We start from the raw sequence: 461,373 nt of genomic DNA, 5'->3' as shown, positions 1-461,373 counted from the left end.
TTGGTACTTTAGATAGTCAGCAAATCAGGCAAATTGCTGCAAGTATTGCTTCTCGCTCTGATCATCCGGTGTCTAAAGCAATTACGTTAGCTGCCAACGACGATCAAATTACGCAATTCAAGGTCATTAATTTTAGCGCAATTTTAGGGCAGGGCACTCGCGGTGAAATCGAGGGCGAATTATGGTTTATGGGCAATCATCGAATGGTTAAAGAACTCGGTGTATGCAGTAACTTACTTGATCAGCAAATACAAGCCCTAGAACAACAAGGCAAAACCGTTGTTATGCTAATTGGGCCACAAGGTGTTCAGGCGCTATTTGCCGTCGCTGATACCATCAAAGAAACCAGTATTGAAGCTATCACCGAACTCAAAAAATTAGGGATTAAAACCGTAATGTTAACTGGTGATAATCGTTATACGGCAGAGGTCATTGCTAAGCAAGTTGGTATTAGCCAAGCAAAAGGTAACTTATTACCAGAAGATAAACTTGCGGTCGTTAGCGAGCTGGCGCAATCGGGGATCGTTGGCATGGTAGGTGATGGGATCAATGATGCGCCGGCACTAGCTAAGGCTGATATTGGCTTTGCGATGGGAGCGGTTGGCACTGATACCGCAATTGAAACGGCAGATGTTGCATTAATGGATGATGATTTACGTAAAATTCCCCAGTTTATTCGTTTATCAAAATCCACATTTGCGATTTTAGTGCAAAATATTACCTTTGCGTTAGCCGTAAAAATCGTCTTTTTTGCTCTCACATTTATGGGCGAAGCCAATATGTGGATGGCCGTATTTGCTGATATCGGTACCAGCTTACTTGTTGTTGCCAATGGGCTTCGATTATTAAGAAAGTAGCACAAATTATATAACGTCAATAAATTCTAATAGTATGATGCTTAAGGTAACTTAAAAAGATTAAGGAAAATAACATGAAACTAATTGTAGATAATATGAGTTGTGATCATTGCGTTAAAGCGGTAACTAAAGCCATTAACGATATCGATCCAAAAGCAAGTGTAAGCGTTGATCTTGCTAAAAAAGAAGTTACCATCGATGGGGGAACTATTTCGCAAGAAGCTGCGATCAAGGCGGTAGATGATGCCGGTTATCAATTTGTCGCCATTAGCTTTTAATTAAAATATCGCGCCAAGCTATATCGTAAACAGTATTACGATATAGCTTATTAAGGGTTAGTTAACATTAATAAATATCACACGTTATTCGATTTTTTGCAGCTTGGCGAGCTGTATAAAAATATCACAATCTTCAGATATCATTAAATTTTGTACATCCTCAAGTTTTTCTATTTGGCTTAACATCTGCGTTAGTCGTTCATCATCTTTAACAAGTAGCCAAATTCGACTGTAATTTGAATCATCTAATGGCAAACACAAAATGCCTTCAACGTTAAAGGCGCGGCGCGCAAATAAACCACAAATATGGGTCATTACTCCCGGATGATTTGCAACAGTGAGTACTAGAACGATTTGTTTAGTTAGTGATGACATATATTATTCTCCTACCATGTCAATATTTGCGCCACCAGGTGGCACCATTGGAAAGACTTTCTCATTAATATCAATATGGGCATGGATCAAGCAAGGACCATGGCTATTTAGCGCTATTTCAAGTACTTGCATTGGATCTGCAACTTGATTTAAATCACAGGTAGTTAAACCAAATCCTTGCGCTATTTTTATAAAATCGGCTTGATACGGCGATGTAGATGAAAAAATGCGTTTACCATAAAACAGCGTTTGCTGCTGATGCACAAGCCCTAATGCCTGATTATTTAGCAAAATAATCTTAATATCTAAATTATGCTCAGCCATTGTTGCAAGCTCTTGAATATTCATCATAATACTACCATCACCCGTAAAACAAATTACTTTACGGTTAGGTGCCACAAGCGCTGCGCCAATGGCGGCGGGTAATCCAAAGCCCATCGTACCAAGTCCGCCGGATGTTAGCAGTTGCCTAGGCTGACTAAATGGATAAGCCTGCGCAACCCACATTTGATGTTGGCCGACATCAGTTGTAATAATCGCATTTGAACCGATAATTTTAGCAACTTGCTTAATTAATCCATAATGCGTTAACGGATCATCACTTTGGTGATGACAGGGATATTGCTGTTGCAACTGCGTAACACGGGCAAGCCAATCAGCCCTAGGTTGCTTACTAACTTTAGTTAATAGCTGCGTAATAACATCAGCAACATCAGCATGGATCGCGATATCAGGTTGCTTAATTTTACCTAATTCAGCGCGATCAATATCAACATGAATAATTTTAGCATTTGGGCAAAATTGCTGGGTTTTACCGATAGCTCTGTCATCAAACCTTGCGCCAAGCACAATAAGCAAATCGGCTTCTTGTAAAATAAGGTTAGTGCTACGCTTCGCATGCATACCCAGCATACCTAGCGATAAAGGATGACTCGCAGGCATACAGCCAAGCGCCATCAGGGTTGTCGTTGTTGGCAAATTCGATTTTTCGGCAAGCTCTTGCGCCTTTTGATGTGCATTTGCAAACACAATACCACCACCAAGGTAAAGAACAGGCTGCTTTGCTTGATTAATTAAATTTGCCGCTTGCTCAATTTGCGTAATATTGGTTTTAGGCCGTGAATTAGGCATTAGTAATTCGGGTAGTCTATCGATATCGATTGTCGCAGTCTGAATATCTTTTGGAATATCAACCCACACCGGCCCAGGCCTACCTGATTGGGCTACTTTAAAGGCGTTTTGAAGAATAAAAGGCAACTCTTCAATGGTTCGCACCAAATAATTATGCTTAGTGATAGGTATTGATATGCCATAAGTATCGACTTCTTGAAATGCATCAGTGCCAATTGTTGATAAGGAAACTTGACCGGTAATACACACGATTGGAATTGAATCAAGTTTAGCATCGGCAATTGCGGTAAGTAAATTGGTTGCGCCAGGGCCACTTGAGGCAAGGCATACTGCTGGTTTACCCGTTACGCGGGTCATTCCTTGCGCAATAAATCCGGCAGCTTGCTCATGCCTTGTTAAAATATGCTTAATTGTTTTACTTTGGCTTAAGGCATCATATAACGGTAATATTGCTCCGCCAGGGATCCCTGCTACCTGCGTAATACCATAATTTTCTAATATTTTCACAATTAACTCAGCGCCGGTTAACTGCATAGTTGATAGGGTATTTAAAGATTGCATCGCTCTTTATCCTTATTATTAGCCGGGAAAATTAGAGCGGGAAGTCGGTAAAAAGAAACCCCGCTCGGTTTGCACCGGCGGGGTTTTGGTCAACTCGTTGATTCAATCCCGTCGCGGCGCATTGCCGACCACCACACGCACGACGACGAGCACTGAATTAATCAGTGTAGCAAGAAGCTGTGTCATAATACGTATAGTCATGGAATTAAACTCGTTTTATTGTTAATAAACTGCCTTCTATAAAAACATAATTTTTTTTGGCATGCAATTATTTTTATTTTAATTTTATCGCATTATACAAAAAATGTGAAAATGATCACGTAATGGGTTTGACGATTTGAATGAGATTTTAGTAGGTGGTTATTAATGAGTTTTGTGTTCTTTCGGTCGCTTAATGAGGTTAGTATGATCAATAAGGTTATTGCTCGCGACCGATTAAGGACGTTCCGCACGTCCTTAATAATCCTGCTCTCGACCTGTATATTGCGGTCGCAAGCGACTACTTTCGTCTATTGTGTTCGTTTTAACGCAACAGCGCGTATCGTATATCCTATACGACCGCGCTTTACCTTGCATCCTTGTCCGATTATGCTAACGACCACAATATCTTCAACGCAATACAACGGTCGAATGGGCACGGCTTTTTTTACATTAAAAACATATACTACGATAACTTTTGAACGAGATTTAAGTTAGTGGTTATTAATTGATTTGGTATTTATTCGGTTTGATTGGCCGATCATGCCCTACGCGTTCTGCGCAGGAAAACGGGGGAGGCCGAGGGGCTGCGTTCACAGCCCTTCGGTTCGCCTAGCTAGCTATTTAACCTATTTTGCTATAGCCCAAAAGGCGAAATGATTCACTGCTTTTAAAATAGTGACATACACTATTTTTTACATAAAGCCTTGCTCGGGCATAATAACCCTGTTCAGCTCTTCACCGCATCTTAATGCCCGAAAAAGCGAAACAAATTAATCCTAAATTTATATTAAAAACAGATACTACGATAACTTTTGAACGAGATTCAAGTTAGTGGTTATTAATGAGTTTTGTGTTCTTTCGGTCGCTTAATGAGGTTAGTATGATCAATAAGGTTATTGCTCGCGACCGATTAAGGACGTTCCGCACGTCCTTAATAATCCTGCTCTCGACCTGTATATTGCGGTCGCAAGCGACTACTTTCGTCTATTGTGTTCGTTTTAACGCAACAGCGCGTATCGTATATCCTATACGACCGCGCTTTACCTTGCATCCTTGTCCGATTATGCTAACGACCACAATATCTTCAACGCAATACAACGGTCGAATGGGCACGGCTTTTTTTACATTAAAAACATATACTACGATAACTTTTGAACGAGATTTAAGTTAGTGGTTATTAATTGATTTGGTATTTATTCGGTTTGATTGGCCGATCATGCCCTACGCGTTCTGCGCAGGAAAACGGGGGAGGCCGAGGGGCTGCGTTCACAGCCCTTCGGTTCGCCTAGCTAGCTATTTAACCTATTTTGCTATAGCCCAAAAGGCGAAATCATTCACTGTTATTTAAAATAGTGACATACACTATTTTTCCACATAAAGCCTTGCTCGGGCATAATAACCGTGTTCAGCGCTTCACCGCATCTTAATGCCCGAAAAAAAAGCCTCACCTTAATCCTTAGATTCTACGCCCATTGCATTCATTATAATAAAAAACAGATCCGTTTGATCCAGCAAGCCTGCTACATTCGCTGCATTTGGCCCATAACCTGCAATTCTTATTTGAGTTCCGGTATGATTTTGGCTATCTGTTTCACTTGTTGCATAATTAATTGTCATTAATGAGCCATCTTCAGTCATTAACGTTTGGTTAAGACCATAAGCTTTTGCTTTAGAGGGTATAATTTGCGTGGCATGAGCATGATCAGCCGTTACTATCACTAATGTATCATCATTTTCCTTAGCAAATTTAAGTGCGACTTGCACAGCTTCATCAAGATCAACTGTCTCACCAAATTGGCCACATGGGTTGGCGTTATGTGCTTGTTTATCAATTGATGCCCCCTCCACTTGTAAGAAAAAACCATTAGGATTATTTTTTAACAGTTCGATACCTTTTTCGGTCATCTGCGCTAATGTTGGTATGTTTTTATTGCGTTCTGAATTGATTTCACAACTAACTACAGCATCATTAATTGCGCCATGTAAGGTTGCCTGAGGGCCTTTCCAGCGAATAGGCATATTACCATTTGAAAAAAGCCCAAGAACGGGTTTTGATTGCTCAGCTAACGTTAAATTATTTAATTCATCGAGAGTTTTAACTATTTGATAACCTTTCGCAATCGCCTGTTCTTCAAGTGTCTTACCCTGCCACTTTCCAGCCTTAGGCATTTCTAAAAATGTTTTATAGCCACCTCCTAAGGTTAAATCTGCCCTCGTATTAATAAGTTGTTCGGTTATAGATCCTAATCCACCATTTTCTAATGCCATAGCGGGGCATAACTGACTTGTGGCGTTCGGCCCGTAACATTTACGATTTGGTACGTGAGAATATTGGGCTGCGGGCGTTGCATCTTGAATTTCTGCTGTTGAAATATTCCCCGTCGATTTACCCGCATTTTTAGCAAATTCAAGAAGCGTTTTATACGGTTTTTCATTTATATCAACACTAATTGCACCATTATACGATTTAATACCGGTAGCCCAGGCCGTTGCAGAAGCAGCAGAATCGGTGACATAATTTGGTTTATTGGTTTTTTTATCTAAAGAATAGTGCGTATAAGAGCCGGTGAAAGGTAAAGCATCTAACCCTTCAAAATACCCACCAGCGCCTTTTGCATAGTTCCTTGCGGCGGTGATTTCGGAATCTCCCATACCATCACCAATTAATAAAATGACATTTTTTACTTTATTTGTTTTAATTGCATCTTTTAAGGCATTACTTTGATCCGCTTTAAGCCTCGTTGCACCGCCAAGTTGTGTTAAATCTCCTGTCGCTCCTCGAATATAGAGTACATCGCTATTATTATTGGCATAACTAAGCGACATGCTTAATAACAAACTACTAGAAATTACGAATGCTAATTTATTAAAATTTTTAATCATTTTTCTAATATCCTCAGTTGTTTTAAATAAAGCACAATGAGTATAAATAAATAATGTTACAAAAATGTGACAGCGGCTTATTGTTTAGTTAATTATCTTCATCGGGAATGAATCAGCATCGTCACATTAAGCTCGCAAGATGAAGGAGAGCAGCCGCGCGGCCATTATATCCATGCGGATGCAGGGGAAGCTAAGGGGGCAAGCAAAGCTCCCTTGCTCGGGCATAATAAGCAGATTCAATTCTTCGCAGCATTTTTAATGCTCGAAAAACCTAAACCAACTAATCCTAATTTTATATTAAAAACAGATACTACGATAACTTTTGAACGAAATTCTACTCAGTGATTATTGATTGATTTGGTATTTATTCGGTTTGATTGGTCTATCACGTCCTACGCATTTTGCGCAGGAAAACGGGGCAGGCCGAGGGGCTGCGTTCACAGCCCTTCGGTTCGCCTAGCGGGCTAATTAACCTATTTTGCTATAGCCCAAAAGGCGAAATTATTCTCATCATCTTAAAATAGCGATATGAGCCTATTGTTAAAAATACATCAAAACCTATATCACCCTTTCCCAAACCAACACTTAAACTTTGATTGAAAAGGCATATTAACAGGGCGAAAGTTAACATCGTTATAAACTCACCATGATGAGTTAGCTTTTTAACTTACATTTTCTGGCCTTTTTATGATTAAAAAACCATGTTAAACTTGATGCGGTTTAGCGTATGTAAAATAACAATAATAATAGGAACCGCATCGCAATGTACTTTTACCAATTGGTGTTAAATAAAGAGTGGCAAGCACTTCAAGAAGATTACTATCAAACTCGGCAAAATACCAACAGGTACATTGCCAAGCCCAAACGGATTAAACATTATTATGACTGCGGCTACGATGATATCGTTAAGCACTTAGTTGCAAGCCCCGATAGTTGTAAAAATTTCTATCCTTTACTGCAACAAGTTGGTTTACCTTACCAAAGCTATTATCAAAAGTGCACCGAAAAAGTGGCAAACGTCTTAAAAACGGCGCTCTTTAGTGAGCAACTGGTATTAATTGAATTGCCACCGCGTGATGGCTATGTTAACGCCTCTGCCTTAGCAAATGAAACTATCACCGCTTTACCTGTAATAAAAGAGCCGATGTATGAGCCTGATGATAGTTGGATTATCGTTGATTTAGTTAACCACAAGCCTGAGCAAATCGAGGTTCGTAATGCCGGCAATAGCTATGAGCATATCACTTTTGCTAAAACCAGCAGCGATGAAATTTTTTTAAAACACGGTGATATTTTTTCAGTAACGCCAGTTCTACCCAAAGTGCATATTCTACTGGGCGGCAAACAAGGTCATTATGATTTAAGCCTACGCGGCGAACCGCCCCTTCGGGTTAAAAAACTCGCTCAAGCTTGGCTTGATGAACTAAGCGAACAACTTCGCACCGGTAATTCACCGTTTAGCATTGAGCAAGATGAGGCCATGGCCAGCGTGATTAACCATGGCTTTTCAGCGCAGCATAATCCTAATATTAAAGTGTTTGATGAATCGAAATGCTTTCGGCCTGACGAGCTAATTGGTGCACTATTTTATCAGCTATTGCTAACTCTCAATCAAACGCATTTTATTACCGCCAAGCAGCGCATGGGTGACCTTGCTTATGATGATAGCGAAGGCGCAATTACCGATTTCGATAAGCTCAAACAGGCGGTTAAATCACTCGCGAACTTACGCCACAGCGAGGGGTATGATAAAGATGACTATGCCTATCATAATAGCGACTTGGCTAAAATCGCCAAAGAGTACCTTAATCAGCCCTTAATCCATGATGGCACCAAGAGTGATAAAGATTATCAAAGCAAACTTAAAGCGCAAATAAAACACGATACGCAAGTTGATGGCCTAACCGATATTGAAAGCCTCTACTTTACTGCCGTCAAACTGCTTAAACAGCTACGTGAGCCCGGCATTATTAAGCATGTAGAAACGCGGCGAGAATATCAATTAAAAACCACTAAGTTAAATTATAAGCCTATCGAGTTAAAAGCCCTCGATTTTATTGCTTTAACCCTACACCGCAATTACCGCTATCAAATTAGCGCTGCCGATAACTCGGCTCAGTTTATTGGCCGTTTTAGCCTTGATGATAAACTCAAGATTAAAATCCCCGCTAAATATGCCCATATTACCGAGTGGAACTTAACCGCTACGCCCGTTGAAAATGACTTTGTTGATGAATTCTTCCCGACCTTAAAAAACCAATACCAAAGCATGCTATCAATGCCGGGCTTTACCCTTGGTGAAAGTGATGTGGGAATTATGTACGCAAATACCATGATTGGCAGCGATAAATCGTTAAGTAATTTAACTGCTTCAGCGCAAGTGGCCGGCGGCGCGGTCAGTTTATACTTGGCAGCGGCAATTGGCGCAACCGGCGTTGGCACCCCACTGGCCGGCACTATCGGATTTATTGGGCTTGATAACTTACAAGCGGGCACTCGAAGTTTATTATCACAAGATACAACAACCACTTACGGCGCCCAGTTTTTAGAGTGGGCTGGCGTGCCAAAAGGTTATGGTGAACTTGTTTATGGCCTATTTGATATCAGCGCTATCACCAAAGCCGGCTATGCATTAAAAGCCACCAATCAAGTCTATAATGTGGTTAAAGTAAAACCGATTGCGACAGCAAAACCACAACAGTTAATAAAAGCCGACGAAGTTGCGATTTCAGTTGAAAATATCACTAAAAACCAGCAACATGTGGTTGAGTTGAAAGGGTTTAAATTAGACGAATTAACGCCTAAAAAAATAAGTGATCTTTCACTAGATGAGCTAAAAAATAGTTTACCAGATGGTTGGACGTTTTTTGAAAATAACGGTAGAGTTCATATTAAGGATATCGGTAAAAATTTTCGTATTCGAATAGATCCTCCTGACAATGTTACTCATTATGAACATATTCATATTTTTGATATGAATAAAAATCCATTAGATATTAATGGAAAAATTGTCCCTTATAACAGCCTTGATGGGCATATTCCGTGGTCTAATAAATAAAGAGAGTTATTTAATGAATATAAAATTATTAATAAATCAAATAAATGAAACTAAATATTGGGATATGCCTATATTAGATCTCCAATCTAAATATTTTGGAGATGAAATATATTTATTTATTGAGAAGAATAATAAAGTTTGTTGGAAGATTAGTTTTATTTCTTGTTACAAGGTTAGCTATGAAACGGATGCAAACTGGCGCGGTGATTTCCAAGTAAAAAATATGACGAATGGGCAGTTAGGTTATTATGGCCAAGATATATCATTAAGCGAGTGTGATGACAATAAGGATTTTATCTCAGCATCACTTGATCTATCAATTATGACAATGAAAATTGTATGTAAAACTATCTTAGTTGAGGAAATTGAAATGCAATATGAAACTTTATTTTATAGAGAATAAGTATCAATTAATTAATACACCTAAAGTACAAATAAGTGCGATTTATTATGGATTACTTCATCTAAAAAATGATGAATCTGATGATGCTTTCAATGAGTTTGGGTTTTTTGTGTTAGCTAGAGGAAAAATAAGAAAAGAAAAAGACCCATTTCTATCGCCTTGTATTCCGACTATTGAAGATGGTGAATAATTAGATGAATGGGTTAAAGGTCCGTCAAGAACAGCTGGACAGGAATTTGAATGGGACGTTCAATTATCAAAATTAGGCGAAAAGCATTTAGGTTGGGCATCCCGAGATGGTAAACATCTGAATGTCTCTTTAGATGGAAAGATAACTCACAAATAAAAAATGCGATATGATTATGAATAGCAGATTAAGTTTTTTCTCAGAGGTTGAGATTTTAGCGGCTACAGCACAAAAACAACTTATTCATCAGAAAGGTGTAATTATAGGTATTAGTGAAGAAGATGGAGTTATATATGGATATGGTGTTTTAATTCATGGAAGAGAGGGGTTAGACTTCTTTGAAGCAAAAGATTTAAAACCAACAGGGAAACAATTTAAGCGTGAAGATTTTTATTAATACTTATTTAATTGATTTCACTTTTAATATTTTAACTTGGTTTTTTACATGTATATATCATTAGTTAGGGATAATTGAATGTTGAAAATTTTTAGTTTTAATACATCAAATATAATAGAAAAAATAAACCGATTTGAAGAGCAAAATAATATAAAGCTCCCCTCTTTGTATGCTGATTTTTTGAAAAAATATAATGGCGGTTATACACCCAAAACAAGCTTTGAAATAGATGAAATTTCTTCAGACATAAGAGGTTTTTATGGTTTTGAAGAGAATGATGAAAATTATAATTTTTTACTTTTAACTAGATGTGATGATTTTATCGACTGTATGAATAATAGTTTTTTACCAATCGCAATGGATAGCATAGGGAACTTTATAGTAATTGGTATTGGAGAACATAATAATGGGGAAGTTTATTTTTTAGACACTGAAATGAATCGGTATAATTATTTATCTTCAAACTTTAAAAATTTTATATCTCAAATCAATAGCCAGAAGTTTATTATTCGTTCTATAGACGAAAGACTGCAAGGAATGAAAAAAATTAACAGTAATGTTAAAGTCGATGATGAATTATTAAAACTTTGGCAAACTGAAATAGATAAGTACTCTAAACTGAAACAGCAGATTGTTATTATATAAGCTTTGTTACAATCAAAGTGAAATGGCAGTATTGATATCTGGTCACAAGAGTAGTTGGATATTTATGATTTAGTTTTGGATAAACAAGTAATGAATATTAAAAATGGATTTGGAAAATTAACAGTAGCTCAAATAGAGTATATTGAGCATAATTTAAACATTAATTTACCTAAAGACTATAAACAGTTTTTAATTGACTTTAATGGTGGGCTGCCTCAAAGTAATTATTTAACTTTGATGTTAAATAATTTAAATGAAACGCTGACACTGGGTGTTTTATTAGGTATTAATGACAATCCTAACTATAATTTAATTAGTTGGAATATAGAGTATAAATCTGATATGCCGATGTCCGCAATAATAATAGGAACTGATTATAATTCTGGATTATATATAATGATAACGGATAAAGAGCAGGCTGGTATATATTATTGGGATAATTCATACAATCTAGAAAGTTCTGATGATAATGAGAATGTATATTTTATTACATCAACATTTACTGAGTTTATGGAATTATGGGTGTTTGAAAAATAGGCAGTGTAAAGTTAAGTTTAAAATTATAGCTTAAAATTAACCAAGTATTATCTCTGTTTTGCTAAGGACTAAATTAATAAAGTGATAGTACTAAATAAGATAGGGGCAGCGTCTAAAATAAGTATCGAGCGCTTAGAAAAAAAATACAATCTAAGGTTGCCAAGTGATTATCAAGCATTTTTATTAAATACAAATGGTGGTTCAGTAAATATAAATGAGTATAATCAATTACCAGTTAATGGCCTTACTGAAAAAGTAGTCGTTGATGTATTATATGGAATTGATACTGGGCATGAAGCCGCTAATATTGATTTTTGGACTGATAAATTACAAAGTGACCTTCCTGCAAAGACAATAATTATTGGTGATAGTATTATGCACGGCTTGTTTATCATGATTTGTCGTGACGAAATGCAAGGCATATATTATTGGGATGACAGTTATCATTTTGAAACTTCTACTGATGAGAATAATACCTATTGGATAGCTGATAGTTTTAGTGACTTTATGGATTTATTCGAAGAGCATAAATAAATCGATATAGCGAAAATTGTTCTCTAAAATATATAAGGTTAATTTTAATTGTTAACTCAAGGGATTAGTCACCATTATGAAAAAGATATGTTTGACGACATAAGTTGGAACGATTTATTCAAATAATTATTTATTATATTAATAACCAGTCGGTCTGATGGCTTTTGAGAGCAAGTAAATATAAAAAATAAAATAAAGGTAACAACGTTGGCTGGATATTTATGTTAAAGAAGTACAGAAGATACTTAAAAATAAAACGGTTAACGCTAAAAAATAATTGAATTTTATATGTGATTTTTTCCCCAAAGTATTAAATATAGGTTCATTAATGTTTAATAAATCAAAAAAATAGGTTAAATATTGAATAATACACATGAATTAAAATCTATTAATGTAAATCATTTTTTGAAACATATACTACAAACTGATATCACTACGTTAATAAAATTTTTAAACGTAACCGTGTTAACAGAGTGTGAAAGTTCAGTCTATTACTGTTTTATCAATAAATCAGAGGTAAAGTCAGCTCTGGAAGCATTTTATATTTTATTTACTAGATTAATCTTTTTTTGGGAAGGTTGGGATTATTATAGAAACGATAAGCCTCCCATATTCATAGACGAACAATATCTTACTAAAATAATTAACGATTACTTCTATATTAAAGATAATCTCATTCAATTTAACGCGTTATCTACTAATAAAACAGCAAATGAATTTGCTAATTCTTTATACTATATGAATCTTGATAAAAATTTAACTTTCAATAACGATATAATGAATAAGTTCCCCATGATATCCTTATTTGAGCTTGTCAATTTTCCGAATAACTTTATGGAAGATCTAAATTATTTTATAGAGACAGAGTTTCACTATATCTGTGTTTCAAGTTTTTGTTCTGGTTAAAATAGACATTCAAACAAAGTAAAGTTTTTACTCTATCTTTAATCAAAAGATGTTAGGTATATAATTTGTTAATTGAATAAAAATAGCGCTCATAGAGTGTACTTTATCGCGTAAGTCTTCTTGGTTACGTTGTTGAATTGAGAAATGACGACAAACGTCAATTATCCAGAAATCATTCAATCCAGTCTGACCAAAAAGGGATAATAAAGATACTAGATAAATCGATATCTTTATAAGGTTTAACATTAAATTCAACAGCAAAATAATCCCACAAATTTTTACCATAATAAATAATATCGGTTTGATAAATTGATAATACCGGAGATAACTGATCACTATTCGTGTTTGCCAGATAACGGTGAGAATAGATTGGTACTAGTTTAGGCATTTGTTTAATATTCTTCTCCGCGATAGTTAAACGCTCTATCATCGCTTTGGGTTCTGTTCCCCATTGCTTAGATAACCAAAATCCATTATGTTCAACATCAAATAGCATACCTTCTAATGGCCAATTCAAAGCATTTTTTATATAGGTTTTATTTGTTTGTGAACTATCAATCCAGTCATAAAAAGGCGCTGAGACAGGTAACACAGCCATTAATAAGCTCTTTAACTCTAAAGGAAATTCGATCTGATACTGGTGTTGTGCTTGTTTAATTTGCGTTTCCGTCATTCCTTGTTTTAAACGAATATTATTATTTTTTAAAATATTAATAACATACTCGATCTGTGATTTGAACATATTATTTTTTCTCGAATACTTATATTAACAATAGCTTATAATAATTCATAAACTTTTTATATTAGAAAAATTATTAATAAATATTTAAACTCTGCCTAATAAAACGTTTCTATTGATGATATTGCTATAATTATGGGAATTACACCAAAAGCCTTTGAACATATTCTTAATAATAAAAAAACTAATAGCTAATAATTGAATATTTTTTTAAGTTAATTTTTCACTCAACAAAAAGAAGATATTGGAATGTATAAAAAATTTTACTACTATTAATTTTATTATCATTATCAAGCTTTGCGGGTAGCAGGAATAAAGAAAACGTTGGCGAGGAACATTTGGAACTGCTTACGGTGATGGAATGCCATCATGTGATGGCGGAACAATTCCCGATAAAGATCGTAAGTTTTATTTATCTGGAATTAAAATAGAATGCAATCCAAGCCAAAACGATTTAGATAAGGCAAATAAAAATAAAGATATTAAACAAAAAAAACTAGCTATACGCCTTGCGCGTAGCAAAACGGGGGAGGCCGAGGGGCTGCGTTCACAGCTCTTCGGTTCGCCTGAGCAAATAAACTAAAAGATCGCATCATAGCTATAGAGGCGAAACAATTCCCCACAATCTAAAAATAACGCCGTTTGAAATCCCCACACAAAAACACCTAGTTTGACACTGAATTAACAAACATGCCGTCGCATAACCAATCCCATTAACTACAAATCTTCACTATTCCACTCAGCCTCAAACTGTTTAACAAAGCTTAATAAAAACTGATGTCGCTCAAGGGCGAGTTTTTTACCTTCTTCTGTATTCATTTGATCTTTAAGCAGTAATAGTTTTTCGTAAAAATGGTTTATCACGGTAGACGGTTTTTTATAATCATCTAAGCTCATATTTATACGCGGCGCAATCGTTGGGTCATACATGGTATGTTTCTTATTGGCGCCATAATAAAAGGTTCTACCAATGCCAATTGCACCAATTGCATCAATGCGATCAGCATCTTGCACAATTTCGCCTTCTTTACTTAATGGCTGCTTGCTAGTTAAGTTTTTACGAAATGACATATTATCAATAATATCAAGAATCGCTTGCTGGCTAGATTGTTCAATTTGCTGCTGCTGCATAAACGCGATCAGCTCTTGCCGGCCTTTTTCTACATTTTCAATCACCTTATCATCGATCACATCATGTAAATAGGCCGTGATAGTTACAATAAACAGATCAGCCTCTGGCTCGGTTTTTTGAATATGCTGAGCAAGCTTAACAACTCGGTTAATATGAGCAATATCATGGCCTGAAAAGTCATGAGAAAGTTTTTGTTTGGCATAGTGATAAGTATTGGTAATGACTTGCTGTTGATGCTCAGTTAGCATGTTGAATTTATATCCAGCGAAATAAAACAATGTAGCAATTATACATAATAATCGTGTATCTTGTGAGTGAAAATCCAGAAAGTGCGTAAAAGAGGTTAATAAATGAAGCTCGTTGTTTTGGTTGATAACAATACTTTCATCGATCGTTATTATTATGGCGAGCCTGCGGTATGTTATTACCTTGAAGATGGTAAAGATAACGTTTTATTAGATGTTGGGTATTCTGATATTTTTATTAAAAATGCACAGCTGCTTGATATTGATTTAAGTGCGGTTACAACCATTGCGATTTCACATGGTCATAATGATCATACTCGAGGGTTACAATATTTAAGTCAATCAATTAATTTTGCTCAGACTAAAATCGTTGCTCACCCAGATGCCTTTAAACCGCGCTTTTATGATAATCAACCGGTCGGGGCGCCGTTTAATGAGCAAGCGTTAAGCCGCATGTGTTTATTAAAGCTTTCTAAAAAGCCAGTTAAAATTACTGAAAAAATCACCTTTTTAGGGGAAATTCCCTCATCAAACCAATTTGAAATGAGGCAAAATTTAGGCAATATTATTGATGAGCAGACAAAGCAGTCTCAAATTGATTATGTCATGGATGATACGGCGCTAGTTTATCAAGGTAAAGCGGGGCTATTTATCATTACCGGCTGTTCCCATAGCGGCATTTGTAATATTGTTGAATATGCTAAGCAAGTTTGCGGTGATGATCGCGTTGTCGGAATTATTGGCGGTTTTCATCTTATGGACATCTCGCCACAACTCAGTGATACGATAGCTTATTTTAAAGCGCATAACATTACGATGCTTTATCCGTGTCACTGCGTCTCTTTTGCAGCAAAGGTAGAAATTAATAAGGCGATCCCTATTTTCGACGTGGGGGTTGGTTTAACTATCGAAATTGACTAAGTTTGTGTGACTTTATTTTATAAAATACAAATCGATTTAAGCCGTGATTTTATTAATTAAACATAATAGAATAAATAACGCTTAATACAATTATTTAGTGAAGGAGTTTGACATGAAAGATCGTTTGAAATGGATTGATGAATTTGGTTTTATTGGCGAAACAGCAAGTGGTCACACGTTAGTTATGGATGGCGGCGTTGAACATGGTGGACGTAACCGCGGTGCTCGCCCGATGGAACTGTTACTTCATGGCGCAGCAGGCTGCATGGCGTATGATATTACCGCGATATTAAAAACGGCTAAAGAAGATGTCCGCGATATGTGGATTGATATCGAAAAAACACAAGCTGATACGTCACCCAAAGTTTACACGTCAATTAATTTTCATATTGTTTTAACGGGTAATTCAATCTCTAATGAATCGGTTGAACGCGCAATCAAGCTTGCTTCCGAAAAATATTGTAGTGCCTCGATTATGCTAGGTAAAACCGCCAAAATGAGCTATACCTACGAAATAAGAGAACAACAATAATCTTGCTTTACATGCTAACAATTCCCGCGCTTGCGGGATTTTTTACCTCACATAAATCGTATCTGCAATAAATACGCTTTACAATCAATGCCAACTATAGCCTTAAGCATATAACCGATCGGAATAACATAATAGCGTTTTATTCTTAGCATATTTATACAATCTCACTAAGATAGTGACAGTTAAAAATCAAATTATTGAGATTAGGTTATGCAACAATTAAAGAAAAGCATGCGTTTTAGGGATTTGGTGATCCTTGGATTACTCTTTATTGGCCCCGCAGCGCCCGTTGGATTATTTGGTGTGCTTGATGCAATTAGTGATGGCGCCATTGCACTGGTTTATCTTGTTGCAACTTTCATCATGGCATTTACGGCATTTTCTTACGCTAGAATGTCATCTGTGCTACCTAATGCTGGCTCGGTTTATGCCTATTGCTCGGCGGGTATTCACCCGAATGCGGGTTTTTTAGTGGGCTGGTTATTACTACTTGATTACATGTTTATTCCCGCAGTTGCTTACTTATTTAGTGGGATCTCATTAAATGCGCTGATCCCAGAGGTGCCAATTTGGGTTTGGACATGTATTGCTGTTGTTATAACAACCACCTTAAATCTTATTGGTATTAAAAAATCGGCTAAAATCACACTAATCATTTTAATGCTCGAAATCATTGTACTTGTTGCCGTTTTATCAGTTGGGATCTGGGTTTTACTGCAAAGCGGCGCAAAGCGAGAGTGGTTAGCGCCTTTTATTGGCGGTGAATTATTTAGTTGGAACAGTTTATTTACAGCGGTTTCAATTGCAGTCCTTTCTTATTTAGGCTTTGATGCTATTGCAACCTTTGCCGAAGAAAATGGCGGTAAACGCAGCTTAGTGAGCAAAGCGATTATTGGTTGCTTAATTTTAGCTGGCGCACTATTTATTATACAAACCTATATCGGTGCGTTACTTAGCCCTTATTCACCAGAATATTTGCGGGCAAATCCTGGGCTACAAGGCAAAGCTTATTACCAAATTGTAAATCAAGAATTATCATTATGGCTTGGCTGGTCTTTAGGATTGATGAAAGCAATTGGCGCGGCGTTTGCCGCCATGGTTGGGCAAGCTGCCGCAAGCCGTTTATTATTTAGTATGGGACGTGATAAACGCTTACCGTCAATATTATCAAAGGTCGGTAAAAAAAGTGGTATTCCAACTACGGCGGTATTATTTGCCGCAATATTTAATCTTTGCTTAGCCGCCATTGCCGCTAACTATGCCAAAGGATTACCAACATTAGTTTCCTTTGTTGATGTTGGTGCATTAACGGCATTTATAATGCTACATGTTGCGGTTATTGGTTACTTCAAATTTAAGCAAAAACGCCGTGGTACATCATCATTTTTTATTGATATTTTAATCCCGATTATGGGGATATTGGTGCTATTACCCGTACTAATAAATATTGATAATGACGCTAAAATAGTGGGCATTATTTGGTTAATAATTGGCGTAATGGTACTATTTTTTAATAAAGGAAAAGCTAATTTAGCATGGCTTGAGTCATCAAAGTCAAATTTAATAACGAAGCCAAAATCCTAATTTAAAATAACATGGGTAGATAAATAATTTATAGTATAAGTATTATCTACCAATTACTTTTTATACTAAAAATAGCTATCACGATAAGTTTTGAACGAAATTAAAATAACCTAATCAACTAAAATCGCAATCAGTAGGCGGTATTTAACTGCGCGTTATATCATTTGTGTGTTAAGCCAAAAAAACCGTGCGACAAAACGTATTTTTTACTGCATTTTCCATGATAGATGTTGTATATTGTTTTCCTTAGACGCATGTTTTTAGTTATTAAATACAAATAAATGAGGTAAATTGAAATGGTTAAAATTATCAATTCCGATAAAGCGCCAGCAGCGATTGGCCCTTATGTACAAGCGGTTGATTTAGGTAATTTGATGTTTGTTTCGGGGCAAATTCCACTTGATCCAGCAACGGGCACGATGCCTGAGGATGTAAGTGCGCAAACCAAGCAGAGCTTAGCGAACGTAAAAGCAATTTTAGCTGCCGCAAATTGTAAACCTGCCAATATTGTCAAAACGACCATTTTTTTAGCTGATATGAATGATTTTGCTGCGGTGAATGCTGTTTATGAGCAATTTTTTAAAGAAAATGATGCATCATTTCCTGCTCGCTCTTGTGTACAAGTTGCTCGAATACCTAAAGATGCTAAAGTTGAAATTGAAGTTATTGTTGCTAAATAATCAAACGAAAACGCCTCGGTGAAAATCCTCACTGAGGATAAATATCTTATAATCTAATACCTTAGTGAGTTATTGTCTTGCATTATCACATTACAATGATCTTAATATGTGTTAATTGGTGACATAATAAGGACAACCGCCGTGCGCAAATTTATATTTAAAATGATTATCATGGTTTTTTCTTTAATATTAATGAATTCTGCTTTTGCAGCGTTAGTTGAAAATAAAGATTATGTCATGCTAGAAAAACCAATTGAGGCCTCGCCAACTAAAGAAGCGCCGATAGAGGTTGTTGAGTTTTTCTCTTATGGTTGTCCATATTGTTATATGTTAGAGCCGCAAATTAATTCATGGTTAGCACAAAAACCGGATAATGTTATTTTTACGCGAATTGCGATCCCTCGTAAAGGCAAATGGGTTGAGTATGCGCGTTTATTTTATGCCCTTGGCATGATATCTAAGCAAGAGCAAGAGCGCATTACGCCACTAACCTACAACGCGATCCATGAGCAAAGATTGAATTTCAATGATGCTGATGAAATTTTTGATTGGGCGGAAAGTAATAATATTGACAAAGCGCTGCTTAAACAATTTTATAATTCAAAAGACGTGACTGAAAAGTTAGAACAATCCGTTATATTGGCTCATTCTTATCATCTAAAATACGTTCCCTCTATCTATATCAATGGTAAATATCAATTACTGATTCATAGCTCAAATCAGTATCAAGATGTGAAAGACAAGTTAAACCAGCTAAAACAGCTCATTGAGATCGAGGAAAAATAAGATGAAAACAGCATTTATCGGCATTGATTACATTATTGATATCATGCATCACGACGGCAAAATTGCAAGCAGTGCACCGCTTGCAAAAAAGCGACATATTATTGAAAAAGCGAATCAAATATTAGACATTGCAAGTAGCAAGGGGTGGCTAAAATTACTGGTAAAAGTCGGTTTTAGTGCTAATTACATTGAGCAGCCAAAAAACTCACCTGTATTTGCCAAAGCAAACCAACTTGGCGCTTTAATGCTTGGCCAAAAAGGCACCGATTTTCACCCGGAGCTTGATGCAGATAAAGCCGATATGGTTATTATTAAACCTCGAGTAAGCGCTTTTTATTGCACTGAACTTGAAGCGGTATTACGGGCAAATAAAATTGAGCGATTAATTATTGCAGGTGTTAGTACAGCAATGACGGTACAAAGCACAGCAAGGGAAGCGCATGATCGTGATTACGAAGTCGTCATTATTGAAGATGCCTGCGCGGCACCGAGCGAAGAGATGCATATAAGCTCGATTGAATTTTTAAAAAGCATTGCAACGGTTATAGATACCGAACAATTAAAAACTCAATTTTAAGTACAATAACTTTTGAACGAAGTTTTAACAAGTATTAATTCAGTGTTTGTCTAGTTTTATAAATTATCACGCCCTACGCATTTTGCGTAAGAAAACGGGGGAGGCCGAGGGGCTGCGTTCACAGCCCCTCGGTTCGCCTAGCTAGCAAAGTTAACATATTTTGCCATAGCCTAAAAAAGCGAAACAATTCACCATTCTCAAAATAGCGATATAACGCTATTTTCATCAGATAAAGCCAGCAGTTGCTACTCAATTAACGAACTTACTATTTATCCACTCGCTAGTGAATATCGCGCTTATTTTTATATTAAAAACAACCACTACGATAACTTTTTAACGAAGTTTTAGTCGGTGATTATTAATGAGTTTAGTATTTTTTCAGTTTGATTGACTTATTATGCCCTACGCATTCTGCGTAAGAAAACGGGGGAGGCCGAGGGGCTGCGTTCACAGCCCCTCGGTTCGCCTAGCTAGCAAAGTTAACATATTTTGCCATAGCCTAAAAAGGCGAAATAATTCACCATTCTTAAAATAGCGATATAACGCTATTTTCATCAGATAAAGCCAGCAGTTGCTACTCAATTAACGAACTTACTATTTATCCACTCGCTAGTGAATATCGCGCGTATTTTTATATTAAAAACCATCCCTACGATAACTTTTGAATGAAGTTTTAGTCGGTGATTATTAATGAGTTTAGTATTTTTTCAGTTTGATTGACTTATTATGCCCTACGCATTCTGCGTAAGAAAACGGGGGAGGCCGAGGGGCTGCGTTCACAGCCCCTCGGTTCGCCTAGCTAGCAAAGTTAACATATTTTGCCATAGCCTAAAAAGGCGAAACAATTCACCGCTCTTAAAATAGTTGTATAATGCTATTTTCATCAGATAAAGCCAGCAGTTGCTACTCAATTAACGTACTTACTATTTATTCACTCGCTAGTGAATATCGCGCGTATTTTTATATTAAAAACAACCACTACGATAACTTTTGAACGAAGTTTTAACGAGTATTAATTCAGTGTTTGCTAGGTCAAGTTGTTGAACTTAGCTTTTCCGCATTTGTATGATGTCGACGACTGATTGTAAGCCGTGCATTTGTCATGGATGACAAATGAGGCGCAGCTTCATCGGGAATGAATCTGCGTCGACACGTTAAGCTTGCAAGAAGAAGGAGTGTAGCCGCATGCGGCCATCATACCCATGCGGATGCGGGGGAAGCTAAGGGGGCCGCAAAGCCCCCTTGCTCGGGCATGATAACTGTTGCCTAACTATTCACCGCATTTTTAATGCCCGAAAAAGCTAAACAAACTAACCCTCATTTATAATAAAAACACCTACTACGATAACTTTTGAACGAAATTAAAAAAACTTAAACCTTACAAAAATATCGTGTATAAAAGAATAATCAATGCTCTTTAACGGATCTTAGACAACGGATAAAAAAATTAAGGTAAATTGCAATAACTAGCATTAAATAAAATTAAACAATAACTTAATATTTATTTATTAATTTTTTATTAATTTTTATTTTTATTTTAAGAATTAATTATTCCTAATTATATAAAAATGAGAGCAGCGTCACAGCATAATATTAAAAAAGAACTTATTATGCTAAAAAAAATAAGTTAGCTAATTGAATATAAGGATTTGCAATGAAAAAATTACTCCTCCTATTAATGGCATTATCAAGCGCTTCCTACGCTGCGGTTATCAGCAATGACGAATTAAAACAATATCAGCAGTCACCCGAAATATCAGCAAAACAGATCGTCAGTGAGATGAGTTTTGAAGAAAAGATTGGCCAAATGTTAATGTTTGATTTTCGTAAGTGGGACGTTGATGAGCTACAAAATAAAAAATTGGTTATCGACCCTAATCCCGAAATTAATAATATTATCAAGCAGTACCATCTTGGCTCGGTAATTTTATTTCGGGAAAACTTAGTTAATGTTGAGCAAATGGTCAAGTTGATTGCCAGCTTACAGCAAGCGCGTACTAACTTACCGCTTTTTATTAGTACCGATCAAGAGGGCGGATATGTTACTCGGTTACAGCAAGGAACCGAAATGCCCGGTAACATGGCTTTAGGTGCAACGCGCTCTCCGACTTTAGCCAGTATCTCGGCAATGGTGCATGGTTATGAATTATCTAATTTAGGGTTTAATTTTAATTTTGGGCCTGTTGTTGATATTAATAATAATCAAAATAATCCGGTTATTGGTGTGCGCTCTTATTCAGATAATCCGCAATTAGTTACCGACCTCGCTCGCAGTTATATTAGCGGCATCCATCAATATGGCATTATGACCTCGTTAAAACATTTTCCTGGCCATGGCAACGTCGCAACCGATACTCATTTTGCTTTACCAACAATCAATATTGATGAGCAAACATGGCGAAATTTTGAATTATCGCCTTTTGTTGCATTGATGGATGATGCTGACGCGATTATGACGGCGCACGTGGTTGTACCTGCTTTAGACAATAATATGTTAACGACAAAAGATAATAGCATGATGGGCACACCAGCAACATTATCGCGCAAGATCTTAACAGATATTTTACGTGATGAATTAAGTTATCAAGGATTGATTATTACTGATGCGATGGATATGGGGGCAATTGCCAGTAATTTTGATAAAAATTGGTCAATTAAACAAGCGATCCTTGCGGGTAATGACATCATTTTAATGCCGTTAGCGATTGAAAATAAAGACGATATACAAAAAATCGATAGTTTGTATCAATACTTAAAACAAGAAGCGGCAAATGATCCCCTCTTAATGAAGCATATTAATGATTCAACAACGCGCATTGTGAAAACCAAATTAGCAAAAAAATTGCAGGTGAATGAGATTGATATCATGGTGGCGAAAAATGTTGTTGCCTCACCATTAAATAAAGATATTGAAAATCAAATTGCTGAAGCATCGATTACTTTAATCAAAAATAATGCGATCTTACCGTATCAGTTAAAGGCAGATAATCGCGTGGTGATTTTTTCTGACGAATTACCGCGTAATGAGCTTATCCGTAAGCAGTTGCAAGAAATCAGTGATATTTATTCGGTTAATATCGATATTACGGATCATGTGGTTAAAATGATGGCCAATACCATTGATAAATCGGCGTTAACCAAGCAAATAGCGGGTCAAGATTTAGTGCTGCTCACAACTTATAACTTAACAAATAATCCATATAATGCCCAAGCAATTATTGACGTTGCAAAAGAGCAAAATGTACCACTTGTCGTTATTTCAAGTCGCAACCCATACGATATTGCTTATTTAGATCATGTTGATGCAAATATTGCGATTTATGGCATTACGGGTTTTGATGTAACTAATAATGTGAGAAATAGCCTAGAAACTAACATCCGTAGTGGTATTCGAACACTGTTTGAATCATCAGGGCATATTTTAAATTATCCTCATGGCAAGCTACCTGTTGATATTAAATCAGCTGATTTACAGCAAATTATTTACCCTTATGGGCATGGGTTAACCTATTAATAACAATAATAAGGATTAAAATAAGATGAAAAAATATATTTCCTTAGCGTTAGTATCATTAATCTCTTTTAATATCTCGGTAGCTTATGCAGATGAAAGTAGCGATGAAAGTATCTCTGCATCTTATGAAGCGGAAATTATCAAACTAAATCAAAAAATTAGTGAATTACAAAAAAAGCCTGACTCTAAATGGCATGTCGATACTTATATCGGTTCAGAGCAAGAACGCGATCATTATAATAATTGGGACTTGCAGTTGGGTAGCATTAATACTTCTCCTTACGCTGGTGCCTTTATTTATCAAGATAATTCGTCGTGGTTATATGATCTTCAATTTTTAAAAACCTATGTCGACCGTAATCATGCCTACGATCGAACTCGATTTCAGTTTGGTGTTACCCGTTCATTTCCATTTAAGCTGGCCGATAAAGATGCTGCGTTTAAACTGCGTTTAGGTTACCGTAATGATAATTGGTTTTATGCTCGAAAAATTTCAGCGACAGAATTGACTCGTAACGCTGAAGAGCGTCATGAGTATTGGGTTAAACCGTCATTTTCGTATAAATATTCTGATAATCTCAGTTTTCTAGCGAGCTTTTCATTTCGTTTTCTTGATCGCAGACTTGCTTACGAACAACAAAATAAACCTAATGTATCTAAAAGCGATTGGGGGCATATTAATGAGCACTTTGCTGGTGGTACTTATCGATTTAATGCCAAGAATGCCTTAACGGTTTACTATTTAAATATTAATGAAAAGCTAGTAAACACGTTATACAATAAAGAGCATTTTTTATGGGCAATGTATAACTATAAATTTGATAATGGTTTTAGGGTGATACCGTATACTCGTTATTCATTAAAACATGGTGAACAAAGCTTCCGCAATACTAATAATATTCAAACAAAATTTAAAGAAAAAGATCGTAGCCGCTATGGATTCCAAACTATTTATCCATTTACCAAACAAACTTCACTATTTACTGATTTTTATTATCGACCGGAACAAACATGGGAAACAGGTCAAAAAAAGGTAAAAAACCACTTCACTTTTATGGCATTAGAACTTCGACATAATTTTTAGTAGGGAGAATATTAATGAGGTATTCACTAATAAAATGGATCACATTAATTGCTATTTTTATCACTTGCTCATTTACGTCAGTGGCGGCAACACCTAACTTTAAGCTAGGTGTTGATCGCGATGATGTGTATGGCCCATTATTAAAAGGTAAGCGCATTGCCTTAATGGTTAACCAAAGTTCCCTTACGTCTGATGGCGTGCATACGATTGATAAGCTACTTGCGCAGCAAGAAAAATACGGCTTCAAGGTTGTTAAGCTCTTTTCGGTTGAGCACGGCTTAAGAGGGAAAGAAGAGGCTGGATTTGGTGACAATAATAGTATTGATGCAAAAACTGGATTAACCGTTATTTCACTTTATGGCCGCGATAGTGATGGCCGAGAGCGCGCTAATCCGACCGCGCAGCAGTTAGACGATATTGATTTAGTGATCTACGATTTACAAGATGTCGGCGTACGTTATTTTACCTACACTGTATCTATGCATTATTTATTAGAAAGTCTACAAAAATATCAAAAACAGTTTATGGTTTTTGATAGGCCAAATCCTGTTGGCCAATATGTGTATGGGCCGATATTAAAAGAGCCTTATATGTCAGGAATTGGTATTGATCCCGTGCCGATGGTACATGGCTTAACGTCGGGCGAATTTGCTAACATGATGGTTCAAGAGGGATGGTTGACTAATTTTGATCACCGAAGCTGGAGCGCTCATCATCAGCAAAAATATCAATTTCCGATTGATAATTTATTTATCATTCCAATGGCTAACTATCAACATGATATGCCATATTCATTGCCAGTGCCGCCGTCGCCAAGTTTAAAAACAGACTTATCGGTTGCGCTATATCCCTCTTTAGGTTTTTTTGAAGCAACCAGTGTTAATACTGGGCGCGGTAGCGATCATCCTTTTGAACAAATAGGTTTTAGTGATAAACGGTTTTATATGAATACGCATTATAACGTGAGTGATGCGATAGCTAAAGGCGGCTGGCCGCAAGCGGGAAAAACCGTATATGGCGAACGGATTTTACAGCCGGTTAAGCCAACGGTTGGCTATTTAGTTGATTGGTGGTTTAAGTTTAAACAAAATGGTTACCAACTTGCCGCAAGCGAGGGGGAAGAAAAGGATTACCTTTTAAACCAACAACGTTATTTTGTCAGCCGTCCTCTTTGGTTAGCTAAAGTTGCTGGTGATAACCAACTATTACAGCAGCTATTGTTGGCAACTAAACAAGGTTTAAATAAAGAGCAAACCATTGAAATGATAGAGCAAAGCTGGCAAGCTGAGCTTAATAATTATCATCAACTACGTGAAAAATACCGTTTATACCCATAATCTGCATTCGCCTTATTAAATAATTAACTTAATAAGGCGCTTTATTACTTATCTTGCAGCTGCTTAATCATATTGGCACTGTTTTTAATGCTTTTTTCGGCGTCTTCACCAATTAATTTTATTACTCCCATAAAAATAAGATCGCTAATGGTATTTTGTGCCGTTCGAGATGAAATTGATGAGCTACGGCTATGCACTTCATCGGCGACGGTATCAAGAATATGATCAGCAATTTTACGCAGTGGGCTTTGTTGTAATGAGGTTATGGCATAAACTGGCACACCATTATTTTTGGCAGTTTGCGCTGATAAACAAATCTCTTTATGTTTGCCGGTATAAGATATTGCAATTAGTAAATCACTTTTTTTAAGCGATTGCACAATTGCAAGTTGAATATGGGTATCAGCCTCGGCGGTAACGGCTAAGCCGAGTTTTTGTAATTTATAAGCCAAATCTTTTGCGGTAAGGGCTGAATTGCCAATACCGATTATTTGTATCCGCTGTGCTTTAACCATTTTATGGATAAGCTTATTTAGCACCTGAAAATTAACACTTGCGGTGGTTTGTATTAAAGCTTGTTGTTTTTCAAGTAGCAATTTTTCAGCTACGACTTCATAGGAGTCAGATCGCTCTATTTGGTTATGTAAAAGTCGCTCTTGCGTGTCATTGATGGTAATACGAGCTCTATCTGATGCGAGTTGTAACTTAAATTGTGTGAAACCATCAAAGCCTAAAGATTGAATAAACTTAATTATGCTTGATTGGCTTACGCCAATTTTTTGCGCTAAAATTTGTGACGATAACTCGGTGATCATCTCTTTATGCAGCAAAATATACTGGGCAATTTTTTTTTGGCCAGTTGAAAAATTTTCGATATTTATTTTTAAGTTTTCAATAATATTCACACTACACTCCATATATTGATGCTTACTGACTCTTTTATGCAGCAACAACAAACGCTTAACATGTATATTGCATAACAAGTCAAAAATCATACCTGACATTAAAACGACTGACAACCGATCATTCCATGATTGTATTGGTGATTATTATTGTGGCGCACGTAATAATTTGATCAACTTCACATAATAATAGATAAATTATTTCTTTTTATAAAAATAAAAGGAATAATATATTCCTTAATTTTGACTAAAAAGTGAGATAACATGAAAAATCATATTGATTTAACTACCATGGTAACCGAAAGCCGTAATCCTTATAGTGAGCAGATTGATAATTTATCTACCTTTGATATGTTAAAAGTGATTAATGATGAAGATAAAAAAGTTGCTGTTGCGGTAGAAAATGAACTTGCACATATTGCGCTCGCGGTAGATGCAATAAGTCAGGCATTTATGCAAGGCGGCCGATTAATTTATAGCGGGGCTGGCACATCAGGGCGTTTAGGTATATTAGATGCAAGTGAATGCCCGCCAACTTATGGCACTAAAGCCGAAATGGTTGTAGGCCTTATTGCAGGTGGGCATACGGCCATTTTCAAAGCGGTTGAAAACGCTGAAGATAATGTGCAACTGGGCATTGATGATTTAAAAGCGATCGAATTTAATCAGCGTGATATTTTAGTTGGTATTGCCGCAAGTGGTAGAACGCCCTACGTTATTGGCGGGCTCGACTACGCCAATCAACTTGGCGCAACCACCGTATCAGTGAGTTGTAATCCAAATAGCCCAATTGCTAAATTAGCCAAAATAGCAATCACCCCAATTGTTGGGCCTGAAGTGGTGACGGGATCATCGCGAATGAAAGCGGGCACTGCTCAAAAACTGGTATTAAATATGCTAACAACCGGTTCGATGATAAAAATTGGTAAAGTCTATGGCAACTTGATGGTTGATGTTGAAGCCACCAACAAAAAATTGATTGAACGACAAGTTAATATTGTGATGCAAGCGACAAGCTGTTCACGAGAGCAAGCTGAGCAGGCTTTATCCCAGTGTAATAGGCACTGTAAAACCGCAATTGTTATGATTTTGGCTGATCTTAATGCTAATGATGCCAAATCGTTATTAGCCCAAAATAATGGCTTTATTCGGTTAGCGATTAATTCATAACGCGTTTATACGGAGTCAATATGTCAAAAATCAACCAAGAAATGATTAATAAGATTATCGTTGCTGTTGGCGGCAGTAACAATATTGCGCGTAATGGTAACTGTATGACGCGTTTACGGCTAGGATTACATGATCGCCACTTAGCCGATCATAGTAAACTTAAGCAAATTGATGGTGTGATGGGTGTGATTGATGGTGATGATCAGCTGCAAATTATTTTAGGGCCAGGTAAAGCGCAAAAAGCGCAAGAGCTCATGGCAATAGCGCTACAAACTAATGATGGTTTAGTCGATGAGCAATCACCACAATCTTTAGATGAGGTAGCTAAAGCGCAAAAAAGCCAATTAAAATCGAAACAAAATAGCCTCATCCAAGGTTTTTTTGCTAAGTTTGCAACGATCTTCACGCCGCTCATTCCCGGTTTTATTGCCGCTGGCTTATTGCTGGGCATTGCAACGGTACTTGAGCAAAATTTTGTTATCGGTGTTAAAGAACATAGCAGTTTTTTAGTTGATAGTATTAATTATACTAAAGTTTTTAGTAAGGGATTATTTACTTTTTTAGGTATTTTAGTTGGCTATAATGCGCAGCAAGCTTTTGGGGGTACCGGGGTTAATGGCGCTATTTTAGCCTCACTTTTTGTATTGACTTACAATAGCACGGGCACTGTTGGTTATTATTCTGGCATGCACGACTTTTTCGGTTTTGCAATTGATGCTCGCGGTAATATTATTGGTATATTAATTGCGACGATTTTAGGGGCCAAAGTTGAGCGGTTTATTCGCCGCTTTGTGCCTGACAACTTCGATATGTTACTTACTTCAACTATCACTTTATTAATTATGGGGGCGGTAACGTATTTAGCCATTATGCCAATGGGCGCTTATTTATTTGATGGGATGTCATTTTTATTTAAGCACTTAAATAGCAATCCAATTGGCGCTGCGATCTTAGCTGGTTTATTTTTAATTGCCGTTATGTTTGGTATTCATCAAGGCTTTGTCCCTGTTTATATCGCGTTAGTTGCCGATCAAGGATTTAACTCATTATTCCCAATCCTTGCCATGGCGGGCGGCGGTCAAGTTGGCGCAGCAATAGCACTGTTTATTCGTTCACCAAAGGGCAGTTTATTACGTAAACAAATTAGTGGCGCGATTATACCCGGCTTTTTAGGTATTGGTGAGCCGCTAATTTATGGCGTAACGTTACCGCGCATTAAGCCATTTATTACCGCTTGTATTGGCGGCGCGGCAGGGGGCTTTTTTATTGGGTTAGTTGCGATGCTAGGATTACCGATGGGATTAAATTCCGTTTTTGGTCCATCGGGTGTGATTGCGATCCCTTTTATGACCTCTCATGATGGCGCTTTACCTGCTATGTTAGTTTACTTGGTTGGTTTGGCTATTACCTATGTTGCAGGCTTTATTATTACTTACTTTTTTGGTAGTAAAAACGTTGATCTAAGGTAGTTTTTCTCTCATTTTTTCATCTTTATTTGGCACCATATGAAAGTAAATATGGTGCCGTTTTTTATCGGTTTTTTTCGCTAATTGAATAATGACAATATTAAAAATTTATTTTTAATTATTAGGTGAATCGTGATTTTGACGCTATCAATAAAAATATCTAGTGATAAATATTGATTGGTTAAAAGGTTGGTGTAATAATCAGATGACAGTTTTAATTCTTTCTCTAATTATAAAAAAGGCACCATTATGTTTGAAAAAGTCGAACCCTATGCAGGCGATCCCATCTTATCTTTAGTCGCTGATTTTAATAATGACAATCGAGACAAGAAAGTTAATTTAAGTATTGGTTATTATTATGATGAGCAAGGCATCGTTCCTAAATTAAATAGCGTAAAACAGGCAACGGATCACCTTTATAAAACTAATCAAAGTGCATCACTTTATTTGCCTATGAGTGGATTACCTTCTTATTGCTCGGCTATTCAAACGCTACTTTTTGGCGCAGATAATTCATCGGTTACCGCGGGTCGAATTACTACGATCCAAACTTTAGGTGGCTCTGGCGCATTGAAAGTGGGCGCTGATTTTTTATTTCGTTATTTTCCTAGCTCACAAGTTTGGGTAAGCGATCCAACTTGGGATAACCATGTTGCGATATTTAATGGTGCTGGTTTTAAGGTAAATCGTTACCCTTACTTTGATGCAAAAACCGGCGGCGTTAACTTTGATGGCATGATGCAAACGATTAGCCAATTACCGGCAAAAAGTATTGTACTTTTACACCCTTGCTGTCACAACCCAACGGGCGCAGATTTAACTAATGCCCAGTGGGATAAAGTGATTAGCGTATTAAAAGAAAAAGATCTTATTCCATTTATGGATATTGCCTATCAAGGATTTGGCAAAAGTATTGATGATGATGCTTATGCAATTAGGGCACTCGCCGCTTCTGGGTTATGCGGCCTTGTTGGTAACTCTTTTTCTAAAACATTTTCGCTATATGGTGAACGTGTTGGCGGTTTATCAGTGCTTTGTGAAGATAAGCAAGCGGCAGCAAGAGTGCTGGGTCAATTACAATTTACCGTAAGACGTAATTACTCAAGCCCTGCTAATACTGGCGCTCAAATTGTTTCTTATGTGCTAAACCAACCCGAACTAAAGGCGCTTTGGGTTAGCGAAGTTAATGCGATGCGAGATCGTATTAAGCAGATGAGATCAACTCTCTTCAATACATTGAAAGAGTCAGTGCCCGATCGTGATTTTAGTTTTTTAACCGAGCAACAAGGTATGTTTAGCTATACCGGTTTTAGTAAAGAACAAGTTGAAAGGCTAAAAACAGAGTTCGGAGTTTATCTTATTGGCAGTGGTCGGATGTGCGTTGCCGGGCTAAGTAATAATAATGTTTACCAAGTTGCTAAGGCTTTCGCTGCATTATAAATTTTTAGCGGTAGTTAATAAACGATAATTAAACCATAGCGAGGGTTTTAGCAATAACGTGCTTGCTTACGTTTATGCAATTATATTTTATGATAGGCGGATTGTTCTGACATGAAAAAAAATCTCTTATTATTAACGCTACTATTAATGTTGTTAAATGGGTGTCATTCACTTAATTTTCAGGATAAGCCTAAAATTATACAAGATTGTAATTATCAGTTAATGTACGGTATCGAGTTTGTATTTGCGCCACTAACTGATAATCAATTGAAGAAAGGATATGTTGATGTTTATGTGGCTCAAAGTAAAGATAGTGCAACATTGCCAGCTAATTATCAAGGCGTAAAAGGAAAGTTAACAAGCCTTATTATTGAGCGTAACTATCCTAAAAATGCGATTAAAGGGGACCGATTAAACCCACTAAAAGATGGCTTACTCAATGATAGTTATAATGATTTTTATCTAAGTAAAGAGCAGCGCGAAATACGTGAGCGTAGCGCTAAGTTTATTTTTCAACAAGCGGTTTTAGAGAACTGCCAAGTTGTTTATATTGCAGTTGATTCATTAGCACAAAATCCTAATGATCCCTTTCTAATCGAGGATAGCGCTTTAAAAATTGTGCGCTAAAGTGTCAGCAAGGTAGTATCACTATTGTGATAAAATCAACTATAATAAGCGAATTATTTTATATTATAAAAAGGATTAATGATGTTCTCAAATTTTGAACCCTCAGTAAAAGGTAAAGTGACTAAAGCCGTTATTCCCGTTGCAGGGCTTGGTACTCGAATGTTACCAGCCACTAAGGCTATTCCTAAAGAGATGCTGCCGGTTGTTGATAAGCCGCTAATTCAATATGTGGTAAAAGAGTGCATTGCAGCTGGGATCACTGAAATTATTTTTGTTACTCATTCATCAAAAAATTCAATTGAAAATCATTTTGATACAAGCTTTGAATTAGAGGCAATGTTAGAAGCGCGTGTAAAGCGTCAATTGTTGCTAGAAGTACAATCTATTTTACCTAAACACGTTACGATAACAAGCGTAAGACAAGGGCTTGCAAAGGGGCTAGGGCACGCGGTGCTATGTGCTTACCCGTTAGTTGGTAATGAACCTTTTGCCGTTGTACTACCTGATGTGATTATTGATGAATATGAAAGCGACTTAGCAAAAGATAACCTTAAAGCGATGATCGATAATTATCATGAAACTAAGCGTAGTCAAATTATGGTTGAGCCAGTGCCACAAGAACTTGTTTCATCATATGGTATTGTCGATTGTCACGGTGAAGCATTACTTGCAGGTAATACTGTGCAGATGTATGGCGTTGTCGAAAAACCTTCACAAGAAGATACACCGTCTAATCAATCTATTGTCGGACGTTATGTTTTATCAGAAAATATTTGGCCGCTACTTGCTAAAACGCCAGCCGGAGCCGGTGATGAGATTCAATTAACGGATGCAATTGGTATGTTACTTGAAAATGAGCCGATTGATGCCTATTGTATCAAAGGCTGTAGTCATGACTGTGGTAATAAATTTGGTTATGTGCAAACTTTTGTAAAATATGCTATGCGACATAAATCGCTTGGCCAAGATGTGACTAAATGGTTAAAAGGCCTAAAATTCTAATTTGTTGGTCTAACTTATGAATTTATCTGCCTATCAATCACTGCTTGATCCAATTGAAGCATTTTTGCAATGTCAAACGCCTTTAGCATGGATAAATGAAGCGAAAAAAACGGAAAATTTATCCATCTTATTAATTGATCATATGATATGCGAACTAAAAGCGGCGCAAACTGCCGCTTGGCTAGTTCGCAAGTATGCGGTTGATAAGGCGAGCGGCGATGCTCTATTGGGGTGGTTACAACCTTATGAAAATTTAATCTACCGCCAAGAAGGAAATTTAGATCAATTAGTTGACAGTCATCATGATATTTCTAAAAAACTCGTACTGCGTTCAAATTGTGCTTATGGTGAAGAGTTAGTTGATAAAATGATCATGCTAATTAAAGAAGAACTACATCATTTTTACCAAGTATTAGATATTATGAATCAACGTTATATTGACTATAAAAATATGACAGCAGGTCGTTATGCAAAGACGTTAATGCAGCAAGTAAGAACCCATGAACCGGCTACATTAGTTGATAAATTAATATGTGGCGCCTATATTGAGGCAAGATCGTGCGAGCGATTTGCTAAATTAGCCCCTTATGTTGATGATGAGCTAGCCCGTTTTTATGTCTCTTTATTACGCTCTGAGGCAAGGCATTATCAAGATTATCTTAAATTAGCACAGCAAATTAGTCATCATGATATTGATGATAGAGTGAAATTGATTGGTCAAGTGGAAGCGGCATTAATTTGCCAAGAAGATAGTGAGTTTCGTTTTCATAGCGGTGTGCCATTAATGTAAAAAAACCCGCAATGCGGGCTTTTTATTATGCTATTTTTTAATGCTATTAACTAACATTTTAGGCGATCAGGCCAATCATTTGATGTCAGTGTAATAAAATCTTTAACAACTTTAGGGCTACCTGCAACCACGTTGCCTGATACCATATAGTTATTACCACCAGCAAAATCAGTTACAATTCCGCCTGCTTCACGTAAAATTAGCTCACCTGCCGCGATATCCCAAGGTTTTAAACCAATTTCAAAAAAGCCATCAAATCGACCTGCCGCAATATAAGCTAAATCTAAAGCAGCCGAGCCAGTACGGCGAAAATCAGCGCACTTAGTAAATAGTTTTTGTAGCACACTAAAATAACAATCACTGTATTGTTTTTGTTTATAAGGCAAGGCAACCGCTAAGATAGTACTTTCTAAATCTTTAACATTATTTACCCGAATACGGTAGCCATTAAGCTGGGCGCCTTGGCCTCGACTTGCGGTAAATAACTCATTTGCCATTGGATTGTAAACGACAGCAGCTTCTGTTTTACCTTTGATACGTACAGCAATTGAAACGCTGCAGTGAGGAATACCTTTAATAAAGTTGGTAGTACCATCAATTGGATCAATTATCCATTGTACGTCGTTATCTCGCCCTTTAGTTAGGCCACTTTCTTCGGCAATAATCGTATGATCTGGGTAGACTTTTTTTATCGTTTCAATAATCAGCGACTCAGCTGCTCTATCTACATTAGTTGCAAAATCATTTTCGCCTTTGGCGTCAATGTTTACTGAAGCAGGGTTTTCATAAGATTTAATAATGACATTGCCAGCCTTACGGGCAGCACGAATAGCAATATTTAGCATCGGATGCATAATGTTTTTTCCAATTGATGTTAAAGAACAGAAAACGAATACTCGATTAAATCGGGTAATATTTTGCGGCACAGTATAACAGTATTTTAGGCTTTTTCTAGTTTATGTTAGAATGTCGACAAAATTTTTTACTGGATATAGCAAATGTCTTTACTTGATAACATTAAAATTGTGTTAATTGAAACCTCCCATACGGGTAACATGGGATCGGCTGCAAGGGCCATGAAAACGATGGGGTTATCTAAGCTATGCTTAGTAAATCCGATTGTAAAACCCGATTCACAATCGATTTCATTGGCAGCGGGCGCAAGTGATATTGTTAAGCAAGCTCAAATTGTTAACTCAATGCAAGAAGCGATTGCTGATTGCCAATTAGTTATTGGTACAAGTGCTAGGTCACGTCATTTACAATGGCCTCATTTAGAGTCTTTTCAAAGTGGAGATAAAATCATTGCTGAGGCTTTGTTGGGGCACAAAATTGCCTTAGTTTTTGGCCGTGAACGCGTAGGGCTTACAAATGAAGAGCTACAAAAGTGCCATTATCATGTTTCGATCCCCGCTAATGAAAAATATAGTTCGCTTAATTTAGCGATGTCGGTGCAGGTGCTTTGTTATGAAATTAGAATGGCAATGCTAAGGCTTAATGAACAACCACCGGTAGAAAATGAATCAATCGATTATCCTAAGGATCAAGATCTTGAGCGTTTTTATCATCATTTAGAGCAAACTTTGTTACAAACTGGTTTTATCAATCCAAATCATCCAGGCCAAATTATGGGGCGATTAAGACGCTTATTTACTAGGGCGCGCGTTGAGCAGCAAGAGCTTAATATATTACGTGGCGTATTGACCTCAATTGAAAAAAAATAAGATGATGAGCTAACAAACAGTAAGTTATTATCTTAATATCTCGTTAAATGTGTCTGCTTTTATATCAGACTATTTTAAATAAAATCAACATAGCGAAAATTCGAATCTGTGCTAAAATTACCGCATTATTAAAGGGCTAAGCAAAATCTAGCTAGATTCAAAGGAACTATTATGCAAACTATCGAAGGCCAAGTCGCAGCACCTAAAGCCAAAGTTGCCATTATTGTGGCACGTTTTAACCATTTTATTAATGACAGCTTAGTTGAAGGTGCTATTGATGCCTTAAAACGCGTTGGTCAAGTTGATGATAAAAATATCACCGTTATTAAAGTCCCAGGTGCTTATGAAATTCCTTTGGCGGCTAAAGTTGCAGCGCAAAGCAAAAAATATGATGCAATTGTTGCATTAGGTACTGTCATTCGTGGTAGTACTGCTCATTTTGATTATGTGGCTGGTGAATCAAGTTCTGGTTTATTATCTGTCTCTTTAGAGCATTCAATTCCGGTTGGTTTTGGTATTTTAACCACTGAAAATATTGAACAAGCAATTGAGCGAGCAGGTACTAAGGCTGGAAACAAAGGTGCGGAAGCAGCTTTAACTGTGCTTGAGATGTTAAACACCTTAAAAACAATTAAGGGGTAAGCTGTGAGCTCAACGATAAATCCAAGACGCCGAGCTCGAGAGTGTGCCGTACAAGCTATTTACTCTTGGCAAGTTTCAAAAAACGATCTTTCTGATGTCGAAGTCAGTTTTATGGCAGAACAAGATATGAAAGGTGTTGATAAAAAATATTTCCGTGAGCTATTAAACGGTGTTGCACTTAACACTGTCGAAATAGATAGTAAAATGGAACCCTATTTAAATGAACGCTCTTTAGAAGAACTTGGTCAAATTGAAAGGGCAATTTTGCGTATTGCCGTTTATGAATTATTAAAACGCGAAGATGTACCTTATAAAGTTGTGATAAATGAAGCAATTGATTTGACAAAAACGTTTGGTGCAGAAGATAGCCACAAATTTATTAATGGTGTACTTGATAAAGTCGCACCAACAATCCGAACCCGCTAAATAGTGAGATCCCAATGAGTGATAATGCGTCATCAGATAATAAAGCCAAGCCAACGATTTTTTATGCACAAAAATCGCAGGAAGAAAAACCAAAACGGACGTATGGAAAACGCGATACGGATAAACCAAGATCAAATGATCGTGGAAATTATGGCAAGTTTTCATCAGATAAACCGCGTTCAGACCGAACTCGTACTGATAGCCGCCGCGTAGACGACGGCCGCGCTGAAACGTCTGGCCGTAGCAGTTATGGTAAGCCTTCATCTGATAAACCACGCTCAGACCGACCTCGCACCGACAGCCGCAGAGCAGATGATAGCCGCGTTGAAACGTTTAGTCGTAGCAGCTATGGTAAGCCTGCATCTGATAAACCGCGCTCTGACAGGCCTCGCACCGACAGCCGCAGAGCAGATGATAGCCGCGGTGAAACGTTTAGTCGTAGCAGTTATGGTAAGCCTGCATCTGATAAACCGCGCTCTGACAGGCCTCGCACCGACAGCCGCAGAGCCGATGATAGCCGCGTTGAAACATTTAGTCGCAGTAGTTACGGTAAGCCTGCATCTGATAAACCGCGCTCTGATAGGCCTCGCGCCGATAGCCGCAGAGCCGATGATAGCCGCGTTGAAACGTTTAGTCGTAGCAGTTATGGCAAACCTTCATCTGATAGACCTCGCTCAGACAGACCTCGCTATCAAAACGAGGAAGTTGAGGAAGGTGGATCACCGTGGAAAAACCGTTTTCAAAGCACAGAGCAGTTACCAACCTTTGATACAGAAAGTAAATCAACTGTTGACAACGAACAAATAAAACGCCAACGCAAAGAAGAAACCTTTGTGTATAGTGAAAATAGCTGTAAAGCGGTATTTGATAATCGTCCCGATATGATTGTTAAAGCTTTCTTATTGCAAGAAAAAACCTATGAATTTAAAGCGTTAATTGCCTATTTAGTTGAACATCGATTAGGTTATGATGTGATAACTGATGAGCAAATGACAAAAATAGCTCAAACCCCTCATCATGGTGGTATTTGCTTAATTGTTAAAAAGCGTCAACCACAGCTTACTTTAGATTACTTATCAAAATCAGCACAACTAGAACAAGATTGTGTGCTTGCTATCGATGATATCAATAATCCTCATAATTTAGGGGGCATTGTTAGAACTGCCGCATTTTTTGGGGTAAATGGTTTATTATTACGCCAACTTGATCTATTAGAAAATGGCGCTGCTTTGCGCGTATCAGAAGGCGGGGCTGAAACTATAACTCCGATTAAGGCAGATGATTTATCGGTATCAATCGATCAATTTAAACAACAAGGTTATCAAATTGTTGCTTTATTACCTTGTAAAGTGAATTCAATTAAAGCTGAAACTTTTGCCAAAGCGAAACTAAATGCTAAAGTGGTATTTATCGTTTTCCAACAAATAAATACTCACTTAGCAAATCTTGCCGATAAAATTATTTATTTACCTGGCAGTGAATCGATGTCAGCACTTAATATTTCGGTGCTAACCGGTATTATGTTAGCTAAATGGCAAGAAAAAACGAGTAAAATTTAACCTTTCATTTCGCCCATTAAGAGAGATCATCGAAAATGGGCGAAATAATTAAATCACGATGAATTAAATAGCATCTTTTGAATAGAAAGAAATTACATTTTGGTTACAGTGTATAATCACCAACCACAATAATTTCGATATCCTATGAATATTCACTCAACGAATAAACGTCAAGTTGGCTTAATCTTTGGTAAATTTTATCCACTTCATTGCGGACACATTTATCTCATTGAGAAAGCAGTAAGCCAAGTTGATGAGTTGCATGTTTTTTTAGGCTGTGAACAAGCTCGAGATTTAAGTTTGTTTGAAAATAGTCATATGCCAAGGCAACCACAAGTTAAAGATCGTCTTTATTGGTTACAAGAAACATTTAAAAATCGCCGTAATATTCATATTCATGTTTTAGATGAAGAGAATATCGCCTACTATCCTAATGGTTGGCAAGATTGGAGTGACCGAGTGAACGCCATTTTGCAAAAACACCAAGTCACGCCAACGGTTGTTTTTACCAGTGAATCTCAAGATGCAAAAAATCATCAACTTTACTTTAATTGTGAGGTTAAATTGGTTGATGCAGATAGGCAATTTATAAACATTAGCGCCACGAAAATTCGTAGTGAGCCCTATCAAAATTGGCAATTTATTGCTAAGGCTGCCAAGCCGTTTTTTATTAAACGTATTGCAATTATTGGTGATAAACAATTTGATAAGTTACCAAAACAGCTCGCTAATATTTATAATACGCAGTATGTTTCTAATGGTTATATTAACTATATTCAGCATCAACATTTGCATAATAATAAATTAGTTTTAAATGAATCTGATTATATTCGTATTGCTCTATTACATGCACAGCGACTTGATGAGGCGATGCCGTTAGCAAATCAAATCATATTCACTTCTCTCGATTTTCAAACCTTACATGATTTTTATCGCAAAGCGTTTGAGAAAAGCAGTAAAATTTTACAAAAATTAGAAGATAATTACTATTTCGACCAAGTTATTGATGCGAGCTGTTTTAAGCAAAGTGATTCATCACTCACTGTTTTTGAAAAGGCGGTTGATATGATTAATAAACAGCTAAGCTAATTATCTACACTAAAAATAGTACAGTGCTAGACTCTGTGATAAAATAGCTGAAATTTTGTTATGGTATAGATCATTATGTCAAAAACTCCAGATGGGAAAAACGCTAATAACAATCAAGAAACCATTGATTTTGGTTATGAGCAAGTTCCAACACAAGATAAAGAAAAACGTGTTGCAGATGTATTTAATTCTGTTGCTGATAAATACGATGTCATGAATGATTTAATGTCATTTGGCATTCATCGTATTTGGAAGAAAATAACCATTGAATATAGCGGTGTTAGGCAAGGCCAAACGGTATTAGATTTAGCCGGCGGAACAGGGGATTTAACAGCTAAGTTCTCTAAACTTGTTGGCGATGATGGCTTAGTTGTTCTTGCTGATATAAATCAAGCCATGCTTCGAGTAGGGCGTGATAAATTACGCGATAAAGGGCTATTTAAAAATATTGAATATGTTCAAGCAAACGCTGAAGCACTGCCGTTTGCCGATAATACATTTGATTGTATTACCATCTCATTTGGTTTACGTAATGTGACCAATAAAGATAAAGCGCTGGCTTCTATGTGGCGGGTATTAAAACCAGGTGGACGTCTACTTATTTTAGAATTTTCTAAACCAGAATATAAGTTATTAAGTAAAGCTTATGATCTTTATTCTTTTACTATGTTACCTTTAATTGGCAAATTAGTTGCTAACGATTCTGATAGTTATCGTTATTTGGCTGAGTCAATTCGAATGCATCCTGATCAAATTAAACTTAAACAGATGATGAATGATGTCGGCTTTAGAGACGTTCAATACCATAATATGACGGGCGGCATTGTTGCTTTACATGTTGGCTTTAAATTTTAAATTGTATGATGAAATTTCTAAGACTATATAAAATTCTTGTAACGTTTAAAGCTTATCAATTAGCTGAATTATTACCTAAATCAGTTTATTCCACTAAATTTAAATCATTATTAGGTTTACTTTTTTGGGTAAGAAAACGAGCCAAGAATAAAGCGAGCGGCGAGCGATTAAAGCTAGCTTTACAAGAGCTGGGTCCTATTTGGATCAAGTTTGGCCAAATGTTATCTACTCGCCGTGATCTGCTGCCTGATGACGTTGCTTGCGAACTGGCGATGTTACAAGATCAAGTGCCTGCTTTTGATGGACTTGTTGCCAAAAAAATTATCGAACAAGCCTTAGATTGCCCAATTGAACAGCATTTTGCTGACTTTGATCCTATTGCATTAGCTTCAGCCTCAATAGCGCAGGTGCACTGTGCGACACTAAAACAAAGCGGTGCAAAGATTGTAATAAAAGTCCTTCGCCCAAATTTGATGCCAATTATTAACGCGGATATTGCGGTAATGTATTGGTTAGCGCAGCAGAGTGAAAAATATTTGCCTGACGGTAAAAGATTACGAGCAGCAGAAGTTGTTAGTGATTATGAGATCACCATCTTAAAAGAATTAAACTTACTGCAAGAAGCTGAAAATACAAGGCGTTTACGTAATAATTTTATCAATAGCGACATGCTTTATATTCCTTATGTTTATCCTGAACTCTGCCGTAAAAATATATTGGTAGAAGAGCGCATTATGGGGATCCCAATTGCAGATATCGCGCAGCTTAAAGCCAATAATGTTAATCTCAAGTTACTTGCTGAGCGCGGCGTTAATGTGTTTTTTACCCAAGTATTTCGAGATAACTTTTTTCATGCCGATATGCATCCGGGTAATATTTTTATCGATGCAAAAGTGCCAGTTGACCCGCGCTATATTGGCATTGATTGTGCGATTGTTGGTGAACTCAGCCGTGAAGATCAGCGCTTTTTAGCGCAAAATTTTATCGCCTTTTTTAATCGTGATTATCAAACCATTGCTCAGCTTTATATTTCATCAAGTTGGGTGCCTGAAAACACCGATGCATTAGCTTTAGAAGCAGCTATGCGCACAGTTTGTGAACCTATTTTTGCCAAGCCACTGGGTGAAATTTCATTTGCACAAGTGCTATTTAACCTCTTTAAAGTTGCAAGGCAGTTTGAGATGGTGATTCAGCCGCAGTTGGTATTGCTTGAAAAAACATTATTTTATATTGAAGGCCTTGGTCGTCAGCTTTATCCTCAATTAGATCTTTGGTCTACTGCTAAGCCATTTTTAGAATCATGGTATCAAGAGCAGATAAGTGTTAAGCATATAACGAAACAATTTATTGATACGTTACCACAGTGGCAAGAAGTTTTGCCCGACTTACCAAATAAAATCAAACAATATCAAAAGGATAATCAGCAGCTTATGTTACAAGTTGCGAAACTTAATAAGCAATTAGCAACAACGACAAGAAAACAGACTCGGTTATGGCAATTAACTATTGGGCTGGTTGTTATTGTTACAATATTGAGTTTTTTATTACATTAATATTGATTTAAATGTTTAGTACAATTTATTTACTGTACTCATTTTGCCTAATTAGCAGGCAAAAATAAAAAATAAAGTAAAAAAGTCTCAAAAGAATACCAAATAATCGTTCTTATTTTGCATATGGTTTGATTAGCAGTATATAATCACAAAACTAAGCATCATACACTTTGCCTAAAATTAGGTGTATGATGTGCTATATATTTTATCAATTAATGGAGTGCTAACTATGATGATAAGTTGGACAAAGTTACTTATCGTACTTGCTGTCGTGGTATTAATTTTTGGAACTAAAAGACTTCGCACTATTGGTTCTGACTTAGGTGCCGCAATTAAAGGGCTAAAAAAAGAGATGAGTGATGATGATGAGAAAAAAGACAGCCGCAATGATGCTGATTTTCCATCTGATAAAAAATCTGAAGGTTTAGAAAGCAATCAAAACAACGACAAAAAAGAGTAAGTTGTGTTTGATCTTAGCTTGGGTAAATTAATTCTTGTTTTGATTATTGCATTGGTTGTTTTAGGGCCAGCAAGGTTACCTAAAGCAATCAAAACCGTTGCAAGCTGGGTTAAAGCGCTTAGGCGCCTTTCCGCGACTGTGCAATTGGAGCTTAATAAAGAACTAAGATTACAAGAATTGCAAGATAGCTTGAAACAAGCTGAAAAAAGCGGCTTGGATAATATCACACCAGAAATAAAAGCATCAATTGATGAGCTAAAACGCGTTGCTAAGTCAATTCAAAAAGATTTTTACGATACCGCCGACCAAGTTAAGTCTTCTGTCAATGACGTTACTCATAGCGTTGAGCAATTAGATCCATCTAAGCGTAATGTCACTAATCAAGCAGGTGCTATAGGACAATCTTCTGTCAGTATAGGGAAAGACGATAATGTCAGATGATAATGCTCAGCCACTAATTGGTCACCTTATTGAACTGCGTACCCGTTTATTACGCTGTATAATTTGTGTTATGGCTATATTTTTAGCCTTACTCTACTTTTCTAATGAGATATACTCGATTGTTGCAAATCCCCTTGTCAGGCAATTGCCAAAAGGCAGCGTGATGATCGCAACAGATATCGCCGCGCCTTTTTTTACGCCAATTAAGTTAACGGCAATTGTAGCCTTATTTGTTTCTATCCCTTATTTACTTTTTCAAGTTTGGGGATTTGTTGCGCCCGCCCTCTATCAAAAAGAGCGCCGCTTAATATTGCCATTAGTTATTTCAAGCACCACATTATTTTATATAGGCCTTGCTTTTGCCTATTTTATTGTTTTTCCGCTGGCATTTTACTTTTTTATAAATACCGCACCTGCCGATATTGCAATTAATACCGATATTACTAAATACCTTGATTTTGTGATGACATTATTTGTGGTATTTGGTTTTGCTTTTGAAGTGCCGGTAGCCATTATTTTATTATGTTGGTCGGGTGTTACGTCGCCAAAAAGTTTAAAAAAGAAACGCCCGTATATTATTGTTGGTGTTTTTATTGTGGCGATGTTTTTAACCCCCCCTGATATTTTTTCGCAAACATTACTTGCGATCCCAATGTGTTTACTGTTTGAAATTGGGTTATTTTTTGCTAAATTTTATAAACCTCGACAAGAGGCTGATGATAAACAAGAACTTGATGAGTAGGATTTGATAATGAAAAGCAGTTTGCCTGATTTTAGTGTTGCAAATGTATTAGTTGTTGGCGATATTATGCTTGATCGTTATTGGTATGGCGCGACGAGTCGCATTTCACCCGAAGCCCCAGTACCGGTTGTAAAAATCGATGCATTAGAAGAGCGCCCTGGCGGCGCGGCTAACGTGGCGATGAATATCACGGCACTTGGCGGCGAGGCTCGGCTAATTGGGTTAACGGGCATTGATGAGGCCGCTAGGATCCTTGACGAGCAGCTGGTTAAACAGCATGTTACCTGTGATTTTGTTGCGCTTTCTTCTCATCCAACAATAACAAAACTACGTGTATTGTCTCGTAATCAGCAACTCATTCGCCTCGATTTTGAAGAGGGTTTTGGTAAAGTTGATCCAACCGAGCTACTTGAACGAATTAAAAAAGCCTTACCGCAGTCAAAAGTAATGATCCTATCTGATTATGCTAAAGGAGTGTTAAGCTCAGTGCAAACGATGATTAAACTGGCTAATCAGGCAAATATTCCGGTTTTGGTTGATCCTAAAGGGACTGATTTTGAACGTTATCGTGGCGCAACCTTATTAACGCCAAATATGTCTGAATTTGAAGCGGTTGTTGGGCTTTGTGAAACCGATGATGATATTGTTGAAAAAGGCTATCAGTTAATTGAAGATTATCAGCTAAAAGCATTACTCATTACGCGTAGTGAAAAGGGCATGACCTTATTACAAATAGGTAAACCTATTTATCATTTACCTACCCAAGCCAAAGAAGTTTTTGACGTAACTGGCGCTGGCGATACGGTTATCGCATCTTTAGCTGCGGCTTTATCAACGGGCTGCACACTTGAAGAAAGCTGCTTTTTAGCTAATGCAGCAGCAGGGGTTGTTGTCGGTAAATTAGGTACCTCTACCGTGTCACAAGTTGAACTTGAAGACGCTATTCGCGCTAGAGCGGACAATGGTTTTGGCGTTATGAGTGAAGATGAACTCAAAGATGCGGTCGCTAAAGCGCGTAAACGCGGTGAGCGCATTGTGATGACAAATGGCTGCTTTGATATTTTGCACGCTGGGCACGTCTCTTATTTGGCAAATGCACGTAAATTAGGTGATCGCTTAATTGTTGCCGTTAATAGTGATAGCTCAGTTAAAAAATTGAAAGGTCAATCAAGGCCGATTAATCCATTAATGCAGCGCATGATTGTGCTTGGCGCTCTTGACTCAGTCGATTGGGTTGTACCGTTTGAAGAAGAGACGCCACAACGTTTAATCGCCAATATCTTGCCTGATATCTTAGTTAAAGGCGGCGATTATATGCCTGATCAAATCGCGGGTGGTAAAGAAGTTATTGCTGCGGGCGGCGAAGTTAAAGTGCTCAATTTTGAAGATGGCTGCTCAACAACCAATATTATTAATGCGATAAAAAATCAGCACTAATTTAACTAGCAGCGAAAATAATCGCTGTTTTTTTAGTTGATAGTAAAAGAGCGAACTGCTCGGTAACAATAATAAATAATAAGCAATGAACGAGCTAAAAAAAGAACTGAGTTTACTACAAGGAATTGGTTTACTTGCCACCTCGTTGCTTGGCACTGGCGTATTTGCCGTGCCGGCGATTGTTGCACAAATTGCTGGTCAAGATGGTTTATGGGCATGGTCAATACTGTTAATTCTGGTTTTTCCAATTGCAATTATCTTTGCTGAGTTAGGTAAACATTACCCAAATGCTGGTGGCGTTGCTTACTTTATCTCTAAAGCATTTAATCCCCATTTAGGCCGAGTAACCAGTTGGTCATTTTTATCGGTGATCCCATTTGGTTTGCCTGCGTCGCTTTATATTGCAACAGGGTTTTTCAGTTCGCTTTTGGAATTATCGCCAGTAGCTGAACTGCTTATTCAAATTGTAACGTTATTATTGATTTGGGTGATCGGCTTATTTGGCGCTGGTGCGAGTGGCTGGATCCAATCGATTATTACGCTGTTAATTATTGCTTTAGTGTTGGCAATCTGTTTTTCTTCATCGCCCTCAGTTTTGACAGTTGAATGGCCAAATATTACTGATGTTAAAATAATGCCTATCATTAGCGCGTTAGCGGTTATGTTTTGGTGTTTTGTCGGCCTTGAAGCCTTTGTTCATTTATCAACTGAGTTTAAGCGACCTGAAAAAGATTTTGCTAAGGCATTAATTTTAGGCCTTATTTTAGCTGGTTTTGTTTACTGGGCATGCACTGCTGCAGTGATCTTTTTGGCGCCTAATTCCACGATTGCAACCGCGGCATTACCGCAAATTATCGAAACATTATTTGGCAAACAAGCTTTGTGGATATTTTGTCTTATTGGCTATTTAGCCTGCTTTGCCTCGATTAATATCTACTGTCAAAGCTTTGCAAGGCTTGTTTGGGCACAAGCTGAAATCGATTACCCTAGTAGCCCTTTTGCTAAGCTATCACGCCGTTATACTCCTGTTAATGCTTTAAGCTTAGTGGTTTTATTAAGCCTCTTTTTTCTATTATTAATTTATTTTTTTACCATTCCACTTAATAGTATGCTGGAATACGCTAACGGCGTTTTTGTTTTGATTTATCTTTTAGCCATGATCTCGGCAATTAAATTACTTCAAGCTAAACTGCGCATACTGGCAATCGTATGTACATTAATTTGTATTGGCTTACTTTTTGTCATTGGCTATAAAAGCCTTTACGCAATTGGCATTTTTATCTTATTTTGGCTAGTTGCAAAAAAAGTGATACCCAATAAATAGCTATCGGATTTAGACTTTAATTTAGCGGCCTTGAATTCAAGTACCAAGTACAAATTTTGATTGAAAAGGTATCTTAACAGGGCGAAAGTTAACAAAATATTCAGGTTTAACAATGTCTATATCGCATTTTATAACAGTAGAAAAATCACCAATATTTAATATTATCAAAATAATCATTAAACTTTATGAAGTTTTCCATTTACAATGGTTAGCGCTATCGACTAAAAAATCAATTAAAGCTACCAACAAAAATAGATAATAGATAATAGAAAATGCAACATGATAAAAGGGGAGAGGCGATGATTGACAGTTTAGATAATAAGTTACCTATATTTGCTCGCAAATTTGGTTTTATTCACCACAACCGACATGCGCTTACAATACCATAATCATAGCCTCACTTAAGGTAGTTGGTATTTTTAGTCATTAGATCAGAATAAGGCTATTTGCTAACTAAGCCTTAGCTGAACTGAAAGCACAAAACTACGCATTGTAAAAATGAGGCTAGAACCCAAAATAGTTAAACAATAATGAATATCGATAATAAGGAACTGGATATACTATTACAGAAATTAGTCTCATTTGACTCAATAAACTTTTCTCAGTAGTGACGAAGGGATATCGCAACCATGACAATCAAAAAAATAACGAATTTTGTGTTTCCTGTTGGTAATAAAGAATTAAGTCAAAATGCCTATTATCGTGCGCTATCTGATGCCAAAAGTGGTTTTTATCCTTTTGGGGAAAATGGATTATGGCATGGTGGTATTCATATTGACGATGGCGTATTTAAAACCGTCAATCGTAATGACAACAAAATTCGCTGCATGGCAAATGGTGAGGTTATCGCTTATCGGGTTAACTCGGTTTACCCAAAAGTGACCTATAATGAAAACCCAGCTGTTTCCGCGCCGTTAAGGCATGATAGAGAAAGCGTGGCCTATTTCTCAACCGGTTTTACCTTAGTGCGTCATTATTTTGTGATGCCAAAAGTCGCGGGTGAAACAGATTCACCGCCTAGTATTACCCTTTATAGCTTATATATGCACCAGCTTGATTGGTATGGTTATCAGCAACTAGCGAAAGAAAACCAAGTCGTACATCCCAATTACTGGCACTTAACGTCAGGCCGGGTGAGCAACCAGAGCAAAGACCGAATTAAAGGCACTATTGTCCGCCAAAATGGTCCAAAAACCACCGGCGTCGCATTATTACTTAAAGGCAGTAAAATCAAGCTTGGCGACCAAATTGGTAAGACAGGATGGTATAAATTAGAATCGATTGTTGAAGGTGGCTTAGTAAACAATAATGGGACGTTTCACTCAGATTTAGTGTTGATAACAGGTTATGTTTTTGGCAAAGAAATCGGCACCATTGAGTCTGAACCACAAGCTCATAAAAATACGGTTTATACGGTAAATAAAGAAAATAACGATAAAATTGGTTCACCAGAAGCAACCGTCGCTGGTATTGCGGTCTATGCCAATCAAGATGGTAAAGAAGTATTAGCTTATTTACCCAAAGCCACGCTTTTTGTGTTTGATGGGCAAGAAAACGGCTATGCTAAGATTAAAAAAATTGAAGGGAATTATGTGCCTTCAGCCTTAAAAGTCGAAAGTAGTGAAAGGACTGAATCACCTCACAAGGGTTGGGTTAAAATATCAAACTTAATATCACTCGACTACCAACCAAAAGAGTTTGATAAGGTGGTCGTGCTCGATACGCCTGCCGCCATCAGTGGCGGCGATTTTATCGGTTATTTAGGTCATAATGTGAGCCGTAATGGTCAGTTTTTACAACCGAAAACACCTGCGCTGGCTACGCAAAAGCGTCCTTCTGATGAACGGTTAATCAGGCAAGGGCATTTTGAGCTATTTACTGGCGATGATTTACCGTCGTTCATCACAAAAACACGAGCATTGGCAGATAAATTACCCGAGAGTGAGAAAACGCTAATATTAGTCGAGAAAGGCGCTCAGTTAATTAATGAAAGTGCGTCAGATGAGCTAATTCAAAGTGGTAGATGGATTAACGTGATGGGCTCGGTAAGTCAAAGCTGTTATGTAAAGGCCTTCATCTATTATAAACTGAGCTTAAATCGCTATCAATGTACTCCTGATAACGTGATTACGCCCACATCACTCAAAACAGGTGAGTTGGATACTATCGGTATTAGTCAGCCTGTTCATTACCGTTTAACGGCGGATGATAAGGCAGCGTTAATTCGCTATTATCAAATTCAATATCCAGAGTTAACGGTTGCTAACATCCCTGATACGGTCGAACTTATTGGTTATACCACTGATTCTCCTTTTGAAAATAATGGTCAGTTATTTACGTTAGATAGGGAAACGAGTTATCTTGATAACGTTGAAATCCGTTTTAATTTAGTCGGTGATAAACCGCGTTGGGTTAAATCACTCGATGTCATACATTTAGGGCGTGACGGTCAACTAAATCAATCAATAATAAGTTGGAGCGAGTTTCCGTTAACCTTAGCAAACTTACCAACGGCAAATGATTCAAATACCGTTTATTACCCTCTTACATTACCGCTCGCATCAATTAAGGCTGAAAATCATATCGCCATTGATGATAACGCCACTAACTGGGCCTATATTACCACGGGGAATTTGCACGGTGAGCCAATTAAAGGTTGGGTGAATATCAGTAAAGGCGAGAGTGAATATTTACAGCCACATATTAAACGCGTCAGCCCTTGGGCATGGACAGATTTTGACACAGTTAAAGAAACAGCAAGTATTGCTAACATGGTTGAAAAGCTGCAAACGAATCGCAAAATGACATTAGATTTAAATGATTACAGCGAGTCAATGATAGCCCTGCATTATATTTTAACCGATACACCATTAAATAAAAATCTACCTTACGTTTTACCGCCCTTTACCCATAAACAGTTACAAATGGGATTACAAACCCCTTGGACGGCTGAAATGATAGGTCGATTAGCTATCAATTATGAAAGCGAATGGTACGCCGACGACAGCTTAAGCAAATGGAATGAAATTGATACTTTCTATCAAAAACAGACTGAGCAAAAACGGCAATCAATTATTGATGAGTTAACCAAAGCAGGCATAACCCAACCAGCAGCACATCAACATGCGTGTAAAATACTGGATGAAAAATCGGAATATCAACTGAGCGAATGGCAACTCGAAAAACAGCAACGCATCAAACCATCACTCTGGTGGAGTGAGGTTGCTAAAGCGCAAGCGGTGCAAGTCGCCTCAAACACGACAACAAATACAGCATCCACTAATCAACCTGTACTATCTAGCCTACCAGCAAGCGGTAAAGTATGGTATTTGCATCCGGTGGGGATGAGGGAGTTTGTTATTAGCGACTTATTGATAACAATGGAAATGTTATTAGCTGCTCATCCTAGTGGCTCGAAAGCCTATTATAATGAAATATTGCCTTCTCTTAATCAGTATGCTGTAGTGTACAAATTGACTGAAGCTAAAGAAATAGCTCATTTTCTATCACAAATTGCTCATGAAAGTGGATTTAGGATTATAAATGAAGACTTAGGTTATACAGCTCATAGAATGAAATTGAAGCTTGGTTGTAAGAAAGGAGAAACTCACTATAATGAAAAGACTGATAGTTGCGATTTAGGACAGCTTAGACCCAAATTGTGGACAAATACCGCCTATTATGAAAAAAATCCAGAACACTTAGGTAATTACGTTTATGCCAATAGAATGGGTAATGGCGATGAATCATCTGGAGATGGCTATCGCTATAGAGGGCGAGGAGTTATTCAATTAACGGGAAAGGATGCCTATCGCAATTTTACTAGAGTTCATAATCGAAATAATCCAGATGATATTCAAGATTTTGTAGCTAACCCAGATTTACTTATAAGTTCAATGCAATATGGTATTGAATCAGCGTTTGTATTTTGGTTTACTAAAACAGGAAAACCCAATCCCACAGTAAATACATTCGTGAACCTACGTGATTTAGCTAAATCAGGAACCGTTCAAGAAGTAACTCAACTAGTTAATGGTGGGCAAAATGGTTATATTGACAGAAAACAGCGATTTAATCGAATTGCTAGATTATTTGGTTTAAGAGAAGAGGAATAGGCATATGTTAAAAGCACTTCATATTTTATGCGTTGTTTTATGTTTAGTATTTTCATCCTTCGTTTTTAGTCAGCAAAACGATACTATTATTCATGGGCCATTTAATATATCTTGGTGTGATAATGGAAAATTTTATTTTCAAGATACCTCGGATTTAGAGTACCCGATAAATTTTATATTGGAATGTGGTAGTGACAAAAAAATAATAGATAAATACTATGTTGATGGCGCAAATTTTGTCATTTTATCAAATGGACAGAAGCCAGACATGAGCATAGAATCCGTTTTTCTTCAAAAAATTGGTTCAAAAAAAAATTTGTTTGTTATTGTTAAAAGAAATATAACGCATCGAGCTTTAGGTATAAACGGTGACGATTATCGTGTGTATGCTTATGAGAATGCCAGCAAAAATATTATCCAATTAGACACGCATCTTATGACAGATAGTAATTTATGGGGCTTTGAAGGTGAATCAGATGGAAAGGAATCTCACTTTAAATATAAAACAGCCGCTGAGGTAAAAAAATATATTAATGAGACATATAATAAAAAATAAACATATTGCTCAGACAAAATAAAACTGACACTGATATTATAGTGCATAGCCTATTACTAGCTCCGATAAAAGCTGAAAATCATATCGCCATTGACGATAACGCCAATAACTGGGTCTATATTACCGCGGGGAATTTGCACGGTGAGCCAATTAAAGGTTGGGTGAATATCAGTAAAGGCGAGAGCGAATATTTACAGCCACATATTAAACGCGTTAGCCCTTGGGCATGGACAGATTTTGACACAGTTAAAGAAACCGCAAATATCGCGAACATGGTTGAAAAGCTGCAAACGAATCGCAAAATGACATTAGATTTAAATGATTACAGCGAGTCAATGATAGCCCTGAATTATATTTTAACCGATACACCATTAAATAAAAATCAGCCTTACGTTTTACCGCCCTTTACACATAAACAGCTACAAATGGGATTACAAACCCCTTGGACGGCAGAAATGATAGGTCGATTAGCTATCAATTATGAAAGTGAATGGTACGCCGACGACAGTTTAAGCAAATGGAATGAGATTGATACGTTTTATCAAAAACAGACCGAGCAAAAACGCCAAGCGATCACAAATGAACTCACTAAAGCAGGCATAACCCAACCAGTGGCGCATTAAACCATCACTCTGGTGGAGTGAGGTTGCTCAAGCGCAAGCGCTGCAAGCTGCCGCAAACACGACAACAGAGACAGCATCCACTAATCAACCCGCCCTATCTAGCCTACCAGCAAGCGGTAAAGTATGGTATTTGCACCCGGTGGGGATGAGGGAGTTTTTGATCCCATTTGGTATTACAGTTTAGATGTTGAAAAAAATTTTTACATCTGTACCTAAAAGTAGACAAGATTTATTACAATTCATGGCTGATGATATAAATGCTCATATGGATGAATATAAACTTAATACACCGCTAAGATTAAGTCATTTTTTTGCACAAGTTAGACAAGAAGTTGGCACTAACCTTACTGTTGAAGAGGTTTTTATTTATAGCATAAAAGCATTGAAAAATTTTAGTTATTTTGCAAAGCACCCAACAGAAGCCGAATCTTTAGGATATAGCAATAGTAGTAATAAATTTGTGTCGACAGAAAAACAAATTGAAATAGCTAATAAAATATATGCAAATCGTCTACTAAATGGTGATATAAAGAGTGGCGATGGTTTTAAATATCGAGGTAGAGGATTAAAACAATTAACTGGTAGACTGAATTATACTAGCTTTAATAATGAATACCCGTCTATTTGGAGTGATGAATTAGTTGATTCTGTTAGTGACCCCAACTTATTACATACTAACTATAAATATATTGTTCGTTCAGGGGTATTTTTTTGGATAAAAAATAAATTATATAATTTAGCAGATAAAGGAAGCTTACCAGATAACGTTGATCTAATAACAGAAATAATCAATAAAAATACTAAAAGCTATCAAGATAGACAAAACAATTTCAAGGAAATATATCATGAGAAAAAAATTTTTGAAGGTATTTAGTTTCATTTTGGCGATGGTTATATTTTCTAATACCGATGCTGTAACTAGAATAAATCAACTTAAATTATCGACTATTGATGTTGATTATTCTTCTTCTGGTATAGACTCAAGTGGTGAGGAAATTAAATATCCTAATTTTTATGATAAACATGTAATGCTTCATCCCCCAATTTTGGTTGAATACAATAATAAAAAGTCTATTCTATTTTTTCTTCCACCAGTTGAGAGTGGAAGTGGACAGCAAGGATTAATTCTCAATTATAATTTAGGAAATAATAAAATGAATGTTGTTGGATTTGTGCATGGAATAAATGAGCAAATACAATCCGTTTTTGGTTATAAGTACAACAATGATGATGCAACAATATTAGTATTAACTAAGAATACTAGTGATAACCAAATTACTTATTCAACCTTTACAAATTCTATTCTGGAAGAAAATGGTGGTCTTTATATTAAACAATTCCTAGATGACGAAATAAATATATCTCCTTTGAGTAATTGTATTGACGGTGGCACTGATCATTTAGGAAATAAGCAAGTTTGTAAATACAAAGATGCAGCTTCTATTAAAAAATTTTTTGATGATATGAATAGGTAAAATAAGTAGAGTGATTATTTTAATCTTAATATCTAATTAATAAAAATAAGTCTTACTAAATTTAGTATAAAGGCAAGATATCACCAGATTAATGTGAAAACAGTACTACCAAAATAGCGCATTTATATAGGTAAGTACTGTCTAATACTTTGGCGAGGATTACTATATTGAATTTTAAAATAAATATAATGTGTGTAACTTCATCTAGAAAATAGATTACAGGAGCTACGTAAATACGCTTGTTCTACTCATTTTTTTACTTATTTAGAGATAGACAAAGTGAAAGGTTATTTAGTTTAATATGTTATATCTAATAGCTAAAATTTGGTTGTATACCAAACTCTATCGTTCGTTTGATAATGCTGAATAATTATCAATTACCGCTACTGAGAATTTTTATGATGATTAGACAGTTTTTTTTGTGTGTGTTTTTAAGTTATAGTTTTATTTGTTACGCAACAGATGATTGTTTAAATAAAAAACCTAATGAGCATCATGTTTTTTATCAAAACAATAAAAGCTATAATTTTAGCTCTTATGATTGTGATTATGATAAGCAAGGATTTTTAAGTCCAACTATTCTAAAAGTTGAAAGTAATGATTTTAATATTACACTAAAAAATATCATTGGGCATAAAGGGATGACTGATAGTGGTGTTTTAGATTGGAATAACAAACCATCGTTATATTTTTATAGCGGTTCATCAACGAGAACTGAAGCATATATGACATTGTCTATTGAAAATAAGGCTATTTTTATTGATTGTATTTATGTCAGTAGTAGATTAAAAAATCTTATTAATACACAATATTCATTTTGTGGCCAACATCGATTAGTTGTTGATGAATTAGATCTTGAAGACTTGATTCCTGATTTTTATCTAGACCCGTTATTTGAAACTACAGATTATTCAGTAGTTGATCAATATTCATTAAACCAACCTTTTGATATATTTATTGGTAAAATAGATGATTTGAGTATTTATCGACGGTATTTGTCTCAAAATGATTACATGTCAGAAAAATATGACATTATCGTTTCTTCAAAAGATAAACAGTATCAATTTAAAAATTCGAAGGTCTATCAAAGAATGACAAATAAGTCTGATTTTATAGGGCTAGATGTTATCACTGAAAATCATGATATTGTTTTTTATGATAAAAAATCATTATTAAAATTATTAAATACATCAACGGATAAAAGGCAATGCCTTTAACAATTTTTAGACGATAGCTTATATCATTAGTAAAAAATCTTTGATATCCGTTGAGAAAGATGCCTGTAGTTCACCCGATATGACTGCACATTAATAGGCGAGATTAATTTAAAAAACAATATTCTCAATATTAAAAATAACTATAAACTCCCTCAGGAATGGCTAAATAGAGTTGATGGCTGTTTAAAGGTGAAAATAGATGATTAATTATATAAAAGTAATACTTTTTGTATTATTTAGTATTAACATAGCAAACGCCAATCAACTTTTATTAGAAGGTGATTGGAATAATGAAGTATATTTAGCTAAAGATGGATTACCTTATTCAGTATTCACTATTAATTTAAAAATAGATAAAGATAATAAAGTTATTGGTGAATTATGCTCTATCTCTCACTACAGTAAAAAAATAGATTGTCCTATCAATTTTTCATCTAGGCTTATAGAAAATAAAATTTTATTTAATTTCAATAGCAATTTCGGTGGTTTAAATGGACAGGCTTTAATTCAATTTTCTAATTGTGATCTTAATTGGGAGCTAATTCGTTCGCCTGATGGAGAATCTTATTTTCCTAAAAAAACGTTATTATTCCCAGATAAAATAATTATTAATAATTTGATTAATGGTTGTTCAAAGGATAGCAATAACCATGTGATTTTATATAAATCTTATTTATTTAATATGCCAAGTGAATCTGATAAAACAAAAATGTATCTAATTAAAGGTGATAAAGTTAAATTATTACAATATAGCAATAGTTTTTATCAAATTGAATACATAACCAATAAAAATAAAACCATTCATAAATGGCTGCACTGTTCGGCAATCGATGCTTGTTAGTATGTAACAATAGTCTTATTACTGTGAACAAATAAAGAGATAGAACGATCATTCCCTACAAAATGAAGCAGGATAAGTAGCTATATTATTTTTTATTTATTTATTCAATCGAGAATATACAGAAATATGAAATTTATTTTGATTATTGCATTTTTATTATCTTTTAAAAGCTTAGCTAATGATTGTTCTTATGATATTAAGTATGACTCTTTAGAATATAATATATTAGTTACGTATTGTTGTGAGGAAGGAAACTTAGATTGTGATAAAGTTTATTATAAAGGTGTGAATAAAAAAGACCAATCATCTATTTACTTGAAAGGTAGAACAATTAATAACGCTTTATCTCATCGTTTTTTAGGTTATCAATTTGAGAATAATGGATATACATACATTATTCAAAATAATTTATTGAGTATTTATAAAGGTGAAAAATTGTTACAAAATAATACATTATATGAAATTGAATGAGAATAAAAATACCAAATAAATCAAAGAAACTGAGATTTAATCGAATCGCAAGGCTGCTTGGCTTGAGAGAAGAGGAATAGGCGTATGTTAAAAGCACTTCATATTTTATGCGTTGTTTTATGTTTAGTATTTTCATCCTTCGTTTTTAGTCAGCAAAACGATACTATTATACATGGACCATTTGAAACTAATTTATATAATGATGGTGAGTTTTATTTTGAACAGACATCAAATTTTGAATATCCTATAAATTTTGTTTTAAAATATCAATGTGATAGAGAAATTAAAAAATATATTATTGATAGATATTCTCACAATGGTGGTGTACCAGAAATAGAATCTTTATTCTTCTACAAAATAAATAAAGTTCCTTATGTTTTCACTATAGTTTTATGGAATATAAATCATCGTGGTATTGGTACATATGGTCAATATTACCAAGTATATGGATATAAAAAAAATAATGAAAATATTTTAATTAAAGATGAAATTATTGAATATGATAATAACTTATCAGGTATAGAAGGAAGTGATAATGGAGAAGAATCTCACTTTAAATATAAAACAGCTGCTGAAGTAAAAAAATACATTGACGAAAAATATAATAAAAAATAAGTATATTGCCATTGATGATAACGCCACTAACTGGGCCTATATTACCGTGGGGAATTTGCACGGTGAGCCAATTAAAGGTTGGGTGAATATCAGTAAAGGCGAGAGTGAATATTTACAGCCGCATATTAAACGCGTTAGCCCTTGGGCATGGACAGATTTTGACACAGTTAAAGAAACCGCAAATATCGCGAACATGGTTGAAAAGCTGCAAACGAATCGCAAAATGACATTAGATTTAAATGATTACAGCGAGTCAATGATAGCCCTGAATTATATTTTAACCGATACACCATTAAATAAAAATCAGCCTTACGTTTTACCGCCCTTTACACATAAACAGCTACAAATGGGATTACAAACCCCTTGGACGGCAGAAATGATAGGTCGATTAGCTATCAATTATGAAAGTGAATGGTATGGGAATTGGTTCTCACAAAAAAAAGAATATTGGCAATAAACCAATATCCTTATATTTAAACACTGCTCTAAATATTCTTTTTACGCCAAATGGTGCCGCTTGGGCCATCTTCTAATACAATATTCATTGCATTTAATTCATCGCGAGCTTTGTCAGCCAGTAGCCAATCTTTACTTGCACGTGCATCATTACGCTGCTTAATTAAGGCTTCAATTTTTGCAACATCAATGCCACTTTGATTATCACTTTGTAAAAACTCAATAGGATCTTGTTCAAGTAAGCCAAGCACAGCAGCTAAGTAGCGTAATTCGGCAGCTAACTCATTTGCCATTAGCATATCGTTATCGGCTTTTGCTTTATTGATTTCACGCGCTAAATCAAATAAGACAGAATACGCTTCTGGTGTATTAAAATCATCATTCATCGCTTCGCAAAAACGGCGATAATAATCGCTATCGGGCGTTGTGTGCGGGGTTGCTTTGTCGGTATCACGCAGCGCGGTGTATAAACGTTCTAATGCCATGCGCGCTTGTTTTAGGTTATCTTCACTGTAATTGAGTTGGCTACGATAATGGCCAGATAATAAAAAGTAACGCACTGTTTGTGCGTCATAATGTTTTAAAACATCACGAATGGTAAAAAAGTTACCAAGTGATTTTGACATTTTTTCTTGATCAACCATCACCATGCCAGAATGCATCCAATAGTTAACATATTGCCCATCATGCGCGCAAGTTGATTGGGCAATTTCATTTTCATGGTGAGGGAACATTAAATCTGAACCGCCGCCGTGGATATCAAAATGTTGACCCAATTCATGGCAGTTCATTGCCGAACATTCAATATGCCAACCCGGGCGACCTTGTCCCCAAGGTGAATCCCAACAAGGCTCATTCGGTTTTGACATTTTCCATAAGACAAAGTCCATTGGATTTCGTTTAACATCAACAACATCAACTCTGGCGCCAGCTTGTAGCTGCTCTAAATTTTGTCGCGATAATATTCCATAGCTTTTATCACTATCAACAGCAAACATAACATCGCCATTATCAGCAATATAAGCATGATTTTTGGCAAGTAATTTGCCTACAAGTTCGATAATTTGTGGCATATGGCGCGTTGCACGGGGCTCTCTATCAGGGCGCTTAATATTTAATGCATCAAAATCGGCATACATTTCATTTAACATACGCTGCGTTAATTCATCACCGCTTTCACCATTTTCAATTGCACGTTTAATAATTTTGTCATCGACATCGGTAATATTGCGGACATAAGTGAGTTCATAACCTAAAAAACGTAGGTAACGCGTTATTACATCAAATGCGACAAAAGTTCGCCCATGACCAATATGACACAAATCATAAATGGTAATACCACAGACATACATACCCACTTTATTATTATCAATGGGTTTAAAGAGTTCTTTTTCACGCGTTAATGTATTGAAGATTTTTAGCATCGTTATCTACTTATTATATTTGGTTCGAATTGCCCATTAATATAACAAAAATTTGTGCGAGGTGAAATTACTATAGAGTAATGAACGTTAAAATAATGAAGTTAAATTGAGATCATGTTATTAAATGTTGTTGAATTATTTTAGGTAGGCTTTAATATTTGTACTGCTTAGTTTAATGAATTTATTGGTTAGGTGCTAAGGCAAAAAGCAGCTAGATAAAAAAAGATATTATTGGTGGTGATTTCCACCAATAATAGAAGAACCATGTTTATTTTCTTAATAATCGATAAGCATAGATCAATATAATCGCACCGACTACAGCGATAATTAAACTTGGTAAATTGAAGCCCGTAACGCTGCCCCAACCGAAAAATGTACTGATATAACCACCAATAAGTGCACCAGCAATACCTAAAATAATTGTTTTAATAATTCCAACGCCACCAATTGGCATAACAAATTTCGCTAACAATCCAGCGATAAGCCCAAGAATCACCCAACTTAAAATACCCATAATTTTTTCCTCATTACTATTAATTGGATTTGTAGTATATTGATATAAAAGAAAAAATTCAATTATTGTTCACGGTTTGTTCGATAGGTAAAATCAATTAATCAATGGGGTTTCCCCCATTGACAGGCTTTGAATGAATTATTCAAAAATCACTTGATGAAGTATTTTCACAATATTTTCGGCATCATTACCTTTAACTAAAAAGCAGATATTGTGGGTACTGGCACCAAAACAGGCAAGGCGAACACTGAACTGATCCAGTTGGTCAAAAACTTGTTTAGCCATTCCCTTTGTTGTCGTCAAGTTATTACCAATAAGCGCAACAAGCGCTAAATCTTCTTGTATTTCAGCGCAGCATACCATCGATAGTTCATCAATAAGCTCTTTAGTTAATAAACTGCTACCATCAGTATTTGTTCCAGCGGTATCAATAGTTACCGCAACACTAACTTCTGAGGTGGTTACTAAATCAACCGAAATATTATGTTTAGCAAGGATTGCAAATACATTGGCTAAAAATCCTTGGGCATGAAGCATATTTAGGCTATGTAGGGTTAATAAAGTTTGTTTTCGGCGTAAAGTCACCGCCCTAAATAACGGCAGGTTAGAAGTGATGTTATGCCCATTATAGACAATTGTGCCACCGTCATTTGGTGCTTTACTTGAGCCGACAAAAACAGGGATATTACTTCTTACAGCAGGAACTAATGTTGCTGGGTGTAATACTTTTGCGCCAAATGTTGCCATTTCAGCCGCTTCTGCAAAGGTGATTTCATCAATACGTTTGGCATTAGGGGCGATTCTTGGGTCGGTTGTGTAAATACCTGCAACATCTGTCCAAATATCAATTTGCGCAGCGTTTAGTGCCTCACCAAGAAGCGCTGCGGTATAATCACTACCACCACGACCAAGTGTTGTTGTTTTACCAGAGCTTTCACTACCAATAAAACCTTGTGTCACGATAATTTGATCACTATTTAATGATTTTAAGTGAGCACAGCAAAGCTGCTTAATTTCTTCTACTTTTGGTGATGCTTTACCAAATTTGCTGTCGGTGCGCATCACTTTACGCACATCAAACCATATTGCATTTTTTTGTTGTTCTTTTAATACCTCAACAAATAATCGTGATGACATTAACTCACCATGGCAAACGAGCTCATCAGTTAATGCGGCTGAATTGGCTAAGCTCGCCGCCTCGGCAAGTGCTGCAATATTGCTGATGATTTGATCTATCGTTTCACGAAGTACAGGGTTTTCAGGTAACTGCTCAAGTATGTTGTATTGAATAGCTTGAATTTTTGCGATATGTTGCTTGCGAATTTCAAGTTCACGGCCTTCAGCTAATGCGACTAATAAATTAGTAATTCCGGCTGATGCAGATAATACGACAACTTTGACATTAGGATTTGATATGACAATATTGGCACTATTACGCATTGCTTGATAATCGGCAACACTGGTGCCACCAAATTTTGCGATAACACATTGTTGATTCGAGCTGCTCATCTTTTCCCCATTATTGTTGCTAGCAAAATGCTGTTATAAAATCGATAATTGATTCATTGTACAAGCTTTAGTTAGCTAAAGTAGACAGTTATTAAAAAATATTATGTTGTAATAATTTTAAAAAAATAACATGATATCTTTTTACTTCTCATCATTGCTCCTATTAACCATTGCACTTCCTCTAAAAAAGAGTATAATTTTGGGGCTTTTATTTCTATTTTGCTTAGAGGGAATATACTATTAAGCAATAGCTGAAATAAGTTAAGCAAAAAAACAATTTAATTTTAAGAGGAAGTTATGGTAACTATTCGTTTAGCTCGTGGCGGTTCTAAAAAACGTCCATTTTATCAAGTCGTTGTGACTGATAGCCGTAACCCACGTGATGGTCGTTTTATTGAGCGTGTTGGTTTTTTCAACCCAATTGCACAAGGTAAAGCAGAAGAATTACGTTTAGATCTTGATCGCGTAAATCACTGGGTTGGTTTAGGTGCTACTGTATCTGATCGTGTTAACACACTGATCAAACAAGCACAAAAAGCTGCTTAATCTTTTTGACTAACAGCTATAGAGTGATATGTAGATGAATTCTAAAAACTTAATCATAGTCGGCAAACTTGGCTCAAGTTACGGCATTCGTGGTTGGCTAAGAGTGTTTTCATTTACAGAGCAGCCAAATAGTCTTTTTGACTATAAACCTTGGTATATTTTAAAAGCAGGGGAATGGCAAGAAGTTGTAGTTGAAAGCTTTAAGCCGCATAACCAAGATATCGTTGTGAAAATCAAAGGTATTGATGATAGAGACGATGCCAATACATTAACAAATTTTGAAATTTATGTTGATGCAACCAAATTACCGAGTCTTAATGATGGTGATTTTTATTGGAAGGATCTTATCGGCTGTAAAGTTGTTACAGTTAATGGTTATGATTTAGGTCAGGTAACTGATTTAATGGAAACTGGTTCTAATGATGTGCTTGTGGTTAAAGCAAATTTAAAAGATGCATTTGGTGCAAAAGAGCGTTTGATCCCGTTTGTTGAAGATCAATTTATTAAACAAGTTGATTTATCGGCGAAACAGATCACGATAGATTGGGATCCTGCTTTCTAGTTTTTTTGGTAATACAAAAAAGCAAGTAGGTATCATAAAAGTATTGAGGAGCAAAAATTGAAAATTGGCATAATTAGCCTATTTCCTGAAATGTTCCAAGCAATTACTCATTATGGTGTTACGAGTAGAGCAGTTAAGAACAATCTATTAGACGTTAAGTATTGGAGTCCACGCGACTTTGCTTATGATAAGCATAAAACGGTTGATGATAGGCCGTACGGTGGGGGACCAGGCATGTTAATGATGGTGCAACCCTTACGTGATGCGATTCATGCCGCGAAGAGTGAGCTTGGCGATGATACAAAAGTAATTTACCTGTCTCCACAAGGGCGTAAACTCGATCAAAAAGGTGTTTACGAGTTATCTAAGCATGATAAGGTTATTCTTGTCTGCGGCCGATATGAGGGAATAGATGAACGGATAATCCAAACTGAGATTGATGAAGAATGGTCAATCGGGGATTATGTGTTAAGTGGCGGAGAATTGCCAGCGATGGTAATTGTTGATGCAATCGCAAGGTTTATACCTGGTGTATTACATCATGCAGCTTCAGCAGAAGAAGATTCTTTTGCTAACGGCTTGCTCGATTGTCCACACTATACCCGGCCTGAAGTGTTAGATGCAATGGCGGTGCCTGATATATTAATGTCCGGTCACCATGAAGAAATTCGTCTCTGGCGGTTAAAACAATCACTAGGACGGACTTGGCTTAGAAGAGAAGATCTTCTAAATAATCTAGCTCTGACTGACGAAGAACAGCGTTTACTTACTGAGTTCAAACGTGAATACAGTGATAAACAATGTAACTAGGATTTCAGTGTACCTAGGAAGAGAATTAATATGAAAAATGCAATTATTCAGCAAATAGAACAAGAACAAATGAAAAAAGACATTCCTGCTTTTCGTCCGGGTGATACCGTTGAAGTAAAAGTATGGGTTGTTGAAGGTAATAAGAAACGTCTTCAGGCTTACGAAGGTGTTGTTATCGCTATTCGTAACCGTGGTTTACACTCTGCATTCACTGTTCGTAAAATTTCTAACAATGAAGGTGTTGAACGTGTATTCCAAACTCACTCACCAGTTATTGATTCAATCAGCGTGAAACGTCGTGGTGAAGTGCGTCAAGCTAAACTATACTACTTACGTGAACTTCGTGGTAAAGCGGCTCGTATCAAAGAGCGTCTTAACTAAGTTAAGTTGTAAGCTCAAAAACTTCTCAAATCAGCGACATTTTGTCGCTGATTTACTTTTTAATCTTTCATTTCCACCGCGCAAGCATAAGCGCTACTCCAAGCCCATTGAAAATTATACCCACCTAGCCAGCCTGTAACATCCATTACTTCGCCAATAACATAGAGATTCGGCACCGATTTAACTTCCATCGTTTTAGATGAGAGTGCATCTGTTGCTATTCCACCTAATGTCACTTCGGCGGTGCGATAACCTTCGGTACCATTTGGTATGATCTGCCAATTTGTTAGGTGCTCGATTAATATTTGTTGCTGCCGAGCACTTAACTGTTTTAATACAACATCAGGAATAATTTGTAACTCAATAAGGCTTTCTATTAGCCGTTTAGGTAATAGCTTAGCTAAAATCGTTTTAAGTAGTTGGTTACTTGCTTGCTCGCGCTGGGTTGTAAAAAATAGTGCAAGATCTTCATTCGGTAGCAAGTTGATGCTAATTGCTTCACCTTGTTGCCAATAGCTTGATATTTGTAATATAGCAGGGCCAGATAAGCCACGATGAGTAAAGAGAATATTACCATTAAAGCTACTTTTTACTGTCGAGACATTAGCAAAAACAGAGATCCCCGCAAGCGGCGATAATATATCAAGTAACGATTGTTGCAAGGTAAATGGTACAAGTCCTGCTCGAACAGGCACAACAGGTAAGTTAAACTTTTCTGCAATTTTATAACCAATTGGTGTGGTACCCAGTTTTGGCATTGACAGCCCACCAGTTGCAATAATCACTTTGTCTGCGGTAATTTGACCTTGGTTTGTATCAAGCACAAATTTATTGTCAGTTTGATTAATATCGTATAACTCTGTTTGTAATTTAAATTTAACCTTACCTTTTTGACATTCATTGATTAATACGTTAACAATATCTTGCGCGCTATTATCACAAAAAAGCTGACCTTGTTCTTTCTCATGATAAGCGAGATTATATTGGCTGACTAAATGAATAAAGTCCCATTGGCTAAAGCGTTTTAAAGCAGATTTACAAAAGTGATTATTTTGTGAAAGGTAATGATTTGCATCAACATTAAGATTGGTGAAATTGCAGTAACCGCCCCCAGACATTAAAATTTTACGGCCAACTTTTTTGCCATTATCAATGACAGTAACATCAAAGCCTCGCAGGCCAAGTCGGCTTGCACAAAATAGGCCGGCAGCGCCAGCGCCAATAATGACAATTTTAGATAGCATAAGTTTATGGATCATAGATAAAAAAGCCATTATAACCAAGTTAGTGAAAAATAGCCGAGTATTATTTTATAAAGGATCTAAAGGCATCGATTTAAGATGCCAATAAAATAGAAATAGGAGTTTGAATGATAATAATACTACTAGTCCAATTTGGGGCTAGTAAGTGCATTATTTTGGCAGCTAATATGCAATATATTTGGGTAAATATTAAAATACATTGTCATGCGCATACGCATTCCATAAGAAATAACTTCACATTGGGTTAAGCCAGTCGGCACACTTGCGCCAATGCTATCGGGTAAGAATATATTGCCATGATGTATCATATTCCACATATGATGAAAAACAGATGGTTTTATTCTAAAATAAATAGATGATTCACTATCACAATGATCCGAATAGCATCCTCTAACACCCCAAATATTTTCAGCAGGGTAGAGCTCTTCAGAGTGGTTAAGGTAAATCACTTCTTTTTTATAGGTAGCAAAGTAATAGCCAGTGAGTAAAACAAAATAGATAGCTATTGGTATTAATAGCGTTACAATTAGCATTGCAACGCCTCGTTTATATACAAATTCATCGTATTTATTATAAGTAAATTTTACCCACCATTTTTTATACCAGCCTAAAATGATATAAACCTTTCCCCATAACCATTTAACCAAATTAATAATCAAGCTCGCTTTGCTGGTTATAAATTCAACTTTAGACATGAGTTGTTGCAAAAAATTGCGTGGTTCGCTCATTCACGTTATTCCTTGTTAATTTGGGCTGAAAGTAATCTCAAATTTATGTGAATCTTTATTATATAAGGCATTAAATCTACCAGTATCATTAGGGTGATGCAAAATATGATTCACGATAATTGGCCGGATATTAGTCTTGATATAACCTGGCAATCCTCTTGCGCCCCGAATTAAATCATAATGGTCATAACAAAATGCACTAATGCACGAATCGTTCATCTCAATTGATAATCCTCTCGCTTGATATGACTGATTGAGTTTGGTTATTTCACGGCGAATAATGCGTTCAATGACGGTTAGTGGTAAGCGTTTAAAGTGCAGAATATTTTCACGACCATTAAAGCGGTTAAGTAACTCGGAACGATAAGTATTATTTAATTCACTTGATGCGAGTTCTTTAGCATTATCATCTGATAATTCAGTATTTAAATAATATTGCTGGCCGATATTTGACGTCATAATAATCATGATGTCTGAAAAATCTACTGTTCTACCAACATTATCAGTTAGCCTACCATCAGATAAGATTTGTAAGAAGATATTGAATACGTCAGGATGCGCTTTTTCTATCTCATCAAATAGGTAAACGCCAACGGGTCTTTTTCTTACTGAATTTGTTAAAATACCACCAGCTTCAAAGCCTTCATAACCTGGTGGGGCACCGATTAATTTTGCAACAGCATGTTTTTCCATATACTCTGACATATCAAAGCGAACTAATGATTTTTCATCACCATATACATATTGCGCTAATGCTTTTGCCATTTCAGTTTTACCCACACCAGATGGGCCTAAGAATAGATAAGAGATAGCAGGGCCAGCTTCATCAATCGTATCGACTTTAGACACTTTGACAGCATTTGCCACATGTTTAACGATGCTATCTTGTCCATAAATTCGTGTTAACAAGTTCTTTTCTAGATTGATAAGGTTTTCAACTTCATTTTCATCGAGTTTATTTGCTGCTATGCCTGATATTTGACTAAATTCGGAAATAACGTTTTGACGCATTAAGCGTAAGTCTTTGTTTGCTAACATAACTAATTGATTGTGTCGCTCATTATTTTGGCTAATTTCACTATCAATTTGACGGATTTTTTCTTTGAGTTCAGTGATTGCCGGTGAATCAAATCCTCCTGCGGTAAGCTGCGCAAAGGTTTTAATAGACGAAGACTCTGCGGTTTGATTATTTTTCTCTTCTTCTTGTAATGCTGTAATTTCATCTTGTAGTTTAAATCGCAGCGATTCGGCGTCGCGTTGGTATTGGTAAGTTTTACTTATTTCGGCTTTAAGCTCTTGCCAATCTTGTTGCCATTGTTTTAGCTGGTGTTGTAATTCTAAGCGCGCTGTCTCATCTGTTGTTTTCGCAATTAAAGCGGTAAGCTCAGCTATTTTAGGATGCTGTTTATGCGTGAATTGACGATAACTCGCTAATGCTCTATCAAGTAATGAAATAGCTCGTTGTGGCTGTGCACCACCTAGTCCTAAACTATCACGATATTTGCTGGTTAAATGAATTGCTTCATCAATTGCTGATATATCAATATTAATTTTATGATACATCGCAAGTTGTTTTGATACATTGGTAACAATTGCATTTAAATTATCACCTGTCGGCTCTTTTACGTCATAAAGAGTGTAGAGCTCAGACATATTGGTGCTTGCTTTTAATACGCTACTTAATTTTTCATCACGAACTTCAAGAATAACCTGAAAATTATCTAATTTATCTGCATTATTCAACGCATTAATAAAATGGGCATTTCCAGTATTATTCGCTGCCTCTAAAAAATTAGCCGTATCACTAATAATTAATACCGACTCCGATGTTTGGGTTAATTTTTTTAGAATATTTTGAAATTCATTATTAATTTTTGCACTATCACCACTAGAAAAAAGGGCATCGGTATTTAACCAAAATAGTTTTTTAACAATTAGGTCAAATGGCGTATCAATATTCGCTTTTGCTGCTTGTAAACCTAATGTTAGCCAAGACGTTCCAACGCCGTTTGGGCCACTTAGTAATAGAGAATTAGATGAGCGCCGAATCAAGATAGATGATATTCGCTCGAGATCATTTTCCCTACCGACTAAGCTATAATTGGGATGTTTAGCCAGATATTCACGTCCTCTGATTAAATACATGATTAATTCCTTTTATATCATAGTTTAAATGGTGAAGTAGTGCTTGACTCAGGTTTCTTAGTTTCAGTTTTTTCTGATATGACATCACTTGTTACCGCGATAAAATCACGTGTATCTGTTTGCACATCTTTCGCCATTTTTTCAATTTCATCTAAATTTGCACGCATTGTTTCGAGTGCAGATCGGGTAATTTCAGTCGCTTCTCGCTGTGTATCGCCAAATTCAGCTAAATTTTGCAGCATAATTTCTAAATCAGCATTGATATCATCACGACCAGTTGCAATACGAATAGCTTCATTTTTAGCGATATCGTTTGTTACTCGAGCCATTTCAGCTAGGGTATTGCCTGCCATTGATTGGGCTTCGTTAATTGCAGCTGAATTGACTGCTGTTACAACCACGCTTAGTTGTGAGGCAACAGAGGCGATCCCTCTCGAGTGCATTGCTCTTGCGCTTTCAACTTGCTTTTTAGTTGCGGTTTGCATATTACGAATTTTAATTGCTTCAGTTGTTAATTCGCCATAGGTTTGCATAGTGTCTATCGTTGCTGTTGACACCGTATCAATGTGTTCATCGAGGTTACGGCAAGTTTCATCAATTTTCATTGATTCAAGTAAGTTATCACCAGTATTTTTACTTTCTATCTCTTTTCTTTCTTCCCGGTGAACTTTTTCAACTTTCTTTGTTGCTTCATTCATAATGGCATAAATTTGGATCATATTGCCGTTATTGTCACCAAGCCCTTCAATTTGCTTAACCATTTTTTCTAAATGACCACGGATCGCGCCAAATCGTTCTTTTCCTTGATTAACAAATTTTAATGCCGATTCAACCATTTCTGATTGACGTAAAGTATGTTCTTCTGATGTTAAATTAAGTAACTCTTTTAGTTTTTCAACTTCAACTGATTTAGATCGATCAGCTTGATGAGCTTTAATTTCATTTTCAAGAGCGTTTAATTTAGCGTTTTTACTCTCAATATTTTGTTTAGATTTTTCAATTTTATCTTCATTAGCGAGAATTTTTGCCTTTGATGCTGCTTTTATTTGGCCTAAACCAAAAAAGCCTTTATCTTGTTGTAATAAATAAATTTCTTGTTGTAGCTGCTCTATTTGTGTCTCTAAACTGGCAAGCTCATTTTTAAGCTGAACTTTTTCTTCATTTTTAAGCTGATCCCACTCTTGGTCTGCTTTTATTTGTGCAAGCGCATTGCGCGTTTCGCCATTTTGGCGCAAATTATACAAGGCGTCAGTAATTTCTGTTAATGGTTTTATTTTGTCGATAAAATCATTTAGATCGTTATTAAAATCAGAATACACAGTTTGAAGTTCAGCAAATACTTCAGTATCTGTCATTTTTATACGTTGTTTGGACATCTCTTCTGAGATAGATTGCAAATACTCTTTAAAAGTATCAAACTCTTGAATTTTTGCCCGATCTAACTCTTTATTATTGGTAAATTCTAAAATTTTAGTTACATTTTCAACTTTTTCCTCTAATGAGAGACTGTCTGAAAAAATAACTTTAAAAAAAGAATTATCTTTAATATCAGCAAGTGGAGTTTCAGTTTTGGCTGCTTTAGCTCGCTGTCTTATTGAAGAATCACTACGTTCGGAACTGGCTAATTTCTGACTTGAAGAACCACTCATATCCTTTTTCCTATTTTATTTTAAATGTAATAAATTGTTAAATGAAACACATAAACAAAGTCATAGATTTCTTGTCTGTGTTTTTATTTTAATCTTAAAAAATCAGCGGGTATTATGTAATTACCATGCTATTTTGGCAAGCTAAAGCTGATTTTATGAGCGATTTTGCATCAATTATTTTGATATATAGCTGATTAACGAATTAATATAAATTTTACCATTACGGTTATGCCAATAATGTGCTACTCAATAACTAAATTATTTGTAATAATTAATCGAACTATATTGCTATCGATTGAATAATTATCATCTATTTACTCATCATAATAGTGATAACGACTTAGCAAATAAATACAGATAATTGAGATCAAAGCTAAAACACAATAAAACAGTGCTAAGGGATACCAAAAAGTACCATATTGATAAATAAGATAACCACCAATTAGCGGAATGATACTGCCAAAAATAGCAGCGCATCCTTGGTAACTAATTGAAAGGGCGGTATAGCGAATTCGCACTGGGAATATTCGGCTTAAATAACCGGCAATAACCCCATAAAATCCACTATAACAAATCACGGTTAACGAGATACCAATGATGAAACTTGGCTTAGTGCCGATATTGACTATTGGGAACAGTAAAAAAACGGATAGCAGAGCTAATAGCGCCGAGATCATTAAAAAGTAGGATGCCTTCATTCGCTCAGCAAGATAAGCGGTAAAAGGCTGGCAGATGAAGTGCACAATAGCTACCCAAAATAGGGCATCTAAAATAAGGTGTTTTTCTGTCTGTAAGGCGAGGGTAGTATAGCCAATCATCAGAGTATTTGAAAATATGCCACTAAATGATAATGCATTGGCGCCGATTGCAAGCATGATAAGAGGTAATGCATTTTTAAATACACTAACGAGCGGGGCGGATTCTTTTTGTTTGATCATCTGTTGTTTTTTATTTGATTCAATAAAAACAGGTGATTCAGTTAGGGTAATGCGGGCAATAAGGCCGATGATTAATAAAATAAAACTCACCAAGAATGGTAATCGCCAGTAGCTACTGTCAAATAATTCTGTTTTAGGTAGGCTAATAATATAAGAAAATACTAGAAGGGCTAATACATTGCCAGCTGGGCTACCCCACTGTGCAAATGATGAAAAGAAGTTTTTTAACCCTTTAGGAGCATGCTCTCCTGCCATTAATACTGCGCCGCCCCATTCGCCGCCAACGGCAATACCCTGTACTATCCTTAATAATACTAATAAAATTGGCGCAATGATCCCTGCTGTTTCATAAGTCGGTAATAATCCGACGCAAGTTGTCGCAATACCCATCAATATTAAGGTCATAATCAGTGATTTTTTACGACCTAGCCGATCACCGATATGACCAAAAATAATAGCGCCAAGTGGACGAGCTAGAAAACCAACCGCAAATGTTCCGAAAGATCCTAAAATGCTAATAAATTGATTATCAGAAGGGAAAAAAAGCTGACCAAAAATAAGGACTGAAGCTAAGGCGTAGATATAAAAATCGTACCATTCAATTGTCGTTCCGATAAACGCAGCAAAAGCTACTTTTTTGGCTGAAGAACCTACCATATAAGCCTCTAAGGATGATGAATTGGAATAAATATTTTATTCAATTATGGGCGTATTTAATTTTGCCTATTTTAGCGAGTAACGCAGGGAAATGCCAATATTACCTTTTGCGCAGTATGATCATATTATTTATTCAAACATTATGGGCTAAGCTTAGATTGCGGATATAAAAATGCCCCACTATTTTAATAGTAAGGCATTTTGTTAAAATCATAATAACTAAGCACGACTTATATCAATCACCTACCAGATTGTATCAATTTGGTAGGTGGATTAATTTTAGTGAGACATTGATGTTTTCACACCACCTTCAGGTACAGGTACATAAGCTGTCTCTTTATCTGAACGTTCTTTATTATTACGAACTTTAAGTGCGGTTTTAATACCGTAGAAAATAATACTATAAACAACGATTAGGAATAAAATACTTAATCCTGCATTGGTATAGTTATTAATAACGATATGAGTCATATTACTAATTTGTTCTGCTGTTAAACTTGGATCTTCAACAATTTTACGGTTATAGTCTTTAGCTAAATATAAGAAACCTTCTAATTGAGGATTATCACTAAATAGTTTTAGACCAATCGCCCAAGTAGTACAAATTAATAACCAAATGGCTGGAATAATCGTTACCCAGATATATTTCGCACGTTTCATTTTGATTAATACGATTGTTGCAAGGACTAATGCAACCGCTGCTAACATTTGGTTTGATATACCAAATAGTGGCCATAGGCTCTTAACGCCGCCAAGTGGATCAACCACGCCTTGATATAGTAAATAACCCCATAAACCAACGCATCCAGCAGTACCAATAACGCCAGCAACCATTGAATCGGTTTTCTTTAAGAACGGCACAAAGTTACCAAGTAGATCTTGTAACATAAAGCGACCAGAGCGAGTACCAGCATCTAAAGCAGTTAAAATAAACAATGCTTCAAATAAGATACCAAAATGGTACCAAAAGCCCATATCAGCGCCAGGTAAAATTTTATGGAATACATGAGCAATACCGACAGCAAGTGTTGGTGCACCGCCTGCGCGATTTAGTACAGATGGCTCGCCGATATCTTTCGCTGTCTGTAAAATTTCTTCAGGTGAAATAATAAAGCCCCAAGAACTTACCGTTGCAGCGGCGTGAGCCGTAACCTCTTTTAACTGTGCCATGATAAGTGGCGCAGCGTTTGGATCGCTAAGGTTATGCAAGTTAGGCATAGTAATACCTAAGCCCGCTGGCGGCGTATTCATCGCAAAATAGAGGCCAGGTTCAATTATTGATGCGGCAACTAACGCCATGATAGCAACGAATGACTCCATTAACATTGCGCCATAACCAATAAAGCGTGCATCTTTTTCGTTAGCAAGAAGTTTTGGCGTTGTACCTGATGCGATCAAGGCATGGAACCCTGATACTGCGCCACAAGCAATAGTAATAAATAAGAATGGGAATAACGCACCTTTCCAAACTGGGCCCGTACCATCAATATACTGTGTTATTGCTGGCATTTTTAATTCAGGGTTTATGATGACGATACCGACGGCTAAACCAACGATTACGCCAATTTTTAGGAAGGTTGCTAAATAATCACGAGGAGCAAGAATCAACCATACCGGTAATAATGCTGAAATAAATGCATAACCAACTAAAACAAAAGTAATTGTAGTATCTTTAAATGTTAACGCAGGTCCCCAGTATGGGTCGTGAGCAATAACGCCACCAAACCAAATTGATAACACTAATAGCACAATACCGATAACCGATATTTCTAAAACTCTACCAGGGCGAATGAATCGCATATAAATCCCCATAAATAGGGCAATTGGCACGGTAGAACAAACGGTGAATACACCCCAAGGGCTTTCAGCTAATGCTTTTACTACGATTAATGCTAGCACTGCTAAAATGATTAACATAATTAAGAAACAGCCAAATAATGCGATAGTACCTGGTACTCGCCCCATTTCTTGTTTAATCATTTCGCCAAGTGAAGCACCATTACGGCGAGTTGATAGGAAAAGTACCATAAAATCTTGTACTGCGCCCGCAACAACAACACCAGCTAGTAGCCAAAGTGTACCGGGTAAATAACCAACTTGCGCAGCAAGAACAGGCCCGACTAATGGCCCTGCGCCAGCAATAGCGGCAAAGTGGTGACCAAATAGGACATATTTGTTAGTAGGGACATAATTTAAACCATCATTATTAATGACAGCAGGTGTTGCCCTCGTTGGATCGAGTTTCATTACCTTATTGGCAATATATAAACTGTAGTAACGATAAGCGACTAAATAAACTGAGATTGCAGCGGCTATAATCCATAAAGCGCTGATATGTTCACCGCGCCTTAATGCGACAACGGCTAGGCAACATGCTCCAAAAAGTGCGACTAACACCCATGGAATATGCTTAAGATACTTATTATTCATTTTATTTTCCTTTGTGATAAGCACAATTAATTTTTTAAAATTAACCAACGATATATTAAATAAACTGGGTTTTAAAATATATCGTGATTTAGCTAACTGGTTAAATTACAAAGGTGAGTGGTTAAAAACGACTAATTAATGGTTTTTTCATTATAATATAGCCTTACAACAATATTTTAACGAAAATGGTCTATAAGCTATAAAAATGAAAAAGATATTAAGTCAGTATCTTGATATAAATTAATGATTAACTGAGTCCTAGTTGCTCTTTTAGTGTTTTTAAATAACGCCGACTAACTGGGATCGATACATTATTAGTTAATATAATTTCAGTACGGCCATCTTGGTCGAAACGTATTTCTTTGAGCTGTTTAATGTTAATAAGATATTGTCGATGACAATAAACGAGTTGGGTTTTTTCTGCTAATGTTCGCAGAGTTAACTCGGTAAAATATTCGGTATGTTCTTGATTAAATACATAGACGCCACTTGCTCTTGAACTCACATAGTAAACATCTTCAGGATTGAGTAGATAGATTTTACTATGACCAATGCATGGAATATATTTTAAATGATGACTGATATTTAATTGGCTAACATCTTGCCGATCACTCTCATTAGATAAACTGTTTGATAAACGCTGTAGTGTTTTGTTCAAGCGATTAGATTCAATCGGTTTAAGTAAATAATCGAATGCTTCCGCTTCAAAGGCTTTTATTGCATATTCCTCATAAGCGGTTAAGAAAACGATATGAGGCATTTTTTGTGGATCAAGCATGCTTAGCATTTCAAGCCCACTAATTTTAGGCATTTGAATATCTAAAAAAACCACATCAGGATCAAGAGTATGGATAGCTTTTATTGCTTCAAAAGCATTACTGCATTCAGCAATAATATTAATATGCTCATGTTGTTTTAATAAACAATAAAGGTTTTCACGAGCGAGCGGCTCATCATCGACAATTATCACATTTAACATCAATTAAGCCCCTTTTCAATTGGCAATGCAATTACCACTCGGGTGTAAATATCTGCTTTGCACTCAATTTTCATGCCATATTGCTTTCCATATCTAACTTGGATTCGCTTATGCACTAAATTAAGCCCAAGCCCTTGATTATCTTTTAATTCCTCTCTGTAATTACCCGCATTATCTTCTACTTCAAGCATTAAAATATCTTGCTGTTGATAGGCTTTTATCGTAACACAGCCTTGGCCAATCATTTGTGATATGCCATGTTTAATCGCATTTTCAACTATCGGTTGCAACGAAAATGCAGGTAAGCGAGCATTTTCCAGCGTTGTTGGAACATCAATAATAATATCGAGTTTATCCATAAACCGCATCTTTTCAATTTCAAGGTAGGCAGTTATATGATCGAGCTCATCTCTTAATGATACGATTTCTTCAGGGCGTTTTAAATTTTTTCGAAAGAAAGTTGAAAGATTTTGCACTAACTGCGATGCCTGTTGCTTATCTCTACGTATTACTGCTAATAAGGTATTTAAGGCATTAAATAAGAAATGGGGATTAACTTGTGCATGCAGCAATTTTATCTCGGTTCCTGATAGCAGTTTTTTATAATGCTCATTTTGCCCCGTTAAAATTTGTGCGGATAATAGACTTGCGATCCCTTCGCCTAACGTGCGGTTCATTGAACTAAATAGTGTATTTTTTGCTTCATAAAGTTTAATTGTACCAACAACTTTATTGTTTTCTCCTCGAAGAGGGATAACTAATGTTGAGCCGAGTCGACAGTTTTTACTTATTGAGCATTGATAAGGTTCGTGTACGCCATCAAGGTATTTAACCTCATCGTCTTCGATTGATTGCAGTGTTGATTTTGAAGCAATTGTAGTGCCGGGTAAGTGATGATCACTGCCCACGCCAATAAAAGCAAGAATTTTCTCTCTATCGGTAATTGAAACAGCGCCAACGCCTAATTCCTGATAAATAATATGGGCAACTTTAGTGCTATTTTCTTGGTTAAAACCGTCACTGAGTAAACCTTCCGTACTTGCTGCAATGGTAAGCGCTTTAGCTGAAAATGCAGAGGTGTATTTTTCAAACATTGCTCTGCGATCAAGTAATATTCGCATAAACATCGCAGCGCCAAAACTATTGGCAATAATCATCGGCGCTGCAATATTTTGCACGGTATGAAGGATCACATTAAAAGGCTTTGTAAAAATAAGGATCATGATCATTTCTAATGATTCCATTAAAATTGCTAAAATCGCAATAACTAATGGATTGTAAATAAGATCAACACGGCCTTTTTTCATTAAAATATGATGAACAATGCCGCTAATAAGCCCAGTTAAAATGGTTGAAATCATACATATTTCAGCAGTTATACCGCCTAAGGTATAGCGATGAACGCCGCCAGTAATACCAACTAATAATCCGACATAAGGCCCACCAAGCAGCCCCCCTAAAATCGCACCAATAGCTCGGGTATTGGCTAATGTATCTTCAATTTTAAGACTGAAATAGGTTCCCATAATACAGAAAAAAGAGAACACCAGATAACACAGCAATTTATGTGGTAAATGAACAGTTACCTGAGTAACTGGAATAAACAGTTTAGTTTTACTTAGCATATAAGCAATAACCAAGTAAACGCACATCTGCTGTAAAAGCTGTAAAATTAAATTAAATTCAAACATATTTGTCTTTTATTATTCGGCTAAATGCTAGCGACAGATTCTAACTTACGTTAAACTATTAAGCTAATTTATTGTATAGCAAGATGATAGTATGGATCAAAAAAACAATATGATGACCTCTCAATTTATGGAAGATGGGCGTCCACTGCGTCAAATTCGCAGTTTTGTATTAAGGCAAGGGCGATTAACGAAAGGGCAAGAGCAAGCACTGCTAACTTTATGGTCAACCTTAGGGATTGATTATCAATCAGACACAAAACTTGATTTTAGCCAAGTCTTTGCTAATAACAATAAAGTTACTTTAGAGATTGGCTTTGGTATGGGAGCATCATTTGTTGAGATGGCAAAAAATGCACCGACTGAAAACTTTATAGGTATAGAAGTTCACCAGCCAGGTGTTGGTGCGTGTTTGATGGCAGCGGAGCAAGCTGAGCTTAGTAATATTCGGGTCATGTGCCATGATGCAGTTGAAGTTCTTAATAATATGATTGCCGACAGCTCATTGGCGAAAGTACAAATATTTTTCCCAGATCCTTGGCATAAAGCAAAACATAATAAACGGCGAATTATACAACCTGATTTTGTGCAATTATTGAAACAAAAATTGGCAATAGGTGGTGTTTTACATTTAGCAACTGATTGGCAACATTATGCTGAGCATATGTTAGAGGTATTAATAGCGGCCCCTGGTTTTATTAATTTATCATCTGATAATAGCTATATTCCAAGGCCTGGATCACGGCCAATGACTAAATTTGAAAAGCGTGGCTTAAATTTGGGGCATGGTGTTTGGGATTTACAATTTAAACGTGTTGAATAATAAAAACTATTAATGATTTTTATGTATAATCAACATGTTGTAAGCATTTTTAAGTTGTACTATTGGTTTAATTTTAAGATGATAATTAAAGACTAATTATCGATATAACAAATAGATAATTTAGGCATAAGTGTTTATGCTAGCGTAATATTTATAAAATGACATAAAACGATTTATCGTTATATTGATGCAACTACAATATAACGATAAAATTTATTTTAGGAAATAAGATATTATGACTAATTCAACCATTGATTTACTTTGTCAGCACCGCTCAATTCGCGCTTATTTATCAACCGCTATTTCATCTGAGCAGCGTGATATTATTTTTAATGCTGCGCATGCCGCATCAAGTTCAAGTTTTTTGCAATGCTCAAGTGTTATTCGTATCACTGATCACGATAATCGTAAAAAACTCGCGCATTATGCGGGTGATCAAAATTATGTGATCCAAGCACCTGAATTCTGGATCTTTTGTGCTGATTTTAATCGTCATCATCAAATTGATCCAACAATTAATTTAGGTAAAGCCGAGCAGCTACTTTTAGGTTGTGTTGATACTGCAATTATGGCTCAAAATGCGGTGATTGCCGCTGAATCCTTAGGCCTTGGCTGCGTGTATATTGGTGGGATCCGTAATAATATTAAACACGTTACTGAACTACTCGCGCTCCCTAAATTTGTTTTACCGCTCTTTGGTCTATGTATTGGTTATCCTGATCAAAATCCTGAAATAAAACCTCGCTTACCAAAAGATTTAGTGTTTTTTACTGATAAATATGAGGCATTAGATGTAGCGCTGCTTAAGCAATATGATCAGCAAATAGCTCAATATTATGCAGATCGCTCAAGTAATCATAAATTAGGGGGATGGAGTGATAAAATTGCGCAAACTATCAACAAAGAAGAGCGCGATTTTATGCTTGATTATTTACATCAACAAGGGTGGATTATTAAATAATGACATCTTTAGAATTAGAGCAAGTTATTGTTTTAAGTCGTCATGGCATCAGAACGCCGCTTCCAAATACGCTTGATTGTTTAACCGCCGTGACACCTAAAAATTGGCCTCAATGGCAATTTTCGCCAGGCTATCTAACGACTCGAGGTGGCACTCTTGAAAGTTATTTTGGCCATTACTTGGTTAATTATTTAGCCAATTTAGATTTTACATTAACTTCCGACGATGTTTTTATTTACGCCAATAGTTTACAGCGGACGGTTGCAACGGCGCAGTATTTTAATGTAGGCGCTTTTGCTGGGCTTGATATTCCAGTTAGGCATCGATATCCGATTGAGCGAATGGACGCCGTTTTTAACCCCATTATTCGTGATAGCTCATCAACATTTAAAAATAGGGTTCTTGATGATCTTAAGCGCCATACCGGATCGTCGCAGTTAATTGATAAGCTTAATCAAAACTTAGCGTCAACTTATGATTTATTATCTGATATTTTAGACTATAAGCACTCTGCGCTTTATCAGCAATATCGATGCGAATTTTCGCAGTTACCTACTCAAATCGATATTATAAAAGATGAAGAGCCTATTTTAATCGGGCCACTTGCTTTAGGAACCGCAATTGCTGATGCCTTTACGTTGCAATACTATTGTGCCTTTGCAAAGCAAGATATTGCTTGGGGCGAAATTAGCACCTCTTTACAGTGGCAAATGATCACGAAAGTTAAAAATCAGTATCTTAATTTATTATTTCAATCACAACAGTTAGCCGCTCACCTTGCCTTGCCATTAGTTGAATTTATAACCATGTTATTTACTGAACAAAAGCATAAATTTAATCTACTCGTTGGTCATGATAGCAATATTGCTTCATTATTAAGTGCACTTGGCTTTCAAAGTTATCAATTACCCGAACAATATGAAAAGGCACCGATCGGCGGTAAGGTGGTATTTTATCGTTACTATGATAAACAAGATCAGCAGCACTATTTTAAAGCAGAATATATTTATCAAACCTTTGAGCAAATCCACTTAGCACAGCCACTAACGTCAATGACGCCGCCCAAACATTTCACACTAAACTTTACTGATCTTAACCCAAACAGCCAAGGATTATATTTATGGCAAGAGGTGAGTAATAAACTGCATGATTTTTTAGTTAACGCATAGAATTAGAGAGGACATAAGCAGATGAGATTATTACGTTATGGTATAAAAGGGCAAGAAAAACCCGCAATACTTGATGAAAAAGACCAAGTTCGGGATTTAAGTTCTATTATTTCTGACATTGATTCAACCACGCTAAATTTTGCACTTATTAATAAATTGCAGCAGCTTGATTTATCAACATTACCTATCGTACAAAATCCACACCCAATCGCTGCGTGTATTGGAAAAGTTGGAAAATTTATCTGTATTGGGCTCAACTACAAAGAGCATGCTAAAGAGACTGGCGCTAAAATTCCTCAAGAGCCGATTATTTTTAATAAGTGGACGAGCGCTATTAGTGGGGCTAATGATGATGTTTTATTACCAAGGGGATCGACTCATACCGATTGGGAGGTTGAGTTAGGGGTAGTTATTGGTAAAGCTGGAAAATATATTGCGCAAGATGAGGCGCTATCTTATGTTGCGGGATATTGCGTTGTGAATGATATATCAGAACGTGAATATCAAAGCCATCGAGGCGGTACTTGGGATAAAGGTAAAGGTTGTGATACCTTTGGCCCCATAGGTCCTTGGCTTGTTACCTACGATGAAATTGCTGACCCACAAAAGCTTGAGTTATGGCTGGAAGTTGACGGTAAACGCTATCAACATGGTAATACTGATGATATGATTTTTAGTGTTAAGCAGCTAATTAGTTATGTTAGTCAATTTATGAGTTTACAGTCTGGTGATATTATTTCAACAGGAACGCCATCTGGAGTAGGGCTTGGTATTAAACCAGACCCTATCTTTTTAAAGGCTGGGCAAATTATGCGCTTAGGAATAGAAAAATTAGGTATTCAGCAGCAACGCGTTATTAGTGAAGATTAAGTTAATATCGCATGCTTTAGTTCCATGTTAATCACATAAAATGCAAGTTTTTAGGCCAAATTTTATGTATAATAGCTCAAAATATTGATAACTAATGTAATTTGGGCTATATATTGTGCCGCTCCATGTTTTAGATGATTCGTTAACATTTCCTGATCCCTATGATGGATTAATCGATCCAAATGGCCTACTTGCAGTAGGAGGGGATTTATCACCTAGGCGGTTACTTACTGCTTACAAGCAGGGTATATTTCCTTGGTTTAGTGATGGTGAACCCATTTTATGGTGGTCTCCTGATCCAAGGGCTGTACTTGATCCTTTGCAGTTTCATTGCAGCCGTTCATTTAAAAAATTTTTAAATCACAATGATTATCGCGTGAGTATCAACACTAATTTTATCGCCGTGATAGAAGGCTGTGAAAATAACCATGATGAAACGTGGATTACGAGTGATATGATTGAGGCCTATATTAAATTACATCAATTAGGCTTTGCCCATTCGGTTGAAGTTTGGCAAAATAATAATCTCATCGGCGGATTATATGGCGTTGCGCAAGGAGCATTGTTTTGTGGCGAGTCAATGTTTAGTACCCAAACCAACGCTTCTAAAATTGGTTTATATGCCTTTTGCCAGCACTTTGTTCGCCATGGTGGTAAACTTATCGATTGCCAAGTGCTTAACGATCATACGGCTTCGTTAGGCGCTTACGAATTATCGCGAGATATTTACCTTACTAATATTAAACAATTACAAGCAGGTTCAATTGCTGAGCACTGTTATAACCAACAATTTATTGAATATCATTGATGGTGAGGGGAAAGATGTTTAATTATTTAACAATAATATCAAAGTCATTGATGCTATTGGGTTTATTAGCAGGTTTATACCAGCCATTTGCGATGGCTAACGAAGCCGAATTAGTTGATAATAATCAACCATTGGTAATAAAGACTGAGCCAATTATTGATGACTCTATCGTCGATGAAGCTCAAAGCGATGAGCCAGCGATAAATAGCACGGTTGAGATCCCTCAAGCCCCAACCACTTCTAGCGAAAAAATTATTACCAGTAAGACCTTTGCGTTAATTGGGGAACCAAAGTATCCAGCTGATTTTACGCATTTTGATTATGTCAATCCGAGTGCCCCTAAAGGTGGCATTTTAAAACGTGCTGAAATTGGTACCTATGACAATTTAAATCGCTATGCTAGTCGCGGTGCTCCTGAGCGGTCATCAACCGGTATTTATGAGTCGTTATTTACCCAGTCAGAAGATGAGCTAAGTAGTTACTATCCCTTACTGGCAAGCTCGATCACTTATTCAGATAAATACCAATGGGCAGAGGTGACATTAAATCCAGCTGCACACTTTAGTGATGGTGTACCATTAACGGCGGCGGATGTTGAATTTACCTTTTATAAAATGATGACTGAAGGGGCATCACAATACCGAATCTATTATCAGGGTGTTATCGTAAAAGCGCTTGATAAATACAAAGTAAGATTTGAATTACCGAAAGCCAACCGTGAACAACTGCTAACTTTTGTTGGTAATTTCAGCGTATTTCCCCAGCATTTTTGGCAAGATAAAAACTTGGCTGAGCCATTAACTACGCCGCCAATTGGTAGCGCACCTTATACTGTTGGTGATTATAAGCTTGGGCAGTTTGTTATTTATCAGCGCGATAACCGTTATTGGGGTAAAGATTTACCCGTTAATCAAGGGCGTAATAATTTTGATGCGCAAAAAATTGATTATTTTTTAGATGATAGTATCGCTTTAGAGGCATTTAAGGCCGGTGAATATGATTTTAGAACTGAGAGTCAACCAAAAAATTGGTTTACTCAATATCAAGGTAAGTCATTTGATAAAAATTTTATTATTAAAAAACAAGGTGATATAAATACCGCTATCGATACTCGTTGGTTAGCCTTTAATATTGAACGACCAATTTTTAGCGATCTTCGAGTGAGAAAAGCCTTAACGCTGGCCTTTGATTTCGCTTGGCTTAATCAGGCATTTTATTATGATAGCTATAAACAGCCTACGAGCTTTTTTGAAAACACCCCTTATGCGGCAAAAGGTGAGCCAAGTGAACTTGAACTCAAATGGTTACAGCCTTTCTCGGCAATTATTCCTAAAGCAGTTTTTGGGCCGGCTTATCATATTCCACTAAGCGATGGTCATGGCTTTAATCGGCAAAATTTAATCTCAGCAAAAGCGCTATTAGCACAGGCTGGTTGGGTTATTAAAGATAACCAATTAGTTAATCAACAAACGGGTGAACCTTTTGAGTTTGAGCTACTTGCGTATATGGGTTCGGATCTAAAATATGCGATCCCCTATCAACAAAATCTGGCTAAATTGGGTATAAAAATGACCATCACGACCGCCGATTATGCACAGACCCTTCGGCGGTTACGTAAACGTGATTATGATATGATCCCAAAGCTTTATAGCGCACACGCCTATCCATCATCATCATTAATCGTCGAATGGGGCAGTGCTTATCTTGACTCTTCGTGGAATTCTTCGCGTTTACATAACCCTGCGATTGATTTTTTAATTGAGCAAATTCCAAACTACATCGATGATGAAGCCAATTTACAAGCATTAGGGCGGGCATTAGATCGCGTTTTAACCCAAGAATACCCGATGATCCCAATGTGGTATCCGCGTTATACATACTATGCTTATTGGGATAAATTTGCTCAGCCAGCCATTAAGCCGCTTTATACTATTGGTTTAAATAATTGGTGGTATGATAGCGATAATGCCGCTAAATTACCTAACCACAATGAGTAACAAGGACACGTTATTATGCTAGGTTATTTTATTCGCCGATTATTACTCATTATTCCAACATTATTAGTTATTTTAACGATTAATTTTTTTATCGTACAAATCGCGCCAGGTGGCCCAGTTGATCAGGCTATTGCGAATATCGAAAACGGTCGTCAAGTCGGGCAAACTATACTGCCAGGCGGTGAGGCTGAGTTAGCGATAAATAATAAACAAATTTACCGCGGGGCGAGAGGGCTTGATCCACAAATTATTGCTGAAATAGAAAAACAATACGGCTTTGATAAGCCTGTTTGGCAACGCTATATCGAAACGATTAAAAATTTTATCTGTTTTGATTTTGGTAATAGTTTTTTTAAAAGTGAATCAGTGATTGGCTTAATTATTAAGAGCTTACCGGTTTCCATTTCACTTGGCCTTTGGAGCACTCTGCTGGTTTATTTTATCTCAATACCTTTAGGTATTCGTAAAGCAGTTAAAGACGGCTCTAAATTCGATTTTTGGTCAAGTATGGTCATTATTATTGGTTATGCCATTCCCGCATTTTTACTCGCAGTATTATTAATTGTGGTCTTTGCTGGTGGTAGCTATTTTAGCATCTTCCCTTTACGTGGGCTCATATCGACTAACTTTGATCAGCTTAGTATGTGGGGCAAAATTTGTGACTATTTTTGGCATATTTGTTTACCAACGATTGCTATTGTCGTGAGTGGCTTTGCCTCTCTGACGATGTTAACTAAAAACTCCTTTTTAGATGAAGTGCGCAAACAATATGTGGTAACGGCGAGGGCTAAAGGCCTGAATGAAAAACAGATTTTATACCGCCATGTTTTTCGTAATGCAACGCTACTCATTATATCGGGATTTCCTGCGGCCTTCGTCGGCATTTTATTTACAGGTGCATTACTTATTGAGATCATCTTTTCACTCAATGGCCTTGGTTTAGTCGGCTATGAGGCAATTATTCAACGTGATTATCCGGTGATTTTCGGTTCACTCTACATTTTTACCTTAATTGGGTTAATAACAAAATTGCTTAGTGATTTAACCTATATGTTAATTGACCCGCGTATTGATTTTGAGGCGCGCTAATATGACGATAACAATAATAAATCAGGCCGCTAAGCCATTATCCATCAATCAACTACGCATCAAGCGCTTTAAACAAAATAGACGAGGCTATATCTCGTTATGGATCTTTATTGTCTGTTTTGTATTTAGTTTATTTGCTGAGGTGATTATTAATAATAAACCAATTATGATTCAATACCATGGTGAGCTTTATTTTCCAATTATTAAGAATTATCCAGAAACGGATTTTGGCGGTGAGTTTAATACCACCACCAATTATTTAGATCCGATGATTAATCGAAAAATACGCCAAGATGGTTTTATTATTTGGCCGCCATTTCGTTATAGTTATAATACACTTATTTATAATACTGCAAGCACGTTCCCAACGCCGCCATCATCTGAGCATTGGCTTGGTACCACCGATGCTGGTTTTGATGTCCTTGCCAATATTGTTTATGGTTTTCGAATTTCGATGTTTTTTGCTATTTTGTTAACGCTAATCACTTCTATTATCGGTATTTTTATTGGTGCACTGCAAGGCTATTACGGCGGTAACGTTGATTTATTCGGTCAGCGCTTTATTGAAATTTGGAGTGGATTGCCCGTTTTATTTGTTATCATTTTATTATCGAGCATTATGCCACTTAATTTTTGGTGGCTGCTTGCCATTACCGTTATATTCGGTTGGATGGGGTTAGTTAGTGTTGTTAGAGCAGAATTTTTACGAACTCGTAATTTTGATTATGTTCGCGCAGCGAGAGCATTAGGCGTTAGTGACAGTAAAATTATGTTTAAACATATACTGCCTAATGCGATGGTGGCAACATTGACCTTTTTACCATTTATTCTTTGTGGGTCAATTACCACACTAACGTCACTCGATTTTTTAGGCTTTGGTTTGCCACTCGATGCGCCGTCGCTAGGACGCCTTTTGCTGCAAGGTAAAAATAATCTCCAAGCACCTTGGCTTGGCATTACGGCATTTATCGTTATTGCAACGCTACTATCGTTATTGATCTTTATTGGTGAAGCCGTTCGAGATGCCTTTGATCCAAATAAAGGGGGATTAAGATGAGTACACCTTTATTATCAGTTAATGATTTAAGTATCGTCTTTAAGCAATCGCAAGGCTTTAGTCAAGCTGTTGAACATATTAGTTTTGATATTAACGAAATGGAAACACTTGCATTAGTGGGGGAATCTGGAAGTGGTAAATCAGTTACCGCCTTGTCAATTCTAGGTTTACTTTCACCATCGCAAGTGCAATACCCAAGTGGTGAAATATGGTTTGATAACCAAGATTTACTTAAAGCCGATGAAAAATCATTAAGGCAGATTCGTGGTAATCAAATTAGTATGATCTTTCAAGAGCCGATGGTATCGCTTAACCCTTTGCATACGATTGAAAAACAGCTTTATGAAGTATTGTCTTTACATCGAGGCATGCGTCAACATCAAGCCCGATCTGAAATTATTGAATATTTAACAAGGGTTGGCATTAAAGATGCCAAGCAGCGATTAAATAGTTATCCTCATCAATTATCAGGCGGTGAACGACAACGCGTGATGATTGCGATGGCTATTTTGACACAGCCTAAACTATTGATTGCCGATGAACCAACAACCGCACTCGATGTTTCTGTGCAGGCACAAATTATTACGCTGCTTAAAGAGCTAAAAAATGAATTAAAGATGAGTATGTTATTTATTACGCATAATCTCAGCATTGTAAAAAAAGTTGCGGATAAAGTTGCAGTGATGAATCAAGGGCAAATTGTTGAATTAAATAGTCGTCAGCGGATCTTTTTACGCCCAGAGCATGGCTATACACAATTATTGCTTAATTCTGAGCCTCAAGGCGAACCCGTGCCATTACCTGATGAGCCCGGTATTTTACTTAATGTAAATCATCTCAATGTTAATGTTATTAGCCAAAAGAAACTGTTTAGAAATAAAAAAAGAGCGATTGTCAACGAGGTTGGTTTTGCTATTCATCAAGGTGAAGCAGTTGGCTTGGTTGGTGAATCTGGATCAGGTAAGAGTACGACTGCACTGGCCATTTTACGGTTGATTAAAGCGCAAGGCGATATTGTATTTAATGGTCAGCAATTAATTAAGCTTAGCCAAAAGAAACTATTGCCGTTTCGTAGCAAAATCCAAGTGGTATTTCAAGATCCTTTCTCATCGCTTAACCCTCGTTTCAATGTTGAACAAATTATTAGTGAAGGATTAGTTACCCATAAAAAGTTGTCTCGATCTGAGGTTGTGCAGCGCGTGATTGAAATTATGCAAGAAGTGGGGCTTGATCCTGACAGCCGGCATCGTTATCCGTTAGAGTTTTCTGGCGGGCAAAGGCAGCGTATTGCTATTGCTCGGGCGCTGATTTTACAGCCAGAATTATTAATTTTAGATGAACCAACATCATCACTCGATCGCACGGTGCAACTGCAAATTATTACGCTATTAAAATCATTACAACAAAAACATCAATTAAGTTACTTATTTATTAGTCACGATTTATCGGTGATCCACTCATTATGTCATCAAGTTGTGGTTATGAAAGAAGGGCAAATTATTGAGCAAGGTAAACGCGATACTATCTTTAATCAGCCACAGCAAGATTATACCAAAATGCTATTGTCATTTTTAGATCGGCCAATAAAAGTAAAACCAAAGCTTAATCCAAATTTTAACCCTAATATGGCAGTACCTAAACGTAAAAAAGAGCCAAATAAAGAGAGTTGGAGCGATGCACTATTAATGAGGCGCGATTAAGCGGTAGTTGGCATGTTATTAGGTTTGGTTTTTTCACTATAATGATATGTTACAACAACTTTTTAACGATTTTTATATAAAAAAAGGCTAGAAAATTCTAGCCTTTTATCGTTATAGAACAGTAAAAATTTGCTCATTGGGTAAACGCGATTTTGGCCTATGTGCATTACCATCATTGACATCACGGTAGCCAAGAGAGACGACGACCACGCTTTTAAGTCCTTTTTCTTTTAAACCTAAAATCTCGTCCATCTTGAGAGCGTCATATCCTTCAATCGCGGTTGAGTCAATTCCAATTGCCGCTGCGGCAAATAGTAGCTGGCCTAAGGCAATGTAAAGTTGTTTACTTTCCCAGCAAAGCTGACTTTCTGCTGTTTTGCTATTTTGCTCAACAAAAAAACGACGACCTTTGTCTTGACCCTCTTTAAGGTCAGCGCTAGGAAAGCGGCCGTCTTTATCTTCTTGCTTTAATAAATTTTGTAAATGTGCTTCATCTATTGGTGCTTTAACACAAAATACGATCGAATGTGATGAGTCAGCAACTCTTGGATGGTTAAAATCAAGGATAGCCGGTAAAATTTTTGCTTTAGCCGCTTCATTATCGGCAATAAAAAAGTGCCATGGCTGCGAGTTTACTGAAGAAGGGCTATTTTTTAGCACGGTTAACAGCTGCTCAATATGCTCAGCCGAGATTTTTTTACTTTTATCATAATGTTTGGTGGTATAGCGTTTATTTGAAATATCAACAATATTCATATTATTACTCCTCGTAATATTACACTGCATTATTATAGGATATTTAAACATAATTTAAATAATTAATTCATCAAAGCTGCGCTAGAAAATTTTAACTTGTTGGTTTTAAACGTTAAAAAGTAATTTTATATCAGTAATTTATCAAATAGGCAATAATAATATAAATAGGTATTCACTAATTTTTATACCTAAAAAAGCTAATCGATATTAATCTAAAAAATTAGATAAACGTTATATTAATAAGGCTGTTATTAATTTAATTAATAAAAAAATAGGATTTTTACGCTTATAATATCTAAAATTTGAGACAAAAAAGAGGGCCTTTGTAATAAACCATTATTGCAAACAGTCCTGCTAGTAATGAGCATAGTATGAATTCTAAAACAGATATTGATAAACATAATGCGGACGATTCTTCTCCCGCTATTCTAACTAAAACTGATCCACAACATGCTGAGTCTTATTGCTATCAAATCAAAAGCGTTGCCACTTCTATTACCGGTTACATGGTTGAAGGTTTTGATTTATTGATGATCGGATTTTTAATTGCCGCGATCACCACATCCTTATCGATTAGCGATACCGCTGCTGCAGCCTTAGTTACTTGGACATTGATTGGGACCGTAGCAGGTGGAATCTTTTTTGGAATATTTAGTGACCGCTTTGGCCGAGTAAAAGCATTAAAGTGGGGAATAGGCTTATATATTATTGCAACCACGTTATGTTTTTTATCGGTTGGTTACTATGATTTACTTATCTACCGCTTTTTAGTCGGCTTTTCGTTAGGGGGTGAATATGGTATCGGGATGACGCTAGTTGCTGAAGCTTGGCCAAGTAAAAAGCGAGGGCGAGTTGCGTCTTACGTTGGTTTAGGTTGGCAAAGTGGCGTACTTTTAGCCGCGATTTTACCGCCAATTTTAATTCCCTTAATTGGTTGGAAAGGGATGTTTTTAGTCGGTATTTTACCTGCGTTAGTGGCATTTTTACTCAGAAACAGTTTTCATGAACCTAAAATTTTTCAGCAACAAAAATCGGTTAAAAAAGATCAGCTTTCAATAAAATTATTATTTCGTGATGCTAAAACAACTAAAAACTCAATAGGCATTATTATTCTCACCTCGGTGCAAAATCTTGGCTATTACGGTTTAATGATTTGGTTACCTACATATATGGCAAAACGGTTTAATTTTTCACTCACTAAATCAAGTTTGTGGACAGCGGTTACAATTATTGGCATGGGTGTGGGGATTTGGTTATTTGGGCGAATGGCCGATAAATTAGGCCGTAAACCAACATTTTTAATTTATCAGGTTGGTGCTTTTATTATGGTTCTCCTATATTCGCAGCTTGCATCTCCTGAATTGTTATTAATTGCAGGCGCGTTTATGGGATTATTTGTTAATGGCATGTTAGCGGGTTACGGCGTTGTTATTTCTGAATCCTACCCAACTGAAATAAGGGCTACGGCACAAAATGTACTCTTTAATGTTGGGCGCGGCATTGGTGCTTTAGGGCCTATATTGGTTGCTCACCTCGCGACGCAATACTCGTTTTCATTAGCCATTGCATTCCTTGCCTCTATCTATATTTTTGATATTGCAGCGACGCTATTTTTAATTAGTGAAAGTAAAAATAATCAATTGCACTGAGCTTTGTAAATATATGATGTTTAAAAACATCATTAAAATTTTATATTAATTGTCGCATTAGGTCAGAATTGTTTTATCGCATTCCTGCACTTTATCGCGTTTTATTTTGAAAGGTAGATTTTAATGTCTGAAGTACAAAAAATAATAATCAAAAAACCTGATGATTGGCATTTACATTTACGCGATGAAGAGATGCTTAAAGGGGTACTACCTTATTCAAGCAAAGATTATGCTCGCGCGATTATTATGCCAAATTTAATGCCACCATTAAAAAAATTAGCCGATATTATTGAATATAAAAAACGATTATTATCCGCTATTCCAAGTAACGATAATTTTACGCCTTTAATGACAATTTACTTATCTGATGATACCGATGTTAACGATATTATTCATGGTTATCAAAATGGCGTTTTAAAAGCGGTAAAATTATATCCAGCCCATGCTACAACCAATTCCGCTCATGGTGTCAGCTCAATTAATAATGTATTACCTGTGCTTGAGGCGATGCAAAAACAAGGTATACCTTTATTAATACATGGTGAAGTTACCGACAAGGCTGTTGATGTATTTGATCGCGAGGCAAAATTTATTGATAACACGCTAATACCATTGATGAAAAAGTTACCGGAATTAAAAATAGTTCTTGAACATGCAACAACAAAGGAAGCCGCAGAATTTGTCATGGAAGGCCCAGCAAACTTAGCTGCGACCGTGACACCTCAGCATATATTATTAAACCGTAATGCGTTATTTCAAGGTGGATTAAAGCCGCATAATTACTGCTTACCGATCTTAAAAAGAGATGTTCATCGCGTCAAATTAATGCAGGCGGTAACCTCGGGGTGTGATCGCTTCTTTTTAGGTACGGACTCCGCGCCACATGAAAAAAATCGTAAAGAGGCCGCTTGTGGATGCGCCGGCACATTTAACGCGCCAGTTGCATTATCTGTCTATGCGCATGTTTTTGAACAGGCAAATGCATTAGACAAGCTAGAGGCATTTACCTCAATTAATGGTGCTAAATTTTACCAACTCCCCATCAATCAAGATACTGTCACCCTCGTTAAGAAAAAGTACAAAGTCGAAGAGGTGATTTATATTCCAGGTGTTGGCGATATTGTCCCATTTTTAGCCGGTGAAGAGCTTAATTGGTCGGTTGAATAAGGATATTAAAGGCGCCTTGCTTACAATAGCTGCATTTATTATAAGCGTATTATATCGGTTATTAGCCAAATTTAATCAAACGTTATTGATAACTATTGATTGTCTTATTAAGCTATTGCCCCTAAAATAGTGCCAAAACACTAGGTGGTACATCATGGAACAGATCATTAATCAATTACATACTATTCAAGATTTTATTCGTTGGGCGGCATCAATGTTCAACCGCTCTGATATTTATTATGGTCATGGTAGTGATAATGCTATTGATGAGGCAAAGCAGTTAGTATTACCAAGTCTTAATTTGCCATTAACGATCCCCGCTGAGTTTTATGCTGCTAACTTAACCCTAGATGAAAAACGTACGATTATTGATAATGTCACAGCGAGAATAGAACAACATATTCCAACGCCTTATTTAACTAATATGGCTTGGTTTTGTGGTCATCAGTTTTATGTTGATGAGCGCGTTCTGATCCCTCGTTCACCAATTGGTGAACTGATTCAAAATCATTTAGCTGGTATTATCGATTTTGAACCTCGTAACATTCTTGACCTATGTACCGGAAGTGGATGCATTGGCATTGCATGTGCTTATGAGTACCAAGATGCTCAAGTTGATGTCGCTGACATTTCTATCGATGCACTTGAAGTTGCACAAATTAATATTGAATCTCATCAGCTTTCACATCGTGTGTTGCCAATATTATCTGATTTATTTAATGATCTTCCAAATGTTCAATATGATGTGATTATTTCTAATCCACCTTATGTTGATGAGGAAGATATGGATGATTTACCTTCGGAATTTAAAATTGAACCAGAGCTAGCACTTATAGCTGGCTATGATGGGCTTGATATTGTTAAACGTATATTAAAACAATCAGCCGATCACTTATCAAAATTTGGTGTTTTAATTTGCGAAGTGGGTAATAGTAGTGTTGCATTGCAAGAACAATACCCTCAAATTCCTTTTAAATGGCTTAGCTTTAAACAAGGCGGTGATGGCGTGTTTATGCTAACCAAAAAGCAACTTGTTGAATTTAATGACATTATATAATTATAACAATATCACTAACACGAAATAAAGAGAAAGGTTAATTATGGCTGGTAACTCAATTGGCACACTTTTTAAAGTCACAACATTTGGTGAATCGCATGGGCTTGCACTGGGTTGCATTGTTGATGGCGTACCTCCTGGGCTTGAATTATGTGAAGATGATCTGCAAAAAGACTTAGATCGCCGTAAACCTGGCTCATCGCGCTATACAACTCAGCGCCGCGAGGCTGATGAGGTGAAAATTTTATCGGGTGTATTTGAAGGTAAAACAACCGGTAGCAGTATTGGTTTATTAATTGAAAATACCGATCAGCGCTCACAAGACTATAGCCGAATTAAAGATATTTTTCGTCCAAGCCATGCTGATTATACCTATCAACAAAAATATGGGATCCGCGATTATCGTGGAGGCGGTAGGGCTTCAGCTCGTGAAACCGCTATGCGAGTTGCCGCCGGCAGTATTGCTAAAAAATACCTACAAGAAAAACTTGGCATTACTATTCGTGGTTATTTAGCCCAAATGGGTGATATTAAGTGTGAGTTAGTCGATTGGCAACAAGTTACGCAAAATCCATTTTTTTGTGGTGATGAAGCGAAATTAAATGATCTTGATGAACTACTACGTAATTTGAAGAAAAACGGTGATTCGATTGGCGCTAAGGTAACCATTGTTGCTGAAAATGTTCCAGTTGGGCTAGGTGAGCCTGTTTTTGATCGCTTAGATGCTGATCTAGCGCATGCATTAATGAGTATAAATGCTGTTAAAGGCGTTGAAATTGGTGATGGTTTTGCGGCAATTAATAAACGTGGCAGTGAAAACCGAGATGAAATAACCTCGAACGGCTTTAAATCAAATCATGCCGGCGGCATTTTGGGGGGCATTAGCTCTGGACAAACAATTCAAGCAAATATTGCATTAAAAGCAACCCCAAGTATTGAAATCGCAGGCCAATCGATTGATATTCACGGTAATACCGTTGAGGTATCGACCCATGGTAGGCACGATCCTTGTGTTGGTATTCGCGCCGTGCCGATTGCGGAAGCAATGATGGCTATCATAATCATGGATCATTATTTGCGTCATCGTGCTCAGTGTGGTGATGTTAAGCCCGTCGCGTACTTTTAATCGATTATTATGACTGATGATAAAATTAGTGGACTACTCTTAGCTATCCCCATAGTCATTATTGGCTATATATTGGTTATGCTCGATAAGCACTATTTTAATAGTCGCATGGCAAATTTATTTAAGCGACCTAAATTTAGGTTGTTTTTTATGGCATTAATTTTTATTACCGTGATGCTTTCAAGTATTTATTGGCGAACTTATGTTGGACTTTAGGTAATTAAAATGGATATTACAGTCAGTTTATTGTTAATCTTGTTTGCAGTTGCACTTATTGCTGGATTTATCGATTCGATTGCTGGCGGCGGTGGTTTATTGACAGTGCCGGCGCTACTTGCGGTTGGTATTCCACCCCAAGCGGCTTTGGCCACAAATAAATTACAAAGTTGTGGCGGTTCATTTTCAGCAAGTCTTTATTTTATTCGTCAGCGCATGGTTAATTTGCGCGAAATGAGGCTATCAATATTATTAGCCTTTGTTGGATCAGCATTAGGTACCTTGCTCGTTTTGCATATAAAAGCTGACTTTCTACGTATTTTATTACCGATTTTAACTATTAGTGTTGGCCTTTATTTTTTACTCTGCCCTAAAATTGGTGAACAAGATCGGAAAAGGCGATTATCTGAAACGCAATTTGCTATCATTGCAGCTATGGTAGTTGGCTTTTATGATGGTTTTTTTGGCCCTGGGGCGGGATCATTTTATGCGGTAGCTTATGTCACTTTAGCCGGTTTTAACCTAACAAAAGCAACTGCGCACACTAAGGTGCTTAATTTCACCTCTAATCTTGCTGGTTTACTATTTTTTATCTTTAGCGGGCAAGTGATTTGGGTAATTGGGCTTACGATGTTAGTTGGTCAAATTATTGGTGCAAGATTGGGGGCAAGAATGGTGATATCTAAAGGTAAAAAATTGATCCGTCCAATGCTTATAATTGTATCAACGGTTGTCAGTATTAAATTAATCTGGGAAAACTTCTTTTTATAAAAATACCAAGTGCTCAAGTAAATCATTTTTTTCACAATGATAAGATATTTCGTAAATTACCGGATTTAGGCTATTACATATTATGAATGTATGGATTACAAACCTAAGATTATTTTTCTTCGGCTTTAATCCATAATTTCTTATTTTTAAAATCAATTTTTACTACGTTTTTACTAAAAAAATCAAAACCTAACAATCCATCTGACTGGAATTCGGTGGGAAAAGAATCGAAAATAATTGCCTCAATTTTATCAGTAGGTATATTACTTATTTCAATAGCAATAAACTGATAACCGCTATCATCATTAATTCTAGCCGTTTGCGATGAAATAGATTGTTCTTTGATGATCGAAGTGCTGGCTCCACTATCTAAAATCATTTTATAGTTTTTTACACCATCCGACATATCGATAACAATACCCTCCCCATTAAGTTGGAAAGGAATTGCAATCCACTTTTTATTTAAGTCAGCAGATATATCCGTTTCATCAGATATTATTATTTTGCTTTCTGGAAAATTTATGGTTAGTATATAATCATTGAATAAATTTAACCCAATAACAGGGATATCAATATTTTCATTTTCTGTATTATCACCAGAAATACTCATTCCCCAATTTTTATACTCAATCACCTCTATTTTTTCAAAAAGAAACGAATTTAATGTTAGATTGTTAATAGTAAACGATCTAGTTTCAGTGATATTACCCGATAAATCCATACTTTTTCTTGTTTGATCTTGTTCAGTTTTATTCGGAATCTTATCAATTAAGTCTATCGGTAGATATAAGGCTCCTTTTGCACCAGTGTCGAGTATTAAAATAATATTTTCACCTTCAATATTTAATGTAATAAATGGTAAATTAAATTTATAGTCAAAGGTTAAATCCCAAATAACCTCGTTACTTTGAGCAAGGTTACTTATAAATAATAGGAGTAAAGAAACTAATTTTTTATACATACCAGACCTTATTGTATCTTCACGATTAAAGTAAAAATTGCAAAATTTAATTTTTTTGAACAGGTTCATTTAATGAATCTTAAATGATTAAACTATCATCTAATAGTACCACTCGATCCGTCATGTTAATAGTTTCTGGTCTATGAGCAATAAAAAGTTTAGTAAAAAAATAGCTCAACATTGAGCTATTTACAGCAATTTCATTAGATATATCTAAATAAGTAGTCGCCTCATCTAATACTCGAATTTTAGGTTCTCTATAAAGAGCTGTAGCTAATAAAACTCGTTGTTTCTATCCTCCGATCAATTCTGTTCGAATATTGCCAATCAAAACTTGACCTTCGACCGGTTTTAAAAGCACCAAAATTATTTTCAATAGTGTGGTTTTTCCGCAACCTAATACACCAGTTATTGCGATACATTGCTCCATTGGTATAGTCAAGTTTAAATTTTTTAAAATAAAAAGGTTCATTTTGAGAGTAACGAAAAATATATTTTTTAGTTCAATTAAATTATTCCGATAATCATGATTATTTATTTTTTATGAATTTATTTTTTTGATATTTATTAGTGCTATATCTATTTGACGATAATTAATAGTGTAGCTCCAAAAACCAGGCTAAAATATTAAACAGCGCTCACTTCTATGAACCTGATTCTTATTTAGAAATTAAAATTACGTTGTTTTACATACACTAATAAGCCACATGTCCTATTTATTAAGTAATATACAAATATATTTTAATAGATTGATTTAGCTTATTGACTTAACCTCTTATTATTGTAAATATTAAGTTATCTTTTGAATATGTATCGAATATCAATAATTATATCGATTTTTATTAACCAAAGTTGTGAGGAGTCAAGATGTTTACTAAAAAAATGACAATAGCTGACTATGACAAAGATTTATGGAATGCAATTCAAGGTGAAAATAAACGTCAAGAAGAACATATCGAATTAATTGCCTCGGAAAACTATACTAGCCCAAGGGTTATGCAAGCACAGGGTTCGCAGCTTACTAATAAATATGCCGAAGGTTATCCTGGTAAACGTTATTATGGCGGGTGTGAGTATGTTGATATTGTCGAGCAACTTGCAATAGATCGTGCTAAAGCGCTATTTGGTGCGGATTATGCTAATGTTCAACCTCATTCTGGTTCGCAGGCTAATTTTGCTGTTTATACAACGCTATTAAATCCTGGCGATACCGTTCTTGGTATGAATTTATCTGAAGGAGGCCATTTAACGCATGGCTCGCCTGTTAATTTCTCGGGTAAATTATATAATATTGTCGCTTATGGCGTCGATGAAAACGGCCGTATCGATTATGATCAGGTAGCTAAAATAGCAAAAGAGACCAAGCCAAAAATGATTATCGGTGGGTTCTCCGCTTATTCTGGTATTGTTGATTGGAAAAAAATGCGTGAAATTGCTGACAGTGTTGGCGCTTATTTATTTGTTGATATGGCGCATGTGGCAGGTTTAATTGCGGCAGGTGTTTATCCAAGTCCATTACCTTATGCGCATGTAGTTACAACAACGACACATAAAACATTGGGTGGGCCACGCGGCGGCATAATCTTAGTAAAAGGCGGTAGCGAAGAGTTATATAAAAAACTTAATTCTGCCGTTTTTCCTGGCGCGCAAGGCGGCCCTTTAATGCATGTTATTGCAGCTAAAGCTGTTGCATTAAAAGAAGCGATGGAGCCTGGTTATAAAGAGTATCAACAACAAGTCGTCAAAAATGCTAAGGCGATGGTTGAAGTGGTTATCAAGCGCGGCTATAAAGTCGTTGCTGGTGAGACACAAAATCATTTATTTTTAATTGATTTGGTTGATAAAAATATTACCGGTAAAGCTGCCGATGCAGCATTAGGTAAAGCAAATATTACCGTTAATAAGAACAGTGTTCCCAAAGATCCGCAAAGCCCATTTGTAACATCGGGAATTCGATTAGGTACACCTGCAATAACAAGGCGCGGCTTTAAAGAGCAAGAAGCAAAACAGCTCGCTAATTGGATTTGTGATGTACTTGATAATATCGATGATGAAGATGTAATTAAACAAGTACAAAAACAAGTATTGGATATTTGTGAACGTTTACCTGTCTATCAGGAATAAGCTTTACTGATGTTTTATAACAAAAATGCGCTAAATATAGTGCATTTTTATTATATGCGTTGTCTATAAAAATACATTACTATATACCATCTATTTTTGTGCAAAATACTATCGTTATTATAACAATAAAAGGGTATATAAATGAGTGAAGAAATTGAACTAAAATTTGAGATTGAGTCGTCATCAATTAAGCAATTATCTACTTTTTTACAAACTCAACGTATTGATGAAGAACATAGCTTACATTTAACCAACAGTTACTACGATAGTCTTGACAATATTTTGCGGCGCCACCATGCAAGTATCCGAATTCGGGGTATTGAAGAAAATGCAAAACAAGATGAATACGAGATCACGTTAAAGTCGTCTGGTGGTGGGCAGTCAATCGCCGGTTTACATTCAAGGCTAGAATTTAATGCGCCATTACCTAATAAGCAGTTAAATTTGTCGGTGCTTCCTGCTACAGCTTTCCCTTCTGGATTGAATGCAGATAATTTATCAAAGCAACTAACTCTCTTATTTACAACAGACTTTCATCGTAAAACATGGCTGATTTATTTTAATCAAAGCCAAATTGAAGTTGCCTTAGATCAAGGCGAAATATCCGCGTCTGGATTAAATTTACCTATTTTGGAAATTGAATTAGAATTAAAGCTTGGCGCTAGAGTAGACTTATTACTTTTTGCTCAAAAATTAAGCCAGTTTAATATTCATCTTTTTTCACAAAGTAAAGCAGCTAGAGGTTATCGTTTAGTTGAGGGCAATGACATTAAAAAAATCCCTCAATTAATAACCACCAATTTGCCATCATCATCAGTACTACCAGCTATTTTAGAGTTTTGGCAAACCAATGAAGAATATGCTTTAGCGCATAATGATTTAAATCTTTATATAAAAACATTGCAGCAAGTCGATGTTAATCTAACGCCAATACTACCTTCCCCACAAAATGAATATTCTACAGAATTAAATCAGATATATCGTAAGTGGTTTGGTCAAATAAGATCAATTACAAATATAAAAAGCTTTGCATTTAGCCCAATTAACACGCAATTTAAGCTCTATTTGATGCTATTAATATTTTAATGTTTAATTAAACGGTAACGTATGACTTTACTCATGACCCAGCAAAAAAACGTAATAGCTCAATTGGATAATTGCGATCAAACACTCGTTAAGCAGTATATTAATGTGCTAATTAGCAGTGATTTTTTAGTTGATTCATTTTATCGTTTTCCAAGTTGGTTAATTGAAATTAGTGATAATGCGCCCAATAACTGTGAATATGTCAATTATCAGCATTGGCTAAATGATGTTATTGCTACTATCAATAATGAAGAACAGTTGATGGCTGCTTTAAGGCAGTTTAGACGAAAAATGTTAGTTAGAATTAATTGGTCGCAAATCACCAACACCAGTACAACTGAGCAGACATTAATACAGTTAAGTGTATTGGCCGAAGTACTCATTATCGCAGCCAAAGATTGGCTATATCAGTTAAGCTGCAAAGAATGGGGAACACCTACCGATTGTAAAGGTAATACGCAGCCTTTAATAATATTAGGTATGGGAAAATTAGGCGGGATGGAACTTAATTTTTCGTCTGATATCGATCTTATTTTCACATATCCAGAACATGGTATTACAAAGGGTGGACGGCGAGAGTTAGATAATTCTATTTTTTTTACTCGATTAGGACAGCGATTAATAAAAGCCCTCGATCAAATAACACAAGATGGCTTTGTCTATCGGGTTGATATGAGGCTTAGGCCACTTGGCGATGGCGGACCTTTAGTACTAAGCTTTGCGGCTATGGAAGATTACTATCAAGAGCAAGGTCGAGACTGGGAACGCTACGCCATGGTTAAAGCAAGGATACTTGGTGATCAAAGTGATCCTTATGCTAAAACGCTCTACACAATGTTAAAACCGTTTGTTTATCGGCGCTATATTGATTTTAGCGTATTACAATCATTACGTAATATGAAAGGGATGATTGAGCGTGAAGTGCGGCGGCGTAAACTTGATAATAATATTAAATTAGGGGCAGGCGGGATCAGAGAAGTTGAATTTATTGTACAGGTTTTTCAACTAATTAGAGGTGGGCGATTACCTGCTTTACAAACACGTTCGCTGCTTGAAGCATTAAGTATTATTGAACAAGATAAGTTACTTATGACGGAAGAAACCGATACACTTCGGCATAATTATCTTTTTTTACGACGCTGCGAAAATATTTTACAAGGTATTAATGATGAGCAAACACAAACCTTACCTGATGATGAGCTTGATAAGCAAAGGCTAGCACTTGCAATGGGTTTTGATTGCTGGCTTGATTTTAAACATCAATTAACAACCAATATGCATGCAAACCGTATGATTTTTAATGGACTTATTGGCCAAGATGATGAACAAAGTGTGCAAGCAAATTATAATCAACAATATGATGAGCTTTGGTCAAATGATTTAGAATTTGATGACATTAAACAAGTTTTACCTTTATTAAGTGATGATGATTCGCGGCAACTTTATCAACTCATCGCACAGTTTCGTGAAAATATTGGCAAGCGCACCATTGGTGTAAGGGGCCGTGATATTCTTGATCAGCTGATGCCTCGAATTTTTGCCTTTGCATGTGAAGATGAAGCCCGTTTGACTATTTTATCTCGAATATTACAATTACTGGTTAATATTGTTAGCCGAACTACCTATTTAGAATTATTAGTCGAGTATCCAAATGCCTTAAAACAATTAATTCGTTTATGTGCAGCATCGCCAATGGTAAGCGATCAACTGATGCGCTACCCATTATTATTAGATGAATTAATTGATTTTAACGCATTGTATAAAACGGTGCCAATTGATGGTTATAAAAGCGAATTGTATCAGTATTTATTACGAATAGAGTCGAATGACGAAGAGCAGCAGATTGAAGCATTAAGACAATTTAAGCAAATGCAATTATTACATATTGCAGCAAGTGATATTGCGCATATTCTACCAACAATGAAAGTGAGTGATCATTTAACCTATCTTGCTGAAGCAATGCTAGATTTTGTGGTACAAATTGCTTGGAACCAGATGGTTTTACGTTATGGCAAACCCGACTATTTAGTTGATGATACGCAAAAAGGTATTATTGTTGTTGCTTATGGAAAATTAGGCGGATTAGAACTAGGTTATAGTTCTGATTTAGATCTGGTTTTTTTACATGATTGCCCAGCTAATAGTATGACAACAGGTGATAAGATTATTGATAGTCGCCAATTTTATTTACGCTTAGTCCAACGTATCATTCATCTATTTAATATTAGAACCAATTCAGGTATTTTATATGAAGTTGATGTTCGCCTTAGGCCGCAAGGTGATGCTGGATTACTAGCTTGTACGCTCGATTCATTTGAAGATTATCAAATAAATGACGCTTGGACATGGGAACATCAAGCACTTGTTAGGGCGCGGGTTGTCTATGGTGAACCGATGCTACAATCACGATTTAATCAGATCCGTCACCGGATTTTAAGTAAACAACGTGATGAACAATTATTACGACAAGATGTAAGAGAGATGCGCGAAAAAATGCGTAGTCATTTAGGTAATCATGATAAACAACATTTTAATATTAAAGTTGATGCAGGTGGGATCGGCGATATTGAATTTATCTCTCAATATTTAGTGCTTAATTATGCAAATCAACAACCTAAAATGACGTTATGGAGTGACAATGTTCGAATTTTGGAGCTAGCTGCAAAATACGATATTATGCCTACTGATGAAGCTGAAATACTGACGCAAATTTACATCAATATGCGTAATGAAATCCATCTACTTTCTTTACAGCTATTATCTAGTCAAGTTGATGGACAATTATTTCAATCAGAGCGAGAGTTTGTTAATAAAAGCTGGCAGAAATGGTTAACAAAGTAATTGTGTGTATTATAGCCAAGTGAAATCAAGATGCTTGATTTTTTAGTTTTAACTTTAAGGTTGTTATAAGTAGGGTGATTAGAGGTTTCGTCTCTCGCTCCGTTTTAAAAGGGTTCAAGACGAAGTCCTGACATCCCCCAGCTTCTGATTTTCAGCGCTATTTTTGAGAATCTTTATTGGTCACGAGTATAAATAGCAATAATAAGTAAGTTTAAATGAGTATTAACTGTAATAAAAATATAACCCATAGATAATATAAAGGATAATTATGCGGGCGCTATTCGTTATTTTTTTGATTTTTATACTAGCTGCGTGTTCATCTAGACGCACAGCTGAAGATGCTTACAAAGAGGGGAAATATCTAGAAAGTATTGAGCTTATTGCGCTAGATATGGAAGAAAAGGGCCAAGCTAAGCTTGATGCTGATGATTTAGCCCGTTTTAGTCAGATGGTAAGTAATGTGATGGCTTTTTATGAAAATCAGTTATTAAGTGCTGATAGAACTGATTATGCAACTCGTATAACAAGTTATGAATCATTACTGCAAATGAAAACCCGCTTAAGCGATCGTTTTTACAGTCAACAAGTCTACTTCTTTAACAATAAATATGATATTAAGCAGTTAAGACAATTAATTGCCGAAGAGTATTATTTGTACGGAAATTCAATTAATGCAACCGATGGGCAAAGTTATTACCGTAAAGCGACTTTATATCGTAAAGGTATGGAACAATATAAATATAAAGATATTGAAGTATTATATAAAAAAACGAACACTAAATATATGCAAGTTGCCGCGCAAGAGAACTATCAACAAGGTAAAGCACTTGCTGAAATTAAATCATATAAAGAAGCCAGTGAGCATTTTACTAACGCAGCAGATATTTATGAACCTTTAGGTAAATATAAAGATAGTCGTGAGCTGGCAACTGTTTATGATAAAAAGTACCGTTTAATTGAGGCTCAAAATTTTTATCAACAAGCTAGTGATATGAAAAAGTATGCAAATACCTATTATGAATATCGAGAAATTGCTAATTTGTATGATAACGCGGCTAAGATTTACCGCCCTTATGGTGAATATAAAGAGTCGAGTAAGTTAGCTAGGCAATATCAAGAAAAGGGTATAATAAAGATTTATTGCCCACCAGGTAGTTATTTTAAGCTAATAGAAAAATCAATTAGTGAAAATTATATTCGCCTGGTAACTAATCAAAGTATTGCCAACATCACAATTAAAATAACGGATAAAAATCGCTATAAAAATCTTAATGAAAAGCCAATTATGCAAGCGATGAGTGAAAATATTGTGGTTAAAACAGTTCAGCAAACTAATGCTGATGGTAGTGTTGAATCAAAAGACATTTATAAAACTTACTATTTTAATTTACAAACATCTGTGCAAGCAAATATGCTAGAACTTAGTACCTCTTTTAATGTTAGTGGTGATTATCTTTACAATAAAACCGACACTATTACTAAAAGGTCAAGTATTACTAAGTATGTCTATAGTGGCGATGTACCAAGTAAATATAAAAATCGTACTTCGGGTCGCTACTCATCAGAGCAAGCACTATTAGATTCTGCTAAGGATGAGCAAAGCCAATTTATTAAAGATGAGCTGTCAGAGTTAATGTCAGTTTTGGAGCGATTATAGTTAATAATAATGTGCTTATTTCAATGGCATTGATTATTTACTATTTTTTGTCAGATGCCACTAAAAGCTTAGATTTTTTACCGTTGGTAATTCACATCCTGTCTTATTTGTAATAAGATTGAGAATAATTCGTATTATTGATATTACGCTCAACTTGCCGTTGAGACAGGATGTAACAAATGAATATTCCCGTATTAACGCTAGATCGCCTGCCATTTGGCAAAGAGGCGGTTATCGCAAAACTATTACCTGAGTCACTACCATTTCGTCGAAAACTATTGGCTATGGGGATAACTCCCGGTTGCCAGGTATCAGTAATTAGGGGCGCTCCTCTTGGTGATCCATTAGAAATTAAAATGAGAGGTTTTACGCTTTGCTTAAGGCGTAAAGAGGCCGCATCAATTGCCGTTGTTGAGGTGGCAAAATGAGTATTGCATTAATTGGTAATCCAAATTGTGGTAAAACCACGCTATTTAATATTTTAACCGGATCTCATCAGCGCGTAGGTAATTGGCCTGGCGTTACTGTTGAGCGTAAAACGGGTATTTTTGAATACAAGAAAAAACAATATGAAATTGTTGATTTACCCGGTACTTATGCCATAGAAAGTAATAGTAATACAACCTCTCAAGATGAAATGATTGCTCGTGATTACGTTTTATCGGAATCTGGCAATGTTATTGTCAATATTATTGATGCAACAAATTTGCAACGTAGCTTATATCTAACATTCCAATTAATTGATTTAAATCTACCGGTTATTGTCGTTTTAAATATGATTGATGCAGTTAATGAAATGGGTGAGCGAATCGATGTTGAAAAGCTATCAACGTTATTAGGTTGCCCTGCCGTTGCAATTTCATCGACGAAAAGAAAAGGTTTAGATAAGCTTTACACTCAAATTGAGGAATTAGCCGTTGGCATGTCAAAAGCAAGCCCTACGATCCCAACTTTAGCGGTTAATCAAAATCAAATTATCGAAAAATATTTAGCAACATTGCCAAGCGATAGTTATATCAATAAGCTTAATCGTTGGCAGTTTATTGAAGCGTTGATAGATCACAACCATTTTTCTTTTAATGAGCAAGAGTTGGCATTGATTGTTAGCTGTCGACAAGATCTTGCTTCATGGTGTGATAATGAAGTAGATATTGCTATCGCAAGTAGCCGCTATGAAGCGATTGATGAAATTTGTAAAGAGGTGATTGAAAAGCCAAGAGAAGCAAGTAATTCACTTTCAGATAGACTTGATAAGATCACGCTTGGGCGAATTACCGGGATCCCATTCTTTTTAATTGCAATGTATTTAATGTTCATTGTCGCAGTTAAGTTTGGTTCGGTATTTATTGATTTCTTCGATGTTTTGTTTGCAACTATTTTTGTTGAAGGCTTAACTTATGTACTTAATTTGATTAATGCGCCTGATTGGTTAACGGTGATTTTAGCTGATGGTATTGGTACCGGAGTTCAAACCGTTGCAACTTTTATTCCCGTAATTGCGGCGATGTTTTTTTGTTTATCATTTCTTGAAGATTCAGGGTACTTAGCGCGGGCGGCGATGGTAGTTGATCGCGCGATGCGAGCGATTGGTTTACCCGGTAAAGCATTTGTGCCAATGTTAGTTGGTTTTGGATGTGGTGTACCTGCGATTATGGGGACTCGGACACTTGATAGTACTCGTGATCGTATCATGTCAATTTGTATGATCCCCTTTATGTCTTGTGGCGCTCGCTTACCCGTTTACGCGCTGCTGGCCGTAATATTTTTTCCACATAGTGCCTCAACCGTGGTATTTATTCTTTATTTGCTCGGTATTGCTGTTGCTATCGTAACTGGTTTTGTACTTAAATTTACGCTGCTTAAAGGCGAATTAACGCCATTTATTATGGAAATGCCTGTTTATCGTATCCCGACGTTACGCAGCATGCTGAGTTTAACTTGGCAACGTCTAAAAAGCTTTATATTTAAAGCGGGTAAAGCAATAGTTATAATGGTCACTGTACTTAGTTTACTAAATTCATTAGGAACCGATGGTTCATTTGGTCATCAAGATTCCGATAACTCAGTTTTATCAGTTGCAAGTCAAAAAATTACGCCAGTATTTGAACCAATGGGGATAACGGAGGGTAACTGGCCTGCGACAGTTGGGATATTTACCGGAATATTTGCCAAAGAAGCGGTTATTGCAACACTTAACTCCCTTTATTCGATGGCTGATGATAATGAACAAGAACCAGATGAGTATAGTTTATTCGGTGGCATTAAAGATGCTTTTGCCACAATTCCTGAGAATATTTCAGGCCTCGCTGATTCATTCCTTGATCCACTTGGTTTATCAACTGTCGATGAAGATATTGACTCATTACAAAATGATCTTGAAGTTAATGCAAGTGCGGTGAGTAAAATTGAGTCATCATTTGGTACATCGGCTGCAGCAATGGCTTACCTTATCTTTATTTTATTATATACACCGTGCGCAGCTGCATTAGGTGCCGTGTATCGAGAGGCGGGATCTAAGTGGACAGCATTTGTTGCAATTTGGACTTTTGTGATTGGTTGGATCTGCGCAACGGCTTATTATCAAATGACGTTATTAAGCACGTCTTCAGATGCGGCGATATGGTTAATTAGTTTAGTTGTTATTTTTGCATTAATTGTTGCAATATTAAGAATAATTGGTAAATATTCATCATTATCTCAAACCTCATCGATAAATAAACCTAAAAAATGTGGTAAATCAAACTGTTGTTGCTAGAAGAGTGGTATAGCATAAGATTATGCTATACCATTACATAATTAGATTATTTAAATTAGGTTAATCATTATGTTAATGACGGATATTGCTTCATACCTTGAGTTAAATGGTCGGGCTTCTTTATTAGATTTATCAAGGCACTTTCGTATTGAAGAAAGTGCCATGCAACAAATGCTCTCTTTTTGGGTTAAAAAAGGGAAAATCAAACTTGTTGATGCATCACAATCTAATTGCACAACGGGGCACAAGTGTAGTGATTGTTTTGAATGTGATGATAGTGCCCATCAGGTTTATATTTGGGCTCATACTACTTAGCAAACAAAGGATTACCAGTAGCGTAGACAGAGTGCTCAATACCGACGATTAATATCAGTCCCATTAAGATAAATACAAGTCCGCCAACTAATCCAATAAACTGTATTATTATCGCAAATATTTGATATGAAGAACTTGATTGTTGCCTTAATAAGTATTCAGCAAATTTGCGGGCATAATGAACTAATAATGCAAAAAATGAGGTGGTAATGCTTGTGCCAATTGCCATCGCTAATGTAGCCATAATGCCCCAATAGTAGCTTCCCATCGTAAATGAAAAAATTAATACTAACAATGCGCCCGAACATGGCCTAACACCTACCGCTAAAATTATCGCTAAATCATCAAGCCAGTTTGTAGAACGAGTTATTTTATTTTGCCCACTAAGAACATGATAATTACAACATGCACATGAATTATGTTGTGCCGTTAAGGTATTTGAGGCGTCAGTTAACCGCGTTATTTTTTGTATTTTTAAATTTTGTTTATAAGCAAATTTGGTTAAATTAAGTAACTTTTTTGCGGCTTTATAGCATAAAAACAAGCCAACTAAGATGATTAATATGTAACTTGTTAACATCAACCAATACTCACTTATTTTTAGGTATTTAGTCGATAACTTGAGTACTATTAACATTAAGCTAATTACTACAATTGCAACGAGTGCTTGCATTAACGATGATAATATCGTGAGTTGTAAACTTTTCTTTAATTGTTTAGGCTGAGTTGCTAGATAGGTAGTAATGATAAATTTTCCGTGCCCAGGCCCTGCAGAGTGCAAAATGCCATACAAAAAACTAAACGACATTAACAATAATCCTGTCTGTAGTCCATCTGTTTTCGTTTTAATTAATAGCGCTATTAATTGTTTATGAAAGTAACGTTGCCAGCTTTGAGCGGCTATAACTAACTCTGTCCAATAGCTGTAAATTAATAGCCCGCCAAGCGTAATAAGTATGGCAAATAAACTTAGCTTAAGCGATATATGAGCAATGTTTTTTACTTGCATGACAAGATCACTTTTTGAGCAAATAGTTTACCTAGCACAAAATCGTCGGATTCCACTGGTGTATCTTCATTATCGAGTGATTGTGCATAGTCTAGAGTTTTATCATCAGGTGTTGGCTTTTCGATGATAATATTGCAGTTAGCATTGTTAACGGTAATATCATTGTCCTTTGCATAATACATATCAACATAAAACGTTTTTTCATATGTGATTAGTTCAAATTGATTATCGATGATTGATATTGGATTTTTTAATTTTACCCAAAAATTGACTACCGCTTTGTTATCATCAAAATCAAGCGTTGCATCTTTTTCTTGCGGCATTAGGATAATGGCTTTATTTTTTTCGATCGATTTTAGCCAAAATTCTGAGAAAAAATGATTTTCAAAAATATTAATCATTAAGTCATCAAAAACAACCTTTGGATCTTGTTCATATTCTAATTTGAGATAACTTGATGTTAGTTCATCCATTTGCCAAGTAAAGTGAAGCTTGGTTAACTGATTATCTTCAATATAAAATTCTGTGTTTAGGGTAATAAAACTATGAGGATGACTATAAACCATTAATGGAATTATAAGGATTAAACCTAAAAAATACTTTACGCTAGTAGGTCGTTTCATATCATTATATTCGTAGGTTATTTTGTTATACTATAACATAATGAATTTATAATTCTAATAGTATGATTAATTTAGTGTTGATATAAATAAGTTGGATTATAAAAAAATTAAGGGCGAAGATTCGCCCTTAAAGTATCGTTAAATTAACGGTTAGCTTAGTAATGCTTTGGCCTGCGCCATAACATTATCGATAGTGAAGCCAAACTCTTTAAATAGTAGCTCTGCTGGCGCTGACTCACCAAATGATGTCATACCAATCACTTTACCGTTTAAGCCAGTATATTTATACCAGTAATCAGCAATACCTGCTTCAATGGCAATACGTTTACTTACTGACGATGGTAATACAGACTCTTTATAAGCGGCATCTTGTTTATCAAAAGCATCCGTTGCAGGCATTGATACCACACGAACTTTTTTGCCGTCTTGGGTTAGTTTTTCATAAGCTTCAACAGCAAGTTCAACTTCAGATCCGGTTGCAATAAAGATAAGCTCAGGCGTTCCTGCGCAATCTTTAAGGATATAGCCACCACGATAAACATTAGCAAGTTGCTCAGCTGTGCGATCTTGCTGTTTAAGGTTTTGTCTTGAGAATATTAATGCTGTTGGCCCATCTTTACGTTCGATAGCATATTGCCAAGCAATTGCTGACTCAACTTGGTCACATGGTCTCCATGTACTCATATTTGGCGTTAAGCGTAAGCTTGCGATTTGTTCAACGGGTTGATGAGTCGGGCCATCTTCGCCGAGTCCGATTGAATCATGGGTATAAACAAAAATATTACGAATTTTCATTAATGCAGCCATACGCACCGCATTACGAGCATACTCCATAAACATTAAGAATGTCGCGCCGTAAGGAATGAATCCGCTATGTAGCGTAATACCATTCATTATTGCTGACATACCAAACTCACGTACACCATAGTGGATATAGTTACCATTTGGATTTGCTAGAATTTCTTTTGAGCCAGACCACATTGTTAAGTTACTTGGCGCAAGATCTGCACTACCGCCTAAAAATTCGGGTAAGATTTTAGCAAATTCTTCAATCGCATTTTGTGATGCTTTACGAGTAGCAATAGTTGCTGGATTTGCTTGCAGCTTTTCAACAAAGGCCTTAGCGTCGTGATGCCAGTTTTTAGGTAATTCATTATTGGTACGGCGCTTAAATTCGACTGCAAGCTCTGGATAAGCTTTTTCGTAAGCGGCAAATCGGTTATTCCAATTTGCTTCAAGTTCTTTACCTTTAGCTTTTGCATCCCAAGCTTCATAGTATTGCGCTGGAATTTCAAATGGCGCGTAGTTCCAACCAAGCTCTTTACGAGTTGCTTCAATTTCAGCATCACCAAGTGGTGCACCATGGCAATCATGGCTTCCTGCTTTATTAGGTGAACCAAAACCAATGACTGTTTTACACATTAATAATGATGGTTTATCCGTAACCGCTTGAGCTTGTTCAATCGCCACTTTTACCGCATTTGCATCATGGCCATCAATGCCGCGAATAACATGCCAGCCATAAGCTTCAAAGCGTTTAGCGGTATCATCAGTAAACCAACCTTCAATATGACCATCAATGGAAATACCATTATCATCATATAGTGCGATTAATTTGCCTAATTTTAAGGTACCAGCGAGTGAACATGCTTCATGAGAAATTCCTTCCATTAAGCAGCCATCACCTAAAAATGTATAGGTATAGTGATCAACAATATCATGGCCTGGTTTATTAAACTGCGCTGCCAATGTTTTTTCGGCAATTGCCATGCCAATTGCGTTAGCTATACCTTGGCCAAGTGGTCCGGTTGTTGTTTCAATTCCAGGTGCGTAACCATATTCTGGGTGACCAGGTGTTTTTGAATGTAGTTGACGGAAGTTTTTTAAATCATCAATAGATAGCGCATAACCAGTTAAATGTAATAGGCTATAGATCAACATTGAACCATGTCCATTTGATAATACAAATCGGTCGCGATCAACCCAATTTGGATTGGTTGGATTATGTTTTAAAAATCCTCGCCATAATGTTTCAGCTATATCCGCCATTCCCATTGGTGCTCCTGGGTGACCTGATTTTGCTTTTTGTACTCCATCCATACTCAGTGCACGAATCGCATTTGCCAACTCGCGGTGAGATAATGTACTTGCATTCATGTTGTCTTATCTCCAATAAAATTAAATTTATAAACGGTTAATACTGCCCGAAAAAAGGAGCAGTATTATTTAAATTTGGGCAATTATAATTGCTTTATCAACATATCTTCGAGTTTACCTTGGTCGACTGCAAACGCTCTGATCCCTTCTGCTAGTTTTTCAATAGCCATCGCGTCAGAATTATGTTGCCATCTAAATTCAGCTTCGGTCATTGGGGCAGGGCGACTAACTTTAGATTGGTTTGGTTCAAGTTTACGAACCACAGTTGCATTTGAGTTTTGCATTTCTGTTAATAAATTTGGTGAGATAGTTAAGCGATCACAACCTGCTAAAGCAAGAATTTGTTCAACCTTTCTAAAACTTGCACCCATAACAACTGTTTTGTAATCATGTTGCTTATAATAATTATAAATATTACGTACAGAAACAACGCCTGGGTCTTCATCTGGAACATAATTCGGGGTTGGCTGTTTTGCTTGGTACCAATCGTAAATTCTGCCAACAAAAGGAGAAATTAAAAAGGCACCGACTTCAGCACAAGCACGAGCCTGTGCGAAAGAGAATAGTAACGTTAAATTACAATTGATCCCTTCTTTTTCAAGAACTTCAGCTGCTTTTATGCCTTCCCAAGTTGAGGCGATTTTAATTAGGATACGAGACTTATCAATCCCTTTTTCTTGATACAGTGCAATAATTTTACGTGCTTTATCAACACAGCCTTGCTTGTCAAATGATAAGCGAGCATCGACTTCAGTTGAGATCCGACCGGGAACATATTTTAAAATTTCAGCGCCAATATTTACGGCTACTTGATCACTGGCATTTGTTAACTGCTCTTCTTTTGAGCCACCTAATTTTTTAGCTGTTTCAATCGCTGAATCAATTAAATATTTATATTGTGGTAATTGTGCTGCTTTTAATACTAACGATGGGTTAGTTGTTGCATCTTCTGGAGAGAATTGCTTGATTGAATCGATATCACCTGTATCGGCAACGACAACTGTATACTTCTTAAACTCATCTAATTGACTCATGGATATATCCTCAAAAAGAAAACATGTTTGATAAATAATAAACTCAATTATTATAGTAGAGTTATTGTGTTAATAACATAATAATTATACTCAATCACGTTTCACTCTAAGTTTGCGTGATCATAATTGGTTCTCTCTACTTCCGTTATTGGCTATTAAATTTAATACTTAGATTCTTCAATAATGACTTAGCAGATCTTATGAATTAAATTAAATACCTTTAATGTGTTCAAAAGTTCATTGCTGTAACTTTTGTTAGTATATAATATAAATATAAAACGGTACGTGATCAAGATCGTAATTTAATATTTTATGAGTAAATTATTACTAATAGCATTTATATATGCCAAGAATGATAAAATTAGACACTATACCAATAGTAAATGGCGTAATGATGTTGAACCTAGCATTATTTATGCTGTTGCAGATTTAGCACCGTACGAGCATTTGAGGCACTCGTTGCAATAATATCAATAACACCTGATTTTAATGCACCTAATATAGCCATTGCCTTCGTGTTTTCAGAAGCAATCGCTATCACACAAGGGATATTTTTTAGCTCTTCAATACTTAGCCCAATAACACGATCATTCATAACCGTATCAACGGGTCTACCTTGAATATCAAAAAATCCATAGCCCGCAATTTCACCTATCGCGCCTTGATTGATACTAGCATTGATGATTTCTTGAGGTGTAAACCAACCCAATTGCACCATATAACTATTATCGTTCATATCACCAAGGCCAACTAAGGCAATATCAGCTTTCCTCGCTCGTTCTAAAGTTTCTTTAATTACTCGGTTTTGTAAAAATGCTTTTTTTAATTCTCTATTTTCAACATAAGCCGGTGCATAAAGTGTTTCACTTGTTGCATTAAATTTTCGAGCTAAATTACGACTAATATGGTCAGCATCAATAAATTCGCCATCTCGAAGCGTTCCGCCAATACCACAGATAAATTTACACTGTTTTTCAGGAAAGACACCAATATGACTTGCAATGGCTGCAACATTCCGGCCTTGACCAACCGCGATTGACATGCCATTTTTTAGTACACTTGAAAGATAATTAGTGACGAGCGAAGCAACTTGTCTACGTTGTTCTTCTTCATCTTGGTGGTCAATGGCAATTAGCGCTCTTTTGATGCCAAATGCGTTAACAAACTGCTGTTCAATCTTTGAGCTAAAAATAGGGTGATATTTAACATTAATTTCAACAATACCTTCAGTTCGAGCTTTCTTTAATAAACGACCGACTTTGATACGTGAGATCCCAAATCGTTTAGCAATCTCTTCTTGAGTTTGCGCATTCTCATAATAAGCAACAGCAATCTCGGTTAGTAGTTCATTCTCTTGGTCTCGATCAAATATATCCATAATGTTGGCCTTAATAATCAATTATCTTGATTTATCTAAAAAGTATATTACAGAATCTTTTTACCCGTTTGCGAAAAGTCATTAATAACTCAATCAAGAAATATCAGCTTTTATTGCTGGTATCTCTTGATTTTATGAGTTCAAGTTAATTACACCAAAAGCCAACGACCTTTACTTTATCTTGCTGTAAAATAGCACGAATAGGCATATTAACAATATCTTTTCCATCTAAAGCTTGCGCTAAAACTGTTTTTTTACTATTACCAACTAAATGCAAATAAATGTTTTGGCTATTTAAAATGGCAGGTAATGTCAATGTGATGCGATCAAGTGGCGCTGTTAAGGGCGTCATGCCGACAACAACTTTGTTTGAATGCATGTCTAAGCCTGATGATAAATTTTCAGCATGAGGAAATAGTGACGCCGTGTGGCCATCTTCACCCATACCAAGAATGACAACATCAAATGGCATCGGTATTTCAGCGAGTTTTTCTTGCGTTGCAAGTTCGCCCTTAAAAGGCGTCGGTGCATTATTTTTTAAGCCGATAAAATTAGCTAGTGTTGCTTCATTTTGTAATAGATGAGTTATCACCAGTTTTTCATTACTCGCATCATCAGTACTATCAACCCAACGATCATCAACCAAGGTGATATAGATTTTACTCCATGGTAGTTGCTGTTTGCTTAATAGGTTAAATAATGGAATAGGTGTTTTACCGCCCGATACTGCAATTGAAGCAACGCCGCGTTTGTTTACGGCGCTTTTTAATTCAGTCACAATATTATTGACCATATCTTGTGTTAACTGCTCTGACGAACTATATTCATTTAATATAAACATAATGTTACCTTATTAAAATTCATTCCATGAACGGCCATCTTTAGTGATTAGTGCAACAGAGGCAACTGGGCCCCAAGTGCCTGCTTGATACGCTTTAGGTGCTTCTTTATCATCAGCCCATGCATTTAGTATTGAGTCTGCCCATTTCCATGCAGCTTCAACTTCATCACGGTGGACAAATAGTGCTTGGCGTCCACGCATAACTTCAAGTAATAAGCGCTCATAAGCATCAGCAATATGCTGGTGAAATGTTTCATCAAAACTCAAGTCTAGCTTAGTGGTCTGTAATGTTGTATTACTCTCAAGCCCAGGGACTTTATTTAAGATCTCAATATCAACACCTTCATCGGGTTGTAAACGGATCGTTAATTTATTTTGTGGTAACTGTGGATAGGAGTCACTAAATAGATTAAGTGGTTGATTTTTAAAGTAAATAACAACTTCTGAACATTTACTTGGCAAACGTTTACCTGTCCTTAAGTAGAAAGGTACGCCAGCCCAGCGCCAGTTATCAATATCAACGCGTATTGAGATAAATGTTTCAGTATTACTGGTTTTATTCGCACCATCTTCTTCTAAATAACCTGGTACGTTAACGCCATTAACAAATCCTGCTGTATATTGGCCTCGAACTGCTTTTTCTCGAATATTATGTTTTGTGATTGGTCTTAGCGCTTTTAATACCGTTATTTTTTCTTGGCGGATGCTGTTATCTTCTAAGTTTGCTGGAGGTGACATGGCTATCATTGTTAAAATTTGTAATAAATGATTTTGTACCATATCACGCATTTGGCCTGCTTTATCAAAATAGCTCCAACGTCCTTCAATACCCACTTGTTCGGCAACCGTAATTTGAACATGATCAATTGAGTTTCTATCCCATAAAGTCGAAAAAATAGGATTTGCAAAACGAAGTGCAAGAAGATTAAGCACTGTTTCTTTACCGAGATAATGGTCAATTCGATAAACTTGAGACTCTTCAAAATATTTAGCGACGGCATCATTAATATCACAAGAAGACTGTAAATCAGTTCCTAGTGGTTTTTCCATCACAATACGATTTTGACTCTGATTTAACCCCGCTTGAGCAAGGCCCTGACAAATAGTACCAAAGGTACCTGGATGCATAGCAAAATAAAAAATAGCTGGTTTATTTGAATTTAATTGATTTTTAAGGCCTTCAAAAGCAGCAAGATCATTTACATCAAGTTTATGAAAATCAAGCCTTGCACAAAAACGTTGCCAAATCTCATCTTCAATTGGATCACTCATAAAAGTAGATAATGCATCTTTAGCGATTTCTGCATAAGCGGTTTTATCCCAATCAGCTCTACCAACACCGAGTATTTTTGTTTCTTTAGGTAGGTGGCCATACTTTTCTAGCTGATACAAAGATGGGAGGAGTTTTCGCCTAGTTAAGTCACCTTTAGCGCCAAAAATTACCAGATCACATGCTGGTATATCCAAGTTATCAAAAGACATCACGTCTCTCCTAAATTTACTCATTAAGATTAATCTCTTTATATTATCATATCTATTTATGATTTATATATGCAGTCGATCAGTTTAGTGGTTCTTTAACCACATATACAATAATAATTAAGATACCGTTTTAATTATTATCATTTTTTCGGAATAATAATCTAGTTATTTCTGATTATTAGATTGATAGGTTGTGATTCTTTTTAGTTTTTCGCTTTGAGGAATAAGTTAAAAAGAATAATTGAATTAAGTTATATATTAGCGAAGATAATAGGGGACATTTAGGTTATTAAAAAGGCTGCAAATGCAGCCTAATATCAATTATATATACTATGCTCTAACAAAATCCATATGTAATAATTTTGGTTTGAAAGGATGGCGTTGTACAGCTTGAATTTTAACTTTAATTTCTTTGCCATCTACTGAAATTGTTAAAACTTCAGAATAAAATTCAGGTTTAGCTTGCATATTAAATACTTGGTTATGATCAAGTATGATTGATACAGCAGCTTCTGAACCACCGTAAATAATTGCTGGGAATTTACCCGCAAGACGCAGGCGGCGGCTCGCACTCTTTCCCTGCTCTTTTTTTGTTTCAGCATCTAATGTAAACATAATATCTCTCTTATTTATTAATAAACCAATTACAGGCGACCCAGCAATTGGCAAAATTTGATTGCTATATAAAGCGCGTGGATTATAGCTTTTTATTGTAATGACCGCAACTTAAATTAGTATTAAGCGTTAATAATCTCAGGTAGTTGAACATCCCAAGGTTGATTTGGGATATAGCTAATTTTTTGGCAGGTAAATGCAAGGCCAATTGGGTAGATGTCGGTTTGCTGATAACCCGTGAGTAATCGGTCATAATAGCCACGACCCATGCCAATACGATAGTTTCGCTCGTCAAAAGCGACAAGTGGCGTAAAAATAATATCTAATTTTTTATAAGGAATGATATTTCTAACATCCAATTTGGGTTGTAATATACCAAATCGATTACGCGTTAATTCTGTTTGTTTATCATAGCGAAGAAAAAGCATATGGTCATTATTAAAAGGGTGAATAATCGGGATGAAAATAGATTTTTTTTGTTGCCAGAAATACTCAATGATGGGTTTCGTATTTAATTCGCCATCAAAAGAAAGAAAAATGGCAATATGTTTTGCACTTGATACTTTAGGATGCTTTTTAATTTGTTGGTAAATACCATGCTCAGCTATCAAACGCTGTTCTTGTGGTAATTCGCGTCTAATATTACGAACTTTTGAGCGAATTTCTTTTGTAACTGATGATTGTGTTTGCATAATTTATTTCAAATTAAATTATTTAAGGTCTCCAAGATGTCGTTACAGGTTGTAACCCTTGAACCCGAAGTTCAAGGTGAGCACCACGTTTGATCTTTAGGTTTCCTTAACGAGAAGGCATACACACCAATCAATATTCATAGTAGCTCTATAAGTAAAGATTATCGGCTCAGGGGACTGACCCGTTCGCGAACATCTCAGAGATATCTATCATAATACAAATTTCTACAAATGGGCAAAAATTTTTTGACTATTTCGACTATAAAGATGACTGATTGCTAAAATTTAACGCATTTTCTAGTAATTTTTGTAGTGTTTTTAGACGATCATTAAATTCACTATCTAATTGGCCATTTTTAAGTTTTTCTTTAGTCAGCTCGTACGATATGTTAAGCGCAGCAGTAATAATAAGCTGATCGCTATTCATGAGTTGTGTTTTACGACGTAATTCATTAAGCCTATCATCGAGATCTTTTGCCGCTAAATTGAGCGCATCAATTTCATTGATCGGGCAAGATAACTTTAATGTCCGACCAAAAATATGAATATTAACAACTTGTGTATCCATGATTAACCTATTAATTTATAAATGATTTTATTTTTTCTGTTAGCTTATCAGCAGTTAAGCCGAGGCTATCTCTTATTTCTGCTTGTGAGCCTTGAGGTATAAACTTATCAGGTAAACCCAAATTTAACATATCACATTTAAGTTTTTTCGCCAGAATAAATTCATTTACAGCACTACCAGCGCCACCTTGAATAACATTCTCTTCTAAAGTGACTAGCGTTGAATGAGTTTGTGCCGCTTGTAAAATTGCAGATTCATCTAGTGGCTTAATAAATCGCATATCAATTACCGTTGCATCAAGCATTTGTGCTGATTTAAGTGCTTCAGGTAGTAATGAACCAAAGTTGAGAATAGCAATGTTACGCCCTTGACGGATAAGTTTACTTTTACCTATTTCTATTTTTTGTGGTGATGATGGCTCGTAATTATTTACATCACCTCTAGGATAGCGAACGACCGCCGGGCCTGAGCAATGGTAACCGGTATCAAGCATATTAAGACACTCAGTGCCATCACTTGGCGCCATAATAATTAGGTTTGGAATACAGCGTAGAAAGCTAATGTCAAATGCGCCTTGATGAGTAGGGCCATCTGGGCCAACAATTCCTGCACGATCAATTGCAAATAATACTGGTAAGTTTTGAATTGCAATATCATGAATAACTTGATCATAAGCGCGTTGTAAAAAAGTAGAGTAGATTGCAACGACTGGTTTTTTGCCATTAATTGCAAGCCCGGCTGCAAAGGTTACTGCGTGCTGCTCTGCAATTGCGACATCAAAAAACTGGTTTGGATAAAGTTCAGCAAATTTTTTCATGCCAGAACCTTCTCCCATAGCTGGCGTTATTGCCACTAACTTTTTATCTTGCTTTGCAACTTCACAAAGCCAATCACCAAATATTTGTGAGTAAGTTGGCACATGATTTGTTGTTTGGTCAATAATTCCTTCAGAAGGGTTAAATTTTGGTACACCATGCCAAAGTACGGGATTTTTTTCAGCAGGTGCATAGCCTTTGCCCTTTTGAGTTATAACATGTAATAGCTGTGGGCCTTTTAATTGACGAACTTTGGTTAGTGTACTTATTAAACTTTCTAAATCATGACCATCAACGGGGCCAATATAGTTAAAGCCAAGTTCTTCAAATAATATTGCTGGTGTCACTAAGCCTTTTAAATGTTCCTCTGTTTTCTTTAAAAATTCTTTGACTGGCGGAATATTTGAAAAAACCTTTTTACTGCCTTCACGCAGTGAAGCGTAAGTTCTGCTTGATAGGATCTGCGCTAGATGCTGATTTAGTGCGCCAACATTTTCTGAAATTGACATATCATTATCATTAACAATGACGAGCATGTCCGGCTTTAAATGGCCTGCGTGGTTCATAGCTTCAAACGCCATGCCAGCTGTTAATGCACCATCACCAATAACACAAGCGACTTTACGGCCCGTTTTTTCTTGCTGCTCAGCGATTGCAATTCCTAACGCGGCACTAATCGATGTTGAAGAGTGGCCAGTGCTTAAAACATCATATTCACTCTCTTCGCGCCAAGGGAAAGGATGCAGTCCATCTTTTTGCCTGATAGTTAACATCCGATCGCGCCTACCCGTTAATATTTTATGGGGATAAGCTTGATGACCGACATCCCAAATTAGCTGGTCAAAGGGTGTATTATAAACATAGTGTAACGCAATAGTGAGCTCAATGACTCCCAACCCTGAAGCTAAATGACCGCTTGAACGGCTGACACAGTTCAATAAAAATCGTCTTAATTCATCACTAATTTCAGGCAGTTGGTTAACAAGATAACGCCTTAAATCTTTTGGTGAATTAATCTCTTTAAGTAATGGATAATTATCAAGGTTCATTTTACTATTTTAACTTCTCTATTTAATGACAAAGTAAATTAACTATTTCGGGTAATAATAAAATCAGCTAATTGACGCAATGCCTTGCTATTATAAGGTATTTTATCTAATGCCTCGATAGCTTGCCGATAAAGATGCTGACAAGTTTGTATCGATTTTTCAAGGCCAATTAATGAGGTATACGTATTTTTAGCCAGTTGTTTATCCATACCTTGATTTTTACCCATTATATTTTTATTGCCAATAACATCTAAAATATCATCTTGAATTTGGAACGCAAGCCCGATGCAATGCGCATAATTATCGAGTGCTGATTGATATTGCATTGCTTTATCACCTACAGCAAACATACCAAAGCGCACGGCGGCTTTAATTAATGCGCCAGTTTTATATATATGAATTTGATCAAGCTCATCAATGGTAATGATATTATGCTCTGCTTGCAGGTCAAGTGATTGCCCTAAACACATTCCAGATATGCCACTTGCAGCAGAAAGCTCTTGCAGCATTAAGATTTTATTACTATCTGGCAAATAAGGATCTTGAGCGATTAATGAATATCCAAAAGATTGTAAGGCATCACCAGCTAAAATTGCCGTAGCTTCGCCATATTTGATATGACATGTCGGCATGCCTCGTCTTAATTCATCGTTATCCATGGCTGGTAAATCATCATGAATTAGCGAATAGGTATGGATAGCTTCTATAGCCATAGCTGAGGAATCAAGCTTTTCAAGCATACAATCAAACATTTGCCCAGTTGCATAAACTAAAAAAGGACGAATGCGCTTGCCACCTGCAAGTAAGCTGTATTGCATTGCCTCTTTTAACAAAGAAGCGTCAATATTTTCCATGCAATTAGCCAATAATTGATTTACTCTTTGGCTATATTGTTCATGTAACTTAATAAATGAATTATCCATAATCACAATTTAGTATTAATTGGCAGAATCAACAAAGTCAGTTAACTGTGCATCACTGCTCTCGGTAAGTAATATTTGAATTCTTTGCTCGGCATTTTGTAACTGAACTTGGCCTTGCTTCGATAATTTGACGCCTTTTTCAAATTCATTTAAGGCTTCATCTAAAGGCAAATTACCCAGCTCTAATTTGCTAACAACATTTTCTAATTCTTTAAGTATTTCTTCAAAAGAGGGTACTTTCTCACGCGCTTTAGCCATATTCTATCTCCTACTTTTACTGGCGGTTAGTATATACTCAATTCCATCGAAGTTATAGATTTTGTCAAATAATTATTCCGCAATTTAAATAAAAAAGTGTGTAAAGTTAATCTAACGCAATTTTTATTATATATTTTATGTTTTTGAAAAATATTAAATTGTTTTAATTTTTAGTTAATTAACCGTCATGATTGATTTAAAATTTAAAGAAGTGAAGATTATTTTGTCAGTTGTTATAACTTTACTATGATTTATAAGTAAATATTGATAGAATTTGTCGCGTTTATATACGAGATTGGTCTAAAGATGAAAAAACATAGTGTTGAAGTGATGATATCTGAACAAGATATTAAAAAAAGAGTACAAGCGTTAGGGCAGCAAATTAATAATGATTATAAAGATAGTAACAATGAATTAGTCTTGATTGGATTATTACGAGGCTCATTTATTTTTATGGCGGATTTAAGCCGTGCCATTACTGTAGGTCATGAGGTGGACTTTATGACTGCTTCAAGTTATGGCAGCGCGATGAATAGCAACCGTGATGTCAAAATTTTGAAAGATCTTGATGAAGATATTCGTGGTAAAGATGTATTAATTGTAGAAGATATTATTGATACCGGTAATACGTTAAGTAAAGTTAAAGAACTGCTTGAACTACGTGGACCAAGAAGTTTAAATATTTGTACATTATTAGATAAACCGTCTCGTCGTGAAGTTCCGGTGCCAGTTAAGTACATTGGATTTTCAATTCCAGATGAATTTGTTGTTGGTTATGGTATTGATTATGCTCAGCATTATCGCCACCTTCCTTATATTGGCCATGTTGTACTAGAAGAATAATTTAGTTTGAAATGAACTTTTTGACTAAAAGATAGGTCAAAGAACTCATAATTATTGGTAATAAGTTTAAGTTGTATTTTTAATGCTAAATCATTTTAGTTAGGCATTATGGAGTGAATGTGCGAAGAATTATTCTTTCGATTATTTTATCGTTTATTATGATAGCGGCTGTATCAGCTAAGCTCAAACTTGATGTTAAGGGCTTGTCAGGCGCGTTGGAAGATAATGTCGATGCACGTTTATCTATGATCGATGATGAGCGAATTACCGATACCCCTTATTTTAAACGTTATTTAGAAAGTGAAATAGAGAAAAGTCTACGTGCGTTAGGTTATTATAATCCAACATTTAGCTACAATGAACCCGATGAGAATCGGTTAGTTGTGACTGTTGATCCTGGGCAACCTGTTTTAATTGAAGGCGTTGACGTTGATATTACGGGCGAAGGCGCAAAAGATAAAGATTATCTCTATTTATTAGATCATGATTTGCCTAAAAAAGGCAGCATATTGAATCATGGTGAATATGATAGTTTTAAAAAACGCTTACAAAGCATAGCATTACGTAAAGGTTATTTTGATGCTGATATGACTAAACATCAGCTCGCGGTTAGCGATCCTTTGCATGAAGCTTTTTGGCAAATAGACTTTAACACCGGAAAAAGGTACGAATTTGGTCATGTTACTTTTAGTAAATCAGATATTCGTGAGTCTTACCTAAGTAAAATTGTGCCGTTTAAAGACGGTGAACCTTATACAGCAGATCAACTTTCACTACTTAGTCGGCGCCTATCTTCAACCAATTGGTTTAGTTCTGTTACTGTCGTTCCTCTATTTAAAGATGCAGATAAAGATAAAATATTACCGATACATGTAATAACAACACCTCGAAAAAAAAACATTGTTGATGCTGGGATTGGTTTTTCCACTGATAATGGTGCAAGAGGAAAGCTGAGTTGGAATAAGCCTTGGCTTAATAGCCGTGGCCATAGTTTTCAAAGTGATCTTGTTTTATCATCGCCAGAACAATCGATCACCGGTGTTTATAAGATCCCGCTATACGAGTCACCATTAGAAGATTATTACACACTACAAGGTGGCTATAAAAAAATTAATAATAATGATACCTATTCGAATTCTTATACCTTTGGTGTTTTGCGCAATTGGGACAGCTTCGAGGGCTGGCAAAAATCGATTGGCTTAAATACCATGTATGATAACTTCACCCAAGCCAGTGATAGCTATAAAACCTTTTTATTTTACCCATCATTTAGTTTTTCCCGAGCGAGAAGTGATGGTAAATTATTCCCGATGTGGGGTGATTCACAGCGCTACTCTTTAGAGGTTGCGGCGGAAGATCTGGGCTCTGATATTAATTTTGTTCGTTTCCAATTACAACAAGTTTGGATCCGTTCACTTGGCGATGATAATCGCTTTATTGCTAGAGGTAATTTTGGCTTTATCCAGGCAAGTGATTTTGACCGTGTACCACCTTCATTCCGATTCTTTGCTGGGGGGGATAGAAGCATCCGCGGTTATAGTTATCAATCAATATCGCCAGAAGATAAAGCTGGTAAATTAAAAGGGGCATCAAAATTAATTACAGGCTCCCTTGAGTACCAATATAACTTTACTGGCGCATGGTGGGGAGCGACATTTGTTGATAGCGGCGAGGCCATTGATAAATTTGACCAAACCAATTTTCATACCGGTGTCGGTGTTGGTATCCGCTGGTCATCACCAATTGGCCCAATTAAATTTGATATTGCAACGCCAATCAATGATTCGAAAACATCGGTCCATTTTTATATTGGTTTAGGCTCGGAGCTATAAAGTATGGCGAATCATAAAAGATTGAAAAAAGTTAAGCGAATCAAACGTATTCGTAAATGGAAAAAAAGTAGTTTAATTGTCCTGTGTACTTTTAGTGTGCTAATTTGCTTTTTATTAATTTTAATTTATACCAGTTTAGGTATTAAAATCATCACCACTGTACTTGAAAAAGTGATGCCTGAAATCAAAATAGAACATGCAACAGGCGCGCTTAATGATTTAAATATCGAAGGCTTCTCTATGGAGCTTGATGGGGTTGATGTCAAAGTTGGAAAAGCGGCATTATCGTTATCAGGTTTATGCTTAATAGAGGGCAAAATTTGCATTAAAAATCTGGATGCAAAAGATATTACCGTCAATATCCACACAGATGCCTTTCCTGCTGATGATAGTGAGGCTTTAGAGCCAGTGCAAACCGCACGCTCGGTTATTAATATGCCATTGCCTATGGAACTACGAAAAGCGTCTTTGACTAATGTATCAGTAAACGTTGATGATATGCATTTTGATTTATCCTCATTTAACGGTCGTGCGACTTGGGTAAATGAGAAAATTTATGTTTTTCCTGCTACGGCAATGGATGTTAAAGCCATTTTCCCTGATACACCTACTGATGTCGAACCGGTTAAAACAGATGCAAATAATGATAATTTATCAATTAGTGAAACAATCAATCAAATTTTTAATAAACCTTTAATTAGTGCATTACCAACGGTTAATATTCCGTTAGATATCTATGTTAATAGCCTTAAAGGTGATAATTGGTTATTACATATTGGTGGTCAAGATTACCAGTTTAATAATGTCACTATTCAAGCGAGTACTGAAAATAATTATATTAATGCAAGGCTTGTTCAAGCAACAGCCAAAACGCCTTATGCTAATGGTGATGTAAAAGTTTCAGGTAACATCACACTCGGCGATAAATGGCCGGTATCAGCTAATATTGATGTTAAAACAAAGCAGCAAGATGAGCTGGGTGAAACTGAAATTAGCGGTAAAATAACGGGGCAATTGTTAGGGAAATTATCAGCTAAAACTCAAATTAAGGGGCTTAATCAAGCGGATATCGATGCGCAAATTGATTTCGTTGAGACTTATATGCCAGTAACCGCAAAAATTAGTGGTAAGGCCATTCAATGGCCGATATTTGGTAAAGCAGAGTATCAGTTAAAAAATTTCGATCTTGATTTGTCTGGCTCTGTCAAAAATTACCATTTCAATAGTAAAGGTGACTTTTATGGCACCGGATTACCATCAGTATTATTTGATATGAAAAGTGATGGTACCAATGAATCCTTTAATATTAAATCTATTTCAGCAACCTTACCGCAAGGTGAATTTGACTTATCGGCTAAAGTTGGCTGGCGCCAAGCACTAAAATGGGATGCGAGCATTGATTTTAATAAGATAGATTTAAGCCGTGAAATACCTGATTATTTAATTAAATTAGACGGTAAATTAAAAACTAACGGCTCTATTGACGGTAAATCTTGGATAGTTAATCTAAATCAGATGCAATTAGATGGTAATATTAATAAGGCTCCTTTACATGCAAGTGGTAATATTGCGATTAATTCAAGTAAATTTATTTCTGCCGATAAGTTTAACCTCTCATTGGGTAATAATCACATCGATTTAAATGGTTCGACAACAAAAAGTAATTTAATTGCTGATTTAAAACTGACTGATCTTAAAGTTATTGATCCAGACCTAAAAGGTAATATAACAGGGCAGGTGATAGTCAATGGTTCAATCGACAAGCCGATCATTAAAAGTAATTTAGTAATTGATAATTTTGTTTGGCAAGATATTAAGTTACATCAAGGTTCTTTGACCGGAGATATAAAATATAGTGATATATTAGCGGGTAATATCAAGATACAGGCTAACCAATTTGATATGCCAAATGTAACGGTTGATAATGCAGAAATTTTACTCTCCGGTAATGAACAAAATCATCATCTACTGATTAATGTCAAAGGAAAACCTGTTTCAAGTGCGATTAACTTAAACGGCCAACTAAATAAACAAAGAACCGAGTGGCAGGGATCCATTGCAGACGCTAATCTCACATTTAGTCCTAAAAATAGCTGGCAAATTAATAAGCCGATTAATCTTAAATATAATCTAGATACGAATCAAGCAAGCATCAGTGCTCATTGCTGGGTAGACAACGAATCACACATCTGCTTAGACAAAAATGTTATTATTGCCGATCGTGGTGAAGCAAATATTATTTTATCTAATATTGATTTGACTTTATTTGAATCAATCAATCAAGGCGAGACCAAATTAGCCGGAACGATATATGGTAAGGCGAATATAAAATGGGATCCTGCTCATAAAATACCGACCATCGTTGCCAGCATAAATAGTAATGACGTTTACATTCGTCAACAAATAGCCTCACAAACGTTACCGATCCCATTTGATCTATTTGCTATTAACGTCAATATTAATGATAAACAAGCAAAACTTGATTGGAAGTTTAGCACGAAAGAGTTTGGCCGATTTGACGGTAATATAGTTGTTGATGATCCAACGGATAATAAACGGTTAAGTGGGCAAGTGATTATTGACCAATTATCGCTCTCAATTATTAATCCATTACTCAATGACAATGAGCATGCTAATGGTGCTATTAATGCCAATTTGAAATTTTCAGGGACACTGTTAGACCCTTACATTACGGGTAAATTTGCGCTATCGCATAGTGATATTAAAGTGTCTCAATTACCAGCTGATATTCAATCTATAGTAATTGATATTGATTTTAAAGGTAAATCTTCAGAGCTTAAAGGGCTGATGCAAACCAAATCGGGTAACGTTAATATTAATGGTAAGGCAGACTGGCAAAATATCAATAATTGGCAAGCTTTTTTAACCGTTAAGGGTGCGGCGATTGAAGTCACCATCCCTCCGATGATAACCATGTCAATTGTGCCCGATATTCGTATTGATGCTAATCAAAATGAGCTCAACTTGGTTGGTAAAGTGACAATTCCTAAGGCAAATATTAAAGTTGAGTCACTTCCACCTTCAACTGTTGATGTGTCATCGGATGAAGTGATGCTTGATAGTAATTTGCAAGAGATTGCCCCACAAGACTTAGGGATAAAAATTAATAGCCGCGTGTTGGTATCTTTAGGTGATAAAGTTAATGTTGATGCTTTTGGCTTAGTTGCAAGGCTAACGGGCGGTGTTTATGTGACACAAACAAACAAAGGCTTAACGGTAAATGGGCAAATATTTGTTCCAGATGGCCGTTTCCACGCTTATGGGCAAGATCTGATCGTTCGTAAAGGTGAGATCGTTTTTGCTGGGCTTGCCGACCAACCAAGACTTAACATTGAAGCGATTCGAAATCCTGAATCTATTGAAAATAACGTTATTGCCGGTATTCGCGTTACAGGGCTTGCTGATGACCCTAAAGTTGAAATATTTTCAGAGCCAGCAATGTCACAGCAAGAGGCATTATCATACCTACTTAGAGGGCAAGGGCTGGATAGTGGTGATCAGAGTGAAAATGATATGATGACAGCTTTACTCATTGGTTTAGGCACCGCCCAAGGTGGCCAAATTATTGGTGATATCGGCAATACATTTGGCATTAAAAATTTAAGTTTAGATACTCAAGGTGTGGGAGATAGTCAAAAAGTTGTTGTTAGTGGTTACATTTTACCTAATTTACAATTAAAATATGGGATCGGTATTTTTGACTCGCTGGCAACATTCACATTACGTTATCGATTATTGCCTCGCTTATATTTAGAAGCGGTATCAGGCGTCGATCAGACTGTTGATTTAATTTATCAATTTGAGTTTTAAATTTACCAAGATAGTTTTATTACTGCCCCTATTTTCAAGGGGCAATTTTGATTATATTTTAATTAACAAATAAGTTAATGATCACAAATTTTACTACTATCAACGGTAAATTTTGCTAATTGAGTTGGTTTAAACTTCCCTTTTCTTTTTAATAACTCAATAAGCTCAATAGCGCACATATCTTGTTTGGAGCAGGTATGAAACTTAGCATTTAAACCAAATTTTTCATTAATTTGCTTAAGTAATGAGTCCTCGTTATAGTTATTCCCTTCCATCATATTTAATACTTCATGACCATGAATTGAACTCATATTGACTCCTGTTGTATATTTAATCAGCGTATTCACTATGTCTGATAAATTATAATTTATTGAATTTATTTACTATTGTATTTTTTTAGCTAACTTTTATTAACATTTTCACTCTAAATGTACAGAATTAGGATGTACAATCTCAAAATTAGCAGTATGATAGCGACTTCTCGTTTTACTAAAATGATTCTATCAAATGAACGAAATAATTAGAATAACGTTTGTCATATCAAATCGATGTTTTCAATTCTCATGTAATGGCGTGTAATTTTCTTATTAACAACCTAATTACTCTTTAACTTAACTAATGTAAATTATTATGAATAACTCAAATCATAGAATTCCGGTCGGAATGCTTGGTATTATCAGTGCTATAGGTATTGTATATGGCGATATCGGGACATCTCCACTTTATGTTTTAAAGTCAATTATTTCTGGACTACCTGAAAACCAGTGGTCAAATTCCTTTTATATATTAGGTGCGGTGTCTTGCGTGATATGGACGCTAACGCTACAGACAACGCTAAAATACGTTATCATAACCTTAAAAGCAGATAATAAAGGTGAGGGGGGGATTTTATCGCTCTATGCACTTATTAGGCGGCGTTATCGCTGGGCGTATATTATTGCAATTGTTGGCGCAGCAGCATTACTTGCTGATGGCGCGATTACGCCAGCAATTACCATTATTACTGCGGTAGAAGGATTGAATTCACTTTATTCGAGTATTCCTATTATTCCTGTAACACTCCTTATTATTGCAGTGCTATTTTTGATTCAACCGTTAGGAACAGCATCGTTAGGCAGGTATTTTGGTGTTGGTATGACGATCTGGTTTACAACGCTTGCAATATTAGGGCTTAATCGACTTTTACCTAATTTAGATGTTCTTGCTGCCTTTAATCCTATGTACGCAATTGAATTTATTATTCAAGCGCCTGATGCGATTATTATATTAGGTGCTATTTTCATGTGTACAACCGGCGCAGAGGCGCTGTATTCCGATCTTGGGCACTGTGGGCTTAAAAATATTCGTATTTCATGGGGCTTTGTTAAAGTCTGTTTGATTCTTAATTATTTAGGGCAGGCAGCATGGATTATTCATAATCCAGACATGGTTGACCCAAGTATTAACCCATTTTATATGATGATGCCAGAATGGTTTAGACTAATTGGTATTATTATGTCAACCGTCGCTGCATTTATTGCTTGTCAGGCTTTAATTAGTGGGGCATTTACTATTATTAGTGAAGCGGTTTCGTTAGAGCTATGGCCTAATGTTCATATCAGGTACCCAACTTTAATTAAAGGGCAAATGTATATACCATCGGTTAACTACATATTATTTATACTATGTGCGCTTATGGTATTAGGTTTTGGTTCATCCGTAAATTTAGAGGCGGCTTACGGACTTGCCATCACACTTAGTATGTTGATGACGACAATTTTGCTATTTTTCTATTTTATGAAAAACAATAAACCACTATGGTATAGCGTGCCGTTAACACTTTTCTTTTTAACTATTGAGAGTGGTTTCTTTGTTGCTAACATTCAAAAATTCTTCCATGGTGGTTATGCCTCAATCTTGATTGCAGGTTTTATTTTCGTCATCATGTATGCATGGAACAGCGGTAGACGATTAAAACGTGATTATAATACTTTTGATCGCCTAGATAGCGACTACTTAGCCAAAATCGTATCGGTTAGTCATGATAAAACGGTTGAAAAAATTGCGACCCATTTATTCTATTTAACAAGGGCACAAAGTCCGCACTCGATTGAAAGCAAAATCAGTTATTCTTTATTTGAAAAAAAACCTAAACGCGCAGATACATATTGGTTTGTTGCCATTAATCGTATGGATGAACCCTATCGATTCGATTATGAAATAGAAATTTTAGTTCCTTATAAAGTCTTTAGAATTAATATTAACTTAGGCTTTAAAGTTGATATGCATGCTGAGCAATATATGCAATTAATTGCAACTAAAATGGAACAACAAAAGCTAGTTTGTTTATCATCAAGGTATTCATCACTTAAAGATAAACGAGGCGATAGCTTATATGTGATTGTGGAGCGAACCTTACGCAATGTTGATATCTACTTTATTCAAAAACCACTTATCGTGCTCTATACATGGATTAAACGTAAATTCACATCTGATACCGAGATGTTTGATTTAGATCCAACTTCAACGTTAATTGAATATGTGCCACTGGTGGTAAATGAATATGAAAATGATAGCGAAACATTAAAACAACTCATCGAACAATCGCAAATGAGTATTACGGGAAATATACATTTACTTGATGACGAATCAACGCCTACAACACCATAATGGTGAGTGTGCTAGATTCAAAAATAAAGATGTAAAATAGCTATCAAGCTATGATTTTGTTATACTAATTTTATACTAGCTTGATAACTATATTTAACCACGAATGTTATGGGGGATATATGACAAATTCTGTAAATAAATGCAAGGCTAATGAAACGCCAGCATGTTGTTGTACTGATGTTGGTACGATTATTGATAATGAAGATTGTACTGCTGAATATGAAAATGTTTTTGCATCTGACGTCTTAGCTCAAGAAAAATTACAATCACTCACGAAGGCAGCTCAAGATGTTGAGTCAGAGCCTTGCCAAATTGTAAGTCAAATCGATAAAGTTGAAAATGGTTATAAACTTACGGCAAAATTTCATTTTTGCTGTGGCGCTGAATGCCTAATTTTTCAATTAAAGTTACGTTAATCGCATAATACTAACGTAAATCTAAAATGTAACGTATTAAAAGGTTTAAATTGATACGTTACCCTTTTTATAGGTGAGTAAGTGAATGATAAAAGTTTATGTGATGCGACATGGTGAGGCGGGTTATAGTGCAACATCAGATTCAAGTCGCGCTTTAACGCCTTTTGGCCATCAGCAATGTGTTTCTGCTGCAACTTGGTTTAATGAACAGAAAATAACTTTTGATTTTGCCTTAGTCAGCCCTTATCTGAGAGCTGAGCAAACCTTCTCAATTATAGCTAATTTTGTAACAGTAAAACAAAGTGAAACCAATGATTTTCTAAAGCCTAATGGCTGCGCTGCGCATATTGTTGATAATATCAGCATGCTACCATTAACCGGCATCGGATCGGTACTCATCGTATCGCACTTACCTTTGGTTGGTTATTTGGTTAACGAATTATGCCCACAAGTTGCACCGCCGATGTTTTCAACTGCAGATATTGCTTGTATTTCGTTACCTCAAACAGGTGAAGGTATATTGGAATGGTTTCACCATCAAGTTTAAAGCACTTTGATGAGCTTAACCTCTTTTCATTACCCTTAACGGGGCGATCATTAATTGAGGCCTCTGCTGGTACCGGTAAAACCTATTCTTTGGCATTTATTTATTTACGTTTATTGTTAGGTGTTGGTAAAAATAATTATCAGCGCCCATTATCGATTGAAGAAATTCTCGTTGTTACCTTTACTAAAGCAGCTACCGAAGAGCTGCGTTACCGTATTCGACAAAATATCCACCAATTACGTGTTGCCTGCATTATTGGAACGCATTGTGATCCAGATTATCAAACATTAATTGAGCTTATAGACGATAAACCCCTTGCTCTAAAACGCCTGCTTTATGCTGAGCAAAATATGGATGAGGCGGCTATTTTTACTATCCATAGTTTTTGTCAGCGCATGCTAACGACTTATGCCTTTGAATCAGGTGTTTTATTTAATCAAACATTAGTTAAAGATCAAACGGATCTTTACTTACAAGTTGTAAATGATATTTGGCGTGATAACTTTACCCCAATGCCAAAAGACATTGCTTATACTATCTGGCAAAATTGGGCCGATCCTAAAGCGCTATTAGCTGATATTTCGCCTTATCTTAATCAAGCAATACCAACTAATGTTATCTTATCAACCCAGCCATTAGCTCCAACAATTAAGCATTTTCATGCTGAAAATATTGCTAAAATTGAATTGATAAAAATACGATGGCAAGCCGCAATAATCGATGCAACGGCAGATATTTTAAAATCTGATGTCAATAAGCGCTCATATAGTAAAACTCATTTACCCAGATGGATTGAAACCATTTCGACATGGGCTAATTCGCCGACTTGTGATTATAGCGTGCCTAATGAATTGGTTAAATTTAGCCAAGCAGAGCTATGTAATAAAACTGATAGTGATAAAATTGCACCTAACCATCCCTTATTTACTGAAATAGAGCAATTTTTAACCTGCTCATTTAGTCTGCGTGATTTTATTTTATTTGATATCATTGCACTGGTGCGCCAGCGAGTAAAAGATGAAAAAACACAGCTTGCACAGATGGGATTTGACGATTTACTTAATAATTTACACCAAGCACTACAAGGCGAAAATCGTGATGTGTTGACTGCTCAAATTTTGCAGCAATATCCGGTTGCCATGATCGACGAATTTCAAGATACTGACCCAGTACAATATCAAATTTTTGATACTATATATCATAATCGCAAACAATCGGGTTTATTACTTATTGGCGATCCTAAGCAGGCGATTTATGGTTTTCGTGGCGCAGATATTTTTACTTATATTGAAGCTAAAAAATCGGTCGATCATCAATTTACGATGATGACCAATTGGCGTTCAAGTGCTAGCATGGTTAGCGGCGTTAATAGCTTATATCGTCGTAAAGAGCAGCCATTTATTTTTGATGCAATTCCATTTATTGCCATGAATAGTGCAGCTAAAAATAATCAAAAAAACTTTTATGTTGATGGACAAAAAATCAGCGCGATCCACAGTTATTTATTGCCTGAATCAGTGACATCAAATAGTGATTATTTAGACTATTCTGCCGAATATTGCGCTAAGCAAATTATGACGTGGCTTGCGAGTGATGCTTATTTTTATGATAATGAGGTGGAAAAAGAGAAAATTAAATCCTCAGATATCGCCATTTTAGTTAGAACTGGCCGAGAAGCTGAAATTATTCAACAAAAGCTCAATCAACGTAATATTAAAAGCGTTTATGTATCAAATCATAAAAGTGTCTTTACATCATTAGAGGCCCGTGAAATATTGCGGATCTTGCAAGCAGTATTAATGCCAACCAATGAAAATTATTTACGTAGTGCGCTTGCAACGCAGTTAATTGGTATGTCAATGAGTGACATTGATATTCTTTCTAATGATACAAGTAAGTTAGAATTAATTATTGATGAATTTAGGGAATATCAAGCACTTTGGCTGCGCTATGGTGTGCTAGTTATGCTACGCCGGTTAATGAATCATCGTCAACTCATTGAAAATTTACTTAGCTTACCTGATGGCGAACGCATAATTACTAATTTCATGCATTTAGGTGAACTATTACAAGACGTTGCCCAAGAGCTCGATACGCCTCATGCACTTATTCGATGGTTAACCAAACAAATTAATGAACCAGATCGTAACCTTGAAAATCACGAGCAGCGACTTGAAAGTGACGAAAATTTAATTAATATCATTACTATTCATAAATCAAAAGGGCTGGAATATCCTATCGTGTTTCTGCCTTTTATTGCTTTACACCGCGAATCTGATAGTTTAATTTTTCATGAACGAAAAAATTATAAAATCAATTATGCTTATCATTTATCGCCTGAGATTAAACGCTTAATTGAACAAGAAAGGCTTGCTGAAGATCTCCGTTTACTTTATGTTGCCTTAACGCGTTCAATTTATCATTGTAGCTTTTCAATAGCAGGGTTGAAAAAAGGCCGAGCAAATCAATTAACGATACAACATTCAGCAATAGGTCATCTATTATTAGATCCCACGCAAAATAATTATACTGATCTTGAAAATAGTCTACATCAACTCGAAAGTACCACTGTTATTAACGTTGAATTGCCGATTGCAAAGGGCACATTGGCGGCGGCTCAGCCGGCCTCAACAGCGCACCTTGCTGCAAATATATTCAGGCGTAAACTTGATTACAGCTGGCGGGTAACGAGTTATTCAGGATTGGTGCAATCTAGCCATTATAGCGATAACAAATCGGCGGCATTATTAGGTGATATTTTACCTTCATTTGATATTGAGGTATTAGCTGATAATCAAGTTGAAGATAATGTGATGATTAACACTCAAGATAATATTCTCATCTATGACATCCACCATTTCCCTAAAGGCGCGATAGTGGGTACATTGATGCATGAATGTTTTGAAAATAGTGATTTTAGCCGCCCTGACAGTCAAAATATTGCTGAACATTTAGTGACTAAATTAAATTTACCACAAGTTTGGCTCATGCCGATAAGTGAATGGTTTTTAGGTGTTTTAAAGGCGCCATTATCAGCGCAATTATCTTTATCTGACTTATCATCTAGTCAGCGTTTAAACGAGTTACAATTTTATTTACCTATTCGCCAAGATATTTCAGCAGCTAAGCTTGATGCGCTATGTAAGCATTATGATCCTTTATCTAAACAGTGTGATGAACTTGATTTTTCAACAGTGCAAGGCATGTTAAAAGGCTTTATTGACATGGTTTTTGAGTGGCAGGGAAAATATTATATTGTGGATTATAAATCTAATTATTTAGGTCAATCGGTTAATGATTATAATCATGAGTCAATTACACTTGCAATGCGTGAACATCGTTATGAATTACAATATCAGCTTTACTCATTAGCACTTCATCGTTACTTAAAAAGCCGTATCCCTCATTATCAATATCAAGCGCATTTTGGCGGCGTCTATTATCTGTTTATCCGAGGCATGGTTCCTGATGATGCCGAGCACGGTATTTTTTATACTAAACCTGATCTAGCCTTTATCGAGGCACTCGATAAATTATTTGGTTAACGCGCTTAATATTACTCGCTTTTGATCACTTATCATATTTCACACTATTGCAATAACTTCGACTACTTTCGTTAAATTTTTGTTGTAAGGTATCAATATAGTGAAAAAAATACCATTGCATTAATAATATAAATAACAACTTAAAAATTAAAAAATGAGAGATCACTAAATTGGCGCTGTATCACAGTATTATCCAACCATTTTTATTAAAATGCTTATCAAGCAATGTTACAAACAACATAATTTTAATAAGAGTCATTACACGTTATCAAACGCACCTTTTTGTTTATAAACCCGTTTATCTTAGCTAATTTATTTAAATGAAATATATAATATGAGGAAGTATGATGAAAAAAATAATTTTTCCTTTATCAATATTAATCAGCTTAATGCTCGTTTCAAATAGCGCTTTTACCCAAAAACTCTCACATAATAAATATACAATCGAAGAAAAAAAAGTCGGTAATATCACCTTAATACTCGTGCATAATCCTAATAATGGCGCGGTGCTTGGCATGACAAAAGAGGGCGGTATAAATCTCATTGAAGTTCAAGCTAAAGATGGGTCAATTTATGCATTTAAAGATATGAACGGTAATGGTCAACTTGATCCGTGGGAAGACTGGCGATTAAGTGCCGATGATCGCGCCACTGATTTGGCTAATGCATTAAGTAAAGATGAAATTGCGGGTTTAATGTTATTTAGCGATCATGAGCGAAACCCAGAATATGGCTTAACAGACGAGCAAAAAAAATATTTGCAAAATGATAACTTACGTAATGTATTAAATGAGGGAAAAAATGATGTAAAAGCCACCGTACTTTGGAACAATGAGATGCAGGCTTATGTTGAAAGCTTTGTTAAAGAGGGTAAAAAAGTTATTCCAGTTAACTTCAGCTCCGATCCGCGTCATATTGCCGGATCTGATGCACAATATAATGCTAAAGGCGATGATATATCAAGGTGGCCATCGACACTTGGTATAGCTGCAACGTTTGATCCTAATGTGATGTCACAATTTGCCAACATCATGTCACAAGAGTTTCGTGCACTGGGCATTAGCACCTCACTTGCTCCGCAAATCGATTTAGCAACCGATCCTCGTTGGTTGCGAACGGATGGCACAATGGGGGAAAGTGCGCAGCTAACGGTTGATATGACAAGCGCTTATATTGATGCAGCGCAATCCACTTTCATTGATGGTAATGATACCGGGTGGGGAAAAGAATCGATTATTACCATGGTAAAACATTTTCCGGGTGAAGGGATGGGCGAAAGCGGCCGAGAATCACATATGGAAAGTGGTAAATACGCTGTTTACCCAGGCAATAATTTCAATGGTCATTTGACATCTTTTGTTGATGGCGCCTTTCATCTAAAAGGTAAAACAAAAGAGGCTGCATCGGTAATGACATCTTACTCAATAGCAATTGGCGCTGATGGTAAGCCGCTGTTTGAAGATGCTGTTGGAACCTCTTATGATAAAGGTCGGCTCGATTTATTGCGTCAAAAATTAGGTTATGACGGCGTTATTAGTACTGACTGGTCGGTTACCAAAGTGAGTAGCGATCCAGATAATAAATTAAAGTTGGGCATGGCGTGGGGCGCTGAAGATAAAACGGTTGATGAACGGCATTATGCTATTTTACAAAATGGCACCGACATGTTCGGTGGTAACAATGATAAAAAACCGGTATTAGCAGCTTACGATTTATGGCAACGCGATTATGAAGCTGGTAAAAATGCGATTTCAGCTGATGAACGATTTAAGCAAAGTGGTAAGCGAATTTCTAAACTCATGTTTGAAACAGGGCTTTTTGAAAATCCTTATTTAGTGTTATCTGAATCTGAAAAAATTGTTGCTAGCCCTGATAAAGTAAAAGCTGGCTACGATGCACAATTAAAATCGATCGTGATGCTTAAAAATCGCAATAACACCATTAAAGCGGTAGATAACGAGGCTAGCTATAAAAATAAAACGGTTTATATACCAAGTTCAATTCATAATCAATTTAAAACTGTTTTTGGTGAAGCCTATACAACTAGCGATCCAACCATGGATATTGATAGAGCAAAGGCTTATTTTAAAACCGTGTTAACTGATAAAGCGATTTTAAATGATAAAGGTGAAGTGACTGGATTTGAAACGCCGGATCTAAGCAATGTTGATTTGATTATTATTGGTATGAATAGCCCTGATAGCGGAGGGAATTTCAATCATGCCGGGCAAAGAGAAGATGGCTCATTTTATCCAATATCATTACAATACCGTCCTTATATTGCAAATGGTGAGTCGGTTCGCAAAGCATCGATTAGTGGTAATATCAACCAAGACGGAACCAAAGAAAACCGATCTTATTTTGGGCAAACATCTGACATTAGTAATGAATATGATTTAACGGCATTTGAAAACGCCCATCAAAAAGCCAATGAGATAAAAAAAGCAACAGGTAAAACGATCCCAGTGGTCGTTGCCTTAAAGGCTAAAAATCCAGTGATTGTTGCGGAATTTGAAGGCAATAGCGATGCTATTTTGACTGGTTTTTCTGTCGATGATAAAGCCTATTTTGATATTATTGTCGGTAATTATGAACCAAGTGGCTTATTGCCATTACAATATCCTCTTAATATGGATACCGTTGAAGCGCAGTTAGAAGATGTGGCTCGAGATCTTAAGCCTTATGTTGATGAAGCGGGTAATCTATATGATTTTGCTTACGGCTTAAATTATCAAGGCGTGATTAATGATTCGCGGACTCAAAAATACAGATAATCAATTAATCGTTTATTAAAATTATCATTAATATGTTAAGTTTACCGCATAATAACGTGGGTAAACTTAACGGACTTATTGCTGCTGATAAGGTTTAATAATAAATACACAAGCTGCTGCAACTAACAGCGGCAGGGCCAAAATAAAAAAGTAATGGCCACGAGGTAGTTCAGCTGCAATCAACAATCCAGCTACATAAGGACCAAGCGTTGCGCCAAGGCGGGCAAGCCCTAACACAAGGCCAGTGCCTGTTGCCCTAATTTGAGGGGGAAATATTGCCGGCGCAGTTGCATATAATCCGGCCATGGCGCCAAAAATGGTAAAACCAATAAAAGCGATTAAGACAAATAGTAACGGTAAATAATTGTTACTAAAACCAAATGTGATAACCACAATAAAGGCCGCGATTAACATAAGTGAAGTCACTTTTTGAACCGAGTATTTTTTTGACAACCAGCCTAGTAATAAGCCGCCAATAATACCAAAAATATTCATAATCAGTGAACCGCTGATACTTAAGTCCGTTGAATAGCCCAAACTGACCAAAATTTTTGGAGTCCAGTTCGCTAAAAAGTAGAACGAACACATCAACATAAAGTTACTAATGCATAGTAAAATGGTTGCTTTAAGCATTTTGGCGCTCAGCAGTAGGCTTAAATTGCTCGCTTTTTTAGGGGCAGCCTGATCTAATTTTGGGAAATCAGCACAATGAGTTAAGCCTAATTTAGTCAGTAGCTGATTAAGTTTAGCAAGTCGATTATGGCTTTTTTGAGTTAAAATAAAATCGAGGGATTCAGGCAATTGATAAAATACGACTGGGATCAACAACGCAGAAAATAAGCCACCCAAAAAAAACACATACTGCCAACCAAAATAGTTTATTACATATATGGCGATCATACCGCCGATCAGTGCGCCAACAGTATAACCTGCGGCCATGATACTAATCGCTAGTGATCGATAACGATTAGATGAATACTCAGCGACAACGGTATTAATACCGGGTAATATCGCGCCCATCCCAAGGCCAGTAAAAATACGTGCAATCACTAATTGTGAATGATTATTTGCAAAACCAGCTGAAAACATACCAACAGTTAAGATAACTAAGCAGCATAAAATAATAAAGCGCCGGCCAAATTTATCGGCAAAAGGCGATATGATAAGCGCACCTACCACCATACCAGCAAGCCCTGCGCTAAATAAAATACCCAATTGTTCAGCGCTAAGTTGCCACTGCGCTGAGATAACTGGGCCAACAAAGGCAATAGTTAATACATCAAAACCATCAATTAAGCTAATAAGTACACAAACTGCTACCGCAAAGATCTGAAAATTAGTCATTTTATTGTGGTAAATAATCTGCTTTATTTCGCTGGTATTCATCGTTAAATCTCTTTTTTAAAGTGGCAAAAATATATTATTAATAATTAGCGCTTAGTTAATCTCAGTTGAGCCCCAAACATCCTTGGCTATATCAACGGTTAGCTTTAATTTAGCGCGCTGATCATCAAGCGTGATATTGTTACCATGTACTGTACTACTAAAGCCACATTGCGGTGACAGTGCTAATTGCTCAAGTGGCGCAAATTTTGCTGCTTCATCAATACGGCGCTTAATATCATCCGGGTTTTCTAACTGGGCAAATTTACTTGAAATAAGACCTAAAATAGCAATTTTACCTTTGGGTAAATATTTGAGAGGTTCAAAGCCGCCGCTTCTTTCATCATCGTACTCTAAAAAATAACCATCTAATTTCATTTCACTAAGCAGTGCCTGCGCAACTGGCCCATAGTTACCACTAGCTGCAAAGGTGCTTTTAAAATTACCGCGGCATAGGTGAATTGATAGAATTAATCCTTTTGGTTTTAAATCAACCACTTTATTAATGAACTCTGCATATTTAAACGGTAATTGGTTTGGATCATCGCCCCGTTTGCGAGCCGCATCACGCATTTTTTCATCACAAAGGTAGGCAAGATTAGTATCATCCATTTGTACATGACGACAACCTGCGTTATAGAGTGATTCAAGTTCAAGTGCATAGGCTTTAGCCACATCGTTATAAAATTCAGGTTCAAGAACGGGATAGGCTTTTTCATCAATACCAGCGCGTCCACCGCGAAAATGCAGCATAGTTGGTGAGGGAATGGTTACTTTTGGTACAGATAGTGTATTTGCTTGACTCTTTAGGTAATTAAAATCAGCAAGCTGAATATCATTAATATGTTTAACTTTACCCGTTACGCGGATATTGGGTGGTAATAATTTTTCTTTACCATCGCTATCAATTAAGGTTCCTGGTGCATCAGTTGTAACGCCGCCAAGTTGTTGTAAAAAATCTAAGTGAAAATAAGTACGTCGAAATTCCCCATCAGTCACGCTACGAATACCGACATCTTCTTGAAATTTTACAATTTCAGCAATCGCTTTGTCTTCAATTGCCCGTAATTGTTCAAATGAAATTTGTTTAATCGCAAATTGTTCACGTGCATCAAGCAGATATTTTGGGCGTAGAAAGCTACCAACATGGTCTGCACGAAAAATAGGGTATGTACTCATGGAATATTCCTTTTCAAATTCAGTAATTGACAAATTTAGCCGTCTAGATGAGATTAATTATAAAGGCTAGGGCATTATTATCAAATTGATAATAATTATACTTTGATATAGAAAAAAACTATATCAAAGTGTTTAGTTGAAAAAATAGATTAGGCGAACGAGGTTACTAACCTATTATGCTAATAAATTTGCAGGATTTGTGGTACATAATGCGTTGGTCATTGATGGTAAAATCCCCCTGTTTTCTAATAGAGATAAAAATACATTAGGGACAAAAGCCCAGCCATTACCGCCATTTTTTGCCCACATTTGCTTTAAAAAAAGATCATGACTTAATAATAGTTGGTTTTGATATCCTGACGTTATCAAGTTATATACAGCCTCAAGAGTTTGATTAACGGTTGGTGAAACCCCTTCTTTTGGAAAGGTGATATCCAAGCCAATCATATCAAATTCTAACCAGACACCGCGATCGAGCAGTGATTTTTGATAATCATAATCACTACCCGATGGATCGCAGTGAGCAAGCGATATTTTTTGTGGATTAACGCCAACATCTTTAATTAGAATATCAAGTACTTGGTGGGCAACCCTTAACCAACCGGGTAAATGAACATTAATTGCGATGTGTTGATTATTAAGCTGAGCAAGGCCTGCTGCAATTAGGCTGTTTTTTTCATTTAAAGTAAAATTTGGTGAAATGCCGATTTCGCCAATTAATCCTGCTTTAATATGACTGCCTTCGATACCAACCCTCAAATCGTTATCAATTTCTTTAGCAATCATTTCAATGGGGCGAGTTATCCTCTCTTGCTCAAATTTTTCTAGATATAGTCCGGTTGATGCAACGATATTAATGCCCGTTTTTTCGGCGACGATTTTCATACTTTCAATATCGCGGCCAATTGATGCTGAGCCAGTAGCATCAACAATTGTTTTACCACCAAATTTTTTAAAGTTATCAACTTCATCAATCACATTCGCAATCTCTTTTTTAGCCATATTATCCGAGCAACAATAGGGATCTTGTTTTAACGCCCACTGAATACTTGGTGAGACGGCTTGAGCACAAATTTCATTGGAAAAACGGTGAAAAGGCTCATCGACAACCGATGATAAATCGTTAAATAAATGTTCGTGAGGTAAGATTATCCCTAACTCAGATTTTGCAACTGGCCCTAAAATTGTTTGTACATATTGAGTCATTATTTTTTCCTTATCAAATGTCCAACACTAGTTTTGTTTTTTATCTGGGATTGAGGTTATTATGGCACCGAATAAAGCGACTAAAGTACCAATGATTGTGACGGTATATACCGCATTGCCAAGTGCTGGAATTAATAGATCAATCAATACAGAGCCAACTAATTGGCCTGCTGTTGACGCAACGCCAAGTAATAACAAACCTAAGCCTCTTACAAGAATGGCCATCAATGCAATTGACATAAGGCCAAGTGGGCCGCCTAAATACATCCACCAAATATCAGGTAAAACTAAGCTTGCCTTACCGAGTAAAATGCGAATACACAACATAATTGTTAAGGCGGTAAAGCCAACGATAAAATTCCACGTAATTGAAACTATCGTTGAGCCTGTTGTTTCAGCAATGGTTGCATTACCTGCGGGTTGCCAGCCTGCGAGTAAACCGGCTAAAAAAGGTAAAATTGCAAGTAACAACATATGGGGAGTATTCCATTGTGGGGAAACAACGAGTAACGTTGCAATTAATGCAAAAATGGCACCAGAGATCCGCAGCAAAGTAAATGGCCTTTTTTCTGGTACGCCAATCCCAAAGCGATCACAAAGTAAGCCCGACAGTAACATGGCACAAATTAATGAAGTTTGGAATGTTGCAATGCCTAAATAACTTGCACTAGCACCTTCTGAAAATACCACCATTGCCCCACACAGGCCGGCAAACCAGTTCCATAAAGGCACTTTTCTCTTTTTTATTAAAGAAGGGATAGAGGAGATCTGTTTGCGGTAGGTTTTATTACTTATGATAATTGCAAACATGACAACTAATCCACTAGCAAATGAGATGACGGCACATAAATTACCATCTTGAACGTATTCTCCAAGCTTACCATTAACCGCTGATTGCATTGGCGAGAGCATTCCTGCCCCAATTGTCGCAAGCATTAAAAAAGGTATTGTTAAGGTGTTTTTCTTTTTCATTTTGGCCCCTAATCGTACATTTAATTTGTTTTACTAATAGCTTGTAAAATATTTAGCCATAGCTTGGTATAACTTTCCCATTGTAAAAATTGGGGGCTTCCCCAATGAGGTGCACAATCACTTGTAAAACAAGCGACTTTACCTTGTTGATAGTTACCAAGGACAATCAAAGGGTCGCCATTGATATCAACAACGGTTTCGGTATTTTCTTTGGCCATAACTTTGTTATAACCTAAAAATACGGGCCAATCATTGTTAATGCCGGCTAACAAAGAGTGATTGCTTAATAGTGCCTTCGGCGTAACGCCTTCAGGGCACTCAATACGATCATCATAAGCTAACATTTCAACCGGTAACGCCTCAGCAAGCTGAGAATTACGCCAGTTACCTTTCCCTTCAATGCCCATAAACGTAAGGTAACCGCCGATCATTAATAGCCCGCCGCCATTTTGAACATAGGCTTTAATAAGATTGAGGGCGTTAGGTGTTTTTTCTAAGCCATAAAACGTTTTATTGGGTAGCAAAAAGGTATTACTACCTATATCGCTTATCACAATAGAATCAAATTGATTTAACTCTTGTAATGTTGTTGGAAACTCGATTAACACTTGATGAGCCGGCATATACGTGATATCAACGCTTGCTTTTTTTAAACAATCTAATAAAAACGTAGCACCTTCTTCATACCGACTAGAGGTAAAACTGTCGTAGCCTTTGGTATGGATCATATGAATGTGCCATGATTCGCCAATAAATAAAATTTTCATGTTTTACTCCTTACTTTAAATAAAGGTTTTAGGGATAATTTTGTTTATGTTTTGGTTAATTCGATCTAATACCATTTGATGATTAGGCATGCTAGATGCGCAGTCTGTTTCAACTGATAATGAAGCAAAAGCCGATGCATACTGTAATGAATAAAGTAAAGCTTTACCTTGAGCTAAAGAAGAGGCAAACGCGCCATTAAAAGCATCGCCAGCTCCAGAGGTATTTTTAACAATAGCTGGGTACGCCGGTGATAAAATAAATTGCTCACCATCAAAACATAACGCACCTTTAGAACCTAATGTAATAATGACAACGTTTACCCCCATTGCGTAAATTTTTTTCGCTGCTCTTTTTGCGCTTTCTAAATCGTTGATCGAAACGTTTGAAATCAATGTGGCTTCTGTTTCATTTGGTGTGATGATATCGATATCAGAAAGCAAATTAAGTAACGAATCATTATAAGGTGCAGGGTTTAGAACAACTTTTACATCATTCTTCTTGGCAATATCAATTGCGCGTTTTATTGCGCTAGTATTTGTTTCAAGTTGTAATAAAATTACACTTGCATTTTTTATTTCATCTTCAAGGTAGTCAACTTCACTATTCGTAATTTCCATGTTTGCACCTGGCGATATAGCGATACAATTTTCGCCTGACTCATTAGATACCAATATAACGGCGCAGCCAGTTTTACTTTTTGTTGATTCAAATAATTTGTAATTACTAATTTTTGAATTTTCAAAATACCGTTTGGCATAATGATTAAACTCATCTTGGCCTATTTTAGTTACAAAATAGACATCTGCTTGTGAGCAACTCGCCGCTAATGCTTGATTAGCACCTTTACCACCCGGTGAAAAAGAGGAGTGCGATGCGAGTATTGACTCCCCGGGAGCGGGAAGATGTGGCACAACATTGGTAATATCAACATTAAATGAGCCCAAAATAAAAACGTGATTATGCATATTCTTTAGCCTTTCAGTATTAATAGATTGTTCGTTTAATTGAGGGTAATTAATTAAATCTTGTAATGACATTGAATCAAAAATTTGAGAATTGAGTATTGCGCCGCCATGATGCCTTTTGACGTAACCTTCATTTTCTAATTCGGATAAATCATTGCGAATTGTTTCTTTCGTCACGTTTAATTGTTCTGATAATTTTTTAACCTGAACAATTTTTTGTTTTTTAAGAAAATTCAGTATGTTAGTTTTTCTTTCTATTTTTAACATATTCTTACCCTTTTTATTTAGCTTAATCATAAATTGATTTATTAGCGTGGGGTGTGATGAAAATCATTGTTTAGCCTGCAAAGCAAAAGCAAAACAAAAAATAACAAAAAATAACAAAAATCATGATTAAAATAGCGATTAAATTTTTTACTTTTTTGAGACGTACGATGACGTTTTTGACCTGTTATTTCTCATAACCAGAAATAATGTGTATTTATCGACATATAAAAAAACGTTATGCTTATTATTATTTTCTATAAAAATGATGCCTATAATGATAAAGTTTCGCCTTATTTCATCTATTAGGAAAATATCATGCCGCATCGTCAACACCCAATAATTCGCTTCTATTTTAAAATTGGGCTCATTCCCCAAATTTTATTAGGGTTAATATTAGGAATAACGCTTGCGATGGTATCGAAAGATGCGGCAATGAGTGTTGGAGTACTTGGGCAGCTTTTTATTAATGCATTAAAATCAGTAGCGCCATTACTGGTATTAGTCCTTGTTGTCTCGTCAATTGCTAATCATCAACATGGTAAAAAATCAAACATTAATATATTGATGATCTTATATTTTGTCGGCATGATGTCAGCGGCACTTTTAGCAACGTTTGCGAGTTTTTTATTCCCATCGAAAATAACGCTTGCTGAAAATATCCAAGAAATAGGGTTAAGCCCACCTAGTGGCGTACAAGAAATCTTAACCACCTTATTAAGCCGAATGATTGATAATCCAGTGAATGCACTTGTGCAAGCAAACTATATTGGATTAATTATTTGGGGGGTTGGAATTGGCTTAGCATTGCGCCATGCAAGTAGCAGTACCAAAATTATGATGGCTGATTTATCGTATGCTATTTCGTTTATTGTTAGAATTATTATTCGCTTTGCCCCTTTAGGTATTTTAGGCCTTGTTGCATCAACACTTGCTGAAACAGGCTTTGGTGAATTAGCTAATTATGCACACCTATTATTAGTATTAGTCAGCTGTATGTTAATTGTTGCTTTAGTCATTAATCCATTACTCGCATTTTTAGTCATGCGTAAAAATCCTTATCCTTTAGTTTTCATTTCGTTAAAAGATAGCGCTATTCCAGCCTTCTTCACGCGTAGCTCAGCGGCTAATATTCCGGTTAATATGGAAATTTGTAAAAAATTAAAAATGCATGAAGACACTTATTCCGTAGCAGTGCCACTGGGCGCGGCGATTAATATGTCTGGCGCAGCGGTTACGATAACGGTATTAACACTTGCAACGGTTTATTCAATGGGGATTTCTGTTGATATTTATTCAGCGGTATTGCTGTGCATTGTCTCATCAGTGTGTGCCTGTGGCGCATCGGGTATTGCTGGTGGCTCCCTATTACTTATCCCCGTTGCTTGTAGCATGTTTGGTATTCCAAATGAAATTTCGATCAAAGTTATCGCAATTGGCTTAACGCTTGGTGTGATCCAAGATTCGGTCGAAACAGCACTTAATTCATCGAGTGATGTTGTTTTTATTGGCGCCATATCTTCAGCCATCAAGCATAAAGATGGCGCAAAAGCTTAAGATTTTATGCCCTATTTGATTAATAGGGCGCCTGCTGGCATCACAATTTTATAAAAATACTGGTTTTTCCAATTTAACTGTATATAATCACATAATCTGTATAAAAAAACAGGAAAATAAAAGATGAAACCACTTACAGAGCGGCAACAACAGATTTATGATTTAATTCGGTCCCATATTCAGGCAACGGGAATGCCACCTACTCGAGCGGAAATCGCAGCACAATTAGGCTTTCGCTCAGCTAATGCCGCAGAAGAACACCTTAAAGCTTTAGCGCGTAAAGGTGCAATTGAAATGATTGCTGGATCGTCTAGGGGCATTCGTTTACTGCTTGAAGATGAAGCTGAAGACGGTTTACCGCTTATTGGCAGGGTTGCTGCTGGTTCGCCGATTTTAGCGCAAGAACATATTGAAGGCCGCTATCAAGTTGATCCTAGCTTATTTAAACCAAATGCTGATTTTTTATTACGCGTTAATGGTATGTCAATGAAGGATATCGGTATTTTAGATGGTGATTTACTTGCGGTACATAAAACACAAGATGCAACTAATGGTCAAGTCGTGGTTGCTCGAATTGGTGAAGAAGTAACGGTAAAACGCTTAGAAAAGAAAGGCACAAAAGTTCGGCTAATTGCTGAAAATGCTGAGTTTTCACCGATTGATGTCGATCTACAAATACAAGATTTTTCTATTGAAGGATTAGCCGTTGGTGTTATTCGTAATGGAACATGGATGTAATTATTGATAACTTGAGCTAGAATAGCTTAAATTTGTTAAAGCGAGGAGCTTGAAAATGTGGTTATTTTGGCTTTATGAAGTATTAGGTTTTCTAGCTGTTGTCATTGCAATTGTTGTATATTGTCACGTACGTAAGGTCGGTTTTTGGTCCTTTATTTGGCGTCAATTAAAGTGGGTTTCATTAGCAATTGTTTGTGTATGGTTGCTAATTATTATCCTATGTTGGACGCATTTATATCATGCAACACAATGTTATTTTAGAGGTGTGAGTATGAAAGCAAATACCAAATACTCTATTTACCTTAGTGAATGCCAGATAGAAACGCCTAGAGGATCATATATTCCTATCGATAGAACGCGCTCATTACCTGATGGCAGTAAACCAGGTGATGATGGTAGCGACCAGTATTTTGGTGATTAAACGTGAAAAAAAAAGCGACATAAACGTCGCTTTTTTTATGATTAAAGTTGCCATCTTAGCCAAGTAAATAAAATATTACCGGTGTTTCTTTTCACGCCAGGGACATAAGCGCTTTGTACTGATAAACGATCATATTCGACAGAAAATAACGGTAATGGTGCAGGAAAAGGGATCCAATTATAATCTTTACGTGCCGTAATGCTTAGCGTATAACCAATACCAATTCGCCATTTATCACTGTTACCCGGCCGCCAATAAGTTTGGTAAGCATAACCGCCAATAGGCTCTATAACATTATGTGAGTCTTGAAACTCCATAATATAAAGCGCATGCCAATCACCATCTTGGTCAAAACGATAAACACCCGCGCCAATGCCCCATGGCCTTTCATTATACCCATCGATTTTATCTTTATCGTAAGTGGCGCGATTATGCCAAGTGTTAACCGGAACATAGAGCTCATAAGTATTAGAGTTCCATGTATCAGACAATGAATTTTTTATGCCTTGCCACCAACTTGTATCATTGTCGTTAGCAAATGCTGATAGAGGAGATAAAAATAAAAAAATGAATAGGTATTTTTTTAGCATATAAAATCTTTTTAGTATAATAGTTATATTTTGTGGTGCATATTTTAATGAGAATATCTATTTTGTGAAGTGAAATTATCATAAAAAGGCGCCTTTTTATTGACGCCACAACCGCTGTTAATGCTTAAGTGCGCTACCTAATTTACCGATATCATAGCCAGTTGGCGTTTGATGAATACGTAGGCCAAATTCTGAAATAATAGCAAAAATATGATCAAAAATATCGGCTTGAATATTTTCATAAACAGCCCACTGAGTGGTATTTGTAAAGGCATAAATTTCGAGAGGTAAGCCATTTGAGGTTGGTGATAATTGACGCACCATCAAGGTCATCTCTTTATTGATTTGTGGATTATTACGAATGAAGGCTTCTAAATATGCGCGAAAAGTCCCTAAATTGGTTAAACGCCTTGCATTGATTTCATCATCAACATTTATATGATTACTATCATTATAACGCGTTATTTCGGCAAGTTTATCTTCAATATAAGGGGCAATCAGCTGTGATTTTTTCAGTTTTTCGCAGGCTTTAGCATTTAAAAAATGAACGCTAGTTGTGTCAATATAAATGCTTCTTTTTATGCGGCGACTTCCAGAATCTGTCATACCTTGCCAGTTTTTAAATGAATCTGAAATCAATGCATAAGTTGGGATTGTCGTAATTGTTTTATCCCAGTTTTGTACTTTAACGGTGGTCAAGTTAATATCGATTACATCACCATCAGCGCCATATTTAGGCATTTCAAGCCAGTCACCAACATTAAGCATTTTATTTGCTGAAAGTTGGATCCCAGCAACGAGTCCTAATAAAGGATCTTTAAATATTAACATTAACACTGCCGTCATTGCTCCAAGTCCACTAAGCAGTAATAACGGTGAGCGATCGATTAATAATGAAATGGTTAAAATAGTCATTAAAATCGACATGATAATTTTAATACTTTGGATCACGCCGCGGATCGGCAGTCTTTTTACTAATCCATTACGCTGTGAAATACTAAGGCCAGTATCTAAAAATGAAAATAGCGATAAAGTAATTGAAATTAATATCCAAATTTGTGAAGCAACAATGAGTATTTCTTGTAATAACTCATCATCATTTAACCAGAGCCTTGCTTGCATATAGACTAATAAACCTTGTAGTACATACGCAAGGCGGTTAAATACTTTATGCTCAATAAAATACCGTCCCCAGTTTTTACCTGTATGATTATGGCTAAAATTTTTGAGCAATATCCGGTGGACAACGAGATGCACAATAACGGCAATAAAAATAATTAAGCACAGAATTAAACCTAGTGCAATATATTGAGAAAACTGCACATTGTATTGATTGAGTAACTTGATAAGATAATTTTGCATGACTTATCTTCTCCTTATCATTGGTGGATAAAACCATTATTTATGAATCTACATTTTATATCCTACCATTATAGTTATATATTATATAAATAAAACAATGAATTAATTACATAGATAAAAAATTATTGACAAACACTTGAAATTTAATTAAGTGAACATATCTAATTATCAATGCAAAGGTTTAACTATTTGAAATAATTAAACCAAATTATTGCCAAGGAGAGATTAAATATGCGGTTAGATAAATTAACTAACAAGTTTCAACAAGCATTGGCTGATGCTCAGTCAATGGCTTTAGGTAAAGATAATCAATATATCGAGCCAGTCCATGTACTTGCTGCGATGCTAAATCAGGAAAGTAGTAGCGTTAAGCCACTACTTGCCTCTGCTGGTGCGAACCTCAACTTATTATCACGTGAATTAACGCAAGCAATCGATAAATTGCCACAAGTGCAAGGTATTGGCGGTGAAGTTTTACCATCACAAGATTTTGTTCGGGTGCTTAATTTATGCGATAAATTAGCCCAAAAAGGTGGAGATAGTTATATTTCATCTGAATTATTTATTTTAGCAGCCTTAGATGATAAGGGCATGATTGCTGATATTTTGAAAAAATCAGGAATTACTAAAGATAAATTTACTCATGCAGTTAACCAAGTAAGAGGAAGTGATAACGTGAATGATGCCGGTGCCGAAGATCAGCGAGATGCGCTAAAAAAATATACCATTGATTTAACAGAAAGAGCAGAGCAAGGTAAGCTTGATCCGGTGATTGGCCGTGATGAAGAAATTCGTCGTACAATTCAAGTATTACAGCGTAGAACTAAAAATAATCCCGTATTAATTGGTGAGCCAGGCGTTGGTAAAACCGCCATTGTTGAAGGCCTCGCGCAGCGTATTGTAAACCATGAAGTGCCAGAAGGATTACGTAATAAACGTGTAATGTCACTTGATATGGGCGCATTAATTGCCGGCGCAAAATACCGAGGTGAATTTGAAGAGCGCTTAAAAGCGGTATTAAAAGATATTTCAAAAGAAGAAGGCAATATTATTCTTTTTATTGATGAAATCCATACCATGGTTGGCGCCGGTAAAAGTGACGGCGCGATGGATGCGGGTAATATGTTAAAACCTGCGCTTGCGCGCGGTGAGCTTCACTGCGTTGGGGCAACAACGTTAGATGAATATCGTCAATATATTGAAAAAGATCCTGCGTTAGAACGCCGTTTCCAAAAAGTGTATGTTGCTGAGCCAACTGTTGAAGACACTATTGCTATTTTGCGTGGATTAAAAGAGCGTTATGAGCTACATCACCATGTACAAATAACCGATCCGGCAATTGTTGCTGCAGCGACGTTATCGCATCGTTATATTTCAGATAGAATGTTACCGGATAAAGCGATTGATTTAATCGATGAAGCGGCGTCAAGTATTCGGATGCAAATGGACTCAAAACCTGAGTCATTAGATAGATTAGACAGACGAATTATTCAGTTAAAACTCGAGCAACAAGCGCTCAAGAAGGAGACCGATGATGCGAGCAAAAAGCGTCTTGAGATGCTCAATGAGGAGCTCTTTGAGAAAGAAAAGGAATATGCTTCACTTGAGGAAGAATGGAAGTCAGAGAAGGCTGCTGTTTCTGGCACTCAAACAATTAAAGCAGAATTGGAAAAAGCGCGAACTGAGTTAGAGCAAGCGCGCCGTGCTGGTGATTTAAATAAAATGTCTGAACTGCAATACGGTAAAATTCCAGAGCTAGAGAAAAAACTCGCTCAAGCAACGCAGCTTGAAGGTAAAACCATGAAGTTACTGCGCAATAAAGTGACTGATCATGAAATTGCTGAAGTACTTGCAAAAGCTACAGGTATTCCCGTTTCAAGAATGTTAGAGAGTGAAAAAGACAAATTATTGCATATGGAAGAGGCATTACACAAACGAGTCATTGGCCAAAATGAAGCGGTTGTTGCGGTTGCTAATGCGATCCGACGTAGTCGGGCTGGGCTTTCTGATCCAAACAAACCGATTGGTTCGTTCCTATTTTTAGGACCAACAGGAGTTGGTAAGACCGAGCTTTGTAAATCACTGGCTAACTTTATGTTTGATAGTGAAGATGCGATGGTACGTATTGATATGTCTGAATTTATGGAAAAACACTCAGTAGCACGTTTAATTGGTGCACCTCCTGGTTATGTTGGTTATGAAGAAGGTGGCTACTTAACGGAAGCGGTAAGACGTAGACCATATTCAGTGATTTTACTTGATGAAGTTGAAAAAGCGCATCCAGATGTATTTAATATTTTATTGCAAGTGTTAGATGATGGGCGCTTAACTGATGGTCAAGGTAGAACGGTTGATTTTCGTAATACCGTCATTATCATGACATCAAATTTAGGTTCTGATTTGGTTCAAGGCCAAGTTGAGCTAACTTATGATGAAATGAAAGCGTTAGTGATGACCGTTGTGACTAAACATTTTAGGCCTGAATTTATCAACCGTATCGATGAAACGGTGGTATTTCATCCGCTAGGCCAAGAAAATATCAAAGCGATTGCGAAGATTCAATTGGCAAGAGTTGATAAACGCCTTGAAGAGCGAGGTTATGAAATGGAAATTTCAGATAATGCACTTGAGCATATCGCCAAAGCAGGTTTTGATCCACTGTACGGCGCAAGGCCATTAAAACGTGCAATACAGCAAGAGATTGAAAATCCACTTGCTCAGCAAATATTATCAGGGCAGCTTATTCCGGGTAAAAAGATCTACCTTGATTTTGTTAATGATAATATTGTTGCTAAGCAGTAATGACTATTAGCATGATTAAACCGACCTAATGGTCGGTTTTTTTATGTCTTGCATTTAAAATATATTTACTTCATTATAATAGGTAGGTCGGTCTATATAAATATGGTTTGAATATGAGTAATAAATCGGTAAAGAAAAAAATTTTAAATTCTGCAGCTGAATTATTTTATAACGATGGGATCGCAAACACTGGGATCAACGCAATTACTGAAAAAGCAGGTGTTGCTAAAATGTCGTTGTATAATAATTTTTCGACAAAGTCTGAACTTATAACGTCGTATATTTATCAGCGACATCAAGAATGGTTAGGATTATACAACAAGAGATATATTAAAACTAACACACCGATAGATGCGATCTTAGCTGTTTTTGATGCATATCAAGATCATGCTGAATTTGCTTATGAAAAAGGTTTTAGAGGATGCGGATTACTTAATGCGGCGGCAGAATTTTCTGCAAATAGCCCTGAACGATTAGCGGTTAAAATGCACAAGGATGAAGTTGAAGAGATCATTGCAACTCACTTATCAAAAATAATTACAAACCAAAACAAGATAAAAGAGTTAGCATTAATGCTCTCTTTTCTACTCGAAGGCGCGATAGTAAGAGCCGGATTGGAAGGTTCTAGTCATAAAATTCTATTAGCAAAAAACATCACCTTAAATATCCTTGAACAAGACATTAACCAATGAAATTATCAATCAAAATGGATTCCGCTTATGGTTTTATTGCGGTTCTGATGGCTGCTTTTCTGTGGGGAACAACTGGCACTGCGGCCTCATTCGCACCTGATTTAAGTCCTCTTACTATTGGCGCTGTTGCTATGGGCGGAGGCGGGTTATTACAAGCATTACTGGCAAGAAAAAATATAATTCACCATTTTAGTGGCATAAAAAATCATTATTTATATCTTGTAATTGGAGTACTTTCTGTTGCTATTTATCCGTTAGCGTTTTATTCATCTATGCATTTAGCTGGGATCACAATTGGAACCGTTGTTTCTATTGGAACCGCGCCGTTATTCACTGCATTATTGGAAAAATTTTTTGATAAAAAGCATCTTTCAATAATGTGGTTTATCTGCTTTATTTTAGGTGTAACAGGCGTTATTTTACTCTCAATGGGCGGTACACATTCTCGTATGTTAGACGATCCTCAAGATCACTTAAAAATTATTGGTATTGTTTTAGGTATTATTGCTGGATTAACTTATTCCCTATACTCATGGGCAGCTAAAAAATTAATTGATCAAGGTATTGACGCTAAAGCATCAATGGGGCTTATTTTTGGCTTTGGTGCACTATTTTTATTACCAACACTTTTTTACACTGGAACAAATATATTTGATACAGCCATAAATATCTATGTGTTAGGTTATATGATGTTAATTCCTATGTTTTTAGGCTATGTTCTATTTGGCTATGGACTTAAAACGATTTCTGCAAGTAAAGCAATCACTTTGACACTATTTGAGCCATTAGTTGCAGCGGCTTTTGCTATTTTTCTTGTCGGGGAAAAATTAGATTATATCGGCTGGCTCGGGATGGCATTAATCTTTATTTGCCTAATAATGCTATCTCGAGTCGATAGTTAATCTTTATTTTGATTGAAAAGGCATATTAACAGGGCGAAAGTTAATAAATTATTCCTTAGTAATTAAATTATCAGTTTCACTAAACAGCCTCAGTGCTAAAAGTCCATGCCCCATTGTAGCTCCTGCCCTTACTGCTGCTGCAATTGAAATCAATTCTGCTAATTCCTCCTTTTGGGCTCCTGCATGCTTTGCTGCTTTAGTGTGAACTTCGATGCAATAAGCACATTGCGTTGTTAATGCAACCGCTAATGCAATAAATTCACGTGTTTTTTCTGGAATATTGCCATCTTTTCGTTTTATTGCATGATCAAAATCGATAAATGCTTTTGTCTCTTGTGGGGCTAAATTTAACAACGATGGGATATATTGAAAATCACTCGGTGATTGATAATGGCTCATTTTGACCTCTTTGAATGTTAATGTTAAAAATATTTATGGATTAATTTTTTATCAAACTTATCAACAAACAAATAAAACTACACTTAATCGTTTATTACGCCGATAAGTAAGATTCGATTAATAATAGGGGGCATTATTAATAAACTAGTATAATTGTGACTAAACTTTACTCGAATAAAGTAATAGAAACCTGACAATGTATTAATACTGGGTAGTTATTTAAATACTCCTAGCGTCTAATTCTTCTTTTATGATAATCCTCGCACGATGAAGCCTACTTTTTACCGCTTCAATACTAATACCAAGTTTTTTAGCGACTTCTGGCGCTGTAAATTCTTCAATATCCCGCATGATTAATATCTGGCGATATATCGGAGGTAACCTAATAATTAAATTTATTAAATCAATACGTAGATCTATATCTATTATTGGCGAGTGGATATCATCCAAATTTACATCATCATCTGTTTTTGTCGTGTGTCTGGCTTTGAACAGACGATAACATTCGCGCTCTATAATTCTAAACAGCCAACTTGCAAAGGTCGCTATGGTTTTAAGTGTTCCTATTTTTCTATGTAGCTGCCATAGTGCAATTTGAACGGCATCTTCGACATCTTCGCTTGTTGAGCACGTCCGTCTGGCAAATCTTTTAATATCCGTTTGGCATACAATAAGTAATTCGGATAATGCCTGCTTATCACCAGAACGAGCAGCTTGAATAAGGTGTTCAGTATTTTTAATCATTTCAATTTATCCATTTTGATTCGATTGATTATTGTCCTCATCGGACAAAATCCGATTAAAGCAGTACTTGCAAATATCAATACGATAATAAATATCGTAATTTTTAAAATAATTGAATATATAAAATAAGTTGTAATTAAGCCTATAATAATAGATAAAATCAAACGAAAAAAACGTTGCCTATTTTGTAAATTTCGCTTTAGGTTTAACATAAATGAGCTCTCCTTTTTAAATGTTATTTACTTCTATATAGAGGATTCAAAATTGAAAAAGGATTCATTTTATTTATTTTGATTGAAAAGGCATATTAACAGGGTGAAAGTTAACAAACTTATCGATTAATAATAATCGCTTACTTATCTAACTAAAATACGCCAGATCCTAGTGGAGTGATAAATTGAAATAGGTCGAAAATTCAACTACGGTTGAACTGGAAACAATACCTATTAGATAATATTTAACAACATCCCGTCTATTTTACGAAAAAACCGATTCTTCTACTTACGTGAAGTTTGTTTTTCCATTGCTGAGTTATGGAAGGCATCCTTAAATCTAGCCCCTGCATCTTGCTATGAAACAGCGTATACTATTATGACAACCTTCTTAGTTTTTCCCTTTATGAAAAATACACATTATGAAAGAAATAACTATTGTCATTAGCACTGCTTTTCAAGATGCTGGCGATGCCACCCGCGCAATTGAAATCGCAAAAGCGGTTAAAAAATATCAACCCGCTGGGATTAATGCTCGCATTGTATTTATCTCACATGGAAGTCGTTTTGAACAAAATGTTCGTGCGTTGAACTTTGACATCTATCATGCCACGCCGAAATTGCCTGGTGAAGGCTTATATCAAGATTTAGGTATGACGATAAGCAATCTGATTGGCACAGAAGACTTAGCCAAAGAATTATTATTTGGTGAGATTGCGGCATATAACGATATAAAACCTGATATTGTGTTGTATGGGTTTTGGCCTATTGCAGGATTAGCTCGTCGAATGACAAAGCGAGAGATACCTGGGATTTGTTTTGCACCTTTGCCATTGGTTCCTGATTTTTTTGATGTACTGCCGGATATTCCTGAACAAATTAAAATATTTTCTCTATTACCAAAATGGTTACGATTATTTATTTTTCGGAAAATCCCTAAATTTGTAAAAAATAGAGTTCCGATATTGCGTCAAAACAATATAAGGCACGCTGCTTATAGCATAGGTTGGGACAAAGATAAATTGGTGAATGTTTTTGATTTACTGAAGGCTAATTTAATAATTGTAAATGATTTACCTGATTACTACATGCTTGATAAGTTTCCATCTAATGTCAAATTTACAGGGCCCTTATTTGCCATCCCCAATGATACAAGAGCCATTGAACCCGGTATTTTAGATGTTTTTAGTTCAAATGTTAGTCACCCAAAAATATTTTGTACATTAAGTAGTTCTGGTTCCGAAGAAATGTTAAAACCACTTTTGCAAGCATTTACATATGGCCCAGGTTTAAGCTGGAATGTAGTTATTCTTTCCCCCCACTTTTCTGTGGAAAAAGCCCGTAAAATTTTAAACGGTAGAAACGGAGTTTATATTACAGACACATTCATTCCAGCATTGAGAGTCAATACAATGGCGGATATAACTTTATGTCATGGTGGACAAGGAACATTGCAAACAGCACTTTGTGCAGGTACACCTATTGTCGGCGTCGCTATGCAGCAGGAACAATTCATTAACTTATCTAATATAGAAGCTCACGGTGTTGGCATTCGCATCCCTCGCAGGAAATGGAGTTCTCAGCATATTCAGCTCGCTATTCTACATGTTTTAGAAAATAAAAAATTTAAAGAAACCGCTTTGCTTTTTCAAAAAAAGATACAATCCGCTGATGGCGCACAAAATGCCGCAGACGCCATATGGAAAGAAATGTTAAATAAAATATGAAAAAATGTATAAAAAGAAAATTTATAATATGAGACTTTTCAACCTAGAGGGATATATCAAAATTTTAACTTTGATTGAAAAGGTATATTAACAGAGCGAAAGTTAACACCGTTATAAACTCACTCATGATGAGTTAGCTTTTTAACTTACATTTTCTGGCCTTTTTATGATTAAAAAATCATGTTAAACTTGATGCGGTTTAGCGTATGTAAAATAACAATAATAATAGGAACCGCATCGCAATGTACTTTTACCAATTGGTGTTAAATAAAGAGTGGCAAGCACTTCAAGAAGATTACTATCAAACTCGGCAAAATACTAACAGGTACATTACCAAGCCCAAACGGATTAAGCATTATTATGACTGTGGCTACGATGATATCGTTAAGCACTTAGTTGCAAGCCCCGATAGCTGTAAAAATTTCTATCCTTTACTGCAACAAGTTGGTTTACCCTACCAAAGCTATTATCAAAAGTGCGCCGAAAAAGTGGCAGACGTCTTAAAAACTGCGCTCTTTAGTGAGCAACTGGTATTAATTGAATTGCCACCGCGTGATGGCTATGTTAACGCCTCCGCCTTAGCAAATGAAGCTATCACCGCTTTACCTGTAATAAAAGAGCCGATATATGAGCCTGATGATAGCTGGATTATCGTTGATTTAGTTAACCACAAGCCTGAGCAAATCGATATTCGTAATGCCGGCAATAGCCATCAGCATATCACTTTTGCTAAAACCAGCAGCGATGAGATTTTTTTAAAACACGGTGATATTTTTTCAGTAACGCCAGTTCTGCCCAAAGTGCATATTCTACTGGGCGGCAAACAAGGTCATTATGATTTAAGCCTACGCGGCGAACAGCCCCTTCGGGTTAAAAAACTCGCTCAAGCTTGGCTTGATGAACTAAGCGAACAACTTCGCACCGGTAATTCACCGTTTAGTATTGAGCAAGATGAGGCCATGGCCAGCGTGATTAACCATGGCTTTTCAGCGCAGCATAATCCTAATATTAAAGTGCTTGATGAATCGAAATGCTTTCGGCCTGACGAGCTAATTGGTGCACTATTTTATCAGCTATTGCTAACTCTCAATCAAACACATTTTATTACCGCCAAGCAGCGCATGGGTGACCTTGCTTATGATGATAGCGAGGGGGCAATTACCGATTTTGATAAGCTCAAGCAAGCGGTTAAATCACTCGCGAACTTACGCCACAGTGAGGGGGATGATAAAGCTAACTATGCCTATCATAATAGCGACTTGGCTAAAATCGCCAAAGAGTACCTTAATCAGCCTTTAATCCATGATGGCACCAAGAGTGATAAAGATTATCAAAGTAAACTTCAAGCGCAAATAAAACACGATACGCAAGTTGATGGCCTAACCGATATTGAAAGCCTCTATTTTACTGCCATCAAACTGCTAAAACTATTACGTGAACCGGGTATCATTAAGCATCTAGAAACGCGGCGAGAATATCAACTTAAAACCACTAAGCTAAATTATAAGCCTATCGAGTTAAAAGCCCTCGATTTTATCGCTTTAACCCTACACCGGAATTACCGTTATCAAATCAGCGCTACTGATAACTCGGCTCAGTTTATTGGCCGCTTTAGCCTTGATGATAAACTCAAGATTAAAATTCCAACTAAGTATGCCCATATTACCGAGTGGAACTTAATCGCTACGCCCGTTGAAAATGACTTTGTTGATGAATTCTTCCCGACCTTAAAAAACCAATACCAAAGCATGCTATCAATGCCGGGCTTTACCCTTGGTGAAAGTGATGTGGGAATTATGTACGCAAATACCATGATTGGCGGCGATAAATCGTTAAGTAATCTAACTGCTTCAGCGCAAGTGGCTGGCGGCGCGGTCAGTTTATACTTGGCTGCGGCAATTGGTGCAACCGGCGTTGGCACCCCACTGGCCGGCACTATCGGATTTATTGGCCTTGATAATTTACAAGCAGGCACTCGAAGCTTATTATCACAAGATACAACAACCACTTACGGCGCCCAGTTTTTAGAATGGGCTGGCGTGCCAAAAGGTTATGGTGAACTTGTTTATGGCCTATTTGATATCAGCGTTATCACCAAAGCGGGTTATGCATTAAAAGCAACCAATCAAGTCTATAATGTGGTTAAAGTAAAACCGATTGCGACAGCAAAACCACAACAGTTAATAAAAGCCGACGAAGTTGCGATTTCGGTTGAAAATATCACTAAAAACCAGCAACATGTGGTGGAGTTTAAAGAGTTAAAAATAAATAAAGGACAACAAAATAAACATATTGTTGGAACGAATGAGAATAAGACAGCTAATGGAAGCGCCCAAATGCCAAGAAGTCCTATTAATTCAGATGTTAATCTTCAGACGTTAATCAATGAACATGCGGGAACGGGGCGCTATATAGAAAATGGAACACCTTTGGGTAAACCAGGTTCAAAAGAAGTAATCTCAACAAATAAGGTAATAGGACAATATTTTGATCCTGCATTAGATTCATTTGTTCCAACAAATAATTTTACCATTCATTATTCGAAAACAGGCGTACATATTGTACCAGCGAGACCTTAACTATGAATACTATAACAAAAGAACAATTACTTGAAAAAACAAATAGAGTTAGGCTATATACAATGTATAGCTTACTCGATCGTGCAACAAAAAAAATGCGAGGAATTACAGCGAATTGGGACGGAACAGATTTATTGATAGAAATGTTTTTCGATTGTGAGCTAACCGAAGATGAAGAGGAAGAAATGCAAATTGCTAATACAGAGGTTGTTTCTGATCTGTATCAAGAGTTTAAAGGTATGTATTTAAATTTAACTGTTATTAAACCTTCGGTTTCTTTATATGATAAGAAAGGCAATCTAGGTTGGTTCTATCTACGTAAAGAATATGCAGAGTAAAATAAACAAGAAATCTTTATTTCGATCTTTCTCAGTTCTGCGATTTTTATCGCAGAACTGACCTAATTATCTTTCAGTTATGTGATATACCTCGCAAGTTTAACAATTAACTTACCTTTTTTAGCGATATAAATAACCGATTTTAAAGTAATAAGCATGAATTAATCTTCTAACTCGATTCTTTGATTGAAAAAGCTAGTTAATAGCGTGAAAATTGACAAAAACATATTAATAAAGCAATTACTATTAGCTTTCGTTATATTGAAAATTGCTCCTTGCCAACAGCTAATATTGAAGATCCAACCAATAGCAATGTAAGCCGTAATAAGGTTGTGCTGGTTGAACCAAACACGCCGTTACCCAATAATAGTATTTATACTATCAACAAAGACGTTGATAAAAACTACCTGATTGAAACTAGCTCACGCTTTACCAATAAAAAGAGTGGTTAAGCTCCGATTATATGCTTAAGCAGTTAAAAGCCGAACCGAACACTATCCAGAAACGCTTGGGTGATGGTTACTATTTAGTAGCAATTAATTAAAGAGCAAGTTGCGGTATTAACAGGGAAACGTTATTTGGGGGATTATGCAGATGATATTACGCAAAATAAAGCCTTAATGAACGCCAGCGCCGTTTATCAATTGGGGATGGTCCCGACCGTCGATCAGATGAATGCCTTAACCAGTAATATCTTTTGGATGGTGACAAAAACCGTAAATGTTGTATTGAGCAAGATAGGCCATGTCCAGCGAGATTAACCATGGCTTTTCAGCGCAACATAATCCCAATGTCAAAGTACTTGATGAATCGAAATGCTTTCGGCCAGATGAAAAAACTGGCAGGCACTATCGGGTTTATTGGGCTTGATAACTTACAAGCAGGCACTCGAAGTTTATTATCACAAGATACAACAACCACTTACGGCGCCCAGTTTTTAGAGTGTGCTGGCGAGCCTAAAGGTTATAGTGAACTTGTTTATGGGCTATTTGATATCAGCGTTATCACCAAAGCCGGCTATGCATTAAAAGCCACCAATCAAGTCTATAATGTGGTTAAAGTAAAACCGATTGCGACAGCAAAACCACGACAGTTAATAAAAGCCGACGACGTCTCGATTTCAGTTGAAAATATCACTAAAAACCAGCAACATGTGGTTGAGTTAAAGAATGCGGATGATTTTGTTGAAATAGCAAAAGTTACAAGTAAATATTCTGGTGGTTTAATTAAAGTTAATAAACCAGACTCTGCAGCAGATATGCTTGCGCTCAAAATCGATGGTAAATCAAGAGTAAGATTTGCTAATGATATAAGAGAATTTGATGTGATTTCTGATTTATATATAGCTCAAACAAAACCAGCGTTAAAACAATTGAATATAACAGTTAGGAAGCAAATGAAAGCAACTTTTGACGCGGCTCTAGAGACAAATAGATCTGTGTATTACCATTTTGAGGGTACTCCTGCAAAAGTCGTTACCGATAAGCTTTATGAATATAGTAATCGTTATGGTGTGAAGGTTATCATAGATACCATGCCCTTAAAATAAATAGAGAGGAAATATAATGATTGAATATTATGGTTGGATATCAATAAGTGATTCAACATATGAGAGTGATGATAATGAGATGGATTCAATTTTAAATAATATCAATACATTTATCTTGAAGCGTCAAATAGATAAGGATAGTGGTTTTATCAAGATTCATGGCGTTAATGGTTCTTACCAATTACTTGTTAGCGGTAACACGAATCATTACTCACAAGATGTGAGAGATATTCGTGAATTATACCAATATATAGCAAGTATTGCCAAAGGCTCTTATGGATTACTTTATCTAAGAAATGATGAATCTGATGATGCTTTCAATGAGTTTGAGGTTTTTGTGTTATCCAGAGGAAAAATAAGAAAAGAAAAAGATCCATTTTTATCGCCTTGTATTCCTACTATTGAAGATGAAGAGTAATTGGGTGGGTCATTAGATATTCATCTAATATAGTTTAAGTAATTTTTTAACATGTTAAAGGAAGTATATTCATGCTAAATTTTGAGGAAATAATTAATTCTTGTGATAAAGATCAACAATTATCGTTAATACTTGGAAATGGTTTTTCACAAGCTTGGAATGCTGAGATCTTTAACTATTTGAACTTATTTGAAAAAGCAGATTTTGGTTTACGAAATGAAACGATTCGCGCTCTTTTTGATAGCTTGAAAACATATGATTTTGAGGTGGTCTCTAGACATTTGTGCGCAACTGAGACAATTTTGAAGGTATATGATCCTACAAGTGAATTAATTCAATCTATTAGTTCTGATATTCAGTTACTTAAAAATTCTCTTATAACAGCAATATCTAATACTCATCCTGATAAACCATCAGAAATTACGGATGAGCAATATGTTTCTGTAAGGACATTTTTATCTCAATTCAATAATATATTTTCAATTAACTACGATTTATTATTTTATTGGGCAAGAAATAAAAAAGATTTAGATCCAAAAGATTATAAAACTGACGATGGGTTTAGAAGTGAATTACGTTGGGAAGGATATGGAACAGATCAAAATATATATTTTTTACATGGTGGACTCCATATATATGATGCGGATTTAGCTATAAAAAAACATGCATTCAAATGTGATGGTACTACTATTATTGATCAGGTACGGAATAATCTGAATGATGGAAAATTTCCTTTATTTGTATCTGAACCAACTTGGGAAAAGAAGAAAAAGAGAATAGCACATAATCCCTATCTAAACTATTGTTATAGGGCTTTAGGAGAGTTGACAGGGATTTTATTTATACATGGTCACTCAATGGATGAAAATGATAAGCATATATTCAAACAAATAAAGTCTAGCCGCGTTTCTAAAATTTTTATCAGTATTTTTGGTAATGAGGATACTGATGCGAATATAAAAACAAAAGCGAATGCAAGAGAATTTTTAGCGAAAAAAGGAATTAAGGTTAAATTTTATCAAGCTGAATCTGCACCAGTTTGGTATCGTTAGTTTAAAATGTGCTAGCTCAAATTTTATCTGACTGTCAACTGTTTTTTAACTGTGACCGTCAGATAAAATATACTTTAGATTTTTCTTTTTCTAGGCTTATTTTGGGTTAAGTAATGTTTTCATTAGTATTCGACCTCAGCACTTTTTCCCCTGACGAGTTTGTTCATTATTGTAAATGGTAAATCATTCTTGTGTTTTAACTCACTTATTACAAGTTTCTAACAATATAAATTTTATTAGTAAAATTATTAAATAGTAAACGCAATCTATAATACAACGGCTAGTATCCACAACCCATTCCTTGATTGAAAAGGCATATTAACAGGGCGAAAGTTAACAAAATAGACTTCTTTTTTTGAATTGTATGAAACTACGTATCTTCTTAATACCAATAGTTAAATAAAAATTCAATAAAAGTGAATAAAAATTCATTTTAATGTTGAATTCTGCTTTTAAATCTATTATTCTATTCCTCAATTTATGCGGTTAAATAATAGGATCTGTTATGCTAAAAGCGTTAATTGTTGGAGCAAGTGGTTATGCAGGCGCGCAGCTTGCTTATTATTTAAATCGACATCCGCACATTGAAATAGCGGGTTTAACCGTATCAGAAAAAAGCCTTGATGCCGGTAAATTAATTTCTGATTTTGATTTGCATCCACAGTTAAAGGGCTTAGTTGACTTTCCTTTACTTGCAACATCTGACTATTCCTCAATAATCAAAGACATCGATATCGTATTTTTAGCAACCGAGCACTCAGTTAGTCATGATATTGCGCCCTATTTTTTAGAACGCGGCTGCACGGTATTTGATTTATCTGGTGCATTTCGAGTTAATTCAGCTAGCTTTTATACTGAGTTTTATGGCTTTGTGCATCAACATCAAACTTGGCTTGATAACGCCGTTTATGGCCTTGCTGAGTGGAATGATAAACAAATTAAAACCGCGCAATTAATTGCAGTGCCAGGCTGTTATCCCACTGCTTCGCAGCTACCATTAAAACCACTTTTGGTTGACAAATTACTTGATACTACGCAGTGGCCAGTGATTAATGCCGTAAGTGGGGTAAGTGGCGCCGGTCGTAAAGCCTCGTTAAAAAATCATTTTTGCGAAGTGAGCTTGCATGCTTATGGGCTTTTTACGCATCGCCATCAACCCGAAATTGCCAGTCACTTAGCTCAAGAGGTTATTTTTACCCCTCATTTAGGCAGTTTTAAGCAAGGGATCCATGCAACTATCACTTGCCGAGTGAATGAAGGCGTAACGTCAGAACAGATTTTAGCGACATTAAATAAATACTATGCAAGTAAGCCGTTAGTTCGCATTTATCAAAAAGATTGGCCAGCGTTAAAATCGGTTATTGGCTTACCCTATTGTGATATCGGCTTTGTACTAAAAGGCCGGCATCTTATTTTAATCTCGGTTGAAGATAATTTATTAAAGGGCGCAGCAGCTCAAGCAGTGCAATGCATGAATATTCGCTTTGGTTTTGATGAAACCACATCGTTACTTTAAGGTTAGGGGATAATATGAATCCGTTAGTGATCAAGTTAGGTGGCGTATTACTCGACACCAAAGAGGCACTCGAAAAATTATTTACCGTTATAAAGGATTATCAAAATCAGTATTCACGGCCTTTAGTTATTGTTCATGGTGGTGGCTGCGTTGTTGATGAGTTAATGACCAAATTAGCCTTGCCCGTTGTGCGTCGTAACGGTTTACGCGTAACGCCAAGCGATCAAATCGATATTATTGTTGGGGCATTATCGGGTAGCGCCAATAAGACGCTACTTGCCCAAGCTAAAAAGCATCAGCTACTAGCCGTTGGTTTATCATTAGCCGATGGTAATAGTGCGATTGTTAAACAAATTTCAGCCGATTTAGGCTGCGTAGGTAGTGCGTCACCAGGCGATAATACATTACTTAATATGCTATTAACTCATCACTATTTACCGATTATTAGCTCTATCGGTATTACACAAGGTGGCCACTTAATGAATGTTAATGCTGATCATGCCGCAGTTGCAATAGCCAAAACAATTAATGCCGATTTAGTGTTGTTGTCTGATGTTGCAGGTGTATTAGATCAAAATAAACAGCGCATTGCATCATTAACGGGGCAAGCGGCCGAGCAATTGATTGAGCAGGGCGTTATTACTGATGGCATGATTGTTAAAGTGCGATCAGCATTTGAAGCAGCAAAAATATTAGGGCGAGCAATTGATATCGCAAGTTGGAAAAACAGCGAGCAATTAATTGATCTATTTAATGGCGCACCAACAGGCACAAGAATCATTGCCTAATGATTAGCTAACAAGTATATTAAAGACGGTTTGCGGGGAATTTATTGGCAAACATAGTGTTAATTCGGTGAGTACTTTAATTTAAAGTGTATAAATTCATAAAGGGTATAACATGAAACAAAGTGGAATCAAAAAGGTTGTTTTAGCCTATTCAGGTGGTTTGGATACATCAGCAATTATTCCTTGGCTAAAGGAGAATTATAAGGGCTGTGAAGTTTATGCGTTTGTTGCTAATGTAGGGCAAGATCCACAAGAACTCGTAGATGTTGAAAAGAAAGCGAAGGCTTCGGGTGCCGCTGCTTGCCGTGTTGTTGATTTACGTGAAGAATTTGTTAAAGATTATGTTTATCCGGTCCTAAAAACGGGCGCTCTTTATGAAGGAACCTATTATTTAGGCACCTCAATGGCTCGGCCAATTATTGCCAAAGCTCAAGTCGAATATGCTTTAGAAGTCGGCGCTGATGCGCTTTGCCACGGCGCAACAGGTAAAGGTAATGATCAGGTGCGTTTTGAAACGACCTATACCGCGCTAGCGCCACAATTAAAAGTTATTGCGCCTTGGCGTGAATGGGATCTTCGTTCTCGCGAGGCGTTAATTGATTATCTTAAAAAACGCAAAATACCAACGACAGCAACCATTGAAAAAATTTATAGCCGTGATGAAAATGCATGGCATATTTCAACCGAAGGTGGGGTGCTTGAAAGTACTTGGAATGAATCTAATGCCGATTGTTGGGCTTGGACAGTATCACCAGAAGATGCACCAAATAAAGCTGAACTAGTCACAATTGGCATTGAAAAAGGTGAAGTTGTTGCCGTTAATGGTAAAAAATTATCGCCTTATAACTGCGTTGCAACCCTCAATAAAATCGGCGCGAAACATGGTATTGGCCGGGTTGATATTATTGAAAATCGCCTCGTTGGTATTAAATCACGAGGTTGTTATGAAACGCCGGGTGGCACGATAATGATGACAGCATTGCGTGGCCTTGAGCAGCTAGTACTTGACCGTGATTGCTTTAAATGGCGTGAACAACTCGGGCTAGAAATGGCTTATGTAGTTTATGATGGACGTTGGTTTGCCCCTTATCGTCGTTCACTACAAGCATCTGCCGAAGTCTTGGCTGAAGATGTTAATGGTGAAGTTGTTGTTAAGCTTTATAAAGGTAATGCAACAGCAATCCAGAAAAAATCACCAAACAGTTTATATAATGAAGAATTTGCAACTTTTGGCGAAGATGACGTTTACGATCATAGTCACGCAGGTGGATTTATTCGTCTGTTCTCATTATCATCGCGTATTCGTGCATTAAATAGTGATGCAAGTAATAAAGTCGTTAAAGCTAAAAAAGAGCCTGTAGTAAAAGCTGCAGCTAAAGCAAAACCAGCGGCTAAAACCAAGTCAGTAGCTAAGGCCACAGCAAAAACGACAAAGAAAAAGTAGTCTAGGTTTTATTACCGCTTTTTTAAACTACAAAATAAGGCGATGTAAAAGTCGCCTTTGGTTTTCTTGCGATAATCAAATAATCTTGATTATTAGTCTATGATCAAATATTTTGCTTATAAATCGAGTTTGTATATTAACTGCAATTAGAGATAGAAGATCGTCGAATCGGTTCGACACTTAAAATAAAATTGAATAAATATTATTGAGGTAATTATGGCATTATGGGGTGGGCGTTTTAGCCAAGCTGCAGATCAGCGTTTTAAGCATTTTAATGATTCATTACGTTTTGATTATCGTTTAGCTGAACAAGATATTATTGGCTCTATTGCTTGGTCAAAATCATTAGTTACCGTCAATATACTGTCAATTGATGAGCAAAAACGCTTAGAGCAAGCCCTAAATGAACTCCTTATTTCAGTACAACAAGATGCTGCGCAAATTTTACAAAGCGATGCTGAAGATATTCATAGTTGGGTTGAGCAAAAGTTAATTGAAAAAGTCGGTGATCTTGGTAAAAAATTACATACTGGCCGCAGCCGTAATGATCAAGTGGCAACGGATCTTAAGTTATGGTGTAAAGCTGAAATCACTGATTTAATAAAAGCAATTAGCCATCTACAATTACAACTTGTTAATACTGCCGAGCAATATCAAGATGCAATAATGCCAGGTTATACGCATTTACAGCGAGCTCAGCCGGTAACGTTTGCTCACTGGTGCCTTGCGTATTTTGAAATGTTAGTAAGGGATAAGAGCCGTATGCAAAGTACGTTAGCGCGCCTTGATGTTAGTCCGCTCGGCTCTGGTGCATTAGCCGGCACAGCTTACCCAATCGATCGTGAATTACTTGCGCAAAATCTAGGCTTTGCCACAGCAACCAATAATAGTTTAGATTCTGTTTCTGATAGAGATCATGTGATGGAGCTTTTATCAAATGCGTCGATCGGTATGAATCATTTATCCCGCTTTGCAGAAGATTTGATTATTTTTAATAGTGGCGAAGCTAATTTTGTTGAGTTATCTGATCGCGTTACATCTGGCTCATCATTGATGCCACAAAAGAAAAATCCTGATGCATTAGAATTAATTCGTGGTAAATCAGGTCGCGTATTTGGTGCATTATCGGCGGCAATGATGACCTTTAAAGGCTTGCCTTTAGCCTATAATAAAGATATGCAAGAAGATAAAGAGGGCTTATTTGATGCGCTAGATACTTGGCATGAATGCTTAGTGATGGCAGCGTTAGTTTTAGATGGACTTAACATAAATCATCAAGTATGCCTTAATGCCGCCAAGCAGGGCTATTCAAATGCAACAGAACTTGCCGATTATCTTGTTGCTAAAGGGATCCCATTTCGTGAAGCTCATCATATTGTAGGTGAAGCCGTTGTTGGCGCAATAGCTAAGAAAAAAGCGCTTGAAGAGCTAACAATAGACGAATTTAAGTTATTTAGTCCGGTAATTGAGCAAGATGTCTATGCTATTTTATCAATCGAATCTTGTTTAAATAAACGCAATGCTAAAGGCGGCGTTGCCCCAATACAAATTTCGACTGCAATCAAAAAAGCTAAAAATAGCTTAAATGATTCAGTAAGTTAATAAAAAAGTATAAAATTGTCATTAATTTTTTCTTTAAGATATTAATAATTAACGCTTAATTTGTGGTGCGTAATCGTATAGAATGAATCTAATTATGGTAATAAAGTAATAATTATTGTTATGCTTTATTGCCATGTTTTTCTTTTCATTTTATAAAAAACAACGCCGTCGGGGGCAGTCATGAATATTCGTGATTTAGAATATTTTGTAGCGTTAGCTGAATATCGTCATTTTCGTAAAGCAGCAGATTCGTGTAATGTAAGTCAACCAACATTAAGTGGACAGATTCGTAAATTAGAAGATGAGCTTGGTGTAATGCTACTTGAAAGAACGAGCCGAAAAGTATTATTTACCCAAACAGGATTAATGCTTGTTGATCAAGCGCGAGAAGTCTTGCGTAATGTACAAATCTTTCGAGAGATGGCAAGTAAACAAGGCGAAGATATGTCTGGGCCGATGCATATTGGTCTGATCCCAACACTTGCACCTTATTTGCTTCCTCATATCATTAGCCTATTACATGATGCTTATCCGTCGTTAGAGCTATATTTACATGAAGCGCAAACACATGTCCTCGTGTCACAATTAGAACAAGGTAAGCTTGATTGCGTTATCTTAGCGCAAGTTAAAGAAACAAATCCATTTATTGAGTTACAATTATTTGATGAACCGATGTTCTTAGCTGTTCCTGCTAGCAATCCATTAGCCAAACAAAAAACGGTTAATTTATCTGCGCTTCGTGGCGAAAAATTCTTAATGCTAGAAGATGGTCACTGTCTTCGTGATCATGCGATGGGTTACTGCTTCCAATCGGGCATTGAAGAAGATAAACGTTTTAGGGCAACGAGCCTTGAAACATTACGCAGTATGATTTCAGCCGGTCGTGGAATTACCTTGTTCCCTGAACTTGCTGCGCCAAATGAACGAATACGTGATAATATTTGTTATATTCCTTGTGTTGATCCTATTCCATCGCGGGTGATTGAATTGATTTATCGACCCGGTTCGCCACTACGCTCTCGGTATGAGCAAGTTGCTAAAAAAATTCGTTCTCGCATGCCAGAAGTCCTTGCTGAGAAAGAGTTACTTTTGAAAAAAGGTTAATATTTACAGGTTATGAAAAGTACTAAATGCCCTCAATCCTCAGGGGTTAGGGCAATACAAAAAGAGCGGACGCGGCGATCTTTAATTGATGCTGCATTTAATCAGTTAAATGCTGAGCAAGGTTTTGCCAGCTTAAGTTTACGAGAAGTCGCACGTGAAGCTGGCATTGCGCCCACATCATTTTATCGCCATTTTCGCGATATGGATGAACTGGGCCTTGCTATGGTTGATGAAAGCGGTTTGACATTACGACAACTGATGCGCCAAGCACGTAAACGAATTGAAAAAGGCGGCAGTGTTATTCAAACATCAGTAACCACGTTTATTGAGTTTATTGATAACAATTCCAAAGTGTTTTTTTTATTATTACGTGAGAGAGCAGGGACTTCTGCCGCATTTCGATCGGCAATCGCCAGAGAGATCCAGCATTTTATTCTTGAGCTTACTGATTATCTTGATAATGCGAACAGCATGCCACGTCGTTATAATGTCGCTCAAGCAGAGGCGATGGTAACAATTGTATTTAACTCTGGGGCTGATGCGATCGATTTTGAGCCAGAACAAAAACAAAAATTAATTGATAATCTTATTTTTCAGTTACGTATGTTATCACGGGGTGCTTTTTACTTATATCATCGTGAGTTATTGAAAAAACAGAATATTGACGATATCACTTAGTTGATTTGAATAAAATAAAAAGCGAATTTTTAATGGTATTAGACAAATTGTCTACGATTAAAAACTCGCTTTTTTAACTTTAAAGAATAAAACTATTTTTTAGCTCGTTCAAATGATTCGATGATCTCTTTACGCGCAGCTTCAGCGTTTTCCCAACCATCAACTTTAACCCATTTACCCGCTTCAAGGTCTTTATAGTGTTCAAAGAAATGTTTGATTTGTGCTTTTAATAGCTCAGGTAAATCACCCACATCTTTAATGTGATCATATTCTTTAGATAATTTAGTATGAGGCACCGCAACTAACTTGGCATCTTCACCTGATTCATCAGTCATTTTTAACACGCCAACAGGGCGGCATCGAATAACAGCGCCTGGTTGTAATGGATAAGGTGTTGGTACTAATACATCAACTGGATCGCCATCAAGTGAAAGCGTATGGTTAATATAACCATAGTTACATGGATAAAACATGGCAGTTGACATAAAACGATCGACAAAAACAGCGCCTGACTCTTTATCTACTTCATATTTGATTGGGTCAGCATTTGCTGGAATTTCAATTACAACATAAATATCATCAGGTAATGATTTGCCTGCTGGTACATTTAATAGTCCCATTTATTCGTCCTCTAATTTAGCTCTAATTTTGTTTAAAAAGTACGTCTATTATAAAGATTATTCTACTTCACTCAATTGTTTTAGGTACTGAAAAATTTGTTTTGATGATTTAGCCGGTTTATTTTCTTCTTGCTCTTTCTTGGCAAGTCTTGCTAAATTTCGTAATTGTTGTCTATCGGCTGCTGGATAAATTTTTAAAATCGTTTCAGCATCGCCCGTTTCAATTAATTGGTCGCGTAGTTTTTCAATTTTATGAACTTGAGCAATTTGCTGATTATGACGATTCTTTAATTTATCAAGTGCTTGCGTTATAGGTTCAATATCACGACTGCGCAGTAATTTACCAATGTATTGGATTTGGCGACGATGGCCTTCTTTTTTTATTTTTTGAGCCAGTTCAACCGCATAAGATAAACTGTCGTCTAGCGGGATCCTTTCTAGCTCATGTTTACTTAGTTCGACAAGCTCTACCCCAAGTTTTTTTAATACTTCAGCATCACGCTTTATTTCACTTTTACTGACATAGATGATCTCTTCATCATCGTTCAGTTCGTTCTTATCTTCATTTTCAAATGGTGTCATACGTTATCTTTAAATAAATATTATTAAATTGATGTAAATGATAAATACTAATTGTATTATTATAACGTATCATTACCACAAAGACAGAAATTAAATAAAAATTGCGAATATATTATTCTTTTTTTGTTTAAATCAGGTCAAATAATAATATTATTGTCATATAAACGTGTTGATGCACAATATTCGGATAACATGAATGAATATCTTACAAATAAAAAATCAGTCTTATCAAGAACAACAACAGCTAGAGTCGGTAATAGCAAATGCGATTGAGATCGCAAAAAAGAAAGTCGATTCAGTTGAAGTTGCAATCAATAAATCAACGGGCATTAATGTTAGTACACGTTTAGGTGAAACAGAAAATATCGAGTTTAATAGCGATGGTGTACTCGCCATTACCGTATACCAAGATCAGAAAAAAGGTAATGCATCAACCAATGATCTCTCGCCACATGCAATAGAGCAATCGATTAATATGGCGATAGAGATAATGAAATATACCTCAGCTGATCCTTATTCAGGTTTGGGCGATAGATCACAAATGGCATTTGAATGTCCTGATTTAGATCTATTTTATCCGAGCTCACTTAATGTCGATGAAGCGATAAAACAAGCCGCAAGAGCAGAAACTGCGGCATTGGGTTTTGCTGAAATTACGAAAAGTGATGGCGGGCATTTTAATAGTAGCTATGGCATTCATGTTTATGGTAATAGCGAGGGCATGTTACAAGGTTATCGTGCTAGCTCGCATTCATTATCATGTTCGGTCATTGGCGAGCGCGGTGGCCTGATGGAGCGTGATTATGCTTATACGTCATCACGAGATATTAATTTATTAGAATCGCCTGAACTCGTTGGTGAGAAGGCAGCTAAAAGAACAATTGCTAATTTAGGTGCTCAGCAAATTGATACGATGCAAGTACCGGTAATATTTAGTGCGGAAATTGCAACTGGCTTAATTGGACACCTTGCCTCAGCAATTAGTGGCGGCGCTATTTATAAAAAATCTTCTTTTTTACTTGATAAAATAGATCAAGAAATCCTACCTAATTGGCTTACAATCAAAGAGCTACCTCATTTATTAAAAGAAGTGGGTTCTGCGCCTTTTGATAGTGATGGCATTCGAACTTTCGATAAAGATATTATAGCCAGTGGGGTTTTACAAACTTATTTACTTAGCAGCTACTCAGCTAGAAAGTTATCAACTAAAGAGAAAACATTTAAAAGCACGGGTAATGCTGGCGGTATTCATAATTGGCGCTTGCAAAGTACTAACTTAATGCCAACGTTTGCTGAGTTAGTAAAAATGATGGATCGCGGCATTATTGTTACCTCGTTAATGGGTCAAGGTGTTAACTTAGTCACCGGTGATTATTCGCGCGGCGCAAGTGGCTTTTGGGTTGAAAATGGTCAAATCCAATATCCTGTCAATGAATTCACAATTGCCGGTAATTTAGCTGAAATGTATCAACGTATTGTTGCAATTGGTAGCGATGTAGAGGCAAGAACTAACATTCAATGTGGTTCAATACTTATTGAACAAATGAGCATTGCCGGAAAATAAGTGATTTAATATGGCAAAACTTAGTGATCGGTTATTGTTTCAAAAAATATTCAAGTGGATCCCAGGGCTTGCTATTTTATTTAATTATCGTCGAGAGTATTTAAGCTATGATATTAGGGCAGGATTATCCGTTGCCGCTGTATCATTACCTGTTTCAATAGCCTACGCTGATTTAACTGGTGTTGGCGCAATCGCTGGGCTTTATTCAACCATTTTGCCACTAGTTGCTTATGCATTATTTGGTTCTTCAAGGCAGTTAATTGTCGGGCCAGATACGGCAACTTGCGCAGTTGTTGCAGCGGTTGTTATTCCTTTAGCGGCTAATGACCCAATTTTAAGATGGCAACTTGTTATCGTTATGACCATCATGATTGGTATTTGGTGCCTAATTGCCGGTAAATTCCACCTTGGTGCGTTAGCCGATCTTTTAAGTCGGCCAATTTTAATCGGTTTACTTAATGGGATCTCAATTACCATCATTGTTGATCAATTTGCTAAAGTCTGTGGTTTTAGCTATGACGCCGGTAATTTCTTTGCTAGATTATTTTATTTGCCATTAAAAGTGCCCGATATGCATTTTATTACGGTATTAATTTCACTATCGACTTTGCTACTGTTGATTGGCATAAAAAAATTTCGTCCACGTTGGTCTGCCCCACTGATCGTTGTGGTTATTATGACCTTTGCCTCATGGGCAATTGGTTTTGATCAATATGGCGTTAAAATTATTGGTCAATTTAGTAATCAAATGCTCTCTTTGGCATCATGGGGGGATTTTGATATCGGCCTAATGCGTGAGTTGGTTGTGCCATCAGTGAATATTGCCGTTATTTGTTTTATTAGCATGATGATAACGGTGCGTAGTTTTGCCGCTAAAAATAATTATGATACTGACGCTGATACCGAATTTAGGGCGCTGGGTATAGCAAATATTGTTGCTGGATTATCGAATGGCTTTGTCGTTAGCGGCACTTCATCACGAACAGCGGTCAATGATGTTAATGGTGGTAAAACACAATTAGTATCAATTGTTGCAGCGCTGGTTATAGCACTTGTTGTTTTCTTTTTATTATCGCCATTAGAATATATTCCAACCGCTGTATTAGCGATTATTCTAATCTATTCATCGTGGTCATTAATTGATATTAAAAGCATTATTCGCTTTTTTAAACTTAATCGTGACGCATTTTATTTAAGCTTAGCAACGCTTATTGCGGTATTATTAATTGGTATTATTCCTGGCATGGCATTAGCCGTTTTACTCGGTTTATTTATGTTTTTAAGGCGAGTATTTAGGCCAACTGATCAGCTTCTTGGCGTTGATGCTGATGGGCGAATTCACTCCCTAAGTCAGCATGTCACGCCAATTGACAATGCGATTATGTATCGTTTTAACTCGCCACTAACCTATTTTAATATTGCTTATTTTAAAAAACGTATTATTAATTTAGTTGATGAATCCCCCGAAAAAGTTGGGTATGTCATTGTTGATACGATCCCTTGTTTTACCTACCAAGATGTCAGTGTATTACTTGGCATTGAAGAGCTTGTTCGAGCATTAAAAGCACGGAATATTGTCTTTATTTTGGCTGGGCGACGAAAAACGCTAAAACGTTGGTTTAAAGATATGAATATCAATATGGATAAAGCGTATATTGAGTTCGCTTATGATCTCTATTTCTCGGTAAAAATGGTGCAGAGTAAAGAGCACATGGCTGATATTGAGGACCAAGATGAATAATGCCCTAAAAATTGAAATGTTAAGTACTGGTGATGAAGTTTTATATGGACAAATCACCGATACCAATGCGTCATGGTTATCTGATTTTCTATTTCAACATGGTTTTACAATGACCTCTCGCTTTACTGTTGGCGACAATCTTAATCAATTAATTGATACATTAATCAAGCGTAGTAAAGAAAATGATATCTTAATTATTAATGGTGGCCTTGGTCCTACTAGCGATGATTTAAGCGCTCAAGCAGCAGCGCAAGCAAATAATGAAGCGTTAGTACTTCATCAAGAGTGGCTAACCGTATTAGAGCAATATTTTGCAAGTCGTGCTAGAAAAATGCCTCCCGCTAACATTAAACAAGCAATGTTGCCTAAAAGTGCATCAATAATTGATAATCCGGTTGGCACGGCATGTGGCTTTAAAATGGTTATCAATAACTGTACCCTATTTTTTACGCCAGGTGTACCGTCTGAATTTAAAGTGATGGTTGAAAATCAAATTCTACCTGATCTTAAAAAATTACAACCTAATATCATAAAGCCGTTATGTTATCGTCTTACCACAATGGGGCGAACAGAAAGTGACTTAGCGGATGAAATTGAAAAAAAATTATCTGTTCCAGCAGGTATTGACGTTGGCTATCGCTCCGCCTCGCCGATTATAGAGCTTAAATTGACAGGTAAAATGTCTGACCAACCAATAATCGATAATTTATGGGAGCAGCTAAAGCATTTAGTTAGTGATAATCTATTATATGAAGGAACAATAGGACTTGCAGGTATTGTAAGTAAAGAGCTTCGCGATAAGTCACAACAATTAGTCGTACTTGAAGAGCAAACGGCAGGATTAATTGCTTATCAACTTTATGGCGAAAATGCCCCATTAATAAAATCTGAAACGTCAACCAATATCACCCATCGTATTACAGAATTAACTGCGCAATTTCCGCATGCCTTAATTTTATATTTAGGCCAATTTAGTGACGATAATAGCCAATTTACCCTTCAACTTGTTACACCAAAGCAAACATATCGCTATCGTCTTAAGTACCGTAGCCGGCGCTATAATAGGCAAACTGAACAACAGATTTTTTCGGCCATTGCACTTGATGCTCTAAGGCGCTACTTAACTAACCAACCGTTAATTGGCCCCAATACTTGGCTAGATGTGATTGAAAATAATGTGCCCAATCAATAATTTTTATTATTTTAATCAAACATATTTTAGTCAAATCAAAAAAAATAGTTTTTTGACCTTTTTCAAGCTTAAAGGGAAGCACAATACTTCCCTTCTTTCGGTTATATTACTTTGTTAATCACGTTGATATAAAGCTTCAATAGTACTTGATGCGATTGCATTGGCATTTAGCATAAATCCAACTAAAGCAGCAGAGCTATCTTTTGCCATATCCAATTTTTCAGGTAAGGCATATACAGTAAATTGATAATGATGTTTGGTATCACCAATTGGTGGGCAAGCGCCGCCAAAACCATAAATACCATAATCATTTCTCATTTGCATGGCGCCATTGGGAATTTTAGTTTGATCTGAATTACCTGTACCTCGGGCAAAATATAAAATATTTTTAGGTATATTTATCACTTGCCAATGCCACCAACCACTGCCAGATGGTGCATCTGGATCATAGAGGGTAATTGCAAAATATTTAGTCCCTTCTGGAATATTTTTCCAGGCTAACATAGGAGAAATATTATCACCATTACAACCAAAGCCATTAAATTCGAATACGTTTGAAAGATCTTCGCCTTGTTTTATATCACTACTAGTTAGCTCAAATGAATAGGCTGATATCGATACCATTAATATTATAGATGCGATAAGTATTTTATAAATTTTCATATAACTACTCTTTAGTAAAATAGGAGATGTATTATATTGATTTGTGATATGTCATACTGTCCGAAAACAATCATTTATTAACGATATTCGGTCAATAATTAATATGATTAATTACTTTATTCACAGAACCAAGCAAGCTTTACTAAACAGTAAATCGTTACCTTTCTACCTCTATAGCGCTAGCAGTGAACAGAATTTACAAAATATCGCATTTACAAAACCGATACTTATTTTTATCGTAAATGGAACCAAAGAGATTTGTTCAACTGAAACAATTTTATGTCGTAGCAGTGAATTTATTTTTTTATCTGATCACAAATTGTTAACAGTAAGAAATATTCCCCAACAAAATGAGTATATGGCATTTATTCTTGAATTTGAATGTGAAGATTTTATTGGGATCCCAGCTGCACAGCAAAGTGATATTACCTATATTCAAGGGAAGGTTGGAATAGAGCTACAAGAAGAATTGGACCAATTTGTGACAATATCTGCTTGGGCTTCTAAGTCTATTTTAGCTCATAGACGACATGAAATTTTGAGGCTGCTTTATGAGCTTGGCTACAAAAATATCGCAAGATTAGGTACACAATCATTTTTAGGTAATAAGATTCATGATTTTTTTATTCAAAGTCAATTTCAAAATATAACATCAAAAAAAATTTGTGACTTACTTTTTATGAGTGAATCTACACTACGACGAAAATTACGACAAGAAAAGCAATCGATCAAAGAAATTAAAGCTAATGCACAATTAGGACATGGGCTCCATTTATTACAAACAACTGAGTTTTCCATTCAAAATATTGCTGAACAATGTGGCTATCAAACCCATTCTAGATTTACTGAAAACTTTAAAAATCGTTTTGGGCTAACACCCAAAAAATTAAGGAAAACTAAAAATATTGTTTAATAGTGACTTTCCCAAAAATACCTTATATACTGTTTTTATATACAGTTAATTAAGCTTAAGATTATGAAAGATAGTACAATTAAAAAGCTAGAGATTTTGGCAGAATCAGCTAAATACGATGTTTCGTGTGCTTCAAGTGGCACTACGCGTAAAAATCAAAATGGTGGTATTGGTAGTGCTAGAGGCTGGGGAATTTGTCATAGTTATACGGCGGATGGCCGCTGCGTTTCATTGCTCAAAATCATGTTGACTAATTTTTGCCTTTATGACTGCGCTTATTGTGTCAATCGTCGTAGTAATGATATTGAACGTGCTGCTTTTTCGCCCAAAGAATTAGCCGAATTAACCATTGAGTTTTATCGCCGAAACTATATCGAAGGGCTATTTTTAAGCTCAGGTATTATCAAAAATGCCGATCATACGATGGAAAGAATGATTAGAGTGATTAAAGATTTGCGCACTGTTCATCGTTTCAATGGCTATATTCATATGAAAACGATCCCTGGTGCGAGCAGTGAACTTGTTTATCAAGCTGGGCTTTATGCAGATAGGCTAAGTGTTAATCTTGAGATTGCGACAGAACCAAACTTAAAGCACCTTGCACCTGATAAGGATCACCAAAGTATCTATTTACCGATGCGTCATATTCAACAGCATATGATTGAGAATAAAGAAGAACGACAAAAATTTCGTCATGCACCTAAATTTGCCGCAGCAGGGCAAAGCACTCAAATTATTGTTGGGGCTACGGATGAAACTGATCAGCAAATTTTACAACTTACCTCAAAATTATATAAAAGGCCGAGTATGAAACGAGTCTATTATTCAGGCTTTGTTCCAGTAAATAGCTATGACAAGCGGTTACCAGTGGTTAAAGATGTACCTAGAATTCGTGAAAATAGGCTCTATCAGGCGGATTGGCTACTTAGGTTTTACCACTTTAATGTTGATGAAATTGTGAATGATGACCACCAAGAACTAGATCTTGATATGGATCCTAAACTCAGTTGGGCGATTCGTAATCCAAGCTATTTTCCAATTGATATTAACCGTGCCAGTTATGAGAAAATACTGCGAGTACCAGGAATAGGCGTTAAGTCAGCGCGGTTAATTGTTTCTGCTCGTCGACACGGACGCCTTAACCTTGACGCTTTAAAACGCATAGGGGTTGTGCTTAAACGAGCACAATTTTTTATTATCTGCCATGAAATGCACTCTTTTAAGCTACAAGAAGCATCGGCTGACTATATCCGTTTATCTTTAAAAGAGCCATCAGGGCTTGAACAGGCACAGGCAAAACAAGCGCCTAAACAGCTAGTAATGACATTGTAATAGGGCATAGTATGATTGTTTTTCGATACGACAATAGCTTTGAAGGACTACTTTCTGCTATTTTTGATGCGTTTTCATTGAAAAAATGGCCGCAACTGATCCTCGCGCCAGATGAGGTTTTGCCATTATTAACATCAGAAGAGTACTACGTACAAACGACAGAGGGAAAATATAGCCGCGTCAGTTTGGCAATGAAAAAACGTTTATCAAAGACTGCGTTGATGCAGCTAACTTATGTTTGGTATTCTGAATTACCTGAGCGCAGCTTACTGATTTTTAATTATTTAGCTAAAATATTTAAAGCTACACACGATATCAGTCATAATTTTGCTGATCTTGATATTTTGGCAATCAAAAAGTTAGCAAAAAAAGTGTCTCATGAACGGCACTATTTAATGATGTTTATACGTTTTAATGCCATTGATAATCAAGGTGATAAAGTCTATTTTGCAACCGTTTCACCCCGCTATAATAGCTTGCCGTTAACGATTGATTTTTTTCAAGATCGCTTTGCCGATCAAAAATGGGCAATTTTTGACACCAAAAGGCAATATGGGTATTTCTATGATTTAGCACAAACAGAAATAATTACTTTAAATGAGCAAGATAACTTTCTTGTCAATGGCAGTATTAATGATGATTTTCTTTCGCCAAGCGAGAAACAATTTCAACATATGTGGTATCGTTACTGCCAATCAATTACGATTAAAGAGCGAATTAACCCAAAATTACAACGGCAATTTATGCCAACGCGTTTTTGGCAGCACTTACCTGAAACTTGGCACGATTTGGATAATATCTAGCGTAAAATAAGATTACACTGAGCGCGTTATTATAACATTATAATAATCCGTTTATTATCGGCATTATAGCCGATTACTATAATTAAAGTGTTACGCTAAATATAGTAAATATTTGTAAGAAAAAATTGAAGTGAGGAATAAAATGAAAATCTATCCAGTTGCAATATTAGCATTAAGCTCTTTGTTAGTTTTATCTGGCTGCTCGACCGATCCTTATACTGGTGAGCAAAAAGTTGCTAATACCACTAAAGGTGCACTGCTTGGCAGCGCTGTTGGCGCAGGTATTGGTGTACTATCATCATCTAAGCACGATCGTGGAAAAGGTGCATTAATTGGTGCCGCGTCCGGCGCAGTACTTGGTGGTGGCGTTGGTGGCTACATGGATATTCAAGAATCTAAATTACGTGATAAATTGCGTAATACTGGCGTTAGCGTAACAAGATCAGGTGATAATATCATTCTTAATATGCCAAACAGTGTGACTTTTGATACGAGTAGTTCTACACTTAAGCCGCTAGGAACAGAAACGTTGACCAGTGTCGCATTGATATTAAAAGAGTACCCAAAAACTGCTATTAATATTGTAGGGCATACCGATTCTACGGGTAGTAATGCAACCAACCAAAAATTGTCATTAGAACGCGCAAATAGCGTGGCTAATCTATTAATTCAGCAAGGAACATCCGCTGCTCGAATGTCAGTTTATGGCGCCGGTGCATCACAGCCTATCGCATCAAATACAAGTGAAACAGGCCGAGCTCAAAATCGCCGCGTTGAAATTACGTTATCACCATTACAATAATGTTTATTACAAGGCGCTATTTAAACCGCGCCTTGTTTTACTTACGCGTTAATATATTTGCTTCTATCAGGTAGCCAGCTATCAACAATTGTAACGGCGGCTGTAAAATCATGTGTAAGTAAATAAGCAGATACACTTTGTATCGTATTTATCATATGTTGGTCACGAATTAAATCAACGACTCTAAAATCAGCAATACCAACTTGCCTTGTTCCTAATATCTCACCGCCGCCGCGGATCTCTAGATCTTTTTGTGCAATAACAAAGCCATCATTACTATCACGCATTACATTTAATCTTTCTTTGGTGACTCGGCTTAGCGGTGTTTGATACATCAGCACGCAGTGAGATGCCTCGCTTCCTCGCCCAACGCGGCCACGTAATTGATGCAATTGTGATAAGCCAAGTCGCTCAGCATTTTCAATAACCATTAAACTGGCATTTGGTACGTCAACGCCGACTTCAATAACCGTTGTGGCAATTAATAGTTGTATATTGCCTTGTTTAAAAGCCTGCATGACTTCCTGCTTTTGTATCGGTTTCATTTTGCCGTGAATAAGGCCAACAGTGATCCCTGGTAATAACTCTTGTAGCTCAGCAAATACAACTTCAGCTGCTTGTGCTTCAAGGACTTCAGATTCCTCAACTAGCGTACAAACCCAATAAGCTTGTTTACCTTCAAGGCAGGCTTGTTTAATTCTTTCAATAACGTCATTACGGCGAGTGTTTGATAATACAACGGTTGTTATTGGCGTTCTACCCGGCGGCAGTTCATCAATAGTTGAAACGTCAAGATCGGCATAAACTGTCATGGCAAGCGTACGTGGAATAGGGGTTGCCGTCATAATAAGTTGATGAGGATAGATATTATCTTTCACCCCTTTTTGCCACAATGATAGTCGCTGAGCAACGCCAAAACGGTGTTGTTCATCAATAATAACAAAACCTAAATTGGCAAATTTAACTTGCTCAACAAATACAGCATGTGTACCAATTAGTATATCGGTTTGCCCTGATTCTAGGCTTGCATAGCATTCACGCTTATTTTTAGCTGTTAATTTACCTGACAATAAGCTAACCGTTAGTCCTAACGGTTCAAACCAACGGCAAAAATTGAGATAATGCTGCTCGACTAAAATTTCTGTCGGCGCCATTAAGACGACCTGTTGATTATTTTCAAGTGCATTAAGCGCTGCAAGTGCGGCAACTAATGTTTTCCCTGAGCCAACATCACCTTGTACTAAACGCATCATCGGCACATTTTTTGCCATATCTCGATAAATTTCACTGACAACTCGATTTTGCGCATTAGTTGGCGAAAAAGGTAATGAATGCAAGAATGGCGTAATATATTGGTTCGTCACTTTGAGCGGCATTGCATGCTGATTTTGATTATGTGATTTAGTCATTTGCATACTGAGGTGATAGGCCAGTAACTCTTCAAATATTAATCGTTTTTTAGCTGGGTGACTGCCATCTTCAAGCCCTGCAATATTAATATCTAATGGTGGCTCATGAATAATTTGTAGTGCCTGCTCAATGCTTGGAAAACCAGTTAAAAATTTACTTGGAATTAGTTCTGGTGTGGGATTACGCATTAGGAGCAGTAAAGCTAAATGAATAAATTTACGCAACATGGTTTGTGTTAAGCCATAAGTTGCAGGATAAATTGGTGTATATCGCTCGGTTTCAATATCATCGAGCGCGTGTTCGTTATCGCGGATCTGTATTTGTGGGTGGATCATCTCAAGGTAGACTTTACCTTGTTTTACTTCACCATAAGCTTTTAACCATCGACCAACGGCCATATTTTGTTTTTGACCTGGATAAAAGTTCATAAATCGAAGATTAATTATGCCCGTTTCGTCTTTAACCGTGCAAATTAACATACGTTTTTTAGCAATAATCACTTCACTTTTAATGATTTGACCTTGAATAGTCGTGTGTTCACCAATTGATAACGTGGCAATTGTGCTTGAACTTGAGCGATCTTCATAACGCATAGGTAAATGCAATAATAGATCGCCAACAGTGTAAATAGCTAATGAGTTAAATTTTTTTTCTAGTGCATCGCCAAGCCCAGGCAAATGACTAATGTTTAGGTGATTGAGTAATCGTTTATCAGCCATAATTTAATTAATATTACGGTTAATATTGACCACGTCTTGCTGATAACTTATTTTACGGATAATTTCATTGAGCTGAATTGAATTTTTGACTTCAATATGCAAAATAACAGTATAAATTTTTGAGTCTTTTTCTTCGGTATTTAGCCATTGTACATTTGCTGATTCGGCATTAATTACTGAGATAATATTGGCAAGTGCCATCGCTGCATTATTGGTAATATCAATCCAAATTTCAGCAATAAACCAGGGTTCTGCTGCCGGCGCCCATTCAAGCGGAACATATTTATCGGGATGATTTTGGTAACCGATAATATTACGGCATGATTCATGATGGATTGATAAACCTTTTTCTGGGTTAATTCTACCAATGATTGGGTCATCAGGAATCGGATGGCAACATTTAGCAAATGAGACTAATAATCCTTCAGTGCCGGTTATTATCAGCCTTTTATTTGATCCATAACGATTAAGGTCAACTTTATCGCTATGTTCAATACTTTTTACTACAAACTGGCTCATGATATTACCAAGGCCAATCTCGGCAAGTAGATCATCAAACGAGTTTAATTTAGTAATAGTTGTTATTTTATCTATTTTAGCCTTTGGAATAGCTTTAACGCCGCCTTGTCCAACTAACGAATAATCTAATAAGCGCTTACCTAGCGCGATTGCATCATCTCGCTTAAGGCTTTTTAGTGCTTGGCGAATACGCGAGCGTGCCTTTGAGCTAACAACAAAATTTAACCAACCAGCACTTGGTCTACTATCGTTAGACGTTAAAATTTCAACTGTCTGGCCATTTTTTAATGGCTGCGAAAGCGGAGAGGGCTTGCGATCAACAATAGCGCCAATACATTGATGGCCAATATCGGTATGAACGGCGTAAGCTAAATCGACAGGGGTTGCGCCTTCGGGTAATTCAACAATACGGCCTTTTGGCGTAAAAACATAAATCTCTTTAGGAAATAAATCAGATTTTACATTTTCGATAAATTCAAAAGAGTTAACAACACTTTGTTGAAGTTCAAGTAAATTTTGCATCCAGCGCTGAGCTTTAATTTGGGCAGTAGTATTATTTGATTCATCGTTTTTATCATACACCCAGTGCGCAGCAACGCCCATTTCAGCCATCTGATCCATATCAATAGTGCGAATTTGTATTTCAACTGGCGTGCCATGAGGACCGATTAAAGATGAATGAAGAGACTGATAGCCATTCACTTTTGGAATGGCGATATAATCTTTGAAGCGGTTTAGGCGCGGTTTATATAAATTGTGCACCAAGCCTAATACGCGATAACAACTATCAATGTCTTTGACAATAATACGGAAAATGTAGATATCCATAATTGACAGAAAGTTTTGCTCGCGCAACTGCATTTTTTGGTAAATAGCATAGATATTTTTTTCAATACCTTCCACTTTCGCCTTAATTTTTGCGCTACTTAATCGTTGTTCAATTTCAGATAAAATCTGTTTAATTAATTCTTTACGGGTTTTTCTTGCTGATGAAATGACTTTTTCAATCACTTTGGCTCGATTTGGATGCATCGCGGTAAAACTGAGCACTTCAAGTTCAGTTTTAATATGATGGATCCCTAAGCGATAGGCTAAAGGTGCATATATTTCAAGTGTTTCTTTCGCAATGCGTCGACGCTTATCAGGCCTTAATGAACCTAATGTGCGCATATTGTGCGTACGATCAGCAAGCTTGATTAAGATAACCCTAACATCTTTAACCATCGCGAGCACCATTTTGCGAAAATTTTCGGCTTGTGCTTCTTGACGGTTACGAAATTTAAGCTTATCGAGCTTAGAAACCCCTTCAACTAACTCAGCTACGTCCTCGCCAAATCGGTCAACAACTTGTTCATACGTAACAGGTGTGTCTTCAATTGTATCATGCAGTAATGCAGCGGTGATTGCCTCAAAGTCCAGTTGCATATCTGCAAGAATGCAAGCAACGGCAACAGGATGAGTAATATAAGGTTCACCACTTGATCGAAACTGACCATTGTGAGCATCATAAGCAAAGATATACGCTTCCCGAATTTGCTTGATTTGCTTACTAGGAAGATAACTTTTGATTCGTTTCTCTAATGAAGCAAAATATTGCATATCAGCTGTCATTTTATGATGCTTTACTTATTGTCTTAGTCGTATGATGGTGTGTTTTCGAAAAGAATTGTTTCGTGTAGTATAGAACGAGTTTCTGCTTCTTCTTCTTGACGAGCTTGGAAATCAGCAGTATCAAGGATCTTTTTATTGACTAAACCTTCTTCAATCTCACGCAATGCGATAACGGTTTCTTTATCGTTTTCTTCTGCGACTAGTGGTGTTTTACCTTCAGATTGAATTTGATGTGCGCGTCTTGCTGCAACTAATACTAAATCAAATCGATTACCAATTTTATCAACAGCGTCTTGAACGGTTACACGGGCCATACTTACCTCATAATCAATAGTGGGATTTTTGCAAAATAATCGTCAATTTTACTTAAATTTACGGTAGATTGCTATGCTTATTTAAGTTTATATGCAAAAAGTTAAATTTAATTTGATAAATATCATAAAAATTGGCATTATTTTTCAATAAACTATTGCGCTAATTCATCCTTAGCGCAAGGCTTTAAAGCGATTACTCGATAAGATTGCCAATGACGTCTTGATAAAGCAAAAATTGTTTATCTGTACGTAAATTTTCTGCTTTAATAATGATATTTAGTGCATCTAATGCACAATTAAAGTCATCATTGATGATTAAATAATCATATTCAGAGTAATGCGACATTTCAGATTTGGCTTTTTGCATTCTTTTGGCAATCGTTTCAGCTGAATCTTGCTCCCGTTTAATGAGTCTTTTTTCTAGCTCAGTTAAAGAGGGCGGCAAAATAAAAATACTTTTAGCATTGGGCATTTTTTCCCTAACTTGCCTTGCTCCTTGCCAGTCAATATCTAAAAATATATTAATCCCTTGCTTTAATTTACCATCAATTGCTGCTTTTGATGTGCCGTAGTAGTTTTCAAAGACCTTGGCGTATTCAACAAAAGCATCTTGCTCAATTAAGCTTTCAAATTCATGATGATCAACAAAGTAGTAATGTTCACCATGGTTTTCTCCTGGTCTTGGCTGGCGAGTTGTATGCGAGATTGATACGTTAGCCTGTTGCTGACTATTTTGTTTAAGGTAAGCATTAATTAAGCTTGATTTTCCTGCGCCACTTGGCGCTGAAACGATAAAAAGTGTTCCTGTATACATAATTTTTTTATTCATTGATTTGAATTGGCACTATTATTGTTGAAATTGAAAAAAAATAAAAGAGTTAGGTTTACCTAACCCACAAAAACATTAATCGGATTTTATTATAATTAATTATCGATTAATCAGGTACTAATTTTTATGCCATAATGATACCTTACAACAATAAAATAACGAAAATTATACAGTATTATTTTTGGCGATAGATAATTGACCATTTTCCATTAGGTAGATGCGATCAAACCAACTATGCTGGGTTAATCTATGAGTAACCATAATGAGTGTTTTATCTGTATAGCATTTTGTTATAATGGCTAAAATTTGTTGTTCAGTCTGGCTATCTAAGCTTTCAGTCGGCTCGTCCATTAAAATAAATGGCGCATTATGTAATAGCGCTCTTGCAATACCAATACGGCGTTTTTCACCACCGGATAATGCTCTGCCGCCTTCACCTAACCAAAGATCAAGCCCAGCCTCACTATTGGTGAGCTTATCAAGTTCGACGCTAGCAAGTACCTCTATTAATTTTTTATCGGGCAAACGAGGATTTGCTATTAACAAATTGTTACGTAATGTGTCGCTAAAAATACTAATAGTTTGTGGAATAACTGCCATTAAGTTACGCAGTGTTGATTCATCAAATTGTGTAATATCTTGCTGGTTTAATAAAATTTGACCCTTTTCAATTGGCCAAGCACGTGTAATTAAGCTTAGTAAGGTAGATTTACCACAGCCTGTTTTACCAATTAATGCAATATGTTCGCCATTTTTGATAGTAAAGTTCACTTTTTCAAATACACTCAACGGCTGATTTGGGTAAGTAAATGAGACATCATTAAAGCTAATTTCACCACAATTAAAATCAGCTTTTACCCCAATTTTGGGAAAACTAATATCGGGTTTTTGCTGCATTAAATCATTCATGCGATCAGCCGAGGTTAATACTTGGCCTAAAAATAGAAATGCGCCAGGAATAGGTGCTAATATTTCAGTGCACGATAAGCCAACAAAAATAAATAAGGCAATGATCGGCTGCTGATAATTGGCAATCCCGTCTGCTGCTAGAAAGATAATTAATAGTGTCATTGCGCCAATAATAAGTAGAATTAATGCACTTGATATACTTAATAAGGTAGATTGTTTTTGTTGGTTGGTTAACCACTGCTGTTCAATCTCGTCAAGCTCAGTGCGATATCGATTAGTTGCATTAAATAAAATGAGTTCGGCTTGCCCTTGCAAATAGCTAACTAATTTTTGTCGATATTCACTTTTTTGCTCGGCAATTTTTGCACCAATAACTTTACCGGCTTGGTAAAAGATGATTGGCACAACTAAAATGGTCATTAATAATATTATTGCGATGCAACTAGCAATTGTTTGATCAAAATAACTGACAGCAAAATAAATGAGTATTGTCATTAGTAGGCCACTTACAATTGGCATAAATAACCTAAGATAAAGGTGGTCTAGATGATCAATATCAGCAATAAAGCGATTGAGTAAATCGGCTTTTTGGTAGTATTGCATTTGCCTTGTGCTAAAAGGTAATATTCGCTTAAAGGCGTCAGTTCTTAAATACGATAATATTTTAAATGTTGTATTATGATTGACTAATCTTTCCGCGTAGCGGGCCGCGGTTCTGATTATTGCAGCGCCCCGAACACCAGCGGCAGGTAGCATATAGTTAAAGGTATATAAACCCGCTACGCCAACAAATGCCGTTGCCGATAAAAACCAGCCTGAAAGTGAGAGTAAAAAAATACTCGCGCCAAGTGCGACTAATACTAAAATAATACCGAATACCACCATAATAAAATAGTGGCGATAAAGCTTAATGTAAGGAAAAAGTTTTTTCAGCATGACATGTTCCTATTTATCAATATGGATCTGCTGATCACTAAGTTGCCAAATTTGATCAAATGACATGACTTCGCTGATATGGTGAATGACGGTTATGATATTACAAGTATGGTAATTTTTTGCCAAAATAGCTTCAATTTCCCTCGCGGTTTGTTTATCTAAACTGGCTGTTGGTTCATCGAGTAATAATAATTTGCAGGGCTTTAACAGCGCCCTTGCAATGGCGATTCGTTGTGCTTGGCCAACCGATAATCTAACGGCATCTTCGCCTATTTGAGTATCAATGCCATTAGGTAATTGCTTAATAAAATCAGTTAATTGAGCATTATTTATGGCATCATTTAGATTATCTTCACTGGCATTTTGATTGGCAAGTAGAATATTATTGCGAATTGAATCATTAAGTAGATATGGATTTTGACCCAACCAACTAAGTTGCTCTCGCCACGCAGTAAGATCAAGGGTATTAAATTCTACCTGATTAATTTTAAGTGAACCGGTATAAGGTAAAAAGCCAAGTAATAGGTTTAATAGTGAGCTTTTTCCTTCGCCACTCGCTCCCATTAAGGCAATGTTAAAAGGTGCTGTAAGGCTGAAGTTTAAAGGGCCAACAATGGCTTGATTATCTGGCGATAAGATAACTAAGTCTTGAGCAATTATCGTGTCAATTTTATCAATTTTTACTGTATCAATCTGTGGCTGCTTAATCACATCGGTAGTTAGTTTTGCTAAAAATGTTTCGATATTGTCAGCCGCGGCAATTGCTTGAGCTTTTGCGTGATAATAAGTTCCTAAATCTCTTAACGGCTGAAAAAACTCTGGGGCTAAAATGAGCGCAAAAAAACCAGCAAATAGCGTTACCGTGCCACTATAAGATCCAAAATGAATTTCACCTAAATAAGAAAAACCAAAATATACTGCAACGACCGCAATCGAAATGGAGGTAAAAAACTCTAATACCGCTGATGATAAAAATGCCATTTTTAGCACACTCATCGTCTTAATGCGAAAATCTTCAGCAGCATGATGAATAGCATTAGTCTGATTTTTTCCCTGATTAAATAGTCGGATGGTTGATAACCCTTTAATTCTATCGAGAAAGTGACCACTCAAATACGCCAATGCTTTAAAATTTTTACGGTTTACGTCGGCAGCGCCCATGCCGACTAAAATCATAAAAATTGGAATTAATGGCGCGGTACAAAATAAAATTAATGCAGCAGCCCAGTTAAAAGGCAATACCACGATTAAAACAAGTACTGGGATCATTGTTGCCAAGCGCATTTGAGGCAAGTAGCGAGCGTAAAAATCTTGCAGATCTTCGATTTGCTCAATTAATAGTGTACTTAAGCCTCCACTTGTATATTGGCTAATAGCGGGTGGGCCGACTTGTTCAATTTTATCGATAAGCTGCCTGCGAATGCTTTGTCGTAAAGATTTACCCAACACAAAATTAATTTTTTCACGTAAGTATGTGAGTAAGGCTCGCATAACAAATACGGCCATTAATCCGATAAAATAGGAGATAACAGCAATAAAATCACTTTTAACAATGATTAAATTTTGCAGTATTAAGGCCAGTAATACTGCCTGGGCAACAATACAAATAGCTGACATAAAACCCATTAAAACAGAACTGCGTAATATTTTTTTATGTTGCTTGGTTTGTACTTTTAACCAACTTAATAATTGTTTTTGACGCTGTTTATCTAACGATGATGACATAATATTTTTTACATTATTTTAAATTATTAATACGGGACATTATCAAGGTAATGTTCTGCATCAAGCGCAGCCATGCAGCCTGTTCCTGCTGATGTAATTGCTTGACGGTAATTGTGATCCATTACATCACCTGCGGCAAAAATCCCTTCAATACTGGTTTGTGTGGCATTACCTTGTAAGCCTGATTTTACTTTAATATAGCCATTATCAAGTTCAAGTTGGTCGCCAAAAATAGCCGTATTAGGCTTATGACCTATTGCAATAAACACGCCCATGACGTCGATTTGCTGTGTTTTTTGCTGATCTTGTGTGCTACGTAAGCGAACACCGTTTACACCCATTTGATCACCTAATACTTCATCAAGAATTTGATGAGTATGTAAAATGATTTTGCCTTCCGCAACTTTGTCCATCAGGCGTTTTATAAGAATTTTTTCAGCTCTAAATTCATCACGGCGATGAATTAAGTGAACTTGGCTGGCAATATTAGCTAAATATAACGCTTCTTCAACAGCAGTATTACCTCCACCAACAACCGCAACTTTTTGGTTGCGATAAAAAAATCCATCGCAAGTTGCACAAGCCGACACACCTTTACCTTTAAACGCATCTTCTGAGGGTAAGCCTAAATACTGCGCGCTAGCGCCAGTTGCAATAATTAGCGCATCGCAAGTATAAAGTGTTTCACCACCATAAAGCTTAAATGGTTTTTGGCTAAAATCGACACGTTCAATTTGATCAAAAATCATTTCTGTTTCAAAACGCTCTGCATGCTCGCGCATTTTAACCATTAATTCAGGGCCAGTAAGTTCTATTGTTGCCGATGGCCAGTTTTCAATTTCAGTTGTGGTCGTTAATTGACCGCCTTCTTGCATACCCGTAATTAATACTGGGTTTAAATTAGCTCTAGCTGCATAAATTGCAGCGGTATAGCCTGCTGGCCCAGATCCTAAAATCATTAAACGTGCATGTTTACTATTCATTATCAACTCCTACTATTTAGCTTATGGCCTGATAGATATAAATTTGTTGGTCAGTCTAACACGATTAGACATTGTTGCTAGTTATTGTATTACATTAGTTAATTTTTTCTATTAACTTTGTTGATTATATTAATAGGTTATTTATTAAAATCTTGTGCTATTTTAGCTATATTTTTCATTTACTTAATTATTCATTATTGCTAATCATTGACGTAAGTTAATAAAATTTTATTTTAGCTAATATAAATGCTATGAAATTAACCCAATAACACATAAAATAATGCCTCCTATTCACGACTAAAATAATTAAGAGAATTAATATGTCTATATTTTTTATTGTTATTATAGTTTTAGTGTTACTAGCATTAATTACTGTATTTAAAGCGATTACAGTTGTTCCTCAAGGCTTTCAATATACCATTGAGCGCTTTGGTAAATATACCCATACATTAGAGCCGGGCTTAAATATTATTATCCCTTATATGGATAGTATCGGGCGTAAAATTAATATGATGGAACAAGTATTAGATATTCCATCACAAGAAGTGATTTCGAAAGATAATGCCAATGTGCAAATTGATGCGGTTTGCTTTATCCAAGTTCAAGACGCGGCAAGAGCTGCTTACCAAGTTAATCAACTTGAGCGTGCGGTTTTAAATCTAATGATGACAAATATTCGTACCGTTTTAGGGGCGATGGAACTTGATGAGATGTTATCACAACGTGATCACATTAATACTCGCTTATTAGGTATTGTTGATGAAGCAACAAGCCCATGGGGCGTTAAGATAACGCGTATTGAAATTCGTGATGTTCGTCCACCAACCGAGCTTATTGCTGCCATGAACGCACAGATGAAAGCTGAGCGTAACAAACGAGCTGAAGTTTTAGAAGCTGAGGGTGTGCGTCAAGCGGCAATTCTTCGCTCTGAAGGTGAAAAGCAATCAGAAATCTTAAAAGCTGAAGGTGAGAGACAAGCGGCGTTCTTACAAGCAGAAGCGCGCGAACGTGCCGCTGAAGCGGAAGCTAAAGCTACTCAGATGGTATCTGATGCGATAGCTGCAGGTAATATTAATGCCATTAATTATTTTGTTGCACAAAAATATACTGATGCACTGAAACAAATTGGCTCTGCTGAAAATAGTAAAGTTATTATGATGCCTCTTGATGCAACGAGCTTAATGGGCAGTATTGGTGGTATTACCGAATTAATTAATAATACTAAAAAATAATTGAGTAAATTAGAGGATCGTGATGACTGAATTTTTATCAGTAATACATTCCAATCCCCACTGGATTTTTATCGCTCTGGGCGGGATTTTGCTTATTATTGAATTACTTGGCACTGCTGGTTATTCTTTATGGAGTGGGATCTCAGCTTTTATCGTTGGCGTGATTGCATGGATAATTCCACTGTCATGGCCAATTTTATGGCTTTTGTTTGCTATATTTACCTTGGCCACCGCTTACATTTGGTGGTTATGGCTAAAAAAACAGGGTAGTGATAAAGCTGGAAAAGGTACCTTAAATCAGCCACAAAAAGAGCTGATTGGTATTAAAACCGTGGTTGTTGAGCCTATTAAAAATGGTTATGGGCGCGTCAAAATTAAAGATGGTACATGGTCGGCTAATTGTGACGAAGATCTTGCTATTGGTCAGCAAGTTGAAGTGATTGCAGCAGATGGCTTGATGCTAACGGTTATAAAAACTAATTAATATTATAAGGGTAACTAAGTGTTACCCTTTTTCTAAAATCTATCTATATTTTATAGTTGTGATTCGATGGGTAAGTAACTCGCTAGTGTAGCGATTGTTCTTTGCCACCATTTGCTTTGCGGATCATTACTCCATGTGATAGGTTCGTTTTGCTCATTCTCATCAAGCCAACGCAACTTATCATCTATTAAGACAACTTGATAGCTAAAATCATGACTGATTTTCATATTAAACTCATTTTGTAGTGCTTTAACAATTGATGGCTCTATAAAAATAATCCCCATTTCAGTATTAAGATTTGCTGATCTCGGATCAAAATTAAATGAGCCAACAAAGCCGATGGTATTATCGACTAAAAAAGCCTTTGTATGTAAACTTGCATCACTTGAACCAATTAAACTACGTTCTGTTTTACCAAATGGTTTTAATTCATAAAGTTTGATACCATTTTGCAGTAGTTCTTTGCGGTAGGGGGCATAACCACTATGCGCCATAATTACGTCATTTGCAGCAAGTGAATTGGTTAAAATATCAATATCGATTCCTTGTCGATGCAGCATTGAGAATTTATTAACGCCAGCTTTACCAGGTACAAAATAAGGCGAAATAAGGCTTATCTTTGCCGATGCATTTTCAAGTACAGGCTTTATATGATGAAAAAGCCACTTATCTTGATCGTTGCCAAAAGCTTTGGTTGCAGGATCTGAATAAACATGTACTTGGTTTGTCCAATGAACTTGCCAACCTTGCTCATTTAATTCACCTTTAAATAATGATTTAACATTAGGGGCATCTTGTAATTTTTTAAGGTAAGGAAGGGCTGCGATATTTTGACGTTTTAATTGAATTTTTTGGCGTAACTCATTTAATGAGTTAGCCTTGGCTGTTACTAATGCTTCAATTGGAATAACGGCATCACTATTCCAAAAATCATCAAAAATGGTTTCAGTCTCTTTTACTGCCTCGCCGCCAATAAGTAAATCGGCATCAAAAAAATTTCGATTATCAGCCGCGCCAAAATATTCATTACCAATGTTACGACCGCCAACAATAGCCATTCTACCATCCGCGATCCACGATTTATTATGCATTCGCCTATTAATACTAAATATTCGCAGTATCATTTCAATACCCCGAATTAAGCTATTATTACGTGCTCTTGTTGGATTGAACATTCGGATACTGATATTAGGATGTAAACCTAGTGTTGCAAGTAAACTACTACGACTATAAGCATTCATATCATCTAAAATAATTCTAACCCTAACGCCACGATCAGCGGCATCAAGTAGCTCTAGCCCAAGTAATTGGCCGGTTAAATCATCATGCCAAATATAGTATTGTAGATCCAAACTTCGGCCCGCATCACGCGCACTTATTGCTCGAATTGCAAATGCATCTAAGTTACTAGGAATTAAAAGTAGGCTACTTTGATTTGGATGCAATGCTGATTGATAACCAAGGATCCGATCTAATTTTGTTTGATCTTTTTGTATTTTTAAAGCGTAGCTTGCATCGCCTTTGGCTTGCCGGGCAAAGTGACCGAAACTATAGACTGCAATTAATGATGCTAAAATAAAGAGTATAATTATTATGATAAACATACGCAGCTTCCTAATACGTTTCATGGTATATCCAGCTCTTAATGGCAGAAAATTGATTATGCTATGAATAATTATAACTGATTAATAAAAAAGGCCACAGCAATAACTAACGTATGCCATGACCATTTTTTGAAACGATTAAATATACGTGTTAATCACGAAAATTATTAAACTGAAAAGGTTGTTCTAGATCAGCACCTTTTACTAATGCAATAGTTGCTTGTAAATCATCGCGCGCTTTAGCTGTAACACGAACTTGCTCGCCTTGCACTTGCGCTTGTACTTTTAATTTACTGTCTTTGATTAGCTTAATTAGTTTTTTAGCTAGCTCTTTATCAATCCCTTGTTTGAGTTTTACTGTCGTCGAATAGGTTTTACCACTATGATCTAACTCTTCTGGAATTTCTAATGCGCCGCCATCAATGCCGCGTTTAGCTAATTTATCGCGTAAAATATCAAGTAATTGTTGGACTTGAAAGTCTGATTCGCTTGATACTTTAATGGTTTCATTTTTTTCGTTTAGTTCAAATGAAGCCGGCACATTACGAAAATCCCAACGTGTCGTTAATTCTCTCGTTGCATTTTCGACACCATTACGAACTTCAGGTATATCAATTTCTGATACAATATCAAAAGAAGGCATATGATTTTTTCCTGTTAAATAATTATCGCCATATAGTATGGCGATAAGAGCAAGATTAATCAATAGTACGAAGTAGTTCGTTAATACCAACTTTACCACGAGTTTTGGCATCGACTTTTTTAACAATAACGGCGCAATATAAGCTATATGAACCATCTTTAGATGGTAAATTTCCCGATACAACAACTGAGCCAGCAGGAACACGACCATAAAATACTTCGCCAGTTGCTCTGTCATAAATTTTAGTACTTTGACCGATAAAAACGCCCATTGAAATAACAGAGCCTTCTTCAACTATAACGCCTTCGACAATTTCACTGCGTGCGCCAATAAAACAGTTATCTTCAATGATGGTTGGATTTGCTTGTAATGGCTCAAGTACGCCGCCAATTCCAACACCGCCTGACAAGTGAACATTTTTACCAATTTGAGCACATGAACCAACCGTTACCCAAGTATCGACCATTGTGCCTTCATCAACGTAGGCGCCGATATTTACGTATGATGGCATCAACACCGTATTACGCGCGACATAAGCGCCTTTACGAGCAATAGCTGATGGCACAACACGAAATCCTTCTTCTTTAAACCGTGCTTCATCATAATCAGCAAATTTTAGTGGTACTTTGTCATAATAGTTGGTTTCACCACCATCAATTAACTGATTTTCATTGATACGAAATGATAATAGCACTGCTTTTTTTAACCACTGATGTGTTACCCAGTCGCCGTTAATTTTTTCTGCAACACGCATTTTTCCACAATCTAACAAATTTATTGATTGATTGATTGCATCACGAGTTACTGTGTCAACGTTAGTTGGCGTAATTTCAGCTCGACGCTCAAATGCAGCCTCGATGATTGTTTGTAATTGTTGCATAATATTTATCCTTTGCTGTACAAAAAGTTTCAACTTATTAAATCGCGGTAGTGAGACAGTATAATATAAAATGAGTCACTTTTTAATGCTCAAGATTTTTTCTTATAATTGAGCCTAAATCATAATATAAAATAATCATAGATAGCTTATTTTAGCTAAAATTAAATCATCTATTAATTGAGTCTATTCTTTTGGTATCGCAGCTTATAGTTCGTGTGATTAATAATAAAAAATAGCCCAAATGAATTTGTAAAACATTTAAGGGTGGTGATAACTGAAATATAACTATTCGCTTTTTAGCTCATTTTGCCATCAAACGTAATTTAGTGATTGATATGACGCATTTTATGCAAAGCCTTGAAGTGATTAAATCTTATATGATAAACAAATATCCGTTTTATCGCTAAGTACTCAAAATTGAGTCAGTGTATGAAAGGTCACTTTTGTGATATAGCTTGCCTGCAATTTTCGTTAAATCAAATATTTATCGTAAATACAGCTATTGCGCCAGTGATGCGTTATAATCTAGCTAGCCGGTAGTGGCACCGAGCAGCCAGAACTGATCTAGACAATGGTATTTGGTGATGTACATGAGTAGTTTTTAATAGATGAGTAATTAAATGAAGATAAATCAATCCGATAAATCATATCGTAAGCCGAATTTGACTGATATGCCAAATAATTGCTGGCTAAGATCACGTTATTATTTATGTTATATTGCACGTGCATCAACATCATTTTTTATGTTATGGATTAGTATTGTGCTTATGTATGGCGTTATTTGCGCCCATACAAATGAAATGGGACGAGATGAATTTTATCGTTTTATTTTCTTTCTACAACATCCCGTCGTAATTGTTCTTAATGTACTTGCGTTGATGGCGGCATTACGCCATTCAATTATATGGTTTAATATTGTGCCAAAAGCTACCAATACCCGGTTATCAGGAAAAAAATTGCCGGCACTATTGATTACTAGTGGATTGTGGTTACTGACCATTGTTGTATCAACGGCATTATTATTGCTTGTTTTTGGTTATTTTAAATAGAGGCTGAAAGTGGAAAACAAACAAAAACAACTAAAGCGGTCAAATGAGCGTTTATTTTTGGGATTATTTAACGTTGGTGGAATGTGGGCTGCAATTTTTGCACCAGCTATTATCATTATTACTGCTTTTATTATTCCTTTTGGTGACGCTGCAACGCGAAGTTATATTTTAAAATTGATGACAATGTTTACGGGTAAATTATTCTTATTTTTTATGATTAGTTTACCTATTTGGTATGGCTTACATCGTATTTTACATATGTTACATGATTTTAATATTCACCCTAGGCGAGGCAAATTATTAACCTATGGATTAGCTTTAGCTTGGACAATCCATACTGCTTATATCTTATTTGTACGTTAATAAAACCGATTTTTTCTAAGCTATTTTCTTGTTTATTTGTGTATTTTAGCGTTTAAATAATTTGCTAATATTTCAGTTTTTTGAAACTAAAAAAATGACAATCTTGTCATTTTTTTGTCATTTTAAACCCATCTAATAGGTGTTAGTATGAGTTGATTTTATTTTTCATCATTATTATTACTTTCCCAGCTTCGGCTGGTTTTTTTTTATTTATTAAACGCCCTTGCAAGTTTACCTAAGCCTTGATAGGTAAATGAACCCGCACAATAAGCAATAAATACCGATTCACCTGCTTTTATCGTAAAACGCTCTGTCACTGTCGATAGTGTTATTTCGCCTTCAATACAAAAAATAATTTCAGCGCTCTGTGTTTTTTCAGTTTGTAACTGCTCATTACTATTAAGAATTTCAAAAGCAAAATCATTAATTGGTACAGGGAAGTCAATCTTATTATTTTGAATAACTGGTGGCGTGCGTAATTGCTCGATAGCAATACTATGAAAGATGGTATTATCAAGTAATTCATTTATATCAATATATTTTGATGTTAGGCCTGCTCGTAATACATTGTCTGAACTTGCCATAATTTCAAGTCCAGTACCTTTTAAGTAAGCATGTGGTGTTTGCGCTTTTAAGAACATTGCTTCGCCGGGTTGTAGTTCAATAACATTTAAAATTAATGCTGAAAATAGGCCAATATCATCGGGGAAACTTTTTGCTATCTCTTTAATAATATTAAAAGGGAGGTGATTTAGGGATTCAATTTTTGACTTAAATTCTAATAGTGCTTGTTTTTTTCTAGTGCTATCAAGTGTTAGTAAATCGGCAAAGAACGTTCTTAAACCATCATCTGTTTGGTTATTTGTTAATGCATTTACCTCTGGTTTTATCGTTTTTATATCAAGTGAGGTAAATAGCGATATAATTTCAGTTATAGGCCGAAAACCATTCATTGCCCAATAAGGCGTTAAAGCATAGACTAGCTCAGGTTTATGGTTAGGATCTTTATAATTTCGTTTAGGTGAATCAAGCGCAATGCCAAGTTGATTCTCTTTCTCATAACCTTGCTTTGCTTTGGATAGTTCAGGGTGAACTTGAATAGATAAAGGCTCTTGTGCCGATAATACTTTAAATAAATAAGGGAGAGTGTGGTACGCGTTATTGGTTTTTTCACCAAGAATTTGAACTGGATTTTTTGCGATAAGTTGATCTAATTTTATCTGCTTTCCTTGTGCGTCAATCGCGGTTGATATACCTGATGGATGAACACCCATCCAGATCTCTGCTTGAGGCTTATTATTTGTATTGGCAATATTAAATAATTCAAATAGTGCTGTTTTAGTACCCCAATCATAATCTTTTATAACGTTAGCTAATTTCCACATCGTGTTATTCATATTATTTCCTTATTCATAATTATTAAAAAGTTAGAATAAATTTCAGCTATGCCTTAGGCTTTTTTCTTCTGAAAGCGCGCTTAATCACATCAAAAAAACCAAGCGATTTTACCATTTTTTTGCCGTCAATATAGACTCTAATTGCGCGTAACACTTTTTTGGGTTCTTTCGATGCAAAAGTAAATGTGCCGTTACGTTTGGTTTGAATTGAATAACGAGGGATCCATCTACCGTTAAATAATACCGAGGCTATAACATAATCGACTTCATCCCATGGAATTTGAATATATTTACGATGATCTTGTGTATGATAAAATTCAAATGCTTTATCACCAATCATAATTTCACCATATTCAGATAGTCCCATAAAGGCTGTACCTTTGATAGTTAGATCAATTTTTGTATTTAATGATTGCACCATAACTAACGATTCTCTCTTTTATGTATTACTTTTAAGTATATACTCGTGACCAATGAAGATGCTCGAAAATAGCGCTGAAAATCAGAAACTGTGGGTTCTCAGGACTCCGTTTAAAACGGAAGTGAGACACGAAGCCTCTAATCACGCTGCTTTATAACAACGCTAAAGTTAAAACTAAAAAATCAAGCTTCTTGATTTCACTTGGATATATCAATAACGTACTTTATTTGAAATAATAAAGCCTAGATAAACTAGGCTTTGTGCAACAATCTCAATTGTTATAATAGACCGATTAAGTGCCCAGCAATACCGACAACAAATAAGCCAATAATAATCGCAATTGGTGATACTTTTTTACGTAGTAACCACATACAAAAGAAAGTCAATAATAACGGAACTAGGCCCGGAATAAGCTGATCTAAGTTATTTTGTAGTGAGGTGATTTTTTCTTGCGTTAAAGATAATCCACTTTGTGCTTGGATTAACGCTTGTTTTATTCCTTCACTTCCAAGCGGTAATGAACTCCAGTCAATAAAGGCGCCTTTATCTAAATTTACCGTTGATACGATGGGTTTGAAATTAATCGATACCCACCTTTGTACCAAAGCTGCAAGCACAAACATACCTAGAATAGATGCACCTTTAGTAATTTTTTGTAGCAACCCACCCGATAAATTATCGGTAATTTTAGAACCTGTACGGTAGCCAAATTCTTGGGTATACCACATAAAGCTCCAACGAATAATATTCCATAATACAAAGAATAAGATTGGCCCCATAATATTACCACTTATTGCAAGTGATGCTCCGAGTGCACCAAGCATTGGTCTTACTGTGAACCAAAATACTGGATCGCCAACACCGGCAAGTGGGCCCATCATACCGACTTTTACCCCTTGAATTGCAACATCATCTACTGGTGCACCATTAGCACGTTCTTCTTCTAGTGCTAAGGTTACACCTAGTACAGGTGAGGCTATGTAAGGATGGGTATTAAAAAACTCTAAGTGGCGCTTTAACGCTGCTGCGCGATCTTCTTGAGTTTGATATAATTTTTTGATAGCTGGGATCATTGAATAGACCCAACCCCCATTTTGCATTCGTTCATAGTTCCAAGAACCTTGTAGAAAGGTTGAACGCCAAGCGACAGATAGACGATCTTTTTTAGTTAATTGAATTCTCTTTTCCATTTTATTTTCCCTGTCCTTAGTAATCGTTTAAAATATCATCAAGTGAATCACCAGTATTGCTGCCACCAGATGAGTTACCACGTTCAGAAAGATTTAAATAAATTAAGGCAAGTGCGATACCTAAAGCACCAAGTGCAATAAGTGTTAGCTGTGAAATTGCAGCAACGACAAAACCAATGATAAAAAATGGCCATACTTCTTTATTCGCCATCATATTAATAACCATTGCATAACCAACTGCAACAACCATACCACCGCCGATAGCCATGCCCGTTGTTAACCATTCAGGCATTGCGTTTAATGCACTTTGTACAACGTTTGCAGGGATAAAGATTAATGCTGTGGCTGGAATAGCAATACGTAATCCTTGCATGCAAATAGCAAGTATTTGTAATACTTCGATCTGTTTAATATTGCCTTTTTCAGCAGCTGAATCCATCATATGTACAATTGGTACTGCAAGCGTACGCACTATCATCGTTAAGAATAATCCAGCGACCGCAAGTGGGATCGCAACAGCAATTGCAGTTGGTACACCCGCTATGCCTTGACCGCCTAAAACAAGGATAATTGCCGAAGCAACAGATGCAAGGGCTGCATCGGGTGCGACTGCTGCGCCTATATTTGCCCAGCCAAGTGCTATCATCTGTAACGTTCCGCCAAGTACAACACCCGCTTCAAGGTTGCCAGTAACTAAGCCAATTAGAGAACAAGCAACTAGGGGTTGATGAAATTGGAATTGATCCAAAATGCCTTCCATACCCGCAAGAAAAGCAACAAATATGACCAATACAATTGATAAAATAGATAAGTCCATGATAAAACCTCTTTAATTTAATACTAATTTTTTTGTTCGGCTAATTCTTCTTTCGCTTTTTTCAAAAGCTCATCCATATTGCTACTTGAATCATTAGGAACTTTACGAACGTTAAATTTCACGTTCTTTTGTTTTAGCTGTTCAAATACCGCAACATCATCTGCATTCATCGATAATACTTTATTTACCATAACTTTACCGACGGAATGAGCCATTGAACCGACATTTAGATCATTAATTTCAACGCCGCCCTCTATTGCTCGTAATACATCTTGTGGGTTTTCAAATAACAATAAAGCTTTGGTATTGCCAAAACGGGGATCTTTAGATACTTCAATGATTTTGCTGATTGGTACAACATTTGCTTTAACTCCCGGAGGGGCCGCTTGCTCAATCAGTTTTTTACGTAATTCATCTTTTGCAACTGAGTCTGAAACAACAATAATGCGAGTAGGGCTCGTTGCTTGTGTCCAAGCTGTTGCAACTTGACCATGAAGTAAACGAGAATCAACTCTAGCAAGTACGATTTTAAGTTTACCATCACCTAGCACAGTGCCAGGGGCGATAGCTTTTTCTACGGGTGCCGCTTTGTTTTTACTTTTAACATCGGCGGTTGATACATTGCTTTTAATTCCCTCTTGAGCCGGCTCAATAATTGCAGTTGCAATTTCTTTAGCTGATTCCATCGATAATCTTGATGCATAGGCTTCAATTAGCATCGGTAGATTAAGGCCAGATACGATAACCCATTTATCTTCATGACCATCACATAGGCCATTTGCTTGATTAAATGGTGTTCCACCCCATAAATCGACTAAAAATAGAATTTCTTCACTGTTATCGAAAGACGCAATGGCTTCTTTCATTCGATCTTTTAAACTTTCAGGACTATCACTTGGGTGCAAAGTAACGGCTTTAACGTTTTCTTGCTCACCAAAAATCATCGATCCTGATTGTAGAATACCTTCGGCAAAGTCACCGTGACTTGCCAGGATAATTCCTACCATCTTTTACCTCCTGCTTTATACTTTAATGGCTATAGTATAAAAAATTTTCAATTATATCAAAGAGAAAACTAAACTATGACATAGTTTATGTCACATACAAAATATCTTTTGCTGGTGACGATTAAGTTTTCGATTATTTAAACTTAAAATAACACTTATGTATGTCTTATTACCTAAAATAGTTAATGACTAAGAAAACTATTTCGTTGTAATGATGATACGAACTAAAACACTTGTTTTGAACAATAAAAATTAAAAAATATAGCTAAACTTAATAACAAAGGCCACCTGATATAATACGCTGTTAATCAGATGGCCCATTTTAGTGATAAAAATTACATATAATTGCTTGTAACTTATACTTTTTCTTTTGGCTTCATAATGACATCTTTATCATTAAAGAAGATCCAAAAACCAATAGTTACAACCGCTGCAACGACTGCTGGATAAATCCAAAACTCTTGCCATTGAGTTGATGCTTGTGGTAGGGCTTTTTCTGTTACGACGCGGTTATTAATAAAACCACACACCGAGGCTGCCATAAATACACCAAAGCCGTTAGACACAATAAAACGTAAACCCTGTGCTTGTGCTTTTATTTCTGGTTTGGCTTTTTTATCAACGTAAATGTCGCCAGCGGTAAAGAAGAAATCCCAACATAAACCTTGCAGTAATAGGGCGCCAATAATATACAATAAATAATCGTCAGAAACGGCTGCATGCGATAGCATTAAGCTACGAATAATCCAACTAATTGAGCCGAATAAAATAACCTTTTTAAAACCAAAGCGACCCAATAAGAAAGATAAAAATACCATAAATATGACTTCAGTTGCTGTCGCAATTTGCATCATTGAGGCGGGATCTAAACTTAGGACGGGTAAATAAACGGGTAAGAAAGCACTATAGGCTGTTTTTGCTATCATCAAAATAAATGTTGAAAACATAAAAATAGAAAAATATTTATCTTTAAATAAAGATAAAGCATCTAAACATAATATTTCACGCAGAGAGATTTTTTTATTTTTAGCAAGCGGAGGGGTGCTTGGAAGTGTGAAACAATATAAACCGTAAAGTACAGATGCGCCCGCAGCAAGTAAGAAAGAATTTGTTGACTTCGAAATATCAAGAAATGTACTACCCATGGTAAAACCAACAACCATAAAGCCAATTGTGCCAAAAACGCGAACGATTGGGAACCATCTGACACCATCGATATGCCTAAAACTGACGCTATTTGCCAGCGCAGTGGTTGGGTAAAATAGCAGACCAACAACAAACATCATCGCTAAAAAACCGATTTCATTATGGCTTTGAATAAAACTTGGTATTAAAAATAATACGATCGCATTTAGTAAATGTAAAACCCCCATCACTTTTTGCGAAGAAAAAAAACGGTCAGCAATCATACCAATAAACAGCGGTGAGATGATTGTTGCAACACCTAAAATAGAATAAGTTGAGCCGACAATTTCTTTTAAACCATAAGCAGCAAGTACAGCGCCAATTACCATATTCCATGCACCTTGCACAAAATATTGTAAAAACATCATCACGAGCAAACGAGGTAGCTTAAACATAGATAATTCCTTAACGATTAGATTGTTTTAATTAAGCCGTCATAGGCAACTTCAATATTATAGGGTTTAAATATATCGATTAGTTCATCATGCATAAAACCACTGCTGTGAGAATGATGTGAAGTTAATAATTGCGTTTTATCATGAAATATTCCATCATTAATCATACGTTTTTGACATGATAATACGGTTTCAATACTCATATGATTATTGGTTCTATCATTTTGCTTATAGCCATAAGAACATTCAAAAATAGCAAGATCAATTTTTTTACCGCTATTTTTTAACCATTGCCAAGTTAGTTCTGGAAAATACCCAGAATCGTGGCCATATAACATGGTTTTACCGTCTTTTTCAATTAAGTAAATATAACAAAATTCCCATCTAGCATGATTTGACAGTAAAGGCGTAACTTGATAGCCACTCGATGATGTTACTGTTTGAAATGGAATGGCTAAATTAAATACAAAGCGCTCTTTACTATAACCCGGTAAAACAGCCAAACAACCATTAATGGCAATATCGTTACCGTAAATATAAAGCGGATGAGTAATGTTAAATCCATAATCCACCATACGGCTAAATAGATCGCCAACATTGAAATGGTCAGGATGAGTATGAGTGAACAGTAGATCTTTGATTTTTGTAACATCGACGTTTTCACGCATGACCTGATAACTAAATTCAGGTGCAAAATCGATTTGCATAACATCATCAATTAACAGCGCACTACGCGTTCTTATGTTTTTACCTTTTAATACTCGAGCTTTTTCACAAATCTCACACTTACAAAATGGATTAGGAATACCTTCTGACGCTGCGGTTCCAAGAAATTGGAGTTTCACATTATTCTCCCGAATTATTTATTCTTATCAATGATAAAATTGAAGCGGATTATAGGTTGGTTAATTTTAAATTGGAACGTTTCAATTTTGCTGGCAAGAATAATATAAATTAGCTGAAATGAAAAATAAATTTTTATATTTCGTGAGCATGATCAACAAAGGCATATCGATAAAATACCTTGTGGGCTTTTTAGCAAAGGCTTTGGTACTTTATTTGTAAATCTAATTTCTTTACACTAAAATAGCATGTTACAACAAAAAAATAACGAAAATAGTTATATTTACTCAGTTTATCCATTCTATAAAATGCGCGACTGGCATTTTTATCAACTAAAATTGAACTTTATTTGTACAAGTTAAGCCAATTGAGTATATTAACTATCAAATATGATTACTCAAGGTTTTTATATGTATTTAGTCCAAGTAGATATTCAAGGATATAAAGGAATTAACCATTTAGTACTCAACTTAAATAAAGATAATAATATATTAATTGGTGAGAACCGTTGGGGACGTTCAAGTTTAATTAGTGCTTTAATGTTATTATCGTTAGATAATTTATTTTATCAATTTAGTGAAAGTGATTTTTTTTGCGATGAACATCATCAGCTTGATAGCGCAAATATCCGCTTCACATTTAGTGAAAACAGAGAAAATGAACTAAAACTTGAATACTACTTTCCATTAAATACTGTTTGTTATCAAGATCCTAATTTAATGAAAAAAGTGATTTGTTATCAAATCAAAGCCAAACAGCAAAATAATGAAATCACGACTGAACACTATTTTACCGATGCTGATGGCGATAGAATTGAGATTAACAATAACGAGCAGTTGATTAAGTTGCTTATTATGCTTAACCCGATGATGAGTTTAAAAAATCCAGTTAATGGAAATACTCTCCCTATCGATAATCAGCCCTTATCAAGTTACTATATTGAACAACTATCATCACAACTTACCAAACATTCTCAGCAGTTTTCACCGCAAGACTTAGCGCAAGGATTAGTTGCCGTTAGGGCACTTATCGAATATTACTTAGTCGATAAAAACGAGCGTTATCATTATAAAAATATCGCTAAAAAAGCAACCCCAACTAATGATGAGTGGAATTCTTTAGAACGTATTAATGATTTGCTCGATGAGTTAGATAACGATTATATTCGAGTTATTTTAATGGGCGTATTTAGTGCCATCATTATTGCTAAAGGCAATAACCAGCTATTACCTCACGCCGTTCCGCTACTGATTTTAGAAGAGCCAGAAAGCCAATTACACCCTATTATTTTATCAATTGGATTTCGATTATTTAAAAATTTCCCAACACAAAAAATTATCACAACTAATTCAAGTGATTTAGTCTCATTATTTTCACTAGAACATATCTATCATTTAATTCGTGGGCCATTAGGCATTATCGCTATGCACATTGGCGAAAAGGGGATGAGTGTTGCCGATAAAAGGCGCATTTTGTTTCATATTTTATATCGGCGAGCATCGGCAATTTTTGCCAGATGTTGGTTATTAGTAGAAGGTGAAACGGAGGTTTGGTTACTGCGTGAACTTGCTGAGCAAAGTGGTTTCCATCTTGGCTCAGAAGGCATTGAGTTAATTGAGTTTGCTCAGTGCGGATTAAAACCCTTAATTAATTATGCCAACAACATGGGAATTAAATGGTATGTTATAACTGATGGCGATATGGCTGGTAAAAAATATAGTGATACGGTTCAGTCACTTTGCCCGAAAGGGTGTGATGTCAATCATTTTTTGACCGTTTTACCTGCGCGCGATATTGAAAACTTTTTATTTAAGCATGGATTTAGTCATGTTTATAAACTAGCAGGTTTTGGTTCTACGGCTCATATCGATTTACCGATTAATCGAATTATTCATAAAGCGATACAACGAAGTTCTAAGCCAGATTTAGCTATTGCGGTGTGTGATGATGCTAAAAAACGTGGGGCAGATGCAATCCCTAGCTTATTAAAACAGACGTTTTATAATGCGTTAAAGTTGGCAAAAGCATCAAATCAAAACATTTTACCAACGTAAATTATTCATTGTGACATAGATCGGATTCTGCTAGACTAGTATCCCGTCTGATTAACAGTAATATTGTATTTATTGTAGTCAAAATTGTTCTACTTTAAAGATAATATTCATCAAAAAAAATGGTCTTAATTTAATGGTCACGAATTATATTTTTGTTACAGGCGGCGTTGTTTCTTCTTTAGGTAAGGGGATCGCTGCAGCATCATTGGCGGCAATTCTTGAAGCACGAGGTCTAAAAGTGACCATGCTCAAGCTTGACCCTTATATCAATGTCGATCCAGGGACGATGAGTCCAATCCAGCATGGTGAAGTATTTGTCACGGAAGATGGCGCTGAAACTGATCTTGATCTCGGTCATTATGAACGATTTATTCGTACAAAAATGACGCGAAGAAATAATTTTACCACAGGTAGAATTTACTCTGATGTATTACGTAAAGAGCGTCGTGGTGATTATTTAGGGGCAACTGTACAAGTTATTCCGCATATTACTAATGCAATTAAAGAGCGCGTTGTTGAAGGCGCAAAAGGTTTTGACGTTGCAATCGTTGAAGTTGGTGGCACGGTTGGCGATATTGAGTCTCTGCCGTTTTTAGAAGCAATTAGGCAACTTGCAGTTGATGTTGGGCGTGAACATACGCTATTTATGCATTTAACCTTAGTTCCTTATTTAGCCTCATCAGGTGAAGTGAAAACTAAACCCACACAGCACTCAGTAAAAGAACTTTTATCAATTGGTATTCAACCTGATATTTTAATTTGCCGTTCAGATAGAACAGTACCAGCGAATGAACGTGCAAAAATAGCCCTATTTTGTAATGTACCGGATAAAGCCGTAATTTCATTAAAAGATGTGGATTCTATTTACAAAATTCCTTCTTTATTAAAATCACAAGGCTTAGATAGTTACGTTTGTAACCGCTTCCATTTAGCATGCCCAGAAGCTGATTTATCGCAGTGGGAACAAGTTATTTATGAAGAAGCAAACCCAGTAGGCGAAGTGACTATTGGAATGGTTGGTAAATATATTGAATTACCTGATGCTTATAAATCAGTCAATGAAGCACTAAAACATGGCGGCTTAAAAAATCGTTTAACCGTACATATTCGTTATATTGATTCAGAAGATCTTGAGTCAAAAGGAACCGATATGTTAAAAGGGTTAGATGGGATCTTAATTCCTGGTGGTTTTGGTTATCGCGGCGTTGAAGGTAAAATTATTGCGGCTCGTTATGCAAGAGAACATAAAATTCCTTATTTAGGTATTTGCCTTGGTTTACAAGTTGCATTAATTGAATTTGCGCGTAATGTTGCTGGGATCAAAGATGCTAACTCAACTGAATTTGTTAAAGATACGGCAAGTCCAGTTGTTGCGCTAATTACTGAATGGAGCGATGAATCAGGTGAAGTTGTGCAGCGTAATGAAAATAGTGATCTTGGTGGCACAATGCGACTTGGTGCGCAAGTATGCCATTTAGAGCCAAATTCTTTAGTACATAACATGTATAATAAAGATTCGATTGTTGAACGTCATCGTCATCGTTATGAAGTGAATAATAACTTATTACCTGCTATTGTTAATGCAGGACTTAAGGTGACAGGACTGTCTACTGATAGAAAGCTTGTTGAAATTATTGAAAACCCAGATCATCCATGGTTTGTTGCATGTCAATTCCATCCTGAATTTACATCAACTCCGCGTGATGGTCATCCGTTATTTAGTAGTTTTGTTCGTGCCGCAAGCGAGTATCAGCAGCGCTAAATTTTTTATTTTAATATTGTTTTTAATATGTCATATAGAGGAAAAGAAAATGGCAAAGATCGTTAAAGTTCATGGTCGTGAAGTTATCGATTCACGTGGTAATCCAACAGTTGAAGCTGAAGTTCATTTAGAAGGTGGTTTCGTTGGTCTTGCAATTGTCCCATCAGGTGCATCAACAGGTTCTCGTGAAGCATTAGAACTTCGTGATGGCGACAAATCTCGTTTCTTAGGTAAAGGTGTATTAAAAGCTGTTGCTAATGTTAATGGTCCAATTGCTGAAGCGCTAATTGGTAAAGATGCGTTAGACCAAGCTGCGATTGACCAAGTTATGTTAGATTTAGATGGAACTGATTTTAAATCAAACCTAGGTGCAAACTCAATTCTTGCAGTATCGCTAGCGAATGCTAAAGCAGCAGCAGCGGCGAAAGGTGTTCCTTTATTTGCTCATATCGCTGATTTAAACGGCACTCCAGGTAAATATTCAATGCCACTTCCAATGATGAACATCATCAACGGTGGTGAACATGCCGATAATAATATCGATTTACAAGAGTTTATGATCCAACCTGTTGGTGCTAAAAGTGTTCGTGAAGCGATTCGTATCGGTTCTGAAGTATTCCATACTCTAGCAAAAGTATTACATGCTAAAGGTATGAATACAGCAGTAGGTGATGAAGGTGGTTTTGCGCCTAACTTAGCGTCAAATGCTGATGCATTAGCTTGTATCAAAGAAGCAGTTGAAAAAGCAGGTTACGTATTAGGTAAAGATATCACTTTAGCGATGGACTGCGCAGCATCTGAGTTTTACAACAAAGAAACTGGCAAATATGTATTAAAAGGTGAAGGCGGTAAAGAGTTTACTTCTGAAGAGTTCACTCATTATTTAGAAGGTTTAACAGCTGATTATCCGATCGTATCTATTGAAGATGGTTTAGATGAAAGCGATTGGGATGGCTGGGCTTACCAAACTAAAGCATTAGGTCATAAAATCCAATTAGTGGGTGATGATCTATTTGTAACTAATACTAAGATCTTCAAAGAAGGTATTGATAAAGGTATTGCTAACTCAATTCTAGTTAAAGTTAACCAAATCGGTACATTAACAGAGTCTATTGCTGCAGTTAAAATGGCAAAAGATGCAGGTTATACAGCAGTAATTTCACATCGTAGTGGTGAATCTGAAGATTCAACTATTGCTGATTTAGCTGTTGGTTTAGCGGCAGGCCAAATCAAAACTGGTTCTATGAGCCGTTCTGACCGTATTGCTAAATACAACCAATTAATTCGTATTGAAGAAGCATTAGGTAACAAAGCCCCATTTCATGGCTTAAAAGAAGTTAAAGGTCAATAATCGTTATTTGACTCTTAACCATAAACCCTCATTGACACTCAATGAGGGTTTTTTATTCACTAAAAATTCCTCTAAAAATTCCCTTATTAATTTCTACTTTTCTGATTTTTAATAATTAATTGACATTATTAATGACTTTTGTTTATTTTTATAATAAATAAACACAAAGAAAACGTATTTTTTTTACAAATCTTATTCTCAATTTGCTAAAATAGACCAACTTAGTATAAAAATCTATAAATTTGGAGTTATCATGGCAGTAGCTGTTAATAAACGTTCTGTAATGACTTTATTTTGTGACACAACAGACATCTATGGTCATCAGATACGTTTTGTTTTAGCGGAAAAAGGCGTGACCGCCGAGATCGAGTTTGTTCAGGCAAATAATTTGCCACAAGAGTTATTAGATCTAAATCCTTATGGCTCAATCCCGACACTTATTGATCGTGATTTAACCCTATATGAACCGCATATTGCTTTAGAGTATCTTGATGAGCGTTTCCCACATCCCCCTTTAATGCCAGTATATCCAATTGCTAGAGCTAATTCTCGTTTAGCGATGTATCGTATGCGAAAAGAGTGGTATAGCGCATATCATACTATTATGAATGCACCTAAGTCTGAAGAAGCTAAAGAAGCAAGAAAAACGCTACAAGATGATTTAACAGCCGTTTCAATTATGTTTAAAGAAAAACCTTTCTTTATGAGTGATGATTTCACATTATGTGATTGCTATTTTGCCCCATTACTATGGCGTTTGCCTCTGCTTGATATTACGCTACCTAAAACGGCGGAAAAGCATTATCTTGGTTATATGAGCCGTGTTTTTGAACGCCCAGGCTTTCTTGAGCTATTAACTGATGACGAAAAGAAAATGAGAGCATAATTTTATTATGGATATGTCGACAATGACGGCTCGTCGTCCCTATTTATTTAGGGCGATGTATGATTGGATTTTAGATAATGAACTAACACCATATGTTGTTGTTAATACAACGGTATATGGCGTTTTAGTACCAACTGAATATATTCAAGATAACCAAATTGTACTCAATATTGCACCCCAGTCAGTGGGGCAATACTTGATTAACAATGAACAACTTGAATTTAATGCAAGATTTGGTGGTAATCCTCATCATATTGTTGTGCCGATGGCTGCAATTGAAGCGATCTACGCACGTGAAAATGGTGCAGGACTTGGATTTGAAGCAGAAGCACAATATGAAAACCACGCTGAAGAACCCAAAAAACCGACTAATCCGTTTAAAGTAATAAAATAGTCACTATCAATTAGAGTTACAGACTCTTACAATCACAATCAAATTGGCACAATAATGTGCCATTGATTGCTGCCTAACTGAAAAATTATTGTTTGATTAATGCGTTATTTTACCAATAATCGTTAAATTCTCAGCTTTAATTTCATTAATTGTGACGGCTATCGTATCGAGTAACTGATATTTTAGCTCATCTTTAATTTTTATTTGGCCATCTTCGGGTAATAGTGTTAACTCCGTGCGAACAGCATGAATTAATGATGCAGGAATAAAGACAACGGCGCCATTATCGGTCAAACGCGCTTTTATCCCACCACGATTAAGGTTAATAATTTGAGCCTCAAACGATTGACCTATTTTATCAGACAAAAACTGACAATATAATTTATTATTAACTTCACGCTCGGCAAGCTTAATGGCTTTACGTCGTTCATTCATTATTGATAAAATCTGTTCATCAGGCTTTGTATGGGTTTGCTTCGTTAGCATTGCCTTAATTAAGCGGTGATTAAATAAATCACCATATTTTCGAATAGGTGATGTCCAAGTTGCGTAAGCATCAAACCCTAAGGCAAAGTGCGCGTTTGGCTCGATTGAAAAATCGGTTTGAGACTGAAAACGCCTAAGGCGATACTCAAGTAATTCATTATTTTCAATTAAGTGGCGCAAGTCTTTATATCCATCAAAAGAAGAGAGTCTCTCTTTATCAAAGCCTTCGATTTTATTTTCTGCCAATAACTTAATTACCGAGTCATAGTACTTAGAATCAAAGCCTAAATGGATATTAAAAATACCAAATCCTAAGTTCGTTTTTAACTGATGGCTAAAAACTTGATTGGCAACAACCATTGCCTCTTCAACCATTTTATGTGCAGTTTGTTTGAGTTCTTTATTAACCGCAATGAGTTGTTTGTTATCATCAAAAATAAAGCGATATTCATGATTATTCTTAAATAGTAAAGCATGGTCATTACGCCAATTGGTTCGGCTATTTGCAAGTTCAGACAACCAATGTAACTGTTGTGAAAGCTGACCATCATTGCTTAAAAGAGGCTCATTATTATCAATAAAATCTGAAACATCATCATAACTGAGTTTAGCTTTAGATATAATCCAGGCTAACTGAAATTGCACTGAATCATAAACAATATCGCCTTGTTGGCTGATAGTCACTTTACAAATTAACGCGGGCCTTTTTTGATTCTCTTTTAGGGAACAAAGTTCATTGGCAAATGAGGTTGGTAGCATCGGCACAGTAAAGCCCGGCAAATAAGTAGAAAAGCTACGTTGACAAGCTATATTATCTAATTTGCTATCTTCATCTATGTAGCAACTCGGATCTGCAATCGCAACGGTTAAATGGTAATTGCCTTGCTCATCTTTATCGATTGATAACGCATCATCCATATCATGTGTATCTTTACCATCAATGGTAAAAAAGAAAGTATTAGTCAAATCAAGGCGGCTTAAATGAGTATCATCTTGTAAGTTAGCATCAATATCTGCTGGGGCTAATGAATCAAGATTATACCTAGCAAGCGCTAAAAGCCAGATCAAATCAATCGCATGATGCTCGCTAATAAAGTGTGTAATTTCAGCAAAGAAAGGATTATTGTCCTTAAGCGGATGCGAGGTTAATCGTGCTTTTACCCAATCGCCGTCTTTAAGCTGCTGTTTAACATCATGGCTTACTTTACACTTAATCGAAAGCTTTGCTGCATTTTCAGGGGTAATTTCCATTATTTGATTATTAAAATGCACCTGCCCTAAAAAAATTTCGAATGCAGATTCAAGTAATGTTTCTGGCTCAAAAGCCGTTTTATCACCATTTTGTACTAAAATTCCCGAAACTTTGTCACCTTCTATCACTTTTTTCATTTTATTGGCTGCAATAAAATAGCTTTTTTTATTATCGGTTTCTAAAAAACCATAGCCTTTTTCATGTGCTTTAACAACGCCCTCTGCGCGAGGTGTTTGTGAATGAAATTTTTGCTTAAGTTGTGCAAGTAATGGATTATCTTGTAGCATAATATTATCAGAAGTAGGGGTGATTGGCATAATTGTAGCAGAATTTGCACTAGCTATCTGCTAATATTTGCAGATCATCCTTAACAATAAATAATATTGGCAATTGGTAAATAAATACATTAATCAGCTAAAGAGAACATATCAATAAACATCAAAATTCGTTATATTGGTCATTAATAAAGATTAAACTCGATTTGGCTAAATGGAACTTCACTATAAAATGGCTGGCAATGGTCAACCAATCATCTTTTTACATGGCTTATTTGGTAGTTTAGATAATTTAGCAGGCCTTGCGCGCGAATTTGCAAATAACTATCAAACAATCCAAATTGATTTACGTAACCATGGTTTATCACCATGGTCGGACGCACATAATTATCAATTAATGGCTGATGATATTTCAAAATTAATTAATCAACTTGGGTTAAACGATGTTATTTTAATTGGTCATTCAATGGGCGGTAAAGTTGCGATGCAATTGACCGAGTGTGTAGCGCATTTAATTGCGCAAGTCATTATTTTAGATATCGCTCCGGTTAATTACTTGCACGACTCCCATACAAATGTATTTAACGCGATTAATGCCGGGCTCGAAGCAGAAGTAGAAAATAAGAACCAACTGCATACAATTATGGGCAAGTATTTAGATGAGGCGACGATTCAGTTCTTATTAAAATCATATAAGTCTGATCATTGGTTATTTAATTTCAAAGCCATTACTGAGCACTACGCTGATATACGTGCTTGGCATGAAATCTCACCTTACCGGCAACCCATCTTATTTATTAAAGGTGCACAATCAAATTATATTATCGATGATTATTATGGAGATATTTTAACTCAGTTCCCTTATGCAACTATCGAAATAGTCGACGGGGCGGGGCACAATGTTCATTATGATAAACCAAAGCAGGTTATTGCTTTAATCAAAAATTGGCTGGATTAAAATAGACGCAATTGCGTCTATTTATGTAGATAAGCGGCAATAAAAATAGGTAAGTAAGTTTAGTTATACCAACCATATTTTCGTAAATCAATTTTATCCTTTTGATTAAATTCAATTCCTTCGGATATTAATTTAAGTTTATATTTTAAATACGAATCACCCGTCACAGATAAACGACCTTGACCATTAATAATACGGTGGCAAGGTAATTTACTGCCTTTGGGAAGATGACGAAGAACAAAACAGACTTGACGAATATAGGTAGGCATTCCAGCCATCTTTGCAATTTGACCATAGGTAATGACTTTACCTATAGGTATAGCTGCAATAATTGCATACACTTGATTTGCGAAGGTTTGTCTATCGTCTTGAGTCATATTTTTAACGTCAATTGATTTATTTTACATCGATACTCTCATCAATTGATGAAAGTATCGATGGGTCATATTATTTTTTTAGGGCTGATAACGCGCGGCGCACAAACGCTACACAAATAACAACAAATACCAGTAGGCCAAGTAACTGCTGCACAAGATCTAAATCACCGCCAAATAGACTACCAAGCCAAGGCGCTAACGACATAGGTGCATCACTCCCACCACTTGAAACGCTAATGACAATAACGACTGCCATAATTACACCAACTAGGCTTTCACCAACAATTAAACCCGATGCGATCAGTGCTGCTTTACGATCAACGCGGCGATAGTTTTCACTGTCTGGTGAATGACCATTAGACTTAGTTACGCGTCGACGAATAAACCATGAAATAAGGGCGCCAATAAAAATTGGGGTAGTAATAACAGGTGGTAAGTAAATTCCCATACCAACAGCAAGCGCTGGTAAACGGAACTTACAATTATTTTTGCCAAGTACTAAGTCAATAATAATAATGACAGCGCCAAGTGCTAGGCCAATTATTATCATCGTCCATTCCATTTTATCGGCAAAAATACCTTTAGCAATCGTGGTCATTAACGTTGCTTGTGGGGCTGCTAATACTTGCGATGGATCCATATCGGCCCTAGGCATTGCGCCAGTAAAGCCATACGCGTTATATAAAATATCTAATACCGGCGCAATAACAACAGCACCAACCACGCAGCCCACTAATAATGCAACTTGCTGACGCCATGGGGTTGCTTTGACTAAATAACCGGTTTTTAAATCCTGTAAATTATCATTTGAAATTGTAGCGATAGCAAGTATTGCACTCGTTGTAAATAACGCTAGTGCCGTGGCAAAATTTGAACCCTCAACCGTATCTAACAAGCCGTTTGCTTTACCTAATGCCAATAGCAGCAGTGAAATGACGGTAACGGCAACAATACCAATACCTGATATCGGGCTTGCCGAAGAACCAACTAAACCTGCCATATAACCACAAGCAGCGGCAACTAAAAAGCCGATAATGAAGGCAAACAGTACCGAGCAAAAAACTAAAGACCAAGCAACACCTGTCGATACGCCGCTATCAGACACAAAAGAGTAAAAAGTACCTAATAAAATAACTAACATTGCCACCATAATCATTACAATTGTTTTAGGTGATAAATCTTGTTCTGTGCGCGGCACTTTAGTATTACTATTTTCGGACTTGAATGAACCAAATGATATTTTTAAACCTTCAATCACGGGTTTAATTAATGTTAATAATGTCCACATCGCTGCAATTGCAAGGGTACCTGCGCCAATAAAGCGCACATCATGTGCCCAAATGCCCATTGCTGTTTGTGCTAAAGAGGCATTTGGATCGTAATCCATGGTTGAACTTAAAATAGGAATGGCAAAGCCCCAAGCGATAATATTACCAATTAGAATTGAAATACCAGAAATAATACCGACTAAATAACCAGCACTAAGTAATGCCAATGAAAAACCAAGTGGAATTTGGAAAATAGATTTACCTTGTGTAAACCAATACGCAGTGCCATCGCTGATGACACGAAATCCATTAGTCAAGATGCTCACACATGAAGCAATAACGCCGCCAAAGATAATATCTTTTAAACCATCGTGATTTGCTTTTGATTCTTGTGTGTCATCGGATTCACAGCCTGCTTTTAAAATTTCCGCAGCCGCAACGCCTTCAGGATAAGGCAGTGAGCTTCTAACCACCATAACTTGACGAAGTGGGATAGAAAATAACACACCTAACATCCCTCCCGATGCACAAACTGCAAGGGTTAACCAAAATGGAAAACTTTGCCAGTAACCAATCATCAATAAACCCGGTAATACAAAAATAATTGATGATAATGTGCCGGCAGCTGAAGCTTGGGTTTGCACCATATTATTTTCAAGAATGGTCGTACCTGAAAAGAAACGTAAAACAGCCATCGAAATAACGGCGGCGGGGATGGCCGATGAAAAAGTTAAACCAACTTTTAAGCCCAAATAAACATTAGATGCGGTAAAAATAACAGTAATAAAAGCCCCTAAAATAATTCCTCTAAGGGTAAGTTCGCGTAAATTATCCATAATTAAATATTCAATATCAGTGAGTCATCGAGTCAGTATACTATAAAACTGATGGACAGAAAAATAATTGAATTAATCTTGGCTAAATGTGCTGAAATATAAAATTATGCGTATAATGGCGATATACGATCAAAATTAAGCGAGGAAATGTTTTGCAATCAATCGAACAATTGCTAACGGTGGTAAAGCAGCTACGTGATCCGCTGACTGGCTGCGAATGGGATCGAGTGCAAACCTTTGATTCAATTAAAGGTAATACACTTGAAGAAAGCTATGAAGTATTACAGGCTATCGAACAAAAAAATTTTCCTGAATTGAAAACAGAATTAGGTGATCTACTATTTCAAATTCTTTTATATGCGCAGATGGCTGAAGAACAGCAGCATTTTAGTTTTGACGATATCTGCAATACCCTCAAACAAAAATTAATTAGCCGTCATCCCCACATCTTTGGTGAACAAAAAACAGCTAAAATTAATTGGGAAGTATTGAAACAAAAAGAGCGCGATCAGAAACAACAATATTCTATTTTAGATGATATTCCTCAAGCCTTGCCAGCTTTAATGCGTGCTGAAAAAATCCAAAAACGCTGCGCATCAGTTGGCTTTGATTGGCAAACTTTACCGCCAGTTATTGATAAAGTTAAAGAAGAAATTGATGAAGTTTTAGCTGAAATTAATTGTGATAAACAAGTTACTGAAAAAATCGAAGAAGAAGTTGGTGATCTATTATTTTCCGTTGTTAATCTAACACGCCATTTAGGTTTTAACGCAGAACTAACGTTAAATAAAGCGAGCCAAAAATTTGAGCGGCGCTTTCGGCAAGTAGAAAACATTATCAGCAAGCAAGGTCATAAGTTAAACGAAGTAACGCTTGATGAGATGGAGCAAGCTTGGCAACAAGTAAAACGCAATGAACCATAAATAATGAGTACAAGGACATAACGATTATGGCAACAGATAAAAATGAGCTTTACGAAGAAGTTCAAGCATGGGCTCAAAATGCAATTTTTAATAGTCCAACTTGGAGTATTAATCAACTGGATTATAGCGAAAAAAGTATCAGCGTTGTTGAAATGGTACTTAGCGAAATGGCTGAACAAAGCTTAATGTTATCTGAAGAGCAAATTGCAATGACCACCCAAGAATATGGCTGCTACTTGTTATTAACAGCCTACAAACTTTATGGTGGAACATTTTTTTGGAACAGTGAATATGAGCAGCCAATGCTGATTGTGGGTGAACCTGATGCCTGTATTGTGCTATTGACATGGAATAAAGTTAAGGGCCGTTTAATTGGTGATAAAGCTGATCATATTGCCTACTTCATTGAGCAATTTGCCAATGATGCACAAAATCCTGAACTAGGTAAACGGGTAATTTACTGCTAGACTCGCTCAAGCTAAGTACATAATATCAAAAAACTTACTTGGTCATAGATTAATCTGATGGCCGAACTTATCAAAGTCATCGAAATTATTAAGGTAAATAACGCGTTATATTCAAGTAAAATCAAGATACTTGATTTTTTAGTTTAAACTTTAGCGTTGTTATAAGCAGGGTGATTAGAGGCTTCGCCTCCGTTTTAAAAGGGTTCAGGACGACGTCCTGATATACCCCAGCTTCTGATTTCAGCGCTATTTTCGAGCATCGTCAATGGTCATAAATATATATTAATTATTTAAGTCAGTTTTGAGTTTATCTATCAACTGCTTTAATGCTTGACCGCGATGAGAAATTTGGCTTTTATGCTCTTTAGTTAGCTCAGCTGCGCTTGCGTTTAATTCCGGGATAAAAAATAACGGGTCATAGCCAAAGCCGCCTTCACCTTGCGCTTGTTCTAAAATCATACCACGCCATTTACCCAAGCAAACGATCGGCGTCGGATCGCTGGCACTACGCATATAAACTAAGGCGCAATAAAAGTAAGCTGTTCGTTTTTGTGGTGGAACATCTTGCAATGCGGCTAACAATTTTTGATTATTTTTTTGATCTGTCGCCCCTTCACCAAAATAACGGGCAGAATAGATCCCCGGTGCGCCGCCTAATGCATCAACTGCTAATCCAGAATCATCGGCAATCGATGGTGATCCCGTTAACTGTGCGCAGTGCCGCGCTTTAATAATCGCATTTTCAATAAATGTTAAACCTATTTCATCGGCATCAGCAATGTGATATTCACTTTGCGCTACAACATTAAAGCCTGCATCAGCAAGTAAGCTTTGTAGTTCTTTGACTTTACCTTGATTATTGGTGGCTAAAACACATTTTTTCATTAAATACTCCTATAAGATCGCAATAACGATAGCGATTAAAAATCAGGATCACAGCTAAACATCATACTTTCGCCCGATAAAGGGTGATTAATTGTTAACATTTGGGCATGCAGTAATAATCGACTTGCCATCGCAAACGCCTCGGGCCCAGCATAAAACTTATCACCCAAAATCGGATGGCCAATTGCTTGCATATGCACACGAAGTTGATGTGAACGGCCAGTATGAGGTAAAAGCTCTACATCGGTGGTGTTATTTTCATTACGTGATATAACGTTATAGTGGGTTAGCGCCTGTTTACCATTTTCATAGTCAACCATTTGCTTTGGTCTGTTTGGCCAATCACAAATTAGCGGAACATCAACCTTACCATGATCATGCGCTAGGTGACCAAAAACCCTAGCAATATAACGTTTTTTAGGAATGCGCTCGCGAAACTGTTTTTTTATTTCACGATCAGCAAGTTTAGATAACGCCGCAACCATAATACCGCTCGTTGCCATATCAAGGCGATGGACAGACTCAACATAACTGTATTTTTGCTGTAAGCGATGAATAATACTATCTTGATATTCAGGTTTATTGCCAGATACAGACAATAGACCTGATTGCTTGTTAACGACCACAATATGATTATCTTGGTATAAAATTGTTAACCATGGGTCAACAGGGGGATGGTATTCGAACAACATTATCTATCAACTTTTTACTAAAATTGTCGCCATTCTAGCAAAAATAAAATCAAAAATCGCGTTTATTTATTACCGTTACGGTGAACTGCTTATTTGGATAACATAAGTTCGCAAAAAGTACCAAAATACCAAGAACCATATAACAGCTAAAAATAATAACCATCCACTGCGACATCTCAATGGTTAAAAATGACCATAATTTATCAGCGCAAGAACCGTAAGCATTAAACACATTAGGAAACCAATGATTAAGTGGTAGCCAATTAGGGAATTGAACGTTAATTGAACAGCTATCGGTAAATGAGGGCGCAAATTGCAATCGCGCTTGTTGAAAAGCCAAATTAAATCCACAATACGCACTGTATAACCAAATAAAGATCCCAACCACCCTTGCAATAATATTTTTGGGCGAAAAAAGCGCGATTAAGCTGGCAAAAGCAATACCGAGGATCGCAACTCGCTGATAGATACATAATGTACAAGGTGGTAGGCCTTGATAATGTTGAAAAAATAAAGCGATTGATTCAAATACAATTGCTGATAACAACAGTAAAAACCACGCAGTGCGGTTTTTTGAATACTGGCTAAGTAATTTTAGCATACTGTTTTATTCCTTTATTTTCCTATATAATCGTTGCATTAACGGAACAAAATTAAATAAATTGCACCGAACGTGTAGTTGATTCTATCGCAAAGTAAATTTTTTTTATAGTGGATTAACAAAATATATGACATCTCCTGCGTCCCAAAAACAGCTTCAAGTTCAATTAGTTACCATATCAAGTAATAATGAGGGACAGCGTATTGATAATTTCTTAATTACTCAATTAAAAGGTGTTCCCAAAAGTATGATCTACCGCATTTTACGTAAAGGTGAAGTTCGGGTGAACAAAAAACGGGTAAAACCTGAGTATAAAGTGAATGTTGGTGATGAAGTGCGGATCCCACCAGTTAGAGTCGCTGAAAAAGTTGAGACCTTTTTATCGCCAAAGCTCGATAAAATAGCGATGTTAGAACATACGATTATTTATGAAGATGACTGCATTTTAGCCATAAATAAACCCTCGGGTATTGCGGTGCACGGCGGTAGTGGTTTAAGTTTTGGTGTTATTGAAGGTCTTAGAGTATTAAGGCCTGAGGCTAAATTTTTAGAACTTGTTCATCGCATAGATAGAGAAACCTCAGGCATATTACTCATTGCTAAAAAACGCTCGGCGTTAAGGGCGCTACATGAACAGTTACGATTAAAACAGATGACTAAAGATTACTTAGCATTAGTTAAAGGTGATTGGTCATCTGCTTGTAAAGTGGTACAAGCACCGCTATTAAAAAATGTATTAAAAAGTGGTGAGCGCATTGTTCGCGTTGACCAAGAAGGTAAACCGTCAGAAACACGTTTCAAAGTTGAAGCGCGTTTTGGCTTTGCAACCTTAATTAAAGCAAGCCCAATAACTGGCCGAACCCATCAAATCCGCGTACACACCCAATATGCAGGTCATCCAATAGCGTTTGATGATCGTTATGGTGATAAAAGCTTTGATGCAGCGCTGATTGGTACTAAACTCAATCGACTATTTTTACATGCAGCGCATGTACAATTCACTCATCCCAAAACAGAACAAATAATGCAGTTACAAGCACCATTAGATCCTATTTTACAACATTGCTTGGCAGCTTTGCGACAAAACTAATTTAAGTACTATATCGAAAGGATAACCAATGAAAGATTTGAATTTATATTTAATTAGACATGGGCAAACAGAGTGGAATATCAAAGATCAAATGCAAGGTTCAAAAAATTCCCCACTAACGGCTGATGGGGTATTAGGTGCAAAAATTACTGGTCAACACCTGAAAGATATCCCCTTTGTCGCGGCCTATTCAAGCCCACAGCAACGAGCGGTTGAAACAAGGGATTATATATTATCTGAGCGTGATGACAGCGTTGCAGTACACACCTTAGATGGGCTTTGCGAAATGGATTTTGGTTTATGGGAAGGTCAGCATGTGCCTGAACTATTAAAATTACCTGAATTCAATCTTTACATGCATGAGCCAGAAAAGTTTGATGCCAGCACTAACCAAGGCGAAATCTATCACGATGTTCTTGTACGCATGCAAAAGAGTTTAGATGAAATCGTTAAAAATGCCCCTGATAAAGGTAATATTTTAATCGTTTCACATGGCACGGCATTACGTTTACTTATTTGTGTATTAAACGGCGGTGATTGGCGTAAACACCGTGATGAAAACTATTTTCCACGGATATTAAATACCAGCATCAGCAAGGTTAATTATCAAGGTGATGGTAATAGTGGTCATTACAAGGTTGACTATTTTAATGATGTTGAGCATATCAAAAAATAACCTTAGATTCAAAAATCAAATACGCTATAAAAATATAGGCGGTAAACAAGTCGTTATTCACAGTGATAACGGCTTTAAAGTCTTAAAGATAAAATCTTAATTATGGACGAAAAATCATTAAATATTTTTTATCGTAAGTGATCTCATGGGTATTTAGCTTAGCTAAAACCACAACCGCTAATTTTTATTAATATTCATCATAAAAAAATAACCATCAGTTCAATATTTGTTTTATAATTGCCTTTGTTCAATCCAAATAATAGATAATTTATAAAAATTAATTAGTTAACTTACTAATTGTAATAATAAAAAAATAATGAAAGGATAACTTCGTCTAATGCAAGCGATAACGCAACAATTATGCATGGAACTGGATAACGAAATAAATCACAAAAAATACCGTTACCTATTCGTTGATAGCTTAGCTATCGTCAGTGAACTTGATTTTCTACATATCGACAATCTTACTCTATTACTTGGGAGTGATGCGATTGCAACGCTTGCCCGGCCCGATCTATCTCATTCACCTGAAATTTGTCCCAAACTTATTACGATTGCAAAGCCACATCAAAATTTAGATGAAGCGCTAATCAATTTTAGTGTGGTACAAGCAGCCCAAGAATTAAATCGTACCAAACGTTATATCTGTAGTTGGATAGTCAGTGATCACCCGGCAAAAATTATAACGGAACAGTTTATTAAAATAGGGCTAGCGATTGAGTCGCGCCGTAAGTCAGACTTTATCCCTATTTTTGAACCTTTTCGCTTTCAACTTTTACATGAGTCTAATCAAGAGAGTCAGTTTGGCTTATCGTCAATCTCAAATTTTTGCGATTATTATTATCTCAATCTCAATTCAACGCTTCAAGTGGTTTATCAAAACACGTCGTTACCAACAATGAATGATATATTGATAACGAAAACGGCATCATTTTATCAACAAAATAGCCGAGAAATTTTTCAACTTTATGCTTCATGGCAACGCTATTGTCAAGAAACCCAGCAAATAGTTATGCCTGACACATTAATGAACGTCGCACAGGTATTTTATCGGGCACATAACGCAGGATTAACCGATAGTGCGGACCATGCTATTTTTAGCTTGATGACACTACGTTATGGCAATTTATTGACTGAAAACAAGTTACAGCAGGCAATTAATAATGCGATAAAAAAACCAGGAACACTGGCTGCTGAATTTAAATTAATAGATAGGCAGATTTTTTTAGACTTATCATATAATGCGAAAGGATGAGGAGCAAGGAATGGCATATTCACCAATAAAATCACATGATCACACTGTTGATGATGATTTTGACAATAAAATTATTTATAACGAAGCCGAAAAAAGCTCTGCGATTGCAAAAAATGAATGTGGAGTATGTAAAAGAAAAGGCTTCCCGCTGTTTTTAGTTCGGAAAGCGATTGTACCTAAAAATTACCGTAATATTGATTGGTCAGTCGGTATGATTAGTTTAGGTCGTAATGAAAAATCACTCTCTGATGTTTATCAATATGCGTACCGTACTTTGCGAACTGGCTACGTGTATATTTTGGTTAAAGAGTTAGATGGTGTATATCGTTATATGGCATATGAAGTAACCCCATCTGGGGTATTTCGGCATAAGTCTATTGAGGATGTGGTTGAGCACAATGTTCGAGAACTTCCCAAACAATGTACAGCAAAACACGATCACATTCCTGGTGTCTTTATCAATATCGATCGTACGCGTTATTCAGGCGCTGCTTATGTTGGGTATTCAAGGCGAGCATGGTCAAAATCAGCGCTTGATACTTATCGACTCGCAGCTAATAGTAACAACGTTGATGAACTAAAGCGTTTTACAACCATCAATCTAGGTGAGTATGGTTCAAGCGCACCATCACCACAAGTGCTTGGAACTGTCGCAAATAACTCACCTTCACGCTGCTTTGCATTTAATAATTTTAACCCACAACCTAACTTACTCAATTTAGCTGCGCCAGCATTCAATGCCAACAATGGAGAATTATCAAACTCGCAGGCTAAATTGATGGAAGTTGAGTTAGCATCGCCACATATGATTTATTACTCTAATAACAATAACTTAAAGCAAACATTAGATACGCATCAGTTTGAACGAGATAGTTTTATAACGGCGCATCAATTTAATAGCTTTAAAGGTGGCAATTTAGGGTCGACATTATTATATGCAAATCATATTAATTTAGTCGCCAAGCTATTTACTCACGCTGAGTCATTAGGTGAAAAACTTGGCACTCAAGTTAGTGCTGTAGTGCTTGATGATCCTTTCGCAATTGCCGAAGAGCTCAGCTTACAGAGACAATTATTTATTGATCCTATTATGGATCTGATCGAAAACGGTGAAGTCGATTTTAATGAAAGTACCGCAGAGGTATTTAAAGATAGGTTAAATAGTCAGCGTGATATTGATAAATTTGACGAACTCATTAAACAATCCATCGCTATTTATTACCAAACTAATCCTCAAGATGCTCAAACAATGTATGGTAATGAAGATGATGTGGTTGGTGATGTTAAAGTCGATAGGAATAATTTACCTAAATTAAGTCGCGTATCTTATTTCGATCATTTATACCAGAATATGTCATCGTTATATTTAAAGCCTTATGAGGCAGATAAAGCGTATTTTTCTGAAAAATCGCTGCATCAGCGTAAAATTATTGGAATGATTAATAATTATAAAGTTCATTTAAAAGATTATTTTGATAATTGTGAGGAGTTTAAATATCACCGAGCATTTAGTTATTCAAGAACAGTAAATACAAGTTCAAGTCAAGGTAGCTTTGTAAACTTTATTGATGAAAGTAAAGCATTTTTAGCTCAACCTGATTTATATCAGGAAGTTGTCATTAGTGAAGAAGAGCGTCAGCGTTTAATTGCCAGTGCGCAGCAGGAAGTCGGATCTTACGAAGTCAATTACGATGGAGTTAGAGTTTTTAAATCACAATCTGAAATATCACGCGATGGTAAAGTGCAATACGATAAAGAGCTAAAAAAGGTTCAAGATCACATTGTTCAAAAAGAGCTTGATACGTTTATAACGAAAAACAACACACACTTTACCAATATAGCCAAAACAGTTGAAAAATATTCGACTGATTATTTTAACTATTTAGGCTGGTTATTTGGCAGTGAAGCAAAAGCATCACCTTATTTAGCCAATTTAAAAAGTTATAACCAGATCCCTTTCTGGTTAATAGAGAGTGACCAAAATTGTTCAAACAACCATCTCGGTTATTTACAAGATTTTATCAAAATGACCGATTTTAATGTGCTAGGTGGCGTTGTATTAAGTGAACAATATGGGGTATGGGATACCTTACTTCGGGATAATCAAACCTTATATTATCGATTATTTAATACCGATAGCGAAAAGAGTTTTTGGCATTTAATGATAGATGCGCGTTTAAAACAAGATTCTGATCAGACGTTAAAAGAGAGTGGCAAAAATTTAACCAATGCGATTAGGTCGGTAAAAGCCAAGCACAGTAACGTATTAGATAGCCAATTTTGTGATAATAAAGGAAAAATTATTATTGATCTATATCAGCTGATTATTCAAAAGTCGATATCTGGCGCCGCGCAGCGCAGCACGCTCAATCATGATAAATCAGCGGGTCAATTAGAAAGCGTAATGGACAGAGATTACTTTAAAACCCATTTATGCCAAGCGATGATGGTGTTTAATAAAACCTATGCGCGGTTAGTTAAAGTGAATGTGCCATTAAATGAAACGGATGATTTTTTTCAATATTGGTCGTTAAAGCATGGTGTTTTCCTCGAGCAAAATGATGATGAAACCTTAGCCTTAATTAATCAAATAAGCCCGTATCAAACAGTGGGCAATGGCAGCTACGCAGCAGAAACAAAAGATAGCAAGCAGTGGGGCTTTACATTTTTAGACTTGTCAAACTCGGTATATAGTGAGCTAGGTAATAAAGCGGCTATTTCGGTCAATATTGGCATGACTAAATTAACCAAGGCATATCGAGATGAGTGGCAAAGCTTATTAAAAGACCCGACTAAAAAAGGATATGGGGCGGAGCAAGCGCGAGGTGCATTTTTAAATAGCATTTCGTTATACCTAACGTTTGAAGGGTTAAATAACGATTTAGCCGAATTAGAGCAAGCGAAAGATGAACAATACGGGCAGCACTATAAAGATAGGCTGATTGACAGTATACAAAAAGCGCAAGTGACGTTTGCGGCGCAGACGATATTAGCACTTAATTCGGGGCTTAATTTACTGACCAAAGGCTCAAGAATAGTCGCTTATTTAGCTCAAGGCAAAAGCGGCTTACAAATGATCAATCAAATACTAAAAGGTGGGGTAGCAAGCTCTTCCGCGGCACTATCATTAGCAGCAAGTGGTGTATTAGGTGTGATGTCAATTTTAGAAAGTATTGAAACCTTTAAATCGGCAAAACAGCTGATTGATGACGGCGAATATTGGACGGGGAAATTACTGCAAGTTGGTGCAGTAGTGCAAGGTCTTATTGGGGTCATTTTATTGCTACAAACATTTAAGATCATTCCACTTACCGGGCTGTGGGCGATAGGATTTATGTTAGGGGCGGCGCTAATTGCCTTATTGGTGTATATTTTTCGAGATAAAACCCAAGATTGGATCCCCATTGAAGTTTGGGCAAATCGGATCTTATTTGGTAATAATGAAAAGCCAAAGAAATGGCCGACCTATCCACCAACCGTATTGGGAACAGGGATTGCAACTAATGATTATTTGGCAGCAGTGCAGGGGTTAAATTGTAATATTGAGTTTGGGCAACAACATGAATCAGCATATATAAATCGGCTGGCGGCGCTATCTGATAACCAGGCAGAGCTTGATAGGGAGTACAATAAATTCTATACAAGTATGGAAAGTACGACGGATTATCAAACACGATCGAGATTAGAAGATGACTGGTATCGTTATTTAGAAAATAAACTTAATTTAGAGCGCTCATACCTTGAAGGTATTCATAAAGCAGCATGGTTAAATTCAGGACTGCGTGGTGATGAATCAAATCAGTATCTAACCTTAGCACAAAATAGAGCAAAAGCAGAGGCACAGGAGCGAGAACGCTCAATCCTTAAAAGCAAACTTAAAGCCGATGCCTTTTATCACACGCAGGGGCTGTATATTCAGATGACCTTACCGAAGTATGATCCAAAGGTTAGTAAATTAGAGGCATTTTTGCATATTAGTCAAGGTGATAAAACGATGATTTTGTCGATCACTAATAGTGATGAGTTTCCTGAAATTACCGTGTTATCGGGTGAGTTGCCAAGCGTGGTATTGCGCGATGAAAATAGAAAGCCAATTAGGAATATTGATGAAAATAATCCTGAACAAGTAACTAAAGAAGAATACTATGATTTGATTAAGCGACCAAAGACCAAGCTTGAAACAGGATTGCCAATTTTAGTGATTAATCCCGATATTGGGCAGCCTGTTCCAATTTTAGAAGATACAGATACGCAAAAAATCACCTATAAAGTGGCAGAAATTTATGGTGCCCATTATATTTATTTAAACGTTAACTACTGGCAAGAGGGTAAAACTAAAATCATTAAAAGCCAAACAGGTGAACAAAAATCGATTAGCCTAGCACCGTTAGTGCAAGTGTATAATTATCAAAAGGATTAAAAATGATGAAATTGTTTAATATTAAAATGATATTAATTTTGCCTTTGCTACTATTACTAACTAGTTGTCAAGATTATAGTAGTATGAAGCAGCGCTTAGTTAACGGTTATAATGGTCTTGATGCTTATTGTTTATATGTTGGTCGAATGGAGGGCTTTCCTTATTTAGCGCAGCCATTAGATCTGTTTCCGGAAGAAAGCAAAAATATATCTCATACTGCCCGAGTTAATGCGCGTTTATCTGCTTTTGAGCAAGCGGGTTTATTAACCTCAGTTCAAGCCAAAGGCCGTGATGGTAAGCTTTACCCCCTATATAGCCTAACTGAGGAAGGAAAGCGTTATTATAAATCACCAAAAACGGCGGGCTTTAAAGGGGAAAATTTAAAAGATGCACAGTTCTGCTTTGGTCGTCGTGAAATATTAGAGGTTATCGATATTACCGATAGGGAGACTGATTTTTACGGCGGTCGAACTACAGAAACAACGGTGAAATTTACTTATAATTTAAATAATGTACCTTCGTGGGTTAATCATCCCGCGATAAAGGCATTAGATGCTTATAATGTCGATTTTTCAGGGGATAACAAAAATAGAAAAAGTCGCGTCTATTTAACTAAAAAAGGTGGCACTTATTATAACTATAGTACAAGCACAACCATTGAAACCGTAAGATTAGGTTATTACCTTTAATTCTACTCAGTAACAAGGATGTTATCTATGTGTTTTGTGATGGTTCGGTCACTTAATGGTGGTTGTGATATTAATGGCAACGCTGTTAGTGACCGGTTAGGGGAATACCGCCTTCCCCTAACAACCCCGCTCTCGACCTGCCAATAACGGTAATAATGTTGCGAGTTTATTCTGTTATAGTGGTGTTACCGTTATCTAAACGGTCGAAATTAAAGAACAAGGTCAATATCAAGGTAAACAAATGGGTTGACCTTTTTTCGACCGTTAAATGATGTTGAGGATGGCGTGCACGCTAGCCTATCGGGCAGGGATGACCGATAAAGCGAGGTCGCACAGGAAGTGCGCTCTGCGCAGTGGCGCAAAATGTCATCGATAAAAAAGCTAAAATACGCGACCGAACAAACACGATACTAATATGAAATACCCAAACTCAAGGGATTAAACAACGATGAAATTAGCTTATTTAAAATCGCTATTATTACTGCCGTTACTTTTATTGTTAATCGGTTGCCAAGATTACGGCAAAATGAAACAGCACCTGGCTGATGGTTATAAAGAGCTTGATGCTTATTGTTTATATGTTGGTCGAGTGGAGGGTTTCCCTTATTTAGCCCAACCGCTTAATATTTGGCGAGAGGAGAGCAAGAATATCTCCCATACCGCTCGTATTAATGCGCGTTTAGATGCCTTTCAGCAAGCAGGCTTGTTAACGTTAACTCAGGCGATAGGGAAGGATGGTAAAACCTATCCATTATATAATTTAACAGCGGAAGGTAAACGTTATTATAAATCACCGCGAACGGCGGGCTTTAAAAATATTAAAAACTTAAATGATGCGCAGTTTTGCTATGGTCGTCGTGAAATATTAGAGGTTACCGATATTACCGATAGGGAGACAGATTTTTACGGCGGTCGAACTACTGAAACGATTGTAGATTTTACCTATAACCTTAATGATGTACCAGATTGGGTCCATCACCCTGCGATAGATGCATTAGATGCTTATAATATTGATTTTTCAGCCAATCCTAAAAATAAAAAAGGTCAAGTCTATTTAACCAAAAAAGGCAATACCTACTATAATTATGGTACGAGTGTATCCATTGAAACCATTTTGTCTGGTTATTATCTCTAGATGCTATAAGTAATAAAGGCGTTATCTATGTGTTTTGTGATGGTTCGGTCACTTAATGGTGGTTGTGATATAAACGGCAACGCTGTTAGTGACCGGTTAGGCGGATCCCGCCTTCCCCTAACAACCCCGCTCTCGACCTGCCAATAACGGTAATAATGTTGCGAGTTTATTCTGTTATAGTGGTTTTACCGTTATCTAGACGGTCGAAATTAAAGAACAAGGTCAATATCAAGGTAATAAATGGGTTGACCTTTTTATTATTAAACAACTTGATGTATTCTTGAAAGAAATAGTAAGTAACTTTCCCATATTGGTCGTTAAAGCATGGTATTTTCCTCGAGCAAAATGATGATGAAACCTTAGCCTTAATTAATCAAATAAGCCCTTATCAAACGGTGGGCAATGGCAGCTACGCAGCAGAAACAAAAGATAGCAAGCAGTGGGGCTTTACATTTTTAGACTTGTCAAACTCGGTATATAGTGAGCTAGGTAATAAAGCGGCTATTTCGGTCAATATTGGCATGACTAAATTAACCAAGGCATATCGAGATGAGTGGCAAAGCTTATTAAAAGACCCGACTAAAAAAGGATATGGGGCGGAGCAAGCGCGAGGTGCATTTTTAAATAGCATTTCGTTATACCTAACGTTTGAAGGGTTAAATAACGATTTAGCCGAATTAGAGCAAGCGAAAGATGAACAATACGGGCAGCACTATAAAGATAGGCTGATTGACAGTATACAAAAAGCGCAAGTGACGTTTGCGGCGCAGACGATATTAGCACTTAATTCGGGGCTTAATTTACTGACCAAAGGCTCAAGAATAGTCGCTTATTTAGCTCAAGGCAAAAGCGGCTTACAAATGATCAATCAAATACTAAAAGGTGGGGTAGCAAGCTCTTCCGCGGCACTATCATTAGCAGCAAGTGGTGTATTAGGTGTGATGTCAATTTTAGAAAGTATTGAAACCTTTAAATCGGCAAAACAGCTGATTGATGACGGCGAATATTGGACGGGGAAATTACTGCAAGTTGGTGCGGTCGTGCAAGGTGTTATTGGGGTCATTTTATTGCTACAAACATTTAAGATCATTCCACTTAGCGGGCTGTGGGCGATAGGATTTATGTTAGGGGCGGCACTAATTGCCTTATTGGTATATATTTTTCGAGATAAAACCCAAGATTGGATCCCAATTGAAGTTTGGGCAAATCGGATCTTATTTGGTAATAATGAAAAGCCAAAGAAATGGCCGACCTATCCACCAACCGTATTAGGAACAGGGATTGCAACTAATGATTATTTGGCAGCAGTGCAGGGGTTAAATTGTAATATTGAGTTTGGGCAACAACATGAATCAGCATATATAAATCGGCTGGGGGCGCTATCTGATAACCAGGCAGAGCTTGATAGGGAGTACAATAAATTCTATACAAGTATGGAAAGTACGATGGATTATCAAACACGATCGAGATTAGAAGATGACTGGTATCGTTATTTAGAAAATAAACTTAATTTAGAGCGCTCATACCTTGAAGGTATTCATAAAGCAGCATGGTTAAATTCAGGACTGCGTGGTGATGAATCAAATCAGTATCTAACCTTAGCACAAAATAGAGCAAAAGCAGAGGCACAGGAGCGAGAACGCTCAATCCTTAAAAGCAAACTTAAAGCCGATGCTTTTTATCACACGCAGGGGCTGTATATTCAGATGACCTTACCGAAGTATGATCAAAAGATCAGTCGGTTAGAGGCATTTTTGCATATTAGTCAAGGCGATAAAACAATGATCTTATCGATAGTTAATGGAAAAGATTATCCTGAAATTAACGTGCTTTCGGGTGAGCTGTCTAGTGTAGTATTGCGGGTAGAGTATAAAAAACCTGTTATTAATAGAAAAGAAAGTAACTCAGTTGGTGTGACTAAAGATGAATCTTATGATGTGATTAAGCGACCAAAGACCAAACTTGAAACAGGATTGCCAATGTTAGTGATTAATCCAGATTCTGGGCAGCCTGTCCCAATTTTGGAGGATACGGATACCTATAAAATCACTTATAAAGTGGCAGAAATTTATGGTGCCCATAATATTTATTTAAACGTTAACTACTGGCAAGACGGTAAAACTAAAATAATTAAAAGCCAAACCGGTGAACAAAAATCAATTAGCCTTGCACCATTAGTGCAAGTGTATAACTACCAAAAGGATTAAAAAGAATGAAATTAGCTCATTTAAAATTGCTATTATTGCTGCCGTTACTATTATTGTTAATCGGTTGCCAAGACTATGGAAAAATGAAACAGCATCTGGTTGTTGGTTATAAAGGTCTTGATGCTTACTGTCTATATGTTGGTCGGATCACGGGTTTTCCTTATTTAGCCGAACCTATTACCGATGGTAATACTCAAGAAGATAATGACTTCTATACAAATAGGTTGAATAATGAGCGGCTTCCTGCTTTTGAACAAGCGGGTTTATTAACCTCGGATCAGGCAGTAGGGAAAGATGGTAAAAGCTACCCATTATACCGTTTAACTGATGAAGGTAAGCAATATTACAAATCCCCGAAGGCAGCAGCAGTTCGCCATCGTGATGATTTAAAAGATGCGCAGTTCTGCTTTGGTCGTCGTGAAATATTAGAGGTTACCGATATTAGAGATAGGGAGACTGATTTTTACGGCGGTCGAACCACTGAAACGATTGTGGATTTTACTTATAATCTTAACGATGTACCAGCTTGGGTTAACCACCCTGCAATAACCGCGTTAGATGCTTATGGTATTGATTTTTCTCGTGATCCCAAAAATAAAGAAGGTGAGGTTTATTTAACTAAAAAAGGTGGCACTTATTATAACTACGGCACAGGTCGAACAATAGAAACCTTAAGATTAGGTTATTACCTTTAATGATTCTTAGTAATAATGGCATTATATATTGGTTTTACGGTCGTTCGGTCACTTAATGGTGGCTGTGATATAAACGGCAACGCTGCTAGTGACCGGTTAGGGGGATCCCGCCTTCCCCTAACAACCCTGCTCTCGGCCTGCCAATAACGGTAATATTGTCGCGATTTTATTCTGTTATAGTGGTTTTACCGTTATCTAGACGGTCGAAATTAAAAGGCAAGGTCAATATCAAGGTAATAAATGGGTTGACCTTTTTTCGACCGTTAAATAATGTTGAGGATGGCGTGCACGTTAGCCTATCGGGCAGGGATGACCGATAAAGCGAGGTCGCGACACAAAATGTCATCGATAAAAAAGCTAAAATACGCGACCGAACAAACACGATACTAATATGAAATACCCAAACTCAAGGGATTAAATAACGATGAAATTAGCTTATTTAAAATCACTATTATTACTGCCGTTACTATTATTGTTAATCGGTTGCCAAGACTATGGCAAAATGAAACAGCATCTGGTTGATGGATATAAAGGGCTTGATGCTTATTGTTTATATGTTGGGCGAATTACAGAGTTTCCCTATTTAGCTGAGCCTACTCATTATGGTCCTGATGAAAAAAAAAATCTATCTCATTATATTCAAGTTAGTCAGCGTTTAACTGCCTTTGAACAAGCGGGTTTATTAACCTCGACTCAAGCGATAGGAAAAGATGGTAAAAGCTACCCATTATACCGTTTAACTGATGAAGGTAAGCAATATTACAAATCCCCGAAGGCAGCAGCAGTTCGCCATCGTGATGATTTAAAAGATGCACAGTTCTGCTTTGGACAGCGTGAAATATTAGATGTTACTGATATTACCGATAGGGAGACTGATTTTTACGGTGGTCGAACCACTGAAACGATTGTTAAATTTACTTATAATCTTAACGATGTACCAGATTGGGTTAACCATCCAGCAATAAAGGCAATTAGGCAGTATAATGAAAATTTTTCAGACGATAATTACAATTTAAAAGGCCAAGTTTATTTAACTAAAAAAGGCAATACTTATTATAATTATGGTACCAGTCGCTCTATCGAAACCGTTCGGTTAGGTTTTTATTTTTAATTATCCCTAGTAATAAAGGGGTATATATTAGTTTTGCGGTCGTTCGGTCACTTAATGGAGGTTGTGATATAAACGGCAACGCTGTTAGTGACCGGTTAGGGGAATACCGCCTTCCCCTAACAACCCCGCTCTCGACCTGCCAATAACGGTAATAATGTTGCGAGTTTATTCTGTTATAGTGGTTTTACCGTTATCTAGACGGTCGAAATTAAAAGGCAAGGTCAATATCAAACTAATATGAAATATCCAAACTCAAGGGATTAAACAACGATGAAATTAGCTTATTTAAAATCGCTATTATTACTGCCGTTACTATTATTGTTAATCGGTTGCCAAGACTATGGAAAAATGAAACAGCATCTGGTTGATGGATTTAAAGGGCTTGATGCTTATTGTTTATATGTTGGGCGTATCACAGGCTTTCCATATTTGGCAGAGCCAATTGATATGTGGGATGAAGAAGATAGAAATATAGAAACAACAAAATTACTCGAACAACGATTACCAGCTTTTGAACAAGCCGGTTTATTAACCTCGGTTCAATCGGTAGGGAAGGATGGTAAAAGCTATCCATTATATAATCTAACAACGGAAGGTAAGCGTTATTATAAACAAGTAAAAGCTGCTGGTATTTATCATCGCGATGATTTAAAGGATGCGCAGTTCTGCTTTGGTAGTCGTGAAATATTAAAGGTTACTGATATTAGAGATAGGGAAACCGATTTTTATGGTGGTCGAACTACTGAAACGATTGTAGATTTTACCTATAACCTTAATGATGTGCCAGATTGGGCTAAGCACCCCGCAATAACCGCGTTAGATGCTTATGGTATTGATTTTTCTCGTGATCCCAAAAATAAAGAAGGTGAGGTTTATTTAACTAAAAAAGGTGGCACTTATTATAACTACGGCACAGGTAGATCTATAGAAACCTTAAGATTAGGTTATTACCTTTAATGATTCTTAGTAATAATGGCATTATATATTGGTTTTGTAATGGTTCGGTCACTTAATGGTGGTTGTGATATAAACGGCAACGCTGCTAGTGACCGGTTAGGGGAATACCGCCTTCCCCTAACAACCTCGCTCTCGACCTGCCAATAACGGTAATATTGAGGCGAGTCTATTCAGTGATATCGACGTAACTGTTATCTAAACGGTCGAAATTAAAGAACAAGGTCAATATCAAGGTAAACAACAAATGGGGTGAGATCTTTTCGACCGTTAAATGATGTTGAGGATGGCGTGCACGTTAGCCTATCGGGCAGGGATGACCGATAAAGCGAGGTCGCACAGGAAGTGCGCTCTGCGCAGTGGCGCAAAATGTCATAGATAAAAAAGCTAAAATACGCGACCGAACAAACACGATACTAATATGAAATACCCAAACTCAAGGGATTAAACAACGATGAAATTAGCTTATTTAAAATCGCTATTATTACTGCCGTTACTTTTATTGTTAATCGGTTGCCAAGACTATGGAAAAATGAAACAGCATCTGGTTGATGGTTATAACGGTCTTGATGCTTACTGTTTATATGTTGGTCGAATGGAGGGCTTTCCTTATTTAGCGCAGCCATTAGATCTGTTTCCTGAAGAAAGCAAAAATATATCTCATACTGCCCGAGTTAATGCGCGTTTATCTGCATTTGAGCAAGCTGGCTTATTAACCTCAGTTCAAGCCAAAGGGCGTGATGGTAAGCTTTACCCTCTATATAGCCTAACTGAGGAAGGTAAGCATTATTATAAATCACCAAAAACGGCGGGCTTTAAAGGGGAAAATTTAAAAGATACACAGTTCTGTTTTGGTCGTCGTGAAATATTAGAGGTTACCGATATTAGAGATAGAGAGACTGATTTTTATGGTGGTCGAACTACTGAAACGATTGTGGATTTTACCTATAATCTTAATGATGTACCAGATTGGGCTAAGCATCCAGCAATAAAAGCAATAAAGCAATATAATATTGACTTTTCTCGTGATCCTAAAAATAAAAAAGGTCAAGTTTACTTAACTAAAAAAGGCGGCACTTATTATAATTACGGCACCAGTCGCTCTATCGAAACTGTTCGGCTAGGTTATTATCTTTAATGATTCTTAGTAATAAAAGGGGTATATATTGGTTTTACGGTCGTTCGGTCACTTAATGGTGGTTGTGATATAAACGGCAACGCTGCTAGTGACCAGTTAGGGGGATCCCGCCTTCCCCTAACAACCCGGCTCTCGACCTGCCAATAACGGTAATAATGTTGCGAGTTTATTCAGTGATATCGACGTAACCGTTATCTAGACGGTCGAAATTAAAGAAAGGTCAATATCAAGGTAAACAAATGTGTTGACTTTTTTCGACCGTTAAATAATGTTGAGGATGGCGTGCACGTTAGCCTATCGGGCAGGGATGACCGAAAAAGCGAGGTCGCACAGGAAGTGCGCTCTGCGCAGTGGCGCAAAATGTCATAGATAAAAAAACTAAAATACGCGACCGAACAAACACGATACTAATATGAAATACCCAAACTCAAGGGATTAAACGACGATGAAATTAACTCATTTAAAATCGCTATTATTACTGCCGTTGCTATTATTGTTAATCGGTTGCCAAGACTATGGCAAAATGAAACAGCATCTGGTTGATGGTTATAAAGGTCTTGATGCTTATTGTTTATATGTTGGGCGAATTACAGATCTTCCCTATTTAGCTGAGCCTACTCATTATGGTCCTGATGAAAAAAAAAATCTATCTCATTATATTCAAGTTAGTCAGCGTTTAACTGCCTTTGAACAAGCGGGTTTATTAACCTCGACTCAAGCGATAGGAAAAGGTGGTAAAAGCTACCCATTATACCGTTTAACTGATGAAGGTAAGCAATATTACAAATTCCCGAAGGCTGCAGCAGTTCGCCATCGTGATGATTTAAAAGATGCACAGTTCTGCTTTGGACAGCGTGAAATATTAGAGGTTACCGATATTAGAGATAGAGAGACTGATTTTTACGGCGGTCGAACCACTGAAACGATTGTGGATTTTACCTATAACCTTAATGATGTGCCAGATTGGGTTAACCATCCAGCAATAAAAGCAATTAGACAGTATAATATCGATTTTTCAGGCGATAATAAAAATGAAGAGGGGCAAGTGTATTTAACTAAAAAAGGCAATACTTACTATAATTATGGTACGAGTATATCCATTGAAACTATTCAGTTAGGTTTTTATTTTTAATTATCCCTAGTAATAAGGGCATTATATATTGGTTTTGTAGTGGTTCGGTCACTTAATGGTGGTTGTGATATAAACGGCAACGCTGTTAGTGACCGGTTAGGCGGATCCCGCCTTCCCCTAACAACCCCGCTCTCGGCCTGCCAATAACGGTAATATTATAGCGAGTTTATTCTGTAATAGCGGGGTAACCGTTATCTAAACGGTCGAAATTAAAGAACAAGGTCAATATCAAGGTAATAAATGGGTTGACCTTTTTTCGACCGTTAAATAATGTTGAGGATGGCGTGCACGTTAGCCTATCGGGCAGGGATGACCGATAAAGCGAGGTCGCACAGGAAGTGCGCTCCCTTTGGCGGTCGCGACGTTAAATGTCATAGATGAAAAAGCTAAAATACGCGACCGAACAAACACGATACTAATATGAAATATCCAAACTCAAGGGATTAAATAACGATGAAATTAGCTTATTTAAAATCGCTATTATTACTGCCGTTGCTATTATTGTTAATCGGTTGCCAAGACTATGTCAAAATGAAACAGCATCTGGTTGATGGATATAAAGGTCTTGATGCTTATTGTTTATATGTTGGGCGAATTACAGATCTTCCCTATTTAGCTGAGCCTACTCATTATGGTCCTGATGAAAAAAAAATCTATCTCATTATATTCAAGTTAGTCAGCGTTTAACTGCCTTTGAACAAGCGGGTTTATTAAGCTCGACACAAGCGGTAGGAAAAGATGGTAAAAGCTATCCATTATATAATCTAACAACGGAAGGTAAGCGATATTACAAATCCCCTAAAGCAGCAGCTGTTCGCCATCGTGATGATTTAAAAGATGCGCAGTTTTGTTTTGGTCGTCGTGAAATTTTAGAGGTTACTGATATTAGAGATAGGGAGACTGATTTTTACGGCGGTCGCACTACTGAAACAATTGTTGATTTTACTTATAATCTTAACGATGTACCAGATTGGGTTAACCATAAGTGGTTACATTCTTCGTTAGGCTATTTGCCTCTCGTTAAATTTAGCAAACAAGTACCCCTTAATTTTTTTGTATGAAAAGGTGTGGACATTCCAGATTCTTTTAGATGGGGTTTGAGGTCCAATGATGTAAAAAACCATGATAAGAAGATAACTTGCTGTTTTTTTTATATTAATTAGAAGAACCTTTTTGTTATTAATTTTTTCAACTCTTCTCCTTGAAAAATAAAAGATTACCCCCATTATCATGTTTTAGTAAATAACTAATTTGTGTGGGTTTAGGGGCCGCATGGAAAAGGGAAGATAAGGTTTTTTTTAGCCAGAAAGGTGTCAGTAACTACCTAAAAAAAACTGTTACACCTTTTTTCGTACAGTTGGCCCTCCCCCCTAATTGAAAAAGAATAGGTGATGTGATTGAGTAAAAAAAACCAAAGTTTGTTGTGCTTTGTGGTTATGGGCTTCGGAAAAAAAACTGATTTCCGGTCTGGTAAGCTCTTAAACCTGGATGCAACGTACAATGAGATAATTAAACCGGCAGCAGAGGAGCTAAGGATAAAGTGTGTCAGGGCTGACGAAATAATGCAGTCTGGGATTATTGATGTGGAGATGTATAAGTTGCTACTTTCTGCAGACATTGTTGTTGCTGACATATCGACAAGCAACGCAAATGCGATATATGAACTAGGGGTAAGGCATGCACTAAAAAAAGGCACGACCATCATCATGTCTGAAAAGTCAGCCGTGCTACACTTCGACTTAAATCACATTGCAACCATACAATATGAACATCTTGGTGATGACATTGGTTGCTCTGAAGCTAGAAGAATAAAAGAGCAGCTAAAATCGTTAATGGAGGCAGCCTTAAATGAAACTCGTACTGATAGCCCTGTGTACACTTACTTGCCAGATTTAAATACCCCAACGCTAACAGCAAAAGAAATAAAAGAAATCGTGCAGGATTCAGATGAGGCAGAAAAGGAATGGGGGGACATATTCAATAGTGCAGAAGAAAAACTCAAGCTGGGTGATTTCTCAGAAGCAAAGGAGCTTTATCAGAAAGCTTTAGGGATAAGGCCTAGAGATGAATATTTAATTCAAAGATTAACACTCTGTACATACAAAGAAAAAACAGAATCAAAAAGCAGAGTGATGTGTTGCATGGATGCCATGGTTATTTTAGCTACTTTATTTCCTGATACCAGTAATGACCCAGAAACCACAGGGATGGCAGGCGCCATAAATAAATACATATGGATGGACACAAAAGACATTACATTCCTAAATAAAGCAATTTTATTCTATAACCGTGGGTATGCTATAAAAAAAGATTATTTCAACGGTGAAAATTTAGCTCTTTGCCATTTTGAAAAGGCTAAACAATTAAGGAGTACAGAAAATGTAAATAATAAAGATATCGTATTTAATGAGGTTAGTGCCGAAAAAATATTTAGCTCTGTACTTGAAATCACAGAAGGGATCATAGAATCAACTAACTTCGATGAAAGAAGCGATGTGAAATGGGTTTACGCAACAGCGGCCAAGGCAGCATCATATCTAGAGTTAAAAGAAAAAGAGGATTTATACAGTGGTAAATTTAAATTACTCTGTGACAACTCATGGGATTTTGATACATTTGAAGAAAACAAAATAAAAAGGATTTGATTTAATGAGTAAAACATACCGCGTTTTTATTAGCCATTGCTGGGATTACAATGATTCACTTATAAAGTTAAAAGATTTATTAAACAAAGAGGATGGACTTATTGCATCTTATGAAGAGGTAACTGTAGATGCACCTATAAACTCAGAGGATGAAAAATACATCAAGCGAGTGTTAAAAGCTAAAATAGAAGCATCAGACGTATTTATTGTTGTGGCAGGGATGTATACAGCACATAGTGATTGGATGAAATGGGAAATTGAAACAGCTGTAGCTAATAACGTACCAGTTATTGGAATTAGGCCGCATGGTTCCCATAGAATACCTCTGACTGTCACAAATAATGCGAAGGTTATTGTTGGATGGTACACGCCATCAATAATATCAGCAATCAAAGACTGCTAACTAAAAAAACGCAATGTTGACACAGCTTCGTTATACTATAACGATGCTGGTTTGCTTTTAGGATATCGATTTTCGTCCCATTATCAGTGCAAAACTAATAAACAGAAATCGGTGGTCTATTATGCCGATAAAATTTTAACTATTTTTAAAAATAGTTACCGCGCATATGGGACTCGGCGAATTCGCCTTGCCTTGCAGGACGAAGGCATTCATGTTTCTCGTCGTTATATTGCTAGGGTAATGAAATCGTTATTACTGACATCAAAGTATACCATTAAACGGTATAAAACTCACAATGAAGAGGTGAATGGGGCAATCATTTACAACGTGAATTTTATGTGGGTGATAAAAGACAGCTAATTGTTGCTGATTTGACCTATATTCGGGTTAATCAAAGCTAGAATTATTTATGTGTTTTATTGAATTTATCTAATAGAAAAACTGCTGGCTACAGCGTTGGTAAGCATAAAACAGCAGGCTTAGTGATGTCAGCATTAAGTCAAATTAAACAGCCATTATCAAGCCTAAATTAATTCCATTCAGACCGAGGGAAAGAATTTGACAATCAGCTACCCGATGATTGTTTTAAGACGTTTAATATTCAACGTTCATTAAGTAAAAAAGGCTGTCCTTACGATAATGCCGTTGCGGAAGCCACATTTAAGACGATTAAAACGGAGTTTGTAAAAGATGAAGAATTCATGACAACAACAATGCTACAACAAGCATTTACTGCATATGGTTATTAGTATAACCATATGCGGTTACATTCTTCGTTAGGCTATTTGCCTCCCGTTAAATTTAGCAAACAAGTACCCTTTAATTTTTTGTATGAAAAGGTGTGGATATTCCAGCAACGCTACTAGTGACCGGTTAGGGGAATACCGCCTTCCCCTAACAACCTCGCTCTCGATCTGCCAATAACGGTAATATTGAGGCGAGTCTATTCAGTGATATCGACGTAACTGTTATCTAAACGGTCGAAATTAAAGAACAAGGTCAATATCAAGGTAATAAATGGGTTGACCTTTTTTCGACCGTTAAATAATGTTGAGGATGGCGTGCACGTTAGCCTATCGGGCAGGGATGACCGATAAAGCGAGGTCGCACAGGAAGTGCGCTCCGCGCAGTGGCGCAAAATGTCATAGATAAAAACGCTAAAATACGCGACCGAACAAACACGATACTAATATGGCATAGCCTAAAAAAACGAAATAATTCGGCAATTAATTTTTGCCTAGCCAATTAAAATAACGTAATCCAAAAAGCTGAAATTGGCATAACGATTAATAGCGAAAATAGCATATTGGCAACCGGGAACGATTTAATACCACAAATTCTAAAACCCGTTGCTAACATAATCATACCGCCACAAGCTGAAAAATCGGCGAACATATTTGCTGAAATCAGCGGCTGAATAATAATTGCAAGAAAAAACAATATGGTTTGAATGATAAACTGTGGAATAGCAATTAGTGACACCGCATAACCTAGCGTAATGGCAAAAATTGTAGCAGTAAATAGATCTAAAAATGCTTTAGCAATCAATAGTGAGGGATCGCCAGAAATTCCCTCGGTTAATGATCCAAAAATACCCATGCCACTGGCACAAAATAGCACAACTAATGCCACATATTTTTCAACAAAGTCTTCTCTAGAGGCTATCAACACTTGATCCGGTTTGGGTTTGTCGACAAATTTACGCAATTTTAAAGCCAGTTTTTCAATGCCTCGTTCAAGCTGACAAAGTTCGCCAATTAGTGAGCCAAGCAGCATTGAAAGTACCACCGCAGGGATTGAGTTTACTTTCATAATAAGTGCAATACCAATGCCCATTGACGCGCAGCCAAATGTCATCGGTAATGCTTCACGTACTCTTGCTGGAATATATCTACCTAATACTGCGCCTAAAATACCGCCAATAGCGATGGCGGCGCCATTTATAATTGGTCCTACTAACATTTTTACCTCAATTAACCTAACTGACGCTTATAAGGGGCGTAACGCGTTTGTAATTGCTCAAGTTCATTAATGCGCGCATCAATTCGAGCCAGTGTAAATTGATTATCTTGCGCTTGTTTCTTGGCATTTTTTAATAGCGTTATCGCTTGTGGAAATTGACCTTGTAGTGCCAATATTTCGGCTCTGGCCGTCATTTCTTGAGCGCGCTGTCTTTGCTGCTGATAAACTGACATTAATAAATCCCAGCCATTGATATCATCACTATATTGATGAGTATAACGATGCAATAAGCTTATCGCTTTTTGATAATCTTTGTTCTCAATATACGCACTTGCTAGATTGATTTGTAATGCACTACTACTTGGATTAACTTTTATTGCGGCTAAAAGGCGATTAATTGCTTCTTTTTTCTGATTAAGTTCTAAATCAATATCTGTCATTAAATCAATAAACCAAATATTATTAGGATCTTTATCAAGTAAAGGCTGCAATTTAGTTTTAGCGCCGACATAATTTTTACCACGATAGTCAACTAACGCACTCGCATAGCCTAGCGCAATATTTGCCCTAGGATTATTTAGCTTTTGATAATCTTGTAATAAAATCTGCGCAGCGTTTTTGTTATTGCCAACCAAAATAACTAATCTCGCTTTCGCTAAATAATAATTTAACGATGAGGGAACTGTTTTTTTAGCATATTGATTACTGCGATTACGAATATCAGATAAACGGCTATCGGGTAATGGGTGAGTTAATAACATTTCTGGTGGTTTAGACATAAAACGTGTTTCGTCGGCTAATTTTTGTAAAAAATCTGCCGAGGCATAAGGATCAAACCCTGCTTTAGTTAGCGTTCTTAGCCCCACTCGGTCGGCTTCTTGCTCATTACTTTGGGTGAAACTAATTTGGCTTTGAGCAGAGCCCGCCATCGTGCCTGAAATTGCCGCCATTCCAGCTTCCGGGCTTGCTAAGGCAAGCAGTAGCGATCCTAATGTTGCCCCCCAAATATAAGGGCTGTTTTTATTACGCGATTCCATGGCTCTAGCCAAGTGCCTTTGGGTAACATGGCCGATTTCATGTGCCATAACCGAAGCAAGCTGGCTTTCGGTATCGGTATCTACTATCAAACGAGAATGTACAACAATATTACCGCCAAAATAAGCAAAAGCATTGAGTACATCGCTTTGTAAAACATAGAAGTGAAAAGGGGTATGTACCGAATCGGCATTAGCAACTAATTTACTACCCAATGAGTTTATATACTCATTTAACATTGGATCATTAATTATCGGGGCACTTGCTCGAAGTAGGCGAGTATAATAATCGCCCATCTCAATTTCTTGACCGATACTAAGGGTTGTTACCGCCGCTGTACCAATATCCGGTAGAGTTGTATTATTATTGGCAATTACTGGTACAAATATCTGCGGGATCAGCATTAGCGCAGATAAAAAAACAACGGTAAATTTTTTCATAGTTGCAATATTCCAGAAACAAATTATCACTAATTTTATACTAAAATTACCTAAATAGCGAAGCGATCTATGTTGCTAGCCGTGCTATTATTCTATTGGCTGATCTAATGCCTGATATTCCAAAATATCACCAGGTTGGCAATTAAGGTATTGGCAAATAGCTTCAAGCGTTGCAAGCCGAAATCCTTTTACTTTACCCTGTTTTAGTAGTGATAGATTTTGCTCTGTAATGCCAATGCTCGCCGCTAAATCTTTTGATTTTACTTTCCTTTTAGCAAGCATCACATCTAAATTAATAATAATGGGCATATTTGTCTTCCTTATACAAATTGTTTATTTTCTTCTGCAAGTTCGGTTGCTTTTTTAAGAATCTGACCAATAAGCATAATACTCATTGCCGGGAACAAGGTAAGAATATCTTCACTGGTTAACGAAACAGAAATATAACGCCCTTCAGTTAGGTTATAGCTTAAAATGAGTGATTGTAATGGCTCAAATAACATACCTAAAATAACCCACGATACTAAAAATAGGCCAAAATAATAACAGTGTTTAGCGGCTTGTAACGAAAAATAATCAGCGTTGCTGTAACAGATAAAAAGTTGTCGTAGCTGATAAAATGCATATGCTAAAGCTATAATAGGTAACGTATCAAGGATCGTTGCTAAAGTTGCCTGCCATATCTTTAGTGTCGTTGGGTCAACATCGACAACTGTTTCGATAAAGAGCGAATAACCACCTGACTCAAGGCCAATATTTGTTGTATTAAAAAAATAGAATAATACTGGCGAAAGGCAAGCGGCTATAACGCAAATGAGTGGTATTAAGGTTAATGAAGCCATAAAGTAGCTATAGCGATTAAGACGTGTGCGGGTGTTCATATTAATTCCTTATGATTGATAAAATGAAAAATAAGCAGTGACGATAGATTATACTAACTTTAATCTTAGTCAATAAAAAATTAAAATAAAACGATAATAAATCACATTTTAATCATCAAAAAAAATCCAAGCTATTGTGATTAATAGCTTGGATAATTGTAAATGCCAACAGTAATAACACCATTTTTTACACTAAATTACGATGTTACAACAAAAAAATAACGAAGGTTTATTTCACTTCTTTACCTTGTGCCTGTAAATCAGCATGATATGACGAGCGAACAAATGGGCCACATGCCGCATGCGTAAAGCCCATATCTAAGGCAATTTGCTTAAGTTCATTAAACTCGTCAGGCGATACATAGCGCTCAACTGGCAAATGGAACTTACTTGGCTGTAAATATTGACCTAACGTTAACATAGTAACGCCATTAGCCCTTAAATCTTTAAGTACTTGAATCAGCTCTTCATTGGTTTCGCCAAGGCCGACCATCAAGCCTGATTTAGTTGGAATAGTTGGGTGCGCAGCTTTAAATTTAGCCAGTAACTCAAGTGAGCCTTGGTAACTTGCACCAGGCCTAATTTTTTTATATAAACGCGGAATATTCTCAAGATTATGATTAAAGACATCAGGTGGATTATCTTTAAGAATTGCCACCGCATCATCAATACAGCCACGAAAATCAGGTGTTAATGTTTCGACCTTAATATTGGGGCTTAAGGCTCTAATTTCACGTGTACAATCAGCAAAATGACTCGCGCCACCATCTTTTAAATCATCCCTATCAACGGATGTGATAACCACATAACGTAATCGCATCTCTTGGATTGTTTTAGCTAGTTTTTCAGGCTCTTGTTGATCAGGCGGTAGTGGGCGGCCATGAGCAACGTCACAAAATGGGCAGCGGCGAGTACAAATATCACCTAAAATCATAAATGTTGCCGTGCCATGATTAAAACATTCTGCAAGGTTTGGGCAAGAAGCTTCTTCACACACTGAATGTAAACCATGTTTACGCATGGTATTTTTGATATGTGCAATATTTTCAGTTTGCGCAGAGAGTTTTATCCTCATCCAATCAGGTTTTTTTAATACTGAATTATCATCAACCGTAACTAAAGGAATTAGCCTTGTTTTATCTGCATCACGATATTTTGAACTTCTAACATTATGGGGCTCAACATTGGTATTGGTCATATTTGGCATAGTCTCTTATTTGGTGCCTGATGTAAGTTGTGTGATAAATTCATTTACCATGAAATTTGCAATTTCATGTTGATTAATTTGACCGATATAATCTTTCATCTGCGTCATTTCTAACCCGGCGTAACCACAAGGATTAATATTATTAAAAGGTGTTAAGTCCATATCAATATTTAACGCAAGGCCATGTAATGTGCAGCCGCGTGTAATATGTAGGCCTAACGAACAAATTTTTTTACCATTAACATACACCCCAGGGGCGTTTTCTTTGGTCATAGCAACGATATTATAGTTAGCTAATGTTGCAATAACGCTATTTTCTAAATAACCAACGGTATCACGAATTCCAATATTTAAGCGTTTTAGATCTAACAAAATATACATAATTTGTTGGCCGGGCGCATGATAAGTAATTTGCCCACCACGATCGGTTTGAATAATTGGGATCGTTGTTGTATGCAATAAATGCTCGGCTTTACCTACTTTCCCTTGAGTAAAAACGGGTGGGTGCTCGACTAACCAAATTTCATCGGGTGTTTGGCTGTTGCGCGTTTGGCTAAATTGATGCATGCGCTCATAAGTTTGCAAATAGGGTTTCAATCCTAAATTTTTGACAATGGGTTTATCCATATCACGACCTATTTATCCTGCATAATTGAGTGGTATTATCAATAATAAAACATTTATCTCATCGATGATGAAAATCGTTGTTACTCGCAAACATAAATTACTGCTAAGAAGTCATCAACTATTTATAATGTCGCCAATATTAGTCTATTTATACTCATAACCAATTAAAATACTCGAAAATAGCGCTGGAAATCAAAAGTAACGGGATTTCAGGACACGGAAGCAAGAGGCGAAACCTCTAGTTACGCTGCTTATAACAACGCTAAAGTTCAAACTAAAAAATCAAGCATCTTGATTTCAGTTGTGTATATATTATGGTTTTGTTGCCGAATATAACAAAAACGAATAGCGATTGACAATATAAAGCGCATAAGGCAATAAGGGGCTTAAATATAAATTTATATTTGAATTTTTAAAAATTCAAATATATCATATAGATAAAAGTATCGAATTCATATATATTGGAATAGTTGATTAATTTGATAGGAATTAACATTCCTTTCATTGGGTGGGTAAGCTTTACCTTTAGCAAGGTAAGTGGCAGACTGTCAAAAATAATTTATGTTTATAAACACACGTAATGCAAAATGCGCAAATTGCGCTGCATTTTTTATAACAAAAAAGAGGTTTAAATATGTCGGACATGCAAATGAATGATATCGATCCTATCGAAACACAAGATTGGCTCAAGAGTATTGAGTCAGTAATTCGAGAGGAAGGCACTGAAAGAGCACAATATATTATTGAACAAATCGTTAATCAAGCTCGCCAAGGCGGCGTGCCATTATTATTTGGTTCTTCAACGAGTAATTATGTCAATACCATCTCTGTAGAAGATGAGCCAGCTTATCCAGGTGATTGGGAACTTGAAAGACGAATTCGTTCTATCGTTCGTTGGAATGCAATGATGATAGTGCTACGTGCATCTAAAAAAGATCTCGATTTGGGTGGCCATATGGCATCATTCCAGTCAGCAGCGACATTTTATGAAGTCTGTTTTAACCACTTTTTCCGTGCTCGCAATGATAAAGATGGCGGCGATTTGGTTTATTTCCAAGGTCATATTGCACCAGGCGTTTATTCGCGTGCATTTATTGAAGGCCGTTTAAGTGAAGACCAACTTGACAACTTCCGTCAAGAAGTTCACGGCAAAGGTTTACCGTCTTATCCGCACCCTAAATTAATGCCAGAATTTTGGCAGTTCCCAACAGTATCAATGGGCCTTGGTCCAATTAGTGCAATTTATCAAGCGCGTTTCTTAAAATATTTAAACCATCGTGGACTTAAAGATACGACTGAACAACGTGTATATGCATTCTTAGGTGATGGTGAGATGGATGAGCCAGAATCAAAAGGTGCAATCACCGTTGCAACGCGTGAAAAACTTGATAACCTAACATTTGTTATCAACTGTAATTTACAACGCCTAGATGGCCCTGTTACTGGTAATGGTAAAATTATCAATGAACTTGAAGGGATTTTTGCTGGTGCTGGATGGAACGTTGTCAAAGTTATCTGGGGTAATCGTTGGGATAAATTACTACAAAAAGACAAATCAGGTAAACTTATTCGTTTAATGAATGAAACCCTTGATGGTGATTATCAAACGTTTAAATCAAGAGATGGTGCTTATATTCGTGAGCATTTCTTTGGTAAATATCCAGAAACGGCTGAACTTGTTAAAGATATGTCTGATGATGAAATCTTCCGTTTAAATCGTGGTGGTCAAGATCCTGCGAAAATGTTTGCGGCTTTCCAAAAAGCAAAAGACACGAAAGGTCGTCCAACAGTTATTTTAGCGCATACTATCAAAGGTTATGGTATGGGTGATGCTGCTGAAGCTAAAAATATTGCGCATCAGGTTAAAAAAATGAATATGGATGGCGTGCGTCATGTGCGTGACTTCTTTAATATTCCCGTTACTGATGATGCGATTGAAAAACTACCATATATTAAATTTGAAGAACACACCCCTGAATATAAATATATTCACGAACGTCGTGCGGCGTTAAAAGGTTATGTTCCTTCACGTTTACCTAACTTTACTGAAAAAGTTTCTATTCCAGCATTAAGCGAATTTAGCTCATTACTTGAAGCTCAAAATAAAGAAATTTCAACCACTATCGCGTTCGTGCGTGTACTTAACATCATGCTAAAAGACAAAGATTTAGCACCACGTTTAGTGCCAATCTTAGCGGATGAAGCACGTACATTTGGTATGGAAGGACTATTTCGTCAAATCGGTATTTACAGCCCTAACGGCCAACAATATACCCCACAAGATAAAGAGCAAGTTGCTTACTATCGTGAAGATGAAAAAGGTCAAATCTTACAAGAAGGGATCAATGAAATGGGGGCAGGCGCTTCATGGCTTGCAGCTGCAACATCATACAGCACTAATGACTGCCCGATGATCCCATTTTATATTTATTACTCGATGTTTGGTTTCCAACGTATTGGCGATCTATTATGGGCAGCTGGCGATCAGCAAGCACGTGGATTCTTAATCGGTGGTACATCTGGTCGTACAACGTTAAATGGTGAAGGTTTACAACATGAAGATGGTCATAGCCATATTCAATCACTAACTATTCCTAACTGTATCTCTTACGACCCTTCATACGCTTATGAAGTTGCGGTTATTATGCAAGATGGTTTACGTCGTATGTATGGCGAACAAGAAAATGTTTACTACTACATCACAACGCTAAATGAAAACTACGAACAACCTGCAATGCCTAAAGACGCTGAAGAAGGTATTCGTCGTGGGATCTATAAACTTGACAGTATTGCAGCTAAAAATGGCCAGCCAACCGTTCAGTTATTAGGTTCTGGTGCAATTTTACGTCATGTACGTTTAGCGGCTGATATTCTTGCGAATGATTACGGTATTGGTAGTGATGTATATAGTGTTACCTCATTTACTGAAGTGGCTCGTGAAGGTCAAGATTGTGAGCGTTGGAACATGTTACACCCAACTGACAAACAACGTGTCCCTTACATTACTCAAATAATGAATGATGCGCCAGCCGTTGTATCAACTGATTATATGAAACTATTTGCAGAACAAGTTCGTGCTTATGTTCCAGCTGAGTCTTACAAAGTTCTTGGTACTGATGGTTTTGGTCGAAGTGATAGCCGAGCTAATTTACGTCATCACTTTGAAATTGATGCAAATTATGTGGTCGTTGCAGCATTAGGCGAGCTTGCAAAACGAGGTGATATCGAAAAATCAGTTGTTGAACAAGCAATTAAAAAATTCGATATTAACGCAGAAAAAGCTAATCCACGTATTGCATAAGAGGTGATAACAATGAGTATTGAAATTAAATTACCTGATATTGGTGGTGATGAAGTTGAAGTAACCGAAATTTTAGTTAATGTCGGTGACAAAGTAGATGCAGATCAATCAATTATGACGGTTGAAGGTGATAAAGCATCGATGGAAATTCCTGCGCCACAAGCCGGAATTGTAAAATCAATTAGCGTTAAAGTGGGTGATAAAGTGACCACTGGCGTTGATGTAATGGTATTTGACAGTGCAGATGGGAGTACAAGTTCTGCTGAGCCTGCTAAAGCCCCGGTTAGCGCAGCTACGCCTGCTGCAACTAGTGCAAGCCAAGTTGTTGATGTTAACGTGCCTGATATCGGCGGTGATGAAGTTGAAGTAACCGAAATTTTAGTCAAAGTTGGCGATAAAGTTGCAATAGATGATTCACTGATTACTGTTGAAGGTGATAAAGCCTCAATGGAAGTACCTGCTTCAATTGCCGGCACAGTTAAAGCCATTTTAATTAATGTTGGCGACAAAGTGAAAACTGGCGCTAGCATGATGCAATTTGAAACAGCAGCGACAGCTGTGAGTGTAAGTGCGGCGCCTGCGCCAGCTGCTAGCGAAAAAGCATCAGCACCCGCTAGCGAAGCGCCAGTTAGCAAAGCACCTGCGCCAGCTGCAAGCAGCGGCTTTGTTGATAATGAAGCTTATGCACATGCAACGCCATCGATTCGCCGCCTTGCGCGCGAATTTGGTGTAAACCTTGCTAAAGTTTCTGCAACAGGACCTAAAAAACGTATTTTACGTGAAGATATTCAGTCTTACGTTAAAAACGCGGTTAAACAAGTTGAAAGTGGTAATACGGGTGGTTCATTCCCAGGATTATTACCATGGCCAAAAGTTGATTTTAGTAAATTTGGTGAGATTGAAGAGTTACCATTAACGAAAATTCAAAAAATATCGGGCGCTAACTTGCACCGTAACTGGGTTATGATCCCGCATGTTACTGAATTTGATGAAGCTGATATTTCAGATCTTGAAGCATTTCGTAAACAGCAAAATCTTGAAGCTGAAAAACGTAAAAAAGATCTAAAAATAACACCATTAGTCTTCATTATGAAAGCGGTTGCAAGCGCATTAGAAGCATATCCACGCTTTAACAGCTCATTATCTGAAGATGTACAAACGCTAATTGTTAAAAAATATATTAATATCGGCGTTGCCGTTGACACGCCAAATGGGTTAGTTGTACCCGTATTTAAAGATGTTAATAAAAAAGGTATTGTTGAGTTATCTAACGAACTTGCTGCAATCTCGAAAAAAGCGCGTGATGGTAAATTAACGGGTGGCGATATGCAAGGTGGATGCTTTACAATTTCAAGCCTTGGCGGTATTGGTACGACCTCATTTACTCCAATTGTTAATGCACCTGAAGTCGGTATTTTAGGGGTTTCTCGCTCAAGCATGAAACCAGTTTGGAATGGTAAAGAGTTTACGCCTCGCTTAATGTTACCTTTATCATTATCATTTGATCACCGCGTGATTGATGGTGCTGATGGAGCAAGATTCTTAAGCCATATCGTTAACGTATTATCCGACCTACGTCGTTTAGTGATGTAATAAGGGGATAGTGATGACAAAACAAGTAAAAACACAGGTTTTAGTGTTAGGAGCAGGGCCTGCCGGTTATTCGGCAGCCTTTAGAGCCGCTGATTTAGGTCTTGATGTTACGCTAGTTGAGCGTCATGCAACACTTGGTGGCGTATGCTTAAACGTTGGTTGTATTCCATCTAAAGCATTACTGCACGTTGCAAAAGTCATTGATGAAGCTAAATCATTAACTTCGCACGGCATCGAGTTTGGTACACCAAAACTTGATTTAGATAAAGTTCGTGGCTGGAAAGAAAAAGTGATCACCCAATTAACAGGCGGACTTGCTGGTATGGCAAAAATGCGTAAAGTTAATGTGGTACAAGGTGAAGCAAAATTCACGGGTAGTCACAGTATGGATGTTAAAACGGCTGAGGGAATAACCACGGTAAATTTCGATAATGCAATTATCGCAGCGGGTTCAAGACCAATTGAATTGCCTTTTATTCCACATGAAGATCCTCGTATTTGGAATTCAACTGATGCACTAAAATTAACGACAATTCCAAAACGCTTACTATTAATGGGCGGTGGTATTATTGGGTTAGAAATGGGTACGGTTTACCATACACTTGGCTCTGAAGTCCACGTTGTTGAGATGCTTGATCAAGTTATTCCTGCTGCAGATAAAGATATTATCAAAGTCTTTACCAAACAGATCGAGAAAAAATTCACTTTAATGCTTGAAACTAAAGTGACTAAGGTTGAAGCGAAAGAGGATGCCATTTACGTCTCAATGGAGAAAAAAGATGGTAGCGTTGAAACCCATCCTTATGACGCCGTATTAGTTGCCATTGGTCGTACACCAAACGGAAAATTAATTGATGCAGAAAAAGCGGGGATCACGGTGACTGATCGTGGTTTTATCGAAGTTGATAAACAAATGCATACAAACGTACCGCATATTTATGCAATTGGTGATATTGTTGGGCAGCCAATGCTTGCGCACAAAGGTGTACATGAAGGTCATGTTGCGGCAGAAGTTATTGCCGGTAAGAACCACTTCTTTGATCCAAAAACAATCCCATCGATTGCTTATACTGAGCCAGAAGTTGCCTGGGTTGGCTTAACTGAAAAAGAAGCCAAAGCTAAAGGAATCAACTACGAAGTTGCGATGTTCCCGTGGGCGGCATCAGGGCGCGCTATCGCGTCAGATTGTTCTGATGGTATGACCAAATTAATTTTTGACAAAGTAACCAACCGTCTACTTGGTGGCGCCGTTGTTGGTGTTAATGGCGGTGAACTACTTGGTGAAATTGGTTTAGCTGTTGAAATGGGCTGTGATGCTGAAGATATGGCATTAACCATTCACGCGCATCCAACACTTTATGAGTCAATTGGGCTTGCCGCTGAAGTATTTGAAGGTTCAATTACTGATTTACCAAATGCTAAAGCAAAAAAAAAGTAATTAATTAACGTCATCTACCTTAAAAAGCCGACTTAACCGTCGGCTTTTTTTTGAACAAAAACGCGATTAACGTTAGCAACTTAGCAAATTAGGTAATAGTCAAAAAAAATTATCGTGTTAAAATGCACCAAATAAAAATAAATAATCTTAAAATAAATAACATAAGATGTTATCTGGATGAAGGGAGTATTCCATGGCCACAGAGCTGAGTCATGCCTTAAATACATTCGCCAGTGAGTTAATCGGCGGACGTAATAATCGTTATAGCTTAAGTATTACCGATATGCTATCACCGATATCCGTGTTATCAATCCAAGGTCATGAGCAGCTTAATCAGCCATGGCATTATGCCATCACCTTCACCAGCCGTGATAAACAAATTCGTATTAGCTCGGCGCTCAGCCAATCTGCGTCACTGGCTTTTTTAGCCCCCAATTTTACCCCGCAAGTTACGCAAATCAGCTCCCTTGATAAACCGGCAACAAACCGCACCTTATATGGCGTTGTTACCGAGTTTAGTCAGTTATCGGTTAATAAAGACGAAGCCCATTATCGGGTAGTCTTGCAGCCACGGCTGGCACTGTTTGCAAACGACCATTACAGCGCGATTTACCAAAACCAAAGCGTGGTTAGCGTGGTTGAAGAGGTGCTGCGCCGGCATGGTTTTACCGGCGTTGATTACCGCCTAGAGCTTAAAGACAGCTACCCAGCGCGCGAGTTTATTACCCAGTGGCAAGAAAGTGACCTTGCGTTTATTCAGCGGTTACTTGCCGATGTTGGCATATGGTTTCGCTTTGAAAGCCATAGCGAGCATCACTGCGATGTGCTGGTACTCAGTGATTACGAGCAAGGCTTTGACGATGCGGGGAGCATTGCTTACACCTTACCAAGTAGCATGGTTGATAAAGCCCGTGATAGTGTGTGGGATTTACAGTTTCAAAGTCACAGTGTGCCACGTCAAGTGATGGTGCAAGACGATAACTACCGTCAGGCACAAACTGATATGTACTCGCTGGTTAACAGCCAGCCAAAAGTGACCACCACCTCAGGCACTGATTACCACTATGGTGAGCACTTTAAAAGCAAAGGTGATATCAGTATTATTGAAAGCGGCAGTTGGTATGCCGCTATCCGCCATCAGCAGCACATTAGTGACCAAATTATTATCAGCGGTAAATGTAATGACTACCACTTAACTCCTGGGCAACGCATCATTGTCACCGGTAGCCCGATGAATGGCATTAGTGAAGGGATTGTTATCTTATCGACTGAGTCCTACGGTGACCGCAGTGAGTCGTATCAAATACAATTTACTGCTATTCCCTACAACGTATTAAAGCCGTATCGCCCACAGCCCCTGCCTTGGCCACAAGTGAGTGGCACACTACCTGCACGGGTAACGAGCCCTGATAATGACACCTATGGTTATATTGACACCCAAGGCCGTTACCGGGTTAAATTTGATTTTGACTTAAAAACCTGGCGCAGCGGTGAAGAAAGTTTATGGGTACGACTTGCTAAGCCCTATGCGGGGGATACTTACGGTTTCCACTTTCCATTAATCGATGGTACTGGCGTTGCTATTGCGTTCACGGGGGGCAATCCCGATAGGCCGTATATTGCCCACAGCTTACATGACAGTAACCACCCTGACCACGTCACCACCGCCAACAAACACCGCAATGTGCTTAGAACGCCGGCCAATAATAAACTGCGTATGGATGATAAGCGCGGCCAAGAGCATATTAAACTTGCAACCGAATACGGTAAAACTCAGCTCAATATCGGGCACTTAGTTAACCAAAATAAAGAGCAGCGCGGTGAAGGCTTTGAGCTACGCACCGATGAATGGGGCGCAATTAGCGCGAACAAAGGCTTATACCTAACCGCGCAAAGCGAACCGAAAGCCCAAGGCCAGCAGCTTGATATGCAAGGCGCTATCACCCAGCTTGAAAATGCGTTATCTATCGCTAAAGCGCTACAAAATGCGGCAAGCACCGCACAGGCGCACCAAGCGGATACGAGCAGCCAAGCCGAGCTACAAAGCGCACTCAAACAGCTAACGCAGGCGGGCATTATTGCCTATGCGCCAGCCGGCATTGCCTTAACCAGTGATGAAAATATTCAGTTATCAAGTAGTAACAGCCTTAGCTTAACCAGTGAGCAGCAAACTGATATTAGCGCACTAAAAAACATCACCTTAGCGTCATCAGAGGCGGTTGGTATATTCGCCCATAAAGCGGGCATAAAGCTATTTGCCAATCAAGGCAAAGTTGAAGTGCAAGCGCAAAACGACGCGATGGATATTGCGGCTAAGCAAGATATTAAAATTGATAGTGTTGATGGCAATATTACCATCACAGCAAGTAAAGAGATTTTGCTAGTTAGTGGTGGCACTTATATTAAAGTTGAACCGTCAGGTATCGAGCTTGGTACTAGCTCTAATGTAACGATTAAAGCGGCTGCGATGCAAAAAATGGGGCCGGCGACAGCCGAGTCAGAACATATTGAATTAAAACTAAGTGAGCTTTCAGTTAAACGCTGCGCAGAGATGAGTTAATATGCTAAATAGAGTAAATAACCATACTCATTTTTTTCAATATCGCTATTTACTAGTTGATAATTTGGCGGCTTTAGCAGATGAAAGTCCACTTTCAAGTCCCTCATTAGTTAAAACCTTTGGTGATAAAAATATCACCAAAGTGTTACGCAGTGATTTATCTTATGACACAAAGGTATGCCCAACATTAATTACCCTTGCTGAGCCTGCTGTGTATCTTGAAAATGAAATCGTCACCGATATTATTAGCCAAGCGTCGCTAGAGTGTTTATGGCCAAAGCGCTATATTTGTGCGGTTATTATTAGTGACCTTGCGCCGCAGGCGCTGGCTGATAAAATTATTGCCATCGGCGATAATATCGCTGGCAAAATGCAACAACTTTTTTACCCGTTTTTTGAACCCTTTCGAATGGAGTTTTTACAGCAGGTTGCAACTAACCCAGATCAAAATAATTTATCAGCGCAATTATCTGGAATTGAGGGGTATTATTATCCTTCTATTCATCATGGTCGCTTAACGCCTTACTCAGTTACGGTTAAAGATGAGGCGACGAATACAAACTGGAGCAGTGCGTTGGTTGATTCATTAACGCATTTAAAGCTGACTCAAACACTGGTTATTGCCTGGGCAAATAGTCGCACTAAACGAGAAAGCGAACAAGGTTTACCGCTTGCTCATAATATTGTTCGCCAATGTCACAATTTGGTTGAACAAGCGATAATGCTGGGTTTAACTAATAGTAATGATATTTTATTTTGGGGCTTAAATAGCCTTAGTTTTAACGTCGATTTTGCAAAATATGAAGATTCACTCACGCTGATAAAAAAGGCTAAACAATCGCCCGGCACGTTATCACAAGGGTTTATTGATACACAAAAATCGGTATGGAATAACATTCTTTTTAGTGAAAAATCGCAGTAGATAGGTTATAGGGAAATAGGATGAAACAAAATCAAGCCACGGCCAATCAAAGTGCCGCTGACGCAGAAGCAAAGTGCGCTGCATGTCAGCGTCATGGACTTAAAGTTTTTTTACTACGCCAAGCAATAATCGCTAAAAATAAAACAGATAGCTCACCAAATGGTGATCCAGTTTACCTTGAACTGGCGCAATATACCGAAAAGCTCAATTTTAAAGATAGAATGCCTGATGAAGCACTAAGCGATTACCAGTATATTTTAAGAACCATTCGTGATGGTTACGTCTATGTGATGCAGCAAAATGGCACGGATAGTGCTAGTCGCATAGTTGAGGCTTATGAATCGATCGATGGGGCGTTACGTAGAAAAGATGCTTACAGTTTACCCGGTAGCAAGCCAAGGCCATTACCTAAAGCATGTCGTAATTTGCATCATTCAGTGCCCGCTTCATTTATCCACCTTGATGAGCAAAAATATACTCAGGCATGGATTGGCTATAGCCAACGGCCGTGGTCAAAAGAGACCATTGACGGCTACCTTGGCGAGCAAGACTTAACGGCTTTATCACGGTTTAGTTACGCCGACTTAAGCCAGTTCAAACAAGATCAATCGATTGCAACGCATAATCGAGCAGTGCCTTTTGCCGATGTTTTTGGTTATTTAGGCGATAATAACGTTAACCCACCAAGTAAAGTGCTCGAATTTCGTTTTGCAAAAGATTCATTACCGTATTTTGACTCGGTTGAAACATTTAACAGCCGCCTTGCCGATCGCAAACTCTACGCCAATCATGTTAATGATTTATATAAAGATGATAATAGTGTCAGCTCGTCAGCGATTGTTTTAGAAGATCCGTTTGCCATTGCTGAGGAGTTAAATGGGCAGCGAATAAAATTTTGTGACTACTATTTTAATGCGCCAGAGCCAACTATTGTTAATGAACCCTATGAGCCACTCTCCGCAATGGGACGATTTAATAAAAATTCACAAGATAAATACTTTGAAGCTCGGGCTAAGAACATCCTTAAAACAGTTAATCCGGAGCTAAAAAAACTTGCTTATTTTAGTGATAATATTTTTAAAAAGCGTCTGATTAAACTCTATACCGATAAATATATTAATGGCATGAGGCAATCCTATGATAGCCAAATAATTAAAGAGCAGCGAATAATCGATATTGAACGAACTAGATTAATTGCTGACTATAATAACCAAGATAATTATCAATCTGCTGCAAGAAGAGTCAACCTATCTCAAGCTTATATTCAAGCATCTGACAAAAAAACGTATTTAGAAAAACAAAAAAAAGAGAAAGTAGGTGCATTAACTGATCGTATTAATCAGCAACGGGTAGACGAGTTTGAAAAAGAGCTACAGCCTCATTATGAAAAGCTACTTGAGTATTACAAAAAATATGCAGTAGATTACTATACTTATACACGCTGGTTATTTGGTCAAGCAACCAACAAATTATTAGCAAATAAAAAAAATATTTCAATCTTTGCAACAACACAGCCAAGCTCTTTTGAGCTAACTCAGTTTTGGCGCCGTGAGTTTAATTTTGACTTAATTGGTGATAAAAATTTTAATTTGACCCTCATTTATAAAATACTCTATTCAGGTACTCAGCTTAGCTATTTAGATGAACATTATGCTCTTTGGGACGAGTTACAAAGTAACCCTGAAAGTATTTTATATGTGGTGTTATATCAAGATAAATCAGGTTTTGATTTACTCAATAGAAACTTTAAAAATATTGGTACCGATGAAGATGTAAGTGTTAGCGACATTGTGACTAATTTGATTTCAAATATTGGTTCTTTAGTGATAGTCATTGATGCAGAAAAATTGAAACCCTATGAAAATGAGATTGCCATACGAGAACAACAACTTGAAGAACTCAATGGTGAAAAAAGTTCATTGCAAGAGAGCGTAGTTTTACAACAAGAAGAGCTTAAAAAGCTCAAAGAAGAATATCGACAGTTAAATAGGCAAGCTCTTTCTGAACTAGAAGTGAATAGATTGAGTAGTAAAATTAATGAATTACGAGAGAGTTTAGCATTAAATAAGATTTATTTAGAACGTATTAATGAGGGTATGATTCAAGTTCAAGAGGCCATTAAATCGACGAAGATGGATATGGAAACAACAAAATCGAGAAATCAATCATTAATAAATGAACGTACTCGATTAACACAATTTGAAGAGGTACATACCAGGCTGACAACCTTAATGACTGAAGAAGCTGCTCAGATACTAAAAATTAATGAAAAACAGATGATTAGTTCTAGATTGATGCCGCTGCATAGTATGCAATATTTAGCGAGTAAAGGCGTGTTTAATATTGAGTTTCAAGCGAAAGCAAGAATCGGTACGATTGATGTATTATCATTAAAATTAGCCGAAATGCAGATGATGCAATTTCGTGATGTCAGTAAATTATCTACTGCGGAACGTTTGGTATGGCAAAAATCTATGCCAATATCTTATCAAGAACTGAGCGCTGAAGGTAAAATGGGTAATTTTAAATTTGCTCTTAGTTTCAATAACCTCGAAATTTATCAACTTTTTATTACGTTCTTAAATGAACAAGGGATCGCTAACGGTAATGTGTTAAATCCGCATCAATTAAATAAATTTATTACTGAGAAATTACCTGCTAAATTACAAAAACACTTTGCTAATCAATTGAATTCGGTTAATCAAGGTATCACCAAATCAGCCGAGACAATTAATGAACTAAATACTGAAACAGAGAAACTGACCGCTGATTTAGCAAAATTAGAGCAAGAGCAGATTAAAGTAACTGAGACCACTGAAGGACTAAAACAAGATGCTAACATTAAAGATGAAATCTATAAACAACAGACAGATCTTCATCAAGAGCGGCATTTAAAGGAGCTTGCGTATAGTGTAACTAAAGGTAAGCTATATCAAGATTTAGAAAAGTTGCGACAACAAACGACAGCAAATGTGCAGCACCTACAACGATCACTCATGATTAATGGTGCAATTAATGGTTTTGTCGGTTATTTAACGATAAATAGTATTATCGACAATATTAAGCAACTTAGCAAAATGCAACCTGCCGAAAAAGAGTATCTTAATGAGAAGGCACTACTGACTAATATAACTTCGCTAACGATGACCACCATTGATATGTTCGCTCAGTCAGGGATCCTCTACTTAAATAGTCGGCTTTTAACCCAAATAGAGGCAAAATCTGTTAATTTATTAGCGAAAACCACCGCAAAAATCGCGATTATGGACGGAATTAGTTTTGGGGTTAACCGTATTTTTGCCGGGATAACGATTTATAATGCGTTGGCTGAAATTGGTAGTAGTTTTTCAATGAGGGATATTGATAATGAATATTATCGAAATGCTAGAATTGGTGGCGGAATATTAGAAATTTTTGGTGCTATTTTTCTTCTATCTACTAATCCATGGCTCATTATAGCAGGAATAATAAGTATTTTTTTAGGAAATTATTATATAGATAAAAGTTATGTACTTGATAAATGGACACCGATAGAGCATTGGTTAAATCGGCTTCAATTTGGTCAACAAGCCGAATTTGCCTATTTTAAGTATGATGCTTACGGTGAAGATACTTCGTTAGCAAAGTTTGGTTACGCTTTGAACGATTATTTTTTAGCTATTGCAGGCATTGATGGCTTAATATCATCAAAACCGACGCTTGCTAGGTTTGACCAACTCGGTGCAGCAATGAGTGCGGGTGACGTTGATGTTGAGCTTTATCTAGCCATTCCTAATTTTGCTTTTCATAAACCACACGACTATATTGTTTGTGAAGTGGTGTTTGCCAAAGACTCACATAGCCTAATTACACTCTATTATTTTATTGATCAATCAACTGTGCGCCAGTTACCAACCGTAACGCTATATCCTAAAACATCTAATTTTGATATCGGTACCTCGTTTAGTTATAATCAGCTAGAGCCAACTGAAACAATACCAACTCAAATTTATACAATCAGGGAGCTTGAGCTGGAGGCTGATGTTGTTAGTCTAAATCAGCTACAATTGCAACTCATGCCAAATAAAGAAGAGGCAATAGAACAAAATCGCCAAGTGGGTGAAGAGGGGACATTATTAGTCGTGAAAAAACCGATAGCTAAAGCGAATCAATTAAGTCAAGTAGAGTATGGATTAACGATACTTTATTATCAACCAGATAGTGATGAGTTACCTGTAGTGATAAAGAAAACTGGCAAACTATAATATAGCTAATAATTAAGGAGAGATTGAATGTCATCAAAATACCAACCCCAGTTGTTTGGCTGGTTTGCCGATTTAGATAAAGGGGCTTGTTACCGATCTGAGCTCGATGAAGAACTGATTTATACTAATAACACATTTTGTATGATTAAGCGCTTATCTGCCGAGAATAGATTATTTTCTGGCATTTTATTTTCCTTAGCTTTTATATTAAGCATACCTCTTTTTTATATTATGCTATTCTCCTTTACATTACCTTTATTTTTTTCTTATTCAGATATCCCATCTGATTTTATAGAATTATCATTTTTATCCATAATCGCGTTAATACTTTGTATTGTTGCTGATTACTGCTTTGTTATCCCAGAACTTTTTAAAACTTTTTTCTCGCCCAAAGATAGCCCGATTGTTTTTAATCGTAAAACCAATAAAGTTTATATTAATGAAAGTGAATTTTTTAGCTTTAAACCCAGATTCCACCCTAAGTATTTGCTGCAAGCGCGCAAAAAAAATATTAAAGAGTATGATTGGGCTGATTTACATGGCGTTGCGATTTCAAACTATTCAAAAGTGTCAAAAAATACCATTATGTTAATGGCATGTAAACCCGGAACCTATGATGTTGAACGGCATATTATTTTAGATCATGGACGCTCAGGGTTATTAAATTTATCTCGTTGGGGTTGGATTAATAATTATCTGGTGGATTATGACCTGTATGATGAACAAGGCGAAGGAAAATTACTTAACTTAGCCTATTACGAACAACAGACAGCCGATGCCGACCTAACCGTTTATGGCTGGCCAGAATGGATGTTAGACGCGTTTAATGCCAGTTCACTTGATGAGCTTGCGCAAATAAAACAAAAGTATGGTATTAAGGAATAACCATGGATAGGGCAGCTTAGTTATGTCATCAAAATATCAACCGCAGCAATTTGGTTGGATTGGCGATCTAGAAAAAGGACTAAGCCCTCGTTCAGAATTAGATGATGAATTGATTTATGTTAATAATACTTTTTGTATGCTTGGTCGATTTAGACAAGCACAACGATTATTAAATGGTATTCTAATGTCAATCGCCTTTATTCTTGGTATGGGGTTATGCATCGGTATAATAGTTTTTGCTATTCCTAGTGAATTATTAGATTCATCCTCGAGAGATTTTAGTGTGATTTTTGTATATATTGCTAGTTGTGTTTTGATAATCGTCGCAATTTATTGTTTTCTTATCCCAGAACTCTTTAAAACTTTTTTCTCCCCGAAAGATAGCCCGATTGTTTTTAATCGTAAAACTAATAAAGTCTATATTAACGAGAGTGAATTTTTTAGCTTAAAGCCAAGGTTTAATCCGCTATATTTACTTCAAGCGCGCAAAAAAAATATTAAAGAGTACGATTGGGCTGATTTACATGGTGTTGCGATTTCAAACTATTCAAAGTTTTCAAAAAATACCGTTATGTTTATGGCATGTAAACCTGGAACCGATGATGTCATAACTCAGATTATTTTCGACCTTGGTCGTCCGGGCTTATTAGATTTACCGCGCTGGGGCTGGGTGAATAATTATATGATTGATTTTGACGTAAAAGATGACCAAGGCAATAGCGTATTATTACACCTAGCCGATTATACTGAGCAAACGGCCGATGCGGATTTAACGCTTTATGGCTGGCCAGAGTGGATGTTAGATGCGTTTAAAGCCAGTTCACTTGATGAGCTTGCGCAAATAAAACAAAAGTATGGTATTAAGGAATAAAAATGGATAGGGCCGCTTAGTTATGTCATCAAAGTATCAACCGCAGCAATTTGGTTGGATTGGCGATCTAGAAAAAGGACTAAGCCCTCGTTCAGAGTTAGATGATGAGCTGATTTATGTTAATAATACTTTTTGTATGATCGGTCGATTTAGGCAAGCACAACGCTTATCAAATGGCATTCTAATGTCAATCGCCTTTATTCTTGGCATGGTATTATTAGTACTTATTATTTTTTTTGCTTTACCAAGTAAATCCTTATATTCATCTTCGAGTAATTCGGGGGTCATCTTTGCATATATTGTTGGTTTTGTTTTGACAATCTTCGCAAATTATTCTTTTCTTATTCCTGAACTCTTTAAAACTTTTTTCTCGCCGAAAGATAGTCCGATTGTTTTTAATCGTAAAACCAATAAAGTCTATATCAATGAAAGTGAATTTTTTAGCTTTAAACCAAGGTTTAATCCGTTATATCTACTGCAAGCGCGCAAAAAAAATATTAAAGAGTATGATTGGGCGGATTTGCATGGTGTTGCGATTTCAAATTATTCAAAAGTGTCAAAAAATACCATTATGCTAATGGCATGTAAACCCGGAACCTATGATGTTGAAAGGTCGATTATTTTCGACCTTGGCCGGCCGGGCTTATTAGCGCTACCTCGTTGGGGCTGGGTGAATAATTATATGATTGATTTTGACTTAAAAGATGACCAAGGCAATAGCGTATTATTACACCTAGCGGATTATACTGAGCAAACGGCCGATGCTGACTTAACCGTTTATGGCTGGCCGGAGTGGATGTTAGACGCGTTTAATGCTAGTTCACTTGATGAGCTTGCGCAAATAAAACAAAAGCATGGCGTTAAGGAATAACCATGGATAGGGCCGCTTAGTTATGTCATCAAAATATCAACCGCAGCAATTTGGTTGGATTGGCGATCTAGAAAAAGGACTAAGCCCTCGTTCAGAGTTAGATGATGAACTGATTTATGTTAATAATACTTTTTGTATGATAAAACGATTTGGTAGTGAACAACGCAATTGGAATGGCGTTATTTTTTTACTAGTTTTTATATTAATGATCCCGTTTATTTTTATTGGTATTAATAATTTTATTTTTCCTTTATTTTTAAATCACACAGAAATAGATTCTAATTTTATTAAAATATCTTTAATTTTTTTTATTATGATTATACTTTGTTTATTTGCAAATTATTGTTTTGTGATCCCAGAACTTTTTAAAACTTTTTTCTCGCCCAAAGATAGCCCAATTGTTTTTAATCGTAAAACCAATAAAGTCTATATTAATGAAAGTGAATTTTTTAGCTTTAAACCCAGATTGCACCATAAGTATTTGCTGCATCCGCGTAAAACAAATATTAAAGAGTATGACTGGGATGATTTACATGGCGTTGCGATTTCAAACTATTCAAAAGTGTCAAAAAATACCATTATGCTAATGGCATGTAAACCCGGAACCTATGATGTTGAACGGCATATTATTTTAGATCATGGACGATCAGGGTTATTAAATTTATCTCGTTGGGGTTGGATTAATAATTATCTGGTGGATTATGACCTGTATGATGAACAAGGCGAAGGAAAATTACTTAACTTAGCCTATTACGAACAACAGACAGCCGATGCTGACTTAACCGTTTATGGCTGGCCAGAGTGGATGTTAGATGCGTTTAAAGCCAGTTCACTTGATGAGCTTGCACAAATAAAACAAAAGTATGGTATTAAGGAATAACCATGAATAGGGCTGCTTAGTTATGTCATCAAAATACCAACCCCAGTTATTTGGCTGGTTTGCTGATTTAGATAAAGGGGCTTGTTACCGCTCTGAACTCGATGAAGAACTGATTTATGCTAATAATACTTTTTGTATGATTGGGCGCTTATCTGTCGAGAATAGATTATTTTCTGGAATTTCATTCTCAATTATTGCATTTCTGACAATAACTTCTTTTTTTATATTTTTATATTCGTTATTCTTTGGAAATTGATGGTGATTTTATTCTCATGCTTTCAATGAATAGCTTTCTTTTTATTGCAAATTATTGTTTTGTTATTCCTGAACTATTTAGAGCTTTTTTCTCACCCAAAGATAGTCCGATTGTTTTTAATCGTAAAACCAATAAAGTTTATATCAATGAAAGTGAATTTTTTAGCTTTAAACCCAGATTGCACCCTAAGTATTTGCTACATCCGCGTAAAACAAATATTAAAGAGTACGACTGGGCGGATTTACATGGTGTTGCGATTACAAATTATTCAAAGTTTTCAAAAAATACCATTATGCTAATGGCATGCAAGCCGGGGACTTATGATGTTGAAAGGCCGATTATTTTCGACCTTGGCCGGCCGGGCTTATTAGCGCTACCTCGTTGGGGCTGGGTGAATAATTATATGATTGATTTTGACGTAAAAGATGACCAAGGCAATAGCGTATTATTACACCTAGCGGATTATACTGAGCAAACGGCCGATGCTGACTTAACCGTTTATGGCTGGCCAGAGTGGATGTTAGACGCGTTTAATGCCGGTTCACTCGATAAGCTTAATGAGATTAAACGACGCTATTGTGTTGGTGCTTAGCAGATAGTTAAAGGCTAATATTTTCTTAATCAGTCATCTGATTTAGTGTAAATAGCGATCAGGTGCTTATCTTATAAATTTTGATTGAAAGGGCTACTTAACAGGGCGAAAGTTAACAAAGTGTGCCGTGTTTACTTAGCCTTATTGTAAGTAGTATGTCTCTTTAGCATTAAGGCGCGATATCCATTTTTATCGTATTCATTTCTTAACATTGTGCTTAAAAAATAACATTAAACTCTGTGTATCTATTTAATCAATAAAACTGATGTCTGCTCCTTTTCATTACGATTATCGCTACTGCCAAATAATACTGTTATTTATCTCATAGCATGTTCATTTTTAATTTTAAATTCAAACTTAAATACTCGGCTTACTTTTAGATGCTCTATTTTATTTAATTGATAATTATACGATTTTTTACAAAACTAATAGCAATTACCATTCAAGCTATCTCTTTATTAAGGGAATTTTATTATGCTATACTGCGTATGTTTTGGCTCGGAAATAATTACAATAATATGGATCCACATCACTTATATATTCTTGTCAATTACGGCTAAGTAAAATGCGATAAACGATTATCGGTATTGTTTATCAAACATTATGATGCGGTTATCCGGAAAATCCAAGCGTATCGAACATTTTTAAAATAGCGATTACTTAAAAAAGTAACAGTAACATAATAAATAAAATGGACAAATAATGTATAAGAGAACTCTTTTTTTAGCTATTTCAGCAATCCTTACCTCCCATAATGCCTTTGCAGTATGCTCTGATGAAAATTACAGTCAAATAAGACATTCTTACGATGGGATCTCGGTTTGGAGTAATGGTGGCGCCGTTGGTGTTGGTGATAATTATGGTGACTGCGTTAAAATAACCACTTATTTACCTCGCATTAAAGACGATAATAGTTGGGGCGGCGAAACAAATAATACCAATGGTATTTATTTTGCTTGGGTTGCAAATCCACACGGTGACATGATCTTTGGTGATGGCTTATGGGTAACAACAAAAGGCAATTACTCCGATGTGGTTAAAACCAATAGCGCTAATTCTGCGTTTGGTGGCCATTCAATTATTATTGGTAATGGCGCGCTACTTGAGAGCGAAGGTTTAAATGCGAGTATCATTAATGTTGCGCAGTCGCCAAATGGTGGAACAGGCTATGGCCGAGTGATTATTGGCGATGATAGTCAATTAATTGTAAGAGGAAGTGGAACTGGCGTTAGAGTTAATCTAACCTCGAGCGAAGATAAATATAATTTGGCATATATTGGTAATAATTCAATTATTACCGGTAATGGTGATAGCATTAATTCCAACGATAGTATCGGTTATGGCGTGTTTGCTGGAAATAGGGATACGCTAACTCATAATAATTTATTTAATGGCTACGCAAAAGGAACCAATGCGGTTGCTATTATTAACTCGGGCGCGGTTATCTCAACAACGGGTCAAAAATCCCATGCAATATATGCCAATAAAGGCGGCGTTATACAGCTATATGGCGCGGATATTACGGCTTCCGGCACTGGCGCTGACGCGATTTTTGCCGAAAAAAAAATGACTGCTGATAATAATAATAGTGAATTAGGCGGCATAGTAAATATTGCAGGAGATCTCTCTATTATTAAAGCTGATGACGGTTATGCAATGCACACAATGGGTGATAATACCAAGATTTCGTCAAGTGTGACTAACTATTACTGGGGCGCTGAAGATAAATTATATGATGGTATCGGCTCGGTATTAAATGACAATGCCAAAATAACCAGCGATACTACGGGCGTTTATCGTATACAAGGCAACTTGTTTGCAGAGTCTGGCTTAATTGATTTAAGAATGACAGAAAACGCGAGTGATGGGAGTCAGTTTATTGGTTATACCAAGCTTGGTACCAATCTCAATTCTCTTGAAAAAGGAAATATAAACTTAGCAATTAGTGGTGAAAAAAGTTATTGGAAAATGACAAATAATTCCGAACTTACCCAATTAAGCCTTACTAACTCAGCAAGGCTAGAGGTGAGTGATAATAATTTTACATTAATTGGGCAGTTAATGAATCCATCTGGAATAATTAATTTATCAGGAACATCTAATCAGCCAAGCCGTTTAACTGTTGATGGTGATTATGCAGGAGGAACTCTGCAACCAACTATCAATAATCAGTTTCCGCAGGGCAATGGCACAATCGTTGTCAACACCGTTTGGAATGAAGGCTCAAATACCGGTAATACTCGCTCAATCAATAGTTATACTGATTCGGTCTATATTAAAGGCACCGCTTTGGGTTATACCGAAGTAAAAACTAAAAATGGCATTATTGGTGATATTGCTTCTGATAGTGTAAATTCAAGCGATAAATATTCACCAATCGTTATAACGGTTGATAACCACGCTTTAGGCGCGAATAGTTTTTATGGCTTTGCTAACACAACAGGTCAAGAGCAAGCGATCTTGGTGCAAACCGATAATAATAATTATGCATGGAAACTCTTTGGTTCACAATCACCGCCAATAAACCCGGTTAATCCCATCAATCCTAAAGTCCCTGAAGCTATTTTAATGCCCAAAGCTAACTTAAATGCTGGTTACTCAATACTTGCAACATTACATGAGCGATTAAGTGAGCGACAAACAATTGCTTGGGATGATTGCGGGGCTTGTCAAATCGAACATATTGACGGCTTAGTGTGGGGGCGCATTATCGGTAATTATAATAAAACTGAGGGAAAAACTCGATTTGATTACCGATCTAAACTGTGGGGAATGCAATTTGGTTACGACTTTAATATTAATGATAACAAGGACAATAATATTCGAAGTCACTCCAGCATCATGGTGACTTATGCAAAAGATAATTTAGCATTTTATAACTCAAAAAATATTTATTTTGATACAACAAGTGGCAGCTATGGCCAAAATAATATCAAAACCGCACATGGGCAATCAGATATCTACAGTTTAGCGCTATCACATGCTTATTATGATAGTAATGGCAGCTATTTGGATTTTGTGGGTATGCTAAATTATATTCAAAATAAATATACAACAAACACTGCCTCAAATGACAAAAATCATGCTTACGGTGTGATATTCTCTGCTGAAGCTGGAAGGCCTTTTGCAATAACTCATCATGGCTTAAGTCAAGGTGATTGGTTTATCGAGCCTCAAGCGCAATTAATCTATCAATATCTAAACTATAACAGTTATCGCACAACTGATAATATCAAGGTCGATCAAAATAATCAGCAGGGATTAAGAGGGCGAATTGGGGCTAGGTTTGCTTATAACCAAGGCACTGAAAAATTAAAAACACAATCTCTTTATTTTACGGGCAATATTATCCATGATTTTTTAAATCAAAAAAATATTGATTTTGGCACCAGCAAAGTAAGTGAGAAAAACGCTAAAACGGCGGCTGAATTAGGTATTGGTATTCAATTACCTTTAACAAATACCTCTTATATCTATTTTGATACCCGTTATTACCATTCTTTAACCAACTCTGATGGTAAAACAAAAGAATTTAGCGGCACACTCGGCCTTAAATACTTTTGGTAATTATTGGTAGGCGCTTCTACGTATGAATGGTGAAATATTTTGGATTTTAGCTGCATATTAAACCCGATCACTGAGCTAATCTTAGTTTTACTTTAGCCTAAGTGTTTTATACTTCATTGGTATCGCACTTGGGTTTATTATTTAAAATTGCCGATTGCGCGATTTTTTGATTGAAAAGGATGCTTAACAGGGCGAAAGTTAACAAAATATTATGATATGATTAAGTAGTTTTCTCATCTGCTATTTGAAACATAAGGAATACCATGATATTAGCAATCGATGTTTATTATATTGATGATAAGGCAAAAAGTGTCGGAATATTGTTTAACGGCTGGCAAGATGAAACGCCTTTCGGCATTATTGCTGATTATCGTGATAATGTTACGCCTTATCAATCAGGTGAATTCTATTTGCGCGAACTTCCCTGTATTATGCCGCTGCTCGAAAAGATAGATTTATCAAAAGTTGATATAATTGTTGTTGATGGTCATGTTTATTTAGATGATGGCAAAATCGGTTTAGGTGGTCATCTTTACCAAGCATTAAATCAATCAATACCTATTATTGGTGTTGCCAAGAACCCTTTTTTTACTAATAACAATCAGGTTAAAGAGGTATTTAGGGGCAACAGTAAACATCCACTTTATATCACATCGGTAGGCATTGATGCCGAGCTCGCAGCAAGCAATGTTCGTGCGATGGCTGGCAAGCATAGAATGCCAACGTTGCTTAGTTTTTTAGATCAGCAAACTAAACTTTTTAAAAATGAATGTCGCTCTTAGTTTTGATTGAAAAGGATACTTAACAGGGCGAAAGTTAACAAATAACTTTTTATCTATTTAATTAATATTAATAATTAACTGTGATGTAATATATGAAACACTTGAAATTAATATCATCTTTACTGTTATGTTTTTCTGCTTTTGCTTGGTCTAAAATGGATGCTACTCCTAAATCTGTGCCACAGACATTAATCGAAACTTATGATATTAATGGTAATTCCTTTGAATTTTATAAAAAATTGAGTAAAGCTTTGAATCATGATGTCGCTTATCGACTTTATTTTATTTCAGGTGATAGTCGCAAAGAGATATTTGATTGGGAACGTTCTGATCAAGAGTTTTATAATGAGCATGAATACAAAGGGATCGATATTTCTTTTGAGCCTGACTTAGGTGATATGTCTCCCGATAGGAAGTTTATTAAAATTTTTATTCAAGACTATATAGGTACATTTATTCCAATAGAGAGTGATGAAGAAAGTGATTATTCAATAGGACACTCCGATACCTATAAATGCTATGTTATTTCAACCGAAACGGGTGAGCAAGTTTATTCTGGAGATGGGTTTGAATGTCTATTTGAATGGGATTTTATGTATAGTGGTTTGCTACGATTTAACGATTTTGATGATTTAAATGATGAAGGGAAATCTATCGATAAATATCATTATAAGCTAGTTGATTTAAACTCAGATAAATCATCTGATATAAGAATAAAATATGATGATTTATCAACCGTACTAAGTCAAGTTGAACAATTGTATAAAGCGAATGATTATCCACAAATCAGGACTATTGCTAAACAGATAGTAATTAACTTAGTTGCAATACAATCAAAAGATTTAATCGCACTAAATAGCCTTGGTGACTATTATACGAAAGCCGGAGCAGATGCTGAAGCAATTCAAATTTTATCTGCAGTCAATAATCAATATTTTCTTCAAGAAATGGCGACTTTAAATTTGGCTGATATATTTTATAAAATGAAAAACAACGAGCGTGCGAAATTTTATTATCATAAATATATTTCAGATATGCACCATCTTGGTAAATATGAGCAAATTCCAAAGAGAGTTTTTGTTGTATTTGGTTTTCGCTCATAAATTTTTTGCTATTTAGCTATTTGAAATCCTATATTTTCTCTCAATTTTATGTAAAAACTCATGGTTATTAAATAAGATTTTATAAGATAATTTTGTTTTGCATATTGAACAATTGTATTTTTTAATTTATATTGTGTTTAATATATAAAACAAAAAGGTGACTTATGTCGAGTTTCAGTTATTTAAAATCAGCAATTAAACGCAAAAATATATCACTACAAGTGGTTGCCGATGCAACTGGCATGACCAAAGGCTATTTAAGCCAATTGATTAATGATAAAGTCAAAATGCCCAGCGCACAAAAGTTAGAAGCGTTACATCAATATTTAAATCTAGACTATCCTCTTAAACATAAAAGAACCGGTGTTATTTTTGGTAAATTCTATCCGTTACATACGGGTCATATCTATTTAATTCAGCGCGCGATAAGCCAACTTGATGAGCTTTATATTATTCTTTGTTCAGATACTAAGCGTGATGAAGCGCTATTTAATGATAGTGCGATGTCTCGGCAACCGACCATTAACGACAGAATGCGTTGGCTTTTGCAAACATTTAAGTATCAAAAAAATATCCATATTGAAATCTTAGAAGAAGATGGTATTCCTGCTTATCCAAATGGATGGGATGAATGGAGTTCGCGGGTTAAGTCGCTGTTTAACGATAAAGGTATTGAACCCGATTGTATCTACTCAAGCGAGCCGCAAGATGCAAAAATGTATGATAAATTGTTCGATTTAAATACCGTGCTTATCGATCCTGATCGTAGTTTTATGAAAGTAAGCTCTACGCAAATTCGCCAAGCACCACTTAAAAATTGGCAATATATTCCAACTGAAGTCAGGCCTTTTTTTGTTAGAACCGTTGCGATTTTAGGCGGTGAATCAAGCGGTAAATCAACTTTAACCAATAAACTTGCCAATGTATTTAATTCAACGAGTGCGTGGGAATTTGGCCGTGAATATGTTTTTTCTAACTTGGGCGGTGATGAGAGGGCATTGCAATTTTCCGATTACGATAAAATTGCGTTAGGTCAGGCTCAATATATTGATTTTGCCATTAAATATGCCAATAAAGTCGCGTTTATTGATACTGATTTTGTCACTACGCAGGCATTTTGTAAAAAATACGAAGGTAAAGAACACCCTTTTGTGCAGGCAATGATTAATAATTATCGATTTGATCTCGTTATTTTATTAGAAAACAATACACCATGGGTCGCTGATGGAATGCGCAAATTGGGGAATCCAAATCAGCGCAAAGATTTTCAGCAGTCAATTAAAACGATGTTAACTAAAAATAATATTAAATTCGTCACTATTGAGTCTGCCGATTATGACGAGCGTTATTTACAATGTATTGATTTGGTATCTAAACTTATCAATCATAGCAATGCATAAAGAGGTATACCATGATTAATTTTATTTTAACTATTGGCCGTAATCGATTTTATCCCTATGTTTGTGTATTACTTGTGATCCTAGCCTTTTTTTATACCGATCCTTTTACGTCATTTAATCTTCGTTACGCTATCTCCTTTTTTGGCGCGATATGTGGGCTGTTATGCGTTATTTTATTAGCCAAAAGGCGTAATAGCGGTAATGTTTTAGGGATGTTTGCCGCCTTTGGTGAGTCTAGCGCAAATATTCTAGGCGGCAACATCGGCGCGAGTTTACCGTCATTTTATTATTTTGGTGCCCATATTTATGGCCTGGTTACTTGGCATAAAAATAAAACGAGTGACCAAACCGTTAAAGTGCGATCGTTAAATGAACGCTACTTTTTAATAACCTTAATATTTTTAATTGCCGCGGTGTTTTTTAATATTTATTTAACGGGCATATTTGATGTTGAGAATTCAGTTTATCAACTTGTCACTAACTGTTTTATTTTTGGCCTCGGCATCGTTGCTCAGTTACTATTGATGATGCGTTTTTCATTTAATTGGTATTTATGGATTATTTTAAATGTACTGGTTGTTGGCCTAAATATTTATACCGATAACCCGATTATTGCTACGCAATACTTAATCTATTTATTTAATGCGATTTATGGCGTGTGTGAGTGGAAACGCTCTGAGTTAAAACCAACATCATAAATCGTATAAACGCTTTTATTATTTATGCAATAAATCACAGAATTAAAAAACCGACTTTGATGTCGGTTTTTTTAATAGTATGATAGGTTAATGTTTTTATTAAATTGGAGAGCGATAATGTTTGGTCTGTTTAAAAAGAAGAAAAAATCAGTCGAGTTATTTGCCGTATGTAATGGCACCTTTAAATCAATTGAAAAGGTTAATGATACCGTTTTTGCAGATAAAATTATGGGTGATGGCTTTGCCGTTAGTCCAACGACTGGCAAAGTTGATGTGTATTCACCGATAAAAGGTAAAGTGCTAAGTATTTTCCCAACTAAACATGCCATTACCTTTGAGACAGAGGAAGGCATTGAAGGATTAGTGCATATGGGGATCGATACGGTTGCGTTAAAAGGTGATGGATTTGTTGTTGATGTGAAAGAAGGGCAAAAAATCGATCAAAATACTCGTTTGGCGCAAATGGATGTTGATTTTATTACGACGCAAGATAAAGATTGTGACATTATTGTAGTATTTACCAATTTAGATAATAAAAAAGTGGCAATAAACCAAATGGGTGATGTTAAAAAATCACAACCAATCGGCAGTATTGAGCTGTAATTTGCCCTGTTAGTATTAACCTTAAGTAACTGTATTTACGATGAAAGGCCTAATGAACGTATTGTTTATTAGGCTTTTTTATTTGCTAGTGTTAAGGATAGTTGTTAATTATTAGTTATATAACAGCCCATCAAATTAATTTTTTTAATCGATTTTACCGATATTGTCCATTGACAATATCGATGCAAAAGATAATCTATAATGGTTCTTCTCTTTTTATATCAAAATATAGAATTGCATATTTAAGCAGTTTTATTGCATATTTATTTTTCCACGTTATCATGTTAAAAGCAGTTATTAAAAATATCATATAAAAACAATGAGCAATGAGGGGTTACCATGATTTTTGATCTTGAACTAATTAAACACGTTTATACCCATTATCAAGACACCGTTAATCATATTCGGCAAGTGATCGGTCGACCGTTAACATTAACCGAAAAAATCCTTTATGCCCATTTAGCCCAAGGTGAACAATTAAAAGATTATAAACGAGGCGTTGATTATGTTAACTTCGCCCCAGATCGGGTTGCGATGCAAGATGCAACAGCTCAAATGGCATTGTTACAATTAATGAATTCAGGCCGCGATCGCGTTGCCGTGCCATCGACAGTGCATTGTGATCATTTAATTCAGGCTTATAAAAATGCTTATGATGATTTGATTATTGCTGAAAGTAATAATCAAGAGGTATATCAATTTTTACGCGATGTGTCGAATAAGTATGGTATTGGTTTTTGGAAACCCAATGCCGGCATTATTCACCAAGTGGTTTTAGAAAATTACGCTTTCCCTGGCGGTATGATGATTGGGACTGATTCACATACCCCAAATGCTGGCGGCTTATCGATGATTGCTATTGGTGTTGGTGGCGCCGATGCGGTTGATGTGATGGCCGGCATGGCTTTTGAACTTAAAATGCCGCGTTTAATTGGCGTTAAATTAATCGGCAAGTTATCAGGCTGGGCCTCTGCAAAAGATGTGATTTTAAAATTAGCAGGCATTTTAACCGTTAAAGGTGGGACAAATTCAATTATTGAGTATTTTGGTGAAGGAACAAAATCGTTATCGGCAACCGGTAAAGCGACGATTTGTAATATGGGCGCTGAAGTTGGGGCGACAACCTCGATATTTCCTTATGATCAAAAATCAGCTGATTATTTAGCGATAACTGGCCGCCAAGATATTGTTGATTTAGCAACGAAGCTAGTTGATTGCTTTAATCCTGATTTAGCTGTTCTTAATGAGCCAAATAAATACTACGATCAGGTTATTGAAATTAATTTATCCGAGCTTGAACCTTATGTTAACGGGCCTTTTACGCCAGATTTAGCTTACCCTATTTCACAATTAGCAAGCGCAGTTAAGCAGCATAACTACCCAAATAATATGGAAGTTGGCTTGATTGGGTCTTGTACTAATTCTTCTTATGAAGATATGAGTAGGGCTGCGTCAGTTATTGATAATGCAACTAAATTGGGCTTAAGTGTAAAAGCCAAATTGATTATAAATCCCGGCTCTGAGCAAGTAAAATATACCGCTTTACGTGATGGCTTATTAGATACATTTGAACAAGCAGGCGCGGTTGTTATGGCTAATGCATGTGGCCCTTGTATTGGTCAATGGCGACGTGATGAGGTTAGTGATGAACATTACAACTCAATTGTTACCTCATTTAACCGTAATTTTGCTAAGCGTAATGATGGCAATGCTAATACCAATGCTTTCGTTTGTTCACCAGAAATTGTCGCGGCATTATCAATTGCCGGAACGCTAACATTTAACCCATTAACCGATACGTTAACCAACAGTAAAGGGGAAAAAGTTAAGTTACCTGAGCCAGTTGGTGATGAATTACCAACTAATGGCTTTGCTGTTGATGACGCAGGGTACATCGAGCCAATCGCTGATGGTAGTCAAGTTGCCGTGAATATTGCGCAAAGTTCTGAGCGGCTACAAGCACTATCGCCATTTTTACCTTGGGATGGTAAAGATATTGTAGCGCAACCGTTATTAATTAAAGCGCTGGGTAAATGCACAACTGACCATATTTCAATGGCGGGTAAGTGGTTAAAATATCGTGGCCATTTAGATAATATTTCAAATAATATGTTAATTGGTGCAGTTAATGCGTTTAATGAGCAAACTAATTTTGTACTTGATGCGCAAACAAATTCCTATTTGGCGGTGCCAGAACTGGCTAGAAAATTTAAAGCCGAAGGATTAGGCTCTATCGTAGTGGCGGAAGAAAACTACGGTGAAGGCTCTTCTCGTGAACATGCTGCGATGGAACCTCGATTTTTAAATGTCAAAGCCATTGTCGTTAAATCGTTTGCTCGAATTCATGAAACGAATTTAAAAAAACAGGGTATGTTGGCATTAACTTTTGTAAATAAAGAAGATTACGACAAGGTACAAGAGGACGATAAAATTAGCATTCTCGGTTTGACTGACTTTACGCCGGGTAAAAATTTAACAATGGTGCTAAATCATCGTGATGGTAATGTCGAGGCTTTCCCAGTCGCTCATACTTATAATGAGGCTCAAATTTCATGGTTTAAAGCAGGTAGTGCGCTTAATAAATTAAGCGCAGAATTTAAAAATAGTTAAAAAGGATATGATATGAATAATAAAATAACGATCACCGGTGGCAAACTGAATGTTCCTAATAATCCGATTATTCCTTTTATTGAGGGCGATGGCGTTGGTCCCGAAATTTGGCGTTCTGCTAAGGCTATTTTTGATAGTGCGATAGCGAAAGCTTATCAAGGTGCTCGTAAAGTTGAATGGCAAGAAGTGCTTGCTGGTGAAAAATCTTTTAATCATAGCGGTTCTTGGTTACCCGATGACACAATGAACGCGTTTAGAGAGTATTTAATTGGTATTAAGGGGCCGTTAACCACGCCAGTTGGTGGGGGAATTCGTTCACTCAATGTGGCATTAAGGCAAGAGTTAGATCTTTATGTTTGTTTGAGGCCAGTGAGATGGTTTAACGGCGTTGAGTCACCAATTAAACACCCTGAAAAAGTTAATATGACCATTTTTCGTGAAAATACTGAAGATATTTATGCCGGGATCGAATGGCTTCAAGGAACGCCAGAAGCGGAAAAATTTTATCAATTTTTATCTCAGCAAATGGGCGTAAAAAAAGTTAGATTTCCCCAAACATCATCTTTTGGTGTCAAGCCCGTTTCTGTTGATGGTAGTGAGCGATTAATTCGAGCGGCCATTAACTATGCCTTAGATAATAAGTTACCGTCTGTAACGTTGGTACATAAAGGTAATATTATGAAGTTTACCGAAGGCGGCTTTAAACAGTGGGGATATGAACTTGCCGAGCGAGAATTTGCAAGTAGCGTATTTACTATGCAGCAATTTGATAAGCTAAAAACACAGCAAGGCTTCGCTGCGGCGAATGCTGCGCTTACCGCAGCGAAGTCAGCGGGTAAATTAATTATTAAAGATGTAATTTGTGACGCCTTTTTACAAAATACCTTACTTAAACCTGAAGAGTACAGCGTTATTGCAACGTTAAATCTTAATGGTGATTATGTATCCGATCAATTAGCAGCAATGGTTGGCGGCATTGGCATCGCGCCAGGCGCAAATATTAATTATTTAACTGGTCACGCTATTTTTGAAGCAACGCATGGCACGGCGCCAGATATTGCAGGCCAAGATATGGCAAATCCATCTTCTTTATTATTATCGGGGGTGATGTTATTTGATTATTTGGGCTGGTATGAAGTCGGTCAGTTAATTAATTCTGCGATGGAACAGCTATTCCAACAAGGTCAAGCTACCGTCGATTTAGCTCGCTTTATGTCAAATGGCAATATTTTGACAACAAGCCAATTCACTCAAGCTGTAATTAATCATTTATAGGTTTTATTCGAAATCAATAAGGATAACGTTTTTACCTTTATCCTTATCCTCTTTTTGCCTTATGTGCATAGGCTATCGTTTATGAAAGGTGATGTTTATGAAAGATAAATTTATGATTTATAAATTGTCAGAAGCCGTTAAGTTAACTTGCAAGATTGATAATGAATTATTTGAAAAATTTAATGTTAAACGTGGACTGCGTAATGCTGATCATACAGGTGTGTTAGTTGGACTAACAAATATTGGTGATGTAGTTGGTTATGACCGTTTAGATGATGGTTCGTTAAAACCTATACCGGGTAAATTGCTTTATCGAGGTATTGATATTGATGATCTGGTCCATTGTGCTCAAAAGGAAAAGCGCACAGGCTTTGAAGAAGTAATTTATTTATTGTTATCTGGTGCTTTGCCCGATAAAGAAGAGTTAGATCTTTTTTCTCATATGCTATGCGAGTCAATGGCATTAGAAAAACAAACTAAAATTGCCATTATTGATCTTGAAGGTCAAGATATTATGAATATTTTGGCAAGAACGGTGCTTGAAATGTATAACTATGATCCTGAGCCTGATGATACATGCCGCGATAATTTGATGCGCCAATCTGTCGATTTAATCGCAAAATTTCCAGCTATTATTGCTTATGCTTATAATATTTTACGCCATAGCGCTAAAGGCCAATCGTTACATATTCGTCACCCTAATGAAGATGTTTCGATCGCAGAAAATTTTTTATATATGATAAAAGGTACGAAAGGCTATACCGAGCTTGATGTTAGAGTGCTTGATTTAGCCATGATTTTACATGCCGAGCATGGTGGTGGTAATAACTCAACATTTACGGTTAGAGTAACAAGTTCAACAGGCACCGATACTTATTCCTCGATTGCAGCCGGTATTGGTTCGTTAAAAGGCCCATTACATGGCGGCGCTAATTTACAAGTCGGTAAAATGATCAATCATTTGAAAGAGGTGATAACCAATTGGACTGATGAGCAGCAAATTGATGACTATTTTAAAAAGATGCTTAGTAAAGAGGTGTATGACCAAAAAGGGCTGATTTATGGTATTGGCCATGCGGTATATACCGTTTCTGATCCACGGGCAGTGCTGCTAAAAGAGATGGCTAAAGAGCTTGCTAAGGAAAAGGGCCGAGAAGCTGAATTCGCATTTATGAACTTACTTGAAGAGCGCGCTATTTATGCCATTACCCATCGTAAAAATGCCAAAACCAAGAAACAAGTTTGTGCAAATGTTGATTTTTATTCAGGCTTTGTTTATGACATGATTGGTTTACCAAAAGAAGTCTATACGCCGTTATTTGCGATGTCGCGTATTGTTGGTTGGTGCGCACATCGCATTGAAGAACTGAATTTTGATGATAGGCGCATTATTCGCCCTGCTTATAAAAATGTGAGTGAAGCAGTTGAATTTACGCCCCTTACTCAGCGTTAACTTTTTGATATTAATTCGCCAAGGCATGGTAATAACATGCCTTTATTTTGTTAATATTATACACGGTTTTGTTTGTTTTTTCGTAAGTTCAAACCTAAAATAAGCTTGAAGTTACTTTATGTTCCATTGGTGTGATTGGCACTTTCTCAGCAAGTCAAATAAATATGACAAGCTTTCAATTTCATGTATAATTGATCCGTTTTGCATTAAGATCATTGTTTCATGTTTCGTACGGCTAATGAGAGCTTTATTAGCAGCGCTATTTTTGTTGTTTCTCGCCATGTATTTAGTACATAAATAGAAAGCATTTAATAAATCTGTCATTAGTCGTAACAATGAAGATGGTCGAGTTATTTATTATTTTTAATGAGGAAATCGAATTGTTTAATCCAACTATACAAGAATTTAAATATGGTCGCCATACCGTTAAGTTAGAAACCGGCGTTATTGCACGTCAAGCGACCGCAGCTGTTATGGTCAATATGGATGATACGGCTGTATTTGTTAGTGTTGTTGCTAAACCAAAAGCGAAAGAAGGGCAAGATTTTTTCCCTTTGACCGTTAATTATCAAGAAAGAACCTATGCCGCAGGTCGTATTCCTGGTGGCTTTTTTAAACGTGAAGGCCGCCCAAGTGAAGGCGAAACATTAACGGCACGTTTAATCGACCGTCCATTACGTCCATTATTCCCTGAAGGATTTGTTAATGAAATCCAAATTATTGCAACTGTCGTGTCGGTTAATCCACAAGTTAGTCCTGATCTCGTTGCAATGATTGGTGCATCAGCGGCATTATGTTTATCTGGCGTTCCTTTCCATGGCCCTATTGGCGCTGCGCGCGTTGGTTTAATTGACGGTGAATTTGTATTAAATCCATCGGTTACTGAATTAGCAAATAGCCGCTTAGATTTAGTTGTTGCAGGTACTAGTGGCGCGGTATTAATGGTTGAGTCAGAAGCTGATATCTTAACTGAAGATCAAATGCTTGCAGCAGTGGTATTTGGTCATGATGCACAGCAAGTTGTTATCGATAATATCAATGACTTTGTTGCTAAAGCAGGTCATGCTAAATGGGATTGGACTGCGCCAGTTAAAGATGAAGCGCTTTATAACGCAGTTAGCGAAATTGCTAAAGATCGCATTGGTGAAGCTTACCGCATTACTGAAAAACAAGCGCGTTACGCACAAATTGATGCGATTAAAGATGATGTTTTAGCCGCGTTAAAAGCGCAAAATGAAGCATTAGATGATACAACCATCCTTAATATTGTTACTGAAATAGAAAGTCAAACCGTGCGTCAACGCGTTATTGCAGGCGAACCACGTATTGATGGACGTGAAAAAGATACTATCCGCGCACTTGATATCCGCACTAATGTTTTACCAAGAGCACATGGTAGCGCACTATTTACACGCGGTGAAACTCAAGCATTAGTTGTTGCAACACTTGGTACTGAGCGTGATGCGCAAATTATTGATGAGTTAACTGGCGAAAAAACAGATAAATTCTTATTCCATTATAATTTCCCTCCGTATTCTGTTGGTGAAACGGGTATGGTTGGATCGCCTAAACGCCGTGAAATTGGTCATGGTAGACTTGCTAAACGTGGCGTTGCAGCGGTAATGCCTAAAAATGGTGAGTTTCCTTATACGGTGCGCGTTGTTTCTGAAATTACTGAATCAAATGGTTCATCATCAATGGCGTCAGTATGTGGTGCATCACTGGCATTAATGGATGCGGGTGTGCCAATTAAAGCATCGGTTGCTGGTATTGCAATGGGCCTAGTTAAAGAAGGCGATGACTTTGTTGTATTATCCGATATTTTAGGTGATGAAGACCACCTTGGTGATATGGACTTTAAAGTTGCAGGAACACGTGATGGTGTGAGTGCGCTTCAAATGGATATCAAAATTGAAGGGATCACTAAAGAAATCATGCAAGTTGCTTTAAATCAAGCAAAAGGTGCACGTTTACATATTTTAGGTGTAATGGAACAAGCCATTAATCGTCCTCGTAGTGACATTTCTGAATTTGCGCCACGTATCTATACAATGAAAATTAATCCTGAAAAGATTCGTGATATCATCGGTAAAGGTGGCTCAACAATTCGTGCGTTAACCGAAGAAACGGGTACAACGATTGAAATTGAAGATGATGGTACCGTTAAAATTGCAGCATCTGATGGCGATAAAGCACAAGCGGCTATTAAGCGTATTAACGAGATAACAGCGGAAGTTGAAGTTGGCCAAGTTTACGCAGGTAAAGTGGTTCGTATCGTTGATTTTGGTGCGTTTGTTTCAATTATTGGTGGCAAAGAAGGCCTTGTTCATGTGTCACAAATTGCTGATCACCGCGTAGAAAAAGTGACAGATGTGCTTAGCGCAGGTCAAGAAGTTCAAGTTAAAGTACTTGAAGTTGATCGTCAAGGACGTATCCGTTTAAGTATGAAAGATGCGATTGCAACTGAGCAATCTGTAGACAACGCAGCAGAGTAATATATGTTAATATGCTGGTTGTTTTAACAATTAGCATATTTTTGTATACTTGTAATAAGGGGTTTTTAATGAAAAGATATAACTTGAGGGTAATAGGTTTACTATTAACCATTTTTTTATCAAGTTATATTTCAGGATGTAGTACTAAAACTCCGTTACTTGCGGTACCTTTGCAGGTATCTTACGATGATGAAATCAAACTAGCGCAGATAAGTCAGCAACTATATAATAAAAACCTTAGCGAAAAGGCGAGAATGCAATTGCTTTTTCAAAGAGGGTCTTTGTATGACTCTTTAGGGTTTAGAGCGTTTGCTCAAACTGATTTTAATCAGTTATTAAGTTATAATGTTGCGATCCCCGATGTATATAACTACTTAGCGATTAATGCAATGCATGATGGTGATTATGATACCGCATTTATGGCATTAAATACCGCACTGGAGTTAGCACCGGATTATCAATTTGCTTATATTAATCGAGCGATAGCATTATATCGTAATGAAAGATATGAAGCGGCGTCAGTTGATGCGTTAAAATTTTATCAATATGCTCCTAATGATCCAATGCGTATGCTTTGGCTTTATTTAGTTGAAGAAAAACTAGATAAAAACAAAGCGAATGAAGGGATCCTTAGACGGTATAATGAAATGGCAGATAAAACTGTCTGGGGAAGTGATATTGTTGCGTTTTACCTTGGTAAAATTAGCGAAGATCACTTGATGATTAATTTACAGCAAGGTGTTGAAACTAACAATGAGTTAGCTCAGCGTCTTTGTGAAACCTACTTTTACTTAGGTAAGTATTATCAAAGTAAAGGTGACAATAAACGTGCCGAAATGTTATTTAAGTATTCATTAGCTAATAATGTCTATAATTATTTAGAACATCAGCAGGCACTTTTCGAAATAACTCAACTTAATAAAAAGTAAGTTGTATTGGGTCATGCCAGTTTAGATGTGAATATAAGTAGTTATAGCAGCGTTCTTTATTTAACCATTTAATGAAATTATTGTCGTTATTCATATTATTGAATGAATATAATAGTCATTATTAAATGTCTTGTTATTTTTGGGTGGGTTGTAATATTCATTGCGTGGACTGGCATTATAAATGTTTTTAACAACTGTATCAAAGCAGTTATAAGCGAGTTTACATGACAAAAGAAATTTCTTTTATTGACCTTGGTTTATCCGAGGAAATCCTTAACGCATTAAATGATCTTGGCTTTATCAAGCCATCGCCAATTCAATCTGAGTGTATTCCATTACTATTAAATGGACACGATGTACTTGGAATGGCACAAACCGGTAGCGGTAAAACTGCTGCATTTTCAATTCCATTTTTAATGAAATTGGATCCTAATTTAAAAGCCCCACAAGTATTAGTTTTAGCGCCAACGCGCGAACTTGCTATTCAAGTTGCTGATGCATGTAGCGAATATGCTAAACATATGAAGGGTGTTAAAGTATTAGCCCTTTATGGTGGACAACGTTACGATGTGCAATTACGTGCATTAAAACAAGGACCACAAATTGTTGTTGGTACGCCAGGTCGTCTACTTGACCATTTAAATCGCAAAACATTAGATTTATCGAATTTAAAAGGTTTAGTACTTGATGAAGCTGATGAAATGTTACGTATGGGCTTTATTGATGATGTTGAAAGCATTATGGCTGCGATCCCTGATGATCACCAAACTGCATTATTTTCAGCAACCATGCCTGCACCAATTCGTCGAATCACTAAACGATTTATGCAAAATCCACAAGAGATCCAAATTAAGTCAACTAATCAAACAGCGCCTGATATTGATCAAAGCTATTGGTTAGTTCGTGGCTTACGTAAGAATGAAGCATTAGTTCGTTTCCTTGAAGCTGAAGACTTTGATGCGGCAATTATCTTTGTTAGAACCAAGTCTGCAACCTTAGATGTAGCCGATGTGCTTGAGCAACATGGTTATAATGCGGCGGCACTTAATGGTGATATGACTCAGCAATTACGTGAGCAGACACTTGATCGTTTACGTAATGGTCGTCTAGATATTCTTATTGCAACTGATGTCGCAGCTCGTGGGCTCGATGTTGAGCGCATTAGCTTAGTAATTAACTATGATATTACTTTAGATTCAGAGTCTTATGTGCATCGTATTGGTCGTACCGGACGAGCTGGGCGAGCTGGGCGCGCACTGTTATTTGTTGATAGTCGTGAACGTCGTTTATTGAAAAATATCGAACAAACAATCAAAAAGGCAATTCCAGAAGTTCAACTTCCAGGAAAAGAGTCTTTAGAATCACGTCGATTAACTAAATTTGCAGACAAAGTTGCCAAAGAAATCACCGCTAATGATTTAGATAATTATCGTAGTATTTTACCTAAATTGTTAAAAGATGATCAAACTGATATGGAAACGTTAGCCGCTGCGCTATTAAAATTAGCCCAAGGTGAACGACCATTAATTTTACCACCAGATCCTGTATTTAAACCTGCTCGTAATGATCGTGATAGACCAGAACGAGGTGAGCGCAGTGATCGTGGCGATCGTCGCTTGAAAGGTGATAGCCGTGAAGCACCAAAACGTCGTGAGCGCCGTGATGTCGGTGAGATGGATCTTTATCGTATCGAAGTTGGTAAAGAAAACGGTGTCGATGTACGTAATATTGTCGGTGCAATTGCCAATGAAGGTGATATTAGCAGCCGCTATATTGGTAATATCAAATTATACGAAAAATATTCGACGGTAGAATTACCGAAAGATATGCCAAAAGATTTATTAAAACATTTCGAAGGCGTTCGTGTGATGAATATACCAATGAACATGCGATTAGCCGTTGAGGGTGGTGATAAGCCAGCACCAAGACGTAGTCGTAGTAAACAAGATGATTCTTTTGCTGATCAACCTAAACGTCGTAGCCGTTCGGTGTCAGGTAGCAAAGATGGTGCTAAAGAAGGCGCGCCAAAACGCCGAGCGCCAAGAAAGCCAACATCTTTTAACGATTAGTCGTTGCTAATAAAAAAGCCGAATCATATTGATTCGGCTTTTTTTTATTCATATAAATTTTATATCACAACCTGATCTGCATTAATTTTGATTGATTAAAATTATAGCCATGGCTATTATATCGGTTTTCCCTGCATCAATTTTAAACAGTGTCAATCCTAAATCGTTTTTGAATTTATTAAGAAGGCGGATCGAAATATGACAAAACTTGTTGGTGGAACGATTACTCGAATTAGCTTAGCGAGTTTGATTTTTTTTATTATTATATTAGTGTGCAATATTTATTTTCATTCTGAAAACGGGATATTAAAACCCATTATTCAATCATTAATTGCAACATTAATTTATACCGTTTTTTTTGTTGTTTTGAAGAAAATTGAGAAGTAACTCAATTCTTCAATCAAGTTTATAAAGATAAATGGCTCTATTATCTTTAAACAATAAATGCAATGATACCTATTTTTATTGAATTAAAATAGCGCTGTAACCGTTTGATAACGAGTTAGATAATGTTTATAGATCCTTTAGCGATGATGAGTAAGTGATCGTTTAAAGTGATGTGATTGAGCTAACAAATATGATTAGAATAAGTCGTTACTAATTTAGAGCTTAGATTTAATAATGTACGGCATATCACTATGCCGTACATTAGCTTATTATTTAACTAATAATTTATTCATACGTTGAATAAACTGGCTTGGATCAACTAATGAGCCTTTTTCAGCAAGTAATGCTTGGTCAAGTAGTAACTCAGCCCAGTCAGCAAATTCGCCTTCATCAGTTGTACTTGCAGCAAGTTTAACTAGCTGATGATCTGGATTAAGTTCAAATGTATATTTGACTTCTGGCGCTTTTTGTCCCGCCGCTGCAAATAATTTTGCCATCTGAGTTGTCATTTCATCAGCCGCTGTCGTGACTATTGCCGGCGTGCTAGTTAAACGATGGGTTAATTTTACTTCTTTAACCTTATCACCTAATACAGTCTTAACTCGCTCAATAAATGGCTCTAGCTCTTTTTCTGCTTGTTTTTGCTCTTCAGTCTCTTGATCTGCTAATTTTTCAATTGATTCATCTGATTTACTGATCGATTGGAATGATTTACCCGCAAATTCAGTTAAGTTGCTCATCATCCATTCATCAATACGATCAGAAAGTAATAAGACTTCAATTCCTTTTTTGCGGAACAGCTCAAGGTGAGGGCTATTTTTAGCCGCATTATAACTATCAGCAGTAATATAATAGATCTTATCTTGACCTTCTTGCATACGTTCAATGTATTGGTCTAACGAGATTGATTGTGCATCACTATCAGTGTGAGTTGAAGCAAAACGTAATAATTTGGCAATTGATTCACGATTAGCTATATCTTCGCCAGTACCTTCTTTTAGTACTAAGCCAAATTCACTCCAGAATTGTAGATATTTTTCGTGATCATCTTTAGCCAGTTTTTCTAGCATTTGTAGTACGCGTTTCGTGCAGGCATTGCGTAAATTTTGTGTTACTTTGCTATCTTGTAAAATTTCACGCGATACATTAAGTGGTAAATCGTTAGAATCAATTAAGCCTTTTACAAAACGTAAGTAATTCGGCATAAATTGCTCTGCATCATCCATAATGAAAACACGCTGTACATAAAGCTTTAAACCGTGTTTATGATCGCGATTCCACATATCCCAAGGTGCTTTAGCCGGAATATAAAGTAAACTAGTATATTCTTGTTTACCTTCAACTCGGTTGTGGCTCCAGCTAAGTGGATCGGTAAAATCATGTGAGATATGTTTATAAAACTCTTTATATTCATCATCATTAATTTCACTACGGCTGCGTGTCCAAAGCGCTTGTGCTTTATTCACTTTTTCCCATTTAGCTTCTTTAGTTTCTTCATCGATCGTTTGAATTTCAACCGGTAGGGAAATATGATCAGCATATTTACTGACAATTGAACGAACTTTCCAATCATCTAAAAATTCTTTATCATCATCTTTTAAATGTAAGATAATTTCAGTGCCGCGCGTCTCTTTATTATCATCAGCGATAGTGTATTCACCTTCACCAGTTGATTCCCACAAAATGGCTTCATCTGATTTTGCAGTAGCAGCTCGAGTTCTAACCGTTACTTTGTCTGCAACAATAAAAGAGGAGTAGAAACCAACCCCAAATTGACCAATAAGCTGGCTATCTTTAGCTTGCTCACTACCAATTGATTGTAAAAAGGCTTTGGTACCTGATTTTGCAATTGTACCTAAGTTATCAATCACTTCATCGCGAGTCATACCAATACCATTATCTGCAATAGTTAATGTACCCGCTTCTTTATCAACAGAGATTTTAACGCCTAGCTCAGCATCACCAGCATAGAGATCTGGATTTTCTAATGCTTTAAAACGTAATTTATCAGCAGCATCAGATGCATTGGATATTAATTCTCGTAAAAATATTTCTTTATTGGAATAAAGTGAGTGAATCATTAAATGAAGAAGTTGTTTAACTTCTGATTGAAATCCACGCGTTTCAGTTGCTTGTTTACTCATTAAATAATACCTCAAAGTTTACTAATTAAATTAAACATAGTTAGATATATAAGAATAAAAAGCGAGTTTTCAAGTATAGCGTAATAACATATCGTGAAATTTGTATCATTCAATTACGTTAATATGAGTTAATTAATTGATATTATTGATGTAATTTTTATTGATAATTAATAAAAAAGCGACGGTTTAAGTCGCTTTTTTAACAAAGATTGCGTTAATTTATAGGAATGAACGGTAAGGTAGCTCTGGCTCATCGGTAAAGATATCTTTAAAGCCTCGAAAATGTTGATAATGCATTTTATGTGTATCAGTTGGATAGGTATATTTACCACCAACTTGCCAGAAAAATGGGCTAAAGCCATATTCTAAGCGATCTTTTTTCATTTCCCATAGTACTTCTATTTCACGAGGATCACTTTGGAAATTTGCCCAAATATCATGATGGAATGGAATAACAACTTTTGTATTAAGAGATTCTGCTGCTCGTAAAATATCAGCAGATGTCATTTTATCAGTAACGCCACGAGGATTTTCACCATAAGATAGTAGCGCAACATCAATTTTATGGTCATTGCCATGCTTTGCATAGTAGTTAGAATAATGTGAGTCGCCAGAGTGATAAAGCGATCCTCCCGTTGTTTCAAATAAGTAGTTTACGGCTCTATCATCCATTCCATCTAAAATGCTTTTATCCGTTGATGAGGTACCTTTTGGTAAGGTTACGAGTGATGTTCTATCAAAAGAGTCGAGTACTTTAATTTTTATATCGCCAACTTCAATTGTTTCACCTACTTTGGCAACAATACAACGATTTGCAGGAACTCCCCAGCTTTGCCATAGATCTACGCAAGCTTTTGGGCCAATAAATTTAACTTTTTCACTGCAATTTTGTATAACTGCTGCTGCAACGTTAACATCAATATGATCGGCATGATCGTGAGTTGCCATAATGGCATCTACGTCTTTAATGGCAAAGGGATCTAGTACAAAAGGGCTGGTTCTTAAATTAGGCTGTAATGCTCTTACGCCGCCCATGCGCATCATTTGATGTTGCTTGTTCATTAACGGATTGGCATGGGTTTTTTTTCCAGTACCACACCAAAAATCGACCGAAATATTGGTATTGCCTGCTGATTTTAACCAGATCCCAGTACATCCTAACCACCACATACTAAAAGTATTTGGTTTAACTTCTGTTGCCTCTATTTCTTCATTTAGCCATGTGCCCCATTCTGGGAAAGTACTTAAAATCCATGATTCACGGGTAATTTCATTTACTTTACTCATTATCGTATCCCTTTTATTGTTTATTAAACTAAGATAACTTCAACACCTTGCTCTTTAATGGCGGCAATAACATCTTTATTCGCCTGTTTACCTGTAATTAAAATATCGATTTTGCTTGCCCGGCAAAACAGCATGCCTGAATCAACTTTGGTACTAATTTTAGAACTATCAACGACTACTACTAGTTTTTCAATTTTTTCCAAAATTTGTTGTTCTGAAACGGCGGTCAATATTTCAGTTTTATATAAACCCGCAGGAGTAAGGGCTTTTCCACTGGTAAACATCCATTTACCAGCATAAGAATTGCTCATATCAATGATGGGATTAAGGATGATATTTTGTGTTTTATTGTAGAGTCCACCCATAATAATGACATTCTCATGATCGTTTTCGATTAAATAACTCGCTAACGGAAAATAATTAGTGATGATCGATAAATCTTTACCACATAATTCTCTACCTAATAAAAATGCGGTGGACCCACAGTTAATAACGACACTTTCACCATCATTACATATTTTGGCTGCGCGTAAGGCAATTCTCGCTTTTTCATGGTAATTATCGGTATTGGTTGTATCAAGCGGCTCCCAAGCTACTTTTTTTTCTTCGATTTTAACAATACCGTTACGTACTTTTTTGACCCGTCCCTCTTGATCAAGCTTTGTGATATCTCGCCTTGCTGTCGCTGGTGAAATGTCAAAAAGTTCAATAAGTTCTGTAACTTTAACCATGCCTTTAGCTTTCACTAGGGCAACAATTTCATTATGGCGCGTTATTTCGTTCATGATGATTCCTTTATGATAAAAATCATATTTAATCATTACGTGATTTTTTATGATTCTAATTTTCATTTTAATTATTGTCAATAGATTGTTATTTAATAATGTTAACCAATTAATTAAAAACAATATTTTTATTTATTTCCACATTTAAATTGATAACTTGTAATATTTTATAGAGTTACGAATCGTTATAAAAAGAATAGTGATCAACTTCAAATAAATCATAAATAATCATTGAGTGATTTTTTATGATTAGTGCATACTGGATAAGTCAAATTCAGCTAGATAAAAATAAATGTCAACTTAGTCAGTTTACTAGATTGATTATTAATTGAATATTTTAATAACAGCGTTGAGGGCACTATGGAAAGCAATTTTTTTATACAATTATTGAATAAACCGCCTTTTCTTTTGGGTATTGTTACGCTATTAGGATATTGTTTATTAAGGAAAGATTTCACAACAGTCCTTAAAGGTACTATCAAAACGATCGTCGGTTTTATGTTACTGCAAGTGGGCTCTAGTGTTTTGGTCTCTACATTTAAGCCTGTGATTGAAAAATTATCTCAATATCATGGTATCAACGGTTCAATTATCGATACTTATGCATCAATGGTCGCCGTTGAAAATGCAATGAAAGACAGCTATTCGTGGGTTGGCTACGCGGTTCTGTTAGCGCTTGCAATCAATATTCTATTAGTTATTTTTCGGCGATTTACTGGTATTAGAACCATCATGCTTACTGGCCATATTATGTTTCAACAGGTCGGGCTGATCGCATTATTCTATTTTATGTTCGGTTTTAGTATGTGGGAAACCATCATCTACTCTGCAATAATTATCGCGTTATATTGGAGTATTTTCTGCAATATGATGTTTAAACCAACAGAAGCCGTTACCGGTGGCGCTGGTTTTTCGATTGGTCATCAGCAGCAACTTGCATCATGGATTGCTTATAAAGTCGCACCCAAATTGGGTAAAAAAGAGGACTCAGTTGATTCATTAAAATTACCCAAATGGCTACATATTTTTAACGATAGTATTGCAGCTACCGCAATTATCATGACGATATTCTTTGGAATTATTTTACTCTCTTTTGGTATTGATAATGTGCAAGCGATGGCAGGCCCAAATACTCATTGGAGTTTATACATCTTTGAAACCGGATTAAAATTTGCGGTGGCAATTCAAATTATTATTGTTGGGGTAAGAATGTTTGTTGCCGAGCTTTCAGAAGCGTTTAAAGGGATCTCTGAAAAACTTATTCCTAATGCTGTATTAGCAATTGATTGTGCGGCTATTTATGCTTTTTCACCTAATGCGGTTGTCTTTGGCTTTATGTGGGGTGCTTTAGGACAGTTTGTTGCAATAGCACTGTTACTGCTATTTAAATTTCCAATCATGATTATTCCTGGTTTTGTGCCGATGTTCTTTTCTAACGCAACTATTGGCGTATTTGCCAATCACTTTGGCGGTTGGAAAGCAGTGATGAAAATCTGTTTTGTTATGGGCATAATTGAAGTATTTGGCTCAGCTTGGGCACTTTATATATTTTTACAAAATGGTACGCCAATTGATGCTTGGATGGGTATGGCTGACTGGGCAATTTTATTCCCGCCAATTTTACAAGGCTTATCTTTCTCTCATTTATTTATCTATGTCTTAATCGCCTTAGCGATGGTTTATATGTTCTTTGCCGCTAAAAAACTTCGATTAGAAGAAGCGGCTCAAAAGCTTACAACCAATAGCTCAGAGCGCAATTTATCTGACGAAGATAGTGATCCTTTGATCGTTAAAAATCTACAAGAAGCACAAATAGTAAGTGAAGATCGAAGACCGGTTAGGATCTTAGCTGTATGTGGCAGTGGTCAAGGCTCATCAATGATGATGAAAATGAAAATAGCCTCTTACCTTGATAAGAAAGGGATCAAAAATGTAATGGATTCATGTGCTGTCACTGATTATAAATCAAAGCTGCCAAGTATCGATATTATTGTTTGCTCTAAGCACTTAATTCATGAAATCACAGTAGGTGAGGGGCAATACGCTTTAGGTGTACAAAATATGCTTAATCCGGCAACGTTTGGTGATGAACTAATTGATTTAATAAATAAAATTCAAGATTAAGCTTATCAATAATTTAAATCTATAAAGGTGAAAGATTATGGCATTAAAACAATCATTAATTGAAAACAGATCAATAAAACTACAAGCCGAAGCAAACGATTGGCGCGCCGCAATTAAGATTGGTACCGATATGTTGATCGCATCGGGCGCGGTTAATTCTAATTATTATGATGCAATTATTAGCGGCGTTGAGAAATATGGACCGTATATTCTTATTGCTCCTAATTTTGCTATGCCTCATGCAAGGCCAGAAGATGGGGTTCATCGAACGGCATTTGCGCTTGTTACCTTGAAAAAACCAATCTATTTTGATGGGGAAGAAGAGCCTGTTGATGTATTAGTGACGTTAGCTGGTAGCACTTCAGATGAACATATGGCTGGTTTAACAGAAGTAATACAAATTCTAGAGGATGAAAATTGCGAGAGTGGCATTAATTTAGAGCCATTAAGGCAATGTCGCACCGATGATGATGTTTATAAAGCGATTGATAATGCATTAAATTAATGAGGAGTCATTATGTATCAAAAGTTGAAACAGATTGTCTTGCAAGCAAATTTAGCATTACCTAAATATGGTTTAGTTACGTTTACATGGGGGAATGTTTCTCAAATAGATCGGCAGTTAGGTGTGATAGCCATTAAGCCATCTGGCGTTGATTATGATGTGATGTGTGAAGATGATATCGTCGTATTAGATTTAGATGGCAATATTGTTGAAGGAAAACTTAATCCTTCAAGTGATACACCTACTCATATTGAGTTATATAAAGCGTTTACTAATATTGGTGGCATTGTACATACCCATTCGCGTTATGCAACAATTTGGGCACAAGCTCAAATGGATATTCCTGCTTTAGGGACTACCCATGCGGATTATTTCTACGGCGATATTCCGTGTACTCGCAGATTAACTGAACAAGAAATTAGCACTGACTATGAAAAAAATACGGGCTTAGTTGTGGTCAGTGAATTTACTCAGCGTCACCTTGATCCAATTGCGATGCCTGGTGCGATAATTGCTGGGCATGCGCCTTTTTGTTGGGGGAAAAACGCGCTAGATGCGGTGCATAATGCCGTTGTGTTAGAGGAGATCTCGATGATGGCACTTGAAACGCGGCAGCTTAACCATTCGATTAAAATTCAACAAACATTATCTGATAAGCATTACTTTCGTAAACATGGCGAGAATGCTTATTATGGCCAAAATAAAATATTATAGGAGAGTAAAATGACAAAACCTAAATTACAAATCGCACTAGATCAAACTGCGTTACCTAGCGCTTTAGATGTTGCCAATAATGTTGCTGGGTATGTTGATATTATCGAAGTTGGAACAATTCTCGCTTTTGGTGCTGGTATTGAGGGGGTAAAAGTACTTCGTCAGCGTCATCCAAGTCATATTTTAGTTTGTGATTTAAAAACTACCGATGGGGGCGCGATACTGGCTAAGATGGCTTTTTCTGCTGGCGCCAATTGGTTAACTGTTTCAGCCGCGGCTCATATCGCGACTATTGAGGCATGTAAAAAAATAGCTGATGAATATAACGGTGAGATCCAAATCGAATTATATGGTCACTGGACGCTAGATGATGCTAAAGCTTGGCGCAAGCTAGGTATTAAACAAGCTATTTATCATCGCTCTCGTGATGCTGAATTAGCCGGGATCGGTTGGGGAGATGATGATTTAGTTAAAATGCGCCAACTTTCTGATTTAGGTCTTGAACTATCAATCACCGGTGGGATCGTTCCAGAAGATATTCACCTCTTTGCTGGCATTAAAACGAAAGCATTTATTGCCGGACGTGCACTTGCTAATGAAAATGGCCAAGCAACCGCTAAAGCGCTGCGCGATCAAATTGCCAAATACTGGTAATGTTTAAATACAGCAGCCGATTTTTCCTCGGCTGCATTTTTTCATCCTCAATAATAATTAGGCTTTGATATGTATCAGATAAAACAGCAAAACCGTATTGGACTTTATGAGAAAGCGTTACCCAATGAGCTATCGTGGCAAGAAAAATTACGTGAGGCATCTGAGCTAAAATTCGATTTTATTGAGATTTCAATTGATGAATCAGAGCAGCGCAGAGCAAGACTTGATTGGTCGGATAATGAAATTTATGCACTAAGACGCTTGTGTGAAGAGTCTCAAGTTCCTTTACATTCAATGTGTTTAAGTGCTCACCGTAAATATCCATTTGGTTCTGCTGATGCAAATATCCGTCAGCAGGCACAAATTATTATGAATAAAGCCATCACGCTCGCTTATAAATTGGGTGTTAGGGTTATTCAATTAGCGGGGTATGATGTCTATTATGAAACGGCAAATTTGCAAACTCATGAGCGCTTTATTCAAGGAATGCAGTGGGCAGCTAAGCAAGCTGAAAAAGCCGGCGTTATGCTTGCGGTTGAAATTATGGATACACCTTATCTTAATGCATTAAGTAAATTTGAAATTTTAAAAAGGGAAGTAAGTTCACCTTATTTTATGGCATATCCTGACGTTGGTAATATAACTGCTTGGAATTACGATACTTGTACGGAATTAATGTTAAGTCGTGATCATATCGTACAAATTCATTTAAAAGATACCTATAAAGTTAAGGCGAATTATGCCGGTCAATTTAGAGATTTGGTTATCGGAGAGGGTGAAGTTGATTTTTCTGCTATTTTTCAAACCCTTAAAATGATGGATTATACGGCGCCGTTAGTCATTGAAATGTGGGCGAAAGATAATAACTGGAAAGATGATATTAGAACGGCAAAAAGATATTTACAGCAGATAAGTGTTGCCGCAGGGTTACCGTTATTTACTGAATAAAATTAATAGTATACCTATTTTTAAATAAAAAAAGCGGCTAAAATAGCCGCTTTTATATTGAGAGTTAAATCAATTATTTTTTAGATACACAAGCAACTAAATCAAGAACTTTGTTTGAATAACCAACTTCGTTATCATACCAAGCAACTAATTTAACGAAAGTATCGCTTAATTGGATCCCTGCTTTAGCATCAAATACTGATGTGCAAACTTCACCTAAGAAGTCAGTTGAAACAACGTCATCTTCAGTATAACCAAGAACGCCTTTCATTGGGCCTTCAGAAGCTGCTTTAATTGCTTTACAGATATCTTCATATTTAGCAGGTTTTGCTAAACGAGCCGTTAAGTCAACAACAGAAACATCTGGAGTTGGAACACGGAAAGACATACCCGTTAATTTGCCGTTTAATTCAGGGATAACTTTACCAACTGCTTTAGCTGCGCCAGTTGATGATGGAATGATGTTTTGAGCCGCACCACGACCGCCACGCCAATCTTTATGCGATGGACCATCAACTGTTTTTTGAGTTGCAGTTGTTGCGTGAACAGTTGTCATTAGACCTTCAACAATACCGAAGTTATCATTGATAACTTTAGCTAAAGGCGCTAAACAGTTAGTTGTACATGAAGCATTTGATACGATATCTTGACCAGCATAATCTTTATCATTAACGCCCATAACAAACATTGGAGTGTTATCTTTTGAAGGACCAGTTAATACAACTTTTTTAGCGCCAGCTTCGATATGTTTACGAGCTGTTGCATCATCAAGGAATAGGCCGGTTGCTTCAGCTACAACATCAACACCAACTTCATTCCATTTTAAGTTAGCAGGATCTCTTTCAGCTGTAACGCGGATTGTTTTACCATTAACGATTAATTTGCCATCTTTAACTTCAACTGTGCCATCAAAACGACCGTGAGTTGAATCATATTTAAGCATGTAAGCCATATAATCAACATCTAATAAATCATTGATTGCAACGATTTCAATATCAGAACGTTTTTGTGCAGCACGGAAAACAATACGACCAATACGGCCAAAGCCATTAATACCTACTTTAATTGTCATAACAATTACCTTCTTTTTTTTGTGTTAAATGAGAAAAATTGCTAGTGAATAAACTACCAAATTTCAGTGATTTATTCAAGACCATTATCAATAATAGGCACGAAATGTGATTGGTGGATAATGTGAGGTGAAGGCTCACAAATTAAAGGTTTTTAACTAAAAAAAGAAGCACATATTAAATATATTTAATATGTTAAGTGTAATTATCGTATTTATTAATTTGAGCCATTTAATAATTAGATATAGCTATTAATTTTACACTATAATCATATGTTACAACAAAAAAATAACGAAAATAATCATTACATGAATGATTAGTGGAGAAAGATAACATAATAACGCAATGTTAGTTTTTTTGGGGCTATTTTAGTATACTAGAGAGAATTTAATTAATTTGGTTTTATTTGTGCGTTTAAATTCAAGTCAACAACAAGCTGTCGAATATGTATCAGGTCCTTGCTTAGTTTTAGCTGGTGCGGGGTCGGGTAAAACTCGCGTTATTATCAATAAAATTGCCTATCTTATTCAAGTGAAAGGTTATCAGCCTAAGCATATTTTTGCGGTAACTTTCACCAACAAAGCAGCACGTGAAATGAAGGAGCGTATCTCACAAACACTTGGTCGAAAAGAAACGCGGGGATTAAAAATTTCCACTTTTCATACCCTTGGTTTGGATATTATCCGCAAAGAATATAAGCAATTAGGAATAAAAAGTAATTTTTCATTATTCGATGATCAAGATCAGTTTTCTTTATTAAAAGAGTTAACCGAGCAGTGGTTTGATGGTGATAAAGATTTGATAAACCAGTTACGTAGTAAGATCTCTAATTGGAAAAATGACCTTGTTGATGCAACCATTGCGATGGCAAAAGCTCAAGGTAAAAAAGAACAATTATTTGCTCATTGTTATCAGCTATATGAAGAGCAACAAAAAGCCTGTGGTATTTTAGATTTTGATGATCTTATTTTGTTGCCAACGCTGTTATTACAGCGCAATGAAGAAGTGCGAGATAAATGGCAAAATCGAGTTCGTTATTTGTTAGTCGATGAGTATCAAGATACGAATACAAGTCAATACGAACTGATTAAATTATTAGTAGGGTATAAGGCTAAATTTACCGTTGTTGGTGATGATGATCAATCTATTTATTCTTGGCGAGGGGCGAGGCCTCAAAATTTGGTTTTACTCAGTGAGGATTTTCAAAATCTTAATGTGATAAAGCTAGAGCAAAATTACCGCTCATCTGGGCGAATTTTGAAAGCTGCTAATATTTTAATTGAAAATAATCCGCATATTTTTACTAAAACACTTCATTCCGAGTTAGGTTATGGTGAATATTTAAATGTTATATCTGCCAATAATGAAGAAGATGAAGCTGAAAAAGTAATTAATGATTTAATTGGTCATCGCTTTGCTAATAATAGCCGTTATGGTGATTATGCGATTTTGTACCGCGGTAATCATCAATCTCGATTATTCGAGAAAATGTTAATGCAAAATCGGGTACCTTATAAAATTTCGGGTAGTACTTCATTTTTCTCCCGTATTGAAATTAAGGATATTATGGCTTATTTGCGATTATTGGTTAATCTTGACGATGATAATGCCTTTATTCGTATTATTAATACCCCAAAACGAGAAATTGGCCCTGCGACATTGCAAAAATTGGGGCAATTAGCCGAGAAGAAATCATTGAGCTTATTTAAAGCGGCATTTGATGCTGAGTTAACTGAAATTTTACCGCCTAAACGATTTGAGTCATTACAAAAATTTATTTATTGGTTTAAGCAACTATTTGATGATGCTGAAAAAGAACCCATGGCAGCGGTTTACGAATTACTCCATGGCATTGATTATCAAAGTTGGTTATATGAAACATCGCCATCGCCAACTGCTGCGCAAATGAGAATGAAAAATGTTGAGCAGTTAATGAACTGGCTTGATGAAATGATGAAAGGTGATGATATCGATGAGGCCGTTACCTTAGAACAAGCTGTTATGCGCTTTACCTTACGAGATATGCTTGAGCGCAATGAAAGTGAAGATGAGCAAGATGAAGTACAGTTAATGACGTTACACGCTTCAAAAGGACTTGAGTTTCCTTATGTTTATCTCATTGGCATGGCTGAGGGGCTATTACCTCATCAAGCAAGTATTGATGAAGATAATATTGAAGAAGAAAGGCGACTTGCTTATGTTGGTATTACTCGAGCTCAGCAGCAACTAACATTTTCTTACAGTACTGAGCGTAAGCAATATGGTGATGTTAGCTATTTAGAGCCAAGTCGATTTTTATTTGAATTACCGCAAGATGATCTTAATTGGCATGTTAAAAAGCAGCAGACGTCAGAGCAGCGATTAGAGCAGGGTAAAAATCGTTTAGCAATGATCAAAGCGCAGCTGGCAAAAGCAAAAGGAGAGTGAGCATAATTTTACTTAAAAAATTATCTTATTAATTTGATATGCTTTAAGTGGTCGTGATGACATTGTTCTAACCGTATAGAATAAAAAAGCGCCTACTTGAAGTAGGCGCTTTTTTTATTGATTAGTCATTCTCTTTTTTAGGTTTGGGTGAACAAGGCAGTACGACTTTATTCTTATGTTTTGTAAATAATTTAGTCACAAAGACAAAGAATAATGGTACATAGAAAATTGCTAAGAATGTTGCTGTTAACATTCCGCCAATTACCCCAGTACCTACCGCATTTTGGCTTGCAGAACCAGCACCACTATTAATTGCAAGTGGTAATACCCCTAATATAAAGGCAAATGATGTCATTAAAATTGGACGTAAACGTAAACGACACGCTTCAAGTGTTGCATCAATTAACGATTTACCCTCTTTTTCAAGTGCATCTTTAGCAAACTCAACGATTAGGATCGCATTTTTAGCAGCAAGCCCCATTGTTGTTAATAGTCCAACGATAAAGTAAACATCGTTAGATAAACCACGGAACATGGTCGCATAGACGGTTCCTACTATCCCTATTGGTATAATAAATAAAATAGAGATTGGTACAGTCCAACTTTCATATAATGCAGCTAACGATAAGAATACAACAATAATCGAAATCATATAAAGTGTTGTAGTTTGTGAACCCGTTTGCTGTTCTTGGTAAGAAACACCAGTCCACTCATACGTAAAGCCTTTAGGAAGATTTTTCGATAATTTCGCCATTTCAGCCATTGCTTGACCCGAACTTTGACCCGGTGCACCAGAACCACTAATCCCCATCGCAGCAGAACCATTATAACGGACTAATGAAGGTGAACCATAAGTTTTTGAGGTTGTTGCAAATGAGTCGAATGGTACCATTTCACCATTACTATTTTGTACATGCCAGTAACTAAAATCATTTGGTAACATACGATAAGGCGCAGCACCTTGCACATAGACTTTTTTAACTCTATTGTTATAGATAAAGTCATCAATGTATGAAGATCCTAGGCTCGTTGATAACACCGTATTAATTGACGATATCGATGTACCTAGCGCTTGTGCTTTTTCAAAGTCAACATTGATTTTATATTGTGGTACATCTAACATGCCAGCCGGTCTTATTTGCGCTAAATTAGGATTTTGCGCAGCAGCACCTAGCATTTGATAAAATGCCGCCATTAACGCATCATGACCAGCGGCACCACTATCTTTTAGCATATAAGAGAAGCCATTAGCCATGCCTAAAGCGGGAACTGCTGGAATATTTAATGCAAAGCTACGCGCCTGAGTAATTGTTGCTAAGAACTGGTTAGCATTACTAACAAGGTAATCTACTGACTGATCTTTATCTTTACGTAAACTCCAATCTTTCAGTTTAATAAAGCCAAGCCCCATGTTTTGTCCACGGCCCATCATACTAAATCCTGCGACGGTAAATACTTCTTCAACCGATTTTGCATGTTGGGTTTTAAAGTAAACTTCAGCTTTATCGAGTACTGCTTGTGTTTCTGATAATGTTGCGCCAGGCGGTAGTTCAGTCATCATGATGATAACACCTTGGTCTTCATCAGGTAAGAATGCAGTTGGTAATTTATTAAAGCCAAATAATAAGGCAAGAATTACTAATCCATAAGTAACAAAACTGAATAATGGATATTTGATAACCTTAATTACACCTTTTTCATACAAATGAAGGCTACGAGAAAATACTGCATCAAAACCAGCAAAGAATTTTGCTAATAACCAACTAAACCAACAAAAAGGTGGTAACTTAGCTATTCGCTGCGTGAAGGTTGCTTTTTTGTTTTTGAATTTTGAAGGCGCTTTTAAGATCTGCACACATAATGCAGGGGTTAATACAATTGCCATTAATACTGATAATGCCATTGATGTTACAATGGTAATGGAGAACTGTTTATAAATTCCACCCGCAGCGCCGCCATAAAATGCCATTGGTACAAATACGGCTGATAATACTACCGCGATCCCAACTAAAGCTGAGGTAATTTGTTCCATCGATTTTACGGTTGCATCATAAGGGGATAATCCTTCATCTTCCATGATACGTTCTACGTTTTCGATAACGACGATAGCATCATCCACCAGCAAACCGATGGCGAGTACTAATGCAAACATAGAAAGGGTATTGATAGTAAAACCTAAAATATATAATACTGCAAACGTACCAAGTAACACAACGGGTACTGTAATTGTTGGAATTAATGTCGATCTAAAGTTTTGTAAGAAAACAAACATTACAATAACAACTAATATAATCGCTTCAATTAATGTATCAACTACGTTCTCAATTGATAATTCAACAAATTTAGTCGTATCGTAAGGATATTTATAGTGAATATCTTCAGGAAAAATTGATGATAATTCTTCAAGTTTAGCATCAACGGCATTTGAGGTTTCAAGTTGGTTTGCACCTGTTGCTAAATAGATAGCTAAACCAGCAGAAGGGAGTCCATCGTAGCGAGATTGGAAGTTATAATCAGCAGATCCTAATTCAATATCGGCAATTTCACTTAATAATATTTTTGAACCATCAGTATTGACTCGCACCAAAATATTTTTAAACTGATCAACCGTTTTTAATCGCGATTGAGCTGTGATGGTTGCATTAAGTTCTTGCCCTTTAGTTGCTGGTAGTGAACCTAACTGCCCAGCGGTCACTTGCGCATTTTGTGCTTGAATTGCCGCACTAACTTCATCAGTTGAAAGTTTGAAGTAAGTCATTTTATTTGGATCAAGCCAAATACGCATAGCGTATTCAGAGCCAAATAAAGTTGTATCACCGACACCTTGAACACGTCGAATCGGATCTTGCACTGTTGAATAAACAAAGTCGGCAATGTCCGTTTGGGTTTTATCAGGGTTTGTTGAGTAAAAACCAATAACTTTTAAGAAGTTGGTATTGTTTTTCGCAACACTAACCCCATTTTTTTGCACACTTTCAGGTAATCGTGCTTTTACACTCTCGACTTTATTTAATACCTGTACTTGCGCAAAGTCTGGGTCGGTACCTGGTGCAAATGTTAAGGTTGTTTGTACAATCCCTTGTGAACTACTAGTAGATTGCATATAAATTAAATTATCAATACCCGTTAAATTCTGCTCAATTAACTGAGTTACGGTATTATTAATCGTTTCCGCATCAGCACCAGGGTATGATGCGGTTACTGTTACCGCGGGTGGCGCGATATCAGGATATTGTTCAACTGCAAGTAGTTTAATACCAAGCAAACCGCCTAGCATCATCATTATTGCAATTACCCAAGCAAAGACTGGGCGATCTATAAAAAACTTAGCCATTATTTAAGAACTCCAATTCCTACTTAACGTTATTCTCAATCATTTCATCTAGTTGTGTTTGAGACAATGACGTCGGCTCGGCAACAAGATTAGCGAATATTTTTGCATCAGTACTGCCTGGTTGTACGCTAGTTAAATTAAGTAGTCCACTAACAACGACTTTCTCGCCAGCATTTATTCCTTTGGTTACAATCCAATAGCCTGAAATACCTGAGTAGACTTCAATATCATCTCGTTTTTCAAAGTAGTAAAAAGTCTTATCTTTTTTGTCACTATCTTTTTGTGCTTTGATAATTTTTTGAGCTTCGATAACTGCTTTATCTTGTGCATCTTTTTTAGCTTGCGCATTATTTTTATCGTATGGAATTAATTCGTGAGCAAGTATTGCCTCACTAATTACATCGACTTCTTTATCTGCCGCAATAGGCACAGCAACAATCGTTGTATAATTACCAGCCTGATCACTTGTGATCCCTTTTTGAGGTACTAAAATTGCTTCTTTAATATTACCTAAGGTTAAAAGAGGTTTTAAGAACATACCCGGTAATAGTTGGGCATTAGGATTACTAAATGCAGCGCGTAGTACGACGGTACCAGTTGTTTCATTTACATTTTTATCTGAGAATATAATTTTGCCATCAGATGAGTATTTTGAGCCATCATTGAAAAATATTTCAACTTTTTCATCTGGAGTGTAAACTTTATTGCGCTCGTTTTCATTTTTCTCAAAAACTGATACAGCTTGGGTCATATCAACGTAAATTGGATCAATTTTTTGCACAATTGCCATTGCAGTAGATTGACCAGCGGCTACTAATGCACCTTCAGTTACGTTTGATTTACCAATATAACCGTCAATTGGCGAGTATACTTTAGTATAGTCTAAATTGACTTTTGCAGTGTTCAAATTGGCTTTAGCAACTAATACCGCAGCGTTTGCTTGCTGCGCATCAGCCGCCGCTTTATCGTAGTCTTGTTGACTGATAGATTTATTGGTTAATAGATTTTTATAACGATTAAGTGTTAATTGAGAAAGCTTCGCACTCGCCTCTGCACTTGCAACGCTTGCTAATGCACTATCATAATTAGCTTGATAAAGAGCGGGATCGATTTGATAAAGTGATTGACCTTCAGTTACATCACTACTTTCGTCAAATTCTCTTTTTAAAATAATACCATTAACTTGTGGCCTAATTTCAGCTATTTGAGATGCAACAACTCGAGCAGGTAATGCGACTTTTATTGTATAGTCCAAAGGCTGCGTCTCAAAGACGGTGACATTTACCGATGGGAGTTTAACTAATTCTTCATTAGAATTTTGGTTATCACAAGCCGTTAATAGTAAACTACTACCCAAAGCTAATGCTAACGTGATAGGGAATAATGCTTTTTTCAATTTCATATAAAAATAACCTCGGTAAAATCAATAACGCCTATATCTACTTATTGGTTAATTCAATAAATAAATTTTTTTTCAAATAGGGTAGAATTCTACAGAAATTTAACTTTTAATGTAAGTGACAATTACAACGATAGCACAGAGTACTAAAAATAAACATGACATTGGTAATGGTATTATTGATAATACGTTATCCTTAATAAGGAAATTATCTATTTATAGTAAAATTTACGCATTTTTAGGTCGATAGAGCAATACATTGCTCGAAAATTATAATTATGGATTCAAGTTACTTGAGTATTTATGTTTAAATACAGTAATATAGTAACATTAAATTAATACAGAGATTGGTATTATGGATAACTTACGTATTGTGCTAATTATTATTGCTTCTTTGGTAATAATTGCACTATTAATTCATGGCTTTTGGATTAATAAAAAAGAGCGTTCATCTATTTTTGATGCATCAAAAAGTAAAAAAAATAATAAAAGTAGTTTTAGTCACTCTGATCACCAGCTTGACGATGGTTTTTTAGATGGTGTTAGTGATGTTAGAGTTATTTCAACTAAACAAAATACCAACACAGAAATAAACATTGAGTTATTTGATGATTCAAATGCTGATTTAAAACCTGTTCAGCAAGATTTTTTTGTTGATGAGGGATCTGCCTATAAACCGAAAGAAAGTATCGTTGATCCTATCATTGCTGATAATAAAACTAATTATATCGATCCGAATATAAACCATGATAAGTCGATAAAAATAGACGAGTATTCGCCTGCTATTAAACCTGCCAATGTTACATCGCCAGAAACTAAAAAAACAGATGTGCTTATTTTACATATTGTTGGTCTTAATGATGAGAATATTCGAGGAGACTTATTATTAAGTAGTATTGTTCAATCTGGATTTCAATTCGGTGAAATGCAAATTTTCCATCGCCACTTAGATCCCGCGGGTAATGGTCCTGTATTATTTAGTTTGGCTAATATGGTGAAGCCAGGAACTCTAGATCCAGAAACAATGCATGAATTTACAACGCCGGGTATTTCAATTTTTATGATGGTTCCATCTTACGGTAATACTGCACAAAACTTTAAGTTAATGTTGCAATCAGCGCAGCGCATCGCTGATGACGTTAATGGCGTGGTACTTGATGATAATCGCCATATGCTTACCCCACAAAAAATAGATAGTTATAAGAGTCGAATTAAAGCTGTTACTCAAGAATAATCTGGTTAATTAACCAGATGTTTAAATCAGCCATAATATGATCACATGAGTGTTAGATGAATACGAAACAAAGCCCAACCGAGATAGAAAATCAAATAGCCCAGTTACGCCAAATTATTAGGCAACATGAGTATCAGTATTATGTATTAGATGATCCTAAAATTCCTGATGCTGAGTACGATAAGTTAATCGCTAACCTTACCACACTCGAACAACATTATCCTGAGTTTATCACGCCAGAATCCCCCACCCAACGTGTTGGCGGCATTGCATTAAGTCAATTTAAAACCATCAAACATGAAATGCCGATGTTATCATTAGACAATGTCTTTGACCAAGATAGTTTTATGGCATTTGATAAAAGGGTGCGTGAACGTGCTAATTTAGGTGATAGCGATGTTGAGTATTGCTGTGAGCTTAAACTTGATGGTTTAGCGGTGAGTTTATTATATGAAAAGGGTAAATTTATTCGCGCAGCAACGCGTGGTGATGGCACTGTTGGTGAGGATATTAGTGAAAATATCAAAACTATTCGAGCCATACCTCTCGCATTAACGGGTGATGATATTCCGGCAAGGTTAGAAGTACGCGGCGAAGTATTTATGACTCATCAAGGCTTTGATAAATTAAATCAAGATGCGCAAAAACGCGGTGAGAAAATTTTTGCCAATCCTCGTAATGCAGCCGCTGGTTCATTAAGGCAACTTGATCCAAAAGTAACCGCTAAACGATCGTTAGCCTTTTATTGCTATGGTATGGGCATTTTTGAAGGAAAATCACTACCCGATACCCATTATGGTCGTTTAATGCAGTTTAAAAAGTGGGGCTTTCCAGTCAGTGATAAGGTTATCATCAAACATGGCTGCGATGAAGCAATTAACTATTTTAATGATATTGAACAACAAAGAATGGCATTGGGATTTGATATTGATGGCGTGGTTATTAAGGTCAATTCAATTAGCTTGCAAGAACAGTTAGGGTTTGTTGCTAGAGCCCCCCGGTGGGCAACTGCCTTTAAATTTCCAGCACAAGAACAAGTTACCCAATTACGTAAAGTTGATTTTCAAGTTGGGCGAACAGGGGCAATTACGCCTGTTGCAAGGTTAGAGCCAGTACAAGTAGCTGGCGTTATCGTGAGTAATGCAACACTACATAATAGTGATGAGATTGAAAGGTTAGGTCTTCGCGAAGGTGATTATGTTACTATTCGACGTGCAGGTGATGTTATTCCAAAAGTGGTTGCAGTGATCTTCGATAAAAGGCCTAAAGAAACCAAAGAAATCGAATTCCCAACCCATTGCCCTATCTGTGGTTCGATAATTGTTCGTGATGAAGGTGAGGCTATTTCTCGTTGTTCTGGTGGGCTTTTTTGCCCAGCACAGCGTAAAGAAGCATTAAAACACTTTGTATCAAGAAAGGCACTCGATATTACGGGCTTGGGGGATCGAATTATTGAACAACTTGTTGATAAGGATTATGTTAAAAATCCAGTAGATCTTTATTCTTTAACTCTACCGATGCTTTGTTCATTAGATAAAGTTGGTGAAAAGCTTGCAACAAATCTACTTAATTCTTTGCAAGCAACGAAAGAAACTACCTTAGCTCGTTTTATTTATGCACTAGGTATTCCTCATGTAGGGGAAGTGACTGCCGAAAACTTAGCTAATGAACTCGGTAGCATTGAGAATATTCGTCAGAGTAATGCTGAGCAGCTACAAAATGTCAGTGATGTTGGTGAAGTTATCGCGCTAAGTATTGTTAATTTTTTTAAAGAAGAACATAACCGATATATTATTGATGAGCTTATCAGTGAAAAAATTGCTATCCATTGGCCGCAAAATATTGTAAAAACGTTAGTCACTGATAGTATTTTTAAAGATAAAGTCATCGTTTTAACGGGTTCATTATCTTCTATGAGCCGTGATGAGGCAAAAGATAAGCTTAAACAATTAGGTGCCAAAATTACTGGCAGCGTATCAAAAAATACCGATATCGTAATTGCTGGTGAAGCGGCGGGTTCTAAACTGGCCAAAGCAGAACAATTAAATATCCAAGTTATCGGTGAACAAGAAATGTTAGACTATTTTGCTCAGACTACAATTTGATGAGGAGAGGGGATGCCATTACTAGATAGTTTTAAAGTTGATCACACCAAAATGCAAGCACCTTTTGTTCGCGTTGCAAAAATTATGCAAACCCCTAAAGGTGATGTAATTACGGTATTTGACCTGCGTTTTACCAAGCCCAATAAAGAGCAATTACCTGAAAAGGGTATTCATACACTTGAACACTTATTTGCAGGTTTTATGCGAGATCATTTAAATGCAAGTGATGTTGAAATTATTGATATTTCCCCAATGGGATGCCGTACTGGGTTTTATATGAGCTTAATTGGTCAACCTAATGAATCACGCGTCGCCGATAGCTGGTTATCTGCCATGCATGATATTAATTTGGTACAAACACAAAATGATATTCCAGAACTAAATCAATATCAGTGTGGTTCATATAAAATGCACTCACTTGTAGAGGCAAAAACCATTGCTGATGCAATTATTAAATCTGGTATTAGTGTGTGTTATAACAGTGATATAACCTTAACTGATGAGCAGATGGCCGATATTAATCGCCTTACGCTTTAATTTACGATGAAATAAGGAAAATAAAATGCCAAATGTTGTAATTGATTTTTTAGCAGGAAGAAGTATTGAACAAAAAAGAGAAATGGCTAAACGAGTAACTCAGGCAATCGTTGAAACACTTAATTGTCCGCCTGAAGCAGTACAAATTGTTATGCATGAAATATCAACAGATCAAATTGCCAATGGTGGCGTTTTACGTTGTGATAATAGCAAGTAAACTGTAATAATAGGGCAATATAGCCCTATTATTAAACAAAATTAAAAGTCTAACTCATCCCACCAGATATCAATAAGTTGACCTACTTTTACATTTTGCACGCTATGGCTGTTTAACCAATCTTCTACAATTTTACGGTGCTCTTGTGTACAGTTACCTAATTTTTGTGTACATACAATACCTTGCCAGTTCAAATAACCACTGCCTTCATAAGCTAAACCATTAGGTACGATTGCTTCACGAATGAACTGATCAACAACTTTATCTAGGTTTGCTTCATCAGTTGCTTTATCAAAAGACCAACTAACAGTAAAACCTAGTTCTTTAAACTCTTCAATATGTAATTTTTTTCTTAAACGTCGACTACGATTAGCCATAGCATTATCCTTTTTAAACTTGATTCAATGATAGTTAGTTATTTTATCACTTTTTGTTTGATCGTTGGGTTATTTTTTGTTTTGGTGCTGCTTTTATATGTGGATTTACGGTAAACCCATCGGTTTTCATTTCAGGAATTGATGTCTTTATTAATTTTTCTATTGCTTTTAATTGCGGTAATTCATCAATACAAACAAGTGAAACGGCTTGACCACTATTTTGAGCTCTTCCTGTTCGACCGATACGATGAACATAGTCCTCAGCAACTTGTGGTAAGTCATAATTAACAACATAAGGTAATAGCTCGATATCGAGTCCGCGCGCAGCTATATCTGTTGCAACTAGGGCTTTTATTTGTCCAGTTTTAAAATCAGCTAAGGCCTTTGTCCTTGCTCCTTGACTTTTATTGCCATGAATTGCTGATGTTTTAATACCATCTTTAGTCAGTTGCTCAGCTAAATGGTTGGCACCATATTTAGTCCGAGTGAAAATTAACACTTGCTGCCATTGATTCTTACCAATTAAATAAGATAATAGTTCGCGTTTACGGCTTTTATCAACATGATGAACATATTGCTTAATTTGCTCAGAAGTACTATTTTCTTTTGCGACGGCAATTGTTTCTGGTTCATGCAAAATTGTTTGCGATAGTCCTTTTATCTCATTAGAAAAGGTAGCTGAAAACATCAAATTTTGTCGCTTTTTCGGTAATTTAGCAATTACACGCCGAATATCATGAATAAATCCCATGTCTAACATGCGATCTGCTTCATCTAATACCAATACTTTAACGGTAGATAAATCAACAGCATTTTTTTGTACTAAATCTAATAATCGACCAGGTGTTGCAATTAGTATATCAACGCCACCTCGTAGTTTCATCATTTGTGGATTAATACTAACGCCACCAAATACAACTAATGAGCGAATACTTAAATAACGACTGTAATCACGAATATTATCCCCGATTTGAGCAGCAAGTTCACGAGTCGGTGCTAAGATTAGGGCATGTAAAGGTCTTTTGCTTTTTCTGCTATCATCATTCTTGCTAGTGTTAATTTGTAATTCTGTTAATTTTTGTAAAATCGGCAAAGCAAATCCAGCTGTTTTCCCCGTTCCTGTCTGTGCACTGGCGATTAAATCTTTACCTGAAAGTACAATCGGAATAGCTTGTTTTTGAATTGGCGTTGGAGTTGTAAAATTTTGTTCTTGAAGTGCTTTTAAAATCTCGGTAGTTAAACCAAGTGAATCAAATGACATTAAATTATTCCTGTTAGAGCTAAAAATATTAAGGCTTTGAGCTGATTATAAATCAATTCAACAATATTTACCTGAGTATTTAACTATTTTAGCGATAAATAGTCGAAGATTACTTTTTAATAGGCTTTTTTGCGATATATTACAACATGCATTTGTTTGCTTAACGTTAAGCTGAAAATTCGTTATGATATCTACCAACAATTATTTTATGCAAAGTTAGTTATGAGTTTAACATTTAGAAATGGTGTAATTGACTGTATTCCAACCTTACTTGGTTATATCGGTATTGGTATCGCTGCCGGCGTTATTGGTAAAGCATCTAATTTAAGTATATTAGAAGTTACATTGCTTGCCATTATTGTCTATGCTGGAGCTGCGCAATTTATTATTGCAGGTTTGATGCTAATTAGTACGCCGATTTCTGCCATTATTTTTACTGTTTTTCTAATTAATTCACGTCATTTTTTGATGAGTATGGCAACCGCGCCTTATTTTAAAAAATTTTCATTATGGAATAATATTGGGATAGGAAGCTTGTTAACCGATGAGACTTTTGCAGTAGCAATGACGACAATTAGCAAGAAAGTCGCTATCAATTCAAAATGGATGCACGGATTAAACCTGACGGCATATATTGTTTGGATTTTATCTTGTTTACTTGGCGGCATGATTGGTAACTTTTTGCCAGACCCTCGGCTCCTAGGTTTAGATTATGCGCTTGTCGCTATGTTTATTGGCCTTCTTTATTTACAATTAATTAGTGATAAGAATAAAAGTAAAAAAAATATGCTTTTAGTTATGTTAACAGTATCTGTTTTATTAGTATTTTTAATGAAATTTATCTCGGCAGAACTAGCACTACTGATTGCAACCTTACTGGGTTGCTGTTTAGGGGTACTCATCGAAAAATGCAAATGACACTCTATAGTTTATTAATCATATTAGGTTGCGGCTTAGTAACTTGGTTACCGCGAGTTATTCCTTTTATTTTAGTGCGGAAAATTCGTATACCAGAAGTTGTGCTACGCTTTTTATCCTACGTCCCTTTATGTATATTAACCGCGCTGTTTGTACAAAATCTTTTAGTCGTAAGAGAAGGGCAGTTACCTGCCATCAATACGGCATATTTGTACGCAACAGTGCCAACAGTATTTGCCGCTGTGATTACTAAAAACTTGATGTGGATTGTTATTGTTGGTGTTGTATCTATGTCATTGATACGGTATTTTTTAGTTTAGCTACCTTTATATAAGATATTGCGCCATTATGATGCTTAAGTGGTTTTTGATTCTATTTCGATAACTATTTTTGTTAACGACTTATCTATTATTAAAACTTATTATTTTTTTGTGAATTATTTTAGTGCTATATTTGCACTAAATCAGTTCGAGTTATTTTTAAATAATAAGGATAAATTATGAGTCATTATACGTCAGTCGATCAATTCATTACCTCTCTACAAAAACGCGATCCAAATCAACCTGAATTCTTACAAGCAGTTAGAGAAGTTTTAACCTCTTTATGGCCATTTTTAGAAAAAAATCCACAATATACCGCGCATGGGTTATTAGAGCGGATCACTGAGCCTGAGCGAGCGATCCAATTTCGTGTAACTTGGGTTGATGATAAAGGCCAAGTGCAAGTTAACCGAGCATGGCGTGTGCAGTTTAATTCAGCCATTGGTCCATTTAAGGGCGGTATGCGTTTTCATCCTTCAGTTAATTTATCTATTTTAAAATTTCTTGGTTTTGAGCAAACATTCAAAAATGCTTTAACTACATTACCTATGGGTGGCGGTAAAGGTGGTAGTGATTTTGATCCAAAAGGTAAAAGTAATGGTGAAGTAATGCGTTTTTGCCAAGCACTCGTTACTGAGTTATATCGTCATATTGGTTCTGATACTGATGTTCCAGCTGGTGATATTGGTGTTGGTGGTCGAGAGGTCGGTTTTATGGCTGGCATGATGAAAAAATTAACCAACAATGCATCTTGCGTATTTACCGGTAAAGGATTGTCTTTTGGCGGAAGTTTAATTCGGCCAGAAGCAACGGGCTATGGACTTGTATATTTTGTTGAAGCAATGCTTAAGCAACATGGTAAAAGTTTTAATGGTTTAAACGTTGCAGTATCAGGCTCTGGTAATGTAGCTCAATATGCAATTGAAAAATGTATGCAATTGGGCGCAAAAGTAATTACTTTATCGGATTCAGCAGGCACTGTTGTTGATGAGGCCGGTTTCACTCAAGAAAAATTAGCACGTTTGATGCAAATTAAGAATATCGAATATGGCCGCGTTGAACAATATGCTAAAGAGTTTGGTTTAACATACCATAAGGGTCAAAAACCTTGGGGAATTAAGGCTGATGTGGCACTACCTTGCGCAACTCAAAATGAATTAACTATCGAAGATGCTAAAATGCTTATTAATAATGGCGTTATTGCCGTTGGTGAGGGCGCAAATATGCCAACAACGATTGAAGCAACTGAAGCATTTATTGCCGCAAATGTACTTTTTGCACCAGGTAAAGCGGCTAATGCTGGCGGCGTTGCAACATCAGGACTGGAAATGGCACAAAACTCAGCAAGAATGTCATGGACTGCCGAAGAAGTTGATCGCCAGTTACATAATATTATGCTCGCTATTCACTCATCATGTGTCAAGTATGGTGATCATGGTGGTAAAGTTATTAATTATGTTGATGGCGCCAATATTGCCGGCTTTGTTAAAGTTGCTGATGCGATGTTAGGGCAAGGTATTTTGTAATTGTTGCTTCTATTATAATTAAAAAGCCACCGACCCTGGTGGCTTTTTTTATATAATACAAATAAAAAATAGCTATTTTGATAATAAATTATCTTGGTAAACTTTAATTGTATCTTGATAAATTGTATTTTGCTTAATAGCCTTTGGCTGTGATTGCCACCATTTAAGCATATTACCAATACCTTCATGTTCTGCTAATTGTTTTATTCTACCTATGTATGCAGTATTTTTGAATTGATCAAGCTGTGTTTCAGTAAACGCTTCAGCCTTATACATTGCAGGTAAAATATTAATAATCGATTGGTAATCTTGTTGGTGGTAGTAAAGTTCATCCGCTAGCCGTAGTACTTCTGGATTACGCGGTTTTTCTTCCAGTAAATGTTCTATCGTTATTTTTGCCTCATGATATTGATGAGTTTTAATTTGTAGGCGAAGCTGTACCAGTTTAAATGCGAATTTTTCTTTGTCCTTACAAATTTTTGCAGCATTATCAAGATGTTCTCTTGCTATATTAAATTGTTTGCTATCAATTTCAGCTTGCGCAGTTTGTAAATAAATGAGCGCTGGGTTTGTCGCTGATTTTGCACTTTTAGCTAATAATCGTCCTGCTTTTTTATAATCTCCCTCAAGCAAAAATAGCTGAGCTAGTTCGATATTTTTTGCTGATTTTTTGGGAGATAATGAACGTAACCAACCGCCTAAAGCTGTTTTAGAGTAAAATATTTTAATAAACACAAAATAAAAGATATAAAGCAATAATAGAAAAAAGAACTCAACAAAAATAAACGTGAGTAAACTCATTTTTATTCGGTAGCCTGAAAATTGAAACAATACCATGCCTTGATGATCAGCTAGCATTGGGCCAACAATAATACCCGCGATAAGAACTAAGAAAATAATTAGAATTCGTAACATTATTTGCTCCTAGTTTACTAACATCGCACGGACGCGAGTTTGCATTAGTGTATCGAGTTCTTTCTGACTAGCTAATTGTTTAGGTACATTTTTATTGCTAATCGATTGTTGCTGTAAATTATTGAGTTCATCTAAAAATACTTTTACACTTGGGCTATTACCATCAAAATAGGCATTAACCCAAATAGCTACATCATCGAGTGCGCGTTGATAAATAAGCTGTTGATGCCGAGGAACCGCCTGCGCGGCAATGAGTAATCGTAATTTGATGTTTTCTCTTAAATAGAGCGCTTGTTCGGGCATAATAATTGCGGTATGAACCTGACATTTTTTTAACAATTCGGGGTTTTGGCCAGCATCGACAATACATTTATTAAAACTATCATATTTTTCAACTTGAATAAATTTAGCAAAAAAAGATTCACTACCTTTTATCAAATTATCATACCAATCACCTATTGAAGATGATATACCATTAGTCTGTGTCGATGATGAACTTGGTGCAGACGCTAAGTCATTATTTTCAGTATCTGACTCTTGGTTTGAAATTGTATCATCATACTGCGTCATACCTAAATCAATTTGTTGATAGTTATCTGCTAATGGCAGCTCGGTAACTGAATCAACTAATTCCATTAGCGTCATCACAATACCATCAAAGTCAGTAAAACTAATCGCTGCGAGTGCAGAAATATCTTTATTAATTGCTTGTCTAGCCGGTAATAAGCTAGGGTCGCTCGCTTGTGCAAGGCTTGCATCTGCATTTTTTAATAATAATCTAGCCGTTGTGTAGTCTTGATCATTCCAAATTTTACGCCCAGCTAAATTGACTAAATAATTAGCTTGCGATATTAACCAACTCTTATTATCTGTGCTCGACATAGCCGATAGTCGTTCATTAAAATGAATAATATTTTGTTCAGATACTTTTATTGCGTCATCAACTTTATTAATAAATTCTTGCTGCGTTTGTATTTGCTCGCTTAACTGATTTTTCACATTTTGCGTTAATAGTGTGAATTGTTTATTTTGGTTATCAACAGCTTGCGATACGTTCGCTTGGATATCACGGGTGATCGATTGTTGTAAGGTATCTTTTAATGTCGAAATTTCGGCCTGTAACTGGTCAATTTCAGCTTTTTGCACCATTGCTTGTTCATGAGCATGATAATAAATAAAACCACCTAAACAAATTGTTAAACCAATTGCGATAATCGATAGTTTTGATACCGGAATTTTAGTGATTGGTTTCTTCAGTTCTTGGCTATTTTTTTTATCTTGCGACGGCAGTGGCGTGTTTTCAGTATTTTTTTTCATATCTTGTTTCACTTGTTGAGGTTGTATTTGATTACCAATAGGTGAAGATTTAGATAAACTTGATTGTAATAAATTTTGGCTATCTGGGTTTTTAGATGCGGTAACACTAATATTAGACAGTGTAGCATTTGCACTAAAAAATCGCGAGTTACTGGAAATTAAGTTGTTTTGCGACATGGTGGCGATTGTACCCAATAAATTTATATTGATGTCGCATTATGACATAGAGTCGCTATTGTTTTAAATAAATTTTGATTATTTGCATTATCGGCTAAGTAGATATGCCGCCAATGATGTAATTTTGCAGCAGTCATTATCCTCGTACTACTAACAATCAAACAACAATTGTGCTTATGCATGTCGCTACAATATAACTCTAATTGTAATAGATGTTCAATACTCGTTATAACGAAACAATATTTTTCTTGTTTAAAAAAAAGCGTGCTTGGGTAATCAATTTTCTTGCGGTGGTAGCACTTAATGTTTTTAATTAATGCACCTTGAGCATGTAGGCTTTCTTGTATGAAAGTTCGTCCTATATCTCCGCATAATACTAAGACTTGCCGGCCTATAACACAAAGATCAATCGATTGAAAATACTCAACTAATCCTTCACTATTTTCATGTTGAGGTGGATATGCAACTAATTGGTTTGATAGCATTTGAAATTGCTTAGCTGTTTGCTGCCCAACTGCAAAGTATTGGACAAAATCAGGAAATTTAATTTTAGTTTGCAAAGCACCGATCATTAAATTAACTTGCGGTGATACGATAATCACAACATCACCTTGTTGTAAGCTATCAAGGTGATGTTGTAAATTATCTAAGTCGTGACCCTTTACGATATTAAAAAAAGGTAAGTATTTTGCAGCTAATTTAGCTTGATGACATAATTGAACAAGTTCTTCCCCATAAGGTGATGGACGAGTCACAATAATCATAAAGTTTACCTATTTATAATGGGATTAATATTGTTAAATTTGACTTAAAATTTTATCCGCACCTTGGGCGATTAACTGCTTAGCAAGCATGATACCTAATTCTGTTGCCTGCTGTTTATTTCCAATAACTGTTTCGGTAATAATTTGTTGTCCATCTAAGCTACCAACTAAGCCTTGCAAGGTTAAAGTATCTTGCTCTAGTTTTGAGTAACAAGCAATTGGCACCTGACAACCACCTTGGAGATGATTATTCATCGCCCGTTCAGCTATAACACAATAACGCGTGTTTTGATCATCGAGAGGGGCCAGTAATTGGTGAATTCTATCATCATTTTGACGGGTCTCAATACCAACAGCACCTTGGCCAACAGCTGGTAGCATAATATCTACAGGAATAAATTGTTTAATGCGCTCATCTAATTCTAATCGTTTCAACCCCGCTGCGGCTAAGATAATTGCATCATATTCATTATTATCTAATTTTTGCAGGCGTGATCCTATATTTCCGCGTAAATCTTTAATCGTTAAAGTTGGATAATGCGCTTTTAGCTGGCATTGACGCCGTAAACTTGATGTACCAACGATAGCATTTTTAGGTAGCTCGCTAAGGTTATTGTATTTATTAGAAATAAATGCATCACGCACATCATCACGAACACAGATAGTTGTTAACTCTAAACCATTAGGAAACTGGGCCGGAATATCTTTAAGCGAATGAACTGCAATATCAGCCTCATCATTTAAAAGTGCAAGCTCGAGTTGTTTTACAAATAACCCTTTACCACCAATTTTAGATAACGGGCTATCAAGCAATACGTCCCCTTGGGTTACCATTGGTACAAGCTCAACGGTTAATTCTGGATGACAAGATATTAGCCTATTTTTAACGTAATTAGCTTGCCACAATGCTAAAGGGCTTTTTCGTGTTGCTATTTTTATTACCTGAACTTGCACAATTTATCCTTAAATTATATTTTTTTTACTAATTCGACTGCATAACCAATATAATTAGCAGGAGTGAGCTGTTTTAAGCGTGCTTTTTCACTATCAGGTAAATCGAGGCTATCAATAAATTGCTGCATGCCTTGCTGATCAACGCGTTTACCTCGAGTTAATTCTTTTAATTTTTCGTATGGTTTTTCAATGCCATAACGACGCATAACCGTTTGGATCGGTTCAGCAAGGACTTCCCAGTTATGATTTAGTTCGTCAAGAATGTGTGCTTGATTTACTTCTAATTTATTTAGCCCTTTCAAAGTTGATTGATAAGCTATTAACGCATAACCTAAACCAACACCTAAATTTCGTAGCACGGTAGAGTCTGTTAGATCTCGTTGCCATCTTGAAATAGGAAGCTTATTGGCTAAGTGCTGCATCATCGCATTAGCGAGTCCTAAATTGCCCTCAGAGTTTTCAAAATCTATTGGGTTAACTTTATGTGGCATGGTTGATGAACCAATTTCACCTGCAATCGTTTTTTGTTTAAAATGATTTAATGCAATATAACCCCAAATATCACGGTCAAGATCGATAATAATCGTATTGAATCTAATGACACAGTCAAAAAATTCAGCAATATAATCATGTGGCTCAATTTGTGTTGTATATGGGTTCCAAGTTAAACCTAATGAATTAACAAATTCTTGGCTAAATTGGTTCCAATCAACCTCTGGGTAAGCAACGATGTGTGCATTATAATTACCTGTGGCACCATTTATTTTACCCAGTATTTCAACAACTTTAAGTTGTTTTAATTGACGTTCTAAACGGTAAATAACGTTAGCTAGTTCTTTACCAATTGTTGATGGCGTCGCAGGTTGACCATGAGTTCGAGATAGCAATGGAATATCTTGGTAAAGTTTTGCTTTTACTTTTAGCTCATCAATTAATTTAAGCCAGTAAGGAATGACCACGTCTTCTCTGGCTGTTTTTAGCATTAATGAGTAAGATAGATTGTTTATGTCTTCTGATGTACAAGCAAAATGAATAAATTCAGAAACAGCTTCAAGCGCCTTATTACCCGCGATTTTTTCTTTCAAAAAATATTCGACAGCTTTAACGTCATGGTTAGTGGTTTTTTCAATATCTTTGATACGCAGAGCATCTTGCTCACTAAAATTCAAAATAATATTATTAAGAAATTCATTGGTCGGGCGGTCAAATTCAGCAACTTCAGTGATTTGTTTGCAGTTAGATAACTTTTGTAACCATTTGATTTCAACTTCTACTCGGTATTTTAATAAACCATATTCACTAAATATTGATCTCAATTCTTTTGTTTTATCGCCATAACGACCATCAACCGGCGATAGGGCAGTAAGTGCAGATAATTCCATCATTCTACTCCATATTTTTCGTGACGTTTTGTAACATCAATGATTTAACTGTTAACCATTATTTTGCATTTGTTGCAAAATATTATCGGCAGCATTAATTATACTTTTACGAGAGAAGAGTAATTGCAAACGATTCCCTCCAACTTGATACCATAAAATGGCCGATCTAACGCTTGCAAATAGCGCCGAACGCACTCTTGCTTGAATTAAGGTATTTTGTAAATACTCAACTTTCCCTGTTACCCTAATTTTTGACGTAAGTGGACTAATGATGTCAGAGTAAATTCCAGCTAGGGAGTAAGAAATCTCATCGCGGTGATTGCTTAATGTCTCATTATTAATGATACCGTAAAGCGACTGGATTCGCTCTAGCCGGTTAGATATTTTAGCTAGGGCCGATTCGTTTTTAATTAATTTACTTGTCACACCGAGCGTACCTAATATGTAACGCATCACTTCAACTTTTTCTTGGCTATTATTCAATAGTTGTGTCAAAAATTGTAAGCCATTTTTAATATTTTCCGTACCGTCAAAAACATCTTCAGTTGATTGTGGCGAGATATTAAAGATACTTTTTAACGAAATATCATATAAAGGTAGATCACATTGCCCAGTATTAGCTAAACTTGGGACTAATATTGCACTTTGGCAAACACCACCTAACGCTATAGCAATATGATTATATTTATTGTCCATATTCATTCTCTTTATTAGCTTATAGATGGTTATCAAATTGGCGAAGTATTCTTTCTTCTATAATACCGCCGCCAAGGCAAACTTCTTGTTGATAAAACACGGCTGATTGGCCTGGCGTAACAGCTGACACTGGATGCTCAAAAATAACTTCGACTTTATCATCACCAACAGGATTTAACACACAAGCAATATCTTGTTGGCGGTACCGAGTTTTTACTGTGCATTTTAACGATTGAGTAAGTGCTTTGTTATCTACCCAGTGAAGTTGGCCTGCAATTAGTCCACCAGAATACAACGCTGGGTGTTCATGTCCTTGCGCAACAATAAGTTCATTTTCTAAAACGTTCTTATCAACTACGTACCAAGGCGTTTCATCGGCATTTTTAAGTCCGCCAATACCAAGCCCTTTACGTTGACCTAGAGTATGGTACATTAATCCTTGGTGTTCACCGATTACATCTCCATCAACGGTTCTAATTAATCCTGATTGAGCAGGGAGGTAACGAGCTAAAAAATCACGGAATTTTCGTTCACCAATAAAGCAGATCCCTGTCGAATCCTTTTTACTTGCTGTCGCTAAGCCTAATTTTTGTGCGATTTCCCTAACTTGAGGTTTTTCTAATTCACCGACAGGAAAAAGGCTCTTACTTATTTGTTGTTCATTTAAGGTATAAAGGAAATAACTTTGGTCTTTATTATTATCAATGCCACGTAACAACTCAACTTTACCATTTTGCTCTCTTCTGCGAACATAATGGCCTGTTGCAATATAGTCGGCACCTAAATCTTCAGCTGCATAATCTAAAAAAGCCTTAAATTTAATCTCTTTATTACATAATATATCTGGATTAGGTGTTCTGCCGGCTTGGTATTCTGATAAAAAATGTTCAAATACATTGTCCCAGTATTCGGCTGCAAAATTAATTGTGAGTAGCTTTATACCTAATTTATCACATACTGCTTTTGCATCATTGAGATCGGTCGTTGCTGAACAATACTCTTCATTGTCATCTTCTTCCCAATTCTTCATAAATAGTCCAACAACATCATATCCCTGTTGTTGTAATAAATAAGCCGATACCGATGAATCAACTCCACCAGACATACCGACGACAACCTTTATATTTGCGTTATTCATTTTTTTCTGCGACATATTAAATTTAAATCATAGATAAGTAGCTCTTATCTGCGATTTTATCACAAATGATAAGAGAGCAATAATTTTTTGCAGAAAAGAATGAAATAACCATTTATCTATACCGTCAATAAATGGTATTCAATCGTTGATTAAGACAGATCTTTTATAATACAAATTATTCTACCTATAACCTGGAAATCATTTTCTATATTTAGCTTATCTATCTGGATTGACGGATATTTTTCATTATCAGATAACAATAAAAGGTATTTACCATGATTTTGAATTCGCTTTATGCCCAGTGTATCGCCATATTTGATAAGGTAGATATAGCCATCAAATGGCATTATATTAGATGCGTTAAAAATTAATGTATCGTTATCTGATATAGTTGGTGACATTGAATCACCTTTTGCCCAATAGAAAAAAAGATCATCAACATAAAAATCATGAGATTTAAGACAATTTAAATCAAACGGTAATAAATTCGTTATACGATTTTTTACGCCTTTAATCTCGTCTAATAAGTCAGTCTCTGTATTTGGTTGATAGATAGGAATATTAACTATTGTATTAACTACATTATTTGGTAATAAACGACATTCTCCTTGACCGGTTGCTAGCCATTCAATTGGTACATCACATTTTTTAGCAATAATGGCTAAGCGGTTCAACGATGGATAAGTTTTTCCCGATAGATAGTCTCTAATAACAGCTTCTGACATCTCTACTTTTTTGGCAAAAGCATTTCCTGACATTCCTTCTTGGGCGAGTAATAATCTCTTATTAAAATCAATAACACCAGTACTTTCAAGTAGTTTTTTCTTTTCAAGATCTTTCATTGTCACCTTCGTATTTTTACACATTTAAAGTCAATGTAAGCAGATTTATATATTTTTTTGGAAAAAAATGCACTTTTTTGTTTGAATTCGTTTTTTTGTGTGGTATTCTTTCACCACAATTTAATGCTAAACAGCGTTAAAGTGGTATTATACCGATAATCTTAACTATATCTATATAAGAGGATCTCATAATGAGAGTACAAGATCAAGACTGGTTACCTTCGAGAGTTGTGGGGGAGATCAAAATTCGAGGGGGTAGTCTGCGTGAATTGTCCCGTTCAAACGGCTTACAGGCTGATACATTAAGAAATGCACTTTACCGTCATTGCCCTAAATATGAGAAAATTATTTCTGAATATTTAAACGTTCCGGTAGAAAAAATTTGGCCAACTCGATACAAAAAATAGTACTCATTATTCTATATAATTTGTAATTATTGCGAAAATCTTAAAGTGTTCTATTTGTTACTTTTGTGAGTTAAAGCGTACTATTTTGAATAAATTTTAAATGACTTACTATTTTATCGTTATTATAGTAAGTCATTTTTTTTTGATTACTTCTTAGCTTGAGCTGCTGCTTTGACAATTACCGCAAAAGCATCTGCTTTTAGTGACGCACCACCAACTAATGCACCATCAATATCAGGTTGGGTAAATAATTCTGCTGCATTTTTATCATTAACAGAACCACCGTACTGAATAATAACTTGTTTAGCCACATCACCATCAAGTTTTGCAATATGATCACGAATAAATTTGTGAATAGCTTGTGCTTGTGCTGGAGTTGCTGATTTGCCTGTACCAATAGCCCAAATTGGTTCATAAGCAATAACTGCATTATTAAATGCTTTAACGCCTAATAAATCAATTACTGCATCAATTTGTTTTGCACAAACAGCTTGGGTTTGACCTGCTTCATTTTCTGCTTCAGTTTCACCAATACATAAAACGGGTGTTAAACCATTTTCCTTTAATATGGCAAATTTCTGTGCAATAAATTTATCACATTCTTTATGATAAGTACGGCGCTCTGAATGGCCGATAATAATGTGAGTTGCTCCAACTTCTTTAAGCATTTGAGCTGAAATATCACCCGTATATGCACCCGATAGATGAGTATCGACATTTTGTGCACCTAAGATAATATTAGAATCGGCTAAAAGCTTTTGTACATAGTCAAGATATACAACTGGCGGGGCAATTGCGACATCACAACCATCAACACCAGTAAGCTCTTTTTTTAAGCCTGTTACTAAATCTAAAGCCATTGCTTTACTGCCGTTTAGCTTCCAATTTCCCATCACGAGAGGTTTGCGCATAATTTTCTCCAATAATTACGTTTAAATTGAGTGTAGATTTGATTTGAATTCGTTATAATGCTCAGCATTATACACAAATAATTGCTATTGAGGATCAATATGTCTTTAGAAATACTTAACCAGTTAGAAACTAAAATTCAACAAACAGTAAATACTATTCAACTATTACAACAAGAAATCAACACGTTACAACAAAAGAATCAAGAGCTAGAACTTTTAATTAGCGAAGAATCTGATGAAGTACAAAATTTGCGTAAGCAAAATGATGAGTTGAAACAAGAACAATCTGCATGGCAAGAACGTATTACATCGTTGCTAAATAAGATTGGTGGGCTTTCTCAATAGAGTTAATCACAATAACTGATCATTAAAAAGGGCTATAAAAGCCCTTTTTTAGTTTATCTCCTTAAAAAATAAAGTTATTATTAGTTATAGTTAAAATAAATGGCTTAGATGCACTGCTATAATATGTATCATTTTTTATATAATACTTATAACGAAATATAAAAAATTGATAGCGTTAATTGTTGTTAATAAAAGAGAAGCAATGAATCAATACTTAAAATCATTATGGTTAACCGAGACAGTCCGTTTAATCGAAAAGGATAGTGGACGTTTTCATGATGACGATGCAAACCGTCAGGCTCGAGCAATTAAAGCAAGCGTGTCAGAGCGTATTATGACACGAGCAGAAATTCTTAGTGAACAACATGGATTAAAACGAAGCCAACAAGAATGGTTAAATTCAGCCAAGTTATCATTATTTATTTTATTTATTATTGCACTATTTACTGGTGCGGGTCTTGCATTTAGCGCTTTAGCTCAAAATCCGGTCAATTTATATTGGGCATTATTGTGCCTACTCGGCCTCCACCTAGTTACCCTGTGCTTATGGCTAATATCTTGTATCTTTTTACCTAATGAAAGTGGTAGCTTTTTAATTCATATCTGGCTATGGATCGCAAAAAAACTATCAAAAAAGACAACTGTCAGCCAAGTATTACCTGCATTTATCAGCCTGTTTAATAAACAATTGCGGTGGTTAGTTGGTTTAGTTGTTAATTTATTATGGACTGTTATTTTATTTTCAGCATTTATTATACTGCTGACACTATTATCAACCAAACATTATAGTTTTGAATGGCAAACCACTTTACTAAGTGCTGACTCGGTTATTACCGTTACCCATGTTTTAGGTCAGCTACCAGCAATATTAGGTTTTTCATTACCAAATAATGATATGATCCGTGCTAGTGAGCAGGCAATGAGTAATGGCGAAATTAGGTCGGCTTGGGCTATCTGGTTGCTAGGTATTTTTATTGTATATGGCATTGCCGTTCGGTTAGTGCTGCTGATTTTTTGTTGGTTGAAATGGCGAATAGGCTGTCAAAGTATTACCTTAAATCTTCAATATCCACAGTATCAATTATTAGTTAATGATTTAGACGTTGTTGCAATAAAACACATTGTCGATAAAGAACATCATCATAATTCGGTTTTACATGCTGAAAATAAGCAAATCTACAGTACTGCAACAAATAAAATGCTGGTTGCGATTGAAATTGAAACAAATTGGTTACCGCCAGCTGAAATTGAATTTTTAGGCTTTTTAAATAGTCATAATGAACGAAAAGCCATGCTTGATTTTTTACAGCAGCATCCCGCTGAAAAATTGCTTATTGCTATTGATACCAACCGTTCACCTGATCGCGGTATAATAAATTTAATTCAATCATTGGCAACAAAATCAGTGCATTGCCGATTATGGTTTATTAACCAAGGACGACAATTTAGTAACTGGCAAGAGAGCTTAAGTAAGTTAAAAATGCATCAAACAGACACCGCATGGTTACTTAAAGAGGATGATAATGCTAAGCGAAATTAATTTGGCCATTGTCGGTCATGCTAATGTAGGTAAAACGTCACTTTTGCGAACATTAACGCAAGATAGTCGGCTTGGCACTATTTCCGATAAACCAGGTAGTACAAGGCATGTTGAGGCAATAACATTTTCGTTAGACAATAATTATAAAATTATTTTTTATGATACTCCCGGCCTTGAAGATAGTATTGCTTTATATGACTACATCAACCGCTTAGATGGGTATCAATCTAAAGCTGATGGTATTGATAAACTAAACTTATTTTTATCTAGCCCCGAGTCAGAACATAAATTTGAGCAAGAGGCGAAAGTGATTCGCCAGCTACTAAAAAGTGATGCGGCAATTTACGTTGTAGATGTAAGAGAACCAATTCTAGATAAATACCATGATGAATTAGCTACATTAGCGTATAGCGACAAACCTATTTTAGCGGTTTTTAATTATACCGCGTCATCTTCACCTTATGAAGCTGAGTGGAAAAAATTATTGTCGCGCATCGGCATTCATGCTCTTGTTAGTTTCGATGCCGTATTTCCTTCTATTGAAGGTGAGCAGCGCCTTTATCAAAGTTTATTATTACTAATTGAACCCGCAAAAAACATTCTTAATCAATGGCAAGAAAAAATTAAACAACAGCGCATTGATAGAAATCATCGCGCTAAGTTAGTCATAGCTGAAACCCTTGTTGATGTTGCAGCCTATAACGAAATTGCTAACGATAATATCGAAGAAATGATTAAAACGATGCAAAATAATGTGCGCCAAAGAGAGCAAAAAGCAATTAATGATTTATTATCGCTCTATCAATTTTCTATCTCTCAACAAAGTAGTGAAAATATTCCTGTTTTACAAGGTCGTTTCGCTAGCGATTTATTTAATAAAGAAGCCCTCAAATTAATGGGTATTCATTTAAGTAAAGGCGTGCTTTCGGGTGCTGCAATTGGGGCTGGTGTTGATTTAGCTGTTGGCGGTATAACACTAGGCTCAGCGGCATTAATTGGCGCCGCAATTGGTGGGCTTGCTCAGACGGCAAAACATTACGGTAACCGAATCAAAAATAAATTGTCAGGTAGAGCTAAAATGACAATTGATGATGCGATTATCTGTTTTTTATCATTACGCTTACTGCAATTAAAAGAGAGCCTAAATTTACGCGGGCATGCGAATAGTATGCCAATTATTTTAGCTAAATTAGATGAAAGTGCATGGAAAAAAGGCAAATTGCCTAAATCGCTACAAATAGCGCGAGCTCATGCTAATTGGTCTACAATTGGTCGTCATAAGCTAAAAAAAGAGGATGCACAGCGTCAAGAGGTATTATCAAATGTTGCTAACGAATTGGAATAAAAAATTGAAAATTTTTATAATGTCTATAATCATTATGTTATTTAGTGGCTGCAGTTCGCAAGCGTCATTACAATATGCAGATGATAAATCTGATTTTTTAATTATTCAAAAAATCGAGCAACAATATCAAGTGTGGAATAAGACACCTTATCGCTATGGTGGGAATTCTTTAAAAGGTATTGATTGTTCGGGATTTGTTAATAATTTTTATAATCAAAAACTTAATATGTTAATTCCTCGAGTGACAACGGACCAGCTTAAAGTCGGCGAGTCAGTTTCTCAATTAAAAGCAGGTGATTTAGTTTTTTTCAAAACGGGTCGGGGCACAACAGGCATGCATGTAGGTATTTATTACAAAAATGGTAATTTTCTCCATGTATCAACCTCTAAAGGTGTCAAATTTTCTAATTTGAACGAAAAGTATTGGAAAGAACGTTATATAGAAGCAAAACGTATTGTTAGCTAAAGTAGCCTTGAGCAAAAGTTACCTTAGCAAGTAAACAATTTAATGGTGTAGCATCTCGCTAATAATGTCGTTTTTATTTTGTGATAAGGGGTAATAAGTAGGCCAATTATCCATTTCAGTTAATAGTTTTTCATGAGACTCATTACCCATATAAATATGGAAATGGGCTGATGGCGTAGCTTCGATTATATGATCACTCAATTGAACATATTTTGGCGCATTAGATCCTTTTTCTTGGCAAGAAAAGAGATAACGAACCCCTTTATTGCCGGCGGTATAATGTAAAATTTTATAACCATCATAGTGGTACTTACATGATACTTCGCTCTCTTTTTTATGGAAATCTATTTGCTCCCCCTCAATACCAATAAATAATACATCAGTTGCATAACCTTTTTGATAATACTGTTTATAATTAGCAAAATTTTTAGTTGGGTCTTTCTTAGCTTTAGCAAGTATAACAAGATCCAAATCACCCGCTATCAAATAGTCATTAAGCGATTGCCAAGTACCTTGCCAATCAGATAATGGGCGATCTTTTACTTCATTATCGTCAAATATGCCTTCGCTTATACGTAATGTTTTTTCTGATATAACATGGTTATGTGTATGAGCCTGAACCGCGCTGGTTAATAATATTAAGCTTGTAATGGTTAATTTAATGTAAGTGAAGTTAATCAATTTATTAATCCTATGTTATGTTATAATGTAACATTATAAAATAGTTTAATTATAATACAATCAATCTTTATCTATAATCAATTTGGCGACAAAGAGTACCTTAAAAAAGCGTTCTAGCCTATAATTGATAAATACTTATCTTTATTTAAACAAAATATTTATGTCACTCTCTATAATTATGGTCTATTTGATAGCTACCGTATCATTATCAATTATCCCTGGACCAAATATGTTATTAGCGCTTAGCAACGGTACGAGTAAAAATAATCTTGTGATCTTAATGGGCATTATTGGCGCTGATATTGGTAATCTTATTTTAATTACGGCAGTTTCACTTGGGCTTGGTGCTATGATGCAAGCATCTTCGACGCTATTTAATTTAGTAAAATGGTTAGGCACACTCTATTTAATCTGGCTGACTATTGAGCTTTGGCGGCATAAACCTGATATAAAAAAACTACAGCTCAATACCAATAAAACGATCTATAAAGCAATGATTCGTGCCTTTGTTGTCGCTATTTCTAATCCTAAAGCGTTACTTTTTTTTACTGCTTTTTTGCCGCAATTTATCGATCAAGGAAAACCGCAATTTTTCCAGTACAGTCTGTTAGCTATCATAACCATTTTTGTGGATACAATTGTGATGGTTATTTATGCTTGCGGTGGTAATCACGCTGCTCGTTATTTAACAGACATCGGGTTAAGACGCTTAAATCGTTGCTGTGCGTTTATCATGTTTAGTTTAGCTGTATTACTTGCTTTTTATAAAAAAATTAACTAAAAGAGGAAATAATTTCTTGTTTAAATTTATGTTATAATGGCAAAGAATTCGATATTTTATAACCTGTGGTGATAGTCAAATATGAGTTATCAAGTTTTAGCAAGAAAATGGCGTCCTAAATCTTTTTCGGATGTTGTTGGTCAGCAACATGTTTTAACCGTATTAGCCAATGCGCTTTCTTTAGGGCGAGTCCATCATGCTTATTTGTTTTCAGGCACGCGGGGTGTGGGCAAAACATCGATTGCTCGTTTACTGGCAAAAGGTCTTAATTGTGAGCAAGGAATAACGGCTACACCATGTGGTGAATGTGAAAATTGTAAAGATATTGAACAAGGGCGATTTATTGATTTATTAGAAATCGATGCCGCCTCGCGCACGAAGGTCGAAGATACCCGAGAAATTCTTGATAATATTCAGTATTTCCCAACAAAAGGGCGATTTAAAGTTTATCTTATCGATGAAGTACATATGCTGTCACGTAGCAGTTTTAATGCCTTACTAAAGACATTAGAAGAGCCGCCAGAACATGTTAAATTCTTACTGGCAACAACCGATCCACAAAAATTACCGGTCACAATTTTATCACGTTGTTTACACCTGCATTTAAGCGCACTTGATGATAGCTTAATTAAACAGCAGTTGATTAAAATCCTAAAAGCAGAACACATTAATAGTGACGATAGGGCTATTCAATTATTAGCCAAAGCAGCCGATGGTAGTATGCGTGATGCGTTAAGTTTGACCGATCAAGCAATCGCATTAGGTAATGGGCAAATTGATGAGCAATCAGTTAGTGTTATGCTTGGCACACTTGATAAAGCGGTACCTTTTGTGCTTATTGAGTCATTGTATCAGGGTGAGGGTAATCAATTAATGCAGCGCATTGATGAGGCTGCTAAACAAGGTGTTGATTGGGATAATTTATTGACTGAAACATTAACTTTATTGCATCAAATTTCATTATTACAAATCGTACCGACTGCGTTAGGTGATTATAGTGATTATGAAGATCGCATTCGGTATTTAGCTCAACATGTTTCGCCTAATGATATTCAGCTTTTTTATCAAATGCTATTGATGGGACGAAAAGAGCTTACTTTTGCACCAGATAAAAAAATAGGTGTCGAAATGAGTTTTTTACGTGCACTCGCTTTTATACCTAAAGTATTAGCACCTTCATCAATTGAGCCTAAAGAGGCGAGTTCAGCTGCACACACCACAGCGAACGTTGAAAGTCGAACTGCCGGGCCAAAGTCTCTACAAAAAAAATCACCAGCGTTAGAACAACAAAATGAATCAGTTGCGCCATCAAGTGTGCCCGAAATTAATGTTGATGATAATGTTTCTGATGTGACGAAAAGTATTCTTGCGGCAAGACAACAAGTCATTGAGAGTGAGAAAACAAAAAAAAAGTCTGAACAGGTTGAAAGGAGTCAACCTGAAATAATCAGCAACAGCCCACGCTTAACTAAGGCGTCATTATCAGCGCAGCAACAGCAGCCTAATGATATAACAAAAGATATGGCTGATGAGGTAGTGCAATCAGCGCTAACGGCTGAAACATATCAATGGCAGTTTAGTGAGCATTTTACGCCCAATAATGATGATAGTCTTTTAGCTGCTAAAACCGTTAAACAAGCATTTGAACATGAAAAATCAGCTGAGTTGATCCAAAAACTTATTGTTCAATCAGCAGAAATCGATCCATGGAGTGCGGAAATTGAGCAGTTAATGTTACCGCCATTGATTAAACAAATTGCAATTAACGCTTTCTTAGAGCAAGAAAGTGATACAAAATTAATACTGCATTTACGTTCAGCTTTAGCGCACCTTATACGCGGTGATAATAATATCAAACGATTAGCTCAAGTGATATCGTCTTATCGCGGGCATTCATGTGAAGTCACGGCAATTATAGATGATGATACTTCACATTTAACACCTTTAGAGGTTCGCGAAAAAATCTATCAAATGAAATTAGCACAAGCGAAGCAGCGAATTGGACAAGACAATAAAATTGCAATGATTTGTCAAATTTTTGAAGCACGAATTGATGAACAAAGCATTAGTCCTGTATAATGGCTCGATAAAAACAGATCAAAACATAATGACAATATAAAGAGGAATTAATCATGTTTTCTGGTGGTAAAGGCGGTTTAGGTAATTTAATGAAACAAGCACAGCAAATGCAAACCCGTATGCAGCAAGTGCAAGAAGATATCGCAAAATTGGAAGTGACCGGCGAATCAGGGGCTGGTATGGTTAAAATAACGGTTAATGGCGCTCATAGTTGCCGCCGAGTTGAGATCGATCCCTCATTATTAACTGATGATGATAAAGAGATGTTAGAAGACCTTATTGCCGCTGCATATAATGATGCAAGTCGTCGCTTAGAAGAAACCCAAAAAGAAAAAATGGCACAAGTCACTGGCGGTATGCAATTACCACCTGGCTTCAAGATGCCGTTTTAAGTCATAGAATGTTCTATCGCTTACCGGTTTTATTTTCCGCGAGTTATTACTTTGTCGTATTGCTCGCGCATATCACTTTTTTAGTGTTTGACCCTACGTTTAAAAATGAACCTGATCACATGTTTTATTCAGTTAGCCGAATAGCATTGAATGATTTGACCTCTTTTTTCTTTATTTTAATCTTAAGCTGTCTGTTCTTTTATCAAAATAAACTTTATTTTTATATTCCTAAAAATAAACAGCGCGTCATTATATTAGGGATAATTTTTGCGCTTATTTATGTCGCGACAGCTTATTTATTAAATCGTTTAGTTATTAGGTTATTTTTACCTTATTTTATAAACACCAGCATTACTGATAACAGCTATGACGATCGTAACTATTATCAAATGGTTTCGCCAATGTTTGATATTATCGCTTATGTATGGACATATGTAGCTGCTATTATTATTTTATATTGCAGCGTAAAACTTAGTCGGAAATTTTTTAGCATCCCATTAATCGATAGCATTACACAATCCTCTTCAAGGCAGCTTATTGTTCCTACAAATCAGTTAAATAGTAATCAAAGTGTTCAAGATTATCGTAAATTGTATGCGGTTATTTTTGCTTCTATTTTTTGCTGTGTTGCCAACGGCGTAGTGTGGAATATCTATTTCAATCTATTCTTTGCGGTCGATGAAATTAACAATATGCTCACTGATTATTACCAACAAATTTTTTATTTCGTATTAGCATCGGTATTTGTTAATTACTTATTTTTATATAAGATTAGCCAAAAATTCATTATCAAAACTTACAGTTGGTTACCCATTGCCAATCTATTAACAGCAAGTACAATTACGTTAGTCTTATTTGGTGTTTGTGCGTCAATAATCACAGGTATTGTGCTACCCTTTTTATTTAAATCGATCATATTTTTACTTGCGTGGTTGGTTGTTTGTTATATTACACTCTATTATTCTACGCGTTTTTCATTAAGGCGTTACTTTGCATAATAGTTTATGTCATAATTTACAAAAATTAGTATAATGTTTATTCGATTAACCGCTGATAACTAGATGCGGTTAATTTTAAATTATTTAATAACATAGCAACATTGGTCGTGAGATGCAAATTAGCCCTTTATTACAATCTTTAGTCGACGCACTACGCTGTTTACCTGGCGTAGGGCCTAAATCAGCACAGCGGATGGCATTTCATCTTTTACAACGCAATCGTAAAGGTGGGATTGAGCTGGCACATATTCTTCATGAAGCGATGATTAACATTGGTCATTGCCAAGATTGCCGCACATTTACAGAGCAAGAACAATGTGCGATATGTGCAAATGTTCGTAGGCAACAAAGTGGTCAGCTATGTGTTGTTGAGACTCCTTCAGATATTGTTGCGATAGAGCAAACGGGTCAATATAATGGGCGCTATTTCGTGTTATTAGGTCATCTTTCACCATTAGATGGCATTGGTCCAAACGATATAGGCTTAGATAAACTTAAATTGCGCCTACAACACGAAGCAATTAGCGAGGTTATCTTAGCTACCAATCCAACAATAGAAGGTGAGGCAACCGCTAATTATATTGCACAAATATGCAGTCAATTTGATATTGTTGCAACGCGCATTGCACATGGTGTCCCCGTTGGTGGTGAGCTTGAAACGGTTGATGGAACGACCTTATCTCATTCATTTTTGGGACGTCAAAAAATCGATATTTACCCTTAAATCTACACTCTATGACGAGTGTTTAACCTTTTTTAAAATTATGAGGATATTATAATGTATAAGGCCGTTGCTTTTGATATGGATGGAACATTATTAAACAATCAAAGACAAATTCTACCTGAAACGATTGCGGCTATTGAAAAGATTAAACAAAAAGGGATTAAAGTTATCTTAGTAACAGGCCGTCATCACAGTGCTATCTATCCTTATTATCATCAGCTACAGCTTGATACTCCAGCTATATGCTGTAACGGGACATACCTTTATGACTTTGCTAAACAAACTTATTTTGATGCGCAGCCGTTATCTAAAAGCCAGTCTAAATTATTACTTAATCTAGTAAATCAATATAATGTACATACCTTGCTTTATACTGATCAATATATGACTTATGAAGTATTAGATGACCATCTTACTGGCTTATTTAAATGGGTTGAATCATTACCCGAATTTTTACGCCCTAAAATTGTTAAAGTCGATAGTTTTATTGATGTGATTGAGCAAAGTAAAGAGGTGTTTAAATTTGCTACCAGCTCGCACGATATTCCTGCGTTACAAGCATTTTCAAAAGCAGTTGAAGAGCAAGGAGAGTTTGAGTGTGAATGGTCTTGGGTAAATCGTGCCGATGTTGCCTTAAAAGGTAATAGTAAAGGAAATGGACTTACTAACTGGGCAAAATTTGAAAATATCTCTTTAGATGAGATTGTTGCATTTGGTGATAGCTATAACGATTTAAGTATGCTTAAAAATTCAGGCCTTGGCATTGCAATGGGTAATGCAGATGATGTTATAAAAGCGCAAGCAGATCGCGTTATTGGTGATAACAATGGTCCTAATATTGCAAACGAGTTAACTCGTTTATTTTTATCATAACGACTATGTTTGAAATTTTATATCAAGATCAATACCTCATTGCGATCAATAAGCCATCTGGTTGGCTTGTACATCGCAGTTGGCTCGACAAAAATGAAAAAGTAGTTGTGATGCAAACATTGCGTGATCAAATTGGCCAACATGTGTTTCCTGTGCATCGTTTAGATAGACCAACATCAGGTGTGTTGCTATTTGCCTTATCAAGTGAAATTGCCAATCTTTTATCAACCCAGTTTGCAGCGCGCCAACCACAAAAAACCTACCATGCTATTGTTAGGGGAATAATTGCTAAGTCAGGGCATATTGACTATCCATTGGTGGAAGAGCTTGATAAAATTGCGGATAAATTTGCTAATAAAGATAAACCTGCGCAAGATGCGGTTACTGATTATACGCCAATTAGTTCAATTGAAATTCCTGTTGCAGTCGGTAAACACCCAACTGCGCGCTATAGTTTTATTGAGCTAAAACCTCATACTGGGCGTAAGCATCAACTTAGGCGCCATATGAGCCATATCTTTCATCCTATTATCGGTGATAGTCGTCATGGCGATTTACATCAAAATCGAGCGTTTGCAAAGTACTTTAATATTAAACGGCTGATGTTACATGCGAGCACGTTAGAATTTTTGCATCCAATAAGTCAGCAAAATATCGTTATTGACGCTAAAATGGATGACGAATGGTTAGCTATATTAACCCATTTCACCACATAAATTCTGTATCATGATAGTCTTTAATGACAAATAAATTGAGCTATTATTATTCAAATAATCGTTAAATACCCGATCGTTATAACAGACTAGTTTATGTCATAAATCTAGTCTGTTATCTTAATTTAAATTATTTTATCGAATCAAAAATAGCCTTTATTTGAGCTCTGGCCAATAATCTTTATTGGCAATGATGAGATCATCTAAAATGGCTTTTGCAACACTCGCACTAGGTACTGTTTTTGATAATGTGATTGCTTGCCATAATTTTTGATAAGATTTTTCAATCCATGCCTCCACAACAAGTTTTTCTACCGCAACTTGTTGTTCCATTAATCCTTTTTGGAATAATGGAATTGGTCCCATAACCAATGGCTCAGGCCCACTTGAACCAACAATACATGGAATTTCAACCATCGCATCACTACTGAAATTTTCTAATGAGCCATTATTTGGTACAATTAAAAGCATTCTTTCTTGTGTATTAAATGCAATAGCCGAAGCCAAATCAACAATATAAGAGGCATGCTCATCAATTTCTAAGTGACCTGCTGATGAATTTTTCTGCTCTGTTATGGCTCTACATGAGCCAAATACTGTTTTTTCTCGATTATCCATTACCTCATTAGCCCTTGTATAATCTGGGTTTGAATGTTTAACGACATAGTCAGGGAAGAGGTAATATTTAAGATAAGTGTTTGGTAGCGTCGTTGAATCGAGCGCACTGACATCTTTTGCTTTGGCAAATGTATCATTCCAACTCGCTTCGACGTGCGCTGTATCAGAAAGGGGAATATAACCATATTTTTTAACATGATCTATAATTTTAGGCATTAAATCATTACCTTGTAAATCTTCAATTCGGCTCCACCAACCAAAATGATTTAAACCATAGTAACGAACGCGCATCTCTTTTCTTGATTTTAAGCCTGCTATTTGTGCCATTCGACTTTCGATACCAATTGGCATATCACAAATATTAAGGATTTTTGCATCCGGTTTTATTCGCCTAGTTGCCTCGGCGACAATAGCGGCTGGATTAGAATAATTTAACATCCAAGCATTAGGTGAATACGTTTCCATATAATTTAGAATTTCAAGCACGCCTCCAATTGAACGCATACCATAAGCAATCCCGCCAGGGCCGCAAGTTTCTTGGCCAAGCACGCCATGTTTTAACGGTATTTTTTCATCTTGTTCGCGCATTTTATATTTACCAACACGAATATGTGCCATAACAAAATCAACATCGCTAAACATCTCTTTTGGATCTGTTGAGTATGAAAACTTAATATCAGGCGCTTTTTCTTGCAAAATAATGGCACATGCATCGGCAATTATTTTTTGGCGGGCGCCATCATTATCATAAAATTTAATTTCTCGAAGTGGAAAACGTTTTATATTTTCTAAAAGCATTAATACAATTCCTGGTGTAAAAGTACTACCACCACCTGCAACGACGATTGAAAACTTTTTCATATTGATTTCCTTGTTAACAAATAGTTATAAAATGTGAAATAAATTGTTCTAAATACCCGGTAAACTTATGATTGAATCGATACGATCTCTAACTTTTCCTACATGTAGCCCAATTATAATTTGTAGCGATGAACCTTTTCTAACTACGCCATGAGCACCAATTTGAGTAAAAAATTGATCAGCTTCAACTTTGTTGACATCCACCACTTCAACTCTTAGCCTTGTTGCGCAGTTATTAAGTGTTTTTATATTATCTTTACCACCAAGCCCATTGATAATGGTATGTTCCAAACTAAGTTCACCATCTGAGTTATCTGTATCCTTTTTTGTTGTTTTTCTTTCTACGTCTTCTTTAGTATATAACTTGACATTATTTGCGTTATCACCGCGGCCCGGTGTATTTAAATTCCATTTAATAATGATAAATTTGAAAACAAAAAACCAAATGAAGGTAAAGATCACACCAATGATAATATGAGTGATAACCATCATTGTGTGATTATGGAACATCGGTCCCCAATTAAGTGGGATCATCGTATCAAGTAAGCCACCGCCCATATTCCCGACAATGCCAAATGAGTATAGGGTTGACGCTAACGTTGCCGATAAAAATGCGTGAACAGCAAAAAGAACTGGCGCAATAAACAGAAATGTAAACTCTAATGGTTCGGTGATCCCAACAAAAACGGCGGTTAATGTTGCTGGAATTAATAGACCTGCCAATTTTGCACGATTTTCAGGCCTTGCTGTTGAGTAAAGCGCAAATGCAATTCCGACAGAACCAAATATTTTGCTATTTCCATGCAGCGCAAATCCGCCAGCAGGAAAGAGTTCTTTAAGTGATTGGGTGGTTTGACTAAATGCTTGGATTTGTAGTGTCCAATCAACTTGAATTCCATTTTCAGTAACCGCTGGGCCAAAAATAAACGGGCCATATATAAAGTGATGTAACCCTGTTGGAATTAAAATGCGTTCAAGAAACGTGTATAACCAAACACCAATGCTGCCTGAAGAAATCATAAATGACTGCATTGATTTTATACCAATTTGAACAACTGGCCAGGTAAGTAATGTTATCCATGCGAGCACAAGCATGGCAAAGAAACTAACAATTACAATAAATGACGTTCCTTGAAAGATCCCTAAAAATGCCGGTAATGGTTTTTCATAATAGGTATTATGAATTTTTGTCACTATCCCTGAAATAATAATCGCCCCAATGATACTAGTATCAAATGTTTTTATACCAGCGATTAATGTTAGCCCAGTATCAAGGCCGACTTCTTGGGTAAAATCGACGCCAAATGATGATCCCCATATGGTGCCCATCGCAAAAATGAAATAATTCCATGTTAAAAAACTAACTAACGAAGCAAGGCACGCCCTAGCTGGAGCCATTTTAGCAAGGCCAATGGGTAATCCAACACAAAAAATAAGCGGCATATTACGAAAAACAGTCCATGCACCTTCTTGTAATACAAACATCAGTTTATAAAAAAAACCATTAGCGTTGGCAACGCTATCACCAACAAATAACGGATTTTGTAATAAAATGGTGATCCCAACGACAATGCCAGCAAATGGAAAAAGAAGCACTGGCGTGAACATTGCACCACCAAAACGCTGAATACCACTTAGCATAGGTATAGCTCCGATTTAATCAAAATGTATAAAAATATTAATAATAAATGGCGCGTAAATTTAAATTATTGTTTGATAATGTGATTGGAATCAAAAAATTAAAATAACAAAGAGATCTATAATAAAAGCTGATAAATAGATCTATTTCATTTCTTCATACAATAATTACTATAATAAGGTCTAAAAGTGATCTATAAAAAAATTGCTCATCAATTAAGAAAAGAGATTAATTCGCGAAAATATGCCATTGGCGATCAAATTCCGAATGAAAAGGAGTTAACTGCCTTATTTAAGGTTTCTAGAATGACGATTAGAAAAGCGATAGATGAGTTAATCAATTTTCAGCTTCTTTCAAGAGAGTGGGGAAGAGGGACATTTATCATCGCTAAAGATGTGAGTTTTGGCATCAATCATTTAAAAAGTTTTTCGGAAATAATGAACGAAGCCCACAAAGGCTATACCAATAAAGTTATTGAATTTAGCGTTACCTCAAATATTAATCCAGTTGTAAGCAATAAGCTCAAATTGACCGAGAAAGATAAGGTTTTTTATGTGCGGCGCATAAGATATATCAATAATAACCCGGTTATGGTTGAAGACAGTTACATGCCATATGATCTATTTAAAGGCTTAACGGTCAGTGATATGGAGAATTCTAAGTTTAATTATATTGAAAACATTTGTGGTATCAAAATAGAAGGAAGTTATGAAACATCATATGCCATCATGCCAGATAAAGAGATCCGCGAGCTATTACATTTAAATCTAGGAAAACCGATATTGATGGCGACAACTTACTCTTATGATAGCTATAACCGAATTATCAATTACGCAATTATCTATCGAAATTCACAAGAGCATATTTATGAATTTCATTTAAAGCGATAGCGCTTGAATGATTGGTTGAATTTTCACTATAATGATACCTTACAACAAAAAAATAACGAAACTAAGCTTAATTAAAAAAACTAACCTATTGCTAATAGATAATATAATGCCGTTTGCTCGGTATTATTACTAACTAAGAACAGTGAATAAATCACCATCGCTATTATTATTCCCCCCATTCCACCGAGTAAACTAAGAATCAACATTAAGGTTTTGTTTTGCATTGTTTACTTTTCCTTTATTCGTCCGTTATTCAAATCATTAAACTAGTTTAAAATCCTGATTATGATAAATCTCAAAAGCGTGTTCATATCGAGGATCTATTTACTAATTTTAGTCAATAATTACTGATAATACGAGGATTTTATTGTTCTTATTTTTTTGCTTCTAAATGTTATTTAAATCAAATTATCTATTAGATATAATCGCGAGCCTAATTAATATAATGGAATAATATTATGAGAAAGCTATGGCTTTCACTGCTTTTAGTATCTTTTTTTTCTTTTGCTCAGGAAGATGCAGCAAGAAAAATAACATTTTGGTTAATTGAAGCTAATGCTGATGCTTTTTTACAAGATGGGCCTGCAAATTTAACCGCGCAAATTCCTAAAATCAGTGCAGAACAGTTAATACAGGAATATCGAAATAACCCATTACAGTATGACGAAATTTATGATGGTAAGTTAGTTAGAATTGCAGAAGCAATTTCGGCCATTAAAGCAACGACCAACCATCAAATTTACCTTACTGTCGATGGCAAAGATAAATTTGAGTTTATTTCGCTTTATGTTGATAGAAAAGACGAGAATATTTTATCGTTAAGAAAAGGCGACATCGTTGATAAGATCTGTAAGGTTACAAACTATAATAACATCCGACCTCGGCTTGTTGACTGTCAAGATACGATAACTTATATCCAAGAAGTGGTTGAGATAAATAAAGCCTATATCGATAATATTGCTGGTAGACCAATAAACGCCGATCATTTAATTGGTGTTTATTACCAAGCACTTTATGTATTATCAAAAACTGATAGTCAGTTTACCCACATTCTTAGCCTCAAAAGTCCAGATGACTTTTATCGAAGTTTTGATTATCGCAAGCTATTAAGCCGTATTTATAATCAAATTAATATACTCTACTCAAGTCAAAAAACCCAAAATATGAATTGGTATATTTTACCCGAGCTAAAATAATTAAATAATCGGCTGGTTAATGGATCACTAATTTTTTCATTAAAATGCAACCTTACAACAATATTTTAACGAGTTGAGCATGAAATATAACAGAGGGATTAGATAAAATATCGATCCCTCTGTTTTTTTTAATTAAAAATTTTGGCTATGCATTAGGTTAAGTCTTCACCATTAGATGAAATCACTTTTTTATACCAATCGAATGATTTCTTTTTCGTGCGTTTTAAGCTGCCATTACCCTCATTGTCACGATCGACATAAATAAAGCCATAGCGTTTTTTCATCTCACCGGTGCCCGCTGAAACAAGGTCAATACAACCCCACGTTGTATATCCCATAATATCAACACCATCTTCGTTAACTGCATCTTTCATTGCTTGAATATGTGATCGTAAATAATCAATTCGGTAATCATCGGCAACATAACCATTTTTATCAGGTGTATCGATAGCTCCAAGGCCATTTTCAACCACAAATAACGGTTTATTATAACGGTCATAGATTTGGTTAATTGTGATCCTAAAACCCAGTGGATCGATTTGCCAACCCCATTCCGTCACCTCTAAATATGGATTTTTAACCGACGCAAATACGTTACCATCGGTTTTTTCAGCGGCGTCTTTTTCACCGGTTGCAACCCGTGATGAGTAATAAGAAAATGAGACAAAATCAACGGTATTAGCTTTAAGCAATTCAACATCACCATCGGCAATATCGAGCTTAATATTATTATTTTTAAGCTCTTGTAACGCGTAGTAAGGATACTCACCTTTGGCTTGTACATCAATAAAGAAATAATTCTCGTGGTTTGATTTAATCGCAGCCCATACATCCTCTGGATTACAAGTATTAGGATAGTAATCACCGCCTGCTAGCATACAGCCAATTTGATTATCTGGATTAATTTCATGGCCAATTTTGGTCGCTAATGCGCTAGCAACGAGCTGATGATGCGCCGCTTGATACTTGATTGCTAGTTCGTTTTCACCTGGCTCAAAATAGAGACCTGATGACATAAATGAGCCATGAAATAACATATTAATTTCATTAAACGTCAGCCAATATTTGACTTGCTTTTTATAGCGGGTAAATAATACTCGGCACAAACGTTCATAAAAGCCCACCATTTTACGATTTCGCCAGCCATTATATTTTTTAATTAAATACATAGGGCAGTCAAAATGGGTGATTGTCACTAATGGTTCAATGCCATATTTATGGCATTCGTTAAACAGATTTTCATAAAATAATAAGCCTTTCTCATTTGGCTCAAGCTCATCACCATTTGGAAAAATGCGTGTCCAAGCAATTGATAACCGATAAACTTTAAAGCCCATTTCGGCAAACAGTGCAATATCTTTTTTATACTCATGGTACATATCAATAGCTTGCTTTGCTGGGTAAAAATAGTTGTCTTCAAAATCGAGCATTTTATGGTGCCCGGTCATGATAGCAAGTCTTTCTGGACCTACTGGCATTACATCAACGTTGGCAAGCCCGCGACCATCAGCGTCGAAGCCGCCTTCACATTGATTTGCAGCAGTTGCGCCGCCCCAGAGGAAATTTGATTTAAATGACATGCTAAACTCCTTAATTTATTGATAAATCGTTAATAGGCGATCGCCTAACTTGGCGTCGGTTTTATCCGTTGCTTGAATTAAATTGTAATCAAGACTATTGATAATAATAATTGGTGTAATTAGTGGGCAATTAGCTTGACGAATTCTATCCATATCAAAGGTCATTAATAGATCGCCTTGATTAACACTTTGTTCAAGCTTGACATGGTATTCAAATGCCGGTGGGTTGGTGATTTTAACGGTATCAAGCCCAACATGAATTAATATTTCAACACCATCATCAGAAATAATCCCTATTGCATGTTTCGATTCATTAAAAAGCGTTAAAATTTTACCCGAACAAGGGGCATATACATGATTATCTTTTGGCTCAATGGCAATTCCTTCACCCATTAATTTATTGGCAAATACTTCATCAGGCACTTCGGATAATGGTTTAATTTCACCAATAATTGGGGCATTTAAATAGATAATTTTCTTTTTATCATCAGCAAGTTCCTGCTGTTTATCTTCCTCTTCCTTTGCTAACATCAGGGCATCTTTTTTCTCGCCAGTACCAAAAAATAGCATCAAGATAAAAGGAATAATAAACGACACGATACTACCAATTGCAATACCGATAATTGAGGTTGGAAAATTAATATTATAGCCATTAACAATGGTTAAAGGCCCGACAAGGCCTGCATAAGCAAAATAATAAGGGGTAAAAAAGCTCGCGATAAAGCCGCCCACAATACCTGCGCAACAGCCATATAAAAAGGGTTTTTTAAAACGTAAATTAATTCCATAAATAATCGGCTCTGTGATCCCAAAGATCCCAGTTAAAAAAGCTGAAAAAGAGACTTTTTTCAACTCTTTATTTTTAGTAAAAAAGAAAAACGCCAATACTGATGCAATTTGACCGATAACGGCAAAGGTAATATAAGCTTGGAACGAGTCACGCCCAAAATGCTCAAAATTCGCCAAAAATACTGGCGCAAACCCCCAATGTACGCCAAAAATAACCAGTACTTGCCATAAACCGCCAACTAATGTTCCTGCAAGCCAAGGCATTGTTTCAGCTAGCCAGTTATAGCTACTGGCAACAAAAAATGCGGTACCTGATGTAAGCGGCCCAATAATAACTAACGCAGCTGGGACTAAAATTAACAAGCAAAGCATCGGGCACAAAACGGGCTTAACAACATCATTTAAACACCGATTTAAAAAGCGCTCTAAATAAGAGAGGATCCAAACTAGAAAGAGCGGAGGTAAAACCGAGGAGGTATACACAGTTTGTGAAAGTGGAATACCAAAAAAGGTCACTGAGCCGCCAGCTTTTATCAGCGCAGCCATTGCCGCCCAATCAGGTGAGACGAGTGCTACGCAGCAAGCAACAGCAATAAAGGTGTTAGTCCTAAAAAACTTAGACGCGGTGATTGCAATAAATACTGGTAAAAAAACAAAGGGAGCCCATGATATAAAATTAAAAATTTTAAACGTATCGGTTTGTTCTAAATAAGGAAACACCCATTTAACTAAAATTAAGCCACCTTGTATTAAGCCCGCCGCAGCTAAAATATATACAAACGGTGCAAATACCGCTGACATAGAGGCGATAATACGGTTAAGAATCGATTGCTCACTGCCGCCTGTTGGCAGCGTATCTAAATTAACCAGTTTTACAAAGGCATCATAGACTTTATCAACATTAGTGCCAATAACGATTTGGAGTTGACCGCCTTTATCGACAACTGTAATAACGCCCGTTAACGAACTTATGCTTTCTTTTACATTCTCGGGTCGATGTTTAGTTACAACCCTTAGCCTTGTCGCACACCTTGTAACATTCTCAATATTAGACTCACCACCTAGTTTATCAAGTATCTGACTTGCCAGTTGATCGTAGTCTCGAATGATTGAAGCCATATAGCGTTCCTCGTATGATTAATTATAAATAGTGATATTCCTTATTGCATAAAGCTTTAATCTTGATATTTTTGCAAAAGTTGCTACTTGCAATAATGCTCGATATTTTAATGATAATGCTATTGATATTTGTTTAGATAAAACCAGACATGGTTTAAAACGATTACCTTTGATTATAGACAATTTTCAGTAAGACAAACATGATCCGCCTCACAGAACGAAAGGTGTAATGCGCTGAAATATAGATAAATTACGGGTTAGTTAGTGAATGATTAACTTTTCTATTTGATCTTATTTAGTCGATGACTAATTTTGTAGCGAGCATGGGCGCTAATTGTGGTTATAAATTGTTCAAGTTTGTCAGGTTCAAAGCAAGCCTTAATAAAGTAGCAACCATCACCAGTAATTTTATCCATGGTAAGGACTTCTTGATAATTGCAAACTCGCTTTTCAAATAAACTGAATTGATTGCTATTCATATAAATTGTTATAAATTGCAAATTTTTGTGACGAATTTGAATGGTAAATTTTTCGATGATATTTGCATCAAGAAGCTGCTCAACTCGGCTACCAACCGCTTGCCCAGATAGGTAGACTTTATCACCGATTGTTTTCCATGACCGTCGGCTATTTTGACTGAGTAAGGCTAGAATTTGTTGATCTTTTTTATCCATTTTCCATCACTTTTTCAATATGAAAATAAATTAAGCAAAATTGATTCATTTAACAATGTCATTAGTTTAACGCATCTTACATACTATGTTAACTTTTGTTAAATAAGGCCTATTATGAAACAAGCACTATTGATTATCGATATCCAAAATGATTATTTTAACGATGGCAAAATGCCTTTAGTTAACCCCGATATTGCCTTAGCTAATGTGATTAAATTACAGCATATTTTTCGTCAGCAAAATAAACCGATTTTTTATATTCAGCATATTAAAGCAGATCCCAGCGCGGACTTTTTTGCCGTAGGGAGCAAGGGCGCACAGATCCATGATGCATTATTACCGATTAATACCGTTAATGAACACGTTATTATTAAGCATTATCCAAATAGTTTTAAACATACCTTGTTACAATCTGAATTAGAAAAAATGGCTATTGAGCAGTTAATTATCTGCGGCATGATGACGCATATGTGCATCGATTCAACTACACGTCAAGCCTCTGAACTTGGTTATAAACCGATTTTAATTGCTGATGCCTGCGCAACTGGTAATTTAGTTTTTGATGCAAAAACGGTTAAAGCGCGTGATGTTCACAATGCTTTTTTAGCTGCGTTAAGCCATTTTAGCCAAGTTATCGATACTAATCAGTACCTATTACCTTAATAAATAACTATATGGCTAACTCATTGTAAAAATGAAGAGTTATCTCTTCATTTTTATATAACTTAAAAGCTGCCTCTTGCACCGCCACCGCCAGAACTACCTCCACCACGAGAACCTCCGCCTCCTCCGCCTCCGCTACCACCATGAGAACCGCTGCTACTCGATGAACTACTTTTTCGTTTGCGCGGGAGCACCTTAGTATCTACTGATTCTTCCAGGCATTTAATACAATGATAATATTGCGTAAGTAAGCCTGATTGCTGATAAGTTGGTTCAATAATCGTGCTTTTTATAAGTTTTTTAGTCGGTAATTTACAATGGGGGCATATAGTCCAACCATCATTAACCTTGGATCCTTTAAATATTGCTTTGCAAGGTTCCTCATCACAGTGAAATAAACGGTATTTTACTGCGCCAATCGCCATCAAATATTGCTCATTTTCAGTCAATTCTATTTTCTTATTACGCGTAATTTCAATGATTGAACGATGACGGCAAGTGGGACAGATTAATTTTTTTTGCGATTCTTTGTTGTTTTTCTTTTTGAAAATAGAGAAAAAAATACTGATGACTATCGACAAGGCTATCGACCAAACTGATAGGAAAATCATGACTGAATAATAAATAGGATTGATATTAAAAAAGAAGGTCATCACAACCATAATAACCCAGATCAATAATAAAGACTTTTTAAATCGACCAAATGGTGTGACATATTTTGCAGTAGACCAATCTTTAATCATAAAAATCCTGTCACCCCAGAAGCTGTAGATTAGGACTAAAGCAGCGACTGCGATGGCAATATAAAATCCCATACCTAAATAACTGATAAAATCTAGGTTTAGAAATAATGTGAAAAATGATGGATTGCTACCAATTGAGTAAAGTGTTCCATCAGCATACTGTTGTTCTAAATATGTTGCGACACCATCAATCCCCTCAGACATACCTTGACTAAATTGATTCTGTTTAAATAGTGGCAACATATACTGATCCATGAGGCGATAGCTTTTAGCATCGGTTAAATTACCTTCAAGGCCATAGCCAACTTCAAATACCACTTGGCGCTGATCAATTACCAATAGAATTAATAAACCATTATCTTGACCTTTTTTACCGATTTTCCAATGATTAAATAGTTTATTGGCAAACTCTCTGGTATCAACTTGACCAATTGAAGGCAGGGCAACGACAGCGGTTTCAATGTTTGTATTTTGTTCTAACTCTTCTAGCCGTTGATTTATCGTATCAGTATCTTCCTTGGTCAAAACATTATCTGGATCAACGACATAAATAATCTCGCTTTGTTGATATGGATTAGGAACAGAATTGATGGCATAGGAATTGGCTAGAGCTAAATTAACCGTAGTAAGAAGCAGTAATAAAACACCGGTTATCGCGTATTTAATAGCATTCATTTGAGTAATGGATTGTTGTTATTATTTTGAACGATTTTAATGGAAAGCCTTAAAAAAGGCTAGTGTAATTATGTAAAATTAGCTTTGATACCGATTAGTTATAATGTTAATTTTATATATTCAATTAATCCTTATGTGATAAGGAACAAATAATTTAATTTATAAAAAAATAAAGTGCCAGGGCAAAGCCCTGAACCTGTTTTATTGCAATGGCATAACGGATTGTACTATTCGGTTGATGTTGAGTTTACGTTTTTTATTATGATTTTCTAACCATAGTTTATGTTGTGGTTGACATTTAGGGCCAAGGTAAATTTTATCAAGATAAGTAGAAATATCACCGTACTCTAAGTAAATTTGCTGGCATAAGTCAAATTGTTCGCCTATTTTAACTTTATCGTCACCAATATCAGTCACGTAAAAAATACGGCACTCATTTTCATCTTCAAAGGCTGCATGTTTAACTAAGCTGGCTATTGGCATAGTGGCGAGGGCAATAAGCTGATTAATATCTTTTAAGGTAATTTGCCACTCATTTTTATCAATTAACTCCCTCAATTTTTTGATTTCAGTTTGAACCTTATCCAATTGTTCTCGAATATCTGTTAATTTCTGTTCTTCTTCCAATGACGTTAAATAGCCTTGCCATTTTTTATCTATTTCATCGGGTTTCTCCGATTTATATTCTAGGTAAAACGATTGTTTACTGCGTTTGGCTAAAGCAAGATAATTGGTATTAGGATCGAAATAGATGCAGCGGTATAACGGCAGTGGAAAAATAGTTAGATTACGATTTGATTGTTGGTCACTTACAGTATCAGAGTTCATTAATTTTTGTGGCGATTTAGTGATTGCCTGAAGATCAATACTTTTATCTAACTCATCACAAAAAAAATCTTTTTTAAAGGTAAGGCTAACCCCTGAACCAGGCTGGTTACCCTCTAACCCATAGAGCCTAAACTGATTTAGTGAATTATGGTTAAATGAAAAGCTCGCGACAAAATTTTTAATATCAGGATTTGTTTGTGAAGGATCAATATTGAGCCAATTGAGCAGTACTTTATTTTCGCTTGGGTCATTCATAAAATCGACTAAATTAAGTCGAAATAAGCTTGCTTGTTTAAGTAGTAAAAATAACACGTTGGGATTGGTGTAATGGGCAATTGTTTGTTCGTAGTGATTATTTTTGTCGAAACGGACTAATGATTGATTTCGTATTTTTCCACAAAATTGATAAATATTATTAATGCTCTTAGTTGCTTGTCCTATTTCCCCTAATTTAATCGGCTTATCAGTTTTATTAGATAGAAAAAATAACGCAATTTGAGCCTCAGTATAGAGGTTAAAGCCATTTTTTATATAACTTACGTTATTATAATGTTTTTTAGCTTCTTCATTATTTTCTTTTTCTAAATAAATCCGCCCTAAACAATATTGAGCTAGTACATAACACTCAAAATCATCTTTCTGGATGGCTTTTTTATAATAGCCGATAGCAGTATCTAGTTCTTTTTTCTTAATTTCAAAAATGAGGCCTAAACGGATTTGAGCGCGTGCAAAACCTTCTTCACTATCTTCTTGACGGACGTTTTGATAGTAGTGGATAGCTGTATCGAGTTCTTTTTTCTTAAGTTCAAAAATGATGCCTAAGCGAAATTGAGCTTTTGCAAAATATTCCGCGTTATCTTCTTTACGGACGTTTTGATAATAGTTGATAGCGGTATCGAATTCTTTTTTAGTAAGTTCAGAAACGATGCCTAAGCGAAATTGAGATTCCGCATAGTCACTATCACCGGGTTTTATACTACTTAGTCTAGCAATTTTTTGTTCTATAGTTTCTTCCGTCATCATGATAATCCTTTAATATTATTATTGGCAGAATTATATGCTAATTAGATAATTATTTATGTGATTATTAGCAAAAGAATCTTATTAACTCGGCCAAATATTATTTTTAACTATGTTTTTCACTATAATGATACCTTACAACAAAAAAATAACGAATTAGCGGTTATTTAATCACTAATTCGCTATTTTGTTATATTACTTATGGCGGGATTTTAAAATCGCAATCACATCACTTAGGTTAAGATTTTGATCTTGCAGTAATACTAGCAAGTGGTAGATCAGGTCGGCAGATTCATTTTTTAGCTCTTCGCGGTCATTAACAGTTGCAGCAAGTGCAGTTTCAACGCCTTCTTCCCCCACTTTTTGGGCAATGCGCTTAGTGCCATCATGATACAGCTTCGCGGTATATGATGAGTTAGGATCGGCATTTTTGCGTGAGGCAAGTAACTGTTCTAACTCAAATAAAAATCCAAAGTCGGACTGGGCAGGGCTAAAGCAGCTATTACTGCCTGTATGGCAAGTTGCGCCAACTGGGTTTACGAGTATAAGTAAGCTATCATTATCGCAATCGGCGCTGATATTCACCAGATTTAAAAAATTGCCTGAAGTTTCGCCTTTCGTCCAGAGGCGGCTTTTGGTTCGAGAATAGAATGTGACTTTACTTGATTCGATAGTTTTTGTTAATGCCTCTTTATTCATATAACCAAGCATTAACACTTCGCCTGAAATGGCATGTTGAATAATTGCTGGCATTAAATTATCGACTTTTTGCCAGTCAAGCTGATCGATTTGTTGTAATGTTAACATAAGCGTATTTCGACTCCGTTATCAAATAAATACTGTTTTAATTCACCAATATTAATAATTTGTTTATGAAAGACTGATGCAGCTAAAGCTCCATCTATATTTGTTTGGTTAAATGCATCAAGAAAATGTTGCATTGTACCTGCGCCGCCAGATGCAATTAATGGCACATGACAGACTTCGCGCACGGCTTTTAGCTGGCTTAAATCATAACCGTTTTTAACGCCATCTTGGTTCATCATATTAAGGACGATTTCACCTGCGCCGCGCTGCTGCACTTCTTTAACCCAATCGAGGGTATTCCACGTTGTTGCAACAGTGCGTTTTTCATCACCAGTAAATTGATAGACATGGTAATCATTGGTTTTTTCATCATGCCAAGTATCAATGCCAACAACAATGCACTGCACTCCAAAGCGATCAGCTAAGCGAGTTATCAAACTTGGATCGGCAAGCGCAGGGGAGTTGATCGAAATTTTATCGGCACCAAATGATAAAATGCGGCTTGCATCATCAATGGTTTTAATACCACCTGCTACGCAAAACGGGATATCTATCACTTCTGCAACTTTAGCAACCCAGCTTTTATCAACCACGCGGCCATCAGATGACGCGGTAATATCATAAAATACCAGTTCATCGGCGCCTTCTTGCGCATAGCGCTTTGCCAGTGGCACAATATCGCCAATAATTTCATGATTACGAAATTGAACGCCTTTAACCACTTGTCCATCTTTAACATCAAGGCAAGGGATTATCCGTTTTGCCAGCATGCGATTGCCTCCTGTAACGTAAATTTACCTTCAAGCAGTGCTCGGCCAACAATGATGCCGTCTACGCCGCTATTTTCGAGTGCTTTAACATCCGCTAAACTACCAATTCCCCCTGATGCTTGTAGCGCAATCGTTGGGTATTTTTGGCTTATTTCTTGATAAAGCTTAACGTTTGAACCTGTAAGGGTGCCATCTTTTGATATATCAGTACAAAGCACATGTTTTAGGCCAAAAGGCAAAAAATCGTCAATGACTGACTCTAATGTTTGATTAGATGACTCTTGCCAGCCATGGATTGCAATATGTTTTTGACCCGCCTCATTAATATTAACATCAAGGGCGAGCACCAAACACTCGGCGCCGTAAGTTGTAAACCACTGTTTAACGAGTTCGGGTGATTTGATGGCAGTTGAGCCAATAACTACCCGAGCAGCGCCAGCTGATAATAAAGCCTCTACATCTGCTTGACTGCGGATCCCACCACCAATTTGCACGGGAATAGAAACCCCTGCAATCAGTTTTGTTATTAATGGAATTTGCCTTGCAGTTGGATCTTTAGCGCCAGTTAAATCAACGAGGTGCAAAATAGTCGCGCCTTGTGCCTCATAGCCTTGTAACCTTGCTAACGGCTCGCTGCCATAGTCACGTTTTTGCTGATAGTCGCCTTGATGTAAACGCACTACGTTGCCGTCAATGAGATCTAGCGCAGCAATAATTGTTGGATTTGACATAGCGGTTACATCTCCAAAAAGTTTTTCAGCAGTTTTGCACCGGCCGTGCCAGAACGCTCGGGATGAAATTGCACACCGAAGTAATTGTCTTTTTGTACGGCTGCCGTAAAGCTTTCGCCGTAGCTGGTTTCTGCTATAGTTGTTGAACATAATGGTAATGCATATCCATGTACGAAGTAAAAATAAGCGTCTGCTGGAATATCGCGAAACAAGTGTTCGCCGGCTTTAGGATAGACTTTATTCCAGCCCATGTGGGGCAGAGGTAAACCATGATCAGGAATTTTGATAATGGTTTCATCAATAAAACCTAATGTATCAATATCGCCTTCCATACTATGTTTTGCCATTAACTGCATACCCAAACATATGCCTAATATTGGCTGAGTGCATACTTTGATGAGTTCAATTAAGTTACGTTCTTTAAGCTGCGCCATTGCAGCACTTGCGGTACCAACGCCTGGCATAAAAAGTTTATCTGATTGTAAAACAAGCTCGGGCTCAGCCGTAATTATTGGCTGATAACCCAAGCGCTCAATTGCATATTTTACTGATGATAAATTAGCGCAGCCAGTATCAAGAATAACCACATTCATTACAGCACTCCTTTTGAACTTGGTAGATGATCGCCATCAATTTTAATTGCTTGTTTTAATGTGCGGGCAAAGGCTTTAAAGAGACTTTCAACCTTATGATGATCATTATCACCGGCGGTTTCAATATGCAGCGTAACTGCCATAGCATAGCTAATTGAATAGAAGAAATGTTCAACCATTTGGGTGCTCATATCGCCCACTTTTTGATGGCTAAATTGCGCTGAAAATTGTAGGTAAGGGCGGCCCGAAATATCGATAGTACATTTAGCAAGGCACTCATCCATCGGGATCACTGATGCGTAGCGAGTAATGCCGCGTTTATCACCTAAGGCAACTTTTAATGCTTCACCAAGTGCAAGCCCCGTATCTTCAATGGTGTGGTGGTCATCAACGTGTAAATCGCCATCGACTTGAATATTAAGTTTGATGCCGCCATGGGTGGCAATTTGGTCAAGCATATGATCAAAAAAACCTATCCCAGTGTCGATACTGCTATTACCTTGGCGGTCAAGCCACACTTCAACTAAAATTTTTGTCTCTTTGGTTTTACGCTCGACTTTAGCGTAACGATCTGGCGTTGTTAACCTTTGTGTTATCTCACGCCAATCTAAAGTGACAGGGCTATACCGTAAGCCTGTTATCCCCATATTTTCGGCTAATTTGATATCAGTTTCACGATCGCCAATGACATAGCTATTTTGTTTATCTAGTGCACCGTCAAGCAAATAGGGTAACACCAATTTAATTTTAGGCTTACGACAATCGCAATTATCAGTTGAAAAATGTGGGCAAATTAATACATCCTCAAATTTTACGCCTTGTGATTCAAAAATTTGCATCATTAAATTATGAGGGCCATCAAAGTCGGCCTGCGGATAACTATTTGTCCCTAGGCCATCTTGGTTAGTTACCATAACTAATTTAAAGCCAGCTGCTTGCAGCTTTAATAGTGCGGGAATGACATTAGGTTCAAATGCCAGTTTTTCAAACTTATCAACTTGATAATCGATCGGCGGCTCGGTTATTAATGTGCCATCACGATCAATAAAAAGATATTTCTGCGTCATCTAGTTATCTCCTTGACGTTTGAAATTGATTAAAGCATTTATTACCGCATCACATTGTGCTTGTGTGCCAATTGTGATGCGGATCATGTTAGTTAAGCCAGGTTGTTTATTTTGGTCTCGTAAAATAATACCCTGATCCCAGCAGTACTTAAATACCTGTGGATCATTAAATTTGACCAAAATATAATTAGCTGAGCTTGGATAAACACATTCAACCACATCAAGCTTATTTAGTTCACTTGTAAAACGCGCTTTTTGGCTATTAAGGTTTACGACATGTAATTTCATTACCGCTAAGTTTTCATGGCTTAATGCTGTCGCTGCAATATCTGCAACAGGTGAAGCTAGTGGGTAAGGGGCAATCACTTTTTGTAATGCATCAATCACGGGTTTATTTGCAATAGTAAAGCCGCAGCGTAATCCAGCTAAAGCAAAAGCTTTCGATAGAGTCCTTAAAATCACTAAGTGTGGATAGGTTGCCAGCCAGCTAACTAGTGAATTTTCTAACGAAAATTCAATATAGGCTTCATCGACAATCACTAAAGCTTTACCTACAGTCATTGCAAGTAGCGCTTTTATATCATCAGGATTTAATAAGTTACCGGTTGGGTTATTTGGTGAGCACACATAAACTAATTTAACCGAATCGAGGTTTTGTTTAATTGCCGTTAAATCTAACTGCCAATCGGGTGTTTGTGCAATGGCTTTGTAATTAATGCCTAACGTCTGGGCACTAACTAAATACATTCCATACGTTGGAGGACAATAAATAATACTATCTTGACCCGGCTCACAAAAGGCACGCATTAAAAGCTCAATTGCCTCATCTGCGCCGCGACTAACAATCAGCTGCTCGGCTTCTACGCCAGCATAATCGGCATAACGATTAATCACTTGCTCGGGCTGTGCTTGTGGGTAGCGATTGAGACATTGCTCGGTAAGCTCAAAATTTGGCGCAGTTGGGAATTCATTAGCATTTAACCAGACATCGCCTTTACCGCCTATGCGGCGCGCTGATTGGTAAGGCGTTAGCGCTTGTACATTTTTACGCACTAATTGGTTTATATCATTAAAATTATTCATCATATTGTCCTTTACTTAATGCATCAAGTCGTAACGTTACCGCTTGCTTATGCGCGGTTAATTGCTCAGCTTGTGCCATTAACTCAACAGTTTTACCAATAGCTGCTAATCCTTCCGGCGATAACTCCTGCACCGTCATCCTTTTTTGGAAATCAGCAAGCCCAAGGCTTGAGTATGTGGCCGTATAACCGTAAGTAGGGAGTACATGATTGGTGCCAGATGCATAATCACCGACTGATTCCGGTGACCAGTCACCTAAGAAAATAGAACCAGCACTTGTTATTTTATCAACTAAATTTGCTGCATTGCGAGTTTGAATAATCAAATGTTCAGGCCCATAGCGGTTACTAATTTCAATACATTGATTGATATCTTTGGTAATAATTAAGCGGCTTTCTTTTAATGCCTGTTGGGCAATATCTTTACGCGATAATTGCGATAATTGTTTGGTAATTTCAATAGCGACTGAGCTTGCAAGGTTTTCATCGGGCGTTAGTAAAATAACTTGTGAATCAGGGCCATGTTCCGCTTGTGATAATAAGTCTGCTGCAATAAATACTGGATTTGCACCGCTATCAGCAATAACTAATACTTCTGATGGGCCAGCTGGCATATCAATTGCTGCGCCATCGTTTAGTTGGCTTACTTGGCGCTTTGCTTCGGTAACATAAGCATTACCAGGACCAAAAATTTTATCAACACTTGCAATCGTTTTTGTGCCAAATGCCATAGCCGCAATTGCTTGGGCGCCGCCGAGTTGATAAATTTCACTCACGCCACAAAGTTCTGCTGCATATAAAATTTCATCTGCAATTGGCGGCGGCGAGCAGAGCATAATTTTATTACAGCCCGCAATTTTAGCTGGGATCGCAAGCATTAAAACGGTAGATAATAATGGCGCTGAGCCGCCAGGAATATATAAACCGACTGAATTAATTGGCCGCGTCATTTGCTGACATTTGATGCCTGGTAAAGTCTCAACGGTGATAGTTTCTCGAATTTGCGCTTTATGAAAACAGGCAATATTTTTTGCCGCTAGCTGCATCGCCTCTTTTAATTCAGCGCTTACGCGACTCGTTGCTAGTTTAATCTCGCTTTCATTTAGTTTTAATTCGTTAAGCGTGACGTTATCAAATTGTTTGCTTAGCGTTTTTAGTGCCGCGTCACCCTCATTTTTAACTTGGGTAAGAATTTTTGCAACAGACTGACTAATGGTATTTGATTGACTTAATGCCGGCCTTGTTAGTAATGTTTGTTGCTCAGCTGTAGAACACGTTTGCCAATACGTTAATTTCATCTTGTTACTCCATCATTTTTTCAATCGGTAGAACTAAAATTGAGCTGGCCCCTAATGCTTTTAATTTTTCCATAGTTTCCCAAAATAATGACTCGGTACTAACCATGTGCAGAGCAACCCGGTTTTTCTCATTTGCTAATGGTAAAATGGTTGGATCTTCAGCGCCAGGTAACAGCGCTACAATTTTTTCAAGTGCATCAGTTGGCGCGTGTAACATAATATATTTCGATTCGCGTGCTTGGATCACACCTTGTATACGAGTAAGGAGTTTATCAACCAGTGCTTGTTTATCAGATGAAAGCTCACCGCTGCGCTGAATTAAACACGCTTTAGATTGATAAATGACTTCAATCTCTTTCAAACCGTTGGCTTCAAGCGTTGCACCACTTGATACTAAATCACAAATTACATCGGCAAGCCCAGCCCTTGGTGCTACTTCGACTGAGCCATTAAGTAGGCAGGTATTAAATGTGACATTATACTCGGCTAAGTAGCGTTTTAGTAAGTGAGGGTAGGTGGTCGCAATGCGTAAATCTTGTAAACATTTTGGCCCTTGGTAGTCAAAATCTCTAGGCGCTGCAATTGATAAGCGGCAAGCACCAAAATCTAATCGCCTTAGCTGTTTGAATTGTGGATTTTGTCCCTCAGCTTTGCGATCAAGCACTTCTTCTTCAAGTACATTTTCACCAACAATGCCAATATCCACAACACCGTCAATAACAAGGCCCGGAATATCGTCATCACGCACGCGTAAAATATCAATTGGCATGTTTTCAGCAAAAGCAATAAGGCGTTGTTCTTGTAGGTTAATTTTAATGCCGCATTGTGCCAATAGTTTTTTTGATTCGTCGCTAAGGCGACCTGATTTTTGCATGGCAATACGTAAACGTGAATTATCTAACATCTTTCTCTCCAATTGTATAATAGTTAATAATCTTGAAAAGCCTGTGAATAAAACCATAAAAAAAGCCCTCGGAAGTTGATCTTCCGAGGGCTCTTTCTAAAACTTTCTTTGCGCTCATCTGGAAGATCAAATGTCTTCCAGCACCAAACGCCCGAAGACTATTGCGGGAAATGGTGATGATGATGGTTGTTGTTCAAACAGACGAAAAGTAAGTTCATAATATATTTAATGCTCCAAATAAAGTGTTATTAACATATAACACTTTATTTGGCTTAGCAAGTTATTTTTGGCTGAGTTTTTTTAAAAAAGAGTTAAATCGTTCGATATCATCAAGGGTTGTTGCCCATGATGTACAAAAACGTAAACAAGTATGTTCACTATCCGGCTGACCAAAAGCGTAAACACTATAATTTTGCATAATATTATCAACCAAACGATTGGGAATATTGACAAATAGTTGATTAGTTTGTGGCCTGATGTTAAATGTAAAACCGTGCTCACTAAAAATAGTTTGTAACGCTTTTGCCATTTTATTACTATGATCGCCCAATTGTAGATAAAGATCATCTTGCATTAAGGTTAAAAACTGTAACCCTAAAATCCAACTTTTGGCCATCATTGCGCCTTTTTGTTTCATAGTAAAGCGAAAATCTTGATTTAGCGTTAGATTATTAATAATTAATGCTTCACCAGCAAACGCCCCAACTTTAGTGCCACCAATATAAAATGCATCGGTCAATTGCGCCAAATCTTGAAACGTTAAATCATTATCTTCAGCAGTTAGTGCCATTGCAAGCCTTGCGCCATCGAGGTAGAGATATAAGTTATGTTGCTGGCAAAATTGATATAAACGTTGTAATTCTTGTTTACTATAAATAGTGCCCATCTCTGTGGTATTTGAAATATAAACTAATTTAGGTTGAACCATGTGCTCATCACAGTGTTCGTCAAGAATAGGTTTAATTAATTCAGGTGTTAACTTCGCATCAATGCCTTGCGCTGTGATAACTTTATGGCCAGTCGCTTCAATCGCGCCAGTTTCATGTACGGCAATATGGCCTGTGTTTGCAGCGATAACCGCTTGGTAAGGGCGAAGTACATGGCTAATAAAGGTGAGATTGGTCATTGTGCCACCAGGCAAAAAATGTACTGCTGATTTTGGCGAACCGATTACCTGACGTATTTGTTCACTGGCAAGTTGGCAGTAGTCATCTAAACCATAACCACTGTTTTTTTGCTTGGCTTTGGTTAATAATGACTCTAATAATTTGGGATGAGCCGTTTCATTATAATCATTGGTAAAACTATACATAATTCTATCCTTTATTAATATTATATATCGCTAAATTATACAGACAAATAAAGTCAATTTATATTGGCTTTATTTGTTATATTCACACTAAAGTGTAATTAACGCGTTATGATGATTTAAACCGCTTGATGTCGATTGATTATTAGCAGTAGAATAACCCGCTGTAATTAATCGTATTTTATTGTAGCTAAAATCTATTAGCTAATTCCTCGTTGTTAACAACGATCATTAATCGCTTTTATTACAAGTAATACCTTATTTTATCACTTTTTGGACGTTTGGTTTTGCAATGGATCGTTTACATAATGCATCAATTTTTATTTGCGATATTTTTGATCAGTTTCGCAAAAAAAATATCACTTTAATTCGTTTTATCGATGAGCTTGAAGTTATCAGCTCGGTATTTCTCGCAATCATTTTTGCTCATTTACTTAATGCTCAAAATATTGGCTGGGCAGCCTTTACTGGCTATATGATTATGCGCTCTCATGTTATTGATACATTAATTCGTGGTTCGCTGCGGTTTTTAGGCACTATCATTGGAGCGTTATTAGCTTATTATGTCAGTTATTTATTAGGTCATAATCTTATCTTCATTGCATTAGGTATTGCATGTGTGGGCGGTATTACGCTTTATTTCGCCGTTACTAGCAAGTATAGTTATGCTTGGTTTTTTTTCGGTATTACCTATATTATGATAGGTGTCGATGCGCTGGGTAATCCATTTAGTCAAGTGCAAGCATTTGCAATTACCCGCGTTATTGAAGTGTTGGCGGGTATTTCAGCTTCAATGGCTGTGAGCATTACCTCTAACTTAATAAAACCAAAACTGAGGATTAAACCATGTAAAATAGGTTTAGCTGAGGTTGTTAAATTTCCTTGTTATGCAAAATATACCGCAATCCACTCTTTACGAGTCATGTTTGCACTCGCAACGCTGCCATTTTTAGAGCATTTTTTTGATCTTCGTTATTTAGGCCAAACGGCAATTACGATTTTTGTGGTATTAACCGTTCCATTATCGACCATTAGTAATGCTAAAATTGTTTCTAAACGAAATTTTCATCGTTTTTTAGGCTGCACATCGGGTGGTTTGCTTGCCATCGTTTGTTTACCATTTTATCAAATCAATCTGGCAATTACCGCACTAATATTAGGCTTAGGTATTTTTATTGGTCGTCATATTGAAAATAGTTGCCAATCATTTTCCTATATTGGCACTCAATTTGTGCTTGTTTATCTAGTTGTCATGGTGCCCGATTCATTAGTCTATACATCGGCAGACCCTGGTATTTCAAGATTGTGTGGGGTTATAATTGGTATCATTTTAGTTGAATTGTCAAAATTAGTTGTCTTACCAATAAAAAATTATTGGAAACTTTAACGGCTACTTTAGTGATTAATTTTACCGAGTCGCTAATAATGTGAAACGCTGATAATAGGAAGATTAATTGTGACTATTTCTCGTTAAAATATTAGTAATGCATTTAATTTTAATATAAAATAGCCGCACAATAAATTATAAGAGGCAAGCAAAATGTACTCTAATTTTGTGCCAATAAAATTACATAATAATGCAGATGCGTTGGTTGCTGATTTAAGCGCCTTAAGTGAAAAACCTACGGTTTGCCCCTATTGCCAACATCATCAACTTTATGCCGTCAATTCTTCATCAGGTTATTATCGCTGCAAATCGTGTAAGCGTGGTTTTAATCGTAGCTTAAATACCCCTTTTTACCGCTTAGCACCACTCGAATGGCTACCAATTATTGCACAGCGACGGTTATGTGGGCAAAGTTATACCAGCATTCGCCGTGAACTTAATTGCAGCGCTTGGGTCATTAAAAACCGCATTGACGTTATTGATGAGTATATGCAAACTTATTATCCTGAGCTTTATCAGTGGTATCAAGATTTTGTCAATGATGTGAAAATTGATGAGCCTAAAATCGTACAACAACAAGTCGAACAGCTTAAAGCTTGGGTAAGCGGTATTTTGCAAGTCGCTGATGCCAGTTGTCCACACTGTAGCTCAACAAAAGTACAAAAAGTGGGTGAGGCGAGGGCGCAGTTTCGCTGTAAAAGTTGTTGGCGCTATTTTAGTAACCTCAAGGGCACAGGGCTTGATCATTTAGGCCGTTGTGAAAATTGGTTTACAATGATCGATTTATTAGTCGAAGGTAAAACAAATCGCGAGATTGAAAATACCTTAAAAATTAGTTCTGGCACGATGATTAAAGCCAAAAAGCAGTGGTTTGATATTATGCAACAACACAATTTATTAATATTAAGGGAGTGGATCACAAATAGAAGAGGGTAACATTTATTGTTTTTACTCTATCTTTTTCACTCACTAAATAATATTTAAACCGCTGTGACTTGGCTTGCAGCGGTTCAATTTATCCCCTCATTATTACCATGCATCTATCTAGTTATTTTATCGATTAATAATATTAAAGCATATTAGTTGCTAGCTCAATTAGTGCCCAATTTTACAGATATTAATAAATATGCAACCAATCAATCGTTCATATATTGTTCATTTGTGATGCCTCTCACAGAATAAAAAATCATCATTTTCATAATTTGATCGCGATCACGAATCTGTACGGATTCGTGTGCAAAAAAAAATGATCGATTAATACTAGTTATGCTTAGTTAATTAAATATGGAGAAAATAATGAAGTTAGTTAAAAAAATAAGTTTATTAGCAACCACTATTTTGGCTATAACTGATCTATCTTACGCCGCTGTGCCCGAAACGGAGTATGAGCTTAAACAAGTTGTGATAGTAAGCCGTCATGGATTAAGAGCACCATTAACAGAGGGCGCTGATTTGTTGATTAATGCAACTCCCTATAAATGGCCAAAATGGGATACTACCGGCGGATTTTTAACGGCAAAAGGTGGGGCGTTAGAAACGTATATGGGGCATTATTTTAATGATTGGTTTGCTCAACATAATTTAGTACAAAAAAACACCTGCCCAACAGATGAACAGTACTATATTTATACTAATATTGTGCCAAGAACGATTGCCACTGGACAATTTTTTACCGTCGGCGCATTTCCTGGCTGTGATAAAATAAAATATCACCATTTAGCAGATTTAGCGGGGCAAGATCCAATTTTTTTCCAAGCAATCAATGATAATAGTAAGGAGTATGTAACAAAAGCTGTTGCAGAAATTGAATCTTTTATCAATGATCAAAATCTAGCCTCTTCTTACGCTAAATTAGAAGAAGTTATTGATTATAAAAATTCTCATGATTGCAAAGTCGACAAACAATGTAGCCTTGCAAAGCTGCCTAATAAAGTCAACCTTATTTATGGTGAAGAGTCATCAATCGATGGTCCTATCCACACGGCTTTTTGGATGATTGATGCCTTTATGCTGCAAGACTATGAAGGGTTTCCTACTTCCCAAGTTGCTTGGGGTAAAATAAAATTTGATAAAGACTGGATCACCCTTGCAAAAATAAGGAATGCTTATATCGATGCGGCTTATTTACAGCCAATGGTAGTTAATCAAACGATTAAACCGATGTTATCACATCTAAATACTCTTATGCCGCTACAACAATCACCCGATCAAGCTAAAATCACTGTGCTAGTCGGTCATGATACGACAGTTGGGCCGATTATTCGTGCGATGGGCTTTGAGGATTACAATTTACCTGGTCAGTATGAGAAAACACCAATTGGCGGTAAAATTGTATTTCAGCGTTGGAACGATAAAACAACGGGTCAAGATTTGCTCAAAGTTGAATATGTTTATCAGTCGACTAAACAGCTACGCAACCTTGAAAAATTAACCCTTAATAATCCACCTCAAAGAGTAACTTTATCATTAAATGGTTGTCAGATTGATGCCAATGGTTTTTGTCCTTGGGTTGATTTCAAAAAAGTGTTAAATAATCTCGTCAAATAATTAACAAATAATATTTTATTCGTTCATACAGCCCGAATAGTAGGGCTGTTTTGTTTATTAATCATAAAATGGTGCTTATTTCCATCATATTTTGATGGATTTGTGCTAAAAAAAATTACCATAATGTTACTCACATCAAAATATCATTTTTTACTGATTAAAATTTAATAAGTTAAGTTTTTGCTGATAATGTTACTCTTTAAATTTACTTTTTTTTATTTGCATTGTTAGGTTGTTTGCATTACCTTATTAAGTAATCTAAACCGCGTATAAAAGTGTGATATTTAGGATATGAGTAACGTTTATTTTTTATTTATAATTATATTATTTCTAAAAGAAATTTTGTATACGATTAAATCATTAGCTATCAAATCTCTTTTTATTCAAAACACATTAATCAATGACACTATTTCATCTGATTATTACACGCTACGACTAAATCATGGTTTTATGCCATTTTTAGCTCAGCGTGCCTACTTAAGCTATTTTCGCCATTTAATCGGTTGTTCTTTTTCTTTCAAGGTCAATTGGCCTCCCACTAATAGTTAATTAATTAAGCCTTGCTTAACGACTATTTAAGAAATTTATATCAAAACTATCAATAAACTAAGCCAAAATTATGAGCTACTGAATCAATGTATAGGTAACTAATTTTTGCACAGCTAAATAATTTTTTAATAGTGATTTCATATTAAATTTATTTCGCAACAGAAAAAAGTTAAACATGGAGTGAGCCTTTATTGCACCGGCAGTTAAGTTCTAATTTTAACAATAATTTAAACTTATAATTAAAGGGTACCAAGATGAAAAATATTAAGCTAACGCCTTATCAACTAATGTTCTATTACGAATGGCGAGTTAATCCTTTACGTACTGATTATAATCTTGTTGCCGACAATACCCTTAACGGCAATATTGATGAACAGCGATTTATGGATTGTTTTAAAAAGGTGTTTAATGAGCACTTTATTTTTCGTCATAATATTATCGATAAATCCCCTGATATTTGCTGGACATTAAGGCCGCCAGCCTTGGCAAGTGACATAATAACTTATTATGATCATCCGTTAAGTGATGAAGAAATGCGTAATTTAACCTTGCAGCCTTTTGATTTAGAAAAGGATCTATTAGGACGAGTGTACCTGTTTAAATTGGCTGAAAATCAATATCGTTTTATCCTTATTTTTCATCACATTGCGGTAGACGGCATAAGCGTTGAAGAGTTTTGGTCAAAAATTAGATCTTATTATAATGGTGAAAATTATTACTTACAAAGTTTCGATTCCCAAATTGTTAGTCATCAAAAACTTAATACGAATTTTGAACAACTATTAACCGAGCAAAAACCCACTATGGTTGCTTTTTGGCAAGATCATTTAAGGGATACGAAAAATATTGATTTAACTTTTTTAAAGTCGCAACAAGGCACTCAGCCCGAAAGCAAACGGGTAATAACAGAATATTTATTTAGTTATGATGAACAAGTAGTACAACAAGTTAAATCGCTACGCCGGCAATATAAAATTACCACTTATTTATTTGGTCAATTGGTAATGGGATTACTACTGCACAAAATGGTAAACCAGAGCGATATCCCACTCGCTTATCCGGTCGCTATTTTAGAGGGCAAAGAGCTTATCTATGGCGCACATGTTAATGTATTACCTATCAATTATCATTTTGATGATAAAACGACATTACAATCGACGATTGATCATATATTAGCTTATCATCGCGGTGTTAAAAAAACGAATGCCAAATACCTGCCAATTTATGACATTATTTCAACGCTTAATAACCCCAATATTTTAGATGTTGCTTTTGTTCAAACCTTTTTAAGGGATCACACATCACATTTTAATGGCTTATATGACGAGAAAACCAATCACGATTTACAAGTTGATCTAAGTAATATTTTGGTTGTCGAGCAAGAGGAACATAATAATCATATTAACTATCGAATTAAGTTTAATGAAACTGTGTTAGATAAACATTTAGTCAAACAGTTTATCGTATTATATCAAAAATTATTTATGACAACGCTTGATTATTTACTCGATGGTAAGGCTGATATTTTAACTAAAAATATTAATATTCTTGATGACAATGCTAAGCAAGAATTGATTATGGCTAAAAATCAAACTCATGTGCCTTATGCGAAAAATCAGACAGTTATTGAACTATTTGAACAGCAAGTATTAAATACTCCACAAAATATAGCGGTAATTTTTGAACAAACTACGTTGACTTATCAAGAGCTTAACTTGCGGGTAAATCAGCTGGCACATTATTTAAGGCAACATTTGCAAATTAAGGCTAATGATTTTATCGGCTTATACCTTGATAGATCACAGCTCTCAATTATGAGTATCTTAGCTATTTTAAAAACTGGCGCAGCTTATGTTCCAATGGATCCTGATGCACCAGATGAGCGTAATGCTTATATTATGCAAGATGCTAAAGTTAAGGCAGTAATTTGCCAAGCTCATTATAGCGAAAAATTAGCTAAATTAACCACTGATGTGCCACTTTTTGCTGTTGATTGCAAAGATTTAATCGCAAGCTTAGATGATTATTCTAACGAGAATTTAATTAGCCTAACAACGGCTAATGATCTTGCCTACAGCATTTATACCAGCGGCACGACAGGTAAGCCTAAAGGCACCTTAATTGAACTACATAATATCAATCGTTTAGTGATTAATACTAACTTTGTTACCATAACACCAGAAGATCGATTACTGAGTATCTCCGGTTATCATTTTGATGCTTCAACATATGATATTTTTGGCTCGTTATTAAATGGCGCTGCAGTGGTTATTGCAACCAAAGATAAATTTTTAAATCTTAGCTATTTTAATCAGTTAATTGCCGATAATCAGGTCTCTAACTTTTTTGTGACTACTGCTTTTTTCAATAGTTTAGTTGATGCCGATTTACCCAATTTAGGTAAGTTAAAATATATCCTAACCGGAGGCGAATCGTTATCGGCAGTGCATGTTAATAAATTTTTAACTAACTATCCGCAAGTTAAATTACTTAATGTATATGGCCCAACTGAAACTACCACATTTGCAACTGCTTTTTTAACTAACCAAGTAGATCAGCCATTTGCCCATAATGTGCCAATTGGTAAGCCAATAAATAATACCTCACTTTATATTTTAGATCAGCGGCAGCAGTTAGTACCAAAAGGGGTAATTGGTGAGCTTTATATTGGTGGGGCAGGTGTTGGGCGCGGTTATTTAAATAATCGAGAACTAACAAATAAAACATTTATTAATAATCCATTTCAAACTGATGTTGAAAAAGCTGAAGGCTATAATGATAGACTTTATAAAACAGGTGATTTAGTCCGTTATTTAGCTGATGATAATATTGAATATATCGGGCGTAATGATTTTCAAATCAAAATACGTGGCTTTAGGGTTGAATTGACCGAAATTGAAAACCGTTTAATTTTGCATCCGGATATTAAGCAAGCTATTGTGATTGCGGTAGAACATAGCCCAAATAATAAATTTTTAGCCGCGTATTATGTCGCAGATACCGCTATCGCCTCACAGGTTATTATTGATTACTTGCAGCAATTTCTACCTGATTACATGTTACCGTCAGCATTAGTTCATTTAACGGTTTTTCCACTTAATATTAATGGCAAAGTTGATCGTAAAGCGCTACCCGTTGCAACCTTAAATCATCAAGGTGAATATATCGCGCCAAGTACGCAAACCGAATCGTTATTAGTTGATGTTTATGCCGAATTTTTACTTTATCCTGCTGATAAAATAAGTGTTACCGATGATTTCTTTAAGTTAGGTGGAAATAGTATTTTAGCTATTAAGCTTGCAAGTAAGTTAGCTAAATTACTGAATAAAAAAATTCATGTGGCCGATATTTTAGCTAAACGAACGGTACAAAAGCTCGCACAGTTTATCGATAATAATTTAGAGCAAGTCTTAGTTATTACCGCGCCGAAAGTGAATCACTGTGAAGAACAATTATTATCTTACGCACAAGAGCGGCTGTGGTTTATTCATTGTTATGAAGGCGAAAGTAGTGCGTATAACGTTCCCTTAGTTTTTAAAATTACCGATGGCATAAAATTAAATGGCTTAGAGCTCGCACTACAACGCATCATTTCACGCCATGAAATATTACATTCTATTATTAAAACTAATGAAGATGGCCTAGGTTATCAGCAAGTTATCGATTTAGGCAAATCGCCTATCGTGATTGAGCATGTTATTTGCAAGTCAAAGCAGCAACTCAACAATTACTTGTATAAGCATACTCATTATCTATTTAAATTAGATAAAGAGCCGGCTATTTCAATTAAGTGCTATCAACTTGGCGAGCAGCATTATATTAGTATTATTATTCATCATATTGCGTTTGATGGCTGGTCAACTGATTTATTTATTAAAGAACTTCTCCATTATTATTGGCAATATCACCAAGTACTTGCTGGTGAAATTAATGAAATTGAAGAGCTGTTTGCTGTTGATGTGCAGTATAAAGACTTTGCATTATGGCAGCGCCAATACCTACAAAGCGATGTACTAGATGAGCAGCTTAGTTATTGGCAACAACTATTAGCAAATTATACTATCTTAAATTTACCAACCGATTATACTCGCCCATCACAAATTGATTATCAAGGCCATGATATTCAATTCCAACTAAATGAATCACTTAGCTTAGCGCTGCGCCAATTAGCGACCGAGTTAAATGTTAGTTTATATACGGTATTATTGAGTGGTTATTATTTACTATTAAATAGCTTTAGTCATCAAAATGATATTGTTGTTGGTACTCCAACAGCAGGAAGACATTACCCTGGGATTGAAAATACCATGGGCTTTTTTGTCAATAATTTAGTGTTAAGACGGCAACTTGATCATAAAACGCCACTCGCTGATTTTATTAAGCAAACTGGCGAGCTAGTTGCTAATGCACAAAAATATCAAGATATTCCCTTTGAAAAGCTTGTCGAAGCGGTTCAAATCGATAAAGATACCTCAAGGCACCCAATTTTTCAGGTAATGTTTGGCGTACAATCATTTGCTAACGTTGACGATCACGAATTAAACCGCCTAATTACCTTATATGAAACCGAACAAACCCATTATGAGGCCGCAAAGTTTGATATCACAACATTACTTGATGATTCTCAAAAAACAATAAAAGGTTCATTTAACTATGCGACAAGCTTATTTAACGAAAATACTATCAAGCAATATATTAACGTTTATCTTAATATTCTAGGTCAGTTTGTTGATATTTGTCAGCAGCAAAAATCGTTAGCGCACGTTGCATTTTTAAATTCAGATGCGGTAAAAACGCTGATCTATGATAAAAATCAGACTTATGTGCCTTATGCAAAAGATCGCACCGTAACCGAACTATTTGAACAGCAAGTTTCAACAACACCAAATAATACCGCGGTAATTTTTGAGCAAACCGAGCTGAGCTATTTCGAGCTTAATCACCGAGTAAATCAGTTAGCGCATTATTTAAGGCAACATGCCCAAATTAATGCTAATGATTTTATCGCCCTATACCTTGATCGATCTGAATTATCAATTATTAGTATTTTAGCAATTTTAAAAGCCGGTGCCGCTTATGTGCCAATGGATCCTGATGCACCCCAAGAGCGTAATACCTATATTATGCAAGATGCAAATGTTAAAACGGTTATAACCCAAGCGCATTATTTAGAAAAATTAACACAATTAGCGATAAATGCCCCAATTATTGCGGTTGATAGCAGTGATTTAACCCGCTCACTTAGTGATTATTCGAGCGATAATTTAGTCAGTCAAACCACACCAGATGATTTAGCTTATTGTATTTACACCAGTGGCACGACAGGCAAACCTAAAGGCACCTTAATTGAGCTACATAATATTAATCGCTTAATTATTAATACTCACTTCGTTAAAATTACGCCAGAAGATCGATTGCTCAGCATTTCAGGTTACCATTTTGATGCCTCAATCTATGATATTTTTGGTTCGTTATTAAATGGTGCCGCAATTGTTATCGCAACCAAAGACAAGTTTTTAAATCTGGAATATTTCAATCAGTTGATTGCTGATAAGCAAATAACTAACTTTTTTGCGACCACTGCATTTTTCAATACCTTAGTTGATGCAAGGTTACCTAACTTAGATTTATTAAAATATATTATTGCCGGTGGCGAAGCGCTTTCTGCCGTGCACGTTAATCAATTTTTACAACATTATCCGCAAGTTAAATTTCTTAATGCTTATGGCCCAACAGAAACCACGACATTTGCTACAACCTTTTTAGCCAATCAAGCTTCTCAGCCTTTTGAACATAGTGTGCCAATCGGCCGGCCTATTAGTAATACTTCGCTTTATGTTTTAGATGATTTACAAAGGCCGGTTCCTTTTGGCGCTATTGGTGAACTTTATATTGGCGGGGCTGGCGTTGGGCGCGGTTATTTAAATAATCGCGAACTAACGGCGAAAGTATTTATTAATAATCCTTTTCAAACAGAGGCTGAAAAAGCGCAAGGTTATAATGATAGGCTTTATAAAACAGGGGATTTAGTCCGTTATCTCGCTGATGATAATATTGAATATATTGGCCGTAATGATCTGCAAATTAAAATCCGTGGTTTTAGGGTCGAGCTAAGCGAAATTGAAAATCGTTTAATTTTACACCCACAAATTAAGCAAGCGACAGTAGTTGCACTTGATCATGGCACAAATAATAAATTTTTAGCTGCTTATTACGTTGCAGATAACGCACTTTTATCACAAGATATTCTCGATTATTTACAGCAGTTTTTACCCGATTACATGCTGCCATCGGCTTTGGTACATTTAACGGCGTTACCACTTAATATTAATGGTAAAGTTGATCGTAGGGCATTACCGCTACCACAGCTTAATCATAGTACTATATACGTTGCGCCAACTAATGATACTGAGCAGCTGTTTTGCCAAACTTTTGCCAGTATATTACGTTTAGATGCTAGTGAGATTAGTATTGACGATGACTTCTTTAAGCTGGGCGGTGATAGTATTAGCAGTATTCAATTAGCTAATCGAATTAGGCAAACGCTTAATTACTACTTATCGATTAAAGATATTTTCAACTATCGAACCATTAAAGCCTTAAGTGATTATGTGATTAATAACCAAAAAGCATCACAAATTTCTATTAAGACGGAGCAAGGTATTTTAGATGGGAGTATTGAGCTGGCGCCGATTCAGCAATGGTTTTTTAGTAACGTTGCAAGCGGAAAATTACCTGACTATGGGCACTGGAACCAAGCCTTTTTAATTAAAGTGCCGCCACTTAATATTGCACTATTAAAACTAAGCTTAGCGAAATTAGTTGAGCAACATGACATGCTACGTGCCTGCTATCCAAGCTTATCAAAAGGTTATTATTCATCACCAACTGACGTTGCCTTTGACCATTGCAATATTAACAATTGGAGTGAGAGTGACATCAGTTCACACTTAACGACCTGGCAAAATCGTTTTGATATTAATAATTGCCCGCTATATCATTTTGGTTATTTAGAGGGCTATCAAGATAATAGTGCCCGAATTCATGTTGCGGTTCACCATTTAAATATTGATGCTGTAAGCTGGCGTATTATTATGCAAGACTTACAAACGATTTATCAGTTTTTCTTACAGCAAGATAATTTAGATCCTAGTGTTGGTGTCGCTAAAATTCTTGGTAATAAAGTGACTAGCTATCGTCAATGGGTAGAAAATGGGCAAAATTATCCAGTAGTAAATCAACAAACCGGTATTGATGAAAGGGAATACTGGCATCAAGTTTTAACTGATTTTACTGGTTATCAGCAGCATATTAACCAATGCCGTAGTAAGGCGCTAGCAAATACGCAGATGCAGCTATCTAAAGCACATACTGATTTATTATTACGCAAAGTGAATGATGTCTATCATACTGATATTAATGATATTTTATTAACCGCTTTAGCGCATAGCTTAAGTCTTATGTTTAAGCAATCTGAGCATTATATTTTATTAGAAGGGCATGGACGAGAAGCCTTATTTAACGATATTGATATTAACAATACGGTTGGCTGGTTTACCTGTATGTACCCGGTTAAACTTGTAGCCAATTTACCGAGCAAATTAAATAATCTTGTTTGCATTAAAGATAATCTACGGGCGATCCCAAATAATGGGATGGGGTATGGCCAGTTAATGGGCTATATTAAGCATCCTTTACCGGCAATTAGTTTTAACTATTTAGGTCAATTCAATAGCGAGCAGCAAGCTTTATGGTCATTTAGTCATGAAAATGCGGGGATTGCGATGTCGGCTAACAATAATAACACTGACTTTTTATCGTTAAATGGCGGCGTGATTGATGAACAATTGCAATTTACTATTGCAGGTTATTTATTGCCTGAGCAATTGGCTGTATTTTCAACCCTTTATACTCAGCAACTTGAAGCGCTAATTGATGAACTAAGTAAAACTGAACGTAGCTACTTAACGAGTAGTGATATTAATTACCTTATTTCACCGAGTTTACTTAGTAAGTTACAAGCAAATGATGAAATCGAAGCCATTTGCCCAACTAACAGTTTACAACAAGGGTTTATCTACCATGCGGTTGCGCAAGGTGACCTTGATAGCGCATATCGTGTACAGATGATTTGGGAATACCATAATCCGCTGCAAGTTGATTTATTACGTCAAGCATGGCAAATCACTCAAGCACAACTGCCATCATTGCGCTTACGCTTCAATTGGGATGAGGAATTAGTTCAAATTATTGATAAAAAAGGTGATTTTCCATGGCAGTTTATTGATCTTAGCAACGATTCGAAAGATCAACAATTAACGAAAATAGACCAAATTAGCCAGCAAGATCAGCAAATAAGCTATGATTTGGCGAAAGGTCAGTTGTTTAGGCTCTACTTAGTTAAACTTAATCAAACCCATTATCAATGTATTTTTAGTAATCATCATGCGATTTTAGATGGTTGGAGCGTACCAGTTTTATTAAAAGCGGTGCATCAAAATTATTTATCGCTAGCTAATAGTGAGCCGTTAGTTACATTTGATGATAATTGCTACTTAAATGCTCAGCATTTTTTACAGCAAAATTTGAAAGCAACAGCGGATTTCTGGCAAAGTTACTTACCGAACGACATTGAGCCTGAAAACTTAACAAGTTTAGTTAAACCAGCCATGCGTCATGTTAATTTAGCTGATCATCGTTACGTTTCAGATCCGCAAGAATTAATTCTTTGCTTTGATACTCAAAGTGCTACGCAGTTAAAAGAATTGTGCAAAGCAAATGATTTTACTATTAACGCATTAATGCAGTACTGCTGGCATCAACAATTAAATCTATATGGTAACAGTGATACAACTGTTATTGGTATGACAGTATCGGGCCGAAACTTACCGATTGATGGTATTGAAACATCGGTCGGGCTATATATTAATACCTTACCTGTGATTTTAAATCACACCGATGATAGCGTGATTAATAAAGTCAAAGAGTTACAATCGCATATTAATAACGTTAATAATCATGCTAATGCTAGTTTAATTAAATTGCAAAATACGGGTGTTAGGTTATTTAATTCATTATTTGTTTTTGAAAACTACCCAACTTCAGCACTTGATACAAACGAGTTAAAATTTGTCTTTAAAGAGGGTAAAGAAAAATTAGATTACCCACTTGGCTTAGTCGCTTTTGAAAATTCAGAACAAATAGAATTAAAACTAAAATATGCCGGTGAGCTGTTTGAAGCACAAACAATTTCCCGTTTATTAACCGGTATTAAGTTAACGATTGAACAGTTAATTTGCGATCCAACTATTTTAGTGAAAGAGGTAAAATTATTAACTGATGTTGAGTATCAGCAGCGAGTAATTGCGCAATCTGAGCAGACGCTCCCTTTTGCTAACGACAAACTACTTACGCAAATATTTGAAGAGCAAGTCCAGCGCACACCAAATACCGTTGCCGCGGTTTATCGTGATGTAGCGCTCACTTATCAAGCTTTAAATAATCAAGCTAACCAATTAGCTTACTATTTAAGCGCTAATCTTGATTTACAACCTGATGATTTTATTGCTTTATATTTAGATAAATCTGAGCACATGTTAATTAGTATGTTAGCAACGCTGAAAGCAGGCGCTGCTTATGTACCTATAAGCCCACAAGTGCCGATAGAAAGAACCGAGTTGATGGTTAAAGATAGTCAGGCAAAAGCGATCTTATGCCATCGCCATTATCAAGCATCTTTAAATGCGTTATTCGCAGGTCATGTGCAAGTTATCGCCATTGATGATAATTCGCTGTTAGCGACGGTTGCCGAATTTGACCAACATAATCTTGTCACATCAACAAAAGCTAATAACTTAGCCTATATTATTTATACCAGCGGCACGACAGGGAAACCAAAAGGGGCAATGATTGAGCATCATAGCTTAGTTAATATTGCCATTAATCAGCTTGAAACACTATCTCTACCTATTTGCTATAATAGCCATGACGCAAAGCGTGTATTATGGTATGCCAACTACGCTTTTGATGCACATGTATTAGAAGTTTACTGCGCTTTATTAAATGGTCATACAGTCTATATTTTGCCAGAAGAACAACGTTTTGATTTTGGCTTCTTAGCATCTTATATAAAAGATCAGCATATCGATTTTACTTTTATGACGCCGGCATTATTAGATAAAAATGATCTATTACCGCTACCGATTTTAGGTATTGGCGGCGAGGCTGCCAATAATGAATTAGTTAATCGATATTTCGAGCAAGGAACGCGGTTAATCAATATTTATGGGCCGACTGAAACCACCGTTTGGGCAACTGCGCATATTTATCAAAAAAATGATATGAGCACCAATTTAGGTCATGCACTTAATAATTATAGCCTTTATGTACTTGATAACTATTTACGCCCAGTACCAACAGGTGTAATTGGTGAGCTTTATATTGGTGGTGAAGGTGTTGGGCGTGGTTATCTCAATAATGCCGAATTAACGAGTAAGGTGTTTATTACTAATCCGTTCCAAACGACAGCTGAACAGGCTAAAAATTACAATGCACGCTTATATAAAACTGGCGATTTAGTGCGTTATCTAGAAAACGGTGACCTTGAATATATCAGTCGTAATGATTCCCAAGTTAAGATCCGCGGCTTTAGGATTGAACTCGGTGAAATAGAGTCTCGTTTAGTTGCTTACCCAAGTATCAGTCAAGCATTAGTCCTTGCGCTAAATAATAGCGCTGGCAATAAATACTTAGCTGCTTATTATGTGGCCGATAAACCTACGGCACATGAACAAATAGTTAGTTACTTAGCGCAGTTTTTACCTGAGTACATGGTGCCTGCAACCTTTATTCATTTAACGGCTTTACCCGTTAATATTAACGGTAAAGTGGATCGTAAATTATTACCCGCGCCAACTCTCTTAATCGAAAACGATTACATTGCACCAAGTAATGATATTGAGCAATTTATTGTTGCGGCATTTGCAGATTTATTATCGATGGATGTTACCGATGTTAGCATAAAAAATGACTTTTTCCGCCTAGGTGGCAATAGTATTTTAGCGATTAAATTGTCAAACAAGATTGTTAAACAGTTTAATAAAAAAATTCATGTTAGCGATATTTTTGCAAAACGAACTGCTAAGGCGATTGCCCAGTTAATTGAAGCCAGCGGTGAAACCCAGCAACATTTTGTGATCCCAAAAATTGAGAGTCCTGAGCAGCAGTTATTATCATTTGCACAAGAGCGATTGTGGTTTATTGATAGCTACGAGGGCGGAAGTAATGCGTACAATATTCCGTTGGTATTTAAACTTGCCTCGCAAATCGATATTCATCGTTTTATTGATGCCTTAAAACAAATTATTACTCGCCATGAAATACTGCGTACGGTCATCAAAACTAATCGTGATGGTATTGGCTACCAGCAAGTCGTTAATATCGATGAGTACCCATTACCAATTGAGCAGATTGTTTGTAGCGATAAATCAGCATTAGATAGCCATATTTATCGCCATGTTCATAAGATATTTTTGTTAGACAAAGAGTTACCTATCTCAATTAATATTTATCAACTCGCTGATAATCATTATATCAGCATGGTTATTCACCATATTGCTTTTGATGGTTGGTCGACTGATTTGCTAATCAAAGAGATGGTTTACGCTTGCGAAAATATGATGATAAGCAGCCCTGCGCCGTTACCGGAGATTACTTTACAATATAAAGACTTTGCTTTATGGCAACGGCATTACTTGCAAGATGAGGTGTTATCAGCGCAATTGCAATATTGGCTAAACCAGTTAGAGCATTACGAGCCGCTCAATTTACCGAGCGATTATGTTAGGCCAGTACAAACTGATTATATTGGCGCTGATATTAATTTTGAACTGGGTAAAGAACTAAGTGCAAATTTACGTAGCCTTGCAAACGAACTCGGGGTAAGTTTATATTCCGTTTTGTTGAGTGGTTATTACCTAGCATTACATGCATTTAGTCAGCAAAATGATATTGTAATTGGAACGCCGATCGCAGGTCGGCACTATGCTGGCGTCGAAAATACGATGGGCTTTTTTGTTAATATGCTCGCGATTCGAAAACTGATCAAGGGAGATGAGACACTAACCCAGTTTATAGAGCAAACGAGTGAGAGCATTTTTCAGGCGCAAAAATACCAAGACTTACCATTTGAAAAACTGGTCGATGCAATGCGCATAGAAAAAGATCACTCACGCCATCCGATATTCCAAGTTATGTTTGGCGTGCAATCATTTGGCTCAGCGATTGGGTTAAGCGATAAAACCTATTTTACGCCATATCAAACACAAGATACTCAATATAAAATTGCTAAGTTTGATATTACAACGCTACTCAATGATTCAGCTGATTCGATTCATGGCTCATTTAACTATGCAACCAGTTTATTTAGTGAACAGACGATTAATCACTATATTCAAGTGTATCGTTATATTTTGTCACAATTTACTGATCTTTATCATCAGCAACAAACTATTGCTAATTTGGCGTTCTTAGATGAAAGCACGTATCAAAAAATTGTCTATCAATGGAATAAAACGCGTTGTGATTATCCAAAAAACACTACAATCCATGCATTATTTGAGGAGCAAGTTACAAGAACGCCAAATAACTTAGCGCTTATTTATGAAAATGAACGCTTAACATACCAAGCGCTTAATGAAAAGGCCAATCAACTTGCGCATTATTTGAGAGATAACTTTGCCATCAAACCCGATGATTTGGTAGCGCTATGTTTAGATAGATCGCAATATATGCTAATTAGTATTTTAGCCATTATTAAAGCGGGCGGCGCTTATGTGCCAATGGATCCACAGGCACCTAGTGATCGTATTGGCTATATGATTGGTGACACCAAAGCTAAAGCGATTTTAACAACAAGCAGTAGCTACAATAAAGTTAGCACGCTTGCTAGTGAGCAGCAAGTGGTCGTCAACTTACAAGCAGATAATATGGTAAGTCTTTTAAATCGTTACCCTAAAACTAATCCGGTGCCACTTGCCAAGCCAAATAACCTTGCTTATGTGATCTATACCAGTGGCACGACGGGTAATCCAAAAGGGGTAATGCTCGAGCACCAAGGCGCAGTTAACCGTATTATTTGGATGCATAACGAATACCCAATTACTCAGCAAGACCATATTTTACAAAAAACCAACTACACTTTTGATGTGTCGGTATGGGAACTATTTTGGGCAAATTGGTATGGTGCATGTATTGTCTTTGCGCATTCAGAGCGCTATAAAGATAATGTTTATTTAGCCGAGCTAATTGAGGCTGAGCAAATCACCGTACTACACTTTGTACCATCAATGTTGGTTGCTTTTGTTGAAACCTTACAAGCACAGCCGATGCTACAAAGCAAAGTAGAAAAATTGAAGTATTTATTTTGTAGTGGTGAAGCACTGAACTTATATGAAGTTCAGCAGTGCCAAAAATTAATGCCAAATTGTCAGATCCATAATCTTTATGGGCCAACAGAGGCGACGGTTGACGTATTATATTATGATTGTAATAACCCTAATATTAAGCAAGTGTTAATCGGTAAGCCAATTGCTAACACCTCAGCTTATGTATTAAATGAGCGGTTACAGCCGGTGCCAATTGGCGGACTCGGCGAGCTTTATATTGGCGGTGATAACGTCGGGCGCGGTTATTTAAATAACCCAGTGTTATCGGCTGAAAAATTTATTACTAACCCATTCCAAAGCGAGCAAGAAAAACAGCAAAACTATAACGGACGAATTTACAAAACGGGCGATGTGGTGCGTTACCTTGGTGATGGTAATATTCAATATTTAGGGCGTAATGATTTCCAAGTTAAAATTCGCGGTTTTCGTATTGAACTGGGCGAAATTGATGCTAGATTAACGCTTTACCCTGATATTAATCACAGCGTTGTTATTGCTTATGAGCAGGCAACAGGGAGTAAATATTTAGTTGCTTATTACGTTGCGCAGCAGCCAATTGATAGCCATCTTTTACATAACCATTTAAAAGAGACGTTACCAAGCTATATGATCCCAACGGCCTTTATCTACTTAACTGATTTACCTATCACGTCAAATGGTAAGCTTAATCGCAAAGTACTACCTAAGCCAGAACTAACTGATAACGTTGAATATATTGCAGCTTCAAATCCGATTGAAGTGACATTATGCGATATTTTTGCTGCTACCTTAAAAATTACAGCAAGTAATATCAGTATGATGGATAACTTTTTTAAATTAGGCGGCAATAGTATTTTAGCTATGATGCTTAATAACCGCATTAATGAAGCTTTCCAAATCAAATTGCGTTTAGTTGATGTGTTAAGTAGTGAGACGATAAAGGCGCTAGCAACGAAAATTGCCGATCAAAAACAGTCGTTTAATCCAATTGTGCCGCTGAATAAAGCGGTTAATAAGCCGCAGATGTTTATGATCCATCCTGGTATTGGCGGCTGTGATGTATATGCATCGTTAGCCAATAAATTAAGTGAGCGTTATCACTGTTATGGCGTTGACTCTTATAACTTCTATCATGATGATAAAATCGCTAATTTGGCTCAATTAACTAAGTATTATCTTAATTATGTTGAGCAAGTAAGGGTAAAAGATCAGCCGATTAGTTTACTCGGTTGGTCGTTAGGTGGGCATATTGCGCTTGAAATGGCCGGTTACTTAGAGGCGCAAGGCTATAACAATATTACCGTCTACTTACTTGATACATGGTTACTTAATCAAGCTGATTTAGCCGCGAACATTCACCTTATCGACCTTAATCATGCGATGAAAGAGCTGAATATTCCAGCAAGTTTACAGCGGCAAGTTGAAGATATTGTCGCGGTGGATAATCTACTCACTGTACAACCACTTTCCTCCGTTTTAAACGCAACTAAAGTCACATTGTTTAAAGCAATTAAAGCGCAGCAAAGTATATCGGAGCAGTATATTAAATATCCATGTAACAATATCGACAGTTACCTTGCCGCAAAAGTGCAGCTCACCGTTATCGAAATTGATTGTGACCATTATCAAATTATTAAACACGAGCGTGAATTGATTCGTTGTATTGTTTAATTAGTCAGTAAGTAATAGCCCCGTTTGGCGTCTTTCAAATGGGGCAATTTTATAGGTTAAATACAGCACTTTTTTTGATTAAAAAGGCATGTTAACAGGTCGAAAGTTAACAAGTGATCATATCATCAAGATCAGTTATACCCTTTGGGATTAACGTTAAGTGATCGTCATACTACACGCTTAGTAATATTGTAAGTGGATTTATTTGTCTAATAGTAAGGCAAATATAATGATGCGATATAACTATGATTACTTAACCAACTGCTAATAATTAAATTCAATACACTTACCGTTATCATATTTCATGTTGCTGGCAAATATTGGGTTGTTATTATCTTTTCACATCTAATAATTTTTATTTATCATGATTAAGATCGTAATTAAATTGTTTGTAATATTTTTAATTTAAATAAAAATCGGATTAAAATTAAACATAGTCTTTATTTTATTTTTTTTAAGCGTTAAGTGCGCTTTAAAGTGTTAAGTTTGTGAAAAAAAGTGCTGCTTTACTTGCCATAGTACATAAAACAATCATATAGTGCACCATTTTTAACGCATGTGAGTGAGCAATGGGTGTGGGTAAAATGGGTCTAATAGTAAAACTTGTATTAGTAATGCAAATTTTGTTGCCATTATTTGTTAGTGCTAATTCGGTAGCTTCAGCGATTAATTTAAATTCTGAAGATATTAAAAATAAGCAACGCTTATCAAATATTAAAAATAACTTACCGGAACTAAGTAGTTCATCAGACGGATCGACTGATTCGGCCGAGAGCTCCATCGCCGCAGGGCTATCACAAACCGGTACACTTATCTCAAGTGATAATACCAGTGATGCGACTAAAGACTGGCTTGAGAATTCAGCTTATGGCTACTTAAGCAATGAAATGCAAACTTGGTTAAATCAGTATGGTAATAGCCGTATTCAAATTAATTCTAATGGCAATTATAGCGCTGAACTCCTGATCCCATGGTTTGAAAACAAAAATAATTTATTCTTCTCGCAATCGAGAATTAGCCGTGAAGATGAGAATAAAAGCACCCTAAACCTAGGATTAGGTTATCGTAATTATCTTGATAATTGGATGTGGGGCGTCAACAGCTTTTATGACCGAGATTTAAAAAATAATAATGCAAGACTTGGTGCCGGTTTTGAACTTGGCGCCAACTATCTCAAATTATCCACCAATGGTTATTTTCGTTTAACCGACTGGCGCCAGTCAAAACTCGATGAATTTAACGATTATGATGAGCGTCCAGCAAATGGTTTTGACATCCGAGCAGAAGGCTATTTACCCAGTTACCCTAACCTTGGCGGCAATCTTTTGTATGAAAAATATTTTGGTGAAAATGTTAACCTTAAAGGCTCAAGTTCACTGAGTAATCTAAAAGATGATCCGGAGGCTTATACCGTTGGCTTATCTTATACGCCGGTTCCCTTGTTTTCGTTTAAAGTAAATCAAACAATGGGCGATGTGACGGAAACCAAAGGGATATTTGAACTCAATTACCGCATGGGTGTTCCTTTAGCTCAACAATTAAATGAAAAATTTGTGGCTGAAATGAGAACACTACAAGGCTCTCGTTATGATTTTGTTGATAGAAACAATGCCATCGTCATGCAATATAAGAAGCAAGTTCTATTAAGGATTGCATTACCGAAAACATTATCAATCATTGCCACTAAACCGGAAATATTAATACCGACGATCACTAAGAATAAATATAAAATCGATCGAATTGAATGGTCATCGCCTGCATTAACGGCGAAAGGCGGCACGATAATTCCGAGCTCATCTTATCCTTATTCGGCCACAATCCTGATGCCGTTTTATGACTATGTCTCGACATTAGCGGGCAATAGTTATGATATTACGGCGGTCGCAGTGGATGTAAATGGTAATCGCTCAAATATTGCAACCACCAATATTTTGGTCTCACCAAAACCGATAAATGAAGTGTTTTCAACGTTTACCATTTCACCTAATACCAATGTTGTTGGTGATGGCGAGGCGCAAGGACTGGTTACGGTGGTGGTGAAAGACAGCAATACTGGCGACTTACTCGCCGATGTTGCGGTTAATTTTACCCTTGTTGACAGCCAAGGCGCCGTTGTAGACGGCATTAAGCTTGATGGCAATAGCGTATCAAGCCTAAGTCGTATGACTGATAGTAATGGGGCAATCACTTTCCCTATAACCAGTATCAAATCGGGTGAATTTACATTAAATGCCATAATTAATGATCGGGAGTCAAGTAATGAGAAAATTTCATTTATCGCCGATGAAAGCACGGCCCAAATTAATACGGGTGATGTAACCGTCATTGGTGGTGGGGCGTTAGTTGGTAGTGATAGTGTAACGAAAATCAAAGTAAAAGTGACCGATCAAAATGGTAACCCCGTACCCAATCAAGATGTGACATTTACGGCGGATAATGGCGCCACAATCACGCCAACAGGTCGAACTGATGAAAATGGTATGGTTGAAGTTATTGTCAGTAATAAAACGGCGGGCAGAACAAACATCTCGGTTAAAGTTGGTTTACAAGAAATATTAACCGGCGTTGATTTTATTGCCGATATTACCAGTGCCCAAATTAGCTTTGAAAGCAGGGGGAGTTATCTAGCGGGTCGTAATAGCGAGACGTTTGTTAAAGCTATCGTCACCGATAAAAACGATAATATTATATCGAATCGAGAGATTGCTTTTACGGCAAATAATGAGGCAACCTTTGGCGAAAATGAATCGACGACATTTGTTGGAAAAACGAATGATGACGGTGTGATTGAAATTGCATTAAATAGTAAAAAAGCGACGGAAATTACCGTAACTGCCACGGTAACGGCCGTTAATATCTCTTCAGATACGGCAGTAAGCTTTGTTGCTGATGATAGTAATGTCCAATTTGAATTTGGTGATAATGGCGTTGTTGATGATGCGGTAGCGGGCACTGATACCCCGGTTAAAGTGATTGTTAAAGATGCTAATGGCAATCCGGTGATTGATAAAGATATCACGTTTACAACGAAAAATGAGGCCGGCGAGACGGTTACCTCAACGGGTAAAACCAATGATAAGGGTGAAGTTGAGGTTATCATCAAAGATAACACCGCGGGCAGTTCAACTATCACAGCTGAACTGGGGAATAGCAAAGGCAGCACTGAAATTACGGTAGTGCCAGACAGTCGCTCCGCTAAAATAAACGCGATGGATGTCGTAAAAAAAGAAGCAGTCGCTAATGGTGAGGACGTAATAACGGCTATTGTTACAGTAACGGATAAATACAATAACGTATTAAAAGGCCAAAAAATCACCTTCACAGCGAGTAATGACGTTAATGTTGCAGAATTTGGTGAAACGGATGCTGAGGGTAAAGTAACGATTAATTTAACCCACACCAAAGCTGGAGATAGTGCAATTGAAGCCGTTATTGTTAATGCACAAAGTGAGCCTAGCAGTATAAAAGATAATATTAAATTTGTTGCTGATGATACTAGCGCACAATTTGAATTTGATGTGATAGGTGATCCTGTTGCGGGCGCTGATACCACTGTTAAAGTTAAAGTGACGGATAAAAATGGTAATCCAATTATCGGTAAAGATGTGTCATTTACCGCTGATAATGGCGCAACGATTACACCAACGGGTAAAACTGATGAAAACGGTATGGTTGAAGTTATCATCAGTAATAATACTGCCGGTAACACAAACGTTACCGCTAAAGTAGGTGATATAGAAGGCAATGTTGTGGTTGATTTTGCACCTGATGAGTCGACCGCGCAAATAGCCACGATGGAAACGGCGATAAAAGAAGCGGTTGCAAACGCTAAAGATACCATTAGTGTGATTGTCACGGTAACTGATGCTAATAACAACGTATTAAAAGGTCAAAAAATTGCCTTCACGGCAAGTAACAATGCAAGTGTTGCAGGCTTTGGCGATACTGACGATAAAGGCCAAGTGACCATCACCTTAAGCAGTATTAAAGCCGGTGTGAGTGATATTAAAGCCTCATTAACCAATGCTAAAGGTCAGCAAAGCGCTAAAGAAGATCAAGTTAGTTTTGTAGCCGATGATAGCAACGTAAAATTTGAATTTGGTAACAACGGCGTTGTTGATGATGCGGTAGCGGGCACCGATACCCCGGTTAAAGTAATTGTCAAAGATGTTAATGGCAATCCGGTCATTGATAAAGATATTACATTTACAACGAAAAATGAAGCGGGTGAAACAGTTACCTCAACGGGTAAAACCAATGATAAGGGTGAAGTTGAAGTTATCATCAAAGATAACACCGCAGGCAGTTCAACTATTACGGCAGAACTAGGCAATAGCAAAGGCAGCGCTGATGTTAAAGTGGTTGCCGATAAAACCACTGCGCAAATTACCACGATGGAAACGGCGATAAAAGAGGCGGTTGCTAATGGTAAAGACACCATTAGTGTGATTGTCACGGTAACTGATGCCAATAATAACGTGTTAAACGGCCAAAAAATTGCGTTCACGGCAAGTAACAATGCCAACGTCGCAGAGTTTGGTGAAACCGATGATAACGGTCAAGTGACTATCACCTTAACCAGCATTAAAGCGGGCGTGAGTGATATTAAAGCCTCATTAACCAATGCTAAAGGTCAGCAAAGCGCTAAAGAAGATCAAGTTAGCTTTGTTGCCGATGATAGTAACGTAAAATTTGAATTTGGTAACAACGGCGTTGTCGATGATGCGGTAGCCGGCACCGATACCCCGGTTAAAGTGATTGTTAAAGATGCTAATGGCAATCCGGTCATTGATAAAGATATTACATTTACAACGAAAAATGAGGCGGGCGAGACGGTTACCTCAACGGGTAAAACCAATGATAAGGGTGAAGTTGAGGTTATCATCAAAGATAACACCGCGGGCAGTTCAACTATTACCGCTGAACTCGGTGAGAGCAAAGGCCGCACGGATGTTAAAGTGGTTGCCGATAAAACCACCGCGCAAATTACCGCAATGGAAACGGCGATAAAAGAGGCGGTTGCAAACGGTAAAGACACCATTAGTGTGATTGTCACGGTAAAAGATGCCAATAATAACGTGTTAAACGGCCAAAAAATTACATTCACGGCAAGTAACAATGCCAATGTGGCTGAGTTTGGTGAAACCGATGATAACGGTCAAGTGACTATCACCTTAACCAGCATTAAAGCGGGCGTGAGTGATATTAAATCGTCATTAACCAATGCTAAAGGTCAGCAAAGCGCTAAAGAAGACCAAATTAGCTTTGTTGCCGATGATAGTAACGTAAAATTTGAATTTGGTAACAACGGCGTTGTCGATGATGCAGTAGCAGGCACCGATACCCCGGTTAAAGTGATTGTTAAAGATGCTAATGGTAATCCTGTCATTGGCAAAGATGTCACTATTACGACGAAAAATGAAGCGGGTGAAACGGTAACCTCAACGGGTAAAACCAATGATAAGGGTGAAGTTGAAGTTGTGATCAGTGATAACACTGCAGGTAACTCAACGATTACAGCTGAACTCGGTGATAACAAAGGTAGCACAGATGTTAAAGTGGTTGCCGATAAAACCACTGCGCAAATTACCACAATGGAAACCGCGATAAAAGAGGCGGTTGCAAACGGTAAAGACACCATTAGTGTTATCGTCACGGTAAAAGATGCCAATAATAACGTGTTAAACGGCCAAAAAGTTACATTCACGGCAAGTAACAATGCCAATGTGGCTGAGTTTGGTGAAACCGATGATAACGGTCAAGTGACTATCACCTTAACCAGCATTAAAGCGGGCGTGAGTGATATTAAAGCGTCATTAACCAATGCTAAAGGTCAGCAAAGCGTTAAAGAAGATAAAGTTAACTTTATTGCCGATGAAACTAGCGCTCAATTTGAATTTGATGTGATAGGAGAGCCTATTGCAGGTAACGATTCAACTGTTAAAGTTAAAGTGACTGATGCAAATGGTAATCCAATTATCGGTAAAGATGTCTCATTTACAGCCGATAATGGTACAACTATCACGCCAACAGGGAAAACCGATGAAAATGGCATGGTTGAAGTTATCATTAGTAATAATACGGTCGGTAACACAACTATTACCGCTAAAGTGGGTGATAGAGACGGCAGTACCTTAGTTTATTTTTCGGGAGATAAGACAACAGCACAAATCGTGACGATGGAAGCCGCTAAAAAAGAGGCTGTCGCAGATGGTAAAGATCTAATTAGTGTTATTGTTACGGTAAAAGATGCCAATAATAATGTATTAAAAGGTCAAAAAATTACATTCACGGCAAGTAACAATGTGAACATCGCAGACTTTGCAGAAACCGATGATAAAGGTCAAGTGACTATTGCTTTAAGCAGTATCAAATCAGGCGAGAGTGATCTTAAAGCTTCATTAACCAATGCTAAGGGTCAGCTAAGCGTTAAAGAGGACAAAGTTAACTTCATTGCTGATGATTCTACGGCAAAATATGAATTTGATGTTGGCGATGACGCAGTAGCAGGTAGCGATAAAACGGTAACCGTTAAAGTGACCGATGCAAATGGTAATCCAATTATTGGCAAAGATGTCGAATTTGTTGCTGATAATGGCGCAACTATCACGCCAACGGGTAAAACCAATGAAAATGGCGAGATTGAAGTTGTCATTAATAATAATACTGCTGGTAAAACAACCGTAACGGCACAAGACGGTGGTAAAGTCGTTGGTGGCGTGGATGTTAATGTTGTTGCTGATATCAGCTCAGCTAAAATCAATTCGATTAGTTCAGCGGGTAGCAAGGTAGCTGGCCGAGCTGATGCGACTACAGTTATCGTCCAAGTGACCGATAAATACGGCAATATTTTGATTAACCAAAACGTTAGCTTTGTGGCCAATAATGACGCAACGATTGCATCTACGGGTACAACTAATGATAAGGGACTGATTGAAGTTCCGTTAAATAGCAAAAAAGCAATTAATGTTACCGTTCAAGCAAAACTTGGCGAAAATGAACCATCGTCAATTGAGGTTCAATTTATTGCCGATAATGTTGGTGCGACAATACTTGATGGTAACTTAACTGTTGAAGGTGGCGCTGAGCACATTGCTGGCCGCGAGGTGCTCGTAACAGCCCTTGTGACTGATGCAAATGGTAACATTATAGCTAACCAAGAAGTGACCTTTACAACGGATAGAGCGAGTGCAACGTTTAAAGCAACGTCATCGGGCACAGCCTCAGGGACGTTGACGGGGATCACCGATAAAGACGGTAAAGTGAACGTTATTTTAGTTAACCCTAAAGCGGTCCTAACAACCATTACCGCTGCGGTAAATGGCAATAAAGCGACGACAAAAGTGAACTTTATTGCTGATGATTCTACGGCAAAATATGAATTTGATGTTGGCGATGACGCAGTAGCGGGCAGCGATAAAACGGTAACCGTTAAAGTGACCGATGCTAATGGTAATCCAATTATTGGCAAAGACGTCGACTTTGTCGCTGATAATGGCGCAACTATCACGCCAACGGGTAAAACCAATGAAAACGGTGAGATTGAAGTTGTCATCAATAATAATACCGCCGGTAAAACAACCGTAACGGCAAAAGACGGCGGTAAAGTTGTTGGCGGCGTTGATGTTAATGTTGTCGCTGATATCAGCTCAGCTAAAATCAATGCAATTAGTTCAGCGGGTAGCAAGGTAGCGGGCCAAGTTGACGCAACAACAGTTATCGTCCAAGTGACCGATAAATACGGCAATGTTATCGCTAACCAAAACGTTAGTTTGGTAGCCGATAATGACGCAACGATTGCATCTACGGGTACAACTAATGTTCAGGGACTGATTAACGTTCCGCTAAACAGCAAAAAAGCAATTAACGTTACTGTTCAAGCAAAACTTGGCGAAAATGAACCTTCGACAATTGAGGTTCAATTTATCGCTGATATTGCCTCTGCGCAAATTCTTGATGGTAACTTAACTGTTGAAGGTGGCGCTGAGCACATTGCTGGCCGTGAGGTGATTGTAACGGCCCTTGTAACTGATGCAAATGGTAACATTATAGCGAACCAAGAAGTGACCTTTACAACGGATAAAGCGAGCGCAACGTTTAAAGCAACGTCATCGAGCGCAGCTTCAGGGACGTTGACGGGGATCACCGATAAAGACGGTAAAGTGAACGTTATTTTGGTTAATCCGAAAGCGAGCCTAACAACCATTACCGCCGCGGTAAATGCCAATAAAGCGACGACAAAAGTGAACTTTATTGCCGATGATAGCAATGTTAATTTTGAGTTTGGTGATAACGGCGTTGTCGGTGATGCGATAGCGGGCGTTGATAAAACCATTAAAGTCAAAGTGACCGATAAAAATGGTAATCCTGTCATTGGTAAAGATGTGACATTTACGACCACCGATGACTTAGGTAATACGACCACTCAAACCGGTAAAACGGATGAAAATGGTCTGGTTGACGTGGTAATTACTGATAACACGACGGGGAGCAAAGAGGTAACGGCAAACCTTGGTAATAGTCAAGGAAGCACCAATATTAATATTATTGGGAACAGTGACATGGCGCAAATTGTTATCTTTAAAGATAACGGAAGCAAAGTCGCAGGCCGTGATGGCGAGACAACAGTGCAAGTCAAAGTGACGGATTCATACGGTAATATTTTACCGAATCAAAATGTCACGTTTACCGCGAACAATGAGGCAACGATTTTATCGACAGCGACAACCAATGCTGAGGGGCTGATTGACCTCCCACTAAACAGCAAAAAAGCGGTGTTGGTGACGGTTACGGCAACCACTGGTAAAGCCGAGCCTAAAGAGATTGGCGTGCAATTTATTGCGGATGTTAAAACCGCTAAAATTGTGGCAGGTAATGTGACGGTTGAAGATGACCGGGCGCTAATTGGCGGTGAAAAAACAAATAGCGTTAAAGTAAAAGTTATTGATGCTAACAGTAATAATGTCCCAGGCTTAACGGTGGTATTGACTGCCGATAATGGGGCAATTGTTGGTAAGATTGCGGAAACAAACGCTGATGGTGAAGTGCTTGTGACGTTAACGAGTAATACCACCGGTGAAAGTAACGTGATTGCCTCAATAAAAGAGGGTGCTCAGCAAGAGGCGTATCCAGCCGTTAAGGTGATGTTTATTGCTCAAATTCTGGATAAAGATTTTATGCCAGGAAGCAATAGCGCCGCCGCTAACAATGTTGCACTAAACAGTGTTTATGCGAAAGTGACGGATTCGAAAGGGAAAGGCGTTGCAAACCAAAAAGTGACCTTTACGGTTGAAAATACAGAGAGTAATCATCCGACATTCTCAAATAATGACACGACGATAACGGTGACTACCGATGAAAATGGTGCGGCGACCACCACCCTTAAAAATACCAAAGCGGGCCCGACAACGGTCACCGCAGCGCTATTTGATTCGAGCCCAACAACCGTGGTTGATTTTGTTGGTGATACCGCGACAAGGCGCATTGTTGTGGGTAACTTAACGGTTGAAACTAACAATGCCATTGCCGATGGACAAGCAACTAACAGTGTTAAAGTTAAAATTACTGATGAAAACGATAATCCGTTACCGGGCGAGTTAGTCAATTTAACGGCTGAAATATACAATGGCACCGTGAACGTTGGCAACATTGCTAAAACAGATGCAAATGGTGAAGTGGTTGTGACATTAACCAGTACTACGGCGGGACTGTCTGATGTGACGGCGTCGATAACCAATGATCAGAACATCACCAGTAACCAAGTTAAAACGGTTAAATTTGTTGCAAACACTAGCACCAAACATTTGACGATTTCAACAACGGGGAATAATGCGAGTGCAAATGGCTCGGAGACGAATGTTGTTGAAGTGAATGTTGTTGATGCCAACAACAATCCATTTGCCAATGAAAACGTCGAGATTACGGTTCCCGCAGGTGTGACCATTAGCACGGTTAATGGCGCGGCTTATAGCGCTGCAACTGGGTTTGTGTCTGACAGTGAGGGGAAAGTTGTGCTCACCTTGATATCTCACACCGCCAATACGTATGCGATAACGAGTCGCCTAAGCTCAGCTGACGCGTCGACAACTATCACCTTTATTGCCGATAGTAACACGGCGACATTAAACCGTCTTGAGGTGATAACGGTAGACGGCGTGCTTGCCAATGGCCAACAAATGAATAGCGTGCTAGTTAATGTAACCGATGCAAACGGCAATGCATTATCGGGTCAACAAGTGACGTTCACGGCGAGTGGCAGTGCTAACGTGGTTGATTTTGGCAAAACGGATATTAACGGTAACGTGACAATTTACTTAACCGATACCGTCGCGGAAGAGAGCGACGTTGAAGCCTCAATCACCAATGCAAAAGGTGAAGTAAGCCGTAAAAATGGCAGCGTTAAGTTTGTGGCAGATAGTGATAACCCGATAATAAATAGCCTTGAGGTGATGACACCAGCGGGAGTCGTTGCTGACGGTGTACATATTAATATTGTTTCAGCGAGTGTGACCGATGCGATGGGTAACCCATTAGCCGGTAAAAAAATCAACTTCACCGCAAGTGGTGATAATGTCAAAGTGCCTGAATTTGGCGTAACAGATGCTGATGGTAACGTAATTATTTACTTAACCGATACCGTTGCTGAAGAGGTTGATATTGTTGCCTCAATTGCCAATGCGAAAGGTGAGATGAGCCATAAAAACGGCAATGTGACGTTTATTGCTGATACTAATACGGCGAAAATAACCGGGTTTACGGCAAATGGTACCAAGGTTGCGGGTGGTGAAGGTGAGACAACGGTGCAAGTTAAAGTGACGGATAAATACGGTAATATTTTACCAAATCAAGTCGTCACGTTTACGGCCAACAATGACGCCGCGATCTCATCGACAGCGACAACCAATGCAGAGGGAATGATTGTTCTGCCGCTAAACAGCAAAAAAGCGGTGTTGGTGACGGTTACGGCAACCGTTGGTAACGCGGAGCCTAAAGAGATTGGCGTGCAATTTATTGCGGATGTTAAAACGGCTAAAATTGTGGCGGGCAATGTGACGGTTGAAGATGACCGGGCACTCATTGGCGGTGAAAAAACAAATAGTGTCAGAGTTAAAGTTATTGATGCCAACAATAATAATGTCCCTGGTTTAACGGTGGTATCAACTGCCAATAATGGCGCAAGCGTGGGTAAGATTGCTGAAACAAACGCTGATGGTGAAGTACTCATTACGTTAACGAGTAACACAACGGGGGCAAGTAAGGTGACGGCCTCATTGACAAATAGCGCGGCACAAGAGTCTAGCGAAGATGTGACGGTGATGTTTATTGCTCAAATTCTGGATAAAGATTTTATGCCAGGAAGCAATAGCGCCGCTGCGAACAATAAAGCACTAAATAGTGTTTACGCGAAAGTGACGGATTCAAAAGGGAAAGGGGTTGCAAACCAACAGGTGACCTTTACGGTTGAAAATACAGAGGATAACAATCCGACGTTCTCAAATGATGGCACCACCATCACGGTAACAACCGATGAAAATGGCGCGGCGACAACAACGCTTAAAAATACTAAAGCGGGCCCGACAACGGTCACCGCAACGTTATTTGATTCGAGCCCAACGGCGACCGTCGATTTTGTCGGTGATACCGCGACAAGGCGCATTGTCGTTGGTAACTTAACGGTTGAAACTGACAATGCCATTGCCGATGGACAAGCAACTAACAGTGTTAAAGTTAAAATCACCGATGAAAATGATAATCCGTTGCCGGGCGAGTTAGTTACTTTAACCGCTAAAATATACAATGGCACCGTGAACGTTGGTAATGTGGCTAAAACAGATACGAATGGTGAAGTGATTGTGACATTAACCAGTACCACAGCGGGACTGTCTGATGTGACGGCGTCAATAACCAATGACCAAAATATTACCAGTAATCAAGTTAAAACGGTGAAATTTATTCCAAATATTAACTCGATAACGTTTACACTGGCAACCACCCAAAATAATGCCGGTGCAAATGGCCTGGATAGTAATACTGTTGAGGTCAATGTATTTGATGCAAATAACAATGCTATTGCAAATCAAAAGGTCGCTATCACCATTCCATCGGGAGTGACCGTAACGCAGGTTAATGGCGCGGCTTATAGCTCTGCAGCTGGATTTGTGACAGACAGTGAGGGGCAAATTGTGATTAAAATGACCTCAAATACCGTTGGCAGCGCTAAGGTAACCGGTCAGTTAAATTCCGTTGAGTTAGCAACGGATATCACATTCGTTCCATCTATGGGTAGTGATACGACAGCCGTATTAAGTGCCAGTCGCATTCTCAATAACGACAACGCATCAGGCTCGACGGGTGGGCTTTCAACATTAACGCTTAAACTGGTTGATGATAAAGGTAAAATTGTCACCGGGATGGCAAATAATATTGTCTTAACGCCAGATCAAGCAGGATTAAATATTGGTAAGTTGACGGAAACGGCAACGAAAGGAACGTATACGGCGACAGTGACTAGCTTAACGGCGAATAACTATAATATTGTGCTTTCGTTTAATAATGGCATTGCTTATACCACAACGCTTCCATTACTGGTCTACACTTATAATTTTGCGCTAAATGTTCAAGACAAAAAAATAGGTGAGCAGATGATATACCAGTATTCTTTGACTGCAGTTGAATCGGATACTTATGCGACGGTGTCTGTCAATAATGTAACGGCCACATGGTCATCGTCAAATACAAGTGCTGCAACCATTGTCGGCGCTGGCTCGGGTGCTACCGTAACAGGGGTTAAAGCTGGGCAAACTATTATTTCAGCCGATGATATTGTGCTTAATGGCGTTAAGGGATCAACTAGTGCCGCAGCTAAGTTAATTGTTTCAATACTGAATTTTAGTCCTAAATATGGAGATTATACGACAAACCCAACAGGAATACAGTCCTTAATCCAGCCACCTAATTATTCCTTCAAAGGGAGTACAGGGAATATTGTTGACTCCATAGGTAATAGTGGTGGTACTGGTGGGGGCGCTGGAGAGGTGACAAACACTGATTTAGTGACTTCAATTGATATTACAGCGTGTACTTTTAATGGTGTAAGAGTAATTGGACAACTAGTCTTTCATTATAGTGATAATCGTACACCAATGAATTTTGGTGCGGCAAAGGGGTGTAAAGCACCAATAACAACGGATACTTACACTATACCGGCGAATCAACAATTTGTTGGACTTGTGGCTTTTAATAGTGCCAAATATAGAACTAGTGTATATGTAGGGGGGATTCAATTTATTACTACTGAAATTTAATCCATCTCTAATTTTGGGCGCATTAGCGCCCTTTTTTATTATAAAAATTTAATTATTAATCGATATCACTTCGAGCCTATTTTTAATTGCTATTTCTATATAACAAACCGTTATAAGCATGTTCATTTATATTATTAACCACTTCTATTAACTATTGATAGACTTAAATTGTCTTACAAGTGGAGAGTAAAAATGATATCCAAATTAAAAAAGATAACCCCGTTATTTCTATTTATTGCCTCATTAGTGATGGTAAATACAGCTTATGCTGATCGCTTAGATGATATTGAAAAAAGCGGCGAGATTAAAATTGCGGTATTTGATAGTAATCCCCCTTTTGGTTATATTGATGAAGCAACTCGGCAAATTGTTGGCTTAGATGTAGATTATGCAAATGCCATAGGTAAGGCATTAAATGTTGATGTGAAATTAATTCCAACTAACCCCGCTAACCGTATTCCATTACTAAATTCACAAAAGGCAGATTTAATTGTTGCTAATTTTACGGTAACAAAAGAACGAGGTAAAGCGGTTGATTTTAGCGTGCCTTATTTTGCTACAGGGCAAAAATTTATCGCTAAAAAAGGGCTATTAAAGACGCCTGATGATCTGAAAAAATTACGTATTGGCGCTGATAAAGGCACTGTGATGGAAATCACATTACGTGAGCAATATCCAACCGCCAGAGTGATTTCATATGATGATACTCCCTTTGCCTTTAGTGCACTGCGAAGCGGCGTGGTACAGGCAATAACGCAAGATGATGCTAAGTTAATTGGTTTACTTGCTAATGTGCCCGCTAAGCAGCGTGAGGAGTTTGAAATATCGCCCTTTAGTATCACCAAAGAGTATCAAGCTGTTGGCATTGCCAAAGGTGAAACTCGCTTAAAAGAAAAAGTCGATGCGGCATTATTTAAGCTAGAACAAAATGGTGAAGCCGTTACTATTTATAACCGCTGGTTTGGCCAACTAACGACATCTGCTATGCCAAGAGGCGATTTTAAAATTGGTGATGGTGCATTAGAGTAACATGCGTCAATGATTATTATTTGTTAGCTAGATCCGCACTATGCGGCAATTTTATTTAGGGCACTTTGATGGTTTTACAACAATTATCAGACCAGCTACTTGCACCACGTTATTTATGGTGGTTATGGGATGGGTTTATGGTAACGATATATATATCGTTACTGGCAATCATCTTATCAACTCTTATTGGTTTTTTGCTAGCGATTGTTGGGCAAAGCCGAACGCTAATTATACGAGTATTAGTTAATAGCTATATTGCGCTTTTTCGTAACTCACCGTTATTGCCACAGTTATTTTTTTGGTATTTTGGCGTCGGTAATATTCTACCATTAGATATTAAATTATGGCTATTTGATGAACCACAGTTGGAGCTTGGTTTTTGGGTTCTTAAAATGCCTTCATTTGAATTTATTATGGGCTTAATTGCTTTAACTTTTTATTCCTCAGCTTTTATTGCACAAGAATTTTGGGCGGGGATCTTAGGTGTTAAACGAGGCCAGCTTGACGCATCACTTGCATTAGGATTAAGCCGTTGGCAAGGATTGTGCTTAATTATTTTACCACAAGCATTGCGCATCGCTTTTCCGCCTTTAGTTGGGCAATACATGAATATTATTAAAAATTCATCCCTCACCATGGCAATTGGTGTGCTTGAGCTTTCTTATGTTTCGCGGCAAATTGAAACCGAAACATTAAAAACCTTTCAAGATTTTGCTTTAGCAACGCTGCTCTATATTATTGCAGTCATTGTTGTTGGTATGATCGGTAATTTTTATTATCATAAAATTCTGATCAAAGGAGCAAGATAATGGATTTTAGTCATATTTTTAAAGGGCTTACCATTATTTGGCAAAATTTAGATTATTTGGCTTGGGGCAATTACCCTAATGGGCCGGTAACAGGCATTATGTTGACGCTATTAATAAGCCTTGCTGCTATTTTATTATCGACAGTACTCGGCGTGGTTGCAGGGATTGGGTTAACGGTGTTAAAAGGTTGGACTCGCGCTATATTAGTTTGCGCACTTGGCTTTTTAAGAGCGATCCCCGTTATTATGTTAATATTTTGGGCATATTTTTTATTACCTGTACTATTTAATGTTGATGTACCAGCAATTACCACTGTAATTATGGCACTAGCCTTGATTGGTGGTGCATATATTGCCTACGCAGTTTATGCCGGTATGATTGCAATATCGACTGACCAATGGCAAGCCGCTTATTCGCTCGGATTAAATAATAGACAAACAATTTTTTATATTATTTTACCGCAAGCAATTAAGATGATGATGCCATCGTTTATTAATCAATGGGTATCTTTAATTAAAGATAGTTCATTGGCATACATTGTTGGTGTGGCTGAATTTACTTTTTTAGCCGCTCAAGTTAATAACCGTAGTATGATTTATCCAACCGAAATATTTTTATTTGTGATTATGGTTTATTTTATTATTTGTTTTGGGCTTGATATGTTAATGATGCAGTTTATTAAAAGGCATTATGGTTAATTTCAAGCTATTATAAATCTTGCTAGAGGTAGGTAAGTATATTTTTTATATAATGCGTAGGGGACTACCGCCTACCCATCATATAAACTCATTAATTTGTCTCGTCACAATTGATCTTATGATCACGGTAAATAACTTTATTGTAACCGTATTCTAAATCACGTTGTTCAACCACTTTGCCATTACGGATAAAAAACCAGTATTTTTTAAATGGCTTGTAATAACCCTCTGATTTGACACCACCAATATTTGCACAGACAGAATAACCGAAAATAGCTTGTTGTTTTTCTGAATCTTCAACGAGGTATTCTTCACGGGGTGAGCTCATCGATACGTAGCTAACTGCTTTTGCATCATCAAAATGATTATCGCCCCATTTTTTGATAAGTTCAGGATAATTGGTCGGATATTTACCAAAATTAGCATTAGTCATGTCTGGCCGCCAGTTTGGGTCAGTTGGCGTTGATGAACATGCGGCAAGTAGCCATACCAAACTTACTATGCCAAGCGCTTTTTTCATTGTATCTTCCTTTTTCAAGCTTATTTAATCTGAATAATGTAATGAAAAACTTATAACATTGCTAGTGGTTTTTTTATCGTAGGCGCTGGAAAGATACTATCTAACTGTATAAAATCTTGTTTGCTAAGTGTAAGATTAAAAGCGTTAATATTATCTAATATATGCTTCGTTGATGACGCTTTTGGAATTGCGATAATATCATCGTAGCGTAAAAGCCAAGCTAAAGCGATTTGGGCTGGTGAAACTTGATGCTCATTGGCTAGTTTAATAAGCGATTCATTTTTTAAAATTCGCCCTTGTTCAATGGGGGAATAAGCCATTGTTGGTAATTTTTTTTGCCTACTCCAGGGTAATAAATCAAACTCAATACCGCGCCGGCTTAAGTTATAAAGCACTTGATTAGTCGCGATTTTATTAGCATCAATTAAGGGTTCTAATTCAAGTAAATCCATAACATCAAAATTACTAACGCCCCAACGTTTAATTTTGCCTTGTTTAATTAATGCTTCCATTGCCTCAATAGTTTGCGATACTGGAATTGAGCCCGGCCAGTGCAATAAGTAAAGATCAAGATAGTCGGTATTTAAACGTTTTAAACTGTTATTACAAGCGTCAATTGTGCCGTGATAAGAGGCGTGATAAGGTAACACTTTACTCACTAAGAATAGTTTATCACGAACGCCTTTAATTGCTTTTCCAACAATAATTTCAGCGCCGCCATCTCCATACATTTCAGCTGTATCAATTAAGGTAAGCCCTTGTTCGATCCCAAATTTTAAAGCGGTTATTTCTTGCTGAGTATTTGCGGGTGATTCACCCATAAACCATGTTCCTTGGCCTAAAGCAGGGACTATCGTTCCATCGGATAACGAGACATATTTTAGTGTTGTCATAATCATTCCTTGTGTTATTTACATCTTAATATGAAGATAAATAGTTAATAGGTACGACCTTAATTTTGACTATATTTGTAGAAATCTGTTTACTAAAGCATTAGCAGATTATACGATTAATGTTATATTATCATAGAGTGATACTTGAACTATCTTGCAATAGTTGTGAGGCGGGATTTTTATTTTTCCCCTATTTTCTGTTATATTAATTTAAAAGCGATAGCAGTTTTGAGCTATCCCACATAAATTCACTTTTAGTCTGCTATATACCAGTTAAAGTTCTCAATCAATAATAGTCTTCAATTGATGTTAAATTGTCTATTTTTGTGAGTATCTTCTGTGATTTTCTATAAAAATAAGTATGAGGAAAATATTTATGACAACCAAAATTTTGCCCGAAATTAGCAATATTCAAAATGAGATGATTGCAATTAGACATAAGCTTCATCAGCATCCTGAAATCGGTTTTGAAGAGTTTAAAACAAGTGAGCTAGTTGCAAATCTTTTAACTGAGTGGGGCTATCAAGTAACAAGGGGCATAGGTGGCACGGGTGTTGTTGCTCAACTTAAAAATGGTAATGGCCCAGCAATTGGGATCCGCGCAGATATGGATGCTTTACCCATTGATGAAGCAACTGAGCTATCTCATGCAAGCCAAGTAAAAGGTAAAATGCATGCATGTGGTCATGATGGGCATACTGCAACACTACTAACAACTGCGCGTTATTTTGCTTTGCATCGTAATTTTAATGGTACACTTAATTTAATTTTTCAACCTGCAGAAGAAGGGCTTAGTGGTGGGCTTGCAATGGTTGAAGATGGGCTATTTGATAAATTCCCGTGTGATTATATTTTTGCTTTTCATAATATGCCTAAAGTTGAAGCGGGGAAAATGGCTTTTCTTGACGGGCCAGCAATGGCATCTTCTGATAGTGTAATAATTAAGGTCAAAGGACGTGGTGGCCATGGCGCGATGCCGCATCTTTCTATTGATCCAGTTGTCGTTGCATCATCAATTGTAATGGCTTTACAAACTATCGTTTCTCGAAATGCCAATCCATTAGAAACAGCAATTATCACTGTTGGTTCTTTCCAAGCGGGTGAAGCGAATAATGTGATCCCCGATGAAGCAATATTAAAATTAACGATTCGAGCACTTAACCCCGACATGCAAGATCTTATTGAAAAACGTGTAAAAGCGCTCGTTACTGCGCAAGCCGCGAGTTATGGAGCTGAAGTCGAAATTGACTATAAACGTCTTTATCCGATGGTTATTAATGATTTGCAAGCAACTGAATTTGCAAGAAATGTGGCTATTTCATGCTTTGGTGAAGAACAAATTATTCCTAATTTTCCTAAAATGACAGGTAGTGAAGATTTTTCATTTATGTTGCAACAATGTAAAGGTTCATATATTTTTGTCGGTAATGGAACTGATGGCGCTAATGGCTGCTCATTACATAATCCTAAGTATGATTTTAATGATGCTATTTTACCAGTTGTCGCATCTTATTGGGTTAAATTGATTGAAAGTTATTTAAAGTAATAAAGTAAGGATAATTATGGCATTTAATATTTCTAAAAATGATGGAAAACTAAGAAAAGCAAGAAATATAGCGGGCATTACCATGGGTAATGCGATTGAATTTTATGACTTTGCTATTTATGGAACCTATGCGGTCCTTCTTGGCCAACTTTTTTTCCCTGGAACGAGTGACTTTGAAAAACTAATGCTATCATTTGCAACATTAGGCGTTGGTTTTATTACTCGGCCTTTAGGCGCAATTTTAATTGGTTTATATGCTGATAAATTTGGTCGCCGTCCAGCACTACTCTTTACACTGTGGTTAATGTCAATTGGTACGCTATTATTTGTAGTCACACCGACTTATCAGCAAATTGGTATTTGGGCAACCGTGATTATTATGCTAGCTCGCTTAATGCAAGGCTTTGCTTTAGGTGGTGAGTTTGGTGCATCAACAACGATGCTCATGGAGTATGCAGATAATTCTAACCGAGGTTTTTACAGTAGTTGGCAATTATTTGGTCAAGGCTTAAATACCTTATTGGCTTCACTTGTTGGGATTTCGATTGGTTTTTGGTTAAAAGACGATATCGCATCTTTACATAGTTGGGGATGGCGACTCGCTTTTGCAATAGGCCTGTTAATTGTACCAATGGCGCTTTATATCCGTAAAACATTACCTGAAACTAAACATAAGAAAACAGATGAATCAACTGGCACATTACTTAAGTTAGTTTTTAAAAAATACCCGAAACAATTAATTACCGGTATATTGCTAACTTTAGGCTCTACAGTGCCAGTTTATATTACGCTCTTTTATCTTGCTAACTTTGCTATTTCTGAATTGCAATTTGAAATGCGATCAAGTATTGTTGCTTCATGTATTGCCGCATCAGTTCAAATTGTATTAGTGCCATTTATAGGCATGCTTTCTGATAAAGTCGGTCGTAAACCTTTAATTTTATGGTCACGCATTTTAACGATTTTAGCTATCTATCCGGTATTTATGTTGTTAACTTCATACCCATCGCTAATAACGCTTTATTCGTGCGTTTTTGTGCTAGCGATTTTAATTGCGGTAAATTCTGTACCAAGCCTAATAGTGTGTGCTGAAATCTTTCCTAGTAAGATTAGAGCAACAGGATTATCGGTAGTTTATAGTCTGTCTGTAGCGATTTTTGGTGGCTTTGCCCAAATGATTGTAACAGGGCTTATTCATTGGATGCATGATTTAAAGGCGCCAGCATATTATGTGATAGCAACGATGGCAATTAGTATTATTGGGGTATTTATGTTTAAAGAAACCGCTGGTAAAGAACTAGAGTAGTTATGTTAGGGGGAGCGAGCAATTCGTTATCCACTCAATGATTAACTAAAAAAGGCAACGTTTTAATAAAGCGTTGCCTTTTTTATTAATATATACGCTAGATATAGCGTTTTGAGTTAGGTAGCCAAATGAGCAAAAATAGTGTTCTAGCTAGGCTAAATAAAATATAAGATAACCATAAGCCATTATTCCCCCACATAGGCACAAACCAATACTGGGCAATTAGCCAAACAATCAATGCTAAAATCATGGAGTCACGAATGGATGATGTATAGCTAATGCCGGAAAAGACGCCATAATAAATTAAGCCACCAGCAACGACAACAGGGAAGATAATTAGCCAATATTGATATTTGATGCAAAGGTCAATAATCACTTGTTGATTGGTTAATAGTTTTATAATTGCTGTATCAAAGCCAAACCAAATTGTAATAAGAATAACAGGGCAGATAATACACGCCCATAATGACCAACGCAGGGTTAGATTATAAAGTCGAATATCTTTAGTCCCTTTGGCTTTACCACTAAATACGCTTGATGCATTGGCAAAGCCATCAAATAAATAGGCCATTAAATAGTGAATTTGAAATAATACGGCATTTGCTGCTAACGTCTCGGTATTAAAGCTTGAACCAATCGAGATAAAGTGATTAGTGACAATTAATAGGCAGATTGTTCTTATCATTAAATTGGTATTAACCAAAATAACACTTTTTAATGATTGCCAAGATAACATCGCCTTTAAGTCTGGCTTATTGAGCGTTTTAGGTAGGTAAATATAGATAAACCAAACGCCCAATAAGGTACAAATAATCTGGGCACTTAGGCTCGCTAATGCCACGCCCTTGACATCCCAATGACATCCCCATACAAAAATTATCGCTAGTATGATATTAAGAAAATTAATTAATACTTGTAAAAATAGTACAGCTTTAATCTTGGTCATGCCCATTAACCATCCAACAAAAACATAATTAACCAATACAAAAGGTGCACCCCAAATAAGAATCGTAAAGTAATTATCTGCATGATGTTGTACTTGTGCATTGGGTTTAATGAGCAGCATTGCGCCATTAAAAATCGGTTTTTGTAAAAGAATAAATATCACACCCAGCGCGATAGCAATAAATATTGGGCGAATGAGCGATGCGCGTAGTTGTAATGGGTCATCTAATGCTTGTGCGGCAAAGCCGGTAGTACTAACGCGTAAGAAACCAAACAACCAATAAAGGGTATTAAAAATCACCGCCCCCACCGCAATTCCTGCAATAAAAGCCGGATTTGGTAAGTGACCAACAAGCGCTGTATCAACAATACCAAGCAATGGCGTGGTAATGGTTGAAATAATAAAGGGTAATACTAAAGCAAGGTAATTTTTAAAGGTATATTGCTTAGGTATGGGTTTTGGATTTTTTGTCATAGTTTAAAAACCTAAAACGGATTGTAAAAGTTGTTTAGAATAAGCGTGTTTAACATTACTTAAATTGCTTATTGGATTTATGTGTTCAATAATCCTACCTTGGTAAAAAAACATAACACGATCACATAGATAAGTCACGGTGGTTAGATCGTGAGTAATAAAAATACTGGTCAGGTTTAGCTGCTGTTGTAACTGTGCAAGTAGTGATAATATTTGTGCTTGTACCGATATATCTAACGAGCTTACCGCCTCATCAAATAAGATAAATTTAGGAGCACAAGCAATCGCTCTAGCAATGCATACTCTTTGCAATTGACCGCCACTCATTTTATGTGGATAGCGATGATAAAATGAACTATTCAGTCCTACTTGCTCAAGTAGTTGGTGAATTCGTTCTTTTTTCATTGCAGAAGATAATTTTTCATAAATATCGATCGGTTCAGCAATAATTTGTTCGACAGTAAAATAAGGATTTACTGAAGCATGATAATCTTGAAATACAGCGCTTATATTTTTACGAACCGTTAAATGGCGGCCTTGTCTTTGATGGATATCTATATTGTCGAATAGTACTTTGCCACTATCTGGTTTTTCAAGTCCTAAAATTAATTTCCCTAAAGTGCTTTTACCACTACCACTTTCACCAACAATACCTAAGCATTCGCCTTGGTAGAGCGAAAATGAAACATCTCGAATAATATGATTTTGTTTACGGCCAAATAGCTTCTGATTTGGCTGTAAAAACGATTTTTTAACCTGATCAACGTGCAATAGTGGTTGCATCACTATTTTCCTTTACGGTAAGTTTATTGTTATTTAGTGTGGCATTAAATTTAGCTAATAGCTGCTTGCGAGTATCAATCAAGTAGCGGGTATATTGGTTAGTTGCATGGTGAAAAATTTGATTTTTGTTGCCTTGTTCGACAATTTGTCCTTGATTCATGACTATAATATCATCTGCAATTTGATGAATAATGCCTAAATCATGGGAGATAAATATCATGGCGGTTTTTGACTGTTGTTTTATTTTTTCAAGGGCTTTTATTATTTGAAATTGAGTGATCGAGTCTAAAGCGGTTGTCGGCTCATCAGCAATAATAAGTGCGGGTTTAAGTATTAATGCCATGCCAATCATGACACGTTGTAACATGCCACCACTTAATTGGTGTGGATATTTATTAATAATCTGTTTTGGTTTTTCAAGTCCCAACTCTGTCATCATCGCCAATGTTTGTAACATCGCCTCTTTTTTGGTTATAAACAGATGTGCTTGTAGCGTTTCTATCACTTGGCAGCCTATTTTATATAGGGGATCAAAAGCACTCATTGGATGTTGTAAAATGATCGCAATGGCCTTACCGCGAATATTCTGTAATGTTTTTTGACTTTGTTTTAATAAATCAAAATTAGAAGCAGAGCCTTGTGCTGATGAAGTCGGTGTAAATAAAATTTGTCCTTGGACCGAAAAATAAGGCTCTAATAAGCCGATAATTGCTTTGCATGTTAAGCTTTTTCCGCTACCGCTTTCACCGACAATGCCTAAGCATTGGTTTCGATTGACGATAAATGAGATATCCTTTAGCAATTGCTTACCGCTACTTAGGGTTAAGGTAAGATTTTTTACTTCAAGTAGTTTGAGTTTATCACTCATATTGGTTACCTTTGGGATCTAAAATATCGCGTAAGGCATCGCCTAACATATTAAATGTTGCTACAACAATTAAGATAGCAAGTCCTGGATATACCATCTGCATTGGGTGCTGAGTCATTACATTTCTTGCCTCACTTAACATCACGCCCCATTCGGCCGTCGGCGCCTGTATACCTAAGCCAATAAAAGAGAGCGCTGAAATATTTAAGATCACCCAGCCGGTGTCAAGACTTGCCAATACGACAATTTCAGACATAACATTTGGTAGTAAATGACGACGAAGAATAAATGTGCTTGGCGCGCCAATCGTTCGTGAAAAAAGAATATAATTTTTACGGCTATATTTAATTACTGAGCTGCGGATCATACGACTATACCAAGCCCATTTAACAACGATATTGGCAATAATGACATTCTCAATACCAACCCCAAGTACCCCTACAATTGCTAAAATCATCACTTGGCTTGGGAAGGACAGCATAATATCGCAAGTGCGCATAATAAGCTCATCAATCCAGCCACGTTTATAACCTGAAATTAATCCAATAATAGCACCAATTAAGATGGTAATTACCATCGTTAATAAGGCAAGAAATAATGTCGTTCGAATGCCATACAATAATCTTGATAGAATATCTCGACCTAGGTGATCACAGCCAAGAAGATGCTGAGCAGAGACTGGCGCATATTTACGAATAATACGAACTTTATTTGGATCAAATGGCGCAATGTATGGTGCCAATATTCCTAAAGCAATCACCAACACAATGATGATTATACAAAATAGGGCAATTTTGTTTTTAATTAGTTGTCTAATTATACCCATTAGGAGCCGCTCCTTTCTCGCATACGAGGATCGATTATTTGATGAATAATATCGACGATAAAATTACAGCTAACAAAGAGTAAAGCCATAATTAAGATATAAGCTTGAATAATTGGGTAATCGCGGTTCATAATCGAGGTAATACAGAGCCTGCCAAGTCCCGGCCATGAAAAGATATATTCGACAACAAATGAACCAGCGATAAGCTGAGGTATACTCATGCCTAATGCGGTGATGGTCGTATGAAGCGAATTAACTAAAACATGTTTTAAAATTATCGTGTGACCTTTTAAACCGCGGCAGCGGGCATAAAAAATAGCGTAATCTTGCATGTTTTCTATCATGTTGTTACGAATAAAGCGTATGTAGGTTGCGATATAAACAAAAGATAACGTTAGGGTTGGAAGTATTAAGTTTTGCCATGTACCATAACCATTTGTTGGTAGTAAGTCCAAATAGCCAGCAAAAAACCAGATCAATAATAAAGCTAGCCAGTAGCTAGGCATAGCCGTCCCCACAAAAACAATAATGCGTATCATGTAATCAAAAAGTGAATTAGCAAAAATAGCGCATAAAATGCCGACGATTAAACTGATTAGTAGTATAAAAATAAAAGATGATAATGCTAAGATTAAAGTCGGCCCTAAACTTCGGGTAATTTCATCCCAGACTAAGCGATCTCGGTGAATAAATGATTTACCAAAATCGAGCTGAAACGCGTTATAAAGCCAGCAAATATAGCGATAAAAAAAAGGCTGATCAAGGCCAAGCTCTTGTCGCATGCTGATAATCGCGTCAGGAGTTGGCATAATCTCATTCACTCGTAACGCAACTTCAGCAGGATCTGACGGCGCTAAGTTAATAAGAATAAAAGCAATGAATGAGATCCCAAGTAAAATTGGGATCATCATAATCAAGCGCTTTATAATATAATTAAGCATGGTGCATTAATTTATTCAAAGTACATTTTATCAAATGGGATATCGAATTGTGATGGTGCAAATTCAATACCTTGCAATGATTTTATGGCAATAGCGCGGTTACGTTCGTAAGTTAGCGGGATATAAACGGCTTGATTATGTAATGTTTCAAGCACGTAGCGATAAAGCGCTTGTCTTTCATTTTCATCTGTTGAAATTAGTGCTTTAGTTATACTTGTATCAATTTTAATTTTTTCACTAAGCCCTTGCTGTGCCATATAGTCACCATATACAGGTAATTTCATGCCCGACAAAAAGGACTGTGGATCATAGGGCATTCCCCATGAAATATCAAAAACCATATCAAAATTACCAGCTTTTTGGCGATCACGATAACCTTGTTCTTCTTCACCGTGGATATTCAGTTTTAAACCAACTTGCGCGAACTCATCTTGCATGTATTGGGCAATTGTTTTTTGCGATGCGGTATTACTATCATAATAAAGTGTTATTTCAAAGGGTTTGCCATCTTTTTGTCGATACTCTTGACCTTTTACAATCAGCCAGCCTGCTTGTTCAAGTAGCGTTACCGCCATTTTAGGATCATATTGATAGGGTTTTAGTTTAAGATCGGCATAAGGTATATTATTTGCCATTAAGCTATCAGCTGGGGCTTCACTGCCATTAAAGATCCCTTGTGAAATATCGTCTTTACTAATTATATGTTCAATTGCTCGGCGCACGTTTACGTCATTAAGTCCCGGTTTTGTGGTGTTCATTAGCACAATTCGACTTGATACTGGCTTAGACATTAATGCTTGAAACTTAGTCAGCGCTGAAAATCGCTCAAATGAATCTGCATCAACCATATTTTTACCGTAAATTAAATCTATTTCACCTTTTTCAAGAGCCATCAAACGGCTTTGGTTATCGGCAATAACTTGCATGGTAATTTTGTCTATTTTAGGTTTTGTGCCCCAATAGTTGGGATTAGCAGTAAATATAGCATACTGATCTTTTTTATGTTCAGCTAAAATATAAGGGCCGGTGCCGATGTAAGATTTTACGCCACTTTTAGTTCCACCATCGATCATTGAATTGGGCGAAATAAAACGCATAGGCCTTGTGACTGCAATTTCAATTAGAAAAGGGTAGTAAGGTTCGGCTAACTCAATTTGCAAGGTATAGTCATCTATAACATTAATTGCGGTAATAAGTCTAACCATTTCAAGCCAAGTATGACGGACTTTATTAGCTAATATGGCGTCCCAGTTTAATTTGGCACTATGGGCATCAAATTTAGTGCCATCACTAAAACTGACATCTTTTCGTAATTTAAATGTGTAAGTTTTTCCATTATTCGTTATTGCCCAACTTTCTGCCAGCCAAGGGGTAAAACTACCATCATCATTATAATGAACTAATGACTCATATAAGATATTTTGTGCCCACATTTCACCTGAATACAAATGCGGGTTTAAATCTCGAATATCACGAAAGTTAGCAAAAGTGATATCACTTTTTGCGTAGCTGAAAAAAGAAGAGCAACAAAGGGGGAGTATAATAAAGATGAGTTTAAGAAAAGTTGAGTGCAGATGCATATTTTATCCATTATAGTCAGCATAGCAAGGATAAGAATGCTATCATCATTGATAATGATAATCAATATTATTTAGGTTTTTTGTGTCTATTAATTAACCATAAAGGCATTACATATTGTAATGCCTTTTATTGCGTAATAACGATATTTAGTGGCAACATAATTGTGCGAGGTTAGTGCTGATATTGCTTATATCATGGGGTGTTGTACGACAACAGCCACCAATTAATTTTGCGCCATTTTTTTGCCAGTCAGCCAGTTGATTAGTTAATGTATATTGATGATTAGATGCCATCCAAGTTTTGCTTTTGACATCATATTGTTCACCAGAATTAGGATAGACAATCAATGGTTTATTGGTCAATTTATTTAAGGTAATTAGTGCATCTGTTACTTTTTCTATCGCAATACAGTTGATACCAACCATGGTGACTTGTTCAATTGAGTTTAAAAATTCAATGACATCTTTGAGCTGTGTACCATCACTTAAATGTTGGCTATCTCTTAAGGTAAAAGTAAACCAACAGGCGGTATTTTTTAATTGTTTGATGATATTTGCTAATACTTTTATTTCAGCAAATGAGGGCATTGTTTCGAATGCCAAAATATCGACGCCTGATTCAACTAATGCATAAATACGATCATAATGGAAATCGAGCATTTGGTTATCTGTTAGATGATAGTTACCCGTATATTCAGAACCATCAGCGAGATAAGCGCCGTAAGGTCCAACTGAACCTGCAATAATTAAAGGTCTATTATTTCCGGTTATTTGTTGATATTTTGTTTTGGCTTGTATTGCTACATCGACACTTTTTTTTATTAGCGCAAGTGATTGTGTTTTTGATAAGCCGCGTTTGGCAAAGCCTAATGATGTTGCTTGATAGCTTGCTGTAATTGCGCAATCAGCGCCAGCAATAAAATAATCATAATGTACATCGGTAATAAGTTGTGGCTGATCTATTAAAATCTTTGCTGACCATAAGGGATCGTTAAGATCACAACCGCGGTTTTGTAATTCGGTAGCTAATGCACCATCAATAATAACGTACCCTTTTTCATTTAATATTGCTTCAAATGGGTTAATGATGGCCATTATGTTTACCTCGTTTTTTGTTATAAATTTGTGTTAAATAATAAGCAATAAAGCATACAATAACAAAAGGGATCCCACAATAAAGGGCAATACGTTGCTCAGGGTCAAATGCTAGGCCAATACAAGCAATTAAACACATAATAAAACCTAAAATTGGCACATAAGGGTAGAGTGGTGCTTTGTATTTTAATGCTGACAAAGGCTTTCCTGAGCGAAGATAATCTCGCCTAAAAAAATAGTGTGATGCACAGATACTTAGCCAAACAGCAACCACTGCAAAGCCTGATATTGCTGTTAATGCTACAAAAATTGTATCTGGCGCAATGATACTCGTTAATAAAGCAAGTACTCCACCAAACATGCTAATTGTTAGCGCAATAACTGGCACACCTCGTTTAGATAACTTAGCAAAGCAGCGTGGTAGCGTTCCTTGGTTTGATAGTGACCAAAGCATTCTTCCTGAGGCATAAAGCCCTGAATTAGCAGCAGATAAGATCGCAGTTAATATAATAAAATTAAAAAAATCGGCAGCATAAGGGACGCCAATATTTTTGAAAACTTGTACAAAAGGGCTTTCAAGTACACCAGCTTCTTGCATAGGCAATAGCGCGGATAATACAATAACGGTACCAACGAAAAAAATGACTAAACGAGCAATGGTTGTTTTAATTGCAAGGGGAATACTCTTTTCAGGATTGACAGTTTCGCCTGCAGCAATACCAATTAGCTCAGTGCCAGAAAATGCAAAATTTACGGCAACCATTGTCATAATAATTGGTGTTACGCCATTAGGCAGCCAGCCAGAAGACGTGATATTTGATAAAAAGGGTGCTGGTGTTCCATCTTTCATCGGGATAAAACCAAACATGGCGGCAGTACCCGCCACAATAAAAAGAATAATTGTTAGCACTTTAATTAGTGAAAACCAAAATTCGCTTTCAGCAAAAAATCGCGTCGTAATAATATTTAAGCTAAAAATAATGCAGCAAAAAATTAAGCACCATATCCAAACAGCGATATGTGGGAACCATTGCTGCATACACAGTCCTGCTGCTGTTAAGCTTGAGCCTAATGCAACGGTCCAAGTTAGCCAATAAAGCCAGGCAACAGTATAACCGGTAGCGGGATTAATAAAGCGAGCGGCATAGGTATGAAATGCGCCAGTTTCGGGCATAGCAACAGCAAGTTCGCCAAGGCATAACATAACAAGATAAACAACAATTGCGCCAATAAGGTAGGCGAGGATTGCACCAGCAGGGCCCGCATTTGCAATGATATAGCCAGTATTGAAAAATAGCCCTGTACCAATGACTCCGCCAAGCGATAGCATCACTAAATGGCGCGTTTTCATTGTTCGCTCAAATTGATTGATATGATTATTATTTTGTCGATTATCCATATAGACGTCTATACCGCTAAAAACAAATATTGTATCAATTTAATATCATATTACCAAGAAAATATTTACCTAATTATAAAATAGCGACTGCTAGCAATTTTTATTAAGAGCTTCAAAATTAGAATTATTATTTTATTTTTAACACTTTTTAACATAAAAATGAGATAAGTAATTTGATTCTTTAACTTATTTGACTTTATTTGTTAGCTCTGATATTTGTATGGGATATAGAGAGATAAAATATAAAGAAGGATGTATGTCAAATAGCAGTATTCGCGATAAATTAGTTATTAAACCTGTTACTCTTGAGCATTTAGATCAATTTGATGAATTATTACGTTATGTTTTTCAAGTCACAAGCAAAGATATAGAAAAATCAGGTTATGAAAAAGATGATGAGTTGCTACGGGAAAAAAGACCTGTATTGCAAAATACTGACGTAATTGGTTGGTTTAATAAAGATAAATTAGTTTCACAGTTATGTATTTATCCCTGCAAAGTCAATATTCATAATACTATTTTTGAAATGGCTGGATTAACTGGTGTTGGTACTTATCCTGAATATGCTAACTTGGGTCTTATGAATGATTTGATTAAAACCGCATTAACTAAAATGCGTGATAATCAGCAATGGATCTCATACCTTTATCCTTATTCTGTGCCTTTTTATCGTAAAAAAGGTTGGGAAATATTTAGTGAGCGAATTACGTTTAATATTAAAGATTCGCAGATCCCTTATTATGAAAAACAACCTGGTTTTGTTGAGCGACTTGATGTTGATGAAGAGGTTGTAGTCGATGTTTATAATCGTTTTTCAGCCTCAAATCATGGTGCTCTCATTCGTAATAAACTATCATGGAATGAATATTGGCGCTGGGAGAATGAACAAGATCGTACTGCGGCGCTTTATTATAATCAAAGCGGTGAACCAATGGGCGCCATGTTTTATTGGATAGATAAAGATGTCTTTTATATTAAAGATATGATCTATCTAAACCAAGAAGCACGTAAGGGGCTATGGAACTTTGTTTATGCTCATTACTCGATGATAGATAAAGTAAAAGGGCGTATTTATCGCCATGACCCAATCGCATTTCAATTATCAGATAGCCATATTAATGAAACAATTGAAGCTTATTATATGGCTAGAATTGTTGATGTAGCTGAGTTTTTAAAGGCTTATCCGTTTGCTATTTTACCTAAAGAGCCGTTTCATTTTATTGTTACTGATCCGGTTGCTGAATGGAATAACGGCATTTTTAGTCTCTATACCGATAGCAATGGGCTACTTTGTATCGACGATCAGCCAAGAGGGAAAGCTGTGACACTATCAATCCAAACTTTATCATCAATGATGATGAATTTTCGGCGTCCACAATTTTTCTATGAATATGAGCGGTTAAAAACAGATAAACAGATGGTTGATATATTAGAGAGTATGATCCCACCAAAGCAGCCCTATTTTTCGGATTATTTTTAATTTATTTTGATTGTTTGACTCTACATGGATTGCCCATCGCAATACTATTGTCAGCAATTGATTTCGTTACAATACTGCCTGCTGCAATTACACAATTATTGCCAATTGTGATGCCAGGTAGTACAACAACATTACCGCCAAACCAAACATTATCGCCAACCGTAATTGGGTAGGCATACTCAATACCGCAATTACGCTGATTTATATCTAATGGGTGACCTGAGGTGTAAAAACTACAATTAGGGCCAATAAAAACATTATTACCAAATTTAATCGGCGCAGCATCTAACATAATGCAATTAAAATTAGCAAAAAAATGATCACCAATTGTAATGTTATAACCATAATCACACCAAAAACCAGGCATAATAGTTGATTGCTGACCAAATTTATTTAAAAGTTGTTTTAAAATATCTAAGCGCAATTGTGCTTGAAAAGGTGGAATTTGATTGAACTTAAAACAGTTTTCTTGAGCAAATCGGCGTTCATCATCAAGTTCTTGTGTTGATGGGTTATAAAGCTGGGCACTTAACATCTTTTCTTTTTCTGTTTGCATAACACTTTCCTAACGATATCTAATAATGCTAATTATTGGTTAAAGGCTTATGATTTGAACATGAAATTTTCATGTTCAAATCAGTGTTTAAGGAGTGAATCAATAGTGATGATGTTATTGATTTTCGATTTTTTTATTACTTAGCGTAAATGATCCGATAACAAGTGAAACAATAACGACGCATGAAATAATAAAGAAAATAGTATGATAACCCACTTTGTCAAACAGCATGCCAATTGGTATTGATAAGATAATAATGCCAACGGATGTTGCAATTTGGAAGCCGACTAGAAATAGTGTTGAAGATAAACGTTTATCAAAATTAGCCGCATTATATTTAAAGATCGAAATAACAAAGAGGGGCACTTCAATTGCATGTAGCATTTTTATGAATGAAATAATATAGATATCATCAAAAATTGCAGCACCAAGAATACGGCAAGTCATGATAACGCCACCAAGTAATAATGATGATTTAGGCCCAATTCGGTTAATTAATAAAGGTATACAGGCCATTCCAATACCTTCAAGAATAACTTGTACTGAGTTTAGTTGTCCATAAACGCTCGCACCAATTTTAGGATCACTAAATAAATTAGCATAAAACACCGGGAATAATTGTTGGTCATAAATATTATAAAATGACCAAGTTCCTAAGGTAAAAACAACTAATCCCCAAAATTTGGTATTCTTAAAAATAATAGTAAAATCATTTAACGTAATGGAGTTATAATTATCTGTTTTTTGTTGGATCTCTTTACGCTTAAGTGATTTTGTCGGCTGGTAACAAACATTAGTGATAAAAAATAGCACACCAACAACAGATACCGCCCAGAAATTTAAATGCGGATTTATACTAAAAAAGAGCCCACCAATTGCCGCAGAAACCGCATAACCGATACATCCCCATGCGCGAGCTTGACCATATTCAAAGCCAAATTTTCGACTGATTTTCTCAACATAGCTATCTATTAAACCACAAGCAGACAAGTATCCAAGAGAAAATAAAATAGATCCTAAAATAACGCCAAGCATAAAATTACTGGCTAATAAGGGTTCATAAACATAAATTAAAAATGGACCTGTCGCAATTAAGATCACACTAATAATCCACATTAGGTGCTTACGAATACCAAGTTTATCTTGAATAACGCCGTATAAAATCATAAAAGTGATGCTGGTAAACTGGTTAATCGAATAAATTGTTCCAAGGTCAGAGCCCGTGACACCAATATTATTTTTTAACCAGATGGCATAAAACGACCACCATAATGACCACGCAGCAAAAAAGAAAAAAAGGTATGAAGAAGAGAACAGGTAGTTTTTGTTACTAAACGGTAGCGATATTTTCATATTATAATCCATTTCTTGAATAGACAAATGTTAACGTTACCAATTAACAATATATGATAATTTAAATAAAATCCGTGATATTGATAGCATAATTAAAAAAATATATTGAAAATATCTAAATAGCGATATTTTCAAAACTATTGAGAGATTAATTCGGATGATAAAAAAGTAGTTGCTATTGCAGCTTTGTCATACGAAAATATTTATACTTATTTTTTTATTATAATCATATGTTACAACAAAAAAATAACGAAAATATACAAGTTTAACCGACCTAATTATGAAATAGCTAAAGAGGTGATATGTTTGATATTATTGGTGATATACATGGTCAAGCGGCAAAACTAAAACGTTTATTAGTTAAATTAGGGTATAAAAAGACCTCATCAGGTTTTGCACATCACAAATATAAAGCAATCTTTGTCGGTGACTTAGTTGATCGTGGGCCGTATCAACTTGAAACACTTACCATTGTCAAAGAGATGGTCGATAATCAAAATGCATACATTGTGATGGGTAATCATGAATTTAATGCCATTGGTTGGCAAACTGAAAATGAATGCCAAGCGGGCACATTTCTAAGAAAACACAATCATATTCATCATAAACAGCATAAAGTATTTTTAACACAAATTGGTGAAAACTCACAGCAGCATCAATATTGGATTAATTGGTTTAAATCTCTGCCATTATTTTTAGATTTAGAAAAAATTCGAATTATTCATGCATGTTGGGATAGCGATATTATTCAGCAAGTTTTACCTTATCTTGATGATAATTACTGTTTAAAAGAGCAATATATTCAGCAAGCATTTAGTCCTGCTTCAGCGTTATTTAATTATTGTGAAACTTTATTAAAAGGCAAAGAAATTGTATTGCCCGATGGTATTTATTATCATGATAAGGAAGGAACTCAGCGACATAAATCAAGAATCAAATGGTGGCTTAAACAAGCACATACTTTTAATGAACTCTGCTTAATCCCTGATGATGAAAAAATTCCTGCTCTTGAGCAGCAAGTAAATCTTCATCTAGAGACATATCAAGAACAAAAACCTGTATTTTTTGGCCATTATTGGTTAACAGGTAAGCCAAAAATTCAAACTCGTAAAATTGCCTGTGTAGACTATTCGGCAGCAATCGAGTCTGGCAAACTCGTTGCCTACCGCTGGCAAGGTGAAGCGATATTAACTAATGAGCATTTTATTTACTAATGTGATTTATTTAAAATAACTCTATTATTCAATTAATTAAAGGTTAATCTCTTTTTTGAGAATAACCGTTTTTTATTTGTTTTATATCCTTTATTACTTTGGCTGATAACCGATGTTAAATAATTGTTAAATAAAAAACTATTACGTATACTCGTTAAATCATACTGACAAAATTATCCATCGTACTCGCATTTTACGCACCTTGCGTATTATGACATGAATAGATTATTGATAAGAGGTTATATGAAAGAGATCCGTAGTATTTTAGTTGCTAACCGTAGTGAAATTGCTATCCGTATTTTTCGTGCCGCTTATGAATTAGGTATTCGTACTGTAGGGATTTTTTCGATAGAAGATCGCTTAGCCTTACACCGATTAAAAGCCGATGAATCCTACCTTGTCGGTAAAGGTAAAAAACCAATTGAAGCTTATCTTGATATCGATGATATTATTCGTATTGCTAAAGAAGCCAGTGTTGATGCCATTCATCCTGGTTATGGCTTTTTATCTGAAAATCCTGATTTTGCTGATGCATGTGCTAAAGCAGGAATTGCCTTTATTGGCCCTAATGGTGATGTTATGCGTGATTTGGGTAACAAAATCGCCGCACGTCATATGGCCGAGGTTGCGCACGTTCCTGTTGTTCCTGCGACACAAGCCTTACCTTATAATATTGGTCAAGTCAAAACCATGGCAAATGCAATCGGCTATCCATTCATGCTTAAAGCCAGTTGGGGTGGCGGTGGTCGTGGCATGCGAATTGTCGAAAATGAAACAGAGCTTGAACCTGCTATTAACGAAGCTCGGCGTGAAGCTAAAGCCGCATTTGGTAATGATGAAGTATTTTTAGAAAAACTTATTCGTCGAGCTCGTCATGTTGAGGTGCAAATTCTTGCTGATAAACATGGTAATTTTGTTCATCTATTTGAGCGCGATTGTACTGTTCAGCGCCGTAATCAAAAAGTGGTGGAACGTGCACCAGCGCCATATTTTAACGCTCAGCAACGAGAAGAGTTAAGCCAAGCTGCGTTACGTTTAGTTAAAATGGCTAATTATACTCATGCAGGAACAGTAGAATTTTTGTACGACGTTGATGAGGGTAAATTCTATTTTATTGAAGTCAATCCTCGCATTCAAGTGGAGCATACCGTTACCGAAGAAGTCACCGGTATTGATATTGTAAAGGCGCAAATTCGTATTACTGAGGGCTATCAAATTGGTGATAAAAAAAGCTTTGTGCCACAGCAAGATGACATTCATTTATTAGGGCACGCACTGCAATGCCGAGTCACAACTGAAAATCCCGAAAATCATTTTACGCCAGATTATGGACGAATTTCGGTATATCGTAGCGCATCGGGTAATGGTATTAGGCTTGATGCGGGTACCGCTTATACTGGCGCGATCATTTCCCCTTATTATGATTCACTATTAGTTAAAGTGACGGCCAAAGGCAAAAGCGTTGAAGAAGCAACATCGACAATGGCTAGAGCTCTTCGCGAATTTAGAATTAGAGGGTTATCGTGCAATTTATTATTTTTGCAAAATGTCATCTTGCACCCATGTTTTAATCTAGGTGAATATACGACTCGTTTTATTGATAATACGCCAGAGCTATTTAAGTTTGATAAACCACAAGATCGGGCGTCAAAATTGCTCGACTTTTTCGCTGAAGTTGCCGTAAATGGTAATTCGGAAATGAAAGGGCGCGAAATTCCCAAGTTACCGTTGAGTATTCCCACTTTACCCGATATTAAATTAAGTACCCCGATTGCGGAAGGTTCAAAAGATCGTTTACAAAAATTAGGTATTGATGGCTTTATTGCTTGGATGAAAAATAGTCAACAAGCCTTAATTACCGATACATCAATGCGTGATGCCCACCAATCATTATTTGCAACGCGTATGCGCAGTTATGATATGTTAGCCATCGCTCCTTATTATGCTCGCATGTTACCACAGCTTTTCTCTATAGAGTGCTGGGGCGGGGCAACATTTGATACTGCGATGCGTTTTTTGAAGGAAGATCCTTTTGAACGATTAATTCAATTACGTAAAGCTGTGCCTAATATTTTACTGCAAATGTTATTACGTTCCTCAAATGCGGTTGGTTATACCAATTACGCTGATAATGTGGTGACATTTTTTGTAAAACAAGCAGCTAAAAATGGCGTTGATCTCTTTCGTGTATTTGATTCATTAAATTGGGTTGAAAATATGCGAGTTGCCATTGATGCTGTACTTGATTCAGGTAAGTTATGTGAAGGAACAATTTGTTATACCGGTGATCTATTTGATACCAAACGCACTAAATATAATCTTCATTATTACGTTAAATTAGCGAAACAATTGCAAAAAACGGGCGTTCATATTCTTGCGATCAAAGATATGTCTGGCGTATGCCGGCCACAAGCTGCTAAAGCATTAGTTAAAGCATTGAAAGATGAAGTTGGTATGCCAATTCATTTTCATACTCATGACACGAGCGGCATTGCTGGCGCATCGGTACTATCAGCGCTTGATGCCGGATGCGACGCTGTTGACGCGGCTATGGATGCTTTAAGTGGCATGACTTCACAGCCTAATCTTGGTTCAATTGTTGCAGCTTTAGAGCATACACCACGCGAGCCGGGCTTAAATCGAGGCGCTTTATTACAAATTTCTAATTATTGGGAAGGTGTTCGTGCACAATATAAACCATTTGATGTAAATATTGCTGGCACTTCTGACGTTTATAATCATGAAATGCCTGGTGGACAATATACTAATTTACGCGAACAAGCCAGGGCATTAGGACTTGCCGAACGCTGGCCTGAAGTATCAAAGGCATATTGCGATGTAAATACATTATTTGGCGATATTGTTAAGGTTACGCCAACTTCTAAAGTTGTTGGTGATTTAGCTGTGTACATGGTGGTAAATAATTTGACCATTGATGATGTCGCAAATCCTGATTATGAAATTGATTTTCCTGCCTCAGTTGTATCGATGATGAGAGGAGAACTCGGTTTTCCACCTGATGGATTTCCAGCAGCTATCCAAAGTCGTATCTTAAAAGGAAAGCAACCGATCGATGGCCGAGTTGGTGATTTTTTACCGCCTATTGATTTAGAAAAAACGCGGTTCGATGTTGCTAAATTACTAAATAAAGAGGTGAATGAAGTCGATGATAAAGCCCTTGCATCTTATTTAATGTATCCAAAAGTTTTTTTAGATTATAAAGCGTATATTGAAAAATATAGTGATGTATCAAAGATCCCAACAGCTAACTTCTTCTATGGCTTACAAAATCAAGAAGAGATCAATATTGAAATTGAAAGAGGAAAAGTGATTGTCATTAGTCGAAGCGGCAGATCTGAGCGTGATGATAGCGGCAGCGCTAAAATATTCTTTGAAATGAATGGGCAACCACGAACGGTAACTATTGTAGAAGCCGGTAAAGAACATAAATCATCTTTAAAAGCAAAAGCTGAATTAGGTAATCCACATCATGTAGCAGCGCCGATGCCGGGTATGATTGCACTTTTATCTGTAAAATCAGGACAAAAAGTGATTAAAGGTGATGCGCTATTATCAATTGAAGCAATGAAGATGGAAACAACCATTACCGCTGAATGTGATGGTGTAGTGAAATATGTCCATATTAAGCCTGGAAGTGTTATTGAAACTAATGATTTACTTATTGAATTAGCTTGATTCTTTGACCACTCATAAAACCGCGCTTAATTGGCGGTTTTTTTATTTTATATTCGTCCTTAATTATTGAGTTCTCAAACGGCTATTTCTAGTCATATTACTGATGACAACATAATAATCATATTTGTATCACATATTTGATATTTTTCAATTTCAAAAACCGTCAATTAATTCTAGTATAAATTATCGTATTAGTTTGATTTTCAATTTTGAGGGGCTTGCAACTTAGCCGCATTTAACTATATTAAAAAATAGGGGAATTGTTAATGAGAAAAGCATTTATTTCACCAGCAAAATATGTTCAAGGTGAGGACGAATTATTAAATCTAGGATATTTTATCAATACCTTTGGAAATAAGGCGTTACTTATTGGCAATGCTCAAGATATCGAGCGCGTAAAAGTACAACTCAACAAAACAGCAGAAAAATATCGATGTGAATTTATTATGGCTGATTTTAAAGGCGAATGTTCAAAAGTTGAAGTCGCTCGCTTAAAAAAATTAGCGATTGAAAAAAACTGTGATTGTACGGTTGCATTAGGTGGTGGGAAGGCAATTGATGCTGCTAAATGTGTTGCACAAGGTGAGGCATTAATAATTGTGCCAACTATTGCGGCAACCGATGCGCCAACTAGCCACTCAGCTGTGCTTTATACCGAAGATGGGGCATTTGATGATTACGCTTATTTTAAGCAAAACCCTAGCGTTGTATTAGTGGATACTAAAATTATAGCTAATGCACCCGTTCGTTTTTTAGTGTCAGGAATGGGAGATGCCTTATCAACCTATTTTGAAGCAAGAGCAAACTACCATTCCTATGCAGCGGTTAATGCTGGATTACCCTGCGGTAGCCAAGAAGAATCAATTGCACCTGCAAGGCAAACGATGGCAGCATTTGCATTAGCAACACTTTGCTATCAGACATTACTCAATGATGGTATTAAAGCAAAGCAGTCTTGTCATAATAAGGTCGTTACCACTGCGCTTGAAAATATTATTGAAGCAAATATATTGCTATCAGGGCTCGGCTTTGAAAGTGGCGGCTTAGCTGGTGCGCACGCGATCCATGATGGATTAACTCTTTTAGAAGAAACTCACCATTATTATCATGGCGAAAAAGTCGCTTTTGGTACTTTAGCGCAATTAATATTAGAAAACTCACCAAGTGAAGAGATCGAAGAAGTGCTTGATTTTTGTTTAGCTGTTGGCTTACCAGTTTGTTTAGCTGATTTGGGGGTTAAATCTATAAATGATGCGCAATTAACTGCGATTGCAGAAAAAGCGACCATTAGTGATGAGTCGATCCATGCAATGCCATTTCCTGTAACTGTTGATGCTGTTAAGGCAGCGATTATTGTCGCTGATAAAATAGGTCAAGATTATAAGCAATATGGCACGTTCACTAAATAACAAGGGTGTTTAGATATGAAAAAATTAATTAATAATCCTGCTCATATTATCGATGAAATGATCAATGGATTAACAAAAAGTTATGCTCATTTAGTGAAACGAATAGAAAATACGACCATTGTTATCAGCATTGAAAACGCAGCTAAAGTTGGCTTAATTAGTGGCGGAGGAAGTGGGCATGAGCCTGCGCATGCGGGGTTTGTTGGCCAAGGAATGTTAACGGCTGCAGTTTGTGGGCAAGTCTTTACCTCGCCAACACCTGATCAAATTCTTATCGCAATTCGAGCTGCGAATAAAGGCCATGGGGTATTTATGGTCGTTAAAAATTATTCGGGCGATATCATGAATTTTGAGATGGCAAAAGATTTAGCAGAAATGGACGGTATTGATGTTGAATACTGCATTGTGGCTGATGATATTGCGGTTGAAAATAGTACTTATACCCAAGGCCGTAGGGGCGTTGCAGGCACAGTTTTAGTTCATAAAATTTTAGGCGCAGCAATTGATCAAGGTGCAACACTTGCCGAGGTGAAATCGCTATCTGATGCAATCTTACCCCATATTAAAACCATCGGTGTTGCGTTTTCTGGTGCAACCGTGCCGGAAGTTGGCAAACCTGGATTTGTACTCGCAGATGATGAAATTGAATATGGTGTTGGTATTCATGGTGAACCGGGTTATCGGCGGGAAAAGCTACAATCAAGTGCCGACTTAGCAAAAGAGCTAGTTAATAAACTAAACAATGAATTTAACTTTCAATCAGGTGATAACTATGCCTTACTCATTAATGGTTTAGGCTCAACGCCATTGATGGAGCAATATGTTTTTGCAAATGATGTATTCAAATTACTCACTAATGTAGGCATCAATATTCATTTTAGTAAAATTGGTAATTATATGACGGCGATTGATATGGCCGGCGTATCATTAACATTAATGAAGCTTGATAACCAGAAATGGACTGAATATTTAAACTACGGCGTTAAAACAGTCGCTTGGTAATATTACCTTTAGAATATTCGTTTGAAAATAGGAGAGCGCAATTTATGAATGTACAAGAAGTGCTAAATTGGTTAAATGATTTTGCTACACTTATTACTGATAATAAAGATTATTTAAGTGATCTTGATACGTCAATTGGTGATGGTGATCATGGTAATAATATGCTTCGAGGTGTGATCGCAATGCAGCAGCAGTTAACAGAAAAGCAGCCTACAACGATTGGTGATATTTTTAAGGTTACGGCAATGGCGTTAATGAGTAATGTTGGTGGTGCTTCAGGGCCTTTATATGGCAGTGCATTTATGGCTATGTCGAAAAAAGCTAATGAAAGTGAAGTATTAGCTGATTTAATTCTTGCTGGGGCAAATGGCATTCAAGCGCGAGGTAAAGCTGAACTCAATGAAAAAACCATGATCGATATTTGGTTTGCCGTAGCAAATGCCCTACAAGTAAAACAATTAACGCAGCGTGTGATTGATGACGCTATTGCAGCAACTAAAAATTTACAAGCAACTAAAGGACGGGCATCTTATTTAGGCGAGCGTTCAATTGGGCATTTAGATCCTGGCACGGTTTCAAGCGGGTATTTGTTTACGGCTATGATGAATAATTTGCAAGGAGAACTTGCATGATAAGCTTAATTTTAGTCTCTCATAGCAAAATGATAACCGATGGTTTAAAGCAGATGATCGACGGTATGGCAAATAATAGCAATGTAAATGCTATTTCAGCTGGTGGAATTGCGAATGGTGATTTTGGCACTAATCCTATTACTATCTACGATGCGATTATGACTGAATTACAAAGTGAAAAGATTCTTATTTTTACCGATATTGGTAGCGCGGTACTTAGCGCAGAAACGGCAATTGATATGTTAGAAAGTGAGTTACAAAATAAGGTTCATTTAGTCGATGCGCCATTAGTTGAAGGGGCATTTATTACGGCAGTACAAATTACTGATTTAAGTTGTTTAAATGATGTAATTGCTGAAGTTGAAGCGATCTAAGTTATTGACTTAATTGTGTAAAAATAAAAGCCCTGATTTAACTCAGGGCTTTATTCTTTATACTTCAGGCGGTGTTTCGGCTTCATTATAGGTTGATAACAGTTGTAAGAACCTATATTTAGCATTCACCGCTTTATTTGCTTGTAAGTGAAGCTTATCGGCAGTAATTGGTTCAAGTGTTTCAAGCCGTTTAAAACGCTGCTCTTTAAGTAGGGTATCACTTAACATATCACTACTTGGTGGCCTTGAATCAAGACTGAGTGCTGATTTACCTTCAAGTGCGCGCCTTGGATCATAACGATATAGCGACCAGAAACCTGATTTAACTAAGTCTTTCATCTGCTCATGAGATTTAGCTAAGTCATAACCGTGTTCTTCACAAGGGCTATAGGCAATGATAATTGATGGGCCATCGTAGCTCTCCGCTTCTTGTAGTGCTTTAATTGTTTGATTAAGCTGTGCTCCAAGGGCAATTTGTGCCACATAAACATGACCATACATCATCATGCTAACACCTAAATCTTTACGCGCTTTTTGTTTGCCTAAATCAGCAAACTTTGATACCGCGCCCATTGGCGTTGCTTTAGATTGTTGTCCGCCGGTATTGGAATAACATTGGGTATCAAGGACTAAAATATTGACGTTTTCAGTTAAGCTCATGACATGATCAAGTCCACCAAAACCGATATCATAGGCCCATCCATCACCACCAATTGCCCAAACTGATTTATCAATTAAATAATCAGCATGAACTTGCAGCTCTTTAGCCGCAGGTGACATTAAACTACTTAGTTGCCTTTGTAGTGCTTCAACTAATTGGCGCTTTTCCATTAATGGTGTTTCGGCTGATTTTATGCCGACCACTAAATCGGGAGGTACTTCAGCTGCAACTTCATCAAGTAAGCGCAGTGCACGGTTTTTATGTTGAACATAAGTTAAGCGATAACCGAGTGCAAATTCAGCATTATCTTCAAACAGTGAATTAGCCCATGCGGGGCCACGGCCATTTCTATCAGTTGTGTATGGCGTTGACGGTAAATTGCCGCCATAAATTGATGAACAGCCAGTTGCATTAGCAATCGCTAAGTGATCACCATAAAGTTGGGTAAGTAGTTTAATATAAGGTGTTTCACCACAACCTGCACATGCACCTGAATATTCAAATAATGGTGTTAGTAGCTGCGATGTTCGTATATCAATGCGCTCAATCGTATTAGGATCGCGATCTGGTAGATTAATAAAGTAGTCATAATTTTGTTTTTGCACCGCAAGATTGTCAATGCGTGATGCCATATTAATCGATTTAATATCAAAATCATTACGATCACGAGAAGGGCACACTTCGACACATAAATTACAGCCGGTACAATCTTCAGGCGCAACTTGTAATACGTAGCGTTGGCCTTTCATATCCCGCGCTTTAACTTCTAACGAGCTCAAGGATACTGGCGCATTTTCCATCTCTTGTGGGGCGACAACTTTAGCACGTATTGCAGCGTGAGGGCAAGCAACAACGCAGTGATTACATTGAGTACACAGCTCTGGTTTCCAAATAGGGATCTCTTCAGCAATATTGCGTTTTTCCCATTTAGTTGTGCCAACTGGCCAAGTACCATCTGGCGGAAAAGCAGAGACAGGTAGGCTATCACCAATACCTGCTAACATAGCGGCGGTTACTGTTTTAACAAAGTCTGGAGCGTTGTCAGGCACAATTGGTGGCATCGATTTACTATTTTGATCCACACAAGTTAGTGGAATATTTTCAAGTGAACTCACTGCCATATCAATCGCCTTCCAGTTGCGTTCAACTAGATCTTGACCTTTACTGCTGTATGCCTTAGCTACCACGTCTTTGAGTTTTTCAGTGGTGAAATCTTTTTTGAATATTTCAGCCAAATAAAAGAATGCTGCTTGCATAACGGTATTAATTCGCGCACCCAGCCCACATTCACGAGCTATTTTTGCTGCATTGACAATATATAAATGAGCGCGTTTTTTAATTAATTCAGCTTGAACTTCTTTTGGTAAACGGTGCCATATTTCATCTTTGCTATAAGGTGTATTGAGTAAAAAAATACCGTCTTCTTTTAAGTGCTGAACAATTTGGTATTTGTCAATAAACTGATCTTGATGACAGCCGATAAAGTGAGCACTATCAATAAGATAAGATGATTCTATTGGATCAAGGCTTACACGTAAATGTGAAACAGTTAAGCCGCCTGCTTTTTTAGAGTCATACACAAAATAACCCTGTACATGAAATGGCGAGCTATTGCCAATAATCTTAATATTATTTTTTGTTGCAGATACCGTACCATCACTACCTAGACCATAAAATAGTGCTTCGAGTGCTGATTTTTGGATAATTGACTCATTTGGTAATGGCAATGATAAACCAGTAATATCATCAAATATACCAACGCTAAAGCGGGGACGAGGATTATCTAAATTAAGTTCATTAAAGATGGCAAGTACGCAGCGAGGATCAAATTCTTTTGATGATAAGCCATATCTGCCACCAATAATTAACGGTAACGATTTACGCTCTCCTCGTGAGAATGCTTCAGCAAAAGCTGTCATTACGTCAAGATAAAGTGGCTCAGCTAGTGCTCCTGGCTCTTTGGTTCTATCAAGTACTGCAATTTTCTGTACTGATGTTGGGATAATATCGAGTAGATGTTTAGCGGAAAAAGGTCTAAATAGCCTTACAACCACAACCCCAACTTTTTCACCTTTATTAATCAAATGGTCGATAACTTCTTTTGCTGTGCCAATAGCTGAGCCCATTAAAATAATGATTTGCTTGGCATCTTTTGAACCATAATATTCAAATGGTTGATATTTTCGCCCTGTTTGTTCCTCAAATGCGGCCATAGCATCAGTAACATATTGATAAGTTTTGTCATAATAACTATTGATTGCTTCACGACATTGGAAATAAGTATCAGGGTTAGCTGAGGTGCCTCGAACAACTGGTGCATCAGGCGTTAATGCGCGTGAACGATGCTCTGCAATTGCATCATGGGGTAATAAGTTTTTGATTATCTCATCACTAATTGGGGTAATTTTATTAATTTCATGTGATGTTCTAAAACCATCAAAAAAATGAATAAACGGAATTCGGCTATTAAATGAGGCAATTTGAGAAATCAGTGCAAAATCTTGAGCCTCTTGTACCGAACTTGCACAAAGCATTGCACAGCCAGTTTGGCGCACAGCCATCACATCTGAATGATCACCAAAAATCGAAAGAGCATGGGTTGCAACGGTTCTAGCTGCAACGTGAAGAACAAAGGGAGTTAATTCGCCCGCAATTTTATAGAGCGAGGGGATCATTAATAATAAACCTTGCGATGAGGTAAATGTCGTCGCAAGTGCTCCCGTCATTAATGCACCATGTACCGTTGAAATTGCTCCTGCCTCTGATTGCATTTCAATGACACGAGGAATATCGCCAAATACATTTTGTTTATTAAATTCCGACCAAGTACTTGCTTGCTCGGCCATTGTTGAACTCGGTGTAATAGGATATATCGCAATGACTTCGTTAGCGCGATAAGCAACGGAAGACACCGCGCTATTTGCATCTGTTGTAATCATTAAAAAACCTTTTATTTATAGAATAATGACATTGCTACTTGTTTTATAACTGCATATTGTAGCAGAAACTCGCAAAACTTTGAGCGATTAATGAATTAAAAGTTTTACGAAAAGAAACCTTATAGATTGTATTGATAAAATAATATATGGTTTAGCTATCGATTGAAATAACAAGTTATTGGCTTTTAGCGTAATTATCATTATCATTGTAGCTTAACGCAAGATAATCTACTTAACTAGGTCAATTTATGCATCGTGACAAACAACAAAAAAAGGTACTCGCAGTGCATGATATTTCATGTATTGGTCGATGTTCACTAACAGTTGCATTACCTATTTTATCGGTCGCAAGTATTGAAACTGCAATTATACCTACCTCAATATTATCGACTCATACGGGGGGATTTAGTGGGTTTACTTTTCGTGATTTAACGGATGATATATTACCGGTCATCGATCATTGGCAGTCGTTATCACTTGAATTTGACAGTATTTATACTGGTTATTTAGGTTCAATAAAACAGCTAGATATAATTTCGACACTATTTAGCCGACTAAAACAAGCTGATACGTTAATTTTTGTTGATCCTGTCATGGGCGATCACGGTAAATTATATACCAACTTTTCGGCTGATTTTCCAAGCAAGATGGCCAAGCTTTGTAAGCATGCTGACATCATAAAACCCAATATGACAGAAGCATTTCTAATGCTTGATGAACCTTATATTGAAGGCCCTTATACTAAAGATTATATTGAGTCGATAGTTAAACGCTTGGCGCAATTAGGTCCTAAATTGGTGATTTTGACTGGAGTTTATCTTACAGGAAATGAAAATCAAATTGGCGTTGCCGCTTACCAGCAGCAATCAGATAATATTATTTATCGCTTTGCCGATAAAATTGATGGTGTTTATCATGGGACTGGCGATATTTTTGCTAGCACATTATTAGCAGCATTACTCAATAATCAACCATTAGGTGAGGCAATTTCAATAGCCATAGCGTTTACCGTTAATAGTATTAAACGAACTAAAGCTGCTCAAACGGATGTTCGTTATGGTGTTAATTTTGAAGCCGGTCTTGCTGAACTCGGTTTGTTGCTTCAAACAAAAGATTGATATTTTTTATATTGTTTTACTTAATCTAATTTAGTTGTTTAATGTTTAAATAAGCGACATAACATTAACAAGTGATTAAAATATCAGCTAAATTAAGTGCGGTTATTCACTCTTATACTCTTTTCGCCTAATTATTAGTTTATTTTATAACAAAATACCTAATACTTACTGGATAAATCGAGTGACATAAGATAGCATTATCGCGCAGGTTTTTAATATAGGTTTGCTATTATTTATTTTGAGGAATTTTATGCGTAAATATTTTTATTTATGGATTATGGCATTTTGTGCAGTTTTTTTGTTAAGCGCATGTGATAACCAACAAAAACAAGATGGCGCAAATTCAGCGTCAAACACAAACGTTCAAACAATTGTTATTGGTTTAGATGATAATTTCCCCCCAATGGGATTTCGTGATGAATCAAATAATCTAGTCGGTTTTGATATCGATTTAGCGCGTGAAGCCTCGAAAAGAGCAAATTTAAGCGTCGAGTTTAAGCCGATTGATTGGTCAGCTAAAGAAGCTGAACTTAACAGTGGCCGCGTTGATGCGTTATGGAATGGTTTAACTATTACCGATGCTCGTCAAAATAATGTTTTATTTTCAAAGCCTTATATGATAAATCATCAAATAATTGTGGTTGCACCAGATAGTAATATAAAAAGCAAAGCTGATTTATCTGGTAAGATTATTGGTTTACAAAATGGCAGTAGCGCACTAAATGCTGTTAATGCTGATCCTATTCACACATCATTTTCAGCATTAAACCAATATGCTGATAATGTGACCGCATTACTCGACTTAAGTAATCAACGTCTTGATGCCGTGGTGGTTGATGAAGTTGTTGGTCGTTATTATGTCGCTAAAAAGCCAGACCAGTACCGAGTGCTTGACGATAATTTTGGTCAAGAGCAATATGGCATCGGTTTTAAGAAAGATAATACTGAATTACAACAAAAAATTCAAAATTCGTTAGATAGTATGCAAGCTGATGGTACTACGGCTAAGATCTCACAAAAATGGTTTGGTAAAGATGTTACAAAATAGTATTTAACAATACTATTTTTTTTAACGCAGCCCGCTATTGGACTGCGTTGTTGTTTTTATAGGAACATAGATGGATTATTTACTGCAAATCGGCCCACAATTATGGGTTGGTGCAAAACTGACATTAGGTTTATTTTTTATTACGTTACTGCTTTCAATTCCGTTTGGATTGTTACTTGCATTAATGCGTTTATCTAAAATAAAAGTTTTGGAATATTTAGTTAATGCTTATATCTGGTTGATGCGTGGTACGCCATTAATGCTGCAGATATTTTTTATCTATTTTGCCTTGCCGATGTTAAAGATCCGCTTTGATAGTTTTTCAACAGCGGCGCTTGCCTTTGCATTAAATTATGCAGCTTATTTCGCCGAAATTTTCCGTTCAGGTATTCAAGGTGTTAATAAAGGGCAATATGAAGCGGCTAAAACGCTTGGCATGAGTTATAGCCAAACAATGTGGCGCGTTGTATTGCCACAAATGGTGAAGAAAATTCTGCCACCACTAAGCAATGAAACCATTACGTTAGTTAAAGATACCTCACTTGTGTACGTTATCGCTTTACAGGACTTGATGCGAGTTGCCTATCAGCTAGTTCAACGCGATTTTGATTTATCACCTTTTTTTATTGCGGCGGTATTTTATCTGTTAATGACGCTTATTTTGACTTGGCTATATCAAAAACTGGAGAAATATTATGCCCGCTACGATGACTAATTCGATGATTTATGCACAAGAAATTTATAAATCATTTGGTAACTTAGCTGTGTTAAAAGGCGTTAATTTGACTGTCGCTAAATCTGAAGTGGTAGCAATTATTGGCTCATCTGGATCAGGAAAATCAACACTATTACGTTGCTTAAATCATTTAGAGCAGATCGATTGCGGAAACATTATGATTGAAAATGAGTGGATGGTTAAAAATAATAATATAAATCAAGCCGTTTACCAACCAGAGCGTGAAATTAAACGAATTTGTACTAAAATGGGCATGGTTTTCCAGCATTTTAATCTTTTCCCTCATATGACAGTATTACAAAATATTATTGAAGCCCCAATGATTGTCAAGAAGATGAAACGCGACGAGATCGTGCCTTTGGCTAGAGAGCTATTAAGTAAAGTTGGCTTACTTAATAAAGAAGACGTTTATCCGTCACAATTATCGGGTGGCCAAAAACAGCGCGTAGCGATTGCTAGGGCACTTGCGATGCAGCCTGATATTATGTTATTTGATGAACCCACATCGGCATTAGATCCGGAATTAACGGGTGAAGTGTTAAAAACGATGCAGCAGCTAGCCGAAGATAAAATGACGATGGTAATTGTGACCCATGAGATGGGATTTGCTCGTGAAGTTGCTGATACAGTACTTTTTATGGATAAAGGCATTATTGTTGAGTCAGGGCCTGCTAAATCACTATTTGATAATCCACAAAACCAGCGTACGCAAGAGTTTTTAAGCTCAATGTTTAAGTAAATTAATCGACTCATCATAAAAATGGCGCACTAAGCGCCATTTTTATTTTTTACTTAATACATAATTCAATTGGTTTATAAGCTTTCACATCGAATAAACCAGTTGAAGTTAGTTTTAGTTCAGGAATAACGGGTAGCGTCATAAAAACAAGCGTCATTAATGGATGCGCTTTTGGGTTAATACCAAAAGACTCTTTAGCGACTTTGATCATAGTATGCAAATCATCGGCAACTTCTTGAGCTGGTTTATCTGACATTAATCCGGCAACTGGTAGCGCTAAATGAGCGAGTATTTTGCCGTTTTGACATAATGAGAATCCGCCTCCCATTGCTTCAACGTCTTTAACCGCAGCTAACATATCTGCATCATTATCACCAACGACGACAAGGTTATGTGAGTCGTGGGCAACTGTTACAGCTATCGCGCCATTTTTTAATCCATAATTAGCTAAAATGCCCATGCCAATATTACCCGTTGCATGATGGCGTTCAATCACAGCAAGTTTATTTAATCCTGGATTTTGTTTAGCATCAAAATTGCCGTAGCTATCTTTTTTTACATCTATTTGTAGGTGGGTTGTGAGTACACTACCTGGCTTTATCCCAATTGCATTCACTTTTTCAGTCAATAATGGCAAAATAAAGCTTTGCTCAGTAAGCTTTGGTAACCGGACGGTATTAAGTACACTATCAGATAGATAATCAGGCCACTCTACTAATAATTTACCATCACGAGCGATTTCTTCACCCGCAATGAATACGTGTTTAGGCGTAAAGTCTTTTAGATTATCAACGATTAATAGATCTGCATCAAAATTCGGTGCGATGGCACCTTTATCTTTCAGGCGGAAGCATTCCGCTGCATTAAGTGTTGCAAGTGTAATTGCGATTAATGGGTCTAAACCATGCTCAACAGCGAGTTTTAAGCTCTTATTAATATGGCCAGTTTCTAAAATATCTGACGGCTCTCTATCATCAGTGCATAAAACACAGCGACGCGCGTTAGCTGGCGTAATTGCAGGGAGTAAGTTGAGTAGGTCTTTACAAGTTGATCCTTCACGTAATAGCACATATTGACCTAAACGTATACGCTCAAGCATCTCTTGCAAAGTACTACACTCATGATCTGTCATAATACCGCCCATGACATAAGCAGTAAGATTTTTACCGGTTACACCTGGGCTATGGCCATCAATCACGCGATCATGATCTTTTGCCATCCAAAGTTTATTCATCATTTTTTCATCATGATTAATCACACTCGGATAGTCCATGACTTCACCTAAGCCTTTAACTCCGGGTTCATTGATTAATTTGACTAAATCTTCAGCTTCAAGTACCGCGCCAGCCTGCTCATATGGCGTTGCAGGAACACAAGATGGTAACATTATTTGCACATTAAGAGGGGTTTTTCGTGATGCCTCTAACATATAACGAATACCATCTAGCCCACAAACATTACCAATTTCATGAGGATCGGCAATAATTGTTGTCGTGCCAAAAGGTAAAATACAACGCGCAAATTGTGGTGGAGTTAATGACGATGATTCAATATGGACATGACCATCAATTAACCCAGGCATTATATAACCACCTTTTGCATCAAGTGTTTTTTTCGCTTTATAATCTGCACCATAGCCAACAATTTTACCGTGGCCAATGGCTAGGGGACCATCAACAATAAGCTGATTGTAAACATCAATCACTTTACAGTTAGTAATTAAAAGATCGGCATCTTTTCTGCCTGCCGCCATATCAATAAGATCATTTAATTGTTGTCTTTTTGTCACTGGAACCTCGTCTATTTGGTCATACTTGCAAAATCGTAAGTAAAAATAGCCAACTTTTATTCGCTATTTCTACTTAATATTACTTACCTAATTAGTGGTGGCATTTTGGGTGTAACTTACCGTGTGTACAACCACATTTGAACACTGGATCCATAACCGCTTGATCATGGAAATCAATCACACCTAGATCGGTGATAGCAAAATCAGGGATAGCGGTAATTTGTAAACAGCACATATAAAATAGCGGATCAGGTAGATCACAACCTAGTTTTCGAGCTAGTTGTAACAGTTTTTCTTCCTCGGCAGCCATTGTATGTGGATCAAGATCAGATACAATTCCACAAATCGGTAGTGATAAAAATCCGATAACTTTTCCGCCATCAACTATCACTTGACCACCACCATTTTCAGCTAGGTAATTAATTGCAATTGCCATATCTTCAGAGTTAGTCCCAATACAAACCACATTATTATCATCGGGTGCACATGAGCTTGCCATTGCGCCTGATGTTAATTTCCAACCAGAGCAAAAACCAACTTTTGGTTTGCAATCTGTTTTACCAAAACGTTCAATAACTGTTGCATATAGAACATCATTTTTGATATCAGGTAGCACTATGCCATCTTTGACATTGAGTTCGACTTGGCGACCACGACGAACAAATGGAATATCAAAATCAACATCTAATGATAGCGCTTGAACTTTAGCCTCTGTTGACTCAGTTTTTACTTTCATATCATCAGCAGTTACTGATTTTAATTTCATGCTTTGCAACAAGGTATTACTACGTTTAGGTGCAATAAAATCGTAAACAGTTTGGTTATTTTCAACCACTAATTGCCCTTTAGCAATCACGGTATCAATCTCAAATTTGACGAGATCTTCAACCAATAAAATATCGGCAAAGCGGCCTGGGGAAATAGATCCGACTAAGTGATCAATGCGGTAAGCTTCAGCAGAGTTAATTGAGCCCATTTGGATCGCAGTTAATGGATCAACGCCATTTGCAATTGCCATACGAATTAATTTATCCATATGACCATTATTAACAATGTCGGATGCAATAACATCATCAGTACAAAAACTAACGCGGCGTGAAAGACGTGGATTTAAATGGGTGATCACTTTAACATTTTCTTCAAGGAAGTGTGAAATTGATGATTCACGAATAATTACGTTCATTCCTTTACGAATTTTTTCCATCATTTCGGTATGATCATAGCTTTCATGATCAAGGCGAACGCCGGCACAAAGAATCGAGTTTAATTTATGACCGCGCGTCATTGGCGCACAGCCAAAAATAGGTAAACGGTTAATTCGCGCATACTCAATTGCTTTCATTACATCACTATGTTGATTTTCAATAAATTCGCTTACCGTTTCCCAAACACCAAATACTTCTGGCCATTTTTGCACTTCAGCATGAGTTTTCGCGGTAACATTAAAACCAACGTTACTTTGAGGTAGGGTGTAAGGGGTTAAAAAAGGGAGTCCCCAAAATACTTTAAGCGGAGTGCCATCAATTTCTTGTAAGATTTCTTGAATGCCATCAAGGCCGGCTGTTACGATATATTGATCTAAACCTGAAATAATACTTGTCGTGCCATGCGGTAGTACCGCTTTAGCAAAGCTAGTCATCGATAATTTGCTGCACTCAATATGTAAGTGACCATCGATTAAACCCGGGACGATATACTTGCCATTAGCATTAATCGTTTTAGTATTGTTACCAACATATCCTGATACATCACCAGTTGCAACAATACGCGATTTATAAATAGCGACATCAGCTTGGTAAATTTCTGCTGAGTTTACGTTAACTAATTGGCCATTAGTAATGATTAAGTCCGCGGGAATTTTTGCCGCACCAGCATCAATCATTTCACAGATATCTTCTTTATACATTGAAGTCATAATAGTATTCCTGTCATTTTTAAATTAAATAGTCATAAAGTTAAAGTAAAATATAGCGAGCTAAAAATAAGATAGCCATCACTACTGAGCACACGGTTAAATCTTTAAATCTGCCCGTAAAGACCTTCATAAATACGAATGTAATAAAGCCCGTTGCAATACCTTCAGTAATAGTAAAGCTAAATGGCATCATAATGGTTGCAACAAATGCAGGTACTGATTCTGTTAAATCACTCCATTTAACCCGTGCCAAATCAGATGCCATCAATACTCCAATGTAAATTAATGCGCCGGTTGTTGCATAAAGTGGAACCATACGCTCAAGTGGTGATAAGAAGATTGCACATAAAAATAATATTCCAACACCAACTGCCATCATGCCTGTGCGGCCACCAACGGCAACACCTGATGCACTTTCAACGTAAGCTGTGACTGCTGATGTTCCCATTGCAGCGCCAAGTGCCGAGCTTGCACTATCAATATAAAGTGATCGCTGTTGATTTGGGTAGCGGCCATTTTCGTCAGCAAGTCCTGCTTTATCGGTAACAGCAATAAACGTTCCTGACGATTCAAATAAGTTAATTAACATTACAGAAATTATGATACCGACTAATGAAATTTCAAAAATATTTTGAAACTTTAATTGTCCTATCACGCCTGTAATATCAGGGGGCATGCTTATAATGCCATGATATATTACCTCTGGGTCGATAGCCCAACCAATTAACGTAACGACAACAAATGAAATTAAAATTGATGAATTCCAACCACGCTGTGCAAATACCGCAACAAGTAGAAAGCTTAAGCTGCCGAGCACGAAAGGAATTGATGTTGGATCACCAAGCTTAACCATTGTATCGGGATCTGCAACGATAATATTGGCATTATGTAAACCTATCAACGTAATAAGTAGCCCACAGCCACTACTAACACCGATGCGGATTGAAAAAGGGATATTGGCAATCATCCAATAGCGTAGACGAAAAATCGATAACAAAAATAATCCAGCAGCACCAAGAAAAATAAGTGTCATACCTGTTTGCCAACTTAATCCCATTGAACCAACAAGTACATAAGCAAAATAAGCATTGATCCCCATGCCAGGAGCTAATGCAATCGGCAATTTAGCAATAATACCCATTGCCATACAAGCAACACCTGTAATTAACGCAGTAGTCACAAATACTGCTTGTGAATCCATACCTGCATCACCTAAAATTTTAGGGTTAACAAAGATGATATAAACCATGGTAATAAAGGTAGTAAAGCTTGCAACTAGTTCAGTTTTTAAAGATGTTTTATTTTCCTGAAATTTAAAATAGCGATCTAAAAACGATCGATTTTTGCTCGACGTCGAGTTAGTTGTGTTCACGGAAAGACTCCAGGTGATTGGATTAGAAATAAGTGTTGATAACTGTAAAGAGGTTTACAAATCATTTAATCTAATTGAGGTAGCATATAGATACTTTGGCGCGGCGTACGCTAATAATAGTTTCTATAGCGAGGCGAATTATAACAATAGATCTGAAATATATTCAACCGCAATTATAAAAAATAAATTAATTTTTTATAATTGCAAGTAAGATAAAGATGGTTAATGTTTGTTTTATCAATGAGTTAGCTAGCTTACTAAGTATTGACAATAATGATAGAGATCTTTTAATAATGTCAGTTTTTTTGGTTGCTGCTGATATTGTAATGCTAAATTTTCAAGCATGAGCAAATAATCATGAATAACTTCATTGCTTAGTTTATCTAGACAATAATCTTGCCATTGAATTTTTTCATTATCGCTTAATTGTTCAGGGTAATTGCGTGCTTTATACCTAAAAAAGAGAGATTTTAAACGATGATCATGTGGCGTAATTTGTAATGAACTTAGATCCTTAAGATCCGTTTCTCGGATCTGATCGCCAAGGGATTTATCATGTTGGTCAAAAAAGCCTTGATAGATTTGTCCATCAACATCTTTGTCTGTTTGATAAGTAATTTGCTCAGAAAATACAAGCTCAACTTTTTGTTGAATTAGCTCTCTAGCTGCAATTATTTTACTTAGTGCCAGCTCGCAATTCGCTAAATCTATCGATAAACGGTTAGCATTTTCGACTGATAATGTTTTTGCTGGTGCAACAATAGGACATTTATTAATATGAACTAATTTTAGCGGAATTCGCGATTCATCATCAGCTAAATCTTCACTTTTTGTATATAATCTGTCTTTTATTTGTTCTGCTGATAATTTTAGCAGTAAATCGATATCACCTGCTAGATCACAAACTATTACGGCATTATTTTGGGTTGGATGCCATAAAATTGGCACAATTAATGTTGTATTACCGCGGTGAGCGCCAAGCATACCAGAGACATGAACTAATGGCGTTAGGTTAATGATATCAATTAAATTTGAAACCTTATTTTTATTGCGTAGTTGGAAAAAATATTCAAATAATTTCGGCTGCTGTTTTTTTATAAGTTTAGCCATCTCAATAGTTGCATAAACATCAGACATCGCATCATGGGCTTGTTGATGACTAATGTTATTGGCCGCGGTTAAATGTTCTAAACGAAAACTAGTATGACCTTGCTCATTAATTGGCCAGTTAATGCCTTCCGGACGCAGGGCATAGCAGGCTCTAACTATATCTAATAGATCCCATCTTGAATTGCCATTTTTCCAACTATAAGCATAGGGATCATAAAAATTACGATAAAAAATATTACGCGAAACTTCATCATCAAAGCGAATATTGTTGTAGCCAATAATACAAGTATTAGGTTGACTAAAAGCGGCATGAATTTTTTTTGTAAATTCAGCTTCACATATTCCTTTTAATATTGTTTCTTGTGGTGTGATCCCCGTAATTAAGACTGCTTCAGGATTTGGTAAATAATCTTTTGCCTGCTGGCAATAAATGATAAGTGGTTCTTCTGTAATATTGAGATCATGATCAGTTCTAACTCCTGCAAACTGAGCAGGGCGATCAAAAGCTGGGTTGATACCAAATGTTTCATAGTCATGAAAGTAAAAACTGGGTTGTTCAAAGTCGCTCATAAGTATCTTTAATTGTGTTTGTTTTTTTGTATAAGCCTTGATCCATAAGGTTTATTTTGCTTTGGTTTGTTTTAAGTTGTTTTTTTATTTTTAGTTTGTTCATTTGCTATTTTGTACACATTGAGCACGTAATTAACTTTTAGCTTGTGCACAGATTATAATATGGCTCTCAGAGATACTAAATTAAGAACGATATCAAATAAACCATACCCAGGATCGCCAGAAATAACAGACGGCGTGGATTAAGCGTAGAATAACACAAAAAGGAACTATTGCGTTTCAATTTCGTTACCGCCGGTAAAATAAACCAATTAGATTAACGCTTGGGCGATATCCTGCTTTATCTTTAAAAGATGCAAGAATTATGACAGGCGAGCTTCGGTTGCTTTACGATAAAGGTATTAACCCAAAAACTCATTTTACATGTATAAGCAATTCTGAGTTAACATTAAATTATTGTTTAGACTATTGGATGGAGCGCTATGTATCTAGATTAAGAGAGAAAACAGCAGCATTATATAACGCTGTTGTGTACAAAAGTTTATTCAACCAATTTAATGAGATTTCAGTGCAAGAAATACCGGTTAGAGATTGGGTTAAATATTTTGATGAACAAGAGAGATTAAACCCTAAAAAAGCAAGAGTTATTTTTGTACAAGCAAAATCAGCTATTAACTGGTGTATTGGTAGACAGGTAATCGAATCGTGTGAGTTAATGAAGATAAACCCAAAAACATTGGGGTTAAAAAAGAGGTGGGTGATCGTGTTATTACTTATAAAGAATTAGCTAAAATATGGTTGGCTATCGAAAGAAGTAGGGCTGGAACGCCAACAAAAATATTACATCAAATGTTAATGCTTTTTGGCGCAAGAAATTCAGAACTTCGATTATCTAGCGTTAATGATTTTAATATGAGCGAACTGATTTGGACAGTGCCAAAAGAGCATAGTAAAATGGGTAATGTGATAAGGCGGCCTATCTCTGAACAAGTTAAGCCAATGATTGAAAGACTACAACATTTATTTGATGATAAAATGTTTCCAGCAGCAAATTTGCACAAACCAATGACTATATCAGCAGCAAATAGATACGTTAGGCGATTGAGAGATAGTTTAGATATGCCTGAGTGGAGTGCACACGATTTTAGGCGCGCATTGTCCACTCGATTATCAGAAGACGGAATTATGCCTCATGTGACCGAAAAAATGCTAGGAGATGAGCTTGGTGGTGTTATGTCGGTTTACAATAAACATGATTGGATTGAAGAACAGAAAAAAGCTTACGAATTGTATGCTGATAAAATATTTTGGCACATTAAGAATTTTGATTAACCCCACCATCTTCAAGCCATTTAGATACGGCGCTTTTGCTGTATCTGGATGGGTATTTTAGTACCGGATTAGGAAATCCTTTCTTTGTTCTAAGAGTCCATAAAGATGATCTACTTTTATCATTTAACTCTTTCATCAAGTATTTTTCTTCAATTAATTCTGTCACTCTAAACCTCTCTTTTTGTTTAAACCTTCAAAATCCTTTAAACAATCACTATTGCAAAACGGATAACCATCTGGTGTTGGCTCTTTGCAATATCTACATACTTGATAGTAAGCTGGCTTTTCAACTACTCTATCTTTAAGTATACTTTCAATTTCTAATTGACTTATGTCATTAGCGCTATCTGCGATATCAGCCATTTTTCATTTATCTAATTTTTTATGACAACAAGGGCAAAACGTTGAATAAACGTGTTTGTTGGGGTATTCTTCTTTTAAATATAAAATAGAACTGTATAATCCAGAAATCGCTCTCTCTATTCGCTCTGGAATTCAGTTTTCTGTAAGTTTAAACATGACAAACTGAACTACATGATATTCAGTATCGTTTAGAAGTTTTGATATATGATACCCATTTGCCGCGGTCAACGCTCTTATTCGCCAGTCTTTAGAGTTTACTAAATCATCAAAATCCCATTTAGCAAATTTTGTATTCATGACCGCATCAATAATCTTCTGTGAGTGATTGGGCCACATCCTTAGTGCCTCGGAATAATGACGCACTACAAAACCATCACCCTGATCTCGTTGTCCCAAAAAGTCACCAACAAGCAAAATATCATACATATCAAAATGATGATTTTTCCAAACCCTACCGCATTTCGCAATAGTTCCATTTTCTTTTTGCGTAATTTAAGAAGCCGTTTAATCATTATATTTATCCGCATCGTTCATGAGTAAGTAGCATTCCGCTATAGCCCGGCATGGGTTTTCGTTAAATGCGCAAATAACTAATGGTTGGATATCGCCAGAACAATATGAAAAGCTGTATTATCTAAATATCTCATTTATAGAGGCGAACACTGTCTAATATTTTGGCGAGGATCACTCACCTATATGATTTTGTTGGGCTGAAGTTTGCTAATGGCGACTAAATAACGGTTGAGAATATTTTTATATAGATAAATGTGTCTATATAGGTATTGTTAACAGTTTGATTCTTTTTATTATTCTTAATAAATTCACAATATCTAATAAATAATTTATCATTACGCTATATTTTATAACTATATAAAATCCTACCACTTATGGATAAAGGTCAAATAAAGGAATTTTTAGTGACAAAATGCTTAAATTGCAATGAAGAGATCCATTTAGGTCGCTTTCGAACTCAATGTCCCTTTTGTTATTATCCACAGCCAACTTGGCAGACTAAAACTTTAATTATATGTTGGTTCAATTATGCAATTACAATTTTATTTTTGGCGGTGTTTTTTTCATGGCTATTTTTCGTTTTATTTTTTTTGATCTTATATCTCTATTATTCAATATTGAGAGATCGCAAAAATATAAGGTTAACAACGAAAAGAATCTCACCAGATTTTGCTTCCAAAACAACGAGGATTTATGGCGATTCAAATATTGATGATTATACGTATTATGATCAAACTCATTTTTCCAATAGAAATGAATTAGAATTTAATGACTTTGATAATCATTTATTAGCTATATGGGATAAAGAGAGATATTTGATTGCTTTTGAATATATTAATTATCAAGGAAATTCTTGTAAAAGAGGTTTCTCACTTGATAAAGTATTAATCAATTCAAGCAATGAAGTTTATTTTTCAGGGTATTTTTTTGATAGCAATGAGGATCGCATTTTTAAAGCAGAAAAATTTATTTTTCCAATTGAATATCTTGGCCAAAAATATAACATTAACCAATTTCTTACACAGGTTTTAGGGTTAGCTAAAGACTATGTTAAGGTATTGAATTTTTGATATAATAATATTATATTAAATAAAAAGAACATCGATTAATTTTGCTAAATTGTAGTTTGCCATCTTTATCTATAGTGTGTAAAATTTTAGCTTATTATTTAGATAGCACATAATTTAATTATGGAATTATCAACTATATTTGCTGATATGAATAAAAAGATAAAAATTTATTGGCAAACTAATGTTAAAAAAATTTAAATAGTCGTATCAATGTTAACGATAAAGTCGGTCTTTAATCAATATTGCTTAGCAAACATGAGTCGTAATTATTCAGCAAAATAGGAGCGAGAAATGAAAAGATTAATCTTAATAGCAACTTTAGCCGTGTTAGCAGCCGCATGTGCTAAAAAAAATACTATTAGCATGGCTAATCCTGCGTCGGAGTACTGTGAAAATATAGGTGGAACGGTACAACTAGTTAATGATCCTAAAAGTGCGTATGGGCTTTGCCATTTACCTGATGGTCAAGTTGTTGATGAATGGGATCTTTATAACGCTAATAATAAATAACCGCTTAGGCGGTTTTTTATTAATAAAAAACGATATTTTCGTTATTTTTTTGTTGTAAGATATCATTATAGTGAAAAATTTATTAAATAGGCCTCGCCATTAAATATTAAATCTAATTTATTTTTTGCCAATATTGGTAATATTAGTTATCACATTAAGGTAAACAATAGCCATATAGTAAAATGCAATTAACGGTTATATTTAACAGGAGCTACTTATAATGAAAGCTATGGTCAATTTAGCTGCCAATACACATCTTGCTTTTTTTTGTTTACTGGCTTTTATTGGCGGCTTTGTTGATGCAAGTTCTTTTGTTATTTATGGCGTCTTTACTGGTCACCTTACCGGTAACAGCGTATTAAGTATGGTTTTTCTTGCACAAATGAATTGGGCAATGTTGATAATATCGCTGATCTCAATTTCAGGATTTTTAGTAGGTACATTGTTGGGCGCTTGGGTTAGAATGAAATATTCATTACCGTTGCTACATCTTTATATTATTTGTGCTGAGTTTTTGTTATTTGCAGCCGTTTTTATGCTGTATTTTTTGGCGCCATTATTTTATGTCAGCAATTTAGCTATCATTATGATCAGCTTGGCAATGGGGATACAAAATGGTTATTTTAATAAATCAGGAACTATTAATACCCATTCAACTTATATTACTGGAATGGTAACAACTTGCGTTGCGGCATTTCTAAATAACGCGAAAGGTGATGTTAGTAAAAAAGTATTACTTTGCTGTGTACTGTCATTTATTGGCGGGGCACTTGTTGGTGGCTCGCTATCAGTTAATTATCATTTGTTGGGATTTGCAGGGGTGCTAGTTTTATTATTTTTTGCAATTATCTATAGCGCTATATTGGCTAACCGCTGGAAACAGTAATACCAAATGATTACTATGATTTTTTAGTCTATTAATCAATAGGTTGACAACTCACCTTTAGCGAGTTGTTAAATATCCCTGATATATTCATCGCTACATTGATCTAAAATCAAAATATTAATTAAGTTACTTAATTTTCATTGTCAATTTATCATCGAATTTAAGCCGCTTATGGCGGCTTTTTTTCTATCTAACTGCAGTTTTAGCTTATTGCTATTTTTTATTGCTGGCTTTTAATTGAGCGAACTCATTTTTGGCTTTTTGTAATTGTTGTGCAAACTGCGAGTTAGAATGTAGTGTCGCAACGATGGCAGAGCCGACAATTCTTGCTGCATCAACGTCACTTTGCCAATGATAGCCACAAATGACTCGGCTTTGGCCTAAATCGTAACCTCTTTTAAGGATCTTATCTTGATTATCAGGATTAATTTCGGCTAATACTAAAGCTGATGCCCAACCGGTTGATGTATGACCTGACGGGTAAGAGCCATTAGTTGACAGCGTTTTTTGTTCTTTGGTATTACAAGTCGGCACACCATAAAAAGCAAATGGCCTAATACGCATATAATGAATTTTGGCAGAGCGCGTTGCAAGGTCGCCAGCATCTTCCATCATATTAGTAAGGAGCTTATAGATTTCAGGTGCATTTTTTGGGGTTATTTGATAGCCAAAAGCTTGAGAAAATGCATTCGCAATACCACCATCTGATAAATCTGCATCAGCAGCGGCTTGTTTTCCTCGCTCTGTATTACGCAATAATCGGCCTTTTTCATACATCGCTTCATCATTTAAAAATAAAATACTACCAGGCTCTGGCGGTGGTGGTAGTAATGCAAGGCTATCTATTGCCTGAGCATTCGTTAAATAAAAAAGATGGGGTTTGGTTGTTACATCAGGGCCTGAAGGAATTGCGGCAAAACTACTAATTGGCACAAAAAGAGTTAATAACATTGTAGCAAGTAAATTTTTTTTCATCTAAAACTCCGTTTTAATTATATGAGGTAACTTAAGATCATATAATATATTTTTTGCTATTTCTTAGAGTTTGATCACAAATTGACGTTGGTTGAATTGCATATAGATTTATTGCTTTTTTAACCATAGCAACAGTAGTCGTTGTCGCTATGGTTATTTTGTATCAAGAATTAATTTTAGGTTAGTGTGAGGCCTTTTAACTAATTACTGCTATCAGAAGCCTTATCTTTAGCATTATTGTAAGCATCAGTTGCTTCTTTTTTTGCCTTATCATAGTATTCACTGCTTTGTTTTTTCGCTTTATCTAATGTATCTGCGCTTTTTTGTTTTGCACTATCATAGCTATCATTGGCACTTTTTTTCGCTGATTGATAAGACTCATTTAACTTTTCTTTAGATGTGTCATAACTATCTGTTGTTGCCTGTTTAATATCTTTTGCAGCTTGTTGAGTACTTTGTTCTGCTTTTTCAATAGATTGGCTGGTTTTTGCATCTTGACTATTATCACAAGCGACAATAGCAAAAGCAGATAGTGCTAAAATAAGTAATTTCTTCATATCAAAACTCCTATTTGGTTATCAAAAGGTTAAATGAATCACTAATTTACTCTCTTTATCGCCATCATAGCGATGATTGATACTATCATTCACTTTGTTTTTTTTGAAGTTTTTATTGATTTTTAGGCAAAAATTTACACTATAACAATTTGATTATTTAAAGTTATATGCGCTTAGGCATTGATAGTATTACTTAAGTTGGCTGCTACTTAATTACCTTGATATTTTATTACGCGTATTTCGGGATCTTTATTGATTAATGGTGTTGCGTTAATTCATATTGTAATATCATATATTTATATTATCAGTCTTTATAACTGGAGTTATGTATGTTGGGTTCAATAGAAGCCGGTGGAACAAAGTTCGTTTGTGCAGTTTCAGATCTTAATTTAAATCTAATAGATAAAGTAACGATAGAGACAACGACGCCAAGTAAAACACTTCAACAAGTATTTCAATTTTTTACTAAGTACTCTATTCGTTCATTGGGTATTGGCTGTTTTGGTCCGATTGATCTTGATATTTATTCCCGCACTTATGGTTATATTACTGCGACCCCAAAGTTAGCATGGCAAAACTTTAATTTTGTACAAACAATAAAAGAGCAATTTAATATTCCTATTGCTTTTAACACTGATGTGAATGTAGCTGCTTATGGTGAGTTTAAACTTGGCGCTGCTCAAACTAAAAATAGTTGTGTTTATGTCACTGTTGGCACCGGGATTGGTGGTGGCGTGGTTTTAAATAATAAAATATTATCAGGTAAACATCATCCTGAAATGGGACATATCTTTGTTAAGCGAGATGCACAAGATGACTTTATCGGTAATTGCCCATTTCATAAAGACTGCCTAGAAGGCATGGCCTGCGGTCCTGCTATTGAAAAACGTTGGAACATGAAACCAATTAATATTACCGATGACCATAAAGCTTGGGATTTTGAAGCGTTCTATTTGGCGCAAGCAGTAGTTAACTACACTTTAACATTAGCACCAGATATGATTATTTTAGGTGGCGGCATTATGCATAAAGCCAATCTTTTAGATCGAATTAAAGCCACTTCTTTGGCGTTATTAAATGGTTATTTCGAATTAGGCAAAATTGATGATTATTTATGTTCACCAAAATTAGGTGATAATGCAGGAATTATTGGTGGTTTACTACTGGCGAAAGAGGAATTAAATCAAGCCTGATAATGGCGGACTTATCACAAGCAGTCTATAATTAAAATACCTTAATTAATGATTAATTTAATTTTAATTATAGACTGTGTATCATGTCATTAATGACTTTTTTTGCCAGCCTCAATAAAGTTAGCTAAATTTTCTAGGCCTAATCGAACAAATTTTGGCATTGACTCCAAATCAATTGAGTCCATCAAATTTTTAACACATAATCCTAACTCTGTATCACCTTCAACAATTAATTTGCGTTGAAAAAATAACGTATCAGGATCTTGTCGACGCGTTGCAATTAGTACAAGATCGTTGGTATTACCACTGAAACTGACATCAGCAATTTCAGATCGGCTAACAATTAGTTTATTATTCACATTGCTAATAAACCAGACTAATTGTAAATCACGTACTTCTATTTTCAGCCAGCGATTATCTAAAAAATCGAGATCGCCATCCGCTAAAGAACGTTCAAACTGTGCTTGTAACAGTTGCTCAATAATTTTTTGTTTTAGTGAAAAAGGCACCATCTGTAGTGGCTTACTTAGCACGTCTGGTGTTTTTTCTACTAACAATGAATGTACTTTATGTAACATGTCGATTCCTAACTTAATGAGTCGTAAATTATTTTTCTGAAATCATTGCTTCGTATAAATCAAGATCAAGATTTAATCGGTCGAAGGTTTCATCAGAAATCTCATTTTTAATTTTTAGTTGATATAAAGCCGAACGCTCTGAACCTATTGCGACAAGTCGCATACGTCTTTCTAAGTTTTCAGCTTCTAAAGCTTTTTGTTCAAGATCTTTTAGGCCTGTTCGTCGTCTTAGTGAACCGATAACTCGTGAGCCAACTTCATTGACAATTTCATTATCTATACCATCTGAACTATCGAGTAAAAGGCTATTTTGCATTTTTTCTAAGCTACCAATTGCTTCTTCAGCCATATAACCTTTTGCATAAAGTAGTTCATTGTCCATTTGACTATTACCCAAAATAACTTTACCGCGTAATAAAATAGGTAAAATAACAGAGGCAACAACTAATGATATTAATATCACCCCAGCTGCAATAAATACTAATTCGTAACGCTCAGGTATCTTAGATGAAATCGGGATAGATAGCACACCCGCTAAGGTGATTGCTCCACGTACACCAGCAAATGTTGATATAAACAGATCGCGTATCGTGTAATTTTTAAAAGCTAATGTGCGTTTATTACCAAAAGGTAAAGATGGCAGGTGCTTCATTATCCAAAGCCATAGAAAACGCGTTGCCATTAACACGACAAAAACAAATAATACAACACAGATTAATTGCCAAAACTCAATCGATGTGTCAGCTTGGTTTGTTAGATAAGTTTCAGTAATGATACTTGGTAATTGTAAACCTAATAAAGTAAATATCACGCCGTTAAATACAAACGTTAACATAGACCAAGTACTTTCTGATTGTAACCGTGTTGCTAATGGTGCGTTTCGCATAATACCTGATTGTTTTACTGTCATACCAGCACTAACCGCCGCTAAAATACCCGAAGCATGTAAAAAATGCTCAGCAAAAAGGTATACAGCAAATGGTAGTAAGAACAGAAGTACAATTTGAATGGCTGAATCATTATTCGTCAATTTATTGATTTTACGCAGAACAATAATATAAACCCAAGTAACTAATGCACCAACAGCAAGTCCACCAAGCGCTGAAACGAAAAAGGCGACCGATACATGTAAAATATTAAATTCCATCGCGCCTATGGCAATAGCAATGGCAAATTTTAAGCTCACAAGGCCAGAAGCATCATTCATTAATGCTTCCCCTTCGATGATTTCCATTTTACTTTTTTCGATACGACCTTTACCAACGATACCACTTAATGCAACGGCATCGGTTGGAGATAGTACGGCGGCAAGGGCCATAGCAGCAGGTAATGACATATTAGGTAGTAGCCAATGTAAAAGGTAACCTAGCGCGACAATTGTTATAATGACGAGCACTAAGGCTAGGCCAACGATTTCTCGCACATTATGGACAAAATCTTTAATGGCAGTTTTTCTTCCGTCATCAAATAACAATGGTGGGATGAAAAGCAATAAAAATAATTGCGGATCAAATTGTTCTTCATAAACATGAAAAGCTGCTAAAATACACCCTAATAGAATTTGCATTAGAGGCAAAGGGATCTGGACAGGAAAGAGTTTAACAAAGATCCCAGAGATAGAAACGAGTAAAATTAAAATTAGAATGGTGGAAAATAGCGCCATGATTTTTTACTTCAAGTTTTCAGATTAATAGGCGTTATTATAGCTTAATTTTTTATTAAATTCAGTGAAAAAAGTGCGCGTTTTATGTATTTTTTTTAAAATTTACGTTATTTTGATATAGTAAATAAATACACCATACAATTGATAAGATAAATATGAAAGAATGGCAAAGAGCATTTGTTTTGCATAATAGACCTTATAGCGAAAGCAGTTTGCTAGTCGATTTATTTGTTGAATCAAAAGGACGTATCACGGTAATAGCTAAAGGTGCAAGGCGCAAAAGTTCAGCTTTAAAAGGAATTTTACAACCGTTCACGCCACTAATTGTTCAATATGGTGGTAATGGTGAGGTTAAAACCTTAAGACAGGTTGAGGCAATTTCTCTTTCATTGCCACTTTTTCATTACGCATTGTATAGTGGTTTTTATCTCAATGAGTTGGTGCATCGAGTCATTGTCTCAGAATCAGACTCAACACCATTATTCCAAGCTTATTTAGATGGCTTACAGCAGTTAGCAAAGGGCATTGAACCTGAAAAAGTTTTACGTAAATTTGAACTTACTTTGCTTGAATATCTTGGCTATCACATCGATTTTATGCATTGTTTTGCAACAGGAGAGGAAATTATTGATGATATGTATTATCAATATCATCCTGAGCAGGGCTTTATTAGTAGCATGATGCAAAACAGCAATAGCTACAATGGGCGAGAACTTCGGGCATTTGCTGATAGAAATTTTGACAATGTAGCTTGTTTAAAAGCCGCTAAGCGATTTACCCGATTAGCACTAAAACCTTATGTAGGCGTTAAGCCATTTAAAAGTCGAGAGCTATTTATAAAACTAACCTAAGTGGCTTTGGCAAGCATAAGTACAGCTTTGTTACTGCACTTATGCTAATTGATTATTGTGCATCAATATCATCTAAATAATCACTGATTGCTGCTTCTCGTTGCTGCTGCCTATTTTCATCAACTTCACCGCCAGAGGCTAAAAAGTCATTACGTTGGAAATAAGCGTTACGCATAAAGTTATATGGGTCATCACTCTTATTTAGCAATTCCTCATAATCGATCGCAACGGCTCTAGCTTCAATACCATCAAATGCCCAACGCGCGACATTCCATTCAAAAGTTAACCAATGTAATGGTGGATAGAGATAATCAACCATTTTACCACCATCTTCACGTAATGTTACTGAGCCATAAAATGGTAAAACAGCATATGGGCCATATGGCACATCATAATGACCTAACACTGAACCAAATGTTTGCTGATTACCTTTTTGTAACTGAGGATCTGCCATACTTGCAACATCAATTAAGCCACCAAAACCAAAAATGGTATTTAGCATAAATCTTGCTAAGTGCACTCCAGCTTGATGGATATTACCTTCTAATAAGCTATTGACTGTTGAGGCTGGCTCACTAAGGTTAGATGACACGCCACTAATACTACTACGAATAGGTGATGGGACATAATCTTTCCATGCAACTGCAACAGGCCTTAATAAATAAGGGTCAAGGACATAATAGTTAAAATCAAACATCTTACGGTTAAAGCCCGATAATGGATCGCTGTAAGTATTTGTTTGTGTGTCATATGTTGCACATCCACTAAGGGCTGTGATAGAGAAGATTATACAGATTATTCTTTTACTTATATTCATGACTATTTTGTATTCTCTAGAGAGTAATTATTGGTCGTCATTATATCATTTGTTTTAAATTTACCGAAAAATATTTATTATAAAACAGATAAAGCGCACTAAACATACAAATACGCTAGAGTCAAAACAACATAAAGTATTGCTGGTAAAAATTTTAAAATACATTAGAATAATGCGCCTACGACTCCATAGTTAAACGGATATAACAAGCCCCTCCTAAGGGCTAGTTGCAGGTTCGATTCCTGCTGGGGTCAATACTATTTAGCTAAATTCAAACTTTTATGTTATAGATTTCTATCAATTCAAATGTAACCCTTTCTATTTGAAACCGAGTCAAGACTTTTAACCAGCCATTATATTCCCGAATTTCAGCTGACTAATGTAGCGAATAAAAATCGTGAAATGTACCGCAAATGGATTAGTTAAGGCTGGATAAGGGTTACTAAAGGCGATTGTATTGACTATGACCAGATACGCGATGACATTTCAAAAGATAGCGAGGAGTTTAATATCAAGCTAATTGGCTTTGATGTATGGAACGCGACTCAGTTGAGAACTCAACTACAAAATATCGGCTTAGACGTTGAGCCATTTCCGCAAACTTACGCACGCTATAGCCCGACTTCAAAAACTGCCGAGGTATTTATCAGCCGTAAACGAATTAAACACAATGGCGATCCTGTTTTGGCTTGGGCGGTCGGTAACGTGGTTATGGAAACCGATGCTAATGCAAATATTAAGCCTAATAAAAAGAAAGCAGCTAACAAGATAGATCCTGCTGTTGCTTTCCTTATGTCATTTGGTACTTACTTGCTTGAATATGGCGAGGTTGATATCAACCTATCAGAAGACCAAAAACAAGCCTTAAATGAATTTAAAGGGATAGAATTATAAAATATTTTTATTCTTAGCGAGTTTTTCTAAAAAAGTATCCAACTCATCGTTTATATAGTTTAGATCACCTGTAAAATCGTTTGAGATTTTGTCTAATATAATGATTAACTCTTCTCTTTCTTTAATTTCATTATATTGTTCATCAAAATTTTGATTTTTGTAAAATTCAAATACAGCTTCTATTAATCTCTTATGAATATTATCCACTCGAACATGTTGCTCTGAATTCATTATCTTATATAGATTTTTTTTGAAATCAGATAACCACCAATTATAGTTAAAAAATATGAATTTTTTTTCTTGGCAGTTGCGTTTTCTATAATCTTCAAGGTGAGTGTGTAACACTGTAAATAATGGATTATATTTTTTAAAGTCATCATCACTTATCTCTGATAATAAAGGATAATTATGTATAATTTTATTACATTCATATTGAAGTCTTGCATGTGTCGAATAAAATTGACCAAGATATTGATTCAAATCCTTTTGTAAACTAAATAAAATATCTTTATTTTTAGCTATGCTAGTTTGTTTACCAATAAATTTAAAACCAATAATAGTACAAATTAATAAGCCGATTGAAGCTATTGCTGATAAACCACTAAAGATTAAAGCCCAAATCTCCATTTTACTAATCCTATTCTTTATTATTTAATGTCATTTTACTATGTTATTAACAACATACAACTCTATAATAACATGCATTTAACTGTTGATTATTAATAATAAATTTTGTTATTGTTGTATAATTGCAAAAAAGAAGTTTTCCTTTCAATTTTTTAACTTTTCAACCTGTAATGTAGGATTGATTCTTTAATCAAGAATCGAATATAGAAATATCAATATTGCTTGATGTTATACGATAAATTATAATAAAATTATATCATTTTTATAATTCAATGAATTACTTAATTTTTTAGATTCCTGCTGGGGTCAATACTTCACACTTTCGTAGTTACAATAGATATTAACTACTCCAATTAATATAATCATATAGTTTTATTTATTATCCAATTTTATTCAAAATCACATTTTTATAGCAAATATAGTAAATGTGCTCATCGGCAACTATTACTTAACTATTATCGTAGCAACGCAGCTTGCTCAATTTATAAGCTAAATCTTTAGCACTGTTATGCAGATAAGTTAGACATTTCATACTTATTGACAATTTCGGTTGTATATTTATCTTGACCTGATTGATCTTGCTATTCACGCGTTTGTAGTTGGCCCTCAATATAAACCGGTGAACCTTTTATTAAATATTCACCAGCAATTTCAGATAATTTGCTAAAAATAACGACGTGATTCTATTCAGTACGATCCTTTTTCATAATAAATGAAATAATCATCTAACCATCATTGATAACTTTCTTGTGCTACGCGTTGCTGTATTGTCTTACCCGTAACCATCTTCATCAAGAAACCCTTTATCTCATAATTCATTTATTAGCTCACTAAGTGCGTACTGAGTGTATTCAATAGAATTTTAATGTGATTTGATTTTTTTTTAGAATTGATTGATATTGCAATTTCCATTGTTCATACGTCATATTCATTCACCTGTAAAAAAGCCCCAAACTTCAGGGCAGTTGAGGATTAACGTAATAATCCATAAAAACACTCGTAAATGGGTTTGTGAATGGTACGTTTTTGAGTATATAATTCACCAAATTAATTTTTGAGGTTTATATGGGTGTATTAAAAAAACTTGCTAAAGGTGAGTTTAGCTTAGCAGTTACATTTTGGGTGTTTGGGTGGTTAATTAATGGGCTGCTTTTAAATTCTTTACTTAGACTTTTATTATTTAGTGCCCATGGACCTACTAAATTAACAGCTTCTGTGTTACTGGTTATTATTGTTATCAAAGTATTCTTAGCAATAATGATTTGTATGGGAATTTATTCCATAATAAAAAACAAAGGTAAGACATTTTGGAGTGTTGTAGCCTTAGTTTTGCAAATTTTAACCGTCTTAGTTGCATTATTTTTTTCTGTAAAACTTGTACCTTCAATGTTAAAAGTGTTAATTTTTTTATAAATTATAATAGGTGGTGTAATCAAAACCACCTCACTTGTTATCAAATTAGATCGTTCTCATTGAAAGCTATCGGATTTGAATACTAACTTATCGCGTTAACAGGTTTAGCTGTAACATGTAGAACAAACTATCTTATCTAAACCTACTACGCTATATCTAACCTTTACGAGTTTTTCCAGTTAGTAGGGAACTTTTTGTTATTTAGATAATTCTCGTTTATCCCTGTTACAGTTCTAATTTTTAATCGATTTATTTTTTGAAGTGAATTTTAGGCGTGAAAAAAGCGACTGAAGTCGCTAAATAATTGATGATCTGATATTGTTAATTTAAATCTAATGCGTTTGCTCTAAATAAAGCCAAGATAACATCCATTTGGTTGTTATGCTGAATTGCGCCATCTTTATTTCTTGAGCTAGTGCTTTTCAATTCAAGGTATTTCCATAATGTTGAGGGGGCAATATTCGTAACATCGTTCCGCTGTACATAATCTAGGGCAAGATCAACACATATACTATTATTACTTTTTTCTTGTTTATCTGTTAATTTGAAGCCACTAAATCCTTTCAAATATCCTTTTGCAACGACGTAATAAAATGTTGATCTAGGGCAGCCTTTTATATATTTTTTCTGTCTCGCGATATTATCAAATTCTTTTTTAATTTGATTACTATTGATATGCTCTTTTTTCATTTTGGATAGTATTTCTAATGCCACATCACCAAAAGTATAATTAGGTTTTTTCATGTAAACTCCAATATAAATAAGAATTAATGATTCGGTATCACACTATTTTGCATAAAAAAGCGAATAACGCCAACTAGTGGCGTCGTGAGTAACTATTGGAGAGTTAAACACAAGAGTACTTTAAATGACATAAATACTAAAAGTCAATGCGAAAAAGTACTGGCAGGATTACAAGCTGATAAACGCATAACACAATTAAATACTTCTAGCAGATATGGGTCATTTGGGCTAGGCGCACATGTTTATGATCTTAAACAATTGGGTTATCCAATAGATAAAGTGAACATCAAAAATGAGCAAAATGACAAACATTATGCTCAAAATTTCATGAGGGTTAATTGATGAGTAATTTTATTGTCAATTCTTTCCAAGTTACTAGCTTGATAGTTGATGAATTAATGTCTACTGTTTCGGCTAATGCTTTTTCTAGCCGATGTGGTTATAAAAATATTAGCTTAATGTTTAGTGTGTTATATCCTAAGTGTGACAAAATAGTCATAGAAAATTAAATTGAGTTTATAGAGAGTTGCTTATTAAAACTAAAAAATTCACACAATAAAAAGGGAAAAGTGCAATATAAAATAGCCGAGCATTTGAATATGCCGAAATCAACAGTATTTGATAGAGTTAAATCTATTGAGAGTCATATTGTGCAGAAATGTCACGTTGCAATATAAGTAATTCCATATAACCCTTGGCGTTTTCGGGCAGGTATGATATAAATGTCTTAGTAAGTAAAAATTCGAGCCTTAGAGAAATCTAGGGCTTTTTGTTGTAATAATTATATGATATTCAAATATGAAAAAGTACTTTATAATCGCTTCTATTCTGCTACCCGTGTGTCTGCTGGCTATTTATTATTGGCCGAACAATGAATCTAGGGCAATTAGCGCCCTAAAAAAAAGAGCAACAGAAAAACTAATTGATTTCGAAAACTTAAAAACTTACAAACATGACAAATATGAAAACAATAAGTTAGCTTTTCAGGCGGTGACTATTTGTGGTCAAGTTAAGGTAAAGACAGATGTTGCTGATAGTTTTATGTATCTAAAAAGAAACTTTCTTGTTAATGTTTTGACCATCAATGATGGTAAAGATCTAGATGAAGATTCAATGCATTTTAGTGATTTTCAAATAGAATATAGAGAAGATAATTTCTCTTCTTATGTTTATGAAACAATGTATAAAGCGTATTGCACAAAATAATTTTAAAATTTCCAAAAGCCTGATTTAACCGTCGGGCTTTTTTATTTATAAACCCCTCAATTAAGAGGGTTTGTTAGCAAGGTAGAATTTTACAGCATCAACAATTAATTGAGACTGCGGGATATTTAAATCTTTACTAGATTGCTCAATCAATGTGATGTCATCAACGTGTAGTTTAAATCCTTTAACTTTAATTCCTTTTTTGTCATCGCCTCTTTGATTTAATCATGTTGGAAATACAGTTCAAACTAGATGGTTTAATAGGTATGCTCTTGCTTTTTCTAAAAAAGAACCTAGAATAGGGCATAAATTCTCAGTTGTTCCATAAATAATGATTAATTCAAAATTTACAAAATGTTATAAATATTTATCAGGTGTATCATCTGTATGTATTGTAATGTTATCTGTTTTTGGGGTCATAAATAGCTTTGATGTGTCAAGTGAGTGGTTGAAGGATCATCCGTTTTTTTTAAAATTCATTAGGTTAGTTATTGAGTATAGCATTCCATCTTATTTACTATTAATTGTTATATGGGTACTAAGTAAAATATTAAGTTGTTTTTTTTCAAATAAAAAATGGTCCCTTATCAAATCAATTTTGGATTACACTCAAAAGTCATTTTTTTCTTATTTAGATGAGCCTGAAGATTATCATAGAGTAACTTTATTTCAATTAAAGAAAAGTTATAAATGTTCTCCATGGTTTGAAAATGATAATTTTTTAAAGCGTTTATGTAATAGAGATAAATACTTAATCCCTATATTAAGATCTGGTGAGTTGTCACAAAAAACTAATGTGAAATTTAAAGTTTGTGATTCTAGCGATAAGAGTGAAGGAATAGCTGGGCGAGCTTTAGCTTCAAGAAAAACTATTTCTGTATCAAATCTTCCTTGTATTGGTGAAAAGACTACAATAAATGACATAAAAAAATATGCTAAGGATACTTTCTCTGATAAAAATATGATAGAGTATTACAGGAAAGCCAAAAAAACAATGCCAAGATCCATTGTGGCGATACCTATAGAAGTTAAAGGTAACCTTTGGGGGGTTTTAGTTTTTGATAGTCGATCTCCTGAGGCTATTTTTAATGAAGGTGAGAATATTAGTGGCGTGCATTCAATTCTTTTGCCATTATCTATTGCTGCTATATTGGAGGAGAAATCATGAAAAAACTTATATTAGATGAATGGATCAACATTCCTTATTCCGAAATTAAAAAAGTTAGAACTCATCAAAATACGGAATATTCATTAATGCCATCAGATGTTCCCTCTGGTGTTAGATTTGATGTTGAGAAAGTTAATAATGAAGTCTTTTTTTTAATTTATTTTTCATATTTTATCAATAAAGAGGATCTTGAGTTGAAAAAATTAGACGAATCGCTATTTATAAAAGTAGGTAAGTCTAGTCGTAAGCTCTATCAGATTAAATACCAAGTTGATGATATAGCAAAAGCAGAAATGCTTTTGAAGCTAAAAGAACAACAGTCAGTTAGTCGAACACACAAAGATCAATTTAATGACTTATTAAAACTATATAAAAATAATGATAAATTTCTTAAGGATAATATAACCAATTACTCTATGTTTAAAAATTTTCAGAAGATGTTTTCGAATATGACTCTTTCTAACAATCAGAAAAATCAGCATCAATGTAGTTAAACTTAGTTTATTAAATATATTTTTATAGCCTCAGTAAATACTGGGGCTTTTTTATTTCCAAAATTTGAGTAAGTCGGTAACTTTTTAAGGTTATATATAGATATTTTTTTAACTCGGCTTACTCAATTCAAATGTGGCGGACAGACTCAATTTCAAAATATTAACTTATACACAAGAACTGTTAGCGCCCACCCTATCAACTCACCGCTTCCAATAGGAGGCAATCATGAAGACTTTCATTATGGATAGATATTCATCGCCTGTCTCTTATTTTTGGGGAGCTATATGTACTTTAATTGGTGCTTTTAGCTTAAATGAGATAGCTATTATCATCGGTATTATTTTATCAGTTGCCACGTTCTTTATTAACTGGGCATATAGGCGTCGAGACTTTCAGCATAAAAAGAAGCTAAGAGAAGAATATTATGCCAAATATAAAAAGGATAACGACGACAGCGATTTGTAGTGTATCGGTCATTATTGGTATTGTTTTCGGTGATTATTCAGATGAAATCAGAACAAGTAAGGCAGGATTGGAAATAATCGGCAATGCAGAAGCTTGTCGAAATGAGCCATATTATTGTCCGGCCAACATTTTAACTGTTGGTATCGGCTCAACTACTGGCGAAATCGAACAACGCAAATACTCAGATGATGAAATAGCGCGGCGCTGGGTTGGTGATATCAAAAGTGCTGAACAATGCGTTAACCGGTTCGCCAATGGCTTTCATCTTCCGCAATCGGTTTTCGATGCGACCGTATCAATTACTTTTAATGTCGGCTGCTCAAAGATGAAAAGCTCAACAATGTATCGATATCTCAATTCGGGTAACTATCAAGCAGCTTGTAATGAGTTACCGCGCTGGAATAAAGCAAACGGTAAAGTATTAAAAGGCTTGGATATTAGGCGAGAAAAGGAGATGGCATTATGTCCACGCGATTTAAATCTATCGCAATAATTGCTGATATAGCCGCATTTGGGGTTTTAATAGCGATTTTTATCGATATTAATAACACATATACAAAGCTTGGGGTTATCGAAGTTGAGTTATCACAAGTTAAAGACGAATTTAAGCAGTACCAAAAATTAGTTATAAAAGTTAACGAGATAGATAGTAAATTTACTCATGAGCTTACTCATGCAAAAGCTGAAAACAATAAGCTTTATAACAATGTTATCAATGGGCTTGGTCGGTTGCAGCTCAACATCGATAAAACAACAAACCCACCTCCGCCAACTGGGATGATGCAAAAAACTGCGAACTCTCTGGAGAAGCTAGACAAAATTATTATTTACTCCTAGACGACATCATAACCAAAGACAATATGATTGTAGGATTAAAACATTACATTAAAGAGGTTTGTTTAGTAGATTAAAAATAGCGGTATGAGAATTCCCATACCGACTACCTTAGTCAATTAGTAATGTGGCGTGCTGCTGGCTATTTGTAATATAATTAATTATTATGTCTGAGAGGTTTATTATGAGAAAAAAAATATATTGTGTGCTGTTAAGCTTTTTTGGCTTTAGCGCTTACGGGGAGCTGCATCAAGTTACTGCTGATATGTTAGTAGGAAATTGGCGTTGTGTAAAAAGCGCATCAAAAATTATAAATTATAATGAAAAAGGCGATGCGATTAGCTATGAAACACAAGATTTAGGAAAGATATCATTAGCAACCTATAAAAAAGGTTCTAATGGAATGACGATAGTTTTGAATAATAAAGTACCCAATCCACCATATGGTTTTAAGATAAAAGATGAAGGGCAGTACACTCCACTTTTCCATGATGGTAGTAATGAGCAAGGAAACGATGTTAGATTAAGTTACGAGTATAGCTATATTTCTAATGACGAATATAAGCTAATAAATAATATTTTTTTTCGTGGTTCTAAATCAAAGCAAATAATTAGAGAGAATCACTCTGTATGGGAGTGTGCAAGAACTACAAAATAAAGAATTGACCATGTCTAGCCGTGAGATTGTTGTTTTTTGTATTTAAAACAAAGGTCGAATTTCAAATGTAACCCCACCAAGCCGACGAAAGTCGGTTTTTTTATGTCCGATTTTTATCCATTGAACTCGGTCAACTGCTCAAATTTTCAAAATAGATCATACTGCCAATCACACGGCAAATCATCAACCAAGAGCTTTACAGGATGAGTCTAGGAGAATAACCGCTAATGTCGAACTCTTAAGGCTGTCAATTCTGTGTGACTTAGGCTCATTCTATTGAGAGACATAATATGAACATTATTCAATTCAATTTTAACGAAATGGTTACTTTAAGCTGTAATCAAGTAATGACGACATCTTTAAAAGTGGCTAAGTATTTTGGTAAGCGTCATAAAGATGTTTTAAAGAAAAATTAGACATACGATTAATGATTGTGAAAACAACGAATACACACAGCGCAATTTTTCGCTATTTGATTTTATTGATAAAAATGGTGAAATTCAGCCTGCTTACAATTTAACAAGAAATGGATTTATGTTATTGGTTATGAGCTTAACAGGTAAAGCAGCCTTGCGCAAATTAAGGTTAAGTATATGTAGGCTTTTGACTGGATGGCTTAACAACTTCATAAAATGCAAAACAGCTAAATGAAGCAGTACAACGATTTAATGCTTGAGTATATGAAAGAAAAAGATGTGGCCAGTATGTCAGGTCGATTACTGCGTCGTTTGGGGAGAGAATAGAAACCATATCTTTCAGAAAAAATGAAGCAACTCGAATCACAATCGCAAATCAAACTATTAATTTAACTATTCAATTAATTAGTTTAATAGGAAAGCACTATACAATGTTGTTATAAAGTCTGTATTGCACACACAAGCTATTCAAATCTTAGGCTTGCAGGAATATGTGAGGAAAGTTTGTTTAGATAATTAAAAACCCACGTTAGTGGGTTTATGGTAAATCAAGATGAAGGACAGCCATTAAAAGCCCAGCCCTTAAAATCCTTTCTATAGTAACCCACAACTACTCCATTTGAAGATTTTTCATAATAACAATAAACTGTAGTCCAATCAGGGAAAGCTCCAATAAGTCTTATTTCAATTCCTGATGCACCAGGGGCTCCTTCATTTTTGGAATTACCTTGTGCATAAGAAGATGACGAAATGGCAAGTAAGCTTAGTACTACACTAATGACTAAAAATATTTTTCTCATAATAACCTCGTTTAAGTTATCCAAACAGCATGTAAATAGTATTATTTTTTTATTATTAATGCAATAGTTTAAATTTTATAATTATTTGATATATATCAATATTGTATCAATTTTGGTTTAATGATCTTCAAGATAATAAGACGCTGAATTGAAGTGACCCCATAAAGTTGGACACTTTGGTTAAGTAGCTCGTAAGGCTTGGTTTGGAATAATTCCCGGTGTGACTAAAACTCATTTCTAAAGGAAAAAATAATGAACTTAACTAAATTAGATTTTAACGAAATGGTTACTTTAAGTGGTAATCAAGTAATAACGACATCTTTGAAAGTGGCGACTTATTTTGCTAAGCGGCACTTGGATGTATTTAGAACAATTAAAAGACTTGATTGCTCAGGTGAATTCACAGAACGCAATTTTTCGCTTTACCATAAAATCGCCAGCTTACAGAATAATAAACCTCAACCATTCTACAATATGGCAAAGGACGAAAAGAAAAAAGTAGGCCGCCAGCAAGTATAAATCTGAGTTTGCGCAGCAAGCTAGAAAGCTCTGCTTACTTGACGCAACGGATAAGGGGTTAGCAGATTTTCTTGAAGTATCTAAATCAACAATAAACGAATGGAAACTTAGTGAAATAACGTTCTTGGACTCGACAAAAAAGGGGAAGATACATGCTGATTCTAAAATCGCTGATAAATGATATTATCGAGCTTCTGGTTATGAACATGAAGATTTTATACACGTTAAAATCATAGTTAATTCAGTTGATACCAGGATAAGTTAGATATTTCATATTTATTTAAGATACAAAAGCGCACAATGATTGATCAGTGCGATAAGATTAGCTTAATTAGTGGGTTAACAGAGTTACTAAAGTAGTTATCAACAGATTTTGGGGATTAAAAAAAGCATTTGGCCCTTAGACTTTAATTTTACAATCTTACTTAGTGCTATTATCACCTATCATTTTTATGTGACTTAAAATGCACCGTATTATATATACATTCAGTAAAATGCATAAACTAATATCTAATCGGATTTTTATCAGCAGGTATGGTTTACGCTGATCATGAATTTATCTTTATTTTTCATATTGATACCCATAACAAAGCCTACTATTTAATTCGTTTTCGATATTTTGTAACGCTATACATTTATTGAAATTTTGATACAATTAGTTGATTGTTAATTAACCACTCAAGGGTTCTATTCATGCCAAAAATTGGTAAAAAGGTTTTTTGGGGCGTTATTGCTTTAATACTGGTAATTTTAATTATTGTTGATTCATCGATTGATTTTATATATTAACGAGATCACATATTCATCAAACGGCATAACTCATCTTATTTGATACTGAGTAATTCTTAGCGCATATATTTGGCTAATGATAAAAAAGCTACTTACCGCTAAGCTTTTATAATGTTTGAATTCTGTTATTTTTTGTTATTATCGATTTTGCTATTATTTGCGGCTTAAAAAAATACTGTAAATAATATTAATGAAAAAATCACTTATCACACTAATCTTAATTCCATTTCTAGCCACTTCAGCGCAGCAAAATTTTAATTATGCTAAAGTGCAATTAATCAAAATTTATCAATCTAACCCAGCACAGAAAGAATTTTATTGTGGCTGTGATTTTAATTTTACCGGTAAAAAAGGGGTTGTTGATCTAGATAGTTGTGGCTATCAAGCTAGGAAAAATCAAAATAGAGCAGAGCGCATTGAATGGGAACATGTAATGCCTGCCGAAAATTTTGGTCGTCAATTACAGTGCTGGAAACAGGGCGGACGTAAAAACTGTAAAAAAGATACCGCCTTTAATAAAATTGAAGGCGATATGCACAATCTACAGCCTTCAATTGGCGAAGTAAATGGTGATCGTTCTAATTATTCCTACTCCTTATTCACAAAAATATTTAATCAATATGGACAATGCCAATCAGCTGTTGATTTTAAATACCGCCAGTTTCAACCTCGAGATGAGATCAGAGGCATGATTGCCCGTACTTATTTTTATATGTCAAATAAATATAACATTAGCTTATCAAAACAAAGTAAGCAATTAATGATGGCTTGGGATAAAATGTATCCACCTAATCGTTGGGAATGTGAACGAAATAAGTTAATTAAGCAAATACAAGGTAACGATAATCAATTTATTACCGAGCAGTGCCAACGTTTCAATTAATTAATAATAAAATTATCACCGATTAATATTTGCTTAATATTTCTTTGATTAAATACTAAGCCTAAAGAGCGAAACGATAGTTAATAAATGAAAGGGGATAAATATGAAAAAATTAATGCCATTAGTACTAATTGCAACATTAGGTGTTTCTGGGGCAGCTTTAGCTAAGCATGATAATCAAGGCGGCTTTATTAATGCTGAAAATATGACACAAGTGGCACCAGGTGGATTTGCGGGTGGATTAGTTTCAGCAACAACTGTTGAACAAGCAAAGCAATTGCCTGATGATTCATGGGTTATATTACAAGGACATATCACTCAGCAAACCGGTAAAAAAGATTATATTTTTAAAGATAGTACCGGCGAAGTAAAAGTAGAAATTGATCATCGACGTTGGATGGGACAAACCATTTCTCCGACAGATCTCGTTGAAATAGCTGGAGAAGTCGATAAAGATTGGAATTCATTTGAAATCGATGTCAAAAGTATTAAAGTAGTTAATCAAGCTAAATAAGCCCATCTTAATAATTTAAACCGCCTCGTTGCGGTTTTTTTATTACCTCGATAAAATAATTGCAGTTCGCTAAAGTATAAAGACATCGCTAATAAAAATAGTGTATTATAGGCAAAATTTTGAATCTAAATCAAAGCCTTATAATTAATAAGGTTATTTATATTTTACCTCTCCTTTATTAGAAATTGAAAATATGTTTATTAATGCAAATAATGTTCTTAACACCTTAAATCCTCATAATAAAATTAATTATGATGCCATTTTACAAACAATGATTGAATCATGGAAACTAGAAACTAAAAAACCTAAATTACTTATTCATAGTTGCTGTGCGCCTTGTAGTACGTATGTCCTTGAGTATTTAGCTCAATATGCAGATATTACCATCTACTTTGCCAATTCAAATATTCATCCCAGAATTGAATATGAGCGACGTAGCCTAGTCCAACAAAAATTTATTGCAGATTTCAATCAAAAAACGGGTAATCAGGTGCAATTTTTAGAGGCACCTTATCAACCTGCTGAATTTATGAAACAAGTTGGCCATTTACGAGATGAGCCAGAAGGTGGAGCGCGTTGCCATCTTTGCTACAAGATGCGCCTTGATCTTGCTGCGATCCAAGCTCAAGAATCTGGTTTTGATTATTTTGCGAGCGCCTTGACGTTAAGTCCGAAAAAAAATAGCCAAAAAATCAATGAACTTGGTTTTGAAATCCAAGAAATTTTTACTGTTAAATACTTACCATCAGATTTCAAAAAAAATAATGGTTATAAAAGGTCAGTCGAAATTTGTAAAGAATATGATGTTTATCGTCAGTGCTATTGTGGATGTATTTTTGCCGCTAAAGAACAAGGTATTGATTTCAAAATTGTGATTGAAAATGCCAAAAAATCGCTTGAATCTTTATAATTCGACTAAACTATTAGCCCTTTCTTGATTTCCATTTAGGTAAATAAATACTATTTACCTTTTCTTATTCTTATTCAATTAATTTAAATCTTAATCCGATTTTTTATATTTTATGATTGTTTTTATTGATAAAAAAATTATGCAAATATTTTTTTCTTAAGATAAATCTATCTGTATTAATTTTATTTATACAGCCTTTTTAAGGTTCTAATCATCATTTCCTCAATTTATTTTATGATATCATACCGATAACCAAAACGGAGTATAAAATTAATAATGAAATAAGGATGAGTATGAACAAGATTTATAAAATAATGAAAAATAATTCGACAGGTTGTATGGTAGTTGTTTCAGAGTTAGCAAAAGGAGGAAAAAAAGGTAATAAATTAAAGTTAGCATCATGTCTTTTATTAGCAACACTATCTTATCAATCAGAAGCAACCGAAATAATCTCACAAGACTTTAATGCTAAAGACAATAGTCACAAAGCGGGAGAAATTATTATTTCTAACACTGTAGATAATATTGATTTAGGATTAGGAAAGGGTTTTAGCGGTATTCAAAAGGGAGAAGAAGTAAAACAACATACTATTACGACTCAAGAGACAATATCTTCTTTATATAAAATAAAATACACAGATGTAAATAATGCTGTAAATCATTTAACTCAAATAACGAATAATTTTAATAATGGCATAGCTACACAGGCGGATTTAGATAGTGCCAAGAATATGCTACAACAAGCACAAGATAAAGCCTCAGCAATTAGCGATAGTAAATTTATGGTTAATGACCCAAATAATTTAATTGGTAATAATAGCGAAGGCACTGAAATATCTGAAAAGCAACTCAAATATAAAGATCCGGTTAGTGATAAGACTTTTGAAATTACTGTAAAAGATAATTTAGTTAAAACAGGGGGGCGTAACGATATTCATGGTTTGGGAGTATCTGTCAATTTTTATGAAAAAACGGACAATGATGTGCAATATGACGAGATGGAATTAATAAAAGTTGTCGGTAATGGAACGGATATAACTGTTGAGAACAGCATTAATAATACTTTAAATAATCAAATTACTGCTATCTCCAAAAATGGCTCTGCAGTCATTCGCATTGAAGATGGTGCAAACCTAACCTTTGATACAAATATTTCATATTATACTGGCGGCGGCCGGTCGACATCTCAAGAATTTATTGAACAAAATCAATATCAATCAAAATTATCAACATCACTTTATAAAGTAAACTATAAAGGCGATGTTAACACCATATTAGGTGTAAGAAGTATTAATTCAGAAAGTGATTTTAACCTCTTTAATCAAGAGCTAATTAGCTATATTCAAAATAATGAACAACTCCGCCTTGATTATCCCAGCCAAGAAAAAATGCAATCGTTTTATGATGCACAAATTGCAGGATTATATACAGTTAGCTCGGTAGGCTCTTACGAAGTTAAATATGTGCTCACCAAGGAGGAATTAGCTGAGCTAGCTAAAGAGCAAGGCCTTGAAGATGCATTTAATAATAAAGTAACTTTAGCTGATTCGAAAACTGATGTTGGGCTAAAAACAACACATAATAACCATTTTGTTGGAATTGATAGTAGTGGTTCTATTATTACAGTTAATGAAAATTCAACGATAGATAATTATATTGCGGGTCAAGGGATCAGTGATGGCTCTGTTATTCGAGCTGATTTTTCAAATTCTGGTATAAATGGTAATAATATTATTAACGTTGATGGCGTAATAAATGCTCATGGTTTGGATGTAATAAGGGCTAATAATGCGGAAGTTTATGTCTCTGATACCGGAATAATTAATGGTAATATTAACGTGTATGGCCCAGGTAATTTTGGGGTAAGTAGCGGTAATATTATAAAAAATGCTGGGAATATAACAGGAAAAATAATTACTGAAAATAGCCATATTTCTAATTTAACCGGCGCTATTATCGGTTCGATTGAAAGCCTTGATGAAGTGCATATTATAAATAGTTTGGGCGCAAAAATAGCGGGTAAGGTGACAATTGGTAACAATGGTTCGATTGACAATATTGGTTCAATCAATGACTCAATTACGACCGGTAGTGACAGCAATATTACTAATCAATCAGGAGGGATAATTAATGGTAGTATTATTACTAAAACAAGTTCTCATGTTACCAATGATAATAATGCAAATATTAGTGGCTCGGTAGTTATTACCGGAAATAGTTCGACTTTTGATAATAATGGCGTTGTTGGTGGATCATCTTCTACTGATGGCGCAATAAGTACCAATAATAATTTAATTATTGGTAACAATGTTGTAAATTTAAAAACTAATTCAACATTAACTAACAATGGCGATATATATGTTGGTTACACTTATAATAACTCAACAAATACAAAAGCAATTGCTAGCAATAATAACGATGCTTATTCCGCAATAGATATAACGGATCTTAATACCCAACTAATCAATAATAAAACGATTCATGTTTCAAGTAGCCAACACGATATTAACGTTATCTCGATTAAAAATGGTAGTGAGTATGTCGATACGGTTAATTCGAATATAGTTTTAAATGAAGAAAATAGTATTATCCAAAATGTCGATAAGGATAAGGGAAATAATAATACGATAATCTATGTTGCAGGCAATAATACGGCAACCGATATAAAAGGAACACTTACCTTAAATGATGCTGGTAGTTCGGCTTTATTGGTTAAAGATCAGGGTAAAATCACGTTAAGTGGAACAGTAAATCTTAATAGCAAAAATATTTATGATTCGAATACAAATCAAAGCAGCCAAGTCAGAAGTTTTGGTGCTTGGATCGAAGGCGATGGTGCTAGATTTACGATGAAAGATAATGCTCAAATTCATTTAAATGCTGATAGAGCCATTGGTGTTCACATTCGAGATGGCGCAACGGCAGAAATTGATGATCATGCGGGTATTGTTTTTAGTGACAAACAAAATCAGATAGGTTTTTTAATTTCAGGTATAACCCAGCCAGCTTCTCTTATCTATAACAGTGATAAAAAATTATTGCTTAGCGGTGAGGGATCGGTATTGTTTAGAATTGAACGAGGCTCTATTTTCAATTCAAATACAATTGCATCACAAACGCCATCTTTATCCGTGTTAGATTCGAATAATACTAAAAATTCAACATTAATGAAAATAACGAATGGCGCCACATCAACGGGAACAAGTAATCAAACTATCGCCAATTTAAGTGGTTTTACACTCAATATTAATGGTGAAAATGCGAAAGGTATCAGTGTTGAAGGGGGCGCTCAAGTAAAAATAACCGATGATACTAAAATTTTATTAACTGGTGATAATTCGATTTTAGCGCAGATTGATGGTAATTATTATGATATTAATGGTGTTAATATCGCAACTTCTAATGGTAATTCCTACGTAGAAAGCTCAGCTAACTTAACCACCGATATTACTGCCGCAACAAATCAAATGGTTTCTGGTAAAAATTCCATTGGTTACTATATTACTAATAGTGGAAGGCTTGCTCATAAAGGCAGTGTTGATTTTAAAGAACCGAGCCAAAATAATATTGGCGTAAAAATTGATAGTGGAGGCACTTTAACGAGTCAATCGGGTTCATATATTAAAGTTATTGGCACGGCAGTTGAAATAAGTGGTAGCTCATCACTAGCAACAATTATTAATGCAGAGAATGGTAGTAACCCTGTTATTTGGGCTATTGGTAGCCAAACGTCAAATAGTGACGCCGCTTATCATGTTAAAGATCAAGCGAGATTAAAATTAACCGGGGATGGCATAACAAAAGCTGAAGGAACCGCCCACGGTATTTTAGTCGATGGTGCAAGCAAAATTATTTTAGATAATACTAAAATAGCGTTGTATAACAATGATGGCATAAGTTCAAGTTCTGGTAATGGCATTGAAAATCGCTCATCTTTAAATAATATTCAATTTGTTAATGGTGCTGTCATTGACGTTAATGATGGTTATGGTATTCACTCAAGTGTTGGATTTCTACAAACAGTGAGTGATAAAACATCGGGTATTATTAACGTTTATGGTCAGGGTACTGGCATTCGTTTTGAACAAATTGATTCCCTAACGGGTAATGTACTTGGGACTACCGATAATAGTATTAATAATACTGGTTATGAAAAAGTTATTATTAATGTTTTACAAAATACTGGCCATGGTATTTATGTCGACTCCAATAAAAGTGTCAATACTTCAGCTAGTGTGAATATTATTAGTAATATCGGCCGCTCGGCATTAGAAATTAAAGGTTCGACTAATACAGCTTCTCAATCAGGAAATTTACATACGGCAAATAATGACTCGGTTATTGTCGATTTAAATAATGGCTTTGTCGATACATTCACAAATGATGGTGAATTATTATTTGGTGATTTTAGTCAAAATAACTTAAATGAGTATCAATTTACTGCACAAGATAAAAGCGTTGCAAAAAATAGCTATGCAATTAAAACTCAAACTAATGAAAATGCCCTTTCTTTTACTAATGGCAGTAACGGTAAAATAAATGGAACTGTTGAGTTACTTGGTTATGGCAACTCTTTAGATCCTAACGATACCAGCAAAGGTAATACGTTTGTTTTACAAGGTGAGGGAAATATATTTAGGGCTGGTATTGGTGATGATCAATTTATTATTCATAGTGGATCTGGTGATGATTCAGGGGGCGAAAATCAACTTAAACAATTTACAAGTATTGATGGTGGTCAAGGTAATAATCAAATTACGTTTACGAGCGGTGCTAATTTTACGATCACTAAAGATGAAACGATCAAAAATATTCAGTATCTAGGACTAAATAATGCGAGTAATATCTCATTTAGAAACCTCAACACCAGCGATGGTTTAAACTCTGGTATTGAAACGTATGATATTGTCGATAAAGCAAGTAAATTAACCTATCAGTGGGCAAATAGTAATACGCTGTTTGATCGCACGTTAAAAGGAGAAGGAACATTTATTGTTGACCTTCAGCCAATGAGTCGCATGAATAGCTCTCTCAATGAATTCGCTTTTAATAATTCAGCGAATGTTGGTGACTTTACCGGAACATTGAATCTATCGAACCTTAAATTTACATTATTAGATACTGCTGAGCATCTTAATACCTCTGCACTAGCTAATGCAACGCTTAACGCCTCAAATAATAGTTATGTGATAATTGGTGCGGGTGAGCAAAATATTAAAGGATTAACGATTAGTGGCGGCACGCTCAATTTTGGCAATATTGACCTAAGAGATAATACTTCAGCCAATCATGTGTCTGTTAATGATCTAATATTAGAACAAGGTAATATTGAAATAGATGTGACTGGCTCAATTTACAATCCGACGATCCCATCGTCTTTACCAATACTTGAACAAGATGATGGCATTATCTTTACTAAATTGGTTTCGGCAAACAATATTTCAGGTAGTGCAATAAATCTCGATATTGATCGTAGTAAAATTAAATTAATTGATAATGATGGCAATGAAATTACCGAGGAAGCGGTAAGTCATTTAATTCAAAATTCACAAGTTGTTGCAAGAGCAACCTACGATTCAAGGATAACAAAGGGTAGCAATAATGACGGCTTATATGTGGGTTACGGCTTAACAAAAGTTGAATTAAATGCTAAAAATGATCTTAATGGTAATGCGTTTATTTTGGATGCCACTAATAGTAATCAAGCGAAAGCAGGAAGTCAGGAGCTCGATGCAATTATTACAGATTATGTAAATAGTGATGGAACATTGACTTATGGGGATCTGCAAATTAGAGGTGACAAATCGGTAACATTAAGCAGTACAAATACCTATCATGGTTCGACCTTTATAAAAGATAGCAGTACGTTAATTTCAGGAGCTAATAATTCACTTGGCTTAACAAGACTACTAAAACTTGATAGTAATACCAAGTACACGCTTAATGGTTGGGATCAAACGTTAGGTAGCATATACACTAGCAATAATTCACTTGTTGACATCAACAATGGGCAATTGATGATTAATGGTATTGATGGCACTGATTCAACAGCCGCATTAAGCTCTTATCTTTCCGCTGGCTCATTAATTGGCGCTGGGCAATTGATTGTAGGTGATCCAAGTTCGATTAGAACAACGTCGCCAACAGCAAATATTACGATTGTTGGTGATAATCTTGGCTTAACCGCTAATGTTACTAACAGCGTTAATGGTAGCATCAATATGGATTCACAAGGTGGATTAGGTTTAAGCTCTTTAATTAATGACGGCGAATTAAACCTTTATATGGCTAATGATAGTGTTATGAGTAATAGTACTATTAGCGGTAATGGCACCTTAAATAAATACAATTTAGCATCATTAACATTCACATTACCTCAAGCTAAAAACTACACAGGAACGACTAGTATTAAAGGTGGTTCCCTTATTTTTAAAGGTAATAATAGCGCTACGACTGACAGTTATGCAACTCACTTAGTCGATATTGAGCGTAATGGTACATTAGTTGGGCTTGATAATGCTATTTTTCAAGGAAATATTAATAATAGCGGTCGATTTTATATTGGTGAATCACCCAATAGTAATCGCGTTAGTCAACACAATGTGACGGTTAATAACTATGTGGGCACGGCCGAAAGTCGTTTGATTTTCAATGGTAAATTATCTGATGATAATTCACCAATAAGTAAGCTAATCATTAATGGCGATTCATCAGGGACAAGCTATGTATTGGTAAATAACATTGCTGGTTTGGGCGCAAAAACAATGAATGGTATTGAAATTATTGATGTAAATGGCCAGTCTAATGCGGAATTTATCCAGTCAGAGCGCATTATTGCTGGAGCATATGATTATATCTTACAGCGTAGTACGACAAATAATAATAACTGGGTTTTACAAAGTCAGTTAGCCGTTAGGCCTGAAATTGGTGGGTATATTGGTAATATGTTTGCTGCTAATAACTTATTTAACTCTCGATTATACGATCGCTTAGGCGAAACTCAATATACTGATTTACTTACTGGTGAACAAAAAGTGACAAGTATGTGGTTACGTTATCAATATGGGTACAACAAATTTGAGGCAGCTGATGGTGATTTATCGATTAAAAATAATTGGAATTTGACTCAAATTGGCGGTGATATCGCTGGCTGGAGCACTAATGGTCTTAATCGTCTGCATATTGGTGTGATGGCAGGTCAAGGTCGAAGTAAAAATGATTCAAAATCTAATCGAGATAATACTAAATCAGACGCTAAAATTGATGGCTATAGCGTTGGTCTTTATGCAACATGGTATAACAATAATGAAGATAAAACCGGTCTTTATATTGATTCATGGGCGTTATGGAATCATTTCAATGCAACCGTTTCTGGTGATAACTTTTCTGAAAAATATCACTTAAAAGGCATGACGGCATCGATAGAGTCTGGCTACTCTTTAGCAACAGGCACATTAGGTCATTATGACGTTTGGTTACAACCGAAAGCACAAATGATTTGGGGCGGCGTTAAAGCTAATGATTTTACCGAAAGTAACGGTACTCGTATTAGTTCTAATGATGGTAATTTACAAACCCGTTTAGGTCTTAGAGCATCATTAATTAGTAAGCTAGATATGCAAGAAATGACAAATCAATCAGCTCAGCTATTTATAGAGGCGAACTGGCTACATAATACGAAACTTTTTGATGTTACACTCGATAACGATATGACCGTCAGCCAAGATAGCGCTCGCAATATTGGCGAACTTAAAGTCGGGGTAGAGGGGAATATCCATAAAAATACCAATATTTGGTTTAATTTAGCCGGGCAAAGAGGTGATCATAATTATGAAAATGCATCAATTATGTTAGGCCTTAAATATAGTTTTTAATCCGTTAATAAAAAACAAAGCCGGCATTAAGCCGGTTTTTTTATTACAAAAAGGTGAATTTTTAGTAATTTAGTATTATAGTGTATCGGTCAGCATTGCTGATAATTCTCAGGGCGGGGTGTAAGTCCCCACCGGTGGTTATAGCCCACGAGCGCTTAATTATTTTTATTAAAGAATTAAGGTCTAGCAGATTTGGTGAAATTCCAAGGCCGACAGTTAGAGTCTGGATAAAAGAGAGTTGCTTATAAGCCTTTCAAATAATTATCATTGCAGGTATGCATGATATTGCTAATGGTCAAGCACTTGCCCTGATTCTGGTATTTAATTAATAAATAAGGAATATTTTACCATGAATCAGAAAACAGAAAATAGTATTAAAATTGTACATAATACCTTTAGTCTCGCCGAATTTGGATCCCCCATTGAACGTGTTAAAAATGCTTTAGCTGCTTTAAAAGCAGGCAAAGGTGTGCTTGTTCTTGACGATGAAGATCGTGAAAATGAGGGCGATGTTATTTGGGCGGCTGAAAATATTACATCAGAGCAAATGGCTTTAACTATTCGTTATGGCAGCGGCATTGTTTGCCTATGCATGCCTAAAGCTTATTGCGATAAACTTGCGCTACCGATGATGGTGCCACATAATACCAGCAAAAATAAGACTGCCTTTACCATTAGTATTGAAGCTGCTAACGGCGTATCAACGGGTGTATCGGCAAGTGATAGAGTCACAACGGTAAGGGCGGCGGTTGCCGATAACGCAAAGCCTACTGATTTAAATCATCCAGGGCATGTTTTTCCTCTTGTTTCGCAAGATGATGGCGTTTTTGCTCGTAGGGGGCACACTGAAGCTTCAGTTGACTTAGTTAAGTTAGCCGGTTTTAAGCCCGCCGCGGTGATCTGTGAATTAACCAATGATGATGGCTCAATGTCAAGAGCTCCCGAGGTCGTTGCTTTCGCTAAAAAATTCGGTTTACCGGTTGTAACAATTGAAGATATTGTCGAATATCGTCGAGCAAATTCTTAAGCATCTCAAGATAAAAAGGGCGTTATTGCGCCCTTTATCATTCATGATTTTTACACTGTAATTAGGTGCTACAACAATATTTTAACGAAATTAGCATTTCATTTGGTAAATTGTTATATTGCGTGATTTTCAAACCAGCTTTCTAAAATAATGACGGCAGAGCTAGCATCAACTTTACCTTTATCAAGTGCACGATAACCACCCGAAGCAAAAAGATGTGATTTAGCTTCAACAGTTGATAGCCGTTCATCTTGTAACTGAACTTGATTACCAAATCGCCCATGTAAGCGATTGGCAAACTTTCTAGCCCTAAGCGTTAATTCTTGCTCACTACCATCCATATTCAAAGGAAGACCAACAACTAAATAATCGGGTTGCCACTCTTTCAATACTTTCTCGATATCACCCCAATTAGGTTTTCCATCACGCGCTTTAAAAGCACAAAGAGGTCTTGCTGTTTTAGTAATGTCTTGGCCAATAGCGCAGCCAATACTGCTAGTACCAAAATCAAATGCAATAACGGTTGCCATAGTCTTTATGCTTTACCCATTTGAGTTGAAATAAGGTCAATGTTAACACCTATTGATTGGGCTGCAAGGTGCCAACGATCATCAATTGGACTTTCAAAAATTATCTCAGCTTTTACATCGGCAACAAGCCAATCATTTTGAACAATTTCGGTTTCTAGTTGCATATTTCCCCAACTGGCATAACCAAGTGAAAGCAATAAATTATTCGGTTGCTCAGGTGAGCCAATCGATTTTAATACATCTAAAGATGTGGTTATCATCACATCATCAGATATCGCAATACTTGAAGAAAATCCTGCTTGCGGGGTATGTAAAATAAATCCTTGTTCATCCGCTAATGGGCCACCAATAAAAACCGGCTGTTCTAGCTCAGCGCACGATTTGTAAGGCGTAATATCCAATTTTGATAATACCGTTTGAACAGACAGATCATGAATCGGCTTATTAATAATAATCCCCATGGCGCCTTCACGATTATGTTCACAAATATAGACTACCGAGCGATTAAATAACGTATCATTTAATGCCGGCATTGCAATAATAAAGCGGTTTTTTAAATTCATAATTTACGTATTACCAAAATATCGTCCATTTGACTGTTATAAAGCACATTTACCAATTTTGACATGGTGCTCTAGATGGCAGCTCATCAAATATTCGATCTCATTGGTTTCATCATTAATTGATTCAGATATTACTTCAAATCCTTGGGATAAATAAAACGCAACCGCTTTATCATTTTTTTGATAGACATGGACAGAAAGATCATTATGCTTTTGTTTCGCTTTTTGAATCAGTGCGGTTCCAATTCCCTGATGGTGAAAATTAGAATCAACGAAAAGACCTGCAATATAATTGTCAGTTATACCAATAAATCCCTTAATACCATTTAAATCTTGCACATAAACAGTCGACATTGGAATTAAGGATTTAACGAGCTCAAAGTTATTAATAAAAAAATCAGCATCGATAAAATTGTGAGCCCGTTCATTTTCAGTCAACCAAATTGACATTATTTTATCTAAATCGCCTGATTGATATTGTCTAATCATTGTAACTCCTCAATTATTGTAAACGTTTTTCTATCGCATCCATTAACATGCCAGTAATTGATAAATCATTAACATGACCTTCAATCTCACGAACACAAGTTGGGCTTGTCACATTAATCTCAGTAAGCTTATCACCGATAATATCTAAACCAACAAACAATAAACCTTTCTCTTTTAATGATGGACCAATTGCATTAGCAATTTTCCAGTCACTTTCTGATAACGCTCTAACTTCACCAGAACCGCCAGCAGCAAGGTTACCTCGTGTTTCCCCTTTTTGTGGAATACGTGCAAGGCAATATGGCACAGGTACACCATCGACAACAAGTACTCGCTTATCACCCTCTTTAATAGCTGGTAGATAGGTTTGTGCCATGCAGTATTGGCTATTGTTATGGGTTAATGTTTCAATAATGACTGAGACATTGGGATCACCTTGCTTAATTCTAAAAATTGAGGCGCCACCCATACCATCTAACGGTTTTAAAATGATATCTTGATGGGTCTGATAAAAGTTTTTTATTAAGGCTGTTTGCCTAGTTACTAAAGTTTGCGGGGTAAACTGCGCAAACCAAGCGGTATATAATTTTTCATTACAATCACGCAAGCTCTGTGGTTTATTGACAACTAATACACCCGCATTTTCAGCGCGTTCTAAAATATAAGTGGCATAAATAAATTCAGTATCAAATGGCGGATCTTTGCGCATTAAAATAACGTCGAGTTCACTTAATGCAATAGTTTGTTCATTTGCAAAATCAAACCAATGTTGTTTATCGTTGCAAATCGTTAAAGTCCGAGTTGTTGCATACGCTTCACCGCCATTTAAAAAAAGGTCGCTCATTTCCATATAATAAATCTGATAACCTCGTTTTTGTGCCTCTTGCAACATAGCAAAACTGGTATCTTTTTTTATATTAATCTGACTAATGGGATCCATAACGATGCCAAGCTTTATCATGACAACTCCTTAATTACTATTTATCATTTTATGCTATTTTGATTAGTATATACTGAAATTTAATGAATAGAAGCCTTTTTGCGACTTATCTAAACAACTATTTCGATAGTTATAAGCTATCATTATTTATTGAAACATGAACGATCGCCATTAGATAAAAATATTAATAAAAAGCGTTTTAATATTACGTTAATGAGCGCTTTGATAAGCATCGTTATTGTTTTGTTGAATATGAATGATATTTAGCCCAGATCACCAAATTTAACTTGTAAAGCGGTAATTGCCGTTAGTGCGACAGTTTCAGTTCGTAAGATCCTAGGGCCAAGTAAAATTTCAATGAACTGCTGCTCGGTAGTCATATTTATTTCAGTTTCAGTTAATCCGCCCTCTGGGCCAATGAGTAAAGCGATATTTGAATTAATCAAGCTTAGCTGGTTTATGCCGTGTTGGGCTCTTGGATGTAGTGTTAATTTAGTATAATTATCAAGAGTTGCACACCATTGCTCGAGTTTTTGGATCGGATTTATCGTCGGAACGATATTTCGTCCACATTGTTCACAAGCTGATTGGGCTATTTTTTGCCATTGTTGCACTTTTTTATCCAATCTATCCCCATCTAGCTTAACTCCGCAGCGATTTGATAAAAGTGGGGTAATGGTATTGACCCCTAATTCAACTGATTTTTGGATCGTAAATTCCATTTTTTCACCTCGTGACAACACTTGGCCTAAATGAATATTCAAGGGCGATTCTCGATCATCAATCGTACTGTCTAAGGTGTTAACAATTAAGTTTTTTTTATTAATTTGACTAATTGTGGCCTCGGTTATTTTATTACTGCCATCAAATAGTGTAATTGATTCACCTTGCTTCATTCTAAGCACTCTAACAATATGATTAAATGCATTATCATCGAGTTCAATAACACTATTGGGTAAAATAGCTTTTGGTTGGAAAATTCGTACCATAAATATAACTTTTAAATTTATTAAAAAAATTTTAAATAAATTATAGCGTAATTTATATAGATTGGGTAATCTCTTATTGAATAGATAAAGAGGATATTTTTATATGATAAAAGATAGCGTTTTAATTGAAGGTTTAACTATTATTACAACCATTGGCGTGTATGATTGGGAAAAGACCATTAAGCAAAAATTGGTACTTGATCTCGAAATGCAGTGGGATAATAAACCAGCAGGGCTAAATGATGATGTGACGTTTTGTCTAGATTATGCCAAAGTAACGAGTGCCATAGAAAACTACGTTAAAAATCGCCAATTTGGTTTAATTGAGCGCGTCGCTGAAGACGTTGCCCAATTAATTATCAATGATTTTTTTGTGCCTCGCGTTAAAATTAAAGTTAGCAAACCAAGTGCTATTCCAAGTGCTAAAAATGTTGCAGTTATCATAGAGCGCCAGCGTTAATAAGGTTTTATTATGAATTATAAAAACCCATATTATGACATAACTAAAAAACATCATACTGTACGTGGATTTTGTAATTTATTATCAGGAGATTCGATCCCTGTTTTTAGTATTAAAAATAGGTGACTATACCAAAATGAGTAATTAATGATTATTTATTAAACCACAATTAATATATAATCAATTTAAGATAGAGCAGCTCAAAATGAGGATATAAAATATGAAAAGAATAATCGTATTGTTAAGTTTTTCAGTAATGTGTTTCGGGCTTGTTGCATGTGGTGGGCAAAAACAACAAACTGAAGATAGCCGATGGTCAAAACCGCAAAGAGTTATAGAAGGGTGTGATGGGGTAATGAGCAATTCTCAGCAATGCCAAAAAAATCCAAATACCCAGCAAATGATGATCCAAATAGATAGAAATTAATATTATGAGTGCTTGGTTAATTTATGCATTACTATCGGCAATAACAGCCTCTGCAGTAGCTATTTTAGGTAAGATTGGTCTACAGCATTTAGATGCCAATACGGCAACGGCAATTCGTGCCGTTGTTATGGCCATTTTTTTGGTTGGAGTTGTAATAGTTCAAGGCAAATTACAATTAGTTCAAACCTTTATGGCTGATAAAAAAGCATTGCTTGTGATTGTATTAAGTGGCATTGCAGGAGCATTATCATGGCTATTTTATTTTATGGCAATTAAAGTCGGTAATGTTTCACAAGTTGCTCCTATTGATAAACTCAGCGTTGTTTTTGCTGTTGTGTTTGCGGTGATTTTATTTGGTGAAAAAATTTCATTATGGGGCGGTGTGGGCGTTGCTATGATTGCAATTGGTGCAATTTTAGTTGCACTTAATTAAATAGCGTGATTTCACTGATAATCGATTAAATGTAGCGACTATCGCTCGCTATTTTTTAATCGAATATATCCTAACCGGGCGCCCAACAGATAAATGGGTCAAGTAACTTTCTAATTCACCAATTTCTTCTAAATAATCGATGTATTTCTTTAAAGATATTCGAGATAGTGTACTTGATGACACCAAATCGCTCATCGCAAAATCGTTAGTATAGTTAATTAACATATCACGGATATTTTTGAGTGTATCAGCTTCAATACCTTTTGGTAATTGTTCAGACTTTTCAATATTCTTAGCAAAAATTCGGTTGTCGAGCTGTTTTTGATCTAATATTTCACTCGAACTTAGTAACCTAATTCGTTCTAGGTAAGTAATTAATGCCGTTCTAAAGCGTTTAAATGTGAATGGCTTAACAATGTAATCAATTACGCCTAATCGTAGTGCAGCCTGAATATTCTCACTATCACAAGCCGCCGTAACCATTATAATATCAATATTTGGATAGCTAATGCGGATATGTTGTAATAATTGTAAGCCATCTAATTTTGGCATAAACATATCTAATAAAATGAGTGAAACAGGATTGTCGTGAATAAAATGTAATGCTGTTTCACCATCCTTTGCTTGCCCAACTAACTTAAATCCCGGTATCATCTGTAAATATTTCTTATTTAATTCTGCTACCATCGGATCATCTTCAACAATTAAAACATTAATCATCTCATTTTCCCTGATAAATTTCGTGCAATGGTAGTAATACCTTAAAACATGCACCTGCCGTTACATCCGATTCACATAATTCTATGTGACCATTTAATTCGTCAACACTTGCTAGGACTAAATACAAACCGAAGCCTCGATTATCGCCCTTGGTTGAATAGCCTTTGCTAAATATCTGTTTAGAGTGCTCTTTAGTAATACCTTGGCCATTATCTTTGACTTCTATAATAAAGCAATCATCATCAATTTTTAGATTGATCGTAATTTGTTTATCATCTAAAAACTGCACCGCATCTAAACCATTATCAATTAAATTACCTAATATTGTCACTAACTTATGCGCGATAGAACTATTGGTAAGCCCTTTTAGTTGTCCTGAGATATGAAAATGTAATGTGACGCCGAGCTCTCTTGCCCGGCTAAATTTACTATTTAAAAATCCAGAGATAATTGGATCGTGTATTGACTGTGATATTTGTCCGTACTCTTTTTCCTGACTTCCCATTAAGTCTTCTAAATATTCAATTAGCTCATGATTATTGTCATTAAATGCTAAGCCATAAATAACATGCAATTTATTGTTAAACTCATGAGATTGAGAACGTAGCGCATCTGCGTAACGATTAACGCCAGTTAGGTTTTCGGCGAGCTCACGAATTTCAGTCATATCACGAAATGACGCAATTGCACCGGTTAGTTTACCATTGACAAAAAGCGGTATTCGATTGGTTAAAATAACAATACCGTTAATATTTTGTTCACAATCATATTCTGATTTACCTGTTAACATAACCTCATCTAAGCGAGTATTAGCAATGATTTTCTTAACATGACCACCAATGATTTTATTTTTATTTTCGGTAATACGTAATATCCGTATTGCTTCATCGTTAATTTGAGTAATGATCCCATCTCGATTAATAACTAAAATACCTTCTTTTACTGTTCGAATAATTGCATCTCGCTCTTCAAAAAGTCTAACCATTTCATAGGGTTCTAAGCCTAATAAAATATTTTTAATACTCTTTGAAAACCATAATGCTAAAGATACGGCAATAATGAGGGAAATAATTAATGTAAGTAAAATAGGCTGCCTTGTTCGTGACGCTAAGTACTCAATGTTATTAACTGTTTGGCCAACCATTAACGCGCCGATTTGCGTTTTGTCACTTGAATATATTGGCCTAAATGCCCGAATTGATAGCCCTAATGTGCCTTTAGCTGTTGATAGGTATGATTCACCTCTTAAGGCAGCTTCGCCATCGCCACCAACAATTCTTTTTCCTATTTTATCTTTATCGGGATGTGAAAAACGGATCCCTTGCATATCAAAAATAGTAATAAATTCGACCTGAGATATTTGCCTCGTATTTTCGGCATATTTTTGAATGGAATCTAAATTTTCAGGCGTTGGATTGGTGATATCATTTATGATATCAGGCGAGGTAGCGATGATATTTGCTATTTCCTCTACGTGCTGACTTGCATCGTCATAATATTGATTATTAACGATTTTAATAATATAGGTATTTTCAGCGATGACAGCCAAGATAAAAACAAAGCAAATAAGAATGATTAGTTTGGTTTTTAATTTTAAATTATTGAATAATTTTCGCACCCGATTCCCTAAATTGCATTTCTTATCGTTACTTGTAAAGTTTGTTTTTGTTATGTATAAAAAAAGCTGCTGTTTAAACAACTTAAACAGCAGCTATGTTATCGCGATAAATTAAATAATGATATTATTTTTTCACAGCAGCGCGAACACTTTCTGCAACAACTTTAGATACATTTGGTTCAAATGCATTAGGTAAAATATAATCAGGGCCTAGCTTATCGTCAGTAACAATGCTTGCAAGCCCTCTTGCCGCAGCTAATTGCATTTCAAGTGTAATATCTTTCGCTCTAGCATCAAGTGCGCCGCGGAAAATACCAGGAAAAGCAAGTACGTTGTTAATTTGATTAGGATAATCACTTCGACCAGTACCAACAATATAAGCGCCAGCCTCTTTGGCTTCCTCTGGGAAAATTTCTGGAGTAGGGTTGG

General features: G+C 36.3%; 381 protein-coding genes, 1 tRNA gene, 1 other RNA gene, 2 pseudogenes, 1 riboswitch and 1 other annotated feature (2 of these 387 running past the window's edge). Of the genes and pseudogenes, 237 read left to right on the top strand and 148 right to left on the bottom strand.

The genetic code is table 11. The features are described from left to right. A protein-coding gene (locus tag RHO14_10720; GenBank protein WVD70827.1) for a heavy metal translocating P-type ATPase crosses the window boundary here: on the top strand, nucleotides 1-857 show its 3' end. It extends 1,405 nt beyond the left edge of the window; only the last 857 of its 2,262 coding nucleotides appear in the window; the start codon falls outside the window, past its left edge; it ends in the stop codon at nucleotides 855-857. 74 nt (nucleotides 858-931) lie between these two features. Continuing rightward, nucleotides 932-1,135 (top strand): heavy-metal-associated domain-containing protein, encoded by a 204-nt coding sequence (locus RHO14_10715; protein ID WVD70826.1) that lies wholly within the window; start codon nucleotides 932-934, stop codon nucleotides 1,133-1,135. Nucleotides 1,136-1,219: 84 nt separating this feature from the next. Here the strand turns inward: RHO14_10715 and ilvN are convergent, their stop codons facing one another. The 3 genes from ilvN to phoA all read right to left on the bottom strand — a co-directional run bounded on the left by ilvN (nucleotide 1,220) and on the right by phoA (nucleotide 6,286). After that, entirely contained in the window at nucleotides 1,220-1,510 is a 291-nt protein-coding gene (gene ilvN, locus RHO14_10710) for an acetolactate synthase small subunit (GenBank protein WVD70825.1), read from the bottom strand. 3 nt (nucleotides 1,511-1,513) lie between these two features. Continuing rightward, a complete protein-coding gene (gene ilvB / locus RHO14_10705) occupies nucleotides 1,514-3,202 on the bottom strand; it encodes an acetolactate synthase large subunit (GenBank protein ID WVD70824.1) in 1,689 nt (562 codons plus the stop codon). Between the two features lie 1,650 nt (nucleotides 3,203-4,852). Then, complete coding sequence (gene phoA / locus RHO14_10700) at nucleotides 4,853-6,286, bottom strand: alkaline phosphatase (protein WVD70823.1); 1,434 nt, start codon at nucleotides 6,284-6,286, stop codon at nucleotides 4,853-4,855. A gap of 763 nt (nucleotides 6,287-7,049) precedes the next feature. On the opposite strand from phoA, the gene RHO14_10695 reads away from it, so the two are divergent. The 7 genes from RHO14_10695 to RHO14_10665 all read left to right on the top strand — a co-directional run bounded on the left by RHO14_10695 (nucleotide 7,050) and on the right by RHO14_10665 (nucleotide 12,047). Continuing rightward, nucleotides 7,050-9,344, top strand: coding sequence for a hypothetical protein (locus RHO14_10695; GenBank protein WVD70822.1), 2,295 nt, complete (start codon nucleotides 7,050-7,052; stop codon nucleotides 9,342-9,344). 13 nt (nucleotides 9,345-9,357) lie between these two features. After that, on the top strand, nucleotides 9,358-9,747 hold the full coding sequence (locus RHO14_10690; GenBank protein WVD70821.1) for a hypothetical protein: 390 nt from the start codon (nucleotides 9,358-9,360) through the stop codon (nucleotides 9,745-9,747). After that, nucleotides 9,722-9,937 carry an Imm7 family immunity protein gene (locus RHO14_10685; GenBank protein ID WVD70820.1) on the top strand — a complete coding sequence of 72 codons (216 nt, stop codon included), beginning with the start codon at nucleotides 9,722-9,724 and terminating at the stop codon, nucleotides 9,935-9,937. Before RHO14_10690 ends, RHO14_10685 begins: the two co-directional genes overlap by 26 nt. Before the next feature lie 172 nt (nucleotides 9,938-10,109). After that, entirely contained in the window at nucleotides 10,110-10,331 is a 222-nt protein-coding gene (gene imm31, locus RHO14_10680; GenBank protein WVD70819.1) for an Imm31 family immunity protein, read from the top strand. Between the two features lie 78 nt (nucleotides 10,332-10,409). Beyond that, the gene (locus RHO14_10675; GenBank protein ID WVD70818.1) at nucleotides 10,410-10,976 is read left to right on the top strand and encodes an SMI1/KNR4 family protein; all 567 of its coding nucleotides are present in this window, start codon (nucleotides 10,410-10,412) and stop codon (nucleotides 10,974-10,976) included. Between the two features lie 90 nt (nucleotides 10,977-11,066). Next, nucleotides 11,067-11,513 (top strand): SMI1/KNR4 family protein, encoded by a 447-nt coding sequence (locus RHO14_10670; protein ID WVD70817.1) that lies wholly within the window; start codon nucleotides 11,067-11,069, stop codon nucleotides 11,511-11,513. An 81-nt stretch (nucleotides 11,514-11,594) separates the two neighbouring features. Further along, nucleotides 11,595-12,047, top strand: coding sequence for an SMI1/KNR4 family protein (locus tag RHO14_10665; protein WVD70816.1), 453 nt, complete (start codon nucleotides 11,595-11,597; stop codon nucleotides 12,045-12,047). A gap of 1,078 nt (nucleotides 12,048-13,125) precedes the next feature. Here the strand turns inward: RHO14_10665 and RHO14_10660 are convergent. After that, nucleotides 13,126-13,695, bottom strand: coding sequence for a hypothetical protein (locus tag RHO14_10660; protein WVD70815.1), 570 nt, complete (start codon nucleotides 13,693-13,695; stop codon nucleotides 13,126-13,128). A gap of 358 nt (nucleotides 13,696-14,053) precedes the next feature. On the opposite strand from RHO14_10660, the gene RHO14_10655 reads away from it, so the two are divergent. After that, nucleotides 14,054-14,275, top strand: coding sequence for a hypothetical protein (locus RHO14_10655; GenBank protein ID WVD70814.1), 222 nt, complete (start codon nucleotides 14,054-14,056; stop codon nucleotides 14,273-14,275). Between the two features lie 134 nt (nucleotides 14,276-14,409). On the opposite strand, the gene RHO14_10650 is transcribed toward RHO14_10655, so the two are convergent. Beyond that, on the bottom strand, nucleotides 14,410-15,072 hold the full coding sequence (locus tag RHO14_10650; GenBank protein WVD70813.1) for an HD domain-containing protein: 663 nt from the start codon (nucleotides 15,070-15,072) through the stop codon (nucleotides 14,410-14,412). Between the two features lie 102 nt (nucleotides 15,073-15,174). Here RHO14_10650 and RHO14_10645 point away from each other — a divergent pair, with 102 nt between their 5' ends. The 9 genes from RHO14_10645 to RHO14_10605 all read left to right on the top strand — a co-directional run bounded on the left by RHO14_10645 (nucleotide 15,175) and on the right by RHO14_10605 (nucleotide 26,084). Continuing rightward, nucleotides 15,175-15,990, top strand: coding sequence for an MBL fold metallo-hydrolase (locus tag RHO14_10645; protein WVD70812.1), 816 nt, complete (start codon nucleotides 15,175-15,177; stop codon nucleotides 15,988-15,990). A gap of 112 nt (nucleotides 15,991-16,102) precedes the next feature. Next, nucleotides 16,103-16,522 (top strand): OsmC family protein, encoded by a 420-nt coding sequence (locus RHO14_10640; GenBank protein ID WVD70811.1) that lies wholly within the window; start codon nucleotides 16,103-16,105, stop codon nucleotides 16,520-16,522. Nucleotides 16,523-16,732: 210 nt separating this feature from the next. Continuing rightward, nucleotides 16,733-18,106, top strand: coding sequence for an APC family permease (locus RHO14_10635; GenBank protein ID WVD70810.1), 1,374 nt, complete (start codon nucleotides 16,733-16,735; stop codon nucleotides 18,104-18,106). A gap of 296 nt (nucleotides 18,107-18,402) precedes the next feature. Continuing rightward, complete coding sequence (locus tag RHO14_10630; protein ID WVD70809.1) at nucleotides 18,403-18,786, top strand: RidA family protein; 384 nt, start codon at nucleotides 18,403-18,405, stop codon at nucleotides 18,784-18,786. Between the two features lie 171 nt (nucleotides 18,787-18,957). After that, nucleotides 18,958-19,572 carry a thiol:disulfide interchange protein DsbA/DsbL gene (locus RHO14_10625; GenBank protein ID WVD70808.1) on the top strand — a complete coding sequence of 205 codons (615 nt, stop codon included), beginning with the start codon at nucleotides 18,958-18,960 and terminating at the stop codon, nucleotides 19,570-19,572. 1 nt (nucleotide 19,573) lies between these two features. Further along, on the top strand, nucleotides 19,574-20,149 hold the full coding sequence (locus RHO14_10620; protein ID WVD70807.1) for an isochorismatase family cysteine hydrolase: 576 nt from the start codon (nucleotides 19,574-19,576) through the stop codon (nucleotides 20,147-20,149). Between the two features lie 1,654 nt (nucleotides 20,150-21,803). Further along, nucleotides 21,804-23,663 (top strand): glycoside hydrolase family 3 protein, encoded by a 1,860-nt coding sequence (locus RHO14_10615; GenBank protein ID WVD70806.1) that lies wholly within the window; start codon nucleotides 21,804-21,806, stop codon nucleotides 23,661-23,663. Between the two features lie 25 nt (nucleotides 23,664-23,688). Beyond that, nucleotides 23,689-24,747, top strand: a complete 1,059-nt coding sequence (locus RHO14_10610) for a hypothetical protein (GenBank protein ID WVD70805.1) — start codon at nucleotides 23,689-23,691, stop codon at nucleotides 24,745-24,747. A gap of 14 nt (nucleotides 24,748-24,761) precedes the next feature. After that, entirely contained in the window at nucleotides 24,762-26,084 is a 1,323-nt protein-coding gene (locus RHO14_10605) for a DUF1343 domain-containing protein (GenBank protein ID WVD70804.1), read from the top strand. A gap of 44 nt (nucleotides 26,085-26,128) precedes the next feature. Here the strand turns inward: RHO14_10605 and RHO14_10600 are convergent, their stop codons facing one another. Continuing rightward, nucleotides 26,129-26,989 (bottom strand): MurR/RpiR family transcriptional regulator, encoded by an 861-nt coding sequence (locus RHO14_10600; protein WVD70803.1) that lies wholly within the window; start codon nucleotides 26,987-26,989, stop codon nucleotides 26,129-26,131. 261 nt (nucleotides 26,990-27,250) lie between these two features. Here RHO14_10600 and murQ point away from each other — a divergent pair, with 261 nt between their 5' ends. From murQ to miaE, 6 genes are all read left to right on the top strand, one after another. Beyond that, on the top strand, nucleotides 27,251-28,156 hold the full coding sequence (gene murQ, locus RHO14_10595; protein WVD70802.1) for an N-acetylmuramic acid 6-phosphate etherase: 906 nt from the start codon (nucleotides 27,251-27,253) through the stop codon (nucleotides 28,154-28,156). A 20-nt stretch (nucleotides 28,157-28,176) separates the two neighbouring features. After that, nucleotides 28,177-29,625 carry a PTS N-acetylmuramic acid transporter subunit IIBC gene (gene murP, locus RHO14_10590; GenBank protein ID WVD70801.1) on the top strand — a complete coding sequence of 483 codons (1,449 nt, stop codon included), beginning with the start codon at nucleotides 28,177-28,179 and terminating at the stop codon, nucleotides 29,623-29,625. A 246-nt stretch (nucleotides 29,626-29,871) separates the two neighbouring features. Further along, the gene (locus RHO14_10585) at nucleotides 29,872-31,062 is read left to right on the top strand and encodes an amino acid aminotransferase (GenBank protein WVD70800.1); all 1,191 of its coding nucleotides are present in this window, start codon (nucleotides 29,872-29,874) and stop codon (nucleotides 31,060-31,062) included. Between the two features lie 111 nt (nucleotides 31,063-31,173). Then, the gene (locus tag RHO14_10580; GenBank protein WVD70799.1) at nucleotides 31,174-31,689 is read left to right on the top strand and encodes a hypothetical protein; all 516 of its coding nucleotides are present in this window, start codon (nucleotides 31,174-31,176) and stop codon (nucleotides 31,687-31,689) included. 81 nt (nucleotides 31,690-31,770) lie between these two features. Next, complete coding sequence (galU, locus tag RHO14_10575) at nucleotides 31,771-32,691, top strand: UTP--glucose-1-phosphate uridylyltransferase GalU (GenBank protein WVD70798.1); 921 nt, start codon at nucleotides 31,771-31,773, stop codon at nucleotides 32,689-32,691. A gap of 16 nt (nucleotides 32,692-32,707) precedes the next feature. Continuing rightward, nucleotides 32,708-33,481 carry a tRNA isopentenyl-2-thiomethyl-A-37 hydroxylase MiaE gene (gene miaE / locus RHO14_10570; protein ID WVD70797.1) on the top strand — a complete coding sequence of 258 codons (774 nt, stop codon included), beginning with the start codon at nucleotides 32,708-32,710 and terminating at the stop codon, nucleotides 33,479-33,481. Between the two features lie 50 nt (nucleotides 33,482-33,531). On the opposite strand, the gene suhB is transcribed toward miaE, so the two are convergent. Then, entirely contained in the window at nucleotides 33,532-34,335 is an 804-nt protein-coding gene (gene suhB, locus RHO14_10565; protein WVD70796.1) for an inositol-1-monophosphatase, read from the bottom strand. Between the two features lie 144 nt (nucleotides 34,336-34,479). Here suhB and trmJ point away from each other — a divergent pair, with 144 nt between their 5' ends. From trmJ to RHO14_10455, 22 genes are all read left to right on the top strand, one after another. Next, nucleotides 34,480-35,205, top strand: a complete 726-nt coding sequence (trmJ, locus tag RHO14_10560; GenBank protein WVD70795.1) for a tRNA (cytosine(32)/uridine(32)-2'-O)-methyltransferase TrmJ — start codon at nucleotides 34,480-34,482, stop codon at nucleotides 35,203-35,205. A gap of 171 nt (nucleotides 35,206-35,376) precedes the next feature. After that, nucleotides 35,377-35,847 carry a 6,7-dimethyl-8-ribityllumazine synthase gene (gene ribE, locus RHO14_10555; GenBank protein ID WVD70794.1) on the top strand — a complete coding sequence of 157 codons (471 nt, stop codon included), beginning with the start codon at nucleotides 35,377-35,379 and terminating at the stop codon, nucleotides 35,845-35,847. A 3-nt stretch (nucleotides 35,848-35,850) separates the two neighbouring features. Then, nucleotides 35,851-36,273, top strand: coding sequence for a transcription antitermination factor NusB (nusB, locus tag RHO14_10550; protein ID WVD70793.1), 423 nt, complete (start codon nucleotides 35,851-35,853; stop codon nucleotides 36,271-36,273). Nucleotides 36,274-36,287: 14 nt separating this feature from the next. Continuing rightward, complete coding sequence (locus RHO14_10545) at nucleotides 36,288-37,832, top strand: TrmH family RNA methyltransferase (GenBank protein ID WVD70792.1); 1,545 nt, start codon at nucleotides 36,288-36,290, stop codon at nucleotides 37,830-37,832. Between the two features lie 144 nt (nucleotides 37,833-37,976). Continuing rightward, a complete protein-coding gene (gene nadR, locus RHO14_10540) occupies nucleotides 37,977-38,921 on the top strand; it encodes a multifunctional transcriptional regulator/nicotinamide-nucleotide adenylyltransferase/ribosylnicotinamide kinase NadR (GenBank protein ID WVD70791.1) in 945 nt (314 codons plus the stop codon). Nucleotides 38,922-38,996: 75 nt separating this feature from the next. After that, nucleotides 38,997-39,776: a bifunctional demethylmenaquinone methyltransferase/2-methoxy-6-polyprenyl-1,4-benzoquinol methylase UbiE gene (gene ubiE, locus RHO14_10535; protein WVD70790.1), complete on the top strand. Its 780-nt coding sequence runs from the start codon at nucleotides 38,997-38,999 to the stop codon at nucleotides 39,774-39,776. Nucleotides 39,777-39,781: 5 nt separating this feature from the next. Continuing rightward, entirely contained in the window at nucleotides 39,782-41,329 is a 1,548-nt protein-coding gene (gene ubiB / locus RHO14_10530) for a ubiquinone biosynthesis regulatory protein kinase UbiB (GenBank protein WVD70789.1), read from the top strand. 229 nt (nucleotides 41,330-41,558) lie between these two features. Beyond that, complete coding sequence (gene tatA, locus RHO14_10525; GenBank protein ID WVD70788.1) at nucleotides 41,559-41,789, top strand: twin-arginine translocase TatA/TatE family subunit; 231 nt, start codon at nucleotides 41,559-41,561, stop codon at nucleotides 41,787-41,789. A 3-nt stretch (nucleotides 41,790-41,792) separates the two neighbouring features. Then, on the top strand, nucleotides 41,793-42,230 hold the full coding sequence (gene tatB / locus RHO14_10520; GenBank protein ID WVD70787.1) for a Sec-independent protein translocase protein TatB: 438 nt from the start codon (nucleotides 41,793-41,795) through the stop codon (nucleotides 42,228-42,230). Further along, nucleotides 42,220-42,972, top strand: a complete 753-nt coding sequence (gene tatC / locus RHO14_10515) for a twin-arginine translocase subunit TatC (protein WVD70786.1) — start codon at nucleotides 42,220-42,222, stop codon at nucleotides 42,970-42,972. Before tatB ends, tatC begins: the two co-directional genes overlap by 11 nt. 9 nt (nucleotides 42,973-42,981) lie before the next feature. Beyond that, on the top strand, nucleotides 42,982-44,409 hold the full coding sequence (gene hldE, locus RHO14_10510; GenBank protein ID WVD70785.1) for a bifunctional D-glycero-beta-D-manno-heptose-7-phosphate kinase/D-glycero-beta-D-manno-heptose 1-phosphate adenylyltransferase HldE: 1,428 nt from the start codon (nucleotides 42,982-42,984) through the stop codon (nucleotides 44,407-44,409). Nucleotides 44,410-44,494: 85 nt separating this feature from the next. Continuing rightward, a complete protein-coding gene (yjeH, locus tag RHO14_10505) occupies nucleotides 44,495-45,733 on the top strand; it encodes an L-methionine/branched-chain amino acid transporter (GenBank protein WVD70784.1) in 1,239 nt (412 codons plus the stop codon). A 629-nt stretch (nucleotides 45,734-46,362) separates the two neighbouring features. Beyond that, entirely contained in the window at nucleotides 46,363-49,848 is a 3,486-nt protein-coding gene (locus RHO14_10500; protein ID WVD70783.1) for a hypothetical protein, read from the top strand. Between the two features lie 4 nt (nucleotides 49,849-49,852). Further along, nucleotides 49,853-50,404, top strand: coding sequence for a hypothetical protein (locus RHO14_10495; GenBank protein WVD70782.1), 552 nt, complete (start codon nucleotides 49,853-49,855; stop codon nucleotides 50,402-50,404). Nucleotides 50,405-50,445: 41 nt separating this feature from the next. Further along, nucleotides 50,446-51,027: a hypothetical protein gene (locus RHO14_10490; GenBank protein WVD70781.1), complete on the top strand. Its 582-nt coding sequence runs from the start codon at nucleotides 50,446-50,448 to the stop codon at nucleotides 51,025-51,027. Nucleotides 51,028-51,211: 184 nt separating this feature from the next. Continuing rightward, nucleotides 51,212-51,901, top strand: coding sequence for a hypothetical protein (locus RHO14_10485; protein WVD70780.1), 690 nt, complete (start codon nucleotides 51,212-51,214; stop codon nucleotides 51,899-51,901). Then, entirely contained in the window at nucleotides 51,873-52,502 is a 630-nt protein-coding gene (locus RHO14_10480; GenBank protein ID WVD70779.1) for a hypothetical protein, read from the top strand. Before RHO14_10485 ends, RHO14_10480 begins: the two co-directional genes overlap by 29 nt. 398 nt (nucleotides 52,503-52,900) lie before the next feature. After that, on the top strand, nucleotides 52,901-53,719 hold the full coding sequence (locus RHO14_10475; protein ID WVD70778.1) for a hypothetical protein: 819 nt from the start codon (nucleotides 52,901-52,903) through the stop codon (nucleotides 53,717-53,719). Between the two features lie 199 nt (nucleotides 53,720-53,918). Next, the gene (locus tag RHO14_10470; GenBank protein ID WVD70777.1) at nucleotides 53,919-54,560 is read left to right on the top strand and encodes a hypothetical protein; all 642 of its coding nucleotides are present in this window, start codon (nucleotides 53,919-53,921) and stop codon (nucleotides 54,558-54,560) included. Between the two features lie 126 nt (nucleotides 54,561-54,686). Continuing rightward, a complete protein-coding gene (locus tag RHO14_10465) occupies nucleotides 54,687-55,031 on the top strand; it encodes a hypothetical protein (protein ID WVD70776.1) in 345 nt (114 codons plus the stop codon). An 84-nt stretch (nucleotides 55,032-55,115) separates the two neighbouring features. Further along, complete coding sequence (locus RHO14_10460) at nucleotides 55,116-55,646, top strand: hypothetical protein (protein WVD70775.1); 531 nt, start codon at nucleotides 55,116-55,118, stop codon at nucleotides 55,644-55,646. After that, nucleotides 55,621-56,103 (top strand): hypothetical protein, encoded by a 483-nt coding sequence (locus RHO14_10455; protein ID WVD70774.1) that lies wholly within the window; start codon nucleotides 55,621-55,623, stop codon nucleotides 56,101-56,103. Before RHO14_10460 ends, RHO14_10455 begins: the two co-directional genes overlap by 26 nt. Nucleotides 56,104-56,131: 28 nt before the next feature. Here the strand turns inward: RHO14_10455 and cysS are convergent, their stop codons facing one another. From cysS to lysC, 3 genes are all read right to left on the bottom strand, one after another. Continuing rightward, nucleotides 56,132-57,526 (bottom strand): cysteine--tRNA ligase, encoded by a 1,395-nt coding sequence (gene cysS, locus RHO14_10450; GenBank protein WVD70773.1) that lies wholly within the window; start codon nucleotides 57,524-57,526, stop codon nucleotides 56,132-56,134. A gap of 268 nt (nucleotides 57,527-57,794) precedes the next feature. Next, the gene (locus RHO14_10445) at nucleotides 57,795-58,040 is read right to left on the bottom strand and encodes a GlsB/YeaQ/YmgE family stress response membrane protein (GenBank protein ID WVD70772.1); all 246 of its coding nucleotides are present in this window, start codon (nucleotides 58,038-58,040) and stop codon (nucleotides 57,795-57,797) included. Nucleotides 58,041-58,178: 138 nt separating this feature from the next. Continuing rightward, nucleotides 58,179-59,549 (bottom strand): lysine-sensitive aspartokinase 3, encoded by a 1,371-nt coding sequence (lysC, locus tag RHO14_10440; protein WVD70771.1) that lies wholly within the window; start codon nucleotides 59,547-59,549, stop codon nucleotides 58,179-58,181. Nucleotides 59,550-59,846: 297 nt separating this feature from the next. Between lysC and rpsP the strand changes: the two genes are divergently transcribed. Genes rpsP through rplS form a run of 4 tightly spaced genes read left to right on the top strand, consistent with a single transcriptional unit; the run spans nucleotide 59,847 to nucleotide 61,848 of the window. Next, nucleotides 59,847-60,095: a 30S ribosomal protein S16 gene (rpsP, locus tag RHO14_10435; GenBank protein WVD70770.1), complete on the top strand. Its 249-nt coding sequence runs from the start codon at nucleotides 59,847-59,849 to the stop codon at nucleotides 60,093-60,095. A gap of 34 nt (nucleotides 60,096-60,129) precedes the next feature. Then, nucleotides 60,130-60,657, top strand: a complete 528-nt coding sequence (gene rimM, locus RHO14_10430) for a ribosome maturation factor RimM (protein WVD70769.1) — start codon at nucleotides 60,130-60,132, stop codon at nucleotides 60,655-60,657. Between the two features lie 57 nt (nucleotides 60,658-60,714). Beyond that, nucleotides 60,715-61,467, top strand: coding sequence for a tRNA (guanosine(37)-N1)-methyltransferase TrmD (gene trmD / locus RHO14_10425; GenBank protein WVD70768.1), 753 nt, complete (start codon nucleotides 60,715-60,717; stop codon nucleotides 61,465-61,467). Between the two features lie 30 nt (nucleotides 61,468-61,497). Then, nucleotides 61,498-61,848: a 50S ribosomal protein L19 gene (rplS, locus tag RHO14_10420; protein ID WVD70767.1), complete on the top strand. Its 351-nt coding sequence runs from the start codon at nucleotides 61,498-61,500 to the stop codon at nucleotides 61,846-61,848. 59 nt (nucleotides 61,849-61,907) lie between these two features. On the opposite strand, the gene RHO14_10415 is transcribed toward rplS, so the two are convergent. From RHO14_10415 to RHO14_10380, 8 genes are all read right to left on the bottom strand, one after another. Next, nucleotides 61,908-63,107 carry an NAD(P)/FAD-dependent oxidoreductase gene (locus RHO14_10415; GenBank protein WVD70766.1) on the bottom strand — a complete coding sequence of 400 codons (1,200 nt, stop codon included), beginning with the start codon at nucleotides 63,105-63,107 and terminating at the stop codon, nucleotides 61,908-61,910. A 125-nt stretch (nucleotides 63,108-63,232) separates the two neighbouring features. Further along, nucleotides 63,233-63,838 (bottom strand): hypothetical protein, encoded by a 606-nt coding sequence (locus RHO14_10410; protein WVD70765.1) that lies wholly within the window; start codon nucleotides 63,836-63,838, stop codon nucleotides 63,233-63,235. A gap of 15 nt (nucleotides 63,839-63,853) precedes the next feature. Beyond that, entirely contained in the window at nucleotides 63,854-65,983 is a 2,130-nt protein-coding gene (locus RHO14_10405; protein WVD70764.1) for an AAA family ATPase, read from the bottom strand. Nucleotides 65,984-66,000: 17 nt separating this feature from the next. Continuing rightward, nucleotides 66,001-67,632, bottom strand: a complete 1,632-nt coding sequence (locus RHO14_10400) for a hypothetical protein (protein ID WVD70763.1) — start codon at nucleotides 67,630-67,632, stop codon at nucleotides 66,001-66,003. 314 nt (nucleotides 67,633-67,946) lie between these two features. Further along, nucleotides 67,947-69,227, bottom strand: a complete 1,281-nt coding sequence (locus tag RHO14_10395) for an MFS transporter (protein WVD70762.1) — start codon at nucleotides 69,225-69,227, stop codon at nucleotides 67,947-67,949. A gap of 279 nt (nucleotides 69,228-69,506) precedes the next feature. Continuing rightward, a complete protein-coding gene (locus tag RHO14_10390; protein WVD70761.1) occupies nucleotides 69,507-71,657 on the bottom strand; it encodes a carbon starvation CstA family protein in 2,151 nt (716 codons plus the stop codon). 247 nt (nucleotides 71,658-71,904) lie between these two features. Further along, nucleotides 71,905-72,636: a two-component system response regulator BtsR gene (btsR, locus tag RHO14_10385; GenBank protein WVD70760.1), complete on the bottom strand. Its 732-nt coding sequence runs from the start codon at nucleotides 72,634-72,636 to the stop codon at nucleotides 71,905-71,907. After that, complete coding sequence (locus tag RHO14_10380; protein ID WVD70759.1) at nucleotides 72,636-74,327, bottom strand: sensor histidine kinase; 1,692 nt, start codon at nucleotides 74,325-74,327, stop codon at nucleotides 72,636-72,638. The genes btsR and RHO14_10380 overlap by 1 nt, the downstream gene beginning before the upstream one ends. 91 nt (nucleotides 74,328-74,418) lie before the next feature. Between RHO14_10380 and trmB the strand changes: the two genes are divergently transcribed. The 9 genes from trmB to yejF all read left to right on the top strand — a co-directional run bounded on the left by trmB (nucleotide 74,419) and on the right by yejF (nucleotide 84,798). Beyond that, complete coding sequence (trmB, locus tag RHO14_10375; GenBank protein ID WVD70758.1) at nucleotides 74,419-75,147, top strand: tRNA (guanosine(46)-N7)-methyltransferase TrmB; 729 nt, start codon at nucleotides 74,419-74,421, stop codon at nucleotides 75,145-75,147. A 235-nt stretch (nucleotides 75,148-75,382) separates the two neighbouring features. Then, entirely contained in the window at nucleotides 75,383-76,108 is a 726-nt protein-coding gene (gene nfsA / locus RHO14_10370; GenBank protein ID WVD70757.1) for an oxygen-insensitive NADPH nitroreductase, read from the top strand. Then, nucleotides 76,108-77,277 (top strand): histidine-type phosphatase, encoded by a 1,170-nt coding sequence (locus RHO14_10365; GenBank protein ID WVD70756.1) that lies wholly within the window; start codon nucleotides 76,108-76,110, stop codon nucleotides 77,275-77,277. The genes nfsA and RHO14_10365 overlap by 1 nt, the downstream gene beginning before the upstream one ends. Nucleotides 77,278-77,298: 21 nt before the next feature. Then, nucleotides 77,299-78,147 carry a fumarylacetoacetate hydrolase family protein gene (locus RHO14_10360; protein ID WVD70755.1) on the top strand — a complete coding sequence of 283 codons (849 nt, stop codon included), beginning with the start codon at nucleotides 77,299-77,301 and terminating at the stop codon, nucleotides 78,145-78,147. A gap of 115 nt (nucleotides 78,148-78,262) precedes the next feature. Continuing rightward, entirely contained in the window at nucleotides 78,263-78,955 is a 693-nt protein-coding gene (gene aat, locus RHO14_10355; GenBank protein ID WVD70754.1) for a leucyl/phenylalanyl-tRNA--protein transferase, read from the top strand. Nucleotides 78,956-78,969: 14 nt separating this feature from the next. Continuing rightward, a complete protein-coding gene (locus RHO14_10350) occupies nucleotides 78,970-80,952 on the top strand; it encodes an extracellular solute-binding protein (protein WVD70753.1) in 1,983 nt (660 codons plus the stop codon). Nucleotides 80,953-80,967: 15 nt separating this feature from the next. Then, nucleotides 80,968-82,041, top strand: a complete 1,074-nt coding sequence (yejB, locus tag RHO14_10345; protein WVD70752.1) for a microcin C ABC transporter permease YejB — start codon at nucleotides 80,968-80,970, stop codon at nucleotides 82,039-82,041. Nucleotide 82,042: 1 nt separating this feature from the next. Then, nucleotides 82,043-83,098 carry a microcin C ABC transporter permease gene (locus tag RHO14_10340; GenBank protein ID WVD70751.1) on the top strand — a complete coding sequence of 352 codons (1,056 nt, stop codon included), beginning with the start codon at nucleotides 82,043-82,045 and terminating at the stop codon, nucleotides 83,096-83,098. Then, nucleotides 83,095-84,798 (top strand): microcin C ABC transporter ATP-binding protein YejF, encoded by a 1,704-nt coding sequence (gene yejF, locus RHO14_10335; GenBank protein WVD70750.1) that lies wholly within the window; start codon nucleotides 83,095-83,097, stop codon nucleotides 84,796-84,798. The genes RHO14_10340 and yejF overlap by 4 nt, the downstream gene beginning before the upstream one ends. 111 nt (nucleotides 84,799-84,909) lie before the next feature. On the opposite strand, the gene nfsB is transcribed toward yejF, so the two are convergent. Continuing rightward, on the bottom strand, nucleotides 84,910-85,554 hold the full coding sequence (gene nfsB / locus RHO14_10330) for an oxygen-insensitive NAD(P)H nitroreductase (protein WVD70749.1): 645 nt from the start codon (nucleotides 85,552-85,554) through the stop codon (nucleotides 84,910-84,912). A gap of 371 nt (nucleotides 85,555-85,925) precedes the next feature. Here nfsB and RHO14_10325 point away from each other — a divergent pair, with 371 nt between their 5' ends. From RHO14_10325 to RHO14_10305, 5 genes are all read left to right on the top strand, one after another. Then, nucleotides 85,926-87,203, top strand: coding sequence for an MFS transporter (locus RHO14_10325; protein ID WVD70748.1), 1,278 nt, complete (start codon nucleotides 85,926-85,928; stop codon nucleotides 87,201-87,203). 123 nt (nucleotides 87,204-87,326) lie between these two features. Then, nucleotides 87,327-88,370: a dihydroorotase gene (gene pyrC / locus RHO14_10320; protein ID WVD70747.1), complete on the top strand. Its 1,044-nt coding sequence runs from the start codon at nucleotides 87,327-87,329 to the stop codon at nucleotides 88,368-88,370. A 154-nt stretch (nucleotides 88,371-88,524) separates the two neighbouring features. Next, nucleotides 88,525-89,427, top strand: coding sequence for a 50S ribosomal protein L3 N(5)-glutamine methyltransferase (prmB, locus tag RHO14_10315; protein ID WVD70746.1), 903 nt, complete (start codon nucleotides 88,525-88,527; stop codon nucleotides 89,425-89,427). Between the two features lie 43 nt (nucleotides 89,428-89,470). Then, entirely contained in the window at nucleotides 89,471-90,553 is a 1,083-nt protein-coding gene (aroC, locus tag RHO14_10310) for a chorismate synthase (GenBank protein WVD70745.1), read from the top strand. A gap of 225 nt (nucleotides 90,554-90,778) precedes the next feature. Next, nucleotides 90,779-91,540: a TSUP family transporter gene (locus RHO14_10305; GenBank protein WVD70744.1), complete on the top strand. Its 762-nt coding sequence runs from the start codon at nucleotides 90,779-90,781 to the stop codon at nucleotides 91,538-91,540. A gap of 109 nt (nucleotides 91,541-91,649) precedes the next feature. Here RHO14_10305 and RHO14_10300 read toward each other — a convergent pair whose 3' ends face one another. Continuing rightward, nucleotides 91,650-92,501, bottom strand: a complete 852-nt coding sequence (locus RHO14_10300; GenBank protein WVD70743.1) for an aspartyl protease family protein — start codon at nucleotides 92,499-92,501, stop codon at nucleotides 91,650-91,652. 867 nt (nucleotides 92,502-93,368) lie between these two features. Here RHO14_10300 and glyA point away from each other — a divergent pair. The 7 genes from glyA (at nucleotide 93,369) to RHO14_10265 (ending at nucleotide 103,279) form a co-directional block, all read left to right on the top strand. After that, nucleotides 93,369-94,625 (top strand): serine hydroxymethyltransferase, encoded by a 1,257-nt coding sequence (gene glyA, locus RHO14_10295; protein WVD70742.1) that lies wholly within the window; start codon nucleotides 93,369-93,371, stop codon nucleotides 94,623-94,625. Between the two features lie 141 nt (nucleotides 94,626-94,766). Continuing rightward, a complete protein-coding gene (locus RHO14_10290) occupies nucleotides 94,767-95,711 on the top strand; it encodes a CYTH domain-containing protein (protein ID WVD70741.1) in 945 nt (314 codons plus the stop codon). A 21-nt stretch (nucleotides 95,712-95,732) separates the two neighbouring features. Then, a complete protein-coding gene (gene glnE / locus RHO14_10285; protein WVD70740.1) occupies nucleotides 95,733-98,552 on the top strand; it encodes a bifunctional [glutamate--ammonia ligase]-adenylyl-L-tyrosine phosphorylase/[glutamate--ammonia-ligase] adenylyltransferase in 2,820 nt (939 codons plus the stop codon). 268 nt (nucleotides 98,553-98,820) lie between these two features. Further along, a complete protein-coding gene (locus RHO14_10280; GenBank protein WVD70739.1) occupies nucleotides 98,821-100,209 on the top strand; it encodes a hypothetical protein in 1,389 nt (462 codons plus the stop codon). A gap of 179 nt (nucleotides 100,210-100,388) precedes the next feature. Continuing rightward, nucleotides 100,389-100,637: a FeoA family protein gene (locus RHO14_10275; GenBank protein ID WVD70738.1), complete on the top strand. Its 249-nt coding sequence runs from the start codon at nucleotides 100,389-100,391 to the stop codon at nucleotides 100,635-100,637. Next, nucleotides 100,634-102,964: a Fe(2+) transporter permease subunit FeoB gene (gene feoB / locus RHO14_10270; protein WVD70737.1), complete on the top strand. Its 2,331-nt coding sequence runs from the start codon at nucleotides 100,634-100,636 to the stop codon at nucleotides 102,962-102,964. The genes RHO14_10275 and feoB overlap by 4 nt, the downstream gene beginning before the upstream one ends. A 69-nt stretch (nucleotides 102,965-103,033) precedes the next feature. After that, nucleotides 103,034-103,279 (top strand): FeoC-like transcriptional regulator, encoded by a 246-nt coding sequence (locus RHO14_10265; protein ID WVD70736.1) that lies wholly within the window; start codon nucleotides 103,034-103,036, stop codon nucleotides 103,277-103,279. Here the strand turns inward: RHO14_10265 and RHO14_10260 are convergent. The 14 genes from RHO14_10260 to xseB all read right to left on the bottom strand — a co-directional run bounded on the left by RHO14_10260 (nucleotide 103,272) and on the right by xseB (nucleotide 116,723). After that, entirely contained in the window at nucleotides 103,272-104,288 is a 1,017-nt protein-coding gene (locus tag RHO14_10260) for a nickel/cobalt transporter (protein WVD70735.1), read from the bottom strand. The two genes, RHO14_10265 and RHO14_10260, sit on opposite strands and share 8 nt — an antisense overlap. Further along, nucleotides 104,279-104,911: a DUF1007 family protein gene (locus tag RHO14_10255; GenBank protein WVD70734.1), complete on the bottom strand. Its 633-nt coding sequence runs from the start codon at nucleotides 104,909-104,911 to the stop codon at nucleotides 104,279-104,281. The genes RHO14_10260 and RHO14_10255 overlap by 10 nt, the downstream gene beginning before the upstream one ends. 150 nt (nucleotides 104,912-105,061) lie before the next feature. Further along, nucleotides 105,062-107,068 (bottom strand): transketolase, encoded by a 2,007-nt coding sequence (gene tkt, locus RHO14_10250; protein ID WVD70733.1) that lies wholly within the window; start codon nucleotides 107,066-107,068, stop codon nucleotides 105,062-105,064. Nucleotides 107,069-107,151: 83 nt separating this feature from the next. Further along, the gene (gene tal / locus RHO14_10245; GenBank protein WVD70732.1) at nucleotides 107,152-108,102 is read right to left on the bottom strand and encodes a transaldolase; all 951 of its coding nucleotides are present in this window, start codon (nucleotides 108,100-108,102) and stop codon (nucleotides 107,152-107,154) included. A gap of 409 nt (nucleotides 108,103-108,511) precedes the next feature. Then, a complete protein-coding gene (locus RHO14_10240; GenBank protein ID WVD70731.1) occupies nucleotides 108,512-109,480 on the bottom strand; it encodes a sugar-binding transcriptional regulator in 969 nt (322 codons plus the stop codon). 145 nt (nucleotides 109,481-109,625) lie between these two features. After that, the gene (gene pgl / locus RHO14_10235; GenBank protein WVD70730.1) at nucleotides 109,626-110,321 is read right to left on the bottom strand and encodes a 6-phosphogluconolactonase; all 696 of its coding nucleotides are present in this window, start codon (nucleotides 110,319-110,321) and stop codon (nucleotides 109,626-109,628) included. Between the two features lie 12 nt (nucleotides 110,322-110,333). Further along, on the bottom strand, nucleotides 110,334-111,803 hold the full coding sequence (gene zwf, locus RHO14_10230; GenBank protein ID WVD70729.1) for a glucose-6-phosphate dehydrogenase: 1,470 nt from the start codon (nucleotides 111,801-111,803) through the stop codon (nucleotides 110,334-110,336). A 330-nt stretch (nucleotides 111,804-112,133) separates the two neighbouring features. Further along, a complete protein-coding gene (gene rplY / locus RHO14_10225) occupies nucleotides 112,134-112,418 on the bottom strand; it encodes a 50S ribosomal protein L25 (protein ID WVD70728.1) in 285 nt (94 codons plus the stop codon). A gap of 122 nt (nucleotides 112,419-112,540) precedes the next feature. Continuing rightward, entirely contained in the window at nucleotides 112,541-113,110 is a 570-nt protein-coding gene (locus tag RHO14_10220; protein ID WVD70727.1) for a 5-formyltetrahydrofolate cyclo-ligase, read from the bottom strand. 24 nt (nucleotides 113,111-113,134) lie between these two features. Beyond that, a non-coding RNA gene (ssrS, locus tag RHO14_10215) (6S RNA) lies at nucleotides 113,135-113,317 on the bottom strand. A 52-nt stretch (nucleotides 113,318-113,369) separates the two neighbouring features. Then, the gene (gene zapA / locus RHO14_10210; GenBank protein WVD70726.1) at nucleotides 113,370-113,678 is read right to left on the bottom strand and encodes a cell division protein ZapA; all 309 of its coding nucleotides are present in this window, start codon (nucleotides 113,676-113,678) and stop codon (nucleotides 113,370-113,372) included. 10 nt (nucleotides 113,679-113,688) lie between these two features. Continuing rightward, nucleotides 113,689-115,542, bottom strand: a complete 1,854-nt coding sequence (dxs, locus tag RHO14_10205; protein WVD70725.1) for a 1-deoxy-D-xylulose-5-phosphate synthase — start codon at nucleotides 115,540-115,542, stop codon at nucleotides 113,689-113,691. Nucleotides 115,543-115,580: 38 nt separating this feature from the next. Then, nucleotides 115,581-116,465: a (2E,6E)-farnesyl diphosphate synthase gene (ispA, locus tag RHO14_10200; GenBank protein ID WVD70724.1), complete on the bottom strand. Its 885-nt coding sequence runs from the start codon at nucleotides 116,463-116,465 to the stop codon at nucleotides 115,581-115,583. A 15-nt stretch (nucleotides 116,466-116,480) separates the two neighbouring features. Continuing rightward, nucleotides 116,481-116,723, bottom strand: a complete 243-nt coding sequence (gene xseB / locus RHO14_10195; GenBank protein WVD70723.1) for an exodeoxyribonuclease VII small subunit — start codon at nucleotides 116,721-116,723, stop codon at nucleotides 116,481-116,483. A gap of 306 nt (nucleotides 116,724-117,029) precedes the next feature. On the opposite strand from xseB, the gene hpt reads away from it, so the two are divergent. The 3 genes from hpt (at nucleotide 117,030) to RHO14_10180 (ending at nucleotide 123,229) form a co-directional block, all read left to right on the top strand. Beyond that, complete coding sequence (gene hpt, locus RHO14_10190) at nucleotides 117,030-117,566, top strand: hypoxanthine phosphoribosyltransferase (protein ID WVD70722.1); 537 nt, start codon at nucleotides 117,030-117,032, stop codon at nucleotides 117,564-117,566. A 119-nt stretch (nucleotides 117,567-117,685) separates the two neighbouring features. Beyond that, a complete protein-coding gene (locus RHO14_10185) occupies nucleotides 117,686-119,398 on the top strand; it encodes an autotransporter assembly complex family protein (GenBank protein WVD70721.1) in 1,713 nt (570 codons plus the stop codon). Nucleotides 119,399-119,401: 3 nt separating this feature from the next. Then, nucleotides 119,402-123,229 carry a translocation/assembly module TamB domain-containing protein gene (locus tag RHO14_10180; protein ID WVD70720.1) on the top strand — a complete coding sequence of 1,276 codons (3,828 nt, stop codon included), beginning with the start codon at nucleotides 119,402-119,404 and terminating at the stop codon, nucleotides 123,227-123,229. Nucleotides 123,230-123,303: 74 nt separating this feature from the next. Here RHO14_10180 and RHO14_10175 read toward each other — a convergent pair whose 3' ends face one another. Beyond that, nucleotides 123,304-123,540 carry a YecH family protein gene (locus RHO14_10175; GenBank protein WVD70719.1) on the bottom strand — a complete coding sequence of 79 codons (237 nt, stop codon included), beginning with the start codon at nucleotides 123,538-123,540 and terminating at the stop codon, nucleotides 123,304-123,306. Between the two features lie 319 nt (nucleotides 123,541-123,859). Here RHO14_10175 and RHO14_10170 point away from each other — a divergent pair, with 319 nt between their 5' ends. The 5 genes from RHO14_10170 to RHO14_10150 all read left to right on the top strand — a co-directional run bounded on the left by RHO14_10170 (nucleotide 123,860) and on the right by RHO14_10150 (nucleotide 133,160). Further along, a complete protein-coding gene (locus RHO14_10170) occupies nucleotides 123,860-125,878 on the top strand; it encodes a KUP/HAK/KT family potassium transporter (GenBank protein ID WVD70718.1) in 2,019 nt (672 codons plus the stop codon). A gap of 119 nt (nucleotides 125,879-125,997) precedes the next feature. Beyond that, on the top strand, nucleotides 125,998-126,294 hold the full coding sequence (locus tag RHO14_10165) for a YfcZ/YiiS family protein (GenBank protein ID WVD70717.1): 297 nt from the start codon (nucleotides 125,998-126,000) through the stop codon (nucleotides 126,292-126,294). Between the two features lie 85 nt (nucleotides 126,295-126,379). Next, nucleotides 126,380-126,841: a phosphohistidine phosphatase SixA gene (gene sixA, locus RHO14_10160; GenBank protein WVD70716.1), complete on the top strand. Its 462-nt coding sequence runs from the start codon at nucleotides 126,380-126,382 to the stop codon at nucleotides 126,839-126,841. After that, nucleotides 126,820-130,386: an exodeoxyribonuclease V subunit beta gene (recB, locus tag RHO14_10155; GenBank protein WVD70715.1), complete on the top strand. Its 3,567-nt coding sequence runs from the start codon at nucleotides 126,820-126,822 to the stop codon at nucleotides 130,384-130,386. Before sixA ends, recB begins: the two co-directional genes overlap by 22 nt. A gap of 347 nt (nucleotides 130,387-130,733) precedes the next feature. Next, entirely contained in the window at nucleotides 130,734-133,160 is a 2,427-nt protein-coding gene (locus RHO14_10150; GenBank protein ID WVD70714.1) for a glycoside hydrolase family 3 N-terminal domain-containing protein, read from the top strand. Nucleotides 133,161-133,235: 75 nt separating this feature from the next. Here RHO14_10150 and RHO14_10145 read toward each other — a convergent pair whose 3' ends face one another. The 6 genes from RHO14_10145 to RHO14_10120 all read right to left on the bottom strand — a co-directional run bounded on the left by RHO14_10145 (nucleotide 133,236) and on the right by RHO14_10120 (nucleotide 139,900). Further along, nucleotides 133,236-134,546, bottom strand: coding sequence for an MFS transporter (locus RHO14_10145; GenBank protein WVD70713.1), 1,311 nt, complete (start codon nucleotides 134,544-134,546; stop codon nucleotides 133,236-133,238). Between the two features lie 51 nt (nucleotides 134,547-134,597). Further along, a complete protein-coding gene (locus RHO14_10140; GenBank protein WVD70712.1) occupies nucleotides 134,598-135,722 on the bottom strand; it encodes a 5-methyltetrahydropteroyltriglutamate--homocysteine S-methyltransferase in 1,125 nt (374 codons plus the stop codon). Between the two features lie 174 nt (nucleotides 135,723-135,896). Beyond that, a complete protein-coding gene (locus RHO14_10135; GenBank protein ID WVD70711.1) occupies nucleotides 135,897-136,928 on the bottom strand; it encodes a hypothetical protein in 1,032 nt (343 codons plus the stop codon). 27 nt (nucleotides 136,929-136,955) lie between these two features. After that, nucleotides 136,956-137,900, bottom strand: coding sequence for a DMT family transporter (locus tag RHO14_10130; GenBank protein WVD70710.1), 945 nt, complete (start codon nucleotides 137,898-137,900; stop codon nucleotides 136,956-136,958). Nucleotides 137,901-137,920: 20 nt separating this feature from the next. Next, complete coding sequence (locus RHO14_10125) at nucleotides 137,921-138,667, bottom strand: glutamine amidotransferase (GenBank protein WVD70709.1); 747 nt, start codon at nucleotides 138,665-138,667, stop codon at nucleotides 137,921-137,923. 15 nt (nucleotides 138,668-138,682) lie between these two features. Next, entirely contained in the window at nucleotides 138,683-139,900 is a 1,218-nt protein-coding gene (locus RHO14_10120) for a PfkB family carbohydrate kinase (GenBank protein ID WVD70708.1), read from the bottom strand. Nucleotides 139,901-140,215: 315 nt separating this feature from the next. Here RHO14_10120 and sstT point away from each other — a divergent pair, with 315 nt between their 5' ends. The 3 genes from sstT to RHO14_10105 all read left to right on the top strand — a co-directional run bounded on the left by sstT (nucleotide 140,216) and on the right by RHO14_10105 (nucleotide 142,613). Next, nucleotides 140,216-141,454 carry a serine/threonine transporter SstT gene (gene sstT, locus RHO14_10115; GenBank protein ID WVD70707.1) on the top strand — a complete coding sequence of 413 codons (1,239 nt, stop codon included), beginning with the start codon at nucleotides 140,216-140,218 and terminating at the stop codon, nucleotides 141,452-141,454. Between the two features lie 123 nt (nucleotides 141,455-141,577). Then, the gene (gene lexA / locus RHO14_10110; protein WVD70706.1) at nucleotides 141,578-142,192 is read left to right on the top strand and encodes a transcriptional repressor LexA; all 615 of its coding nucleotides are present in this window, start codon (nucleotides 141,578-141,580) and stop codon (nucleotides 142,190-142,192) included. 55 nt (nucleotides 142,193-142,247) lie between these two features. Continuing rightward, on the top strand, nucleotides 142,248-142,613 hold the full coding sequence (locus RHO14_10105; protein WVD70705.1) for a hypothetical protein: 366 nt from the start codon (nucleotides 142,248-142,250) through the stop codon (nucleotides 142,611-142,613). Between the two features lie 41 nt (nucleotides 142,614-142,654). Here RHO14_10105 and pagP read toward each other — a convergent pair whose 3' ends face one another. Continuing rightward, nucleotides 142,655-143,203: a lipid IV(A) palmitoyltransferase PagP gene (gene pagP / locus RHO14_10100; GenBank protein WVD70704.1), complete on the bottom strand. Its 549-nt coding sequence runs from the start codon at nucleotides 143,201-143,203 to the stop codon at nucleotides 142,655-142,657. Between the two features lie 117 nt (nucleotides 143,204-143,320). Beyond that, nucleotides 143,321-144,565, bottom strand: coding sequence for a mechanosensitive ion channel (locus RHO14_10095; GenBank protein WVD70703.1), 1,245 nt, complete (start codon nucleotides 144,563-144,565; stop codon nucleotides 143,321-143,323). A gap of 231 nt (nucleotides 144,566-144,796) precedes the next feature. Here RHO14_10095 and clpB point away from each other — a divergent pair, with 231 nt between their 5' ends. The 3 genes from clpB (at nucleotide 144,797) to RHO14_10080 (ending at nucleotide 148,961) form a co-directional block, all read left to right on the top strand. Beyond that, nucleotides 144,797-147,367, top strand: coding sequence for an ATP-dependent chaperone ClpB (gene clpB, locus RHO14_10090; protein ID WVD70702.1), 2,571 nt, complete (start codon nucleotides 144,797-144,799; stop codon nucleotides 147,365-147,367). A 113-nt stretch (nucleotides 147,368-147,480) separates the two neighbouring features. Further along, nucleotides 147,481-148,059 carry a TetR/AcrR family transcriptional regulator gene (locus RHO14_10085; GenBank protein WVD70701.1) on the top strand — a complete coding sequence of 193 codons (579 nt, stop codon included), beginning with the start codon at nucleotides 147,481-147,483 and terminating at the stop codon, nucleotides 148,057-148,059. Further along, nucleotides 148,056-148,961, top strand: coding sequence for an EamA family transporter (locus tag RHO14_10080; protein ID WVD70700.1), 906 nt, complete (start codon nucleotides 148,056-148,058; stop codon nucleotides 148,959-148,961). The genes RHO14_10085 and RHO14_10080 overlap by 4 nt, the downstream gene beginning before the upstream one ends. A 48-nt stretch (nucleotides 148,962-149,009) precedes the next feature. Here RHO14_10080 and RHO14_10075 read toward each other — a convergent pair whose 3' ends face one another. Together RHO14_10075 and RHO14_10070 are read right to left on the bottom strand one after the other, a co-directional pair. Beyond that, the gene (locus RHO14_10075) at nucleotides 149,010-149,360 is read right to left on the bottom strand and encodes a carboxymuconolactone decarboxylase family protein (GenBank protein ID WVD70699.1); all 351 of its coding nucleotides are present in this window, start codon (nucleotides 149,358-149,360) and stop codon (nucleotides 149,010-149,012) included. 219 nt (nucleotides 149,361-149,579) lie between these two features. Then, on the bottom strand, nucleotides 149,580-150,104 hold the full coding sequence (locus RHO14_10070) for an RNA polymerase sigma factor (GenBank protein ID WVD70698.1): 525 nt from the start codon (nucleotides 150,102-150,104) through the stop codon (nucleotides 149,580-149,582). A 634-nt stretch (nucleotides 150,105-150,738) separates the two neighbouring features. Here RHO14_10070 and RHO14_10065 point away from each other — a divergent pair. The 14 genes from RHO14_10065 to fabR all read left to right on the top strand — a co-directional run bounded on the left by RHO14_10065 (nucleotide 150,739) and on the right by fabR (nucleotide 165,111). After that, complete coding sequence (locus RHO14_10065) at nucleotides 150,739-152,043, top strand: glycosyltransferase (GenBank protein ID WVD70697.1); 1,305 nt, start codon at nucleotides 150,739-150,741, stop codon at nucleotides 152,041-152,043. A 242-nt stretch (nucleotides 152,044-152,285) separates the two neighbouring features. After that, nucleotides 152,286-154,622 (top strand): polymorphic toxin type 50 domain-containing protein, encoded by a 2,337-nt coding sequence (locus RHO14_10060; protein WVD70696.1) that lies wholly within the window; start codon nucleotides 152,286-152,288, stop codon nucleotides 154,620-154,622. A 2-nt stretch (nucleotides 154,623-154,624) separates the two neighbouring features. After that, on the top strand, nucleotides 154,625-154,960 hold the full coding sequence (locus RHO14_10055) for a hypothetical protein (protein ID WVD70695.1): 336 nt from the start codon (nucleotides 154,625-154,627) through the stop codon (nucleotides 154,958-154,960). A gap of 275 nt (nucleotides 154,961-155,235) precedes the next feature. Further along, a complete protein-coding gene (locus RHO14_10050; GenBank protein ID WVD70694.1) occupies nucleotides 155,236-155,412 on the top strand; it encodes a hypothetical protein in 177 nt (58 codons plus the stop codon). A 126-nt stretch (nucleotides 155,413-155,538) separates the two neighbouring features. Further along, complete coding sequence (locus RHO14_10045) at nucleotides 155,539-155,721, top strand: hypothetical protein (GenBank protein ID WVD70693.1); 183 nt, start codon at nucleotides 155,539-155,541, stop codon at nucleotides 155,719-155,721. Between the two features lie 68 nt (nucleotides 155,722-155,789). Continuing rightward, the gene (locus RHO14_10040) at nucleotides 155,790-156,509 is read left to right on the top strand and encodes a restriction endonuclease fold toxin (protein ID WVD70692.1); all 720 of its coding nucleotides are present in this window, start codon (nucleotides 155,790-155,792) and stop codon (nucleotides 156,507-156,509) included. 16 nt (nucleotides 156,510-156,525) lie between these two features. Further along, nucleotides 156,526-156,927 (top strand): Imm7 family immunity protein, encoded by a 402-nt coding sequence (locus tag RHO14_10035; GenBank protein WVD70691.1) that lies wholly within the window; start codon nucleotides 156,526-156,528, stop codon nucleotides 156,925-156,927. Between the two features lie 71 nt (nucleotides 156,928-156,998). Beyond that, nucleotides 156,999-157,979, top strand: a complete 981-nt coding sequence (locus tag RHO14_10030) for a DUF4917 family protein (GenBank protein ID WVD70690.1) — start codon at nucleotides 156,999-157,001, stop codon at nucleotides 157,977-157,979. A 505-nt stretch (nucleotides 157,980-158,484) separates the two neighbouring features. Then, nucleotides 158,485-159,495: an N-acetyl-gamma-glutamyl-phosphate reductase gene (gene argC, locus RHO14_10025; protein WVD70689.1), complete on the top strand. Its 1,011-nt coding sequence runs from the start codon at nucleotides 158,485-158,487 to the stop codon at nucleotides 159,493-159,495. Between the two features lie 14 nt (nucleotides 159,496-159,509). Then, nucleotides 159,510-160,283 (top strand): acetylglutamate kinase, encoded by a 774-nt coding sequence (gene argB / locus RHO14_10020; GenBank protein ID WVD70688.1) that lies wholly within the window; start codon nucleotides 159,510-159,512, stop codon nucleotides 160,281-160,283. A gap of 112 nt (nucleotides 160,284-160,395) precedes the next feature. Next, on the top strand, nucleotides 160,396-161,727 hold the full coding sequence (locus RHO14_10015; protein WVD70687.1) for an argininosuccinate synthase: 1,332 nt from the start codon (nucleotides 160,396-160,398) through the stop codon (nucleotides 161,725-161,727). A 216-nt stretch (nucleotides 161,728-161,943) separates the two neighbouring features. Beyond that, a complete protein-coding gene (gene argH / locus RHO14_10010) occupies nucleotides 161,944-163,329 on the top strand; it encodes an argininosuccinate lyase (GenBank protein ID WVD70686.1) in 1,386 nt (461 codons plus the stop codon). A gap of 180 nt (nucleotides 163,330-163,509) precedes the next feature. Further along, nucleotides 163,510-164,433, top strand: coding sequence for a DNA-binding transcriptional regulator OxyR (gene oxyR, locus RHO14_10005; GenBank protein ID WVD70685.1), 924 nt, complete (start codon nucleotides 163,510-163,512; stop codon nucleotides 164,431-164,433). Nucleotides 164,434-164,445: 12 nt separating this feature from the next. Next, nucleotides 164,446-165,111 carry an HTH-type transcriptional repressor FabR gene (gene fabR / locus RHO14_10000; protein WVD70684.1) on the top strand — a complete coding sequence of 222 codons (666 nt, stop codon included), beginning with the start codon at nucleotides 164,446-164,448 and terminating at the stop codon, nucleotides 165,109-165,111. 92 nt (nucleotides 165,112-165,203) lie between these two features. Here fabR and ppa read toward each other — a convergent pair whose 3' ends face one another. Both ppa and yjgA read right to left on the bottom strand, forming a co-directional pair. Beyond that, complete coding sequence (ppa, locus tag RHO14_09995; GenBank protein WVD70683.1) at nucleotides 165,204-165,731, bottom strand: inorganic diphosphatase; 528 nt, start codon at nucleotides 165,729-165,731, stop codon at nucleotides 165,204-165,206. A 57-nt stretch (nucleotides 165,732-165,788) separates the two neighbouring features. Continuing rightward, nucleotides 165,789-166,313, bottom strand: a complete 525-nt coding sequence (gene yjgA / locus RHO14_09990; GenBank protein WVD70682.1) for a ribosome biogenesis factor YjgA — start codon at nucleotides 166,311-166,313, stop codon at nucleotides 165,789-165,791. A gap of 196 nt (nucleotides 166,314-166,509) precedes the next feature. Between yjgA and pmbA the strand changes: the two genes are divergently transcribed. Genes pmbA through RHO14_09975 form a run of 3 tightly spaced genes read left to right on the top strand, consistent with a single transcriptional unit; the run spans nucleotide 166,510 to nucleotide 170,810 of the window. After that, complete coding sequence (gene pmbA, locus RHO14_09985) at nucleotides 166,510-167,877, top strand: metalloprotease PmbA (protein ID WVD70681.1); 1,368 nt, start codon at nucleotides 166,510-166,512, stop codon at nucleotides 167,875-167,877. A 10-nt stretch (nucleotides 167,878-167,887) separates the two neighbouring features. Continuing rightward, nucleotides 167,888-169,618: a SulP family inorganic anion transporter gene (locus RHO14_09980; GenBank protein ID WVD70680.1), complete on the top strand. Its 1,731-nt coding sequence runs from the start codon at nucleotides 167,888-167,890 to the stop codon at nucleotides 169,616-169,618. After that, nucleotides 169,611-170,810, top strand: a complete 1,200-nt coding sequence (locus RHO14_09975; GenBank protein WVD70679.1) for a CinA family nicotinamide mononucleotide deamidase-related protein — start codon at nucleotides 169,611-169,613, stop codon at nucleotides 170,808-170,810. Before RHO14_09980 ends, RHO14_09975 begins: the two co-directional genes overlap by 8 nt. Before the next feature lie 114 nt (nucleotides 170,811-170,924). Here RHO14_09975 and RHO14_09970 read toward each other — a convergent pair whose 3' ends face one another. Continuing rightward, a complete protein-coding gene (locus RHO14_09970) occupies nucleotides 170,925-171,473 on the bottom strand; it encodes a YbhB/YbcL family Raf kinase inhibitor-like protein (protein WVD70678.1) in 549 nt (182 codons plus the stop codon). A 103-nt stretch (nucleotides 171,474-171,576) separates the two neighbouring features. On the opposite strand from RHO14_09970, the gene RHO14_09965 reads away from it, so the two are divergent. From RHO14_09965 to RHO14_09950, 4 genes are all read left to right on the top strand, one after another. Then, nucleotides 171,577-172,386, top strand: coding sequence for a helix-turn-helix transcriptional regulator (locus RHO14_09965; protein ID WVD70677.1), 810 nt, complete (start codon nucleotides 171,577-171,579; stop codon nucleotides 172,384-172,386). Between the two features lie 63 nt (nucleotides 172,387-172,449). Next, nucleotides 172,450-173,718: a putative DNA modification/repair radical SAM protein gene (locus RHO14_09960; protein ID WVD70676.1), complete on the top strand. Its 1,269-nt coding sequence runs from the start codon at nucleotides 172,450-172,452 to the stop codon at nucleotides 173,716-173,718. 11 nt (nucleotides 173,719-173,729) lie between these two features. Next, complete coding sequence (locus RHO14_09955; GenBank protein ID WVD70675.1) at nucleotides 173,730-174,521, top strand: TIGR03915 family putative DNA repair protein; 792 nt, start codon at nucleotides 173,730-173,732, stop codon at nucleotides 174,519-174,521. 142 nt (nucleotides 174,522-174,663) lie between these two features. Further along, complete coding sequence (locus tag RHO14_09950; protein ID WVD70674.1) at nucleotides 174,664-175,323, top strand: OmpA family lipoprotein; 660 nt, start codon at nucleotides 174,664-174,666, stop codon at nucleotides 175,321-175,323. Between the two features lie 41 nt (nucleotides 175,324-175,364). Here RHO14_09950 and recG read toward each other — a convergent pair whose 3' ends face one another. The 7 genes from recG to trxB form a co-directional block, all read right to left on the bottom strand. Continuing rightward, nucleotides 175,365-177,452, bottom strand: coding sequence for an ATP-dependent DNA helicase RecG (gene recG, locus RHO14_09945; protein WVD70673.1), 2,088 nt, complete (start codon nucleotides 177,450-177,452; stop codon nucleotides 175,365-175,367). 3 nt (nucleotides 177,453-177,455) lie between these two features. After that, nucleotides 177,456-179,582 carry a bifunctional GTP diphosphokinase/guanosine-3',5'-bis pyrophosphate 3'-pyrophosphohydrolase gene (spoT, locus tag RHO14_09940; GenBank protein WVD70672.1) on the bottom strand — a complete coding sequence of 709 codons (2,127 nt, stop codon included), beginning with the start codon at nucleotides 179,580-179,582 and terminating at the stop codon, nucleotides 177,456-177,458. A gap of 23 nt (nucleotides 179,583-179,605) precedes the next feature. Further along, the gene (gene rpoZ, locus RHO14_09935; GenBank protein ID WVD70671.1) at nucleotides 179,606-179,896 is read right to left on the bottom strand and encodes a DNA-directed RNA polymerase subunit omega; all 291 of its coding nucleotides are present in this window, start codon (nucleotides 179,894-179,896) and stop codon (nucleotides 179,606-179,608) included. A 193-nt stretch (nucleotides 179,897-180,089) separates the two neighbouring features. After that, nucleotides 180,090-180,725: a guanylate kinase gene (gene gmk, locus RHO14_09930; GenBank protein WVD70670.1), complete on the bottom strand. Its 636-nt coding sequence runs from the start codon at nucleotides 180,723-180,725 to the stop codon at nucleotides 180,090-180,092. Nucleotides 180,726-180,890: 165 nt separating this feature from the next. Continuing rightward, nucleotides 180,891-182,570, bottom strand: coding sequence for a cysteine/glutathione ABC transporter ATP-binding protein/permease CydC (gene cydC, locus RHO14_09925; protein ID WVD70669.1), 1,680 nt, complete (start codon nucleotides 182,568-182,570; stop codon nucleotides 180,891-180,893). Nucleotides 182,571-182,579: 9 nt separating this feature from the next. Beyond that, the gene (gene cydD / locus RHO14_09920; GenBank protein ID WVD70668.1) at nucleotides 182,580-184,295 is read right to left on the bottom strand and encodes a cysteine/glutathione ABC transporter permease/ATP-binding protein CydD; all 1,716 of its coding nucleotides are present in this window, start codon (nucleotides 184,293-184,295) and stop codon (nucleotides 182,580-182,582) included. Between the two features lie 26 nt (nucleotides 184,296-184,321). Continuing rightward, nucleotides 184,322-185,278, bottom strand: a complete 957-nt coding sequence (trxB, locus tag RHO14_09915) for a thioredoxin-disulfide reductase (GenBank protein ID WVD70667.1) — start codon at nucleotides 185,276-185,278, stop codon at nucleotides 184,322-184,324. A 320-nt stretch (nucleotides 185,279-185,598) separates the two neighbouring features. Here trxB and RHO14_09910 point away from each other — a divergent pair, with 320 nt between their 5' ends. Further along, the gene (locus RHO14_09910) at nucleotides 185,599-186,510 is read left to right on the top strand and encodes an SPFH domain-containing protein (GenBank protein ID WVD70666.1); all 912 of its coding nucleotides are present in this window, start codon (nucleotides 185,599-185,601) and stop codon (nucleotides 186,508-186,510) included. Between the two features lie 22 nt (nucleotides 186,511-186,532). Beyond that, nucleotides 186,533-186,994 carry an NfeD family protein gene (locus RHO14_09905; GenBank protein WVD70665.1) on the top strand — a complete coding sequence of 154 codons (462 nt, stop codon included), beginning with the start codon at nucleotides 186,533-186,535 and terminating at the stop codon, nucleotides 186,992-186,994. 50 nt (nucleotides 186,995-187,044) lie between these two features. Here the strand turns inward: RHO14_09905 and RHO14_09900 are convergent, their stop codons facing one another. From RHO14_09900 to dapD, 3 genes are all read right to left on the bottom strand, one after another. After that, entirely contained in the window at nucleotides 187,045-188,598 is a 1,554-nt protein-coding gene (locus RHO14_09900; protein ID WVD70664.1) for a phospholipase D family protein, read from the bottom strand. A 151-nt stretch (nucleotides 188,599-188,749) separates the two neighbouring features. Then, nucleotides 188,750-189,241 (bottom strand): YajQ family cyclic di-GMP-binding protein, encoded by a 492-nt coding sequence (locus RHO14_09895; GenBank protein WVD70663.1) that lies wholly within the window; start codon nucleotides 189,239-189,241, stop codon nucleotides 188,750-188,752. Nucleotides 189,242-189,296: 55 nt separating this feature from the next. Beyond that, the gene (dapD, locus tag RHO14_09890) at nucleotides 189,297-190,121 is read right to left on the bottom strand and encodes a 2,3,4,5-tetrahydropyridine-2,6-dicarboxylate N-succinyltransferase (protein ID WVD70662.1); all 825 of its coding nucleotides are present in this window, start codon (nucleotides 190,119-190,121) and stop codon (nucleotides 189,297-189,299) included. A gap of 620 nt (nucleotides 190,122-190,741) precedes the next feature. Between dapD and RHO14_09885 the strand changes: the two genes are divergently transcribed. Next, a complete protein-coding gene (locus tag RHO14_09885) occupies nucleotides 190,742-191,170 on the top strand; it encodes a hypothetical protein (GenBank protein WVD70661.1) in 429 nt (142 codons plus the stop codon). 9 nt (nucleotides 191,171-191,179) lie between these two features. Beyond that, nucleotides 191,180-191,533 carry a fumarate reductase subunit FrdD gene (gene frdD, locus RHO14_09880; GenBank protein ID WVD70660.1) on the top strand — a complete coding sequence of 118 codons (354 nt, stop codon included), beginning with the start codon at nucleotides 191,180-191,182 and terminating at the stop codon, nucleotides 191,531-191,533. A gap of 206 nt (nucleotides 191,534-191,739) precedes the next feature. Here the strand turns inward: frdD and manA are convergent, their stop codons facing one another. From manA to RHO14_09845, 7 genes are all read right to left on the bottom strand, one after another. Continuing rightward, nucleotides 191,740-192,930 carry a mannose-6-phosphate isomerase, class I gene (gene manA, locus RHO14_09875; protein ID WVD70659.1) on the bottom strand — a complete coding sequence of 397 codons (1,191 nt, stop codon included), beginning with the start codon at nucleotides 192,928-192,930 and terminating at the stop codon, nucleotides 191,740-191,742. Nucleotides 192,931-192,976: 46 nt separating this feature from the next. Next, entirely contained in the window at nucleotides 192,977-193,351 is a 375-nt protein-coding gene (locus RHO14_09870) for a DUF956 family protein (protein ID WVD70658.1), read from the bottom strand. 278 nt (nucleotides 193,352-193,629) lie between these two features. Further along, nucleotides 193,630-194,541, bottom strand: a complete 912-nt coding sequence (locus RHO14_09865; GenBank protein WVD70657.1) for a PTS system mannose/fructose/sorbose family transporter subunit IID — start codon at nucleotides 194,539-194,541, stop codon at nucleotides 193,630-193,632. 16 nt (nucleotides 194,542-194,557) lie between these two features. Then, complete coding sequence (locus RHO14_09860; protein ID WVD70656.1) at nucleotides 194,558-195,358, bottom strand: PTS mannose/fructose/sorbose transporter subunit IIC; 801 nt, start codon at nucleotides 195,356-195,358, stop codon at nucleotides 194,558-194,560. A gap of 23 nt (nucleotides 195,359-195,381) precedes the next feature. Beyond that, nucleotides 195,382-196,365 carry a PTS sugar transporter subunit IIB gene (locus RHO14_09855; GenBank protein WVD70655.1) on the bottom strand — a complete coding sequence of 328 codons (984 nt, stop codon included), beginning with the start codon at nucleotides 196,363-196,365 and terminating at the stop codon, nucleotides 195,382-195,384. 356 nt (nucleotides 196,366-196,721) lie between these two features. After that, the gene (locus tag RHO14_09850; protein WVD70654.1) at nucleotides 196,722-197,945 is read right to left on the bottom strand and encodes an MFS transporter; all 1,224 of its coding nucleotides are present in this window, start codon (nucleotides 197,943-197,945) and stop codon (nucleotides 196,722-196,724) included. Nucleotides 197,946-197,962: 17 nt separating this feature from the next. Further along, complete coding sequence (locus RHO14_09845; GenBank protein WVD70653.1) at nucleotides 197,963-198,790, bottom strand: MBL fold metallo-hydrolase; 828 nt, start codon at nucleotides 198,788-198,790, stop codon at nucleotides 197,963-197,965. 408 nt (nucleotides 198,791-199,198) lie between these two features. Here RHO14_09845 and RHO14_09840 point away from each other — a divergent pair, with 408 nt between their 5' ends. The 5 genes from RHO14_09840 to RHO14_09820 all read left to right on the top strand — a co-directional run bounded on the left by RHO14_09840 (nucleotide 199,199) and on the right by RHO14_09820 (nucleotide 205,235). Next, entirely contained in the window at nucleotides 199,199-200,842 is a 1,644-nt protein-coding gene (locus RHO14_09840; protein WVD70652.1) for a DUF2813 domain-containing protein, read from the top strand. A gap of 133 nt (nucleotides 200,843-200,975) precedes the next feature. Further along, a complete protein-coding gene (gene pyrG / locus RHO14_09835; GenBank protein ID WVD70651.1) occupies nucleotides 200,976-202,604 on the top strand; it encodes a CTP synthase (glutamine hydrolyzing) in 1,629 nt (542 codons plus the stop codon). A 49-nt stretch (nucleotides 202,605-202,653) separates the two neighbouring features. Further along, nucleotides 202,654-203,955 carry a phosphopyruvate hydratase gene (gene eno / locus RHO14_09830; GenBank protein ID WVD70650.1) on the top strand — a complete coding sequence of 434 codons (1,302 nt, stop codon included), beginning with the start codon at nucleotides 202,654-202,656 and terminating at the stop codon, nucleotides 203,953-203,955. Nucleotides 203,956-204,208: 253 nt separating this feature from the next. Beyond that, nucleotides 204,209-204,841, top strand: a complete 633-nt coding sequence (locus RHO14_09825) for a glutathione S-transferase N-terminal domain-containing protein (protein ID WVD70649.1) — start codon at nucleotides 204,209-204,211, stop codon at nucleotides 204,839-204,841. Between the two features lie 7 nt (nucleotides 204,842-204,848). Then, nucleotides 204,849-205,235, top strand: coding sequence for a ClpXP protease specificity-enhancing factor (locus RHO14_09820; GenBank protein ID WVD70648.1), 387 nt, complete (start codon nucleotides 204,849-204,851; stop codon nucleotides 205,233-205,235). 96 nt (nucleotides 205,236-205,331) lie between these two features. Here the strand turns inward: RHO14_09820 and RHO14_09815 are convergent, their stop codons facing one another. Further along, nucleotides 205,332-207,290: an exoribonuclease II gene (locus tag RHO14_09815; protein WVD70647.1), complete on the bottom strand. Its 1,959-nt coding sequence runs from the start codon at nucleotides 207,288-207,290 to the stop codon at nucleotides 205,332-205,334. 172 nt (nucleotides 207,291-207,462) lie between these two features. Here RHO14_09815 and RHO14_09810 point away from each other — a divergent pair, with 172 nt between their 5' ends. Next, the gene (locus RHO14_09810; protein WVD70646.1) at nucleotides 207,463-208,206 is read left to right on the top strand and encodes an alpha/beta fold hydrolase; all 744 of its coding nucleotides are present in this window, start codon (nucleotides 207,463-207,465) and stop codon (nucleotides 208,204-208,206) included. Nucleotides 208,207-208,265: 59 nt separating this feature from the next. Here RHO14_09810 and RHO14_09805 read toward each other — a convergent pair whose 3' ends face one another. Together RHO14_09805 and RHO14_09800 are read right to left on the bottom strand one after the other, a co-directional pair. Continuing rightward, a complete protein-coding gene (locus RHO14_09805; GenBank protein ID WVD70645.1) occupies nucleotides 208,266-208,583 on the bottom strand; it encodes an MGMT family protein in 318 nt (105 codons plus the stop codon). A 70-nt stretch (nucleotides 208,584-208,653) separates the two neighbouring features. Further along, entirely contained in the window at nucleotides 208,654-210,687 is a 2,034-nt protein-coding gene (locus tag RHO14_09800; GenBank protein ID WVD70644.1) for an oligopeptide transporter, OPT family, read from the bottom strand. Nucleotides 210,688-210,839: 152 nt separating this feature from the next. On the opposite strand from RHO14_09800, the gene mazG reads away from it, so the two are divergent. Then, nucleotides 210,840-211,610, top strand: a complete 771-nt coding sequence (mazG, locus tag RHO14_09795; protein WVD70643.1) for a nucleoside triphosphate pyrophosphohydrolase — start codon at nucleotides 210,840-210,842, stop codon at nucleotides 211,608-211,610. A gap of 26 nt (nucleotides 211,611-211,636) precedes the next feature. Continuing rightward, nucleotides 211,637-212,077 (top strand): hypothetical protein, encoded by a 441-nt coding sequence (locus RHO14_09790; protein WVD70642.1) that lies wholly within the window; start codon nucleotides 211,637-211,639, stop codon nucleotides 212,075-212,077. Between the two features lie 282 nt (nucleotides 212,078-212,359). Here RHO14_09790 and rdgB read toward each other — a convergent pair whose 3' ends face one another. From rdgB to dsbB, 3 genes are read right to left on the bottom strand one after another with little or no spacing between them, the layout of a single operon-like run. Next, entirely contained in the window at nucleotides 212,360-212,962 is a 603-nt protein-coding gene (rdgB, locus tag RHO14_09785) for an RdgB/HAM1 family non-canonical purine NTP pyrophosphatase (GenBank protein WVD70641.1), read from the bottom strand. A gap of 35 nt (nucleotides 212,963-212,997) precedes the next feature. Then, nucleotides 212,998-213,657 carry a bifunctional tRNA pseudouridine(32) synthase/23S rRNA pseudouridine(746) synthase RluA gene (rluA, locus tag RHO14_09780; GenBank protein WVD72508.1) on the bottom strand — a complete coding sequence of 220 codons (660 nt, stop codon included), beginning with the start codon at nucleotides 213,655-213,657 and terminating at the stop codon, nucleotides 212,998-213,000. Between the two features lie 46 nt (nucleotides 213,658-213,703). After that, nucleotides 213,704-214,255, bottom strand: a complete 552-nt coding sequence (gene dsbB, locus RHO14_09775; GenBank protein ID WVD70640.1) for a disulfide bond formation protein DsbB — start codon at nucleotides 214,253-214,255, stop codon at nucleotides 213,704-213,706. 127 nt (nucleotides 214,256-214,382) lie between these two features. Between dsbB and rluC the strand changes: the two genes are divergently transcribed. The 16 genes from rluC (at nucleotide 214,383) to RHO14_09695 (ending at nucleotide 234,165) form a co-directional block, all read left to right on the top strand. Continuing rightward, a complete protein-coding gene (gene rluC / locus RHO14_09770; GenBank protein ID WVD70639.1) occupies nucleotides 214,383-215,345 on the top strand; it encodes a 23S rRNA pseudouridine(955/2504/2580) synthase RluC in 963 nt (320 codons plus the stop codon). Nucleotides 215,346-215,373: 28 nt separating this feature from the next. Further along, nucleotides 215,374-216,021 (top strand): histidine phosphatase family protein, encoded by a 648-nt coding sequence (locus RHO14_09765; protein WVD70638.1) that lies wholly within the window; start codon nucleotides 215,374-215,376, stop codon nucleotides 216,019-216,021. Nucleotides 216,022-216,358: 337 nt separating this feature from the next. Next, complete coding sequence (locus RHO14_09760) at nucleotides 216,359-217,276, top strand: hypothetical protein (GenBank protein ID WVD70637.1); 918 nt, start codon at nucleotides 216,359-216,361, stop codon at nucleotides 217,274-217,276. A 10-nt stretch (nucleotides 217,277-217,286) separates the two neighbouring features. Further along, nucleotides 217,287-221,696, top strand: coding sequence for a hypothetical protein (locus RHO14_09755; GenBank protein WVD70636.1), 4,410 nt, complete (start codon nucleotides 217,287-217,289; stop codon nucleotides 221,694-221,696). Between the two features lie 2 nt (nucleotides 221,697-221,698). Then, nucleotides 221,699-222,385, top strand: coding sequence for a hypothetical protein (locus tag RHO14_09750; protein ID WVD70635.1), 687 nt, complete (start codon nucleotides 221,699-221,701; stop codon nucleotides 222,383-222,385). 448 nt (nucleotides 222,386-222,833) lie between these two features. Next, entirely contained in the window at nucleotides 222,834-223,520 is a 687-nt protein-coding gene (locus RHO14_09745; protein WVD70634.1) for a hypothetical protein, read from the top strand. Nucleotides 223,521-223,915: 395 nt separating this feature from the next. Continuing rightward, nucleotides 223,916-225,727, top strand: a complete 1,812-nt coding sequence (locus RHO14_09740) for a hypothetical protein (protein WVD70633.1) — start codon at nucleotides 223,916-223,918, stop codon at nucleotides 225,725-225,727. Between the two features lie 5 nt (nucleotides 225,728-225,732). After that, complete coding sequence (locus RHO14_09735) at nucleotides 225,733-226,422, top strand: hypothetical protein (GenBank protein ID WVD70632.1); 690 nt, start codon at nucleotides 225,733-225,735, stop codon at nucleotides 226,420-226,422. Nucleotides 226,423-226,846: 424 nt separating this feature from the next. Beyond that, nucleotides 226,847-227,533 carry a hypothetical protein gene (locus RHO14_09730; protein WVD70631.1) on the top strand — a complete coding sequence of 229 codons (687 nt, stop codon included), beginning with the start codon at nucleotides 226,847-226,849 and terminating at the stop codon, nucleotides 227,531-227,533. Between the two features lie 270 nt (nucleotides 227,534-227,803). After that, complete coding sequence (locus RHO14_09725; GenBank protein WVD70630.1) at nucleotides 227,804-228,490, top strand: hypothetical protein; 687 nt, start codon at nucleotides 227,804-227,806, stop codon at nucleotides 228,488-228,490. 451 nt (nucleotides 228,491-228,941) lie between these two features. Then, the gene (locus tag RHO14_09720; protein WVD70629.1) at nucleotides 228,942-229,625 is read left to right on the top strand and encodes a hypothetical protein; all 684 of its coding nucleotides are present in this window, start codon (nucleotides 228,942-228,944) and stop codon (nucleotides 229,623-229,625) included. Between the two features lie 445 nt (nucleotides 229,626-230,070). Continuing rightward, entirely contained in the window at nucleotides 230,071-230,757 is a 687-nt protein-coding gene (locus tag RHO14_09715) for a hypothetical protein (protein WVD70628.1), read from the top strand. Nucleotides 230,758-231,210: 453 nt separating this feature from the next. After that, on the top strand, nucleotides 231,211-231,444 hold the full coding sequence (locus RHO14_09710; GenBank protein ID WVD70627.1) for a hypothetical protein: 234 nt from the start codon (nucleotides 231,211-231,213) through the stop codon (nucleotides 231,442-231,444). Between the two features lie 710 nt (nucleotides 231,445-232,154). Next, nucleotides 232,155-233,402: a hypothetical protein gene (locus RHO14_09705; GenBank protein WVD70626.1), complete on the top strand. Its 1,248-nt coding sequence runs from the start codon at nucleotides 232,155-232,157 to the stop codon at nucleotides 233,400-233,402. Between the two features lie 4 nt (nucleotides 233,403-233,406). Continuing rightward, the gene (locus RHO14_09700; protein WVD70625.1) at nucleotides 233,407-233,805 is read left to right on the top strand and encodes a TIR domain-containing protein; all 399 of its coding nucleotides are present in this window, start codon (nucleotides 233,407-233,409) and stop codon (nucleotides 233,803-233,805) included. 111 nt (nucleotides 233,806-233,916) lie between these two features. Next, nucleotides 233,917-234,165 (top strand): IS3 family transposase, encoded by a 249-nt coding sequence (locus RHO14_09695; GenBank protein ID WVD70624.1) that lies wholly within the window; start codon nucleotides 233,917-233,919, stop codon nucleotides 234,163-234,165. A gap of 885 nt (nucleotides 234,166-235,050) precedes the next feature. On the opposite strand, the gene RHO14_09690 is transcribed toward RHO14_09695, so the two are convergent. The 6 genes from RHO14_09690 to lipB all read right to left on the bottom strand — a co-directional run bounded on the left by RHO14_09690 (nucleotide 235,051) and on the right by lipB (nucleotide 239,957). Continuing rightward, complete coding sequence (locus RHO14_09690) at nucleotides 235,051-235,767, bottom strand: DUF554 domain-containing protein (protein WVD70623.1); 717 nt, start codon at nucleotides 235,765-235,767, stop codon at nucleotides 235,051-235,053. 11 nt (nucleotides 235,768-235,778) lie between these two features. Next, a complete protein-coding gene (locus RHO14_09685) occupies nucleotides 235,779-237,242 on the bottom strand; it encodes a M48 family metalloprotease (GenBank protein ID WVD70622.1) in 1,464 nt (487 codons plus the stop codon). Nucleotides 237,243-237,329: 87 nt separating this feature from the next. After that, entirely contained in the window at nucleotides 237,330-237,551 is a 222-nt protein-coding gene (locus tag RHO14_09680; GenBank protein ID WVD70621.1) for a helix-turn-helix transcriptional regulator, read from the bottom strand. Between the two features lie 11 nt (nucleotides 237,552-237,562). Then, entirely contained in the window at nucleotides 237,563-238,123 is a 561-nt protein-coding gene (locus RHO14_09675; GenBank protein WVD70620.1) for a DUF2975 domain-containing protein, read from the bottom strand. 229 nt (nucleotides 238,124-238,352) lie between these two features. Further along, the gene (gene lipA / locus RHO14_09670) at nucleotides 238,353-239,321 is read right to left on the bottom strand and encodes a lipoyl synthase (GenBank protein WVD72507.1); all 969 of its coding nucleotides are present in this window, start codon (nucleotides 239,319-239,321) and stop codon (nucleotides 238,353-238,355) included. Nucleotides 239,322-239,336: 15 nt separating this feature from the next. Then, nucleotides 239,337-239,957, bottom strand: a complete 621-nt coding sequence (gene lipB / locus RHO14_09665; protein WVD70619.1) for a lipoyl(octanoyl) transferase LipB — start codon at nucleotides 239,955-239,957, stop codon at nucleotides 239,337-239,339. A gap of 634 nt (nucleotides 239,958-240,591) precedes the next feature. On the opposite strand from lipB, the gene aceE reads away from it, so the two are divergent. The 25 genes and pseudogenes from aceE to RHO14_09540 all read left to right on the top strand — a co-directional run bounded on the left by aceE (nucleotide 240,592) and on the right by RHO14_09540 (nucleotide 277,741). Beyond that, a complete protein-coding gene (aceE, locus tag RHO14_09660) occupies nucleotides 240,592-243,258 on the top strand; it encodes a pyruvate dehydrogenase (acetyl-transferring), homodimeric type (GenBank protein WVD70618.1) in 2,667 nt (888 codons plus the stop codon). A 21-nt stretch (nucleotides 243,259-243,279) separates the two neighbouring features. Further along, nucleotides 243,280-244,851: pseudogene (aceF, locus tag RHO14_09655) on the top strand (pyruvate dehydrogenase complex dihydrolipoyllysine-residue acetyltransferase). 13 nt (nucleotides 244,852-244,864) lie between these two features. Then, the gene (gene lpdA, locus RHO14_09650) at nucleotides 244,865-246,289 is read left to right on the top strand and encodes a dihydrolipoyl dehydrogenase (GenBank protein WVD70617.1); all 1,425 of its coding nucleotides are present in this window, start codon (nucleotides 244,865-244,867) and stop codon (nucleotides 246,287-246,289) included. 193 nt (nucleotides 246,290-246,482) lie between these two features. Then, nucleotides 246,483-248,849, top strand: coding sequence for a type VI secretion system tip protein VgrG (gene vgrG, locus RHO14_09645; protein ID WVD70616.1), 2,367 nt, complete (start codon nucleotides 246,483-246,485; stop codon nucleotides 248,847-248,849). A gap of 1 nt (nucleotide 248,850) precedes the next feature. Further along, nucleotides 248,851-249,771, top strand: coding sequence for a hypothetical protein (locus RHO14_09640; GenBank protein WVD70615.1), 921 nt, complete (start codon nucleotides 248,851-248,853; stop codon nucleotides 249,769-249,771). Nucleotides 249,772-249,791: 20 nt separating this feature from the next. Next, nucleotides 249,792-254,015, top strand: coding sequence for a hypothetical protein (locus RHO14_09635; GenBank protein ID WVD70614.1), 4,224 nt, complete (start codon nucleotides 249,792-249,794; stop codon nucleotides 254,013-254,015). A 27-nt stretch (nucleotides 254,016-254,042) separates the two neighbouring features. Next, entirely contained in the window at nucleotides 254,043-254,900 is an 858-nt protein-coding gene (locus RHO14_09630) for a hypothetical protein (GenBank protein WVD70613.1), read from the top strand. Nucleotides 254,901-254,922: 22 nt separating this feature from the next. Then, nucleotides 254,923-255,771: a hypothetical protein gene (locus RHO14_09625; GenBank protein WVD70612.1), complete on the top strand. Its 849-nt coding sequence runs from the start codon at nucleotides 254,923-254,925 to the stop codon at nucleotides 255,769-255,771. A gap of 22 nt (nucleotides 255,772-255,793) precedes the next feature. Further along, complete coding sequence (locus tag RHO14_09620) at nucleotides 255,794-256,642, top strand: hypothetical protein (GenBank protein ID WVD70611.1); 849 nt, start codon at nucleotides 255,794-255,796, stop codon at nucleotides 256,640-256,642. 22 nt (nucleotides 256,643-256,664) lie between these two features. Next, nucleotides 256,665-257,522, top strand: a complete 858-nt coding sequence (locus tag RHO14_09615; protein ID WVD70610.1) for a hypothetical protein — start codon at nucleotides 256,665-256,667, stop codon at nucleotides 257,520-257,522. Nucleotides 257,523-257,544: 22 nt separating this feature from the next. Then, nucleotides 257,545-257,778, top strand: coding sequence for a hypothetical protein (locus RHO14_09610; GenBank protein WVD70609.1), 234 nt, complete (start codon nucleotides 257,545-257,547; stop codon nucleotides 257,776-257,778). A gap of 25 nt (nucleotides 257,779-257,803) precedes the next feature. Then, on the top strand, nucleotides 257,804-258,370 hold the full coding sequence (locus RHO14_09605; GenBank protein WVD70608.1) for a hypothetical protein: 567 nt from the start codon (nucleotides 257,804-257,806) through the stop codon (nucleotides 258,368-258,370). A gap of 702 nt (nucleotides 258,371-259,072) precedes the next feature. Next, nucleotides 259,073-261,937 (top strand): autotransporter outer membrane beta-barrel domain-containing protein, encoded by a 2,865-nt coding sequence (locus tag RHO14_09600; GenBank protein WVD70607.1) that lies wholly within the window; start codon nucleotides 259,073-259,075, stop codon nucleotides 261,935-261,937. A gap of 263 nt (nucleotides 261,938-262,200) precedes the next feature. After that, entirely contained in the window at nucleotides 262,201-262,719 is a 519-nt protein-coding gene (locus tag RHO14_09595; GenBank protein ID WVD70606.1) for an endonuclease V, read from the top strand. A 92-nt stretch (nucleotides 262,720-262,811) separates the two neighbouring features. Next, nucleotides 262,812-263,822: a hypothetical protein gene (locus RHO14_09590; GenBank protein ID WVD70605.1), complete on the top strand. Its 1,011-nt coding sequence runs from the start codon at nucleotides 262,812-262,814 to the stop codon at nucleotides 263,820-263,822. A gap of 164 nt (nucleotides 263,823-263,986) precedes the next feature. Further along, nucleotides 263,987-265,222 carry a multifunctional transcriptional regulator/nicotinamide-nucleotide adenylyltransferase/ribosylnicotinamide kinase NadR gene (gene nadR / locus RHO14_09585; protein ID WVD70604.1) on the top strand — a complete coding sequence of 412 codons (1,236 nt, stop codon included), beginning with the start codon at nucleotides 263,987-263,989 and terminating at the stop codon, nucleotides 265,220-265,222. An 11-nt stretch (nucleotides 265,223-265,233) separates the two neighbouring features. Next, entirely contained in the window at nucleotides 265,234-265,920 is a 687-nt protein-coding gene (gene pnuC / locus RHO14_09580) for a nicotinamide riboside transporter PnuC (protein WVD70603.1), read from the top strand. Between the two features lie 117 nt (nucleotides 265,921-266,037). Next, a complete protein-coding gene (locus RHO14_09575; protein ID WVD70602.1) occupies nucleotides 266,038-266,523 on the top strand; it encodes a glucose PTS transporter subunit IIA in 486 nt (161 codons plus the stop codon). 339 nt (nucleotides 266,524-266,862) lie between these two features. Further along, nucleotides 266,863-269,133, top strand: a complete 2,271-nt coding sequence (locus tag RHO14_09570) for an aconitate hydratase (GenBank protein WVD70601.1) — start codon at nucleotides 266,863-266,865, stop codon at nucleotides 269,131-269,133. Between the two features lie 12 nt (nucleotides 269,134-269,145). After that, a complete protein-coding gene (icd, locus tag RHO14_09565) occupies nucleotides 269,146-270,408 on the top strand; it encodes an NADP-dependent isocitrate dehydrogenase (GenBank protein ID WVD70600.1) in 1,263 nt (420 codons plus the stop codon). A 97-nt stretch (nucleotides 270,409-270,505) separates the two neighbouring features. Next, nucleotides 270,506-271,861: a citrate/2-methylcitrate synthase gene (locus RHO14_09560; protein WVD70599.1), complete on the top strand. Its 1,356-nt coding sequence runs from the start codon at nucleotides 270,506-270,508 to the stop codon at nucleotides 271,859-271,861. 374 nt (nucleotides 271,862-272,235) lie between these two features. Continuing rightward, on the top strand, nucleotides 272,236-274,356 hold the full coding sequence (gene pnp / locus RHO14_09555; GenBank protein WVD72506.1) for a polyribonucleotide nucleotidyltransferase: 2,121 nt from the start codon (nucleotides 272,236-272,238) through the stop codon (nucleotides 274,354-274,356). Between the two features lie 68 nt (nucleotides 274,357-274,424). Beyond that, the gene (gene nlpI / locus RHO14_09550) at nucleotides 274,425-275,285 is read left to right on the top strand and encodes a lipoprotein NlpI (GenBank protein ID WVD70598.1); all 861 of its coding nucleotides are present in this window, start codon (nucleotides 274,425-274,427) and stop codon (nucleotides 275,283-275,285) included. A 224-nt stretch (nucleotides 275,286-275,509) separates the two neighbouring features. Continuing rightward, the gene (locus tag RHO14_09545; GenBank protein ID WVD70597.1) at nucleotides 275,510-277,354 is read left to right on the top strand and encodes a DEAD/DEAH family ATP-dependent RNA helicase; all 1,845 of its coding nucleotides are present in this window, start codon (nucleotides 275,510-275,512) and stop codon (nucleotides 277,352-277,354) included. Between the two features lie 198 nt (nucleotides 277,355-277,552). Beyond that, nucleotides 277,553-277,741 (top strand): hypothetical protein, encoded by a 189-nt coding sequence (locus RHO14_09540; GenBank protein ID WVD70596.1) that lies wholly within the window; start codon nucleotides 277,553-277,555, stop codon nucleotides 277,739-277,741. A 269-nt stretch (nucleotides 277,742-278,010) separates the two neighbouring features. Here RHO14_09540 and htpG read toward each other — a convergent pair whose 3' ends face one another. The 3 genes from htpG to ulaR form a co-directional block, all read right to left on the bottom strand. Continuing rightward, nucleotides 278,011-279,885, bottom strand: a complete 1,875-nt coding sequence (gene htpG / locus RHO14_09535) for a molecular chaperone HtpG (GenBank protein WVD70595.1) — start codon at nucleotides 279,883-279,885, stop codon at nucleotides 278,011-278,013. 219 nt (nucleotides 279,886-280,104) lie between these two features. Further along, nucleotides 280,105-281,172, bottom strand: coding sequence for an L-ascorbate 6-phosphate lactonase (ulaG, locus tag RHO14_09530; GenBank protein ID WVD70594.1), 1,068 nt, complete (start codon nucleotides 281,170-281,172; stop codon nucleotides 280,105-280,107). Between the two features lie 23 nt (nucleotides 281,173-281,195). Continuing rightward, entirely contained in the window at nucleotides 281,196-281,957 is a 762-nt protein-coding gene (ulaR, locus tag RHO14_09525; GenBank protein WVD70593.1) for an HTH-type transcriptional regulator UlaR, read from the bottom strand. A gap of 360 nt (nucleotides 281,958-282,317) precedes the next feature. Here ulaR and RHO14_09520 point away from each other — a divergent pair, with 360 nt between their 5' ends. From RHO14_09520 to RHO14_09500, 5 genes are all read left to right on the top strand, one after another. Further along, nucleotides 282,318-284,081 (top strand): PTS ascorbate-specific subunit IIBC, encoded by a 1,764-nt coding sequence (locus RHO14_09520; protein WVD70592.1) that lies wholly within the window; start codon nucleotides 282,318-282,320, stop codon nucleotides 284,079-284,081. Between the two features lie 37 nt (nucleotides 284,082-284,118). Then, nucleotides 284,119-284,586, top strand: a complete 468-nt coding sequence (locus RHO14_09515; GenBank protein ID WVD70591.1) for a PTS sugar transporter subunit IIA — start codon at nucleotides 284,119-284,121, stop codon at nucleotides 284,584-284,586. A 12-nt stretch (nucleotides 284,587-284,598) separates the two neighbouring features. Then, nucleotides 284,599-285,300 (top strand): L-ribulose-5-phosphate 4-epimerase, encoded by a 702-nt coding sequence (locus tag RHO14_09510; GenBank protein ID WVD70590.1) that lies wholly within the window; start codon nucleotides 284,599-284,601, stop codon nucleotides 285,298-285,300. Nucleotides 285,301-285,309: 9 nt separating this feature from the next. Further along, the gene (locus RHO14_09505; protein WVD70589.1) at nucleotides 285,310-285,954 is read left to right on the top strand and encodes a 3-keto-L-gulonate-6-phosphate decarboxylase UlaD; all 645 of its coding nucleotides are present in this window, start codon (nucleotides 285,310-285,312) and stop codon (nucleotides 285,952-285,954) included. A gap of 69 nt (nucleotides 285,955-286,023) precedes the next feature. After that, a complete protein-coding gene (locus RHO14_09500; protein WVD70588.1) occupies nucleotides 286,024-286,902 on the top strand; it encodes an L-ribulose-5-phosphate 3-epimerase in 879 nt (292 codons plus the stop codon). Nucleotides 286,903-286,975: 73 nt separating this feature from the next. On the opposite strand, the gene gapA is transcribed toward RHO14_09500, so the two are convergent. Next, nucleotides 286,976-287,974 (bottom strand): glyceraldehyde-3-phosphate dehydrogenase, encoded by a 999-nt coding sequence (gene gapA / locus RHO14_09495; GenBank protein WVD70587.1) that lies wholly within the window; start codon nucleotides 287,972-287,974, stop codon nucleotides 286,976-286,978. Between the two features lie 406 nt (nucleotides 287,975-288,380). On the opposite strand from gapA, the gene rep reads away from it, so the two are divergent. Beyond that, nucleotides 288,381-290,399 carry a DNA helicase Rep gene (gene rep / locus RHO14_09490; protein ID WVD70586.1) on the top strand — a complete coding sequence of 673 codons (2,019 nt, stop codon included), beginning with the start codon at nucleotides 288,381-288,383 and terminating at the stop codon, nucleotides 290,397-290,399. Nucleotides 290,400-290,520: 121 nt separating this feature from the next. On the opposite strand, the gene RHO14_09485 is transcribed toward rep, so the two are convergent. Next, a complete protein-coding gene (locus RHO14_09485; GenBank protein ID WVD70585.1) occupies nucleotides 290,521-293,733 on the bottom strand; it encodes an efflux RND transporter permease subunit in 3,213 nt (1,070 codons plus the stop codon). A gap of 19 nt (nucleotides 293,734-293,752) precedes the next feature. Beyond that, complete coding sequence (locus tag RHO14_09480; protein ID WVD70584.1) at nucleotides 293,753-295,135, bottom strand: efflux RND transporter periplasmic adaptor subunit; 1,383 nt, start codon at nucleotides 295,133-295,135, stop codon at nucleotides 293,753-293,755. 352 nt (nucleotides 295,136-295,487) lie between these two features. Between RHO14_09480 and zipA the strand changes: the two genes are divergently transcribed. Genes zipA through RHO14_09460 form a run of 4 tightly spaced genes read left to right on the top strand, consistent with a single transcriptional unit; the run spans nucleotide 295,488 to nucleotide 299,225 of the window. Beyond that, nucleotides 295,488-296,366 (top strand): cell division protein ZipA, encoded by an 879-nt coding sequence (gene zipA, locus RHO14_09475; GenBank protein ID WVD70583.1) that lies wholly within the window; start codon nucleotides 295,488-295,490, stop codon nucleotides 296,364-296,366. 56 nt (nucleotides 296,367-296,422) lie between these two features. Next, the gene (ligA, locus tag RHO14_09470; GenBank protein ID WVD70582.1) at nucleotides 296,423-298,471 is read left to right on the top strand and encodes an NAD-dependent DNA ligase LigA; all 2,049 of its coding nucleotides are present in this window, start codon (nucleotides 296,423-296,425) and stop codon (nucleotides 298,469-298,471) included. 12 nt (nucleotides 298,472-298,483) lie between these two features. After that, nucleotides 298,484-299,008, top strand: a complete 525-nt coding sequence (luxS, locus tag RHO14_09465) for an S-ribosylhomocysteine lyase (GenBank protein WVD70581.1) — start codon at nucleotides 298,484-298,486, stop codon at nucleotides 299,006-299,008. Between the two features lie 25 nt (nucleotides 299,009-299,033). Next, nucleotides 299,034-299,225, top strand: coding sequence for a 2-hydroxymuconate tautomerase (locus RHO14_09460; GenBank protein ID WVD70580.1), 192 nt, complete (start codon nucleotides 299,034-299,036; stop codon nucleotides 299,223-299,225). 41 nt (nucleotides 299,226-299,266) lie between these two features. On the opposite strand, the gene RHO14_09455 is transcribed toward RHO14_09460, so the two are convergent. Beyond that, the gene (locus RHO14_09455) at nucleotides 299,267-299,602 is read right to left on the bottom strand and encodes a YggL family protein (GenBank protein ID WVD70579.1); all 336 of its coding nucleotides are present in this window, start codon (nucleotides 299,600-299,602) and stop codon (nucleotides 299,267-299,269) included. 46 nt (nucleotides 299,603-299,648) lie between these two features. Continuing rightward, nucleotides 299,649-300,863 (bottom strand): DEAD/DEAH box helicase, encoded by a 1,215-nt coding sequence (locus RHO14_09450; GenBank protein ID WVD70578.1) that lies wholly within the window; start codon nucleotides 300,861-300,863, stop codon nucleotides 299,649-299,651. Nucleotides 300,864-301,085: 222 nt separating this feature from the next. Here RHO14_09450 and RHO14_09445 point away from each other — a divergent pair, with 222 nt between their 5' ends. The 3 genes from RHO14_09445 to gdhA all read left to right on the top strand — a co-directional run bounded on the left by RHO14_09445 (nucleotide 301,086) and on the right by gdhA (nucleotide 303,627). Continuing rightward, a complete protein-coding gene (locus tag RHO14_09445; protein WVD70577.1) occupies nucleotides 301,086-301,781 on the top strand; it encodes an AzlC family ABC transporter permease in 696 nt (231 codons plus the stop codon). Further along, nucleotides 301,772-302,101 (top strand): AzlD domain-containing protein, encoded by a 330-nt coding sequence (locus RHO14_09440; protein WVD70576.1) that lies wholly within the window; start codon nucleotides 301,772-301,774, stop codon nucleotides 302,099-302,101. The genes RHO14_09445 and RHO14_09440 overlap by 10 nt, the downstream gene beginning before the upstream one ends. 179 nt (nucleotides 302,102-302,280) lie before the next feature. Beyond that, nucleotides 302,281-303,627 carry an NADP-specific glutamate dehydrogenase gene (gene gdhA / locus RHO14_09435; GenBank protein ID WVD70575.1) on the top strand — a complete coding sequence of 449 codons (1,347 nt, stop codon included), beginning with the start codon at nucleotides 302,281-302,283 and terminating at the stop codon, nucleotides 303,625-303,627. A gap of 72 nt (nucleotides 303,628-303,699) precedes the next feature. Here the strand turns inward: gdhA and RHO14_09430 are convergent, their stop codons facing one another. The 8 genes from RHO14_09430 to RHO14_09395 form a co-directional block, all read right to left on the bottom strand. Beyond that, the gene (locus RHO14_09430) at nucleotides 303,700-304,542 is read right to left on the bottom strand and encodes a heme biosynthesis HemY N-terminal domain-containing protein (GenBank protein ID WVD70574.1); all 843 of its coding nucleotides are present in this window, start codon (nucleotides 304,540-304,542) and stop codon (nucleotides 303,700-303,702) included. 9 nt (nucleotides 304,543-304,551) lie between these two features. Continuing rightward, entirely contained in the window at nucleotides 304,552-306,036 is a 1,485-nt protein-coding gene (locus RHO14_09425) for a uroporphyrinogen-III C-methyltransferase (protein ID WVD70573.1), read from the bottom strand. Nucleotides 306,037-306,059: 23 nt separating this feature from the next. Then, nucleotides 306,060-306,800, bottom strand: coding sequence for a uroporphyrinogen-III synthase (locus tag RHO14_09420; protein WVD70572.1), 741 nt, complete (start codon nucleotides 306,798-306,800; stop codon nucleotides 306,060-306,062). Between the two features lie 33 nt (nucleotides 306,801-306,833). Next, nucleotides 306,834-307,754 (bottom strand): hydroxymethylbilane synthase, encoded by a 921-nt coding sequence (hemC, locus tag RHO14_09415; GenBank protein WVD70571.1) that lies wholly within the window; start codon nucleotides 307,752-307,754, stop codon nucleotides 306,834-306,836. Nucleotides 307,755-307,768: 14 nt separating this feature from the next. After that, nucleotides 307,769-309,136, bottom strand: coding sequence for an adenylosuccinate lyase (purB, locus tag RHO14_09410; GenBank protein WVD72505.1), 1,368 nt, complete (start codon nucleotides 309,134-309,136; stop codon nucleotides 307,769-307,771). A gap of 51 nt (nucleotides 309,137-309,187) precedes the next feature. Beyond that, nucleotides 309,188-309,832, bottom strand: coding sequence for a high frequency lysogenization protein HflD (hflD, locus tag RHO14_09405; GenBank protein WVD70570.1), 645 nt, complete (start codon nucleotides 309,830-309,832; stop codon nucleotides 309,188-309,190). A 19-nt stretch (nucleotides 309,833-309,851) separates the two neighbouring features. Continuing rightward, nucleotides 309,852-310,970 (bottom strand): tRNA 2-thiouridine(34) synthase MnmA, encoded by a 1,119-nt coding sequence (mnmA, locus tag RHO14_09400; GenBank protein WVD70569.1) that lies wholly within the window; start codon nucleotides 310,968-310,970, stop codon nucleotides 309,852-309,854. 149 nt (nucleotides 310,971-311,119) lie between these two features. After that, the gene (locus RHO14_09395; protein WVD70568.1) at nucleotides 311,120-311,812 is read right to left on the bottom strand and encodes a S24 family peptidase; all 693 of its coding nucleotides are present in this window, start codon (nucleotides 311,810-311,812) and stop codon (nucleotides 311,120-311,122) included. A 191-nt stretch (nucleotides 311,813-312,003) separates the two neighbouring features. Between RHO14_09395 and RHO14_09390 the strand changes: the two genes are divergently transcribed. Then, nucleotides 312,004-312,219, top strand: a complete 216-nt coding sequence (locus tag RHO14_09390) for a helix-turn-helix domain-containing protein (GenBank protein ID WVD70567.1) — start codon at nucleotides 312,004-312,006, stop codon at nucleotides 312,217-312,219. 146 nt (nucleotides 312,220-312,365) lie between these two features. Here RHO14_09390 and tpiA read toward each other — a convergent pair whose 3' ends face one another. Next, nucleotides 312,366-313,130, bottom strand: coding sequence for a triose-phosphate isomerase (gene tpiA / locus RHO14_09385; protein WVD70566.1), 765 nt, complete (start codon nucleotides 313,128-313,130; stop codon nucleotides 312,366-312,368). A gap of 99 nt (nucleotides 313,131-313,229) precedes the next feature. On the opposite strand from tpiA, the gene zapB reads away from it, so the two are divergent. The 4 genes from zapB to RHO14_09365 all read left to right on the top strand — a co-directional run bounded on the left by zapB (nucleotide 313,230) and on the right by RHO14_09365 (nucleotide 316,826). After that, nucleotides 313,230-313,475, top strand: a complete 246-nt coding sequence (zapB, locus tag RHO14_09380; GenBank protein WVD70565.1) for a cell division protein ZapB — start codon at nucleotides 313,230-313,232, stop codon at nucleotides 313,473-313,475. A gap of 202 nt (nucleotides 313,476-313,677) precedes the next feature. Beyond that, nucleotides 313,678-315,015, top strand: a complete 1,338-nt coding sequence (locus RHO14_09375; GenBank protein WVD70564.1) for a DUF2868 domain-containing protein — start codon at nucleotides 313,678-313,680, stop codon at nucleotides 315,013-315,015. Beyond that, nucleotides 314,999-316,360: a GTPase/DUF3482 domain-containing protein gene (locus RHO14_09370; protein WVD70563.1), complete on the top strand. Its 1,362-nt coding sequence runs from the start codon at nucleotides 314,999-315,001 to the stop codon at nucleotides 316,358-316,360. The genes RHO14_09375 and RHO14_09370 overlap by 17 nt, the downstream gene beginning before the upstream one ends. Before the next feature lie 19 nt (nucleotides 316,361-316,379). Further along, complete coding sequence (locus RHO14_09365; GenBank protein WVD70562.1) at nucleotides 316,380-316,826, top strand: NlpC/P60 family protein; 447 nt, start codon at nucleotides 316,380-316,382, stop codon at nucleotides 316,824-316,826. Between the two features lie 39 nt (nucleotides 316,827-316,865). On the opposite strand, the gene RHO14_09360 is transcribed toward RHO14_09365, so the two are convergent. After that, nucleotides 316,866-317,507 (bottom strand): ZinT/AdcA family metal-binding protein, encoded by a 642-nt coding sequence (locus tag RHO14_09360; protein ID WVD70561.1) that lies wholly within the window; start codon nucleotides 317,505-317,507, stop codon nucleotides 316,866-316,868. A 160-nt stretch (nucleotides 317,508-317,667) separates the two neighbouring features. Between RHO14_09360 and RHO14_09355 the strand changes: the two genes are divergently transcribed. The 7 genes from RHO14_09355 (at nucleotide 317,668) to truC (ending at nucleotide 324,070) form a co-directional block, all read left to right on the top strand. Next, on the top strand, nucleotides 317,668-318,288 hold the full coding sequence (locus tag RHO14_09355) for a LysE family translocator (GenBank protein ID WVD70560.1): 621 nt from the start codon (nucleotides 317,668-317,670) through the stop codon (nucleotides 318,286-318,288). An 81-nt stretch (nucleotides 318,289-318,369) separates the two neighbouring features. Continuing rightward, the gene (dnaX, locus tag RHO14_09350) at nucleotides 318,370-320,367 is read left to right on the top strand and encodes a DNA polymerase III subunit gamma/tau (protein ID WVD70559.1); all 1,998 of its coding nucleotides are present in this window, start codon (nucleotides 318,370-318,372) and stop codon (nucleotides 320,365-320,367) included. A 53-nt stretch (nucleotides 320,368-320,420) separates the two neighbouring features. After that, complete coding sequence (locus tag RHO14_09345) at nucleotides 320,421-320,759, top strand: YbaB/EbfC family nucleoid-associated protein (protein WVD70558.1); 339 nt, start codon at nucleotides 320,421-320,423, stop codon at nucleotides 320,757-320,759. A gap of 8 nt (nucleotides 320,760-320,767) precedes the next feature. After that, nucleotides 320,768-321,757 (top strand): hypothetical protein, encoded by a 990-nt coding sequence (locus tag RHO14_09340; GenBank protein ID WVD70557.1) that lies wholly within the window; start codon nucleotides 320,768-320,770, stop codon nucleotides 321,755-321,757. A gap of 112 nt (nucleotides 321,758-321,869) precedes the next feature. Further along, nucleotides 321,870-322,481: a recombination mediator RecR gene (gene recR, locus RHO14_09335; GenBank protein ID WVD70556.1), complete on the top strand. Its 612-nt coding sequence runs from the start codon at nucleotides 321,870-321,872 to the stop codon at nucleotides 322,479-322,481. A 54-nt stretch (nucleotides 322,482-322,535) separates the two neighbouring features. Continuing rightward, nucleotides 322,536-323,354, top strand: coding sequence for a pyridoxal phosphatase (locus RHO14_09330; protein ID WVD70555.1), 819 nt, complete (start codon nucleotides 322,536-322,538; stop codon nucleotides 323,352-323,354). Nucleotides 323,355-323,359: 5 nt separating this feature from the next. After that, nucleotides 323,360-324,070 (top strand): tRNA pseudouridine(65) synthase TruC, encoded by a 711-nt coding sequence (gene truC, locus RHO14_09325; GenBank protein ID WVD70554.1) that lies wholly within the window; start codon nucleotides 323,360-323,362, stop codon nucleotides 324,068-324,070. A gap of 153 nt (nucleotides 324,071-324,223) precedes the next feature. Here truC and RHO14_09320 read toward each other — a convergent pair whose 3' ends face one another. Both RHO14_09320 and RHO14_09315 read right to left on the bottom strand, forming a co-directional pair. Next, nucleotides 324,224-325,546 carry a 6-phospho-alpha-glucosidase gene (locus RHO14_09320; GenBank protein ID WVD70553.1) on the bottom strand — a complete coding sequence of 441 codons (1,323 nt, stop codon included), beginning with the start codon at nucleotides 325,544-325,546 and terminating at the stop codon, nucleotides 324,224-324,226. Between the two features lie 48 nt (nucleotides 325,547-325,594). Next, entirely contained in the window at nucleotides 325,595-327,187 is a 1,593-nt protein-coding gene (locus RHO14_09315) for an alpha-glucoside-specific PTS transporter subunit IIBC (GenBank protein ID WVD70552.1), read from the bottom strand. Between the two features lie 186 nt (nucleotides 327,188-327,373). Here RHO14_09315 and RHO14_09310 point away from each other — a divergent pair, with 186 nt between their 5' ends. Continuing rightward, nucleotides 327,374-328,075, top strand: coding sequence for a GntR family transcriptional regulator (locus tag RHO14_09310; protein WVD70551.1), 702 nt, complete (start codon nucleotides 327,374-327,376; stop codon nucleotides 328,073-328,075). An 80-nt stretch (nucleotides 328,076-328,155) separates the two neighbouring features. On the opposite strand, the gene RHO14_09305 is transcribed toward RHO14_09310, so the two are convergent. Beyond that, a complete protein-coding gene (locus RHO14_09305) occupies nucleotides 328,156-328,299 on the bottom strand; it encodes a hypothetical protein (GenBank protein ID WVD70550.1) in 144 nt (47 codons plus the stop codon). Nucleotides 328,300-328,533: 234 nt separating this feature from the next. On the opposite strand from RHO14_09305, the gene RHO14_09300 reads away from it, so the two are divergent. Continuing rightward, the gene (locus tag RHO14_09300) at nucleotides 328,534-329,271 is read left to right on the top strand and encodes a hypothetical protein (GenBank protein ID WVD70549.1); all 738 of its coding nucleotides are present in this window, start codon (nucleotides 328,534-328,536) and stop codon (nucleotides 329,269-329,271) included. 152 nt (nucleotides 329,272-329,423) lie between these two features. Here the strand turns inward: RHO14_09300 and RHO14_09295 are convergent, their stop codons facing one another. The 3 genes from RHO14_09295 to RHO14_09285 form a co-directional block, all read right to left on the bottom strand. Beyond that, complete coding sequence (locus tag RHO14_09295; GenBank protein ID WVD70548.1) at nucleotides 329,424-330,851, bottom strand: 6-phospho-beta-glucosidase; 1,428 nt, start codon at nucleotides 330,849-330,851, stop codon at nucleotides 329,424-329,426. 15 nt (nucleotides 330,852-330,866) lie between these two features. Continuing rightward, the gene (locus tag RHO14_09290) at nucleotides 330,867-332,759 is read right to left on the bottom strand and encodes a glucose PTS transporter subunit IIA (GenBank protein ID WVD70547.1); all 1,893 of its coding nucleotides are present in this window, start codon (nucleotides 332,757-332,759) and stop codon (nucleotides 330,867-330,869) included. Between the two features lie 281 nt (nucleotides 332,760-333,040). Further along, nucleotides 333,041-333,433, bottom strand: coding sequence for an AsnC family transcriptional regulator (locus tag RHO14_09285; GenBank protein WVD70546.1), 393 nt, complete (start codon nucleotides 333,431-333,433; stop codon nucleotides 333,041-333,043). A 114-nt stretch (nucleotides 333,434-333,547) separates the two neighbouring features. On the opposite strand from RHO14_09285, the gene RHO14_09280 reads away from it, so the two are divergent. Continuing rightward, nucleotides 333,548-334,096 carry a cysteine hydrolase family protein gene (locus RHO14_09280; protein ID WVD70545.1) on the top strand — a complete coding sequence of 183 codons (549 nt, stop codon included), beginning with the start codon at nucleotides 333,548-333,550 and terminating at the stop codon, nucleotides 334,094-334,096. Nucleotides 334,097-334,158: 62 nt separating this feature from the next. Here the strand turns inward: RHO14_09280 and RHO14_09275 are convergent, their stop codons facing one another. The 11 genes from RHO14_09275 to RHO14_09225 form a co-directional block, all read right to left on the bottom strand. Then, nucleotides 334,159-335,514 (bottom strand): TPM domain-containing protein, encoded by a 1,356-nt coding sequence (locus tag RHO14_09275; GenBank protein ID WVD70544.1) that lies wholly within the window; start codon nucleotides 335,512-335,514, stop codon nucleotides 334,159-334,161. 201 nt (nucleotides 335,515-335,715) lie between these two features. After that, nucleotides 335,716-337,365 (bottom strand): DUF2971 domain-containing protein, encoded by a 1,650-nt coding sequence (locus RHO14_09270; protein ID WVD70543.1) that lies wholly within the window; start codon nucleotides 337,363-337,365, stop codon nucleotides 335,716-335,718. A gap of 192 nt (nucleotides 337,366-337,557) precedes the next feature. Continuing rightward, nucleotides 337,558-338,169, bottom strand: a complete 612-nt coding sequence (gene hisIE / locus RHO14_09265) for a bifunctional phosphoribosyl-AMP cyclohydrolase/phosphoribosyl-ATP diphosphatase HisIE (GenBank protein WVD70542.1) — start codon at nucleotides 338,167-338,169, stop codon at nucleotides 337,558-337,560. Next, complete coding sequence (gene hisF / locus RHO14_09260) at nucleotides 338,163-338,939, bottom strand: imidazole glycerol phosphate synthase subunit HisF (GenBank protein ID WVD70541.1); 777 nt, start codon at nucleotides 338,937-338,939, stop codon at nucleotides 338,163-338,165. The genes hisIE and hisF overlap by 7 nt, the downstream gene beginning before the upstream one ends. Continuing rightward, entirely contained in the window at nucleotides 338,921-339,670 is a 750-nt protein-coding gene (gene hisA / locus RHO14_09255) for a 1-(5-phosphoribosyl)-5-[(5-phosphoribosylamino)methylideneamino]imidazole-4-carboxamide isomerase (GenBank protein WVD70540.1), read from the bottom strand. Before hisA ends, hisF begins: the two co-directional genes overlap by 19 nt. Nucleotides 339,671-339,675: 5 nt before the next feature. Beyond that, on the bottom strand, nucleotides 339,676-340,263 hold the full coding sequence (hisH, locus tag RHO14_09250) for an imidazole glycerol phosphate synthase subunit HisH (protein WVD70539.1): 588 nt from the start codon (nucleotides 340,261-340,263) through the stop codon (nucleotides 339,676-339,678). Beyond that, a complete protein-coding gene (gene hisB / locus RHO14_09245; protein WVD70538.1) occupies nucleotides 340,263-341,330 on the bottom strand; it encodes a bifunctional histidinol-phosphatase/imidazoleglycerol-phosphate dehydratase HisB in 1,068 nt (355 codons plus the stop codon). Before hisB ends, hisH begins: the two co-directional genes overlap by 1 nt. Further along, nucleotides 341,331-342,416, bottom strand: a complete 1,086-nt coding sequence (gene hisC, locus RHO14_09240; protein ID WVD70537.1) for a histidinol-phosphate transaminase — start codon at nucleotides 342,414-342,416, stop codon at nucleotides 341,331-341,333. Further along, nucleotides 342,406-343,710, bottom strand: a complete 1,305-nt coding sequence (gene hisD / locus RHO14_09235) for a histidinol dehydrogenase (GenBank protein ID WVD70536.1) — start codon at nucleotides 343,708-343,710, stop codon at nucleotides 342,406-342,408. Before hisD ends, hisC begins: the two co-directional genes overlap by 11 nt. Before the next feature lie 4 nt (nucleotides 343,711-343,714). Continuing rightward, nucleotides 343,715-344,614 carry an ATP phosphoribosyltransferase gene (hisG, locus tag RHO14_09230; protein WVD70535.1) on the bottom strand — a complete coding sequence of 300 codons (900 nt, stop codon included), beginning with the start codon at nucleotides 344,612-344,614 and terminating at the stop codon, nucleotides 343,715-343,717. 56 nt (nucleotides 344,615-344,670) lie between these two features. Continuing rightward, nucleotides 344,671-344,797, bottom strand: a sequence feature (His leader region). Between the two features lie 97 nt (nucleotides 344,798-344,894). After that, complete coding sequence (locus RHO14_09225; GenBank protein WVD70534.1) at nucleotides 344,895-345,926, bottom strand: aminotransferase class I/II-fold pyridoxal phosphate-dependent enzyme; 1,032 nt, start codon at nucleotides 345,924-345,926, stop codon at nucleotides 344,895-344,897. Between the two features lie 289 nt (nucleotides 345,927-346,215). Here RHO14_09225 and RHO14_09220 point away from each other — a divergent pair, with 289 nt between their 5' ends. From RHO14_09220 to RHO14_09185, 8 genes are all read left to right on the top strand, one after another. Beyond that, on the top strand, nucleotides 346,216-347,310 hold the full coding sequence (locus RHO14_09220; GenBank protein WVD70533.1) for an FUSC family protein: 1,095 nt from the start codon (nucleotides 346,216-346,218) through the stop codon (nucleotides 347,308-347,310). Nucleotides 347,311-347,463: 153 nt separating this feature from the next. Next, entirely contained in the window at nucleotides 347,464-348,246 is a 783-nt protein-coding gene (locus RHO14_09215; protein WVD70532.1) for a hypothetical protein, read from the top strand. 360 nt (nucleotides 348,247-348,606) lie between these two features. Continuing rightward, entirely contained in the window at nucleotides 348,607-349,857 is a 1,251-nt protein-coding gene (gene agp, locus RHO14_09210; GenBank protein ID WVD70531.1) for a bifunctional glucose-1-phosphatase/inositol phosphatase, read from the top strand. An 803-nt stretch (nucleotides 349,858-350,660) separates the two neighbouring features. Continuing rightward, nucleotides 350,661-365,501 carry an amino acid adenylation domain-containing protein gene (locus RHO14_09205; GenBank protein WVD70530.1) on the top strand — a complete coding sequence of 4,947 codons (14,841 nt, stop codon included), beginning with the start codon at nucleotides 350,661-350,663 and terminating at the stop codon, nucleotides 365,499-365,501. Between the two features lie 584 nt (nucleotides 365,502-366,085). Next, complete coding sequence (locus tag RHO14_09200) at nucleotides 366,086-378,805, top strand: Ig-like domain-containing protein (GenBank protein ID WVD70529.1); 12,720 nt, start codon at nucleotides 366,086-366,088, stop codon at nucleotides 378,803-378,805. A 192-nt stretch (nucleotides 378,806-378,997) separates the two neighbouring features. Beyond that, nucleotides 378,998-379,834, top strand: a complete 837-nt coding sequence (locus tag RHO14_09195; protein WVD70528.1) for an ABC transporter substrate-binding protein — start codon at nucleotides 378,998-379,000, stop codon at nucleotides 379,832-379,834. 68 nt (nucleotides 379,835-379,902) lie between these two features. After that, complete coding sequence (locus RHO14_09190; GenBank protein WVD70527.1) at nucleotides 379,903-380,643, top strand: amino acid ABC transporter permease; 741 nt, start codon at nucleotides 379,903-379,905, stop codon at nucleotides 380,641-380,643. Then, nucleotides 380,643-381,341 carry an amino acid ABC transporter permease gene (locus tag RHO14_09185; protein WVD70526.1) on the top strand — a complete coding sequence of 233 codons (699 nt, stop codon included), beginning with the start codon at nucleotides 380,643-380,645 and terminating at the stop codon, nucleotides 381,339-381,341. Before RHO14_09190 ends, RHO14_09185 begins: the two co-directional genes overlap by 1 nt. Before the next feature lie 91 nt (nucleotides 381,342-381,432). On the opposite strand, the gene RHO14_09180 is transcribed toward RHO14_09185, so the two are convergent. Both RHO14_09180 and RHO14_09175 read right to left on the bottom strand, forming a co-directional pair. Then, nucleotides 381,433-381,861, bottom strand: a complete 429-nt coding sequence (locus RHO14_09180; protein WVD70525.1) for a hypothetical protein — start codon at nucleotides 381,859-381,861, stop codon at nucleotides 381,433-381,435. A 50-nt stretch (nucleotides 381,862-381,911) separates the two neighbouring features. Continuing rightward, on the bottom strand, nucleotides 381,912-382,754 hold the full coding sequence (locus RHO14_09175; protein ID WVD70524.1) for an aldo/keto reductase: 843 nt from the start codon (nucleotides 382,752-382,754) through the stop codon (nucleotides 381,912-381,914). A 376-nt stretch (nucleotides 382,755-383,130) separates the two neighbouring features. Between RHO14_09175 and RHO14_09170 the strand changes: the two genes are divergently transcribed. Together RHO14_09170 and RHO14_09165 are read left to right on the top strand one after the other, a co-directional pair. Continuing rightward, nucleotides 383,131-384,300 carry a M20 aminoacylase family protein gene (locus RHO14_09170; GenBank protein ID WVD70523.1) on the top strand — a complete coding sequence of 390 codons (1,170 nt, stop codon included), beginning with the start codon at nucleotides 383,131-383,133 and terminating at the stop codon, nucleotides 384,298-384,300. Between the two features lie 16 nt (nucleotides 384,301-384,316). Beyond that, nucleotides 384,317-385,606: an MFS transporter gene (locus RHO14_09165; protein ID WVD70522.1), complete on the top strand. Its 1,290-nt coding sequence runs from the start codon at nucleotides 384,317-384,319 to the stop codon at nucleotides 385,604-385,606. 97 nt (nucleotides 385,607-385,703) lie between these two features. Here RHO14_09165 and RHO14_09160 read toward each other — a convergent pair whose 3' ends face one another. The 8 genes from RHO14_09160 to mmuP all read right to left on the bottom strand — a co-directional run bounded on the left by RHO14_09160 (nucleotide 385,704) and on the right by mmuP (nucleotide 394,518). Further along, a complete protein-coding gene (locus tag RHO14_09160) occupies nucleotides 385,704-387,026 on the bottom strand; it encodes an MATE family efflux transporter (GenBank protein WVD70521.1) in 1,323 nt (440 codons plus the stop codon). A gap of 3 nt (nucleotides 387,027-387,029) precedes the next feature. Then, on the bottom strand, nucleotides 387,030-387,809 hold the full coding sequence (locus RHO14_09155; protein WVD70520.1) for an ATP-binding cassette domain-containing protein: 780 nt from the start codon (nucleotides 387,807-387,809) through the stop codon (nucleotides 387,030-387,032). Further along, nucleotides 387,787-388,677 (bottom strand): ABC transporter ATP-binding protein, encoded by an 891-nt coding sequence (locus RHO14_09150; protein ID WVD70519.1) that lies wholly within the window; start codon nucleotides 388,675-388,677, stop codon nucleotides 387,787-387,789. The genes RHO14_09155 and RHO14_09150 overlap by 23 nt, the downstream gene beginning before the upstream one ends. Next, on the bottom strand, nucleotides 388,670-389,503 hold the full coding sequence (gene nikC / locus RHO14_09145) for a nickel ABC transporter permease subunit NikC (protein ID WVD70518.1): 834 nt from the start codon (nucleotides 389,501-389,503) through the stop codon (nucleotides 388,670-388,672). Before nikC ends, RHO14_09150 begins: the two co-directional genes overlap by 8 nt. Continuing rightward, the gene (locus RHO14_09140; protein ID WVD70517.1) at nucleotides 389,503-390,444 is read right to left on the bottom strand and encodes an ABC transporter permease subunit; all 942 of its coding nucleotides are present in this window, start codon (nucleotides 390,442-390,444) and stop codon (nucleotides 389,503-389,505) included. The genes nikC and RHO14_09140 overlap by 1 nt, the downstream gene beginning before the upstream one ends. An 11-nt stretch (nucleotides 390,445-390,455) precedes the next feature. After that, nucleotides 390,456-392,024, bottom strand: coding sequence for a nickel ABC transporter substrate-binding protein (gene nikA, locus RHO14_09135; protein ID WVD70516.1), 1,569 nt, complete (start codon nucleotides 392,022-392,024; stop codon nucleotides 390,456-390,458). Nucleotides 392,025-392,171: 147 nt separating this feature from the next. Continuing rightward, nucleotides 392,172-393,119: a homocysteine S-methyltransferase gene (gene mmuM, locus RHO14_09130; GenBank protein ID WVD70515.1), complete on the bottom strand. Its 948-nt coding sequence runs from the start codon at nucleotides 393,117-393,119 to the stop codon at nucleotides 392,172-392,174. Continuing rightward, a complete protein-coding gene (mmuP, locus tag RHO14_09125; protein ID WVD70514.1) occupies nucleotides 393,106-394,518 on the bottom strand; it encodes an S-methylmethionine permease in 1,413 nt (470 codons plus the stop codon). Before mmuP ends, mmuM begins: the two co-directional genes overlap by 14 nt. Nucleotides 394,519-394,774: 256 nt before the next feature. On the opposite strand from mmuP, the gene RHO14_09120 reads away from it, so the two are divergent. After that, nucleotides 394,775-395,998 (top strand): GNAT family N-acetyltransferase, encoded by a 1,224-nt coding sequence (locus RHO14_09120; GenBank protein ID WVD70513.1) that lies wholly within the window; start codon nucleotides 394,775-394,777, stop codon nucleotides 395,996-395,998. Between the two features lies 1 nt (nucleotide 395,999). Here RHO14_09120 and RHO14_09115 read toward each other — a convergent pair whose 3' ends face one another. Both RHO14_09115 and RHO14_09110 read right to left on the bottom strand, forming a co-directional pair. Continuing rightward, nucleotides 396,000-396,554 carry a sugar O-acetyltransferase gene (locus RHO14_09115; protein ID WVD70512.1) on the bottom strand — a complete coding sequence of 185 codons (555 nt, stop codon included), beginning with the start codon at nucleotides 396,552-396,554 and terminating at the stop codon, nucleotides 396,000-396,002. 114 nt (nucleotides 396,555-396,668) lie between these two features. Beyond that, complete coding sequence (locus tag RHO14_09110) at nucleotides 396,669-397,907, bottom strand: oligosaccharide MFS transporter (GenBank protein WVD70511.1); 1,239 nt, start codon at nucleotides 397,905-397,907, stop codon at nucleotides 396,669-396,671. A gap of 302 nt (nucleotides 397,908-398,209) precedes the next feature. Here RHO14_09110 and RHO14_09105 point away from each other — a divergent pair, with 302 nt between their 5' ends. The 6 genes from RHO14_09105 to dhaM all read left to right on the top strand — a co-directional run bounded on the left by RHO14_09105 (nucleotide 398,210) and on the right by dhaM (nucleotide 406,234). Further along, nucleotides 398,210-399,121 (top strand): metallophosphoesterase, encoded by a 912-nt coding sequence (locus RHO14_09105; protein WVD70510.1) that lies wholly within the window; start codon nucleotides 398,210-398,212, stop codon nucleotides 399,119-399,121. Between the two features lie 243 nt (nucleotides 399,122-399,364). Then, on the top strand, nucleotides 399,365-402,817 hold the full coding sequence (locus tag RHO14_09100) for a pyruvate carboxylase (protein ID WVD70509.1): 3,453 nt from the start codon (nucleotides 399,365-399,367) through the stop codon (nucleotides 402,815-402,817). A gap of 266 nt (nucleotides 402,818-403,083) precedes the next feature. After that, nucleotides 403,084-404,226, top strand: a complete 1,143-nt coding sequence (locus RHO14_09095; GenBank protein WVD70508.1) for a glycerol dehydrogenase — start codon at nucleotides 403,084-403,086, stop codon at nucleotides 404,224-404,226. Nucleotides 404,227-404,241: 15 nt separating this feature from the next. Further along, nucleotides 404,242-405,228, top strand: a complete 987-nt coding sequence (dhaK, locus tag RHO14_09090; protein WVD70507.1) for a dihydroxyacetone kinase subunit DhaK — start codon at nucleotides 404,242-404,244, stop codon at nucleotides 405,226-405,228. Between the two features lie 44 nt (nucleotides 405,229-405,272). Continuing rightward, a complete protein-coding gene (gene dhaL / locus RHO14_09085) occupies nucleotides 405,273-405,860 on the top strand; it encodes a dihydroxyacetone kinase subunit DhaL (GenBank protein WVD70506.1) in 588 nt (195 codons plus the stop codon). Continuing rightward, nucleotides 405,857-406,234 carry a dihydroxyacetone kinase phosphoryl donor subunit DhaM gene (gene dhaM / locus RHO14_09080; protein WVD70505.1) on the top strand — a complete coding sequence of 126 codons (378 nt, stop codon included), beginning with the start codon at nucleotides 405,857-405,859 and terminating at the stop codon, nucleotides 406,232-406,234. The genes dhaL and dhaM overlap by 4 nt, the downstream gene beginning before the upstream one ends. 57 nt (nucleotides 406,235-406,291) lie before the next feature. Here dhaM and nifJ read toward each other — a convergent pair whose 3' ends face one another. After that, on the bottom strand, nucleotides 406,292-409,834 hold the full coding sequence (gene nifJ / locus RHO14_09075; protein WVD70504.1) for a pyruvate:ferredoxin (flavodoxin) oxidoreductase: 3,543 nt from the start codon (nucleotides 409,832-409,834) through the stop codon (nucleotides 406,292-406,294). Nucleotides 409,835-410,082: 248 nt separating this feature from the next. On the opposite strand from nifJ, the gene RHO14_09070 reads away from it, so the two are divergent. The 4 genes from RHO14_09070 to RHO14_09055 all read left to right on the top strand — a co-directional run bounded on the left by RHO14_09070 (nucleotide 410,083) and on the right by RHO14_09055 (nucleotide 413,475). After that, the gene (locus tag RHO14_09070; GenBank protein ID WVD70503.1) at nucleotides 410,083-410,952 is read left to right on the top strand and encodes a pyridoxamine kinase; all 870 of its coding nucleotides are present in this window, start codon (nucleotides 410,083-410,085) and stop codon (nucleotides 410,950-410,952) included. A gap of 250 nt (nucleotides 410,953-411,202) precedes the next feature. Continuing rightward, a complete protein-coding gene (locus tag RHO14_09065) occupies nucleotides 411,203-412,000 on the top strand; it encodes an amino acid ABC transporter substrate-binding protein (protein WVD70502.1) in 798 nt (265 codons plus the stop codon). Nucleotides 412,001-412,070: 70 nt separating this feature from the next. Beyond that, nucleotides 412,071-412,715: an amino acid ABC transporter permease gene (locus RHO14_09060; GenBank protein WVD70501.1), complete on the top strand. Its 645-nt coding sequence runs from the start codon at nucleotides 412,071-412,073 to the stop codon at nucleotides 412,713-412,715. A 4-nt stretch (nucleotides 412,716-412,719) separates the two neighbouring features. Further along, nucleotides 412,720-413,475 carry an amino acid ABC transporter ATP-binding protein gene (locus RHO14_09055; protein ID WVD72504.1) on the top strand — a complete coding sequence of 252 codons (756 nt, stop codon included), beginning with the start codon at nucleotides 412,720-412,722 and terminating at the stop codon, nucleotides 413,473-413,475. Between the two features lie 49 nt (nucleotides 413,476-413,524). Here the strand turns inward: RHO14_09055 and ade are convergent, their stop codons facing one another. The 4 genes from ade to sbcB all read right to left on the bottom strand — a co-directional run bounded on the left by ade (nucleotide 413,525) and on the right by sbcB (nucleotide 420,231). Then, nucleotides 413,525-415,264 (bottom strand): adenine deaminase, encoded by a 1,740-nt coding sequence (gene ade, locus RHO14_09050; GenBank protein WVD70500.1) that lies wholly within the window; start codon nucleotides 415,262-415,264, stop codon nucleotides 413,525-413,527. A gap of 91 nt (nucleotides 415,265-415,355) precedes the next feature. Further along, nucleotides 415,356-417,179, bottom strand: coding sequence for an adenine deaminase C-terminal domain-containing protein (locus RHO14_09045; GenBank protein WVD70499.1), 1,824 nt, complete (start codon nucleotides 417,177-417,179; stop codon nucleotides 415,356-415,358). A 40-nt stretch (nucleotides 417,180-417,219) separates the two neighbouring features. After that, nucleotides 417,220-418,551 (bottom strand): NCS2 family permease, encoded by a 1,332-nt coding sequence (locus RHO14_09040; protein ID WVD70498.1) that lies wholly within the window; start codon nucleotides 418,549-418,551, stop codon nucleotides 417,220-417,222. A 249-nt stretch (nucleotides 418,552-418,800) separates the two neighbouring features. Next, the gene (gene sbcB, locus RHO14_09035) at nucleotides 418,801-420,231 is read right to left on the bottom strand and encodes an exodeoxyribonuclease I (protein WVD70497.1); all 1,431 of its coding nucleotides are present in this window, start codon (nucleotides 420,229-420,231) and stop codon (nucleotides 418,801-418,803) included. A 364-nt stretch (nucleotides 420,232-420,595) separates the two neighbouring features. Between sbcB and RHO14_09030 the strand changes: the two genes are divergently transcribed. After that, a complete protein-coding gene (locus tag RHO14_09030) occupies nucleotides 420,596-421,018 on the top strand; it encodes a hypothetical protein (GenBank protein ID WVD70496.1) in 423 nt (140 codons plus the stop codon). Then, the gene (locus tag RHO14_09025) at nucleotides 420,985-421,563 is read left to right on the top strand and encodes a site-specific integrase (GenBank protein WVD70495.1); all 579 of its coding nucleotides are present in this window, start codon (nucleotides 420,985-420,987) and stop codon (nucleotides 421,561-421,563) included. Before RHO14_09030 ends, RHO14_09025 begins: the two co-directional genes overlap by 34 nt. Here RHO14_09025 and RHO14_09020 read toward each other — a convergent pair. Beyond that, the gene (locus tag RHO14_09020; GenBank protein WVD70494.1) at nucleotides 421,547-421,729 is read right to left on the bottom strand and encodes a hypothetical protein; all 183 of its coding nucleotides are present in this window, start codon (nucleotides 421,727-421,729) and stop codon (nucleotides 421,547-421,549) included. The genes RHO14_09025 and RHO14_09020 overlap by 17 nt on opposite strands. Further along, the gene (locus tag RHO14_09015) at nucleotides 421,726-421,926 is read right to left on the bottom strand and encodes a hypothetical protein (protein WVD70493.1); all 201 of its coding nucleotides are present in this window, start codon (nucleotides 421,924-421,926) and stop codon (nucleotides 421,726-421,728) included. Before RHO14_09015 ends, RHO14_09020 begins: the two co-directional genes overlap by 4 nt. A gap of 887 nt (nucleotides 421,927-422,813) precedes the next feature. Here RHO14_09015 and RHO14_09010 point away from each other — a divergent pair. From RHO14_09010 to RHO14_09000, 3 genes are all read left to right on the top strand, one after another. Then, a complete protein-coding gene (locus RHO14_09010; GenBank protein ID WVD70492.1) occupies nucleotides 422,814-423,509 on the top strand; it encodes a hypothetical protein in 696 nt (231 codons plus the stop codon). 291 nt (nucleotides 423,510-423,800) lie between these two features. After that, nucleotides 423,801-424,019 carry a DUF333 domain-containing protein gene (locus tag RHO14_09005; GenBank protein WVD70491.1) on the top strand — a complete coding sequence of 73 codons (219 nt, stop codon included), beginning with the start codon at nucleotides 423,801-423,803 and terminating at the stop codon, nucleotides 424,017-424,019. 220 nt (nucleotides 424,020-424,239) lie between these two features. Next, nucleotides 424,240-424,905: a YoaK family protein gene (locus tag RHO14_09000; GenBank protein WVD70490.1), complete on the top strand. Its 666-nt coding sequence runs from the start codon at nucleotides 424,240-424,242 to the stop codon at nucleotides 424,903-424,905. A 213-nt stretch (nucleotides 424,906-425,118) separates the two neighbouring features. On the opposite strand, the gene RHO14_08995 is transcribed toward RHO14_09000, so the two are convergent. Both RHO14_08995 and RHO14_08990 read right to left on the bottom strand, forming a co-directional pair. Beyond that, nucleotides 425,119-425,880 carry a phosphatase PAP2 family protein gene (locus RHO14_08995; protein WVD70489.1) on the bottom strand — a complete coding sequence of 254 codons (762 nt, stop codon included), beginning with the start codon at nucleotides 425,878-425,880 and terminating at the stop codon, nucleotides 425,119-425,121. A 200-nt stretch (nucleotides 425,881-426,080) separates the two neighbouring features. Further along, nucleotides 426,081-426,437, bottom strand: coding sequence for a hypothetical protein (locus tag RHO14_08990; protein WVD70488.1), 357 nt, complete (start codon nucleotides 426,435-426,437; stop codon nucleotides 426,081-426,083). A 329-nt stretch (nucleotides 426,438-426,766) separates the two neighbouring features. Here RHO14_08990 and RHO14_08985 point away from each other — a divergent pair, with 329 nt between their 5' ends. After that, on the top strand, nucleotides 426,767-427,630 hold the full coding sequence (locus RHO14_08985) for an ROK family protein (protein ID WVD70487.1): 864 nt from the start codon (nucleotides 426,767-426,769) through the stop codon (nucleotides 427,628-427,630). 89 nt (nucleotides 427,631-427,719) lie between these two features. Here RHO14_08985 and RHO14_08980 read toward each other — a convergent pair whose 3' ends face one another. Next, nucleotides 427,720-428,208: an SCP2 domain-containing protein gene (locus tag RHO14_08980; GenBank protein ID WVD70486.1), complete on the bottom strand. Its 489-nt coding sequence runs from the start codon at nucleotides 428,206-428,208 to the stop codon at nucleotides 427,720-427,722. Nucleotides 428,209-428,236: 28 nt separating this feature from the next. Next, nucleotides 428,237-429,871: a Na+/H+ antiporter gene (locus tag RHO14_08975; GenBank protein ID WVD70485.1), complete on the bottom strand. Its 1,635-nt coding sequence runs from the start codon at nucleotides 429,869-429,871 to the stop codon at nucleotides 428,237-428,239. 155 nt (nucleotides 429,872-430,026) lie between these two features. Between RHO14_08975 and recO the strand changes: the two genes are divergently transcribed. Further along, complete coding sequence (recO, locus tag RHO14_08970; GenBank protein ID WVD70484.1) at nucleotides 430,027-430,722, top strand: DNA repair protein RecO; 696 nt, start codon at nucleotides 430,027-430,029, stop codon at nucleotides 430,720-430,722. Between the two features lie 52 nt (nucleotides 430,723-430,774). Here the strand turns inward: recO and RHO14_08965 are convergent, their stop codons facing one another. Then, the gene (locus RHO14_08965) at nucleotides 430,775-431,539 is read right to left on the bottom strand and encodes an MlaA family lipoprotein (GenBank protein WVD70483.1); all 765 of its coding nucleotides are present in this window, start codon (nucleotides 431,537-431,539) and stop codon (nucleotides 430,775-430,777) included. A 182-nt stretch (nucleotides 431,540-431,721) separates the two neighbouring features. Between RHO14_08965 and RHO14_08960 the strand changes: the two genes are divergently transcribed. Both RHO14_08960 and RHO14_08955 read left to right on the top strand, forming a co-directional pair. Then, nucleotides 431,722-431,793: transfer RNA gene (locus RHO14_08960), tRNA-Arg, on the top strand. Nucleotides 431,794-431,971: 178 nt separating this feature from the next. After that, the gene (locus tag RHO14_08955) at nucleotides 431,972-432,433 is read left to right on the top strand and encodes a hypothetical protein (protein WVD72503.1); all 462 of its coding nucleotides are present in this window, start codon (nucleotides 431,972-431,974) and stop codon (nucleotides 432,431-432,433) included. On the opposite strand, the gene RHO14_08950 is transcribed toward RHO14_08955, so the two are convergent. Together RHO14_08950 and RHO14_08945 are read right to left on the bottom strand one after the other, a co-directional pair. Next, a complete protein-coding gene (locus RHO14_08950) occupies nucleotides 432,428-433,060 on the bottom strand; it encodes a hypothetical protein (GenBank protein WVD70482.1) in 633 nt (210 codons plus the stop codon). The genes RHO14_08955 and RHO14_08950 overlap by 6 nt on opposite strands. Nucleotides 433,061-433,644: 584 nt before the next feature. Beyond that, nucleotides 433,645-433,761: pseudogene (locus tag RHO14_08945) on the bottom strand (single-stranded DNA-binding protein). 364 nt (nucleotides 433,762-434,125) lie between these two features. Here RHO14_08945 and RHO14_08940 point away from each other — a divergent pair. Continuing rightward, the gene (locus tag RHO14_08940) at nucleotides 434,126-434,473 is read left to right on the top strand and encodes a hypothetical protein (protein ID WVD70481.1); all 348 of its coding nucleotides are present in this window, start codon (nucleotides 434,126-434,128) and stop codon (nucleotides 434,471-434,473) included. Between the two features lie 321 nt (nucleotides 434,474-434,794). Here the strand turns inward: RHO14_08940 and RHO14_08935 are convergent, their stop codons facing one another. Further along, the gene (locus RHO14_08935) at nucleotides 434,795-435,217 is read right to left on the bottom strand and encodes a hypothetical protein (GenBank protein ID WVD70480.1); all 423 of its coding nucleotides are present in this window, start codon (nucleotides 435,215-435,217) and stop codon (nucleotides 434,795-434,797) included. Nucleotides 435,218-435,558: 341 nt separating this feature from the next. Between RHO14_08935 and RHO14_08930 the strand changes: the two genes are divergently transcribed. The 9 genes from RHO14_08930 (at nucleotide 435,559) to RHO14_08890 (ending at nucleotide 440,786) form a co-directional block, all read left to right on the top strand. Continuing rightward, nucleotides 435,559-435,726 carry a hypothetical protein gene (locus RHO14_08930; GenBank protein ID WVD70479.1) on the top strand — a complete coding sequence of 56 codons (168 nt, stop codon included), beginning with the start codon at nucleotides 435,559-435,561 and terminating at the stop codon, nucleotides 435,724-435,726. Nucleotides 435,727-436,015: 289 nt separating this feature from the next. Beyond that, nucleotides 436,016-436,423 carry a hypothetical protein gene (locus RHO14_08925; protein ID WVD70478.1) on the top strand — a complete coding sequence of 136 codons (408 nt, stop codon included), beginning with the start codon at nucleotides 436,016-436,018 and terminating at the stop codon, nucleotides 436,421-436,423. Between the two features lie 397 nt (nucleotides 436,424-436,820). Next, a complete protein-coding gene (locus RHO14_08920) occupies nucleotides 436,821-437,591 on the top strand; it encodes a GAF domain-containing protein (protein WVD70477.1) in 771 nt (256 codons plus the stop codon). Then, a complete protein-coding gene (locus RHO14_08915) occupies nucleotides 437,588-438,085 on the top strand; it encodes a hypothetical protein (protein ID WVD70476.1) in 498 nt (165 codons plus the stop codon). Before RHO14_08920 ends, RHO14_08915 begins: the two co-directional genes overlap by 4 nt. Before the next feature lie 226 nt (nucleotides 438,086-438,311). Further along, nucleotides 438,312-438,551 carry an HP1 family phage holin gene (locus RHO14_08910; GenBank protein WVD70475.1) on the top strand — a complete coding sequence of 80 codons (240 nt, stop codon included), beginning with the start codon at nucleotides 438,312-438,314 and terminating at the stop codon, nucleotides 438,549-438,551. Then, complete coding sequence (locus RHO14_08905; GenBank protein ID WVD70474.1) at nucleotides 438,511-439,044, top strand: lysozyme; 534 nt, start codon at nucleotides 438,511-438,513, stop codon at nucleotides 439,042-439,044. Before RHO14_08910 ends, RHO14_08905 begins: the two co-directional genes overlap by 41 nt. Then, on the top strand, nucleotides 439,014-439,388 hold the full coding sequence (locus tag RHO14_08900; protein WVD70473.1) for a lysis system i-spanin subunit Rz: 375 nt from the start codon (nucleotides 439,014-439,016) through the stop codon (nucleotides 439,386-439,388). The genes RHO14_08905 and RHO14_08900 overlap by 31 nt, the downstream gene beginning before the upstream one ends. Before the next feature lie 181 nt (nucleotides 439,389-439,569). After that, nucleotides 439,570-440,043 (top strand): hypothetical protein, encoded by a 474-nt coding sequence (locus RHO14_08895; GenBank protein ID WVD70472.1) that lies wholly within the window; start codon nucleotides 439,570-439,572, stop codon nucleotides 440,041-440,043. Nucleotides 440,044-440,690: 647 nt separating this feature from the next. Then, entirely contained in the window at nucleotides 440,691-440,786 is a 96-nt protein-coding gene (locus tag RHO14_08890) for a hypothetical protein (GenBank protein WVD70471.1), read from the top strand. Between the two features lie 221 nt (nucleotides 440,787-441,007). On the opposite strand, the gene RHO14_08885 is transcribed toward RHO14_08890, so the two are convergent. After that, nucleotides 441,008-441,259, bottom strand: a complete 252-nt coding sequence (locus RHO14_08885; GenBank protein WVD70470.1) for a hypothetical protein — start codon at nucleotides 441,257-441,259, stop codon at nucleotides 441,008-441,010. Between the two features lie 252 nt (nucleotides 441,260-441,511). Here RHO14_08885 and RHO14_08880 point away from each other — a divergent pair, with 252 nt between their 5' ends. The 6 genes from RHO14_08880 (at nucleotide 441,512) to ribB (ending at nucleotide 453,775) form a co-directional block, all read left to right on the top strand. Continuing rightward, nucleotides 441,512-441,778, top strand: coding sequence for a Rha family transcriptional regulator (locus RHO14_08880; GenBank protein WVD70469.1), 267 nt, complete (start codon nucleotides 441,512-441,514; stop codon nucleotides 441,776-441,778). Nucleotides 441,779-442,757: 979 nt separating this feature from the next. Then, entirely contained in the window at nucleotides 442,758-443,450 is a 693-nt protein-coding gene (locus tag RHO14_08875) for an endonuclease (GenBank protein ID WVD70468.1), read from the top strand. A 103-nt stretch (nucleotides 443,451-443,553) separates the two neighbouring features. Beyond that, nucleotides 443,554-443,964: a YgiW/YdeI family stress tolerance OB fold protein gene (locus RHO14_08870; protein WVD70467.1), complete on the top strand. Its 411-nt coding sequence runs from the start codon at nucleotides 443,554-443,556 to the stop codon at nucleotides 443,962-443,964. A gap of 193 nt (nucleotides 443,965-444,157) precedes the next feature. Next, nucleotides 444,158-444,874: an epoxyqueuosine reductase QueH gene (locus tag RHO14_08865; protein ID WVD70466.1), complete on the top strand. Its 717-nt coding sequence runs from the start codon at nucleotides 444,158-444,160 to the stop codon at nucleotides 444,872-444,874. Between the two features lie 293 nt (nucleotides 444,875-445,167). Beyond that, nucleotides 445,168-452,748, top strand: coding sequence for an autotransporter outer membrane beta-barrel domain-containing protein (locus RHO14_08860; GenBank protein ID WVD70465.1), 7,581 nt, complete (start codon nucleotides 445,168-445,170; stop codon nucleotides 452,746-452,748). A 100-nt stretch (nucleotides 452,749-452,848) separates the two neighbouring features. Next, a riboswitch (FMN riboswitch) is annotated at nucleotides 452,849-452,991 on the top strand. Nucleotides 452,992-453,097: 106 nt separating this feature from the next. Further along, complete coding sequence (gene ribB, locus RHO14_08855; GenBank protein WVD70464.1) at nucleotides 453,098-453,775, top strand: 3,4-dihydroxy-2-butanone-4-phosphate synthase; 678 nt, start codon at nucleotides 453,098-453,100, stop codon at nucleotides 453,773-453,775. A gap of 113 nt (nucleotides 453,776-453,888) precedes the next feature. On the opposite strand, the gene ruvX is transcribed toward ribB, so the two are convergent. The 5 genes from ruvX to rsmE all read right to left on the bottom strand — a co-directional run bounded on the left by ruvX (nucleotide 453,889) and on the right by rsmE (nucleotide 457,286). Continuing rightward, nucleotides 453,889-454,305 (bottom strand): Holliday junction resolvase RuvX, encoded by a 417-nt coding sequence (gene ruvX / locus RHO14_08850; GenBank protein WVD70463.1) that lies wholly within the window; start codon nucleotides 454,303-454,305, stop codon nucleotides 453,889-453,891. A gap of 5 nt (nucleotides 454,306-454,310) precedes the next feature. Continuing rightward, nucleotides 454,311-454,868, bottom strand: coding sequence for a YqgE/AlgH family protein (locus RHO14_08845; GenBank protein ID WVD70462.1), 558 nt, complete (start codon nucleotides 454,866-454,868; stop codon nucleotides 454,311-454,313). A gap of 36 nt (nucleotides 454,869-454,904) precedes the next feature. Then, a complete protein-coding gene (locus RHO14_08840) occupies nucleotides 454,905-455,357 on the bottom strand; it encodes a GNAT family N-acetyltransferase (GenBank protein ID WVD70461.1) in 453 nt (150 codons plus the stop codon). Nucleotides 455,358-455,370: 13 nt separating this feature from the next. Then, nucleotides 455,371-456,318 (bottom strand): glutathione synthase, encoded by a 948-nt coding sequence (gene gshB, locus RHO14_08835; protein WVD70460.1) that lies wholly within the window; start codon nucleotides 456,316-456,318, stop codon nucleotides 455,371-455,373. 242 nt (nucleotides 456,319-456,560) lie between these two features. Then, nucleotides 456,561-457,286 (bottom strand): 16S rRNA (uracil(1498)-N(3))-methyltransferase, encoded by a 726-nt coding sequence (gene rsmE / locus RHO14_08830; protein ID WVD70459.1) that lies wholly within the window; start codon nucleotides 457,284-457,286, stop codon nucleotides 456,561-456,563. 103 nt (nucleotides 457,287-457,389) lie between these two features. On the opposite strand from rsmE, the gene folB reads away from it, so the two are divergent. The 3 genes from folB (at nucleotide 457,390) to RHO14_08815 (ending at nucleotide 458,606) form a co-directional block, all read left to right on the top strand. Further along, nucleotides 457,390-457,746: a dihydroneopterin aldolase gene (folB, locus tag RHO14_08825; protein ID WVD70458.1), complete on the top strand. Its 357-nt coding sequence runs from the start codon at nucleotides 457,390-457,392 to the stop codon at nucleotides 457,744-457,746. A 220-nt stretch (nucleotides 457,747-457,966) separates the two neighbouring features. Then, nucleotides 457,967-458,173: a hypothetical protein gene (locus RHO14_08820; protein ID WVD70457.1), complete on the top strand. Its 207-nt coding sequence runs from the start codon at nucleotides 457,967-457,969 to the stop codon at nucleotides 458,171-458,173. Between the two features lie 4 nt (nucleotides 458,174-458,177). Further along, complete coding sequence (locus RHO14_08815) at nucleotides 458,178-458,606, top strand: EamA family transporter (GenBank protein ID WVD70456.1); 429 nt, start codon at nucleotides 458,178-458,180, stop codon at nucleotides 458,604-458,606. Between the two features lie 48 nt (nucleotides 458,607-458,654). Here the strand turns inward: RHO14_08815 and RHO14_08810 are convergent, their stop codons facing one another. The 3 genes from RHO14_08810 to RHO14_08800 all read right to left on the bottom strand — a co-directional run. Beyond that, nucleotides 458,655-459,326 carry a response regulator gene (locus RHO14_08810; protein ID WVD70455.1) on the bottom strand — a complete coding sequence of 224 codons (672 nt, stop codon included), beginning with the start codon at nucleotides 459,324-459,326 and terminating at the stop codon, nucleotides 458,655-458,657. A 1-nt stretch (nucleotide 459,327) separates the two neighbouring features. Then, nucleotides 459,328-460,944, bottom strand: a complete 1,617-nt coding sequence (gene dcuS / locus RHO14_08805; protein ID WVD70454.1) for a DcuS/MalK family sensor histidine kinase — start codon at nucleotides 460,942-460,944, stop codon at nucleotides 459,328-459,330. Between the two features lie 124 nt (nucleotides 460,945-461,068). Then, nucleotides 461,069-461,373, bottom strand: the 3' portion of a protein-coding gene (locus RHO14_08800) for an NADP-dependent malic enzyme (protein WVD70453.1). 853 nt of this gene lie beyond the right edge of the window; 305 of the gene's 1,158 nt are visible here — the last part of the coding sequence; its start codon lies beyond the right edge, outside the window; its stop codon occupies nucleotides 461,069-461,071.

The organism is Orbaceae bacterium lpD04, from assembly GCA_036251935.1.
GTDB classification, from domain to species: Bacteria; Pseudomonadota; Gammaproteobacteria; order Enterobacterales; family Orbaceae; genus Orbus; species Orbus wheelerorum.
Note: the sequence above shows the minus strand (reverse complement) of the source record. Positions and strands in the feature narration are given on the sequence as shown.

Coding starts and splice junctions, on each gene's coding strand:
- zwf (WVD70729.1), bottom strand. CDS start 111,803: ATGTCTTTTGATAACTTGGATATACCAGCATGTGATCTGGTAATTTTT.
- ubiE (WVD70790.1), top strand. CDS start 38,997: ATGTCAAAAACTCCAGATGGGAAAAACGCTAATAACAATCAAGAAACC.
- ribB (WVD70464.1), top strand. CDS start 453,098: ATGAATCAGAAAACAGAAAATAGTATTAAAATTGTACATAATACCTTT.
- pyrC (WVD70747.1), top strand. CDS start 87,327: ATGTCTGAAGTACAAAAAATAATAATCAAAAAACCTGATGATTGGCAT.
- fabR (WVD70684.1), top strand. CDS start 164,446: ATGAAAAGTACTAAATGCCCTCAATCCTCAGGGGTTAGGGCAATACAA.
- RHO14_09275 (WVD70544.1), bottom strand. CDS start 335,514: ATGAATGCTATTAAATACGCGATAACCGGTGTTTTATTACTGCTTCTT.
- recB (WVD70715.1), top strand. CDS start 126,820: ATGGTTTCACCATCAAGTTTAAAGCACTTTGATGAGCTTAACCTCTTT.
- RHO14_10390 (WVD70761.1), bottom strand. CDS start 71,657: ATGAATAATAAGTATCTTAAGCATATTCCATGGGTGTTAGTCGCACTT.
- RHO14_09215 (WVD70532.1), top strand. CDS start 347,464: ATGTACTCTAATTTTGTGCCAATAAAATTACATAATAATGCAGATGCG.
- RHO14_08925 (WVD70478.1), top strand. CDS start 436,016: ATGAAAAAGTACTTTATAATCGCTTCTATTCTGCTACCCGTGTGTCTG.
- RHO14_09885 (WVD70661.1), top strand. CDS start 190,742: ATGAAGATAAATCAATCCGATAAATCATATCGTAAGCCGAATTTGACT.
- RHO14_09445 (WVD70577.1), top strand. CDS start 301,086: ATGAGTTTAACATTTAGAAATGGTGTAATTGACTGTATTCCAACCTTA.
- nikA (WVD70516.1), bottom strand. CDS start 392,024: ATGCATCTGCACTCAACTTTTCTTAAACTCATCTTTATTATACTCCCC.
- RHO14_10265 (WVD70736.1), top strand. CDS start 103,034: ATGTTAATGACGGATATTGCTTCATACCTTGAGTTAAATGGTCGGGCT.
- RHO14_10470 (WVD70777.1), top strand. CDS start 53,919: ATGATTAATTATATAAAAGTAATACTTTTTGTATTATTTAGTATTAAC.
- RHO14_10400 (WVD70763.1), bottom strand. CDS start 67,632: ATGAGTGGTTCTTCAAGTCAGAAATTAGCCAGTTCCGAACGTAGTGAT.
- manA (WVD70659.1), bottom strand. CDS start 192,930: ATGAATAACACGATGTGGAAATTAGCTAACGTTATAAAAGATTATGAT.
- mnmA (WVD70569.1), bottom strand. CDS start 310,970: ATGAATAACGCAAATATAAAGGTTGTCGTCGGTATGTCTGGTGGAGTT.
- RHO14_09225 (WVD70534.1), bottom strand. CDS start 345,926: ATGTATAGTTTTACCAATGATTATAATGAAACGGCTCATCCCAAATTA.
- cydD (WVD70668.1), bottom strand. CDS start 184,295: ATGTCATCATCGTTAGATAAACAGCGTCAAAAACAATTATTAAGTTGG.
- RHO14_09160 (WVD70521.1), bottom strand. CDS start 387,026: ATGACAAAAAATCCAAAACCCATACCTAAGCAATATACCTTTAAAAAT.
- RHO14_09370 (WVD70563.1), top strand. CDS start 314,999: ATGCTAAGCGAAATTAATTTGGCCATTGTCGGTCATGCTAATGTAGGT.
- RHO14_09105 (WVD70510.1), top strand. CDS start 398,210: ATGTTTGATATTATTGGTGATATACATGGTCAAGCGGCAAAACTAAAA.
- ulaG (WVD70594.1), bottom strand. CDS start 281,172: ATGAGTAAAGTAAATGAAATTACCCGTGAATCATGGATTTTAAGTACT.
- RHO14_09515 (WVD70591.1), top strand. CDS start 284,119: ATGGCATTAAAACAATCATTAATTGAAAACAGATCAATAAAACTACAA.
- RHO14_08930 (WVD70479.1), top strand. CDS start 435,559: ATGAGTAATTTTATTGTCAATTCTTTCCAAGTTACTAGCTTGATAGTT.
- RHO14_08950 (WVD70482.1), bottom strand. CDS start 433,060: ATGGAGATTTGGGCTTTAATCTTTAGTGGTTTATCAGCAATAGCTTCA.
- zapA (WVD70726.1), bottom strand. CDS start 113,678: ATGGATACACAAGTTGTTAATATTCATATTTTTGGTCGGACATTAAAG.
- hpt (WVD70722.1), top strand. CDS start 117,030: ATGAAAAAACATAGTGTTGAAGTGATGATATCTGAACAAGATATTAAA.
- feoB (WVD70737.1), top strand. CDS start 100,634: ATGAGTATTGCATTAATTGGTAATCCAAATTGTGGTAAAACCACGCTA.
- RHO14_09595 (WVD70606.1), top strand. CDS start 262,201: ATGATATTAGCAATCGATGTTTATTATATTGATGATAAGGCAAAAAGT.
- RHO14_09965 (WVD70677.1), top strand. CDS start 171,577: ATGATTAATTACTTTATTCACAGAACCAAGCAAGCTTTACTAAACAGT.
- RHO14_10135 (WVD70711.1), bottom strand. CDS start 136,928: ATGACTCAATATGTACAAACAATTTTAGGGCCAGTTGCAAAATCTGAG.
- sbcB (WVD70497.1), bottom strand. CDS start 420,231: ATGAGCGACTTTGAACAACCCAGTTTTTACTTTCATGACTATGAAACA.
- RHO14_10360 (WVD70755.1), top strand. CDS start 77,299: ATGAGATTATTACGTTATGGTATAAAAGGGCAAGAAAAACCCGCAATA.
- RHO14_10130 (WVD70710.1), bottom strand. CDS start 137,900: ATGAAAAAGAAAAACACCTTAACAATACCTTTTTTAATGCTTGCGACA.
- RHO14_09010 (WVD70492.1), top strand. CDS start 422,814: ATGGATAAAGGTCAAATAAAGGAATTTTTAGTGACAAAATGCTTAAAT.
- RHO14_08875 (WVD70468.1), top strand. CDS start 442,758: ATGAAAAAATCACTTATCACACTAATCTTAATTCCATTTCTAGCCACT.
- RHO14_09685 (WVD70622.1), bottom strand. CDS start 237,242: ATGAAAAAATTTACCGTTGTTTTTTTATCTGCGCTAATGCTGATCCCG.
- agp (WVD70531.1), top strand. CDS start 348,607: ATGAAGTTAGTTAAAAAAATAAGTTTATTAGCAACCACTATTTTGGCT.
- RHO14_08915 (WVD70476.1), top strand. CDS start 437,588: ATGAAAAAACTTATATTAGATGAATGGATCAACATTCCTTATTCCGAA.
- RHO14_10180 (WVD70720.1), top strand. CDS start 119,402: ATGGCGAATCATAAAAGATTGAAAAAAGTTAAGCGAATCAAACGTATT.
- murP (WVD70801.1), top strand. CDS start 28,177: ATGTCAAAAATCAACCAAGAAATGATTAATAAGATTATCGTTGCTGTT.
- argH (WVD70686.1), top strand. CDS start 161,944: ATGGCATTATGGGGTGGGCGTTTTAGCCAAGCTGCAGATCAGCGTTTT.
- RHO14_09300 (WVD70549.1), top strand. CDS start 328,534: ATGAGAAAGCTATGGCTTTCACTGCTTTTAGTATCTTTTTTTTCTTTT.
- RHO14_10695 (WVD70822.1), top strand. CDS start 7,050: ATGTACTTTTACCAATTGGTGTTAAATAAAGAGTGGCAAGCACTTCAA.
- pmbA (WVD70681.1), top strand. CDS start 166,510: ATGAATATCTTACAAATAAAAAATCAGTCTTATCAAGAACAACAACAG.
- RHO14_09820 (WVD70648.1), top strand. CDS start 204,849: ATGGATATGTCGACAATGACGGCTCGTCGTCCCTATTTATTTAGGGCG.
- RHO14_09540 (WVD70596.1), top strand. CDS start 277,553: ATGACAAAACTTGTTGGTGGAACGATTACTCGAATTAGCTTAGCGAGT.
- RHO14_10065 (WVD70697.1), top strand. CDS start 150,739: ATGAAAGAAATAACTATTGTCATTAGCACTGCTTTTCAAGATGCTGGC.
- RHO14_10445 (WVD70772.1), bottom strand. CDS start 58,040: ATGGGTATTTTAAGTTGGGTGATTCTTGGGCTTATCGCTGGATTGTTA.
- RHO14_09950 (WVD70674.1), top strand. CDS start 174,664: ATGAAAATCTATCCAGTTGCAATATTAGCATTAAGCTCTTTGTTAGTT.
- RHO14_10545 (WVD70792.1), top strand. CDS start 36,288: ATGAGTGATAATGCGTCATCAGATAATAAAGCCAAGCCAACGATTTTT.
- RHO14_09100 (WVD70509.1), top strand. CDS start 399,365: ATGAAAGAGATCCGTAGTATTTTAGTTGCTAACCGTAGTGAAATTGCT.
- RHO14_09680 (WVD70621.1), bottom strand. CDS start 237,551: ATGCCCATTATTATTAATTTAGATGTGATGCTTGCTAAAAGGAAAGTA.
- RHO14_09745 (WVD70634.1), top strand. CDS start 222,834: ATGAAATTAGCTTATTTAAAATCGCTATTATTACTGCCGTTACTTTTA.
- RHO14_09430 (WVD70574.1), bottom strand. CDS start 304,542: ATGTTACGAATTCTAATTATTTTCTTAGTTCTTATCGCGGGTATTATT.
- RHO14_09150 (WVD70519.1), bottom strand. CDS start 388,677: ATGAGTGATAAACTCAAACTACTTGAAGTAAAAAATCTTACCTTAACC.
- RHO14_09865 (WVD70657.1), bottom strand. CDS start 194,541: ATGGAAAAGAGAATTCAATTAACTAAAAAAGATCGTCTATCTGTCGCT.
- RHO14_09065 (WVD70502.1), top strand. CDS start 411,203: ATGCGTAAATATTTTTATTTATGGATTATGGCATTTTGTGCAGTTTTT.
- RHO14_09330 (WVD70555.1), top strand. CDS start 322,536: ATGTATAAGGCCGTTGCTTTTGATATGGATGGAACATTATTAAACAAT.
- RHO14_09760 (WVD70637.1), top strand. CDS start 216,359: ATGCAAGCGATAACGCAACAATTATGCATGGAACTGGATAACGAAATA.
- RHO14_09720 (WVD70629.1), top strand. CDS start 228,942: ATGAAATTAGCTTATTTAAAATCGCTATTATTACTGCCGTTACTTTTA.
- RHO14_09120 (WVD70513.1), top strand. CDS start 394,775: ATGTCAAATAGCAGTATTCGCGATAAATTAGTTATTAAACCTGTTACT.
- ilvN (WVD70825.1), bottom strand. CDS start 1,510: ATGTCATCACTAACTAAACAAATCGTTCTAGTACTCACTGTTGCAAAT.
- RHO14_08935 (WVD70480.1), bottom strand. CDS start 435,217: ATGAAAAAACCTAATTATACTTTTGGTGATGTGGCATTAGAAATACTA.
- RHO14_10410 (WVD70765.1), bottom strand. CDS start 63,838: ATGAGCGAACCACGCAATTTTTTGCAACAACTCATGTCTAAAGTTGAA.
- RHO14_08880 (WVD70469.1), top strand. CDS start 441,512: ATGAACTTAACTAAATTAGATTTTAACGAAATGGTTACTTTAAGTGGT.
- RHO14_09165 (WVD70522.1), top strand. CDS start 384,317: ATGGCATTTAATATTTCTAAAAATGATGGAAAACTAAGAAAAGCAAGA.
- imm31 (WVD70819.1), top strand. CDS start 10,110: ATGAATAGCAGATTAAGTTTTTTCTCAGAGGTTGAGATTTTAGCGGCT.
- gapA (WVD70587.1), bottom strand. CDS start 287,974: ATGACAATTAAAGTAGGTATTAATGGCTTTGGCCGTATTGGTCGTATT.
- lipB (WVD70619.1), bottom strand. CDS start 239,957: ATGGATAAACCCATTGTCAAAAATTTAGGATTGAAACCCTATTTGCAA.
- hisC (WVD70537.1), bottom strand. CDS start 342,416: ATGATGAATAATTTTAATGATATAAACCAATTAGTGCGTAAAAATGTA.
- RHO14_09615 (WVD70610.1), top strand. CDS start 256,665: ATGTCATCAAAATATCAACCGCAGCAATTTGGTTGGATTGGCGATCTA.
- RHO14_09200 (WVD70529.1), top strand. CDS start 366,086: ATGGGTCTAATAGTAAAACTTGTATTAGTAATGCAAATTTTGTTGCCA.
- RHO14_08815 (WVD70456.1), top strand. CDS start 458,178: ATGAGTGCTTGGTTAATTTATGCATTACTATCGGCAATAACAGCCTCT.
- nlpI (WVD70598.1), top strand. CDS start 274,425: ATGAAAAGATATAACTTGAGGGTAATAGGTTTACTATTAACCATTTTT.
- RHO14_09345 (WVD70558.1), top strand. CDS start 320,421: ATGTTTTCTGGTGGTAAAGGCGGTTTAGGTAATTTAATGAAACAAGCA.
- cydC (WVD70669.1), bottom strand. CDS start 182,570: ATGCTGAAAAAACTTTTTCCTTACATTAAGCTTTATCGCCACTATTTT.
- cysS (WVD70773.1), bottom strand. CDS start 57,526: ATGCTAAAAATCTTCAATACATTAACGCGTGAAAAAGAACTCTTTAAA.
- RHO14_10035 (WVD70691.1), top strand. CDS start 156,526: ATGATTGAATATTATGGTTGGATATCAATAAGTGATTCAACATATGAG.
- RHO14_08870 (WVD70467.1), top strand. CDS start 443,554: ATGAAAAAATTAATGCCATTAGTACTAATTGCAACATTAGGTGTTTCT.
- RHO14_10650 (WVD70813.1), bottom strand. CDS start 15,072: ATGCTAACTGAGCATCAACAGCAAGTCATTACCAATACTTATCACTAT.
- RHO14_09810 (WVD70646.1), top strand. CDS start 207,463: ATGGAACTTCACTATAAAATGGCTGGCAATGGTCAACCAATCATCTTT.
- truC (WVD70554.1), top strand. CDS start 323,360: ATGTTTGAAATTTTATATCAAGATCAATACCTCATTGCGATCAATAAG.
- nifJ (WVD70504.1), bottom strand. CDS start 409,834: ATGATTACAACAGATGCAAATAGCGCGGTGTCTTCCGTTGCTTATCGC.
- RHO14_09365 (WVD70562.1), top strand. CDS start 316,380: ATGTCTATAATCATTATGTTATTTAGTGGCTGCAGTTCGCAAGCGTCA.
- RHO14_10165 (WVD70717.1), top strand. CDS start 125,998: ATGACAAATTCTGTAAATAAATGCAAGGCTAATGAAACGCCAGCATGT.
- RHO14_09800 (WVD70644.1), bottom strand. CDS start 210,687: ATGGATAATTTACGCGAACTTACCCTTAGAGGAATTATTTTAGGGGCT.
- RHO14_08895 (WVD70472.1), top strand. CDS start 439,570: ATGAGAAAAAAAATATATTGTGTGCTGTTAAGCTTTTTTGGCTTTAGC.
- zapB (WVD70565.1), top strand. CDS start 313,230: ATGTCTTTAGAAATACTTAACCAGTTAGAAACTAAAATTCAACAAACA.
- RHO14_10325 (WVD70748.1), top strand. CDS start 85,926: ATGAATTCTAAAACAGATATTGATAAACATAATGCGGACGATTCTTCT.
- RHO14_09505 (WVD70589.1), top strand. CDS start 285,310: ATGACAAAACCTAAATTACAAATCGCACTAGATCAAACTGCGTTACCT.
- xseB (WVD70723.1), bottom strand. CDS start 116,723: ATGGCTAAAGCGCGTGAGAAAGTACCCTCTTTTGAAGAAATACTTAAA.
- RHO14_10060 (WVD70696.1), top strand. CDS start 152,286: ATGTACTTTTACCAATTGGTGTTAAATAAAGAGTGGCAAGCACTTCAA.
- RHO14_09690 (WVD70623.1), bottom strand. CDS start 235,767: ATGTTAGTAGGACCAATTATAAATGGCGCCGCCATCGCTATTGGCGGT.
- RHO14_09395 (WVD70568.1), bottom strand. CDS start 311,812: ATGAAAGATCTTGAAAAGAAAAAACTACTTGAAAGTACTGGTGTTATT.
- RHO14_09735 (WVD70632.1), top strand. CDS start 225,733: ATGAAATTAGCTCATTTAAAATTGCTATTATTGCTGCCGTTACTATTA.
- RHO14_09170 (WVD70523.1), top strand. CDS start 383,131: ATGACAACCAAAATTTTGCCCGAAATTAGCAATATTCAAAATGAGATG.
- RHO14_09390 (WVD70567.1), top strand. CDS start 312,004: ATGAGAGTACAAGATCAAGACTGGTTACCTTCGAGAGTTGTGGGGGAG.
- purB (WVD72505.1), bottom strand. CDS start 309,136: ATGGAATTATCTGCACTTACTGCCCTATCGCCGGTTGATGGTCGTTAT.
- RHO14_09765 (WVD70638.1), top strand. CDS start 215,374: ATGAAAGATTTGAATTTATATTTAATTAGACATGGGCAAACAGAGTGG.
- RHO14_09320 (WVD70553.1), bottom strand. CDS start 325,546: ATGAAAAAGTTTTCAATCGTCGTTGCAGGTGGTGGTAGTACTTTTACA.
- RHO14_10395 (WVD70762.1), bottom strand. CDS start 69,227: ATGGTAGGTTCTTCAGCCAAAAAAGTAGCTTTTGCTGCGTTTATCGGA.
- pagP (WVD70704.1), bottom strand. CDS start 143,203: ATGCTAAAAAAATACCTATTCATTTTTTTATTTTTATCTCCTCTATCA.
- RHO14_10240 (WVD70731.1), bottom strand. CDS start 109,480: ATGGATATATTTGATCGAGACCAAGAGAATGAACTACTAACCGAGATT.
- lipA (WVD72507.1), bottom strand. CDS start 239,321: ATGACCAATACCAATGTTGAGCCCCATAATGTTAGAAGTTCAAAATAT.
- RHO14_08890 (WVD70471.1), top strand. CDS start 440,691: ATGAAGCAGTACAACGATTTAATGCTTGAGTATATGAAAGAAAAAGAT.
- rplS (WVD70767.1), top strand. CDS start 61,498: ATGAAAAATGCAATTATTCAGCAAATAGAACAAGAACAAATGAAAAAA.
- RHO14_09195 (WVD70528.1), top strand. CDS start 378,998: ATGATATCCAAATTAAAAAAGATAACCCCGTTATTTCTATTTATTGCC.
- RHO14_10645 (WVD70812.1), top strand. CDS start 15,175: ATGAAGCTCGTTGTTTTGGTTGATAACAATACTTTCATCGATCGTTAT.
- dhaK (WVD70507.1), top strand. CDS start 404,242: ATGAAAAAATTAATTAATAATCCTGCTCATATTATCGATGAAATGATC.
- RHO14_09140 (WVD70517.1), bottom strand. CDS start 390,444: ATGCTTAATTATATTATAAAGCGCTTGATTATGATGATCCCAATTTTA.
- RHO14_09610 (WVD70609.1), top strand. CDS start 257,545: ATGTCATCAAAATACCAACCCCAGTTATTTGGCTGGTTTGCTGATTTA.
- RHO14_10030 (WVD70690.1), top strand. CDS start 156,999: ATGCTAAATTTTGAGGAAATAATTAATTCTTGTGATAAAGATCAACAA.
- dhaL (WVD70506.1), top strand. CDS start 405,273: ATGAATGTACAAGAAGTGCTAAATTGGTTAAATGATTTTGCTACACTT.
- mmuM (WVD70515.1), bottom strand. CDS start 393,119: ATGGCCATCATTAACCCATTTGAAGCAATATTAAATGAAAAAGGGTAC.
- zipA (WVD70583.1), top strand. CDS start 295,488: ATGGATAACTTACGTATTGTGCTAATTATTATTGCTTCTTTGGTAATA.
- RHO14_10660 (WVD70815.1), bottom strand. CDS start 13,695: ATGTTCAAATCACAGATCGAGTATGTTATTAATATTTTAAAAAATAAT.
- nadR (WVD70791.1), top strand. CDS start 37,977: ATGAATATTCACTCAACGAATAAACGTCAAGTTGGCTTAATCTTTGGT.
- RHO14_08975 (WVD70485.1), bottom strand. CDS start 429,871: ATGGCGCTATTTTCCACCATTCTAATTTTAATTTTACTCGTTTCTATC.
- RHO14_09900 (WVD70664.1), bottom strand. CDS start 188,598: ATGTTTATCATAATAATTATACTCTTTATTTTAGCATCATTAATTGCA.
- rdgB (WVD70641.1), bottom strand. CDS start 212,962: ATGAAAAAATGTGTTTTAGCCACCAATAATCAAGGTAAAGTCAAAGAA.
- RHO14_10150 (WVD70714.1), top strand. CDS start 130,734: ATGAAAAAAATAATTTTTCCTTTATCAATATTAATCAGCTTAATGCTC.
- RHO14_10175 (WVD70719.1), bottom strand. CDS start 123,540: ATGAGTTCAATTCATGGTCATGAAGTATTAAATATGATGGAAGGGAAT.
- RHO14_09460 (WVD70580.1), top strand. CDS start 299,034: ATGCCAAATGTTGTAATTGATTTTTTAGCAGGAAGAAGTATTGAACAA.
- RHO14_09510 (WVD70590.1), top strand. CDS start 284,599: ATGTATCAAAAGTTGAAACAGATTGTCTTGCAAGCAAATTTAGCATTA.
- RHO14_10220 (WVD70727.1), bottom strand. CDS start 113,110: ATGCAAACACAATCATCAGTTACAAAAGAAATTCGCTCAAAAGTTCGT.
- RHO14_09895 (WVD70663.1), bottom strand. CDS start 189,241: ATGCCTTCTTTTGATATTGTATCAGAAATTGATATACCTGAAGTTCGT.
- hisG (WVD70535.1), bottom strand. CDS start 344,614: ATGTTAGATAATTCACGTTTACGTATTGCCATGCAAAAATCAGGTCGC.
- ppa (WVD70683.1), bottom strand. CDS start 165,731: ATGGGACTATTAAATGTACCAGCAGGCAAATCATTACCTGATGATATT.
- RHO14_09205 (WVD70530.1), top strand. CDS start 350,661: ATGAAAAATATTAAGCTAACGCCTTATCAACTAATGTTCTATTACGAA.
- RHO14_08985 (WVD70487.1), top strand. CDS start 426,767: ATGTTGGGTTCAATAGAAGCCGGTGGAACAAAGTTCGTTTGTGCAGTT.
- RHO14_09850 (WVD70654.1), bottom strand. CDS start 197,945: ATGTTTAAGCTACCTCGTTTGCTCGTGATGATGTTTTTACAATATTTT.
- RHO14_09790 (WVD70642.1), top strand. CDS start 211,637: ATGGCAACAGATAAAAATGAGCTTTACGAAGAAGTTCAAGCATGGGCT.
- RHO14_10290 (WVD70741.1), top strand. CDS start 94,767: ATGAGTGAAGAAATTGAACTAAAATTTGAGATTGAGTCGTCATCAATT.
- RHO14_08845 (WVD70462.1), bottom strand. CDS start 454,868: ATGAATTTAAAAAACCGCTTTATTATTGCAATGCCGGCATTAAATGAT.
- RHO14_10260 (WVD70735.1), bottom strand. CDS start 104,288: ATGCAAGTAAAAAACATTGCTCATATATCGCTTAAGCTAAGTTTATTT.
- dhaM (WVD70505.1), top strand. CDS start 405,857: ATGATAAGCTTAATTTTAGTCTCTCATAGCAAAATGATAACCGATGGT.
- tkt (WVD70733.1), bottom strand. CDS start 107,068: ATGAATGCAAGTACATTATCTCACCGCGAGTTGGCAAATGCGATTCGT.
- recO (WVD70484.1), top strand. CDS start 430,027: ATGAAAGAATGGCAAAGAGCATTTGTTTTGCATAATAGACCTTATAGC.
- RHO14_09480 (WVD70584.1), bottom strand. CDS start 295,135: ATGAAATTGAAAAAAGCATTATTCCCTATCACGTTAGCATTAGCTTTG.
- RHO14_09715 (WVD70628.1), top strand. CDS start 230,071: ATGAAATTAACTCATTTAAAATCGCTATTATTACTGCCGTTGCTATTA.
- lpdA (WVD70617.1), top strand. CDS start 244,865: ATGACAAAACAAGTAAAAACACAGGTTTTAGTGTTAGGAGCAGGGCCT.
- RHO14_09730 (WVD70631.1), top strand. CDS start 226,847: ATGAAATTAGCTTATTTAAAATCACTATTATTACTGCCGTTACTATTA.
- RHO14_09955 (WVD70675.1), top strand. CDS start 173,730: ATGATTGTTTTTCGATACGACAATAGCTTTGAAGGACTACTTTCTGCT.
- RHO14_09870 (WVD70658.1), bottom strand. CDS start 193,351: ATGGTGCAATCATTAAATACAAAAATTGATCTAACTATCAAAGGTACA.
- RHO14_09000 (WVD70490.1), top strand. CDS start 424,240: ATGAAAGCTATGGTCAATTTAGCTGCCAATACACATCTTGCTTTTTTT.
- htpG (WVD70595.1), bottom strand. CDS start 279,885: ATGAGTAAACAAGCAACTGAAACGCGTGGATTTCAATCAGAAGTTAAA.
- clpB (WVD70702.1), top strand. CDS start 144,797: ATGCGGTTAGATAAATTAACTAACAAGTTTCAACAAGCATTGGCTGAT.
- tal (WVD70732.1), bottom strand. CDS start 108,102: ATGAGTCAATTAGATGAGTTTAAGAAGTATACAGTTGTCGTTGCCGAT.
- RHO14_10655 (WVD70814.1), top strand. CDS start 14,054: ATGCCATCATGTGATGGCGGAACAATTCCCGATAAAGATCGTAAGTTT.
- RHO14_08810 (WVD70455.1), bottom strand. CDS start 459,326: ATGATTAATGTTTTAATTGTTGAAGATGATCCGATGGTAGCAGAATTA.
- icd (WVD70600.1), top strand. CDS start 269,146: ATGAATAATAAAATAACGATCACCGGTGGCAAACTGAATGTTCCTAAT.
- RHO14_08920 (WVD70477.1), top strand. CDS start 436,821: ATGTTATCTGTTTTTGGGGTCATAAATAGCTTTGATGTGTCAAGTGAG.
- RHO14_10300 (WVD70743.1), bottom strand. CDS start 92,501: ATGTATAAAAAATTAGTTTCTTTACTCCTATTATTTATAAGTAACCTT.
- RHO14_10460 (WVD70775.1), top strand. CDS start 55,116: ATGTTAAAAGCACTTCATATTTTATGCGTTGTTTTATGTTTAGTATTT.
- RHO14_10620 (WVD70807.1), top strand. CDS start 19,574: ATGAAAACAGCATTTATCGGCATTGATTACATTATTGATATCATGCAT.
- RHO14_09710 (WVD70627.1), top strand. CDS start 231,211: ATGAAATTAGCTTATTTAAAATCGCTATTATTACTGCCGTTGCTATTA.
- dxs (WVD70725.1), bottom strand. CDS start 115,542: ATGAACCTTGATAATTATCCATTACTTAAAGAGATTAATTCACCAAAA.
- RHO14_09605 (WVD70608.1), top strand. CDS start 257,804: ATGAATAGCTTTCTTTTTATTGCAAATTATTGTTTTGTTATTCCTGAA.
- ligA (WVD70582.1), top strand. CDS start 296,423: ATGAATACGAAACAAAGCCCAACCGAGATAGAAAATCAAATAGCCCAG.
- RHO14_09095 (WVD70508.1), top strand. CDS start 403,084: ATGAGAAAAGCATTTATTTCACCAGCAAAATATGTTCAAGGTGAGGAC.
- murQ (WVD70802.1), top strand. CDS start 27,251: ATGAAAAATCATATTGATTTAACTACCATGGTAACCGAAAGCCGTAAT.
- RHO14_09860 (WVD70656.1), bottom strand. CDS start 195,358: ATGGACTTATCTATTTTATCAATTGTATTGGTCATATTTGTTGCTTTT.
- RHO14_10280 (WVD70739.1), top strand. CDS start 98,821: ATGCGGGCGCTATTCGTTATTTTTTTGATTTTTATACTAGCTGCGTGT.
- RHO14_08865 (WVD70466.1), top strand. CDS start 444,158: ATGTTTATTAATGCAAATAATGTTCTTAACACCTTAAATCCTCATAAT.
- RHO14_09625 (WVD70612.1), top strand. CDS start 254,923: ATGTCATCAAAATATCAACCGCAGCAATTTGGTTGGATTGGCGATCTA.
- RHO14_10275 (WVD70738.1), top strand. CDS start 100,389: ATGAATATTCCCGTATTAACGCTAGATCGCCTGCCATTTGGCAAAGAG.
- RHO14_09980 (WVD70680.1), top strand. CDS start 167,888: ATGGCAAAACTTAGTGATCGGTTATTGTTTCAAAAAATATTCAAGTGG.
- RHO14_09620 (WVD70611.1), top strand. CDS start 255,794: ATGTCATCAAAGTATCAACCGCAGCAATTTGGTTGGATTGGCGATCTA.
- RHO14_10080 (WVD70700.1), top strand. CDS start 148,056: ATGAAATTATCAATCAAAATGGATTCCGCTTATGGTTTTATTGCGGTT.
- luxS (WVD70581.1), top strand. CDS start 298,484: ATGCCATTACTAGATAGTTTTAAAGTTGATCACACCAAAATGCAAGCA.
- trmJ (WVD70795.1), top strand. CDS start 34,480: ATGTCTTTACTTGATAACATTAAAATTGTGTTAATTGAAACCTCCCAT.
- nikC (WVD70518.1), bottom strand. CDS start 389,503: ATGGGTATAATTAGACAACTAATTAAAAACAAAATTGCCCTATTTTGT.
- rimM (WVD70769.1), top strand. CDS start 60,130: ATGAATTCTAAAAACTTAATCATAGTCGGCAAACTTGGCTCAAGTTAC.
- RHO14_09970 (WVD70678.1), bottom strand. CDS start 171,473: ATGAAAATTTATAAAATACTTATCGCATCTATAATATTAATGGTATCG.
- RHO14_10340 (WVD70751.1), top strand. CDS start 82,043: ATGACGATAACAATAATAAATCAGGCCGCTAAGCCATTATCCATCAAT.
- RHO14_09975 (WVD70679.1), top strand. CDS start 169,611: ATGAATAATGCCCTAAAAATTGAAATGTTAAGTACTGGTGATGAAGTT.
- RHO14_09440 (WVD70576.1), top strand. CDS start 301,772: ATGCAAATGACACTCTATAGTTTATTAATCATATTAGGTTGCGGCTTA.
- nfsB (WVD70749.1), bottom strand. CDS start 85,554: ATGAATATTGTTGATATTTCAAATAAACGCTATACCACCAAACATTAT.
- RHO14_09315 (WVD70552.1), bottom strand. CDS start 327,187: ATGCTAAGTGGTATTCAGCGTTTTGGTGGTGCAATGTTCACGCCAGTG.
- hisIE (WVD70542.1), bottom strand. CDS start 338,169: ATGTTAACATTACAACAAATCGATCAGCTTGACTGGCAAAAAGTCGAT.
- pgl (WVD70730.1), bottom strand. CDS start 110,321: ATGTTTATATTAAATGAATATAGTTCGTCAGAGCAGTTAACACAAGAT.
- RHO14_08940 (WVD70481.1), top strand. CDS start 434,126: ATGGGTGTATTAAAAAAACTTGCTAAAGGTGAGTTTAGCTTAGCAGTT.
- rpoZ (WVD70671.1), bottom strand. CDS start 179,896: ATGGCCCGTGTAACCGTTCAAGACGCTGTTGATAAAATTGGTAATCGA.
- RHO14_10615 (WVD70806.1), top strand. CDS start 21,804: ATGAAAAAATTACTCCTCCTATTAATGGCATTATCAAGCGCTTCCTAC.
- RHO14_10015 (WVD70687.1), top strand. CDS start 160,396: ATGAAACAAAGTGGAATCAAAAAGGTTGTTTTAGCCTATTCAGGTGGT.
- RHO14_09180 (WVD70525.1), bottom strand. CDS start 381,861: ATGAAAAAAGCGCTTGGCATAGTAAGTTTGGTATGGCTACTTGCCGCA.
- RHO14_09640 (WVD70615.1), top strand. CDS start 248,851: ATGCTAAATAGAGTAAATAACCATACTCATTTTTTTCAATATCGCTAT.
- RHO14_09675 (WVD70620.1), bottom strand. CDS start 238,123: ATGAACACCCGCACACGTCTTAATCGCTATAGCTACTTTATGGCTTCA.
- RHO14_09060 (WVD70501.1), top strand. CDS start 412,071: ATGGATTATTTACTGCAAATCGGCCCACAATTATGGGTTGGTGCAAAA.
- RHO14_09055 (WVD72504.1), top strand. CDS start 412,720: ATGATTTATGCACAAGAAATTTATAAATCATTTGGTAACTTAGCTGTG.
- RHO14_10580 (WVD70799.1), top strand. CDS start 31,174: ATGAAAAAAAATCTCTTATTATTAACGCTACTATTAATGTTGTTAAAT.
- RHO14_10715 (WVD70826.1), top strand. CDS start 932: ATGAAACTAATTGTAGATAATATGAGTTGTGATCATTGCGTTAAAGCG.
- RHO14_09030 (WVD70496.1), top strand. CDS start 420,596: ATGACAGGCGAGCTTCGGTTGCTTTACGATAAAGGTATTAACCCAAAA.
- ilvB (WVD70824.1), bottom strand. CDS start 3,202: ATGCAATCTTTAAATACCCTATCAACTATGCAGTTAACCGGCGCTGAG.
- yjeH (WVD70784.1), top strand. CDS start 44,495: ATGAACGAGCTAAAAAAAGAACTGAGTTTACTACAAGGAATTGGTTTA.
- argC (WVD70689.1), top strand. CDS start 158,485: ATGCTAAAAGCGTTAATTGTTGGAGCAAGTGGTTATGCAGGCGCGCAG.
- RHO14_10605 (WVD70804.1), top strand. CDS start 24,762: ATGAGGTATTCACTAATAAAATGGATCACATTAATTGCTATTTTTATC.
- RHO14_09290 (WVD70547.1), bottom strand. CDS start 332,759: ATGGCTTCAATCATTCGAGACTACGATCAACTGGCAAGTCAGATACTT.
- rplY (WVD70728.1), bottom strand. CDS start 112,418: ATGTTTACATTAGATGCTGAAACAAAAAAAGAGCAGGGAAAGAGTGCG.
- oxyR (WVD70685.1), top strand. CDS start 163,510: ATGAATATTCGTGATTTAGAATATTTTGTAGCGTTAGCTGAATATCGT.
- RHO14_09485 (WVD70585.1), bottom strand. CDS start 293,733: ATGGCTAAGTTTTTTATAGATCGCCCAGTCTTTGCTTGGGTAATTGCA.
- RHO14_09270 (WVD70543.1), bottom strand. CDS start 337,365: ATGATGACGGAAGAAACTATAGAACAAAAAATTGCTAGACTAAGTAGT.
- RHO14_10630 (WVD70809.1), top strand. CDS start 18,403: ATGGTTAAAATTATCAATTCCGATAAAGCGCCAGCAGCGATTGGCCCT.
- RHO14_10465 (WVD70776.1), top strand. CDS start 54,687: ATGAAATTTATTTTGATTATTGCATTTTTATTATCTTTTAAAAGCTTA.
- RHO14_09005 (WVD70491.1), top strand. CDS start 423,801: ATGAAAAGATTAATCTTAATAGCAACTTTAGCCGTGTTAGCAGCCGCA.
- aroC (WVD70745.1), top strand. CDS start 89,471: ATGGCTGGTAACTCAATTGGCACACTTTTTAAAGTCACAACATTTGGT.
- RHO14_08980 (WVD70486.1), bottom strand. CDS start 428,208: ATGTTACATAAAGTACATTCATTGTTAGTAGAAAAAACACCAGACGTG.
- RHO14_10415 (WVD70766.1), bottom strand. CDS start 63,107: ATGATCCATAAACTTATGCTATCTAAAATTGTCATTATTGGCGCTGGC.
- RHO14_09635 (WVD70614.1), top strand. CDS start 249,792: ATGAAACAAAATCAAGCCACGGCCAATCAAAGTGCCGCTGACGCAGAA.
- RHO14_10350 (WVD70753.1), top strand. CDS start 78,970: ATGTTTAATTATTTAACAATAATATCAAAGTCATTGATGCTATTGGGT.
- RHO14_10105 (WVD70705.1), top strand. CDS start 142,248: ATGTGGTTATTTTGGCTTTATGAAGTATTAGGTTTTCTAGCTGTTGTC.
- RHO14_09500 (WVD70588.1), top strand. CDS start 286,024: ATGTATCAGATAAAACAGCAAAACCGTATTGGACTTTATGAGAAAGCG.
- RHO14_10685 (WVD70820.1), top strand. CDS start 9,722: ATGAAACTTTATTTTATAGAGAATAAGTATCAATTAATTAATACACCT.
- RHO14_10405 (WVD70764.1), bottom strand. CDS start 65,983: ATGTATTTAATCAGAGGACGTGAATATCTGGCTAAACATCCCAATTAT.
- RHO14_10585 (WVD70800.1), top strand. CDS start 29,872: ATGTTTGAAAAAGTCGAACCCTATGCAGGCGATCCCATCTTATCTTTA.
- RHO14_09805 (WVD70645.1), bottom strand. CDS start 208,583: ATGACTCAAGACGATAGACAAACCTTCGCAAATCAAGTGTATGCAATT.
- RHO14_10485 (WVD70780.1), top strand. CDS start 51,212: ATGTTGAAAAAAATTTTTACATCTGTACCTAAAAGTAGACAAGATTTA.
- vgrG (WVD70616.1), top strand. CDS start 246,483: ATGGCCACAGAGCTGAGTCATGCCTTAAATACATTCGCCAGTGAGTTA.
- RHO14_09575 (WVD70602.1), top strand. CDS start 266,038: ATGTTTGGTCTGTTTAAAAAGAAGAAAAAATCAGTCGAGTTATTTGCC.
- RHO14_09960 (WVD70676.1), top strand. CDS start 172,450: ATGAAAGATAGTACAATTAAAAAGCTAGAGATTTTGGCAGAATCAGCT.
- RHO14_09375 (WVD70564.1), top strand. CDS start 313,678: ATGAATCAATACTTAAAATCATTATGGTTAACCGAGACAGTCCGTTTA.
- suhB (WVD70796.1), bottom strand. CDS start 34,335: ATGCATCCGATGCTAAATATTGCTATTCGTGCTGCCCGTAAGGCTGGC.
- RHO14_09015 (WVD70493.1), bottom strand. CDS start 421,926: ATGGCTGATATCGCAGATAGCGCTAATGACATAAGTCAATTAGAAATT.
- RHO14_09450 (WVD70578.1), bottom strand. CDS start 300,863: ATGTCATTTGATTCACTTGGTTTAACTACCGAGATTTTAAAAGCACTT.
- RHO14_10480 (WVD70779.1), top strand. CDS start 51,873: ATGAGAAAAAAATTTTTGAAGGTATTTAGTTTCATTTTGGCGATGGTT.
- recG (WVD70673.1), bottom strand. CDS start 177,452: ATGGCTGATAAACGATTACTCAATCACCTAAACATTAGTCATTTGCCT.
- glnE (WVD70740.1), top strand. CDS start 95,733: ATGACTTTACTCATGACCCAGCAAAAAAACGTAATAGCTCAATTGGAT.
- RHO14_09910 (WVD70666.1), top strand. CDS start 185,599: ATGTCTATATTTTTTATTGTTATTATAGTTTTAGTGTTACTAGCATTA.
- RHO14_10365 (WVD70756.1), top strand. CDS start 76,108: ATGACATCTTTAGAATTAGAGCAAGTTATTGTTTTAAGTCGTCATGGC.
- RHO14_08820 (WVD70457.1), top strand. CDS start 457,967: ATGAAAAGAATAATCGTATTGTTAAGTTTTTCAGTAATGTGTTTCGGG.
- argB (WVD70688.1), top strand. CDS start 159,510: ATGAATCCGTTAGTGATCAAGTTAGGTGGCGTATTACTCGACACCAAA.
- ruvX (WVD70463.1), bottom strand. CDS start 454,305: ATGGCAACCGTTATTGCATTTGATTTTGGTACTAGCAGTATTGGCTGC.
- RHO14_10495 (WVD70782.1), top strand. CDS start 49,853: ATGTTAAAAGCACTTCATATTTTATGCGTTGTTTTATGTTTAGTATTT.
- RHO14_09175 (WVD70524.1), bottom strand. CDS start 382,754: ATGACAACACTAAAATATGTCTCGTTATCCGATGGAACGATAGTCCCT.
- RHO14_09560 (WVD70599.1), top strand. CDS start 270,506: ATGAAAGATAAATTTATGATTTATAAATTGTCAGAAGCCGTTAAGTTA.
- RHO14_10055 (WVD70695.1), top strand. CDS start 154,625: ATGAATACTATAACAAAAGAACAATTACTTGAAAAAACAAATAGAGTT.
- phoA (WVD70823.1), bottom strand. CDS start 6,286: ATGATTAAAAATTTTAATAAATTAGCATTCGTAATTTCTAGTAGTTTG.
- RHO14_10095 (WVD70703.1), bottom strand. CDS start 144,565: ATGCAAAATTATCTTATCAAGTTACTCAATCAATACAATGTGCAGTTT.
- RHO14_09280 (WVD70545.1), top strand. CDS start 333,548: ATGAAACAAGCACTATTGATTATCGATATCCAAAATGATTATTTTAAC.
- nadR (WVD70604.1), top strand. CDS start 263,987: ATGTCGAGTTTCAGTTATTTAAAATCAGCAATTAAACGCAAAAATATA.
- ubiB (WVD70789.1), top strand. CDS start 39,782: ATGATGAAATTTCTAAGACTATATAAAATTCTTGTAACGTTTAAAGCT.
- yejB (WVD70752.1), top strand. CDS start 80,968: ATGCTAGGTTATTTTATTCGCCGATTATTACTCATTATTCCAACATTA.
- RHO14_09045 (WVD70499.1), bottom strand. CDS start 417,179: ATGACTTCAATGTATAAAGAAGATATCTGTGAAATGATTGATGCTGGT.
- ulaR (WVD70593.1), bottom strand. CDS start 281,957: ATGAACGAAATAACGCGCCATAATGAAATTGTTGCCCTAGTGAAAGCT.
- ispA (WVD70724.1), bottom strand. CDS start 116,465: ATGGATAATTCATTTATTAAGTTACATGAACAATATAGCCAAAGAGTA.
- lexA (WVD70706.1), top strand. CDS start 141,578: ATGAAACCACTTACAGAGCGGCAACAACAGATTTATGATTTAATTCGG.
- folB (WVD70458.1), top strand. CDS start 457,390: ATGATAAAAGATAGCGTTTTAATTGAAGGTTTAACTATTATTACAACC.
- RHO14_08900 (WVD70473.1), top strand. CDS start 439,014: ATGTCCACGCGATTTAAATCTATCGCAATAATTGCTGATATAGCCGCA.
- RHO14_09700 (WVD70625.1), top strand. CDS start 233,407: ATGAGTAAAACATACCGCGTTTTTATTAGCCATTGCTGGGATTACAAT.
- pnuC (WVD70603.1), top strand. CDS start 265,234: ATGATTAATTTTATTTTAACTATTGGCCGTAATCGATTTTATCCCTAT.
- dsbB (WVD70640.1), bottom strand. CDS start 214,255: ATGCTAAAATTACTTAGCCAGTATTCAAAAAACCGCACTGCGTGGTTT.
- ribE (WVD70794.1), top strand. CDS start 35,377: ATGCAAACTATCGAAGGCCAAGTCGCAGCACCTAAAGCCAAAGTTGCC.
- mmuP (WVD70514.1), bottom strand. CDS start 394,518: ATGGATAATCGACAAAATAATAATCATATCAATCAATTTGAGCGAACA.
- RHO14_10670 (WVD70817.1), top strand. CDS start 11,067: ATGAATATTAAAAATGGATTTGGAAAATTAACAGTAGCTCAAATAGAG.
- RHO14_09750 (WVD70635.1), top strand. CDS start 221,699: ATGATGAAATTGTTTAATATTAAAATGATATTAATTTTGCCTTTGCTA.
- rsmE (WVD70459.1), bottom strand. CDS start 457,286: ATGGTACGAATTTTCCAACCAAAAGCTATTTTACCCAATAGTGTTATT.
- hisA (WVD70540.1), bottom strand. CDS start 339,670: ATGTCAAATCCAACAATTATTGCTGCGCTAGATCTCATTGACGGCAAC.
- RHO14_08860 (WVD70465.1), top strand. CDS start 445,168: ATGAACAAGATTTATAAAATAATGAAAAATAATTCGACAGGTTGTATG.
- rluC (WVD70639.1), top strand. CDS start 214,383: ATGACATCTCCTGCGTCCCAAAAACAGCTTCAAGTTCAATTAGTTACC.
- RHO14_09190 (WVD70527.1), top strand. CDS start 379,903: ATGGTTTTACAACAATTATCAGACCAGCTACTTGCACCACGTTATTTA.
- RHO14_09340 (WVD70557.1), top strand. CDS start 320,768: ATGTTCTATCGCTTACCGGTTTTATTTTCCGCGAGTTATTACTTTGTC.
- RHO14_09110 (WVD70511.1), bottom strand. CDS start 397,907: ATGAAAATATCGCTACCGTTTAGTAACAAAAACTACCTGTTCTCTTCT.
- aceE (WVD70618.1), top strand. CDS start 240,592: ATGTCGGACATGCAAATGAATGATATCGATCCTATCGAAACACAAGAT.
- RHO14_10625 (WVD70808.1), top strand. CDS start 18,958: ATGGTTTTTTCTTTAATATTAATGAATTCTGCTTTTGCAGCGTTAGTT.
- RHO14_09295 (WVD70548.1), bottom strand. CDS start 330,851: ATGTCATTTAAATCAAATTTCCTCTGGGGCGGCGCAACTGCTGCAAAT.
- RHO14_09630 (WVD70613.1), top strand. CDS start 254,043: ATGTCATCAAAATACCAACCCCAGTTGTTTGGCTGGTTTGCCGATTTA.
- dapD (WVD70662.1), bottom strand. CDS start 190,121: ATGCAACAATTACAAACAATCATCGAGGCTGCATTTGAGCGTCGAGCT.
- trxB (WVD70667.1), bottom strand. CDS start 185,278: ATGAATAGTAAACATGCACGTTTAATGATTTTAGGATCTGGGCCAGCA.
- RHO14_09520 (WVD70592.1), top strand. CDS start 282,318: ATGGAAAGCAATTTTTTTATACAATTATTGAATAAACCGCCTTTTCTT.
- hisF (WVD70541.1), bottom strand. CDS start 338,939: ATGCTGGCAAAACGGATAATCCCTTGCCTTGATGTTAAAGATGGACAA.
- RHO14_08905 (WVD70474.1), top strand. CDS start 438,511: ATGCCAAATATAAAAAGGATAACGACGACAGCGATTTGTAGTGTATCG.
- yjgA (WVD70682.1), bottom strand. CDS start 166,313: ATGACACCATTTGAAAATGAAGATAAGAACGAACTGAACGATGATGAA.
- RHO14_09420 (WVD70572.1), bottom strand. CDS start 306,800: ATGATTATTGTGACTCGTCCATCACCTTATGGGGAAGAACTTGTTCAA.
- RHO14_10255 (WVD70734.1), bottom strand. CDS start 104,911: ATGAAACGACCTACTAGCGTAAAGTATTTTTTAGGTTTAATCCTTATA.
- RHO14_10690 (WVD70821.1), top strand. CDS start 9,358: ATGAATATAAAATTATTAATAAATCAAATAAATGAAACTAAATATTGG.
- RHO14_08840 (WVD70461.1), bottom strand. CDS start 455,357: ATGATTAGACAATATCAATCAGGCGATTTAGATAAAATAATGTCAATT.
- RHO14_09355 (WVD70560.1), top strand. CDS start 317,668: ATGTCACTCTCTATAATTATGGTCTATTTGATAGCTACCGTATCATTA.
- lysC (WVD70771.1), bottom strand. CDS start 59,549: ATGAGCAGCTCGAATCAACAATGTGTTATCGCAAAATTTGGTGGCACC.
- RHO14_09115 (WVD70512.1), bottom strand. CDS start 396,554: ATGCAAACAGAAAAAGAAAAGATGTTAAGTGCCCAGCTTTATAACCCA.
- hisH (WVD70539.1), bottom strand. CDS start 340,263: ATGAATGTGGTTATTCTTGATACTGGCTGCGCTAATTTATCATCAGTA.
- recR (WVD70556.1), top strand. CDS start 321,870: ATGCAAATTAGCCCTTTATTACAATCTTTAGTCGACGCACTACGCTGT.
- tatC (WVD70786.1), top strand. CDS start 42,220: ATGTCAGATGATAATGCTCAGCCACTAATTGGTCACCTTATTGAACTG.
- galU (WVD70798.1), top strand. CDS start 31,771: ATGTTCTCAAATTTTGAACCCTCAGTAAAAGGTAAAGTGACTAAAGCC.
- RHO14_09285 (WVD70546.1), bottom strand. CDS start 333,433: ATGGATAAAAAAGATCAACAAATTCTAGCCTTACTCAGTCAAAATAGC.
- RHO14_10475 (WVD70778.1), top strand. CDS start 52,901: ATGATGATTAGACAGTTTTTTTTGTGTGTGTTTTTAAGTTATAGTTTT.
- RHO14_10610 (WVD70805.1), top strand. CDS start 23,689: ATGAAAAAATATATTTCCTTAGCGTTAGTATCATTAATCTCTTTTAAT.
- gdhA (WVD70575.1), top strand. CDS start 302,281: ATGAGTCATTATACGTCAGTCGATCAATTCATTACCTCTCTACAAAAA.
- yejF (WVD70750.1), top strand. CDS start 83,095: ATGAGTACACCTTTATTATCAGTTAATGATTTAAGTATCGTCTTTAAG.
- trmB (WVD70758.1), top strand. CDS start 74,419: ATGGATCAAAAAAACAATATGATGACCTCTCAATTTATGGAAGATGGG.
- RHO14_09840 (WVD70652.1), top strand. CDS start 199,199: ATGTATTTAGTCCAAGTAGATATTCAAGGATATAAAGGAATTAACCAT.
- gmk (WVD70670.1), bottom strand. CDS start 180,725: ATGAATAAAAAAATTATGTATACAGGAACACTTTTTATCGTTTCAGCG.
- RHO14_08990 (WVD70488.1), bottom strand. CDS start 426,437: ATGAAGAAATTACTTATTTTAGCACTATCTGCTTTTGCTATTGTCGCT.
- prmB (WVD70746.1), top strand. CDS start 88,525: ATGGAACAGATCATTAATCAATTACATACTATTCAAGATTTTATTCGT.
- dnaX (WVD70559.1), top strand. CDS start 318,370: ATGAGTTATCAAGTTTTAGCAAGAAAATGGCGTCCTAAATCTTTTTCG.
- RHO14_09305 (WVD70550.1), bottom strand. CDS start 328,299: ATGCAAAACAAAACCTTAATGTTGATTCTTAGTTTACTCGGTGGAATG.
- RHO14_09815 (WVD70647.1), bottom strand. CDS start 207,290: ATGCCAATCACCCCTACTTCTGATAATATTATGCTACAAGATAATCCA.
- RHO14_10125 (WVD70709.1), bottom strand. CDS start 138,667: ATGAAAATTTTATTTATTGGCGAATCATGGCACATTCATATGATCCAT.
- RHO14_10500 (WVD70783.1), top strand. CDS start 46,363: ATGACAATCAAAAAAATAACGAATTTTGTGTTTCCTGTTGGTAATAAA.
- RHO14_10380 (WVD70759.1), bottom strand. CDS start 74,327: ATGTTTGAATTTAATTTAATTTTACAGCTTTTACAGCAGATGTGCGTT.
- gshB (WVD70460.1), bottom strand. CDS start 456,318: ATGATAAAGCTTGGCATCGTTATGGATCCCATTAGTCAGATTAATATA.
- RHO14_09725 (WVD70630.1), top strand. CDS start 227,804: ATGAAATTAGCTTATTTAAAATCGCTATTATTACTGCCGTTACTATTA.
- RHO14_09755 (WVD70636.1), top strand. CDS start 217,287: ATGGCATATTCACCAATAAAATCACATGATCACACTGTTGATGATGAT.
- RHO14_09855 (WVD70655.1), bottom strand. CDS start 196,365: ATGGTAGGAATTATCCTGGCAAGTCACGGTGACTTTGCCGAAGGTATT.
- hldE (WVD70785.1), top strand. CDS start 42,982: ATGAAAAGCAGTTTGCCTGATTTTAGTGTTGCAAATGTATTAGTTGTT.
- RHO14_09600 (WVD70607.1), top strand. CDS start 259,073: ATGTATAAGAGAACTCTTTTTTTAGCTATTTCAGCAATCCTTACCTCC.
- RHO14_08885 (WVD70470.1), bottom strand. CDS start 441,259: ATGAGAAAAATATTTTTAGTCATTAGTGTAGTACTAAGCTTACTTGCC.
- RHO14_09570 (WVD70601.1), top strand. CDS start 266,863: ATGATTTTTGATCTTGAACTAATTAAACACGTTTATACCCATTATCAA.
- spoT (WVD70672.1), bottom strand. CDS start 179,582: ATGACAGCTGATATGCAATATTTTGCTTCATTAGAGAAACGAATCAAA.
- miaE (WVD70797.1), top strand. CDS start 32,708: ATGAATTTATCTGCCTATCAATCACTGCTTGATCCAATTGAAGCATTT.
- RHO14_08995 (WVD70489.1), bottom strand. CDS start 425,880: ATGAAAAAAAATTTACTTGCTACAATGTTATTAACTCTTTTTGTGCCA.
- eno (WVD70650.1), top strand. CDS start 202,654: ATGGCAAAGATCGTTAAAGTTCATGGTCGTGAAGTTATCGATTCACGT.
- RHO14_09905 (WVD70665.1), top strand. CDS start 186,533: ATGACTGAATTTTTATCAGTAATACATTCCAATCCCCACTGGATTTTT.
- RHO14_09185 (WVD70526.1), top strand. CDS start 380,643: ATGGATTTTAGTCATATTTTTAAAGGGCTTACCATTATTTGGCAAAAT.
- sixA (WVD70716.1), top strand. CDS start 126,380: ATGATAAAAGTTTATGTGATGCGACATGGTGAGGCGGGTTATAGTGCA.
- RHO14_10305 (WVD70744.1), top strand. CDS start 90,779: ATGGATATTACAGTCAGTTTATTGTTAATCTTGTTTGCAGTTGCACTT.
- nfsA (WVD70757.1), top strand. CDS start 75,383: ATGACTAATTCAACCATTGATTTACTTTGTCAGCACCGCTCAATTCGC.
- RHO14_10170 (WVD70718.1), top strand. CDS start 123,860: ATGAATAACTCAAATCATAGAATTCCGGTCGGAATGCTTGGTATTATC.
- RHO14_10120 (WVD70708.1), bottom strand. CDS start 139,900: ATGTTAAAAATAGAAAGAAAAACTAACATACTGAATTTTCTTAAAAAA.
- btsR (WVD70760.1), bottom strand. CDS start 72,636: ATGTTAAATGTGATAATTGTCGATGATGAGCCGCTCGCTCGTGAAAAC.
- RHO14_10140 (WVD70712.1), bottom strand. CDS start 135,722: ATGAGTACATACCCTATTTTTCGTGCAGACCATGTTGGTAGCTTTCTA.
- rpsP (WVD70770.1), top strand. CDS start 59,847: ATGGTAACTATTCGTTTAGCTCGTGGCGGTTCTAAAAAACGTCCATTT.
- RHO14_09545 (WVD70597.1), top strand. CDS start 275,510: ATGACAAAAGAAATTTCTTTTATTGACCTTGGTTTATCCGAGGAAATC.
- glyA (WVD70742.1), top strand. CDS start 93,369: ATGTTTACTAAAAAAATGACAATAGCTGACTATGACAAAGATTTATGG.
- hflD (WVD70570.1), bottom strand. CDS start 309,832: ATGGACAATAAATATAATCATATTGCTATAGCGTTAGGTGGTGTTTGC.
- RHO14_09590 (WVD70605.1), top strand. CDS start 262,812: ATGAAACACTTGAAATTAATATCATCTTTACTGTTATGTTTTTCTGCT.
- hisB (WVD70538.1), bottom strand. CDS start 341,330: ATGACGCAGAAATATCTTTTTATTGATCGTGATGGCACATTAATAACC.
- RHO14_10085 (WVD70701.1), top strand. CDS start 147,481: ATGAGTAATAAATCGGTAAAGAAAAAAATTTTAAATTCTGCAGCTGAA.
- RHO14_10075 (WVD70699.1), bottom strand. CDS start 149,360: ATGAGCCATTATCAATCACCGAGTGATTTTCAATATATCCCATCGTTG.
- RHO14_09425 (WVD70573.1), bottom strand. CDS start 306,036: ATGTCGCAAAACAACTTAATTTCCAGTAACTCGCGATTTTTTAGTGCA.
- RHO14_10070 (WVD70698.1), bottom strand. CDS start 150,104: ATGATTAAAAATACTGAACACCTTATTCAAGCTGCTCGTTCTGGTGAT.
- RHO14_09070 (WVD70503.1), top strand. CDS start 410,083: ATGCATCGTGACAAACAACAAAAAAAGGTACTCGCAGTGCATGATATT.
- RHO14_10635 (WVD70810.1), top strand. CDS start 16,733: ATGCAACAATTAAAGAAAAGCATGCGTTTTAGGGATTTGGTGATCCTT.
- RHO14_10675 (WVD70818.1), top strand. CDS start 10,410: ATGTTGAAAATTTTTAGTTTTAATACATCAAATATAATAGAAAAAATA.
- RHO14_08965 (WVD70483.1), bottom strand. CDS start 431,539: ATGAATATAAGTAAAAGAATAATCTGTATAATCTTCTCTATCACAGCC.
- tpiA (WVD70566.1), bottom strand. CDS start 313,130: ATGCGCAAACCTCTCGTGATGGGAAATTGGAAGCTAAACGGCAGTAAA.
- pyrG (WVD70651.1), top strand. CDS start 200,976: ATGGTCACGAATTATATTTTTGTTACAGGCGGCGTTGTTTCTTCTTTA.
- RHO14_09220 (WVD70533.1), top strand. CDS start 346,216: ATGGATCGTTTACATAATGCATCAATTTTTATTTGCGATATTTTTGAT.
- RHO14_09455 (WVD70579.1), bottom strand. CDS start 299,602: ATGGCTAATCGTAGTCGACGTTTAAGAAAAAAATTACATATTGAAGAG.
- RHO14_09825 (WVD70649.1), top strand. CDS start 204,209: ATGGCAGTAGCTGTTAATAAACGTTCTGTAATGACTTTATTTTGTGAC.
- hisD (WVD70536.1), bottom strand. CDS start 343,710: ATGAAATTAACGTATTGGCAAACGTGTTCTACAGCTGAGCAACAAACA.
- sstT (WVD70707.1), top strand. CDS start 140,216: ATGCCGCATCGTCAACACCCAATAATTCGCTTCTATTTTAAAATTGGG.
- RHO14_10040 (WVD70692.1), top strand. CDS start 155,790: ATGAAAAAACTGGCAGGCACTATCGGGTTTATTGGGCTTGATAACTTA.
- RHO14_10640 (WVD70811.1), top strand. CDS start 16,103: ATGAAAGATCGTTTGAAATGGATTGATGAATTTGGTTTTATTGGCGAA.
- RHO14_09155 (WVD70520.1), bottom strand. CDS start 387,809: ATGCAACCACTATTGCACGTTGATCAGGTTAAAAAATCGTTTTTACAG.
- tatA (WVD70788.1), top strand. CDS start 41,559: ATGATGATAAGTTGGACAAAGTTACTTATCGTACTTGCTGTCGTGGTA.
- RHO14_10145 (WVD70713.1), bottom strand. CDS start 134,546: ATGAATACCAGCGAAATAAAGCAGATTATTTACCACAATAAAATGACT.
- RHO14_08910 (WVD70475.1), top strand. CDS start 438,312: ATGAAGACTTTCATTATGGATAGATATTCATCGCCTGTCTCTTATTTT.